This window comes from Streptomyces sp. A18 (genome assembly GCF_059026065.1).
In genome coordinates this window covers 1-453,862 of record NZ_JBWLKL010000003.1, presented here as the reverse complement: position 1 = coordinate 453,862, position 453,862 = coordinate 1, and the positions used below count along the sequence as shown (strand labels likewise).

General features: G+C 71.0%; 402 protein-coding genes, 5 tRNA genes, 1 other RNA gene, 4 pseudogenes and 4 riboswitches (1 of these 416 cut by a window edge). Of the genes and pseudogenes, 191 read left to right on the top strand and 221 right to left on the bottom strand.

The window, feature by feature from the left end:
- Positions 1–2,248, top strand: partial view of a pyruvate, phosphate dikinase gene (gene ppdK / locus AC5P1C_RS07700; protein ID WP_493864890.1) — the 3' portion only. The gene continues 512 nt to the left of window position 1, outside the view; 2,248 of the gene's 2,760 nt are visible here — the last part of the coding sequence; the start codon falls outside the window, past its left edge; its stop codon occupies positions 2,246–2,248.
- Between the two features lie 425 nt (positions 2,249–2,673).
- Positions 2,674–5,028 (top strand): glycoside hydrolase family 20 protein, encoded by a 2,355-nt coding sequence (locus AC5P1C_RS07695; RefSeq protein ID WP_493864889.1) that lies wholly within the window; start codon positions 2,674–2,676, stop codon positions 5,026–5,028.
- A 23-nt stretch (positions 5,029–5,051) separates the two neighbouring features.
- On the opposite strand, the gene AC5P1C_RS07690 is transcribed toward AC5P1C_RS07695, so the two are convergent.
- From AC5P1C_RS07690 to AC5P1C_RS07660, 7 genes and pseudogenes are all read right to left on the bottom strand, one after another.
- Positions 5,052–5,687 carry an SRPBCC family protein gene (locus AC5P1C_RS07690; RefSeq protein ID WP_493864888.1) on the bottom strand — a complete coding sequence of 212 codons (636 nt, stop codon included), beginning with the start codon at positions 5,685–5,687 and terminating at the stop codon, positions 5,052–5,054.
- Between the two features lie 10 nt (positions 5,688–5,697).
- A pseudogene (locus AC5P1C_RS07685) lies at positions 5,698–5,906 on the bottom strand (amino acid permease); the annotation flags it as partial.
- 155 nt (positions 5,907–6,061) lie between these two features.
- Complete coding sequence (locus AC5P1C_RS07680) at positions 6,062–6,838, bottom strand: SDR family NAD(P)-dependent oxidoreductase (protein ID WP_493864887.1); 777 nt, start codon at positions 6,836–6,838, stop codon at positions 6,062–6,064.
- Between the two features lie 123 nt (positions 6,839–6,961).
- A complete protein-coding gene (locus tag AC5P1C_RS07675) occupies positions 6,962–7,546 on the bottom strand; it encodes a TetR/AcrR family transcriptional regulator (protein WP_493864886.1) in 585 nt (194 codons plus the stop codon).
- A gap of 62 nt (positions 7,547–7,608) precedes the next feature.
- A complete protein-coding gene (nirD, locus tag AC5P1C_RS07670; RefSeq protein ID WP_493864885.1) occupies positions 7,609–7,932 on the bottom strand; it encodes a nitrite reductase small subunit NirD in 324 nt (107 codons plus the stop codon).
- Entirely contained in the window at positions 7,929–10,538 is a 2,610-nt protein-coding gene (nirB, locus tag AC5P1C_RS07665) for a nitrite reductase large subunit NirB (RefSeq protein ID WP_493864884.1), read from the bottom strand. The genes nirD and nirB overlap by 4 nt, the downstream gene beginning before the upstream one ends.
- 1 nt (position 10,539) lies before the next feature.
- Complete coding sequence (locus AC5P1C_RS07660; RefSeq protein WP_493864883.1) at positions 10,540–11,814, bottom strand: NAD(P)/FAD-dependent oxidoreductase; 1,275 nt, start codon at positions 11,812–11,814, stop codon at positions 10,540–10,542.
- A gap of 411 nt (positions 11,815–12,225) precedes the next feature.
- Between AC5P1C_RS07660 and AC5P1C_RS07655 the strand changes: the two genes are divergently transcribed.
- The 3 genes from AC5P1C_RS07655 (at position 12,226) to AC5P1C_RS07645 (ending at position 14,892) form a co-directional block, all read left to right on the top strand.
- A complete protein-coding gene (locus AC5P1C_RS07655; protein WP_493864882.1) occupies positions 12,226–13,680 on the top strand; it encodes a ferredoxin reductase family protein in 1,455 nt (484 codons plus the stop codon).
- Between the two features lie 92 nt (positions 13,681–13,772).
- Positions 13,773–13,964: a hypothetical protein gene (locus tag AC5P1C_RS07650; protein ID WP_493864881.1), complete on the top strand. Its 192-nt coding sequence runs from the start codon at positions 13,773–13,775 to the stop codon at positions 13,962–13,964.
- 145 nt (positions 13,965–14,109) lie between these two features.
- Positions 14,110–14,892: a sulfite exporter TauE/SafE family protein gene (locus AC5P1C_RS07645; protein ID WP_493864880.1), complete on the top strand. Its 783-nt coding sequence runs from the start codon at positions 14,110–14,112 to the stop codon at positions 14,890–14,892.
- A 57-nt stretch (positions 14,893–14,949) separates the two neighbouring features.
- On the opposite strand, the gene AC5P1C_RS07640 is transcribed toward AC5P1C_RS07645, so the two are convergent.
- The 3 genes from AC5P1C_RS07640 to AC5P1C_RS07630 all read right to left on the bottom strand — a co-directional run bounded on the left by AC5P1C_RS07640 (position 14,950) and on the right by AC5P1C_RS07630 (position 17,508).
- Positions 14,950–15,708, bottom strand: a complete 759-nt coding sequence (locus AC5P1C_RS07640; protein ID WP_493864879.1) for a class F sortase — start codon at positions 15,706–15,708, stop codon at positions 14,950–14,952.
- Between the two features lie 126 nt (positions 15,709–15,834).
- On the bottom strand, positions 15,835–16,401 hold the full coding sequence (locus tag AC5P1C_RS07635) for a GVDTG sorting domain-containing protein (RefSeq protein WP_493864878.1): 567 nt from the start codon (positions 16,399–16,401) through the stop codon (positions 15,835–15,837).
- 321 nt (positions 16,402–16,722) lie between these two features.
- On the bottom strand, positions 16,723–17,508 hold the full coding sequence (locus AC5P1C_RS07630) for an aminotransferase class IV family protein (RefSeq protein ID WP_493864877.1): 786 nt from the start codon (positions 17,506–17,508) through the stop codon (positions 16,723–16,725).
- Between the two features lie 253 nt (positions 17,509–17,761).
- Between AC5P1C_RS07630 and AC5P1C_RS07625 the strand changes: the two genes are divergently transcribed.
- Positions 17,762–18,424, top strand: coding sequence for an NADPH-dependent FMN reductase (locus AC5P1C_RS07625; RefSeq protein WP_493864876.1), 663 nt, complete (start codon positions 17,762–17,764; stop codon positions 18,422–18,424).
- 80 nt (positions 18,425–18,504) lie between these two features.
- On the opposite strand, the gene AC5P1C_RS07620 is transcribed toward AC5P1C_RS07625, so the two are convergent.
- Both AC5P1C_RS07620 and AC5P1C_RS07615 read right to left on the bottom strand, forming a co-directional pair.
- Positions 18,505–19,821 carry a sensor histidine kinase gene (locus AC5P1C_RS07620; RefSeq protein WP_493864875.1) on the bottom strand — a complete coding sequence of 439 codons (1,317 nt, stop codon included), beginning with the start codon at positions 19,819–19,821 and terminating at the stop codon, positions 18,505–18,507.
- Positions 19,818–20,573, bottom strand: a complete 756-nt coding sequence (locus AC5P1C_RS07615; RefSeq protein WP_493864874.1) for a hypothetical protein — start codon at positions 20,571–20,573, stop codon at positions 19,818–19,820. The genes AC5P1C_RS07620 and AC5P1C_RS07615 overlap by 4 nt, the downstream gene beginning before the upstream one ends.
- Before the next feature lie 217 nt (positions 20,574–20,790).
- On the opposite strand from AC5P1C_RS07615, the gene cutA reads away from it, so the two are divergent.
- The 4 genes and pseudogenes from cutA to AC5P1C_RS07595 all read left to right on the top strand — a co-directional run.
- Positions 20,791–21,186: a divalent-cation tolerance protein CutA gene (cutA, locus tag AC5P1C_RS07610; protein WP_493864873.1), complete on the top strand. Its 396-nt coding sequence runs from the start codon at positions 20,791–20,793 to the stop codon at positions 21,184–21,186.
- Positions 21,183–21,620 carry a gamma-glutamylcyclotransferase family protein gene (locus tag AC5P1C_RS07605; RefSeq protein ID WP_493864872.1) on the top strand — a complete coding sequence of 146 codons (438 nt, stop codon included), beginning with the start codon at positions 21,183–21,185 and terminating at the stop codon, positions 21,618–21,620. The genes cutA and AC5P1C_RS07605 overlap by 4 nt, the downstream gene beginning before the upstream one ends.
- A gap of 234 nt (positions 21,621–21,854) precedes the next feature.
- Complete coding sequence (locus AC5P1C_RS07600) at positions 21,855–22,151, top strand: DUF6355 family natural product biosynthesis protein (protein WP_493864871.1); 297 nt, start codon at positions 21,855–21,857, stop codon at positions 22,149–22,151.
- A gap of 25 nt (positions 22,152–22,176) precedes the next feature.
- Positions 22,177–22,227 (top strand): annotated as a pseudogene (locus AC5P1C_RS07595) (hypothetical protein); the annotation flags it as partial.
- A gap of 80 nt (positions 22,228–22,307) precedes the next feature.
- Here the strand turns inward: AC5P1C_RS07595 and AC5P1C_RS07590 are convergent.
- A complete protein-coding gene (locus AC5P1C_RS07590; protein WP_493864870.1) occupies positions 22,308–24,422 on the bottom strand; it encodes a molybdopterin oxidoreductase family protein in 2,115 nt (704 codons plus the stop codon).
- 246 nt (positions 24,423–24,668) lie between these two features.
- Positions 24,669–25,268 (bottom strand): SanA/YdcF family protein, encoded by a 600-nt coding sequence (locus tag AC5P1C_RS07585; protein ID WP_493864985.1) that lies wholly within the window; start codon positions 25,266–25,268, stop codon positions 24,669–24,671.
- A 323-nt stretch (positions 25,269–25,591) separates the two neighbouring features.
- On the opposite strand from AC5P1C_RS07585, the gene AC5P1C_RS07580 reads away from it, so the two are divergent.
- The 5 genes from AC5P1C_RS07580 (at position 25,592) to AC5P1C_RS07560 (ending at position 32,828) form a co-directional block, all read left to right on the top strand.
- Positions 25,592–26,530, top strand: a complete 939-nt coding sequence (locus tag AC5P1C_RS07580) for a sirohydrochlorin chelatase (RefSeq protein WP_493864869.1) — start codon at positions 25,592–25,594, stop codon at positions 26,528–26,530.
- A gap of 58 nt (positions 26,531–26,588) precedes the next feature.
- Positions 26,589–27,902, top strand: a complete 1,314-nt coding sequence (locus tag AC5P1C_RS07575) for a deoxyguanosinetriphosphate triphosphohydrolase (RefSeq protein WP_493864868.1) — start codon at positions 26,589–26,591, stop codon at positions 27,900–27,902.
- A gap of 129 nt (positions 27,903–28,031) precedes the next feature.
- Positions 28,032–29,294: an NAD(P)/FAD-dependent oxidoreductase gene (locus AC5P1C_RS07570; protein ID WP_493864867.1), complete on the top strand. Its 1,263-nt coding sequence runs from the start codon at positions 28,032–28,034 to the stop codon at positions 29,292–29,294.
- A 43-nt stretch (positions 29,295–29,337) separates the two neighbouring features.
- Positions 29,338–31,245 carry a DNA primase gene (dnaG, locus tag AC5P1C_RS07565; RefSeq protein WP_493864866.1) on the top strand — a complete coding sequence of 636 codons (1,908 nt, stop codon included), beginning with the start codon at positions 29,338–29,340 and terminating at the stop codon, positions 31,243–31,245.
- A gap of 254 nt (positions 31,246–31,499) precedes the next feature.
- Positions 31,500–32,828, top strand: a complete 1,329-nt coding sequence (locus tag AC5P1C_RS07560; protein WP_493864865.1) for an RNA polymerase sigma factor — start codon at positions 31,500–31,502, stop codon at positions 32,826–32,828.
- Positions 32,829–32,842: 14 nt separating this feature from the next.
- Here the strand turns inward: AC5P1C_RS07560 and AC5P1C_RS07555 are convergent, their stop codons facing one another.
- The 4 genes from AC5P1C_RS07555 to AC5P1C_RS07540 form a co-directional block, all read right to left on the bottom strand.
- Positions 32,843–34,762, bottom strand: a complete 1,920-nt coding sequence (locus AC5P1C_RS07555; RefSeq protein WP_493864864.1) for an ABC transporter ATP-binding protein — start codon at positions 34,760–34,762, stop codon at positions 32,843–32,845.
- Positions 34,762–36,495, bottom strand: a complete 1,734-nt coding sequence (locus tag AC5P1C_RS07550; protein WP_493864863.1) for an ABC transporter ATP-binding protein — start codon at positions 36,493–36,495, stop codon at positions 34,762–34,764. Before AC5P1C_RS07550 ends, AC5P1C_RS07555 begins: the two co-directional genes overlap by 1 nt.
- Positions 36,496–36,699: 204 nt before the next feature.
- Entirely contained in the window at positions 36,700–38,139 is a 1,440-nt protein-coding gene (locus AC5P1C_RS07545; protein WP_493864862.1) for a xylulokinase, read from the bottom strand.
- Positions 38,140–38,201: 62 nt separating this feature from the next.
- Positions 38,202–38,513 carry a YtxH domain-containing protein gene (locus AC5P1C_RS07540; RefSeq protein WP_493864861.1) on the bottom strand — a complete coding sequence of 104 codons (312 nt, stop codon included), beginning with the start codon at positions 38,511–38,513 and terminating at the stop codon, positions 38,202–38,204.
- A gap of 168 nt (positions 38,514–38,681) precedes the next feature.
- Between AC5P1C_RS07540 and AC5P1C_RS07535 the strand changes: the two genes are divergently transcribed.
- The 3 genes from AC5P1C_RS07535 to AC5P1C_RS07525 all read left to right on the top strand — a co-directional run bounded on the left by AC5P1C_RS07535 (position 38,682) and on the right by AC5P1C_RS07525 (position 39,085).
- A tRNA-Asn gene (locus AC5P1C_RS07535) sits at positions 38,682–38,754 on the top strand.
- A 5-nt stretch (positions 38,755–38,759) separates the two neighbouring features.
- A tRNA-Asn gene (locus AC5P1C_RS07530) sits at positions 38,760–38,832 on the top strand.
- Positions 38,833–39,008: 176 nt separating this feature from the next.
- Positions 39,009–39,085, top strand: a tRNA-Ile gene (locus AC5P1C_RS07525).
- A 114-nt stretch (positions 39,086–39,199) separates the two neighbouring features.
- Here AC5P1C_RS07525 and AC5P1C_RS07520 read toward each other — a convergent pair.
- Positions 39,200–39,601 carry a nitroreductase family deazaflavin-dependent oxidoreductase gene (locus AC5P1C_RS07520; RefSeq protein ID WP_493864860.1) on the bottom strand — a complete coding sequence of 134 codons (402 nt, stop codon included), beginning with the start codon at positions 39,599–39,601 and terminating at the stop codon, positions 39,200–39,202.
- A gap of 270 nt (positions 39,602–39,871) precedes the next feature.
- On the opposite strand from AC5P1C_RS07520, the gene AC5P1C_RS07515 reads away from it, so the two are divergent.
- On the top strand, positions 39,872–40,108 hold the full coding sequence (locus AC5P1C_RS07515; RefSeq protein ID WP_493864859.1) for a hypothetical protein: 237 nt from the start codon (positions 39,872–39,874) through the stop codon (positions 40,106–40,108).
- A 54-nt stretch (positions 40,109–40,162) separates the two neighbouring features.
- Here the strand turns inward: AC5P1C_RS07515 and AC5P1C_RS07510 are convergent, their stop codons facing one another.
- A complete protein-coding gene (locus AC5P1C_RS07510) occupies positions 40,163–41,803 on the bottom strand; it encodes a GAF domain-containing protein (protein ID WP_493864858.1) in 1,641 nt (546 codons plus the stop codon).
- A 252-nt stretch (positions 41,804–42,055) separates the two neighbouring features.
- Positions 42,056–43,093 (bottom strand): rod shape-determining protein, encoded by a 1,038-nt coding sequence (locus AC5P1C_RS07505; protein ID WP_344521236.1) that lies wholly within the window; start codon positions 43,091–43,093, stop codon positions 42,056–42,058.
- 235 nt (positions 43,094–43,328) lie between these two features.
- On the opposite strand from AC5P1C_RS07505, the gene AC5P1C_RS07500 reads away from it, so the two are divergent.
- Positions 43,329–44,606: an MFS transporter gene (locus AC5P1C_RS07500; protein ID WP_493864984.1), complete on the top strand. Its 1,278-nt coding sequence runs from the start codon at positions 43,329–43,331 to the stop codon at positions 44,604–44,606.
- A gap of 3 nt (positions 44,607–44,609) precedes the next feature.
- Here the strand turns inward: AC5P1C_RS07500 and AC5P1C_RS07495 are convergent, their stop codons facing one another.
- The 4 genes from AC5P1C_RS07495 to AC5P1C_RS07480 all read right to left on the bottom strand — a co-directional run bounded on the left by AC5P1C_RS07495 (position 44,610) and on the right by AC5P1C_RS07480 (position 52,238).
- Positions 44,610–48,755, bottom strand: coding sequence for an SAV_2336 N-terminal domain-related protein (locus AC5P1C_RS07495; RefSeq protein ID WP_493864857.1), 4,146 nt, complete (start codon positions 48,753–48,755; stop codon positions 44,610–44,612).
- Positions 48,745–49,791, bottom strand: coding sequence for an AAA family ATPase (locus AC5P1C_RS07490; protein ID WP_493864856.1), 1,047 nt, complete (start codon positions 49,789–49,791; stop codon positions 48,745–48,747). The genes AC5P1C_RS07495 and AC5P1C_RS07490 overlap by 11 nt, the downstream gene beginning before the upstream one ends.
- A 31-nt stretch (positions 49,792–49,822) precedes the next feature.
- Positions 49,823–51,613: a VMAP-C domain-containing protein gene (locus AC5P1C_RS07485; protein ID WP_493864855.1), complete on the bottom strand. Its 1,791-nt coding sequence runs from the start codon at positions 51,611–51,613 to the stop codon at positions 49,823–49,825.
- Between the two features lie 277 nt (positions 51,614–51,890).
- Positions 51,891–52,238 carry a CU044_2847 family protein gene (locus AC5P1C_RS07480; RefSeq protein WP_493864854.1) on the bottom strand — a complete coding sequence of 116 codons (348 nt, stop codon included), beginning with the start codon at positions 52,236–52,238 and terminating at the stop codon, positions 51,891–51,893.
- A 221-nt stretch (positions 52,239–52,459) separates the two neighbouring features.
- Here AC5P1C_RS07480 and AC5P1C_RS07475 point away from each other — a divergent pair, with 221 nt between their 5' ends.
- The 4 genes from AC5P1C_RS07475 (at position 52,460) to AC5P1C_RS07460 (ending at position 60,718) form a co-directional block, all read left to right on the top strand.
- Positions 52,460–56,119 carry a S8 family serine peptidase gene (locus tag AC5P1C_RS07475; protein WP_493864853.1) on the top strand — a complete coding sequence of 1,220 codons (3,660 nt, stop codon included), beginning with the start codon at positions 52,460–52,462 and terminating at the stop codon, positions 56,117–56,119.
- Positions 56,120–56,338: 219 nt separating this feature from the next.
- Positions 56,339–58,747: a glycosyltransferase gene (locus AC5P1C_RS07470; RefSeq protein ID WP_493864852.1), complete on the top strand. Its 2,409-nt coding sequence runs from the start codon at positions 56,339–56,341 to the stop codon at positions 58,745–58,747.
- Positions 58,744–59,967: an acyltransferase family protein gene (locus tag AC5P1C_RS07465; RefSeq protein ID WP_493864851.1), complete on the top strand. Its 1,224-nt coding sequence runs from the start codon at positions 58,744–58,746 to the stop codon at positions 59,965–59,967. The genes AC5P1C_RS07470 and AC5P1C_RS07465 overlap by 4 nt, the downstream gene beginning before the upstream one ends.
- Positions 59,968–60,352: 385 nt before the next feature.
- Entirely contained in the window at positions 60,353–60,718 is a 366-nt protein-coding gene (locus tag AC5P1C_RS07460) for a DUF488 domain-containing protein (protein WP_493864850.1), read from the top strand.
- Between the two features lie 100 nt (positions 60,719–60,818).
- On the opposite strand, the gene AC5P1C_RS07455 is transcribed toward AC5P1C_RS07460, so the two are convergent.
- Positions 60,819–62,510, bottom strand: coding sequence for a serine/threonine-protein kinase (locus AC5P1C_RS07455; protein ID WP_493864849.1), 1,692 nt, complete (start codon positions 62,508–62,510; stop codon positions 60,819–60,821).
- A gap of 219 nt (positions 62,511–62,729) precedes the next feature.
- On the opposite strand from AC5P1C_RS07455, the gene AC5P1C_RS07450 reads away from it, so the two are divergent.
- The 4 genes from AC5P1C_RS07450 (at position 62,730) to AC5P1C_RS07435 (ending at position 66,406) form a co-directional block, all read left to right on the top strand.
- The gene (locus AC5P1C_RS07450) at positions 62,730–63,026 is read left to right on the top strand and encodes a hypothetical protein (protein ID WP_493864848.1); all 297 of its coding nucleotides are present in this window, start codon (positions 62,730–62,732) and stop codon (positions 63,024–63,026) included.
- Positions 63,027–63,138: 112 nt separating this feature from the next.
- The gene (locus AC5P1C_RS07445) at positions 63,139–63,873 is read left to right on the top strand and encodes an HAD family hydrolase (RefSeq protein WP_493864847.1); all 735 of its coding nucleotides are present in this window, start codon (positions 63,139–63,141) and stop codon (positions 63,871–63,873) included.
- Positions 63,874–64,060: 187 nt separating this feature from the next.
- The gene (locus AC5P1C_RS07440; RefSeq protein WP_493864846.1) at positions 64,061–64,954 is read left to right on the top strand and encodes an ATP-grasp domain-containing protein; all 894 of its coding nucleotides are present in this window, start codon (positions 64,061–64,063) and stop codon (positions 64,952–64,954) included.
- A 234-nt stretch (positions 64,955–65,188) separates the two neighbouring features.
- Positions 65,189–66,406: a Cmx/CmrA family chloramphenicol efflux MFS transporter gene (locus tag AC5P1C_RS07435; RefSeq protein WP_493864845.1), complete on the top strand. Its 1,218-nt coding sequence runs from the start codon at positions 65,189–65,191 to the stop codon at positions 66,404–66,406.
- On the opposite strand, the gene AC5P1C_RS07430 is transcribed toward AC5P1C_RS07435, so the two are convergent.
- The 10 genes from AC5P1C_RS07430 to pgfA all read right to left on the bottom strand — a co-directional run bounded on the left by AC5P1C_RS07430 (position 66,328) and on the right by pgfA (position 78,965).
- The gene (locus tag AC5P1C_RS07430) at positions 66,328–66,951 is read right to left on the bottom strand and encodes a hypothetical protein (protein WP_493864844.1); all 624 of its coding nucleotides are present in this window, start codon (positions 66,949–66,951) and stop codon (positions 66,328–66,330) included. The two genes, AC5P1C_RS07435 and AC5P1C_RS07430, sit on opposite strands and share 79 nt — an antisense overlap.
- Entirely contained in the window at positions 66,932–67,729 is a 798-nt protein-coding gene (locus AC5P1C_RS07425) for an FkbM family methyltransferase (protein WP_493864983.1), read from the bottom strand. Before AC5P1C_RS07425 ends, AC5P1C_RS07430 begins: the two co-directional genes overlap by 20 nt.
- Before the next feature lie 74 nt (positions 67,730–67,803).
- Complete coding sequence (locus AC5P1C_RS07420; RefSeq protein WP_493864843.1) at positions 67,804–68,031, bottom strand: Trm112 family protein; 228 nt, start codon at positions 68,029–68,031, stop codon at positions 67,804–67,806.
- Entirely contained in the window at positions 68,031–68,936 is a 906-nt protein-coding gene (locus tag AC5P1C_RS07415; RefSeq protein WP_493864982.1) for a hypothetical protein, read from the bottom strand. Before AC5P1C_RS07415 ends, AC5P1C_RS07420 begins: the two co-directional genes overlap by 1 nt.
- A 16-nt stretch (positions 68,937–68,952) precedes the next feature.
- A complete protein-coding gene (locus tag AC5P1C_RS07410; protein WP_493864842.1) occupies positions 68,953–69,705 on the bottom strand; it encodes a class I SAM-dependent methyltransferase in 753 nt (250 codons plus the stop codon).
- Entirely contained in the window at positions 69,702–71,294 is a 1,593-nt protein-coding gene (locus AC5P1C_RS07405) for a condensation protein (protein WP_493864841.1), read from the bottom strand. Before AC5P1C_RS07405 ends, AC5P1C_RS07410 begins: the two co-directional genes overlap by 4 nt.
- Entirely contained in the window at positions 71,291–75,832 is a 4,542-nt protein-coding gene (locus AC5P1C_RS07400; protein ID WP_493864840.1) for a DUF3367 domain-containing protein, read from the bottom strand. Before AC5P1C_RS07400 ends, AC5P1C_RS07405 begins: the two co-directional genes overlap by 4 nt.
- Positions 75,829–76,548 (bottom strand): class I SAM-dependent methyltransferase, encoded by a 720-nt coding sequence (locus AC5P1C_RS07395; RefSeq protein ID WP_493864839.1) that lies wholly within the window; start codon positions 76,546–76,548, stop codon positions 75,829–75,831. Before AC5P1C_RS07395 ends, AC5P1C_RS07400 begins: the two co-directional genes overlap by 4 nt.
- Positions 76,545–77,711 (bottom strand): glycosyltransferase family 4 protein, encoded by a 1,167-nt coding sequence (locus AC5P1C_RS07390; RefSeq protein ID WP_493864838.1) that lies wholly within the window; start codon positions 77,709–77,711, stop codon positions 76,545–76,547. Before AC5P1C_RS07390 ends, AC5P1C_RS07395 begins: the two co-directional genes overlap by 4 nt.
- 219 nt (positions 77,712–77,930) lie before the next feature.
- Positions 77,931–78,965, bottom strand: coding sequence for a cell envelope lipid trafficking protein PgfA (gene pgfA, locus AC5P1C_RS07385; protein ID WP_493864837.1), 1,035 nt, complete (start codon positions 78,963–78,965; stop codon positions 77,931–77,933).
- A 190-nt stretch (positions 78,966–79,155) separates the two neighbouring features.
- Between pgfA and AC5P1C_RS07380 the strand changes: the two genes are divergently transcribed.
- The 4 genes from AC5P1C_RS07380 to AC5P1C_RS07365 all read left to right on the top strand — a co-directional run bounded on the left by AC5P1C_RS07380 (position 79,156) and on the right by AC5P1C_RS07365 (position 82,343).
- The gene (locus AC5P1C_RS07380) at positions 79,156–79,308 is read left to right on the top strand and encodes a hypothetical protein (RefSeq protein WP_493864836.1); all 153 of its coding nucleotides are present in this window, start codon (positions 79,156–79,158) and stop codon (positions 79,306–79,308) included.
- Positions 79,309–79,377: 69 nt separating this feature from the next.
- The gene (locus AC5P1C_RS07375) at positions 79,378–80,622 is read left to right on the top strand and encodes a PucR-like N-terminal domain-containing protein (protein WP_493864981.1); all 1,245 of its coding nucleotides are present in this window, start codon (positions 79,378–79,380) and stop codon (positions 80,620–80,622) included.
- Positions 80,623–80,673: 51 nt separating this feature from the next.
- Positions 80,674–81,522: an SMP-30/gluconolactonase/LRE family protein gene (locus tag AC5P1C_RS07370; RefSeq protein WP_493864835.1), complete on the top strand. Its 849-nt coding sequence runs from the start codon at positions 80,674–80,676 to the stop codon at positions 81,520–81,522.
- 137 nt (positions 81,523–81,659) lie between these two features.
- Entirely contained in the window at positions 81,660–82,343 is a 684-nt protein-coding gene (locus AC5P1C_RS07365; protein ID WP_493864834.1) for an SCO2400 family protein, read from the top strand.
- 50 nt (positions 82,344–82,393) lie between these two features.
- On the opposite strand, the gene AC5P1C_RS07360 is transcribed toward AC5P1C_RS07365, so the two are convergent.
- The gene (locus AC5P1C_RS07360; RefSeq protein ID WP_493864833.1) at positions 82,394–82,849 is read right to left on the bottom strand and encodes a MarR family winged helix-turn-helix transcriptional regulator; all 456 of its coding nucleotides are present in this window, start codon (positions 82,847–82,849) and stop codon (positions 82,394–82,396) included.
- 128 nt (positions 82,850–82,977) lie between these two features.
- On the opposite strand from AC5P1C_RS07360, the gene AC5P1C_RS07355 reads away from it, so the two are divergent.
- Together AC5P1C_RS07355 and AC5P1C_RS07350 are read left to right on the top strand one after the other, a co-directional pair.
- On the top strand, positions 82,978–84,024 hold the full coding sequence (locus AC5P1C_RS07355) for an NADP-dependent oxidoreductase (RefSeq protein WP_493864832.1): 1,047 nt from the start codon (positions 82,978–82,980) through the stop codon (positions 84,022–84,024).
- Between the two features lie 115 nt (positions 84,025–84,139).
- Entirely contained in the window at positions 84,140–84,568 is a 429-nt protein-coding gene (locus AC5P1C_RS07350) for an organic hydroperoxide resistance protein (protein ID WP_351160091.1), read from the top strand.
- 67 nt (positions 84,569–84,635) lie between these two features.
- On the opposite strand, the gene AC5P1C_RS07345 is transcribed toward AC5P1C_RS07350, so the two are convergent.
- Both AC5P1C_RS07345 and AC5P1C_RS07340 read right to left on the bottom strand, forming a co-directional pair.
- Positions 84,636–85,793 (bottom strand): serine hydrolase domain-containing protein, encoded by a 1,158-nt coding sequence (locus AC5P1C_RS07345; protein WP_493864831.1) that lies wholly within the window; start codon positions 85,791–85,793, stop codon positions 84,636–84,638.
- Between the two features lie 191 nt (positions 85,794–85,984).
- A complete protein-coding gene (locus AC5P1C_RS07340) occupies positions 85,985–88,588 on the bottom strand; it encodes a M14 family zinc carboxypeptidase (protein ID WP_493864830.1) in 2,604 nt (867 codons plus the stop codon).
- A gap of 125 nt (positions 88,589–88,713) precedes the next feature.
- On the opposite strand from AC5P1C_RS07340, the gene AC5P1C_RS07335 reads away from it, so the two are divergent.
- Complete coding sequence (locus tag AC5P1C_RS07335; protein ID WP_493864829.1) at positions 88,714–89,562, top strand: EI24 domain-containing protein; 849 nt, start codon at positions 88,714–88,716, stop codon at positions 89,560–89,562.
- On the opposite strand, the gene AC5P1C_RS07330 is transcribed toward AC5P1C_RS07335, so the two are convergent.
- The 3 genes from AC5P1C_RS07330 to AC5P1C_RS07320 form a co-directional block, all read right to left on the bottom strand.
- A complete protein-coding gene (locus AC5P1C_RS07330) occupies positions 89,543–90,805 on the bottom strand; it encodes a pyroglutamyl-peptidase I (RefSeq protein WP_493864980.1) in 1,263 nt (420 codons plus the stop codon). The genes AC5P1C_RS07335 and AC5P1C_RS07330 overlap by 20 nt on opposite strands.
- A gap of 104 nt (positions 90,806–90,909) precedes the next feature.
- Positions 90,910–91,821 carry an aminoglycoside phosphotransferase family protein gene (locus AC5P1C_RS07325; RefSeq protein WP_493864828.1) on the bottom strand — a complete coding sequence of 304 codons (912 nt, stop codon included), beginning with the start codon at positions 91,819–91,821 and terminating at the stop codon, positions 90,910–90,912.
- 109 nt (positions 91,822–91,930) lie between these two features.
- Complete coding sequence (locus AC5P1C_RS07320) at positions 91,931–92,134, bottom strand: hypothetical protein (protein WP_493864827.1); 204 nt, start codon at positions 92,132–92,134, stop codon at positions 91,931–91,933.
- Between the two features lie 216 nt (positions 92,135–92,350).
- Here AC5P1C_RS07320 and AC5P1C_RS07315 point away from each other — a divergent pair, with 216 nt between their 5' ends.
- Positions 92,351–93,160 (top strand): NAD(P)-dependent oxidoreductase, encoded by an 810-nt coding sequence (locus AC5P1C_RS07315; RefSeq protein WP_493864826.1) that lies wholly within the window; start codon positions 92,351–92,353, stop codon positions 93,158–93,160.
- On the opposite strand, the gene AC5P1C_RS07310 is transcribed toward AC5P1C_RS07315, so the two are convergent.
- Complete coding sequence (locus AC5P1C_RS07310; RefSeq protein WP_493864825.1) at positions 93,161–93,790, bottom strand: TetR/AcrR family transcriptional regulator; 630 nt, start codon at positions 93,788–93,790, stop codon at positions 93,161–93,163. It abuts the gene before it with no gap.
- 176 nt (positions 93,791–93,966) lie between these two features.
- On the opposite strand from AC5P1C_RS07310, the gene AC5P1C_RS07305 reads away from it, so the two are divergent.
- Positions 93,967–96,420 (top strand): beta-glucosidase H, encoded by a 2,454-nt coding sequence (locus AC5P1C_RS07305; RefSeq protein ID WP_493864824.1) that lies wholly within the window; start codon positions 93,967–93,969, stop codon positions 96,418–96,420.
- Positions 96,421–96,423: 3 nt separating this feature from the next.
- Here the strand turns inward: AC5P1C_RS07305 and AC5P1C_RS07300 are convergent, their stop codons facing one another.
- Both AC5P1C_RS07300 and AC5P1C_RS07295 read right to left on the bottom strand, forming a co-directional pair.
- Positions 96,424–97,410, bottom strand: coding sequence for an aldose epimerase family protein (locus tag AC5P1C_RS07300; protein WP_493864823.1), 987 nt, complete (start codon positions 97,408–97,410; stop codon positions 96,424–96,426).
- 39 nt (positions 97,411–97,449) lie between these two features.
- Positions 97,450–98,370 carry an SGNH/GDSL hydrolase family protein gene (locus tag AC5P1C_RS07295; RefSeq protein ID WP_493864822.1) on the bottom strand — a complete coding sequence of 307 codons (921 nt, stop codon included), beginning with the start codon at positions 98,368–98,370 and terminating at the stop codon, positions 97,450–97,452.
- Between the two features lie 369 nt (positions 98,371–98,739).
- Between AC5P1C_RS07295 and AC5P1C_RS07290 the strand changes: the two genes are divergently transcribed.
- Positions 98,740–99,234, top strand: a complete 495-nt coding sequence (locus tag AC5P1C_RS07290) for a DUF3145 domain-containing protein (protein WP_493864821.1) — start codon at positions 98,740–98,742, stop codon at positions 99,232–99,234.
- Between the two features lie 69 nt (positions 99,235–99,303).
- Here AC5P1C_RS07290 and fabF read toward each other — a convergent pair whose 3' ends face one another.
- The 5 genes from fabF to fasR all read right to left on the bottom strand — a co-directional run bounded on the left by fabF (position 99,304) and on the right by fasR (position 104,210).
- Positions 99,304–100,566, bottom strand: a complete 1,263-nt coding sequence (gene fabF, locus AC5P1C_RS07285; RefSeq protein WP_493864820.1) for a beta-ketoacyl-ACP synthase II — start codon at positions 100,564–100,566, stop codon at positions 99,304–99,306.
- 70 nt (positions 100,567–100,636) lie between these two features.
- Positions 100,637–100,885, bottom strand: a complete 249-nt coding sequence (locus tag AC5P1C_RS07280; protein WP_160504853.1) for an acyl carrier protein — start codon at positions 100,883–100,885, stop codon at positions 100,637–100,639.
- 99 nt (positions 100,886–100,984) lie between these two features.
- Entirely contained in the window at positions 100,985–102,016 is a 1,032-nt protein-coding gene (locus tag AC5P1C_RS07275) for a ketoacyl-ACP synthase III (protein ID WP_493864819.1), read from the bottom strand.
- 17 nt (positions 102,017–102,033) lie between these two features.
- Complete coding sequence (locus AC5P1C_RS07270) at positions 102,034–102,981, bottom strand: ACP S-malonyltransferase (protein WP_493864818.1); 948 nt, start codon at positions 102,979–102,981, stop codon at positions 102,034–102,036.
- Positions 102,982–103,070: 89 nt separating this feature from the next.
- On the bottom strand, positions 103,071–104,210 hold the full coding sequence (fasR, locus tag AC5P1C_RS07265) for a fatty acid biosynthesis transcriptional regulator FasR (RefSeq protein ID WP_493864979.1): 1,140 nt from the start codon (positions 104,208–104,210) through the stop codon (positions 103,071–103,073).
- Positions 104,211–104,395: 185 nt separating this feature from the next.
- Here fasR and AC5P1C_RS07260 point away from each other — a divergent pair, with 185 nt between their 5' ends.
- On the top strand, positions 104,396–105,061 hold the full coding sequence (locus AC5P1C_RS07260) for a pirin family protein (protein WP_493864817.1): 666 nt from the start codon (positions 104,396–104,398) through the stop codon (positions 105,059–105,061).
- A 365-nt stretch (positions 105,062–105,426) separates the two neighbouring features.
- Here the strand turns inward: AC5P1C_RS07260 and AC5P1C_RS07255 are convergent, their stop codons facing one another.
- Together AC5P1C_RS07255 and AC5P1C_RS07250 are read right to left on the bottom strand one after the other, a co-directional pair.
- A complete protein-coding gene (locus AC5P1C_RS07255) occupies positions 105,427–106,242 on the bottom strand; it encodes a serine hydrolase domain-containing protein (RefSeq protein WP_493864816.1) in 816 nt (271 codons plus the stop codon).
- Positions 106,243–106,261: 19 nt separating this feature from the next.
- Entirely contained in the window at positions 106,262–106,756 is a 495-nt protein-coding gene (locus AC5P1C_RS07250) for a GNAT family N-acetyltransferase (protein ID WP_493864815.1), read from the bottom strand.
- Between the two features lie 283 nt (positions 106,757–107,039).
- On the opposite strand from AC5P1C_RS07250, the gene AC5P1C_RS07245 reads away from it, so the two are divergent.
- Complete coding sequence (locus AC5P1C_RS07245) at positions 107,040–107,516, top strand: MerR family transcriptional regulator (RefSeq protein ID WP_493864978.1); 477 nt, start codon at positions 107,040–107,042, stop codon at positions 107,514–107,516.
- Positions 107,517–107,689: 173 nt separating this feature from the next.
- Entirely contained in the window at positions 107,690–108,631 is a 942-nt protein-coding gene (locus tag AC5P1C_RS07240; RefSeq protein ID WP_493864977.1) for an aldo/keto reductase, read from the top strand.
- A gap of 153 nt (positions 108,632–108,784) precedes the next feature.
- Here AC5P1C_RS07240 and AC5P1C_RS07235 read toward each other — a convergent pair whose 3' ends face one another.
- From AC5P1C_RS07235 to AC5P1C_RS07205, 7 genes are all read right to left on the bottom strand, one after another.
- Positions 108,785–110,014, bottom strand: coding sequence for an acyltransferase family protein (locus AC5P1C_RS07235; RefSeq protein ID WP_493864814.1), 1,230 nt, complete (start codon positions 110,012–110,014; stop codon positions 108,785–108,787).
- On the bottom strand, positions 110,011–111,255 hold the full coding sequence (locus tag AC5P1C_RS07230) for an alpha/beta hydrolase (protein WP_493864813.1): 1,245 nt from the start codon (positions 111,253–111,255) through the stop codon (positions 110,011–110,013). Before AC5P1C_RS07230 ends, AC5P1C_RS07235 begins: the two co-directional genes overlap by 4 nt.
- Positions 111,256–111,429: 174 nt before the next feature.
- Complete coding sequence (locus tag AC5P1C_RS07225; RefSeq protein WP_493864812.1) at positions 111,430–112,104, bottom strand: response regulator; 675 nt, start codon at positions 112,102–112,104, stop codon at positions 111,430–111,432.
- A complete protein-coding gene (locus tag AC5P1C_RS07220) occupies positions 112,101–113,465 on the bottom strand; it encodes a sensor histidine kinase (RefSeq protein WP_493864811.1) in 1,365 nt (454 codons plus the stop codon). Before AC5P1C_RS07220 ends, AC5P1C_RS07225 begins: the two co-directional genes overlap by 4 nt.
- 214 nt (positions 113,466–113,679) lie before the next feature.
- Positions 113,680–114,561 (bottom strand): DUF4429 domain-containing protein, encoded by an 882-nt coding sequence (locus tag AC5P1C_RS07215; RefSeq protein ID WP_493864976.1) that lies wholly within the window; start codon positions 114,559–114,561, stop codon positions 113,680–113,682.
- 66 nt (positions 114,562–114,627) lie between these two features.
- On the bottom strand, positions 114,628–115,839 hold the full coding sequence (locus AC5P1C_RS07210; RefSeq protein WP_493864810.1) for an alpha/beta hydrolase: 1,212 nt from the start codon (positions 115,837–115,839) through the stop codon (positions 114,628–114,630).
- A 244-nt stretch (positions 115,840–116,083) separates the two neighbouring features.
- Positions 116,084–116,701 (bottom strand): TetR/AcrR family transcriptional regulator, encoded by a 618-nt coding sequence (locus AC5P1C_RS07205; protein WP_493864975.1) that lies wholly within the window; start codon positions 116,699–116,701, stop codon positions 116,084–116,086.
- Between the two features lie 203 nt (positions 116,702–116,904).
- Here AC5P1C_RS07205 and AC5P1C_RS07200 point away from each other — a divergent pair, with 203 nt between their 5' ends.
- Together AC5P1C_RS07200 and AC5P1C_RS07195 are read left to right on the top strand one after the other, a co-directional pair.
- Positions 116,905–118,515: an MFS transporter gene (locus AC5P1C_RS07200; RefSeq protein WP_493864809.1), complete on the top strand. Its 1,611-nt coding sequence runs from the start codon at positions 116,905–116,907 to the stop codon at positions 118,513–118,515.
- 154 nt (positions 118,516–118,669) lie between these two features.
- Positions 118,670–119,122: a peptidase inhibitor family I36 protein gene (locus AC5P1C_RS07195; RefSeq protein ID WP_493864974.1), complete on the top strand. Its 453-nt coding sequence runs from the start codon at positions 118,670–118,672 to the stop codon at positions 119,120–119,122.
- Here AC5P1C_RS07195 and AC5P1C_RS07190 read toward each other — a convergent pair.
- Together AC5P1C_RS07190 and aceE (AC5P1C_RS07185) are read right to left on the bottom strand one after the other, a co-directional pair.
- Entirely contained in the window at positions 119,103–119,924 is an 822-nt protein-coding gene (locus tag AC5P1C_RS07190) for a potassium channel family protein (protein ID WP_493864808.1), read from the bottom strand. The two genes, AC5P1C_RS07195 and AC5P1C_RS07190, sit on opposite strands and share 20 nt — an antisense overlap.
- Before the next feature lie 115 nt (positions 119,925–120,039).
- Positions 120,040–122,772: a pyruvate dehydrogenase (acetyl-transferring), homodimeric type gene (gene aceE, locus AC5P1C_RS07185; RefSeq protein ID WP_493864807.1), complete on the bottom strand. Its 2,733-nt coding sequence runs from the start codon at positions 122,770–122,772 to the stop codon at positions 120,040–120,042.
- 413 nt (positions 122,773–123,185) lie between these two features.
- On the opposite strand from aceE (AC5P1C_RS07185), the gene AC5P1C_RS07180 reads away from it, so the two are divergent.
- From AC5P1C_RS07180 to AC5P1C_RS07155, 6 genes are all read left to right on the top strand, one after another.
- A complete protein-coding gene (locus AC5P1C_RS07180) occupies positions 123,186–123,623 on the top strand; it encodes a DUF3052 domain-containing protein (RefSeq protein ID WP_249590132.1) in 438 nt (145 codons plus the stop codon).
- Positions 123,624–123,841: 218 nt separating this feature from the next.
- Complete coding sequence (locus AC5P1C_RS07175; protein WP_493864806.1) at positions 123,842–124,309, top strand: peroxiredoxin; 468 nt, start codon at positions 123,842–123,844, stop codon at positions 124,307–124,309.
- A 141-nt stretch (positions 124,310–124,450) separates the two neighbouring features.
- Positions 124,451–125,026: a TerD family protein gene (locus AC5P1C_RS07170; protein WP_493864805.1), complete on the top strand. Its 576-nt coding sequence runs from the start codon at positions 124,451–124,453 to the stop codon at positions 125,024–125,026.
- 147 nt (positions 125,027–125,173) lie between these two features.
- Positions 125,174–125,749, top strand: a complete 576-nt coding sequence (locus AC5P1C_RS07165) for a TerD family protein (RefSeq protein ID WP_493864973.1) — start codon at positions 125,174–125,176, stop codon at positions 125,747–125,749.
- 64 nt (positions 125,750–125,813) lie between these two features.
- A complete protein-coding gene (locus AC5P1C_RS07160) occupies positions 125,814–126,959 on the top strand; it encodes a DUF475 domain-containing protein (protein WP_493864804.1) in 1,146 nt (381 codons plus the stop codon).
- Positions 126,960–127,106: 147 nt separating this feature from the next.
- Entirely contained in the window at positions 127,107–127,850 is a 744-nt protein-coding gene (locus AC5P1C_RS07155; RefSeq protein WP_493864803.1) for a TerD family protein, read from the top strand.
- A 33-nt stretch (positions 127,851–127,883) separates the two neighbouring features.
- On the opposite strand, the gene AC5P1C_RS07150 is transcribed toward AC5P1C_RS07155, so the two are convergent.
- Complete coding sequence (locus AC5P1C_RS07150; protein WP_493864802.1) at positions 127,884–128,744, bottom strand: TerD family protein; 861 nt, start codon at positions 128,742–128,744, stop codon at positions 127,884–127,886.
- 181 nt (positions 128,745–128,925) lie between these two features.
- Between AC5P1C_RS07150 and AC5P1C_RS07145 the strand changes: the two genes are divergently transcribed.
- From AC5P1C_RS07145 to AC5P1C_RS07130, 4 genes are all read left to right on the top strand, one after another.
- The gene (locus AC5P1C_RS07145; protein ID WP_493864801.1) at positions 128,926–130,101 is read left to right on the top strand and encodes an HpcH/HpaI aldolase/citrate lyase family protein; all 1,176 of its coding nucleotides are present in this window, start codon (positions 128,926–128,928) and stop codon (positions 130,099–130,101) included.
- Positions 130,102–130,208: 107 nt separating this feature from the next.
- Positions 130,209–132,767 (top strand): phosphoribosyltransferase, encoded by a 2,559-nt coding sequence (locus AC5P1C_RS07140; RefSeq protein WP_493864800.1) that lies wholly within the window; start codon positions 130,209–130,211, stop codon positions 132,765–132,767.
- Positions 132,764–133,588 (top strand): HAD family hydrolase, encoded by an 825-nt coding sequence (locus AC5P1C_RS07135; protein ID WP_493864799.1) that lies wholly within the window; start codon positions 132,764–132,766, stop codon positions 133,586–133,588. Before AC5P1C_RS07140 ends, AC5P1C_RS07135 begins: the two co-directional genes overlap by 4 nt.
- A gap of 34 nt (positions 133,589–133,622) precedes the next feature.
- Positions 133,623–133,841: an FmdB family zinc ribbon protein gene (locus tag AC5P1C_RS07130; protein ID WP_493864798.1), complete on the top strand. Its 219-nt coding sequence runs from the start codon at positions 133,623–133,625 to the stop codon at positions 133,839–133,841.
- A 142-nt stretch (positions 133,842–133,983) separates the two neighbouring features.
- Here AC5P1C_RS07130 and AC5P1C_RS07125 read toward each other — a convergent pair whose 3' ends face one another.
- From AC5P1C_RS07125 to AC5P1C_RS07105, 5 genes are all read right to left on the bottom strand, one after another.
- Positions 133,984–134,967: a sugar kinase gene (locus AC5P1C_RS07125; protein ID WP_493864797.1), complete on the bottom strand. Its 984-nt coding sequence runs from the start codon at positions 134,965–134,967 to the stop codon at positions 133,984–133,986.
- The gene (locus tag AC5P1C_RS07120; protein ID WP_493864796.1) at positions 134,964–135,698 is read right to left on the bottom strand and encodes a bifunctional 4-hydroxy-2-oxoglutarate aldolase/2-dehydro-3-deoxy-phosphogluconate aldolase; all 735 of its coding nucleotides are present in this window, start codon (positions 135,696–135,698) and stop codon (positions 134,964–134,966) included. The genes AC5P1C_RS07125 and AC5P1C_RS07120 overlap by 4 nt, the downstream gene beginning before the upstream one ends.
- Before the next feature lie 23 nt (positions 135,699–135,721).
- Entirely contained in the window at positions 135,722–136,327 is a 606-nt protein-coding gene (locus tag AC5P1C_RS07115) for a DUF4383 domain-containing protein (protein ID WP_493864795.1), read from the bottom strand.
- A 182-nt stretch (positions 136,328–136,509) separates the two neighbouring features.
- On the bottom strand, positions 136,510–137,994 hold the full coding sequence (locus AC5P1C_RS07110; RefSeq protein ID WP_493864794.1) for a hypothetical protein: 1,485 nt from the start codon (positions 137,992–137,994) through the stop codon (positions 136,510–136,512).
- A 77-nt stretch (positions 137,995–138,071) separates the two neighbouring features.
- Positions 138,072–138,947 (bottom strand): DUF4097 family beta strand repeat-containing protein, encoded by an 876-nt coding sequence (locus tag AC5P1C_RS07105; RefSeq protein WP_493864793.1) that lies wholly within the window; start codon positions 138,945–138,947, stop codon positions 138,072–138,074.
- Between the two features lie 236 nt (positions 138,948–139,183).
- Between AC5P1C_RS07105 and AC5P1C_RS07100 the strand changes: the two genes are divergently transcribed.
- Positions 139,184–139,258 (top strand) — tRNA-Val (locus AC5P1C_RS07100).
- 828 nt (positions 139,259–140,086) lie between these two features.
- Here AC5P1C_RS07100 and AC5P1C_RS07095 read toward each other — a convergent pair.
- From AC5P1C_RS07095 to AC5P1C_RS07085, 3 genes are read right to left on the bottom strand one after another with little or no spacing between them, the layout of a single operon-like run.
- Positions 140,087–140,242 carry a hypothetical protein gene (locus AC5P1C_RS07095; protein ID WP_493864792.1) on the bottom strand — a complete coding sequence of 52 codons (156 nt, stop codon included), beginning with the start codon at positions 140,240–140,242 and terminating at the stop codon, positions 140,087–140,089.
- On the bottom strand, positions 140,239–140,586 hold the full coding sequence (locus AC5P1C_RS07090; RefSeq protein ID WP_493864791.1) for a hypothetical protein: 348 nt from the start codon (positions 140,584–140,586) through the stop codon (positions 140,239–140,241). Before AC5P1C_RS07090 ends, AC5P1C_RS07095 begins: the two co-directional genes overlap by 4 nt.
- Complete coding sequence (locus AC5P1C_RS07085; protein ID WP_493864790.1) at positions 140,583–140,846, bottom strand: hypothetical protein; 264 nt, start codon at positions 140,844–140,846, stop codon at positions 140,583–140,585. Before AC5P1C_RS07085 ends, AC5P1C_RS07090 begins: the two co-directional genes overlap by 4 nt.
- A 171-nt stretch (positions 140,847–141,017) precedes the next feature.
- Here AC5P1C_RS07085 and AC5P1C_RS07080 point away from each other — a divergent pair, with 171 nt between their 5' ends.
- Both AC5P1C_RS07080 and AC5P1C_RS07075 read left to right on the top strand, forming a co-directional pair.
- Positions 141,018–141,767 carry a DUF6879 family protein gene (locus AC5P1C_RS07080; RefSeq protein ID WP_493864789.1) on the top strand — a complete coding sequence of 250 codons (750 nt, stop codon included), beginning with the start codon at positions 141,018–141,020 and terminating at the stop codon, positions 141,765–141,767.
- Positions 141,768–141,780: 13 nt separating this feature from the next.
- A complete protein-coding gene (locus tag AC5P1C_RS07075; protein ID WP_493864788.1) occupies positions 141,781–142,632 on the top strand; it encodes a helix-turn-helix domain-containing protein in 852 nt (283 codons plus the stop codon).
- A gap of 289 nt (positions 142,633–142,921) precedes the next feature.
- Here AC5P1C_RS07075 and AC5P1C_RS07070 read toward each other — a convergent pair whose 3' ends face one another.
- From AC5P1C_RS07070 to AC5P1C_RS07060, 3 genes are all read right to left on the bottom strand, one after another.
- A complete protein-coding gene (locus AC5P1C_RS07070; protein WP_493864972.1) occupies positions 142,922–143,299 on the bottom strand; it encodes a nuclear transport factor 2 family protein in 378 nt (125 codons plus the stop codon).
- A 137-nt stretch (positions 143,300–143,436) separates the two neighbouring features.
- Positions 143,437–143,691, bottom strand: coding sequence for a hypothetical protein (locus AC5P1C_RS07065; protein ID WP_493864787.1), 255 nt, complete (start codon positions 143,689–143,691; stop codon positions 143,437–143,439).
- 378 nt (positions 143,692–144,069) lie between these two features.
- Positions 144,070–144,151: transfer RNA gene (locus AC5P1C_RS07060), tRNA-Glu, on the bottom strand.
- 353 nt (positions 144,152–144,504) lie between these two features.
- Between AC5P1C_RS07060 and AC5P1C_RS07055 the strand changes: the two genes are divergently transcribed.
- Positions 144,505–144,780 (top strand): hypothetical protein, encoded by a 276-nt coding sequence (locus tag AC5P1C_RS07055; protein WP_493864786.1) that lies wholly within the window; start codon positions 144,505–144,507, stop codon positions 144,778–144,780.
- An 84-nt stretch (positions 144,781–144,864) separates the two neighbouring features.
- Here AC5P1C_RS07055 and AC5P1C_RS07050 read toward each other — a convergent pair whose 3' ends face one another.
- The 4 genes from AC5P1C_RS07050 to AC5P1C_RS07035 all read right to left on the bottom strand — a co-directional run bounded on the left by AC5P1C_RS07050 (position 144,865) and on the right by AC5P1C_RS07035 (position 146,624).
- Positions 144,865–145,326, bottom strand: a complete 462-nt coding sequence (locus AC5P1C_RS07050; protein ID WP_493864785.1) for a hypothetical protein — start codon at positions 145,324–145,326, stop codon at positions 144,865–144,867.
- Between the two features lie 72 nt (positions 145,327–145,398).
- The gene (locus tag AC5P1C_RS07045; RefSeq protein ID WP_493864784.1) at positions 145,399–145,785 is read right to left on the bottom strand and encodes a hypothetical protein; all 387 of its coding nucleotides are present in this window, start codon (positions 145,783–145,785) and stop codon (positions 145,399–145,401) included.
- 136 nt (positions 145,786–145,921) lie between these two features.
- Positions 145,922–146,236 (bottom strand): hypothetical protein, encoded by a 315-nt coding sequence (locus tag AC5P1C_RS07040; RefSeq protein ID WP_493864783.1) that lies wholly within the window; start codon positions 146,234–146,236, stop codon positions 145,922–145,924.
- A 40-nt stretch (positions 146,237–146,276) separates the two neighbouring features.
- Complete coding sequence (locus AC5P1C_RS07035; RefSeq protein WP_493864782.1) at positions 146,277–146,624, bottom strand: DUF8825 domain-containing protein; 348 nt, start codon at positions 146,622–146,624, stop codon at positions 146,277–146,279.
- Between the two features lie 197 nt (positions 146,625–146,821).
- Between AC5P1C_RS07035 and AC5P1C_RS07030 the strand changes: the two genes are divergently transcribed.
- Entirely contained in the window at positions 146,822–147,067 is a 246-nt protein-coding gene (locus tag AC5P1C_RS07030) for a DUF2277 domain-containing protein (RefSeq protein WP_493864781.1), read from the top strand.
- On the opposite strand, the gene AC5P1C_RS07025 is transcribed toward AC5P1C_RS07030, so the two are convergent.
- A complete protein-coding gene (locus AC5P1C_RS07025; protein WP_493864780.1) occupies positions 147,064–147,726 on the bottom strand; it encodes a DedA family protein in 663 nt (220 codons plus the stop codon). The two genes, AC5P1C_RS07030 and AC5P1C_RS07025, sit on opposite strands and share 4 nt — an antisense overlap.
- A gap of 237 nt (positions 147,727–147,963) precedes the next feature.
- Here AC5P1C_RS07025 and AC5P1C_RS07020 point away from each other — a divergent pair, with 237 nt between their 5' ends.
- On the top strand, positions 147,964–148,521 hold the full coding sequence (locus AC5P1C_RS07020) for a superoxide dismutase family protein (protein ID WP_493864779.1): 558 nt from the start codon (positions 147,964–147,966) through the stop codon (positions 148,519–148,521).
- Positions 148,522–148,629: 108 nt separating this feature from the next.
- Here the strand turns inward: AC5P1C_RS07020 and AC5P1C_RS07015 are convergent, their stop codons facing one another.
- The 4 genes from AC5P1C_RS07015 to AC5P1C_RS07000 form a co-directional block, all read right to left on the bottom strand.
- Positions 148,630–149,085 carry a DoxX family protein gene (locus AC5P1C_RS07015; RefSeq protein WP_493864778.1) on the bottom strand — a complete coding sequence of 152 codons (456 nt, stop codon included), beginning with the start codon at positions 149,083–149,085 and terminating at the stop codon, positions 148,630–148,632.
- 62 nt (positions 149,086–149,147) lie between these two features.
- Positions 149,148–151,184: an FAD/NAD(P)-binding protein gene (locus AC5P1C_RS07010; RefSeq protein WP_493864777.1), complete on the bottom strand. Its 2,037-nt coding sequence runs from the start codon at positions 151,182–151,184 to the stop codon at positions 149,148–149,150.
- 211 nt (positions 151,185–151,395) lie between these two features.
- Positions 151,396–153,063 (bottom strand): alkaline phosphatase D family protein, encoded by a 1,668-nt coding sequence (locus AC5P1C_RS07005; RefSeq protein ID WP_493864776.1) that lies wholly within the window; start codon positions 153,061–153,063, stop codon positions 151,396–151,398.
- 203 nt (positions 153,064–153,266) lie between these two features.
- A complete protein-coding gene (locus tag AC5P1C_RS07000) occupies positions 153,267–153,914 on the bottom strand; it encodes an HNH endonuclease family protein (protein ID WP_493864775.1) in 648 nt (215 codons plus the stop codon).
- A 563-nt stretch (positions 153,915–154,477) separates the two neighbouring features.
- Between AC5P1C_RS07000 and AC5P1C_RS06995 the strand changes: the two genes are divergently transcribed.
- Together AC5P1C_RS06995 and AC5P1C_RS06990 are read left to right on the top strand one after the other, a co-directional pair.
- Positions 154,478–155,059, top strand: coding sequence for a TMEM165/GDT1 family protein (locus tag AC5P1C_RS06995; protein ID WP_493864774.1), 582 nt, complete (start codon positions 154,478–154,480; stop codon positions 155,057–155,059).
- A gap of 341 nt (positions 155,060–155,400) precedes the next feature.
- Positions 155,401–156,072 carry an HAD-IA family hydrolase gene (locus AC5P1C_RS06990; RefSeq protein ID WP_493864773.1) on the top strand — a complete coding sequence of 224 codons (672 nt, stop codon included), beginning with the start codon at positions 155,401–155,403 and terminating at the stop codon, positions 156,070–156,072.
- Positions 156,073–156,348: 276 nt separating this feature from the next.
- On the opposite strand, the gene AC5P1C_RS06985 is transcribed toward AC5P1C_RS06990, so the two are convergent.
- Positions 156,349–157,263, bottom strand: a complete 915-nt coding sequence (locus AC5P1C_RS06985; RefSeq protein WP_493864772.1) for a peptidoglycan-binding domain-containing protein — start codon at positions 157,261–157,263, stop codon at positions 156,349–156,351.
- Positions 157,264–157,397: 134 nt separating this feature from the next.
- On the opposite strand from AC5P1C_RS06985, the gene AC5P1C_RS06980 reads away from it, so the two are divergent.
- Positions 157,398–159,470 carry a DHA2 family efflux MFS transporter permease subunit gene (locus tag AC5P1C_RS06980; protein WP_493864771.1) on the top strand — a complete coding sequence of 691 codons (2,073 nt, stop codon included), beginning with the start codon at positions 157,398–157,400 and terminating at the stop codon, positions 159,468–159,470.
- 22 nt (positions 159,471–159,492) lie between these two features.
- Here AC5P1C_RS06980 and AC5P1C_RS06975 read toward each other — a convergent pair whose 3' ends face one another.
- The 4 genes from AC5P1C_RS06975 to AC5P1C_RS06960 all read right to left on the bottom strand — a co-directional run bounded on the left by AC5P1C_RS06975 (position 159,493) and on the right by AC5P1C_RS06960 (position 161,515).
- Positions 159,493–160,041, bottom strand: a complete 549-nt coding sequence (locus AC5P1C_RS06975; RefSeq protein WP_493864770.1) for a GNAT family N-acetyltransferase — start codon at positions 160,039–160,041, stop codon at positions 159,493–159,495.
- A gap of 2 nt (positions 160,042–160,043) precedes the next feature.
- Entirely contained in the window at positions 160,044–160,691 is a 648-nt protein-coding gene (locus tag AC5P1C_RS06970; protein ID WP_493864769.1) for a LysE family translocator, read from the bottom strand.
- 67 nt (positions 160,692–160,758) lie between these two features.
- A complete protein-coding gene (locus AC5P1C_RS06965; protein WP_493864768.1) occupies positions 160,759–161,076 on the bottom strand; it encodes an antibiotic biosynthesis monooxygenase family protein in 318 nt (105 codons plus the stop codon).
- Positions 161,077–161,107: 31 nt separating this feature from the next.
- A complete protein-coding gene (locus tag AC5P1C_RS06960; protein WP_493864767.1) occupies positions 161,108–161,515 on the bottom strand; it encodes a DnaJ family domain-containing protein in 408 nt (135 codons plus the stop codon).
- A 128-nt stretch (positions 161,516–161,643) separates the two neighbouring features.
- Here AC5P1C_RS06960 and AC5P1C_RS06955 point away from each other — a divergent pair, with 128 nt between their 5' ends.
- The gene (locus AC5P1C_RS06955) at positions 161,644–162,036 is read left to right on the top strand and encodes a hypothetical protein (RefSeq protein ID WP_493864766.1); all 393 of its coding nucleotides are present in this window, start codon (positions 161,644–161,646) and stop codon (positions 162,034–162,036) included.
- Between the two features lie 19 nt (positions 162,037–162,055).
- On the opposite strand, the gene AC5P1C_RS06950 is transcribed toward AC5P1C_RS06955, so the two are convergent.
- On the bottom strand, positions 162,056–162,724 hold the full coding sequence (locus AC5P1C_RS06950) for an O-methyltransferase (RefSeq protein ID WP_493864765.1): 669 nt from the start codon (positions 162,722–162,724) through the stop codon (positions 162,056–162,058).
- 136 nt (positions 162,725–162,860) lie between these two features.
- Here AC5P1C_RS06950 and AC5P1C_RS06945 point away from each other — a divergent pair, with 136 nt between their 5' ends.
- Positions 162,861–164,027, top strand: a complete 1,167-nt coding sequence (locus AC5P1C_RS06945) for a serpin family protein (RefSeq protein WP_493864764.1) — start codon at positions 162,861–162,863, stop codon at positions 164,025–164,027.
- A gap of 177 nt (positions 164,028–164,204) precedes the next feature.
- Here the strand turns inward: AC5P1C_RS06945 and proP are convergent, their stop codons facing one another.
- Positions 164,205–165,596 carry a glycine betaine/L-proline transporter ProP gene (gene proP / locus AC5P1C_RS06940; RefSeq protein ID WP_493864763.1) on the bottom strand — a complete coding sequence of 464 codons (1,392 nt, stop codon included), beginning with the start codon at positions 165,594–165,596 and terminating at the stop codon, positions 164,205–164,207.
- A 519-nt stretch (positions 165,597–166,115) separates the two neighbouring features.
- Here proP and AC5P1C_RS06935 point away from each other — a divergent pair.
- The gene (locus AC5P1C_RS06935; protein ID WP_493864762.1) at positions 166,116–168,179 is read left to right on the top strand and encodes a bifunctional glycosyltransferase 87/phosphatase PAP2 family protein; all 2,064 of its coding nucleotides are present in this window, start codon (positions 166,116–166,118) and stop codon (positions 168,177–168,179) included.
- Here AC5P1C_RS06935 and AC5P1C_RS06930 read toward each other — a convergent pair.
- On the bottom strand, positions 168,133–169,755 hold the full coding sequence (locus AC5P1C_RS06930) for a hypothetical protein (protein WP_493864761.1): 1,623 nt from the start codon (positions 169,753–169,755) through the stop codon (positions 168,133–168,135). The two genes, AC5P1C_RS06935 and AC5P1C_RS06930, sit on opposite strands and share 47 nt — an antisense overlap.
- A gap of 213 nt (positions 169,756–169,968) precedes the next feature.
- Positions 169,969–171,213: a cytochrome P450 gene (locus AC5P1C_RS06925; protein WP_493864760.1), complete on the bottom strand. Its 1,245-nt coding sequence runs from the start codon at positions 171,211–171,213 to the stop codon at positions 169,969–169,971.
- A 281-nt stretch (positions 171,214–171,494) separates the two neighbouring features.
- Between AC5P1C_RS06925 and AC5P1C_RS06920 the strand changes: the two genes are divergently transcribed.
- Entirely contained in the window at positions 171,495–172,664 is a 1,170-nt protein-coding gene (locus AC5P1C_RS06920; RefSeq protein WP_493864759.1) for a steroid 3-ketoacyl-CoA thiolase, read from the top strand.
- 176 nt (positions 172,665–172,840) lie between these two features.
- Here the strand turns inward: AC5P1C_RS06920 and AC5P1C_RS06915 are convergent, their stop codons facing one another.
- The 7 genes from AC5P1C_RS06915 to AC5P1C_RS06885 form a co-directional block, all read right to left on the bottom strand.
- Positions 172,841–173,296 carry an aggregation-promoting factor C-terminal-like domain-containing protein gene (locus AC5P1C_RS06915; protein WP_493864758.1) on the bottom strand — a complete coding sequence of 152 codons (456 nt, stop codon included), beginning with the start codon at positions 173,294–173,296 and terminating at the stop codon, positions 172,841–172,843.
- Positions 173,297–173,643: 347 nt separating this feature from the next.
- The gene (locus tag AC5P1C_RS06910) at positions 173,644–174,516 is read right to left on the bottom strand and encodes an ECF transporter S component (RefSeq protein ID WP_493864757.1); all 873 of its coding nucleotides are present in this window, start codon (positions 174,514–174,516) and stop codon (positions 173,644–173,646) included.
- Positions 174,513–176,210, bottom strand: coding sequence for an ABC transporter ATP-binding protein (locus AC5P1C_RS06905; RefSeq protein WP_493864756.1), 1,698 nt, complete (start codon positions 176,208–176,210; stop codon positions 174,513–174,515). The genes AC5P1C_RS06910 and AC5P1C_RS06905 overlap by 4 nt, the downstream gene beginning before the upstream one ends.
- Positions 176,207–177,376, bottom strand: a complete 1,170-nt coding sequence (locus tag AC5P1C_RS06900; RefSeq protein WP_493864755.1) for an energy-coupling factor transporter transmembrane component T — start codon at positions 177,374–177,376, stop codon at positions 176,207–176,209. The genes AC5P1C_RS06905 and AC5P1C_RS06900 overlap by 4 nt, the downstream gene beginning before the upstream one ends.
- Positions 177,377–177,384: 8 nt before the next feature.
- Entirely contained in the window at positions 177,385–178,065 is a 681-nt protein-coding gene (locus tag AC5P1C_RS06895; RefSeq protein ID WP_493864754.1) for an SCO2322 family protein, read from the bottom strand.
- Positions 178,062–179,279, bottom strand: coding sequence for an SCO2321 family membrane protein (locus tag AC5P1C_RS06890; RefSeq protein ID WP_493864753.1), 1,218 nt, complete (start codon positions 179,277–179,279; stop codon positions 178,062–178,064). Before AC5P1C_RS06890 ends, AC5P1C_RS06895 begins: the two co-directional genes overlap by 4 nt.
- Positions 179,280–179,423: 144 nt before the next feature.
- A riboswitch (cobalamin riboswitch) is annotated at positions 179,424–179,496 on the bottom strand.
- An 81-nt stretch (positions 179,497–179,577) separates the two neighbouring features.
- A complete protein-coding gene (locus AC5P1C_RS06885; RefSeq protein WP_493864752.1) occupies positions 179,578–180,627 on the bottom strand; it encodes a Strvi_7410 family MBL fold metallo-hydrolase in 1,050 nt (349 codons plus the stop codon).
- A 178-nt stretch (positions 180,628–180,805) separates the two neighbouring features.
- Here AC5P1C_RS06885 and AC5P1C_RS06880 point away from each other — a divergent pair, with 178 nt between their 5' ends.
- The 6 genes from AC5P1C_RS06880 to AC5P1C_RS06855 all read left to right on the top strand — a co-directional run bounded on the left by AC5P1C_RS06880 (position 180,806) and on the right by AC5P1C_RS06855 (position 189,357).
- Positions 180,806–182,272: an aldehyde dehydrogenase gene (locus tag AC5P1C_RS06880; protein WP_493864751.1), complete on the top strand. Its 1,467-nt coding sequence runs from the start codon at positions 180,806–180,808 to the stop codon at positions 182,270–182,272.
- A complete protein-coding gene (locus tag AC5P1C_RS06875) occupies positions 182,272–182,505 on the top strand; it encodes a ferredoxin (RefSeq protein WP_344521034.1) in 234 nt (77 codons plus the stop codon). The genes AC5P1C_RS06880 and AC5P1C_RS06875 overlap by 1 nt, the downstream gene beginning before the upstream one ends.
- A 205-nt stretch (positions 182,506–182,710) precedes the next feature.
- Positions 182,711–185,395 carry a class III lanthionine synthetase LanKC gene (lanKC, locus tag AC5P1C_RS06870; protein WP_493864750.1) on the top strand — a complete coding sequence of 895 codons (2,685 nt, stop codon included), beginning with the start codon at positions 182,711–182,713 and terminating at the stop codon, positions 185,393–185,395.
- Between the two features lie 44 nt (positions 185,396–185,439).
- Positions 185,440–185,562: a SapB/AmfS family lanthipeptide gene (locus tag AC5P1C_RS06865; RefSeq protein ID WP_493864749.1), complete on the top strand. Its 123-nt coding sequence runs from the start codon at positions 185,440–185,442 to the stop codon at positions 185,560–185,562.
- Positions 185,563–185,701: 139 nt separating this feature from the next.
- Positions 185,702–187,429 carry an ABC transporter ATP-binding protein gene (locus AC5P1C_RS06860; protein ID WP_493864748.1) on the top strand — a complete coding sequence of 576 codons (1,728 nt, stop codon included), beginning with the start codon at positions 185,702–185,704 and terminating at the stop codon, positions 187,427–187,429.
- Positions 187,426–189,357, top strand: coding sequence for an ATP-binding cassette domain-containing protein (locus AC5P1C_RS06855; RefSeq protein ID WP_493864747.1), 1,932 nt, complete (start codon positions 187,426–187,428; stop codon positions 189,355–189,357). Before AC5P1C_RS06860 ends, AC5P1C_RS06855 begins: the two co-directional genes overlap by 4 nt.
- Here AC5P1C_RS06855 and AC5P1C_RS06850 read toward each other — a convergent pair.
- Positions 189,271–189,513, bottom strand: a pseudogene (locus AC5P1C_RS06850) (LuxR C-terminal-related transcriptional regulator); the annotation flags it as partial. The gene AC5P1C_RS06855 and the pseudogene AC5P1C_RS06850 overlap by 87 nt on opposite strands.
- Before the next feature lie 518 nt (positions 189,514–190,031).
- Positions 190,032–190,667 (bottom strand): TetR family transcriptional regulator, encoded by a 636-nt coding sequence (locus AC5P1C_RS06845; protein ID WP_493864746.1) that lies wholly within the window; start codon positions 190,665–190,667, stop codon positions 190,032–190,034.
- A gap of 232 nt (positions 190,668–190,899) precedes the next feature.
- On the opposite strand from AC5P1C_RS06845, the gene AC5P1C_RS06840 reads away from it, so the two are divergent.
- From AC5P1C_RS06840 to AC5P1C_RS06830, 3 genes are read left to right on the top strand one after another with little or no spacing between them, the layout of a single operon-like run.
- Entirely contained in the window at positions 190,900–192,261 is a 1,362-nt protein-coding gene (locus AC5P1C_RS06840; protein WP_493864745.1) for a glycosyltransferase family 4 protein, read from the top strand.
- Positions 192,261–193,004, top strand: a complete 744-nt coding sequence (locus tag AC5P1C_RS06835) for a class I SAM-dependent methyltransferase (RefSeq protein WP_365817441.1) — start codon at positions 192,261–192,263, stop codon at positions 193,002–193,004. Before AC5P1C_RS06840 ends, AC5P1C_RS06835 begins: the two co-directional genes overlap by 1 nt.
- Positions 193,001–194,092 carry a prenyltransferase/squalene oxidase repeat-containing protein gene (locus tag AC5P1C_RS06830; protein WP_493864744.1) on the top strand — a complete coding sequence of 364 codons (1,092 nt, stop codon included), beginning with the start codon at positions 193,001–193,003 and terminating at the stop codon, positions 194,090–194,092. The genes AC5P1C_RS06835 and AC5P1C_RS06830 overlap by 4 nt, the downstream gene beginning before the upstream one ends.
- On the opposite strand, the gene AC5P1C_RS06825 is transcribed toward AC5P1C_RS06830, so the two are convergent.
- Positions 194,086–194,376, bottom strand: coding sequence for a hypothetical protein (locus AC5P1C_RS06825; RefSeq protein WP_478755680.1), 291 nt, complete (start codon positions 194,374–194,376; stop codon positions 194,086–194,088). The two genes, AC5P1C_RS06830 and AC5P1C_RS06825, sit on opposite strands and share 7 nt — an antisense overlap.
- A 115-nt stretch (positions 194,377–194,491) precedes the next feature.
- On the opposite strand from AC5P1C_RS06825, the gene AC5P1C_RS06820 reads away from it, so the two are divergent.
- On the top strand, positions 194,492–195,043 hold the full coding sequence (locus AC5P1C_RS06820) for a hypothetical protein (RefSeq protein ID WP_493864743.1): 552 nt from the start codon (positions 194,492–194,494) through the stop codon (positions 195,041–195,043).
- Between the two features lie 40 nt (positions 195,044–195,083).
- On the opposite strand, the gene AC5P1C_RS06815 is transcribed toward AC5P1C_RS06820, so the two are convergent.
- From AC5P1C_RS06815 to AC5P1C_RS06800, 4 genes are all read right to left on the bottom strand, one after another.
- Positions 195,084–196,094 (bottom strand): LLM class F420-dependent oxidoreductase, encoded by a 1,011-nt coding sequence (locus tag AC5P1C_RS06815; protein WP_493864971.1) that lies wholly within the window; start codon positions 196,092–196,094, stop codon positions 195,084–195,086.
- Between the two features lie 110 nt (positions 196,095–196,204).
- The gene (locus AC5P1C_RS06810) at positions 196,205–197,086 is read right to left on the bottom strand and encodes a hypothetical protein (protein ID WP_493864742.1); all 882 of its coding nucleotides are present in this window, start codon (positions 197,084–197,086) and stop codon (positions 196,205–196,207) included.
- Positions 197,087–197,256: 170 nt separating this feature from the next.
- Positions 197,257–198,246, bottom strand: a complete 990-nt coding sequence (locus tag AC5P1C_RS06805) for an N-acetylmuramoyl-L-alanine amidase (RefSeq protein WP_493864741.1) — start codon at positions 198,244–198,246, stop codon at positions 197,257–197,259.
- Positions 198,247–198,268: 22 nt separating this feature from the next.
- Positions 198,269–198,919 (bottom strand): class I SAM-dependent methyltransferase, encoded by a 651-nt coding sequence (locus tag AC5P1C_RS06800; RefSeq protein ID WP_493864740.1) that lies wholly within the window; start codon positions 198,917–198,919, stop codon positions 198,269–198,271.
- A 134-nt stretch (positions 198,920–199,053) separates the two neighbouring features.
- On the opposite strand from AC5P1C_RS06800, the gene AC5P1C_RS06795 reads away from it, so the two are divergent.
- On the top strand, positions 199,054–199,698 hold the full coding sequence (locus tag AC5P1C_RS06795; protein WP_493864739.1) for a CatB-related O-acetyltransferase: 645 nt from the start codon (positions 199,054–199,056) through the stop codon (positions 199,696–199,698).
- A 125-nt stretch (positions 199,699–199,823) separates the two neighbouring features.
- On the opposite strand, the gene AC5P1C_RS06790 is transcribed toward AC5P1C_RS06795, so the two are convergent.
- Positions 199,824–201,557, bottom strand: coding sequence for an MFS transporter (locus tag AC5P1C_RS06790; RefSeq protein ID WP_493864738.1), 1,734 nt, complete (start codon positions 201,555–201,557; stop codon positions 199,824–199,826).
- 251 nt (positions 201,558–201,808) lie between these two features.
- Between AC5P1C_RS06790 and AC5P1C_RS06785 the strand changes: the two genes are divergently transcribed.
- The 3 genes from AC5P1C_RS06785 to AC5P1C_RS06775 all read left to right on the top strand — a co-directional run bounded on the left by AC5P1C_RS06785 (position 201,809) and on the right by AC5P1C_RS06775 (position 206,732).
- Positions 201,809–203,992: an acyl-CoA dehydrogenase family protein gene (locus AC5P1C_RS06785; protein ID WP_493864737.1), complete on the top strand. Its 2,184-nt coding sequence runs from the start codon at positions 201,809–201,811 to the stop codon at positions 203,990–203,992.
- Positions 203,993–204,012: 20 nt separating this feature from the next.
- Positions 204,013–205,203: a lipid-transfer protein gene (locus AC5P1C_RS06780; protein WP_493864736.1), complete on the top strand. Its 1,191-nt coding sequence runs from the start codon at positions 204,013–204,015 to the stop codon at positions 205,201–205,203.
- A gap of 95 nt (positions 205,204–205,298) precedes the next feature.
- Positions 205,299–206,732, top strand: a complete 1,434-nt coding sequence (locus tag AC5P1C_RS06775; RefSeq protein WP_493864735.1) for an MFS transporter — start codon at positions 205,299–205,301, stop codon at positions 206,730–206,732.
- Between the two features lie 52 nt (positions 206,733–206,784).
- Here the strand turns inward: AC5P1C_RS06775 and AC5P1C_RS06770 are convergent, their stop codons facing one another.
- The 4 genes from AC5P1C_RS06770 to AC5P1C_RS06755 form a co-directional block, all read right to left on the bottom strand.
- On the bottom strand, positions 206,785–207,390 hold the full coding sequence (locus tag AC5P1C_RS06770; RefSeq protein WP_493864734.1) for a response regulator: 606 nt from the start codon (positions 207,388–207,390) through the stop codon (positions 206,785–206,787).
- Positions 207,387–208,538, bottom strand: coding sequence for a sensor histidine kinase (locus AC5P1C_RS06765; protein WP_493864970.1), 1,152 nt, complete (start codon positions 208,536–208,538; stop codon positions 207,387–207,389). Before AC5P1C_RS06765 ends, AC5P1C_RS06770 begins: the two co-directional genes overlap by 4 nt.
- A gap of 155 nt (positions 208,539–208,693) precedes the next feature.
- The gene (locus AC5P1C_RS06760) at positions 208,694–209,416 is read right to left on the bottom strand and encodes an ABC transporter permease (RefSeq protein WP_493864733.1); all 723 of its coding nucleotides are present in this window, start codon (positions 209,414–209,416) and stop codon (positions 208,694–208,696) included.
- Positions 209,416–210,339 carry an ABC transporter ATP-binding protein gene (locus AC5P1C_RS06755; RefSeq protein ID WP_493864732.1) on the bottom strand — a complete coding sequence of 308 codons (924 nt, stop codon included), beginning with the start codon at positions 210,337–210,339 and terminating at the stop codon, positions 209,416–209,418. Before AC5P1C_RS06755 ends, AC5P1C_RS06760 begins: the two co-directional genes overlap by 1 nt.
- Before the next feature lie 279 nt (positions 210,340–210,618).
- Here AC5P1C_RS06755 and AC5P1C_RS06750 point away from each other — a divergent pair, with 279 nt between their 5' ends.
- Genes AC5P1C_RS06750 through AC5P1C_RS06740 form a run of 3 tightly spaced genes read left to right on the top strand, consistent with a single transcriptional unit; the run spans position 210,619 to position 213,578 of the window.
- Positions 210,619–211,482 carry a MaoC/PaaZ C-terminal domain-containing protein gene (locus AC5P1C_RS06750; protein ID WP_493864731.1) on the top strand — a complete coding sequence of 288 codons (864 nt, stop codon included), beginning with the start codon at positions 210,619–210,621 and terminating at the stop codon, positions 211,480–211,482.
- Positions 211,483–211,524: 42 nt separating this feature from the next.
- Positions 211,525–212,601: a Zn-dependent alcohol dehydrogenase gene (locus tag AC5P1C_RS06745; protein WP_493864730.1), complete on the top strand. Its 1,077-nt coding sequence runs from the start codon at positions 211,525–211,527 to the stop codon at positions 212,599–212,601.
- A 17-nt stretch (positions 212,602–212,618) separates the two neighbouring features.
- Positions 212,619–213,578, top strand: coding sequence for a 3-oxoacyl-ACP reductase (locus AC5P1C_RS06740; protein WP_493864729.1), 960 nt, complete (start codon positions 212,619–212,621; stop codon positions 213,576–213,578).
- 382 nt (positions 213,579–213,960) lie between these two features.
- Here AC5P1C_RS06740 and AC5P1C_RS06735 read toward each other — a convergent pair whose 3' ends face one another.
- A complete protein-coding gene (locus AC5P1C_RS06735) occupies positions 213,961–215,061 on the bottom strand; it encodes a hypothetical protein (RefSeq protein WP_493864728.1) in 1,101 nt (366 codons plus the stop codon).
- A 218-nt stretch (positions 215,062–215,279) separates the two neighbouring features.
- Here AC5P1C_RS06735 and AC5P1C_RS06730 point away from each other — a divergent pair, with 218 nt between their 5' ends.
- From AC5P1C_RS06730 to AC5P1C_RS06715, 4 genes are all read left to right on the top strand, one after another.
- Positions 215,280–216,335, top strand: coding sequence for an ABC transporter substrate-binding protein (locus AC5P1C_RS06730; RefSeq protein ID WP_493864727.1), 1,056 nt, complete (start codon positions 215,280–215,282; stop codon positions 216,333–216,335).
- Between the two features lie 205 nt (positions 216,336–216,540).
- Positions 216,541–217,392, top strand: a complete 852-nt coding sequence (locus AC5P1C_RS06725) for a Nif3-like dinuclear metal center hexameric protein (protein ID WP_493864726.1) — start codon at positions 216,541–216,543, stop codon at positions 217,390–217,392.
- Positions 217,389–218,132: a zinc ribbon domain-containing protein gene (locus AC5P1C_RS06720; protein ID WP_493864969.1), complete on the top strand. Its 744-nt coding sequence runs from the start codon at positions 217,389–217,391 to the stop codon at positions 218,130–218,132. The genes AC5P1C_RS06725 and AC5P1C_RS06720 overlap by 4 nt, the downstream gene beginning before the upstream one ends.
- 12 nt (positions 218,133–218,144) lie before the next feature.
- Entirely contained in the window at positions 218,145–219,389 is a 1,245-nt protein-coding gene (locus AC5P1C_RS06715) for a bifunctional RNase H/acid phosphatase (RefSeq protein WP_493864725.1), read from the top strand.
- 74 nt (positions 219,390–219,463) lie between these two features.
- On the opposite strand, the gene eda is transcribed toward AC5P1C_RS06715, so the two are convergent.
- Positions 219,464–220,108, bottom strand: a complete 645-nt coding sequence (gene eda / locus AC5P1C_RS06710; protein WP_493864724.1) for a bifunctional 4-hydroxy-2-oxoglutarate aldolase/2-dehydro-3-deoxy-phosphogluconate aldolase — start codon at positions 220,106–220,108, stop codon at positions 219,464–219,466.
- Positions 220,109–220,189: 81 nt separating this feature from the next.
- Positions 220,190–220,990 carry a peroxide stress protein YaaA gene (gene yaaA, locus AC5P1C_RS06705; RefSeq protein ID WP_493864723.1) on the bottom strand — a complete coding sequence of 267 codons (801 nt, stop codon included), beginning with the start codon at positions 220,988–220,990 and terminating at the stop codon, positions 220,190–220,192.
- A gap of 477 nt (positions 220,991–221,467) precedes the next feature.
- Between yaaA and AC5P1C_RS06700 the strand changes: the two genes are divergently transcribed.
- Positions 221,468–222,910 carry an RNB domain-containing ribonuclease gene (locus tag AC5P1C_RS06700; protein ID WP_493864722.1) on the top strand — a complete coding sequence of 481 codons (1,443 nt, stop codon included), beginning with the start codon at positions 221,468–221,470 and terminating at the stop codon, positions 222,908–222,910.
- Here AC5P1C_RS06700 and AC5P1C_RS06695 read toward each other — a convergent pair.
- On the bottom strand, positions 222,861–223,775 hold the full coding sequence (locus tag AC5P1C_RS06695; RefSeq protein ID WP_493864721.1) for a hypothetical protein: 915 nt from the start codon (positions 223,773–223,775) through the stop codon (positions 222,861–222,863). The genes AC5P1C_RS06700 and AC5P1C_RS06695 overlap by 50 nt on opposite strands.
- A 23-nt stretch (positions 223,776–223,798) precedes the next feature.
- The gene (locus tag AC5P1C_RS06690) at positions 223,799–224,626 is read right to left on the bottom strand and encodes a MerR family transcriptional regulator (RefSeq protein ID WP_493864968.1); all 828 of its coding nucleotides are present in this window, start codon (positions 224,624–224,626) and stop codon (positions 223,799–223,801) included.
- 269 nt (positions 224,627–224,895) lie between these two features.
- Here AC5P1C_RS06690 and rnpB point away from each other — a divergent pair.
- An RNA gene (gene rnpB / locus AC5P1C_RS06685) (RNase P RNA component class A) lies at positions 224,896–225,305 on the top strand.
- Between the two features lie 107 nt (positions 225,306–225,412).
- Here the strand turns inward: rnpB and AC5P1C_RS06680 are convergent.
- A complete protein-coding gene (locus tag AC5P1C_RS06680; protein ID WP_493864720.1) occupies positions 225,413–226,348 on the bottom strand; it encodes a glutaminase in 936 nt (311 codons plus the stop codon).
- Between the two features lie 278 nt (positions 226,349–226,626).
- On the opposite strand from AC5P1C_RS06680, the gene AC5P1C_RS06675 reads away from it, so the two are divergent.
- Entirely contained in the window at positions 226,627–227,133 is a 507-nt protein-coding gene (locus AC5P1C_RS06675) for a hypothetical protein (protein ID WP_493864719.1), read from the top strand.
- Positions 227,134–227,244: 111 nt separating this feature from the next.
- On the opposite strand, the gene AC5P1C_RS06670 is transcribed toward AC5P1C_RS06675, so the two are convergent.
- Complete coding sequence (locus AC5P1C_RS06670; protein ID WP_493864718.1) at positions 227,245–227,994, bottom strand: DUF883 C-terminal domain-containing protein; 750 nt, start codon at positions 227,992–227,994, stop codon at positions 227,245–227,247.
- A 221-nt stretch (positions 227,995–228,215) separates the two neighbouring features.
- On the opposite strand from AC5P1C_RS06670, the gene AC5P1C_RS06665 reads away from it, so the two are divergent.
- Positions 228,216–229,175 carry a phosphotransferase family protein gene (locus tag AC5P1C_RS06665; RefSeq protein WP_493864717.1) on the top strand — a complete coding sequence of 320 codons (960 nt, stop codon included), beginning with the start codon at positions 228,216–228,218 and terminating at the stop codon, positions 229,173–229,175.
- Between the two features lie 19 nt (positions 229,176–229,194).
- On the opposite strand, the gene AC5P1C_RS06660 is transcribed toward AC5P1C_RS06665, so the two are convergent.
- Positions 229,195–230,010, bottom strand: a complete 816-nt coding sequence (locus AC5P1C_RS06660) for an SAM-dependent methyltransferase (RefSeq protein WP_493864716.1) — start codon at positions 230,008–230,010, stop codon at positions 229,195–229,197.
- 421 nt (positions 230,011–230,431) lie between these two features.
- On the opposite strand from AC5P1C_RS06660, the gene AC5P1C_RS06655 reads away from it, so the two are divergent.
- Complete coding sequence (locus tag AC5P1C_RS06655; RefSeq protein ID WP_493864715.1) at positions 230,432–231,970, top strand: cytochrome P450; 1,539 nt, start codon at positions 230,432–230,434, stop codon at positions 231,968–231,970.
- 1 nt (position 231,971) lies between these two features.
- Here AC5P1C_RS06655 and AC5P1C_RS06650 read toward each other — a convergent pair whose 3' ends face one another.
- A complete protein-coding gene (locus AC5P1C_RS06650; RefSeq protein WP_493864714.1) occupies positions 231,972–232,514 on the bottom strand; it encodes a DoxX family protein in 543 nt (180 codons plus the stop codon).
- 199 nt (positions 232,515–232,713) lie between these two features.
- On the opposite strand from AC5P1C_RS06650, the gene AC5P1C_RS06645 reads away from it, so the two are divergent.
- Together AC5P1C_RS06645 and AC5P1C_RS06640 are read left to right on the top strand one after the other, a co-directional pair.
- The gene (locus AC5P1C_RS06645) at positions 232,714–233,037 is read left to right on the top strand and encodes a nuclear transport factor 2-like protein (protein WP_493864713.1); all 324 of its coding nucleotides are present in this window, start codon (positions 232,714–232,716) and stop codon (positions 233,035–233,037) included.
- A gap of 151 nt (positions 233,038–233,188) precedes the next feature.
- Positions 233,189–233,398 (top strand): annotated as a pseudogene (locus tag AC5P1C_RS06640) (aldo/keto reductase); the annotation flags it as partial.
- Between the two features lie 333 nt (positions 233,399–233,731).
- On the opposite strand, the gene AC5P1C_RS06635 reads toward AC5P1C_RS06640, so the two are convergent.
- Positions 233,732–234,205 carry a lamin tail domain-containing protein gene (locus tag AC5P1C_RS06635; protein ID WP_493864712.1) on the bottom strand — a complete coding sequence of 158 codons (474 nt, stop codon included), beginning with the start codon at positions 234,203–234,205 and terminating at the stop codon, positions 233,732–233,734.
- 172 nt (positions 234,206–234,377) lie between these two features.
- On the bottom strand, positions 234,378–235,241 hold the full coding sequence (locus AC5P1C_RS06630) for an SDR family oxidoreductase (RefSeq protein ID WP_493864711.1): 864 nt from the start codon (positions 235,239–235,241) through the stop codon (positions 234,378–234,380).
- 133 nt (positions 235,242–235,374) lie between these two features.
- Here AC5P1C_RS06630 and AC5P1C_RS06625 point away from each other — a divergent pair, with 133 nt between their 5' ends.
- Positions 235,375–237,009, top strand: coding sequence for an alkaline phosphatase D family protein (locus AC5P1C_RS06625; RefSeq protein WP_493864710.1), 1,635 nt, complete (start codon positions 235,375–235,377; stop codon positions 237,007–237,009).
- Positions 237,010–237,096: 87 nt separating this feature from the next.
- Here the strand turns inward: AC5P1C_RS06625 and AC5P1C_RS06620 are convergent, their stop codons facing one another.
- Positions 237,097–238,098, bottom strand: coding sequence for a Gfo/Idh/MocA family protein (locus tag AC5P1C_RS06620; protein ID WP_493864709.1), 1,002 nt, complete (start codon positions 238,096–238,098; stop codon positions 237,097–237,099).
- Between the two features lie 117 nt (positions 238,099–238,215).
- Between AC5P1C_RS06620 and AC5P1C_RS06615 the strand changes: the two genes are divergently transcribed.
- From AC5P1C_RS06615 to AC5P1C_RS06605, 3 genes are all read left to right on the top strand, one after another.
- On the top strand, positions 238,216–239,568 hold the full coding sequence (locus AC5P1C_RS06615) for a Bcr/CflA family multidrug efflux MFS transporter (RefSeq protein WP_493864708.1): 1,353 nt from the start codon (positions 238,216–238,218) through the stop codon (positions 239,566–239,568).
- On the top strand, positions 239,523–240,692 hold the full coding sequence (locus AC5P1C_RS06610; RefSeq protein WP_493864967.1) for a serine hydrolase domain-containing protein: 1,170 nt from the start codon (positions 239,523–239,525) through the stop codon (positions 240,690–240,692). Before AC5P1C_RS06615 ends, AC5P1C_RS06610 begins: the two co-directional genes overlap by 46 nt.
- 134 nt (positions 240,693–240,826) lie before the next feature.
- On the top strand, positions 240,827–241,846 hold the full coding sequence (locus tag AC5P1C_RS06605; protein ID WP_493864707.1) for a small ribosomal subunit Rsm22 family protein: 1,020 nt from the start codon (positions 240,827–240,829) through the stop codon (positions 241,844–241,846).
- Here the strand turns inward: AC5P1C_RS06605 and ddaH are convergent.
- Together ddaH and AC5P1C_RS06595 are read right to left on the bottom strand one after the other, a co-directional pair.
- Entirely contained in the window at positions 241,843–242,667 is an 825-nt protein-coding gene (ddaH, locus tag AC5P1C_RS06600) for a dimethylargininase (protein WP_493864706.1), read from the bottom strand. The two genes, AC5P1C_RS06605 and ddaH, sit on opposite strands and share 4 nt — an antisense overlap.
- A 175-nt stretch (positions 242,668–242,842) precedes the next feature.
- Entirely contained in the window at positions 242,843–243,025 is a 183-nt protein-coding gene (locus tag AC5P1C_RS06595; RefSeq protein ID WP_493864705.1) for a DUF6243 family protein, read from the bottom strand.
- A gap of 145 nt (positions 243,026–243,170) precedes the next feature.
- On the opposite strand from AC5P1C_RS06595, the gene AC5P1C_RS06590 reads away from it, so the two are divergent.
- Complete coding sequence (locus tag AC5P1C_RS06590) at positions 243,171–243,800, top strand: TetR/AcrR family transcriptional regulator (RefSeq protein ID WP_493864704.1); 630 nt, start codon at positions 243,171–243,173, stop codon at positions 243,798–243,800.
- A gap of 70 nt (positions 243,801–243,870) precedes the next feature.
- On the opposite strand, the gene AC5P1C_RS06585 is transcribed toward AC5P1C_RS06590, so the two are convergent.
- Positions 243,871–244,776 carry a glycerophosphodiester phosphodiesterase gene (locus AC5P1C_RS06585; RefSeq protein ID WP_493864703.1) on the bottom strand — a complete coding sequence of 302 codons (906 nt, stop codon included), beginning with the start codon at positions 244,774–244,776 and terminating at the stop codon, positions 243,871–243,873.
- A 170-nt stretch (positions 244,777–244,946) separates the two neighbouring features.
- Between AC5P1C_RS06585 and AC5P1C_RS06580 the strand changes: the two genes are divergently transcribed.
- Positions 244,947–245,690 carry a bifunctional DNA primase/polymerase gene (locus tag AC5P1C_RS06580; RefSeq protein WP_493864702.1) on the top strand — a complete coding sequence of 248 codons (744 nt, stop codon included), beginning with the start codon at positions 244,947–244,949 and terminating at the stop codon, positions 245,688–245,690.
- Positions 245,691–245,727: 37 nt separating this feature from the next.
- Here the strand turns inward: AC5P1C_RS06580 and AC5P1C_RS06575 are convergent, their stop codons facing one another.
- From AC5P1C_RS06575 to AC5P1C_RS06545, 7 genes are all read right to left on the bottom strand, one after another.
- Complete coding sequence (locus AC5P1C_RS06575; protein ID WP_493864966.1) at positions 245,728–246,666, bottom strand: SCO2278 family lipoprotein; 939 nt, start codon at positions 246,664–246,666, stop codon at positions 245,728–245,730.
- Positions 246,569–247,567, bottom strand: a complete 999-nt coding sequence (efeU, locus tag AC5P1C_RS06570) for an iron uptake transporter permease EfeU (RefSeq protein ID WP_493864701.1) — start codon at positions 247,565–247,567, stop codon at positions 246,569–246,571. Before efeU ends, AC5P1C_RS06575 begins: the two co-directional genes overlap by 98 nt.
- A 16-nt stretch (positions 247,568–247,583) precedes the next feature.
- Positions 247,584–248,855, bottom strand: a complete 1,272-nt coding sequence (gene efeB, locus AC5P1C_RS06565; RefSeq protein ID WP_493864700.1) for an iron uptake transporter deferrochelatase/peroxidase subunit — start codon at positions 248,853–248,855, stop codon at positions 247,584–247,586.
- A gap of 19 nt (positions 248,856–248,874) precedes the next feature.
- Entirely contained in the window at positions 248,875–250,038 is a 1,164-nt protein-coding gene (gene efeO, locus AC5P1C_RS06560; RefSeq protein ID WP_493864699.1) for an iron uptake system protein EfeO, read from the bottom strand.
- A 219-nt stretch (positions 250,039–250,257) separates the two neighbouring features.
- Positions 250,258–251,100, bottom strand: a complete 843-nt coding sequence (locus AC5P1C_RS06555; protein WP_493864965.1) for a heme ABC transporter ATP-binding protein — start codon at positions 251,098–251,100, stop codon at positions 250,258–250,260.
- On the bottom strand, positions 251,100–252,188 hold the full coding sequence (locus tag AC5P1C_RS06550) for a FecCD family ABC transporter permease (RefSeq protein WP_493864964.1): 1,089 nt from the start codon (positions 252,186–252,188) through the stop codon (positions 251,100–251,102). Before AC5P1C_RS06550 ends, AC5P1C_RS06555 begins: the two co-directional genes overlap by 1 nt.
- Before the next feature lie 5 nt (positions 252,189–252,193).
- Entirely contained in the window at positions 252,194–253,210 is a 1,017-nt protein-coding gene (locus AC5P1C_RS06545) for a heme/hemin ABC transporter substrate-binding protein (protein WP_493864698.1), read from the bottom strand.
- Positions 253,211–253,366: 156 nt separating this feature from the next.
- Between AC5P1C_RS06545 and AC5P1C_RS06540 the strand changes: the two genes are divergently transcribed.
- From AC5P1C_RS06540 to AC5P1C_RS06530, 3 genes are read left to right on the top strand one after another with little or no spacing between them, the layout of a single operon-like run.
- Complete coding sequence (locus AC5P1C_RS06540; RefSeq protein WP_493864697.1) at positions 253,367–254,818, top strand: HtaA domain-containing protein; 1,452 nt, start codon at positions 253,367–253,369, stop codon at positions 254,816–254,818.
- A 54-nt stretch (positions 254,819–254,872) separates the two neighbouring features.
- Complete coding sequence (locus AC5P1C_RS06535) at positions 254,873–256,378, top strand: HtaA domain-containing protein (protein WP_493864696.1); 1,506 nt, start codon at positions 254,873–254,875, stop codon at positions 256,376–256,378.
- Positions 256,379–256,396: 18 nt separating this feature from the next.
- Positions 256,397–257,116 (top strand): PhzF family phenazine biosynthesis protein, encoded by a 720-nt coding sequence (locus AC5P1C_RS06530; RefSeq protein ID WP_493864695.1) that lies wholly within the window; start codon positions 256,397–256,399, stop codon positions 257,114–257,116.
- 70 nt (positions 257,117–257,186) lie between these two features.
- Here the strand turns inward: AC5P1C_RS06530 and AC5P1C_RS06525 are convergent, their stop codons facing one another.
- Positions 257,187–257,843: a biliverdin-producing heme oxygenase gene (locus AC5P1C_RS06525; protein ID WP_493864694.1), complete on the bottom strand. Its 657-nt coding sequence runs from the start codon at positions 257,841–257,843 to the stop codon at positions 257,187–257,189.
- Positions 257,844–257,996: 153 nt separating this feature from the next.
- Complete coding sequence (gene map, locus AC5P1C_RS06520) at positions 257,997–258,854, bottom strand: type I methionyl aminopeptidase (protein ID WP_493864693.1); 858 nt, start codon at positions 258,852–258,854, stop codon at positions 257,997–257,999.
- A 66-nt stretch (positions 258,855–258,920) separates the two neighbouring features.
- Here map and AC5P1C_RS06515 point away from each other — a divergent pair, with 66 nt between their 5' ends.
- Complete coding sequence (locus AC5P1C_RS06515; RefSeq protein WP_493864692.1) at positions 258,921–259,160, top strand: hypothetical protein; 240 nt, start codon at positions 258,921–258,923, stop codon at positions 259,158–259,160.
- A gap of 22 nt (positions 259,161–259,182) precedes the next feature.
- Here AC5P1C_RS06515 and AC5P1C_RS06510 read toward each other — a convergent pair whose 3' ends face one another.
- Complete coding sequence (locus AC5P1C_RS06510) at positions 259,183–260,457, bottom strand: MFS transporter (RefSeq protein WP_493864691.1); 1,275 nt, start codon at positions 260,455–260,457, stop codon at positions 259,183–259,185.
- Positions 260,458–260,562: 105 nt separating this feature from the next.
- Positions 260,563–261,177, bottom strand: a complete 615-nt coding sequence (locus AC5P1C_RS06505; protein ID WP_493864690.1) for a hypothetical protein — start codon at positions 261,175–261,177, stop codon at positions 260,563–260,565.
- 79 nt (positions 261,178–261,256) lie between these two features.
- Here AC5P1C_RS06505 and AC5P1C_RS06500 point away from each other — a divergent pair, with 79 nt between their 5' ends.
- The 3 genes from AC5P1C_RS06500 to AC5P1C_RS06490 are packed head-to-tail and all read left to right on the top strand — an operon-like array spanning position 261,257 to position 263,354.
- Positions 261,257–262,333, top strand: coding sequence for a sialidase family protein (locus tag AC5P1C_RS06500; RefSeq protein WP_493864689.1), 1,077 nt, complete (start codon positions 261,257–261,259; stop codon positions 262,331–262,333).
- Between the two features lie 37 nt (positions 262,334–262,370).
- Positions 262,371–263,075, top strand: a complete 705-nt coding sequence (gene npdG, locus AC5P1C_RS06495) for an NADPH-dependent F420 reductase (RefSeq protein WP_493864688.1) — start codon at positions 262,371–262,373, stop codon at positions 263,073–263,075.
- A 12-nt stretch (positions 263,076–263,087) separates the two neighbouring features.
- A complete protein-coding gene (locus AC5P1C_RS06490; RefSeq protein WP_493864687.1) occupies positions 263,088–263,354 on the top strand; it encodes a hypothetical protein in 267 nt (88 codons plus the stop codon).
- Here the strand turns inward: AC5P1C_RS06490 and AC5P1C_RS06485 are convergent.
- Entirely contained in the window at positions 263,344–264,147 is an 804-nt protein-coding gene (locus AC5P1C_RS06485) for a site-2 protease family protein (protein ID WP_493864686.1), read from the bottom strand. The two genes, AC5P1C_RS06490 and AC5P1C_RS06485, sit on opposite strands and share 11 nt — an antisense overlap.
- A gap of 174 nt (positions 264,148–264,321) precedes the next feature.
- On the opposite strand from AC5P1C_RS06485, the gene AC5P1C_RS06480 reads away from it, so the two are divergent.
- On the top strand, positions 264,322–267,675 hold the full coding sequence (locus tag AC5P1C_RS06480; protein ID WP_493864685.1) for an AfsR/SARP family transcriptional regulator: 3,354 nt from the start codon (positions 264,322–264,324) through the stop codon (positions 267,673–267,675).
- A gap of 47 nt (positions 267,676–267,722) precedes the next feature.
- Here the strand turns inward: AC5P1C_RS06480 and AC5P1C_RS06475 are convergent, their stop codons facing one another.
- From AC5P1C_RS06475 to panB, 3 genes are all read right to left on the bottom strand, one after another.
- A complete protein-coding gene (locus tag AC5P1C_RS06475; RefSeq protein WP_493864684.1) occupies positions 267,723–268,550 on the bottom strand; it encodes an ABC transporter permease in 828 nt (275 codons plus the stop codon).
- Positions 268,547–269,566, bottom strand: coding sequence for an ATP-binding cassette domain-containing protein (locus AC5P1C_RS06470; RefSeq protein WP_493864683.1), 1,020 nt, complete (start codon positions 269,564–269,566; stop codon positions 268,547–268,549). Before AC5P1C_RS06470 ends, AC5P1C_RS06475 begins: the two co-directional genes overlap by 4 nt.
- Before the next feature lie 248 nt (positions 269,567–269,814).
- The gene (gene panB, locus AC5P1C_RS06465; RefSeq protein ID WP_493864682.1) at positions 269,815–270,705 is read right to left on the bottom strand and encodes a 3-methyl-2-oxobutanoate hydroxymethyltransferase; all 891 of its coding nucleotides are present in this window, start codon (positions 270,703–270,705) and stop codon (positions 269,815–269,817) included.
- Between the two features lie 156 nt (positions 270,706–270,861).
- Between panB and AC5P1C_RS06460 the strand changes: the two genes are divergently transcribed.
- The 4 genes from AC5P1C_RS06460 to AC5P1C_RS06445 all read left to right on the top strand — a co-directional run bounded on the left by AC5P1C_RS06460 (position 270,862) and on the right by AC5P1C_RS06445 (position 275,758).
- Positions 270,862–272,454 carry an MFS transporter gene (locus AC5P1C_RS06460; protein ID WP_493864681.1) on the top strand — a complete coding sequence of 531 codons (1,593 nt, stop codon included), beginning with the start codon at positions 270,862–270,864 and terminating at the stop codon, positions 272,452–272,454.
- Positions 272,455–272,539: 85 nt separating this feature from the next.
- Complete coding sequence (locus AC5P1C_RS06455; RefSeq protein ID WP_493864680.1) at positions 272,540–273,139, top strand: TetR/AcrR family transcriptional regulator; 600 nt, start codon at positions 272,540–272,542, stop codon at positions 273,137–273,139.
- 172 nt (positions 273,140–273,311) lie between these two features.
- Entirely contained in the window at positions 273,312–274,334 is a 1,023-nt protein-coding gene (locus tag AC5P1C_RS06450) for an endonuclease/exonuclease/phosphatase family protein (RefSeq protein WP_493864679.1), read from the top strand.
- 206 nt (positions 274,335–274,540) lie between these two features.
- Positions 274,541–275,758, top strand: coding sequence for an MFS transporter (locus AC5P1C_RS06445; RefSeq protein WP_493864963.1), 1,218 nt, complete (start codon positions 274,541–274,543; stop codon positions 275,756–275,758).
- Between the two features lie 68 nt (positions 275,759–275,826).
- Here the strand turns inward: AC5P1C_RS06445 and AC5P1C_RS06440 are convergent, their stop codons facing one another.
- The 3 genes from AC5P1C_RS06440 to AC5P1C_RS06430 all read right to left on the bottom strand — a co-directional run bounded on the left by AC5P1C_RS06440 (position 275,827) and on the right by AC5P1C_RS06430 (position 280,153).
- On the bottom strand, positions 275,827–277,581 hold the full coding sequence (locus AC5P1C_RS06440; RefSeq protein ID WP_493864678.1) for an NAD+ synthase: 1,755 nt from the start codon (positions 277,579–277,581) through the stop codon (positions 275,827–275,829).
- A 160-nt stretch (positions 277,582–277,741) separates the two neighbouring features.
- Complete coding sequence (locus AC5P1C_RS06435) at positions 277,742–279,490, bottom strand: multicopper oxidase family protein (RefSeq protein ID WP_493864677.1); 1,749 nt, start codon at positions 279,488–279,490, stop codon at positions 277,742–277,744.
- Positions 279,491–279,625: 135 nt separating this feature from the next.
- Entirely contained in the window at positions 279,626–280,153 is a 528-nt protein-coding gene (locus AC5P1C_RS06430) for a hypothetical protein (protein ID WP_493864676.1), read from the bottom strand.
- 113 nt (positions 280,154–280,266) lie between these two features.
- Here AC5P1C_RS06430 and AC5P1C_RS06425 point away from each other — a divergent pair, with 113 nt between their 5' ends.
- Together AC5P1C_RS06425 and AC5P1C_RS06420 are read left to right on the top strand one after the other, a co-directional pair.
- The gene (locus tag AC5P1C_RS06425) at positions 280,267–281,163 is read left to right on the top strand and encodes a DUF998 domain-containing protein (RefSeq protein WP_493864675.1); all 897 of its coding nucleotides are present in this window, start codon (positions 280,267–280,269) and stop codon (positions 281,161–281,163) included.
- Complete coding sequence (locus AC5P1C_RS06420; RefSeq protein WP_493864674.1) at positions 281,160–281,972, top strand: alpha/beta fold hydrolase; 813 nt, start codon at positions 281,160–281,162, stop codon at positions 281,970–281,972. The genes AC5P1C_RS06425 and AC5P1C_RS06420 overlap by 4 nt, the downstream gene beginning before the upstream one ends.
- Before the next feature lie 181 nt (positions 281,973–282,153).
- On the opposite strand, the gene AC5P1C_RS06415 is transcribed toward AC5P1C_RS06420, so the two are convergent.
- The 4 genes from AC5P1C_RS06415 to AC5P1C_RS06400 all read right to left on the bottom strand — a co-directional run bounded on the left by AC5P1C_RS06415 (position 282,154) and on the right by AC5P1C_RS06400 (position 286,886).
- The gene (locus AC5P1C_RS06415; protein ID WP_493864673.1) at positions 282,154–283,248 is read right to left on the bottom strand and encodes a LacI family DNA-binding transcriptional regulator; all 1,095 of its coding nucleotides are present in this window, start codon (positions 283,246–283,248) and stop codon (positions 282,154–282,156) included.
- 122 nt (positions 283,249–283,370) lie between these two features.
- Positions 283,371–285,008 (bottom strand): type 2 periplasmic-binding domain-containing protein, encoded by a 1,638-nt coding sequence (locus tag AC5P1C_RS06410; protein WP_493864672.1) that lies wholly within the window; start codon positions 285,006–285,008, stop codon positions 283,371–283,373.
- A gap of 64 nt (positions 285,009–285,072) precedes the next feature.
- Positions 285,073–285,936: a carbohydrate ABC transporter permease gene (locus AC5P1C_RS06405; protein ID WP_493864962.1), complete on the bottom strand. Its 864-nt coding sequence runs from the start codon at positions 285,934–285,936 to the stop codon at positions 285,073–285,075.
- Positions 285,937–286,031: 95 nt separating this feature from the next.
- Entirely contained in the window at positions 286,032–286,886 is an 855-nt protein-coding gene (locus AC5P1C_RS06400; protein WP_190081452.1) for an ABC transporter permease, read from the bottom strand.
- A 432-nt stretch (positions 286,887–287,318) separates the two neighbouring features.
- Between AC5P1C_RS06400 and AC5P1C_RS06395 the strand changes: the two genes are divergently transcribed.
- A complete protein-coding gene (locus tag AC5P1C_RS06395) occupies positions 287,319–288,290 on the top strand; it encodes a hydroxyacid dehydrogenase (protein WP_493864961.1) in 972 nt (323 codons plus the stop codon).
- Between the two features lie 176 nt (positions 288,291–288,466).
- Here the strand turns inward: AC5P1C_RS06395 and AC5P1C_RS06390 are convergent, their stop codons facing one another.
- Entirely contained in the window at positions 288,467–289,090 is a 624-nt protein-coding gene (locus tag AC5P1C_RS06390; RefSeq protein ID WP_493864671.1) for a DUF305 domain-containing protein, read from the bottom strand.
- Positions 289,087–289,752 carry a thioredoxin-like domain-containing protein gene (locus tag AC5P1C_RS06385; protein ID WP_493864670.1) on the bottom strand — a complete coding sequence of 222 codons (666 nt, stop codon included), beginning with the start codon at positions 289,750–289,752 and terminating at the stop codon, positions 289,087–289,089. Before AC5P1C_RS06385 ends, AC5P1C_RS06390 begins: the two co-directional genes overlap by 4 nt.
- A 309-nt stretch (positions 289,753–290,061) precedes the next feature.
- Between AC5P1C_RS06385 and AC5P1C_RS06380 the strand changes: the two genes are divergently transcribed.
- Positions 290,062–291,423 carry a glutamine synthetase family protein gene (locus AC5P1C_RS06380; RefSeq protein WP_160504710.1) on the top strand — a complete coding sequence of 454 codons (1,362 nt, stop codon included), beginning with the start codon at positions 290,062–290,064 and terminating at the stop codon, positions 291,421–291,423.
- A 155-nt stretch (positions 291,424–291,578) separates the two neighbouring features.
- Complete coding sequence (locus tag AC5P1C_RS06375; protein WP_493864669.1) at positions 291,579–292,133, top strand: hypothetical protein; 555 nt, start codon at positions 291,579–291,581, stop codon at positions 292,131–292,133.
- A 115-nt stretch (positions 292,134–292,248) separates the two neighbouring features.
- On the opposite strand, the gene AC5P1C_RS06370 is transcribed toward AC5P1C_RS06375, so the two are convergent.
- The gene (locus tag AC5P1C_RS06370) at positions 292,249–292,683 is read right to left on the bottom strand and encodes a VOC family protein (RefSeq protein ID WP_493864668.1); all 435 of its coding nucleotides are present in this window, start codon (positions 292,681–292,683) and stop codon (positions 292,249–292,251) included.
- A 250-nt stretch (positions 292,684–292,933) separates the two neighbouring features.
- The gene (locus tag AC5P1C_RS06365; protein WP_493864667.1) at positions 292,934–293,446 is read right to left on the bottom strand and encodes a pyridoxamine 5'-phosphate oxidase family protein; all 513 of its coding nucleotides are present in this window, start codon (positions 293,444–293,446) and stop codon (positions 292,934–292,936) included.
- 116 nt (positions 293,447–293,562) lie between these two features.
- Between AC5P1C_RS06365 and AC5P1C_RS06360 the strand changes: the two genes are divergently transcribed.
- Positions 293,563–296,565: a bifunctional [glutamine synthetase] adenylyltransferase/[glutamine synthetase]-adenylyl-L-tyrosine phosphorylase gene (locus AC5P1C_RS06360; RefSeq protein WP_493864666.1), complete on the top strand. Its 3,003-nt coding sequence runs from the start codon at positions 293,563–293,565 to the stop codon at positions 296,563–296,565.
- A 41-nt stretch (positions 296,566–296,606) separates the two neighbouring features.
- Here the strand turns inward: AC5P1C_RS06360 and AC5P1C_RS06355 are convergent, their stop codons facing one another.
- Positions 296,607–297,209 carry a TetR/AcrR family transcriptional regulator gene (locus AC5P1C_RS06355; protein ID WP_493864665.1) on the bottom strand — a complete coding sequence of 201 codons (603 nt, stop codon included), beginning with the start codon at positions 297,207–297,209 and terminating at the stop codon, positions 296,607–296,609.
- A gap of 235 nt (positions 297,210–297,444) precedes the next feature.
- On the opposite strand from AC5P1C_RS06355, the gene AC5P1C_RS06350 reads away from it, so the two are divergent.
- Together AC5P1C_RS06350 and AC5P1C_RS06345 are read left to right on the top strand one after the other, a co-directional pair.
- Positions 297,445–298,905 (top strand): APC family permease, encoded by a 1,461-nt coding sequence (locus AC5P1C_RS06350; RefSeq protein WP_493864664.1) that lies wholly within the window; start codon positions 297,445–297,447, stop codon positions 298,903–298,905.
- Positions 298,906–299,055: 150 nt separating this feature from the next.
- Entirely contained in the window at positions 299,056–300,633 is a 1,578-nt protein-coding gene (locus tag AC5P1C_RS06345) for an amidohydrolase (protein ID WP_493864663.1), read from the top strand.
- A gap of 120 nt (positions 300,634–300,753) precedes the next feature.
- Here AC5P1C_RS06345 and AC5P1C_RS06340 read toward each other — a convergent pair whose 3' ends face one another.
- From AC5P1C_RS06340 to AC5P1C_RS06330, 3 genes are all read right to left on the bottom strand, one after another.
- A complete protein-coding gene (locus tag AC5P1C_RS06340) occupies positions 300,754–301,644 on the bottom strand; it encodes a phosphatase PAP2 family protein (protein WP_493864662.1) in 891 nt (296 codons plus the stop codon).
- 75 nt (positions 301,645–301,719) lie between these two features.
- The gene (locus AC5P1C_RS06335) at positions 301,720–302,754 is read right to left on the bottom strand and encodes a LacI family DNA-binding transcriptional regulator (RefSeq protein ID WP_493864661.1); all 1,035 of its coding nucleotides are present in this window, start codon (positions 302,752–302,754) and stop codon (positions 301,720–301,722) included.
- A gap of 25 nt (positions 302,755–302,779) precedes the next feature.
- Positions 302,780–304,429 carry a glycoside hydrolase family 13 protein gene (locus AC5P1C_RS06330; protein WP_493864960.1) on the bottom strand — a complete coding sequence of 550 codons (1,650 nt, stop codon included), beginning with the start codon at positions 304,427–304,429 and terminating at the stop codon, positions 302,780–302,782.
- A 514-nt stretch (positions 304,430–304,943) separates the two neighbouring features.
- Here AC5P1C_RS06330 and AC5P1C_RS06325 point away from each other — a divergent pair.
- The 5 genes from AC5P1C_RS06325 (at position 304,944) to AC5P1C_RS06305 (ending at position 309,966) form a co-directional block, all read left to right on the top strand.
- The gene (locus AC5P1C_RS06325) at positions 304,944–306,590 is read left to right on the top strand and encodes a SpoIIE family protein phosphatase (protein ID WP_493864660.1); all 1,647 of its coding nucleotides are present in this window, start codon (positions 304,944–304,946) and stop codon (positions 306,588–306,590) included.
- An 80-nt stretch (positions 306,591–306,670) separates the two neighbouring features.
- Positions 306,671–307,597, top strand: a complete 927-nt coding sequence (locus AC5P1C_RS06320; RefSeq protein ID WP_493864659.1) for a metal-dependent hydrolase — start codon at positions 306,671–306,673, stop codon at positions 307,595–307,597.
- Between the two features lies 1 nt (position 307,598).
- A complete protein-coding gene (locus tag AC5P1C_RS06315) occupies positions 307,599–308,669 on the top strand; it encodes a PDR/VanB family oxidoreductase (protein WP_493864658.1) in 1,071 nt (356 codons plus the stop codon).
- 77 nt (positions 308,670–308,746) lie between these two features.
- Positions 308,747–309,451, top strand: a complete 705-nt coding sequence (locus tag AC5P1C_RS06310) for a TetR/AcrR family transcriptional regulator (protein WP_493864657.1) — start codon at positions 308,747–308,749, stop codon at positions 309,449–309,451.
- Positions 309,448–309,966, top strand: a complete 519-nt coding sequence (locus tag AC5P1C_RS06305; RefSeq protein WP_493864656.1) for a GNAT family N-acetyltransferase — start codon at positions 309,448–309,450, stop codon at positions 309,964–309,966. Before AC5P1C_RS06310 ends, AC5P1C_RS06305 begins: the two co-directional genes overlap by 4 nt.
- A gap of 4 nt (positions 309,967–309,970) precedes the next feature.
- Here the strand turns inward: AC5P1C_RS06305 and AC5P1C_RS06300 are convergent, their stop codons facing one another.
- From AC5P1C_RS06300 to AC5P1C_RS06290, 3 genes are all read right to left on the bottom strand, one after another.
- Positions 309,971–311,884: a hypothetical protein gene (locus AC5P1C_RS06300; protein ID WP_493864959.1), complete on the bottom strand. Its 1,914-nt coding sequence runs from the start codon at positions 311,882–311,884 to the stop codon at positions 309,971–309,973.
- Between the two features lie 24 nt (positions 311,885–311,908).
- A complete protein-coding gene (locus tag AC5P1C_RS06295) occupies positions 311,909–312,403 on the bottom strand; it encodes a tetratricopeptide repeat protein (RefSeq protein ID WP_493864655.1) in 495 nt (164 codons plus the stop codon).
- Positions 312,404–312,723: 320 nt separating this feature from the next.
- Entirely contained in the window at positions 312,724–315,849 is a 3,126-nt protein-coding gene (locus AC5P1C_RS06290; protein ID WP_493864654.1) for an alpha-N-acetylglucosaminidase, read from the bottom strand.
- 111 nt (positions 315,850–315,960) lie between these two features.
- Between AC5P1C_RS06290 and AC5P1C_RS06285 the strand changes: the two genes are divergently transcribed.
- The gene (locus AC5P1C_RS06285; protein WP_493864653.1) at positions 315,961–316,467 is read left to right on the top strand and encodes a hypothetical protein; all 507 of its coding nucleotides are present in this window, start codon (positions 315,961–315,963) and stop codon (positions 316,465–316,467) included.
- A 30-nt stretch (positions 316,468–316,497) separates the two neighbouring features.
- On the opposite strand, the gene AC5P1C_RS06280 is transcribed toward AC5P1C_RS06285, so the two are convergent.
- The 3 genes from AC5P1C_RS06280 to AC5P1C_RS06270 form a co-directional block, all read right to left on the bottom strand.
- Positions 316,498–318,012 (bottom strand): DUF1996 domain-containing protein, encoded by a 1,515-nt coding sequence (locus AC5P1C_RS06280; RefSeq protein ID WP_493864652.1) that lies wholly within the window; start codon positions 318,010–318,012, stop codon positions 316,498–316,500.
- A gap of 76 nt (positions 318,013–318,088) precedes the next feature.
- Positions 318,089–318,739 (bottom strand): LuxR C-terminal-related transcriptional regulator, encoded by a 651-nt coding sequence (locus tag AC5P1C_RS06275; protein WP_493864651.1) that lies wholly within the window; start codon positions 318,737–318,739, stop codon positions 318,089–318,091.
- Entirely contained in the window at positions 318,724–319,995 is a 1,272-nt protein-coding gene (locus tag AC5P1C_RS06270; protein WP_493864650.1) for a sensor histidine kinase, read from the bottom strand. The genes AC5P1C_RS06275 and AC5P1C_RS06270 overlap by 16 nt, the downstream gene beginning before the upstream one ends.
- Before the next feature lie 230 nt (positions 319,996–320,225).
- On the opposite strand from AC5P1C_RS06270, the gene AC5P1C_RS06265 reads away from it, so the two are divergent.
- Positions 320,226–322,370: an MMPL family transporter gene (locus AC5P1C_RS06265; protein ID WP_493864649.1), complete on the top strand. Its 2,145-nt coding sequence runs from the start codon at positions 320,226–320,228 to the stop codon at positions 322,368–322,370.
- Positions 322,371–322,494: 124 nt separating this feature from the next.
- On the opposite strand, the gene AC5P1C_RS06260 is transcribed toward AC5P1C_RS06265, so the two are convergent.
- From AC5P1C_RS06260 to AC5P1C_RS06245, 4 genes are all read right to left on the bottom strand, one after another.
- Positions 322,495–323,490 (bottom strand): NAD-dependent epimerase/dehydratase family protein, encoded by a 996-nt coding sequence (locus AC5P1C_RS06260; protein WP_493864648.1) that lies wholly within the window; start codon positions 323,488–323,490, stop codon positions 322,495–322,497.
- A 102-nt stretch (positions 323,491–323,592) separates the two neighbouring features.
- Complete coding sequence (locus AC5P1C_RS06255) at positions 323,593–324,165, bottom strand: winged helix-turn-helix domain-containing protein (protein WP_493864647.1); 573 nt, start codon at positions 324,163–324,165, stop codon at positions 323,593–323,595.
- A gap of 372 nt (positions 324,166–324,537) precedes the next feature.
- The gene (gene glnII, locus AC5P1C_RS06250) at positions 324,538–325,557 is read right to left on the bottom strand and encodes a glutamine synthetase (RefSeq protein ID WP_493864646.1); all 1,020 of its coding nucleotides are present in this window, start codon (positions 325,555–325,557) and stop codon (positions 324,538–324,540) included.
- Between the two features lie 170 nt (positions 325,558–325,727).
- Positions 325,728–326,198: a hypothetical protein gene (locus AC5P1C_RS06245; RefSeq protein WP_493864645.1), complete on the bottom strand. Its 471-nt coding sequence runs from the start codon at positions 326,196–326,198 to the stop codon at positions 325,728–325,730.
- Between the two features lie 134 nt (positions 326,199–326,332).
- On the opposite strand from AC5P1C_RS06245, the gene AC5P1C_RS06240 reads away from it, so the two are divergent.
- A complete protein-coding gene (locus tag AC5P1C_RS06240; protein WP_493864644.1) occupies positions 326,333–327,199 on the top strand; it encodes an alpha/beta fold hydrolase in 867 nt (288 codons plus the stop codon).
- Positions 327,200–327,214: 15 nt separating this feature from the next.
- Here the strand turns inward: AC5P1C_RS06240 and AC5P1C_RS06235 are convergent, their stop codons facing one another.
- Positions 327,215–327,583: an arsenate reductase family protein gene (locus AC5P1C_RS06235; protein WP_493864643.1), complete on the bottom strand. Its 369-nt coding sequence runs from the start codon at positions 327,581–327,583 to the stop codon at positions 327,215–327,217.
- Positions 327,584–327,726: 143 nt separating this feature from the next.
- Between AC5P1C_RS06235 and AC5P1C_RS06230 the strand changes: the two genes are divergently transcribed.
- The 3 genes from AC5P1C_RS06230 to AC5P1C_RS06220 all read left to right on the top strand — a co-directional run bounded on the left by AC5P1C_RS06230 (position 327,727) and on the right by AC5P1C_RS06220 (position 330,513).
- Positions 327,727–328,032, top strand: coding sequence for a hypothetical protein (locus tag AC5P1C_RS06230; protein ID WP_493864642.1), 306 nt, complete (start codon positions 327,727–327,729; stop codon positions 328,030–328,032).
- Positions 328,033–328,116: 84 nt separating this feature from the next.
- On the top strand, positions 328,117–329,040 hold the full coding sequence (locus AC5P1C_RS06225) for an alpha/beta hydrolase family protein (protein ID WP_493864641.1): 924 nt from the start codon (positions 328,117–328,119) through the stop codon (positions 329,038–329,040).
- A gap of 129 nt (positions 329,041–329,169) precedes the next feature.
- Positions 329,170–330,513: a DUF2252 domain-containing protein gene (locus tag AC5P1C_RS06220; RefSeq protein WP_493864640.1), complete on the top strand. Its 1,344-nt coding sequence runs from the start codon at positions 329,170–329,172 to the stop codon at positions 330,511–330,513.
- Here AC5P1C_RS06220 and AC5P1C_RS06215 read toward each other — a convergent pair.
- Entirely contained in the window at positions 330,510–331,640 is a 1,131-nt protein-coding gene (locus AC5P1C_RS06215; RefSeq protein WP_493864639.1) for an HAD family hydrolase, read from the bottom strand. The two genes, AC5P1C_RS06220 and AC5P1C_RS06215, sit on opposite strands and share 4 nt — an antisense overlap.
- A gap of 195 nt (positions 331,641–331,835) precedes the next feature.
- Here AC5P1C_RS06215 and AC5P1C_RS06210 point away from each other — a divergent pair, with 195 nt between their 5' ends.
- The 5 genes from AC5P1C_RS06210 (at position 331,836) to AC5P1C_RS06190 (ending at position 336,300) form a co-directional block, all read left to right on the top strand.
- The gene (locus tag AC5P1C_RS06210) at positions 331,836–332,702 is read left to right on the top strand and encodes an AraC family transcriptional regulator (protein WP_493864638.1); all 867 of its coding nucleotides are present in this window, start codon (positions 331,836–331,838) and stop codon (positions 332,700–332,702) included.
- 5 nt (positions 332,703–332,707) lie between these two features.
- Positions 332,708–333,163, top strand: a complete 456-nt coding sequence (locus tag AC5P1C_RS06205; RefSeq protein ID WP_493864637.1) for a VOC family protein — start codon at positions 332,708–332,710, stop codon at positions 333,161–333,163.
- Between the two features lie 7 nt (positions 333,164–333,170).
- Positions 333,171–333,356: riboswitch (cobalamin riboswitch) on the top strand.
- 66 nt (positions 333,357–333,422) lie between these two features.
- Entirely contained in the window at positions 333,423–334,475 is a 1,053-nt protein-coding gene (locus AC5P1C_RS06200; RefSeq protein WP_493864636.1) for an ABC transporter substrate-binding protein, read from the top strand.
- Positions 334,472–335,509 carry a FecCD family ABC transporter permease gene (locus tag AC5P1C_RS06195; RefSeq protein ID WP_493864635.1) on the top strand — a complete coding sequence of 346 codons (1,038 nt, stop codon included), beginning with the start codon at positions 334,472–334,474 and terminating at the stop codon, positions 335,507–335,509. Before AC5P1C_RS06200 ends, AC5P1C_RS06195 begins: the two co-directional genes overlap by 4 nt.
- A complete protein-coding gene (locus tag AC5P1C_RS06190; protein WP_493864634.1) occupies positions 335,506–336,300 on the top strand; it encodes an ABC transporter ATP-binding protein in 795 nt (264 codons plus the stop codon). Before AC5P1C_RS06195 ends, AC5P1C_RS06190 begins: the two co-directional genes overlap by 4 nt.
- 12 nt (positions 336,301–336,312) lie before the next feature.
- Here the strand turns inward: AC5P1C_RS06190 and AC5P1C_RS06185 are convergent, their stop codons facing one another.
- Both AC5P1C_RS06185 and glnA read right to left on the bottom strand, forming a co-directional pair.
- Positions 336,313–337,080, bottom strand: a complete 768-nt coding sequence (locus AC5P1C_RS06185; protein ID WP_493864633.1) for an alpha/beta hydrolase family protein — start codon at positions 337,078–337,080, stop codon at positions 336,313–336,315.
- A gap of 164 nt (positions 337,081–337,244) precedes the next feature.
- Entirely contained in the window at positions 337,245–338,654 is a 1,410-nt protein-coding gene (glnA, locus tag AC5P1C_RS06180; protein WP_363208338.1) for a type I glutamate--ammonia ligase, read from the bottom strand.
- A 218-nt stretch (positions 338,655–338,872) separates the two neighbouring features.
- Here glnA and AC5P1C_RS06175 point away from each other — a divergent pair, with 218 nt between their 5' ends.
- Entirely contained in the window at positions 338,873–339,340 is a 468-nt protein-coding gene (locus tag AC5P1C_RS06175) for an RDD family protein (RefSeq protein ID WP_493864632.1), read from the top strand.
- A 115-nt stretch (positions 339,341–339,455) separates the two neighbouring features.
- Here AC5P1C_RS06175 and AC5P1C_RS06170 read toward each other — a convergent pair whose 3' ends face one another.
- From AC5P1C_RS06170 to lipB, 4 genes are all read right to left on the bottom strand, one after another.
- A complete protein-coding gene (locus AC5P1C_RS06170; protein ID WP_493864631.1) occupies positions 339,456–340,157 on the bottom strand; it encodes a DUF4191 domain-containing protein in 702 nt (233 codons plus the stop codon).
- Between the two features lie 30 nt (positions 340,158–340,187).
- Positions 340,188–340,391 (bottom strand): SCO2195 family GlnR-regulated protein, encoded by a 204-nt coding sequence (locus AC5P1C_RS06165; protein WP_160504648.1) that lies wholly within the window; start codon positions 340,389–340,391, stop codon positions 340,188–340,190.
- A gap of 248 nt (positions 340,392–340,639) precedes the next feature.
- Positions 340,640–341,605, bottom strand: a complete 966-nt coding sequence (locus AC5P1C_RS06160; RefSeq protein WP_493864630.1) for a lipoyl synthase — start codon at positions 341,603–341,605, stop codon at positions 340,640–340,642.
- 117 nt (positions 341,606–341,722) lie between these two features.
- Positions 341,723–342,568 carry a lipoyl(octanoyl) transferase LipB gene (gene lipB / locus AC5P1C_RS06155; protein WP_493864629.1) on the bottom strand — a complete coding sequence of 282 codons (846 nt, stop codon included), beginning with the start codon at positions 342,566–342,568 and terminating at the stop codon, positions 341,723–341,725.
- 232 nt (positions 342,569–342,800) lie between these two features.
- Here lipB and AC5P1C_RS06150 point away from each other — a divergent pair, with 232 nt between their 5' ends.
- Positions 342,801–344,246, top strand: a complete 1,446-nt coding sequence (locus AC5P1C_RS06150) for an NsdA family TPR-like regulatory protein (protein WP_493864628.1) — start codon at positions 342,801–342,803, stop codon at positions 344,244–344,246.
- 91 nt (positions 344,247–344,337) lie between these two features.
- Here AC5P1C_RS06150 and AC5P1C_RS06145 read toward each other — a convergent pair whose 3' ends face one another.
- From AC5P1C_RS06145 to AC5P1C_RS06135, 3 genes are all read right to left on the bottom strand, one after another.
- A complete protein-coding gene (locus tag AC5P1C_RS06145; RefSeq protein ID WP_493864627.1) occupies positions 344,338–346,506 on the bottom strand; it encodes a family 20 glycosylhydrolase in 2,169 nt (722 codons plus the stop codon).
- Positions 346,507–346,724: 218 nt separating this feature from the next.
- A complete protein-coding gene (locus AC5P1C_RS06140) occupies positions 346,725–348,065 on the bottom strand; it encodes an NAD(P)/FAD-dependent oxidoreductase (protein ID WP_493864626.1) in 1,341 nt (446 codons plus the stop codon).
- A 239-nt stretch (positions 348,066–348,304) separates the two neighbouring features.
- Positions 348,305–349,240: a TIGR01777 family oxidoreductase gene (locus AC5P1C_RS06135; RefSeq protein WP_493864625.1), complete on the bottom strand. Its 936-nt coding sequence runs from the start codon at positions 349,238–349,240 to the stop codon at positions 348,305–348,307.
- 63 nt (positions 349,241–349,303) lie between these two features.
- Here AC5P1C_RS06135 and AC5P1C_RS06130 point away from each other — a divergent pair, with 63 nt between their 5' ends.
- Together AC5P1C_RS06130 and AC5P1C_RS06125 are read left to right on the top strand one after the other, a co-directional pair.
- Positions 349,304–349,792 carry a GNAT family N-acetyltransferase gene (locus tag AC5P1C_RS06130; protein WP_493864624.1) on the top strand — a complete coding sequence of 163 codons (489 nt, stop codon included), beginning with the start codon at positions 349,304–349,306 and terminating at the stop codon, positions 349,790–349,792.
- Between the two features lie 125 nt (positions 349,793–349,917).
- On the top strand, positions 349,918–351,072 hold the full coding sequence (locus AC5P1C_RS06125) for a PP2C family protein-serine/threonine phosphatase (protein ID WP_493864623.1): 1,155 nt from the start codon (positions 349,918–349,920) through the stop codon (positions 351,070–351,072).
- 92 nt (positions 351,073–351,164) lie between these two features.
- On the opposite strand, the gene AC5P1C_RS06120 is transcribed toward AC5P1C_RS06125, so the two are convergent.
- A complete protein-coding gene (locus AC5P1C_RS06120) occupies positions 351,165–351,857 on the bottom strand; it encodes a TetR family transcriptional regulator (protein ID WP_493864622.1) in 693 nt (230 codons plus the stop codon).
- 144 nt (positions 351,858–352,001) lie between these two features.
- Here AC5P1C_RS06120 and AC5P1C_RS06115 point away from each other — a divergent pair, with 144 nt between their 5' ends.
- Together AC5P1C_RS06115 and AC5P1C_RS06110 are read left to right on the top strand one after the other, a co-directional pair.
- Positions 352,002–352,787 carry an SDR family NAD(P)-dependent oxidoreductase gene (locus AC5P1C_RS06115; RefSeq protein ID WP_493864621.1) on the top strand — a complete coding sequence of 262 codons (786 nt, stop codon included), beginning with the start codon at positions 352,002–352,004 and terminating at the stop codon, positions 352,785–352,787.
- Between the two features lie 81 nt (positions 352,788–352,868).
- Positions 352,869–353,732, top strand: coding sequence for a peptidoglycan recognition protein family protein (locus tag AC5P1C_RS06110; protein WP_493864620.1), 864 nt, complete (start codon positions 352,869–352,871; stop codon positions 353,730–353,732).
- A gap of 162 nt (positions 353,733–353,894) precedes the next feature.
- Here AC5P1C_RS06110 and AC5P1C_RS06105 read toward each other — a convergent pair whose 3' ends face one another.
- Entirely contained in the window at positions 353,895–354,419 is a 525-nt protein-coding gene (locus AC5P1C_RS06105; RefSeq protein ID WP_493864958.1) for a DUF4240 domain-containing protein, read from the bottom strand.
- 133 nt (positions 354,420–354,552) lie between these two features.
- Between AC5P1C_RS06105 and AC5P1C_RS06100 the strand changes: the two genes are divergently transcribed.
- Both AC5P1C_RS06100 and AC5P1C_RS06095 read left to right on the top strand, forming a co-directional pair.
- Positions 354,553–355,497 (top strand): SDR family oxidoreductase, encoded by a 945-nt coding sequence (locus tag AC5P1C_RS06100; protein ID WP_493864619.1) that lies wholly within the window; start codon positions 354,553–354,555, stop codon positions 355,495–355,497.
- A 59-nt stretch (positions 355,498–355,556) separates the two neighbouring features.
- Complete coding sequence (locus AC5P1C_RS06095) at positions 355,557–356,528, top strand: helix-turn-helix transcriptional regulator (protein WP_493864618.1); 972 nt, start codon at positions 355,557–355,559, stop codon at positions 356,526–356,528.
- A gap of 116 nt (positions 356,529–356,644) precedes the next feature.
- Here AC5P1C_RS06095 and aceE (AC5P1C_RS06090) read toward each other — a convergent pair whose 3' ends face one another.
- The 6 genes from aceE (AC5P1C_RS06090) to AC5P1C_RS06065 all read right to left on the bottom strand — a co-directional run bounded on the left by aceE (AC5P1C_RS06090) (position 356,645) and on the right by AC5P1C_RS06065 (position 366,450).
- A complete protein-coding gene (aceE, locus tag AC5P1C_RS06090) occupies positions 356,645–359,341 on the bottom strand; it encodes a pyruvate dehydrogenase (acetyl-transferring), homodimeric type (RefSeq protein WP_493864617.1) in 2,697 nt (898 codons plus the stop codon).
- A gap of 289 nt (positions 359,342–359,630) precedes the next feature.
- Positions 359,631–360,254, bottom strand: a complete 624-nt coding sequence (locus AC5P1C_RS06085) for a GntR family transcriptional regulator (RefSeq protein ID WP_493864616.1) — start codon at positions 360,252–360,254, stop codon at positions 359,631–359,633.
- Between the two features lie 148 nt (positions 360,255–360,402).
- Positions 360,403–362,175, bottom strand: a complete 1,773-nt coding sequence (sucB, locus tag AC5P1C_RS06080; RefSeq protein ID WP_493864615.1) for a 2-oxoglutarate dehydrogenase, E2 component, dihydrolipoamide succinyltransferase — start codon at positions 362,173–362,175, stop codon at positions 360,403–360,405.
- Positions 362,176–362,238: 63 nt separating this feature from the next.
- A complete protein-coding gene (gene lpdA / locus AC5P1C_RS06075; protein WP_493864614.1) occupies positions 362,239–363,627 on the bottom strand; it encodes a dihydrolipoyl dehydrogenase in 1,389 nt (462 codons plus the stop codon).
- A 313-nt stretch (positions 363,628–363,940) separates the two neighbouring features.
- Positions 363,941–365,473, bottom strand: coding sequence for a leucyl aminopeptidase (locus AC5P1C_RS06070; RefSeq protein ID WP_493864613.1), 1,533 nt, complete (start codon positions 365,471–365,473; stop codon positions 363,941–363,943).
- 194 nt (positions 365,474–365,667) lie between these two features.
- Positions 365,668–366,450, bottom strand: coding sequence for an adenosylcobinamide-GDP ribazoletransferase (locus tag AC5P1C_RS06065; protein WP_493864612.1), 783 nt, complete (start codon positions 366,448–366,450; stop codon positions 365,668–365,670).
- 253 nt (positions 366,451–366,703) lie between these two features.
- Here AC5P1C_RS06065 and AC5P1C_RS06060 point away from each other — a divergent pair, with 253 nt between their 5' ends.
- Positions 366,704–367,462 carry a hypothetical protein gene (locus tag AC5P1C_RS06060; protein WP_493864611.1) on the top strand — a complete coding sequence of 253 codons (759 nt, stop codon included), beginning with the start codon at positions 366,704–366,706 and terminating at the stop codon, positions 367,460–367,462.
- On the opposite strand, the gene AC5P1C_RS06055 is transcribed toward AC5P1C_RS06060, so the two are convergent.
- From AC5P1C_RS06055 to cobT, 3 genes are read right to left on the bottom strand one after another with little or no spacing between them, the layout of a single operon-like run.
- Entirely contained in the window at positions 367,408–368,130 is a 723-nt protein-coding gene (locus AC5P1C_RS06055) for a hypothetical protein (RefSeq protein ID WP_493864610.1), read from the bottom strand. The genes AC5P1C_RS06060 and AC5P1C_RS06055 overlap by 55 nt on opposite strands.
- A complete protein-coding gene (locus AC5P1C_RS06050) occupies positions 368,127–369,914 on the bottom strand; it encodes a phosphatidylglycerol lysyltransferase domain-containing protein (RefSeq protein WP_493864609.1) in 1,788 nt (595 codons plus the stop codon). Before AC5P1C_RS06050 ends, AC5P1C_RS06055 begins: the two co-directional genes overlap by 4 nt.
- Before the next feature lie 57 nt (positions 369,915–369,971).
- Complete coding sequence (cobT, locus tag AC5P1C_RS06045) at positions 369,972–371,105, bottom strand: nicotinate-nucleotide--dimethylbenzimidazole phosphoribosyltransferase (protein ID WP_493864608.1); 1,134 nt, start codon at positions 371,103–371,105, stop codon at positions 369,972–369,974.
- Positions 371,106–371,329: 224 nt separating this feature from the next.
- Here cobT and AC5P1C_RS06040 point away from each other — a divergent pair, with 224 nt between their 5' ends.
- On the top strand, positions 371,330–372,067 hold the full coding sequence (locus AC5P1C_RS06040; RefSeq protein ID WP_493864607.1) for a class I SAM-dependent methyltransferase: 738 nt from the start codon (positions 371,330–371,332) through the stop codon (positions 372,065–372,067).
- A 25-nt stretch (positions 372,068–372,092) separates the two neighbouring features.
- Here the strand turns inward: AC5P1C_RS06040 and AC5P1C_RS06035 are convergent, their stop codons facing one another.
- The gene (locus AC5P1C_RS06035; protein WP_493864606.1) at positions 372,093–373,292 is read right to left on the bottom strand and encodes a bifunctional adenosylcobinamide kinase/adenosylcobinamide-phosphate guanylyltransferase; all 1,200 of its coding nucleotides are present in this window, start codon (positions 373,290–373,292) and stop codon (positions 372,093–372,095) included.
- Between the two features lie 242 nt (positions 373,293–373,534).
- Here AC5P1C_RS06035 and AC5P1C_RS06030 point away from each other — a divergent pair, with 242 nt between their 5' ends.
- Entirely contained in the window at positions 373,535–373,756 is a 222-nt protein-coding gene (locus AC5P1C_RS06030; protein ID WP_493864605.1) for a hypothetical protein, read from the top strand.
- Between the two features lie 61 nt (positions 373,757–373,817).
- On the opposite strand, the gene AC5P1C_RS06025 is transcribed toward AC5P1C_RS06030, so the two are convergent.
- The 3 genes from AC5P1C_RS06025 to AC5P1C_RS06015 form a co-directional block, all read right to left on the bottom strand.
- Entirely contained in the window at positions 373,818–374,870 is a 1,053-nt protein-coding gene (locus AC5P1C_RS06025; RefSeq protein ID WP_493864604.1) for a S1C family serine protease, read from the bottom strand.
- A 94-nt stretch (positions 374,871–374,964) separates the two neighbouring features.
- Positions 374,965–375,672: a class I SAM-dependent methyltransferase gene (locus AC5P1C_RS06020; RefSeq protein ID WP_493864603.1), complete on the bottom strand. Its 708-nt coding sequence runs from the start codon at positions 375,670–375,672 to the stop codon at positions 374,965–374,967.
- A gap of 74 nt (positions 375,673–375,746) precedes the next feature.
- Positions 375,747–376,373, bottom strand: coding sequence for a DUF3043 domain-containing protein (locus AC5P1C_RS06015; protein ID WP_493864602.1), 627 nt, complete (start codon positions 376,371–376,373; stop codon positions 375,747–375,749).
- A gap of 267 nt (positions 376,374–376,640) precedes the next feature.
- On the opposite strand from AC5P1C_RS06015, the gene AC5P1C_RS06010 reads away from it, so the two are divergent.
- From AC5P1C_RS06010 to AC5P1C_RS05990, 5 genes are all read left to right on the top strand, one after another.
- Positions 376,641–377,438, top strand: a complete 798-nt coding sequence (locus tag AC5P1C_RS06010; protein WP_493864601.1) for a PspA/IM30 family protein — start codon at positions 376,641–376,643, stop codon at positions 377,436–377,438.
- A 45-nt stretch (positions 377,439–377,483) separates the two neighbouring features.
- A complete protein-coding gene (gene pspAA, locus AC5P1C_RS06005; RefSeq protein WP_389909779.1) occupies positions 377,484–377,762 on the top strand; it encodes a PspA-associated protein PspAA in 279 nt (92 codons plus the stop codon).
- 162 nt (positions 377,763–377,924) lie between these two features.
- Complete coding sequence (locus AC5P1C_RS06000; protein ID WP_493864600.1) at positions 377,925–379,163, top strand: sensor histidine kinase; 1,239 nt, start codon at positions 377,925–377,927, stop codon at positions 379,161–379,163.
- Positions 379,160–379,840 (top strand): response regulator, encoded by a 681-nt coding sequence (locus AC5P1C_RS05995; RefSeq protein ID WP_493864599.1) that lies wholly within the window; start codon positions 379,160–379,162, stop codon positions 379,838–379,840. Before AC5P1C_RS06000 ends, AC5P1C_RS05995 begins: the two co-directional genes overlap by 4 nt.
- Positions 379,841–379,991: 151 nt before the next feature.
- Positions 379,992–383,138 carry an efflux RND transporter permease subunit gene (locus AC5P1C_RS05990; RefSeq protein WP_493864598.1) on the top strand — a complete coding sequence of 1,049 codons (3,147 nt, stop codon included), beginning with the start codon at positions 379,992–379,994 and terminating at the stop codon, positions 383,136–383,138.
- A gap of 88 nt (positions 383,139–383,226) precedes the next feature.
- Here AC5P1C_RS05990 and nadA read toward each other — a convergent pair whose 3' ends face one another.
- Positions 383,227–384,432, bottom strand: a complete 1,206-nt coding sequence (gene nadA / locus AC5P1C_RS05985) for a quinolinate synthase NadA (RefSeq protein ID WP_493864597.1) — start codon at positions 384,430–384,432, stop codon at positions 383,227–383,229.
- A 277-nt stretch (positions 384,433–384,709) separates the two neighbouring features.
- On the opposite strand from nadA, the gene AC5P1C_RS05980 reads away from it, so the two are divergent.
- Positions 384,710–385,066, top strand: coding sequence for a HesB/IscA family protein (locus AC5P1C_RS05980; protein ID WP_072483280.1), 357 nt, complete (start codon positions 384,710–384,712; stop codon positions 385,064–385,066).
- A gap of 97 nt (positions 385,067–385,163) precedes the next feature.
- Here AC5P1C_RS05980 and AC5P1C_RS05975 read toward each other — a convergent pair whose 3' ends face one another.
- Both AC5P1C_RS05975 and AC5P1C_RS05970 read right to left on the bottom strand, forming a co-directional pair.
- On the bottom strand, positions 385,164–386,687 hold the full coding sequence (locus AC5P1C_RS05975) for a hypothetical protein (protein WP_493864596.1): 1,524 nt from the start codon (positions 386,685–386,687) through the stop codon (positions 385,164–385,166).
- A 166-nt stretch (positions 386,688–386,853) separates the two neighbouring features.
- Positions 386,854–387,072, bottom strand: coding sequence for a hypothetical protein (locus AC5P1C_RS05970; RefSeq protein WP_493864595.1), 219 nt, complete (start codon positions 387,070–387,072; stop codon positions 386,854–386,856).
- 134 nt (positions 387,073–387,206) lie between these two features.
- Here AC5P1C_RS05970 and AC5P1C_RS05965 point away from each other — a divergent pair, with 134 nt between their 5' ends.
- Entirely contained in the window at positions 387,207–388,181 is a 975-nt protein-coding gene (locus AC5P1C_RS05965) for a carbohydrate kinase family protein (RefSeq protein ID WP_493864594.1), read from the top strand.
- 21 nt (positions 388,182–388,202) lie between these two features.
- Here AC5P1C_RS05965 and AC5P1C_RS05960 read toward each other — a convergent pair whose 3' ends face one another.
- Positions 388,203–389,582 carry a cysteine desulfurase/sulfurtransferase TusA family protein gene (locus AC5P1C_RS05960; protein ID WP_493864593.1) on the bottom strand — a complete coding sequence of 460 codons (1,380 nt, stop codon included), beginning with the start codon at positions 389,580–389,582 and terminating at the stop codon, positions 388,203–388,205.
- Between the two features lie 340 nt (positions 389,583–389,922).
- On the opposite strand from AC5P1C_RS05960, the gene ctaC reads away from it, so the two are divergent.
- From ctaC to AC5P1C_RS05940, 4 genes are all read left to right on the top strand, one after another.
- Positions 389,923–390,885 carry an aa3-type cytochrome oxidase subunit II gene (ctaC, locus tag AC5P1C_RS05955; RefSeq protein WP_493864592.1) on the top strand — a complete coding sequence of 321 codons (963 nt, stop codon included), beginning with the start codon at positions 389,923–389,925 and terminating at the stop codon, positions 390,883–390,885.
- Complete coding sequence (ctaD, locus tag AC5P1C_RS05950) at positions 390,882–392,618, top strand: aa3-type cytochrome oxidase subunit I (RefSeq protein ID WP_493864591.1); 1,737 nt, start codon at positions 390,882–390,884, stop codon at positions 392,616–392,618. Before ctaC ends, ctaD begins: the two co-directional genes overlap by 4 nt.
- Entirely contained in the window at positions 392,615–393,013 is a 399-nt protein-coding gene (locus tag AC5P1C_RS05945; protein WP_493864590.1) for a cytochrome c oxidase subunit 4, read from the top strand. The genes ctaD and AC5P1C_RS05945 overlap by 4 nt, the downstream gene beginning before the upstream one ends.
- A 135-nt stretch (positions 393,014–393,148) precedes the next feature.
- Positions 393,149–394,396: a L,D-transpeptidase gene (locus tag AC5P1C_RS05940; RefSeq protein ID WP_493864589.1), complete on the top strand. Its 1,248-nt coding sequence runs from the start codon at positions 393,149–393,151 to the stop codon at positions 394,394–394,396.
- A 99-nt stretch (positions 394,397–394,495) separates the two neighbouring features.
- Here AC5P1C_RS05940 and AC5P1C_RS05935 read toward each other — a convergent pair whose 3' ends face one another.
- Entirely contained in the window at positions 394,496–394,897 is a 402-nt protein-coding gene (locus AC5P1C_RS05935; RefSeq protein WP_493864588.1) for a hypothetical protein, read from the bottom strand.
- A 178-nt stretch (positions 394,898–395,075) separates the two neighbouring features.
- On the opposite strand from AC5P1C_RS05935, the gene ctaE reads away from it, so the two are divergent.
- From ctaE to AC5P1C_RS05905, 6 genes are all read left to right on the top strand, one after another.
- Positions 395,076–395,696 carry an aa3-type cytochrome oxidase subunit III gene (ctaE, locus tag AC5P1C_RS05930; protein WP_249590366.1) on the top strand — a complete coding sequence of 207 codons (621 nt, stop codon included), beginning with the start codon at positions 395,076–395,078 and terminating at the stop codon, positions 395,694–395,696.
- Positions 395,697–395,778: 82 nt separating this feature from the next.
- Entirely contained in the window at positions 395,779–396,588 is an 810-nt protein-coding gene (qcrC, locus tag AC5P1C_RS05925; protein WP_493864587.1) for a cytochrome bc1 complex diheme cytochrome c subunit, read from the top strand.
- On the top strand, positions 396,585–397,640 hold the full coding sequence (qcrA, locus tag AC5P1C_RS05920; protein WP_493864586.1) for a cytochrome bc1 complex Rieske iron-sulfur subunit: 1,056 nt from the start codon (positions 396,585–396,587) through the stop codon (positions 397,638–397,640). The genes qcrC and qcrA overlap by 4 nt, the downstream gene beginning before the upstream one ends.
- On the top strand, positions 397,637–399,268 hold the full coding sequence (gene qcrB, locus AC5P1C_RS05915) for a cytochrome bc1 complex cytochrome b subunit (protein WP_493864585.1): 1,632 nt from the start codon (positions 397,637–397,639) through the stop codon (positions 399,266–399,268). Before qcrA ends, qcrB begins: the two co-directional genes overlap by 4 nt.
- Before the next feature lie 139 nt (positions 399,269–399,407).
- Positions 399,408–400,472 carry an anthranilate phosphoribosyltransferase gene (gene trpD / locus AC5P1C_RS05910; protein ID WP_493864584.1) on the top strand — a complete coding sequence of 355 codons (1,065 nt, stop codon included), beginning with the start codon at positions 399,408–399,410 and terminating at the stop codon, positions 400,470–400,472.
- 74 nt (positions 400,473–400,546) lie between these two features.
- Positions 400,547–400,663, top strand: a riboswitch (SAM riboswitch).
- Positions 400,664–400,844: 181 nt separating this feature from the next.
- The gene (locus tag AC5P1C_RS05905; protein ID WP_493864583.1) at positions 400,845–402,257 is read left to right on the top strand and encodes an aminotransferase class V-fold PLP-dependent enzyme; all 1,413 of its coding nucleotides are present in this window, start codon (positions 400,845–400,847) and stop codon (positions 402,255–402,257) included.
- Here AC5P1C_RS05905 and AC5P1C_RS05900 read toward each other — a convergent pair.
- The 7 genes from AC5P1C_RS05900 to AC5P1C_RS05870 all read right to left on the bottom strand — a co-directional run bounded on the left by AC5P1C_RS05900 (position 402,209) and on the right by AC5P1C_RS05870 (position 408,512).
- Positions 402,209–403,435, bottom strand: coding sequence for a glycerate kinase family protein (locus AC5P1C_RS05900; RefSeq protein WP_493864582.1), 1,227 nt, complete (start codon positions 403,433–403,435; stop codon positions 402,209–402,211). The genes AC5P1C_RS05905 and AC5P1C_RS05900 overlap by 49 nt on opposite strands.
- A gap of 22 nt (positions 403,436–403,457) precedes the next feature.
- Positions 403,458–404,870, bottom strand: a complete 1,413-nt coding sequence (locus AC5P1C_RS05895; protein WP_493864581.1) for an SLC13 family permease — start codon at positions 404,868–404,870, stop codon at positions 403,458–403,460.
- An 86-nt stretch (positions 404,871–404,956) separates the two neighbouring features.
- The gene (locus AC5P1C_RS05890) at positions 404,957–405,619 is read right to left on the bottom strand and encodes a response regulator transcription factor (protein WP_493864580.1); all 663 of its coding nucleotides are present in this window, start codon (positions 405,617–405,619) and stop codon (positions 404,957–404,959) included.
- Entirely contained in the window at positions 405,616–406,995 is a 1,380-nt protein-coding gene (locus AC5P1C_RS05885) for a sensor histidine kinase (protein WP_493864957.1), read from the bottom strand. The genes AC5P1C_RS05890 and AC5P1C_RS05885 overlap by 4 nt, the downstream gene beginning before the upstream one ends.
- Positions 406,996–407,053: 58 nt before the next feature.
- Positions 407,054–407,389 carry a small secreted hydrophilic protein gene (locus tag AC5P1C_RS05880; protein ID WP_493864579.1) on the bottom strand — a complete coding sequence of 112 codons (336 nt, stop codon included), beginning with the start codon at positions 407,387–407,389 and terminating at the stop codon, positions 407,054–407,056.
- A gap of 113 nt (positions 407,390–407,502) precedes the next feature.
- Positions 407,503–407,784, bottom strand: coding sequence for an Lrp/AsnC family transcriptional regulator (locus AC5P1C_RS05875; protein ID WP_493864578.1), 282 nt, complete (start codon positions 407,782–407,784; stop codon positions 407,503–407,505).
- Entirely contained in the window at positions 407,781–408,512 is a 732-nt protein-coding gene (locus AC5P1C_RS05870) for a rhomboid family intramembrane serine protease (protein ID WP_493864577.1), read from the bottom strand. Before AC5P1C_RS05870 ends, AC5P1C_RS05875 begins: the two co-directional genes overlap by 4 nt.
- Before the next feature lie 139 nt (positions 408,513–408,651).
- On the opposite strand from AC5P1C_RS05870, the gene AC5P1C_RS05865 reads away from it, so the two are divergent.
- The 5 genes from AC5P1C_RS05865 to AC5P1C_RS05845 all read left to right on the top strand — a co-directional run bounded on the left by AC5P1C_RS05865 (position 408,652) and on the right by AC5P1C_RS05845 (position 414,097).
- Entirely contained in the window at positions 408,652–408,891 is a 240-nt protein-coding gene (locus tag AC5P1C_RS05865; RefSeq protein ID WP_493864576.1) for a hypothetical protein, read from the top strand.
- Between the two features lie 34 nt (positions 408,892–408,925).
- A complete protein-coding gene (locus AC5P1C_RS05860) occupies positions 408,926–410,275 on the top strand; it encodes an NYN domain-containing protein (protein ID WP_493864575.1) in 1,350 nt (449 codons plus the stop codon).
- A 293-nt stretch (positions 410,276–410,568) separates the two neighbouring features.
- Positions 410,569–411,600 carry a C40 family peptidase gene (locus AC5P1C_RS05855; protein WP_493864574.1) on the top strand — a complete coding sequence of 344 codons (1,032 nt, stop codon included), beginning with the start codon at positions 410,569–410,571 and terminating at the stop codon, positions 411,598–411,600.
- Positions 411,601–411,830: 230 nt separating this feature from the next.
- Entirely contained in the window at positions 411,831–412,862 is a 1,032-nt protein-coding gene (locus tag AC5P1C_RS05850; RefSeq protein ID WP_493864573.1) for a C40 family peptidase, read from the top strand.
- A gap of 38 nt (positions 412,863–412,900) precedes the next feature.
- Positions 412,901–414,097 carry a hypothetical protein gene (locus AC5P1C_RS05845; protein ID WP_493864572.1) on the top strand — a complete coding sequence of 399 codons (1,197 nt, stop codon included), beginning with the start codon at positions 412,901–412,903 and terminating at the stop codon, positions 414,095–414,097.
- Here the strand turns inward: AC5P1C_RS05845 and AC5P1C_RS05840 are convergent.
- Positions 414,054–415,322, bottom strand: coding sequence for a glycosyltransferase 87 family protein (locus AC5P1C_RS05840; RefSeq protein ID WP_493864571.1), 1,269 nt, complete (start codon positions 415,320–415,322; stop codon positions 414,054–414,056). The two genes, AC5P1C_RS05845 and AC5P1C_RS05840, sit on opposite strands and share 44 nt — an antisense overlap.
- Before the next feature lie 114 nt (positions 415,323–415,436).
- On the opposite strand from AC5P1C_RS05840, the gene AC5P1C_RS05835 reads away from it, so the two are divergent.
- Positions 415,437–416,579 carry a glycosyltransferase family 4 protein gene (locus tag AC5P1C_RS05835; RefSeq protein ID WP_493864570.1) on the top strand — a complete coding sequence of 381 codons (1,143 nt, stop codon included), beginning with the start codon at positions 415,437–415,439 and terminating at the stop codon, positions 416,577–416,579.
- Positions 416,580–416,775: 196 nt separating this feature from the next.
- Here AC5P1C_RS05835 and AC5P1C_RS05830 read toward each other — a convergent pair whose 3' ends face one another.
- Complete coding sequence (locus AC5P1C_RS05830; protein ID WP_493864569.1) at positions 416,776–418,572, bottom strand: AMP-dependent synthetase/ligase; 1,797 nt, start codon at positions 418,570–418,572, stop codon at positions 416,776–416,778.
- A gap of 317 nt (positions 418,573–418,889) precedes the next feature.
- On the opposite strand from AC5P1C_RS05830, the gene AC5P1C_RS05825 reads away from it, so the two are divergent.
- The 6 genes from AC5P1C_RS05825 (at position 418,890) to AC5P1C_RS05800 (ending at position 423,776) form a co-directional block, all read left to right on the top strand.
- The gene (locus AC5P1C_RS05825; RefSeq protein ID WP_493864568.1) at positions 418,890–419,660 is read left to right on the top strand and encodes a metallophosphoesterase family protein; all 771 of its coding nucleotides are present in this window, start codon (positions 418,890–418,892) and stop codon (positions 419,658–419,660) included.
- 89 nt (positions 419,661–419,749) lie between these two features.
- Positions 419,750–420,190: an SRPBCC family protein gene (locus AC5P1C_RS05820; RefSeq protein ID WP_493864567.1), complete on the top strand. Its 441-nt coding sequence runs from the start codon at positions 419,750–419,752 to the stop codon at positions 420,188–420,190.
- Between the two features lie 60 nt (positions 420,191–420,250).
- Positions 420,251–421,393, top strand: a complete 1,143-nt coding sequence (locus AC5P1C_RS05815) for an ArsA family ATPase (protein WP_493864566.1) — start codon at positions 420,251–420,253, stop codon at positions 421,391–421,393.
- Positions 421,394–421,465: 72 nt separating this feature from the next.
- Positions 421,466–421,936 carry a DUF5304 domain-containing protein gene (locus AC5P1C_RS05810; protein ID WP_493864565.1) on the top strand — a complete coding sequence of 157 codons (471 nt, stop codon included), beginning with the start codon at positions 421,466–421,468 and terminating at the stop codon, positions 421,934–421,936.
- A gap of 53 nt (positions 421,937–421,989) precedes the next feature.
- Positions 421,990–422,931 (top strand): ROK family glucokinase, encoded by a 942-nt coding sequence (locus AC5P1C_RS05805; protein ID WP_344520183.1) that lies wholly within the window; start codon positions 421,990–421,992, stop codon positions 422,929–422,931.
- 89 nt (positions 422,932–423,020) lie between these two features.
- Positions 423,021–423,776 carry an endonuclease/exonuclease/phosphatase family protein gene (locus AC5P1C_RS05800; RefSeq protein ID WP_493864564.1) on the top strand — a complete coding sequence of 252 codons (756 nt, stop codon included), beginning with the start codon at positions 423,021–423,023 and terminating at the stop codon, positions 423,774–423,776.
- A 5-nt stretch (positions 423,777–423,781) separates the two neighbouring features.
- Here the strand turns inward: AC5P1C_RS05800 and AC5P1C_RS05795 are convergent, their stop codons facing one another.
- Entirely contained in the window at positions 423,782–424,408 is a 627-nt protein-coding gene (locus tag AC5P1C_RS05795; protein ID WP_493864563.1) for a hypothetical protein, read from the bottom strand.
- Entirely contained in the window at positions 424,401–425,180 is a 780-nt protein-coding gene (locus AC5P1C_RS05790) for an alpha/beta hydrolase (protein ID WP_493864562.1), read from the bottom strand. Before AC5P1C_RS05790 ends, AC5P1C_RS05795 begins: the two co-directional genes overlap by 8 nt.
- Before the next feature lie 147 nt (positions 425,181–425,327).
- Between AC5P1C_RS05790 and AC5P1C_RS05785 the strand changes: the two genes are divergently transcribed.
- The 5 genes from AC5P1C_RS05785 to AC5P1C_RS05765 all read left to right on the top strand — a co-directional run bounded on the left by AC5P1C_RS05785 (position 425,328) and on the right by AC5P1C_RS05765 (position 430,348).
- Positions 425,328–426,074 (top strand): lysophospholipid acyltransferase family protein, encoded by a 747-nt coding sequence (locus AC5P1C_RS05785; RefSeq protein WP_493864956.1) that lies wholly within the window; start codon positions 425,328–425,330, stop codon positions 426,072–426,074.
- A gap of 65 nt (positions 426,075–426,139) precedes the next feature.
- Entirely contained in the window at positions 426,140–427,354 is a 1,215-nt protein-coding gene (gene macS / locus AC5P1C_RS05780) for a MacS family sensor histidine kinase (protein WP_493864561.1), read from the top strand.
- Positions 427,351–428,049, top strand: coding sequence for a response regulator (locus AC5P1C_RS05775; RefSeq protein WP_493864560.1), 699 nt, complete (start codon positions 427,351–427,353; stop codon positions 428,047–428,049). Before macS ends, AC5P1C_RS05775 begins: the two co-directional genes overlap by 4 nt.
- 136 nt (positions 428,050–428,185) lie before the next feature.
- The gene (locus tag AC5P1C_RS05770; protein WP_493864559.1) at positions 428,186–429,223 is read left to right on the top strand and encodes a 6-phosphofructokinase; all 1,038 of its coding nucleotides are present in this window, start codon (positions 428,186–428,188) and stop codon (positions 429,221–429,223) included.
- A gap of 120 nt (positions 429,224–429,343) precedes the next feature.
- Positions 429,344–430,348 (top strand): 2-hydroxyacid dehydrogenase, encoded by a 1,005-nt coding sequence (locus tag AC5P1C_RS05765; RefSeq protein WP_493864558.1) that lies wholly within the window; start codon positions 429,344–429,346, stop codon positions 430,346–430,348.
- On the opposite strand, the gene AC5P1C_RS05760 is transcribed toward AC5P1C_RS05765, so the two are convergent.
- The 3 genes from AC5P1C_RS05760 to AC5P1C_RS05750 all read right to left on the bottom strand — a co-directional run bounded on the left by AC5P1C_RS05760 (position 430,345) and on the right by AC5P1C_RS05750 (position 432,985).
- Complete coding sequence (locus AC5P1C_RS05760) at positions 430,345–432,207, bottom strand: anthranilate synthase family protein (protein ID WP_493864557.1); 1,863 nt, start codon at positions 432,205–432,207, stop codon at positions 430,345–430,347. The two genes, AC5P1C_RS05765 and AC5P1C_RS05760, sit on opposite strands and share 4 nt — an antisense overlap.
- Positions 432,208–432,324: 117 nt before the next feature.
- Positions 432,325–432,381 (bottom strand): trp operon leader peptide, encoded by a 57-nt coding sequence (locus AC5P1C_RS05755; RefSeq protein ID WP_361046300.1) that lies wholly within the window; start codon positions 432,379–432,381, stop codon positions 432,325–432,327.
- Positions 432,382–432,391: 10 nt separating this feature from the next.
- Entirely contained in the window at positions 432,392–432,985 is a 594-nt protein-coding gene (locus tag AC5P1C_RS05750; protein WP_493864556.1) for a TetR/AcrR family transcriptional regulator, read from the bottom strand.
- A 45-nt stretch (positions 432,986–433,030) separates the two neighbouring features.
- On the opposite strand from AC5P1C_RS05750, the gene AC5P1C_RS05745 reads away from it, so the two are divergent.
- The 3 genes from AC5P1C_RS05745 (at position 433,031) to AC5P1C_RS05735 (ending at position 435,746) form a co-directional block, all read left to right on the top strand.
- The gene (locus AC5P1C_RS05745; protein ID WP_493864555.1) at positions 433,031–433,960 is read left to right on the top strand and encodes a DUF2867 domain-containing protein; all 930 of its coding nucleotides are present in this window, start codon (positions 433,031–433,033) and stop codon (positions 433,958–433,960) included.
- A gap of 35 nt (positions 433,961–433,995) precedes the next feature.
- Complete coding sequence (locus AC5P1C_RS05740; protein ID WP_493864554.1) at positions 433,996–435,348, top strand: class II 3-deoxy-7-phosphoheptulonate synthase; 1,353 nt, start codon at positions 433,996–433,998, stop codon at positions 435,346–435,348.
- A gap of 152 nt (positions 435,349–435,500) precedes the next feature.
- Positions 435,501–435,746 carry a (2Fe-2S)-binding protein gene (locus AC5P1C_RS05735; protein WP_493864553.1) on the top strand — a complete coding sequence of 82 codons (246 nt, stop codon included), beginning with the start codon at positions 435,501–435,503 and terminating at the stop codon, positions 435,744–435,746.
- Positions 435,747–435,764: 18 nt separating this feature from the next.
- Here AC5P1C_RS05735 and bfr read toward each other — a convergent pair whose 3' ends face one another.
- Complete coding sequence (gene bfr / locus AC5P1C_RS05730) at positions 435,765–436,244, bottom strand: bacterioferritin (RefSeq protein WP_160504564.1); 480 nt, start codon at positions 436,242–436,244, stop codon at positions 435,765–435,767.
- 174 nt (positions 436,245–436,418) lie between these two features.
- Between bfr and AC5P1C_RS05725 the strand changes: the two genes are divergently transcribed.
- Positions 436,419–437,051: a sulfite oxidase-like oxidoreductase gene (locus AC5P1C_RS05725; RefSeq protein ID WP_493864552.1), complete on the top strand. Its 633-nt coding sequence runs from the start codon at positions 436,419–436,421 to the stop codon at positions 437,049–437,051.
- Between the two features lie 67 nt (positions 437,052–437,118).
- Here the strand turns inward: AC5P1C_RS05725 and AC5P1C_RS05720 are convergent, their stop codons facing one another.
- The 5 genes from AC5P1C_RS05720 to thiO all read right to left on the bottom strand — a co-directional run bounded on the left by AC5P1C_RS05720 (position 437,119) and on the right by thiO (position 442,344).
- A complete protein-coding gene (locus tag AC5P1C_RS05720) occupies positions 437,119–438,003 on the bottom strand; it encodes a deoxyribonuclease IV (protein ID WP_493864551.1) in 885 nt (294 codons plus the stop codon).
- A 75-nt stretch (positions 438,004–438,078) separates the two neighbouring features.
- Entirely contained in the window at positions 438,079–440,046 is a 1,968-nt protein-coding gene (gene pknB, locus AC5P1C_RS05715) for a Stk1 family PASTA domain-containing Ser/Thr kinase (RefSeq protein WP_493864550.1), read from the bottom strand.
- Between the two features lie 91 nt (positions 440,047–440,137).
- Positions 440,138–440,932: a thiazole synthase gene (locus AC5P1C_RS05710; RefSeq protein ID WP_493864549.1), complete on the bottom strand. Its 795-nt coding sequence runs from the start codon at positions 440,930–440,932 to the stop codon at positions 440,138–440,140.
- Between the two features lie 6 nt (positions 440,933–440,938).
- The gene (gene thiS / locus AC5P1C_RS05705; protein ID WP_361045521.1) at positions 440,939–441,157 is read right to left on the bottom strand and encodes a sulfur carrier protein ThiS; all 219 of its coding nucleotides are present in this window, start codon (positions 441,155–441,157) and stop codon (positions 440,939–440,941) included.
- Positions 441,154–442,344, bottom strand: a complete 1,191-nt coding sequence (gene thiO, locus AC5P1C_RS05700) for a glycine oxidase ThiO (protein ID WP_493864548.1) — start codon at positions 442,342–442,344, stop codon at positions 441,154–441,156. The genes thiS and thiO overlap by 4 nt, the downstream gene beginning before the upstream one ends.
- A riboswitch (TPP riboswitch) is annotated at positions 442,342–442,455 on the bottom strand. It overlaps the preceding gene by 3 nt.
- A gap of 184 nt (positions 442,456–442,639) precedes the next feature.
- Here thiO and AC5P1C_RS05695 point away from each other — a divergent pair.
- The 5 genes from AC5P1C_RS05695 (at position 442,640) to AC5P1C_RS05675 (ending at position 446,911) form a co-directional block, all read left to right on the top strand.
- The gene (locus AC5P1C_RS05695) at positions 442,640–443,806 is read left to right on the top strand and encodes an NAD(P)/FAD-dependent oxidoreductase (RefSeq protein WP_493864955.1); all 1,167 of its coding nucleotides are present in this window, start codon (positions 442,640–442,642) and stop codon (positions 443,804–443,806) included.
- Between the two features lie 53 nt (positions 443,807–443,859).
- Positions 443,860–444,225, top strand: coding sequence for an Rv2175c family DNA-binding protein (locus AC5P1C_RS05690; RefSeq protein WP_249590410.1), 366 nt, complete (start codon positions 443,860–443,862; stop codon positions 444,223–444,225).
- A gap of 116 nt (positions 444,226–444,341) precedes the next feature.
- Entirely contained in the window at positions 444,342–444,992 is a 651-nt protein-coding gene (gene thiE / locus AC5P1C_RS05685) for a thiamine phosphate synthase (protein WP_493864547.1), read from the top strand.
- Between the two features lie 89 nt (positions 444,993–445,081).
- Positions 445,082–446,002: a methylenetetrahydrofolate reductase [NAD(P)H] gene (metF, locus tag AC5P1C_RS05680; RefSeq protein ID WP_493864546.1), complete on the top strand. Its 921-nt coding sequence runs from the start codon at positions 445,082–445,084 to the stop codon at positions 446,000–446,002.
- A 45-nt stretch (positions 446,003–446,047) separates the two neighbouring features.
- The gene (locus AC5P1C_RS05675) at positions 446,048–446,911 is read left to right on the top strand and encodes a hypothetical protein (RefSeq protein WP_493864545.1); all 864 of its coding nucleotides are present in this window, start codon (positions 446,048–446,050) and stop codon (positions 446,909–446,911) included.
- Positions 446,912–446,931: 20 nt separating this feature from the next.
- On the opposite strand, the gene AC5P1C_RS05670 is transcribed toward AC5P1C_RS05675, so the two are convergent.
- The 5 genes from AC5P1C_RS05670 to AC5P1C_RS05650 form a co-directional block, all read right to left on the bottom strand.
- Positions 446,932–448,458 (bottom strand): phytoene desaturase family protein, encoded by a 1,527-nt coding sequence (locus AC5P1C_RS05670; protein WP_493864544.1) that lies wholly within the window; start codon positions 448,456–448,458, stop codon positions 446,932–446,934.
- A gap of 44 nt (positions 448,459–448,502) precedes the next feature.
- Positions 448,503–449,117: a DUF4126 domain-containing protein gene (locus tag AC5P1C_RS05665; protein WP_493864543.1), complete on the bottom strand. Its 615-nt coding sequence runs from the start codon at positions 449,115–449,117 to the stop codon at positions 448,503–448,505.
- A gap of 387 nt (positions 449,118–449,504) precedes the next feature.
- Positions 449,505–450,122: a TetR/AcrR family transcriptional regulator gene (locus AC5P1C_RS05660; RefSeq protein WP_351162424.1), complete on the bottom strand. Its 618-nt coding sequence runs from the start codon at positions 450,120–450,122 to the stop codon at positions 449,505–449,507.
- Between the two features lie 71 nt (positions 450,123–450,193).
- Positions 450,194–452,278: a YhgE/Pip family protein gene (locus AC5P1C_RS05655; protein ID WP_493864542.1), complete on the bottom strand. Its 2,085-nt coding sequence runs from the start codon at positions 452,276–452,278 to the stop codon at positions 450,194–450,196.
- Positions 452,250–453,083 carry an ATP-binding cassette domain-containing protein gene (locus tag AC5P1C_RS05650; protein ID WP_493864541.1) on the bottom strand — a complete coding sequence of 278 codons (834 nt, stop codon included), beginning with the start codon at positions 453,081–453,083 and terminating at the stop codon, positions 452,250–452,252. Before AC5P1C_RS05650 ends, AC5P1C_RS05655 begins: the two co-directional genes overlap by 29 nt.
- A 143-nt stretch (positions 453,084–453,226) precedes the next feature.
- On the opposite strand from AC5P1C_RS05650, the gene AC5P1C_RS05645 reads away from it, so the two are divergent.
- Positions 453,227–453,763, top strand: a complete 537-nt coding sequence (locus tag AC5P1C_RS05645; protein ID WP_493864540.1) for an SAV_6107 family HEPN domain-containing protein — start codon at positions 453,227–453,229, stop codon at positions 453,761–453,763.
- Positions 453,764–453,862 lie beyond the last annotated feature (99 nt).

Here is a 453,862-nt window from a genome sequence, read left to right as displayed (position 1 = left end):
GCTCTTCGAGGACGCCCTGGAGGCCGCCAAGGCCGCCAAGAAGGTCACGGTCGACACCGACCTGGAGGCCGGCGACCTGAAGAAGCTGGTCACGAAGTTCAAGAAGATCGTCAAGACCGAGGCCGGGCGCGACTTCCCGCAGGACCCGCGCGAGCAGATGGACCTCGCGATCCGCTCGGTCTTCGAGTCCTGGAACACCGACCGCGCCAAGCTCTACCGCCGCCAGGAGCGCATCCCCGGCGACCTGGGCACCGCGGTCAACATCTGCTCCATGGTCTTCGGCAACCTCGGCCCCGACTCCGGAACGGGCGTCGCCTTCACCCGCGACCCGGCAAGCGGCCACCAGGGCGTGTACGGCGACTACCTGCAGAACGCGCAGGGCGAGGACGTCGTGGCGGGCATCCGCAACACCGTCCCGCTCGCGGAGCTGGAGCAGATCGACAAGAAGTCGTACGACCAGCTCATGCAGATCATGGAGACCCTTGAGACGCACTACAAGGACCTCTGTGACATCGAGTTCACCATCGAGCGCGGCCAGCTGTGGATGCTGCAGACCCGCGTCGGCAAGCGCACCGCCGGTGCCGCCTTCCGCATCGCGACGCAGCTCGTCGACCAGGGCCTGATCGACGAGGCCGAGGCGCTGCAGCGCGTCAACGGCGCCCAGCTCGCCCAGCTGATGTTCCCGCGCTTCGACGAGACGGCGAAGGTCGAGCAGCTGGGCCGCGGCATCGCCGCGTCACCCGGTGCCGCGGTCGGCAAGGCGGTCTTCGACTCGTACACGGCCATCAAGTGGTCGCGTTCCGGCGAGAAGGTCATCCTCATCCGCCGCGAGACCAACCCCGACGACCTCGACGGCATGATCGCCTGCGAGGGCATCCTCACCTCCCGCGGCGGCAAGACCTCGCACGCCGCCGTCGTCGCCCGCGGCATGGGCAAGACCTGTGTCTGCGGTGCCGAGGACCTGGAGGTCGACACCAAGCGGCGCCGCATGACGGTGGGCGGCACCGTCGTCGAGGAGGGCGACGTCGTCTCCATCGACGGCTCGACGGGCAAGGTCTACCTGGGCGAGGTGCCCGTGGTCCCCTCGCCGGTCGTCGAGTACTTCGAGGGCCGGATGCACGCGGGTGCCGACGACGCCGACGAGCTGGTCGGCGCCGTGCACCGGATCATGGCGTACGCGGACCGGGTACGCCGCCTGCGGGTCCGCGCCAACGCGGACAACGCGGAAGACGCTCTCCGCGCCCGCCGCTTCGGCGCCCAGGGCATCGGCCTGTGCCGCACCGAGCACATGTTCCTCGGCGAGCGCCGCGAGATGGTCGAGCGGCTGATCCTCGCCGACGCGGACGGCGAGCGCGAGGAGGCACTCAAGCAGCTCCTGCCGCTCCAGAAGCGCGACTTCGTGGAGCTCTTCGAGGCGATGGACGGCCTCCCGGTGACGGTGCGTCTGCTCGACCCGCCGCTGCACGAGTTCCTGCCGGACATCACGGAACTCTCCGTCCGTGTCGCCCTCGCCGAGTCCCGCAAGGACTCGAACGAGAACGACCTGCGCCTGCTCCAGGCAGTGCACCGCCTGCACGAGCAGAACCCGATGCTGGGCCTGCGCGGCGTACGCCTCGGCCTGGTCATCCCCGGCCTGTTCACCATGCAGGTACGGGCCATCGCCGAGGCCGCGGCCGAGCGCAAGAACGCCAAGGGCGACCCGCGCGCGGAGATCATGATTCCGCTCGTCGGCACGGTCCAGGAGCTGGAGATCGTCCGCGAGGAGGCCGAGCAGGTCATCGCCGAGGTCGAGGCGACGACGGGCGTGGCCCTGAAGCTGGCGCTCGGCACGATGATCGAGCTGCCGCGCGCCGCGCTCACGGCGGACCAGATCGCGGAGGCCGCCGAGTTCTTCTCCTTCGGCACGAACGACCTCACGCAGACCGTCTGGGGCTTCTCGCGGGACGACGTGGAGGCAAGCTTCTTCACGGCGTACCTGGAGAAGGGCATCTTCGGGGTCTCGCCCTTCGAGACCATCGACAAGGACGGCGTGGGCAAGCTGGTGAAGGACGCGGTCAAGGCCGGCCGCGCCACCCGCCCCGACCTGAAGCTCGGCGTCTGCGGCGAGCACGGCGGCGACCCGGAGTCCGTGCACTTCTTCCACGAGGTGGGCCTGGACTACGTCTCCTGCTCCCCGTTCCGGATCCCGGTGGCCCGCCTGGAGGCAGGCCGCGCGGCGTCCGAGTCGGCGGGCAGCGACCACCGGTAGCCGTCACGGCCACCACCTGAACTCCGGGGCCGACGCCGTGTCCCCGACCCTCACCGATGCGGGTCGGCCCCGGTTCACCAGGAAGGGGCAGTTCCCTGTGCGGGGGAGCTGCCCCTTCGGTCGCCTCCGTCTCGGACAGGCCCCTCACCTCGGGCACTGTGACCTGTTCCGGATCCTTCGTCTTGTCGTTCGGAGCCGGAGCCGGAGCCGGAGCCGGAGCCGGAGCCGGAGCCGGAGCCGGAGCCGGAGCCGGAGTCGGATTCGGAGTCGGTCAACTCGGGCTCCGGAGGCAGGTCGATCTCGTGGGCCATACGCTCGACCGGAGGCAATTGGCGCAATTTCGCTCGCCTCCCGACCCGTGGGGCGTGAGTGTTTCTGTTGGTTCCCTTGTGTCCGTGGGGAGTTGAGTGGTGTAGTCCACTGCCATGACGAACCTCTCCCGTCGCACTCTCATCGCCGCGACAGCTGTCGCGGGAGCCGCCGTCGCCCTGCCGCTGGGGGCGCCCCTCGCCCACGCGGCGCCTCGGGTCAACCCTCGCCCCACCGTCATCCCCGCCCTCCGGGAGTGGGCGGGCGGAGACGGGGCGTACCGGCTCGGCGCGGACTCACGTGTCGTCGTACCGGCAGTCGCGTCGGACGAACTCCTCCCGCTGGCACGGCAGTTGACGCGTGACCTGGCCGACGTCACCGGCCTGGAGATCGCCCCGCCCCGCACCACCCGGCGCCCGCGGGCCGCCGCGGGCGAGATCCTGCTGCGGCTCGATCCGGAGGCCCGGCACCCCCAGGGCGGTGAGCTCTTCGCCCGCGAGGGGTACGAACTCGCCGTCACGGGCGAGGCCGTGACCGTCACCGCACCTGCCTACAGCGGCGTGTACTACGGCACCCGTTCCCTCCTCCAGATCCTCCTCCACGACGAGCTGCGCTCCCGCGTCCCGGTCGGCACCGCCAAGGACTGGCCCAACTACCGACTGCGCGGCTTCATGCTGGATGTCGGGCGGCGCTTCTTCACGCCGGGGTTCGTGCGCGACTACCTGCGCATCATGGGGTGGTTCAAGCTCAACGACCTCCAGCTCCACCTCAACGACAACGAGATCACGGCGCCCGGCGGCGACTGGAGCAAGGCCTACGACGCCTTCCGGCTGCGGAGCGAGAAGAGCGAGTGGGACGGGCTCGCGGCGCCCGACGGCTCGTACTCCCGTGCCGACTGGGACTCCTTCGAGGACACCGCTGCCCTGCACGCCGTCCAGCTCACCCCCGAGATCGACGCCCCCGCGCACTCACGCTCCTTCGTACGTTTCCGGCCCTCGCTGGGGCTCGACGGCGGCAACTCCGACCACCTCGACCTCGCCGAGCCGGAGACGACGGCCTTCATGAAGGACGTCTTCGAGGAGTTCGTGCCGTGGTTCCGCAGCCCCGAAGTCCACTACGGGGCGGACGAGTACACCGGGCCCGAGGCCCAGTACCGCGGCTATTTCAACGCCATGGCCGCCCACCTGCGCACCCTCGGCAAGCAGCCGCGCGCCTGGGGGAGCCTGACCGAGATGGCGGGATCCGCCGACGGGTACGACCGCGACGTCACCATCCACAGCTGGAACAACGGCTGGTACGGCCCGCGGGCCGCCAAGGCCGACGGCTACGAGATCGTGAACACGAACGACGGCCTCCTCTATATCGTCCCGTTCGCCGACTACTACCACGGCCATGGCCTCGACGGCCGCTACCTGTACGACAGTTGGGAGCCGCACGTCTTCCCGGGCGAGGAGAGCCTGGCGCCCGGCGACCCCGCGCTGCGCGGCGCGATGTCCGCCGTGTGGAACGACCTCGTGCACGCCACGTACACCCAGCAGGACGCGCACGGCCTCGTCGAGAAGACCTACGGGACGCTCGCCCAGAAGATGTGGAGCGGCGCCGAACAGGGTTTGTCGTACAGGGAGTTCACCGCGCTGCTGCGGCGTAGCGCCCTGGGGCCGGGCCTGACGACGGTCACACCCACCCTCGCCGAGCCCGACCAGCTCGCCTTCGGCGCTCCCGCCACCGCGTCGTCCGGCGCGCACCCCTCGTACGCATCCGACGGCAACCCCGTCACCGCCTGGACCAGCGGCGTCGAACGGGGCGGTCCCTGGCTGCGGATCGACCTCGGGGAGGCGCGTGACGTGGCGCGGGTGCGGCTCGACTGGGGGCGTGAGCACGGGCGTTCGTACGACATCGAGGTGTCGGAGGACGGCGAGACGGGCTGGCGCAAGGTCGCGTCCCGTCGCGGGATGGATCAACCCGGCTGGGACGGACTGGAGTTCACTGCGGTCAGCACCCGATACGTACGGGTACGCGGCCGGGAGAAGGGGCGCGCCCGGTGGACACTGTGGTCGGCGCAGGTCTTCGACGCCCCTGATCTGGCGCGGGGGCGGAAGGCGACGGCGTCCTCCGCGGAGACCGCGTCGCTCGGTCCCGAGAACGCCGTCGACGGTGATCCGGCCACGCGGTGGGCCTCGAAGTACACCGACGCCGAATGGCTCGCCGTCGACCTGGGGGAGGCGCGCACGGTGCGGCGGGTGGTCCTCGACTGGGAGGCGGCGGCAGGACAGGACTACGACATCCAGGTCACCGAGGACGCGGCAGGTGAGGCGGGCTGGCGGACGGTCGCGGAGCGGCGGGGGCGGACGACGGCAGGCGTCGACTCCGTCGACATCGAACCCGTCACCGCGCGGCACGTACGCATGCAGGGCGTGAAGCGGCAGACGACGTACGGGTATTCGCTGTACCGCTTGGAGGTGCGTGCCTGAGATGTCGAGGCGCCCGGCCGAGTTCAGTCCTCCAGGAGTGACTTGAGGTCGGCCAGGCGATCGCGCCAGAACACCTTGTACGCCGCCACTTCCGCCGCGTCCCGCAGCTTCTCGTGGCCGACGCCCACCACCGTCTTCTCCGGGCCCTTGACCGTCAGGGTCACGGAGATGCGGCTGGTGGTGCCTTCGGCGTCCTTGAAGTCGGCGGTCACCGACTTGGCGGGGCGGTGCGTGCGGAGCGTGAGGTCCGCGTCGGGGAGCCAGCGGCGGCGTACGGCCTCGTCCGCGAAGGCCTCGGTGACCTTGGCGGGCGATGCGGCGATCGTCTTGCTGCCGCTGGTGCGCCACTCGCCCGTACTGCTCTGGCCCACCTCGCGCAGGCCCCGCTCCTGTTCGTAGCCGACGGTCACGGACTGGGCGTACCAGCCGTCGACGCCGTGGTCCTCGCGGACGTGGCGGGCGATCTCGGTGTGGTTGCGGGACATGGCGCCCCAGGCATCAAGCACCGCGAACCACTGTGGCCAGCCCTTGCCCGTCGCCTCGCGCAGGACGTCGTCCGACAGCTTCTCGGTGATCTTCTTGCCCGTCCCGCCGTTCGCCCCTGTCCCGCCGTTCGCGTCTGTCCCGCCATTCGCGCCTGTCCCGTCGTTCGCCCTCATGGCGCCGACGCTAGGACCGGCCACGTCCCGACGCAAGGCGGAACCGCAGTCGGCAGATGACCGCGTCCGTGTCCCTGCGGACGGCGTGCGCGAGGACCGAGCCGCGCTGGTTCTGGAGCAGGCGCTGCGCGTCTGCGAGGGCAGCTCCACCAGGTCGACGCCCGGATTCCACAGCTCCCAGTCGCGGCGCAGCGCCTCCGAGGCGCGCCGGTCGTCGGGTCGGGGTGGAGGTGGGGGTGCGGGCCCTGCGGGGCCTGGCGGGAGCCTTGGTTGCCGTTATCACCGGCTTCGCCGTGTTCGTCCTCAAACGCCGGACGGGCTGAAACTTCAGCACCCCGCAGGAACCCCCACCTCACCCCAGGCGAGGCCACCCGTCAGGCTGCCGCGCCCCCGTCGATCACCAGGTCCGCGCCCACCACCGACGCCGATTCGTCCGACGCGAGGTAAAGCACGGCGGCCGCGACCTCCGAGGTCTTCGAGACCCGGCCGAGCGGTGTCGCCGTCTTCATGCGCTCGGTGCGCTCGGCCTCGGTCTCGCCGGGGCGCAGCGACATGCTGGTGTCGGACGAGCCGGGGCTCACCGCGTTGATCCGCACCCCCTCTCCTATCGCCTCGGTGGCGGCGCCCCTGGTCAGTGCGGAGACGGCCGCCTTGGTGGCGCCGTAACCGATCGTGCCCGGGAGGCTGGTGTGGGGGCCGAGGTTGGAGGAGATGTTCACGATGGCCCCGCCGCCGGGCTGCGTACGCATCTGCTTCACCTCGGCCTGGAGGGCGAGCAGTACGCCGGTGACGTTGATGTCGAGCATCGTCCGCCAGTCCTCCTCGGGCAGCTCCGCGACCGGCTGTCCCGCGCGCAAGATGCCCGCGTTGTTGATGGCCACGTCCAGGGAGCCGAACCGCTCGACCGTAGCGCCGATGAGCGCCGCGAGGTCGGCGGAGCGCGAGACGTCGGCGGTGACGGCGACCGCCGTGCCACCGGCGTCCTCGATCAGCCCCACGGTCTCCTTGAGCGATCCTTCGGTGCGCCCGGCGACGACGACGTTCGCGCCCTCGGCGGCGAGGGCGAGCGCGATGGCACGGCCGAGGCCGGAGCCGCCGCCGGTGACGAGGGCCGTGCGGGCGGCGAAGCGGGCGCGCGGTGCTGAAGTCATGACAGAGCTCTTTTCTTGAACGATCGGTTCAGTATCAGGGCATGAAAAAGAAGCCAAGAGAGAGGCCAGAGAGAGGTCAGGGGGAGGGCAGGGAGAGGAATCAGGGGAGAGGAAAAGGAAGGCTCAGTCCAGCAGGCTCAGCGCCTGCTCCGTCGCGTCCCGCATTCGCGCCGCGTCCTTCGACGCCTTGCCGATCACGCGCAGCCCCTGCATCAGGGTCAGCAGCATGCGCGCGAGCGCGAGCGGATCGCGGTCTTCCGGGAGTTCGCCCTGCGCCTGTGCGCGGACGAGCGCGGAGTGCAGCAGCGTCTCCATGTGCTCCCAGTTGCGCTCGACGCAACGGGCCGCCGTATCGTCGTGCGGGCCCAGTTCGGCCGCCGTGTTGGTGATGAAACAGCCGTTCAGGCGCGCTTCGTCGGAGGATGCCTCGCCCCCGAAGCGGCGCACCACGGCGCGTACGGCGGGCAGTGCGGGGCCGGGCTGCGAGAGTTCGGCGAGCAGGCGCGGGTTCTGGGTCTCGGTGTACCGCTCCAGCGCCTTCAGGTACAGCTCGTGCTTGTTGCCGAACGTCGCGTAGATGCTGGCGCGTCCGATGCCGAGCGCCTCGACGAGGTCCGCCATCGACGTCGCCTCGTAGCCGCGCCGCCAGAACAGCTCTAGGGCCGACTGGAGCGCGGCGTCCGGATCGAATTCCTTGGTCCTGGCCACGAGGTGAGACTAGGCAATACTGGAACGACCGGTCAAGTGTCCGCGACCTGCCGACACCGTCATCAGGCGAGCCGCACCGGGTGCGTCTCCACCGTCACCGAGTCGTCGTCCAGGCACCGCCCCGTCTCCAGGTCGAACCGCTGCTTCAGGAGCGGCGAGGCGACGAACGGCCGGCCGGCCGCCGCGCCGAGCAGGCCGCGTGAGAGCACCGCCGCGCCCGTGAACGGGTCGCGGTTGTCGATCGCGTACGCGCGGCCCGCCCGGTCGATGAAGAGCGCGGCCTGGCGGCCGTCGGGAAGGAGCGCGGCGATCCCGCGCCCCGGCTGGAGGTGTGCGCGGTCGCAGACCTCGAACCAGTCGTCCTTCAGGCGGAGTTGAATGCTCATCGGGAAGCACCTTCCAGGTCGCGGGGGCGGGAGCCGATGGTGAGGAGGGGCAGGTCGGGCTTGATCTGGTCCCGCTCCGGGACGAAGCTGACCGTCGGGTCGGGGACGTCCGGCGCGTTCACGAAGGACACGAACCGGGCAAGGCGCTCCGGGTCGTTGATGGTCTCGGACCACTCGTCGCGGTAGTGCGCGACATGGTCGGCCATCAGCGCCTCAAGTTCGGCGCAGAGCCCGAGCGAGTCGTGGACGACCACATCGCGTACGTGGTCCAGGCCGCCCTCGATCCGCTCGATCCACGTCGAGGTGCGCTCAAGGCGGTCGGCGGTGCGGATGTAGAACATCAGGAACCGGTCGATGAGACGCACCAGTTCGGCGTCCGACAGGTCTTGCGCGAGCAGGTCGGCGTGGCGCGGTGTCGCGCCGCCGTTGCCGCCCACGTACAGGTTCCAGCCGCTGGAGGTGGCGATGATGCCGAAGTCCTTGGACTGCGCCTCCGCGCACTCGCGGGCGCAGCCGGAGACGGCCGACTTCAGCTTGTGCGGGGAGCGCAGGCCGCGGTAGCGCAGCTCCAGGTCGATCGCCATGCGGACCGAGTCCTGCACGCCGTAACGGCACCAGGTCTGCCCGACGCACGACTTCACCGTCCGCAGTGACTTCCCGTACGCGTGACCTGACTCGAAGCCCGCGTCCACCAACCGCGTCCAGATCAGCGGCAGTTGTTCCACCCTCGCCCCGAACATGTCGATGCGCTGGCCGCCGGTGATCTTTGTGTAGAGCCCGAAGTCCCGTGCCACCTCGCCGATCACGATCAGCTTGTCCGGGGTGATCTCGCCGCCGGGGATGCGCGGCACCACCGAATAGGAGCCGTTCTTCTGGAGGTTGGCGAGGAAGTGGTCGTTCGTGTCCTGGAGGGAGGCCTGCTCGCCTTCGAGTACGTAGCCGTCGGCGCCGATCGTCGGGGCCAGCGAGGCGATGATCGAACCGACCGTCGGCTTGCAGGTCTCGCAGCCCTCGGTGCCGCGCGCCGCCTCGCGGCCGTGGCTGTCCAGGAGCTGCCGGTAGGAGGTGATGCCCAGGGTGTGGACGATCTCGTACAGCTCCTGGCGGGTCTGGCCGAAGCAGCCGCACAGCCCCTTGTCGACCTCGACGCCCGAGGCCTCCAGCTCGTCATTGACCAGCTGGCCGAGCACCTTCACACAACTGCCGCAGCCCGTACCGGCCTTGGTGCACTTCTTGACCTCGGGCACGGTGGTGCAGCTGTGCTCGGTGACCGCGCCGCGGATCGAGCCCTTGGTGACGTTGTGGCAGGAGCAGATGACCGCGGAGTCCGGCAGCGAGGACGGGCCGATCGACACCGGGCCGCCCGCGCCCGCGGGAAGCACCAACTGCTCGGGCGAGACCGGCGGCACGCTCCCGGTCAGCGGCCGCAGCACGCCGTACGCCTCCGCGTCGCCGACCAGGACGCCGCCGAGCAGCTCGCCGCCCGCACCGATGACCAGCTTCTTGTACGTCCCCGAGCGCGAGTCGGAGTAGACGACGTCCAGGCAGTCGGGGCTCGCGCCGTGCGCGTCGCCGAAGGAGGCGACGTCCACGCCGAGCAGCTTCAGCTTGGTCGACAGGTCGGCGCCGGTGAAGCTCGACTCCTCCGTGGCGATCGAGGCGGCGACGGTCTCGGCCATCTCATAGCCGGGCGCGACGAGCCCGTACACCCGGCCGTCCGAGGCCTGCGCGCACTCGCCGATCGCGTACACGGCGGGGTCGCTGGTGCGGCACTGTTCGTCGACGGTGATACCCCCGCGCTCACCCACCGACAGGCCGCAGTCGCGGGCGAGTTGATCGCGGGGCCGGACACCGGCGGAGAACACCACGAGATCCGTCGCGAGTTCACTGCCGTCCGACAGCTTCATCCCGCTGACGGCACCCTCGGTCGCGACGATCTCCTGGGTGCCGACGCCGGTGTGGACGGTCAGACCCATGCCGGTGATGGTGCGCAGGAGGGCCGCGCCACCACCCTCGTCGACCTGCACGGGCATCAGCCGCGGCGCGAACTCCACAACATGAGTGGCGAGCCCGAGCCCGCGCAGCGCACCGGCGGCCTCAAGGCCGAGCAGCCCGCCGCCGACGACGGCGCCGGTCGTGGCGTACGTCTTCGCGTACTCCTCGATGGCGAGCAGGTCCTCGATCGTGCGGTAGACGAAACAGCCGGTGGTGTCCTTGCCGGGCACGGGCGGCACGAAGGGGAAGGAGCCGGTGGCCAGGACGAGGGTCTCGTAGCCGAAGGTCCGCCCCGACCGCGAGGTGACGACCTTCGCCTCGCGATCCACGGCCTCCGCCGGATCGCCGACGTACAGCTCGATCCCGTGCTCCCGGATGAACTCCGGGTCGGTGAGGGAGAGTTCGTCGGGCGTGCGGCCCGCGAAGTACGAGGTGAGCTGTACGCGGTCGTAGGCGGGCCGGGGCTCCTCGCACAGGACGACCACGCGGTGCGTGTCGGTCAGGCCGCGTGCGGCGAGGGCCTCGAGGAAGCGCTGGCCGACCATGCCGTGCCCGACCAGGACAATGGTGTTCTCGCGCGCGCCAGGGCGGGGGGTGGTGTCCGTGGGCATCTCAGAGGCCTCCGTCGTGGGTGAGCAGGTGGAGCAGGGGGCTGCCGTCGTCGGGCAGCGGGTCGTCGGCCTCCCAGGCGCGGGCGAGCGCGCCGACGGAGGTGAGCTCGCCGAGCAGTACGCCGCCGACGAGCCGGTCACCGCGCACGACGACCTTGCGGTACGTGCCACGGGTGGCGTCCGCGAGCTGGACGACGTCGTCGTCGGGCCGGTGCTCGGGGTCGCCGAAGGCCGCCAGATCCAGGGGAGCGGAGCCGGGGCGTCCGTTGTGCAGGGTGAGGCGGGTGAGGGCGCGAGTGCCCGCGTAGGGGCGCGCGTTCTGCGGGGAGATCAGGGCATCGGCCAGCGCGTCGGCCTGTTCGAGGGCGGGGGCGGCGAGGCAGCGGGCCTCGCCGGAGTGCTCGGCGCAGTCGCCGATGGCGCGGATGTGCGGATCGGAGGTGAGCAGTTCATCGTCGACGACGATGCCGCGCCGTACGTCGAGCCCCGCCGCCTGCGCGAGCCCCGTGCGGGGACGGACGCCGCAGGCGAGGACGGTGAGGTCGGTGCCGAGTACGTACCCGTCGGCGAGCTCCACCGACCGGACGGCACCGTCGGCCTGCCGCACGCCGCGCACGCGGCACTCAGTGTGCACCTCGACGCCGAGTTCGGTGAGGTGCCGGTGGACCAGTTCACTGGCGGCCGGGTCGAGCTGCCGCTCCATCAGCCGGTCGCCCTGCTGGGTGAGGACGACCTGGGCGCCGCGGACGGCGAGCGCGCGGGCGGCCGATACGCCGAGGAGTCCGCCGCCGATGACGACGACGCGGGTGCCTGAACTCACCGCATCGGACAGGGCGAGGCAGTCGTCCATGGTCCGGAAGGCGTGCACGCCGCGGGGCAGGTCGGCGGCGCCGGGCTCGAAGAGACCACGGAGGGGCGGGAGGACGGGATTCGATCCAGTGGCGAGGACGAGGGTGCCGTACGGGACGACGGTGCCGTCCGAGCAGTGCACGAGCCGGTCGGCGCGGTCGATGCGGACGGCGCGGGTGCGGAGGTACTCACCCGGGACGGGGGGCAGCCCGATGACTTCCGGCCCGTAGCGGCCTGCGAGGACGTCGGCGAGGAGTACGCGGTTGTACGGGGCGTGCGGTTCCTCTCCGATGAGGAGAGCGCCGGCGTTGCTGCCGCTGCCGCCGCTTGCCCCGAGCCGCTGGGCGAGCCGGACGCCGGCGAGGCCGCTGCCGATCACCACCACGCGGGAGTACGAGCTCTGGGGGCTCGGGGTCGAAGAGGTCATGTACGGCAGAGTGCGGGGGCGGTGTTACCCGGCGGCATCCTGACTGTTTCCCGGGGGGAACGCTGCGCTCAGCGGGCGTGGGCGCCTGCTGTGAGGGGGCTGGCCAGGGGCCTTGCGCGGTCAGGGGGCTGCGGCTCCCCCTGACCGCTGCCCTCGCCCCCAGCCTCCCTGCCCCCCCAGCCTCCCTTGCCCGCCCAGCCTCCCTCGCCCCCAGCCTCCCTTGCCGAACAGGCCATTCCCGCCCGCCCGCCCGATTGCCCCGCGCTGACAAGGGATGGGTGGGGGAACGGACGAGCAGGGGTGGGGGCCCGGCTTAACCCCCGTTGAGGCAACCCTCAAGCCCGCCTTAAGGATCAGCCATATCCGCCTGACCAGCCACTTCTGCCCGCGCCCCGCGCCTAGTCTGCGGCCGTGACCACCGAGGTAGCCGACTCCCGACTCGCCGCGTATCCCGCCCTCTCCGCATACCTGCGGCAGACGGCGGAGCCGCAGCTTCCGCCGATACCGGAGGTGCCGCCGATGCCGGAGGTGCCCCCAGGGCACCCCGCCCCCGTACCCCCGGTCCGCCTCACCCCCACCGCCCTCCGCAACGGAATCCTCACCGCCGCCCTCGCCGTCACCGCGCTCTGGGCCGTGCAGGCCGAACCCTCGGCCCGGCTCGACGTGCTCTTCGCGACCGGGGCCCACCTCACCGGGCTGCTCGCCGGGTACGGAGTCCTCGTCATGCTGTTCCTGATGGCCCGCGTGCCCGCGGTCGAGCACGGCGTCGGCGCCGACCGGCTCGCGCGGCTGCACGCCCTCGGCGGTCGCTACGTCCTCACCCTCTGCCTCGGTCACGCCCTGCTCGCCCTCTGCGGATACGCAGCCCACGCCGACACCGACCTCCTCAGCGCCACCCTCGACCTGCTCGGATATCCAGGCCTCGCCCTCGCCGCGGTCGGCACCGCCCTGCTCATGGCCGTCGGCGTCACCTCGGCGCGCGCGATGCGGCGCCGCGTTCCGCACGAGACATGGCGGGCGGTGCATCTGCTGACCTACCTCGGCGCGGCGCTCGGCTTCGTGCACCAGCTCGCCGGGCCGGACGTGGCGGGCGGCATCCTCACCGTCTGGGCGTGGTCGATGCTGCATGCGACTGTGGCGGTCCTGCTCGTCTGGTACCGCGTCGTCGTGCCCGTACGGCAGGCACTGAAGCACAGCCTGCGCGTCATCGACGTACGCGACGAAGGGCCCGGCGTGGTGTCCGTCGTGATGCAGGGCATCGGGCTCGACGAACTGCGGGCCGAACCCGGCCAGTTCTTCCGCTGGCGCTTCCTGCGGCGCAGGCTCTGGCACACCGCGCTGCCGTTCTCGCTGTCCGCGCCCGTGCGCGACGACACCCTCAGGATCACCGTGAAGGCCCTCGGTGATCACACACGCCGCATGCGGCGGCTGAAGCCGGGAACACGGGTGCTCGCCACGGGGCCCTTCGGCGCGCTGACCGCTCATCGGCGTACGAGGAGGAAGGTGCTGCTGCTCGCGGGCGGGGTGGGGATCACCCCGCTGCGGGCGCTGTTCGAGACGGTGCCCGGCGGTCCTGGGGACGTCACCCTGCTCTACCGGGCAGGCAGCGCCGAGCAGCTCGTGCTGCGCGAGGAGCTGGAGGAGATCGCCAGGAGCAGGGGAGCGGGGCTGCACTATCTGCTGGGTCGCTCCGACGCCTCCTTCGACCCCCTCGCAACACAAGCCCTGCGCAACCTGATCCCGGACCTCGCCGAGCACGACGTCTATCTGTGCGGGCCGCCCGGGATGACGGCATCGGCCACCGCCGCGCTCGTACGCGCCGGGGTGCCCGAAGAGCACATCCACGCCGAGTGCTTCACCTTCTGACGGGCTCCGCCCGCCTTCCGCCCGCCTTTCGAACGCCTTCCGACCACCGTCTGACCGCCTGCTGATCACATCCGAGAGGGCTGCCAGCTGCAATGGGACGTCACCGCAAGCCCGTACGCCCTGCCCAGGGCCCCACCCCACAGGCCCGCCGCAAGCTGGTGACGGGCCTCGCCGGAGCGAGCGCGCTGGTCGCCACGGTCCTCGCGCTCACGGTCGACCCGGCGTCCCCGCCTGCCCCCGATCGAGCCCCGGCGGGAGTCCCGGCACCGCAGGCGGCTCCCTGAGGGGAAACCGAAACCTCTGACCGAAACCTCTGACCGAAACCTTTGACCCAGACCTCTGACCGAACCCCTGGCCGAACCTCTGAAGTCCCTCAACTCTCCCTGAATTCCGTGGACGCCATGATCACCCCTCCATAGGGTCACGATCATGCCCGACATATCACTGACCACCGTCGTCGTCCTCTGCATCGCCGCCCTCGCGGCCGGCTGGATCGACGCGGTGGTCGGCGGTGGCGGGCTGCTCCTCCTGCCCGCCCTGCTGCTCGGGCTTCCGGGATCGACCCCGGCCGCGCACGCCCTGGGGACGAACAAGGCCGTCGCCATCGTCGGCACCACCGGCGCCGCGGTGACGTACGTAAGGAAGACGCCCGTCGATGTGCGCACGGCCGTGCGGATCGGTCTCGCCGCGCTCGCGGGGTCGATGGGCGGCGCCTTCTTCGCCGCAGGCATGAGCACCGAGGTGCTCAAGCCCGTGATCATGGTGGTGCTGCTCGGCGTCGGGGCCTTCGTCATCTTCAGGCCCGCCTTCGGCACCGCACCCCCCGCCCGGCCCGTCTCGCCCCGGCGCATCCTCGCCGCCATCGGCCTCGCGGGCCTCGGCATCGGGTTCTACGACGGACTCATCGGACCCGGCACCGGCACCTTCCTGGTGCTGGCGCTGACCGCCGTACTCCACCTCGACCTGGTGTCCGCATCCGCCACCGCCAAGATCGTCAACTGCTGCACCAACGCGGGCGCCCTCGCGATGTTCGCCTGGCAGGGCGCGGTCCTGTGGCAACTGGCCGGTCTGATGGCCGTCTTCAACCTCGCGGGCGGCATGCTCGGCGCGCACACCGCGCTGAAGAAGGGCAGCGGTTTCGTCCGGATCGTGCTGCTCACCACGGTGTTCGGGCTCGTGGCCAAGATGGCGTACGAGCAGTGGCTGGCCTAGGGCGAACACCAGCCCCGCACCGGCCGGCTCCTCACCCGCGCCCCGCCGCGGCAGGCGTCACCGCACGCCCGTCAGGTGCGCGAACACCACCACATTGCCCTGATAGCCCGTCTTCCTCGAATAGCTCCCGCCGCACGTGATCACGCGCAGCTCCGGCCGGTCCGCAGCCCCGTACACCTTGTCGTCGGGGAACTTCTTCGCGTCGTAGACCTCGTTCGCGTCGACCGTGAACACCGCGACGCTGCCGTCCCTGCGCTCGATCTCGATGGTGCGGCCCCTGGTCAGGCCGCCCAGGTCGTAGAAGACGGACGGCCCATCGGCGTTGTCGACGTGGCCCGCCACGATCGCGGTGCCGGTCTCGCCGGGCGTCGTCCCCGACTCGTACCAGCCCGCGAGGTTCGTCTTCTTCGGAGGCGGTACGTCGAGGCTGCCCTGCGGCGTGAGGCCGAGCCCCATGAGGGGCGCGTCGACCCGGATCGAGGAGATCCGGATGCGGTCCGGCGGGGACGGGGGGAGCGCCGGGGCGGACGAGGCGCGGCCGGAAGGGGGATCCGCCGACGCGGCCTGCGCGGCGGACGGCTGGGGCGGCGGGCGGGACTCGGCGCCGTTGTGCAGCAGCCACGCCCCGGCACACAGGGCCAGGACGGTGACCGCGCCTATCGCGGAGTTGAGGACCTTCCTGCCGTTGGGCTTCCGGGCAGCGGCCTTCCCCCGTGGGCCGTCCGACCGCGAACCATCCGACCGCGAACCATCCGAGCCGCCTGACTCACTCGGCTCACTCGGATCACTCGACTCACTCGGGCTCTGTCTGCGCATCACTCGACTCGTCCCCCTCAGGGTTCGGGGAGGCCGGTCCCCGCATCCCTCTCCGGATCCACGAGGGACAGGCGGACCCGGAGAGGGAGGGGGCTGGCGGTACCGGTGGACAGCGGAGGGTGTCCGTCAGATCCTGTCGCCTCTCGCCCGGCGATGCAGGAGCCAGGTACCGCCCGCGGCGGCGACGGCAAGCGCCGCCACACCCGCCGCGGTCTGCACGGGGTCGGGGCCCAGAGTGCCGCCGACCCCCGTCTTCACGTGTCCCTTCGGGGTCACCTGCTGCTCACGGGCGGCGGCTGTCGAGGTGATCGTCACGATCAGATCGCCCGCCACCTCCTTGCCGTCCGCGCCGGAACCGGAGCACTTCGCGACGATCTCGTAGGTGCCGGGCTGGGCCTCGGGCGGCACCTTGAACTGGCCCACGGCGCTCTCCTCCTTCTCCTCGCGCTCCTCGTGCGTGCCCGGCGCCAGCGTGAACGTGCCCGCGCCGACCGCGCTCGCATCGCCCGACGCCGTCCCTCCGCTGCCGCACGCGCTGGTGTTCACGGTGACCGATGAGCCGGGCATGACCGTGGCGGGATGGATCTCCAGGCCGCCACCGGCGGCGAGCGCCGCCGCGGCGGCGGGGGGCGTCAGCAGGCCCGCCGATGCGACGGCGAGCGCGGCAGTGGTCAGCAGGCGGGCTTTGCGCATCGTGCTTGCTCCTCCGAGGGGCCTTCAGAGGGCACGGCCCGCGGCACCCCCAAGTGCCGCTGCGTCGGTCGAACCCCGCTGCTCCGAGGTAAGTGGCACTCGGCGGCGCACGCCTCCTGAGGATCCGTCAGAAACTCTGTGGTGGAGCGGCTCCTGACGCTTCGACGGGAACGTTCCAGCAGGTCACCCGGCGTGTCGCCGAGAAGTGTCCGAAGGGCGCGCACGGCGCCTGTGAATGGGTGACCCGCCACCCCGCAGGGCCCACACCCGAGCCCTCTCCCGGTCCTTTGGCCGTTCCGTCCCCGCGGACCTGAGCCCGCCTCAGAGAGCGTCCCAGGGAACATCGGCGTACAGCCCGGCCAGCGTCCCCATCAGCTTCTCGTCGACCGCGAACTCCGTGGAGTCGATCCGCCGCACCGGCGCGATCCCCCGCGCGTTCGTGACGAAGACGGCCGAGTACGAGGAGAGGTCCGCGAGCGTGACCGGCGCCCGGCGTGAGGGAAGCCCGGCAGCCGCGAGCCGCGGTTCGAGCAGCTGCAGGGTGACGCCGCTCAGGCAGGGGGCGTCGGGCCAGACGATCTCCGAGCCGTCGTAGAAGCCGATGTTCGTGACGGCGCCCTCGCTGATCGTCCCGTCGGGCCCGGTGAGCAGTGCGTCGTCGAAGCCCGCACGCCGGGCGAGCTCTCCGTGGCGTGCCTGCCCGAAGCCGCCCAGATGCTTGATGTGCGGGAAGGGCCGCAGGTAGGGGGCCGACCGCAGGGCCTGCGGGTGCTCGGGCATCCCGCCCGGCGCCCGGACGGTCACCATCACGGACGGATCACCCTCCGGTGCGTGGACGTGGACGCGTACGGACGCGTCGGCGATGTCGTCGCGGAGCACGTGCCGGACGAGCTCGCGGACGTACTCGCCGTCGAGCTCCCGGTCGAAGAGCTCGCGCGTGGCCGAGTCGAGCCGGGCCAGGTGCAGCCCGAGCCCGCGTGTCGCGCCGCCCCTGACCTGCATCGCGGTGAAGTGTCCGACACCGCCGAGAGCGGGCCACAGCAGTCGGTCGGCGGTGGCGGCCCGGCCGTCGATCTCAAGGCGTTGCAGAGGCGCGGGAGTTGTCATGGGCTTCACCGTACGACGTGGGGGAGGGGCCGGGCGGGGGGAGGGAGAGGGAGTGGTGGCAGCTACACGAGCGGTGGCAGCCGCAGGGGCGGTGGCCGCCACACGAGCGGTGGCAGCCCGCACGAGCGGTGGCAGCCGAACGAGCGGTGGCAGCCGCACGCCGAAAGGGAAAAGGGGCCGTGGCAGGGCGCACGCCCAATTCACCGGAGGAGCCGCTTGACCTCAACCATGGTTGAGCAACGACGCTCCTTCCATGACCCAGAACACGCTTGCCGCTGACTCCACGTCCATCGCCACGCCCGCGACGTCCGCCACACAGGCGACGCCGGAGACGCCGGGCACGGCCCTCCGCGTCGCTGTCATCATCGGGAGCAACCGCGAGGGCCGCTTCGGGCCGATCGTCGCCGACTGGCTCCTGGCCCGGATCCGCGAGCACGCGGACTTCGAGGTGGACGTCGTCGACCTGGCCGAATCCCAGTTGCCGACCGCACTCTCCTTCAACCCGTCCCCCGAGACGCTCGCCGAACTCGACAAGGTCACCCCGAAGCTGGCCGCGGCCGACGCCTTCGTCGTCCTCACCCCGGAGTACAACCACTCCTACCCAGCGGCCCTGAAGAACCTCATCGACTGGCACAAAGCCGAATGGCAGGCCAAGCCCCTCGCCTTCGTCTCCTACGGCGGTCTCTCCGGCGGTCTGCGCGCGGTCGAGCACCTGCGTCCGGTCTTCGCCGAGCTGCACACCATGACGGTTCGCGACACCGTCTCCTTCCACAACGCGGGCGCCCTCTTCGCCGACGACGGCACCCACAAGGACCCGACCGCCGCGAACGCCGCCGCCAAGTCGATGCTCGACCAGCTCCACTGGTGGGCGTGGGCGCTGCGTGCCGCCAAGGAGGTCCGCCCGTACGGCAGTTGAGACCGGAGGGAGGGGTAAAGGGAGGGACGGAGAGAGAGGCAGCGGGAGGGGCAGCGAGAGGGGCAGAGTGGGAGGGGCAGTTACGCCTCCGGCAGGTGCACCGACGCCACCGCCCCGCCGCTCTCCGCATTGCGCAGCTCCACCCGCGCGCCGATGGCCTGCGCCTGGCCGAACGCGATCGTCAGGCCGAGGCCCGTGCCCTGGCCGCGCTCGCGGGCGCCGGTCTGGAAGCGCCGAGGGCCGTCCTTCAGGAGGTGCTCGGGGAAGCCGGGCCCCTGGTCGCTGACCGTGACCACGGGCCCGGCCACCCGTACGTCGACCGGGTCGGCGCCGTGCCTGCGGGCGTTGGCGACGAGGTTGGCGATGATCCGCTCCAGGCGGCGCGCGTCGGTGCGTACGAACGTGTCGTCGGGCCCGCTCGCCGCCGCGAACCGCACGGGGCACCCCGACCGCTGCACGATCCCCTCGGCCAGCGGGCCCAGCGGATGCGTGTCCAGGTCCGGCCGCTCCATCTCCGCGTCGAGCCGCGCCACTTCGAGCAGGTCCTCGGTGAGGGTGCACAGGGCGAGCACCCGGTCGCGCACGAGTTCCGTGGGGCGGCTCTGCGGCAGCAGCTCGGCCGCGGTATGCAGACCGGTCAGCGGGGTGCGCAGCTCGTGGGCGACATCCGCCGTGAAGCGCTGCTCGGCCTCGAGGCGCTGCTGCAGGGACGCGGCCATCGTGTCGACCGCAGTGGCCAGTTCGGCCACCTCGTCCTTGCCCGGCCTGCTGCCCGGCGCCCGCGGATGGTCGATACGGGCGTCCAGATCGCCCTGGCTGATGCGGCGCGCGGTGGCCGCGGCGGACCGCAGCTCACGGCTGAGGCGGCTGGCAAGAGCGGCACCGCCGAGCGCCGCGAGGACGACGACGACGGCACCCGAGACCAGCAGCTGCCGGTCGAACTCGGCCATCTCCGTGGCCTGTTCGGCCAGCGGCTCGCGGACGGAGAGCACATGGTCGCCGACCGGCCGTGCCGCCCACACGACGGGATCGGCGGCGCCCATGTCGAGATACGTGGTCCGCCGCCCGTCCAGGGCCGCGGCCCGCAGCGACGCGGGCAGGTCGGGCGCGTCGATGGCGGCGTCCGTACGGGCGTCGCCCGCGGTGTCGACCTGCCCCGTCAGCTCGTACAGCTGGCGCACCCGCACCAACTGCGCCACGGCCCCGGACCTGGCGCTCGCCGAGACCTGGTCGAGGCGGGCCTGGTGGACGAGGATCCCGATGGCGACGGCGACGACCGCGCAGCCCAGGGCGAGCAGAGCGGCGATCTTCCAGCGCAGGCCGAGGGCGTTGAGCGCGGCGCGGGCGCGCCGGGCGATGCCGCGCCGTGCGATGTCGCGCCAGGCGATGCCCTTCACCGCTGCCCGCCCGTGCTGCCGGTGCTGCCCGTGCTGCCCGTACCGTCCGTGCCGCCCGAAGGCTCCGGAGTGGGCTTCGGTGATGACGGGGCGCCGTCGGAGCCCTGCGTCTTCTTGTAGCTCTTGTTGTCGCTCACCGTGGACATCCGTACGCCGTCCCAGTGGAACCGCACCGCCTGCTCGCCGCCGTCCGAGCACGGGCTGCGCACCAGCAGGTCCCGGCCGAGCGTCTCGACGCCCACGCGCTTGCCCGCGGTGAGCAGGATCGGATAGACGCGGCCCTCGTGCTCCCGGTAGACGACGAGGACGCTCCGTCCGCTCTCCGTGTCGCCGGCCACGAGTAGTTCGGGCCGCCCGTCGCCGGTCAGGTCCGTCAGGAGCGGCGGCCGGAGTCCTACCCGGCCGGGCCTCTCGATCTCGCCGCTGTCGGCGAGCGGCTTCATCCGCGGGTCGGCCCGCAGGACCTTGCGGAAGTCCTCCGCGCCGAGCCCGTCCTTGCCCAGCTTCGGCAGCCCTTCCAGGGGCTCGGGCGGCGGCTCGTGGGTGGCGGCGTCGGCGCCGGGCCCCTTGGACGACGTACCCGACCAGGCGGGCCAGAGCGGTTCGGGGCGCGGCTGCACGGACACGGACGGCGCGGGCTCACCGGCGGCGAGACCGTCCACGCTGCCGCATCCGGCCAGCACGACGGCCGCCGCGACGGCGAAGAGGGCGGCGCGGCGCAGGAGGCGGCGGTGGGGGCAGGTGAGGTTCATGGCTCTACCGACGGTAGGAAGCGTCCATCACGGGAAACGGGAGATTGTGTAACAGGCCGGGGTAAGCAGGGTGGAAACGCGGAGATCGGGACCTTAGGCCTGTCCGGTGGACCTTTGTTCCCTTCCCGGCTTCCTTCCCGCCCGCACTGCCGCACCCTCCAGGACCCTCCGGACCTTCCCGGACCCTCTCCTCGGCCCGTCCGGAGAGAATCGGTGCATGACGCCGACGTACGAAAACGGACCCGAAGCCGAAGCCGAAGCCGAAGGAGCCGAATCCGGGCCCGGACCCGGGCGGGCCGCGGTGCTCACCGTGCTGACCACGACCGACACCGCCCAGAAGGCGGAAGCCCTGGCGAGCGGCGCCGTGGCGGCGCGGCTCGCCGCGTGCGCGCAGATCGCCGGGCCCGTGATCTCCGTCTACCGGTGGGAGGGCGAGATCGAGGAAGCGCGGGAATGGCAGGTGCTGTTCAAGACGGCCGCCGCACGGTACGAGGCTCTCGAGGCCTGGCTGACCGAGGCGCACGACTACGACACCCCGGAGATCATCGCGACGCCGGTCGTGCGGGGGAGTGCGGCGTACCTGGAGTGGGTGGAGCGGGAGACGGCCGAGTGACGCCACGGTCGGACCGGCTGCCGTTCTTCGTGTACGGAACGCTGCGGCCCGGGGAGCCGAACCACGACGTCTACGTGCGCGGCAGCGCCGAGGCCGAAGTGCCGGCCAGGCTCGCGGGCGCGGTCCTCTACGAAGGGCCGGGCTATCCGTACCTGGTGGAGGATCCCGAAGGCGGCCCGGTGCGCGGCGAGTTGATCGCCGCACGGCCCTCCGCCTACGAGCGGCTCCTCGCGGATCTCGACGTACTGGAGGACTACGCACCGGGCGACCCCCGCAACCTGTACGAGCGTGTCGTGCGCGAGGTGACCCTCCTGGACGGGGCGACTGCGCGCGCGTGGGTGTACGTGGCGGCCCCGCGGGTGGCGGCGCGGCTGCGTGCTGCGGGAGCGGTGATCGGGGGAGGGGACTGGGCGTCGTTCCGGGCGGGGCGCTGAGGAGGTTCCGCCTGGGCTCGGACAGCCGGGCCGGGGCGCGGAGGACGGCCGGGCCGGGGCGCGGAAGTCGCAGCTCAAACGCCTGCACACTCGATCCGGTGGACTCCGTCACCCGTGCGAGCGACGCGCGCGAAGCGCATGATCACGAGAGGTGAGCGCTGTGGCACTCTCCGTGTGCACCAGTCGGTGCGCGAGTCGGTGCGTGAGCACCACGTCCTCAGCAGGAGTTGCCCCATGAGCCTTCGCCGTTCGCTGCCGGCCCTCGTCGGCGCCGTCGCCCTCACCCTCGGCCTCCCCGTGGCGGCCACCGCGTCCGCTCACGCCCCGACCGCCGTCATGAACCCGTGCGGGTTCTACGAGACCGGCAGCGACGCGTTCTACAACCACTGCACGAGCGACGGCTCGAACGTCGTCATCCACGTGCGAGTGGCCCTCGCCCCCGACTACGAGCGCTGTGTCGGTCCGGGCAAGAGCTGGCTGGGTTCGGCGAGCAAGATCCAGGGCGCGCACTACGTCGGGCGTACCTGCTGACTTCGTAGGGTCTGACTTCGTAGGGTCTGACTTCGTACGGGCCGACTTCGTACGGGCCGACTTCGTGCGGGTCTGACTTCGTGCGGGCCGATTTCCGTACGCACGCGCATGACGGCGGGCCGGGGCGCACCCCCGGCCCGCCGTCATGTCCGGCCGTTACGCCCGCTCCAGCCGCACCGCGCACACCTTGAACTCCGGCATCCGCGACACCGGATCAAGTGCCGGATTCGTCAGGGAGTTGGCCCGGCCCTCGCCCGGCCAGTGGAACGGCATGAAGACGGTGTCCGAGCGGATCGTGCTCGTGATCCGTGCCGGGGCGACGGCCCGCCCCCGCCGCGAGACGACGCTCACCGGCTCGCCCTCGCCGACCTCCAGGCGCGCGGCGAGCCGCGGATGCAGCTCCACGAAGGGGCCGGGGGCGGCGGAGTTGAGCTCGTCGACGCGGCGCGTCTGTGCCCCCGACTGGTACTGCGCGAGGACCCGTCCGGTGGTCAGGAGCACGGGATACTCCGCGTCCGGCTCCTCGTCGGCGCCCCGGTGCGTCACCGGCACGAACCGCGCACGCCCGTCCTCGGTGGCGAACCGGTCGAGGAAGAGGCGGGGAGTACCGGGATGCACGGCGCCACCCGTCTCGTCCTCCGTGTCGCCTCCGCCCTCGATCGCGGGGCAGGGCCAGAACACCCCCTCCCCGTTCCCCTCCTTCAACCGCGCGTACGAGATCCCCGAGTAGTCCGCCGCCCCGCCCGCGCTCGCCCGGCGCAGCTCGTCGAAGACCTCCTCCGGGTCCGTCGGGAAGCCCTTCTCGTGGCCGAGGCGGGCGGCGAGGCCGTGGAGCACGTCCAGGTCGCTCCGTACGCCGGCAGGCGCACTCACCGCCCTGCGGCGCAGCAGCACTCGCCCCTCCAGGTTCGTGACCGTCCCCGTCTCCTCGGCCCACTGGGTCACCGGCAGGACGACATCCGCCAGTTGGGCCGTCTCGGAGAGCACGACGTCCGCCACCGCGAGGAAGTCGAGCGACCGCAGCCGCTCCTCCACGTGCGCGGCGCGCGGCGCCGAGACGACCGGGTTGGAGCCCATCAGGAGCAGGGCCTTGATGTCCCCGCCGAGCGCGTCGAGCAGTTCGTACGCGGACCGGCCGGGGCCGGGGAGCGAGTCGGGGTCGACGCCCCACACGCCCGCCACATGCGCCCGCGCCGCCGGATCCGTCAGCTTGCGGTAGCCGGGCAACTGGTCGGCCTTCTGGCCGTGTTCGCGTCCGCCCTGCCCGTTGCCCTGCCCGGTCAGGCAGCCGTACCCGGCGAGCGGGCGGCCCGCGTTGCCCGTCGCGAGGCAGAGGTTGATCCATGCGCCCACCGTGTCCGTCCCCTTGGACTGCTGCTCGGGCCCGCGCGCGGTGAGCACCATCGAGGCCTCGGAGTCGCAGAACATCCGCATCGCGTCCCGGAGCTGGGGCACGGGGACGCCGCTGATCCGCTCCACGTACTCCGGCCAGTGCGCCATCGCCGCCGCCCGCGCCTCCTCCCAGCCGCTGGTGCGCTCCTCGATGAACGCGGCGTCCGTCCGGCCCTCGGCCACCACGAGGTGCAGCAGGCCGAGCGCGAGGGCGAGGTCGGTTCCGGGGCGCGGCGCCAGATGCAGGTCGGCCTGCTCGGCGGTGCGGGTCCTGCGCGGGTCGATGACGATCAGCTTGCCGCCGTTCGCCTTCAGCTCCGTCAGATACCGCAGCGCGGGCGGCATCGTCTCCGCGAGGTTCGAGCCGACGAGGATCACGCAGCCGGTGCGCGGGATGTCCTCAAGGGGGAACGGCAGGCCGCGGTCGAGCCCGAAGGCCCGCTGGCCCGCCGCTGCCGCCGACGACATGCAGAACCGGCCGTTGTAGTCGATCTGCGACGTGCCGAGCGCGACCCGCGCGAACTTCCCCAGGGCGTACGCCTTCTCGTTGGTCAGGCCTCCGCCACCGAACACCCCGCACGCGTCCGCGCCGTGTTCCGCGCGCGTGCGGGACAGCCCCTCGGCGACCCGGTCGACGGCCTCCTCCCAGGTGGCCGGTTCGAGCAGTCCCGTGGCGTGGGATCGGACGAGTGGCTCGGTCAGGCGCACCCGGGAGGAGAGCACAGCGGGCGCCGTGCGGCCCTTGCCGCACAGCGCGCCCCCGTTCACGGGGAACTCGGGACGCTCCACGACCTCCACCCCGCCGGGCCCTGCGGCCAGGCTCATCCCGCATTGCAGCGCGCAGTACGGACAGTGGGTCGGTGTCGCCTTGGTGTGCATACGACCCAGGGTCCGCCGGTCTTGTTACGCCCCCCGACGCGATCGCGTTACACCCGCGGTAAGCCGACCTCAGCGAGCCCCACACCCGGCTGTGAGCCCCTTGAGCAGCGCGGGGAACTGCGCGAGGAGGGCCCACGCCCCGCACCCGGCTGTGAGCCCTTCAGGGGCGCGAGGAACTGCGCGAGGACGGACCACGACCCGCACCCGGCGGAAGCGGCGAGCGGAAGAAGACAGACGCAACCCTGCTCAAGGCCCAGGGGCCAGGCCCGGCTCACGGGGCCCCAGGAACCGCGGATCCGGTTGAAACGCCGCGTCGAGCGCCGCCTTGCCCGCCGCGAGGACCTCCCTCGCCCCGCCGTAGTACCAGGTCGCGTCGTGCTTGGCGTCGACCCCGACGCCGTACGACGAGATGCCCGCCGCGCCGCAGAGCGCGACGGCCCTGCGTATGTGGAAGCCCTGGCTGATCAGCACCGCCCGGTCGACGCCGAACACCTTCTTGGCGCGCACGCACGAGTCCCAGGTGTCGAAGCCCGCGTAGTCGCTGACGATCCGCCGGTCCGGTACGCCGCGCTCGGTGAGGTACGCACGCATGGCGTCCGGCTCGTCGTACTCCTCGCGGCTGTTGTCGCCGGTGACGAGCACGACCTCTATGCGCCCCGCCTCGTACAACTCCGCCGCCGCGTCAAGCCGGTGCGCGAGATAAGGCGACGGCTCGCCCTCCCACAGCCCGGCGCCGAAGACGACCGCGATCCGCGTGCGCGGCACGTCAGCCGTCGTGTGCAGTCGGCCCTCGGTCGTCACGAACAGCCAGGTAGCGGGCAGCAGCGCCACCACGCAGAGAGCCATGACGACCTGCACGGCCCGTCGCTGCCCCCGCCGCGTACGCGGAAGGCGCAGGCGGCCGACGCGGGCCACACATCCGCGGGCCCAGGCCCGCACCCGGAACGGCTCCGACCCGCCGGACGGCCCCGACGCCCCGGACCGCCGCATCCACCCCGGCCGCTCCATCCCGATCCCCCGTGCCCGACGCCGGATCCCCCGATCCGATCACTGTGGACAACGGTAGGCGACCGCACTGACAACGCGGCGGCACCATCGGTGAGCCAGGCCGAAAGCACCCGTCACCGGCGCGCAACGCGACCGCAATACGCCGCGGCCATCCTCGGTCCATGACGCCGTCGAACCCTCTTCGCGACGAGTCCGGCAGCACCCCTCTCGAAAGTACGGCGCACATCATGGACCGAATCACCCGCCAGCTCGGCAGTCAGCTCGCCCTCGTGTCGCGCGACGGCAGGCGCCGCACGGCACCGGCGCCCGCACCAGCCCCCGGCCTCGTCGTCGTCGCCCACGGCAGCCGTGACCCCCGCGCCCTTGCCACCGTCACGGCGCTCCTCGAACGCGTCCGCGAGCTGCGGCCCGGACTCACCGTGGGCCTCGGCCACATCGAGCTGAACGAGCCGCTGCTCACCGACACCCTCGACGCCGCGACCGGCTCCGCCGTCCTCGTACCGCTGCTGCTCGGCCGCGGCTACCACGTCAAGCACGACATCCCCGAGGCCGCCGCCGCGGCGCCGCACCTCGACACGCGGGTCACCGCCCCGCTCGGCCCGCACCCGCTGCTCGTCGACGCCCTGTACGAGCGGCTCGTCGAAGCGGGCTGGCCTGCCCGGCTCGGCAAGGCGGGCCGGCGCACGGCCGGAGTGGTCCTCGCCGCGGCGGGCTCCCGCGATCCGGAATCGGCCACGGACACCCGCCGTACCGCGGACCTCCTCGCCCAGCGGCTCGGCGTACCGGTGGTCCCCGCGTACGCCTCGCCGACCGCGGCCTCCGCGCTCAGCGTGCCCGCGGCCGTGCGTGCCCTCGCCGCACGCGGCCGGCACCGCACCGCCGTGGCCTCGTACTTCACGGCGCCCGGCCGCTTCGCCACACAGTGCGCCGACGTCGCGCCCTGGATCGCGTCGGCCCCGCTCGGCGCCCACCCGGCCATGGCCCGCCTCCTCCTGCACCGCTACGACCAGGCCCGCGCCACGGCCACGGCGAGCGCCACTCCGGCCACCGCGACCCCGGCCGCCACGCAGGTTCCGCCCCGTCAGCTGACCTCCGCCTGACGGGCGATCGAGGGGCCCTGAAGCCCCCTTTGTCACTGCTTGCGTTTACTGTCGGTGCATGGAAGGCACTGCACCGCATGCGTACGACCACGAGGCGGCCTATGACGAGGCCGCCGTCGAGCGATGGGCCACCGAGCCGGACAAACGCCCGGGGCGCACCGCCTTCCAGCGGGACCGCGCGCGCGTCCTGCACTCCTCCGCGCTGCGCCGCCTCGCCGGAAAGACCCAGGTGGTCACCCCCGGCACGCGCAGCAACGAAGCGTGGGACGCCAGCGCCCGCACCCGCCTGACGCACTCCCTGGAGTGCGCCCAGGTCGGCCGCGAGCTCGGCGCGGCCCTCGGCTGCGACCCCGACCTGGTGGAGACCGCCTGCCTCTCGCACGACATGGGCCACCCGCCCTTCGGGCACAACGGCGAGCAGGCGCTGAACGAAGTCGCCCAGAGCTGCGGCGGCTTCGAGGGCAACGCCCAGTCCCTGCGGCTCCTCACCCGCATCGAGCCGAAGCGCTTCGTACGGAGTCAGGAGACCGATGAACTGGTCAGCGTGGGGCTCAATCTGACCCGCGCGGCCCTGGACGCCGCCACCAAGTACCCCTGGCCGCGCGGCGCCCACCCCACCGACCTCGATTCCCCCAAGTTCGGGGTCTACGAAGACGACCGGCCGGTCTTCGACTGGATCCGCAAGGAGGCCCCCAACCGCCGCATCTGCTTCGAGGCCCAGGTCATGGACTGGTCGGACGACGTCGCGTACTCGGTGCACGACATCGAGGACGGCCTGCACGCCGGACACCTCGACCCGAACCTGCTGCACGCGGAGCCCGAGCGCCAGGACATCTTCGCCGTGGCCATCGGTCGCTACGTACCTGCGGACACGGACCCCGAAGAGCTCTCCGAGGCCCTCGACCGCCTCCTGGAACAGGAGTGGTGGCCGCATGGGTACGACGGCTCGGCGATCGCACAGGGCCGCCTGAAGGACGCCACGAGCCAGCTCATCGGCCACTTCTGCCTGGCGGCGGAGAGCGCCACCCGCGCGCGGTACGGCAAGGGCCCCCTCACGCGGTACGCGGCCGAGCTCGTCGTCCCGCGCGAGGCACGCCACGAGTGCGCGGTCCTCAAGGCCGTCGCCGACCGCTACGTGATGCAGCGCCCCGCGCAGGAGCGGCTCCGCGCGGACCAGCGGATCGTCGTCGCCGAGCTGGCCGACGCGCTCACCGCCCGCGCCCCCGAAGGGCTCGACCCGCAGTTCCGCGCGCTCTACGACTCGGCGACGGACGACCGCGCGGCGCTGCGCGTGGTCGTCGACCAGATCGCGTCGCTCACGGACGCCGCCGCGCGCTCCCTGCACGCGCGGCTCACGGCACGACACCCCTGACATATGCGGAATGAGCCGATCGACCACGGGGCGTGACGAAAACTGGCCGGATCGGGTCGCAACCCCTTCCCCCATCACGCTCCGTGCGGGACGCTCCCCCCTGACGGCAAGGCTTTGAGGAGGCATCAAGTGGTCGACGCGGATCAGACGTTCGTCATTGTCGGAGGAGGTCTCGCGGGCGCGAAAGCGGCCGAGACACTCCGGTCCGAGGGCTTCACCGGCCGGGTGATCCTCATCGGCGACGAACGCGACCACCCGTACGAGCGCCCACCCCTGTCGAAGGGATATCTCCTGGGCAAGGAGGAGCGCGACAGCGTCTTCGTCCACGAACCCGCCTGGTACGCGCAGTCGGACGTGGAGCTGCACCTCGGCCAGACCGTCGTCTCCATCGACCGCGCGGCCAAGGCCGTCCACCTCGGTGACCGCGCCGTCATCCACTACGACAAACTCCTCCTGGCCACCGGCGCCGAGCCGCGCCGCCTGGACGTCCCCGGCACCGGCCTGGTGGGCGTGCACCACCTGCGCCGTCTCGCGCACGCCGACCGCCTGCGTCAGGTTCTCGCCAGTCTCGGCCGTGACAACGGCCACCTGGTGATCGCCGGAGCGGGCTGGATCGGCCTGGAGGTCGCCGCCGCCGCGCGGACGTACGGCGCGGAGGTCACCGTCGTCGAGCCGCAGGCCACGCCGCTGCACGCGGTCCTGGGCCCCGAGCTCGGCCAGATGTTCACCGACCTGCACGCCGAGCACGGCGTCCGCTTCCACTTCGGTGCCACGCTCACCGAGATCGCGGGGGAGGACGGCCTGGTCCTCGCCGCCCGCACGGACGACGGTGAGGAGCACCCGGCGCACGACGTCCTCGCCGCGATCGGCGCGGCCCCGCGCACCGCGCTCGCCGAGGCCGCCGGTCTCGAGATCGCCGACCGCGCGCACGGCGGCGGCGTCGTGGTCGACACCTCCCTGCGGACCTCGGACCCGGACATCTTCGCGGCGGGCGACGTGGCCGCCGTCCAGCACCCGCTCTTCGACACGAGGCTGCGCGTGGAGCACTGGGCGAACGCCCTGAACGGCGGCCCGGCCGCGGCCCGCGCGATGCTCGGCAAGGACGTGACGTACGACCGGGTGCCCTACTTCTTCTCCGATCAGTACGACGTGGGCCTGGAGTACTCGGGGTGGGCGCCGCCGGGTTCGTACGACCAGGTCGTGGTCCGAGGCGACGCGGGGAAGCGGGAGTTCGTCGCCTTCTGGCTGAGCGAGGGACGGATCCTCGCCGGGATGAACGTGAATGTGTGGGACGTCACGGACACCATCCAGAAGCTGATCCGCACGGGCGCGACGCCGCCCGCCGAGTCCCTCTCGGACCCGTCCGTCCCCCTGGAGTCGCTGCTTCAGTGACGGGCCTGGCAGGAGTGTCACAGCCGGGCCGTAGTATTCCAACGTGGCTGGCAGGATCAATGACGAGGACGTGAAGGCGGTTCGGGACGCGGTCCCGATCGACGCCGTGGTCTCCGACTACCTCCAGCTGCGCAGCGCGGGCGGCGGCAACCTCAAGGGCCTGTGCCCCTTCCACGACGAGAAGTCACCGTCCTTCCAGGTCAGCCCCAGCAAGGGTCTCTTCCACTGCTTCGGCTGCCAGGAAGGCGGCGACACGATCGCCTTCGTGATGAAGATCGACCACCTCACCTTCTCGGAGACGGTCGAGCGCCTCGCCGCCCAGGCGGGCATCACGCTGCGGTACGAAGAGGGCGGGTACAACCCCTCGAACCAGCGCGGGGAGCGCATCCGCCTCGTAGAGGCCCACAAGATCGCCGCCCAGTTCTACGTGGAGCAGCTGGAGAGCCCCGAGGCGGAGATCGGCCGGAAGTTCCTGGCCGAGCGCGGCTTCGACCAGGCCGCCGCAGCGCACTTCGGCGTCGGCTACAGCCCGGCGGGCTGGGACCACCTCACCCGGTATCTGCGCGGCAAGGGCTTCACCGACAAGGAGCTCACCCTCTCCGGCATCTCCCAGGAGGGCCGCCGCGGACCCATCGACCGCTTCCGCGGCCGTCTGATGTGGCCGATCCGCGACATCAGCGGCGAGGTGGTCGGCTTCGGCGCGCGCAAGCTGCGCGAGGACGACAACGGCCCGAAGTACCTGAACACGCCCGAGACGGCGATCTACAAGAAGTCCCAGGTCCTGTACGGCATCGACCTCGCCAAGAAGGAGATCGCCAAGACCAGCAGTGCGGTCGTGGTCGAGGGGTACACGGACGTGATGGCCTGCCACCTCGCCGGCATCACGACCGCCATCGCGACCTGTGGCACGGCCTTCGGCGGCGACCACATCAAGATCCTCCGCCGCCTCCTCATGGACAACGCCACGGCCGAGGTGATCTTCACCTTCGACGGTGACGCGGCAGGGCAGAAGGCCGCTCTCCGGGCCTTCGAGGACGACCAGAAGTTCGCCGCCGAGACGTCCATCGCCATCACTCCTGGCGGCATGGACCCCTGCGAACTGCGCCTCGCGCAGGGCGACGTGGCCGTGAAGTCGCTGGTCGAATCCCGCACCCCGCTCTTCGAGTTCGCGATCCGCCAGATGGTCGCGCGGCACAACCTGAACACCCCGGCCGGGCGCGCCGCCGCCCTGGACGAAGCCGCACCGATCGTCGCGGGCATCAAGAACATCGCGATCCAGCACGAATCAGCCGTCCAGCTCGCCGGGATGCTCGGCATCATGGACACCCAGTTCGTGGTCAAGCGCGTCGCCCAGCTGGCGCGCTGGGCCCGCGACCGCGGCGGCAGGGGCCCGGCCCCGCAACAGCAGCGCACGCACCAGGGCCGGCAGTACGAGGCCACGGCGCCCGCCGCGCCATCCGGCCCCGCGCTCACTCTGCGCAGCCCCGCCCACCGCACCGAGCGCGAGCTGCTCAAACTGGCCCTCCAGCGCCCGGAGTTGGTCTCCCCGGCCTTCGACGCGTACGGCGTGGACGAGTTCACGGCACCGCCGTACGCAGCGGTGCGCCAGTGCGTCGAGGAGGCGGGCGGCGCCGAGGCGGGCATCCCCGAGTCGCAGACCTACCTCGCCCGCGTCCTGGACGCCGCGCCGGACGACACGGTCCGCGCGATGGTCACGGAGCTGGCCGTCGAGGCGATCCTGCGCAAGCAGGTGGACGAGATCTACGCGGGCATCCAGCTCGTCCAGGTCCGGCTGCGCGCCGTCGACCGCCGCATCCGCGACGTCCAGGGCAGCCTGACCCGCCTGACCACGCAGGGCGACGCCGCGCAACTGGCGGCCGTCCAGAACGAGTTGTGGGTCCTCCAGCAGTACGCGCGGGCGCTGCGCGAGCGCGGCGCGGACGCGCTCTGAGCTCCCGCTCGGGGAGTCGGCCGGTACTCCGCCCGGCAGGGGCCGCGCCCGTCGTCGCCCGGCGGCATCCCGCGCTCGGGTGCGCCCCGCCTCCTCGCCACAGGACGGGATCGCGCCCCGTCCGGGGCGAGGTCTGAGGTTCGCGTACGCCCGGCTGGTTACCCGTCGGGTAACCACGCGGTCACGGACCGGACTCAAAAAGTCACCGCACGCCCCTCGTGGCGGCCGTGTGTCGTACCCCACACTGGGTTGCGGTGCCTGAGTCCTCGGAGCGCGGCCGGCCCGCAGACAGCGGATGCGGTTCCGGTGAACCCGCGATTCCACACATCGTGTTCGGGACGGACAGCGGCGAGGCCGCCGAAGCCGATCCCGCTGTACCGCTGCCGCACGCCTCAGCAGCGATCATCATGGAGGTCGCCCCCGTGCAGACCCAGACCCTCACCCAGACCGAGACCGCCGTCCCCGCGGAAGCGGAGGCGGGGCCGGCGGCGGAGACGGACGTCATAGCGGCCGTACCGCAGCAGAGCCGCGCCGCGCGGCACCCGGAGGCGGGTCCCGAAAGTCCCGGAGCGGAGACGGCACCCGAACCCCCGGAGGCCCCGGAGGCGCTCGAACCGGACAGCGGCGAGCTGCCCCTGCCGCCCGCGCCCCGCAGCCGCGCCGATGCCGGCGGCCCGTCGTCCGACCTGTTCCGCCAGTATCTGCGCGAGATAGGCCGGATCCCGCTGCTCACGGCGGCGGAGGAAGTGGAGCTCGCGCGTGGCGTCGAGGCCGGTCTCTTCGCCGAGGAGAAGCTGCGCCTCGCCACCGACCTGGACTCGCAACTCGCCCTCGACCTGGACAAGTTGGTCGTCGTGGGCCGAATGGCCAAGCGCCGCCTGATCGAGGCCAACCTCCGCCTGGTCGTCTCCGTGGCCAAGCGGTACGTAGGGCGCGGACTGACGATGCTCGACCTCGTCCAGGAGGGAAACCTGGGCCTGATCAGGGCAGTAGAGAAGTTCGACTACGCGCGCGGCTACAAGTTCTCCACGTACGCGACCTGGTGGATCCGCCAGGCGATGTCGCGGGCCCTCGCCGACCAGGCCCGCACCATCCGCGTCCCCGTGCACGTCGTCGAACTGATCAACCGCGTCGTGCGCGTCCAGCGCCGCATGCTCCAGGAGCGGGGGTACGAACCGACCCCCCAAGAGGTCGCGGCCCACCTGGACCTGCCGCACGAGCGGGTCAGCGAAGTCCTGCGCCTGGCCCAGGAGCCGGTGTCGCTGCACGCACCCGTGGGCGAGGAGGACGACGTCGCGCTCGGCGACCTCATCGAGGACGGCGACGCGACCAGCCCCGTCGAGTCCGCGGCCTTCCTCCTCCTGCGGGAGCACCTGGAGGCGGTGCTCTCCACGCTCGGCGAGCGCGAACGCAAGGTGGTCCAACTGCGCTACGGCCTCGCGGACGGCAGGCCCCGCACCCTGGAGGAGATCGGCCGGATCTTCGGCGTGACACGCGAACGCATACGCCAGATCGAATCCAAGACCCTCAACAAACTGCGGGACCACGCCTTCGCGGACCAGCTGAGGGGCTACCTCGACTGAACCGGGAACCGGGATCAGTCGACCTCAGCCACAGCCTCCGCGAACTGGGCCTTGTACAGCCGCTCGTACGCCCCGCCCGCGGCCAGTAGCGCGTCATGCGTGCCCTGTTCCACGATCGCCCCGTTCTCCATCACCAGGATGGTGTCCGCGTCGCGGATCGTGGAGAGCCGGTGCGCGATGACGAACGAGGTCCGCCCGTGGGCGAGCCGCGCCATCGCCTTCTGGATGAGCACCTCCGTACGGGTGTCGACCGAGCTCGTCGCCTCGTCGAGGACCAGGATCACCGGGTCGGAAAGGAACGCCCGCGCGATCGTGATCAGCTGCTTCTCGCCCGCGCTGACCCCTGTGCCCTCGTCGTCGATCACCGTGTCGTAGCCGTCGGGCAGCGTGCGGCAGAAGCGGTCGGCGTGGGCCGCCCGCGCCGCCTCCTCGATCTCCTCGCGTGTGACGTCCTTGGCCGCTCCGTACGCGATGTTCTCCGCGATGGTGCCGCCGAACAGCCAGGTGTCCTGGAGCACCATGCCGATGCCGGACCGCAGTTCGGCACGCGACATCTTCGCGATGTCGACGCCGTCGAGCGTGATGCGCCCGCCGGTGACCTCGTAGAACCGCATCAGGAGATTGACCAGCGTGGTCTTGCCCGCGCCGGTCGGACCGACGATGGCCACCGTGTGGCCGGGATCGACCTTCAGGGACAGGTCCTCGATGAGCGGCTTGTCCTTCTCGTAGCGGAAGGACACCTGGTCCATCTCGACCCGGCCGCGCAGCTGGTCGGGGCGCGCCCCGGGCACCGGGTCGGCCTCCTGCTCCTCCGCGTCGAGCAGTTCGAAGATCCGCTCGGCGGACGCGACACCGGACTGCACCAGGTTCGCCATCGAGGCGACCTGCGTCAGCGGCATCGAGAACTGCCGCGAGTACTGGATGAACGCCTGCACGTCACCGATCGAAAGCGCGCCGGACGCGACCCGCAGGCCACCCACCACGGCCACGAGCACGTAGTTCAGGTTCGACATGAAGAACATCAGCGGCTGCATGGCCCCGCTGTTGAACTGCGCCTTGAACCCGGCCTCGTACAGCGCGTCGTTCTGCTCGGCGAACGCCTTCGCCGACTCCTCCTGGCGCCCGAAGACCTTCACCAGGTTGTGCCCGGTGTACATCTCCTCGATGTGCGCGTTGAGCTTGCCGGTGGACTTCCACTGCTGCACGAACTGCGGCTGCGAGCGCTTGCCGACCTTCGTCGCCACGTAGAACGACAGCGGCACGGTCACCAGCGCCACCAGGGCGAGCAGCGGCGAGACGTAGAACATCATGATCAGTACGCCGACGATGGTGAGCAGTGAGTTCACCAGCTGGCCCATGGTCTGCTGCAGGGTCTGGCCGATGTTGTCGAGGTCGTTCGTCGCCCTGCTGAGCACCTCGCCGCGCTGCCGCTTGTCGAAGTACGACAGAGGCAGCCGCGACAGCTTCTCCTGGACGTCGCCGCGCATCTTGAAGACGGTCTTGTTGATGGCGCGGTTCGAGAGCCGCGTCGACACGGCCATCAGCAGGCCCGCGATCAGGAACACGCCGAGTGCGAGCAGCAGCACCTCGCCCACGGCTCCGAAGTCGATGCCCTCGCCCGGCGTGAAGTCGACCCCGGAGAGCATGTCGGCCATGCCGCCGTCGCCCTTGTCGCGCAGGCTCTCGATGGCCTGGTCCTTGGTCACGCCGTCCGGCATGTCACGGCCGACGATGCCCGCGAAGAGCAGGTCGGTCGCCTTGCCGAGGATCTTCGGGCCGAGCACCGTGAGCGCCACGCTGAGCACTCCGGCGCCGATCATCCCGTACATCGTCGCGCGCTCGGGCTTGAACTGCGCGAGGAGCCGCTTGCCGGACCCCTTGAAATCCATCGACCGGGAGTCCGGCCCCATCATCTGTCCGCCCGGACCGGCCATTACGCGGCCTCCGCTTCCGTCAGCTGGGAGAGCACGATCTCCCGGTAGGTCTCATTGCTCTCCATCAGCTCGTGATGGCGTCCCGTCCCCACGACCCGGCCCTCGTCCAGGACGATGATGCGGTCGGCGTCCCTGATCGTCGCCACGCGCTGGGCGACGATCACGACGGTCGCCTCGGCGGTCTCGCGGCCGAGCGCGGCGCGCAGGGCGGCGTCGGTCGCGTAGTCGAGGGCCGAGAAGGAGTCGTCGAAGAGATAGATCTCCGGGCGCTGCACCAGCGTCCTGGCGATCGCGAGGCGCTGGCGCTGACCGCCGGAGACGTTCGTGCCGCCCTGGGAGATGGGCGCGTCCAGGCCCTCCTCCAGGCTCTCGACGAAGCCCTTGGCCTGGGCGACCTCAAGGGCGTGCCAGAGGTCCTCGTCCGTCGCGTGCGGGTTCCCGTAGCGGAGATTGGTGGCGACGGTACCGGCGAAGAGGTACGGCTTCTGCGGCACCAGGCCCACCGTCCGCGCCAGCAGCGCGGGCTCGATGGTGTGCACGGGCACGCCGTCCACCAGGACCTCGCCCTCGGTGGTGTCGATGAGCCGCGGCACCAGGCTGAGCAGCGTCGACTTGCCGCTGCCGGTCGACCCGATCACGGCGGTCGTCTCACCGGGCCGCGCGACCAGGCCGATGGCCTTCAGGACGGGCTCCTCGGCGCCGGGGTAGCGGAAGCCCGCGTCGCGGATCTCCAGGTGGCCGTGGCGGCGCAACTCCCGTACGGGGGAGGCCGGGGGCACCACGCTGCTCTCGGTGTCCAGGACCTCCTCGATGCGCTCGGCACAGACCTCGGCGCGCGGCACCATCATGAACATGAAGGTGGCCATCATCACGGACATCACGATCTGCATCAGATACGCGAGGAACGCGGTGAGCGCCCCGATCTGCATGCCGCCGCTGTCGATGCGGTGCGCGCCGAACCACACCACGGCGATCGACGAGACGTTCACGACCGTCATGACGATCGGGAACATCAGGGCGAGCAGCTTGCCGGTGCCGAGCGACACGTCGGTCAGTTCGGCGTTGGCCTTGCGGAAGCGGTCCTTCTCGTACGCGTCGCGGACGAAGGCGCGGATGACGCGGTTGCCGGTGATCTGCTCGCGCAGCACGCGGTTCACGGTGTCCAGGCGCTCCTGCATGGTCCGGAAGAGCGGGCGAAGACGCTTCACGATGAGGCTCACGCAGATCGCCAGGACGGGCACGACCGCGATCAGGACACCCGACAGCGGTACGTCGAGACCGAGGGCCATGATGATGCCGCCGACGCACATGATCGGCGCCGACACCATCAGCGTGAACGACATCAGGACCAGCATCTGGACCTGCTGGACGTCGTTCGTGGTCCGGGTGATCAGGGACGGCGCGCCGAACTGCCCCAACTCCCGGGCGGAGAAGGACTGCACGCGGTCGAAGACGGCGGCTCGGACGTCACGGCCGAGCGCGGAGGCGGTCCGTGCGCCGTAATAGACGGCGCCCACGTTGCAGACCACCTGGGCCACGGTGACGGCGATCATGACGCCGCCGAAGGACAGGATGTAGCCCGTGTCCCCCTTCACCACACCCTTGTCGATGATGTCGGCGTTGAGCGTGGGCAAGTAGAGCGATGCGCACGTCTGCAGGAACTGCAGCAGCACCAGCAAGGCGATGGGCTTCTTGTACGGAACCAGATGGGCCCGTAGGAGTCGTATGAGCACGGGGTCTCTCGAGAGGCGGTTTCTGGCGGGGGCGCCTCCATCCTCCGATACCGCACCTGGGGCTGCGCAACCGATTAAGCCATGACCCGGTAAAAATGTTGCCTGGGTCAAGAAGTGGGCACGCCCCTGCGGGCGCGTCGGGGCTTGTCGCGCCCACGCGGCGGAGCCGCACATGTCACAGCCCCGCGCCCCTCACGGGGCGCTCTAGAACCCGCTCGCCTCGAACGCCCCAGGATGCGACTGCTCCCGCACGGTCCGGTACTGCTGGCGTACCGCCTGGCCCACGGCGTGTTCCTCGCCCGGCTCGAAGACCTGCGCGGACGCCCCCTGCCAGTACGGCAGTTGGCCGTTCAGGGCCCAGGCCGCCTGCCGCGCCGCACCGATCGCCGCGTAGTCCGCGGGCTGCGGCACCACGACCTGCGTACCGAACAGCATCGGCGCCGCGGCCTGCACCGCGGGCAGCTCCGCCGCCGCGCCGAGCAGGAAGACCCGGCGCACCTCCACGCCACGCCCCCGCAGCACGTCGAGCGCGTCACCGAGCCCGCACAGCATGCCCTCGAAGGCCGCCCGCGCAAGATGCTCCGGGCGCATCGACTCGCGCCGCAGGCCGGTCAGGGTGCCCGCCGCGTGCGGCAGGTTCGGCGTCTTCTCGCCCTCCAGATACGGCAGGAGTACGAGCCCGTGCGCACCCGGCGTCGACTTCATGGCCAGATCGGAGAGCCCTTCGAGGTCGGCGACCCCGAGCATCTCCGCGGCACCCCGCAGCACCCGCACCGCGTTCAGCGTGTGCACCACCGGCAGATGCATGCCGGTGGCGTCCGCGAGCGAGGTGATGATCCCGCTCGGGTCGACGAGCGCCTCGTGGTGCACGGCCATCACGGAACCCGAAGCCCCCAAGGAGACGACCGCGTCGCCCTGTTGGACCCCGAGCCCGAACGCCGCCGCCATCGTCTCGCCGGTCCCCGCCGAGATCAGCAGTCCCTCGGGAGTCGTCCCCGCCGCGTCCGCGGGACCGATCACCTCGGGCAGCATCACCTGGTGGCCGAGCGCGAGGTCGACGAGATCGGGGCGGTACGAACCCGTCGCCGCCGACCAGTAGCCGGTCCCGGAGGCGCCGCCGCGGTCGGTGGTGCGCCGCGCGGGCCTGCCGAGGAGCTGCCACACCAGCCAGTCGTGCGCCTGCATGAGGGAGGCGACGCGCTGCGCAGCCTCCGGCTCGGTCTTCGCGAGCCAGCGCAGCTTCGTCACGGGGTGCGCCGCCTGCGGCACGCAGCCGACGGCCTGGGCCCAGGCCTCGCGGCTGCCGAGCCCGTCGATCAGGTCGGCGGCGGCGACCTGCGTCCGCCGGTCGTTGCCGACGAGCGCGGGCCGCACGGTGTTGCCGTGCTGGTCCAGGGGGATGACCGCGTTCTGCTGCGCGGAGACGCCGATGGCCTGCACGCCTTCCAGCAGCCCGCCCCCGGCTGCCTCGCCGAGCGAGAGCAGCCAGGCCTGCGGATCCACGTCCGAGGGACGCCCCCCGCCATCAGGGCCCTCCGTCGGATGCGGGGCGTAGCCCTGCTTGAGTACGGCGCCCGTGTCCGCGTCACAGACCACGATGCGCGTGAAATCGGGCGAACTGTCCAACCCTGCGACTATCCCCATGTCAGGAATTCTGCCGCACCGCGCGACGTCCCCCGTACCTCAGCTCCCAGGAGAAGCTCCGGCTACGTGTTACTGGTGCCCCAGTCGTCCTCGGCGCCGCTCTGCCCGCGCTCGCGCAGCGAGCGCACCCGGTCGGCCACCGAGTCGGGAACCCGGTCCCCCACCTTCTCGGACACGGAGTGGAAGGCCTTGCCCGCCACGTCGCGGCCCTGCTGGGTCGCGGACTCCACGGTGTTGCGCACGGCCGGGTTCTGCGCGAACTCACGGGCGGACTTCTTCAGCTGTTCGTAGCGCTCGCGTCCGGCCCGGGTCCCGAGCACGTACCCGAGAGCCAGTCCCGCCACGAATGTGAGCCGGTAGCGCATGGCTGCCACCCTTCCCTTGCGTCGGCGTCGAGCGTCTGTCGCTCGTCGGCTGCTCTGCGTCGGCGGTGGGGATACCGATTGGCGGAGCACCCCCCTGCTTGCGCTAATGTATGTGTCGCAGCGACCGCCCGCCGCCTGGAGAGTTCCCAGCTAGGTGCGTTCGATGCAACGAGACGATCCCCTGTAGCTCAATTGGCAGAGCAGCCGGCTGTTAACCGGCAGGTTACTGGTTCGAGTCCAGTCGGGGGAGCTCGGTCTCCTGTAGCTCAATTGGCAGAGCAGCCGGCTGTTAACCGGCAGGTTACTGGTTCGAGTCCAGTCGGGAGAGCTGTGAGAAGGACCCTTGAGATTGCCCTCAAGGGTCCTTTTTCGTGCCTGGTGGAACCATGCGGGCAGCCCTGCGGTCCTCATGGTCGAGCGATGCCGACCATCCGAAGCAGGAGATCGTATGAGCGGCTATGCTGCGGCAGACGGCGCGCACAAATGTGCGCGACGCGCCGTTAAGGGGCGGTAGCTCAGCCGGTTAGAGCAGCGGACTCATAATCCGTCGGCCGTGGGTTCGAGTCCCACCCGCCCCACCACAGCGCTGGGGCGCAGGAACGATTCCACCTGCGTCAACAGTGCAAACCTCCCGGTCCTCCTCTTTGGGACGACCCGAGGCGACCCGCGGGTGGCCATGGTCCTCGGAGTGGCCCTCAGACGCGCTCAAGGACCACGACCGGGATCTCCCGGTCGGTCTTGGTCTGGTACTCGTTGTAGGCGGGCCACACCGCGGCCATCGTCCGCCACATGCCCGGCTTCTCCTCCGCGGTGGCGGTACGCGCACGGGCCGTGAAGCGGTCGCCCTTCACCTGCACCTGGACCTCGGGAGCCGCTTCCAGATTGCGGAACCAGAGGGGCGGCGCGTCGGCGCCGCCGTTCGACGCCACCACGAGCACGTCGTCACCGTGCCGCTGGTAGATCAGCGGAGTGCTGCGCGGCTCACCGCTCTTGCGGCCGGTCGTGGTGAGGATCAGGACCGTAGTGCCCTGCCAGTCGTGGCCTTCCGCGCCGTCGGTCTCCACGTAGCGCTTGACATGCTCTTTGCCGAACAACATCTGCCGTCTCCTTCGTGTCCTCGCGCGCTCGCGCGCTCGCGCTGGGCCGGCCCCATGCCAGGGCCACCCTGCTCCTTCCCACCGGCCGGGCGCTGAATCGACGCGCCCGATCGCCCGAAAGGCCCCCTGTGGCCGGTGCCGGGCCGCTCCCGGCCGCTCCCGGCTGCTTCAGGCCCCGGATCCGGGGCAGCAGGGGGTCATGAAGATATTGATCGTCCTGGTTGTCATCGGCCTCGCCGCGGCCTGGTACCTGCAGTCACGGAAGCGCCGTTGAACACGCACGACGGCTGCGCGGCCGCCACGGCGCCGGTGGTCGTGCATCCGCCGTCCGGCACGGGCGGCCGCCGGGTGACGGTCCGTGGAGAGATCCTCGGCCTCGCGCACTCGGATGCCGACGTCGTCGAGTTCCTGCGCGTGGCCGGACTGCCGGACGCGGAGGGGCTGCTCGACGACCCGGAGTGGGTGCAGTGGAAGGGCGGACGGGCGCACGACTACGAAGCGGCCTGAGGCCTGAGGCCTGAGTGTGCTCGACCTGGATGGGGCTGGACGGCGCGACGGCTCCTAGAGAGGCGCCTGCCAGGTCGTCGTCGTGCCCGCTCCGATGCCGTCCGTCGTGCCGTCGTCGTACACCGTCAGACGTACGCCCGTCCGGCCGTCCGGCAGCGTCGCCCGCGCGTCCACCGCCACCTCGATGCGGGTCACGTCGGGGCGGCGTGACGCGGCGGCCAGGGCACGGCGCAGGGCGGCGAGGAGGTGGCCCGCCGCCGGGTCCGTGATGCGGCTGTCGACGGCGCCGGTGAAGTGCACGGACGGCTGCACGCCGACCACCGCGGCGGCGCCCGCCGTCTCGCGGAGCACCTTGCCGCGGAACGTGGTGGGGGCGTCGGCGGGCGGCTGCTGGAGCGCGAAGATCGCCGTACGGACTTCCTGGATGGTGGACTCCAGCTCGTCCACGGCCTGGTCGAGGGTGGACTCCACCTGGGGCGAGCTGTCCCTGCGCCGGGTCGACTCCAGCATCATGCCGGTGGCGAACAGCCGTTGGACGACGAGGTCGTGCAGATCGCGGGCGATGCGGTCGCGGTCCTCGAACACCGCAAGGCGCTGCCGGCTCTGCTGGGCGTCCGCCAGGACCAGGGCCAGCGCCGCCTGCGAGGCGAACTGCGTGGCCAGGAGCCGCTCCACGGACGTGTACGGGCGCTCGCCCCTGCGGCGGGGCAGCGCGAGCGTCCCGATGAGCCGTCCGCCCGCCTGCAGCGGCAGCATCAGGCTGGGCCCGAAGTTGGTCCGCACGTGAGTGGTCATCCGGGGGTCGGTCGCGGAGTCCTCGATGAACACCGGCTCGCCCCCGAGCAGTTGTTCAAGGACCGCGCTGCCGGGCTCGATGGTGGTGCCGATGAGGTCGTCCTGGAGGGCGTGGGGGTGGGCGGGGGCCCGGCTCGGGGGGCTGCTCGGTGCCTGGTCCGGTGCTTCGTCCGGGGTGTCCGGGGGATCGCTGTCCTCCGCCGTCGCCGCCGCGACGATCCGCATGCCGCCCTGGTCCGTGGGCTGCAGGATCACACCCGCGGAGGCGTTCGCCAGGATCCGGGCCTGCTCGGCGACCGTCATCAGCGCGTCGGCCGCCGGTTCGCCGGTGAGCAGGGCCGTGGTGACCGCCGCCGCGCCGTCGATCCACCGCTCGCGCTGCCTCGCCGCCTCGTACAGGCGGGCGTTGCCGATCGCGATGCCGGCCTGGCTGGCGAGGACGCGGAGCAGTTGCAGGTCCTCGTCCGTGAAGCGGCCCTCGCGCTTCTCGGTCAGGTAGAGATTGCCGAACGCCTCGTCGTGCACGTGCACCGGAACGCCCAGGAAGCTGTGCATCTCCGGGTGCCCCGGCGGCACGCCGCACGAGCGCGGGTCCGCCGTCAGGTCGTCCAGGAGGAGCGGCTTCGGCTCGCGGATCAGGGTGCCGAGGAGGCCCGCGTGGCCGTCGGGGAGGGCGCCGATGCGGTCCCGCTCGGCCGCGGTCAGGCCCGCGGTGAACAGGTCGGTCAGCTTGCCGTGCCCGGGATCGATGACACCGAGCGCGCCGTACCGGGCGCCGGTCAGCTCGGCGGCGCTCTCCACGATGTGCTGGAGCGTGGCGTGCAGTTCGAGGTCCGTGCCGACGCCGAGCACCGCGTCCAGGAGGGGGACGAGGGGCAGGGGCAGGTCGTCGCCCTTCATCGGGGCCGCCCGCCCGCCCCACCGCGCGCCTCGTCGACCAGGCTCAGCAACGACACCACCGTCCCCAACGACACCACAGTCCCCACTGACACCACCCTGCACGCCCCTCCAGAAGCAGAAATCCTCACCGCGTTCGTGGAGAGCATCGCCCGTGGTGAGCCTCGCCCCGGCGAAGTCCGGCCGGCGGCAGCGCCGGGCAGGACCACGTGCCCGTGCCGGACCTGCCTGCAAGGACAGCGACGAGGCCTGCGATCAGCCGGACAGCGGGTCGAGGACCAGCGGCTGGATCTTGCCCTCCAGCATCGCCCCGAGCCCCAGCACGGCGCACACGTCGGGCCGTTCGGCGATCGCCACCGGCATCCCCGTCGCGTCCCGCAGCATCTGGTCGAGCCCCGGAAGCAGGGCGCTGCCGCCCACCATCATGATCCCGCGATCGGCCAGGTCGGCCACCAGGTCCGGCGGGCAGTCCCGCAGCACCTTGCCGATGCCGTCGAGTACGGCGGTGAGAGGGGTGTGGATCGCGTCGCGGACCGCGGCGGTGTCGACGTGCACCGAGCGGGCGAGCCCCGTGGCGACGTCGCGGCCGTGGATCTCGGTCGACTCCGGCCCGTGCGGAGTGAGGCCGTTGCCGCGCAGGGCCAGCTGAAGAGGACGTACCGACTGGCTGGGGAGCATCAGCTCGTGGTGGTGGCGCAGGTGCTGGACGATCGCGTGGTCGATGGCCTCGCCGCCCACCGGGATCCGTTCGGCGGTGACGATCGACCCGAGCGACAACACCGCGACCTGCGTGGTCGCGGCCCCGCACACCAGGATCATGGTCGCCTCCGGCCGCTCCACCGGAAGACCGCAGCCGACCGCCGCCGCGATGAGCGTGTCCACCAGCTCGACCCTGCGCGCCCCGAGCCCGACCATCGTCTCGACGGCGGCGCGCTGCGCCAGCGGGTCCGCGTCGTGCGGGGTGCAGGCGGCGGCACGCAGGCGCGGTTTGCGGCGCAGGGTGCGGCGGAGCTTCTCGCCCAGGAGGTGGCGCAGCATGCGCTGGGCCATCTCGATGTCGACGACGGTGCCGCCGGAGACCGGCCGTACGACCCGGATGTATCCCGGCGTACGTCCCGTCATCTGCTCGGCGAACTGACCGACCGCGATGAGCGCGCCCGTCCGTGTGTTCACGGCGGCGGCGCTCGGCTCGTCGACGACGAGACCCGCGCCCTTCACGAACACCCGGGTCCTCGCGGCCCCCAGGTCGACGGCGATGTGGCAGCGACGCAACTGCTCCAGACTGACGGTCATGGCAGATCCTCCCGAGAGCGCAGACCGTACGGACCGTCGGACGACGGGCCTGTCTCGCATCGTGCGGTGGCCGCGGGCGGCACGCGCGCTGGGATGAGCCGGGCGGGGTGCCGCCGCACGGGTGGTCTTGATCGCGTCGCCGGCGGCGCAGTTAGCATCGCGTGTGACGCCTACACCCCCGGAAGAAGACGAAGCCGACGGCCCCCGGATATCCGAAGCCGACAAGAACCCCCCGCTGCCCCCGCTACCAGTTGAGCCCCGGGGACCCGTCACGAAAAGGCGCATACTCGCCGATCTGACGCCTTTGCGGACGTCCGTCGACTACCGCCGCCTCTGGGTCGGCAACACGATCTCCTGGACCGGCCAGGCCATGACCGCCCTCGCGGTCTCCCTCCAGGTCTACGACATCACGCACTCCAGCTTCTCGGTCGGCCTGGTGGGCCTCTTCTCGCTGGTCCCGCTGGTCGTGTTCGGCCTGTACGGGGGCGCGATCGCGGACACGGTGGACCGGCGGAAGCTGGGCCTCTACTCGGCGCTCGGCTCGTGCGTGCTCTCGATCGCGCTGGCGGCGGGCGCGTTCGTCGGCTTCCACCACGTGTGGTTCCTGTACGCCGTCGTCGCACTGCAGGCGGTCTGCGGGGCGCTGAACTCACCGGCGCGCTCGTCGATGATCCCGCGGCTCCTGCCGTCGGAGCAGCTGCCCGCGGCCAACGCGCTGTCGACGATCACGACCACCGGGGGCACGATGCTCGGCCCCATGCTGGGCGGACTCGTCGTCGGCCTGTGGGGGTATCAGGCGGCGTACACGGTGGACGCGGTGGCCTTCAGCGCGGGGCTGTACGCGATGTGGCGGCTGCCGGCGATGCGGCCCGAGGGGGCCGCGGCGGGGGAGCGCAGGAAGCGGGCCTCGGTGCTCGACGGGCTGCGGTTCCTGGCCACGCGGCCGAACCTGCGGATGACCTTCTTCACGGACCTGTGCGCGATGGTGCTCGCGCATCCGCGTGCGTTGTTCCCCGCGGTGGCGGTGGTGTGGTTCGGGGGCGACGCGAGGACGGTGGGCCTGCTGGTCGCGGCGCCCGCGGTGGGAGCGCTGCTCGGCGGGGTGTTCTCCGGGTGGCTGGGGCGGATCCGGCGCCACGGCCTCGCGATTCTCCTCGCGGTGGCCGGGTGGGGGACGGCCATCGCCGTCTTCGGCCTGACGCGGAACCTGTGGCTGGGGCTGTTCTTCCTCGCGGTGGCGGGCTGTGCGGACACGATCTCGATGGTGTTCCGGAGCACGATGCTGCAGGCGGCCGTGCCGGACGAGATGCGGGGGCGGCTGCAGGGGGTCTTCATCGTGGTGGTGGCGGGCGGGCCACGCCTCGGGGACTTCGTCGCGGGGTCGGTGGGGGATCTGGGGTCGCCGGTGGTCGCGGTCACGGGCGGTGGGATCGCTTGTGTCGTGGCGGTGGGTCTCCTTGGGTTCAAGTGGCGGAGGTTCGCGCGGTACGACGCGGGGGCGCCGGAGGCGTGAGGGTCACCCGGGGTGCCCGGTGACGTCCAGTTCCGACAGGGAGTGGATGGCGGCTATGGCTCCGGCGGCCATGAGCTGCTCGCCGGTCCGGTCGTCGCGGGTGTGCCCGACGAACGGGATGCCCAGGCTCCGGGCCGCGATCGCCTCGTGAACGGAGGCGCCGACCATGAGACAGCGGTCCGGTGCGGCGTCCAGCTGTCCCAGCGCGCGACGAAGACAGTCCGGATCGGGCGTCAGGAGCCGCAGGAACTCGCTGCGGCCGTGGACGCCGCCCGAGGGACGGGGGAGTCCACGCGCTTCCAGGTACGCGGAGACGGCGCGCGGCGAGACATCGGTGGCGATGGCGACGCGGGGGCGGCCCGACCGGGCGCGCAGCAGGGTGGTGGCGTGGAGCGTGGGCTTTCCGGTGCGGGCCGCCTGTGTCTCGATCCGCTCAAGACGCAGGCTCATGTCCCGTGCGAGCTGCTGGTTCGTGGAGTCTCCGTACGCGCGGAGTATGTCCAGGGGGTGCAGTCGGCCCTCGCTCCGGGTGCTGAGGCCGTTCGGCAGCTCTGGCAGGGTGGCCTCGCCCGCCAGGGCCGCCTCGACATCGCGCTGTTCGACGGCGAGCGCGACGAGAGCGCGGGCGGCCTCGCGGGCCGCCTTGCCCGGATAGAGGTTGATCAGGGTCCCGTCGAAGCCGAGGATCAGGGCCTTGACGGGGGGCGACCAAGAGGTGGCACGGGGTGCGGCGGGCGGAGTGCCCACCACCTCGCAGTACCAGTCGTCCGACTGCGGAACCGGCTCGAACCGGGCGTCGCCCATACGCCCCGAGCGACGGAGCCTGTCGTGCAGATCGTTGGAGACGATCACCACGGCGCGGCTTCCGGGGCGGTTGAAGACGGGCCGCAGTTCGGCGGGGAAGGTCAGGGGGGCCACGGTGGGGTCCGGCTCGTGGGTGACGGTGACGCCGAGCCCGATGTCCGGCAACTGCTCGAAGAGGACGGGCAGTTGGTGCAGCGTCGCGGTCAGTACGTGCAGGACGTGGACGTCCGACGTGACAGCCACGTCCCAGCCGCCGGGGCGGGGCAGCAGCTCGAAGTGGTCGGGGCCGATGCCGCCGGTGATGAGGAGGTGCGAGATCTCCCGGCCCAGCCTGTGCAGGGTCTCCGAGCTGCGCCCCGAGGGACGGGGCAGGGATTCGAAGGTGAGGGTCGTTCCCGGGGCGGTCGGCTGGTCGTCCGGCAGCTCACGGCTGACGCCGAGGTCGTCGAGCTGCTCGCTGGGCAGCTCCTCGTGCGGGGCGAGGACCTCGTCCTCCGTGTACGGGAACTCCCGGAGCAGCTCGGCGAGTTCGTCGTCGCTCCGGGCCGCGAGACCCTGCTCCCGGTCCAGGTCGCCCCACGTACGCAGCAGGGACTGCCGCAGTTCGGCGATGGTGCCGCGGGTGGCGAGGGCCGCGGGGCCGGGGACGTCGGCCAGCGGGGTGCCGCGCCACAGGCCGAGGGCGGCTCGGACGAGCTCTCGGGCGCGGGTGAATTCCCCCGCGAAATAGGCGTCCTGGGCGTCCGCCGCCAGTCGCTGGCAGTGGAACAGGTCGACGCGGTCGGGCCCTGCCGGCAGCGGCAGGGTGTAGCCCTCGTCGTCGGCGACCAGGGTCTCGGGGGCCAGTGTGTTCGCCAGACGGTGCGCGCAGGCACGGAGGTCGCCTTCGGCGTGTTCGGGGGCGGAGGGGCCCCAGATCCCCTCGGTCAGTTCGCCGTACGGCACATTCCGGCCGCGCTGGAGCAAGAGCATGCACAGGAGTGCCTGCTCTTCGGGGGAGACGATGCCCAAGGGGTGCCCGTACTGGGTCACTTGGACGGGCCCCAGGAGGGAGTAGCCGCGGTCGCCGGGGCGGGGTGCGGTGAGTTGCTCCAGCCGGGAGAGGCCTGCCGACCAGCGGGCCGGGTCCCGCGAGTCGAGGTAGGCCACGGCCGACCTCAGGGTCTCCCCGGGCGTGCGGCCCGAGATCCTCGGGGGATGGAGCAAAGGACCCGCTGCCGTCGCCGCGTGAGCGCCTTCGCGCATCGCGCGCGCGAGATGGCCCAGCGAGCGGAGGTCGGCCGAGCGCGTGTCGGGGGTGAAAGGGGCGAGCCTGAAGCCGCACAGCACCGGGCCTCGCTGCGAGAGCCGTACGTAGGTGGGGGAGAGGGCGCCATGGGCGAGGCCGGCGGCGTGCAGGGCGGCGACCGTGCGGGCGATGGGCCGGATCAGCTCCAGCAGAAGTTGGTGAGGCAGGCCGTCGGGGTGGTCGGCCAGCAGCTCCGCGAGGCTGCGGCCGTCGATGAACTCGACGGCCAGGCAGGGTACGTCGGCGTAGACGTGGTCCTGGACGGTGGCCACATGCATGTGCCGGAACCGGGAAAGCTCCTGCGCGGCCTGCGTGAACCGAGCGCGGGTCCACCGGGGGGCCTGCGCGAAGCGCTGCACCACAACCGTCCGCCCCTCCTCCCGCACATCCTGCGCGAGCCACGCCCGCTCCCCGAGTGGCTCCACCAGCCGATACCGCCCCCCGACCAGCTCCGTGCCCCCGCCCAGTTGCCGCACACTCTCCGGAGTGATCGTCGCGAAGGGCTCCCCCGCAGGAGCCGCGCCCCCGCCGGGCGAGGACGCCACCGCCCGCAGCTCCCCGGGTGCTGTCCCCGCCCGCTCGTCGATCAGTCCGCCCACCCGGGCAAGCAGCTCCCGCGTACGCCCCCGCGCGGTGCGCGGCAGTGTGCGGAGCAGCAAATCCCTTACACCCGGCCGGAATTCGTACGCCCCGGCGCCCCCGCCCGAAGCGAGCATCCCGCTCAGGATCACCTCCGCCAGATGCTGCGGACGCGGACGCTCCTCCACCGCCGCCTGGATCAGCCGCATGACCGGCAACTGCGGCTCGCCCACCGCCAGATGGCCCGCCAGGCGGAAGGCCTCCGGGGAGGCCGTGGAGCGGAAGTGGAGTACGAGGTCCTCGGGGGTGAGGTCCGTGATGTCCGAGGCGTCGGCATCCGGGGGCGGTGCGGCCGGGTCCGCCCCCAGCCAGGCCACCGCGCCCGGCAGCCGCCCCCCGCCCGCGTCCGCCACCAGTGCCGCCCAGTGGCCGAGCCACGTCCCGGCGGGTTCGACGACCGGGATCGGTACCGCCCCGGCGGTGGGCGGCGCGTCGGCCGCGTACGGAGTGAAGGTGAGGGCGCTCGAAGGCGCCGCCGGGTGTGGGGAGAAAAGGGTCCCCGGAGTCGTGGGCAGCGCCGTGGTGCGCCAGAGACGTTCCGGGAGTGGCTGGATCACGGCCACCGGCATCCGCGTCGCCCAGCGGCGCAGCGTGCGGTACCAGCGGGTGCCCGCCGCGCCCTCGCGCCACTGCGGGCCCATGCAGTCGCTGATCACGAGGGTGACCGTGCGGCCCGTGGCGGGCGAGTGGCTCGCCTGGGGCGGGACCGTTCCGTCCGGCTCCGCACGGTGCAGCTCCACCGTGCGGAAGATGCCGGACTGGGCGAGCGCCGTGTGGAGTTCGTGGACCAGGGGGCGCCAGATCGGCATGGTCGGGCCCGCGTCGTACACCAGGCAGAGGCGCAGCCAGCGTTCGTCCGCGGGGCGCAGGACCGGCAGCCAGCTGCGCGGGTGGCCGCCCAGGCGGGCGATGCGGTGGGCCGTGGCCTCCTCGTCGATGACCTGGCCCACCGGGGAGGGGACGCGGCGCTTCAGGGGGCGCAGGGCGCGTTGCAGCGTGAGGGGGTGGGTCACCATCGGGGGTACGGGGACCCGGACGGGGGTGCTCGGTGGGCCCTCCGGTGCGTTGGACGCCGTGGTTGCGGCCCCGTCCGTGCCCGTCGGCGTCGGCGTCGGCAGCCGCAGGGGCACACGGTCGTCCGGGGGCGCGGGAGGTGTGGCGGTGGTGGGGGCCGGGCTCGGCGGTTGCGACGGGTTCGCTTGGGGTGGCGTGGGCGGCGTCATGGGTGGTGCGTCGGGTGAGGCGTCCGGTGGTGTCGGCGATTCGTCGGCCATCTGGCCTGCCAGCCACAGCAGTTCGGCCAGCTCGATCGACGTGGGCCGGGAGCCGTCCGCCGCGCCCGCCGCGTCCGCCGCCTCCGCGAGGACATCGGCGAGGCGCGCCACGGGGCCCCGGCGCCGGGGCGCGTCAGAGTGCATCGGGGCCCGGATCCGCCGCCTGCGTCAGATACGGCATCAGCTGCCGCGCGAGCTCGTCGCGCGAGGCCGTGTCGATGCCTGCCGCACCGGTCAGATAGATCGCGTTCAGGAGCTGGTCGGTGGCGAGTTCGCCGCCGGTGCCGCGTTCCAGGAAGCGGGCGATGAGGGTGCGGGCGTACGCGTCCGGCTCGCCGAGGTGGGCCCGGACGATCTCCTCCAGGTGCTCGTCGCGCGGCTGGCGGAGGCGCAACGTGACGCAGCGGCGCAGGAACGCGGGCGGGAACTCGCGCTCGCCGTTGCTGGTCAGGACGACGAAGGGGAACGCCCGGCAGCGCACGCGGCCACGCTCGACCGTCACCGGGTCGTCCGAGCCGTCGGTCAGGAGGTCCGCCTTCGGGGTGCGCTTGGCGATCCGTACGAGCTCGGGGATCTCGTACTGGCCCTCCTCCAGGATGTTCAGGAGGTCGTTGGGCAGGTCGAGGTCGCTCTTGTCGATCTCGTCGATGAGGAGGGCGCGGGGGCGGTCGTAGGGGAGGAGCGCGGTGCCCAGCGGGCCCAGGCGCAGGTGGTCCTCCACGCCTGCGCCCTCTTGGGGTCCCGCGCCGCCCCGTGGCGCTCGCGCCTTCGCGGATGCCTTTTCGAAGCGGCCCGCCGCGTACAGGCGTGACAGCGGGTCGTACTGGTAGAGGCCGTCGTGCAGGGCGCTGCGGCTCGTGATGTTCCAGCGCAGGACCGGGCCGAGGCCCAACTCCCGTGCCACCGCGTACGCGAGGCTCGACTTGCCGCTTCCCGGCGGCCCCGTCACCAGGAGCGGGCGCCGCAAGTACAGCGCGGCGTTGACCAGTTGGACACAGGTCTCCGTGGCCCGGTACGTGTGCGCACGGTGCACGCGGTCCGGGGAGGTCGCCGAGCCGTCGTCCGTGGGGGTCTCGATGACCGGGCCGCCGTCGAAGGCGCGCCAGGGCGGGGGTGGGGGCAGCCGGGTGATCCCGTCGTGGGGCTCGTTCGTGCCGGTGTAGACGGGCCACAGGGACATGATCGGGGTTCTCCGTATTCGTACGTCGGACTCAGGCGACGGGGGAGTGGCGGTGGGCCGCGGGGGCGTCGGGGAAGCAGCGTGGGTCGTCCCAGAGGAGCTGGACGTCCCTCGCCCAGTGCTTGTCCGGCTCGTCCGACGCCTCCGCGCTCTCGCGCAACGTCAGGATGGTGCGGGGCAGTTCGGCGGGTGGGCGTCCTTCGACGTGGGCGGCGATGCGGTCGAGGAAGTGGGAGCCCGTGCAGCCCGCGTCGCTGAGGTGGTCGGTGTCCTCGCAGCCCGTGCGCGGCCACAGGAGCACCGGCACGGGCGCGGTGAGCGAGACGTCGAAGTGGGTCACGTCGGCGTCGGGCCCGGAGCGTTCCGCGCGCTCGGCGTGTTCGGCGCGTTCGGTGCGTGGTGGCGTCGCGAAGCCCGCCAGGTCCGCGCCGTCGCGCCGCAGCCGGAACCTCAGCTTGTTCGGCTTCTCCTTGGTGCCGCACTCGACGCGGTGCAAAACGGTCGTGGGGCGCTCGTCCAGATGCTCCCACTGCCGGGCGAGACGGTGCCGCAGGCCGCCCTTGCGGCGGGAGCGGTCGGTGACGACCAGGGGGTACGAGCAGCCGAGCGGGGTCGGGTCGTCGGCGCCGCACTCCCACTGGGCCACCGGCCAGTTGAGCATGGTGCGGGGCAGTACGAAGGCGAGTAACTCGTCCGTACCTGGGGTGAGATGGGAGAAGGCGTCGTCCACGCGTTCCTGGACGTAGCGGCGGACCTGACCTGCGGCCACGGTGTGCGAGCCCACGGGGTGGCGCAGGCCCTCGCGGTACGCGGACACCTCGACCAGGAGCTGGTCGTCGCCTGCGCCGCTGTGGTCGATCTCGATGAGGATGGGGGACCAGGCGGGTCGTCGCTCGCCGCGTGTGGGCGTGGGCGTGGGCGTGGGCGAGGGGGTGGGGGATGGTGAGGGTGTGGGGGGTGCGGGTGTTTCGAGGAGGCCCTCCAGGCGGTCGGCCAGGCGTTTCAGTGCGTCCGGGTCGTCCACTTCCGAGAGGACGTACCAGGCCGCCGACCACAGCGAGTTGAAGCCCTCCGGCGGTACGGGCGGGCCGAATGGACCCACCGCGTCGCGATACAACCGCTCCGGGGCGTGGGCGACGCCGGAGCCCGTCGTCGCCGTCGCCGCCGTCGTCCGGTCCACCAGGGCGCGCAGCCGTTCCTTCGCGGCGCGGTGGTGGCCGGGGGTGGGGATCAGGTCGCCGAGCGGGGGCCAGTAGCGGGCCATGACGGAGGTGGGCAGCATCCGTCCGTTGCGTACGCCGCTGGATGCGCGGGCGGCGGCCGAGACCATGCCCACGACCCGGTTGCTGTCCGCGAGGGTCACCGCCGCGCCGCTGAACCCCGGTGCCAGGGGCTGCCCGTGCACGCTCCAGGCCTCCAGCTGGACCCACTCGTCCGCGATCCGCTGGGCGGCGGTGGCGCGGTATTCGGCGAGGGTGCCTTCGCGGTAGCCCTTGGGGAATCCGTACACGAGGAGCCGGGGGCGGGGTTCGGCGTACGCGTCCTCGGGCTCGGCGAACTCGGCGGGCGCGACCGGCACCGTGTGCTCCAGCTGCAGGACGGCGAGATCGCCCAGGTTGTCGCCGCGGGCGTCCCAGCCACCGTGGGCGCTGACGGTTGCGGCCACCTCGCCGAGGTCCTCGCGGTGCGGGAAGGAGACGGTGCTGGTCGCGCCCGCGCGGACTACGTGGGCGCAGGTCAGTACATGTCGGTCCGATACGAGGAACCCTGCGCCCACTTCGTTCCCGCACGTGATGCGGGTGTGCCAACTTGCGCTGCTCATGGGGTGGGCTGCGGTGTCGCTCCGGCTGTGGGGCGGGGCCGCGCCGGTATGCCCGTCCTCGCTGTCGTCCGGTGGCCGTGTTGCTGCTTCGGCTCCCCAACGCCGCGAGCCGTGCTCCGGGCGGACATACCGGCGCCTCCCCTCGCGTGCGCTGCCGACCGCGGCGATTCACTGGTTGCTGCGGGGTAGTCGGTTGGGTGGGCGGGAAAGGCTTGTTCGGTCAGGCGAGACCGCCGGGCTGCTGCGGTGCGGGGGCGGGGCGCTGTCGGGTGCGGGCTCATGCCGGCTCCTGTGCTGCCGGGGTGGCTCGGTCGCCCGGGGCCCACGCGAGGCGCACCACCAGGTGGCCCTCCGCCGTGCCCTTCACGATCACCGCCCCCGCCTCCGCCGACATCCGTACGCCGAACTCGATCTCCACCGAGTCCGGGCGCAGGCTGCCGTCGCGGAACACCCGTAGCGCGGACTCCGCGGCGGCCCGTGCTCCGGCGAGCGACTCCTCGAAGGTGTGGACCGCCCGGGAGGGGCCGTCGCCGCGGGAGATGAGGTGGGAGCCGTGGGCGTCCTCGACGTCTGCCATGACGACGTGGGTGCCGTCGTCGGTCGTGAACTCCACCAGGTCATCCATCAATGCCCCCGCCTTGCTCCTCGTCGCACCTGCCAACTGCATTGTTACGGACGGTCCTTGCAGCTGTCATCCAACTCCGGGGCAACGGGCACCCTGGCGGGAAGGTGCCCTGGCGGCTTCCCGCCAGCATCCGTCGGCACCACGGCAACACAAGCCCCCCGACACTCTTTCGCAGCACCCGGGAACCACCCCCGCCCGGGTCCGACGAAGAGAGGGCACCCATGACCCGATCACCCGCCCGGCGAAGAGCGAGGCTGCTGCCGGCCATCGGCCTCGCGTTCGCGCTGCTGCCGACAGGGCAGAGCGCGAACGCCGCCCCCGCGGACGCACCGCAGAAGCGGGCAACCCCCGTCGTTCACACGGTCACCCTGGTGACCGGCGACAAGGTCACCGTCACGGAACTCGGCGGCGGCAAGAAGACCGTCACCGTCGAGCGGCCCGCAGGGGCCACCGGAGCCGTGCGGAGTGAGATCGCCGGTGACCGCATCACCGTCGTACCCGACGAGGCGCGGCCCTATCTGAGCGCGGGCACTCTCGACGAGCGGCTCTTCGACGTGACGGAGTTGGTGCGCCAGGGGGTTGAGGGTGCGCTCCCGCTCATCGTCACGTACGAGAAAGGCTCGGCTCGTGGCGCTGTGACGCCCCGTGGTGCCGACAAGGTGCGTGCGCTGCCGAGCGTGGGCGGCGTCGCCGTTGAGGCCGACGAGCCCGCGGCACTTTGGCGGGATGTGGCGCGGGGCGGTCGGGGTCTTTCCGGCGGCGTCGACAAGATCTGGCTCGACGGGCGCGTCGAGGCCGACATGGCGCAGAGCAACGAGCAGATCGGCACCCCCAAGGCCTGGGAGGCCGGGCTCACCGGCAAGGGGGTGAAGGTCGCCGTCCTCGACACGGGCGTCGACATCGGCCATCCCGGTCTCAAGGGCCGCGTGGACGCCGCCAAGAGCTTCATCCCGGGCGAGGAGGTCGCCGACCGCAACGGCCACGGCACCCATGTGACCTCGACCGTCGGCGGCAGCGGCGCCGAGTCCGACGGCAACAAGGAGAAGGGCGTGGCGCCCGGCGCCGCCCTCTCCGTCGGCAAGGTGCTCAGCGACGAGGGCTCGGGCAGCGAGTCGCAGATCATCGCCGGGATGGAGTGGGCGGCCAAGGACGTCGGGGCCAAGGTCGTGTCGATGAGCCTGGGGTCGCGGGAGGTGAGCGACGGCACCGATCCGATGGCCGCCGCCGTCAACACCCTCTCCAAGGACACCGGCGCCCTCTTCGTCGTCGCGGCGGGCAACACCGGTGCCCCCTCCTCGATCGGCTCGCCGGGCGCCGCCGACTCCGCGCTGACCATCGGCGCTGTCGACTCCGCCGACAAGGCCGCCTACTTCAGCAGTCAGGGGCCGCGATACGGCGATCACGCCCTCAAGCCGGATCTGTCGGCTCCTGGAGTCGACATCCTTGCCGCTCGGTCCCAACTCGCGCCCGGCGAGGGCTACTACACCGAGATGAGCGGTACGTCGATGGCGACCCCGCACATCGCGGGGGTCGCCGCCCTGCTCGCCGAGAAGCACCCGGACTGGAGCGGTGCGCGTCTCAAGGACGCGCTGATGTCGACGTCCAAGCAACTCGACGCGTCTGTCTACGAGTTGGGTGCCGGTCGCGTCAGTGTTCCGGAGGCTGTCGGCGCGCAGGTCACCGCCGGCGGAAGCGCCGATCTCGGCTACTACTCCTGGCCGTACGGGGACAACAAGCCCGTCACGAAGACGGTGACGTACACCAACGCGTCCGACAAGCCGGTGGAGTTGAGCCTCAGGGCCGAAGGCGCGGCCGAAGGTGTCGCCACCCTCGCCGACAAGACGCTCACCGTCCCCGCACAGGGCACCGCGTCCACCACGGTGACCGGTGACGGCGCGAAGGCGCCCGTCGGCAACACCAGTGGCCGCATCGTCGCGAGCGCCGCCGGGGAGGAGGTCGCCCACACCGCGTTCGGCCTGGTCAAGGAGGAGGAGCGGTACACGCTCACCGTCCACGTCAAGGACCGTGACGGAGCGGCCACGGGAGCCGGTCTCGTGTACCAGCGGCTCGCCGAGCAGGTCGACCCGGTCCAGGCGGAGGTCGGTGACTCCGGCACCCTGGAGCTGCGCCTGAAGCCGGGAACGTACGCCCTCTCCTCGTTCCTCGACGTGCGGGGCAGCAAGGGCAAGGACTCGCTGGGTCTGGGATTCCTTGCCGCGCCCGAGATCGTGCTCGACCGGGACCGCGAAGTCACCCTGGATGGGCGGAAGTTGCGCGAGGTCGGCGTGGACGTCGGCAAGCGGACGGAGACCCGCCAGCTCCTGATGGAGTACGACCGCCGGGCGAACGGCGCCGCCCTGCAGGGCGCTGTCCAGGTGCCGGTCAAGTACGACAGCATCTTCGCGGCGCCCACCGCCGAGGTGGCCGACGGCAGCTTCGAGTACCGCACCGTGTGGCGCCTCGGCAAGCCGACCCTGGACGTGAAGGGCCTCGGCCATGTCGTCGCGCAGCCCGGCGGCACGGTGAGCGACGGCCGGAGCAAGCTGCGGATCGTGGATGTGGGCGGCGGAACCGCAGCCGAGTACGCGGGCAGAGATGTGAAGGGCAAGGCCGTCATCGTGCGGCGTGGCGATGGTGGCGTGACGCCCGGTCAGATCGCCCAGGCCGCCCAGGACGCCGGCGTGAAGGCGTTGTTCGTGACCGACGAGGTGCCGGGGCGGCTCAACGCCTGGTTCGGTACCGACGGCAATGAGGACCGGCCGCTGCAGATCGGCACGGTCGACGCGGCGGACGGTGCGCGGCTGGTGGCGGCGGCGAAGGCGGGGAAGTCGGTGGAGACCACCGCGACGTCGCGCACGCCGTATGTCTACGACGTCTCGGAGGGTCACAAGGGCGCGGTTCCCCGGGATCTGACGTACGAGCCGTCGAAACGTGAACTCGCCGTATTGGACACGAAGTTCCACGCGGTGAAGCCGGTGGCGGGCGGCGAGTTCCGCTACTCGCTGACGGACACCTTCTCCGTCGGGATCGGGTTCCAGGAGAAGATCGACTATCCGGTCGAGCGGACGGACTACGCGTCCACGGGCGCCGGTCAGCTGTGGCACGAGTCGGTGTCGGTGGGGCCCGGCGCTCTGGAGGAGCGGAGCGGCCTCGTCAGCTACCGGGGCGGCAAGCGGGGCGAGCTGAACTGGTTCAAGCCGGTGTGGCACCCGTGGCTGGGGACGGGCCTCGGCTGGGGGCAGCAGCGGTACGGGAACACGCTGGAATTCAACGTCCCCGGGTGGGGCGATTCCGGTCCCGATCACACGGGGTTCGGTGATGTGTGGAACGACGACTCGATGACGCAGTTCACCGAGGTGTACGCGGACGGGGGGCTGGTCGACCGGCGCAAGAGTTCGGGTGCGTACGTGTGGGACGCGAATCCGGCGTTGACGACGTACAAGGTCGTGACGGACACGACGCTTGATCCCGAGCGGTGGCGGCTCGCCACGAAGGGGCACTCGGAGTGGACCTTCAAGTCGAAGGAGACGGCCGGTGGCGCGAAGGCCTACCTGCCCCTGCTGAATCTCGGGTTCGATGTGGACACGGATCTCGCGGGCGATGTGCGGGGCGGGCGTTCCCTGGATGTGGGGATCTTCTCCGAGTACGTGGCGGGGGCGGTGGACACCGGAGTCATCGGCGGCGGCAAGCTGGAGGTCTCTTACGACGACGGGAAGAGCTGGAAGAGCGTTCAGCTGGACCGGGACGGCCGTAAGGCCGCGTGGGACGGGGAGTTGAAGGTTCCTGGCTCTGCCGAGTTCATCTCCCTGCGGGCCTCGGCGAGTGACGACCGGGGTGGGTCCGTCACGCAGGAGATCGTGCGGGCGGTGGGGGTGAAGTAGGGGAGCAGCTCGTATGTGGGCCGGGCTGGGTTCTTCCAGCCCGGCCTGTTCATTCTCTGCACCGGTACGTAATGAGAGCGTTACGCCACTGAAGGTGCGGTGTCACAGTGATCGTTGAGGCTGATGTGGCCGATTGCCCCGCTTTTCAGGGGTAGTTGGTGGCCTGACGAAAACCAAGCGGTCCTCCCCCCACAATCCGAACAGGATGGGACCACATAGATGTCCATCTCCCCGCCCACGGGGCGTACTTTCGTGCGCCCGAAAAGTCCTCCCCCCTGGCCCGCCCATGCTCCCGGCGGCCACCACGTCCTGGCCGTCGGTTCGCCGGGGCCCAGCCGGGAACTGCTCACCCGGACCCTGAGACTCACCGGGTACGCAGTCACCCACGCCGTACCCGGCGACGTACACCGCCAGGTCAGGCAGGCGCCACCGGACGCGATCGTGGCCCTCGACGACGGCCCCGACGGGCGGCAGCAGGGGCTCGACGTCATACGCGAGGTCCGCGCCGCCCCGGCAGGGCAGGCGCTTCCGCTGCTCATGGTCACGGCGGCCCGCACCCCCGGCCCCGCCACCGTCGCCGATCTGCTGCGACAGGGCGCCGACGACTGCCTGCCGGAGGCCTGTGACCCGCGCGAGCTTTCCGCGCGGATAGCGGCCAAGCTGCACCGCGTCCCGGTCCCGGTGGAGCACCTGGCGCGCGATCCGCGCACCGGCCTCTACTCGGGCCCGCACTTCATGGACGAACTCGACCGCGAGCTCGGCCGGCCGCCCGCCGCTCGGCGCGGCGGTGTACTCGCCGTGGTCGGCGTCGCCGAGATGGCGGCCCTGGAGACGCGGCTCGGGCCGCGTGTGCGACGCGAGGTCGCCGAGCGGCTCGCCGGGGTGGCGGAACGCCTGGGCGGGGTCTGTGATCGGCTCGGGTGGGACGAGGACGGGCAACTGCTCGTGCTCATGCCCGGGGTCGACGAGGAGACCGCCACCCGGAGCCTGCGGGAGTTCGCCGTGTCCGTGGCCGGGACGCGCTTCGTCGTCGCCGACGAGAACGTCCGGCTCACCCCGGCGGTCGGTTGGACGCCGCTCGCCGATTACGCCGACCACACCCGGGCGGCCGAGCACGCGCGGGACGCCGTCGCCGAGGCCGTGCGCCACCGGGATCTGCGCCCCGTCCGCTACGAGCCGTGGATGCGGACGAGCGCCCCGCACGGCCACCGCAGGGCCCGCGCCGGGCTGCGGGCGCTGCTCACCTGGGCCACTCGGCTGCTTTCGCCCGTGCTTCCGCTGGTCCTTGGTGTGGGTGTGCCGTTCCTGCTCTACCAGCAGGCGTACGAACTGGGCTGGGACGCGGCCGGGTTCGCGTACTGGGTGGTGGTGGCCGGGCTCGTGCTCTCCGCCCTGCTCATCATGCTGGAGTGCCTGTTCTCGCTGGACGCGAAGGCCCGGCCCGAGCGGCCCGGACAGCCCTATCCGTCCGCGAGCGCCGTCATCGCCGCGTACCTGCCGAACGAGGCCGCGACCATCGTCGACACCGTCGAGTCGTTCCTGCGGCTCGACTACCCCGCCGACCTGGAGATCGTCCTCGCCTACAACACCCCGCACCCGCTGCCCGTCGAGGCCACCCTGCGCGAGATGGCGGCCCGCGATCCGCGCCTCGTACTGCTTCCGGTGGCCGGGAGCACCTCCAAGGCGCAGAACATCAACGCCGCGGTCACACGGGTGCACGGCGAGTTCGTCGGCATCTTCGACGCCGACCACCACCCCGCCCCGAACGCCTTCCGGCACGCGTGGGACTGGCTGTCCAACGGCTACGACGTCGTCCAGGGCCACTGCGTCATCCGCAACGGCGACAGCTCATGGGTCGCGCGGACGGTCGGCGTCGAGTTCGAGACGATCTACGCGGTCAGCCATCCCGGGCGGACCAGGATGTACGGCTTCGGGGTCTTCGGCGGGTCGAACGGCTTCTGGCGCACGGACCTGCTCGCCAGGACCCGGATGCACGGCTCGATGCTGACCGAGGACATCGACTCCACGATGCGCGCCCTGAACGAAGGTGCGCGGTTCGCCATGGACCGCACGCTGATGTCGCGCGAGCTGGCGCCCACGCTCCTTCGCCCGCTGTGGAACCAGCGCTCGCGCTGGGCGCAGGGCTGGCTGCAGGTGTCGCTGCGGCATCTGTGGGGCGCGCTGCGTTCGCCGGTGTACTCGGGCAGGCAGAAGGCGGGGCTTTTCGTGCTGCTCGGCTGGCGTGAGGTCCAGCCGTGGCTGACGCTGCAGATCCTGCCGATCCTGGTGCACGCGGCCTGGCGCGCGGGCGGTGCCGACCGGCTGGACTGGGCGGTGCCTGTCTGCCTGATGGCGGCCGCGTTCACGATGTCGGCCGGGGTGGTGCAGGCGGCCTTCGCGTGGCGGCTCGCGGTACCCGAACTGCGGCGCCGCAAGGCGTGGTTCTGGCGCTATCTGTTCGTCTCGACGTTCTTCTACACCCACTTCAAGAACATGGTGGCGCGCCAGGCGCACCTGAAGGAGGCGCTCGGCGACCGCCAGTGGCGGGTCACGCCGCGTGCCGCCGCTTCCGCTGCCGCCTCCGCCGCCGAGAGCGCGGCGGTCGCGGAGCCGGCGGTGCGGACATGAGCGCGACGCTGACCGCCGCGCCGGCCCCAGCGGCTCCCGCCCCGCCCGCCTCCCGCGGGCGCGCGCCCGAACTCCAGGGATACCGCGGCCTCGCCGCCTTGAGCACCGTCCTCTTCCATGTGTGGCAGGAGTACTACACGTACGACGCTGCGGGATCCCACCCGCCGGTCGACAGCCGGTGGCTGGGAGCGCTGGTGTCGCTGGAGGTGATCGACCTCTTCTTCGTGATGTCCGCGTATCTGCTCACGCTGTCGTACGCCCGCGCGGCCATCGACGGCGGCTCCATCCGCACCGGGAGGACCTTCCTCTTCCGGCGGGCGATCCGCATCCTGCCGCTGTACTTCCTGGCGGTGCTCGTCGTCTGGGCCTCCCGCAATCCGACGCTGCCGGGCGACTGGCGCGATCTGGTCGGGCACCTCACGTTCATGCACGTCTTCGACCGGGAGCGGATCTTCTACACCCTGGGGCCCACCTGGTCCCTCTCCCTGGAGGTCGCCTTCTACCTGGCGCTCGTCGCGCTCGGGCCGCTCGCGGTGCGGGTGTGCCGGGGGCTCGCGACACGGCGGGCGAGGGTCGCCGTGTGCGCGGCGGGGTGTGCGGCGCTCTTCGTGCTGCCGCTTGTCTGGATCTCCGTCGCGCACTACGCCGTCGGGGTGCCGCACACCAACTGGCCCGTGTACTTCGGCCCGCAGGCCCGCTTCGGGGGCTTCGCGGCGGGCATGGCGCTCGCGGTGCTGCTCGTGGCGCTCGGCGAGCGGGGCAAGCTGGGCGCGCGGGCGACGGTCCCGCTCGCGGTGGCGGCGCTCGCGGGGCTCTACGCCCTGTCGTACCTCTCCGACGCGGAGAACTTCGCCCACACCTTCTACCACCCGATCGCGGCCCTGCTCTGGTGCACGTTGCTCTATGCCACGCTGCACGTCCGGGCGCGTGAACAGGTGCGCTGGCACGGGCTGTTGAGGGCGCGCTGGGTGACGGCGGTCGGGCTCATCAGCTACAGCGTCTACATCTGGCACGAGCCGGTCATGCTGCAGCTCATCAAGTCCGGTCTCGTGCCGAGCGGTCAGGCGGGCTTCCCGTTCGCGGCGCTGATCGTCCTCGCCGTCGCGCTGGCGGTCGGGACGGCGAGTTACTGGCTCGTGGAGTATCCGGCGGGGCTGCTCGGCAAGGCGAAGGACGCCAAGGGCGCGACGCGGGACTTCTATCCGGAACCGACGCGCTGACGCCTCCCGGCACGCACCGCACACGGCGACGCCGCCTCCCCTGGGACGGGGGAGGCGGCGTCGCTGCGGGAACTTCTGGGTGACGTCAGACCAGCCAGCCGAGGAAGTGGGCGATACCGGCGACGACGTCAGTGATGATGTTCATGGTGGTGCTTCTCCTTGTGGGACATTCTCAGGATCTTCCAACTCCCGGCCCTCGTATGGGACATGGACCGGGAACGCGGCAACTACGGTCTGCAGCCCGTTGCTTGCGTTCCGTAATCATCGTCAATCACATGCGTCACATGCAATCCCTGACGCGACGATCACCTGTTCCAGGGAACAACTGCTCCCCTGTTCGCATTTTCGAGATGCGGAGGGCCCGGTCGGGCGCGACGATGGGCGTATGAAGGCCACCGAACCGTTCCCCGTGCGCCGCGTGTACGACCCGCCCGACGAGGCCGACGGCGTACGCGTCCTGGTCGACCGGCTCTGGCCGCGCGGCGTCTCCAAGGAGCGGGCGGCCGTCGACGAATGGCTCAAGGACGTCACGCCGTCCAGCGAGCTGCGTACCTGGTTCCACCAGCACCGCGACCAGTACGAGGAGTTCGGCCACCGCTACCGCGCCGAGCTCGCGGGCCCCGAGCAGCAGGACGCCATCCATCACCTGCGCGACCTCGCGGCGCAGGGGACGGTCACCCTGGTCACCGCGGTGAAGGACGTCGAGCACGGTCATCTGCCCACGCTGCGGGCCGAGTTGACGGAGAAGTGAGCCTCGGGGGCGTACGTCGCCCCGTGTGGGTCGGCCCGTGTGTGTCGCCCCGTGTGGGTCAGCCCGTGTGTGTCGCCCCGTGTGGGTCAGCCCGTGTGTGTCAGCCCGTCCGCGTGAAGGACCGGTGTGCCTCGATGAAGTGCCGCTCGCCCTTCGCCGCCTGTCCGGCGGGCGCGGAGACCCACAGGTCGTACATCTTGCCGCCCTCGTCCCAGCTCAGGTCGTACGTGCGGCGCGGTCCGCCGTCGCCGGCGCCGCCGTCCCAGGTGAACTCCCAGACGGCTGCGGGGTGGCCGTTGTGCGTGGTCGCCCGGACCGAGCCGTTGCGGTAGCCGGGGTAGTCCGAAGGGCCGTTCTTGTGCGCCTGCCGCATCACCGCGAGCGGTCCGTCCGGGTCGAGCGGCTGGGGGTGGACGCCGATGCGGAAGGCGTTGTTCGCCGAGTTGTAGAAGATGCGGGGCGGCTCGGCGGAGCGGACGAAGCCGGTGGGCGTCACCATCTTGAAGCCGGTGGGGTCCGAGACCGTCCGGTAGCCGGCGGGGGCCGGGTCATCGGGCTCGTCCGGCTTGTCGGGGGAAGCCGTCCCGCCCGGCTTGTCCTTGCCGGTGCCTTCGGGGGAGGGCTTGGGGGCGGCGGGGCTCTTCCCGTTCCCGTCGGGCTTCTTCGGCTTGTCGGCGCTCTTGGACGGCGACTTGCTCGGCTTCTCGGTCTCCGGCTTCTCGCTCACCTCGCCCGCGGGTCCGCCGCTTCCCGTCGCCTCCGACCCCGCGCTGGAATCGTCCCGCGTCATGAGCCAGGTGCCGGTGCCGCCCGCCGCGAGGGCGGCGACCAGGGCGCCTGCCAGGAGCGCCGTACGGATCCGGGGGCGCGCTGCCGGCGCGGGGGCGGCGCCGAGCACGATCGCGTCGTCGGCCGGGGGCGGCTGCGCGGGCTTGGGGGCCACCGGCGTGCGGGGCACGGTGGGCATCCGCTCCTCCACCAGGAAGCCGCGCAGCGCCTGCTCGGCCTCGTCCGCGCCCAGCCGCCGCTCGGGATCCCGCTCAAGAAGACCGCGTACGACGGGAGTCAGCGGCCCCGCGGAGTCCGGGATCCTTATGTCGTCCATGACGACGGCGTGCAGGACCCCCGCCACCGAGTCGCGGTGGAACGGCGACTCGCCCTCGACGGCGGCGCAGAGCAGCACACCGAGCGACCACAGGTCCGACTCCGGGCCCGTGCGCTTGCCCGACATGCGCTCCGGCGCGGTGTACTCGGGGGAGCCGACGAACGCGCCCGTCTCCGTGAGCGTCGTCTGCCCGGCGACCTGGGCGATCCCGAAGTCGGAGAGCACCACACGCTCCGTCCCCGCCTCCAGGAGCACGTTCGCGGGTTTGAGGTCGCGGTGCAGGACCCCGGCGGTGTGCGCGGCGCGCAGCGCGGCCAGCAGGGCGAGGCCGATACGGGCCGCCTCGGCGGGTGGGACGGGGCCATCCAGGGCCATCCGGTCGGCGAGGGAGCGACCGTCGATCAGCTCCATCACCAGCCAGGGCTGCGCGTCGTGCTGGACGACGTCGTGCAGGACCAGGATGCCGGGGTGCCTCACCTGCGCGACCGAGCGCGCCTCGCGCAGCGTGCGTTCGCGCCGCCCCTCGGCGTCGGCGGCCGACTGGCCCGCGTCGACGTGCAGCTCCTTCACCGCGACGGCGCGGCCCAGGAGATCGTCCTGTGCCCGCCAGACCGTGCCCATGCCGCCGCGCCCGAGCGGCGTCGTGATGCGGTAGCGCCCCGCTATGAGATCCCCGTGACTCGCCATGGCCGCATCATACGAACTCATGTTGTAAAAGGCGCAGTTGGGCTCATTGGTGACCGTGGTGCGTGAGTGGCGTGACCGGGCCGTGAAGAGAAGTGAACGGCGCACGCGCTGAAGGCGCGTGCCTCCGCACGCCGGATACCTGGCGTGCCTGATCGCCTACTTTGGGTGACTTGAGCGGATCGCGTCGGGAGCGGTCCGCACGGTGGAGGGGACATCAACATGATGCGACGACGCATGGCCGCGACCCTGGGGGCGCTGGCGGCCGCCGCGACCCTGACGATCGCGGTGCCGGGATCGGCGTACGCGGCGCAAGGAGTTCTGATCGTCAACGGCAACGAACACGAGGACCCGAGCGGCTGCTATCCCGTCGACCGGTTCCCGTCCTCGGTGACCAACCACACCGACGCCATCGCCGAGGTCCACTCCGGGCCCGGCTGCACCGGCCCGGTCGAGTGGCTCGTGTACCCGGGCGAGACGTACTACACGGAGACGGCTCAGAGCGTCTTCATCCTCTGAGCCTCTGATCCCTGCCGGGACGCAAGTGACACCGGCGCCTCGTTCCGCGGGGCGCCGCGTGCGCGACCGAGCCTTCATCGAGCCTTTACGCGGCGGCCGATAGGGAGATCTCATGTCAACTCCCCCGCTCCCGCCCGTCTGCGGCCCCGAAGGCCCGATCCGCGCCGTCGCCCCCGCCCCGGTGGCGCCCCCCAGGGCGGTGCTCTTCGACTTCTCCGGGACGCTGTTCCAGATCGCGGGGTACGAGGACCGCATCCGCGCCGCGCTGCCGGACCCGGTGGACGAGCCGACGATGGACGCCATCCTCACCTCCCTGGAGGCGGGTCTCTCGGACCCCGCGGTCGTCGAGGCCCAGCACGCGCGCGACGTCTCGGCCAAGGCCCACCGCCACGCCTTCACCACCTGGTACGCCTCGGCCCCCGCGCTCGCCCCCTTCGCCGACGCTCTCTACGAGCAACTCCGTTCCCCGGAACACTGGTTGCCCTACGCGGACGCCGGGCCCACGCTGGCCGAGCTCGACGTGCGCGGCATCGCGCTCGGCGTGGTCAGCGACGTCGGCTGGGATCTGCGGCCGACGTTCGCCCGGCACGGGCTCGACCGCTGGTTCGGCAGCTGGGTCCACTCGTACGAACACGACACGGAGAAGCCCGACCCGCGCCTCTTCGGCCACGCCTGCGCGGAACTTGGCGTGGCCCCCGCGGACACCCTGATGGTCGGCGACCACCCCGCCAAGGATGGTGGGGCCGCGGGGGCGGGGCTGCGGTCCTATGTGCTGCCGGGCGGTGCCGCGCCGGGGGCGGTGCGGGGGCTGCGGGCCGTGCTGCGGCTCGTCGACGGGCCGCACTGATCGCGCCCCCGCTCCCGGCGCCGTCACAGGTCGCGGCGTCCCACCCCCGTCACCGTGCCTGGTCGGGTCGCCCCGCTGAACTCCGCGGGGCTTCGCCGGGCTTCACTGACCTGGGCAAGGGGCTTGTCGGGGACACGTCGACAGGTTGTTAGCCTGCGGGGCGGATCATCGAACCCTGGAGGCCTCCGTGTCACCCGACCGCCCCACGATCGCCCTGGTCACCAGCAGGCCTCAGCTGGAGACCGGCCTCGACCGTGACCTCCCCGAGCTGGCACGCTCGCTCGGCGCGGCGGGCGCGGACGTCGCCACCGTGTCCTGGGACGACCCGCGGGTCGACTGGGAAGGCTTCGACCTCGTCGTCATCCGGTCCGCCTGGGACTACAGCGAGCGCGTCACCGAGTTCACGGCCTGGGCGGGACGCGTCGCGCGGCTCACCATCCTCGCCAATCCGGCGTCCGTGGTGCGGTGGAACACCGACAAGCGGTACCTGGAGGATCTCGCGGCGGCGGGAGTGCCCGTCGTGCCGACGCGCTATCTGGCGCCGGGAGACCCCGTCGACCTCTCGGAGGTGGCGGACGACGGCCAGTTCGTCGTCAAGCCCACCTCCGGGGCGGGCGCCCGCTACGCCGCCCGGTACGAGAAGGGCGAGTACGAAGCCGCTGGACGGCACGTCGAGCGGATGCACGGCGAAGGCCTCACCGCGATGGTGCAGCCCTATATGCCGCGTATCGACGAGACCGGGGAGCGCGCGCTCGTCTTCGTCGGCGGGCGGTTCCTGCACGCCATACGAAAAGGCGCGGTGCTTGCGCCGGGGGCCGCGTACGACGACGAGAAGACGCCGCACCCCGACCTGCGGCCGTGGCGGCCGACCCCCGCCGAACTTGAGGTCGCGGAGCAGGCGTTGGCGGCGGTGCCGGGCGACCCCGAGCTGCTGTACGCGCGGGTCGACCTCGTCGATGGGGCGGACGGCGACGTGCCCTGCGTCATGGAGCTTGAACTCGTCGAGCCGAACCTTTTCCTCTTCCTGCACGGGGACTCGTTGCCCGCGGTGACCGAGGAGATCCTCGCCGCTGCCCGGTAATCGGGTGGACGTGGCGGCCGGGGCGTGCATAGCCTGCCGCCATGTCCAGTCCCGAGTCCGACAGACTCTAGCCACCGGCCCGGCATGTCCGGTGGCCCTCTCTCACGTCACCGGATCCACGCCGTAGCGCGGACTGACATCCCCCTTTCTTCTTGGCGCGGCGCCCGCGTGCCTGCGTGGCACCCGTGGCCGGCCGCCGCCTCGTCGACCCATGACGTGGGTGCGGAGTTCCTCATGCCCTTTGCTCTCTACATGCTCGGCCTCGCCGTCTTCGCGCAAGGCACATCCGAGTTCATGCTCGCCGGGCTCGGCCCCGACATCGCCGCCGACCTGGACGTGTCCCTCTCGACCGCGGGCACCCTCACCTCGGCCTTCGCCGTGGGGATGGTCATCGGCGCACCGGTGATGGCCGTCCTCGGCCGCCGCCGGCCGCGCAGGACCGCGCTGCTCGCCTTCCTGGTCACCTTCCTGCTCGTCCATGTCGTCGGCGCGCTGACCACCAGCTTCGCCGTGCTGCTCGCGACCCGCGTCGTCGGAGCGTTCGCCAACGCCGGGTTCCTCGCGGTGGCCCTGGTCGCCGCCGTCGGCATGGTCGAGCCGAACGCCAAGGGGCGGGCCACGGCGGTGCTGCTCGGGGGCGTCACCCTCGCCTGTGTCGCGGGCGTTCCCGGCGGTGCGCTGCTCGGACAGTTCTGGGGATGGCGGTCCGCCTTCTGGGCGGTGGCCCTGGTGTCGGTGCCCGCCGTCCTCGCGATCCTGCGGTCCGTGCCCGCCGGTGCGTCCGAGACCGTGCGGGCCGGCGTGCGCGGGGAGCTGCGGTCGCTGCGCGCGCCGCGGCTCGTGGTGACCCTGCTCTTGGGGGCGCTGGTGAACGGCGCGACCTTCTGTACGTTCACCTACCTCTCGCCGGTGATCACCAACGTCACCGGTTTCTCGGAGAGTTGGGTGCCCGTACTGCTCGCGCTCTTCGGCGCGGGGTCGTTCATCGGGGTCACGGTCGCGGGGCGCTTCGCGGACGCCCGGCCCGTCCCGTTCCTCCTCGCGGGCGCCGTGGCGCTGCTCGCCGGGTGGGTGCTCCTCGCGCTGACCGCAGGGAGTCCGGTGGCGGCGGTCGTGCTCGTCCTCGTCCAGGGCGCGCTGTCCTTCGGCGTCGGCTCCGCGCTGATCACTCAGGCGCTGTACGCCGCCGACGGCGCCCCCACGCTGGCGGGCGGCTTCGCCACGGCCGCGCTGAACGTGGGCGCCGCGATCGGCCCCGTGGGCGGCGGCATCGCGCTCTCGGCGGGGTTCGGCCACCGCTCACCGCTGTGGGTCAGCGCGCTGCTCGTGGCGCTGGCCCTGGTGGCGGGCGCGGTCGCGCTCCTGAGCAGGCGTCAGCCTCCGGGGGAGTCCGGGAGCGAGAGCCGCTGGAGCAGCCCCCAGGTGAACTCCGCGACGCAGCGCCGCGGCTGACCCGCCCCGTCCGGCGCGGTGAAGGCGAGCCGCCAGCGTGTGGGTGCCGTGCCCTCCATCGGGCGGGCCGGGGCGAACGCGCGGGCGACCTCGTCGACTGTGCACGACCAGGGGGTGAGGTCGTCCAGGGTGAGGAGCGCCGGGCCCGGGGTGCCGGGCGCGCGGATCAGCCACTCGTTCCACACCGCGCCGTTCGGTGCGCGCAGGACCTCGAAGCGCAGGGTCGGCCAGAGCGGCACCGGCCACAGCAGGGCCTCGCACTCCAGGTCGCCGATCGTGCGGGCCACGGTGGCCTCGGGGGCGCCGAGCACCGAGCGGTAGCGGGAGACGGCGCCGCGCGAGCGGGCGGAGCGGCTCATGGCCTGCCAGCGGCGGTTGGCCTCGCGCATGTCCGTGATGGAGACGCCGAGCTCGTGGCGGGCCGTCTCCACCAGGTCCGGGTTGTGGTCGGCCATGCGGCGCAACAGGACCAGCTGGAAGTCGAGCGGGGTGAACGGGCCGGATGACGTGGGGCCGGGGGCGGAGCTAGCGGGCATGCGCTCCATGGTCGCGCACCGCCGCGGCTCCCGGGCGGCGCCCGTCGGGAAGGAACAGGACCGAATTGACGTACCGGGGCCTGCGCGGTGTGAGGACGCGGCGCAGCAGGCCCTGCGACACGACGTACGACGTGTCGTCCTGGTGGGCCTCCAGGTCGAAGCCGGCCAGGGGCACCCAGGTGCGGTGGGGCAGGACCCAGCCCTGGTAGCCGTGGTGCCGGGTGAGCAGCTCGATGATCGGCTTGATCGGCTGGATGCGGGATTCCAACTCGATGAAGATGGCGGGCCGGTCGCGGGTGAGCAGGTCGTGGGCGCCGTGCAGGACCGGGAGTTCGTTGCCGTCCACGTCGATCTTGATGAAGTCGACGTCGCGCAGGGCGAGCCCGTCCAGGGTGAGGCAGGGCACGTCCACGGCCTTGGCGTGGATGTCCCTGCGGATGAGCGAGGAGACCCCGCGGTCCCCGCGGTCGCCCTGCGGCAGCCAGAGCCTGGCCGTTCCGGGGCGGTCGGTGGCGGCGGCCTGGATCACGCGGACGTTGCCGGGCGTGCAGGTTTCGAGCAGCCGGGCCAGATGCGGGACGGGCTCCACGGTCACCACGCGACGCGCATGCGAGGCCAGGCGCCGCGACCAGGGGCCGTACCAGCCGCCGACGTCCACCGCCGTGCCGCAACCGCGCGGGCAGAGGTCGGCGAGGCGGGCGAGCTCCGGTTCGAAGCGCGGGTAGACGGCGCGGGCCAGGGCGCCGATGAGCCGGGCGGGGAGGTGCGGGGCGAGGCGGGCGGCCACGGTCTTGTGGGACTTGGCGACGGAATGACCGGAGCAGTCGGACCTGTCGGACCCGCCGGACCTGTCGGGCCCCGTCACGGGGAGATCCGCTTCAGGAGCTGCTCGTGCTCGTCCTCCGATATCTGCTCGCCCGAGGAGGGCAGGAGCTGCGGTACGCCGTCGATGATCGGGTAGCGGCGGCGCAGGCGCGGGTTGTAGAGCACCTCCTCCGGTACGAGGGGTTCCGCGGGCTCCAGGAGGTGCAGCGGCCCTTTGTCCAGCGGACAGGCGAGGATCTTCAGGAGCGGGTCTTCGGGGTTCATCAGCTCGTCAACTCCTTGGTCGGGGGCGTTGGTTGAGGTGGGGGCGCGTCATGCTTGGGCATGGCGAGGAGCACGGACACCGCGAGCGCCGTGCCCGCGATCCGCAGGGCGAGCCGCAACGGCTCGTCGGGCAGCGCCTCGCCGAACGCCAGCGTTCCGAGTACCGCGGTGAACAGCGCGGTAACCGTCGTGCACACGGGGACGATGAGCGAGGCCCGGCAGCGCTGCAGGGCCGCCTGGGACATGACCAGGCCGAACGCGCCGGTGAACAGCAGGAGATACGGATACGGGGAGCGCAGCAGGTCGAGCAGGGCCGAGCCGAGGTCGTCCGTGGTCAGATAGCTGGACACGCCCTTGATGGCGAGCGAGCTGACTCCGTAGAGGAGTCCGACCGCGACCCCGTACTCGACGCCCGTCGTGGGCAGCCGGTGCCGGTGCTTCGCGCGGCGCTCGGCGGACCCGTACAGCAGGACCCCCGCCGCGAGCGAGGGCAGGCAGACCATGAGGACGAGCGGTACGGGCGCGCTGCGGCTCACGGTGTCCGACTCCTCGCTCAGCGAGAGGACGACCATGAGGAGCGCGGCGAGGATGGCCCCGACGGCGTACCGCTCGCGCCCCGACGTCTGCTCGCCGAGCAGCACGGAGGAGAGCAGCAGCAGGAGCACGAGCCCGGAGACGAAGATGCCCTGGGCGGCGGCGATCGGCAGCGTCCGGTAGACGGCGAGCTGCGCGCCGAACCCGGCGGCGAGCGCGAGCGATCCGCCGATCCACAGCGGGCTGGAGATGACCTGCTTGAGCAGCCGTGCCGGGCTGCGCACGCTGACCGACGGCATCGCGGTCAGGGCCCGTTTCTCCAGGACGAACCCGGTGCTGTAGAGGACGTTCGCCAGCAGGGCGGCGGCCACACCCCACCACATGGCCTTACGTCCTTCGGGCGTGCAGCAGCAGGATCGACGAGGCGCTCGGCACGGCGCAGGCGAGTCGGTCCAGGGCGCGCAGCGGACGCGGTACGCCGTGGAAGGGCGCACCGGCCACGCGTACGACGTCGAAGCCGGACGCGGCGACGAACTCCCGCAGGGCGCGGGCGGTGTAGAGCCGCAGGTGCCCCACGACTTCCTTGCCGGGACGCCCGTGGATGCCGCGCAGACTGACCTCGGAGAAGACGGGCTGCACCCCCGCGAGCAGGAGCCCGCGGTTGTACCAGGCGGCGAGGTTGGGCGTGGACAGCATGAGGTGCCCGCCCGGCCTGAGCACTCTTCTCAGCTCGTCGAGGGCGCTGTCGGGATCGACGAGATGCTCGATGACCTCGCTGAAGAGGACGGCGTCGGCGGAGCCGTCCCCGAACGGGAGCCCGCCGTCGGTGAGTTCACCGCGGACGACGTACGGCAGATGCGCGTGCGCCCGCTTGAGGGCGTCCTGGGACCAGTCGACGCCGACGACGCGGTGCCCCGCGAGGAACGGGGCGGCGGCAGCCGCCGCGGTGCCGTCGCCGCAGCCGATGTCGAGGACGACGGAGGTATGGGCGGTGGCGGGGCCGATGGCGTCGGCGAGCATCCGCGCCTGGCGCAGGCTGCGCGCGTCGCCGGACGCGACGGGCACGGAGGGGTCCTCGTAGAAGTCGCGCAGGTCGCGTGGTGCGGTGCTGGTGTTGGTACTGGTGTTGGTACTGGTCACGGCGTGTCCCCCTCCTCCGTGTGCTCGGTGGCGTGGAGGTAGTGCTCGAAGAGGTCGCGCAGATGGGCACCGTCGCCGCTGCTGAGCAGGGTCTTCGACCAGCGCAGGGCGATGTGCAGGCGGCCCGCGGTGGAAGCCGTGGTGACGGTGAGGCCGCGTGGCAGGCGTGCGGGCGCGGAGAACCAGACGGCGTGCGCGCGTCCGGCGTCACCGAAGTCGAGGGAGTACGGGACGCGCCCGATGTTGCTGAGCAGCGTGGTGGAGGTCCAGGGCGCGGCGGCTCTGCGCAGGCCGCGGGTGACGGCGGCTCTGATGGCGACGGGCAGGACGGGCGAGGTCAACAGGGCTGCCCCGTGGCCGAGTTGGGGCCGGGGGAGTGCCTTGAGGGCGCGGGTGCGGTCGGCGGTGCGGCGCAGCAGTGCGCCGATGTCCGCCGGGCCCCAGTCCTCGGAGACCAACTCGGCTGCGGTGAAGGGGACTTCGACGAGTCGGGTCCCGTTCCCGATGGGCATGTCCATGTCCCGGGTCCGGTCGTCGACGGGCATGGTGATCCGGAAGGGCCGGGGCCGCGCCCCGTGTTCCCGGTTCCAGTGGGCGATCATCAGCGCGGTCGCCACCATGAGCTGATCGTTCACGGTGAACGGCGCCCCCTTGGGCCGCCGCGGCACCGGCAACTCGGCGACGAGCATGCCGTTGCCGGGGGACGGCTCGGGTGTGCCGCGCGAGACGCGCGCGGGTGGAGCCCATCCGGAGGGCGCGTCACCGACGTCTTCCACCTTCTCGGGCATGGAGGACGTGGGCGTACGCAGAGGGGGTGCGGCGGGGGAGTTGTCCTGCCCGCCGTACAACTCGGCGGCGGTGGCCAGGACCCGGAGGCAGGCGGGGCCGTCGAGGGCGGTGTGATTGATGGTGAGGAAGAGAACACTCCCGTCGGCGGCGGGTCGCTTTTCGCCGGCGGGTGGCTTTTCGTCGGCGGGGCGTTCTGAGCCGGCTGGGGTGCCGCCGCCCGCGTCGGGGCTGCCGCGCTCCGAAGCGCCGGGGCTCGGCGAGCTGCTGGAGCCGGTGTCCCCGCCGGGCGTGTCCGCCCGGCTTTCGCCCGATGCGGCTGCGCCGCCCGGGGCGGGGGTGGGGCCTCCGCCGAACCCGCTGGAGGCGACCCCGCTGGAGGCGACCCCGTCGCCGGAGGCGGCGATCACCTCCAAGCGGATCGGGGGGGAAGCCGACAGGGGTGGGGCCTCGGAGAGGCTGCGCGCTCGGGCCTTCTTCAACGCGTCCCGTTCCGGTGGCGGGAACGTCACCACCTCCACGTCCGGTTCCGCCGTCAGCTCCCACTCGTAGCGGCGGCGGTACCAGGGCCCCCGCGCCTCCCGCATCAAGATGCGCGGGTGGCGGCGCAGGGCCTCGGTGAACGCGGCCTTCAGGCGGGCCGGGTCCGGGGTGCCGGGCAGGTGGACCTCGATGTGTACCGTCTCCGGCTCCTCCTCCTGGAGGCAGTGCCGGGCGACCTCGTCGACGACGGGGAACGGCACGCGCTCCGGAGGCCGTTCGGGTCCGTCCGCGTGACGTGCCGGGTGATCGAGTGCGGTCATCGGTCCGTGTCCTCCCCGGGGCCGGACGGAGCCGCGGCTCCCGCGAGCCCGTCCGTCGCCCTTGCCCTGCGCCGCCGGAAGCGCGTGGTCCGCGTGCCCGGCGGTGTCGGTTCCGGCTGGTCGGACGCCGGGCCCCTGGCGGAGATGGTCGAACTGGTGGCCTCCGCGCGCGGAGCGTCACCGGCGTCCTGTCCTGCCCCGCCACCCGGCTCGTTCTCGCCGCGCTTGCGGCGCGGGAGCGGCGTCGTCCCCAGGTCCCGGTCGGGCCCCAGCGGAGGCGTCACCGGGGGAGCAGCCGGGGGACCGGCCTGAGGGGCCGCCGGCGGAGGCTGGTGCGGAGTCGGCGGCCCCCACGGAGCTGCCTGGCCACCGCCACCGGTGTCCCCGGAGGTCGCGGGCGTCCCCGCAGCCGTACCCCGCACACTCACCAGCGCCGCGAACAGCGCGATCAGCGCGAGGAGTTGGGCCGCCGGGCTGAACGCGCCCTCGTCCGAAGCGGCAGGCTCACCGGCGCCCACCGCCGCCGCGATCCCCGCCCCCGCCATCGCCACGAGGGCGATCGGGACGAGCAGCGCGTGACGGCGCCACGCAAGGAGGGCGAGCGCCGGTACGAGCAGTGCGAACCAGCCCGCGATGACCGCGGCCACCAGCGTCAGCGCCACCGTGCCCAGGATCAGGCCGGGCGCGGGCGGCGCCACGTCCGGGCCGTCGGGGTTCGGCTCGCGGCGCCGGATCAGGACCAGGGCGATCAGCGCGAGGACGCCGACACCGCCGCCGATCAGGCCGATCTCGTAGATCCGCGACGGCTCGTAACTCAGCTTGACCGTGCCGCCCTCGCCCTTGGGGACCAGGAAGCCCTGCTGCCAGCCGTCGAGCCGTACGGACGACAGCTCCTTGCCGTTGAGCGTGGCCTTCCAGCCGTCGTTGATGTTCTCGTACGTCGAGAGGTACGAGGCCGAGCCCGCGCCCACCGACACCTCGCGCCGGTCGCCGAGCCAGTCCTTGATGTTCAGGGAGCGGGACTCCTCGTCGATCGCGCCGGGCGTGCCCTGCGTCAGCGAGACGTCCATGAGGGTCAGCGGGCCCGCGTCACCGGCCTCGACGGTGTGCTCGCCGGAGCCGAGGGTGAGTGCCGTGTTCTCCGTGCCGCGCGAGCAGAGCGTCACCTCGATGGGCCGCCGCTCGACCAGGTCCCGCACGGAACCCTTCGCGCTCGTCGCGTGCAGCTTGCCGTCGACGGCGAGCTCCGGGCCCTCGCCGCAGGCGAGTTCGAAGGTCGCCGAGGCCTTGGGCTGCTTCGTCCGGTACTTGTCCAGGGCCGGGACGTAGACCTCGGTGAGGCCCACCGGCAGTTGCAGATCGTCGTCCGCCACCGGGTTGTGGACCTTCAGGGGTGCCGTCTTCGTGACCGTGATGGTCAGTTCGTCCGTGGTGATGGGGGCGAACCGGGCGTTGCCGTTCTCGTCGACGCCGACGATCGCCGCGCCGTCCGGGGAGCTGATCTCGACCTTCTCGGGACGCGTCGAGAGGCCGCCCGCGGCCGGCAGGACGATCTCGTCGATCGCCTGCTTGCCCTTCCACTTCAGATGGACCACCGGGCTGTCACCGGCGATCCAGGCCGTGGTCAGGTCGCCGTCCGTGAGGTTGCGCGGCGAGAGCCCGCCGCCGAGCCTCGACGTGGAGTCGGCGCTCGCGACGATCTGGTCCTTCTGCTCCGGAGCCACCTTGTAGAGCAGCTTGTCCAGCTCGGACCCCGGCACGGCGACCGCGCTCGCCTTCACCTCGTACTCGCCATCAGCCGGAGTGCTGAAGCGGCGGTGAAGGCCCGACTCGGCGTTCACCGGCGACAGCGCGCTCGGGTCCGACGAGCGGTGCATCGAGTACGTCGTCGCGTCGGCGCCCGCGGGTGCCTCGCGTCCGGCGTCGGCCCCGGTGTCCTTCGGCAGCTGCAGCAGCTTCGTCACCTGCACGCCCGGAACGGTGATCTCCGAGAACCCGGCACCCGTCAGCCCCTCGGTGCCGATCTGCGCGTCCAGGATGGTGACCTTCAGCCAACTCGACTCGCCTGCAGGCGCCTTGATGCTCTGCCGCATGCCGTTGGGCTGCAGCGCACTCGTCCGGCTGCCCAGCTCCGTCTCCACGCGCACCCGGGTGGGCGCGGCCCGCACGCCCTCCTGCGGCAGCGGTATGACCCGGATCGAGGACGGGATCGACTCCTTGGACCTGAACTCGGCCTTGATCCAGGCGCCCTTGGGCTTTCCGGGGCTGCCCTCGGCCCACGCCGTGCCCGGGTTGCCGTCGAAGGCGTTCACGGGGTCGTACTGCGGCAGATGGAAGAGCCAGTTGCCGTAGCTGGACGCCGTCACGGACTTCGCGCCGCGCAGGTGAGCCGTCGTCTGGTGCTCGATGCCCTGGGTGGGCAGGATCTGGTGCGGCTTCTTGCCCGCGTCCTGGAGGGCGCCGGACGCGTTGCGCTCGCCCGGTGTGTACGTATATGAGGTGTTGGAGTTGACCAGGCCGAAGCGTGTGTCGGCGCGGCGCAGGCCGTCACCGACCGCCTGCAGACCGGGAGTTCCGACACCGGGGTGGTTGTCGCCCGTCAGGACGGAGGGCCGGTCGCGCATCGAGGGATCGGCGGACAGCTGGAGCAGCGACTCGGGGCCGCCGCTCACCACGGCCGTGTTCGAGACCGGCTTGATCCCGGCCTGACCGGGCCGCTCGGCGCCCGAACCCGGCGCGTAGATCTCCACCGCGCGCTCGCGCGGGTAGAGGCCCTCGACCTGGAGGGGGGTGTCGGCCGGGATCGTCCCGCCCGTCTCCTTCGGGCCGAAGCCGGTGACGCGCTCGAAGCCCGACTCCTCCAGGGTCCGCTTGACGGTCGCGGACGGCACGTTGCCGATCTGGTCGGGGTCGAGGTCATTGCGTACGACGACGTAGTACAGGCCCGCACGCGTCAAGTAGTCCTGCAGGCCGGGTACTTCGCCGCCCGTGGAGAGCGCCTGCTCCACCGCGTCCATCGCGCGCCGGTTGCCGGGCGTGCCGAACGGGACGTAGTCCCGCTGCGCCCAGCGCGACTCGGCGAGCACGTCGAGCGGCTGGTCGATGGGCGAGCCCCAGGTGTAGATGCCGTGCGCGGTGGCGGGCACCACGAGGGCGCGGGAGTCGGGGGAGTACTTCTTCAGCCAGTCGCCTGTCGCCTCCCAGTAGTTGGGAAGTTTCTGGAAGGAGCCGGGCTGGAGGATCGAGCCGTTCAGGTAGGGGAAGGCGAGCCCCGGAAGGACGAGCAGGGTCGCGATCAGCGGGGCGAACCTGCGCCCCCGCACCGGCCGCGCCCCGCGCGACTGCGCGGCCACGCCCACGAGGTGCATCAGGCCGAGGACCAGCGCGAGCGCGAGGCCCGTCTGGAACTTGTAGATGTTGCGGAAGGGGACGAGCCCGCCGTTCAGCCAGGACTGCACCGTCTCGTGGAAGGGCGCCCCGAACGAGCCGCCGTACCCGGCGAGCGTGATCAGCGCGACCGAGAGCACGGTCAGGACGAGCCAGCGCCGCTCGGGCAGATCGCGGCGCGCGAGCCCGGCGAGGCCGAGCGCGGCGGCGAGCGCCGAGCACACCACGACGATCACGGACGTCGCGACCGTCCAGCCGGCGGGCAGCCAGGCCTCGCCGAAGTTCAGATACGCCACCCAGTTGCCGGCGCCGCGCAGGGTCTCCGTGGCGGACATCGTGCCGGTCGTGGTGGCCGAGTTCTCCACGTAGGGGAGGAAGTTCTCGCCGTAGATGCCGAGCATCAACAGCGGCACCACCCACCAGGCGGTGGCGAGGATGACGCCGGGCACCCACCAGGTGATCAGCTTCCGCTTGCGCGGCCCGTTCGGCCGCGACAGCAGATACAGGCCCACCGGAAGCAGGGACGCCAGCGTCGCCGCCGCGTTCACGCCGCCCATGAAGGGGATGAAGAGCGCGGACCGCAGCGCCGCCGAGCGCGCGCTGATGCGGTCGTTGGTCAGCGGGAGCAGCACCCACGGAAGGAGCGCGCCGGGCAGCGCCGCGGCCGACGTCGACCCGACGACGACCGTGAACGTCGGCCACAGCGCGTACGCCGTCGCGCCGAGCAGCCGGCTCGCGCTGCTGCCGACCTGCAGCCGCTCCGCGAGCCGCAGCGCACCCCAGAAGGCGGTGGCCACGATCAGCGAGAGCCAGAGCCGCTCCGCGAGCCACACCGGGAGCTGGACGAGGTCCGCGAGACCGTAGAACGGCAGCATCGGCCAGGTGTAGCCGACGTACTGGTCCTGGATCCCGCCGAACCCGCCCCGGTCGTGCCAGAGCTGGCCCAGGTCGGAGAGGAACTGCCAGGGGTCGACGGCGACACCGAGCTTGGTGTCGAACGTCATCCGCCCCGGCTTCACGGCCAGGAAGAGGACGAAGACCACGGCCCAGAACCCGAGCAGCCAGCGCTTCGAGCGCGGCCCTCCGCCGGGTTCGGGGGCGTCAGCCGTGGGCCGGACTGCCGCCGGGGGTGGGGCCTGCACCGTGGTCATGGACACCGCCTGAGGATGAGAAGGAGATTCCAGGTGGCGAACTCGCGTACACCCGGCACTTTGGTGATGCCACGGGCCAGGAACGGCCAGTAGCGGGACCGTGCGGACACGACGGACACGTCTTCCCTCGCCCGCACTTGGCGCAGGGTCGGGCCGACGTGGTGGGCGAAGAGGTTCTCGCCGAGCGTGTGTTTGGCTGCCTTGCCGGTACGTCGTTCATAGCGGGCCCGCGCGCGGGCTCCGCCCAGGTAGTGCCAGGGCGCCCACTCGTGGCCGCCCCACGGCGAGTACCAGTTGGTGAAGGAGACATAGATCAGGCCGCCGGGCCTGGTCACCCGCACCATCTCGCTGAGGAACGTCTGCGGGTCGTCCACGTGCTCCAGGACGTTGGAGGAGAAGGTGACGTCGGCGACGCCGTCCCCCAGCGGGAGGAGGTACCCGTCGGCGACGACGGAGCCCTGAGGCGGTTTGGCGCCCAGTTCGGCCGGGTCCGGCTCGAAGAGGAAACTCTGGGCGCCGCGCCGCCGGAACTCCTCGGTGAAGTAACCCCCGCCGCCGCCGACATCGACGACGACGCGGTCCCTGACCGGTCCATAGGCCTCGACCTGGTCGGCGGCGTCACGGGCGAGCAGGGTGTAACACCGCTCGGGCTCCTGCTGCTCGCGCATGAAGGCCCGGAAGAGGGTGACGGAACGGCGCAGGGACGGGTCCTTCACACGGACCCCTGGGTGGTCTGGTGCGTGACGATCGCCTCGGAGGCCACCGCCTGGAACTCGCGCACGGAATTGGCCCACCGGTAACTGGTGGCCCGTTCACCGGCTGCCTTGCCGTACGACCTGCGCCGCTCGGCGCTCAGCGCCAGCGTGCACCAGGCGGCGGCGAAGGAACTCTCGCCCCGGGCGAGCAGCCCCGTCACGCCGTCCTCGATGGAGTCGCGTACGCCCGGGACGTCGAAGCCGATCGCCGGGGTCGAGCGGGTCGCCGCCTCGGTGATGACCAGGCCCCATCCCTCCACGGCGGAGGGATGGAGCAGCATCCACGCCTCGCAGAGCAGCCGGTGCTTCTCGGCCTCGGAGACGTGGCCCTTGAACTCCACTCCGGGACCCGCGAGTTGTTCGAGGCGGGCCCGCTCAGGGCCGTCGCCCACGATCACCAGACGTCCTCCGGTGACAGGTCTGACGCGCTCCCAGAGCCGCAGCAGCAGATCGATGCGCTTGTACTCGACGAGCCGTCCCATCGCCAGGAACATCGGCTCGTCCGAGCGGGGATGGAGCGGACCCGGCTCCTCGACGCCGTTGTGGACTATCCGTATTCGCTCACGCTCGACGCCTATCGCGCGCAGGGCGGTGGCCGTCGACGGCGAGACGGCCACCAGGAGATTGCCGCGCTGGGCGCCGGAGAGCGACCAGTGCTCGAGTCTTCGTCCGAGCCGGGCCGCGGGAGCCAGCGCTCCTTGGAAGCGCATCGCCCACAGATCGGTGTGGACGTGGTTGACCAGGCAGAGCGTGGGCCCGCGGTGCCACAGCGGCGCCAGGTACGGCATGCCGTTGCAGACCTCGACCAGGAGGTCACAGTCGCCGACCTGCCGGGTGAAGGCAGAGCGCGAGCGCAGGTAGTGCCCGAGGTCACCGCCCGCCGACACGACGCGGTAGTCGCGGAACGCGGCCGGTCCCCCGCACAGGAGGGTGACCTGGTGACCGAGCTTGCTCAAGCCGTCGGCCAGACGGTCGACGAGCAGTTCGGATCCGCCCGCGGCCGGGTTGCCGAGGTCGCGCCGGGCGAGGAAAACGATCCGGCGCGGCTGCGGGGGAAGTGCCGGAAGCCGTTGCGCCACCCGCGGGGAGGCGGAGCGCAGCGGGGAAGGCACGTGCTGGGGCATGCGTGCTCCAACTCGTCAGGGTGCGGAACGGTGAGGGTGCTGGGGGGTGCTCGAGGGGAGTGCACCGTTCGGGGGTCGCTTGCGGAGGTGCTGTGCTCGGACTGTGCGGGGGCGGTGCGGGGACTGTGCTTGGGGTGGGGTGGTTAGTTTTCGCCGCCGTGTTCGACGCGGCTACTCACCGAAGTGACAACCTTCGGGGTTTCAACAGCTGACGTCTCATCACATCGTGGTGGGTTGCAGGGCAGTCGGTGACGTATCGGTATTCGGACCGCTCGGCTCCGCCGCTGAACCGGGCCCACCAGGCCCCTGCGCACCGCTGTCGGAACGCCGTCCGCGTACCACGAGAACGCCTCCCGCCAGGGCGAGGAGCACGCCCAGCACACCCGTCACCACGGGCAGCGTCTCGCCCACGAGCTTCAGCCTGCTGCTGTCGTCGTCGGCGAGGCCGACCTGCGTCTTCTGGGTCTTCTCGGTGAACGCGATGCGCTTGCTGTCGAGCAGCACCGTGGCGTCCTTGTCCGAGCCGGGCGCGCGCAGCGTCTTGCGGGGGCCGATGGCCGCGTAGATGATCCGGCCCGTGCGCTTGTCGGCGACCAGCTCGACGCCGTGGTTGGCGTACCACTCCTCGGCGAGCACGTTGCTGCGCTTGGGCTGTCCCACCAGGCGGCCGGGCACCATGCGGGTCCCGGTCTTGGCGGGCTTCACCTTCGCGGTGAAGCGGTAGCCCTCGTACCCCTGGATCTTCTTCGTGCCGCGGAAGTCGAGCGGGACGGTCGCGCCCAGGGTGTTGTCCCACCAGACGTAATCGCGTTTCTCCACGTCAAAGGGGAACTTGAGGTAGGCCTCACCCTCGAAGTACGGCTTCTCGTCGCAGCAGTGCACCGGCTTGTTCGTCTCGCGGTCGGTGACCCAGCGCTCCGTCGTGAACTGGAGCGAATCGTGCGGATCCGCGGCCGGCAGGGACTTGTCCGGGTCGACGGACGTGACCACGTCCCACACCGCGTGCTCGTCGGTGCTGTCGTCCACGTCGCCGCGCACCTGGCGCGTGATCGTGAGGTTCTTGTCGTTGACGGTCTTGATCTTCTCGGTGTCGAAATAGCTGCCTTTGCCCTTGAAGACCGTAATCGTGTCGATATCGACGGGCGTGCGCTTCGCGCCCGGCGCGACATACCACGCGAGCATCGGCGCCAGGACGAGCAGAAAGACGCCGAGTCCGAGGAGGATCAGCGAGAGGGGCGAGGCTGTGCGGCGCATCCGGCACTCCTGAGGGCGGAAGAGAAGTGTTACCGAGCCGTAGGGGCCGGAACGCTAGGCCGACCCTTGACGAAGTGTCAATGCGTTGATGAAACTGTGCACCTGCCGGGTGGGGCCGGTGAGGGACTGTGCGCACGACATCCGCGCCACGTGGGTGGGGACGACCTCCAGCAGAGAGGCTGACCCTGACATGCACCGATTGCTCGCCGCCGGTCTGACCGTCGTAGCAGCCGCGGCACTCGCCGTGGGCGCCGCGTTCGGCATCGTCGCCGCCTTGAACGCGACACCGGACCAGCCCAACACGCCTCTTGTGCACTACGAGACTGCCCCTCGGGGACAGTGAGTGACCGTGCCCGTGACCGAGAGCCAGGGTTCGCTGTCCGTCCGCTCGGCCTGGCGCGACGTACCGCCCATGCAGGTGCGGCGGTTCGCCGCGCTCGCCCTGGACGAGGTGCCCGCCCTCGCCCAGGACATCCTGCGGGAGATCCGTGTCGAGTACCCCGGCCTGCCCGTCGTCCTGGACGAATCGGGCGAACCCATGGCGCTCATCGGCATACGGCGCGCTCTGGAGGGCTTCGTCCAGCAGATCGCGGCCGCCGAGGGCGGGCGGCCGTGCTACCCCCTCGAGGTCTTCCAGGAGTTCGGCAGGGGCGAGGGCCTGCACGGCCGCAGCCTCGACTCGCTCCAGGCGATCTACCGCCTCGGCGTACGGCTCGCGTGGCGCCGCCTGGCCGAGATCGGTCAGCAGATCGAGATCCCGCCACCGGCCATGTACGAACTCGCCGAGTCGGGCTTCGAGTATCTGGACGGCTTGGTCGACCAGTCCGTCCGCGGATACGCGGAGGCCGCGGCCCGGCAGGCCGGTGAGCGGCTTCGCCTGCAGCGGAAGCTGATGGAGCTGCTGCTCTCCGAGCGGCGCGGGGATCCCGGTTCGGCACCGCACACCGATTCCGCTTTCGCCCCCGGCCCGCGTTCCGCTTCCGGGCAGCCCGGCGGCCACAGCGCCCTCGACGAACGGGCCGCCCGCGTCGGCTGGCAGCTGCCCGAGCGTGTCGCCGTCGGGGTGCTGCTCCGCCCCGCGCGCGAGGCCGTGGCGCCCGCCGTCGGCCAGGGCGTCCTGCTCGACATGGAGACCGAACAGCCCCGCATGGTCGTCCCCGACCCGGACGCGGCAGGACGCCCCGAGCTCCTGCGGCGCGCCATGGCGGGCTGGTCCGGCGCGATCGGCCCGCCCGTACCGCTCGCCGACGCCGCGAAGTCGCTGCGCTGGGCTCAGGCGGCGGTCCGCCTGATGGAGCGCGGACTCCTTCCCTCCGGTGAGGTCCTGCACTGCACGGAGCACACCGAGGCCCTGGTCCTGCTCCAACCCGAGGAGCTCATCGAGGACTTGGCCCGCCGCTGCCTCGCCCCGCTCGCGCACTGCGGCCCCGCGCACGGCCGCCGCCTGGCCGAGACCCTGCTCGCCTGGCTGGAGACGCGGGGCGGCGCACCGGAGGTCGCGGCCCGCCTCGGGGTGCATCCGCAGACGGTGCGCTACCGCCTGCGGCAGATCAGGGAGCTGTGGGGCGACGAGGTCGACGACCCCGACCGCCGCTTCGAGCTGGAACTGGTGCTCAGGGCACGGCGGTTGAGGGGAGAGCTGGGGCGGGCCGGCTGAGCGCGGGCGTTCGGAGAGCCGCACGGACAGCCGTGCGGGTAGCCTGCCGCAATGGACATAGCGGTACGCGCGCAGGCAGCACTCGGTGAGGGGCCCACCTGGGATCCCGTGGCCCAGCGGCTGATCTGGGTCGACATCCTGAGCTCACGCGTCCACACGTACGACCCGTCGTCCGGCCGCCGCTCGGTCCTGGCCACCGAGCAGCACGTCGGCGCCGCGAAGCCGCGCGCGGGCGGCGGCCTGGTGGTCAACCTCCGGGACGGCGTGGGCCTCTACGACTCGGCGGCCGAGGGCGGCGCCTTCCGCTGGCTCCACCACGAGGTCGTACCGGGCCGCCGCGGCAACGACGCGGCAGTCGCCCCCGACGGCGCGCTCTGGGCGGGCACGATGCGCTACGACGAGGGCGCGGGCGGCGGCAACCTGATCCGCCTGACCGGCGACGGCACCGCGACCGAGGTCTTCGGCGACGTGACCGTCAGCAACGGCACCGGGTGGAGCCCGGACGGCCGGTCCCTGTACTACATCGACACCGTGACCCGGCGCATCGACGTACTGGAACTGCGCGACGACCAACTCCCGCTCTCCAGGCGCCCTTTGGTGACGATCGAGGCCGACGCCGGATTCCCCGACGGTCTCGCCGTCGACGCCGACGGGTGCGTCTGGGTCGCCCTGTGGGACGGCGCGGCCGTCCGTCGCTACACCCCGTCCGGTGCCCTGGACCGGGTGATCGAGCTCCCGGTGGTCCGCCCGACCGCGTGCGCGTTCGGCGGCGCCGGACTGCGCGACCTGTACATCACCTCCGCCCGCACGGGACTCGAGGCGCCGCACCCGCTGTCCGGCTCCGTACTCGTGGTGCCGGACGCCGGTCAGGGTGTCCAACAGGCGGCGTTCGCGGGCTAGGTGCGCCCGCGCCCGGCTCGGAACAGGCGGTTTGCCCCATAGAGACAACCGATGCCGCTGGAACATTCGATTCCGCACACAACCTTCACGGCAGCGGCTTCCTCTGTTCCCCGCGGCTCACTTAGCCTCCATGCCTCATGGACTACTGCCACCCGTGCCACAGGCACCTCAACGGCGCCCTGGCCTGCCCGGGGTGCGGAACTCCGGCCGAAGCCTGCCGTGAGTACGCGGAGGCGGTCGCCGCGCAGGACGAACCGGACGGTGCCGAGCGCCCGTACGACGACGAGGCGCCGCGCGGCAGAAGCCGACGCCGGGAGCGCGGTCGCCGGGCGCACCGGCGCAGACGCCGCAAGGTTCTGCTGATCACTGCCGGGATCGCGCTCGCGGCCGGTGGTCTGAGCCTGGCCGAGCTCGGCATGGAGGGGCCTTCGGACGAACCGACGGCGGCGTCCTCTCCGGACGGGGCGGCGGGCGAGACCGCCTCGCGGGGGCCGACGGGCCCGGCCGGCGGCGCGTCGACGGGCGCCGAGTCCACCGCGGTCACGTCGGCCGCGCCTTCGGCGTCGGAGTCGGCGTCCGCGAAGGAGAAGGCGGCCAGGGAGGCGAAGAAGGCCAAGGACCGCGAGAAGACGGAAGAGGCCGACAAGGCCTCCGGTTCCGCGGCCCCGGCCAAGACCTCCGCGCCCGACGACACCCCTGACGCCCCGGACACCCCCGAGACCACGCGCCCCACGCCCCCGCCGACCACGCAGCGGCCGGACCCGACGCCGGAGCCGGAGCCGTCGGAGACGTGCGACCGCTTCCTGTGGTGGTGCACCTAGCCGTCGCTGCCGTCGCTGCCGTCGCTCTGGGGTGAGGGCGAAGGGGCGGGTCAGCCCGCGTCCGGGGCCTCGCCGACCATCCGCCGCAGCAGCGCGCGCAGCGAGAGCCGCTCCTCGCGGGAGAGCTCGGCCAGCGGTTCGCGCGCGAAGTCGAGGGACTCGCGCAGGCTGCGGGCGACCGTCAGGCCCTCATCCGTCGGCGCCGCGAGCTTCACGCGGCGGTCGGCCGGGTCGGGCCGCCGCTCGACGAGCCCGCGCGCCTCGAGCCGGTCGATGATCCCCGTGATGTTCGACGGCTCGCACTTCAGCTTCTGGGCTATCCGGCGCATGGGCAGGGGCTCCAGGGAGAGCAGCCCCAGGACGCGTGCCTGCGCGCCGGTGAGGGCGTGCTTGCCGGCCGCGGCGTCGTACTCCTCGTAGTAACGCGCGACGACCGTGCCGATGAGCTCGACGACTTCGAGCGTCAGCGGGTCCGTGCGCGGGGTGCGGGAGCTGGTGATGGCCATGCACTCCAGGCTACCCCGATACTTGACATCATGAAATATGTAGGAGCATGGTTGTTTCACAACATGAAGCATTTTCGCCACAGCAGCCTGCTGGAAACGGCAGCCTGAAGCAGCAGGAGGACGCCCGCATGTCCGTCACCCCCGAGGCCTCCGGGTCCGCGCAGCTCCCCGCCGTCAGCCGCGAATGGCACCTCGTGCGCCGCCCGCACGGCTGGCCGGTCCCGGAGGACTTCGCGCTGCGTGAGGCCCCTGTCTCCGCCCCCGCCGACGGTCAGGTCCTGGTCCGCAATCTGCACTTCTCCGTGGACCCGTACATGCGTGGCCGGATGAACGACGTGAAGTCGTACACCCCGCCGTTCCAGCTGGACCAGCCCATGCAGGGTGGTGCGGTCGGCGAGGTCGTCGCTTCGAACGCCGAGGGTCTCGCGGTGGGCGACCACGTCCTGCACTTCGGCGGTTGGCGCGAGTACGCGACCGTACCGGCGAAGCACGCCGTCAAGGTGGACGGCCGGGCCGCGCCGCTCTCCGCGTACCTCGGTGTGCTCGGCATGCCGGGCCTGACCGCCTACGCGGGCCTCTTCGAGGTCGCCTCCTTCAAGGAGGGTGACGCGGTGTTCGTCTCCGGCGCCGCGGGCGCCGTCGGCTCCCAGGTCGGCCAGATGGCCAAGCTCAAGGGCGCCTCGCGCGTCATCGGCTCGGCGGGTTCCGACGAGAAGGTGAAGCTCCTCGTCGAGGAGTACGGCTTCGACGCCGCGTTCAACTACAAGGACCCGCGCCCGGTCGTGGAGCAGCTGAAGGAGGCGGCCCCCGACGGCATCGACGTCTACTTCGACAACGTCGGCGGAGAGCACCTCGAAGCGGCCATCAGCCGCATGAACGTGCACGGCCGCGCCACCATCTGCGGCATGATCGCGGGCTACAACGACACCGAGCCGACCCCCGGCCCGCGCAACATGGCCATGATCATCGGCAAGCGCCTGCGCCTGCAGGGCATTCTCGTCGGGGACCACGAGGCGCTGCAGCCGCAGTTCGTGTCCGAGGTCGGCGCGTGGATCCGCTCCGGTGAGCTCAAGTACAACGAGACCTTCGCCGAGGGCATCGAGAACGGCGTCGAGGCGTTCCTGGGCATGCTGCGCGGCGAGAACACGGGGAAGATGATCGTTTCCCTGGCCTGAGGCGCGGGCAGGCGAGCCTGAGCGCCGGACAATTTTCCGGCATCCGATAAAGTGTTTCCACATTGTCGCGACTGTGGGCGCGCATCGCGGAACATCTCAGGAGGAACCGGCACTTATGTCCATCCAGCAGATCGACGTCAAGTACACCGCCGTCGCCACCGCCGAGAACGGCCGTGACGGCCGCGTCGCCACCGACGACGGCAAGCTCGACGTCGTCGTCAACCCGCCGAAGGAGATGGGCGGCAGCGGCGCGGGCACCAACCCCGAGCAGCTCTTCGCGGCCGGCTACAGCGCCTGCTTCCAGGGCGCGCTCGGCGTGGTCGCCCGTAAGGAGAACGCCGACATCTCCGGCTCGACCGTGACCGCCAAGGTCGGCATAGGCCAGACCGAGGCCGGCGGCTTCGGCCTGGAGGTCGCCATCACCGCGTCCATCCCGAACGTGGACGCGGCCACCGCGCAGTCGCTCATCGAGAAGGCGCACCAGGTGTGCCCGTACTCGAGCGCCACGCGCGGCAACATCAAGGTGGAGCTCGCGGTCGCCTGACCGTCTCCCCCGGCACGTGACGGAGGGCCGCACCCCGGAGCAGGGGTGCGGCCCTCCGCCATGCCGGTCAGCGACCGACCGCCGCCGTGTGGATCGCCTGCACGAGGCGCTCGTCCTCCGGGGCCGGTCCGCCGGGGAAGGGGAAGCGGCGCCGCGTGTACCCGTAGGCGAGCCCGCTGCGGGGGTCGGCGAAAGCCTGCGAGCCGCCCACGCCCTTGTGCCCGATGGACCCCGCGCCGAGGAACGGGTACCAGGCCTCGGCGACGTTCTGGAACCCCACCCCGAACGATTTGTGCGCCCGTAGCACCAGATCGAACCCGTTGGAATGGATCTGCCCGAACTCGGCCACGGTGTCCGGCTTCAGGAGCGGCTCCCGCCCGTCGAGCCCGCCGACAGCCGCCGCGTACATCCCGGCAAGACCGCGTGCGGAGGCGACACCGCCGACGGACGCGGGCCCCTTGGCGCGCACCGGACGGGAGTTGGGGATCGACTCCAGGTCGGTGGGCTGTGCGCCGTTGCGGTTGAAGGCGATGGAGTTCAGGGTGCCGGGCTGCGGGGGCTGCGCGTCGAGGAGGGCACGCTCCTCGGGGGACGGCATCATCGGCAGTACGGAACGGAAGCGGGGCTCCAGCGCCTCCGGGAGCCCGAGGTAGAAGTCAAGACCGAACGGCGCGTGGACCCGCTCCTCGTACACCGCCTGGAGAGTCCGCCCGGTGGCCCGGAACACGACCTCGCCGGCCAGCGCGCCGATGGACAGGGCGTGATAGCCGAAGGCGGTACCGGGGCGCCAGTACGGTCGCTGGGGCGCGAGGCGGGCGGCGATGGCGCGGTCGTCGGCGATCTCCTCGGGCGTGAAGCCGCTGTCGGAGCCGACGATCCCCACCCGGTGCGAGAGAAGCTCCCGAAGGGTGACGTCCGCCTTCCCCTGGGCGGCGAACTCCGGCCAGTAATAGGCCACTTCGCGATCCAACTCCAGGGCGCCGTCCTGGACGAGCAGAGCCACGACGAGGTAGGCGGCACCCTTCGTGGACGAGTACACCCCGAAGAGCGTGTCCCCGTCCGTGTCGGGCCCCACCCACAGGTCGACGACCTGCTTCCCTCGTACGTAGGCGGCGACTTGCGAGGCATGATCGGGCTTCGCCTGGGCGAGCATGGCGGCGAACGCATCCCGCGCGGGTTCGTATCCGGCCGCGGTGGTGCCTTGGACTTTGATCTCACGGGTCATGCGTTCTTGTTTCCCCAACCCCGCCCCTTCCCAAAAACCCCCTGGGGTGTGGGGTCCTTGGCTGCCGTCACCAAACGGCGGAGGGGCTGAATCTTCAGCCCCTCCGGTGTTTGAGGAGCGGGGTCTGGGGCGGAGCCCCAATTCGGGAAGGGGCGGGATGGGGGGGGAGCCCCGCAGGGGCTGCCCGAGCCTCAGCCCACGCTCAGCAACGCCCGCCCCACCTGCGGAAACACCCCCTTCGGGTGGTCCCGGAACAGCGGCTCGGTGCCGAAGAGGACCACACGGGACCCGGCAGCGGACCCGCTGACGACGGAAGCCTGCCCCGCGGCATCCGCGGGCCCACCCGCCCCGCCCTCCGCAGGGCGCCAATGCCCGGAGACCAGCGGATTCCCGCCCCCGTAGGACTGCTCCACCCGCACCCCACTCCCCAGCCCCTTGAACCACATGGGCGCGTAGACGAACGAATGCGACGGCGCACCCCCGGTAACCGGGCCGCCGGAATTCACCACCCGCACCACGCCATTCGCATCCCCGTTCCCGGAGACCGCCTCCACGGAAAGCAGCTTGGCGGCGGAGTTCAACGCGGCCCCCTCCGCACCACGCCCGACAAGCCCGCCCCCACCATCGAGGAACCCTTCAAGCCCGGCCCGCGCTCCGGCGTTCAGCTCGCCATAGGCGAGCCCCGCCGAAACGAACAGCGCGTCCGCACCCGACTTCTTCCAGTCGAACCCGGCGTTGAGGACATCAGTCGAAACCGGCACCACGTCGAAATTCATCTCCCGCAGCGCGAACAGCTCACCAGGAGTGACGGCCGCCGCCACCCGCGTGGCACGCACGACAGCCCCGCCCTTCGCCTTGGTCGCGTCGAAGGCGACGTCATACTTCCGCGCCGCGGCGATCGCCGCCCCCCGCGCGGACGACGGCAGAATCACACTCCCGTCGTCAGCCCGACGTACAGAAGTCCCGCGCGCAAGCAGCCAGTTCAGCGCAGCCACCTCCCGCGCGTCGTCCAGCCGCAGCCGAAGGTCCCCGCGCGACGCCACATGGCCGACCCGCGAGGCGGAGTCCACGACGCGCGACCGCACACCGGACAGCGAGCCACCCTTCACCGAGTCCACCGTCGCGCCCCACAACCGCCCGAGGCTCCACCCCGAGATGTCGTACATGGTGGACACCTTGTCGCTGATGTCGCGCCCGTCGGCGAGCATCACATTGGCGAGCCCGCGCTTGGGCTGACGCATGTCGATGACGTACGAACCTTCGGCGTACGCGGCGCCACCCAGCCTGAAGTCCCTGGTGGCCCTGCGCACTTCCACGTCATTGTCGAGCAGATGCTCCACGAGCCGTGATGCGGCAGCCGCCGAACGCTGACCCCGCTCACCCTTCTCCTCGCCCCGCGGGATCACGTACGCACGAGGGAAGTCGGTCGTATAGACGTCCTCCGGGCCGATGCCCGGAACCCCGGGCACGGTCTCCGGCGAGACCGGTACCTGCGCCGCACCCGTCGCACCCCGCCGGAACGTCTCGATCTGGTCGGCGATGACCGAAGTCCGGTGCTCCTGCGTGTACTTGAGCGTCGCCGACATCGCGGCGCCCGCGATGTCCACGTTGATCGCGGACCGCCTCCGCAGCTCCGGCACCGGCAGCTCGTCGTACTCGTCGTTGTTGACCGTCATCGGGAACTCGATGGTGTGCGCCGCGACGGCGCCGTGGAACGGCATGTACTGCGGGGTGAAGATCGGCGGCCAGTCGTCCCAGCCCTCCTCCTGGTCACGGAAGGGGATGATCGCGGGCTCCACGCCGTCCTTCTCGGGGGTGTAGCCGAGGCCGTTGACCGCAGCCTCCATGCCCAGCGCGTTGGCGTAGGTGTTCTTCAGGAAGAGGTCGTACTCGTAGTTCTCGCCGTGCGGCGGAGTCGTCGGCTCGATCAGCGTGCCGTTGACGTATCCGTGCAGGTCGATCATGACCGCGGGCTGCTTGTCGATCGCGATCTGCCGCATCGCGCGGGCCTCGGGCTGCGAGGCGGTGATGAAGTCGCGGTTGAGGTCGAAACCGTTGGCGTTGGCGCGGGTGCCCGCGATGCGACCGTCGGGGTTGGCCGTGACGTTGAAGTAGAGGCGGTTGTGGGCGAGCAGGTCCTTGGTCTTGCCGTCCTTCGCCTTCGCGAGCTTCTCGATGAGCTTCAGGGCCGCGTCCGTGCCCTCCCACTCGTTGCCGTGGATGTTGTTGTTGATGAAGACCGGCGTCTTGTACGAGGACTTGACCGCCGGATCCTTGGCGGCGCTGCCCGGCGCGTTCTCGATGAGGTCGCGCATCCGCTCCTGGCGCGCGGTCTCCTTGGCCGACTCGGGAGAGGTGACCGTCACCAGATAGAGCTGGTGCCCGCCCGCCGAACGGCCCGCGATCTCCACGCTGACGCGGTCACCGATGCCCTGGATGTCATTCAGCTTCGGGGCTAGGGAGTGATAGGGCGCGAGGCCCAGTTTAATCGACTTGTCGTCAGGGTTCGCGGGAGGCGCCTTCAGCTTCTGCTCGCGGGGATAACCGCGGTCCTTGCCGCGACCGGAGTCGAGGCCGGGGCTTTCCGTGGCCCCCAGGGCCCGGTCCGCGGCGCCCCGAGGGGCCTTCGCGGCCCGTTCCGTACTGCTGAGGGGCGAGCCCTCGCGGAGGATGTCGCGCCCGCCCGGATCCGGGTCGGCGGTCGCGCTGCCGGGGGCGAGCGTGGTGAACAGGAGTGCGCCCGCCGAGGCGAGGGTGGTGAGCAGAACGGGTCTTGATGGCCGTGATATCCCCATACATGCCTCCGCGGAAGAAGTCGGTACGCGTGGTCTACCGTCTCAACCCCCGCGCAACAAGAGGGCCTTCGGTCCCACGCGTCCCGCGGATCGCAGCGCCCCGACCGGCGGATAGGCTGTGCCGCATGCGTGATCTGGGACGAGGCTTCGGCTACTTGATGAAGGGCCAGCGCTGGGTCGCCCAGCACGGCAAGCAGTACGGGGTCGGGCTGCTCCCCGGCTTGATCACGCTGCTTCTCTACGCGGCGGCGCTCGTCGCGCTCGCCCTCTGGGGCACGGAATTCATCGGCTGGGCGACGCCCTTCGCCGACGACTGGTCCTCGCCGTGGATCGGCCTGTTCCGCGGCTTCCTCACGGCCCTGCTCTTCGCGCTCGCGCTCCTCCTGTCGGTGATCACCTTCACGGCGGTGACGCTCCTGGTGGGCCAGCCGTTCTACGAGTCGCTGTCGGAGAAGGTCGACATCTCCGTCGCCGGGTACGCCCCCGAGTCGGGCCTGCCGCTCTGGCGCGAGCTGTGGATCTCCGCACGCGACAGCCTCCGCATCGTCCTGCGCGCCGTCGTCTGGGGCATCCTGCTCTTCGCCCTCGGCTTCATCCCGGTCATCGGCCAGACCGTGGTGCCGGTGGTCGGCTTCTGCGTGACGGGCTTCTTCCTGGTCGAGGAGCTGACGGCGGTGGCTCTGCAGCGCCGGGGCGTCGAGGCCCGCGAACGGCTCGTGATGCTGCGCGGACGCAGGCAGCTGGCGTGGGGCTTCGGCACCCCGCTCGCCGTGGCCTTCCTGGTCCCGTTCGTCGCGGTGTTCCTGATGCCGGGGGCGGTCGCGGGCGCGACGCTGATGGCGCGCGAGCTGATGGGGGAGGACACAGCGGACGACGACGCCCCGCAGGGACCGGCCGGTTCGGCAGATGCAGCCGACTCGGCCGACTCGGCCGGTCCCGGCGGACAGTCGCCCGCTACCGGCGGGCGTCCGTAGCGCTCCTGTCGCTGGTGGCGTTCGCGGCCGTCGTCAGGATCTTCCGCACCTGCGCGATGATGTCGAGGCGGTTGCGCACGAACTCGGGGTCGGTGATCTCGCCCGTCGCCGGGTCCGTGTTGCCCGCCCCGAACTGCAGGATCGGCGTGTGCACATGGCCGCCGGGCAGCCGGTCGTGCAGCCCGAGGCGATCGCGCAGCAGCGTCGCCCGGTAGGCGATCTCGTTCGACAGGTAGTTGCCGCCGCCGCCCTCGCGGGCCGTCGAACCGGCGGTGGGCCCGTCGGGGCGGACCACGGGAGCGGTCTGGCCCGCGGGGATCTCGGTCACCGACGTGTTGTCGTACACGGGGAAGCGGCCCGTCTCGGCGCTCACGATCTCCTTGTACGGGAGGGTCGTCGACGTCCACTGCGGCTGCGTGGCCGGGTCGGCGACCGGGACGGTCTCCGTGCGCGAGAGGTTCTCGTTGTCGGGGAAGCCGCCCCGCCAGGCCCCGTTGGTCCGCTCGATGTCGAAGCGTCCCGCGCGGCCCTGGCTGATGGTGGTGAAGAGGTCGACGCGCGGGAGATGCGCGCGCAGGGTGCGCTCGACCGTCCCCTTCGCGAAGTCGTCCCAGCGCACGGGGAAGACGGCGGTCTCCACGCGGGCGGGCCCGTCGGCGGTCTCGATGACGGTGCCGTCGAGCGCGAGGGCGGTGGCGCCGGACGGGTTGCTGATGCGGACGTCCCGGTCGAGCGTGAAGGGGTCGAAGCCGGTGACGAGGATCCGCTTGAGGCGGTGGCCCGCGCGGTCCTTGTCCGGGTAGTCGATGGAGTCGTGCCCGCGGGACGCGTCCTCCAACGCCCTGAGGAGGCGCCCGTGCCGGTCCTCGCTCACCCCGAAGCCGTTCGGCTCCCACTGGCGGAGCTCACGCGTCATGCCGAGCCGCGCCCAGTACAGCGGCCGGTCGTCGTCCCGGCTGAGCTTCCCGGCACCTCCCGCCGCGGGGCCGCGCCCCTGCGCCCGGTCGACGGCACGCTGCCACAGCGCGTTTCCCTGGCGTACGACGATGCGCTTGGCCTCGCCGTACGACGTGGCGCGGTGGAGGGCCCGCGCGAACTCCGGTGCCACGGCGTCGAATCCGCTGCGCCGCAGGATCTCCTGCGGCGCAGCACGGTCGAGACGCTGCTCCTCGGTGGTGGCGGCCGGCGCGGTGGCCGCCGACGCGGGCAGGGCGGTGAGGGAGAGCAGGAGGGTGACACCGATCGCGACGAGCCGAGGGGAACCATGGGGCGTGAGTGACACGGGAGTCCTTCCGTGGCCGGTGGGGTGATCGCAGTATTCCGGCAGGAAGGCGGCGCCGAAAGGGCCTAGCCGCCCAGGGCGTCCACGGTGGCGTGATCCGCGAGCACCTCGCCGATCACGTGGCTCGCGGTCCTGGTGATGGTGGCGTTCCTGGTCCGGTGGTACGGCAGCTCGATGAGCGCGATCGACAGGGCCCAGCCGCGCCCGCGTGCCCACGTCGCGTCGTCGACGTCCAGGGCGGCGCGGAAGCCCTCCCGCGCTTGTGCCGTCAGCAGGCTCCACGCGGTCATCAGGTCGACGGCGGGTTCGCCCTGCCCCAGGCAACCGAAGTCGATGACGGCGCTGAGCCGTCCGCCGGCGGTGAGCAGATTCCCCGGCTGCAGGTCGGCGTGGACCCAGACGGGCGGCCCGTCCCACCGGGGCACGCGCAGGGCGGCATCCCAGGCGGCGGTGGCGGCCTCGGTGTCGATGACGCCGTGGAGCTTCGAGATGGCCTCGCGGGTGTCGGCGTCACGGGATGCGAGCGGCCCGCTGCGGTACGCGCGCGGCGCGCCGGCGGGGTCGATGCGCTGCAGGGCCAGCACGAACTGCGCCAAGTCCGCGGCGAACAGGCCGGGTTCGTCCAGGCCGCCGGCCACCGGGTTCTCGCCCTCGAGCCAGCGGTAGACGTACCAGGGCCAGGGAAACCCCTCACCGGGCTCGCCCATACCGAGCGGCGCGGGAATGGCGAGGGGCAGCGAGGGCGCGAGCCGCGGCAGAAAGAGCGCCTCGCGCTGTACGTCCTCGACACCCCCCTCGATCCGGGGGAGCCGGACGGCCATGTCGTCGCCGAGCCGGTAGATGGCGTTGACGGTGCCGTTCGAGTCGACGGGCTCGACGGCGAGGTCCGCCCAGTGGGGGAACTGCGCGGCGAGCAGCCGGCGTACGAGGGGCGCGTCGATGTCGCCTTCGTCGGCGTGCATCTTGGCGGGGGACATGCGGGCCTTCCGGGGCGGCGGGGGAGTGAGGGGCCGACGCTGATCGAAGCGGGCCGCGGTGCGTCCGGTCAACCGGATTCCCCGCCGACGGCGGACGGCCCCCCTCGCGTTACGCCTTCCGAGCAGCGCGCCCATAGTGCTCGGCCACTGTGTGGAACGCCTCCTTCGGCTCCCAGTGCCAGCGGCCTGACGGCCCGTCCTGGATCGTCTTCACGATGCTGTAGCTCGCCATGTCGAGGTCGTGGCGCGGCTCGGCCTTGTGCGGGGCGTCCGGGCTGACGAAGTTGTATAGCGTCGCCGAGTAGAGGCCCAACGAGCCCCGGTCAGAAACTGCGCCCGGCTGATCCCGTCACTCGGCACGGTGCCTCCCTGTGTCCGTCCGTGCGGTGCGTACGGTGGGCCCAGTCTGGGCAGCGGCGCCGCCGTGACTCGACGGCCGTCGGTCTACGGCGCGGGCGACCTTCGTAGGGACGGTCCGTCCTGCGGGGCGACTTGAGTAGCGCGCGGCGTCGCCCTAGCGTTCGGACCCATGAAGAAGATCGCGTTTCTTGGCCTCGGGCACATGGGTGCGCCGATGGCTCGCCAACTCCTCGCCGCGGGCCACCCGTTGACGGTATGGAACCGGACGGCGGAGAAGGCGGAGCCGCTGGTGGGGGCCGGGGCAAGGCCGGCCACCGACCCCGCGGACGCCGTGCGTGACGCCGATGTCGTCATCACCATGCTGGCGGGCCCGGACGCGGTGCGTGCCGTCGCCGACGCCATCGTGCCGGAACTGCGGCCGGGCACCCACTGGGTGGAGATGTCCACCGTCGGGCCCGATGTCGTACGGGAGGTGGGGGCGAGGATGCCGGACGGCGTGACCCTTGTCGACGCGCCCGTCATGGGCAGCACGGACAAGGCCGCGTCCGGGCAGCTCGGCATTCTCGCGGGCGGTGACGCGGACGGGGTTGCCCAGGTCCTCGCCTGTTTCGGGCCGGTGACGCGTACGGGACCGCTCGGCTCGGGGGCCGCCCTGAAGCTGGTCGTCAACACCGCGGTCATCGGAGGCGTCGCCCTCGTGGCCGAGGCGATGAGGCTGGCGGACGCGCTGGGCCTCGACGAGGAGACGGCCAAGGGGGCGCTCGCCGGCGGGCCGCTCGGCGGCGCGGTGGGCCGCGCCTTCGCCACGGATGTGCACTTCGGCAGCGAACTCGCCGTGAAGGACGTGGCGCTGGCGACAGAGGTCACGCGACTCCCGGCGATGGAAGCGGTGTTGGCCCACTACCAGGCGGCTGCCGCGGACCCGGAGGTCGGCCACGAGGACATCGCGCGAGCAGTCGCGCACATCCGGTCCGCCTGATCAATCGCTGCCGCTGGCGCTGCTGTTGCCGCTGCTCCTGTCGTCGCCGCCTTCCAGCAGACGCAGGAAGCCCCTGAACGCCCCCGCCATGTCCACCGATTCGGGGTCCAGGAGCCACTGGTACTGCAGGCCGTCCATCACCGCGACGAGCAGCGGAGCCGCCGCCTCCGGGGTGAGGCCGCCGGGGAGCCGCTCCCCGTACTCCACGCGCAGGACCGCGGCGAACTTCTCCCGCACCGATCCGTACCGCGCCGTGAAGTACTCCCGTGCCGGATGCCCGTCCGTGACGCTCTCGCCGAGCAGTGCGGAGAAGGTCTGGATGATGCCGGGGCGCATCGCGTTGTACTCGACGAGTGAGCCGAGCAGGTCGAGGCGGGTCTCCTTCGTCGGTACCGCGTCCCACTGGTCGCGGGCCTCCAGGACGGCGACCAGGAGAGCCTCCTTCGTCGGGAAGTAGTGCAGCAGGCCCTGCTGGGTCAGGCCGACCCGCTCGGCTACGGCGCCCAGGCTCGCCCCGCGGTAGCCACGCTCGGCGATCACCTCCAGGGCGGCCCGGAGGATCTCCGCGCGCCGCTCCTCGCTTCTGGCCCTCGTCGTGGCCTTGGCCGTGGTCCTGGCCTTGGGCGCCATCGCGTCTGCCCCTTCACGTTCTCGGTCCTGCTCGCGGGACGACCGTACGTCATGCTCCCTTTGATATAACGTCCAGATTACGAAATCTACCGAGCTACAGGTAGGCGAGGCAGGATGGAGGGAACGTACGGAACGGACATCGACGACTCAGGCGACTTCAACGAGGAGGTACCGCCATGGCGGGAACCCAGGGCCCCGGGGCCACACAGGCCGACCAGGCCCGCGAGACGGCCGTGGAGACCGCGCTCGCCGCGCTGGATCTGGACGCCAAGGCCCGGTTGCTCGGTGGGCGCGACATGTGGTCGCTGCACCCGCTGCCCGAGATCGGCCTGGCGTCCCTCGTGATGTCGGACGGCCCGATCGGCGTGCGCGGCATCCGCTGGACCGCCGACGACCCCTCCATCGCCCTGCCGTCACCGACCGCGCTCGCCGCCACCTGGGACCAGGGCCTCGCCCGCCGCGCGGGCGCCCTCCTCGCCCAGGAGGCCCGGCGCAAGGGCGTCCACGTCCTCCTCGCGCCCACCGTCAACCTGCACCGCTCACCGCTGGGCGGCCGGCACTTCGAGGCGTACAGCGAAGACCCGTATCTGACCGGCGTCATCGGCACCGGCTATGTCCAGGGCGTGCAGTCGGGCGGCGTCGGCACGACCGTCAAGCACTTCGTCGCGAACGATGCCGAGACCGACCGCTTCACCGTCGACAACAAGGTGGGCGCGCGTGCCCTGCGCGAGCTGTACCTCGCGCCCTTCGAGGCGATCGTCACCAACGCCCACCCCTGGGGCATCATGACCGCGTACAACCAGGTCAACGGCTCGACGATGACCGAGCACCGCTACCTGGTCAACGAGGTCCTGCGCGGCGAATGGGGCTTCGACGGCTACAACGTCTCCGACTGGATGGCCGCCCGCTCGACCACCGGCGCCATCGAGGGCGGCCTCGACGTCGCCATGCCGGGACCGGCGACCGTGTACGGCGACGCGCTCGCCGAAGCGGTGCGCGGCGGCCGGGTCAAGGAGTCGGCGGTCGACGAAGCCGTCCGCAACGTCCTGCGTCTCGCCGCCCGCGTCGGCATCCTCGAAGGCGCCGAGCCCGTCGTCGCCGACGCTCCCGCCGAGATCGACGGCGAGGCGCTCGCCCGTGAGATCGCCCGCCGCGCCTTCGTCCTCGTACGCAACGAGAACGACGTGCTGCCCCTGCGGCCCACCGCATCCGTCGCCCTCATCGGCGCCGCCGCACGCGACGCCCGCGTCCTGGGAGGCGGCTCCGCCACCGTCTTCCCCGCCCGCGTGGTCTCCCCGCTCGACGGCCTGGCGGCGGCGCTCGGCGATGACTCCCTGACGTACGCCGTCGGCGCCGACCCGAGCGACGAACTCGCCCCCGCCGACAAGGGGTTCGAGCTGCGCGCCGTCTGCCGCGACGCGGACGGCACCGTCCTGGGCGAGGGTAATCTCCCCTCAGGGCAGGTCCAGTGGATCGGCGCCGACCTGCCCGACGGCGTCACCCACGAGACGATGGCCTCCATCGAGGTCGTCGGCACGTTCACGCCGCGCGTGAGCGGTGAGCACTCCTTCGGCACGCGCGGACTCGGCGCCTTCACGCTCACCGTCGGCGGCGATGTCGTCTTCGACGGGGCCGAGGTGATGGGCCCCGAGTCCGACCCCTTCGAGGCGTTCTTCGGCTCACCCGTCGAGCGCGCCACGGTGCGTCTGACGGCGGGCGAGACCGTCGAGGTCTCCCTCCTCCACCCGCTCGACAAGGAGCACGAGGCCCCGCTCCCCGGCGTCGTCTTCTCCTTCGTGCACCTGGAGCCGCGGCGTGACCCCGATGAACTGATCGCGGAGGCCGTCGAAGCGGCGCGGGGCGCCGACACGGCGGTCGTGGTCGTCGCCACCACCGAACGCGTCGAGTCCGAGGGCTTCGACCGGAAGGACCTGCGGCTCCCGGGCCGCCAGGACGAGCTGGTGCGCGCGGTGGCCGCGGCCAACCCCCGTACGGTCGTGGTCGTCAACTCCGGCTCCCCGGTGGAGCTTCCGTGGCGCGAGGACGTCGCGGCGGTGCTGCTCGGCTGGTTCCCGGGGCAGGAGGGCGGCGCGGCGCTCGCCGATGTGCTGCTCGGCGCGCAGGAGCCGGGTGGAAGGCTGCCCACGACGTGGGGCGCTTTGGCGGACGCCCCGGTCGCCCAGGTCACTCCGGTCGACGGCCAACTCGACTACGCCGAAGGCGTGTTCATCGGCTACCGCGCCTGGGAGAAGGCGGGAGCCACCCCCGCCTACGCCTTCGGCCACGGCCTCGGCTACACCGACTGGACGTACGAATCCCTCACCGTGGAGGACACGACGGCCACGGTCCGCGTCCGCAACTCCGGCCCGCGCACGGGCCGCGAGGTCGTCCAGATCTACCTCGCCCCGGCCACGGACGACGGCGGGCGCCCGGCCCGCTGGCTCGCCGGCTTCGCGGGCGTCGAGGCCGGGCCCGGCGAGAGCGTGGAGGCGCGGATCGAACTCCCGCGCCGCGCCTTCGAGATCTGGGACGAGTCCGCCAACTCCTGGGCGCATCAAGGCGGTTCGTACGAGGTGCAGGCAGGTCGCTCCATCGCGGACCGCAGGCTGAGCGAGACGATCACCGTCTGACCCTCAGTGGACGGAGAAGCCGTACACCGTCTCCGACGTGAAGACCCCACCCGGCCGCAGCACCGTCCCCGGAAACTCCGGCCGGTTGGGGGAGTCGGGGAAGTGCTGCGTCTCCAGGGCGATTCCGTCGCCGGGGCCGAACGGCAGCGGCTCCTCGAAGTGGTCCGCCGTGTAGAGCTGGAGGCCGGGCTCCGTCGTCGCGACGGTCAGCACGCGCCCGGACGCCGGGTCGCTCAGCTCCGCCACCTCGACCGGCCGCGCGGTGAACCCCTTGTCAAGGACGTAGTTGTGGTCGATCCCGGCGCCGACCTTCCGCGCGGCCCGGAAGTCGAACCGCGTCCCGTCGACCGCCTCGTACGCCCCCGTGGGAATCTGCACCTCGTCCGTCGGCGTGATGCGCGCCGCGTCGATCCGCAGCTCGTGTCCGCCGGCGCTGCCGCTCCCGGCCCCGGAGAGGTTCCAGTACGTGTGGTTGGTGAGGTTCACGACCGTCGGGGCATCGGTCGTCGCCTCGTACGCGATCCGCAGGGCGCCCGCCTCGTCCAGGGTGTACGTCGCCGACACCGCGAGCCGCCCGGGATAGCCCTCCTCGCCGTCCGGGCTCACCCGGGAGAGCCGCACCCCGTGCTCGACCTCCGCCGCGTCCCACACCCGCTTGTCGAAGCCGGCCGCTCCGCCGTGCAGTGCGTTGGGCTCGTTGTTCCGCGCCAGGGCGTGCTTCCGGCCGTCGAGCGTGAACTCACCGCGGGCGATCCGGTTCGCGTACCGGCCCACGAGCGCCCCGAAGTACGGCCCGGGGTGATCGAGATAGCCCTGGAGGTCGTCGAAGCCGAGAGCCACCGGCTCGCGCCGCCCCGACCGGTCCGGAACTTCCGCCGACTGGACGATCCCGCCGTACGTCAGGACGCGTACCCGCACCCCGCCCCTTTCCAGGGTCCAGCGATGGACGGGCGTGCCGTCGGGGAGCGTCCCGAAGAGTTCACTGCGCATGATCGCGACCCTACGCCGGGCCGCCGGCCCGCCGGGACCTCAGGCCCCGGGATCCTTGGGATCCTTGGCCTTCACCTGCCGGTAGGCCAGCTCCGCGAGCCGCTCCTGACCGTTCTTGCTGGGGTGGAACCAGTCCCAGTGGCTCAACTGGTCGCCGTCGAAGCGGTAGGCGAAGACCGCCCCGCCGTCGTACCGGCAGCGCAGGTCCTTCGCGCACACGTCCTTGAGCACGTCGTTGTACGCGACCACGCGGTTCTGCACATTGGCCCGCCGCTGTGTCGCCGACGCGTCGAGCGCGTCCGGGTCCGCCAGCATCGAGGCGCAGATGCCCAGCTTCCAGATCTGCTTGCCCAGCGGGTTGGTGCGCCCCTGGGACCAGAGCCGCTTCAGGTCCGGCACGGAGGCCACGTACACCTGGGTCTTGGGAAGCTCACGCCGCAGCGTGCGCATCGCGTCCTCGAAGTCGGCGCGGAACTCGGCGACCGGGGTCATGGAGTCCGCCGACGGACGGCAGGCGTCGTTCGCGCCCGCCATCACCGTGAGCAGCTCGGGGCGCTTGAGCGAGGCCTGCTCGATCTGCTCGGGCAGGTCCTCCATCCGGGCGCCGGTCTTCGCGTAGTTCCAGCTGTTGTCGGCGGCCCGCTCCTTGCCCAGGAGCCGTGTCGCGAGGCTGCGCACATCGGAGTCCGTGCCGGTCGCCCAGGACGCCTCGGGGCAGTCGGCGAGCACGGAGCAGGCGTCGAAGCCGCGCGTGATGGAGTCGCCGACGGCCGCCAGGGAGCGCGGGGTCGTGTCCCAGGTCGGGGTGGGCTTGGGGGAGGGCTTGTCGTGCGCCGATGGTCCATTGGGTGCGGGGGAGTTGCCGCCGGAGGCGTCGCATGCGGCGATCGCGGTGGCGCCGAGAAGAACCGCCGTCGCGGCGGCGACGGCGGCGCGCGAGCGGTGCCTTCGGTTCCGCATCCCCAGGTCCCCTCTGTTGTCGTGGGCCTTCATGGGCCTTCGTGGGCCTTTGTAGGCCGACCGCGCGGTTTCGCGCCCCTGCGAGTGCTGTGCCTTCTGAGTGCTGCGCCTTTTGGGGGCAGCCCCCAGACCCCCGGCCGGGTGAAGACTGGGTGATTCCTGGCCTTGGGACCGACGGTACGTCACACTCCTTGCGCCGACGCACGGTAGCCTCGCCACCCAGTGGCACCCTGCTCTTTCGGTTCCGCTAAATTACATCACGTCACATCTGTCCCGTTTTCGGGAGTTTCCCGAATGCGGGGCCGCAACGCTCGGCACGGGCGCGAGGCCGCTGGGGAAGGCGAACCTCGACCCACACTGGAGGTCCCGGTGACGACACGTGGAGTTCTGTACGTGCACTCCGCACCGCGCGCGCTGTGTCCGCACGTCGAATGGGCAGTCGCGGGCGTACTCGGCGCGCGCGTCAACCTCGACTGGATCAGGCAGCCCGCGGCGCCCGGCAGCTGGAGATCGGAGTTCTCCTGGCGTGGCTCGGTGGGCACCGCGTCCAAACTCGCCTCAGCCCTGCGCGGCTGGCAGCTGCTGCGCTTCGAGGTCACGTCGGAGCCGTGCCCCACGGCCGAGGGCGAGCGGTACAGCGCCACGCCCGAGCTCGGCATCTACCACGCGGTCACCGGCATCCACGGCGACATCCTGATCCCGGAGGACCGCCTGCGCGCCGCCCTGGCCCGCTCCCAGCGCGGCGAGAGCAACCTGGAGGCCGAGCTGGCCAAGCTGCTCGGCAAGCCCTGGGACGACGAGCTCGAACCGTTCCGGTACGCGGGTGAGGGCGCTCCGGTGCGGTGGCTGCACCAGGTCGTCTGACCTGCCCCAGGACACGGCGAAGGGCCCCCACCATGCGGTGGGGGCCCTTCGCTACGTACAGGTGAGTGTTCAGACGGTCCTGAACGCGAGCACCACGTTGTGGCCGCCGAAGCCGAACGAGTCGTTCAGCGCCGCGATCCTGCCCTCGGGCAGCGCGCGGGGCTCGTCGCGGATGACGTCCGCTTCGACCTCGGGGTCGAGGTTCTCGATGTTGATCGTCGGCGGAGCGACGCGGTTCTTCAGCGCGAGGACCGTGGCCACGGTCTCCACGCCGCCCGCGCCACCGAGCAGGTGACCGGTCATCGATTTCGTGCTGGCGATCGCCATGTGGTCGACGTCGTCGCCGAACGCCTTGCGCAGCGCCTTGATCTCGGCGACGTCACCCTGCGGCGTCGAGGTCGCGTGCGCGTTCACGTGCACGATCTCGGCGGGCTTGAGGTCCGTGCTGTCGATCAGGTTCTGCAGCGCCGCCGCGATGCCGTTGCCGGAGGGCTCGGGCTGCGTGATGTGGTGGGCGTCGGCCGAGATGCCCTGGCCGACGGCTTCCGCGTAGACCTTCGCGCCGCGGGCCTTGGCGTGCTCCTCGGACTCGAGGACGATCACGCCGGCGCCCTCGCCGAGCACGAAGCCGTTGCGGTCGACGTCGTAGGGGCGCGAGGCGCCCGCCGGGTCGTCGTTGTTCTTGGACATCGCCATCATGTTGCCGAACGCGACGATCGGCAGCGGGTGGATCGCCGCCTCCGTGCCACCCGCGACGACGACGTCGGCGCGGCCGGTGCGGATCATCTCGATGGCGTAGCCGATGGCCTCGGCGCCCGAGGCGCACGCCGACACGGGGGTGTGCACACCCGCGTGGGCGCCCAGCTCGATGCCGACGTTGGCCGCCGGAGAGTTGGGCATCAGCATCGGCACGGTGTGCGGGGAGACGCGGCGTACGCCCTTCTCCTTGAGCACGTCGTACTGGTCGAGCAGGGTGGTCACGCCGCCGATGCCGGAGGCGATGACCGCGCCGAGGCGGTGCGGGTCCACGGAGGTGTCCTCGCCCGCCTTCGCGGTGTAGCCCGCGTCGGCCCAGGCCTCCTTGGCGGCGATCAGCGCGAACTGCGCCGAACGGTCCAGCTTGCGGGCCTGCGGACGAGGAATGACCTCGCCCGGCTCGACCGCGATCTGGCCCGCGATGCGGACCGGAAGCTCGGCCGCCCAGTCCTGTTCGAGAAGACGGACGCCGGAACGGCCCGCGAGCAGACCTTCCCAGGTCGAGGCTGCGTCGCCACCCAGCGGTGTGGTTGCGCCGATACCGGTGACGACCACGGTGCGATTGGTCGAGTTCACAGGAAATTTCTCCACGGTGTTGAGGGGATCAGCGGCGCCACCGCCGGGTGGCGACAGCAGAGCAGCCTGGTCAGGCCTGGTGCTTGAGGATGTAGCTGGTCGCGTCGCCGACCGTCTTGAGGTTCTTGACGTCGTCGTCCGGGATCTTGACGTCGAAGCGCTCTTCGGCGGCGACGACGACCTCGACCATGGACAGCGAGTCGACGTCCAGGTCGTCGGTGAAGGACTTGTCCAGCTGGACGTCCTCGACCGGGATGCCGGCGATCTCGTTCACGATCTCGGCGAGACCGGCGACGATCTCTTCCTGAGTGGCGGCCATGTTGGCGCTCCTTCTATGTATCCAGAGGGTGTGGCGCCCGCCGCGGCAGCGGCAGGTTGGTTTTACAGCCGTACGGATCGGATGATCCGGACGTGATGCCTAGGGGAGGGTAACGACCGTGGCGGCGTACACGAGACCCGCCCCGAAGCCGATGACGAGTGCGGTGTCGCCGCTCTTCGCCTCGCCGGTGGCCAGGAGCCGCTCCATCGCGAGCGGGATCGAGGCTGCCGACGTGTTGCCGGTGGTGCGCACGTCACGGGCGACCGTGACGTGCTCCGGCAGTTTCAGAGTCTTCACCATCGAGTCGATGATCCGCTCGTTGGCCTGATGCGGAATGAAGACATCCAGGTCGTCCGGGCTCAGGCCGGCGGCGTCCAGCGCCTCCTTGGCGACCTTCGCCATCTCGAACACGGCCCAGCGGAAGACCGCCTGGCCCTCCTGCGTGATCGCAGGGAACTTGATGTTGCCCTCGCGGTCGAGCGGCAGCCTCGAGACATCGCCGACATGGAGGTCGTTCCACGCCACCGTCTGCTTGATCGTCTCGGACTTGTCGCCCTCCGAGCCCCAGATCGTCGGACCGATCTGCGGTTCCTCGGACGGGCCGACGATCACGGCGCCCGCGCCGTCACCGAACAGGAAGGCCGTCGCGCGGTCCTCCAGGTCGGTGAGGTCGCTCAGCCGCTCGACGCCGATGACCAGGACGTACTCCGCGCTGCCCTCGACGATCATGCCCTTGGCGAGCGTGAGGCCGTACCCGAAGCCCGCGCAGCCCGCGGAGATGTCGAACGCGGCGGGCTTGCCCGCGCCGATCTTGTCCGCGATCTCGGTCGCGATGGCCGGGGTCTGCTTGAAGTGCGAGACGGTCGAGACGACGACCGCGCCGATCTGCTCCGGGGTGATGCCCGCGTCGGCGATCGCCTTGCCGGAGGCCTCGACGGACATCGCGGCCACGGTCTCCTCGTCGGAGGCCCAGTGGCGGGTCGCGATGCCGGAGCGGGAGCGGATCCACTCGTCGGAGGAGTCGATCGTCTCGAGGATCACCTCGTTGGGCACGACACGGGTCGGGCGGTAGCCGCCGACACCCATGATGCGCGCGTACGGGGCGCCCTTACTGGGCTTGATCTTCGACATGCTCTCCTGGCTCCTTCTCAGGCACCCGCCGCGTCGGCGGCGGATGCGGTGTCGGCGATGAGCTCAGATGCGGCGTCGAGGTCGTCGGGTGTCTTCAGGGCCACCGTCCGCACGCCGGGCAGGGCGCGCTTGGCGAGACCGGTCAGCGTGCCACCGGGGCACAGCTCGATCATCGCCGTGGCGCCCAGGTCCTTGAACGTCTCCATGCACAGGTCCCAGCGCACCGGGTTGGCCACCTGGCCGACCAGGCGCGACACGACGTCCGAGCCGCTCGCCACGGCCTGGCCGTCGCGGTTCGAGACGTACGTCAGCTTCGGGTCGGCCGGGGCGAGGGCCTTGGCGGCCTCTTCGAGCCTGGCGACCGCGGGAGTCATGTGGTGCGTGTGGAACGCGCCCGCCACCTTCAACGGTACGACGCGGCGGACGCCTTCCGGCTTGTCCTCGGTGAGCGCGGCGATCTGCTCGGCGGTGCCCGCGGCGACGATCTGCCCCGCACCGTTCACGTTCGCCGGCGTAAGACCGAGCTTCTCCAGGTGCGGGATGGTGACCTCGGGGTCACCGCCGAGGAGCGCCGCCATGCCGGTCTCGGTGACCGCCGCGGCGTCGGCCATGGCCAGACCGCGGGCGCGGACGAGGCGGAGCGCGGCTTCATCGCTGAGCACACCCGCGTAGGCGGCGGCGGTGATCTCACCGACGCTGTGTCCCGCGACCGCGCCGGGCTTGTTCGCGGCCAGGGCGTCACTGAGTGCCTCGGCGGAGAGCAGACCGGCGGCCACAAGCAGGGGCTGGGCCACGGCGGTGTCGCGGATCGCGTCCGCGTCGGCCTGCGTGCCGTAGTGGGCAAGGTCGAGCCCGATGGCGTCCGACCACGCGCCGAGGCGGTCGGCCGCGCCGGGGAGATCGAGCCAGGGAGTCAGGAAGCCGGGCGTCTGGGCGCCTTGGCCGGGAGCGACGAGTACGAGCACTCTCACACTCTCTCTTGTGGACGGCACGAGCCGCCCGTGGGGACAGGGACGAAGAACGGCTGGGGGAATTGTAGAGGCCCGACAAAAACCTAAGGTTGGAGATCCCCGTCGGCCAGACGCCCCAGGATCAGCGCGATCCGCAGCGTGAATGCGGAGCGCACATCGGAGGGTGACCATCCGGTGACGTCAGTCACACGTCGCAGCCGGTAGCGCACGGTGTTGGGGTGCACGAAGAGCATCCGGGCGGCGCCTTCGAGGCTGCTGGCCTGTTCCAGATAGACGCTGAGCGTCTCCAGGAGCGCGGAGCCTGCTTCCTCCAGCGGTCTGTAGATCTCCTCCACCAATTGATCGCGCGCGGCGGGATCGCTCGCGATCGCGCGCTCCGGCAGGAGATCGTCCGCCAGGACGGGGCGCGGGGCGTCCTGCCAGGCGGCGCAGGCCTTCAGCCCGGCCGCCGCGGCCTGCGCTGACCGGGTGGCGGCCAGCAGGTCGGGGACGATGGGTCCGGCGACGACGGGACCGGCCGCGTACGGGCCGATCAGACCCTTGGCGACCTGCAGCGGATTGTCGCTGCCGCCCGCGATGACGACCAGGCGGTCGCCGAGCACACCGGTCAGGACCTGGAGCTTGGCGTGCCGGGCGGCGCGGCGGATGGCTTCGACGGTGAGCTCGCTGTCGCCGTCGGGCGCGGTGCCGAGGACGACGCAGACGTGCTCGGGGGAGTTCCAGCCGAGCGCGGCGGCCCTGCTGACCGCCCCCTCGTCCGCCTCCCCGGAGAGCACGGCGTTCACGACCAGCGACTCGAGGCGGGCGTCCCAGGCACCGCGTGCCTCGGCGGCCTGCGCGTACACCTGCGCGGTGGCGAAGGCGATCTCGCGGGCGTACACGAGGAGCGCCTCGCGGAGGATGGACTCGTCGCCCGGGGCCGCGATCTCGTCGACCGCGGACTCCATCACCTCGATCGTCGTACGCACCATCTCGACGGTCTGGCGCAGGGTGATCGCCCTGGTCAGCTCGCGCGGGGCGGTGCCGAAGACGTCGGTGGAGATGGCCTGGGGGGCGTCGGGATGCCGGAACCACTCGGTGAACGCGGCAATTCCGGCCTGCGCGACCAGACCGATCCACGACCGGTTCTCGGGTGGCATCGCCCGGTACCAGGACAGCGTCTCGTCCATGCGCGCGATGGCCTGCGCCGCGAGGCTGCCGGATGACTGTTCGAGGCGCTTCAGCGTGGCCGAGTGCGCGTGGGCCTTGCGGTGCGCGTCCTGGCGGGCGGCTTCCTCGTGGCGCGCGGCTTCCTCGTGGGCTGCCTGATGGGCGTCCTGGCGGGCTTCGTTCGCAGAGGGTTCGGGCACGGGGACAAGACTGCCTTATCGGGACGGGGGCGTGCGGTGCCGGGTCTACCGTGGGGTGTGTGATTGATGTACGGCGCTCCGGCGATCGGTACCGCGGCGGGGAGCCCGGTGCCGGTATCGAGACCTTCCACGCCTTCTCCTTCGGGCCGCACTACGACCCGGACAACCTCCGCTTCGGCGCGATCCTGGCCTGCAACGAAGAGCGTCTCGCACCCGGCGCGGGCTTCGACGAGCACCCGCACAGCCACACCGAGATCGTGACCTGGGTGGCGGAGGGCGAACTGACGCACCGCGACTCGACCGGGCACGAGTCGGTCGTGCGCCCCGGGGATGTCCAGCACCTGAGCGCTGCGGGGGGCGTCCGCCATGTGGAACGCAACGACGGCCAGGCCCCCTTGGTCTTCGTCCAGATGTGGCTGTCCCCCCTGGCACCGGGCGGGGACCCGTCCTACGACCTGGTCCACGGCATCGCGGACTCGACTCCCTACGCGGTCCCGGCGGCAGGCGCACTCCTGCACGCCCGCCGCCTCGCCGCAGGCGAGCGCACCGCGATCCCGGACGCCCCCTTCGCGTACGTCCATGTGGTACGCGGCGAAGTCCACCTGGGCGATGAGTATTTGGCCCCGGGGGACGCGGCACGGATCACGGGCGGGGAGAGCTTGGAGGCGGTGGCGTCGCAGGGGGGTGCGGCGGAACTGCTGGTGTGGGAGATGGCTGAGGGCTGACTGGTGTGGGAGATGACGGGGGCTGACTGGCGTGGGAGATGAGTGAGGGCTGGGGGGGGAGACTTCACCCTCCCCGCTGTGGGCGGTCGTGCTGCTGGGGGGGCCGGTGTCGCCCTCGCTGTGGGCAGTCGTGCCGCTGGGGCGGCACGGGTGGGCACAGCGGCGGCACCCCGCTACCGCCGGGCTGCGGAAACGCTCCTTGCGGTAACCGCGCGGCGGGGTGCGAGGAAAGGCCGGGGGCCCGCAAGGCTGGGGGCGCTCAGCATGGCCGGGCCTGGGGCTCCGCATAGTCGGGCCGGGGGCCCCGCAAGGCCGGGTGCGACGCATGGCCTGGGGGCGCCGCAAGGCCATCGAGAAACCCCGCCTCAGAGCTCGGAGAGCACCGCATCCGTGAACGGAGGCCACGCCTCAACGGCCCACGGCCCGAACGCCCGATCCGCCAGAGCGACACACGCCGCCTCCGCGTCGGGATCGACCCAGAGGAACGTCCCGGCCTGACCGAAGTGCCCGAACGTCCGAGGCGAGGACGAACTCCCCGTCCAGTGCGGCGACTTGGAGTCCCGAATCTCAAACCCGAGCCCCCAGTCGTTGGGACTCTGATGCCCGTACCCGGGAAGCACACCCTTCAGCCCCGGATGCACCACGGACATCGCCTCCGCCACCGTCCGCGGATCGAGCAACCGCGGAGCCTGCACCTCAGCGGCGAACTTCACCAAATCATCAACGGTCGACACCCCGTCCTTGGCGGGCGACGCACCTCCGTCGAGCGAGGTGGCCACCATCCCCAACGGCTCTAGGACGGCCTGCCGCAGATACTCCGCGAAGGGAATGTCCGTCGCCTTGGCGACATGATCCCCGAGCACCTCGAACCCCGAGTTCGAGTACAGCCGCCGCGTTCCCGCAGGCGCCGTCACCCGGTGCTCGTCGAACGCGAGACCACTGGTGTGCGCCAGCAGATGCCGCACGGTCGATCCCTCGGGCCCAGCGGGCTCATCGAGCTCGACGGCCCCCTCTTCGTACGCCACAAGCACCGCGTAGGCCGCCAGCGGTTTGGTGACCGAAGCGAGCGCGAAACGGTGCCCCGTGGGCCCGTGCGCCCCGACGACCGTGCCGTCCGCGCGGACGACGGCGGCGGCAGCGGTGGGGACCGGCCAGTTATCGATCAACGCCAGGCTCTGCATACGTACGAGCCTAAGCGCCCTACAGGCTCAACCGCATCGAGGGGTCGGGCTTGCGCACGAAGCCGAGCGAGGCGTACAACGGCTCCGCCTCCGCCGACGCGTTGAGATCGACACTCCCCGCACCACGCTCCCGGAACCAGTCGAGAAGCACCTCCATGCAGGCCCGCGCATAGCCTCTCCGCCGCTGATCCGGATCAGTGGCGACGCTGAACAAATTGCCGACGACGCCCCGCGGATTGCCTGCCCGCCCGATGCGGTACTCCAGCGTCCCCACCACCAGCGCCGCAAGCTTCCCGGTCCGACCGGGCCAGTCGATGACGAAGGCGGCGAAATCACCCTCCGGATCGGCCAGTTTGCTCCGTACGACAGAGAGGGACTCGGCATGCCAGCCGGTGTCGGACTCGACGGCGACCGCTGTCGCCGAGCCGGTGGCCAACACCGAGTCGATCATCACCTGCCGCAGCCGGATCAGTTCCTCGGCGTCCTCTGGCGTAGCGCGACGCACAACACTCATGATCGACACCGTAGTCATCACGCGAAGCGGCGTCCTCCGATTTCCCGCGACTTCCCGAGGGTTTGTTTCCGTCACATATTTCCTCCCGGTTCTGCTTGCTTAGAGCCCACTCCAACCTTCTAGCGTGGTGGTCATGACGGTGATGGAGACCGAGACCACCCGCACCAAGAGCCCCGCGCAGGGCCTGCCCGACGTGCTCGATGTGACTGACGTGCCCGACGTGCTCGATGTGACTGACGCGCCCGACGTGCCTGATGTGACTGACGCGCCCGACGTGCCTGATGTGACTGACGCGCCCGACGCCGAGAGCGCCACCGACGGCACTGGCACCAAGGCGGACGCCTGCGCCTCGGCACCCACCGCGCACCCCCGCCCGAGCGGACAGGACCACTACACGATCAGCGAGGTCGTCGCCTTCATCGGCCTGACCGCGCACACCCTTCGCTGGTACGAGCGCATCGGCCTGATGCCCCACATCGACCGCTCCCACACGGGCCAGCGCCGCTACCGCAACCGCGATCTGGACTGGCTCACCTTCGTCGGCAAGCTCCGCCTGACCGGTATGCCGGTGGCGGACATGGTCCGGTACGCCGAGCTGGTGCGAGAGGGCGACCACACCTTCACCGAGCGCCACGAACTCCTCGAGCAGACCCGCCGCGACGTGCGCACCCGCATAGCGGAGCTTCAGGACACGCTCGCCGTGCTCGACTACAAGATCAACTTTTACGCTGACGCCCGCCCGGCGTCGGAGAGGCTCTGAAACAGATGACCGCAGGGACACCAGAGACACCCAAGACGGCTGCGACGACCGGGCCGACCGGGACGACCGGTTCGGCTTCGACGCCCGGCACCGCCGGCGAGACTCCCGACCAGATCGCGAAGGTGCAGCTCGGTACAGGCGGCCCGGAAGTCGGCGTACAGGGACTCGGCTGCATGGGCATGAGCTTCGCCTACGGCCCCACCGACGCCGAGGAAGCACGGGCGACCCTGGAGCGAGCCCTCGAACTGGGCGTCACCTTCTACGACACCGCCGACGCCTACGCCGCCGGCGAGAACGAGAAGTTCCTCTCCCCCTTCCTCAAGGCACACCGCGACGAGGTCGTCCTCGCCACCAAGTTCGCCCTGGCCATCGACCCGGACGACCCGACCAAGCGGATCATCAACAACGACCCCGCCTACATCCGCTCCTGCATTGACGCCAGCCTCCAGCGCCTCGGCGTGGACGTCATCGACCTCTACTACATGCACCGCCGCAGCCCGGGGGTGCCGATCGAGGAGACGGTCGGCGTGATGGCCGAGCTCGTCGCCGCGGGCAAGGTCAAGCACCTCGGCCTCAGCGAGGTCACAGGCCCCGAACTCCGCGCCGCCCATGCCGTCCACCCCATCGCCGCCCTCCAGTCGGAGTGGTCGCTCTTCAGTCGTGACATCGAAAAGGGCGTGGTCCCCGTCGCCGCCGAACTCGGCGTCGCCCTCGTCCCCTACTCCCCGCTCGGCCGCGGCTTCCTCACCGGCTCGTTCGTCAGCGCCGACAAGGAGCTCGGCGAGGGCGACTTCCGCCGCCAGCAGCCCCGCTTCACCGGCGACAACGCCGCCGCCAACGCCGCCCTCCTCGAACCTCTCCGCACCGTCGCCGCCGCCCACGGCGCGAGCCTCGGTCAGGTCGCCCTCGCCTGGGTCCAACAGCGGGCCCACGCCCACAAACTGGCCGTCGTCCCCATCCCCGGCACCCGCAAGCGCACCCGGGTCGAGGAGAACACCGCGGCCACCCGCCTGGAACTCACCTCCTCCGAACTCGCCCTGCTGGACCCCATCGCCTCCCAGGTCGCAGGCGACCGCTACGCCGACATGACCTTCACCTCGGCGGGCCGCGAGTAGCGAGCAGCCGGCTCCGCAGGGTGGCGGCCGCGCCGAAACGGCCCCACCCTGCGGGGCTGGGGCCGCGCCTCCCGCCGGGCCTCTCGGCCGCGTTGCCCCTGGCCGCCGGTGACCGGGCGGCCGACCCTGGGAACCCGTACGCGCTCCCGCTGTTCACGCCAGCCCCAATGCGAAGACCGCGAACCCGGCGGCCAGGAGCCCGGTGAGTGCCCGCCGCGCATGTGTGGCCCGCTTCCACGGTGCCTCGAAGCCGCGGGTGTAGCGGCCTATCAGCAGCAGGAGCGCTCCGAAGACCGGAAGCCACGCGACCCGGGCGGCTATCCAGCCCCAGGAGTCCGGGCCCGCCGTCAGTCCTGGCACCGTGCCGCCGAGGAACGAGCCGGGCACGGCCGCCGCGAGCATCGCCGTCTGGTGCCAGCACAGGATCGTCATCGCCGACAGGTTGATCACGACGACCGGCGCCCACAGCGCGGGCCTGCGCAGCAGCTTGCCGATGCGCTCGCGCAACAGGATCGCCGCACCGCTCTGCGCAGCTGCCAGCGCCAGGACCAGCAGCGACGGCGGATGCGAATTCGTCCGGGCCTCACCCGGAACGCCGACCATCGACGCCGGATAGTGGAAGACGAGCAGCAGAGCGGCGAAGAGGACTGTCCCTCCGGCAAGCAGCAGCCACGCACCGCGTCGGCCCAGCCTCCTCTCGCCCCAGCTGACGCCCAGTTGATAGGCGAACATCCAGCCGGGCAGCAGATTCAACAGGCTCAGCCAGGACGGCATGGCGTCCCCGAACGGGCCATACCGCAGGAAGTCGACGACGGCGACCGAGCCGAGCAGCGGCGCCGCGGCCCAGCCACCCAGCCGCTCGGCTGCCTTTATGCACCATGGTGTGAGCGCGGTGATCACTGCGTAGATCCCGACGAACCACAGCGGCTGTATCACCAGCGTGGACCCGGTGCGCAGCGTCGTGCCCGGTACGCCCATCGCGTACAGCACCGGGATCAACGCGGCCCAGACAGCCGTGACTCCGAGGACCGGACGTCCCAGACGCGCCACCCGCCCGCGAAGCCACCGCCCCGTCGACTCGCCGCGCGCCGCCGACCGGCGATACGACAGGACGGAGGCATAGCCGCCGACCAGGAAGAAGATGCCGAGCATCTGCAGCACCCAGCTGAGCGGCGCGAAGAATCCGAAGGAAGCCAGGGGACTGGCATTGTGCAGAGCCCCGCCCGCATCGAGCGTGAATCCGCCGAGCAGCCAGTGCCCGGTCGGCACGGCGAGCAGGGCAAGCGCACGCAGCCCGTCGATGGCCCGGTCACGGTGCGCGGGCGTCTTGGCGTCGATCGCCGACGCCGTTCTGCGCAGGGTGGTCAGTGGGGCGAGACTCATGACCGCTCTCCCATGGGACGGGCGCCGACGGCAGGTGCGCCGGCATCGAAGCCGGTGGTGCCGACAGTCCTGACAGTGCCGTCGGCCGGTGTGCTGGAAGCCGTGGTCTCCGCGATGGCAGCGAAGGCCTGGAGGGAATCCGTCCCCGGGGCGAAGTAGCCGGTGTGGCCCTCGGCTCGCTCCGCGGGAACGCGTCGAGCGCCGAATCCCGGGTCCGCCGGGTCCTCGCCATGGCCGAGGCCGAACAACTCGACGTTCGGCACGTCACCGATCCAGTCGCTGTCGTCCTTCGCCGCCCAGACGCGGGCGGAGGTGTGCAGATCGGCCGCGCTGTCCGCACGCATGCCGGGGGAGCCGAGCACCACCAGGTCGGACGCTGTCATGTGCGGAGCCGCCAGGCCGCACACCACCGAGCCGTAGCTATGGCAGAACACGGCGGGGCGCGGGGTGCCGGATGCCGTCAGGCCCTGCACGAACCGCGCGAGCCTGGGCGCGCCGGCCTCCGCGAGCCGTCCCGTCGCGGCGTCGGGGCCGAGACCGACCGGGGTGGTGTACCCGACCCAGGCCACCACAGCTGTGTCGTTGCCCGCCGTGGTGTGCAGGGAGCGTGCCATGCCGGCCGGAGTGCCGTACTCGTCCTTCGAGCGGTCGAAGGTGGTCAGATCCATGTCGGAGCCCGGCACGACAACGGACACGTGCTTGGCACTCGCCAAGTCCCCATGGACCTCGGCCACTTGCCCTCTGCCGCGCGGGTCGAAGGCGAGTATCTGTCGGCCGGGGCTGAGGAGCTCTTCGTAACGTGCGACGAGAGACCGAGCCCGCTCGTGATCCTGGAGGGTGAGGCTCGGGTCGGCCTCGCGGGCCTGCTCGCGGGCGCGTTCGGCCTTCAGGAAAAGGGAGTTGGCCTCGAACCGCAGGGCGGCCGGAGCGCCGTCCAGATTGCCGACGACCGAGGGGTGCCGCGTGGCCAGCTCGTCCTGTTGATCCTCGCTCAACGAGTGGAGGAACGCCGCGACTCGGGCAGGGGAGGCGGTCGCCGGATCCGGCAGCCGAACCCCCAACGTATGGTCAGCGCGCCAGGCCTGTGTGCCCGGCGGCGGACCCGTGACCGGCTGCTGTTCATTGCCGACGGCCCATCCTGCCGTGCCGGCCACGATCGTTGTCGTGAGTGCCGCGGCGATCAGCGTCCGCTTGCCGCGAGTCTTCCAGCTCCTGCGGGCTTTCCAAGAACGAAGGCGCATGGCCCGTCTCCCTCCCCATCTCGTGGCACGCTCTGGCGTGACGAGAGGAAAAGTAGGGAGACGGTGCCTGGCGGCACCTCACACTGCGGAGCCAACTCGCAGCTGATACCGGGGTATGGCGGGGCAGGAGAGCTCAGACCACGGTATGGGTGTGCGGGCTCTGGGGTGCGGGCTCTACTGCTCTCCGGGCGTGATCAGGCCTGACTCATAGGCGAAGATCACGGCCTGCGCGCGGTCCCGCAGGTCCAGCTTCGAGAGGACCTTGCCGATGTGGGTCTTCACCGTCTGCTCGGCGAGGACCAGGTGTTCGGCGATCTCCTGGTTGGACAGGCCGCGCGCGATCAGCACCAGCACCTCGGTCTCCCGCTGCGTCAGACCGTTCAGCCGCAGCGACTGGTCATTGCGTGGCGGCCGCTGTTTGGCGAAGTCCGTGATCAGGCGCCGTGTCACCGACGGAGCGAGCAGCGCCTCGCCCGCCGCCACCACGCGTACCGCCGAGATCAGATCGGCGGGCGGGGCGTCTTTGAGGAGGAAGCCCGAGGCTCCGGCGCGCAGCGCCTCGTACACGTAGTCGTCGACGTCGAACGTGGTGAGCATCAGCACCTTCGGCACGTGCACCACGCCGGGCGGCGGGTCCAACAGGGCGCGCGCCGCGGCGAGTCCGTCCATCTCCGGCATCCGGACGTCCATCAGGACGACATCGGGATGGGTGCTGCGGCTGACGTCGACACCCACTTTGCCGTTCGGTGCCTCGCCCACGACGTCGATGTCGCTCTGGGCCGCAAGCAGTGCGGCGAAGCCGGCCCGCACCATGTTCTGGTCATCGACGATGATCACGCGGATGGTCATGCGGTGCCGGAGTCCTTTTTGACGAGGGGGAGTTGGGCCGCCACACGGAAGCCGCCGTCGGGCAGTGGCCCGGCGTCGACCGTGCCGCCGACCAACCGTACGCGTTCGCGCATGCCGACGAGTCCGTGACCTGTGCCGCTGTGCTCCAACGAGTCGGGTGTTTCGGTGGGCGGGCCGTTGACCACGAGGATCAGCAGATGCTCTGCGTCCAGGGTCACGGTGATGGTGGTGCGCGCTCCCGGCGCGTGCCGCATCACGTTCGACAGGGCTTCCTGGACGATGCGGTACGCGGACAGGTCGACTGCCGGTGTGACGTCGGCCAGCTGCGTGAGCATCGACAGTTCAGGACGTGACAGGTCGATGGGTATGCCGGCGCGCACCGTCGCCTCCACCAGATGCGGCAATCTGCTGAGTCCGGGCTGAGGGGCGAGCTCGCCGGGTCTGTCCTCGCTGCGGAGCACCGCGAGCAGTCGTCGCATCTCGGTGAGAGATTCACGCGCGCTGGCCGCGATGCTTCCGAACTCCTCACGCGCCGCGTCCGGAAGGCCGTCGAGACGGTAGGGCGCGGAGTCGGCCTGCACTGTGATCACCGACATGTGGTGGGCGACGACGTCGTGCAACTCCCGGGCGATGCGCGCCCGTTCTTCGAGGAGGGTGCGCTGGGCGCGCTCGGCCTCGCTGATGGTCTCCTGCTCGATGAGTCTGCGCTGTGCGTCGCCACGCTCACGGAGCAGCGCGCCGAGCAGCAGCGCGACACCGCTCAGCACGATCAGCAGCACGCTGGTGTCCTGGCTGCCGTCGTCGCGGAACGCGCCGAGGACGAGGCTCGCGACCACGGTGACCAGCCAGATGCCCAGCAGGGTGCGGCGGCTCTCGCGCAACGACAGGAGAAGACACACGACCACGTAACCCACGATGATCATGGCCGTCCAGGGGGCGGGCCGGTCGTTGCCCATGGACAGCGTCACGATCGCCCCGAGGACATCCGCGACGATCATGATGCACCAGGCGGCCAACGGGCGGCTGACCGCCAGCAGCAGCGGCGCGGCCTGGGCGACACCCAGGGCTCCCGCCAGACCGCCGCTCACCCCATAGTCGTTTGTCAGGACCTGGGTGGTGACCGGGATGAGTGCCGCGACGAAGCCCAGCGTGGTGACCAAGGGCAGCAGCCGCACCCAGCGCTTGGGCGCCTGGGCAAGGAGCGGCTCGGCCCGCCCCGCGGGAGCCGAGAGGAAGGCCCCTGCCCTGCCGAGCCCGTCCCGGACGCCCGCGGTCGCACGCTGAAGGGTGACCCCGCGCTTACCCGGCTCGGCGGCCGGCGGGCGGGGATCCTGGTCCGGTGGTGTCGATGCGCTGCTCATGGCCTGATCAGCGTAGGCATGAAGCACGCTGTGCGCCGTAGTACCGCGGAGCTGACCTGCACCTCATACCCGGGTACGAATCGGGTTCCCCGCCATACCCAGGTATGACCGAGACTCCGTCGATGGCCGAGGCTCCGCCGGCAGCCGAGGCCTCGTCGATGGCCGGGACCCCGCCAACGGCCAAGATCCCGTCGATAACCGAGCCCCCGCCCGGTCACAGCTCCGCCAGCAGCTCGGCCTTCTTCGTGGTGAATTCCTCGTCCGTGAGCAGACCGGCCTGGTGCAGCTCGCCGAGGTGCCGGATGCGATCCGCGATGTCCGCGGGGTCGCGGCGGGTGACCGTGGCGGTGCCGGGGACCGTGCCGGGCGTCAGGGCCGGGCCCGACGCCCGTACCGCGGCGAGCACCGACGCCGCGAACGGCAGCGACTCGTGCACCGGGCCATACCCGAGACCGAAGACGACGGCCGCGGGGTCCTGGTCCGCCTGCGCGGGCTGGGCGAGGGGGGTCTCACGACGCAGCAGCCGCAGATGGCCCTCGAAGACCTCGGGAGAGCGCCACTCGACGCCGCTCAGATCCGTGACCAGGAAACTCTGGTCGCCGGCCTTCCACTTCGCCGACGAAGCACCCGTCCAGAACCACCGGAAGGCCACCGACTTGCCGTCGAAGGACGCCTTCCCGTCGTACGCCTTGAACTGCAGCGGAGTCTCCGGCGGAGCTACGAGGTAACGGTCCGGAGGCCCGCAGTCGTCCTGCGCGAGCTGGGCACGCAGCTCGTCCGCGTAGTACTCGGCGAGCGTCTCCCGCTCGGCGGGCAGCACGAGCCGATACGGGTCGCAACCGTCCTTGAGTTGGCCTGCTGCCGCCTCCATCAGCGGATCCGCGCCCGGTCTCGGCACGGCGTGCAGGACGACCGTCCCGCGCTTGCCGGGAGTAAGAGTCACCGCCGCGATCGCCTCGTGGGGGATGCGGCGTTCACCGAGCGCCTGAAGGAGCTTCGGCGTGCGGATCCCCCGTTCGAAGCGGATGAGCACGGAGTCGGACTCGAACTCCCAGGCGGCATGAAATCCGGCCAGTACGTCACCCATGCGGCTCATCGTAGGCGGCACGCGCGCCCCCGTCCCTCCTGCGGCGTGCCGCTGTTTTGTCGATTTCTACGCGCGTCAGGCCACTGTCGTGCCGGAAAATTCCTTCCGGCACGTGTCGTCCCCGCTCGCACATTGCACCGAACGGTACGAACCGATGCCGATGTCGGCGAAGTTGCTGAGGCTCTCCGTGCCCGGCTCGAAATAGCCGGTGTGGCCGATCGCGCCCCGTGCGGAGAGCACCCGCGCGCCGAAGTCCCGCGAGACGGGATCGGCACCGTGGCCGAGCCCGCCGACCTCCATGTTTGGCACATCCTGGATCCAGTCGTTGCCGTCCCTGGTGGCCCAGACCCGGGCACCCGTGCCCAGCTGCGCCACCGAGTCGGCGCGCATGCCGGGGCTGCCCGCGACCGCGATGTCGGAGACGCGAGAGGGCAGCTCTCGCGCCGCGACCCCACACACCACGGAGCCGTAGCTGTGGCAGTACAGCGCGACAGGTGAGTGGCCAGGCAGCCCGCGCACCAATGAATTGAGCCGAATCGCACCGTCGTCCGCGCGCATGGACGTGGCCGCGTCCACACCGAGACCGACAGGCGCGGTGTAGTCGGCCCAGGCGATCACAGCGGTACGCGCGCGTGGGCTCGCCTTGTGCTCCGCGCGGTACAGGGCCTTGGCCATGCCGACAGGCGCCGAGTACTTGCGGTTCGTCCGCTCGAAGGTCAGCAGGTTCGTGTCCACACCGGGCACCACGACCGACACCCTGGACGCCTGGTCGAGGTCTCCGAAGACCTCGGCTATGCGACCCGCTCCCATGGGATCGAAGGACAGGACCTGCCGACCAGGGTGCATCATCACGCCGAAGCGCTTCATTCTGCGCTCCGCCTCCTGTTGCCCGAGTGGGGAGAGCCGGTTGTCGTGCATGCGCCGCCGCTCGGTCTTGCGCGCTTCGTCCAGGGCGATGTGGTTCGCCCGATATCGCAGCTCTACAGGGGCACCGTTCATGTTGCCGACCGCAAGGGGGTAGCGGGAGGCGAGACTGGTGCGCTGTTGCGCGCTGAGCGAGGCGAAGAAATGGGCGAGCTTGCCGGCCGGGGCACCGGTGTCGGGCAGGGCCCGACCGTTGATGTGCCCGCGCTCCCAGGCGGAGAGCGAGGCCGCGAGCGGCGATGCGGCGTCCTTGTGGTGGCGCACCGCGGTCCAGCCCGTGGTCGCCAGCATGACGAACACGACGGCGAGCGCAAGCAGTGCGCGCCAGGCGCTGAGTTGAGGGGAGGAGTCGAAGGAAGTCACTACGGAACACCCTAGGAGAATCGTGATGCCTACCGTGCACCGGGTGAGGCAGATCACGTTTCCTGTGGGGTAATTGAGGCAAAGCGGTCGCACTTCGAGCACTTCGGTCACCCTCCGTAGGCGGCGCATGCGCGTAGCGCACCCGGGCGCACGGCTACTGACGGTGCATCAACCCATCACTTAACGTATTGATTTGTTCGATACGTCGATCCACTCCACGACCTGACGCGGAGTGCGCGAACCGTCACCCTGTGCGCCAATTCTCTGCCAACGCGGGTCCCAGATGGTCGAGATATGACTCGGTGATCGCGCGGATCGACTCCACGCTGGAGTCCTCGCCCGCACCCCACAGTCGTCCCGTCACGCGCATCACTCCGCTGAAGGCGGCTACCACCACGCGCGGTCGCGGGTCCGTGTCCAGATCGAGGCCCTCACGCTCGGCGATCACCCGTGCGATCTCCTCCTCCATCTCGATGGAGCGGCGCAGGTGGGCGGCGAGCAAGGAAGGGGTGGACTCGATCATCTGGTAGGTCCGCATGTGGAGTTCGACCGGGACGACCTCTTCGATGGACCGGCCCATCGCGTCCCAGGCGCCGATGACCGCCCCGCGCAGGGCGACGAACGGAGCTTCGTCGGCGGGGCGTTCGCGCAGGGTCTCCACGAATCGCCGTTCCACCATCTCCTGTACGGCGAAGGCGGTCTCCTGCTTGTTGGCGAAGTACCGGAAGAACGTGCGCTGGGAGACGTCGACCGCTTCGGCGATCTCGTCGACCGTCGTCTCTTCGTACCCCTTGGTCGTGAAGAGCTCGAGCGCTGCACGCAGGAGCGCGTCACGGGTGCGCTGCTTCTTGCGCTCGCGCAGTCCGGGGCGAGAGGGCTCGCCGGAGACGTCTCCGGGGGTCTCGGCCTGCGGATCCGCGGGGTCCGCCGCTCGCTGCTCGGTCCTCACGCCATGGCCCTCATTCCGCCGATCCGACCAGCTCACCCTACCTGTGAGCTACGTGACAGTTACCGACTTGTGAAATGGTTTGTCAACTGTCAGCGGCTGACACTAGCCTCGATCGCATGACTAGTCAGATCACCGTCGACAAGGCGGACAAGGCGCCGGAGCCCTCGTCCGCTCCGGCCCCGGCGAAGGGGCTCCGCGGCCATCCTTGGCTGACGCTCTTCTCCGTCGCGATCGGCGTGATGATGGTCGCCTTGGACGGCACCATCGTGGCGATCGCCAACCCGGCCATCGCGAAGGACCTCGGCACCACGATGGCCGGTGTCCAGTGGATCACCAACGGATACCTCCTCGCGCTCGCCGTCGCGCTGATCACCGCCGGTAAGCTCGGTGACCGGTTCGGCCACCGGCAGACCTTCCTGATAGGCGTGGCGGGCTTCGCCGTAGCCTCCGGCGCCATCGGGTTCTCCAGCAGTGTCGGCCTGGTCGTCGCGTTCCGTGTGCTCCAGGGCCTCTTCGGCGCGCTCCTGATGCCGGCCGCGCTCGGCCTGCTGCGCGCCACCTTCCCCGCCGAGAAGCTGAACATGGCGATCGGCATCTGGGGCATGGTCATCGGCGCCTCCACCGCGGGCGGCCCCATCGTCGGCGGTCTGCTCGTCGAGCACGTCAGCTGGCAGTCGGTGTTCTTCATCAACGTGCCCGTCGGCATCCTCGCTCTTGTCCTCGGCCTGGTGATCCTGAAGGACCACCGCGCGGAGAACGCGCCGAAGTCCTTCGACATCCCCGGCATCGTCCTGCTGTCCGGCGGCATGTTCGCGCTGATCCTTGCCCTCATCAAGGGCTCGGAGTGGGGCTGGGGCGGGTCCAGGACGCTGCTCTTCCTCGTGGGCGCGGTGGTCCTGTTCGCGCTCTTCGCCTTCTGGGAGACGAAGGTCAAGGAACCGCTCATCCCGCTGGGCATGTTCAAATCCGTCCCGCTGTCCGCCGGCACCGTCCTGATGGTGCTGATGGCCTTCGCCTTCATGGGCGGGCTGTTCTTCGTCACGTTCTATCTGCAGAACGTGCATGGCATGAGCCCGGTCGACAGCGGACTGCACCTCCTGCCGCTGACGGCCATGATGATCGTGGCGTCGCCGATCGCCGGCGCGCTCATCACCAAATTCGGCCCGCGCGTCCCGCTCGTCGGCGGCATGGTGGCCACCGCCATCGCGATGTTCGGCATGTCCACGATGACGACGGACACCGCGACGCTGCCCATGTCGCTCTGGCTCGGCATGCTGGGCCTCGGCCTCGCGCCCGTGATGGTGGGAGCCACCGAGGTCATCGTCGGCAACGCCCCGTTGGAGCTGTCCGGTGTGGCGGGAGGTCTCCAGCAGGCCGGCATGCAGGTCGGCGGCGCCCTCGGCACGGCGGTGCTCGGCGCGGTGATGGCGGCACGGGTCGACAACGAGCTCCCCGCGAACTGGGCGGACGCCAAGCTTCCGCCCATGACGCCGGAACAGACCGACCAGGCGTCGGCCGTCATCGAGATGGGCGGGGCCCCTGTCCCGCCGAAGGCGCCGGAGCCGGTCGCCGAGGCGATCACCTCGGTCGCGCACGACACATTCGTGTCCGGCATGGGCCTGGCCTTCACTGTTGCCGGTGTCGTCGCGGTCATCGCGGCCCTGGTCGCCACGTTGACGAAGCGCGGCGCCAACGCTGACTCGGGTGCCGGAGTCGGACACATCTGACCGGACGGCGCTCACGCATCAGGGAAAGCCCCTCAGGGTTCAACTGGGGGGCTTTCGCCTATCTGGGTGACGCACATCCGTACCCCTTCCGACGGAGCTAGCGAGTGGGTCACAGTTCTGACAAGTGATCGACACGACACGGGAGTTGATGCAGATGCGTACGACCATGCCCACGGCCTTCGCCGCGGCCGCGCTCGCCACGGTGATCCTGACCCCTGTACAGGCCGGAGCCGCGGCACCGTCCACCCAGCCCGATTCCGCCGCACCCGCGAGGCACGCTGGAGCCGCCGAGCCACCCACGCTCGCCAGTGCCGAGCCACCCACGCTCGCTAGTTGTGGGCCGGGGGAGCTCTGTCTATGGGAGAAGGCGGAGTTCGAAGGCACCCGACAGGCCTTCGAGCTGTCCGAGATCGACATCGAGAGCTGTGTAGCGCTGCCGGAGGGGGGCAGCGCTCAAGCCCTCGCCAACCGCACGGGCCGGCCGGTCACCACGTATCAATCAGCGGAGTGCGCCGAGACCGGCGAGTTCGACACATATCCGGGGGGTGGCACCTGGCTCCCCGAATCTCCCTATCGCGTCAGGGCGTTCAAGGTCTGGGAGAACTGACCGGAGGCACGCGAGGAGTGTCAGCGGCAGACCCTGCAGCCGGAACGGAACCTGGTTCCGTCCCCGCCCCACCCGACAACGCCGTCACCTGTGCCCGCAGCGCCCGCACCTCCGTCGTCAGCGCCTCGATCGCTGCCGTCTGGCGCCGCTCCTCCGCGTCGTCCCGGTCGAAGCGCGAGATGAACCAGGCCGCGATGTTCGCGGTCACCACACCAAGAAGCGCGATGCCCGACAGCATCAGGCCGACCGCGAGGATGCGGCCGAGCCCAGTTGTCGGTGCGTGATCGCCGTAGCCGACGGTGGTCATCGTGGTGAAGGACCACCACACCGCGTCACCAAGCGTCTTGATATTTCCGTCCGGTGACTCCCGCTCCACCGAAAGGACAGCCAATGAACCGAACATGAGGAGGCCCACGACCGCACCGGCGACATAGGTCGTCAGCTGAATCTGGGACGCCATCCGGGCCCGGCGGCCGACCAGTAGCAGAGTCGAGACGAGCCGCAGCAACCGCAGCGGTTGCAGCATCGGAAGGAGGACTGCGCAGAGGTCGAGCCAGTGCGAGCGGACGAACTGCTTGCGGTGGTCGGTGAGGTAGAGGCGTACGAGGTAGTCAGCGGCGAAAAAACCCCAGACGATCCACTCCACCACCGTGCAGGTGGTCGCGACACTCTTGCTCGCGTCGGGCACCACGATGGGCACGGCGTAGGCGATGGCGAAGGCCACCGCGAGCGCGAGGAGCGGACGTTGGGTGCGTCGCTCCCAACGGAGCTGTGCCGGTTGGTGCTTTATGGGCGCTTCCATGCGCGCATCGTAGGAACACCGGAGGGCGGCGGGAACCACCGCCCCACCGCCCTCCGGACGACCTACGTGCTACAGGACGCGCACATGCCCGTTATGCCCGCCCGTCGCGCAGGTACTAGGCATCGCCCCCAGCAGCGCCCGGGTCAGCCGCCGTGACGTCGAGCAGCTGGTAGCGGTCGATGGCCTGCTTCAGTACGGAGCGGTCGAGCTTGCCCTCGCGGGCCAGCTCGGTCAGCACGCCGACCACGATCGACTGCGCGTCGATGTGGAAGAAGCGGCGGGCCGCACCACGGGTGTCCGCGAAGCCGAAGCCGTCGGCGCCCAAGGACTGGTAAGTGCCGGGGACCCAGCGGGAGATCTGGTCGGGGACGCTCCGCATCCAGTCGGAGACGGCCACGAACGGGCCCTCCGCGCCGGACAGCTTCTGCGTCACGTATGGGGTGCGCTGCTCCTCCTCGGGGTGCAGGAGGTTGTGGCGCTCCACGTCGACCGCCTCGCGGCGCAGTTCGTTCCAGGAGGTCGCCGACCAGACGTCCGCCTTGACGTTCCACTCCGAAGCGAGGATCTGCTGGGCCTCGACCGCCCACGGGACCGCGACACCGGAGGCGAGGATCTGCGCCGGGATGGCGCCCTGCTCGCCCGCCTTGAAGCGGTAGATGCCCTTGAGGATGCCGTCGACGTCCACGTCGGCGGGCTCGGCCGGGTGCTGGATCGGCTCGTTGTAGACAGTGAGGTAGTAGAAGACGTCCTCGCTGTCGGGGCCGTACATACGGCGCAGGCCGTCCTTGACGATGTGCGCGATCTCGTAGCCGAAGGCGGGGTCGTAGGCGACGCAGCCCGGGTTGGTCGAGGCGAGCAACTGCGAGTGGCCGTCCGCGTGCTGGAGGCCTTCGCCGGTCAGAGTGGTGCGGCCGGCGGTGGCGCCGAGGACAAAGCCGCGGGCCAGCTGGTCGGCCATCTGCCAGAACTGGTCGCCGGTGCGCTGGAAACCGAACATCGAGTAGAAGACGTACACGGGGATCAGCGGTTCGCCGTGGGTGGCGTAGGCCGAGCCCGCGGCGATCAGCGAGGCCGTGCAGCCGGCCTCGGAGATGCCGTCGTGCAGCATCTGGCCGGTCGGGGACTCCTTGTAGGCGAGGAGGAGCTCGCGGTCGACGGCCTCGTATTGCTGGCCGAGCGGGTTGTAGATCTTCGCGCTCGGGAAGAAGGCGTCCATGCCGAAGGTGCGGTACTCGTCGGGGGCGATCAGCACGAAGCGCTTGCCGATCTCCTTGTCCCGCATGAGGTCCTTCAGGATGCGGACGAACGCCATGGTGGTGGCGATCGACTGCTGGCCCGAGCCCTTCTTCGCGGTCGCGTACGTCTTGTCCTCGGGAAGCTGGAGGGGCTTCGAGCGGACCACGCGGGTCGGGACATAACCGCCGAGGCCCTGGCGGCGGTCGTGCATGTACTGGATCTCTTCCGAGTCGCGGCCCGGGTGGTAGTACGGCGGGGCGCCGCCCTCCAGCTCCTTGTCCGTGATCGGGATGTGCAGGCGGTCGCGGAAGCCCTTGAGGTCGTCGGCCGTCAGCTTCTTCATCTGGTGCGTGGCGTTGCGGCCCTCGAAGTTCGGGCCGAGCGTCCAGCCCTTGACCGTCTGCGCCAGGATCACGGTCGGCTGGCCCTTGTGGGCCTTGGCGGCCGCGTACGCCGCGTAGACCTTCTTGTGGTCGTGGCCGCCGCGGCCCAGGTGCAGGATCTGCTCGTCGGTCATGTTCTCGACCATGGAGCGCAGGCGGTGGTCGTCGCCGAAGAAGTGCTCGCGGATGTACGAGCCGGTCTCGGTCGCGTACGTCTGGAACTGGCCGTCGGGCGTGGTGTTGAGCCGGTTGACCAGGACGCCGTCGCGGTCCTGCGCGAGCAGCGGGTCCCAACTGCGGTCCCAGACCAGCTTAATGACGTTCCAGCCGGCGCCGCGGAACTGCGACTCGAGCTCCTGGATGATCTTGCCGTTGCCGCGCACCGGGCCGTCGAGGCGCTGGAGGTTGCAGTTGACGACGAAGGTCAGGTTGTCCAGGCCCTCGCGGGCGGCGATGGAGAGCTGGCCGAGCGACTCGGGCTCGTCCATCTCGCCGTCGCCGAGGTAGGCCCAGACGTGGGACTTGGAGGTGTCGGCGATGCCGCGCGCCTCCATGTAGCGGTTCATCCGCGCCTGGAAGATCGCGCCGAGCGGGCCGAGGCCCATGGAGACGGTCGGGAACTCCCAGAAGTCCGGCATCAGGCGCGGGTGCGGATAGGACGAGAGCCCGTTCGGGGCCTTCGACTTCTCCTGGCGGAACGCGTCGAGCTGCTGCTCGGAGAGCCGGTCGAGGAGGAACGCGCGGGCGTAGATGCCGGGGGACGCGTGCCCCTGGAAGAAGATCTGGTCGCCGCCGTCGCCCTCGTCCTTGCCGCGGAAGAAGTGGTTGAAGCCCACGTCGTAGAGCGAGGCCGACGAGGCGAAGGTGGCGATGTGACCGCCGACCCCGATGCCGGGGCGCTGGGCGCGGGAGACCATCACCGCGGCGTTCCAGCGGGTCGCGTTCAGGACCTTGCGCTCGATCTCCTCGTTGCCGGGGAAGAAGGGCTCGTCCTTGGTGGCGATCGTGTTGATGTAGTCCGTGCTGCGCATCTCGGGCACGGCGACGCGCTTCTCGCGCGCGCGTTCGATGAGCCGGAGCATCAGGTAGCGGGCCCGCTCGCGGCCGCGTTCGTCGACCGCGGCATCGAGGGAGTCGAGCCACTCCTGGGTCTCTTCGGGATCGAAGTCCGGGACCTGACTCGGCAGGCCGCCAATGATGATCGGGTTGCGATCGGATCCGGAAGCCACGCTGTTCCTTCGCTGTTGGGGCTTTCGCCTGGGTTCTGCCTGGCTGTGAGACGTTCCCCATCGTGTACCGCGTGGGCGGAATCGTCATCTCTACTGAGAGGTAACCGAGACCTTCGCCCGGCGGCCCTGGGGTAGGCTCGACCAAATCGCAACGATACGCCCATCCTGCCTAGCCGGTTCGTAAGGCCGTTCGGACCTCAGTTCCGATCGGCGTCGTACGAGCGAAGTGCGAGCGGAGCAGGATCTGGCAGGTGGGCCTTCTGTTGCGGCGACACGGCCGGGAACGTCACCGTTTCAGCGGTCTTGACGGCCGGGTACTTGCGCGATCCGGTCCGCCCGTGTGGACTACCGCCAATGTCCCGCGCACGCGCGTGGGTGAAGGCATTCCCGAAAACATGATCAGGAGGCAAGCCGTGAGCGCGACCGCGGACCACGCGGAGGAGCGGACCAACCCTGCCGCGAGGCTGGGTTTCCAGCCCGAGCAGGTGGTCCAGGAGATCGGCTACGACGACGATGTCGATCAGGAGCTCCGCGAGGCCATTGAAGGGGTGATCGGCAGCGAGCTCGTCGACGAGGACTACGACGACACTGCTGACGCTGTAGTGCTGTGGTTCCGCGAGGACGACGGCGACCTGACGGATGCGCTGGTGGACGCCACCCAGCTGATCGAAGAGGGCGGCGACCTCTGGCTGATGACGCCCAAGACGGGCCGTGACGGCTACGTCGAGGCGAGCGACATCAACGAAGCAGCCCAGACCGCAGGCCTCGCTCAGACCAAGAGCATCAGCGCGGGCAAGGACTGGACGGGCAGCCGTCTTGTCACGCCGAAGGCGGCAGCCAAGAAGCGGTGAAGCTGCCGCTCAGGCAGCAGGAAGTCGACTGAGCCAAGTGCCGTGAGCCCCCACCGACGTATGCCGGTGGGGGCTCATGCGTGCGTGTACGCCGCGGAACGTGTGTGGCCGCCGCGGAAGATGTCCGCCCGGTGCCCGCCCTGCGGGGTGATCGCACGAAAAGCCCGTTGCGTAGGGTGGTCGTCACCCGAACAGCCCCATCGAAGGGATGCGTACTCATGGCGCTCGCTGGAATCGCGACCGGCACCAAAGCCCCGGACTTCGAGCTGAAGGACAACCACGGGCGGACCGTGAAGCTGTCGGACTTCCGTGGCGAGAAGAACGTGGTGCTGCTCTTCTACCCGTTCGCGTTCACCGGCGTGTGCACGGGGGAGCTCTGCGCGCTGCGCGACGAACTGCCGAAGTTCGTCAACGACGAGACGCAGTTGCTCGCGGTGTCGAACGACTCCATCCACACCCTGCGCGTCTTCGCCGAACAGGAGGGCCTGGAGTACCCGCTGCTCTCCGACTTCTGGCCGCACGGCGAGGCGTCTCGTGCGTACGAGGTCTTCGATGAGGACAAGGGCTGTGCGGTGCGCGGCACCTTCATCATCGACAAGGATGGCGTGGTGCGCTGGACTGTCGTCAACGGCCTGCCGGACGCCCGCGACCTGAACGAATACGTCAAGGCGCTCGGCACCCTGTGATTCCTCAGGGGTGACACCCTGTGATTCTTCAGGTGCAGAGCCTGTGGCGGCCGGGAACCGGTCACTAGGATCCACTCGTTGATCTGATGGCAAAGCACGACTGGGGCTCCCCCGCCCCTGGACAACTTATTGGGAGGACTAGTGGGAGTCAGCCTCAGCAAGGGCGGCAACGTATCGCTGAGCAAGGAGGCGCCCGGCCTGACCGCAGTTCTGATCGGCCTGGGCTGGGACGTCCGCACCACCACCGGTACGGACTTCGACCTCGATGCCAGCGCGATCCTGACCAATGCCGAGGGCAAGGTCAGCAGCGACGGCAACTTCGTGTTCTTCAACAACCTGAAGAGCCCGGACGGATCCGTCGAGCACACCGGTGACAACACCACCGGTGAGGGCGAGGGCGACGACGAGGCGATCAAGGTCGACCTGGCGACGGTCCCGGCCGACGTGGACAAGATCGTCTTCCCGGTCTCGATCTACGACGCCGAGACCCGCCAGCAGTCGTTCGGCCAGGTCCGCAACGCGTTCATCCGCGTCGTGAACCAGGCGGGCGGCGCGGAGATCGCGCGGTACGACCTCTCCGAGGACGCCTCGACGGAGACGGCGATGGTCTTCGGCGAGCTGTACCGCAATGGAGCGGAGTGGAAGTTCCGCGCCGTCGGCCAGGGCTACGCCTCGGGTCTGCGCGGCATCGCGCAGGACTTCGGCGTCAACGTCTGAGCCGAGTAACGCCCTCCGCCTTGTCGTCCGGCGCCGCACACCACGAGTGCGGCGCCGGACGTGCTCAAAATTCTTGCTCCCGGGCGCTGCCCCCGAACGATGGGGGACCGGGAATTCTTGCTCACGAACCACGGGGAGGACCACATCATGGGCGTCACGCTCGCCAAGGGAGGCAACGTCTCCCTCTCCAAGGCCGCACCGAACCTCACACAGGTCCTGATCGGCCTCGGCTGGGACGCGCGCTCCACCACCGGAGCCCCCTTCGACCTCGACGCCAGCGCGCTGATGTGCAACTCGGGCCGGGTTCTCGGCGACGAGTGGTTCGTCTTCTACAACCACCTGCAGAGCCCGGACGGCTCTGTCGAACACACCGGCGACAACCTCACGGGTGAGGGTGACGGGGACGACGAGTCGCTCCTGATCGACCTCTCCAAGGTTCCCGCCAACTGCGACAAGATCGTCTTCCCTGTCTCGATCCACGAGGCGGACAACCGCGGCCAGACGTTCGGCCAGGTCAGCAACGCTTTCATTCGCGTCGTCAACCAGGCCGACCACCAGGAGCTCGCGCGCTACGACCTCTCCGAGGACGCGTCCACGGAGACCGCGATGATCTTCGGCGAGGTCTACCGTTACGGCGGCGAGTGGAAGTTCCGCGCCGTTGGGCAGGGGTACGCGTCAGGTCTGCGGGGCATCGCTCTAGACTTCGGGGTCAATGTTTCGTAAAGCAGGGGACCGACGCGGGGGAGACCGCTAAGCGGGAGCCCGTACACACATGATTGGGTAGCCAGTGGTTCTGAAAACCTTCGGCTGGTCGTTCGCGGTTACCGCGCTCGGCTTGGTCGCGGCGGTGTTCTACGGGGGGTGGACAGGTTTCGGGATCGTAGCGATCTTGTCCATCCTCGAGATCTCGCTGTCCTTCGACAACGCGGTGGTCAACGCCGGGATCCTGAAGAAGATGAGTGCCTTCTGGCAGAAAATCTTCCTCACCATCGGCATCCTCATCGCCGTGTTCGGCATGCGGCTGGTCTTTCCTGTCGTCATCGTGGCCATCAGCGCCAAGATCGGGCCCATCGAGGCCGTCGACCTGGCGATGACCGACAAGGACATGTACAAGCAGCTGGTGACCGACGCTCACCCGTCGATCGCCGCCTTCGGTGGCATGTTCCTGCTGATGATCTTCCTGGACTTCATCTTCGAGGACCGGGACATCAAGTGGCTGGGCTGGATCGAGCGCCCGCTCGCCAAGCTCGGCAAGGTCGACATGCTGTCGGCGTGCATCGCGCTGATCGTCCTGCTGGTCACCTCGATGACCTTCGCCGTCAACGCCCACCAGCACGGCGGCACACACGTCAACAAGGCCGAGACGGTACTGATCTCCGGCATCGCCGGTCTGATCACCTATCTGATCGTCGGCGGTCTCTCCGGCTTCTTCGAGAACAAGCTGGAGGAGGACGAGGAGCGCGAGCACGAGGCCGAGGAAGAGGCCAAGCGCACCGGTAAGAACACGGGCATGGCGATGGCCGGCAAGGCCGCGTTCTTCATGTTCCTCTACCTCGAGGTCCTGGACGCGTCGTTCTCGTTCGACGGCGTGATCGGTGCCTTCGCCGTCACGAACGACATCGTCCTGATGGCGCTCGGTCTCGGCATCGGCGCGATGTACGTCCGGTCGCTCACCGTCTACCTGGTCCGCCAGGGCACCCTCGACGACTACGTCTACCTGGAGCACGGCGCGCACTACGCGATCGGCGCCCTCGCCGTGATCCTGCTCGTCACGATCCAGTACGAGATCCACGAGGTCATCACCGGCCTCGTCGGCGTCGTCCTGATCGCCTGGTCCTTCCTCTCGTCCGTGCGCCGAAATCGGGCACTGGCCGCGGCAGAGGGAAATGGCTCGGGCACGGGCGAGAAGACTGAGGTCTCTTCCGGCGTGTGAATCAGGGTCTGACTCGTTCCCGGCGTGTGACCCGGGGCCGAGTGAGGAACGCTTCTGAACGGGGCGGCCATCGAGGACGAGTCCTCCTGGCCGCCCCGTGGCATTCGTAACGGGCCCATGGGGCTCCGGCATTTTTTGGGGGCGGCGATGTCCTTCTGGGACGGTTTGTGGCGTGGACGCTCGATGGACTACGAGTCGGGCAGCGCCGCGACGAACGCCATCGAACTCACCAAGCGGCACCCGACGGTCTCGCTCAACAAACAGGGCGCGGCCACCGGCAACCTCCGGGTCAACCTCTCCTGGCAGATGCGGACGTCCGACATCATCGGCAAGCCCAAGGGCGACAGCCTGCTGCGGCACCCCTTCCGGATGTTCCAGCCCGACGTGGTGCAGGCGCACACCCAGGGCGTGGTCAACGTCGACCTCGACATCGGCTGCCTGTACGAGATGATGGACGGTGCCAAGGGCGTCGTACAGCCGCTCGGCAGCTTCTTCGGGAGCCTGAACGCCGCGCCGTACGTGAAGCTCAGCGGTGACGACCGGTTCGGTTCGCCGTCCGGCGAGACGATCTATGTGAACCTCGACCACCGCGAGTCCATAAAGCGGCTGCTGTTCTTCGCCTACATCTACGACCAGACGCCGGCCTTCGACCGCACGCACGCGAAGGTGACGCTCTATCCCAGCAACGGCCCGCGGATCGAGATCGACCTGGACGAGCGCCAGCCGCAGGCCCGCTCGTGTGCCGTGGCCACGCTCGAGAACGTCAAGGGCGAGCTGGTCGTGCGCCGCGAGGTGAAGTTCGTGTACGGCTTCCAGGCCGAGCTCGACCGGCTCTACGGCTGGGGGCTGCAGTGGGGCCGCGGCTACAAGTCGAAGGTGGGTGGCGTCTGAACCGCCGACGCCCCGGCCCCGGCTCCCGTGCGCTCAGCGTGCCAGGAACTGCGGGCCCTGGGGCGGCAGCCGGAAGTTCGGGTCGGGCATCGCGGCCACGGGCTGCGGATAGCCGTAACTTGGCTGCGCGGCCGGCGCCGCATGGGCGGGCGCGTGCTGCGGATAGCCGTAGGACGGCTGCGGGGCAGGCTGGTGGCGCGGGGGCTCCGGAGGGTAGCCGTAAGCGGGCTGCGGGGCCGGTGCGGGGAAGGGCTGCGGGGCCGGAGCCTGCGTGGCGGGGGCGGGCATCGGCTGCTGCTGGGGGTAGGGCTGCGGCAGCGAGGCCTCGGTCGTCGGCTCGGGCACCGCCTCGGACTCGTCCACGGAGATGCCGAAGTCGCCGGCGAGCCCCTCCAGACCGTTGAGATACCCCTCGCCCAGGGCGCGGAACTTCCAGACGTCACCGCGTCGGTAGAGCTCGCCGCAGATCAGGGCGGTCTCGGCGCCGGTCTGCGGGGTGATGTCGAAGTACGCGAGCGGTTCGGCCTCGCCCGCGCCTGCGTCGTACAGCAGGATGCGCAGCGCGCGTACGTTCTCGAAGGCGACGTTCTCGGCGGATGCGACGAGCAGGACGCGGCTCACGGCCGGATCCAGGCCCGCCAGGTCCGTCTGGACCGTGTCGGTCAGGCCCTCGGAGACGCGCTTCTTGCCGAGCCGCCAGACCTTGCCGGACGGATGGCGCGGCTGGTTGTAGAAGACGAAGTCCTCGTCGGACCGCACGCGGCCGTCGGCGCCCAGGAGCAGGGCCGACGCGTCGACGTCCGGAACGCCCTGTCCCGGGGTCCAGCGCAGCACTGCGCGGACGGCCGTGGCTTCGAGCGGGACGTTCGACCCCTTCAACATCGCGTGCGTCATGCGGTCATCCTGCCTTCCCGGTCCTGGACGGGACAACGCGGGGGTGACGGTGTGTGGCCGGTGTGTCTGACATGGCCGGGTTACCTGAATTTCATGCCCATGGGGAACCCTTGACACCCGTCCCTACGTACTATTACCGGCCACATCACGTCGGACCGCGCCGACGAGTACAGGGGAAATCATGCGTCATTTCGGGCATATCGCCCCAGAGGTGCGACAGCGTCTCTTCCATCAGGAGCCGTGCGCCTTCACCGCGGACTCCTCGCCACGCCTGCTCGCCGCCGCCCTGGGGGCCACGCTCTACAGCCCTGCCACCCGCCCCCGCCTCGCCGACGACATCCTGAAACAGGCCGGGCGTGGCGTGATCTCGATGGTGCTCTGCCTCGAGGACTCGATCGACGACGCGGAGGTCGTCGGCGCCGAGGAGAACCTGGTCGGTCAGTTCGCCGACCTCGCCGAGCGCGATGACGCGGGAGGCGCGGAGCCGCCGCTCCTGTTCATCCGGGTCCGGGCCCCCGAGCAGATAGCCGACCTGGCCGAGCGCCTCGGCCCCAGCATCCGGCTGTTGTCCGGATTCGTACTGCCCAAGTTCACCGAGGAGCGCGGCGTCGCCTTCCTGGAGTCGCTCGCCGTGGCGGAGGCCACCAGCGGCCGACGGCTCTTCGCCATGCCCGTCCTCGAATCGCCCGAGCTGCTCCACCTGGAGAGCCGCGCCGAGACCCTCGCCGGGATAGCCCGCACCGTCGGCAAGTACCGCGAGCGGGTGCTCGCGCTGCGGCTCGGCGTCACCGACTTCTGCTCGGCGTACGGACTGCGCAGACCGCCGCACATGACCGCGTACGACGTCCACATCGTCGCCTCGGTCATCGCCGACGTCGTGAACCACCTCGGCAGGGTCGACGGCACGGGCTTCACCGTGACCGGCCCCGTCTGGGAGTACTTCCGCGTCCAGGAGCGGATGTTCAAGCCGCAGCTGCGCCGGAGCCCCTTCCTGGAGGGCCGGGCGGAGGAGCTGCGGCAGGCGCTCATCGAGCACGACATCGACGGCCTGCTCCGCGAGATCGAGCTGGACCGGGCCAACGGCCTGACCGGCAAGACCTGCATCCACCCTTCGCACGTCCTGCCCGTGCACGCGCTCTCGGTCGTCAGCCACGAGGAGTTCAGCGACGCCGAGGACATCCTGCGCCCGGAACGGGGCGGCGGCGGGGTGATGCGCTCGGCGTACACGAACAAGATGAACGAAGTGAAGCCGCACCGCGCCTGGGCCGAGCGGACCCTCCAGCGCGCCGAGGTCTTCGGCGTCGCGCGCGAGGACATCGGCTTCGTGGAGCTGCTCTCCGCCGGGCTCTCCGACTGAGCACGCATCGCTCGGCCGGGCTCTCCACCGAGCTTCTCCGAGCTTCTCCGGCTTCTCCGGGCTTTTCCGGCCGACTACTCAAGGAACGTAAGGACTGTGCGAGGACTGTGAACGACGACGTGGTGTGGTCAGGGACGTGGGTCGCCGAGCGGCTCGGCGTGGAGTTGGCCGGGGACGCGGGGCTGAGCGACCTGCTCGGCCTCGCCCTGCGCCGCAACCCGAAGCGGGCACACCTCCTGGTGTCGAACGTCCTGGGCAAGCATGTGCCGCAGCGGCCCTCCGTCGTGTACGCGGCCGGGCGTGACCTCGGCGTGCGGACGCGCGAGCTCCTGGGCGACGCGGAGGCCCGGCGCGCGGTCGTCCTCGGGTACGCGGAGACGGCGACCGGCCTCGGCCACTGCGTCGCGGACGGCATCGGCCTCGCGCCCTACCTCCACTCCACGCGCCGCCCGGTCGACGGGGTGCGCAGGGCGGGCGGCTTCGAGGAGTCCCACTCGCACGCGACCTCGCACCTGCTGCTCCCCGAGGACCCCCGGCTCCTCACCAGGGACGGCCCGCTGGTCCTCGTCGACGACGAGTTCTCCACCGGCAACACCGTCCTCAACACCATTCGCGCCCTGCACGAGCTGCACCCGCGCGAGCGCTACGTCATCGTGGCGCTCGTCGACATGCGCTCCCCGCAGGACCAGGGGCGGCTTGCCGATTTCGCCCGGGAGATCGGCGCGCGGGTCGACCTGATCACGATGGCCTCCGGCACGGTGAGCCTGCCCGACGGGGTCCTGGAGAAGGGGCAGGCGCTGGTCGAGGAGTACGAGGCTTCGTCCGAGGAGTACGAGGCTTCGGCGCTCCCCGCCCCGCGCCGCGAGGGCGGTACGGTCACCCGGGTCGACATCGGATGGCCCGCCGGAGTGCCGGACGGCGGGCGTCACGGCTTCGCGCCCGAGCACCGGGTGGCGCTTGAGGCGGCGCTGCCGAGGATGGCGGACCGGGTCGCGGAAGCGCTGGCTCCGGGCCTCGACGCCCGCGACGCCTCCGACGCCCGCGACGCCTCCGACGCACGCGACGCCTCCGGCGCCCGCGAGGCCCGCGTGCTCGTCCTCGGCTTCGAGGAGCTGATGTACGCGCCACTGGCCCTCGGCGTGGCGTTGGAGGAGCGGCTGCCGGCCGGCACCACGGACGTGCGGTACTCCACCACCACCCGTTCGCCCGTCCTCGCCGTCGACGACCCCGGGTACGCCATCCGCACCCGCCTCGTCTTCCCCGCGCACGACGCCCCCGCCGACGGACCCGGCGACCGGTACGCGTACAACGTCGCGGGCGGCGGCTTCGACGCGGTCGTCATCGTGGTCGACTCCGCGGGCGACCGCCCCGAACTCCACGCGCCCGAAGGCCTGTTGGCGCAGCTCGCCGCGCACACCCCGCAGGTGCTGCTCGCCGTCGTGCCCTCGTACGTCCCTGAGCAAGCCCCTGTGCGCCTCCCCGAGTACGTCCCCGAAAGGCCCTCCATGCTGCCCGATCCCCTCCGCGGCCCCGACTTCTCCTCGTACGCGGCCGAAGACGTCGGCTGGCTGCTCCAGGACCTCTCGGACGTCCGCCTCGAGGCGCCCACCGAGGAGCGCGAGGAGGCGATACAGAGCGGTGGCGCGCACTACGCCGAGTCGCTGCCGGTCGAGTACCAGCCGAGCCCGCAGTACCAAGACCTGTTCCGCGCGGCGCTCGGCACCTCCGCCGCCCGCATCGCGCAGGCCGTCGGCACCGTCACCGAGACCGTGCTCGCCGAGCGGTCCCCTCGCCCCGTCCTCGTCTCCCTTGCCCGCGCGGGCACGCCCGTCGGCGTACTGATGCGGCGCTGGGCGCAACACCGGCACGGACTGGACCTGCCGCACTACGCCGTGTCGATCGTGCGCGGCCGCGGCATCGATGCCAACGCACTGCGCTGGCTCGCCGCCCACCACGACACGGCCGACGTCGTCTTCGTCGACGGCTGGACCGGAAAGGGGGCGATCACGCGCGAACTCGCCGACGCGATAAGAGAGTTCGAGGACGCCGGGGGGCCCGTCGGCTTCGATCCGGAGATCGCCGTGCTCGCCGACCCCGGCTCCTGCGTCCGCACCTACGGCACCCGCGAGGACTTCCTCATCCCCTCGGCCTGCCTCAACTCCACGGTGAGCGGCCTGATATCCCGCACCGTGCTCCGCGCGGACCTGGTCGGCCCCGATGATTTCCACGGCGCGAAGTTCTACCGCGAGCTCGCCGACGGCGACCTCTCCATCGACTTCCTCGACGCCGTCGCGGACCGCTTCGGCGAGGTGGCCGACGCCGTCGACGCGCAGGTCAAGGAGCTGCTCTCGGCGGACAGGGCCCCCACCTGGGAGGGCTGGGCCGCGGTCGAGCGGATCAGTGAGGAGTACGGGATCCACGACGTGAACCTGGTCAAGCCGGGAGTCGGCGAGACGACACGCGTCCTGCTGCGCCGCGTCCCCTGGAAGATCCTGGCGCGCGCGGGAGCGGGGGCCGACCTCGACCACGTACGACTGCTGGCGGAGCAGCGCGGCGTACCGGTCGAGGAAGTGGCCGAACTCCCTTACACCTGCGTCGGACTGATCCATCCTCAGTTCACCCGCGGAGCCACCGGCACGGACGGCAAGGCGGTGGCCTCCAAGTGAGCACCTCCCGTTCGGTGTTGGTCGCCAGCGACCTCGACCGCACCCTCATCTACTCCGCCGCCGCACTCGACCTGACCATGCCCGACGCCGACGCGCCCCGCCTGCTCTGTGTCGAGGTGTACGAGAGTAAGCCGCTGTCGTACGTCACCGAGACCGCCGCCGGGCTCCTCGGCGAGGTGGGCCGTGGCTCGGTTTTCGTGCCGACGACCACGCGTACGCGCGAGCAGTACGGCCGGATCCATCTGCCCGGCTCCGCACCGGAGTTCGCGATCTGCGCCAACGGTGGGCACCTGCTGGTCGACGGGGTTTCCGACCCCGAGTGGCGTGCGGGCGTCGGACGCCGTCTCGCCGCCGAGTGCGCCTCGCTCGACGAGGTCCGTGCACACATGGTGCGCACCGCCGACCCGGCCTGGCTCCTCAAGGAGCGGGTGGCCGAGGATCTCTTCGCCTATCTGGTCGTCGAGCGGTCCCTGCTGCCGGAAGGGTGGGTCAAGGAGCTCGCCGTGTGGGCGGAGAGCCGCGGCTGGACCGTCTCGCTGCAGGGACGCAAGATCTACGCCGTACCGAAGCCGCTGACCAAGAGCGCGGCGGTGCGCGAGGTGGCCCGTCGTATCGACGCCGACGAGATCCTCGCCGCCGGTGACTCGCTCCTCGACGCCGATCTGCTGCTCGCCGCCGATCGCTCGTGGCGGCCGGGGCACGGCGAGCTGGCGGACACGGGCTGGACGGCGCCGGGGCTCACGGTGCTTCCGGAGCGGGGGGTCGCGGCGGGGGAGGAGATTCTGCGGGAGTTCCTCCGCCATGGTGCGGCCGGCGTCTGATCTCGGAGCGGTCCGCTGCCGTTAGCCTTGGCCCATGCCTCGATACGAGTACCGCTGCCGCTCCTGTGGCGACACCTTTGAGCTGAGCCGCCCGATGGCCGAGTCCGCCGACCCCGCTGCGTGTCCCGCGGGGCACGAGGACTCGGTGAAGCTGCTGTCGACGGTGGCTGTCGGCGGTTCGGCGTCCGCGTCCGCCCCTGCCCCCGCCAAGGGTGGCGGAGGCGGCTGCTGTGGCGGGGGCTGCTGCGGCTAGCTGGAGCGCCCCGTAAGGGGAGCGGGGAGCGGCGCGCCCAGCCCCCACTGGCCCGCGGGGTATCACCGCACCCCCACAGGCCCGCGGGGTATCACCGCACCCCCACAGGCCCGCGGGGTATCACCGCACCCCCAGCGGAGCGCTACCGCACCACGGTGCCGGCTCCCGCCCCCAGCAGCTCGAGTTCGGCCCGTGTGGGTGCCCCTTCCCAGTCGCCGTGTGACGCCACGGCGAAGGCGCCCGTGGTCACGGCCCGGTCGAGGCGCCCTGCCACGTCCGCCCCGTCGAGCAGTGCCGACAGATACCCGGCGACGAACGCGTCCCCGGCGCCCACGGCGTCCACCGCCCGCACCGGGCGTGCGGGAGCGTGCAGTTCGCCGTCGGTGGTGTACGCGGTGGCCCCGTCGGCGCCGAGCTTGACCACGACCTCGCGGACGCCCTGCGCGAGCAGCGCCTCGGCCGACGCGGAGGCCTCAGCGGCAGTCGCCATCTCCGGTACGCACAGCGGCAGTTCGTCGTCCGATGCGATGAGGACATCGACGTACGGAATCCAGGAACGCAAGACCGCGGCGGACTCCTTGTCGCTCCACAGCCGCGAGCGGAAATTGACGTCGAGGCAGACCGTCGTGCCGTGCTCCCGGGCCAGTTCGAGGGCGCGGCGGCAGGCGTCGCGTGCGGACGGGCCGAGGGCCGGGGTGATGCCGGTGAGGTGCAGGACGCGGGGTACGCAGGGAGCGGTGAAGGCCCGCTCGACCGAGGCGGCCGTAAGACGTGAACCGGCGGAACCCGCACGGTAGTAGTGCACGCGGGTCACTTCGGGCAGTCGCGGCTCGAAGAGGATGAGCCCCGTGGGCGCGTCCGGATCGCGGGTCGCGCCGCTGACGTCGACGCCCTCGGCGCGCAGCGTGCGAAGGACCAACTCGCCCGCCTCGTCGTCGCCGACGGCACCCGCCCATCGCGTCGCGTGGCCGAGACGCGCGAGGCCGATGGCCACGTTCGACTCGGCGCCCGCGATGGACACGTCCATCGAACCGCCCAGCTTGAGCGGCCCGCTGCCGCGCAGGGCGACCATGCTCTCGCCGAGGGTGAGGACGTCGGTGGCATTCCCTTGGAGCCCGGCGCTCATCGACCGGCTCCCGTTCCCGCGCCCGTTCCCGCTCCCGTTCCCGCGCCCGTTCCTGTGACCGTTCCCGCGTCCGTTCCCGCGCCCGTGGCCGTTCCCGTGCCAGCGACCGCCACGAACTCTGCCGCGCGCTTGCGCAGCGCGTCCAGGTCCCCGCCGTCCGCCGCGTCCCCGATGAGCGGGGAGCCGACGCCCACCGCGACCGCGCCGAGCGCCAGGTACTCCTCGGCTGCGGCCGCGTCCACGCCGCCCACCGGGACGAACGGCAGGTCGGGGAAGGGGGCCCGCAGCGCCTTGAGGTAGGCGGGGCCGCCCATCGCCGACGCGGGGAAGATCTTCAGCGCGGTGACTCCCGTGGCGCTCGCCGCGATCACGTCGGTCGGGGTCAACACCCCTGCTGCGACGGGGAGTTCACGCCGTACGGCCTCGTCCACTCCGGCCCCGAGGCCCGGCGTCACGATGAGATTGGCGCCCGCGTCCGCGGCCCGCCGCGCGTCGTCCGCGGTCAGGACCGTGCCCGCGCCGAGCCAGGCCTCGCCGCCCAGCTCTGCGCGCGCCCGGCGCAGGACGCCCAGCGCGTCGGTGCCGCTGAGGGAGACCTCGACGAGCGGCACACCCGACTCGACGAGCGCCATGACCGTCCGGAACGACGCCTCCGCGTCCGTGCCGCGCACGATGGCGACCAGGCGCTTGGTCCGCAGGACTGTACTGAAAGCAGTGGTGAGGTCCGACATGCCCCAAGGCTCGCACAGGGCGTTCAGGGGGCCTGCTCAGGGTGGTCTGCCTGCTCAGAGCGTTGCACCCCGTGCTCGTTCCGCGGTCTGCGCGATTGCCCGCGCCCGGCGTGCCGTACTTGCTCCGGGTGGCGTGCCTGCCAGTACGGGTTGTCGTGCGGCAGGGCAGAGCCGACCCGCCCGTACATCCCGAAGACCATCAGCAGGATGCCCACCACAAAGCTGAACAGGACGTTCTGGATGCGGAAGGCGAGGAAGTTGAGCCCGGTGTCCAGGAGGGCGAGGTTGACGAAGCCGCTGAGGACGAAGGCGCAGCCCAGGACCATGTTGAGCGTCGACGCGAAGTTGCCGCCGATCACCATGCCGACGAACAGGAGCAGTCCGACGCAGATCGACAGGACGCTGAGCGCGCCGTTGGTGTTCAGGCCGGCGACGGTGTCGCCCCCGGTGTCGAAGAAGCCGACCTTGTCGATCAGGCCGAGGATGCCGAACGCGAGCAGGACGAGCCCCATCAGACCCGCGCCGACGCGGTAGATCGTGCTGAGGCGGTGATCGACGGGCAGGTGTTCGTTCAGCGTGACGTGCCGCCTTGGCCGCTTCGCCCCTGGGTGAAGTACATGTGTGGCCATGTCCGCCTCCCTTGGTACGTCGGCGTACGTAACTCCAGGATCCGCCAGCAGGCCGCGGACCGCCAGCAGACGCGGTTAGGAGGCCGCCGGCAGACGCGGTAGAGGGCCGCCGGTAGACGCGTTGGGCCCGGCCGCCCCAAGGCCTCCAGGTCCTGGCCCGCGCTCGGGCCCCTTGCCCCTGCTCAGGCCCCTTGCCCCCGCTCCTCCCGGATCTGCGTGACCACGCGCGCCACCGCCTGCCGCACGGCTTCGGTCTCGGTCAGGAAGTGCCAGTAATCCGGGTGGCGCCCCTCCAGGGAGGCCACCGCGCGGTCAAGGCGGGCGACGGACTCGTCCAGCGGGCGGGCGTGCCGCTGCTCCGGGGTCTGGCGGCCCGCCATGGCGAGGCGCTGGGCGTCGCGGATCGCGAAGCGGGTGCGCTCGATCTCGTGCTGCGGGTCCTTCGCCACCGCGTTTAGCTGCTGCAGCCGGTCGCCGGCGGCCGAGACCGCCTCGTCCGTCGAGTTCAGCAGGGCGCGGACCGTCGAGAGCAGGGCGGTGGCGTCCGGCCAGCGCTGCTCCTCGCGCGCCTGCCGGGCCTCCTTCAGCTTGACCTCGGCCTGCCGTACGTTCTCCGCGGCCTGGTCCGGCACCCGCTGCAGGTCCTGCCAGCAGGCGGCCGTGAACCGCCGCCGCAGCTCGCTGAGGACGGGGTCGACCTGACCGCTGCGGGTGGTGAGCGCCTGCGCGCGCGTACGCAGCGACACCAGGCGGCGGTCTATCTCGGCGGCCCGCTCGGGCAGCCGCTCGGCCTCGGCGCGGACGGCTTCGGCGTCCCGCAGGACGCGGTCGGCGCGCTGCAGGGTCTCGGGCACGCCGTGCTGTCCGGCTCCCTGATTGAGCTTGGTCAGCTCGGGCCCGAGGGCGGCGAGGCGGGCGGCCAGATCATCGGCCTTGAGCCCGGCCCCTCGTACGGAATCCAGGGCGTTGCTGGCGGCGAGGAGCGTCTGCCGGGCGCGCTCGACGGCCGGGGCGAGCCGGGCGAGCTGCGTCTCGGCCTTGTCCAGCAGCGGCCCGAGCCCCTGCTGGAACCGGTCCAGGTCCTGCTTGGCCTTGTCCAGCTCGCCCTTGGCCTCGGTGAGCTCGGTGCGTGCGCGGGCGGCGACGGAGGCCTCGAGATCGTCACGGTCGAGGTCGTGCGCGTCGACGGCGCTGATGTACTGATGGCTGGCCTCGTCGATCCGCCGCCCGATCGCCTCGAAGTCCGAGACCGCCCGCTGCGCGGCGGGCGTGGAGTCCACGGCGACGATGGTCTCGATGGAGATCCGCAGGTCCCGCTGGGCGGTGTCCAGTTCGTAGAAGGCAGCGGCCGCCGCGTCCTTGGCGGCCTGGGCGTCGGCCCGCACGCTCTCCCCACGCCCGCCGAACCACCGCCGGGTGCCGCCGCCGGCGAAGGCGGCGGAGAGGGCGAGGGCGAGAAGGGGGAGAGGCAGGAGGACCAGCGCGACGGCGTCGCGGAGGGGGGCCGGCCGGTGCGGGGGGACGTCGTCCGCACGCTCGCCCCTGCGGCCGTCCGGGCGGTGACGCGGCCGCACGCTCCCGCAGCGACGTACATCCTCATCCGGATCCGGCACAACTGACTTGCTCGACGTATCCGGTGTGTACGGCTGCCAAGGTGTCGCCGTCACTATCCCTCTCCCGTGCTGTCATCCGCCTTGCCCGGTGTCACATTCTCCCACCGGTTAATGACGAACACACGGGCCGGTTAGTTCGCGCTGCGCACCGTGACTTTGCCGTCTTCGCTGCGGGCGGACACCAGGTGCGGACTACCACTGTCGCGGGGAACGGAAACATCCACGGCTCCGTCGGTCGTCTTGGTCGCCACGTCGTACGAGACGTCGCGGCCGCCCCTCTTCTTCGGTACTTCGATGGTGACGGCGCCGTCCGCGCTACGCGCTTCGACACGGTCGGGCACGGACGCGAGCCGGAGCCGCACGGCACCGTCCTTGGAGGTGGCACGGACGCGCTCCGACCGGACGCCGGTCGCGTCGACAGCTCCGTCGCTGCTGTCCAGTGTCAGCGGCCCGGCGGGGTCCTTGACGGTCACGGAACCGTCCTCGGTGCGAATGGAGAGGGGCTCCCGAAGCCCGGTGGCGCTGACGTGCCCGTCGTCGTTCTCCACCTTCAGGGCCACCCCACGAGGCACTTCGATGCGGTGCTTGGCCGAGCAGTCGGCGAAGACACCGGAGCACTTCATGCTCAGGGTCAGCCGGTCCCCGCCCATGGCCCACGTCACCTCGGGACTCCCGCCGAGCACGGTGGACCCGTCGAACCACCGGGTCACTTGGACCTTGCCGGTGTCGGAGCCCGCGGTGACGAATTCCAGTGCGGAGTCGTCGGAGTCGACGGTCAAGGTCTTCCCCTCCAACGCGAACGCCCGCCGCTCCGGCTCGGAGTCGTCACCGGCACGGGCCCCACAGCCACCGGCGAGCAGAACGACGGCGACGGCACCACTGGCGGCGGAGAGGACGCGCAGGCGGCGGCGGGGGGAGTGGCCGCGACGAACGGAAGGAGAGGGAACGGAGCGGGTGGAGCGGACGGAGCGGGTGGAGCGGGTGGAGCGGACGGAGCGGACGGTCATGAAGGATCTCCCCTGAGCGGCTTCGACCGGCGGCCCACGCCACGACTGCGACTTCCCCGGGCGCTGATTTCCTTGGGCCCTGACTTCCCTGGGCGCCCTACGACCGTACGAACGAACCCCGCCCCGCGGGATCCGGCCCACTCCCGGATCGGGGGTGGGGTTAACCCCCTCCCGCGGCCACCGCATACGCGTTTGCGGCTCGGGGCCACCGGCAAGGTAGGCTGTCGAAACACCCCGGGCGCGTAGCTCAGCGGTAGAGCGCTGCCCTTACAAGGCAGATGTCGGCGGTTCGAAACCGTCCGCGCCCACCATGGTGATCAGCGAAAAGGCCCTGTACTCCCAGCTCAACGGGGGTGCAGGGCCTTCTTGTTGGGGCGCACTGTGCAGCCTGGCATCTTGCTCGCGCAGTCTGGCTACACCCCCACTACTGCGCTCCGTCTCCTAAATATCCCCTAAACGATCAACGCCTTCTGTGCAGGTCTCGGGCCGGCTTGGCTCGGTGACTGCAACGCAGATCGCCCTCGCGTTCCGCTGGCGCGGAGTGCGAGGGCGATCCCAAGTGCCGGGCCGTCACAGAGGGGGGCACCACAATGAGACGACCCAGCACGCCTGCGGTGGGGCTATCTATGTGTAACAGAGGCTCCGTTTAGGACATCGCCCATCTGGGTGAACATGCGTTCGATTCCTCTACCGTACCTCTCGCCCTGCGGCATATGCCACAACCGTAGGGCTAGGTGTCCTCCACCAGGAGACGAGGCGGCCGGTCTCGGCGCGGGCGGGAGTGGGCCAACGCGCCAAGGTGCGAGGAGCAAGGTTCTGGCGTCATCTCACACCGGAACGCTCCACGCCGGGAGTGTGTGCAGGCGTCACATAGCTGCGTTCCCTTCACGCGGGGCACGTTCTCGCTACCTGCTACCTGCTACCCGCTGCTCAGCTATCCGCAAAGCGGGGGTTCGCACTCCTCGAATTCACGGACGGTGTGGCCGCATCGCCCGCAGAGGAGAGGGGACTGGAGTGGTGGGCTGTCCATGGGATCTCCGCTCGATGCACAGAGGGGTAGGCGGCCGCTCGGTCACGCTCGCCGTCGAGCGGCCGCCTCTTCCCGCTGCGGCCCGTCCGACGTGGCCGCGGCGGGGGTCTCAGCTGGCTTGCGTCTCGCCTGGGCGGCGCGGCCAGTCGATGCGCTGGTAGTAGTGCCGGTGGTCGCCGGTGTGCTGTGGCGGAAGGGTGCAGCGGACGTTCGTTCCCTCCTTACGGATGTGGCAGATGCCGGGGATCGTGGTGCGCTCGCTCATTGCGGCACCTGCCGACTGACCCTCATGGCCGCGCCGAACAGCCTCTGGCCCTGGAGGCACCAGGGGAGGGTGGTGGCGCACTGCGTGCAGTCCTTCTGGTGGCTCTCGAACGCTGCGTAGAGGTGCGTGTAGCCGCAGGAACGGCAGCAGCGCGGGAACCACCGGGTGACAGTGCCGTGCGCGTCTACGGACCGCTCGCCGAGGTCGACAGCCGTGGTGTTGGAGAGGGCGACAGCGCACCACAAGCAGGCCCTGCCGCGAACCTGCGGCTCGGACAAGGTGCCGAGGGCTGGCAGTGCGCCGCCTGGCCAGTGGCTGACCGTGTCTACTTTGAGTCGCTTCATCTGAGGGCCTCCGTGGGAAGTCGAGGGCCGCTATCGGCGAGGCCGCTTGCGGCTTCTCCTCGCTGAAGTGCCACAGCCAGTCGCATGGCGACGTCCGCACGGGCGCGCCCAAGTTCAACGAGGTGGAGGGCGGGTGCTCCCGCGTCGACCGCGAGGGACGGGAGCACTATGCCAACGTGGTCGAGGGCCGCCCGCAGAGACTCCACGGCGGTGAACGGGTCGACGCTGACGGCGTCGCTCAACTCGGGTGCTGAGGCCATGACCAGGACGGTATGAACATGAGACCGCCAGGGCACAGGCGATGTTCTCGAATGTTCTCGGCATCTGGCCGAATGTTCTCGTGTGTTCTCGTGATGGGAGCTGCACGCTCTAGAGCGGAGGACATCGCGTGGTGATGCTGGTGGCGACAACCCCGTACTGAGGGAGGCGGCATGGCGCGACGACTGCGCTTCAACGGCACGGACAGCAAGAACGGTGGGTGCCCAGCGATCCACCAGGACATCGACTCCGGCGAGGTCATCGTGCAGGGGACGCCGCTCACTGACAGCGCCGACCTCGCCCAGCTACAGCACTTCGGCCCGGACGATGCTGCGGTGGTGGTGCCGCGAGAACTGCTCGTCAACCACGGCCCGAAGGAGAGGAAGCGGGTGCCCAACCTGATCGACATGGCCGAGTTCGGCCGGCTCTTCGAGACGTTCGAGCACTCGGCGTGGCACCTGGAGACACGGCGCGGATACGCCTCCGACCGCGAGGATCCTGGGTTCGCCGAGTTCCAGCGCACGGGGCAGGCCCCCATGGATCTGGACAGCGAATGGTGCGCGAACATCCTTCGGCAGACGTCCAGCGGCAAGCACGTAGGACGCGTCCGCGTCGTCGACAACCCGCCCACCGAAGGCCAGTTGTTCCTGCTCGACTACTCCCGGTGCAACGCAGCAACGGGCGAGGACGTCCGCAACATCTGGCGTGAGGACGCACAGCACGCGCACCTGCCCGCAGAGGACTTCTGGATCTTCGACAGCCGCCTGGTCGCCGTGCTTCGCTTCGACGACGAGGACACCTTCCACGACGTCGAGGTGATCACGGAGCCTGCTGAAGTCCTGCGATACTGCCAGGTCCGGGACGCGGCCATGCATCACGCAGTCCCATTCGACGAGTTCACGGCGCAACTGCGCGCCGACTGATGGCGGGGAGCCGGTGAGCACAGACTTTCAGCAGGCTCGAGAAACTCTCGGAGCGCGACTCCGCGAGATACGGCTCTCGTCCCCTGATGGTCGGCTCACCGGCCCACAGCTCGCCCAACGCCTCGGCTGGCCGCACTCCAAGATCTACAAGTTGGAGAACGGCCAGCAGACCGCCACTGCCGACGACCTGCGCGCGTGGGCCGACGGCGCCAACCAGCCTGAGGCCTTCGCCGAACTCGATGCGCGCCTCAAGGGGTTCGAGTCCCACATCCGATCCTGGCGGCGCCAACTCGCCGCCGGTCACCGCCCGGTGCAAGACAGCTGGAACCTCGAGGTGGACCGCTCGAAGGTCATCCGCGCGTGGGAGGAGTCCGTGATCCCCGGCATGCTCCAAACCGCGGACTACGCCCGCGCTATGTTCGTGCGCTACGCCAGCCTCTACGGCACGACACGCGACACGGACGAAGCAGTCCGCTCCCGCATAAGGCGGCAGGAGTGGCTACACGAGGGCGGCCGCCAGTTCCATGCCCTCGTATGGGAGCCAGCCCTCCATTCACTGATCTGCTCGCCATCAGTCCTCACGAGCCAGCTCGACCGGCTCGCGGGAACGATCGGTATGGACACTGTGCGTCTCGGCGTGGTCCCTCTCTCCGCCTCGCTCAAGGTCCCTGCCGCCAACGGCTTCTGGGTGTTGGATGAACGGCTCGTCATCGCCGAGGACTGGCACGCGGAACTGTGGTTGGACGATGACGACAACGTGGCCACATACCTCCGCGTCTGGCACACGCTCAGGGAATCCGCTGTGTACGGCGCAGACGCCCAAGCCGTTATCACTCGTGCTCAGCGATCCGTCCGCTCTCGCTGACCACCGCGAAGCCAGCCGAATCGCCTCGGGCATGACGAAAGGCCCCCTCCCGCCCGAAGGCGGAAGGGGGCGGCGATTCAGCAGGCGAGAAGGGCGATCGCACCCGATACGGCACCTGCCACGCCTGCGAGAGTGGCAATCGTGGGCAGCGGCCAACGTCCGCGTTCAAGGGCGCGGATGCGGGTCTCGTGGTCCTGGAGCTGCTGGCCCTGACCGGAGAGTGGTCGCGACAGTTGGGTTCGTCTTCCGGCCATCACTGGCCCCAGCAAGGACAGCGACAGAAGGTGACTCAGGAGTCGGACGGCTCGATTTCCCCCGCGAAGACGATGACCTGGTCGATGAGGCTCCGTCGCAGATGGACGACGTCCGTTCCCGCCAGGCGGGGGCCTCCAGCAGGCGTGGTGAACACCCACTGGTATCGGGCCCATTCGTCAGGCATGTCCACCGCTGAGCAGCGCACCATCGTGCCGGTCCCCGCCGGGTGGCGCCGGATGTCCAGTACGAACCGCTCAACCGCCGCGATTCCTTCGCTGCGACCCAACGGTCCCCAGAAGACCACGTCTGAGGTCAGGGCCTGGGAGAGCAGGGCAGTCACATAGTTGTCGTCCGTAGTGTTGAACGCGGAGATGAACGTGTCGATCGCGGAGCGTGCGGTCTCTTCCTCCATACCCCAGTAATACCAGCCGTTCCGCCTGCGCTCGTCCGTGAGGTGCTGCCGATCACGGTGAACCATCCCGCGGTCACATCACTACCCGGACATGACGAAGCGCCCCCTCCGGCCCGAAGGCGAGAGGGGGCGAACGCTTACTTCCCGAGGGCTTCGTGGATGGCGATCCCGAGGGCGATGATGCTGACGAGTGCGGCCACCGACGGCAGCGGCCACCGTGACCGCTCCAGCGCGGACAACCGCTGCTCCAGGTCGCTGATGTCCTTCTCGGTCTGGTCGGTCCTTTGCAAGGCGACGTCCAGGCGGCCGTTGATCGTGGCGAACCCGGTGTCGACCGCGCCGCGTAGCCGCCCCAGCTCGACCGCTACCTGGGTCGACTCCGGTGGGGTCACTCGGTCTTCACCGACTCCGTGCGGTCGGGCCCGTTTGGCGTGGCCACGGCGGTGAGCACGGCGAGCACCGCGGCGCCGGCCGCGAGCGCCAGGCCTTCGGACCATCGGGCGTGGATGATGCCGAGCTGCCCGCGGAGACGAGCTGCGACAGGTCGACGACTGGCCGCTTCGGCTCGGGCCGGGGTTCGGCCGGCGCCGCTGTGCCGAGCCGGGCCGCGATCCGCGAGCGCATGCGAGGACGAGGCCGGGCGCGTGGGCTGACGCGACGAAGCCGTCCGCGTGGTTCCCCCGTGGCGGACGGCTCGCGTCTGGGTGTTCAGAGATCGGACTCGGCGGCGGCGACGTAAGCGTCCTGGGCCGCTGGACGACACCGACCAGTGTCGGCGACGGGATTCGAACCCGCGTTGCTCTCTTGAGAGGAGAAGTAGCCGCAGCCTGCGCACCTGAACAGGCATCACCGTAGTCATCGGTCTTGCGGGGAGCACGTGATTTACGCCGCGGTGACGAGTCCGCCTTCCGTCCAGACTTGCCCGCGACCTGGGTGAACGGGCCCCGGCGTCCAACGTCCGCCCCCGGAGGGGAGGTAGCAGTGGTCCTGCCTCCGCCCGAGGAACGGCCGGTCGGATGACGTCTGATGGATCTTCTCGGATTTGCTGGGGGCAGACCAGAACCTGGGGGATTGTGGGGGAGTTGGCACTTTCGGCGAGGGCCGTGTGGGCGTACGACCGTCGTGCTGCCGTTGGGGCCTGGCCGGAAGGGAATTGTCTCGTGAGGATCGCCAAGGCTGTTGCGGGGCTTGTGGGTTTTGCGGGTGTGGTTGGAGTCGGGGGTGGTCTGGCAGGTGCTGCTCCCGCGTTCGCCTCGCCGCAGCCGCCGGTCGGTGGTGAGACCCAGCTGCTCGACTCCGCCACCAAGACGGCACAGGACCTGAAGAACCCCCTCGGTGAGGTCGACGTCGAGGCGTCCCGCGGCGAGCTGAGCGCGGACAACCCCTCGGCTGCTACCGCCGAGGTCGACAACGCCGTGCAGGGACCCGCCTCCTCCATGATCGGAGGGCTTCCCCTAGGGGCAGGGGCGCCGATCGGCTGATCCGGCGGGCGGTGCGCCCCGGAGGCGTTTCAGTTGCAGGGGCGCACCGTGGTGGTTTTTGTGCGGCAGCGGGTCGCCAGCACTTCATCTTCCATGTGTGGGAGTCACCGCTGTCGTTGGCCGGTCGCGGTGGGCGGCTTCCGGTCTGAGGTTGTTCGCGATCGTCGAGACCCGGAACCAGCGCCGTTGATCGCCGTAGAGCGTGCGCTGGGCAGCGGCGAGACAGCCGTCGGTGTGGGCGCGCACGGTGTAGCCGGTGGGGAGTTGGAGGGAGAGCTCCGTGGGGCCCGTGCCGAACAGGGCCGCTGTCGTGCGTTCTTGGTGCTCCTGGTGCTCTTGGTGCTCCTGGCGTTCCCGGCGGTCCTTGGTTGACCCGCCTGGGCTGCCGTTCGCGTCCTCGTGCGGGCGTGGTGGTTTCAGGCCCTGCCTCTTCAAGCAGTCCTCGATCAGCTGCTGTTGGGCCGACCTGATGGTGTCGTCCGGTGCGAGCGCGGGGGGTGCGGGCGGCGGCTGGGCGCACGCGCTCAGGAAGGCGGCGGGGGCCAAAAGCAGCGCGGCCAGTAGTGGGCGTGAGCATGGGCGTGGGTATGGGCGCGGCCGGGAGGGCATCTGCGTACGTCAGCCTTGATCGCAGCCCATGGTCGTGTCGCCCACGCCGTCCAGCTTCTTGGCCCAGACCGTCCAGCTCTCGTTGTAGTCGTCCTTGCGGATCTCCCGGTAGAAGCAACCGGCTCCGGGGCCGTAACTGATGGCGTAGACACTGGTGTTGACGCGCGACTCGAAGGCATATGCGTGGCGCTGTGTGCCGTTCTCCGCCTCCGCGTAGCCGGGCGGGCCGTAGCACCAGGCCCGGCCCATCATTCCGGGCTCGGACCAGAAGCAGACCTGGCCCGGGGCCGCCACCGAGCGCTCCAACGCGGTGTGGGTCCCGGCGGTGGCCGTGGGGGCGACCGCAGTCAGGAGGGCCGCGAAGGCGGCGGTGACTGCGGCGGTTCTGAGGCGCATGCGCGTGGGCTCCCGGGGGTGGTCGATGCGTTGTGCATGACCTCAATCCCCAGCGTTTGCGCAGGTAAGCGCCGTGTCGCCCGGAACAGTGACCAGTCGTATCGGCGAGTGCGGCCGCACCACGGCGGCCGCCCGCTCAGCGGCCGGAATGCGGGTGCGTGCGCTTGTACCTGCGGTCCCAGCGCTCCTGGCGTTCTTTACGGATGCGGTAGTCGCGGTAGGTCTTGGGGAAGCCACCGCCACCTCCGCCGGCTCCACCGCCACCGCCGGAAGCTCCGGCACTCGCGGCTCCGCCCGCGCCGCTTCCGCTGCTGCTGCTCTTGTCCGAGCCTCCGCGGTCGTAACTCTGGACCATGAAGAAGACGAGCGCCGCAGCTGCCAGCCACAGAAGTGGCTGGCTGAAACCCAGGCCGACCAGGGCAAAGAGCAGGACGACCAGCAGAACATTCATGGCAGCACCTCCTCGGCTTAGCTGGAGTCAACGCCCGCTGTCACTCGGTGTCAATGGATTTCTCGTGTATGTGTTTGAGCCGCGCGCGGGCCGTCACCGCGTCCGGTCCCGTCACCTGATCCCAGAAGCGGTGACACGTGACGAACACCGCCAACTCCCGCTCACGCGCCCGGAGTTTCTCCACCTCCGCCTGTTCGTCCGGGGTCCATCCGGGGGAGGCGGGGCGCTCCACTTTGCGCCAGCCGTGGTCGTCGCTGAAGCCGTCCAGGGGCATGACCGACCAGGGGAGCCGCTTCAGCAGGGCCAGGAGTTCGGCCCGGACCTGGTGCAGTTCCTCCTGCCCCGTGAGGAGGTCGCTCGGGAAGTCGTATGCAGGGGTTTCAGGCACGCACTAATGCTACTCCTGTTCGAATTTCGAGTGCGAGAGGCGCCACGCCTGACTTCGATGCTCCAGTTCGGTGCTCCAGTTCGGTGCTCGAGTTCAGTGCGCTGCTTTGGTGCGCTGCTTCGGTGCTCCACCTTTGGCGGGCGCCTCACTCGGCGCCTCACTTCACACCGGCGCCTCGCACGCGGCAAGCTGTAAGCATGTGCCGCAGCATCAAGACCCTCCGTCCGCCCGCCATCCCCGAGGACGCCACCGAGGAGGAGATCCGGGCCGCCGCGCTCCAGTACGTGCGCAAGGTCTCGGGATTCCGTGCCCCGGCCGCGCACAACCAGGAGGTCTTCGACCGCGCCGTGGACGCGGTCACCGAAGCCACCGCCGAACTGCTCGCCGGGATCGAGGTGCGCGGGGCCAAGCCGCGGGCCGCCGAAAAGGCTTCGGCGGCTTAACCGGCCGCCGGACGCGGCCGGCGCACCAGGAACGCCGCCCCCGCGCCCGCCGCGAAGAGCGCGAGCAGTGAGACGCCCGTGGCCAGCCACGACGCGCCGAGCCACTGCCCGCCGAAGTAGCCGAGCGCGACGCTGTATCCGGCCCACGCCACTCCCGCGAGCGCCGACCAGGGCAGGAACTCACGCACCTTGCGGTGTGCCGCGCCTGCCGCGAGCGAGACGATCGAGCGGCCCGCAGGGGCGAAGCGAGCGATGACGACCAGGACTCCGCCGCCACGGGAGAGCGCCGTGCCGAGTCGTTCCTGCGCGGTGGTGAGGCGGCGCGAGCGGGCGATGGCGCGGTCCAGGCGCTCGCCGCCGCGCCACGCGAGGCGGTAGACGGCGAGATCGCCGAGCACCGAGGCGGTGGCAGCGCAGAGCAGAAGGATCAGGATGTCGGGCACCTCGTGCGCGACGGCCCCCGCACTCGCACCTGCCGCACCAGCCGCACCTGTCGCGCCAGCCGTACCTGCCGTTCCCGCCGCGGCCGCCGCAGTGGCCGCCGTGATGACGAGGACCCCGCTCGGCAGGACCGGCAGCACGATGTCGAAGAGCACGGAAAGTGCCACTACCGCGTAGATCCATGGGCTGCTGGTCAGTGAGCCCAGAGTCTCAAGCACCGAAGTTCCCCGTAACTCCCCGGTCGACGACTTGACTGCCGCGACGTCGCGGGGGAGCGGCAGGGGCGGCCTGGTGACAGCTGTACAGCGTACGCCGCGCCCTCCGCAGGAGATCCACGGGGGGCTCATATGTTCGCTACGCCACGTTCACCCGCCTGCCGCTCCAGATGCGGCGTACGACGCCGATGTCCCGTACCAACAGAGACATCGACAGAGAGACAGCAAAGGAGCGGGACGATGGTGGCAGGAATGCTCGCCGGGGTCATGGCGACGGCGGTGCTCGCAGCGGGCGGCGGTGCGGGCGCCGGTGACGGGGGGCCTTGTTACGAGATGCGGGTGGGGGCGCGGTTCGCGCCGCCCACGGCCTTCATCTCCTCGTCGGCGATCACGTACGACACGAAGCTCGTCCCCGCGGGTTCCCGGATCGAGGTCGAGCAGCGCGGCAAGCCGGGCGACATGGCGGTCACGCTCCGGGTGAAGGGAATGAAGCCGGGTTTCGCGTACGGAGCGCACGTGCACCAGAAGCCGTGCGGTCCCGACCCGGCCGCGGCCGGTGGGCACTACCAGCACCGCGAGGACCCGGTCCAGCCCTCGGAGGACCCGGCCTACGTCAACGCCGAGAACGAGGTCTGGCTGGACTTCACCGCGCGCAAGGACGGTTCGGGCACGGCGACCGCCCGCCATGACTGGGAGTTCCGTCCGGGTGGGGCCGGATCCGTCGTGCTCCACCGTGAACAGGGCGGTGCGGGCGACCGGTTGGCGTGCTTCACGGTGCCGTTCGCTCCCGTCGGCTGACCCTCCCGGTACGGGACGGCGCCCCGGTCCTCGTACGCGTACGAGGGCCGGGGCGCCGTCCCGTGAGTGAGTGAGCGCGCACGCATGGGTGCGCGCGTCATGTGCGCGTCAGGCGGCCACCGGCGTCCGCTCCGACGCCGCCTCGTCCTTGTCCTCGCGCCCGCCCCGCGACGCGAAGAGGCGGTCGAGGCCGAGCGCGCCCGAGCCGGTGAAGACGAGCAGGAGCATGGCCCAGCAGAAGATCGCGGAAGCCTCTCCGCCGTTCTGCAGCGGCCACAGGGCCTCGGGCTGGTGCACCTTGAAGTAGGCGTAGGCCATCGAGCCCGACGAGATGAACGCCGCGGCGCGGGTGCCGAGGCCGAGGGCGACCAGGCCGCCGCCGACCAGCTGGATGACGGCCGCGTACCAGCCCGGCCAGGTGCCGGCGTCGACCGTGCCGCCGCCCATCGCGCCGCCGAGTACTCCGAAGAGCGACGCGGCGCCGTGGCAGGCGAAGAGCAGGCCGATGACTATGCGGAAAAGCCCGAGGGCGTAGGGCTGGGCGCTGTTGAGACGTCCAGTCATGGTGGGGGACTCCTTCGGTTTTCGGGGACGGTAACCGAGCGGAGGCCCAAGGTTAGGGGAACCTAATCAATGCTTGCAAGTTCAACATCTGGCCACTCGGGCGATTCCACTTCCCCTGCGGACGGAACCACTCCCCTCGCGGACGGAACCACTCGCCCCGCGGAGGGGATCTCCGCGACGCCCGCCGCCGTCCGCAGCACGGCCCGCGCCACCGCGTCCGCGTCCGACAAGGTCACCGAGTCGACGCCCGGCCTGGCCCCGGCGGCCGTGACCCAGTGCACGCCTTCCGTGGGCACTCCGAATGCGAACCTCCTTGCGTGGCAACGTCCTTGACGGTCGATCAGGTGATAGGGGCGGGGTGTTACGTCGACGCCTCCGGTTTCGTAGCCGTCGACGACGTGGGCGCGGCACTGGCCCGTCCGCAGGAGCCGCCCGAGTAGTTCGTCCGCGGTGCGTCGCACGTCCGGCTCGGGGAGGCGGGCCTCGACGACTGTGGTGACGAACACATCCGACCCCGGCACGTCGGGGGAGTGCGCCAGGAACATCCCGTCAGCGGTGGGCCGCACGTCCGAGCGCGGGCCGAGCACCTCGACGACACCCGCCTCGACCAGTGCCGCCAACTCCTCGATGCGGCGCCGGGGCGGGCCGATCGACAGGAAGGCGTTGAGCGGCGTGTACCAGCGGTCCAAGTGCTCGCGGCGTGATGCCCCGGACAGGCCGCCGTGGTCGAGGACCAGGCGGAGTTCGTTGCGCAGGTCGCGCAGTACGTCCAGGGCGGACTTCAGCGGGCTCGCGACATTGCCGAGCGCGGCCTGCGCGGTGTCCTCGCGCAGATACGCGAGCAGCCAGGCGCGGAAGTCGTCAGGGGAGCGGAAGGTGAGTCCGGAGTACGGCCGTGCGAGCCGGTCCCAGGACCAGCGCGCCGCCTCGGGGATCCCGAACTCGTCCAGGATCAGGGCCTCTTGAGAGCCGCGGTGCGGCGCCGCGAGGAAGGCGTCCCTGAACTCCGCTGCCCGGTCGGCGGGTTGGACGATGGCCGCGTAGTAGACCGTCTCGACCTCCTTCGCGACCAGTGGCCATATCTCGTCGAGGAAGTCCGGCGCGTCACCGCTGTCCGCGCGCTTGCGGAAGCCGGCTATGACGTCGGAGGTCAGGACAAGCGGCTCGTGCCGTCCGTACGCGCCCTTCGCGTTGTCGCCGCGCGCCTGGTAGGGGATGCCGCGCCGCGACCCGGCGTACAGCTTCGGCTCGCGCCCTGAGGGCTGATAGCGCAGACCGCCCTCCGGAGCAGGGGTGAAGCGTCCGCCGCGGCCCTGCGTCAGCAGCGCCATGTGGTCGAAGAAGTTCAGGCCGAGCCCGCGCAGCAGGACGCGCTCGCCGGGGGCGACGGCCGACAGGTCGACGTCGGCGGGGTTGGCCGGCGGTATGTGGCGCAGGCCGTGCCGCGCGGCGTACGCGGAGAGGTGCTGCTGCCCCTCGTCGCCGATCGCGGGGAGGTGGCCCTGCGCCAGGACGACTGCGCTGAGCCCGGAGAGTTCACGGCCGCTGTCGAGTACGAGGGTCTGGGCGCCGCCCGCCCCGCCCGCCGGCCCTGCCCCGTCCTCCAGCCCCGCCCCGTCCTCCAGTCGCACCGCGTCCTCCAGCCGCACTGCCCGCGCCGCGTGCACCTCGACCCGGACCGACCCGGGTGCGCCGTGCAGGACCTCGGCGAAGACCCACTCCAGGTAGCGGCCGTAACAGGCGCGCGTCGGGTAGTCGTCCGGACCGAGCCCCGGCGCGTGCCCGGCGGCGGCCCACGCGTACAGGCTCGGGCCCGGACGGATCGGCCCGGCGCAGTCGACGCTCTCATCGGTGAAGAGGGTCACCTGCGATGCGACCGTGTTCATGAGCAGCTCGGCCGGCTGCGCGGTCCGCCAGACGCGCCCAGGGCCCGGGGGAGAGGGGTCGACGACGTGGACCGTCAGCCGTGCCCCCGGCGGCAGGAGTTCGGTCGCCGATGCGCAGAGGCGTTCCAGGACACTCGTGCCGCGGGGCCCCGCGCCGACGACGGCGACAGCAACGTCATGTTCCGGTGCGATCGCTGCGGATGGTGCGGACAAAGGTGTGACTCCCGGGCATCGGAGGGGCCGACGGAGGCGCGACAGGGGGCGTGGTGGAAGCGGACGGTCCGCCTCATCATGTCGCCTCATCATGCCGCCGGAAGCCCCAAAGTCGAACCCCGGAGCGGAGGATCACCAGGCAGGTGTGGCCTGTGTCAAGCGATTCCGGCCGGGGTGTCGGGTGCCTACGGGAGGTCAGGGGGTCAGGGGGTCACGAAAGCTGCGACTCCTGCGTCGTCTCAAGGCGTACGCCGACGCCCTTCACCACCCGCACCTGATCCAGCTTCACGTCCGCCGAACGGCCCCGCAGCGTCAGCGTCATGAGCTGGTTGCCGAACCAAGGGCCACCCGTTTTGCGCCAGTTGATGGCGGCTCGCGCCGTCCGTCCGTGCCGCACGAAACGGCGGCCCAGGCCTCGGCCCACCCTGCTCCAGCCGAAGTGGAAGCCCAGCTTTATCGACGCGGGGATGGAGTTGTGGACGGGAGAACACGTGAGCTGCAGGACGCGGGCATCGGGGCCGCCGCCGTCCGGCCAGGTCGGTTCCGCGATGTACGCGTGGTGCACGTCGCCGGAGAGCACGCACACCGTCGCCGGGGCGCCCTCCCCCGTGCCGGCCTCGGCGATCAGCGCGGTCAGCGCGTCGAAGGACGAGGGGAACGCCGCCCAGTGCTCCAAGTCCGAGCGCCTGCGCAGGTTCTCGCCGAAGCGGGCCCAGCGCGCGCCCCGCTCGCCGCGGCACAGCGCGGCGTTCCAGCCCTCGGCGTCATGGATGAGGTGCGGCAGGAGCCAGGGCAGTGACGTGCCGATGAGGAGGTGATCGCAGCCGCCCGCGCCGTCTGTGCCGTTCGTGCCGTCGAGAGCTTGCTCGCGCAGCCAGCGGGCCTCCTCCCGGTCGATCATCGCGCGGTTCTCCTCGTCGAGGACGCGTGCCGCGCGTGTATCGATCATGAGCAGGCGTACGCGGCCGAAGTCCCTGCGGTAGCTCCACCGTGTCGCTGTGGGGTCGGCGTCCGAGGCGGACGCGAAGGCCCGCAGCGCGTCCGTGCCGTCCGGCGTCGCGCGCAGTTCCGCGTACAGCTCGTCCCGCTCCAGCTCGGCGGGCGGCAGATTACCCATGTGCTGGTAGACCCAGTACGACATCAGGCCGCTCAGCACGCGCTCGCGCCACCACGGCGTCGCGCGCATCTCGGCGAGCCAGGCCTCGCTGGTGTTCCAGTCGTCTATGACGTCGTGATCGTCGAAGATCATGCAGCTGGGCACGGTGGAGAGCAGCCAACGGACCTCGGGGTCGAGCCACGACTCGTAGTAGAGGTGGGTGTACTCCTCGTAGTCCGCGACCTGGTCGCCCGGGGGGTCGTTCAGGTTCCGGCGGGCCGCGAGCCAGCGGCGCGTCGCCTCGGACGTGTTGTCCGCGTACACCTGGTCGCCCAGGAGGAGCAGGACGTCCGGGCGGTCGGCGGCCGTGCCCGTGACGATGCGGGCGGCGAGCGTGTCCAGCGCGTCGGGCCCGACGGGGTCGTGCTCCCCGCTCGGCGGGGCCGCCCAGCGGCAGGACCCGAAGGTGACGCGGAGCGCCTCGTCGTCGCCCTCGCCCGGCGTGCGGATGGTGCTCGGCGGGAAGGGCGAGTCCGGCAGCGGCCACACGGGGGCGTCGCTGTCGCCGAGCCGCACCTCGTACGCGGTCTCCGAGCCCGGACGCAGTCCCGTGACCGGAATGAGCGCGTAGTGATGGCCCGCTATCTGGAACGTGTTCGCCGTGCCCTTGGAGCCGTCGGCGCACCGCACCTCGGCGGTGCAGGGACGATCGGCCTCGACCCATACGGTCGCCGTCGAACCGTCGACATACCTCAGCAGCGGACCCAGACGCAGCCGTGCCACGATGATCACTCTCCTCCGTCGCCCCGTACGGTACGGAACGACGGAGGTCCATGGCGAGGTTCCGCGGATTCGCGCTGGTTACAGGCCTGTGACTGCAGACACTGAAAGGCCCTACAGGCACTACAGGCACTACAGGCACTACAGGCACTGGAGTGGCTGCCATGGCCGGTGAGGCTGCCGTGGCCGGTGAGGGTGGGGTGACCTCAGCAGCCGCTGAGGACCGAGGACAGCTTGGTCTTCTCCTCCGCGTTCACCGTGAGGCTGTAGTGGTGCTTCACGTCCACCCACATCCGGGCGTAGTAGCAGTGGTACGACGTGGTGGGCGGCATCCACTCGGCCGGGTCCTGGTCGCCCTTGCTCTGGTTGACGTTGTCGGTGACGGCGATCAGCTGGGGGCGGGTGAGGTCGTTGGCGAAACCTTCCCTCTCGGCGGTGGTCCAGCTGCTCGCGCCGGACTTCCAGGCCTCGGAGAGCGGGATGACGTGGTCGATGTCGACGTCGGAGGCGGCGGTCCAGGTGCCGCCGTCGTACGGGGACTTCCAGGTGCCCGATGTGGCCGCGCAGCTGGAGTCCTGCTCGACGTTCGTGCCGTCGCGCTTGAGGACGACCTCGCGGGTGTTGCAGGCGCCGGACTGGGTGCTCCAGTGCGGGAACTTCTCGCGGCTGTAGCCGTCGGACGAGCCTTCGGCCTTCTCCGTGAGCTGCCCCAGATAGGTGCGGGCGGTGGCGGCGGAGACCGGTTCCGGGGGTGCGGCCTGGGCGGGGGCGCCGGTGAGGAGGGTGGCGGCGGAGGCGAGTGCGGTCAGGGCGGTGAGAGTGACGAGGCGTCGACGCGCGTAGACAGCGGACATGCGAACTCCCTTGATGTGGGGGGAAGTTGACCGTTGGGGCGGCCATGTTGACGCGGTGGGGTTTCCTGCGGATGTGCGTCAGGTGACAGGGTCGCGTCAATCAGGTGGTCAGTTCAAGGGTTCTGGCGCTGTGTCATGTCCGGTCATCTGTGCGGGTGTTGACAGGGGGAGGAGGGGTGGGGGTTGGTGGAGCAGGGGTAGAGGGGGGCGAAGAGGGGGTGGGGAGGGGGTGGAGAGGGAGCGGAGAGGGCGCCAGTGTGTGGCCTGGGTCACTTGCTTGAGGGGCTGAAAGGCCCTGGCCCAGGGTGTTCGGACATCCCGTACGATGGATGGCGCAGAAGGGGAGTAGCTCTTCGCCGGACCGTCGACATACTGCTCAGCTCGCCTGAGCCGGCGCCCGGAGGCAGGCCCCGTCATCGACGTGGTCGGCCAGCGAGACCTTCGGCAAGCAGTGCCCGACGTACATGACCGTGTACGTCTGTGTGTGCTGCCGTGCCGAGGTGTCGTATGTACGTGACGTACAGATTGCTCTCGGTGGGGCAGCCCCGACCGATTGAGGAACCTTGATCAGCATCAGCGTGATGGCGCTCGTCTTCGGCGTCGTCTTCCTTGCCGAACTCCCGGACAAGACAGCGCTGGCCGGGCTCGTCCTCGGGACGCGCTACCGCGCCTCGTACGTCTTCGTCGGGGTCGCGGCCGCCTTCGTCGTCCATGTCGTGCTCGCCGTGGCGGCGGGCAGCGTACTGACGCTCCTGCCGCAGCAGTTGCTGCACGCGCTCACCGGCGTCCTCTTCCTCGGTGGGGCGGCGATGCTGCTCCTGAAGGGCGGCGACGAGGAGGAAGAGGTCCGCGAGCCCAAGGACCAGAGCTTCTGGAAGGTCTCCGGCGCGGGATTCATGCTGATCCTGGTCGCGGAGTTCGGTGACCTGACGCAGATCATGACCGCGAACCTGGCCGCGCGGTACGACGACCCGCTCTCCGTGGGGCTCGGCGCGGTGCTCGCGCTGTGGGCCGTCGCCGGGCTCGGGATCGTCGGTGGAAAGGCGCTGATGAAGCGGGTACCGCTGTCGCTCATCACCAAGATTGCGGCGCTGCTGATGCTGGGGCTCGGGGTGTGGAGTCTGTACGAGGCGATTTTCGCCTGAGGTCGCCTGAGGTCGCTGAGGTCGCTGAGGTCGCTGAGGTTGTAGAGGTCACTGAGGTGTCTGGGCTGGGCGGGGGTCCTGGGCGGGGGTCCTGGGTGGGGTCCTGGGTGGAGGGTCTGGGTGGGGTGCGGCTGGGGTGACTGGGTGCGGGCTGAGGGCTGCAGGGGGTGTGACCTGCGGTGCTGGCGTCTGGTGGCCCCTTTTTGTATCGTGGAGGAACAAAGTGGCTCCGCCCGTGTTCCCTGACCGGCGGGCGGAGCTGCCTTGATACTTCCTCCGCGATTTCTTCTCCGCGGGTCTTTCCCTCCGCGGAACCTCCCTCTGTGTTCTGGAGTACGTCGATGACGGCTGAGACTGCCTCTGTTCTGACCGCGCGGGCCCTCCTCCTGGACATGGACGGGACCCTCGTGAACTCCGATGCCGTGGTCGAGCGCTGCTGGCGGCGGTGGTCCGAGCGGCACGGGCTCGACTTCGACGAGGTCATCAAGGTCGTCCATGGGCGGCAGGGGTACGCGTCGATGGCGGTGCTGTTGCCGGAGCGGTCCATGGAGGAGAACTACGCGGAGAACCGCGAGATGCTGGCCGCGGAGACCGCGGACATGGAGGGTGTCGTTCCTGTGCCGGGGGCCGAGGCCTTCCTGGCGTCCTTGTCGCTGGAGGGGCTGCCGCATGCGCTCGTGACGTCGGCGGATGTGCCGCTGTCCACGGGGCGGATGGCTGCGGCCGGTCTTGCGCTTCCCGCTGTGCGGGTCACCGCGGAGAGTGTCGGCGCCAGCAAGCCTGACCCTGAGGGGTTCCTCAAGGGGGCTGCTGAGCTCGGGTTCGATGCTGCTGACTGCGTTGTCTTCGAGGACTCCGGGGCTGGGATCGCGGCCGGGGTCGCTGCGGGTATGCGGGTTGTGGGGGTCGGCCCTCGGGCGGGGGAGTTCTCGCCCACCGTGCAGGTCGATGACCTGACGCAGGTGCGGGTGGAGTCGGTTGCTGGTGGGGGGCTTCGGCTTACGTTCGGCTGAGGGGTTCGCTGTCGCGTGGCCTCGCGTGTGTGGCCGGCTGCGGACGCTGAGGCAGTGCGGTGCGGGTTCGTCTTGGGGGCGGGGGCCTGGAGCGGGGTGCGGGCACTACACGAACCCCACACCCCTGCTCGTCCGTTCCCCGCTTGTCCGTTCTCCCAACCGCCCCTGCTGTCCGCCCAGCCCCTGCTTCTCTGTTCTCCCACCCACCCCTTGTCACCGCGGGGCAAACGGGCGGGTTGGCGGAAAGGTCTGTTCGGGTAGGCGAAGCCGCGGGGCTTATGGGTCCCTTGTTTCCGCCTCCAGCGCCGCTCGCGTTGCCCTTCCGTAGACCCCCCGGCCGTCGGCCTGCGTTCCTCGGGCGTACTGGAAGCGGGTCACCGCTTCCTCCACCGCGGTGTCGTACGTGCCGTGGGGCTCGCCCATGTACAGGTACAGCTGTTGCAGGCGTTGCTGGAGCTCCTTCACCTCCGGGCCCGTGTCGCCTCGGCTCAGGACGCTGTCCGCCTTGGGAGTCGCCGGTTCCACCGAACCCGTTGCCCGTGCCGTCGAGCGGCTCGGGGGCCGGGGCGTCCTCGGTTTGGGCGAAGCCGAGGCCGTGGCGGACCGGGACGGGGGCGGGCTCGCCGCCTGCGACGTGGGCGGCTGCGGCTGGGGCGAGGACGGGGAGCCTGACGGGGACGCCGTCGTTGGTGTCGGCTCCGTGGCGGAGTCCTCCACCGCCCGCGTCGGCACATCCGGCAGCGCCTGCTCCCGCTGCGGCTTGTCCGGCGCAAGGAGCAGCGTCGCGAGCACCGCGACTGCCACCACCACCGCCACCGCCGTCACGACCGCGTACAGGCCGATCCGACCGCGCCCCGCGGCCGGTTCGTCGTCGTACGGCAGCGGGGAAGGCGTCCTGTCGGGCGTGAACAGGCCCACATCCCCCGCCCGCAGCGGCGCCACCGCCTCCGGCGGGAGAGGCGCCGCGGGAGCCGGTCCCGGCTCCTCGGTGGGCTCCGGCAGCGTCACGTACGGACGGATCCGCAGCGGATCGAAGTCCTCCGCCGCGGCGGCGTCCGCGGACCTCGCGTCCCGGGCCGCGTCGGCGGCCCGCTCCGTACAGCCGCAGGCGGGCGCGCTGCCCGGCTCCCGCGACGTACCGCAGTCAGGGCATCGCCGACCGTCGTCCGGACCTCTTTCCGTGCTGCTCACGCTCTGTACCCCACCCCTAGAGAACTCCAGCGATTATGCAGACCCTGGCTTCAACAGGCCATAACGGGTCACACGGACCAGGATGGAGGGGGAGAGTTCCCCGCAGGACACGCGGGAGCCCTCAGGAGGTGTCCATGACGCAGGACGTCAGCGCCCGCCCGGCAGGGGCGGAGCCGGATCCCGTCCCCGGGCCACCGGACGAGCACGCGCACGGCGGCGTGCTGGTCTCCATCGGTGCGCTGCTGCTCGGGATGCTGCTCGCCGCCCTCGACCAGACCATCGTCTCGACCGCGCTGCCCACCATCGTCAGCGAGCTCGGCGGCATGGAGCACCTCTCCTGGGTCGTCACCGCGTATCTGCTCGCCGCGACGGCGGCCACGCCGCTCTGGGGCAAGCTCGGAGACCAGTACGGCCGCAAGAAACTGTTCCAGCTGGCCATCGTGATCTTCCTGGTCAGCTCGGCCCTCTGCGGCATGGCGCAGAACATGCCGCAGCTCATCGGCTTCCGCGCGCTCCAGGGAATCGGCGGCGGCGGCCTGATGGTCCTGTCGATGGCGATCGTCGGCGACATCGTCTCGCCGCGCGAACGCGGCAAGTACCAGGGCCTGTTCGGTGCCGTCTTCGGTGCGACCAGCGTGCTCGGGCCGCTGCTGGGCGGTTTGTTCACCGAGCACCTGAGCTGGCGCTGGGTCTTCTACGTCAACCTGCCCATCGGCGTCGTCGCGCTCGTGGTCATCGCCGCCGCCCTGCACATCCCGGTGCGCTCGACGAAGCACACCATCGACTACCTCGGCACCTTCCTCATCGCGGCCGTCGCCACCTGCCTGGTCCTCGTCGCCTCGCTCGGCGGCACCACCTGGGACTGGGCCTCGCCGCAGATCATTGTTCTCGCGGTGCTCGGCGTCGCGCTCGCCGTGGCCTTCGTCGCCGTGGAGCGCAAGGCCGCCGAGCCGGTCATCCCGATGAAGCTGTTCCGGGTCAGGACGTTCACGCTCTCCGCGATCATCAGCTTCGTGGTCGGCTTCGCGATGTTCGGCGCGATGACCTACTTGCCGACGTTCCTCCAGGTCGTCCAGGGCGTCTCGCCGACGATGTCGGGCGTGCACATGCTGCCGATGGTGATCGGCATGCTCATCTCGTCGACCGCGTCCGGCCAGATCGTCAGCCGTACGGGCCGCTGGAAGGTGTTCCCCATCGCGGGCACCGGCGTCACGGCGCTGGGCCTGCTCCTGCTCCACCAGCTGAACGAGAACAGTGGCACGGGCGAGATGAGCGCCTTCTTCTTCGTCTTCGGTTTCGGTCTCGGCCTGGTCATGCAGGTCCTGGTGCTCATCGTGCAGAACGCGGTCCCGTACGGGGACCTGGGCGTCGCCACGTCCGGCGCGACGTTCTTCCGCTCCATCGGCGCCTCGTTCGGTGTCGCCATCTTCGGCACGATCTTCGCCAACCGGCTCGTCACCAAGCTCTCCGACGCCGTCGCGGGACAGCAACTGCCGCCCGGCGTCAGCGCGGACTCGCTGAAGGCCGACCCGCGGGGCATCTCCGAACTCCCTGCGGCGGTGCGCCCCGGCGTCGTACACGCGTACGCCTCGTCCATCACGGACGTCTTCCTGTACGCGGCGCCGGTGGCCCTCGTCGCCTTCGTCCTCGCCTGGTTCCTGCGCGAGGACAAGCTGCGCGGCTCGGTCACGGCGCCCGACCCGACGCAGACGCTCGCCAGCAACCCCGTCGAGCGTTCGTCGTACGACGAGGTGGCGCGGGCGCTCTCGGTGCTCGGCACGCGGGAGGGCCGCCGCGAGATCTACGTACGCATCACGGAACGCGCGGGCTACGACCTGCTGCCCGCGGCCAGCTGGCTCCTGCTGCGGATCAGCCGCCACGGCCACGTCGAACCGGCGACGCTCGCCGAGCGCAGCACCGTGCCGCTGACCGTCATCACGGCGGCGTCCCGCCAGCTCGAGGAGCGCCGTCTCGCCCGCCGCGAGGGCATGGGGCTGATCCTGACCGACACGGGGCGGGCAGCGGTCGCCGAGCTCTCCAAGGCGCGCGAGGAGTCCCTGTCCGAACTGCTCGGCGACTGGTGGGGCCCGGACCGGCCCACCGACCTGGTCAAGCTCGTCGAGGAGCTGGGCGCCGAGATGTGCGGCTCGGACTCCGAACGACCGCACGACGGCAGGCCACTGCAACGCGGGGCGTGGGCCGACTGAACGGCACTCCCTCCCGCTGCCCTCAACCGGCGACCGGGGCCAGCTTCTTGGCGTACCAGCACTCGGCGTACATCCCCTCCGTGAGCGGCTCGCTCTCCTCGTAGCCGTGCCGCGCGTAGAGCGCCCTGGCCTCGACCAGGTCGAGGCGCGTGTCGAGGATGAGCCGCCCGGCGCCGAGCGCACGGGCCGCGTCCTCGGCGGCGGCGAGGAGGAGCGCGGCGCCACCCTTGCCGCGCAGGTCCTCGCGGACGAAGACACGCTTGAGCTCGGCGGTTCTGATGCCCGACGCGTCGCCCTTGAGCCGCACCCCGGCCGTCCCCGCGGGCTCGCCCCCGTACCGGGCGACGAGGAGTACGCCGGTGGGCGCACGGAGGCTGTCGCCCGTCTCCGCCGCGAGCTCGCGCTCCAACTCTTCGGGTGCGGTCCTGCGCCCTTCATGGAGGAGGTAGTACCGGTCGCTTACCTCCGTGTAGTACGCGCGCCAGAGCGCCGCGGCGGCAGGGGAGTCGACCGCTTCGGGAGCGACGGTCCAGGAAACGGGCCTCATGGTGCTGGTCCCGACGCGACTCATGCTCATTCCTTGCGTCCAGTGGCGGCGACGCTGACGCCGAGCCCGATCATGGTGAGACCGCCGACCCCACCGATCATGGAGAGCCGCCGGGGCGAGTTCGCGAACCAGCCGCGCGCGGTGGACGCGACCAGGCCCCACACGCTGTCGCAGGTCACGGCGATGGCATTGAAGACGAGCCCGAGCAGCAGCATCTGCAGCACGACATGTCCTTGCCCGCGGTCGACGAACTGCGGCAGCACGGCGGCGAAGAAGACGATGGTCTTGGGGTTGGCCACGCCGACCGCGAACCCCTCCCACAACGTACGGAGTCCGCTGTGCGCGGGGCCTTCACCGGCGAACGCGGCGTGCAGCGAGCGGCGTTGGAGCACCGCCTTGACGCCCAGGTAGACGAGGTAGGCGCCGCCGAGCAGCTTCAGCGCCGTGAAGACGACGACCGAGCGCTCCACGACGGACCCGACCCCGAGCGCGACGGCCACGACGAGGACGTACGCGCCGAGCGTGTTCCCCACCACCGTGGTCAGCGCGGCCCGCCGCCCCTGGGCCAGCGCCCGGCCGACCACGAACAGGACGCTGGGCCCGGGGATGACGATCAGCAGGAACGACATGGCCGCGAAGGCGAGTATCCGATCCGAGGACATCATGCGGCCCATCGCATCACGATGCCGCCGCGCTCCGGTACCGCTTTTTCCCGGCCCTCGCCGGCCGGCCGGCCCGCGCCTAGCTCTTGGGCGCGGCCTGCTGCACGACCTCGAACGACCACACCGCGGCGCTGCTTGACGCGGGCTTGGGCCGCTCCCCACCGCCGCCCTGGTGCGAGGCCTTCATGGGGCCTTCCATCCACGCCTTGAAGGACTCCTCGTCACGCCACCGCGTGTAGACCAGGTAGTCGTCGGTGCCCTCGATGGGGCGCAGCAGCTCGAACCACTCGAAGCCGTCCGAGTTCTCGACGGCGCCGGCTCGGGACGCGAAGCGCTGCTCCAGGACCTCTCGCTGCTCGGCGGGCACGGTCAGGACGTTGATTTTCACGATGCTCATGGGCCCATCCTCGCGCATGCCCCCGACCCGCTCAGCCCGGGTGGCGGTCGCGCCAGGCCTGGGCCACCTCGTCGACGTCGAAGGGCTTCAGGCCCAGGGGCGGGCCCGGTGGGGGCATGCGCAGGGACTCGCGGATCTTGGCGTTGAGGTCCGTCACGAGTTTTCTGGCCGCCTGCTCGGACGGGGCGTCGGGGGCGGCGGCGAGCACGTCCTCGGCCTCCTTGCGCAGGGCGAGGGTCGGAGGGAGGTGGGAGAGGCCCTCGCGGGCCATCTTCTGCTTGATCCACCACTGCTCGTCGTACGCGGAGTCGGCGAGGCCGTCCGGGAGCGGCTTGCCGCGGCCCGGCAGCGTGGCGAAGTCGCCGCGCTCCTCCGCCTCACGGATCTGCTTGTCGATCCAGGACTCGAAGTTGACTCCAGGTGGCTTGCGTTCGGTCATGGGCCCATTGTCCCAAGGGCCCGTGCTTTCGCGCGAGGGGCGACTTAGGATGCGGCGGCATGGTGCGGAGCGGGTCGATGTGCGCTCCGGGGTGCGCGTCGGGTCGTCGAGAGTGGGGGAGCGTACCGGTGCTGGAGTTGACCATGGCCTGCTTGTCCGGGGCGGACGAGGGGGCGACGGCGGGCATGCTCATGGCCGACGCGCCGAGCGCACCCGGTTCCGTGTTGCGGGTCGGACGTGATCGCGGCACGTGCCGTCTCGTGCCGCCGGACGACTGGCTCTTCGTCTCGCGTACGCATCTCGAGTTCCGCTGCGGGCCCGACGGGAACTGGACCGTCACCTGGCTGCGCGGATCCCATCCCGAGCCCGCGTCGGAGGTGCGGCTGACGGTGGACGGGGTGGCGTCGCCTCTCGCTTACGGGGGGACGGTGCCGCTGGCCCGGGGCGGGTCCGGTGACCTCGTCGTCCAGGACCGGGCCGGGCCTCGCAGCGTGAACGTGGGGTTCTACGTGGAGGGTTGAGGGTCGATCGCGGCGTGGCTCAGTCCAGTACTCGGGCCAGGGCCAGGCCGTCGTAGCCCTTCGTGCCCACCGTCTGCAGCGCGGTGCCGCTCAACTTCGGGTGCCGGGCGATGAGTTCGAGCGCCTTGCGGGTGCCCTGCACACTGGGGTCCGTGCTGTCGGCGTCGGCCACCGCGCCGCTGCGTACGACGTTGTCGACGATGATCAGGCTGCCGGGGCGGGTGAGCTTGAGCGACCACTCCACGTAGTGCGGGTTGTTGGCCTTGTCCGCGTCGATGAAGACCAGGTCGAAGGGGGCCGCGTCCTCGGCCACGAGTGCGGCGAGCGAGTCGACGGCCGGGCCCACCCGGACCTCGGTGAGCTTGTCCAGGCCGGCGCGGGCGAGGTTGCCGCGGGCCACGTCGGCGTGGACCGGGGAGTACTCCAGGGTGATCAGCCGGCCGTCCGCGGGCAGGGCACGGGCCAGCCAGATCGTGCTGTAGCCGCCGAGGGTGCCGATCTCCAGGATGCGGTGCGCGCCCTGGATCTGGGCGAGGAGCTGGAGCAGCTTGCCCTGGTTCGGGGCGACGCTGATCTGCGGCAGACCGGCGGTGTCGCTGTCGTGCAGGGCCGCGGTCAGTGCCTCGTCGGCGGGGGTCAGGAGATCGGTGAAGTACGTGTCGACCGCGGTCCATTGCTGCTGGGTCATGGGGACCTTTCCGGATGTTCGTTAGGTTCGCTAACGATGCTAGTGGGGTGGGGGTCGATTGTCAGTGGGGACTCGCATACTGGGGTTGTCGGGCTGTGTTGGCGGGACGCGGGCTGTGTGGCTGCGGGGGGTTGGGATGACGTACGGGACTGGGACCGGGGCCGGGGCCGGGGCTGGGACCGGGCAAGTGTTGCCTGCGGTGGAAATCCGGGGGCTCGCCGAGCGGTGGCTGCCGTTGATGGCTTCGCCGGGGGTGGAGCCGGGGGGTGGGCAGGGGCAGAGGAGTGACGCGGGCGCGGGGGACTTCGCCTGCTCGCCTGCTGGGCTGTGGCTCGCGCTGGCCGCCGTCGCGGTGGGTGCGCGGGAGGAGACCGCCGGGGAGCTGCGGGAGTTGCTCGGTGTCGCCGGCGAGGAGGCCGCCGGTCTGGTCACGGCAGCCGCGCGTGCGGTGGGCGGTACGGACGCGGTCGCCGTCGCCACCCGGGTGTGGAGCCGGGTTCCGGTGTACCGCGCCTATCGGGAAGCGCTGCCGGACGTGGGGTTCGGGCCCATGGAGCCGGACGGGATCGACGCGTGGGTGCGGGAGGCGACGGGCGGGTTGGTCGAGCGGCTGCCGGTGGTCATTACCCCGGATGTGCTGCTGGTTCTCGTCAACGCGCTTGCGCTCAAGGCACGTTGGGAGATCCCCTTCGAGGGGGCGGGCACGCGCGACCAGGACTTCACGGACGCGCTCGGTGTGCGGCATCGCGTGCCCACCATGCATCGGCCTGTTCCGCTGAACTGCGCCTGGACGGTGGGCGGCGCGAGCGTCGTCGAGCTGAAGTGCCGGGCAGAGGGTGGGCGGGCCCCTGCTCGGGTGCGGTTCGTGCTCGGTGAGCCGGGCGCGGGGGCCGCGGAGGTGCTGCCGCTCGCCTGGGCGCCGGAGGGGCGGTGGACCGGGATCGACGCCGAGCAGATCAACATGGCGGTGCCGCGGATGTCCTTGCGGACGCGGACGGATGTGACGGAGCAGTTGGCCGCGTTGGGGGTGCGGTGGGCGGTGAGCGAAGGGGCGGACTTCTCCGGGATGTCGCCGGAGCGGCTCTGCATATCGCAGGTGGTGCAGGAGGCCGTGGTGAGGATCGCGGAGGAGGGGGTCGAGGCGGCGGCGGTCACGGCTGTGCCGATGGCTCCGGCCGGGGCCGCTCATGTTCCTCGACGGATCGAGTGGATCGCCTTTAACCGGCCGTTCGGGGTTGTTGTGCTTGACGGGGGTGGGGAGACGCCGTTGTTCACCGCTTGGCAGGCGGGTGTGCCGGGGTAGGGGCGGGGTTCATTTCCCCCACCCCGGCCCTTCCCGACCGTGACATCTGCGGCTCCGCCGCGGGCTGCCGGCGCGGAGGCTTGGGGGAGCCTTGGTCGCCGTCATCACCGGCTTCGCCGAGTTCGTCCTCGAACGCCGGACGGGCTGAGCGTCCTCGCGGGCCGGGAGTCCTACGGGCTACTTCTCCACCGCCGGTGGCGAACCCGGCAGCGGCCTGCCCGCGCTCTCCGTCATGAACCACACCGCCACGCCACCCACCACGGCCGCGGCCATCATGTAGTAGGCGGGCATCATCATGTTCCCCGTCGCCCCGATCAGCGCCGTCACCACCAGCGGTGTCGTGCCTCCGAAGATCGATACGGAGATGTTGAAGCCGATCGACAGGGAGCCGTAGCGGACCTTGGTCGGGAAGAGGGCGGGGAGTGTCGACGGCATCGAGGCCGTGAAGCAGACCAGGAGCAGGCCCAGTGCCGCCATGCCCAGGGCTATCGCCCAGAGCGAGCCCTCTCGGATCAGGAGCAGGGCGGGGACGGAGAGCAGGAGGAAGCCCACGCAGCCCGCCGCGATCACCGGGCGACGGCCCACCCGGTCCGTCAGCGCGCCCGCGAACGGCTGGACGCACATCATCAGCGCCATCACCGCGAGCACGACCAGGAGCCCGTGTGTCTCGTCGTACTTCAACTCGCTCGTCAGATAGCTCGGCATGTACGACAGCAGCATGTAGTCCGTGACGTTGAAGACCAGGACCAGGCCCATGCACAGGAGCAGGGCCTTCCACTGGCCCGTCACCATCTCGCGCAGGCGCACCTTCGGGCGGGACTGCTCGTCCTTGTGCGCCTTCGCGAGCTCCGCCGCGAACGCCGGCGTCTCCTCCAGCTTCATCCGCAGGTACAGGCCGATCAGGCCCATCGGGCCCGCGATCAGGAACGGGATGCGCCAGCCCCAGGAGAGCAGGTCCTCGGTGGACAGGAGCGCGGTCATCAGGGTGACAAGGCCCGCGCCGCCGATGTAGCCCGCGAGGGTGCCGAACTCCAGCCAGCTGCCGAGGAAGCCACGCTTCTTGTCGGGCGCGTACTCGGCGATGAAGGTGGACGCGCCCGCGTACTCGCCGCCCGTCGAGAAGCCCTGCACCAGGCGGGCCAGGAGGAGCAGGATCGGCGCTCCCACGCCGATCGTCGCGTAGGACGGGATCAGGCCGATCGCGAACGTGCCCGCCGCCATCATGATCATGGTGAGGGCGAGGATCTTCTGGCGGCCGACGCGGTCGCCGAGCGGGCCGAAGACCATGCCGCCGAGCGGGCGGATCAGGAACGCCGCCGCGAAGGCGCCGAAGGTGGAGAGCAGCTGGGCGGTGGGGTCGCCCGAGGGGAAGAAGACCTTGCCGAGCGTCACGGCGATGTAGCTGTAGACGCCGAAGTCGAACCACTCCATCGCGTTGCCGAGAGCGGCCGCCTTCACCGCCCGCTTGACCAGCACCGGGTCGACGACGGTGGCGTCCGCCGAGGTGGCCGCGGACGGAGGGGCCTGGGTCTGCGGGGCTACGGGTGCGACGGGTGCGGCTGCCGGCAAGGGTTCGCTCGCCTGCCTCTCGGTTGACGACAAGAGCAGAGCCGCCCAGCGAGGGGCGGCCCGCGAACGACCATAGGTGTAGGCGGCACCATTACGTCCGGTGTCCGGTCAACCGCATACTGTCCGGAATGTGCCGCTATCCAGGGCGAATGATTCCGTTTCTGGTGGTGGCCGGAAGGTGTCCTTGTGATCTATGTCGCGCCTCGTCCGGGGAACCGCGGCACGGGGTACCGGCAGTTCTCCCATGGACGGAAGGTGCACGACTCGTGGAGACCAGGCGGTGGGCGGGACGAAACCGGCTGTTGGGAAGTCTGCGTAAATGCCGGTAGAAAGCGGTGATGGCTGCCAGGTGAAATGGGGGTTGTGCGCGTCCTACTTCAGGGCGCGAGCCTCACGGAGCCGACTGCACGTCTCGGAGCAGCCGACTGCGAGAGCCGGGAGCCGGCAAAGGAATCTCGGGGCCGACAGGGCGTCTGGACCCGAGCAGGGACAACGAGCGGGCGGGAGGGCCGACGTCGCGTGGCGAATGTTGAGCACGGAGGACCGGGAAATGCCTTCGGGGCGGGGGTGCCCGGTGCACCGAAGACGCGGATCGGGGCGGTCCGCGTCGCCCTCTGGCTGATCGCCGCCGTACTTGCGGTACGGCAAGTGGCCATGGTCCTGAGTACGCCGAAAGGGGAGCGGCTCACCGATCTGGAGACGTGGATCGGCCCGGATGGCGTACTGCATGTGAACGGCTCCTTCTACGACGCCGACAAGTTCACCGGCACCCCCTTCGCCGGACTCGTGCTCAAACCGTTCTCCCGCGCAGCCGAGCAGGCGCTCGGCTGGGGCTGGACGTTCGGCACCCTGATCCTGGTCGTGGTCCTCGGCCTGGTCGCCGCCCGCGCCCTGCCGCATCCCGTCTCCCGGCGCACCTCGCTGCTCGCCGCGCCCGTCGCGATCTGCCTCCTGATGCTGTCGCTCCCGGTGCGCAACACCCTGTATCTCGGACAGACCAGCGTCATCCCCGTCCTGCTCGTCCTGCTCGGCTGCTTCGCGGTCCGCGGGGAACGCGCCAGCGGCATCCTGGTCGGCATAGGGGCCGCGCTCCAGCCCACTCTGCTCCTCTTCGCCGCCCTGTTCTGGTTCACCGGCCGGAGGCGCGCCACGGCATCCACCGGTGCCACCTTCCTCGCCGTCACCGCGCTCGCCTGGGCCGCGATGCCGCACGACTCGTGGACGTACTGGGTGCACCACCTGGCGGGCGCGGGCCTGGGCGCGAGCCCGGACGGGCTCGCCAACCAGTCGCTGCACGGCGCGCTGCTCCGGTTCGGCCTGGAAGGGCCGCTGGAGATCGGCTGCTACGTGGTCCTGAGCGCGGCCGTCGTCTGGCTCGGACTGCGCCGCGCCGTCCACTACGCCAAGGACGGGCAGTTGCTGCTCGCCGTCGCGATCACCGGCTGTGTCGCGGTCGCGGTCTCCCCGACGACCTGGCAGCACCAGCTCCTGTGGGTGCTGCTCGCGGTGGTCGGCCGGGTCGGCAAGAAGCAGTCCGACCGGTACATGTGGCCGGTGGCCGTCGTCCTGGTGTCGACGCTGCCCGCGAAGATGATGCTGCCGAACATGCCGGTCGTGGAGCCGATCCGCGACAACGTCGTGCTGATCGCCGCGCTCTCCGCCGCCACCGTCGTGCCGTTCCTGTCCCGCAGGTCTCCGCAGTACCAGGAGCCCATCCCCACCGACTACGCCGAGCCCGTGCCCGCGCGCTGGAGCCGGGTGCCGCTCGCCCCGTTCTGGCGCCGTGTCACGACCCGGCCGAACCTCCTCCTCGAACTGCTCCTGATCCGTGTCGGCTACTCCGCCTACCAGCAGGCGCGGCTCGCCGCGACGGGCGGAACCAACTCGGGCGGGCGTGCCACCGCCGAGGAGCACGGTGACCAGATCTACTCGATCGAGCAGTTCCTGCACATCGACATCGAGCACTGGGTCAACCACGCGGTCGTCAAGGTCAGTTGGCTGGAGGAGTTCTTCAACTTCTACTACACGTCGTTCCACTTCGTGGTCCCGCTCGGCGTCCTGGCCGTCCTCTACATCCGGCGCCCCGCCGACTACCGCTGGGCACGCACCGCGCTCGGCTTCGCGACGGTCCTCGCGCTCGTGGGCTTCTGGCTCTATCCGCTGGCCCCACCGCGCTTGATGCCGGGCCTCGGTTTCATCGACACGGTCCACGGCGTGCAGGACTTCAGCCAGCCGGACTACGGCACCCTGACCGCGCTCACCAACCAGTACGCGGCGATGCCCTCGCTGCACTTCGGCTGGTCGCTGTGGTGCGGTGTGGTGATCCTTGTCCTCGCGCCGAAGCCGTGGATGAAGGCGCTGGGGCTGCTGCACCCGCTGTTCACGGTCTCCGCGATCGTCGCCACCGGGAACCACTGGGTCCTGGACGCGGTGGGCGGCGCGACCGTCGTCGGCGCGGGCTTCGGCCTCGGCTACCTCCTGGCCGGGCCCCGCGTGGGCAGCACCCTGAAGGTGGGGACGGGCGCGGAGCCGCCGGTCATCGACATGACGAAGGACTCGGCGAAGGACCGTACCCGGAGCTGATCTTGTACGTCCCCGGCACGGACACCGTGAGCCGGGTGAACTCGCCGTGGCGCTTCAGGCACGCTCCCTCCGCCCGAAGCCACGGCGAGTACACCAGGCGCAGCGTCACCGGCTCGCGCGTGGGGACGCGGACCTCCATGGACGACCCCGTGGACCGGACGACGGACGCGGGCCTGGACACCATCGGAACGGCGTCCTTCACCCGGAATACCCGCCAGTGCGCGTCCCGCCACACCGGCTCGAGCCACGCGGGGCCACTGGCGACCAACTCCGCCTCGTCCTCGGCGAATCCGTCCGGCTTGCCCGACGGAAGGACCACATAGCCGACCGCCCACTTGTCCAGCCAAGCGCGGTAGGTGGCGGCCGAGAAGGACCCGTCGTAGAAGAGCCGGCCGCGCTCGATGTCGAGCTGCCTGTTCCAGCCGCGCGCCATGTTCACGTACGGGGCAAGGGCCGTCGCCTCGCGGTGATTGCGGGCCGGGACCACCTCCACGCGCCCCCGGTCGGCGCCAAGACGCTCCAGCTCCGCCACCACGCCCTGGGTGTCGGCGGCCCACTTCGGCACGGTCGTCGACACCGTCAGATCGTCCGCCGTCTTCTGCGTCACCCAGGCCGTGGACAGCACGAGTGCGGCGATGAGCACCGTCCTGCGCGCGCGGGACAGCGCGGGCACCAGGAGCGCGCCCAGGAGCGCGGCGGGCGCGAGCAGCTCGGCGAGGCGCTCCACGTTCGTGCCGATCGGGGAGGGGATGAGGTAGGTCAGGACCGTGCCCGCCGCGTACACGGCCGCCCCCCACCGCAGCACCCGCCACTCGCGCGGAGCCGCCACGATGAGCGCCAGGCCGAACAGCACGGGCGGGAAGATCCGGTCGAACGGCATCAACTGCTCGCCGTTGAACGGGAAGAGGACGGTCGTCACGCCCACGACCACCACCGGCGGCACGATCAGCGCCGCGGCCCGCACCCAGTCGCGTACGAGGAAATGGGCGGCGCCCGCCACCACCAGGAAGAGCCCCGCCACGGGACTGGACATGGCGGCGAGGGCCCCGCACGCCACGGCGGCCGCCACGCGCCGCTCCCGCACGAGCATCAGGCAGGCGGCGAATCCGAAGGCGATGCCGAGCGCGAATGTCGTGCGCCCCGATGCGACGTTGCACCACACCGCGAGCGAGGCGAGCACCGCGGGCCACAGCGGGCGGTGCATCCCGGTGCGTTCGACCAGCGCGGCGACCAGCCAGGCTCCGGCGACGCCCGACACCACCGTCACCGTCTTCACGCCCACGGCGGCCATCAAGTAGGGCGAGATCAGGGAGTAGTTGGCGGTGTGCATGCCGCCGTACCAGAACAGGCCGTACGCGGAGGCCCCGTGCTCGGAGGCGAAGCGCGCCCAGGCCTCCTGTGCCGCCAGGTCGCCGCCGCCGGTGGCGAGGAAGGCCGCCCACACCGCGTACAGCGGCAGTGTGGGGAGCGTGGCGACGAGGGGGATCCGGTGGCGTCGGCAGAAGGCGCGGAGGGAGGTCTTCCGCTCCGTGGGCGCGCTGCCCGATGGTGCGAGAGGGAGACCTGCGGAGACCACGGCACCGTTTCCGTTCGAGGACTTGGAGAGGCAACGTTTGCTTCTCAAGACGCGTCACGCAACGGAAACGTTGGCTCCGGACGCCGCTTGGCTGGATATGCCACCCGTATGCAGCCACGGCGGTGCCGCACGGCTTTCCCGGGTGGCGCCGGTGGTCCAGGGGAGGCAGGGGCAGGGCGTAGGGGGGGTCGCCCCTGCCTCCCTGGCGGCGGGTCAGCCGGTGCTGACCTGCAGCTCCTTGACGCCGTTCAGCCAGGCCGAGCGGAGCCTGCGCGGGTCGGAGACCAGGCGCAGGTCGGGCAGCGCGTCGGCGACGGCGTTGAAGATGAGGTTGATCTCCAGGACCGCGAGGGACTTGCCGAGGCAGAAGTGCGGGCCTCCGCCGCCGAATCCCAGGTGCGGGTTCGGATCGCGGGAGATGTCGAACTTCTCGGGCTCGTCGAACACTTCGGGGTCGTTGTTGGCCGACGAGTAGAAGATCCCGACGCGGTCGCCCTTCTTGATCGTCACGTCCCCGAGCGCGGTGTCCTGGGTGGCGGTGCGCTGGAAGGAGACGACGGGGGTCGCCCAGCGCACGATCTCCTCGGCGGTGGTCTCAGGGCGCTCGCGCTTGAAGAGCTCCCACTGCTCGGGGTGGGTGAGGAAGGCGTGCATGCCGTGGGTGATGGCGTTGCGGGTCGTCTCGTTGCCGGCCACCGCGAGCAGGATGACGAAGAAGCCGAACTCGTCGGAGGAGAGGTTGCCCTCGTCCTCGGCGGCCACCAGTTGGCTGACGATGTCCTTGGCCGGGCACTCCTTGCGGGCGGCGGCCAGGTTCATCGCGTACGAGACGATCTCCATGGCTGCCTCGGCGCCGACCTCCTCCGTGATCGCGTACTCGGGGTCGTCATAGGCCGCCATCTTGTTGGACCAGTCGAAGATCTTCGTCCGGTCGTCCTGGGGTACGCCGATGAGTTCGGCGATGGCCTGGAGGGGGAGTTCGACGGCGACGTTCGTGACGAAGTCGAAGGAGCCGTCGGCCTTGGCGTTGGCCAGGGCCGTCTCGACGATGGAGCCCGCGCGGTCGCGCAGGGCGTCCTCGAGCGAGCGTATGGCGCGGGGCGTGAAGCCGCGCTGCACGATCTGGCGGACGCGGGTGTGCTCGGGCGGGTCCATGTTCAACATGATCATCTTCTGGACCTCGATCTGGTCCCGGCTGATCGTCTCGTTGAAGCGGATGACCGCGGTGTTGAGGTTGGAGGAGAACAACTCCGGGTGCGTGGAGACGTACTTGACGTCCGTGTGCCGCGTGACGGCCCAGTAGCCGGAGTCGTCGAAGCCGGAGATGCGCGGTGGCTGGGCGATCCAGCGCACCGGTTCCGTCTGCCGCAGCTGGGCGAACTCCGGGAGGGGCACGCGCTCTTGGAGCAGGTCGGGGTCGGTGAAGTCGAACCCGTCGGGCAGCGCTGGACAGGGCATCGGCAACTCCAGGAGTTCAGTTCCGGCGGTGAGTCGTGGTGCTGGGATTGACTGTGGGTTCTGACGGACCATCAGGAGATGCCCCGCAAGGTAGTAACGGGTTCTATAAGTGGCAAGGCCCGCGACGGGTCCGCTTTCGTGCAGGTAGTGCGCAAGGTGCGTGCACGCCCCTTGCGGCGGTGGGGTCGGGCTCAGCAGACTGCATGCAGAACTAGAACGCGTACTAGTTCTCCGTGTGGGTGCCGGGACACTCCCGCGGGATGTGGATGGAGAGGACGCCCATGGCCGCGGAACCTGTCATCGTCGAAGCCGTACGCACCCCCATTGGCAAGCGCGGCGGCGCGCTCGCCAATCTCCACCCCGCCTATCTGCTCGGCGAGACCTATCGCGAGCTCCTCGGGCGCACGGGCATCCACGCCGACTGCGTCGAGCAGATCGTGGGCGGCACTGTCACGCACGCCGGTGAGCAGTCCATGAACCCCGCGCGCACGGCCTGGCTCACGATGGGCCTTCCGTACGAGACCGCGGCGACGACGGTGGACTGTCAGTGCGGCTCATCGCAGCAGGCGAGCCACATGGTCGCGAACATGGTCGCTGCGGGCGTCATCGACGTGGGGATCAGCTGCGGCGTCGAGGCGATGTCGCGGGTGCCGCTGGGGTCGGGCTCCAGGCACGGTCCGGGAAAGCCGTTCCCCGAGGAGTGGAACGTCGACCTGCCCAACCAGTTCGAGGCGGCCGAGCGGATCGCCCGCAACCGCGGTCTCACGCGCGAGAACGTCGACTCGCTCGGCCTCATCTCGCAGGAGCGTGCCGCCACGGCCTGGGCCGAGGAGCGCTTCAAACGCGAGACGTTCGCCGTCCAGGTCCCCACGACGGAGGAGGAGCAGACCGCGGGGCAGGGGATGTGGCGGCTCGTCGACCGGGACGAAGGGCTGCGGGACACGTCGATGGAGGGCCTGGAGCGGCTGAAGCCGGTGATGCCGACCGCCGTGCACACCGCGGGCAACTCCTCGCAGATATCGGACGGCGCCGCGGCGATCATGTGGGCGTCGAAGCGGATGGCGCGGGCGCTGAAGCTGAAGCCGCGGGCACGGATCGTGGCGCAGGCGCTCGTGGGGGCCGATCCGCACTTCCACCTGGACGGGCCGATCGACGCGACGCGGGCGGTCCTGGGCAAGGCGGGGATGTCCCTGAAGGACATCGACCTCGTGGAGATCAACGAGGCGTTCGCATCGGTGGTGCTGAGCTGGGCGCAGGTCTTCGAGCAGGATCTGGAGAAGGTGAACGTGAACGGGGGCGCGATTGCGTTGGGGCATCCCGTGGGGGCGACAGGGGCTCGGCTCATCACGACTGCCCTGCATGAACTGGAGCGTCGCGACAAGGAGTTCGCGCTGATCACGATGTGCGCGGGCGGCGCTGTCGCCACGGGGACGATTATTCAGAGGCTGTAGACGAAGACGCCGGGGCGGGCTGGGAACTCCCAGCCCGCCCCGGCGAAGTGTTCAGCCCGTCGTGGGGGTCCCCCCGCTCTTTAAGAGCTGGGGGGAGTTTGAGGACGAACTCGGCGAAGCCGGTGATGCGCGGTGCGCAGGGCTTCGGTTCAAGGTTCAGGCGGCAGAGCCAGGGCTCAGTACCACCCGTTGGCCTCCCAGTGGGCCCATGCGCCAGTGGGGCTGCCGTAGCGGTCGTTCATGTAGTCGAGGCCCCACTTGATCTGGGTCTCCGGGTTGGTCTTCCAGTCCGCGCCCGCCGAAGCCATCTTCGAGGCGGGCAGGGCCTGGACCAGGCCGTAGGCGCCGGAGGAGGAGTTCGTCGCCTTGTGGTTCCAGTGGCTCTCGTGCTCGACGATCTTGCTGAACGCCTTGTACTGCGCGGGGTCCGGGATCATCTTCTTCGCGATCGCCTGGGCCGAGGAAGGCGCCGCGGCGGGAGCGGCGGCCGGAGCGGCAGCCTTCGCCTCGGTCGGGGCGGCGGCCTGGGCCGGACCCGCCATGAGTATCAGGCCGGTCGTGGCGGCGGCCACGGCGGCACCGGAGAGGGCCTTCTTCGGGGTGGCGATGCGGCGGATGAGCGTGGCGGACAAAGCGTGGCCTTCCGTGGGGGACATGGTGTCGCGGGCACGCCGTGGGCCACGGGGGTGTGGCGGGGGGAATGCGTCGGCGCCCTGGGCCTTGAGGCCGTCGGCGCCGTGCGACTCGATCCAGAGAAGCAGGGCTGTAAGGCCTCCGCAATGCCCCCTTTTACTAGTGGATGTCGCATGAGTGCGGAAGGTCCTTTGTGTGACGTGGCTCTCAATGCCCAGGTCAGGCCGCGTATTGACGCGTCCTCGTCAGGAGAGATGATCTACGGCCCTGGTTCGTAGAGGACCAAAGTCCTGTGGGCCGCCTCACCGCGAAGGGACCCCTTCCGTAACGGAGAGCCGACGACCGCCTACGCCTTGGGCCCCTCGAATGTGACCTGGGCCTCGAAGGCGGCCCGGCGCGTGGCCCGGCGCAGCGCCTTCAGGACGGCGGGGCCGAGCGCGAGGCTCAGCAGGACCGTGACGACGGCGCGGGGCAGGTCCCAGCCGAGCGAGGTCGCCAGGCAGTACGCGATGAAGCGGCCGAGGTTCTCGCCGATGGGGTCGCCGGGCACGAAGGAGACGCCGGTCGCGAGGCCGCCCAGGTAGGGCCAGCCCTGCAGATTCATGACCGTGCCGTACAGGACGGACGAGACGGCCCCGTAGGCGGCGAGCAGCCACAGCTCGCCGCGCCCGCGAATGGGGCCTCCCCTGTTCGAGCGGAGCCGAGAGCTTGGGGAAGTGTCGGCCCCCGGCAGCAGCCCCGCGCCCATGCAGACCCACCCCATGGACAGCATCTGGAACGGCATCCACGGCCCGACACCGCCGGTGAGCAGCGCCGAGGCGAACATGGAGACGGCACCGAGCACGAACCCGAAGCCGGGCCCCAGCACCCGTCCGCTGAGCACCATGAGGAAGAACATCGGCTCGATCCCGGCCGTCCCCGCCCCCAGCGGCCGCAGCGCGGCCCCGGCGGCGGCGAGCACCCCGAGCATCGCGATCGCCTTGGCGTCGAGCCCGACGTCGGCGATGGTCGCCACGACGACGGCGAGCAGCAGCGGCAGCAGGGCCGCGAACAGCCAGGGCGCGTCCTGCGCGTGCGCGCTGAGCCCCGATTCCCCGCTCGCGATGAGCGGCCATCCGAAGGCCACGACCCCGACCGCGCTGACGAGCGCGAGGGCGCAGATGGAGCGCGGGCCCAGGCGGATGGGCCGGGCCTGGCGGATGGCGGGCGCGGGGGTCACGCGGCCCCACCCTCCCTGCCCAGCGCGTCCCGTACCTCCGTGACCGTCAGCCACTTCTGCGGGGCCAGGATCTTGGTGGTCTGCGGGGCGAAGGAGGGGGACGAGACCACGACCTGAGAGGTCGGGCCGTCCGCGACGATCTCGCCATCGGCGAGGATCGCCACCCGGTGGGCCAGTTCCGCCGCCAGCTCCACGTCGTGCGTGGCCAGGACGATCGCGTGGCCCTCGGCGGCGAGGCCGCGCAGGAGCGTGACGAGCCGGGCCTTGGCCGCGTAGTCGAGACCCCGGGTCGGCTCGTCCAGGAGGAGAAGAGGAGGGCGGGCCGTCAGGACGATAGCCAGGGCCAGGGTGAGGCGCTGGCCCTCCGAGAGGTCGCGGGGGTGGGTGTCGTCCGCGATGCCCGGGAGCAGGTCCGTGACCAGGGCCCGGCAGGTGCCCGGTGCCGCCGACGCGTCGTGGTCCGCCGCCGCGCACTCGGCGGCCACGGTGTCCGCGTACAGGAGGTCACGCGGTTCCTGGGGGACCAGGCCCACGTGGCGGATCAGCTCGCGCGGGCCCGTGCGGTGCGGGACGGCGCCGCCGACGCGGGCCGAGCCCGCCGAGGGTTCGAGCAGGCCCACCAGGGTCGACAGGAGCGTGGACTTCCCGGCGCCGTTGCGGCCCATCAGGGCCACGGTCTCTCCCGCGCGCACGGTGAGGTCCACGCGGCGCAGGGCTTCGACCCGGCCGCGTCGGACGGCCAGAGCAGAGACGGTGGCCGCCGAGGGCGCGGCGGCTGCTTCCGGGGCATCGGCCTTCGTACGTCGGAGCAGGCCGGACCTGCGCGTCGCGGGGCCCGCTTCGGGACGTACGGCGGCGGCCTCGTCACGATCCCCGCTGAGAGCCAGCCGCTCCCGCAGCGCGCCCGCCCTGCGCCGCGCGTCGCGGACCGTCAGCGGCAGCGGCGACCAGCCCGCGAGGCGGCCGAGGCCCACCACCGGCGGGTAGACCGGCGAGACCGCCATCAGCGCGGCGGGGTCCCCGAGCACGGGCGCCTCGCCCGGCGCCGCGAGCAGCAGCACCTGGTCCGCGTACTGCACGACCCGCTCCAGGCGGTGCTCGGCCATCAGGACCGTCGTGCCCAGGTCGTGGACGAGGCGCTGCAGCACGGCGAGCACCTCCTCGGCGGCGGCCGGGTCGAGGGCCGACGTCGGCTCGTCGAGGACGAGGACCTGGGGGTGCGGCGTGAGCACCGAGCCGATCGCGACGCGCTGCTGCTGGCCGCCGGAGAGCGTGGCGATGGGCCGGTCGCGCAGATCGGCGAGGCCGAGCAGGTCCAGGGTCTCCTCGACCCGGCGGCGCATCACGTCGGGGGCGAGCCCGAGCGACTCCATCCCGTACGCCAGCTCGTCCTCGACCGTGTCCGTCACGAAGTGCGACAGCGGATCCTGGCCCACCGTGCCGACGACGTCGGCGAGTTCGCGCGGCTTGTGCGTACGGGTGTCGCGCCCCGCCACCGTCACACGGCCCCGCAGCGTGCCCCCGGTGAAGTGCGGCACGAGCCCGCTCACCGTGCCGAGCAACGTCGACTTGCCGACCCCGGAAGGGCCGACGAGGAGCACCAACTCGCCCTCGGGCACGGCGAGATCGACCCCGCGCACGGTGGGCTCGGCGACCCCTTCGTACGTCACGGAGACATCCTCGAAGCGGATCATGAGGGCTCCTTGGAACGAGCGGTGGCGGTCGGGGCGGGGGCGGCCGCATCGGCGGGCACCGGCGCCACGAAGGCGGGCAGCAGGCCGATGAGCACGGCCACCGCGGGCCACAGCGGCAGTATCGGCGCCGTCAGGGGGACGACTCCGGGGTGCAGGGCGGCGTCGTACGAGGCGGCCCAGATCATCAGGCCCGCCACCGCGATCCCCGACCCGGCGACGAGCCAGGCGCGCACACCCCAGGGGTCGGGCCGGTAGCGGGTGCGCACGGAGCGCCGGCCGCCGAGGCGCAGGCCCGCGAGGGCGGCGACGAGACCGGCGGCCAGGACCGGCAGGCCGTAGCCCGCGCCTGACTCGGAGAGCAGGCCGTACGTTCCCGCGCAGACGCCCATCAGACCGCCGAGGGTCAGTACCGCCGTGGCCCTGCGCACACCTGCGGGGACCGGCGCGGTGCGGCCGAAGCCGCGCGCGTCCATGGCAGCGGCCAGGGCGACCGACCGCTCCAACGCGCCCTCAAGGACGGGGAGCCCGACCTGGAGCAGCCCCCGGATGCCCTTGTCGGCGCGCCCGCGCAGGCGCCGCGCGGCGCGCAGACGCTGCACATCCATGATCAGGTTCGGCGCGAACGTCATCGCCACGACGATGGCGACCCCCACCTCGTACAGCGCGCCCGGCAGCGACTTGAGCAGCCGGGCCGGGCTGGCCAGGGCATTGGCGGCGCCGACGCAGATGAGGAGACCGGCAAGGCGCACCCCGTCGTAGAGCGCGAAGAGCAGCCCCTCGGCCGTCACCCTGCCGCCGATCCGCACGCCCTTCGCCCAGTCCGGCAGCGGCACTTCGGGGAGCGTCACGACGACATGGCTGCCGGGGATGGGGGAGCCGAGGACCACGGCGAAGACGAGCCGGATCGCGATCACGAAGAGGGCCAGCTTCACGAACGCGCCGTACGACCGCGCCCACGGAGCGGACGTCCTGCGCGCCGCGACGACGTAGCCCGCGACCCCGATCAGCATCCCGAGGAGCAGGGGGTTGGTGGTGCGGGACGCCGCGACGCCGAGGCCGAGCGCCCACACCCACCAGGCGCCCGGGTGCAGTGCGTTGCTCCGGTGCGCCTCGGGGGCCAGACGCCGCCGCAGCGCACCGGGAGCGGTGCTCGGGTGATCGTTCATCGTGCGGGTCAGCCGCGCCGGCGGCGTGCCTGCCAGAGGGCGGCCCCGCCGAGCAGGGCGATGGCGGCGACGCCCGCGATCAGGCCGACGGAGGGGCCACCGGAATCGTCCTTCTCCTCGGCGGACACGGTCGCGGACGGCTTCTTCCGCGTGCCATCGGACGCTCCGTCGCCCGCGACCTGCTCGCCGCAGCCCGACTTCGGGTAGTTCGCGATGGCGCACAGCAGGGCGTTGGAGCCGTAGCGCAGAGGCTCGGCGACCGAGGCGAGCGCGTCCGCGCTCGTCGCGTCGTCGGTGACCTGCGCGCAGGCGGTACGCGGCTTCGGCGGAGTCTGCCCGCCGGGAGCGTCGCCCGGCGTACCGAAGTCGATGACCAGGGCGATCCGCTTGCGGTCGTCCTTGGCGGGGGTCTTGGCGCAGATCGTGTCGAAGTCCGCGGCGCCGCGCGGCTTCGCCGAGTCCTGCGAATCGTCGGACACGGAGAACCGGAAGCCCTGGACGGCGCCGTCGTCGGGGCGCGCGGTGCTCGGCCCCTGACTCGCGTACGTCCACCGGGCGCCGTCCCGGTCCCAGAACGACCAGTAGCGGTAGCCGGCGGCCTGGGCGGGGGCGGCGGCGACGACGCCGAGCAGGGCGGCGACGATCGCCCCGATCGCCAGGCGCCCGCACCGCGCGCGACCCCGCGTCACAGCTGCTGCTTCTTCTTGTTGCCGCTGTACAGGAAGCCGATGCCGATGCCGGCGACCATGCCGACGCCGATGATCCACCAGATGCTCACGCCGCCGTCGTCGCTGTCCTTCTTCTCGTCCGCGGCCTGCTCGGTCGACTCCGGGGCGGGACCCTGCGCGTTCAGCTCCTTGACCAGGTCGGCGCCGCCGAAGTTCCGCTCGTCGAGGCCCGACGCGTGGGCGGCGAAGATCAGCTGGGCGTAGGCGGCGGGGCCGGACTTCTTGGCCCAGGCCGCGGAGTTCTTCGCCAGCCACTGGGCCGACTTCTTGGCCTGCTCCTCCTGACCGGCCGCGGCGAGCGCGAGCACGGAGTCCGCGGTGTTGCCGTAGTCGGGCTGGTCGTCGGCGCCGGGCATCGACGACATCAGGTGGTCGTCGTTCTCGGCGAGGGTCTTCAGGAGGTAGCCGGTGCCGTTCGACGCCGCCTGCTCGGCGGTGTCGGCCTGCGCGCACTTCGGGGCGGCGGCGGTCTTCTTGGCCGGCTCCACGACGAGGCCCTTGCCCTGGCTTCCCAGCACACCGGCCGCCGTGGCGTCCGCGTTCGGCGAGAGCTTGCCGGACTTGGCGTCCGCGAGGCCGAAGGCGCCGCCGTCCTTGCCGCAGCTCATGGAGAGGGCGGGCAGTGCGTCGTACGGGGACTTGCCGTCCTGGTTCTTCACCGACTGCGGCTTCTGGCCCGCGCCGACGAGCGCGCCGATCACGATGCCGGTGGAGTTGGCGTCGGAGGCCATGCCGGGGCTGTAACCCCAGCCGCCGTCCTTGTTCTGCACCGACTTCAACCAGGCGACGCTCTTGTCGACCGTCTTCTTCTCACCGCCGAGCGCGGCGAGCGCCTGCACGGCGGACGCGGTCGCGTTGCTGTCGAACATCGTCTTGGAGTCGCACGGCTCGCTCGGGTCGGCGCGGTACGCGGCGAAGCCGCCGCTGTCGCACTGCTGGCCCGCGAGCCAGTCGACGGACTTCGTGGCGGGCTTCACACCGGACGAGTCCTGGGCGAGCAGGGCGTACGACTGCCGGAAGACCCCGTCGAACTTGGGGTCCGCATCGCCGTACAGACCGGAAGGAAGGGCGGCGGAAGGCGACGGTGACGGGCTCTCCGCGAATGCGGCCGGGGCTCCGGCCGAACCGAACACGGCGACGGCGGCCAGGACCGCTGCGCTGCGGCGAACGTTCATGATGCGGCGGGTGCCTCTCCCTGCGGGGAGCGGGGCAGCACGGGCGCGTAGCGGGCACGGGCTCCGGGCGGCTCCGGCTCCGTATACCTCGACGGTGCCGTTCACCGGAGGTTCCGATGAAGCGAGCCGGTCATGTTCCGTACCGGGCATTCCGGCTCACCGCTCGGAGGCGGTCTATACGGCTGCGGGTCAGCGCCGGATTCGCACCGGCTTCCCCCCGTACGGGCATGATGACGACGGGGACCACTCTACCGGCCCGTAGGGGGAGCGGCCGGGGGCGCCCGCCCCCGGCCGGAGCTCACACCGCGCGGTAGCGCACCGGATCGTTGCCCACTGCCTCCGCGCGCCCCAGCTTCACCAGGCGCCGCACATGGGCCTCGGCCTCGGAGACCGCGATGTTCCGTGAGCCGTAGCGGATATCGGCCCAGGGGCGGTTCCACTCCATCTGCACGGCGAGCTGCCAGGGCGTGAGGGGCTCGGCGAGGAGGGCGAGCAGGTCCGTCAGGCGCTCCTCGTGGTGGGCCAGGATCTCGCGCACACGGGCCGCGGCGTCCGTGAACGCGTACTGGTGGGCCGGAAGGACCTCGGCGACCCCCAGGCGGCCGACGCGCTCCAGGGAGTCGAGATAGTCGCCGAGGGGATCGGTGATCGTCTCGTCGTCCGGGTCCTCGTACAAGCCGATGTGCGGTGTGATCCCGGGGAGTAGATGGTCGCCGGAGAACAGGCGGCCGTGGCCCGGCAGTTGTGCCGGGTGCTCCTCCTCCAGGTGCAGGCAGACGTGGCCGGGGGTGTGGCCGGGGGTCCAGATGGCGCGGAGCCTGCGCCCCGGCAGTTCGAGCAGCTCGCCGGGTGTGATGTCGCGGTCGGGGAGCGCGGCGGCCAGGCCGGGAAGCCGGGGAGTGCGGCCCGCGTCGCGCGCGGCGAGCAGGGGTGCCAGGTGGTCGGCGGGGGCGCCCGCGGCCGTCAGCTTCTCCACCATGTAGTCGAACCAGCGCGCGGGCGGCCCGGTCCGCGTGCGGCGTACGACCGACGCGTCCGCCTCGTGCATCGCGATCCACGCGCCCGACGCCTCGCGGACCTTGGCCGACAGGCCGTGGTGGTCGGGGTGGTGGTGGGTGATGACGACGCCGTGCACCGCGTCCACGGACGTGCCGCAGGCGGCGAGGCCGGAGGCGAGGGCGTCCCAGGACGTGGGGTCGTCCCAGCCCGTGTCGACGAGGACCGGACCGGCGTCGGTGTCGAGGAGGTGGACGAGGGTGAAGCCCAGGGGGTTGTCCGGGATCGGGACCTTGATGCTCCACACGCCCCCGCCGTGCTCGGTCACCTGCGGATCGGTCACCTGCGTCATCGGGCGCCCTCATCTCTCGTGAACTAGAACTAGTTCCAATGATCGCCTAAGTCGACTGTTTCGTCAGGCTACTTGAGGCTTGCCCTCCGTGGACTACTGGAACTAGAACTGGTATCAGTTCTGAACCAGTGTCAGAAAGCGTGCCGCGCAGGCGGAATCCCGCAGGAGGCAGTCAGCCATGACCGAGCTCGTGGAACACGGACAGCTTTTCATCGGCGGGGAGCTGGTGGACCCCCACGGCAAGGACGTCATCGAGGTGATCTCGCCGCACACCGGCCAGGTCTTCGCGCGCGTGCCGCACGCCGCACCCGCCGATGTCGACCGGGCCGTCGCCACGGCGCGCAAGGCGTTCGACGAGGGGCCCTGGCCCCGGATGACGCTGGACGAGCGCATCGAGGTCATCACGAAGATCAAGGACGCGTTCGCGGTACGGCACGAGGAGATCGCCCGCGTCATCAGCTCCGAGAACGGCACCCCGTACACATCGAGCGTGATGGTGCAGGCCCTCGCCGCGATGATGGTCTGGGACTCGGCGCTCACGGTCGCGCGGAACTTCACGTACGAGGAAGAGCGCGACGGAGCGCTCGGCAAGATCCTCGTCCGGCGTGAGCCGGTCGGCGTCGTGGCGGCCGTCGTCCCGTGGAACGTCCCGCAGTTCACCGCCGCGGCCAAACTCGCGCCCGCACTGCTCGCCGGGTGCCCGGTGATCCTCAAGACCTCACCCGAGACGCCGCTCGACGCCTACATACTCGCCGAGATCGCCACCGAGGCTGGGCTGCCGAAGGGCGTGCTCTCGATCATCTCGGCGGACCGTGAGGTGAGCGAGTACCTCGTCGGGCACCCCGGTATCGACAAAGTGTCCTTCACCGGTTCCGTCGGCGCGGGTAAGCGCGTCATGGAGGTCGCGGCCCGCAATCTCACGCGCGTGACCCTGGAGTTGGGCGGCAAGTCGGCGGCGGTGATCCTGCCGGACGCGGACGCGGCGAGCGCGGTCGCGGGCATCGTCCCCTTCGCCTGGATGATCAACGGCCAGGCGTGCGTGGCCCAGACCCGCATCCTCGTGCCGCACGCGCGCTACGACGAATTCGCCGAGGCCTTCGCCGCCGCTGCCTCCGCGCTCAAGATCGGCGACCCGCTCGACCCGGAGACCGAACTGGGCCCGCTCGTCGCCCAGCGCCAGCAGCAGCGCTCGCTCGACTACATCCGCATCGGCCAGGAGGAAGGCGCCAAGATCCTGACGGGCGGCGGGCGTCCGGCCGGGCTCGACGAGGGCTGGTACGTCGAGCCGACGCTCCTGGGCGGCGTGGACAACTCGATGCGCGTCGCGCGCGAGGAGATCTTCGGCCCGGTCATCTGCCTCCTTCCGTACGGCGACGAGAGCGAGGCCGTGAAGATCGCCAACGACTCGGAGTACGGGCTCAGCGGCAGTGTATGGACGGCGGACACGGAGCATGGCATCGACATCGCACGGCAGGTGCGCACCGGGACGTACTCCGTGAACACCTTCAGCCTCGACATGCTCGGACCGTTCGGCGGCTACAAGAACTCAGGTCTGGGGCGGGAGTTCGGGCCCGAGGGGTACGGCGAGTACTTCGAGCACAAGATGATCCATCTCCCGGCCGGCTATGAGGGGACGGGTGCCTGATGGGTGACCGCTGGCACGTCGAGGTGGACCGCTCCGTCTGCATCGGCTCCGGGATGTGCGTGATCACGGCGCCGGGCGGCTTCGCGCTCGACTCCGCCCGCCAGTCGCACCCCGCGGACCCCGAGACCGACGCGAACGAGAAGGTGCTCGAAGCGGCCGAGGGATGCCCGGTCGAGGCGATCACGATCACGCTGTCCGGCAGCGGGGAGGTCGTTTTCCCGCCGGAGGACTGACGCCGTCCGCTCCGGGCGGCGGGCTTTTGCTTCCGTGACGCCGCCCGAGCCGGACTGTGTACCTCCTGCGCATCATGTGCAGTCGAACGGGTGCGAACAGGACTTTACCCATGCGTTCCGCATGCCCGATCGATGACATCCGTGACTGTCCGTCCCCTTTGCGGCCTGGAACTCTCTGAGCCAGACCACATGGGGAGGGGACGCCGTGGACAAGCGGTACGAGGTCTACTGCCTGGCTGACAGGTACTTCTACGAGACTCCGGATCGTTTGTCCGTGGGCGGTGCTGCCGCGCCCGAGTTCGCGACGGCGGGGCGGTCGGTTCCGCCCGGGTGGCGCTCGGTGCGCTCGGGCGACTGGCTCTCGATCGTCCCGCTCGACGCCGACGGGGAGCCGCGCCCCGCACCCCAGCAGGGCTGGAAGGTGCACGCCTCCGCCACCCTGGACAACGCCGACGGCATCGGCGCGATCATCTGGGACTACTGCGTCGAGCACGCCGTCCCGTTCAAGTTCGTGCCCGCCGCCCACCTGCTTCACCTGCGCAACAGCAAGTACGCCGGGCGCGACAACAGCGGCAAGTTCGCCACGATCTACCCGGCCGACGAGCAGCAACTCCACGCAGTCCTGCTTGAGTTGGGCAGGCTGCTCGAAGGGTTCGACGGGCCGTACATCCTGACCGACCTGCGCTGGGAGCAAGGGCCGCTCTACGTCAGGTACGGGGCCTTCACGCGGCGCATGTGCGACAACGGCAAGGGCACGCTCGTGCCCGCCATCGAGGACGCCGACGGCACGCTCGTGCCCGACTCCCGCGACCCGGCCTTCCGGGTGCCCGAGTGGGTGACGCTGCCCGCGTTCCTCGGACCCCAGCTGGCCGCCCGCAACACGACGACCGTCAGCGACCTGCCGTACCGCATCGAGAAGGCCCTGCACTTCTCCAACGGCGGCGGCGTCTACGCGGGAACCGACACCCGCGACGGCCGCAAGGTCGTCCTCAAGGAGGGCAGGCCGCACGCGGGCCTCGCCGCCGGCGGAGCCGACGCCGTCGCCCGGCTCGAACGCGAGAAGACCGCCCTCGAGAAGCTGTCCGGCCTCGGTGTCGCCCCCGAGGTCCGGGACTGGTTCCTGCTCGACGGCCACCGCTTCCTGGTCATGGACTTCATCGAGGGCAACACCCTCAACTCCTTCTTCGGGCACCGGCATCCGCTCCTGGGCAGCCGGCCCGACCCCGAGGCCATCGCCGACTACACGGACTGGGCGCTGCGCATGCACCGGCGCGTCGAGGAGGCCGTCACCGCCGTGCACGAACGGGGCGTCGTCTTCAACGACCTCCACCTCTTCAACATCATGGTCGCGCCCGACGAACAGTCCGTGGCGCTCCTCGACTTCGAAGCGGCCGGATCCGTGAGCGACGCGGGGCGCCAGGTCATGGCCCACCCCGGGTTCCTCGCGCCGCAGGACCGCACCGGCACGGGCATCGACCGCTACGCCCTGGCGTGTCTGCGGCTCGCCCTCTTCCTGCCGGTCACCTCGCTGCTCGCCGTCGACCGGGGCAAGGCCGCACATCTGGCCCAGATGATCGCCGCCGAATTCCCCGACGTACCGGCGGAGTTCCTCGCCGAAGCGGTGGCGGAGATCGAGCGCGCCGAAGCGGACGAGCAGGCGCCGGTCCCCGGCGCGGGAGCACCAAAGGCCCCGACGGGGGGCGTCCTGGACGGGGGCGGGACCGGCGCCACCAGGGCGGCGGCAGCGGGCTCCGTGTTCGTCGACCCCGCCGACTGGCCCTACAGCCGGGACTCGATGGTCAAGGCCATCCTCGCCTCGGCCACCCCGGAGCGCGACGACCGGCTCTTCCCCGGCGACATCGCGCAGTTCGCCGACGGCGGCGGGCTCGGCCTCGCGCATGGCGCGGCCGGAGTGCTGCTCGCCCTCGACCAGAGCGGCGCCGAGCGCTACGAGGAGGGCGAGCGCTGGCTCCTGAAGCACACCGGACCCGTCCGCCCCGGCACCCCCTTGGGGCTGCACGACGGCCTCGCGGGCATCGCCCACGTACTCGACCGGCTCGGGCACCGCGACCGCGCCCTCGACCTCGTCGACCTCGTCCTCAAGGAACGCTGGGAGCGCCTGCCGTCCGACCTGTACGGCGGCCTCGCGGGGCTCGGCCTCGTCCTGGACGGCCTCGCGGAGAGCGCCGGCGAGGAGTCGCTAGCCCAACATGCGCTGCGGGCCGCCGAGTTGCTCGGTGAGCGGCTCACGGCCGAGAACCCGCCGAACGGGCGGCCACGGGCCGGTCTGCTGCACGGAGCCACCGGCCCCGCGCTCCTCTTCCTGCGGCTCCACGAGCGGAGCGGCGACACCGCGCTCCTCGACCTGGCGGCACGCGCCCTGCGCACAGACCTCGCCCGGTGCGTGACGCAGCCGGACGGCAGCCTCCAAGTGGACGACGGCCGACGCGCCCTGCCCTACCTCGGCGACGGCAGCGTCGGCATCGGAATGGTCATCGACGACTACCTCGCACACCGGTACGACGCCGCGTTCGAGGCGGCGCGGCCGGGCATCCTGGCCGCCGCGCGCGCACGCTTCTGCGTGCAGCCGGGCCTGTATCAAGGGCGGGCCGGGCTGCTGCTCCACCTCAACCGCAGTACGGCGCCGGACATCACGCCCGAGGACGTCGCCGAGCAGATCGCGGCACTGGGCTGGTTCTCGATGTCGTACGAGGGCCAACTCGCCTTCCCCGGAAACCAGATGATGCGCCTCTCCATGGACCTGAACACCGGCACGGCGGGCGCTCTCGTCGCCCTCTGTGCCGCGCTCGGCGACGGCGACGCGCACGTCCCCTTCCTGCCGCCGCCCAGGCGGCCCCAGAGCCGGTCCCGCGCTTCAGCGGGGTCGTGACACCACCCGAAGGATCACAACGTCCCCAAGAAAGAAGGAAGACCATGGCGCTTCTCGACCTGCAGAGCATGGAGTCCGACGAGATGACCGGTGGCGGCGGTGGCGGCCAGAGCACGGCCAGCCTGCTTCTCTGCTGGAGCGCGGCCAGCCTCGCCATCTGTCTGTGACGCGCGTCCGCGCATAAGCGGCACCGCACCAGACGGCACGGGCGGGCCTCCCTCGGGGGCCCGCCCGGGTCCGCGGGCGTCGGCCACCGCGTCACCGGCGACCGGCCGCGGACACGAGGACTGCGAGGATCCGGACCGCATGGCGACCACGAACACCCGTCCTCCTCAACCCGACCACGACGCAGGCCTGTTGAAGGCCGCGGCCCGCCACAGCGCCGCCCGCTGCGCGGTCCTGGCGCTGCTCAGCGTCGCGGGCGCGGGCGCGGGCCTCGGCCTGCCGTACGTGCTCGGCCGCGCCCTGGACGCCGTCCTGACCGGCTACGCGGCCGGCCATGTCGGCGCCGACGCCACCCGCTGGATCCTGGCGTGCACGGCGCTCATCGGCGCGAGCGCCCTGCTCGACGCCCTCGACGGCGTCCTCACCGGAACCACCAACGCCCGCACCACGGCCTGGCTGCGACGCCAGGTCGTCCGCCATGTGCTCGCCGTCGGCCCGCGCACCACCGCGCGCTTCGCCCACGGCGACCTGGTGGCACGCCTCATCGACAACGCGGCACACGCGGGCATCGCGCCCGCCACGGTCGCCGCGCTCCTCGCCTCCCTGGCCGTGCCCGTCGGAGCCATGGTGGCACTCGCCCTGATCAACGCCTGGCTCGCCGTGGTGTTCATCGCCGGGGCGCCCGTACTCGCCCTGCTCCTGCGGGTGTTCACTCGCGCCACATCCGACTGCGTGGCGCGCTACCAGGAGGTCCAGGGCGACATCGCAGGACGCCTCGGCGAGGCGATCGGCGGGGCCAGGACCATCGCGGCGGCGCACTCCGAGGACAAAGAGGCGGGGCGCGTCCTCGGAGCGCTGCCCGAACTCTCCCGCCAGGGACACCGGATGTGGCGGGTCCAGGGGCGCTCCCAGGCACAGGCCGTCGCGGTCGCTCCCCTCCTGCAGCTCGCGGTCGTCGCGGTCGCGGGCCATCTGGTGCTCCAGGACCACATCACCGTAGGCGAGTTGCTGGCCGCGTCGCGGTACGCGGTGCTCGCCGCCGGGATCGGCATGCTCGTCGGACAGCTGGGAGCACTCGTGCGGGCGAAGGCCGCGGCGCAGCGTCTGGGGGAGGTGCTCGCGGAACCCGCGACCTCGTACGGAGACGCCGAACTCCCGCCCGGTGACGGCCTCCTGGAGCTGCGTGGGGTCAAGGTGATCCGCGCCGGGCGCACCGTGCTCGACGGCGTCGACCTGACGGTGCCCGCGGGCGGCACGCTGGCCGTGGTCGGGCGCTCCGGCGCGGGCAAGTCGCTCCTTGCGTCCGTCGCCGGCCGGCTCGCCGACCCCGACGAAGGGGACGTACGACTCGACGGCGTCCCCCTGCGTTCGCTGGGCCGCGAAGAGCTGCGCCGCGAGGTCGGTTACGCCTTCGAGCGGCCCGCGCTGCTCGGCGCGACCCTGGAGGACACGATCGGCTTCGGCTCCCCGCGTCCGGCGCCGAACCGCATCCGCGAGGCCTCCCGCGCCGCCCACGCCGACTCCTTCATCACCCGCCTCCCCGGCGGCTACACCACGCCTTGCGGACAGGCGCCTCTCTCCGGGGGCGAGGCCCAACGCCTGGGCCTGGCACGGGCGTTCGCGCGAGGAGGGCGCATCCTGATCCTGGACGACGCGATGTCGAGCCTGGACACGGTGACGGAACACCACATCGCCGAGGCCGTGCTCCATCACACCCCGCACCGCAGCCGCCTGATCATCGCCCACCGTGCGGCGACGGCGGCCCGCGCGGACGCGGTGGCGTGGCTGCACGACGGCCGGATCCGGGCGGTGGGTACGCATGCGGAGCTGTGGCGGCGACCGGAGTACCGGGAGGTGTTCGGCGAGTGAAGGGACTGACCTTCGACGGGCCACCGCAGGGCCCCTACCGCCGAGGCATCCGCTTCCTGCGCCGCAGGTGGCTGGTGGTGCTGCGGCTCGCGCTCTGGTCCGTACTGGAGACCGGGCAGACCTTCCTCACCGGGTACGCCCTCGCGAAGGCCCTGGACGACGGGTTCCTCGCGGGGCGCGAGGCGGTGGGCCTGGGGTGGCTCGGGGCGGCCGGGCTCGGCGTGGTGGTCGCCGCGTACGGCACGGGGCGGGTGTTCCGCGCGGTCGCCGACCTGGTGGAACCGTTGCGGGACACGCTGGTGCGGCAGGTCGTCGGCCGGGGACTGCGGGAGGCGGACGGGGGGTCCGTGTCCCGGCTCACCCAGCAGGTGGAGATCGCCAGGGACACGTTCGCGGGCCTGATCCTGGTGTCCCGCTCCTTCGTCTTCACCGCGGCGGGCGCGCTGATCGGCTTGTTCTCGCTCGCCCCGCTCCTGCTCCTGGTGGTCGCTCCGCCGCTCCTGGCCGGTGTCGGCCTGTTCGTGGCGAGCCTGCGCCCGCTGGCCCGGCGCCAGGAGGGCTTCCTCGTGGCGGATGAGGTCATCGCGGCTCAACTGGGTGCGGTGTCACCGGGGTTGCGGGACGTCGCCGCCGCGGGGGCGGAACGTGTCGTGGCCGAGGACCTGGACCGGGGTATCTCCACGGAGTACGCGGCGGCCCGCGCGCTCGCCCACTGGGGCGTCCTGCGCACGGCTGCCCTCGCGACGGGCGGCCAACTCCCGCTCGTCCTGCTCCTGGTGACGGCCCCCTGGCTCCTGAACCGCGGCGTGACGCCGGGCGCCCTGGTGGGCGCGATCGCCTACGTGACCCAGGCCCTGCTCCCGGCCCTGCACAACCTGATCCACGGCCTGGGAACAAGCGGCTCCCGCCTGGCCATCGTCCTGCGGCGCCTTACGTGGGATCCGCCGCCGACCGGAGCGGCGGCCGGAGCGCCGGCCGAGGCGGGCGCGGAAGCACCTGCCCCGGACGGGTCCCCCGACGGGGCCCCCGATGAGCACCCAGCCCCCGCCCTCCAGCTCTCCTCCGTCACCTTCGCCTACGGTCCCCTCGCCGAGCCCGTCGTACGCGATCTGTCGCTCGTCGTTCCCCGGGGCGGTCATCTGGCGGTCGTCGGGCCCAGTGGGATCGGGAAGTCCACGCTTGCCGGGCTCGTGGCCGGATTGTTGGAACCCGGCCGTGGTGTCGTCCGTGTGGGTGGGCGGGGCGTGCGGGGGCAAGAAGCCGTCGGGCGCCGGGTGTTGATACCGCAGGAGGCGTACGTCTTCAGCGGGACCATGCGGGAGAACCTGGAGTATCTGCGGGCGGACCCCGTCGGGGACGCGGAGTTGTGGGACGCCGCGCGGGGCGTCGGGCTCGGCGGGGTGGTCGAGCGGCTCGGCGGGCTCGATGCCGCGGTCGATCCCGCCGCGCTCTCGGCGGGCGAGCGGCAGCTCGTCGCGCTGACCCGCGCCTATGTCTCGTACGCGCCCCTGGCCCTGCTCGACGAGGCCACCTGCCACCTCGACCCGGTGGCGGAGGCCCGCGCCGAGCGGGCGTTCGCGGCGCGGCCGGGCGGCACCCTCGTGGTGATCGCCCACCGCATCAGCTCGGCCCGCCGTGCCGACCGGATCCTGGTGATGGACGGGACGCACACCCTGTGCGGCCGCCACGAGGAGCTGCTGGAGAGTTCGTCGCTCTACCGCGAGCTGTCCGGCAACTGGGGCCCCGCGTACGGGCCGTCACACCCAGCCCTCCCCGCGCGAGATGCGTATGGCGTCGATCCTGTTGCGGGCCCCGGTCTTGCGGGTGATGGCGGCCATGTAGTTGCGCACCGTCCCGTTGGTCAGATGCAGGCGGTGCGCGATCTCGGCGACGGGCGCGCCCCCGGCGGCCAGCGAGAGCACCAGTAACTCCCGGTGTGTCAGGGGCATTTGAGCTGCCTTCAGGAACCCGAAGCCAAGCGAAGCGTCCACGAACCGCTGCCCGTCCGCCACCTGCCTGATCCCGGCGAGCAGCCGGTCCGGCGGGCTCGCCTTGTCCACATAGCCGAGTGCGCCCGCCTCCATGCAGCGCCGCAGCAGCCCCGGCCGGTTCCCGGAGACCAGGACGAGCAGCGGGCAGCCGAGGCCGCCGGCCACGGGATGGGACTGCTCCCCGAACTCGACGGACGCGTACGCCGAGTCGCCGTCGGGGTCGGCCACCCAGAGGTCGGGACGCACCGCCCCCGTACGGTCGCGGGCGCTGTTCCAGGGTGCGTGGAACACCTCCAGGTCCGGCTCACGGGCGAGGCGTTCCGCCAGGGCCGATCGCAGCAAGCAGGCGTCGTGCACGAGAAGTACCCGGATCACGTTTCGCTCCTCCAGGGCCCCCGACATCGGTCCCGGTTGCTTCATTCAGCACGTAGACCATTCATAGCGGCGTCGACCGCTCGCGCGGACGCCGCGAATTGGCCAAGCGGGATCGGGAGAGGCTCAGGGGCGCAATTGCCAGGGGGTTGTGCGCCCTCTGTGCCCCTGTTTCCCGGGCAGGGCGCGCACGCCACACGATCCAGGCGTGCGTGAGTGCGGTGCGAGACGCGTGAGGGTCAGGGGGCCTCGGGAGTCGTCAGGTCGATCAGGCGGCACACCATCTCGATGTCGATCTTCACCTGCGCGATCGAAGCCCGCCCCGAGAGCCAGGTGATCAGCGCCGAGTGCCAGGTGTGCTCGATGACCCGGACCGCCGAGAGCTGCTCGGGGGTCGGCGCGTCCGCCAGGCCCATCGCGTCCAGGATGATCGCCGTGGTCAGCCGCGAGACCGTGTCCACCTCGGGGCTCACCGAGCGGTCGGCGAAGGTCAGCGCCCTGACCATCGCGTCCGCCAGATGCGGCTCGCGCTGCAGGGCGCGGAAGGCCCGCATCAGCGTCTCGGCGCACCGCTCGGCGGGAGTCTCGCCCGCGGGCGGGCGCTTGCGGATCGTCGTGTGCATGTGCTGCAGCTGGTCCTGCATGGTGGCGACCAGGAGATGCACCTTGGAGGGGAAGTAGCGGTACAGCGTGCCCAGGGCGACGCTGGAGGACTCGGCGACCTCGCGCATCTGCACCGCGTCGAACCCGCCCCTGCTCGCGAGTTGGGCGCTGGCGTGCAGGATGCGGCGGCGGCGCGCCTCCTGCCGTTCGGTCAGGGGCGGCGACGCCGGATCAGCTGCTGCGACTTCCGCTGCCTTGGCTTCCGATGTCATATGTCCCGTTGTTCCGTCGTCCCGGTCCGGTCACCTGGTGCGCCAGCATGGCAGGGCGCCTGCCGTGGCGCGAATCACCTGATCCGGGCCTTACAGCGCGGCTACCTGCCGGTAGATTCAAAGCTCGTTCCGCGATCAATCAGCGATCATTCAGCGATCAAGTCTGAAACTTGTTCTAGATTACCGTCCCGGCGTAACCTCGCGGACAACCGCAGGGAGAAGGGGGCCGAGAGTGACCGCTGAGGCCATGGAGGCGGGCCCCCGGACGGGGCCGGACGCCGATGGTGACCGTCCGTTGCGCATCGCTCTCCTCACATACAAAGGGAACCCGTTCTGCGGGGGCCAAGGCGTCTACGTACGTCACCTCTCGCGCGAGCTGGCCCGCCTCGGCCACAGCGTCGAAGTGATCGGCGCGCAGCCCTACCCCGTCCTGGACGAGGGCCTCGAAGGCCTCAGGCTCACCGAGCTGCCGAGCCTCGACCTCTACCGCTCACCGGACCCCTTCCGCACGCCGAGGCGCGACGAGTACCGCGACTGGGTCGACGCGCTCGAAGTGGCGACGATGTGGACCGGCGGCTTCCCCGAACCCGCGACGTTCAGCCTGCGCGCCCGCCGTCATCTACGGGCAAGGCGGGGCGAGTTCGATGTCGTGCACGACAACCAGACGCTCGGCTACGGCCTGTTGGGCGACCTCGGCGCCCCCCTCGTCTCCACGATCCATCACCCCATCACCGTGGACCGCAGGCTTGACCTGGAGGCGGCGCCGCACTGGCGGCGCCGGATGTCCGTGCGCCGCTGGTACGCGTTCACGCGCATGCAGAAGCGCGTGGCACGGCGCCTGCCCTCCGTGCTCACCGTCTCCGGCACGTCGCGCCAGGAGATCGTCGACCATCTCGGCGTATGCGACGACCGCATCAGCGTCGTGCACATCGGCGCCGACACCGACCTCTTCTCGCCGGACCCCTCGGTCCCCGAGGTGCCGGGCCGGATCGTCACGACGTCCAGCGCGGACGTCCCGCTCAAGGGCCTCGTCTACCTCGTCGAGGCGCTCGCCAAGGTCCGCGCCGAGAACCCCGCCGCTCACCTCGTCGTCGTCGGCAAGCGAGCCGAGGACGGCCCTGTGGCGCAGGCGATCGAGAAGTACGGCCTCGAGGACGCCATCGAGTTCGTCAAGGGCATCTCCGACGAGGATCTCGTGGACCTGGTCCGCTCGGCCGAGGTCGCCTGCGTCCCTTCTCTCTACGAGGGTTTCTCGCTCCCCGCGGCAGAGGCGATGGCGACGGGAACGCCGCTGCTCGCCACGACCGGCGGCGCGATCCCGGAGGTCGCGGGCCCGGACGGCGAGACCTGCCTGGCCGTGCGCCCCGCCGACCCCGGCGCGCTGGCCGCGGGCCTGACCCGGCTGCTCGGCGACCGCGAGCTGCGGGCCCGCCTCGGCGCGGCCGGGCGCGAGCGGGTTCTCGCCAGATTCACCTGGGCCCGCGCCGCCCAGGGCACCGCAGAGCTGTACCGCGCGGCGATCGCCGGAACCGCGGGTTCGCAATCCGGCCGCCCCGCGGCCACCACCCCGACGTACTCCGGGAGCCATCGCTGATGCTGACCGTCGACTTCACCCGCTTCCCGCTCGCCGCGGGCGACCGCGTCCTGGACCTGGGCTGCGGCGCGGGCCGGCACGCCTTCGAGTGCTACCGGCGGGGGGCTCAGGTGGTGGCCCTCGACCAGAACGCCGAGGAGATCCGCGAGGTCGCCAAGTGGTTCGCCGCGATGAAGGAGGCGGGCGAGGCCCCCGCGGGCGCGACCGCCACCGCGATGGAGGGCGACGCGCTCAACCTCCCCTTCCCCGACGCCTCGTTCGACGTCGTGATCATCTCCGAGGTGATGGAGCACATCCCCGACGACAAGGGCGTACTCGCGGAGATGGTCCGGGTCCTGAAGCCCGGCGGCCGCATCGCGGTGACGGTCCCGCGCTACGGCCCGGAGAAGATCTGCTGGGCCCTGTCGGACGCCTACCACGAGGTCGAAGGCGGCCACATCCGCATCTACAAGGCGGACGAACTCCTCGGCAGGATGCGGGAGGCGGGCCTGAAGCCGTACGGCACGCACCACGCGCACGCCCTGCACGCGCCGTACTGGTGGCTGAAGTGCGCCTTCGGCGTGGACAACGACAAGGCGCTGCCGGTCCGGGCGTACCACAAGCTCCTGGTCTGGGACATCATGAAGAAGCCACTGGCGACGAAGGTGGCGGAACAGCTGCTCAACCCGGTCGTGGGCAAGAGCTTCGTGGCGTACGCGACGAAGCCGCACCTGCCGAAGGCCGACGCGAAGACCGACGCGTGACGAGCCCGGAGCGGACTGAACACCTGGTCCTGCCCGGCGTCCTGACGGCGGATCAGGCCACGCGAACGGTCCGCGGGATTCTGGCGGTCCAACGCGAGGACGGCGCGATCCCGTGGTTCCGCGGCCACCACCTGGACCCCTGGGACCACACCGAGGCCGCCATGGCCCTGGACGCGGCGGGCGAGCACGCGGCGGCGGCGAGCGCCTACGACTGGCTCGCGCGCCACCAGAACCCGGACGGATCCTGGTACGCGGCGTACGCCGACGGGGATCCGCACGACGTGACGGACCGTGGCCGCGAGACGAACTTCTGCGCGTACATCGCCGTGGGCGTCTGGCACCACTACCTCTCGACCGGCGACGACACGTTCCTGGACCGCCTGTGGCCGACGGTGGTGGGCGCGGTGGAGTTCGTGCTCGCCCTGCAGCAGCCCGGCGGCCAGATCGGCTGGAAGCGGGAGCAGGACGGGACGCCGGTCAACGACGCGCTCCTGACGGGCAGTTCATCGATCCACCAGGCGCTGCGCTGCGCCCTGGCGATCGCCGAGCAGCGCGAGGAGCCGCAGCCGGACTGGGAGTTGGCGACGGGCGCGCTCGCCCACGCGATACGCAGTCACCCCGAGCGCTTCCTCGACAAGGACCGCTACTCGATGGACTGGTACTACCCGGTCCTCGGTGGCGCGGTCGCGGGCGCGGAGGCCAAGTCCCGCATGGAGGAGGGCTGGGACCGCTTCGTGGTGCCGGACCTGGGCGTGCGCTGCGTGATCCCCAACAACTGGGTGACGGGCGGTGAGAGCGCCGAACTGGCCCTGTCCCTCTGGGTGGTGGGCGAGTCCGACCGCGCCCTGGAGATCCTCCAGTCGATCCAGCACCTGCGCGACCCGGAGTCAGGCCTCTACTGGACGGGCTACGTCTTCGACGACAAGGCGATCTGGCCCGAGGAACTGACGACGTGGACGGCGGGCTCCCTGCTGCTCGCGGTGGCGGCACTCGGCGGCGACGAGGCCACCTGCGCGGTGTTCTCGGGAGAACGCCTGCCGGTGGGCCTCGCGCCGGAGTGCTGCGGGGCGGCGGCGGGGGGTCAGTAGCGCCGGAGGCGTCCGGCGATGGCGTGGCCCACGAAGACGTAGACCAGGGCCGCAAGGCCGTAGCCGCAGACTACGCGTGCCCATGCCTCGTCGAAGGTGAACAGGTCGTGGGACCAGCCGGCCAGCCAGCGGGCCACGTCGTGGATGAACTGGACGAGGTCGTTGGCGCGGTTCGCGTCCAACAGGTACATGAGGATCCACAGGCCGAGGATGATGGCCATCACGTCAGCGACGATGACGATGACCCTCGCTGCGGTGCTGCCACGTGCGCTTCTGGTCGCCATGGCTTCCGTGTACCTGGGTGGGCCTGGCTGAAACCCGTACGGGCTCGCCCAGGTGGCGGGGCGCGCCGCGCGGGGTGAGGCTGCCGGGAGAGCTGTCCACTCCGGGAGGTCCCTCGTGTTGCTCTCCGCCGCGGCCGTACGCCGGTCCGTCGTCGCTCCTGTGCTGTGCGGCGCCCTGCTCGCGGGGGTGACGGCGTGCGGTGGCGACGACTCCGCTGACGCGGCGTCCGCACCGTCGGCCACCAGCTCCACGGAGAAGCAGAAGTTCGCCAAGACGCGGTTCGTGGCGAACGCGGGGATCGCCGCGGGGGCGACGTACCAGTGGATCGTGAAGCCGTTCCGGGCCGGGAAGTTCAAGAAGGGGGCCGACGGGCGGAAGTTCGCGCTGATCAAGGCCGGCCTCGCGGGAACGCTGGCCTACAACCGCCTGAAGGCCGCGACGAAGAACGCCCAGGGTGACCCGACGCTGGCCAAGGCGGTGGCGCCCCTGACCGCGGGGATCGAGGCCCTCAAGGACCTGCCGTCCAAGCTCCGTAAGGGCGACTCCACGGACTCGGTCGTGAACTCCTTCGACGACGTCATCAACCAGGTGAAGGGGGCGGGCAAGAGCGCGGGCGCGGAGGTCAAGGACAAGGTGCCGTCGGCGGGGGAGCTCACGAAGGGCTGAGTCCGGCGCGGGGCGCCCTGGTTCCGGACGGGCCGGGGAGTCAGCCGTTCAACTCCGCCAGCACCCGCAACGTATGTGCGTCCGGCGCCAACACCAGCAGATCCGTCACCGGCCCCTTTCGCCACAACTCCAGCCGTTCCGCGATCCGTTCCCGAGGTCCCACCAGTGAGATCTCATCGGCGAAGGCATCAGGAACGGCCATCACCGCCTCCTCCCGGCGTCCCGCCAGAAACAGTTCCTGGATCCTCCGCGCCTCTCCCTCGAACCCCATCCGCGCCATCAGATCCGCATGAAAGTTTCGCGCGGAGTGCCCCATTCCGCCGATATAGAACCCCAGCATCGCCTTGACCGGAAGCAGACCCTCCGCAACGTCGTCGCAGACCTTCGCCCGCGCCATGGGCGCGACCACGAATCCGTCCCGCGCGCCCTCCAACGAAGCCTCGTACACGTCGGACCGCATCGGCGACCAGTACAGCGGCAGCCAGCCGTCCGCGATCCGTACCGTCTGCGCGATGTTCTTCGGCCCCTCCGCGCCGAGAAGGACCGGCAGCTCCGCCCGCAGCGGGTGCGTGATCGGCTTCAGGGGTTTGCCCAGGCCGCTCCCGTCGTCCCCCTGGTAGGGGTGCGAGTGGAAGCGGCCGTCGAGGGCGACCGGCCCCTCCCGCCGGAACACCTGGCGGATCACATCCACGTACTCCCGCGTGGCGGTCAGCGGCGACTTCGGGAACGGGCGCCCGTACCACCCCTCCACCACCTGCGGCCCGGAGAGCCCGAGCCCGAGCATCATCCGCCCGCCGGACAGGTGGTCCAGGGTCAGGGCGTGCATCGCGGTCGTCACGGGCGACCGCGCCGCCATCTGGGCAATGGCCGTGCCCAGCTTGATCCGTGAGGTGTGCGCCGCGATCCAGGTCAGCGGGGTGAAGGCGTCCGAGCCCCACGCCTCCGCCGTCCACACGGAGTCGTATCCGAGCCGCTCGGCCTCCTGGGCGAGCGCCACGTGCCCGGGGTCGGGGCCGCGCCCCCAGTAGCCGAGTGCGAGTCCCAGGCGCATACCCATACCCCCGATTCATTCTGACGGGTCGTCAGTTCAATGCGAGGTGGCGACTGTACGACAACGGCCCCCCGCCCGGAAGGGCGAGGGGCCGCGAGGTGCCGTGGAGATCAGCCGCGCTGGATCCCCGTGGTGTCCTGCAGCACGCCACGACGGCCGTCCTGCGTCTGGGCCACCAGGCCGGGACCGCGCTGCTCGACGGCCAAGTACCAGGTACCGGGCGCCAGTTCGGCGATCGGCGTCGGCGAACCGTCCTCCGCGTACAGCGGACGCGGCACCGGCACGGCGAACCAGAACGGCGAGAAGTCACCGGTGGCCTGCGCCTGCGCGGGAGGCGGCGTCTGCTGCCCCGGCTGCGGCTGACCCGGCTGGGCGCCGTAGGGCTGACCCTGCTGGGGCTGACCGGGCTGACCCGGCTGAGCACCGTACGGCTGACCCTGCTGCGGCTGCCCCTGCGCACCGGGGTACCCGTACCCACCCTGCGGCTGGCCGCCGTAGGGCTGGGGGGCGGCGGGGCGCGGGGCGCCCATGAGGGGGGCCTTCAGGGCCGGCACCAGCGCGGTCGCGACCGCGGCGGCGGCCAGGACCAGGGCGGCGATCAGGCCGAGGATGAGGCCGATGCCGGCCTCGGGCCCGCCGGAACCGCCACCCAGGCTGCTGTCGAAGAAGAAGCCGTAGGACTGGTCGGCGTCGAAGATCGCACCCAGCGAGCTCCACGCCGCAGCGATGGTGAAGGCGACGCCGAGCTGTCCGAGGTCGAGGCCCGCAACCTTGCGCGGCTGCGGGAGCGCACGGCCCACGACGATGAGTGCGGCGCCGATGATGCCGAGCAGGTACACGCTCAGCAGCAGGTTGCCGTTCTCCCATGCGTTGGGGAGCTTGTCGCTGCCGTCGCCGTCGGCGTCAAGGGTGTCGAGGAAAGAGGCGATGAAGAGCAACACCGCTGCCCCGATCACCACGCCGTCGCCTCGAGTGAGAGAGCGGATATTCACTTCAGGTCCTTCGTAAGTCGTCTCGTCGGTGGAGGCGTCGCTCGCCCCAGGTCGCGGCGCGGAGCGCGGGGATGGCCCCCCATCGTACGGAGGACATTATCGTTCACGTGGGTGGGGTGTCTGCTCGGCATAAAGACGTACCGACCCGTTATCCCCGACCAACCGACCCGTTATCCCCGCAGAAAGCTCACGATTCCGTCGGAGATCCCCTGCGCCGCCTTCTGCCGCCAGGCGCCGTTCGTGAGCAACGCCTCGTCCTTCGCGTCCCGCATGTTGCCGCACTCGATGAAGACCTTGGGGACGGTGGACAGGTTGAGGCCGCCCAGATCCTTGCGTACGTCGAGGCCCGTGCCGTCGCCGATGTAGTTGGACGGGGCGCTGCCCGTCGCGCTCAGGAACTTGCCTGCGATGCGCTCGCCCAAGTCGCGCGACGGGACGACGATCTCGGAGGTGTCCGCGTCGCCGGACTTCACCGATGCGGGAAGGATCACATGGAAGCCGCGGTTGCCCGCGCCCGAGCCGTCGGCGTGCACGGAGACGACGGCGTCCGCGTCGGCTTCGTTGCCGATGCGGGCGCGCTCGTCGACGCACGGGCCCCAGGGGCGGTCGCCGTCCTGCGTGAACTTGACCGTGGCGCCCTGCTTCTCGAGCAGTGTGCGCAGGCGGCGGGAGACGTCGAGGGTGAACTGGGCCTCGGTGTAACCGTTGTTCGTGGAGGTGCCCGTGGTGTCGCACTCCTTGCGGTGCGTGCCGACGTTCACCAGCTTGTTGATCTCGGCCGTGTGCTTGCCGTTGCCCGTGTTGTGGCCGGGGTCGACGACCACGACCTTGCCCTTGAGGGGCCCGGAGGCGGCGGGACGGCTCGACGTCTTCGGCGGCTTCGTCTTGCTCGGCTCGTCGCTCGCCTTGCCGTCGTCCTTGTCGTCGTCCTTCCCGGACTTCGACGGGGACGGCTCGGCGGAGGAGGAGCTCTGCGCGGACTGGCTCGTGGCGGGCAGTGTTCTCGGTGGCTCGCTGCCCCCGGGCCCGCTCGTCGCCTCGTAGATGAGCCACCCCGCCAGGCACGTCGGCACCAGCGCTGCGAGCGTCACGGTGAGAGGGCCGCCGCTGAAACGGCGGGGCGGGCGAGGGGGCTGGCTGTCCGGACCTACGTACGACACGACAGCGACTCTAACCGCGAGGTCAGATCCCCGCTCCCGTTCGCCGCAGGACGCGCAGCGAGTCGGTTGCCGAGACCTCGGTGAACGCGCCGGACTCCAGTGCCCTGAGATAGACGCGGTACGGGGCCTGGCCCGTCATGATGTCCGCCGGGTCCGGGAAGACGTCGTGGATCAGGAGCAGGCCGCCCTCCGCGATGTGCGGGGCCCAGCCCTCGTAGTCGCCCGTCGCGTGCTCGTCCGTGTGGCCGCCGTCGATGAAGACCAGGCCGAGCGGCCCGCCCCAGGCCTTCGCCACCTGCGGCGAGCGTCCGACGATCGCGATGACATGCTCCTCCAGGCCCGCGTGGTGGAGCGTGCGGCGGAAGGTGGGGAGGGTGTCCATCCGGCCGACCTCGGGGTCGACCGTCGCGGGGTCGTGGTACTCCCAGCCCGGCTGCTGCTCCTCGCTCCCGCGGTGGTGGTCGACCGTGATGGCCGTGACGCCGGCCTCGCGTGCGGCGTCCGCGAGCAGGATCGTGGAACGTCCGCAGTACGTTCCGACCTCCAGGAGCGGCAGCCCGAGCGCCGCCGCTTCCACCGCCGCCGCGTACAGGGCGAGGCCCTCGTCGGCGGGCATGAATCCCTTGGCCGCTTCGAAGGCGGCGAGGATCTCCGGCTTGGGCTGGGGGGCCATGGGTTCTCCTGGGAGTACGCGGAGTACAGCTGGGTGCGAAAAGCGGTGGGTCTCTGCCGTGGGCCGACCTATGCTGCCGCATGGCCCGGCTGATCATGGAGGCGGGGCCGTACACAGCAGTGGAGGGAACGTTCATGAAACTCGTACCGGCGGATCCGACCGTGCTGCATCCCTTCCCGGACCAGCCTCGCGTCGTGCTTCTCAAGCCGCTGGTGAAGTCTCCGTTGATCGAGGTCGGGGAGTTCTCGTACTACGACGACCCGGACGACTCGACGGCCTTCGAGACGCGCAATGTCCTCTACCACTACGGGCCGGAGAAGCTCCGTATCGGGAAGTTCTGTGCGTTCGGGACGGGGGTGCGGTTCATCATGAACGGCGCGAACCACCGGATGGACGGGCCGTCGACCTTTCCGTTCCCGATCATGGGGGGCTCGTGGGGCGAGCACTTCGATCTGATCAGTGGGTTGCCGGGGCGGGGGGACACCGTCGTCGGTCATGACGTGTGGATCGGGTACGGGGTGATGGTGATGCCTGGTGTGCGGATCGGGCACGGGGCCGTCATCGCTTCCGGTTCGGTCGTGGTGGATGACGTACCCGACTACGGGGTCGTCGGCGGCAATCCCGCCAAGCTGATTCGTACGCGGTACAGCGAGGACGAGGTTGCGCGGCTGCTGGCCGTTGCCTGGTGGGACTGGCCTGCGGAGCATCTCACCGAGCATGTGCGGACTGTTATGTCCGGGTCGATCGATGAGCTGGAGAAGGTCGCGCCGCGGGCCTAGCGGCAGACTTGGTCGCCGTCATCACCGGCTCCCTTCGCCGAGTTCGTCCTCAAACGCCGGACGGGCTGGATTTTTCCAGCCCGTCCGGCGTTTGAGGATCGAGGAATGCCCCGCAGGGCCCGCCCCTACGCCAGCACCTCACTCCCGCCCGGCAGCAGAAGGTCGACCTCCACAAGCTGCGCCGCCCCGCGGTACGCCGCCGCCGACGCCAGCGGCGCATGCCCCGCCGCCGTCGCCGCGAGGACGTACGAGCCGTCGCCGGGGACGGAGAGCGAGTAACGCCCGCCCTCGTCCGTCAGCGCCGCGCCCGCCTGCCGCCCCCGGCGGTCGATCAGCGTCACCTTCGCCCGTGCGACCGGCGCCCCGGAAGCGCTCAGTACCCGGCCGTGGAAGCCGGACAGTGCCTCCGTCGCGGCGCGCAGGTTTGCGTCCTCCTCGCTGCTTGCCCGGAGCTGGGTCTTGACCGAGCGGCGGGCGGACGGGAGGAACAGGGCGAAGACGAGGCCAAGGGCCACCGCGCCCGTGGCGATCAGGAACGACGTGCGGAAGCCCGTCATCGTGGGGATCGCGACGCCGCCCACGTGGTCCGCCGTGTTGGCGAGGACCATGCCGATCACGGCGGACGAGACCGACGTACCGATGGAGCGCATCAGCGTGTTGAGCCCGTTCGCCGCGCCCGTCTCCGAAGGCGGCACGGCGCCGATGATCAGCGCGGGGAGCGAGGAGTAGGCGAGGCCGATGCCCGCGCCCACCACCACCGCGATGATGATCGTCTGCCAGGCCGCGCTCATCAGGCCGAGGCCCGCGCCGTAGCCGATCGCGATGATCAGCATGCCGAGGATCAGGGTGACCTTGGGGCCGTACTTCGCCGACAGGCGGGCGTAGATCGGCGCCGTGAACATCATCGTCAGGCCCAGTGGCGCCACGCACAGGCCCGCGACGACCATGGACTGGCCGAGACCGTAGCCCGTCGCGGTCGGGAGCTGGAGCAGCTGCGGGAGCACCAGGGAGATCGCGTAGAACGCCACGCCGACCATGATCGAGGCCAGGTTGGTGAACAGGACCGCGGGCCGTGCCGTCGTGCGCAGGTCCACGAGGGGTGCCTTGAGACGCAGCTCCATCACGCCCCAGAGGACCAGGACGATCGCCGCCGCGGCGAACAGGCCCAGCGTCATGCCCGAGGTCCAGCCCCAGTCGCTGCCCTTGGTGATGGGGAGGAGGAAGAGGACGAGGCCCGCGGAGAGGCCCATCGCGCCGAGCATGTCGAAGGTGCCCTGCGCCTTGACGGTGCTCTCGGGCACGAAGAGGACGGTCAGGAGCATCGAGACCACGCCGAGGCCCGCCGCGCCGAAGAACAGGGCGTGCCAGTCGGCGTGCTGCGCGGTCAGCGCCGCGAGCGGCAGCGCGAGGCCGCCGCCCACGCCGATGGACGAGCTCATCAGGGCCATCGCGGAGCCGAGCTTCTCGCGCGGCAGCATGTCGCGCATCAGGCCGATGCCGAGCGGGATGGCGCCCATCGCGAAGCCCTGGAGGGCGCGGCCGACGATCATCACGACGAGGTCGTCGGAGAAACCGCAGATCAGGGAGCCCACGACCATCACGGCCAGGCTCATCAGGAGCATGCGGCGCTTGCCGTAGAGGTCGCCGAGGCGGCCCATGATCGGGGTCGAGACGGCGCCCGCGAGCAGGGTCGCCGTCATGACCCAGGTGGCGTTCGACGGCGTGGTGCTCAGCAGCGTCGGCAGGTCCTTGATGACCGGCACCAGGAGCGTCTGCATCACCGCGACGACGATGCCGGCGAAGGCGAGTACGGGGACGACTCCGCGGGTGCCGCGTTGGTGGGTCGTCGACTGCGTCATTACGTGGGGCCTCCGGGGGCGGTGCGAGGGATGGCAGGGGGTACGTGCAGTGCGAACCTGTTTCCCGGGGCGACTATTCCGACGGATGTCGTACGAGGGGAATCCTTGACCTGTTGTTAACCGGGTACTTACGGGAGGCCCGCGGCCACGGCCGAAGCGTGCGCGCATCTGACCTCCCGTCAGACTTCCATCGAACTGGAACGTGTTCTAGCCTGTCGCCGTCCCGGAAGCTGCTACCGGCGAGGACGCGCATGGGCATCGGAATCACGCAGGAACAGCGGGAGTTGGCGGCGGCCGTGCGCGGCTGGACCGCCCGCGCCGTACCGCCCGAGGAGATACGCAAACTGCTCGACGCCCCGCCCTGCACAGGAGGCAGACCCGCCTACTGGGACGGGCTCGCCGAGCAGGGGCTGCTCGCGGTGCACCTGCCCGACGAGTACGGCGGCGGGGGCGGCGACCTCGTGGACCTGGCCGTCGTCCTGGAGGAGACCGGACGGGCCGCGCTCCCGGGGCCCTACCTGGCCGGCTCCCTCGCCTCGGTCGTGCTGCACCGGGCGGGCGCCGGTGACCTCGCCGCCGAGCTGGCGTCCGGGGCGCGGATCGGCGCCGTCGCGCTCGGCGCGGGGACGCTCACGGCGGTGTCCGTGGCGGACGGCTACGTCCTCGACGGCACCGCGCCGCCGGTACTCTCCGGTGCGGACGCCGACCTGCTGATCCTGGCCGCGGAGTCCGCGCGCGGGACGGTGTGGCTCGCTGTCGACGCGGCCGAGCTGACCGTGCGTACACAGGAGAGCGCCGATCCGACCCGGCCCACCGCCGAGGTGACGGCGGGCGGGGTGGAGGTCCCGGCCGGGCGGGTGCTCGGCGTCGACGCGGCGCTCGTACGGGATCTCGCGTGCGCCCTGTACGCGGCTGATGCGTGCGGCGTCGCCGCCTGGGCCCTGGAGACGGCCACCGAGCACGCCAAGGTGCGGGAGCAGTTCGGGCGGCCGATCGGGCAGTTCCAGGCGGTCAAGCACATGTGCGCCGACATGCTGGTGCGGCTCGAACAGGCGCGGGCGCTCGCGTGGGACGCGGCGCGGGCGGCCGATGAGCCGCCGGAGGTGCGGGGACTCGTCGCCGCGCTCGCCGCCGGTGGCGCGCTGGACGCCGCGTACTCCTGCGCCAAGGACGCCATCCAGATACTCGGCGGCATCGGCTTCACCTGGGAGCACGACGCGCACCTGTATCTGCGCAGGTCGCTGGTCGCCCGACAGCTGCTCGGCGCCGGCGATCCGCACCGGCTGCGGGCGGTGCGACTCGCGGAGGGCGGGGCGCGGCGCGAGCTGCGGATGGAGCTGCCCCAGGAAGCGGCGGCGTACCGGGAGCGGGCACGCGAGGCCATCGCGGCGGCCCGCGGACTCGACCCGGCCGCCGCGCGCAAGGCACTGGCGCCGACGGGCTACGCGGCGCCGCATCTGCCCGAGCCGTACGGCCTGGGCGCGGGTCCCGTCCAACAGCTCGCCGTGCAGGAGGAGTTGGCGGCTGCCGGGGTGCGCGTCAGCGATCTCGGGATCGCCACCTGGGTGGTGCCCTCGCTCATCGCGTACGGGACGAGCGAGCAGCAGGAGCGGTTCCTGGCGCCGACGCTCCGGGGCGAGGTGCTGTGGTGCCAGCTGTTCAGCGAGCCCGGGGCAGGTTCGGACCTGGCGTCGCTGCGGACGCGGGCCGAACGGGTCGAGGGCGGCTGGCTGATCAACGGGCAGAAGGTGTGGACGAGCGCGGCGCAGTGGGCCGACCACGGGATCCTCCTTGCCCGTACGGACCCCGAGGCCCCCAAGCACAAGGGCCTGACGTACTTCCTCATCGACATGAAGCGGGCCGAGGGCGTCGACATCCGTCCGCTGAAGGAGATCACCGGGGACTCCCTCTTCAACGAGGTCTACTTCGACGACGTCCTGCTGCCCGCCGACGCGGTCGTCGGCGAGGTGAACGACGGCTGGCGCGTCGCGCGCCACACGCTGGGCAACGAACGCGTCCACATGGCCGACCAGTTGACCTTCGACACCGGCCTGGAGGCGCTCATCGGGCGCGCCGCCGAACTCGACGGCGCGTGCCGTGCGCGGATCGGCGCGCTCGCCGCGGAGGCGCACGCGCTCGCCTGCATCGGCCTGCGCACGACGATGCGGCAGGTGGCGGGCGCGGAGCCGGGGGCAGGGGCCTCCGTCCGCAAGCTCGTGCAGACCCCGCACCAGCAGAAGGTCGCCGAGCTCGCGCTCGAACTGCTCGGCCCGGCGGGCGCGGTGCGCGAGGGCGCCGGGGGGCGGGCGCTGCACGGCTTCCTGATGTCGCGCTGCCTGACCATCGCGGGCGGGACCACGCAGGTGCAGCTGAACGTCGTCGCGGAACGGCTCCTCGGCCTGCCGAGGGACCCCGAGCCGCGCCCCATCATCTGATCCATCGAAGGAGACGGGTTGTGAAGGCGTACATAGTCGGCGTCGGAATGACGAAGTTCGAGAAGCCCGAGACGCGGGACTGGCAGTACTGGGACATGGCGAAGGAAGCGGGCACCAAGGCGCTCGACGACGCCGGGATCGCGTACGAGCAGGTGGAGCAGGTCCCGGTCGGGTACTGCTTCCAGGCGTCGACGGCCGGCCAGCGGGCCGTGTACGAACTGGGCCTGACCGGCGTGCCCGTCTACAACGTGAACAACAACTGCGCGACGGCGTCGACCGCTCTGATGATGGCGCGGCAGTTCGTCGAGTCCGGCATCAACGACTGCGTGCTCGCACTGGGCTTCGAGAAGATGGCGCGGGGCGCGCTGGGCGGCGGCAGCGACGGCGGCGACTTCAAAACCTCCCCCGTGGCCCGGCACTACGGCGTGATGGCGGCACGCCACGGCTTCGAGATGACCCCGCCCACCGCCCAGATCTTCGGCGACGCGGCACGCGAGCACATGGAGCTGTACGGCACGACGGAGGCGCAGCTGGCCGCCGTGGGCGCCAAGAACCACCGGCACTCGGTGCACAATCCGTACGCCCAGTTCCAGGACGAGTACACCGTCGACGAGATCCTCGCCGCCAAGACCATCCACCGCCCGCTCACCAAGCTGCAGTGCTCGCCGACGTCGGACGGGTCGGCCGCCGCGGTGGTGGTGTCGGAGCGGTTCGTGGAGCGGCACGGCCTCCAGGAGCGCGCCGTGGAGATCGCGGCCCAGGCGATGACCACGGACACGGGGGAGTCCTTCGACTCGGGCTCGTGCATCGACGTCGTGGGGCAGCCGATGTCACGGGCCGCCGCGCGACAGGTGTACGAGAGGTCGGGGCTCGGCGTCGAGGACGTCGACGTCGTCGAGCTGCACGACTGCTTCTCCATCAACGAGCTCCTCACGTACGAGGCGCTCGGCATGTGTGCGGCGGGCGAGTCCGGGAAGCTCGTCGAGAGCGGGGCGACGACGTACGGCGGGCGGTGGGTGGTGAACCCGTCGGGCGGCCTGATCTCCAAGGGGCACCCGCTCGGCGCGACGGGCATCGCTCAAGTGGCGGAACTCACATGGCAGTTGAGGGGCCAGGCGGAGGCGCGGCAGGTGGCGGGGGCCCGGGTGGGACTCGCGCACAACATCGGTCTCGGCGGGGCAGCGGTGGTGACGCTGCTGCGGAAGGGGTAGCCGGCGGAGGGGCGAAGTCCTAGGACCCGCGGCCGAGGGCCTCTGCGCCGAAACCCCGATGCACGGGGCACGCGATCCCTGAGAGCATGCCCGTCATGGTCCAAACGCCCCCCGGCACTTACATAGCCGCGACGCAGCGGAAGTCCGCACCCGTGTGGGCGGTGCTGCTCGCCGCCTGCGCGGGGCAGTTCCTCGTCGTCCTGGACGTGTCGGTGGTGAACACCGCGCTGCCCTCCATGCGGTCCGACCTCGGCATGAGCGCCGTCGGACTGCAATGGGTCGTCAACGCGTACTCGATCGCCTTCGCGGGCTTCATGCTGCTCGGCGGGCGGGCCGGCGACCTCTTCGGCCGCAAGCGGATGTTCCTGGTCGGACTCGGCCTCTTCACGGTGGCCTCGCTCGCGGGCGGGCTCGCGCAGGCCGAGTGGCAGCTGCTCGTGGCGCGGGCCGTGCAGGGGCTCGGCGCGGCGGTGCTCGCGCCGTCCACCCTGACGATCCTCACCTCGGCGGTGCCCGAAGGGCCCGCCCGGATACGGGCGATCGGCACCTGGTCGGCGGTGGGCGCGGGTGGCGGCGCCGCGGGCGGCCTCGTCGGCGGCGTCCTCACCGACCTGCTGTCGTGGCGCTGGGTTCTCCTGATCAACGTGCCGATCGGCGCGCTCGTCGTCGTCGCGGGCGTGGCCTGGCTCAGCGAGAGCCGGGCAGGCGAGGCGCGCCGCCTGGACGTGCCGGGTGCGGTGCTCGTGACGGCGGGGCTCGCCACGCTCGCGTACGGGATCGTGCAGACGGAGGAGAAGGGCTGGACGGCGGCGGCGACCCTGGTGCCGCTGACCGCCGGGCTCCTGCTCCTTGCCCTGTTCCTCCTGGTCGAGGCGCGCACGAAGGTCCCGCTGATGCCGCTGAAGCTGTTCCGGGTGCGGTCGGTATCGGCGGCGAACGCGGCGATGTTCGTGTGCGGCGGCGGCATGTTCGCCATGTGGTTCTTCATGACGCTGTACGCACAGAACGTCCTCGGCTACTCGGCGCTGAAGGCGGGCCTCGCGCTGATCCCGTCCTCGCTGACGATCGTCTTCGGCTCGAAGCTGGCGCCGCGCCTCATGCCGGTGCTGGGGGCGAAGAACGTGTCGGTGCTCGGGATCCTGGTGGCGGCGGCCGGGTTCGGCTGGCAGTCGCTGATGACCGCCGACGGCGGCTATGTCACCTCGATCATGCTGCCGGGCATTGTGATGATGTTCGGCGCGGGGCTCGCCACGACGCCGCTCGCGTCGCTGGGCACGTCGGGGGCGGACCCCGGGGACGCGGGGCTCGTCTCGGGTCTCATCAACACGTCGCGGACGATGGGCGGGGCGCTGGGGCTCGCGGTGCTCTCCACGGTCTCCGCTTCGCGGATGGGGGGTTCGACCAGCCCGGAAGCGCTGACGGCCGGGTACGCGACGGCGTTCCGGACCAGTGGGTGCATCTTGCTGATGGGGGTCTTGGTGCTGCTGGTGTGGATGCCGAGGGAGGGCAAGAGCCCGTCCGGAATTTGAGGACGAACTCGGCGGAGCCGGTGATCGACGGCGCGCAAGGCTCCGGGCCGCCCTACAGCCAACCCCGCTGCCTCGCCTCCCGCACCGCCTCCATGCGGTTCCGCGTCCCCGTCTTGCCGATCGCTCCCGAGAGATAGTTCCGCACCGTCGACTCCGACAGGTGCAGCTTCTCCGCCATGTCCGCGACCGTCGCGCCGTCCACGGAGGCACGCAGGACGTCCGCCTCACGGGCGGTCAGCGGACTCGGCCCCGCGCTCAACGCGGCCGCCGCCAGCGCCGGGTCGATCACCGTCTCGCCCCGCAGCGCCTGCCTGATCGCCTCCGAGAGGTCCTCCACCGGGCCGTCCTTGACCAGGAAGCCCACCGCGCCCGCCTCCATCGCCCGGCGCAGATAGCCGGGCCTCCCGAAGGTCGTGAGGATGAGGACCCTGCACTCGGGGCACTCGTCGCGCAGGTCCGCCGCGGCGTCGAGCCCGCTGCGGCCCGGCAGTTCGATGTCGAGGAGCGCCACGTCGGGGCGGGCGTTCAGTGCCGCGGCCACGATCTCGTCGCCCGCGCCCACCTGCGCGACGACCTCGATGTCCTGCTCCATGCCGAGCAGCAGCGCGAGCGCGCTCCGCATCATGCCCTGATCCTCGGCGAGCAGGACTCTGATCATGGGGTGTGCTCCTCCACAACGGGGCCGGGTCGCAACTCGGTGACCGGCAGCTCCGCGGTGACCCGGAAGCCGCCGCGCGGCGCGGGGCCCGACTCCAGGGAGCCGCCCGCCGCCGCGAGGCGTTCGGCCAGGCCCTTCAGCCCGCTGCCGGGCGTGGTCGAGCCTACGCCGCGGCCGTCGTCCGTGATCAGGAGTCGGGTCCGTTCGGCGGTGCCCGCCACCTCGATCTCGCAGCGGGTCGCCTTGGAGTGGCGTACGACGTTCGTGGCGGACTCGCGGACCACCCAGCCGAGCAGTGCCGCCGTCTGCGGGGCGAGGGGCGGTCCGGACTGGCGTACGACCGCCTCGATGCCCGCCGCGGCCAGGAGATCGCGGGCCCGGTCGAGCTCCGTGGCCAGGCTGCCCTCGCGGTAGCCGGTGACCGCCTCGCGGATCTCGGTCAGGGCCTGGCGGCCGACGGACTCGATGTCGGAGACCTGGCCGAGCGCCGCGTCCAGGTCGCGGGGGGCAAGACGGCGCGTCGCCTCCGCCTTCACGACGATCACCGAGAGCGTGTGGCCGAGGAGATCGTGCAGGTCCCGGGAGAAGCGCAGCCGCTCCTTCTCGACGGCGGAGCGGGCCAACTCCTCGCGGGTGGTGCGCAGTTCCCGCACCGTCTCGGCGAGCGCCAGGATCGCGGCCGTCACCATGGCGGAGATGAACGTGCCGTACGCGATCCCCGCCGCGTCCCAGCCGTCCTGCAGGCCGCCGACCACCGCCGCCGCGATGCTCAGGCCGAACCCCGCGGGAATCAGCCACTTGCCCCGCAGCACCGACCCGGTGGCCAGGCCGAGCAGCGGGAAGAACATCAGCCAGCTGCCGCCGTAGCCGATGGTGAGGGCGAAGGTGACCGCCGTCAGGGCGAGCAGCAGGTACTTCGTGGCGGCCGACTCCCGTGCCCGCCTGTCGAAGGCGCGGAACACCACGGAGATGTAGAGGGAGTTGAAGACCAGCAGCCCCAGGCCGCCGATCCAGGGGTTCCCCGTCTTGCCCTGGATGATGTTGGAGAACGAGCCCATGCCCATCAGGAGCCAGGGAAGCATCGCGAAGCCGTTGGGCGGCCCCAGGTCCTCGGGCCTGGTCCGACCCGACTTCTCCTGCGCCCGCATCTCGGCGAGCTGCACCTTGCTGCTGTGCTTCCAGCGCGCGAGACGTGTGTGCCTCTGCCAGAAGCCCTTCACCGACACCTTCGCCGACACGTTCACCGACCTCGCTTCTCCTGTCGCGGCTTCTCCTGTCGCGCCGTGGCGCCTCGTCGGCGTCCTCATGCGGTCCGCGCAGCCCGGCGGTACGAGGACACAGCGTACGAAGCGAACGCCAGCAGCCAGGCCGTCAGCACCGCCACGGCGGTAACTCCGATGCCGCCGCCGTCCGTCACGGACGTGCCGAGCTCCGCGAAGCGGTGGGTGGGTGTCCAGTCGGACAGCGTGCGCAGCCAGGCCGGGAACAGGTCCACGGGGAACCAGAGGCCGCCGAGCACCGCGAGCCCCAGGTTGCAGGCCGTGTTCACCACACCTGTGGTCTGCGCCGACAGGCGGTAGCCGTTGCCGAGCCCCAGCATCGTGAAGGGCAGCGAGCCAAGCCAGAGCAGCACCGCGGCCGCCGCCCACTGCCACGCCGCCAGACGTACGCCGTTGACCAGGCCGCCCGCGGCGAACACCGCCACGATCGCCGGGAGCACCGTCACCGCACCGGTCAGGGCCCGGCCCGTCACGACTTCGCGCGGTGTCATGGGCGTGGCCCGCAGCTGCCGCAGCCAGCCGATCGTCTTGTCCTCGGCGACGCCGGTACCGGTGTTCAGGGCGGCGATCATGGCCCCGTACGCGGCCATGCCGATCATCGACGTCGTCTTCCACTCCTCGTACTCCGATCCGCCGCCGATGTTGGTGAACAGCAGATACATCAGGACCGGGAGACCGATGCCGCCGATCACGAAGCCGGTGTCGCGGAGCGTCCTGCGTACTTCGAGTCCGAGATAGGCGAACATCACACGGCCTCCGGGGTGCGGGCGAGCGGGGCGGCGGTCAGGGCCAGGAACGCCTCGTCGAGTGAGGCCGCCGCGACCTCGAGGCCGCGGATCGCGCCGAGCTCCGCGAGCGCGACCACGGTCGCGTCCGAGTCCTCCGTACGCAGCCGGGCCCGGTCTCCGCGTACCTCGACGGAGACCACGCCGGGCAGCAGCGTCAGGCCATCCGTGCCGCGCCCGGCCAGCTCGAAGGAGACGGTGCTGCCGCCCGCGGAGCGCTTGACCTGCTCGCCCGTGCCGTCGGCGACGATCCGGCCGTGGTCCATGACCACGATCCGGTCGGCGTGCCGGTCCGCCTCCTCCAGGTAGTGGGTGGAGAACAGGACGGTGTGGCCGCGCCGCGCGTAGGCGCGCATCGACTCCCAGAACGCCTGCCGCGCCTCCACGTCGAGTGCGGCGGTCGGCTCGTCGAGGACGATCAGCGAGGGGTCGCCGGCCAGCGCGACGGCGAACCGCACCCGCTGCGTCTGGCCCCCGGACAGCTTGTCGACGCGCCGCCCGGCGAGCCCCTCGATCCCGGCGAGCGCGAGCGCATCGCCGACGGGCAACGGCGCCGGATACCGCCCGGCCACGAAGGAGACCAGCTCGCGCACGGTGACGCGCGGGACCAGGCGGCCCTCCTGGAGCATGGCGCCCACGTGCCCGGCACGCACGGCGTCCTGGGGCGGGCCGCCGAAGAGTTCGACGCGGCCGGTGTCGGGGTGGTCCAGGCCCAGCAGGAGGGAGATCGTCGTGGACTTGCCGGCGCCGTTGCGGCCGAGCAGGGCGACGGTCTCGCCGCGGCCGATCTCCAGGCCCACGCCGTCGACCGCGCGCAGCGGCCCGAAGGCCTTGACCACGCCGGTGAAGGACACCGCACGCTCGGTGGGGACTGTCTTCGTCATGGCTATGACGCTACGAATCCGGGGCGGGACCGCGGCAGATGTGGTTGTACGGACTCGGCCGGTACAAATGTCACACGCCTGATCGGCGGCATAATCGACGGCGTATCTGACGTGACGTCAGGAGTCTTCACAACTACCGGACGCTCGGCTATACATGGGATCGCCGGACTGGAACGCGTTCTAGAACGGGCTCCATCCGGCCCTGTTGCGACCTCGGTGCGACCGACGGTGCGGACGGCCGCACCGAGGTCTTCAGTCCGGCCAAGGAGCTGCCACCACATGCCCATCGATGCCGCGAAAGCACTGGCCGCGGAGCCCAGGTCGGCCGAGATCACCTGGGATCACAAGGACATCCAGCTCTACCACCTCGGCCTCGGTGCGGGCGTCCCCGCCACCGACCCCGACGAACTGCGCTACACCCTGGAGTCCAAGCTGCACGTCCTGCCCAGCTTCGCGACCGTCGCCGGCGCCGGCATGGGAGTCGTCGGAGGGCTCTCGGCACCGGGGATCGAGGTGAACCTGGCCGCGGTCCTGCACGGCGGCCAGACCATCACGCTGCACCGCCCGATCCCGGTCAAGGGCAAGGCCGTCACCACCTCCAAGGTCGCCGCCGTGTACGACAAGACCAAGGCCGCGATCCTCGTCCTGCGCACCGAAGTGGCCGACGACGACGGCCCGTTGTGGACCAGCGACGCCCAGATCTTCGTACGCGGTGAAGGCGGATTCGGCGGCGAACGCGGCCCCTCCACCCGCCTCCCGGCCCCCGAGGGCGAGCCCGACAAGACCGTCGACCGGCCCGTCCGCGAGGACCAGGCGCTGCTCTACCGCCTCTCCGGGGACTGGAACCCGCTGCACGCCGACCCCGAGTTCGCCGAGCTCGCGGGCTTCGACCGGCCGATCCTGCACGGCCTGTGCACCTACGGGATGACGCTCAAGGCCGTCGTCGACACGCTGCTCGGCGGCGACGTGTCGCGGGTGCGGAGCTACAGCACGCGCTTCACCGGGATCGTCTTCCCCGGCGAGACGCTGCGGATCCGGATGTGGCGCCCTCAGGGGGCGGAGGGCCGCGTCCAGGTCTCGGTGACGGCGGTCGAGCGGGACGACGCGTCCGTTCTCGCCGACACGATCGTCGAGCACGCCTGATTGGCCGAGCACGCCTGAGTTTCGTACGAGAGGAGCCGCACCATGCGCGCAGCCGTACTGCACGAGATAGGCCAGGACAAACTCGAGGTCCTCGACGACGTCGAGACGGTGGGCTTCGGCCCCGGCAAGGTGAAGATCCGGGTGCGGGCGACGGGCCTGTGCCACTCCGACGTCTCCGCCATGAACGGCGTACTGCCGCAGCCCGCGCCCTTCATCCCCGGCCACGAGGGCGCGGGCGAGATCGTCGATGTCGGCGACGGCGTGAGCGGCGTCAGCCAGGGGGACAGGGTCCTGGTGTGCTGGCTGCCCGCCTGCGGCCAGTGTCCGGCGTGCAAGCGCGGCCAGAGCCAGCTGTGCCTCGCCGGGTTCATGAACGCGGGTACCCCCAACTTCAAGCGGCCCGGCGGCGACGTCTTCGGCTTCGCGGGCACGGGCACGTTCACCGAGGAGGTCGTGGTCGACGCGGGCTGCGCCGTGCCGATCCCGGACGACGTGCCCTTCGACATCGCCGCCCTGATCGGCTGCGGAGTGACGACGGGGCTCGGCGCGGCCATCAACACCGCGAAGGTGGAAGCCGGTTCGTCGGTCGCCGTCATCGGCTGCGGCGGCGTCGGCATCTCCGCGATCCAGGGCGCGCGGCTCAAGGGCGCGGCGCAGATCATCGCCGTCGACCCGGTGGCATCAAGGCGCGAGGCGGCGCTGCGGTTCGGCGCGACGGAGGCGGTCGCACCGGACGCACTGGAGGACGCCAAGCAGCGGGTGACCGGGGGAGATGGCTTCGACTACGTCTTCGAGGTCGTCGGGAAGTCCGCCACCGCACGCACCGCGTACGAGACGACGCGACGGGGCGGCACGCTCGTCGTCGTCGGTGCGGGCGCCATGGACGACAACCTCCAACTGAACATGTTCGAGCTGTTCTTCGACGAGAAGAGGATCCTGCCGTCCATGTACGGCGGCGGCGACGTCCTGCAGTCCTACGAGCGGGCCATCGCGCTGTGGCGCGCGGGCCGGATCGACCTGGAGAGCCTTATCACCCACCGGGTGCCGTTCTCCGAGATCAACGAAGCGCTTGACCAGATGCGTACGGGCGTCGCGCTGCGTACGTGCATCGAGATCTGAGAGGACGTCGATCCCAGATGTCACAGCCATTGCCATCGCCACGGCCACTCGAAGGTCTGGCCGCGATCGTGACAGGAGCGGGCCGGGGCCTGGGGCGCGCGGAGGCCCTGGAACTCGCCCGGCTCGGCGCGAGCGTCGTCGTCAACGACTTCGGCAAGACGGGCCGTGACGGCTCGGGCGAGGCGTCGGCGACGCCGGCCGAGGAGGTAGCGGAGGAGATCCGGGCGGCGGGCGGGCAGGCGGTCGCGCACCTGGGCGATGTCGCGGACCACGAACAGGCGGGCGGGCTCGTCCAGTTGGCGGTCGACACGTACGGCAAGCTCGACATCCTGGTCAACAACGCGGGGATCCTGCGGGACCGGATGATCTTCTCGATGAGCGAGGGCGAGTGGGACTCGGTCATCCACGTCCACCTCAAGGGCCACTTCAACACCACGCACTTCGCGTCCGTGCACTGGCGTGAGCGGTCCAAGGCTGCGGGCGAGCCGGTGTACGGCCGGATCGTCAACACGTCGTCGGAGGCGTTCCTCGCGGGCTCCGCGGGCCAGCCGAACTACGCGGCGGCGAAGGGGGGCATCGTCGGCCTGACGACGTCGAGCGCGCTGGCCCTCGGCAAGTACGGGGTGACGGCGAACGTCATCTGCCCCCGCGCGCGGACGCGGATGACGGAGGACGTCTTCGCGGGCTACCAGGAGCCGGGTGCGGGGGAGCTGGACGCACTTGCTCCCGAGCATGTGGCGCCGCTGGTGGGCTACTTGGCGTCGCCTGCCGCCGCCGGGGTCAACGGCCAGTTGCTGGTGGTCCACGGCGGCATGGTCGCGGTGGTCGAACGCCCCAAGGTGGCGGCGAAGTTCGACACGGCGAAGGACGTCTTCACGTACGAGGAGTTGGACGGGGTTCTGTCGCCGTACTACGCGGGGCGGCCGGATGGGGAGACGTTCGCGGCTTCCGAGGTGCTCGGGCTCAAACGGGGGTAGATCCCCGATCCCGCTGCGCGGGGGCGTCCTCACACGCCGGACGGGCTGAAGATTCAGCCCGTCCGGCGTGTGAGGCCGTCTTGTTCGGGGCCTGGAGCGGAGCCCCAGGTAGGCCCGGGGCGCAGGCACGGTTTTCGGGAAGGGGCGGGGTCGGGCAAAGAATCAGTTCTCGTCGCCCTGCCGACGGTGTCGGCCCCGCGGCGCCCCCGCCTCGTCGTGCTCAGCCACAGGCCCCCGATGCCTACCGGCGCCTGAACTGCCCGCCGCCTCCCGCGGCTCGGGATTCTGCTCGGATTCCGTACTGATCTCGGTTCTCATCAACACACTCACCCCGTAAACCGGTAACTCTGTAAAGAAGATCGTTCGATGTGGCCGGGAGAGTCTAACCAACGCCCCCACGCCCGGTAAGAGGCGCCTGCTGCAACGGAACAGGCCGCGCGGCGACCGCCGCCGGCGCCGCCTCCGGAGCCGGGAGTTCCGCCTCCGCGACCCCGCAGGGGACCGCCCCCGTCACGTACGGAAGCCGCAGCGCCCCCTCCCGCGTCCACCACCCTGAACCCGCCAACCACCCCTCAGGAGCGGCCAGTTGATGCAGGCGGCGGTCCGCGGGGCGCCACAGGCCCAGCCAGCTCCCCGCCGCCCCGTCGATCCGCAGCGCCACCGCACAGCTCTCCGGCATCAGCGTCTGACCGGGCTGGATCGCGAACGGCGTCACCGCGAGGTCGGGAAGCCGCAGGCACTCGGGGAAACGCACCGGGCGGGTGCCGCCGAGCACCCCCCAGCCGAGCCGGTCGTGACCCGGCGCGTCCGAGCGGATCAGGAGCAGCCCGCTGTCGGCGTCCGCGAGCAGCACCCGGTCGTCGCTCTCGTCGGCGATCTGGAGCAGGGGCGACACCTCGCCGCCCCGCTCCAGGTCCACCGCGACCGCCTTGACCCGGCCGTCCGACTCCCGGTCCAGGGCCAGGATCCGGCCGCCCCCGTCCAGCCAGACCCCGCCCGAGCAGCGCCCGGGGATCTCGGCGACATGCTCGGGCCCGAAGGCACCGCCCGCCACCAGCCACAGGGCGGTCGATCCCGCGCCCACCGCGATCGCGTACGCGTGGCTGCCGACCGGTGACGGCGGCAGCAGCGTCAGGCGGGACTCGCCGCACTCCACGGCGCCGAGCGGCACCTCGCCGGTCTCCGGACCCGTCGGGTACAGGAGCGCGAACGTGTGCCGTCCGTCGACGACGCGGTGGATCAGGACGCGTCCATCGGCCATCGGGAGCACCTCGGTGCCCGGCTCCTCCGGCTGGTTTCCGGGCAGTGGTACCGCGTACGGCTCGGGGGAGTCGAGGGTCCAGCGCTCGGGGAACCAGGAATCGCCGTCGTGGGCGAGGCGGGCGGCGTACGTGCCATGGGTGGTGATCACTGGTGGTGTCGCGGTCGCCGGGCGGGACGTCGGCGCGGTCAGGGGCTCGGGCTCAATCGTGGGCGCTGTCATCTGGGGGCACCTCCGGGCCACGAAGCTAGTTTTCGTACGTACTGCCGTGGCACCTGTGGCCGCCCGCTTCACACAGAAGGGTGGCGAAGTATCGATTCGCCTGAGGGGGTGGGGGTGGTTGTGCTGGGTGGGGAGAGCGCGCTTAAAGTAAGGCGAACCTAAGTGGCTGCGGGCCCGCGGAAGCGGCGGCGGCACATCCCCTGGAGCATGGAGCACCGATGTCCGCGTCAGTACGGTCCGTACGACCCCGCCGCAACCGCGCCACCGCCGCCCTCGCCCTCGCCATGGCCGGCGCGCTCTCCCTCGCGGCCTGCGGCTCCGGCGGCGACGGCTCCGGGAAGTCCGACGACGGCAGCGGCAGCAAGGCCGTCGCCCAGGGCGGCGACGACTTCTCCAAGGCCGCGGAGCAGACCGCGAAGATGGGCACCAAGGCCAAGGCCGGCGAGTTCCCGCGCACCATCACGCACGCCCGCGGCACGACCGAGCTGAAGGCGCAGCCCAAGCGGGTCGTGGTCCTGGACGTCGGCGAGCTCGACAACGTCGTCTCGCTCGGCGTCAAGCCCGTCGGCTACGCCCCCACCGAGGGCGACGACGGCATCCCCGGCTACCTGAAGAAGGACGCGGGCAGCCCCAAGGACGTAGGCACGATCAACGCCCTCAACCTGGAGGCGATCGCGGGCCTCAAGCCCGACCTGATCCTCGGCAGCGAACTGCGCGCCGCCAAGCTCTACCCGCAGCTCGAAAAGATCGCCCCGACCGTCTTCTCCATCCGCCCCGGCTTCACGTGGAAGGAGAACTACCTCCTGAACGCGGCCGCCCTCGACAAGACCGAGAAGGCGAAGACGGAGCTCGCCGAGTACGAGGAGAAGGCGCGGAACCTGGGCCGGGACCTCGGCGACGACAAGCCGACGATCACGATGCTCCGCTACATGCCGGACCGCGTCCGCCTCTACGCCAAGGCGTCCTTCATCGGCACGATCCTCGACGACACCGGCCTGCCCCGTCCCAAGAACCAGCAGATCAACGACCTCGCCACGGAGATCAGCACCGAGAAGATCGACGAGGCCGACGCGGACTGGATCTTCACGGGGGTCTACGGCGACCCGAAGAAGACGGGCCGCTCCGAGGCCGAGAAGAACCCCCTGTGGAAGAAGCTCGACGCGGTCAAGGCCGGTCAGGCCAAGAACGTCCCGGACGAGACCTGGTACCTGGGTCTTGGTGTGACCGCGGCGAATGAGGTCCTGGGGGACCTCAGGGGCTTCCTCGCCAAGTAGCGCCCCCGCGAGGGGCGCGGGGAACCGCGCGAGCAACCAGGGCAAGGCCGCAGACACGTCTGCTCAGTTGCTCGGCAGACGCCTCTGCGGCTTTTCGTCGGCTGAGCGCGCAGTTCCCCGCGCCCCTTACCGGGCGCTCAGTAGCAGGCCGTAGCGGTGCGTGACGTACGACATGCCGAGCGCAGCGGGAAGGTAGCCTTTCCCCGTGCCCCGTCTGTCTGAAGTCATCGCCGCCCTCGACGCCCTGTGGCCCGCCGAACTGGCCGAGAGCTGGGATGCGGTCGGCACCGTCTGCGGCGACCCCGACGCGGAGATCTCCCGGGTCCTGATCGCCGTCGACCCCGTCCAGGACATCGTCGACGAAGCGGTGAAGCTCGGCGCCCAGCTCCTGATCACGCACCACCCGCTCTACCTGCGCGGCACGACGACGGTCGCGGCGTCCACCTTCAAGGGCCGTGCCGTCCACGACCTCATCAAGAACGACGTCGCGCTGCACGTCGCGCACACGAACGCGGACCGCGCCGACCCGGGCGTCTCCGACGCCCTCGCCGGTGCGCTCGACCTCCGGATCGTCGGCCCCCTCGTACCGGATCCGGCGGACACCCACGGCCGCCGCGGCCTCGGCCGGATCTGCGAGCTCGAACACCCCCTGACGCTCCGCGAACTCGCCGCCCGCGCGGCCGATCGGCTGCCCGCCACCGCGCAGGGCATCCGCGTCGCGGGCGACCCCGAGCAGCTCATCCGCACCCTCGCGGTCAGCGGCGGCTCCGGCGACAGCCTCTTCGAGGACGTACGCGCGTCAGGCGTGGACGCCTTCCTCACCGCGGACCTGCGCCACCACCCGGTGTCCGAGGCCCGCGCACAGACTCCGCTCGCGCTGCTCGACGCCGCGCACTGGGCCACCGAGTGGCCGTGGTGCGAGCTGGCCGCCGCGCAGCTCGATCAGATCTCCGACCGTCACGGATGGGGACTTCGCGTCCACGTCTCCAAGACGGTCACCGACCCCTGGACCGCCCACGCGGCCTCGAATACCGACACAACAGGAGCCCCCAACTGAACGCCGCGCCCGCCGACCAGATCCGACTCCTCGACGTCCAGGCACTCGACGTACGCCTCCAGCAGTTGGCGCACCGGAAGAAGTCCCTGCCCGAGCACGCCGAGATCGAGTCGCTGAACAAGGACATCGCGCAGCTGCGCGACCTGCACGTCGCCTCGACGACCGAGGAGAGCGACTGCGCCCGCGAGCAGACCAAGGCGGAGCAGGACGTCGACCAGGTACGCCAGCGCGCCAACCGCGACCAGCAGCGCCTCGACTCCGGTGCCGTGACGTCCCCCAAGGACCTGGAGAACCTCCAGCGCGAGATCGCCTCGCTCGCCAAGCGCCAGGGCGACCTGGAGGACGTTGTCCTGGAGGTCATGGAGCGCCGCGAGTCCGCTCAGGAGCGGGTCTCCGAGCTGGCGGAACGTGTCTCCTCGGTCCAGGCGAAGATCGACGACGCGACGGCCCGCCGTGACGCGGCCTTCGAGGAGATCGACGGCGAGGCCGCCACGGTCACCAAGGAGCGCGAGGTCGTGGCGGGTTCGGTCCCGGCCGACCTGCTCAAGCTCTACGACAAGCTCCGCGACCAGCAGGGCGGCGTCGGCGCGGCCAAGCTCTACCAGCGACGCTGCGAGGGCTGCCGCCTGGAGCTGAACATCACCGAGGTGAACGAGGTGAAGGCGGCGTCCCCGGACACGGTCCTGCGGTGCGAGAACTGCCGCCGCATCCTGGTCCGTACGTCCGAGTCGGGTCTGTAAGGGACCGTGGCCGTGCGGGAGTTCATCGTTGAGGCCGACGGCGGGTCACGGGGCAACCCGGGGCCCGCGGGCTATGGCTCGGTCGTCATCGACGCGGCCACGGGGGAGACGTTGCGAGAGGCCGCGGAGTACATCGGCGTCGCGACGAACAATGTGGCCGAGTACAAGGGTCTGGTGGCCGGCCTGAAGGCGGCACACGACCTCGACCCGGCCGCATCGGTCCACGTCCGCATGGACTCCAAGCTGGTCGTCGAGCAGATGTCGGGCCGCTGGAAGATCAAGCACCCGGACATGAAGCCGCTCGCCGCCGAGGCCGCGCAGGTCTTCCCGCCGGCCCAGGTGACGTACGAGTGGATCCCGCGCGAGAAGAACAAGCACGCGGACCGGCTCGCCAACGAGGCGATGGACGCGGGCAAGCGGGGCGGACAGTGGTCGCCGTCGGACTCGACGGCGGAGCTTGACGCGGGCGCCTCGCGGGCGGGCGCGGACGTACGCTCCGGCCCGCCGGGCGACGCGGTCGCCGGTGCGGCGAAGGCTCGGGCGGCGCTGGCGGGCGCGGCGGGGGCCGACGCGCGCGCCGCGGGCAACGTGGCCGCGCAGACCCCGCAGGTCGGCTGGGCGGCGCCCGCCGACCTCGGCGACCCCGCGACCTTCGTGCTGCTGAGGCACGGCGAGACCGCGCTGACGCCCCAGAAGCGTTTCTCCGGCAGTGGAGGCTCCGACCCCTCTCTCTCCGACGTGGGCCGGGAGCAGGCCGAGCGGGCGGCGACCGCTTTCGCCGCCCGCGGCACGATCCAGGCGATCGTCTCCTCGCCCCTGAAGCGCTGCCAGGAGACCGCGCAGGCCGTCGCAGCCCGCCTCGGTCTCGACGTACGCATCGACGAGGGGCTGCGCGAGACGGACTTCGGTTCCTGGGAGGGCCTCACCTTCGGCGAGGTGCGCTCGCGGCACCCCGAGGAGTTGAACGCCTGGCTGGCCTCGCCGGAAGCCGCGCCGCCGGGCGGCGAGTCGTTCGCCGCGGTGGCGCTCAGGGTGGCGGCGACGCGTGACCGTCTGGCCGCCGAGTACGCGGGCCGCACGGTGCTCCTGGTCACGCACGTCACGCCGATCAAGACCCTGATCCGCCTGGCCTTGGGCGCCCCGCCGGAGTCCCTGTTCCGTATGGAGCTCTCGGCGGCGTCGGTGTCGGCGGTGGCGTATTACGGGGACGGCAACGCATCGGTACGCCTCCTGAACGACACGTCGCACCTGCGGTAGGGCCCGGCCCTGTGAGGGGCGCGGGGAACTGCGCGGGCAACCACGACGTACCCGCAGGTGAGCACCCGCAGGGATCAGCGCAGCGCAGCCGCCTCGCGAGCCAGGGTCTCGATCCTGCCCCAGTCCTTCGCCGAGACCGCGTCAGCGGGCAGCATCCAACTGCCGCCCACGCAGCCGACGTTCTTGAGGGCGAGGTACGACGGAGCGGAGGCGAGGCCGATGCCGCCCGTCGGGCAGAAGCGGGCCTGCGGCAGCGGGCCGCCGAGCGACTTGAGGTAGGCGGTACCGCCCGCGGCCTCCGCCGGGAAGAACTTCATCTCGTGCACGCCGCGCTCGATCAGGGCCACGACCTCGGACGTCGTCGAGACACCCGGCAGGAACGGCACCCCGGACGCCTTCATGGCCGCCAGCAGGGTGTCGGTCCACCCCGGGCTGACCAGGAAGCGGGCTCCGGCGTCGACGGAGTCCGCGACGTTCCGGGGCGAGATGACGGTTCCCGCGCCGACCACCGCGTCCGGCACCTGAGCGGCGATGGCCCGGATCGCGTCGAGCGCGGCGGGCGTCCGCAGCGTCACCTCGATCGCGGGCAGCCCGCCCGCGACCAGCGCGCGCGCCAGCGGCACGGCGTCGGCGAGGTCGTCCACGACGACTACGGGGACGACGGGCGCGAGGTCGAGCACGGAAGCGGAGGCAGAGGCCGCGGAGGAGGGGGAAGTCATGGGAGCATCCTGCCCCGACGTGCGCAGCATGCGCAAAGCCCATTGCGCATGCTGCAACGTTAGGTGTCGATGTGCACGGGATCAGTGGATCTCGCGCACCACGACGTCGAGGGCCCACGCCTTGCCCGCCTTGCCGGGCGCCTGCGCCTCCACCACGTGACCGAGGTCCCGCAGGGCCTCGACCAGCTCGGCGGGGCCCTTCGGCTGGGTGCCGCCCTCGAGCAGGGAGCGGACGATGCGTCCCTTCGTGGCCTTGTTGAAGTGCGAGACGACGGAGCGCTTCTCGACCCCGTCGACCATCTGGGCGTGCAGCACCCGTACCGTCGCGGTCCGGTCCGCGACGTCGCCCTTCGGCTTCCAGGCGGCTGTGTACGCGGACGAACGCAGGTCGAGGACGAGTCCATCCCCCGCGGCCTCGGGCATCGCGGAGGCCATCGGCATACGCCAGTGGGCGCCGAGTGCGCCGAGGCCGGGCAGCTTCACGCCCATCGAGCAGCGGTAGGAGGGGATGCGGTCGGTGATGCCGACGGCGCCCCACAGCCCGGAGAAGACGAGCAGCGAGCGGGCCGCGCGGCGCTTGGCGGCGGCGTCCAGGGTGGCGAGGTCCAGAGCGTCGTACAGGACGCCGGTGTAGATCTCCCCCGCGGGGCGCGCGCCCGCCGTACGCAGCCCGGTGTTCTTGGCGACCTCGCCCCGCAGTCCCTCGCTCAGACCGAGCACCTCACGGGCCTTCTCCTCGTCCGCCAAGCAGAGCTCGACCAACTCGTCCAGCACGGCCTGCCGCGCGTCCGCGAGCGCCGGCAGGGAGAGCGACTCCGGCTTCAGGGGGGCGCCGCGGCCGGAGGGCGCCTTGCCTTCGGAGGGCGGCAGGAGGACGAGCATGGGTCTCCTTCGGAGGGTTACGGGAGGGGATGCGGCCCCGCGCCAGGGTAATCGCCCCGGGCTCCCACCGGCGCCGCGGTCTCGCGCAGTACCCGCCGGATTGCACCGCAGCAGCCCCGCGGTCCCACCTGGCCGAACAGGCCTTTCCCGCCCTCCCCCAAGCTCTTCAGGAGCAGGGGGACCCCCATCCCGAGTGCCCCGCAGCGACCAGCGATTCGCCGCAGTCGGCAGTGCCCCCGAGGGGACGTGCCGGTATGTCTGCCCGGGGCACGGTTCGCGGCACTCCCTCGCCGAAGTACCCGGGCGGCCACCGGACGATAGCGAGGACGGACATACCGGCGCGGCCCGCACCCACAGACGGACCAGCCCCGCACCACCCGCACGCGTCCGCAGTCGGCCTCGCCCCCCACCAGAACGGCCCCTCACCCCACCCCGCCTCACCATGCCGCCCCGCTCCACCCCGCCTACGCTCGACCCATGCCCCGTCGCCACCTCCGTGTGACCGCCGCAGCCGAAGCTCCCCTACGGGGCGCGCTGCGGGAGCTGCGTACGAAGTTGGACGTCCCCGGGGAGTTTCCCGCGGACGTCGTCGCCGATGCCCGGCGCGCCCTCGCCGCTCCGCGGCTCCCCTCGTACGACGCGACCGACATCCCCCTCTTCACCATCGATCCGCCCACCTCCGTCGACCTCGACCAGGCGATGCACCTGTCCCGCCGGGACGGCGGCGGATTCCGGGTGCGGTACGCCATCGCCGACGTCGCCGCGTACGTCACGCCGGGCGCTCCGCTCGACGTCGAAGCCCACCGGCGCGTCACCACCCTCTACTTCCCCGACGGGAAAGTGCCCCTGCACCCCACCTCGCTGAGCGAGGGCGCGGCCAGTCTCCTGCCGGGGCAGGACTGCCCCGCCGCCCTGTGGACCATCGATCTCGACGCGGAAGGCCGCACCGTCTCCACCGACGTACGCCGTGCCCTCGTACGCAGTCGCGCGAAGCTCGACTACGACGGCGTGCAGCAGGCCATCGACGGCGGCACCGCCGAGGAGGCCCTCGCGCTGCTCGCTGACATCGGGCGGCTCCGCGAGCAGCTGGAGGTGGAGAGGGGAGGCATCTCCCTCAACGTGCCCGAGCAGGAGATCGTCGAGCGGGGCGGCGCGTACGAACTCGACTTCCGCGCACCGCTGCCCGCCGACGGATGGAACGCCCAGATCTCCCTCCTCACCGGCATGGCCGCCGCCGAGCTGATGATCCAGTCCGGCGCGGGGATCCTGCGTACCCTGCCCATCGCCCCGGACGGTGCCGTCGGCCGGCTGCGGCGCACCGCCAAGGCCCTGAAGGTCGACTGGCCGCACCACGTCCCGTACGCCGAGCTCGTCCGCTCCCTCGACCCGCGCCTGCCCCACCACGCCGCGTTCCTCCAGGAGTGCACCACGCTGCTGCGCGGCGCCGGCTACACCTCGTTCAGCGGCGGCGAGGTCCCCGACCTCACCGCGCACGCCGCAGTCGCCGCTCCCTACGCCCACTGCACGGCTCCGCTCCGCCGCCTCGTCGACCGTTACGCCGCCGAGCTGTGCCTGGCGGCGGTCGCCGGGGACGAGCCGCCGGAGTGGGTGCTCGCCGCGCTGCCCGAGCTGCCCAAGGAGATGGCGGACGGGACGCGCCGCGGCAACACCGTGGAGCGCGAGTGCGTGGACATCATCGAGGCCGCGCTGCTCGAGGACCGGGTCGGCGAGCTCTTCGACGCGGTGGTGGTGGACGTGCAGGAGCGTGAACCGGACGTCGGAACCGTCCAGTTGACCGACCCCGCGATCGTGGCCCGCATCGAGGGCGGCACCGGCGGGCTTCCACTGGGGGAGCGGCTGCGGGTGCGGCTCACGCAGGCGAACCCCGGGGCGGCGAAGGTGCGGTTCGCGCCTGCGTGAGGGGAGCCGGCGCCTGCGTGAGAGCAGCCCCCGCCTGCGTGAGGGCGGGCCGCGCCTGCGTGAGAGCAGCCATCGCCTGCGTGAGGGCGGCCCGCAGGCTCTCCGGCTCGTCGGAGTGCAGCCGTACCGTCGTCACCTGCCGGCGCCCGCCGAGGAAGCCGACCGCCGTGACGGGCTCCGTCAGCTCCAGCGTGAGGGAGGTCTGCGCGGCCACGGGGATGTCGAGCACCCCGTCGGCGGCTTCGTGGGTGAAGCGCCGCTCACCGCGTGCCGCGGAGATCAGCTCCAGCGGTATCAGCAGGTCATGGTGGGCGCCGTGGCGAACCCGGAGCGAGTCCGCGGACAGCACGTGCGGCCGGGTCACGGACGCGGCGTGCACGCCGAGCATCAGGATCACGGTGTACACGTCGACGACGAGCATCACCGCATGGACCGCGGGCCAGCTCCGCAGCAGTACGGCCATCCCGATGGTCTCCACGACGCACACGAAGACGAGGCCGTAGAGCATCGCGGCCTGGTCGCGGGCATGCCCGAACGCTGCCAGATCCCCCTCCCGCACGCCGTGCCGCCGCCGGGCCACCCACAGCGCGAGACTCCACATCACCCGCAGCTCGTGCCCGACGATTCTGCGCACCGGCTCCGGCACGACGTCCCGGAGCGCCGCGCGCCCGCCCCGCCGGTACACGACCGCGAGCGCCACGCCCTCGACGGCGAGCAGGGCGAGGGCGACGGCCTCCACGCCGACGAGTACGCCCGTGGGGAGCGAGGCCCCGGCCAACAGGCAGACGACAAGGGTGAGTTCGATGGGTACGACCACCCAGGCGAGCCCCCGCACAAGCCCCTTCACCGAGATCCCCTTTCCCACGATCTCCTTCCCTGTGAGTCCTTTCACCGCGAGCCCCGCTCCATGAGCAGCCGCATCCCACGGCGTACGGCCTCCGCCTGCGCGGGGGCGAAGTCGTCGAAGAAGGCCTGGAGGAAGCGGTCGTCGCCGCCACGGCCGATCCCGTCGGCCACCGCCCGCACTCCCTCCGTGCCCAGCTCCTCCAGGAGCGAGTCGGGCAGCGCGGCGGCGAGCGCGTGGGCGGCCTTGTCCACGGCGGCCTCCGCGCGCGGATCGGCGAGGTCGGTGTCCGCGAGCGCGTCGAGCAGCGCGTACACCTCGTGCGCGCGCTCCACCGCTCCCGGTGTCGTCAGCGCCGGGCTCATGGCGGCCAGGAGCCTGTCCCTGTCCTCCCGGGGCGCGGTCGTGTCGATCAGGGCGAGCAGCTCCCGGTCCTTCGCGGCCATCGCGGACTCGGGCCTTTCGCGGTCGGCGGTGGAACGGGCCATCTCGGCGAAGAACTCGCCCAGTTCGGGCGAGACGGGCCCCTCGGCGGACAGCAGCCCGCGCTCCGCGTCCCTCAGCAGGACCCTCAGCCGCTCCCGCCGCCCGCGGATCGAGGCCTCCTGCCGGGCGAGGTCCGCGTCCAGCTCGGCGAGCACCTCGGCGAGCTCACGCCCCGCGTCGTCCGCGAGCACGTCCCGCACTTCGGCGAGCCCGAGTCCCACCTCGGTCAGCCGCCGGATGCGCGCGAGTACGACGGCGTGCCGCAGCCCGTACTCCCGATAGCCGTTGGCCCGACGCTCGGGCTCGGGCAGCAGCCCGAGGTGGTGATAGTGCCTGATGGCCCGCGTGGTGACGCCGACGATGCCGGCGAGCTCCCCGATCCGCATCCCGCTCATCCCGCCACCCCGTTCGCCGCGCTCGGCTCGTGCAGTCCGTGCAGTCCGTTCAGCGCTTTCAGCGCTTTCATGAGGCCAGTAGAAACGTTGACGCTGCGGCAAGGTCAATCGAGGACGTGACGGGACCCGCCGGACGGACGAACCCTGACGGTCGTCGGCTCCTCCGTGACGCTGTTCAGGGACCCGGAAGGTCGCTGGACCTCCTCGCCACCCGGGCGGGAGCTCCGGCCCACGGCGGGTAGCATGGTCGGCACGGCAGACGAGCCGGGCGGACGGCCGCGTGAAGCTCCCCTCACCAGGGGCTCTTCCCGAGGAACGTCCGGGCTCCACAGGGCAAGGTGGTGGCTAACGGCCACCCGGGGTGACCCGCGGGACAGTGCCACAGAAAACAGACCGCCGGAGGCTTCGGCCCCCGGTAAGGGTGAAACGGTGGTGTAAGAGACCACCAGCGCCTGAGGTGACTCAGGCGGCTAGGTAAACCCCACCTGGAGCAAGGTCAAGAGGGGCCCTGGAGACAGGGCCCTGCGCGGATGACCGAGGGCTGCCCGCCCGAGTCCGCGGGTAGACCGCACGAGGCCCGCAGCAATGCGGGCCCTAGATGGATGGCCGTCTCCCCGGCCGCCGCGAGGCGACCGGGCGACAGAACCCGGCGTACAGCCCGACTCGTCTGCCGCTTCTCCCTCCCGGGCCCCTTTTCCCGCCAAGTCCCTCTCTTGGGCCCGCCACGCCTCAGGACTGCCACGCCTCAGGACTGCCGAGCCTCAGGACTGCCGCGCCTCAGAACACCGAGAGCCCCGTCAGCGTCGTGAACCGGTCGAGTGCCGTCACCCCCGACACCGAGTTGCCCCGCTCGTCCAGCCCCGGGCTCCAGACGCAGATCGTGCAGTGGCCGGGGACCACGGCGATGATGCCGCCGCCTACGCCGCTCTTGCCGGGCAGGCCCACGCGGTATGCGAAGTCGCCCGCCGCGTCGTACGTCCCGCAGGTCAGCATGATCGCGTTGACCTGCTTGGACTGGCTGTTGGTGAGCAGGCGGGTGCCGTCCGCGCGGAGGCCGTGGCGGGCCAGGAAGCCGGTGGCCAGGGCCAGGTCGGCGCAGGATGCCTCGACCGAGCACTGGCGGAAGTACTGGTTCAGGAGGACCGGTACCGGGTTGTCGATGTTTCCGTACGACGCCATGAAGTGGCCGAGCGCGGCGTTGCGGTCCCCGTGGGCCGACTCGGACGCGGCGACCGCCTCGTTGATGGCGAGGCCGTCGTTGCCGCTCTCCGCGCGCAGGAAGTCGATCAGGGCTTCCGCCGCGTCACCGGTCTGGGTCTGGAGGCGGTCGGTGACGACGAGCGCGCCCGCGTTGATGAAGGGATTGCGCGGGATGCCGTTCTCGTACTCCAACTGCACGAGCGAGTTGAAGGGGTTGCCGGAGGGCTCGCGGCCCACGTGTTCCCACAGGGCGTCGCCCTCGCGCGCCAGGTCGAGCGCGAGCGTGAAGACCTTGGTGATGGACTGCGCGGAGAACGGCTGCCGCCAGTCGCCCACCCCGTACACCGTGCCGTCCGGCTCCGCGACGGCCATGCCGAAGCGGCGCGGGTCGCACGCGGCGAGCGCCGGGATGTAGTCGGCGGGCCTGCCGCGGACCGGCGTCTTCTCGATCTCGGCCGCGATGCGGTCCAGGACCGGCTGGAAGGTGTGGGGCGACGTCGTCATGATCGCCATTCTGGCCTGTCGTGGGCCGTGCGAGGGGTCGTGCGAGGGGTCGGGGTGTGGTCGGGGTGTAGTCGGGGGCGCGGGGGATCGGCCGCCCCCGAAGGCCGCGGTCGGGGCGGCTGAAATTGGCCGTAGCATGTCAAGAATCATGGGAGCGGGCCTTGTCACCTCAAGGGCTCCATGCCTCAATGAGCAGCGATCCGGGTTACTGACTGGTCGTCAGGTCGTCAGGTCCCGGTTCCGCTCCTCCCCCCCCCCGCAATCCCCCCACTTGAAGGCAGGCCCCCATGAGGCACGGCAGTTACGCAATCCGCAGGCACAGCAGACTGGGCATCCGCAGGCTCGGTGCCGGATCGGCGTTGGGCGTCGGTCTGGTCGCCCTGGGTGCGATGGTGATGGCACCCGCCGCCACCGCGGTGACCCCGGAGACCGCGACCATCTCGTTCGACTGCGGGTCCTACGGCTCGGGCACGGCGACGCTCAAGGCGACCCAGGACGGGACCGCCGCCACCATCAGCGTCTCCACTTCGGCGATCACCGCCCCCATCGACATCGCCGCCAACTCGGTCGACTCGACGCTCACCCTCACCAAGAACGGTTCGGACACCGCGACCTTCACCGGCAGTTCCAACCCGGCCATTCCCGCCGGCGGCGAGGTGTCCACCGGTCCGCTCGACGGGACCGTCGCCACAGGCGACAGCCTGGAGGGCAAATCGCTGCAGGTCGTGGTCCTCGGGATCAGCGTGACCTGCAACGCCACGTCCGCGCAGGCTCCCGGGCCGTTCGTCTTCTGACGGCGACGCGGCTCCCGGGCCGTTCGTCTTCTGACGGCGACGCGCAGGGCTGCGTGCAGGGCCCCGAGAGTTCCCGAGGGGTTCCCAAGGGTTCCCGAGGGGCGGTGGCGCTCAGGTCCGAGCGTCACCGCCCCCTTCGCCGGCCTCCCCTGCCAGCGGACGCCAGTACTGGTCCTTGCCCTGGTCCCGTACGACGTACCCCAGACCCTGCATCGTCTCCGCGAGGTCCCGGACGTCCTCCTTGGCCTCGCTCTTCAGCGCGGCCTTCCGTGCCGCGAGGACCGCGTGCCCCTCGGCGGGCAGGCCGGGGGCCCCGGGGATCCAGCGGTGAAACAGGGACGCGTGCGGGTCGGTGTCCTGCCACGGGTAGCCGTGCGAGCGGAACGCCTTGGCCAGGGCCGGTGCCGCCGTCTTGTGGACGCCTCGCGTGAACTGGCGTGACGTCTCGTCGAGGACCACCAGTTCCTTGCCGTCCAGGAACACCGCCGAGACGCGGGCGCGTCCGATGGTCCGGGTCCGGTCGTGCTGCCCGGCCGCCAGCTCCTGGTCGGTCAGTGTCACCTTCAGGGTCTCGTCGATCTCCGTGACGGCGATGAGCAGCCCGGCCACCAGGCCGAGACCCATCGCGATCCCCGTCTGCCACGGCTTGTCCAGCGAGCCGACGAACGTGATGCCGTCCCGCCAGGGCAGCACCGGCGACCGGCTCAGCCACCGGGCCAGGGGCGGCAGGGCGAGGCCGAGCAGCAGGCCGACGAGCGGCATGCCGATGAGTACGGTCAGCAGGTCACCGCGCGGGTATCCGAGCACCGTCGTCCGGTCCTTGCCGAGCGGGACGGGGCCGAGGCTCTCTTCGCTGGTCATGTCCTCGACGCTAGGCGGACGGGGCGCCGCGGGGGAGCGGCCGAAAGTCGATGGGCGGCAGACTTCGGTCGGTATCGCGGAGCCGGAGCCGGAGCCGAGTCGGAGTAGGAGCCGGGGTCGGAGTAGGAGTCGGGCGCGACGGTCGCGGTGGCGGCCACGGTCATCGCTTGCGTCCATCTATTGCGTTGCCGTCGACCCACCCGCCCCCTACCGTGCCGATCATGCTGCCCGCTGTCGACACCGAAGAGCAATGGGACGTCGTCTCCGACGAGGCCGTCATGCGGCCGGGGGTCGAGGACCTCTGCGGCAGGCTCGGCCTCGCCGGTGCGCCGCTCGACCGGTTCGCGGAGGGGACACAGCCCGTCTACGCCATCGGCGACGACCTCGTACTGAAGCTCTTTCCGGGTGCCGCTGCCGACGACGGCCTCGTCGAGGAGCGGGTGTTGAGCCATCTTCAGGGGCGGCTGCCCGTCCCCACACCGCGGGTGCACGCGTCCGGGGCGTACGAGAACGGCTGGCGCTACGTGCTCATGTCCCGGCTGTCCGGCGAAGACCTCGCCGCCGCCTGGCCGGGCATCCCGCGCGCCGACCGGGAGCGCCTCGTCACCGAGGCCGGTGAGGCGCTCGCCGCGCTGCACGCCCTGGACCCCGGGCCGCTCACCGATGTGCTCGGGCCCGGCGACTGGGGTGACTTCCTCGGCAGGCAGCGCGCCGGAGCCGTCCGGCGGCAGCGGGAGCGCGGGCTGCCGGAGAGCTGGGCCGAGCAGATCCCCGGCTTCCTGGACGCGGTGCCGTTGCGTGCCGACGCGCCGGGCGTTGTCCTGCACACCGAGTTCATGCGACAGCACCTGATGGTGGGCCCCAGTGCCCCTGCGGGGCGGCTCCGGCTCACCGGGCTCTTCGACTTCGAGCCCGCCATGATCGGGGACAGGGCGTACGACTTCGTGGGCGTCGGCCTCTTCGTCACACGCGCCGAGCCGGGTCTCCTGGGCCGTTTCATGCGGGCCTACGGCCGCACCTTCGAGCCGCGTGAACTCCTCGCCCACACCCTGCTCCACGTCTACAGCAGCCTGCCCTGGTACCTGCGGGAACTGCCCGCCCCGCCCGAGCCGACGCTCGACGCGCTGGCCCAGGCGTGGTTCGACACCGGAATCGGACAGGACCTAGGGGAGGGGCAGTAGGCGGCCGCTGCCCTCAGGCTCAGGCCACCGGCATCAACGTCAGATAGGCCAGACCGAGCACCTGACGGTAGCCCCGCAGCCAGGTGGTGCGCTGGCGGTCCGTCTTCTCGCGGGTCTCGGCGGCGAGTGGATGGTCGGGGTGCGTGGCGAGCCACTCCTCGACGTCCGTGCGGTAGCCGGACTCGAACTCCTCCCACTCCTCCGCGCTCGCCGTCTCCACCCACAGCGGGCGGAAGCCCGCGGCGATCGCCGCGTCCACGAGGTCGCCGAGGAAGAGGTGTTCGTCGGCGTGGGCGCCCGGCCACATCCCGGCGAGTTCGGCGGGGGTGGGCGTGCGCTGCCAGAAGCCCTCGCCGAGCACGACGCGTCCACCGGGGCGGACCAGGCCGCGCAGTGCGCGCAGGGCCGCTTCGGTGTGGCCGGGCGGTTCGGTCGAGCTCAGGGCGTGGCTCGAACCCAGGCACAGGACGAGATCGGCCGGGCCGCGGGTGGTGTCCGTGGCCGACTCCTCGACGAAGGAGACACGCTCGGCAAGGCCCCTCTCCTTGGCGGCAGCGCGGCCCCTGGCCAGATCCTCCGCCGACAGATCGACCCCCACGCCGGTGGCGTCCGGGGCGGCCTCCAGGACGCGGAGCAGCAACTCGCCCCAGCCGCAGCCGAGATCGAGGACGGAGCGGGCGCCCGGCGCGACACGCTCGACGAGGCGTGCGGCCCGCGCCTCGGAGAGCGGGCCGTGGAAGGTGAGGCCGGTGAGGCGGGGCGGCAGGTTCTGGGCGTCGGGGGTGCCGGGGGCGTCGGGAGCGTCGGGGGTGCTGGGGGCGGTGGTCTCGGTCATGGGCGAGGACGCTATCCCGTCAACTCGACTCGGGCACAGCGACTTTCGCTGCGATGTGCGATGTGCGATGTGCGATGCGCCGTACCACTTCGTCCGGCGGCGTGCCGGTCGTGTCGATCACCTCGGCCGCGTGCCGCAGCCACGGCCGCAGCCACGGCCGGGGCCTCCTGGTAGGCGGCGACGTGATCGAGGCGCCGGGTGGGCGATCGCCGTCTCGACGGCGAGGCCGCGCGGACGTGGTCGTCCCGTACGCCGTGGAAGCGGAATGTCTGCCGTGCGGCTGCCGCAGCTGTGACGCAGTGATCGTGATCAAGCGGATTCGTTCACATGTCCGTGGGGCATGCATCGAGCGCTCCACCGGCACCATCCCCCACTGGCGCTCCACCGGCACCATCGGCCCCCCACAAGGAGAACAACGCGGATGTCACCCACCCCCCTCGCTCCTGGCGCGCTCCCCCTCATCGGGCACGGGCTTCAACTGAAGCGGCAGCCGCTGGAGTTCATGAACTCGCTGCGCGAGCACGGCCGGGTGGTGCGCATACAGCTCGCGCGCACCCCCGCGTATGTGGTCACCGACCCGGCCCTGACCAAGGAAGTACTGGTCACCGACGTCGAGAGCTACGCGAAGGGCGGGCGGATCATCGACGCCCTGAAGGTGTTCTTCGGCGACGGGCTCGCCACGGTCGCCGACGGCGACACGCACATGAAGAACCGCCGCCTCATGCAGCCGATGTTCAACAAGGCGCACATCGCGACCCGTGGCGACACCATGATCGGGCAGGTGCGGGAGATCGTCGGCGGATGGGAGGAGGGAGCGCCCCGGGACACGCTCGCCGACATGACGGAGCTGACCCTCGCCGCGTTCCTCACCGCCCTGTTCGGGGCGGACCTCCCCGCCCACCTGCAGCGCGACTTCATAGCCCTGATGCCGCCCATCATGCAGGGCACCATCCGGCAGACGATCCTGCCCGGCTGGGTCACCCGCCTCCCGCTGCCCGCCAACCGCGCGCACGCCGAGCGGGTCGCGCGGCTGCGTCACCTCATCGACCAGGCCATCGACCACCGTGCCGCAGCGCTCGGCGAAGGCGCACCGACGGCAGCGGCGTGCCCGCACGCGGCGCCGGAGGCGGACGCCGGGCTGTTCGACACCCTGCTCACGGCCCACGACCCGGACACCGGCCCGGTGCCTCGACGCCAGCTCCAGGACGAGGCCATCACCCTGCTCACGGGTGCGATCGAGACCACGAGCACCACCCTGGCCTGGGCGTTGGTCGAGATCGAGAAGAACCCCGGGGTCGCGTCCCGCATGCTCGAAGAACTCGACACGGTGTGCGGCGACCGTCCCGTGCGGTACGAGGATCTCGACCAACTCACCTACACCCGCGCCGTCCTGCAGGAGACCATGCGGATGTACGGCCCGGCCTGGCTGGTCACCCGGACCGCGACCCGCGATGTCACCCTCGGCGGGCACAGCATCCCCCGGGGCGCGGACGTCATCTACAGCCCCTACCTCCACCAGCACGACCCGTCGGTCTTCCCCGAGCCGCAGCTTTTCGACCCCGATCGCTGGTCCGGACGCCCCGACGCCGCCACCCGCGGCGCGTTCCTGGCCTTCGGTGCGGGCCGCCGCAACTGCGTCGGCGAGGCCTTCGCCTGGAGCGAGCTCCTCATCATCCTCGCCACGGTCAGGCAGCTCTGGCCGCGCCTCGCGCTGACCTCACCCGAGCCGAAGCCGCAGGCGCTGGTCACCGTGAAGCCGGACGGTCTTGCCATGACTCCGCACCGTGGAATGGTCCAGGACGATAGGGGCAAGGCAGGCAAGGCAGGCAAGGCAGACAAGGCGAAAGAGGCAGGCAAGGCGGAAGAGGCAGGCGAGGCGGGCAAGGCGGGCAAGGTGGGCGAGGCGGAGTCCGGCGAAGGTGAGCGTCACGCGGCGGACGTCAGCGGCCGGCTGTCGTGACCTACTCCCCGGGCGTTTCGTCGCTCTGCTGGTCGCGTACGTTCCGCGTCCGCGAGCCGACCGATACGAGCGCCCCGACCGCCGTGCCCGCCAGAGCGGCCGGCACCATCCAGTTCCGGTTGAACGAGTGGCCGAGGGCGCTGTCGACGGAGTAGGCGCCGGGGCCCGTGACGGCGAGGGCGGCGGAGACCAGGCCGAGGAACGCCGGGTACTCGTAGCCGCCGCCCTGGCTGAAGAAGCCGTTGGGGGCGTGGACGGCGGTCGCCCCGGCCATGGCACCCGCCGCCGCCGAACCGGCGGCGGGTGTCGCGAGGCCGAGCGCGAGCAGCGCGCCGCCGCCCGCCTCGGCGAGCCCGGCGATGACGGCGTTCGCCTTGCCGGGCGCGAAGCCGATGGACTCCATGAAGGCACCGGTGCCTTCGATGCCGTGCCCGCCGAACCAGCCGAAGAGCTTCTGGGTGCCGTGGGCGACGAGGACTCCGCCGGTCGTGACGCGGAGCAGGAGCAGGCCCAGGTCGCGGCGGTCGAAGCAGGAACGGGTCATGGCGCTGTCTCCTGGGTGAGCGGTGGCGAGCGGGTGTTGAGCGGGTGGTGAGCGGGCGGGAAAAGGGAGAGGGAACGGTTGTGCGTCCCCCCACCGTCCGTCAGAGCCTCGCCCCGTACCCGGTTCAGTCGGCCGTACGGGTGACATGCGGGTGCCCCGTCCGGTGGCGGGGCCAGGCGGCCGATGTGACCGTGGGTGCATGAGCATCCAGGTAAACCGGCTCGCCGACCCCACGGTCCGGGCCTTCGTCACCGCCGTGAATTCCCACGACCAGGCAGCGTTCCAGGCCGTCCTCACGCCCGACGCGACCATGTCCGACGACGGTTCCGACCGGGACATCGCCGAGTGGACGGACCGCGAGATCTTCTCCTCGCACGGCCACATGGACATCGAGAACGAGTCGGACGGCGGGCGCGTGCTGGTCGTCACGTACCGCAACGACACGTGGGGGGAGATGCGGACGAAGTGGCACTTCACCGTCGACGGCGGAAAGGTCTCCCGCTTCGAGACGGGCCAGGCCTGAGCGTCCCTCATTGAGTAACGGGCTCCGCATTGAGTAACGGGCTCCGCATTGAGCCTTGCCTTCGCGTGCGCTTCAGCTCCTGGCGTCCGTCGGCATGGAGACGACAGTCGGGGCCCGGCGGGGAAGCGTATGGCCGGGCGCCGTCGCCCACGGCGTGAACTTCTTCGACACCGCGGACAACTACAGGACCGGGCACGGCGAGCGTGCCCTGGGGCGCGCGCTCGGGGCGCGCCGGGACGACTCGGTCGCGCGCGCCGCCGTGCGCTAACCGCTTCGGGCCGCGCAACTCCGTGACGCCTGTGCGGAGTTCAGGCGCGATGGGCTGATCCGGGCGTACGGCTGGAGCGCGGGCGCCCCGGCGTGAGCGGCCCGGCATGGACGGCCCGGCATGAACGGCCCGGCACGGACGGCCCGGCACGGACGACCCGGCACGGACGACCCGGGGGAGAGGTGGCCTCCCCCTCCTCCGACTCGGCCTGGATCAGGGCCAGCTCACGGGGCCGAAGCGGCGACCGACGGCGATCGATTCAGGAACGCCCGAGTTTGCTGTCATGTGCAGGGCAACCGTTCCGCGGCCCCGGTCATTCCCGCGGCTCCCCGGCGCGGGCCCCCGCCGGCCGTCACGGAGCGGCTGCCCTGCCCCCCTTCCCCCTCACAGTGGCAAGTGGGTGTCAGTGGCAGTTCTGGTGGGGTGTCAGTGGCAGTTCTTGTAGCCGGGGTTGCTGTTCGTCCAGGAGCAGGAGTCCTTGAGCGAGCCGCTCGGCTTGATGAGGCGGGCCTTGTCGCTGGTGTTGTTCCAGACGTACGAGCCGCGCCCCCAGTAGCGGACGCCGGACGCGTTGGTGCCCTTGCCCGTGCGGACCTTGACCGTCTTGCCGGCGCCGATCTTGTAGCTGCCGAACGTGTACGTGTAGCCGGTGTTGTCCTTCAGTTTGTAACCCTTGAGCTGCACCGCCGAGCCGGAGTTGTTGTGGATGTTCACCCACTCCGCGTTCAGCGAGGAGTTGGAGCGGGAGTCCCGGCCCGGACTGTCGAACTGGATGTACCCGAGGTGCAGTCCGCTCTGGTGGCGGGCCGCCGTGGCCGCGGTCGCGGGGGACGCGGCAAGCAGCGAGGCCGAGAGGGCGGAGGCCGCGAGGACGGCCGGGACCGCGGAACGTATGCGCAAGGTGTGCTCCGTGTGTGCTCTGAATGTGGAGTTCTCGTGGAGGGCACGCTGAGCATACGGGGCGTGATGCGCGTAATTGGCGCGGTGCTTTCTATTCCGTTTGTGAAGATGTGGGCCGACCGTGAGTGCGGGGTCACGGTCGGCCACGAGAGGTGCCCGTGCTGAGCGGGGGCTAACCCCGCCCGACGAACGGCATGTTCGTCGCGAGCACCGTCGCGAACTGCACGTTCGCCTCCAGCGGCAGCTCCGCCATGTGCCGCACGGTCCGCGCCACGTCCGACACGTCCATCACCGGCTCGGGCGCCAACTCCCCGTTCGCCTGGAGGATCCCGGCCTGCATCCGCTCGGTCATGTCCGTCGCCGCGTTGCCGATGTCGATCTGGCCGCAGGCGATCCGGTAGGGGCGGCCGTCGAGGGAGAGCGACTTCGTCAGGCCGGTCAGCGCGTGCTTCGTCGCCGTGTACGCGATGGAGTGCGGACGCGGGACCTGCGCGGAGATGGAGCCGTTGTTGATGATCCGGCCGCCCTGCGGGTCCTGCTCCTTCATCTGCCGGAAGGCCGCCTGCGCGCACAGGAAGGCGCCGCCCAGGTTCGTGTCGACGACGTGCCGCCACACCTCGTACTCGATCTCGTCGACGGGGACACCGCCGGGGCCGAACGTGCCGGCGTTGTTGAAGAGGAGGTCGAGACGGCCGAACCGGTCGCGCACGGCGGAGAAGAGCGCGGCCACGTCCTCGGGCCGGGTGACGTCGGTGCGCACGCAGAGGGCGTCGATCGTGGCCGGGGCGTTCGCCTCGGTGGACTCCTCGGCGTGCGGGACGGGCCGCACGGCCGAGCCCTCCGACACTCCGGCGGCGATGGCAGCCGTCTCCTCGAGCGTCTCCGGACGGCGCCCGGCGAGCGCCACGGACCATCCGGCCCGCAGCAGTTCCACCGCCACGGACCTGCCGATCCCGGATCCCGCGCCGGTCACCACGGCGGTCCTTGTTCGTCCGGTTGGTTGCCCGGTCGGTTGCCCGGTTCGCTCTGCGTTCATGGCCCCGCAGCGTACGGGAGGCCCGTCCACGCGGACATCATCGTCCCGCCATGCGGGTGTTGTGTACGCGACAGTCGCGCGTCGTCCCCCACCACTTGCATGCCCGTGACACCAATCGTCAGGGGAGGGCCACATGACATCCGCAGGCCAGCAAGGCACCGCCGAACTCCGAGCCGCCGCGAGCCACTTGGGCCGCCGTCGTTTCCTCACCGTCACGGGCGCCGCGGCAGCGCTCGCCTTCGCCACCAACCTGCCGACGGCGGGCACGGCGAGCGCCGCCGAGCTCGACGCACGGAAGATCGCCGACGATCCGTTCACGCTCGGCGTGGCATCCGGCGACCCGCTGCCCGGCTCGGTCCTGCTCTGGACCCGCCTCGCCCCGGCCCCGTACGAACCGGGCAACGGTCTGCCGAACGAGCGCGTCACCGTCCAGTGGGAGCTCGCCCACGACGCCCGCTTCCGCCGGATCGTCAGACGCGGTTCCGTCACCGCGCACCCCGAGTTCAACCACTCCGTGCACGTCGAGGTGGGCGGCCTCGACGCCGCGCGGACCTACTACTTCCGCTTCCGGGCAGGGAAGTGGATCAGCGACACGGGCCGGACCCGCACCGCACCCGCGGCCGGCAGCAAGGTGAGCTCCCTGACGCTCGCCGCCGTGTCCTGCCAGGCGTACCACGACGGCTACTTCACCCCGTACAAACACCTGGCCGAAGACGACGTCGACGTGGTCTTCCACCTCGGCGACTACCTCTACGAGTACGCGGTCAACTCGGTCGGCGGCGCCCGCAACTACACCGACCGCACGCTGCCCGCCCTCTACAACCGCGAGACGCAGACCCTGGAGGACTACCGCCTGCGGTACGCCCTCTACAAGTCGGACCCCGACCTGCGCGCCGCCCACGCCGCGCACCCCTTCGTGGTCACCTGGGACGACCACGAGGCCGAGAACAACTACGCGGGCGACCTCGACGAGAACGGCAACCCGCCCGCCGAGTTCCTGGTGCGCCGCGCCGCCGCCTACCGCGCGTACTGGGAGAACCTTCCGCTGCGCAGCCCGCAGCAGCCGAGCGGCCCCGACCTCCAGCTCTACCGCCGCGTCAAGTGGGGGCGGCTCGCCCAGTTCGACATCCTGGACACCCGGCAGTACCGCTCCGACCAGGCGTACGGCGACAAGGCCCACGTCCCGGGGCCGGAGTCGGACGACCCGGCGCGCACCATCACCGGCGCCACGCAGGAGCGTTGGCTGATCAACGGCTGGCGCGGCTCGCGGGCGCTGTGGAACGTCGTGCCGCAGCAGGTCACCTTCTCCGAGCGGCGGCTCGACCTGAACGCCGAGGCGAAGCTCTCCATGGACGCCTGGGACGGCTACCGGGCGTCCCGGCAGCGGGTCCTGGCCGGGGCGAAGTCCTCCGGGATCGACAACCTGATGGTGCTCACCGGCGACGTGCACGTCGGGTACGCCTTCGACATCAAGGCCGACTTCGACGACCAGGCGTCCAGGACGGTCGGTACGGAGATCGTCGCCACGTCGATCGCGAGCGGCAAGGACGGCGCCGACAAGCCCGCGAACTGGGAGACCTACACCAAGGCCAACCCGCACCTGAAGTTCTACAACGGGCGGCGCGGATACGTGACCGTCGGTCTTGGGCAGGAATCCGCGCGCGCCGATTTCAAGACTGTCTCCGCGGTGACGACGCCCGGGGCGCCGATCACCACGGCTGCTTCCTTCGTGACGGAGGCAGGAAACCCTGGGCTGAAGCCCGCCTAACGCTCCACGGTCCGATATCCGTCCGCGGTCCGTCGTGGCTGGGCGCGAAGTTCCCCGCGCCCCTCGGGTCGCGCAACAGGGGTGCGCTCACTCGCCCGGGTAGCGCACCCCGATCCGCTCCCGCACCGCGTCCAGGGTCCGCATCACCGCGAGGGTGCCGTCCAGGGGGACGAGGGGGGACTCGGTGTCGCCCGCGCGCAGCCGGTGCATGACCTCGGCGGCCTCGTGCTTGAGGCTGTCGCGGGGGCCGTGCTCGGGGGCGGCGATGAACTCCTCGGGGTCGTGGCCGTCGCGGTGCAGGACGAAGCGCTCCGGGAAGAAGAAGCCGTTCGGGATGTCGATGCGGCCCCGCGAGCCGGTGACGGATGCGGTGACGGGGGTGCCCGCGTTGATGGAGCAGTGCAACAAAGCGTGAGCACCGTTCTCCCACGAGAGCAGCATTCCCGTCTGGAGATCAATGCCCTCGTCCGAGAGCGTTGCTCTCGCACTCACCTCCGAAGGCTCACCGAGCAGCAACTGCGCGAACGACACCGGGTACACCCCGAGATCGAGCAGCGAGCCACCACCCTGCGCCGGGTCACGGAGGCGGTGCGCCGGAGGGAAGGGACCGGCGAGCCCGAAGTCGGCCTGCACCGTCCGCATCTCGCCTATCGCCCCGTCGTCGACCAGCGCCTTCATCCGCCGGATCAGCGGATGGCAGTACATCCACATGGCCTCCATCAGGAAGAGGCCGCGCCGCCGGGCGAGCGTCACCAGTTCCCGCGCCTCGCGTGCGTTCAGCGCGAACGCCTTCTCGCAGAGCACCGCACGGCCCGCCTCCAGGCAGAGCCCCGCCGCCGCCCGGTGCGAGGCGTGCGGCGTCGCCACGTACACGACGTCGACGTCCTCGTCCTCGGCGAGCGCGCCCCACTCCCCGTACGCGCGCGGTATCCCGAACCGCTCGGCGAATGCCTTCGCCGAAGCGTCGGTCCGCGATGCCACCGCGACGACCTCCGCGTCCGGCATGTCGAGGAGGTTCGCCGTGAACGATGCGGCGATCCCGCCCGTCGCGAGGATGCCCCAGCGCACGGGTTCACGGTCGTCTTCCACCACTGGGGCCCCTGTTCGTACGGCCGGAGTACCGCGGAGTCCCGCGGAAATGGTCTCAACCAGCACAGCTGAGCTGAGAGCATAGGTAATCGCACGCCTAATCGGGAAGGAATCCGCATGCCGGAGCACGGCAGCCGCACCACGAGTGGGTCCGAAGCCCCCCTCATACGGCAGTCCCGGGCGCCGGAGCCGGGCCCCGCCACCGCCGCACCCGCCGCACCCGCCGCCCCGGCCCTCACCGCCCGGCGCCGCACCGGCCTCCTCGTCACCCTCGTACTCGGCGGCCTCACCGCGGTCCCGCCGCTGTCCATGGACATGTACCTCCCGGCGCTCCCGGAGGTCACCCGCTCGCTGGGCACGTCCGCGGCGACCGCGCAGCTGACCCTCACCGCCTGCCTCACCGGCATGGCCCTGGGGCAGCTCGTCGTCGGGCCGATGAGCGACAAGTGGGGACGGCGCAGACCGCTGATCGTCGGCCTCCTCGTCTACATCCTCGCCACCGCGATCTGCGCTCTCGCGCCCACCGTCGAACTCCTCATCGGCTTCCGGCTGTTGCAGGGCCTCGCGGGCGCAGCGGGCATCGTCATCGCCCGCGCCGTCGTACGCGATCTCTACGACGGCGTGGAGATGGCCCGCTTCTTCTCCACCCTCATGCTGATCTCCGGGGTCGCCCCGGTCGTCGCGCCCCTCATCGGCGGCCAGGTCCTGCGCTTCACCGACTGGCACGGCATCTTCGCCGTGCTCACGGTGATCGGCATCGCCCTCACCGTGGTCGTCTGGCGGTGCCTGCCCGAGACGCTCGCCCCCGAGAAGCGGCACAGCGGCGGCACCGTCGAGGCGCTGCGCACCATGAAGTCGCTCCTCGCCGACCGCGTCTTCACCGGGTACATGATCGCGGGCGGCTTCGCCTTCGCCTCGCTGTTCGCGTACATCTCCGCGTCGCCGTTCGTCATCCAGGAGATCTACGGGGCGTCCCCGCAGACCTTCAGCCTGCTCTTCGGCGTGAACTCCATCGGCCTCATCGTCGTCGGCCAGATCAACGGCAAGATCCTCGTCGGCCGGGTCAGCCTCGACAAGGCGCTCGCCTTCGGCCTGACGGTCATCGTGCTCGCCGCCACCGCGCTGCTCCTCATGACGTCGGGCGTCTTCGGGGACGTAGGCCTGTTCCCCGTCGCGGCCGGGCTCTTCGTCCTGATGTCGGCGATGGGCCTCGCGATGCCCAACACCAACGCCCTCGCCCTGATGCGCACCCCGCACGCCGCGGGCTCCGCGTCGGCGCTCCTCGGCACGTCCTCCTTCCTCGTCGGCGCGATCGCGTCCCCCCTGGTGGGCATCGCGGGCGAGGCCACGGCCGTGCCGATGGCCGTCGTCCAGCTCGCCTGCGGTCTGGCGGCCATCGGCTGCTTCGTGGGACTGTGCCGCCCCTGGCAGCACTCGGCCAGGCCGAACCGGGAGGGGACGGACCACTGACCGCGCCACGCCTGCTGCGCGCCGGGACGCCGGACCGCGCGGGGCTCGACACGGACGAGATGGCCCACCTCGTACGCGAGGTACGCGCACTGACGCGCGGCGAGCGGCCCTGGTGCTCCGGCGCCGTCGTGCTCGCCGGGCGCGGGCCGGTGATCGCCGTCGAGGAGGCGGTGGGCCGTGCGGTGCGCTATGCGGCGTACGACCCCGAGAAGGACGTGGGCGTCGAACTGCCGCCCGCGGAACAGGTGCTGACCCGCAAAGGGACCCCCTTCGACCTGGCGTCGCTGACCAAGCTGTTCACGACGGTCGCCGCCATGCAGCAGCTGGAGCGCGGCACGCTCGGCATCGACGCGCTGGTCTCGGCGTACGTCCCCGAGTTCCGGGCGGCGGCCGAGCACGGCATCACGGTGCGCCAGCTGCTCACACACACCTCGGGGCTTCGTCCCGAACTCCCGCTGTACGACTGTCCGGACGACGCATCGCGCCTCGCGGCCCTGCGCGCGGAGGCCCCGTCGGGCCCGCCGGGCGACCACCTCTACTCCGACCTGAACATGCTGCTCCTCCAGCACGTCCTGGAGCGCCTCACGGGCCGCCCGCTCGACGTGCTCATCCGTGAGGGCATCACCCGGCCGCTCGGCATGGTCGCCACCGGCTTCGGGCCGCGTCCCGACGCCGCCGCCACCGAGGACCAGCGCAGGCCCTGGGCGAAGGCGGACCGCGGGATGCTGCGGGGCGAGGTGCACGACGAGAACGCCTGGGCGCTGGGTGGCGTGGCGGGCCACGCCGGGCTGTTCTCCACCGCGCGCGACCTCGCGGTCTTCTGCCGGGCGCTGCTGTGCGGGGGCTCGCACGGTACGGCGCGGATCCTCGGCCCGGACTTCGTGGAGTTGATGCTGACGCCGCCGGGCCTCGGCTTCGGGCTCGACCAGGCGTGGTTCATGGGGGATCTCGCGGGGCGCGGTGCGGCGGGGCATACGGGGTTCACCGGGACGTCCCTGGTGATCGACCCTGCCACGGACACGTTCCTGATCCTCCTTGCGAACACGGTCCACCCGCGGCGGGGTCGTGCCGACAGCGGGCCGCGGGCTCGGGCGGCGTCCCGGCTGGCCCGCGCGGCCCGCTGAGCGCGGGGCTTGGGCGGGGCGGATTGTCCTTCACCTGCGGGCCCGGTGGGGCTGGGCGCGCCCCGCGGCGGAGTCGCATGTGTTAGACCCCGCGCCCTGACCGGGTCGTCTCTGCGCACCCCTAGAATCACGGGGTGAACGTCCCGATTCCCCCCGCTGAGGCCCTCCGCACCGCTCTCGCGGGGCTGCTCGACGGGCTTCCGGCCAAGCAGGCCGCGCAAGCCGTTGACCGGCTGATCGCCAATTACCGGGGGCGTACCCCGACCGATGCCCCGATTCTGCGTGACCGCGCGGACGTCGCCGCGTACGCCGCTTACCGCATGCCGGCGACCTTCGAGGCGGTGCGTTCCGCGCTCGGTGCTCTCGCGGACGCGGCGCCCGCGGACTGGGCGCCCGGCAGCCATGTGGACGTCGGCGGCGGGACCGGAGCGGCTACCTGGGCGGTGAGCGCGACCTGGGAGGGTGAGCGGCCCGTCACGGTCCTCGACTGGGCCGAGCCCGCCCTCGCCCTGGGACGTGAACTGGCCGCCGCGAACCCGTGGTTGAAGGCCGCGCAGTGGCAGCGCTCTCGTATCGGAGCGGCGCTCAGCATCGAGAGCACCGATCTCGTCACGGTGTCGTACGTCCTGAAGGAGCTGACCGAGTCCGACCGCCGTTCCCTCGTGGACGCGGCGGCGGCAGCGGCACAGCAGGCCGTCGTCATCGTCGAGCCCGGCACCCCCGACGGCTACGCACGCGTCATCGAGGCCCGCGACCGCCTGATCGCCGCCGGCTTCCGCGTCGCCGCACCCTGCCCGCACAGCTCCGCCTGCCCGATCGTGCCCGGCGACGACTGGTGCCACTTCTCCGCCCGCGTCAGCCGCTCCTCCCTGCACCGGCAGGTCAAGGGCGGCTCACTGCCGTACGAGGACGAGAAGTTCAGCTACGTCGCGGCCGTCCGCTTCGACCCCGATCCGGCGCCGAAGCGTGTCGTACGCAAGCCGCAGATCCGTAAGGGCCAGGTCCTGCTCGATCTGTGCGCGGCGGACGAGTCGCTGCACCGCGAGACGGTGACCAAGCGCCACGGCACGCTGTACCGCGCGGCGCGCGACGCGGAGTGGGGCGACACCTGGCCGCCCCACCAGGAGAGCCAGGGGAGTTCCGGGGCCCCCTAGCCGCGCAGCTCCTGTGTGCAGCACTTCACGCTGCCGCCACCCTTGAGCAGCTCGCCCAGGTCCATGCCGATGGGTTCGTATCCGCGCTCCCGCAGCGGTGCGAAGAGGCCGACCGCGGCCTGCGGGAGCAGAACGTGCAGGCCGTCCGAGACCGCGTTGAGGCCGAGGGCCACCGCGTCCGGCTCGTCGGCGATCAGCGCGTCAGGGAAGAGTCCCCGCAGGACCGCCCTGCTCCCCGGCGAGAAGGCGGGCGGGTAGTACATGACGTCGTCCGTGGCGTCGTCGAGGACTGCCAGGGCCGTGTCCAGGTGGTAGTAGCGGGGGTCGACGAGATCGAGCCCGAGCACCGGGCGGCCGAAGAACTCCTGCGCCTCCCCGTGCGACAGCGGGCTGGCCCGGAAACCGCGTCCGGCCAGGACGTACGAGGACGTGACGGCGAAGTCGCCCTCGCCTTCGTTGACGTGCGTGGGTTCGTGGAGGTCCGTGAAGCCGTGCTCCCGGAACCACTCCAGGTGGGCGGCCGCTTCGTCGCCGCGCTCGGGATGGGCGAACCGCGCGCCGAGCACGCGGCCCGCGATGACGGTCGCGCCGTTCGCGGCGAAGACCATGTCCGGCAGGCCGGGGCGCGGGGTGAGCTCCTCGACGGTGTGGCCGAGCGAGCGGTAGCGGTCGCGCAGGTCCTCCCACTGGGCGACGGCCAGCGGGACGTCGACCGGTTTCGAGGGGTCCATCCAGGGGTTGATGGAGTACGTGACCTTGAAGTGTGCCGGTGGGCACATCAGATAGCGCCGGGGTGTGGCGCGACGAGGAAATCGACTCAACGAGGGCTCCTCACGTACCGCAGTGGTCAGTCACTGCCCCTGGTGGGACAGTTGCTGCCCATGGTGCGGTCTGAGGAGCCCTCGCGCCGTGATCCGAACGGGTGGTTCAGCGAGTGGTTCAGCGAGCGGTCCACCCGGGTCGGTGGACCGTCGAGGCGCCGCCCGCGTCCCCGGTTCACGACTGGCCGTGCGTCGAGCGTCCCTCCTGCAGCTTGCGCAGCAGCTCGCGCTTCTGCGCCTGCGGGCTGAGCCCGCCGCCGGTCTGGCCGCCGCGGCCCGAGCCGCGCAGCGCCTTGCGGGAGAGGTTGGTGCGCGTACCGCCGACGCCCAGCATGTTTCCTGCTCCGCCTCGTGACATGTGCGTACCTCCGGGTCGAAAACTTTGCCGCGTTTCCGCGAGACGTCTCGTCTCGCTACGAGGACCACTTTGAGCGAGACGGTTCGTCTTGTCAAGGCCTCATGAGACGGTACGTCTCGGCTCGTCTGCTGCTACATTCGACGGCATGGCCACGAAATCCGCCCCTGACTCCAAGCGCCGCAGCGAACGCTCACGGCAAGCGATCTTTGACGCCGCCCTCGACCTGGTCTCCGAGGTCGGCTACTCCAAGCTCACGATCGAGGCGATCGCCGCCCGTGCGGGCGTGGGCAAGCAGACGATCTACCGCTGGTGGCCGTCGAAGGGCGCCGTCCTGCTCGACGCCTTCCTCGACCTCGGCAAGCAGGCGAGCGTCGAGGCGAGCACCAAGTCGGGCCACGAGCTGGAGCACGAGATCCCGGACACGGGGGACGTCGAGGCCGACCTCAAGTACGTCGTGCGGGCCACCATCGACGAGCTCAAGAACCCCAAGTACGACGCTCCTTACCGGGCGCTCGCCGCCGAGGGCATGCTCAACGACGACATCAGCGCCGAGTACGTGGAGAAGCTCCTCGAGCCGGGACTCCAGCTGTACGTGAAGCGCCTGCGCATCGCCCAGGAAGCCGGCCAGGTCGCCCCCGAAGTGGAACCCCGCATCGCCCTGGAGCTGTGGACGGGCCCGCTCGCCCAGCGCTGGCTGCAGCGGACCGGCCCGCTCACGCACGAGTACGGCGACAAGCTCGTCGAGTACGCCCTCTACGGAATCGCCCCGCGCTGATCAGACTCCGCTCACCACGTCCCGCGGATCACATCTCCCTGATCGCATCTCATTGATCACATCTCGCTGATCACGTGGAATTGATCGGCCACTGCTCCCGAAGGCCTGCGGCGCTCACGCCCTTCGCTCCCTTCGCCGGTGTCCGCGCGAGCAGACCCGGCGTGTCCGTGATCACGCCGTTGCAGCCGAACCGCAGCGCCCGGTCGCGCTGGCGCGGTGTGGTCACCGTGTGCGCCCACACCCGCGGGATCCCGGAGGCGACCGCGCGCAGGAGATCCACGTCCCGCGCCTTGTGGTCCACGTCCAGCACGTCCACGAAGCCGGCCCACCGCTCGGGCCGGTCCGAGCGCATCTGCGCCTTGGAGCGCCACAGCTGCGCGAGCAGGCCCATCTGATGCGCGCGCCGGGCCACGTCGGGCTCGTTCGAGTTCACGAACACCGAGCGGGTCAGGCCGCGTGCGCGGATCAGCGAGCCGAGCGCCCGCAGGCTGCGCGGGTCCTTCGCCTCCAGCATCAGGACGATCCGCCCGCCGAACCGGTCGAGGACCTCGGCGACCGTCGGCGGCCGCTCGGGGCGCCAGCTGCCGGGCAGGTCGGCGCCCGGCCGCAGCCTGACCCGTCGCCACTCGCGCAGGGTGAGCGAGCGCACCGGGCCGGTGGACGTCGTCGTGCGGTCCAGGGTCGCGTCGTGCATGGCCACCAGCGTGCCGTCGCGCAGCATCCGCGTATCGACGTCGATGATCTGGGCCGTGCCTCGTTTGTACGCCGCCACCAGGCCGGACATGCTGTTCTCCGGAACCTCCAGGGCGCCGCCGCGGTGTGCGGTGTAGGTGACGCGGGGGAGTGCCTTGACCGTCAGGGGGCCGCCGCCGCGCCATTCGAGCGGGGTGAGAGGGCGTCCGGCGGGTGGCACGAAGGCCAGCGTCGTGAGGCCCATGAGCCCCGAGAGTCCCGTGAGCACAGTCCTGGTGACCATGGCGAACACGGTAGGGGCGTATATCCCCAGTTAGTACGCAATGACGCGCGATGTCACCCTGCGCCTTGCATCACCCCAGCTACCCCGGATGTGGGCTCTGGCCCCCCGAGGAGCAGGATGGTGCGACCATGGGACATGCTTCTCGGCACAAATGCGAGGTGAGGGGATAGATGGGCGCGGAGTTCGACCGCCGGTCCGGCGGACAGAGCAGGATTTCCCAGTGGCTTCGCCGACGTCCCCGACCGGAGGACACGGCAGGTGACGAGGCGAGCCGCGAGGCCCTGCTGGTCGCCGCGGCGGCGGCGGGTCTGCCGCTCTCACCGGCCGCGCACCCATCCGCGTACCGATGTTCCTGTGACCGCATCGGCTGTCCCACCCCCGCAAGGCACCCCATCTCCTTCGCCTGGCAGACGCAGTCCACGACCGACCGCGGACAGATCGAGCGCTGGGCCAGACACCAGCCGCAGGCCAACTTCATCACCGCGACGGGCATGGTCCACGACGTCCTGGACGTGCCGCTCGCCGCCGGGCGCGAGGCACTCGCCAGGCTGCTCGCCGACGGCATCGATGTGGGCCCCGTCGCCGAGTCCGAGGGCATCATGGACGAGGGGCGGATGCTCTTCTTCACGCTCACCCGCGGCACCCCGGAGGACGAGGACGAGTGGTGGCCCTGCGAACTGGACTGCCACCCCGAGACGACGAACGAACACCCCGGCCTGCGCTGGCACTGCCGCGGTTCGTACGTCCTCGTGCCGCCCGCGCGGCTGCCCGGCGACCTCGGCGTCCACTGGATCCGCGGCCCGGAGCACGCGCTCCCGGACCCGCTGACGCTCCTGGAGACGCTCACCGACGAGTGCGCTCGCGTCGCCGGTGAGCCCCAACACGACGTCGCGGCCTGGCCGTTGAGGGGCTGACGCCCGCGCGAAGGTAGCTCCGTCGCGGGCGACGGGGCTACTCGCCCTTCGCGCCCGTCAGGCCCTGGATGCGGCTCAGGAACGTCACCTTGCCGGACCCCGCCGGGTCGACGACGACCTGATTGGAGACACGCTCCAGCGTCATCGACTGCTTGACCTCGCCCTTCAGGAGAGGCTTCACCTCGGGATCCACGGTGAGGTTCACACCCTTCGCCGCGGTCTGCTTCTCGTAGTGGTGCGTCGAGAAGAAGACCATCGCGTCGCCGTCCTGGGTGCGCAGGCCCACCGGCGCGAACGTTCCGTCGTTCCGCGGCTCGTCGATGTACTGGACGGCGATGCCGCGGCGCTTGGTGTTCTTGTCGCGGGCCGCCTTCCACAACGACGTGTGGTCGCCCGGCGCGAACGCGTCGCCGCCCGACTTCAGATACCTCGTGTACTGCTCGCCGAGGTTCTTGGGCGCCACCGCGAGGGCCTTGGAGTCGAGCTCGACCGGTTGTGCCCAGCCGTCCTCGTCCTTCTTCAGCTCGGGCATCTTGCCGGGCGCCACCAGGTTCAGATAGGACGCCTCCCACAGCTGGTCCTTGCTGCCCTTGGTGAAGACGAGGACCCAGCGCAGGTCGCCCCTGCGGTTGGACTTCGTGTCCGCGACGAACCACCGGGGCCAGCCGGCCTTCTTGGGGATCGAGAACTTCGCGTCCGTCAGCTCCAGCGGCACGTGATTCGGGTTGCCGCCCGGATTCTGGGCGCCCCGCACCTTCAGGCCCGCCTGGTTGATGGCGCTCAGCGGGCCCGTGACCCGGGCCGCGTCCAGCGCCGGGTCGTACTCCTTCTCGGCCTTGTTGTACGCGGTGAGGAAATCCTTCAGCGCACGGTCGGCCTCAGCCTTCGTCGCCGACGGGATGACCTCCCGCTCCCCGTGCACCGTCACGCAGCCGCTCGCCGTCATCGACAGTACGGTCACCGTCGACGCCACCATCGCGTACCGGACCGGCCGCTGCGCCCGTCCGCCCCGCATCGGAGTGCGCTGCCTTGGAAGCCTGCTCATGCGTTGCGTTCACCTTCCCCTTCCCGGGCCCGAACCCTACCGGGGCGAAGAAGAACGCGAGCGTCGGGATCAGGTACAGCAGCCACACCGTGACCTGGACAACCGTCGGGTCCGGCTGGAAGTTGAAGACGCCCTTCAGGAGCGTGCCGTACCAACTGTCCGGGGGGATCGTCGCGCTGATGTCGAACGCCTTGTTCTGCAGGCCGCCGAGGAACTCCGCCTCCTGCAGGTCATGCACGCCGTACGCGAGCACGCCCGCCGCCACGACCACCAGCATGGCGCCGGTCCAGGTGAAGAACTTCGCCAGGTTGATGCGGACCGTGCCCTTGTAGAACAGCCAGCCCAGCGCGATCGCGGTGAGCAGGCCGAGGAGCACGCCGATCAGCGGCCCCGGCGTCCCGTCGTTCGAGGCCCGCACCGACGCCCACACGAAGAGCGCCGTCTCCAGGCCCTCGCGGCCCACGGCGAGGAACGCCGTGGCGACGAGCGCGCCCGTGCCCATCTGTAGTGCCACGTCCAGTCTGCCGTGCAGCTCCGCCTTGAGATGACGGGCCGTACGCCGCATCCAGAACACCATCCACGTCACGAGCGCGACGGCGACGATCGACAGCGAACCGCCCAGCGCCTCCTGCGCCTTGAACGTCAGCTCTTGCGAACCGAAGGTGAGCGCGCAGCCGAAGCCGAGCGAGAGGCCGCACGCGACCCCGATGCCGATCCAGATGGGCCTGAGCGCGTCGCGCCGCTCCGTCTTCACCAGATAGGCGATGAGGATGCAGACGACCAGGCTGGCCTCGAGACCCTCGCGCAGGCCGATCAGATAGTTGCCGAACATGTCTGTCAGATCCCCCTCAGCCGAACAACGCCCGGCCCCACCAGTCGCCCTTGTCGCGGACGCCCGGCGGGATCGCGAAGATCGCGGAACCGACGTGCTGGATGTATTCGTTGAGAACGTCGGCGCGCGCCAGGCTGCGCTGCACCGGGATGAAGCCCGTGCGGACGTCCCGCTGGTACGCGAGGAAGAAGAGCCCCGCGTCGAGGCGGCCCAGGCCGTCGGTGCCGTCCGTGAAGGAGTAGCCGCGGCGCAGGATCGTCGCCCCGTCGTTGGTGTCGGGGTGCGCGAGCCGGACGTGCGCGGCGGGCTTCATCGCCTTCAGGAACGGCTCGTCGTGCTCCTTGGCCTTCCCGACCGGCGCGCCCTCGCCCTTGTCGCGCCCGAAGATGTCCTCCTGCTCACCGAGCGGGGTCCGGTCCCAGGTCTCGACGTTCATGCGGATGCGGCGCGCGACGAGATACGACCCGCCCGCCATCCACCCGGGCCCGTCCTTCTCACTCACCCACACATGCTTGGCGAGCGCGGAGTTGTCCTCGCCCGACACATTGCGGGTCCCGTCCTTGAACCCGAAGAGGTTACGAGGCGTCTGCGCCCCCGGTGTGGTCGACGAGGTCTTCCCGAAGCCGAGCTGCGACCAGCGCACCGCGACCTTCCCGAAGCCGATGCGGGCGAGATTGCGGATGGCGTGCACGGCGACCTGCGGGTCGTCCGCGCAGGCCTGTACGCACAGGTCGCCGCCGCCGCGGGACTTGTCGAGGTTGTCGCCGGGGAACTTGGGCAGATCGACGAGCGCTTCGGGCCGCCGATCGCCGAGCCCGAACTTCTCGAAGAGACTTGGCCCGAAGCCGATGGTGAGGGTGAGCCGGGACGGCTTGAGCCCGAGGGCCTCACCGGTGTCGTCCGGCGGCGCTTCGACGAGCCCGCCGAAAGCCCCTTCACCGACCTCGTGCCCGGCCGTCATCCGCGCGGCGGCCTCCGTCCAGTCCTTCAGGAGCTGCACGAACTGCTCGCGGTCGTCCGTCTTCACGTCGAACGCGGCGAAGTGCAGCCTGTCCTGGACGGCGGTCGCGATGCCCGCCTGGTGCTTGCCGTAGAAGGTGACGGAGCCGCCCGCCGAGGCCGATGCCGCGGGCACGGCCTCGTCCCCGGACCGTGCCACCGCCACCGCGCCCCCGGTGACGGCGGCGCCGAGCGCGAGCCCGGCGCCGCCCCAGCCGAGGAGCGAACGGCGGGAAGTGGAACCAGAGCTGATCTCTTCCGGCACGGTGTCGTTGATGTTCTCAGCCATGGTTACGGCCCCCTTGCCGTTACTTGCTGCTCACGACGGCGGCGGCCAGCTTCGACAGCGGCTCCGCGAGCGCGTTGACGCCGTCCGCCAGTTCCTTCGTGTCCGCCTTGTCGAGCTTGTCGTACGACGTGAACGTGTACGAGTCCTTGCCGCCGCCCTGGCGGTACTTGTCGAGCAGCTTGTCCAGGGCCGGGAACTGCTTGTCCAGCTCCTTGGTGAGCGCCGGGTCGTTCTCCGACGCGACGGCCTTGAGCAGCTCGTACGCCTTCTCCGCGCCCTCGACGTTTGCCTTGAAGTCGACGAGGTCGGTGTGCGAGTACCGCTCCTCCTCACCGGTGACCTTGCCGGTGGCGACCTCGTCGAGGAGCTCCTTGGCGCCGTTGGCCATGGAGGTCGGGGTGATCTCGGCCTTGCCGACGCGGTTCTGCCAGTCGACGAGGTCCTTGTCCAGCTGCGTGGCGAGCTCCTTGTCGCGCTCGCCGAGCTTCTTGTCCTGCCACAGGGAGCGCTCCAGGCGGTGCCAGCCCGTCCAGTCCTTCTCCAGGTCCTGGCCCTCTTCGAGGCCGTCCTCGCGCAGGTCGACCTTCGGGTCGATGTCACCGAAGGACTCGGCGACGGGCTCGGTGCGCTCCCAGCCGATGCGGGAATGGGAGTACGCCTTCTTCGCGGCGTCGATGTCGCCCTTGCGGACGGCGTCGGTGAAGAGCTTCACCTTGGGGATCGTGGCGTCGGCCTGCTCCTGCGCGTAGGCACGGTAGTCGGCGACGGCCTTGTCCAGGCGCGGGTCGCGCTTGACGGCCTTGCCGCCGCTGACGGTGACCTTCTGGCGGATGCCGTCGCCCTTCATGCCGGGCTTGCAGGCGATCTGGTACGAGCCGGACTTCACCTCGGCGGTGAGCTTCTGCTTCGTGCCGGGGCCGATGTTCTCGCGCTCGCTGACGATGCGGTCGTCGGGGAAGAGGAGATAGACCTCGGTGACCTTGGACCCCTTGTTCTCGATGGCCAGCTCGACGTGCCCGGAGCTGAGCTCGGTCTTGGAGACCTCGCACTTGTCGTCGGTGGCGGTCACCTCGACGGTGTTGCCCCCGCTCTTGGCGTCGCTCTTCTCGGTGCAGCCCGTGACGGCGGTGAGTGCCGCCACTGCGGCTATGGCGGTGGCGGCAGGGAGGCGGGCGGGGTGCATAGGGGCTCCAAGGCGGGTCACGGACTTACTCCGGCGTTCCGGTGAGGGGACCCTAACTTATCTGAGCCTTACCTGGCTGAGGGGCAAAGCGGAGGTCAAGACGGGGCTTTCTCCGGCGCGAGGGCCTTGGGGGCCGTCATCATCGGCTCCGCCGATTTCGTCCTCAAACTCCCCCAAGCTCCTAAAGAGCAGGGAACCCCCACGACGGTCTGAACGTCCTCAGCCCCGCACCGGGGCCACCAGCGGAGCCCCCGTCCGCGGGTGCGGGAAGACCTCGACCGGCTGCCGGTACACCTCGCTCAGGAGCTCCCCGGTGAACACCTCACCCGGCGCCCCCTCCACGGCGAGCGTCCCGCCCCGCAACACCGCCGCCCGATCCGCGTACGCCGCCGCGAGCCCCAGGTCATGCAGCACCACCACCACCGCGTCCCCCGCGGCGGCCCGCTCCCGGCAGAGCCGCAGGACCAGCTCCTGGTGGCGCAGGTCGAGCGCGGCGGTCGGCTCGTCCAGGAGCAGCAGCGGTGCCCGCTGGGCCAGCACGCGCGCGAGCGCGACCCGCGCCCGCTCACCCCCGCTCAGGGCGGAGAAGGGGCGGGAGGCGAACTCGCCGACCTCCGTCGAGGCCATCGCCTCGCGTACGACACGGTCGTCGTCCTCGTCCAGGGCCGTGCCCGCCCAAGGCGCCCGCCCCATGCGGACCACGTCCTCCACCGTGAACGGGAAGGACAGCGCAGCCGCCTGCGGCAACACCGCCCGCCGCAGGGCGAGTTCACGCGCGGGCCACTCCGCGGTGGGCCGTCCGCAGACCCGTACGACCCCTTCGTCCGCCGGGAGATCCGCGGCAAGCGCCGCCAACAGGGTCGACTTTCCCGCCCCGTTGGGACCGACCAGGGCAAGCACCTCGCCCGCCCGCGCGGTCAGGGACACCCCGGCGAGCACCTCGCGCCCCCCGAGCCGCACCCGCAGCCCCGACGCCTCGGCGAGCACGTCACCGGGGGCGAAGGGCGCGGGCGGCGCGAGCCTCCGGCCGGACGGGAACAGGCGCTCGGTGATCCGCCCCATCATGCCCAACCCCCTTGCTTGCGACGGGTCCTGCGCAACAGCCAGAAGAAGAACGGGCTCCCGAAGAGCGCCGTGAGCACCCCGAGTGGCAGTTCCGCGGGTGCCGCCACCGTCCGCGCCGCGAGATCCGCGCCGACGAGGACGACCGCCCCGCCCAGCGCACTGCCCGGCACCAGGAAGCGATGCCCGGGTCCCGCCGCCATCCGCAGCAGATGCGGGACGAGGAGACCGACGAAGGTGATGATCCCGGCGACGGCCACGGCGGCGGCGGTCAGCAGCGCCACCACCAGGACCAGGACGAGCCGCAGCCGCTCCACGTCGACACCGAGGTGCCGCGCGGGCCGCTCGCCGAGCGCGAGCAGGTCCAGCTTCCGTGCGTACAGCGGCGCCACGACCAGGCCGGCCACCGCGCACGGCAGCACGGCGAGCACCTTCGGCCATGTCGCCCCCGCCAGCGAGCCGAGCTGCCAGAACGTGATCTGGGTGATCTGCGCGTTGTCCGCGAAGAAGATGCAGAGCCCGATCAGGGCCCCCGCGAACGCGTTCACGGCGATCCCGGTGAGAATGAGCGTGACCACCTCCGTACGCCCGCCGTTGCGCGAAAGGGCGTACACGAGAAGGACGGTGGCGAGCCCGGCGACGAACGCACAGACCGTCACGGTCCAGTTCCCGAAGAAGCTCAGGCCAAGGGCGATCGAGGCCACCGCGCCGACGGCCGCGCCCGCCGAGATCCCGATGACGCCGGGCTCGGCGAGCGGATTGCCGAACACGCCCTGCATGAGCGCTCCCGCGCACCCCAGGGATCCGCCGACGAGCAGCGCGAGCGTCACGCGCGGCAGCCGCACGTTCCACAGGACGCTCTCGCCGACCCGGTCGAGCGCGCCGCCCCCGAGACCGATCCGGTGCAGTACGGAACTGAGGACGTCCCCTAGCGGGATGTCGTACGCGCCGATGCCGGCGGAGAGCAGACAGAGGAGCACGAGGGCGGCGACGAGGCCGACGGTGAGGGCGGCGGTCGCGCTCCGGCGGCGGACGCCGGGCTTGCCCGGCTCCCGCGACGTGGCTGTGCCGTCCACCGACTTGGTCAGGACGGTCACTTCTGAGCGCCTCCGTACAACTGCTCCACCAGCGACTCCAGGACCTGGTCCGTACGCGGTCCGTAGTTCAGGAGCACTCCGTCGTCGATCGACACGATGCGGCGGTCGAGCCCGGCCGGGGTCTCGGCGACCCCCGGGACCTTGAGCAGTCCGTCCACGCCGTCGACGGATTCAAGCCCCTTGGACATGACCAGGATCGCGTCCGGCGCCGCCTTGGCGAGCGCCTCGCTGGTGATCGCCGTGAAGTCCTTCTCGAGTCCCGACGCCTTGCCCGCGTCGACGGCGCCCGCCGCCTCCAGGAGTGAACTCGCGCCGGACTCGCGGCCGCCGAGCAGATAGACGGAGGCAGAGCCGCGCAGATAGAGGAAGGCGACGCGGGGCTTCTCGGCGCGGGCGGACGCCGGGATGGCCTTGCGCACCTTCACGATGCGCTCCTGCGTACGGGACTTGAGCTCGTCGCCCGACTTCTCGACGCCCAGCGTCTTCGCCACCGCGTCGATCCGGGGGCCCACGTCGTCCAGGCCCTTCGCCGGGTCGAACACGACCAGCGGGATGCCCGCGTCGCGTATCTGGCCGATGGCCTCGGCGGGCCCCGTGGAGGTGTCCGCGAGGACGACCGTCGGCTTCAGGGACAGGACGCTCTCCGCCGAGACGTCGTGCGCACGTGTCACCACCGGCAGCTTCTTGGCCTGCTCGAAGGTGGCGGTGATGTCGCGGGCCACGACGTTCTCACCGAGTCCGAGCGTGAAGACGATCTCGCTGAGGCTGCCGGTGAGCGGCACGATCCGGCGGGTGTCCTTGACGGTGACCTTCTTGCCGTCGGCGGACGTGACGGTGGCGGGAAGCACGGGGTCGGGACGGGACTTCAGCGGCTCCACCCGGTCGGGCGCGGAGGCCGCCGCCTTCGCCCTCGGCGCTGTCCCGCCACCGTCGTCCGACGATGATCCGCAGCCCGTGAGGGCCAGGGCGAGAACGGCGGTCCACGCGCCGGCGATACGAAGTGAGCGCGGCATACGCACCGAAGTCCACCGTCCTGTCGTGCTGTTGAGGGTCTGACGTTGCAGGCGCTGTGAGGTATCTGGTGCCCGGGTGGCCGGGATGGGGGTTCCGGCCGGAGTGATCGTAGTTTAGGTTAGCCTTACCTCATTAGCCACACCTGGAGGGGTCCCATGTCGCCGTCAAGACAGGTGCGAGCCATCACCCGCGCCGGAGCCGTGGCCGTGTTTTCCGCACTCGTCGGAGCACTGCTCCCGGCGGCCACCGCGCACGCGCAGGACCGCACGGTCCAGGGCGGACGGCTCGACTGGGGCATCAAATCCTCCTTCCAGAGTTACGTCACGGGCCCGATCGCCCAGGGGAGTTCGACGCTGCAGGGCGGCGCCGCCACGGTCGGCGGCAGCCAGTTCCGCTTCCACTCGGCGAAGGGGTCGTACGACCCGGACAGCGGGGCCTTCAGCGCCGGGTTCTCGGGCGGGGTGCACTTCCTCGGGCACAAAAAGGGCGGCTCGTACGAGCTGGACCTCACGATCAGCCGCCCCACCGTCAAGATCTCCGGCGGCTCCGGCACGCTCTACGCCGACATGGTCAGCAAGGAGAAGGGCACGGGCAAGGTCACATCGAACGTCCAGGTGCCCCTGGCGACCCTCGGCCTGTCCGGCATCGACATGAAGGGCGGCTCCGGGCCGATCGCCCTCAACAACCTCCCCGCGACGCTCACTTCGCAGGGCGCGAAGGCCTTCGCCGGTTACTACACGGCGGGCACCGAACTGGACCGGGTGAGCCTCTCGACGGACCTCGCGGCGAAGTCCGGCTCCGGCTCCGGCCATGCGTCGAAGAAGCCCTCGCCGAAGCCCTCGGAGTCCGAGAAGGAGAAGAAGACGAAGGCCGGCCGGATCGAGGACGCCGCCGTCGACTGGGGCGTGCGCCGCACCTTCCGGGAGTACGTCACCGGCTCCATCGCCAAGGGCGAATGGGAACTGTCCGCCGGGGCCCAGGACGGCGGCGCGCTCTTCCGCTTCCCGCAGGGCGAGGGAAGGTACGACGAGAAGAAGCAGACCCTCGACGCGGACTTCGCGGGCGCGGTCCGCTTCACCGGTGAGCACGGCCTCGACCTCGCCCTGAGCAAGGTCGGTGTCGAGGTGAAGGACGGCAAGGGCACGCTCTCGGCGGACGTCGACAGGAAGGGCAGCAAGGGCGACAAGGACGTCACGCTGAAGCAGGCGCCGCTGATCACCTTCCCCGCCGCTGAGTTGAAGCCCGAGGACGGGCTCGTCTCCCTCACCGAAGTGCCGTCGAAGCTCACCGCCGACGGCGCCAAGGCGTTCGGCGGCATGTACAAGGCGGGCTCCGAGATGGACCCGCTCTCGCTCGCCGTCGGCCTCGACGCCGACGCGAAGCTGCCCGCGCTGCCGGACCTCGGCTCCTCCGCGAGCCCGACACCGCAGGCGAAGAAGGCCGGGCCGAGGACCGAGAACACCGCTTCGGACGCCTCCGGCTCCTCGTCGCCGGCCGTGCCGATCGGCATCGGCGCGGGCGTGGCGGTGCTGCTCGCCGCGGCGGTCACGTTCGGAGTCGTACGCAGGAAGCGTGCGGCGGACGGCGCGTCCGGCTCGGATTCCTGACCCTCGCGGGTCGCCCCACCTCTGCTGACACGTCTCTCAAGGAGAAGCCTGATCATGGCCGCCAACCGTCGTCCCATCACCCTCGCGGCAGCCGTCGCGACCGCCGTCACGCTCGGCGCGACCGCCCTGACCCTTCCGGCGCTCGCCGCGGACGACGGCGCCTCAGCCGCCGCGCCGAAGGTGGAACTGAAGGACGGCACGCTGGACTGGGGCTTCAAGGAGTCCTTCCGCACGTACGTCACGGGGATGGCCGCGGGCAAGATCGAGGCCACGGACGGCGCCAAGCAGGCCGCCGACAACGGCGTGTTCACGTTCACCGACGGCAAGGGGACGTACGACACCGGGACGCACGCCACCGACACCGCCTTCAAGGGCAGTGTCCGCTTCTCGTCCACGGCCCACCGCTTCGACATCAAGGTCTCCGACGTCAAGGTCCGCACGGAGGGCACGAGCGGCGCGATCCAGGCCGACGTCAGCCTCAACGGCACCGCCCAGAACGACATCGACCTCGCCGAACTTGACCTGACCGGGATCAGGCCGGGCCAGGGCGAGGGCGGCGCGATGACCTTCAAGGACATCCCGGCGACGCTGACGGAGGACGGCGCCAAGGCGTTCAACGGCATGTACAAGGAGGGCGACAAGCTCGACCCGGCCACCCTCTCGGTGAAGACGGCCGGTGCCCCGACACAGAAGCCGACCGGGACGCCCGAGCCGACGGACAAGCCCACCGAGACGCCCGAGCCGACCGAGAAGCCGAGCGAGACCCCGAAGCCGACGGACAAGCCGACCGAGACCCCGAAGCCGACCGGCACGTCCGGCGCCGAGCGGCCCGCGGGCGAGGTCCACGACGGTTCGCTCGCCTGGGGCGTGAAGGAGAGCTTCCGCCGCTACATCGAGTCCGGCGGCGGCGCCACGCTCTCCGGCGGCGCCGAGAAGAACGACAACGGCTACGACTTCCCGTACGCCAAGGGCGAGGTGGACAGCGACGCGAAGAAGCTGACCGCGTCCTTCGGCGGCGCCGTCCGCTTCCAGTACAAGGCGCACGGCATCGACATGAAGTTCAGCGACATCAAGGTGGCCGCGAACGGTGCCAAGGGCACGCTGTCCGTGGACGTCACCACGCCCCAGGGCACCGACGACGACGTGAAGTTCGCGACGCTCGACCTCTCCAAGGCGTCGTACGCGGCGAAGGACGACGTCGTCGTGCTCGACAAGGTGCCCGCGGCGTTCACCGCGGCGGGCGCGAAGCAGTTCGAGAGCGAGGACGCGCCGTCCGGCTACAAGGAGGGCGACGCGATCGACCCCGTGACGGTGGCGCTCTCGGTCGCCGAGGGGGCGGAGCTGCCGGGCTCGACGGGTGGCTCGACGGGCGGTTCGGCCGACTCCGGTTCCACCGGCGGCGGTTCGTCGGACCTCGGCGGCACGGTCGGTGGCGGTACGGGTGGTTCGATGGCGGCCACGGGTGCGTCGGTGCCGACGGGGGCGCTGCTCGGGGTCGCGGGGGCGATCGCCGCCGCGGGCGCGGCTGCGGTGTTCGTGGCCCGGCGCCGTACTTCCTGAGGATGCTTGAATGCCGGAGTGACGACGGAACTGACGGAACTGGTTGACGGTCTGGACGTGCTCCGGGTGTTCTGCGGGCCCGACGGTCGGCACGGCAATGAGCTGGGTGTCGTGCGCGACGGGGCCCGCGTTCCTGGGCGGGACGAGCGGCAGGAGATCGCCGGGAAGCTCGGCTTCAGCGAGACGGTGTTCGTCGATGACCCCGAACGCGGGGTCATCGACATCTACACGCCTACGCTGCGGCTTCCCTTCGCCGGGCACCCCTGTGTCGGTACGTCCTGGCTCCTTGACGTCCCTGAACTGGTCACGCCCGCGGGAGTGGTGGAGGCCCGCCAGGACGGGGAGTTCAGCTGGATCGCGGCGCGTGCGGAGTGGGCGCCTGGGCGGACCCTGCGGTTCTTCGGGAGCCCGGCCGAGGTGGACGCCCTCGCGGTGCCTCCGCCGGGGGAGTGGATCTACGCGTGGGCGTGGGAGGACGAGGCTGCGGGGAGGGTGCGGGCGCGGGCCTTCCCCGGGCGGGACGACGGCATCCGGGAGGACGAGGCCACGGGGGCGGCGGCGATTCTCCTGACGGAGCGTCTCGGCCGTGCGCTCAACATCACGCAGGGGCGCGGCTCACAGATCCTTACGGCGCCGGCGCCGGGCGGGTTGATCGAGGTGGGGGGACGGGTGCGGTTCTCCCCGACCCCGCCCCTTCCCGAGAACCCGCTCTGGCGCGGGGGCCTTGGGCGCCGTTGATCACCGGCTCCGCCGGGTTCGTCCTCAAGCGCCGGACGGGCTGAAAGCCGCTGACGGGCTGAAGATTCAGCTACGCCGACAGCGGGAACTCGTCCCCCAGTTCGCGGAACACCCCGGTGTTCAAAGCGAAGGCGCGCTTGCACTCGTCCACGATCCGCTGTCGCTCCAGCTCATCCGGGACCACCTCGTCCAGGCCGTCAAGGAGCTCCCGATAGCCCCGCTTGAACGCGGCCGGGTTGGAGATTCCCTCGAAGACGTAGAACCGCACCCCGTCGCCCTTCCGGGCGAAGCCCCACCTCTGTTCCGCCTTGCCGCGGATGATCTGGCCGCCGGACAGGTCTCCCAGGTAGCGCGTGTAGTGGTGGGCCACGTAACCGCCCGGCCACTCCCGCGCGCACTCCGCGACCCGCGCCGCGTACGCGGCCGTCGCCGGCAGCGGGGTGGCGGAGGTCTTCCAGCCCGCGCCCCGCAGGTGCGAGAGGTCCCGCTCCAGTTCCGCGACGCGCAGCAGCTCGGGCTGTATGAACGGTCCCGCGACCGGATCGTCCTTCAGCGCCACCGCGCCCTCCTCCAGGGCGCGGTACACGAACCACAGCTGCTCCGTGTAGCGCGCGTACGCGTCGACGCCGAGCCTGCCACCGAGCAGGTCGCTCATGAACGTCGAGGTCTCCGCCTCCGTGTGCTGCTCGTGCGACGCGGTGCGGATGACCGTGGAGAACGGATCCATGAGGGACCTCCGAAGCCGAAGAAAGGCGGGAACCAGTACGACCGCTACCGATCATCCAAGTTAGGCTTGCCTAAGTCAACTGGTTCCCGACGTCCTGTCGGTAAAAACGCTACCCGCTTCAGCACTCGGGGAAGCGCACTCGGGGAAGCGCACTCAGGGAAGCGTGAGGATCTCCGCCCCGCTCGCCGTCACCACGAGCGTGTGCTCGAACTGCGCGGTCCGCTTGCGGTCCTTCGTCACGACGGTCCAGCCGTCTTCCCACATGTCGTACTCGTACGTGCCGAGGGTCAGCATCGGCTCGATCGTGAACGTCATGCCGGGCTGGATCACCGTCGTCGCGTGCGGGCTGTCGTAGTGGGGGACGATCAGGCCGGAGTGGAACGACGTGTTGATGCCGTGGCCGGTGAAGTCGCGGACGACGCCGTAGCCGAAGCGCTTGGCGTACGACTCGATGACGCGGCCGATGATGTTGATCTGGCGGCCGGGCTTGACCGCCTTGATGGCGCGATTGAGGCACTCTCGGGTCCGCTCGACGAGGAGCGTGGACTCCTCGTCGACGTCCCCGACCAGGTACGTCGCGTTGTTGTCGCCGTGCACGCCGCCGATGTACGCCGTCACGTCGAGGTTGATGATGTCGCCGTCGTTCAGGACGGTGGAGTCCGGGATGCCGTGGCAGATGACCTCGTTGACGGAGGTGCACAGCGACTTCTGGAAGCCGCGGTAGCCGAGCGTGGACGGGTAGGCGCCGTGGTCGCACATGTACTCGTGGGCGACGCGGTCCAGCTCATCGGTGGTCACCCCGGGGGCGATGTGCTTGGCGGCCTCGGCCATCGCGCGCGCGGCGATACGGCCCGCGGTGCGCATGAGCTCGATGGTCTCGGGGGTCTGCACCTCTGGCCCGGTGTACGGGGTCGGTGCGGGTTTCCCCACGTACTCCGGGCGCCTGATGTTTCCCGGAACGGGGCGGATGGGGGAGAGCTCCCCTGGGACGAGCAGTGACTGGCCAGACATGCCAGCGAGTCTAACCAGCGGTGGTGGGGCAGCATGGCGGGAGAGAGCGGGAGAGAGGAGCAGACCATGCCACTGTTCAAGAAGCGGACCGTCGGTAAGCCGGGCGAGTGGTACTACTGCCTGGAGCACAAGAAGGTCGAGGAGGGCCCCGACTGTCCGGGCAAGGACCGCTTCGGGCCGTACGCCTCCCGCGAGGAGGCCCAGCGGGCGATGGAGACGGCCGCCGAGCGCAACCTCGAGTGGGAGACCGACCCGAAGTGGCATGACAAGGACCCCCAGGGCGGGAGCGAGGCCGGCAACGCCTGACCCCGCACCGGGACGCGGCCCGTCACCCAGCGGTGGAGACCCCGGAGACCTTCCGGCGCCGGACCGCGTCCTCGTCCGTGTCGGCGTCGTACGAAAGCAGCTTCGGCAGCACCGCCGTCAGTGCGGCGACCGAGGCCACGCAGGCGAGTCCGCCCGACCAGATCGCGCTGCGGGTGCCCGTCCAGCCGGCGGCGGCCCCCGCGCGGACCTGGCCCAGCTGCGGGCCCACGCTGTAGGAGAGCACCTCTATGCCGGCCAGGCGGCCCCGGAGCTCGTCCGGGATCGTCTGGTTCCAGATCGTGGAGCGGCCGAGCCCGCTGAGCATGTCGCCCGCGCCCGCCAGCGCCAGGCACACCAGGACGAGCCATACGTTCGCGAACCAGCCGGCCGCCGAGATCGCGAGCCCCCATCCCACCGCCCCGCACACCACGAGCAGCCCGTGCCGCCGCACCCGTGACGTCCACCCGCTGGTCAGGCTGAGCAGCAGCGAGCCGACCGCCCCGGCCGCGTACATCAGGCCGAGCGACCACTCCGCGCCGAGATCCTCCGCGAGGAACGGGAAGATGGTGTTCGGGAAGGCGAAGAACATCGCCGTCATGTCGATCGCGTACGTGCCGAGCAGCACCGGCCGCGACCACGCGAACCGCGCGCCTTCCGCGAGACCCCGCAGGGACGGCTTCTCCGCGTCGTGCGCGGGAGAAGCCGGTCTGATGCGGGCGCACAGGGCCACGGAGACGGCGAAGGAGACCACCGTCACCGCGTACGCGGGGGCGTGCCCGGCGTAGGCGACGACCAGGCCCGCCAGCGAGGGGGCCGCGATCGCGCCGACGTTCCAGCGCAGGGAGTTGAGCGCGGCGGCCGCGGTGAGCTGGTCGTGCGGCACGATGCGGGCCATCAGGGAGTCCAGGGCCGGGCGTTGCAGCCCCGCGAGCGCGGAGACCCCCGCCGCCACCACGTACAGCGGCCACAGCAGCGGCTCCGGAAGCAGCGCGTTCACCAGCAGCACCGCGGCCAGCAGGCCCAGGCCCGCCTCGGTCAGGAGGATCACCTTGCGGCGGTCGACCGCGTCGGCCAGCGCACCTCCGTACAGCCCGAAGACGATCAGCGGCACCAGCTCGACCGCACCCATGGCCCCGACGGCGAGCGGCGAGTCCGTGAGGTCCTTGATCTGCAGGGGCAGCGCGACCAGGGCCATGAAGCTGCCGAAGGTGGTGACGAGGCCCTGGACCCAGAGCAGCCGGAAGTCGCGGGTGGAGCGCCAGGGGGAGAGGTCGGGCAGTATCGAGGAAAGGGCCACGAACAGCCATGGTCAGCGCCACCGACGCGCTGGGGCAACCGATTTCTTCGGTTGAACGGGTGGGTGGGAGACATCCGCCGCGAAGCGGCGGCTCAGTTCACACCCTCACCAACGCGCAGGCGGCGGCGCCGTCAGCTGGTCGGCCAGGCGGGAAAGCCGGTCGCGCAGGCGGCGTCGCCCCCGCGCCGCCGGGAGCGAGTTCTCGCCTGCCGCCGCGCTCACCAGGTGCTGGACCATGTCCAGGTCCAGGTCGGGCGACTCCGGCACGGGGAGCGCCTCGTGGGCCATGGCCCGCAGATCGCCGTGCCCCGAACCCAGGGACAGGACCGTCGCCCCCGCCGCGCGGGCGTCGTGCACCCGCTCAAGGAGGCCCGCGCCCGGTGACGCCGCCGGGGTATCCGGGGCCACCACGAGGAGCGTCTCGCCGCGCCGTGCCGCCTCGATGCGGCCGAGCCCCGTCGACAGGTGCGCGGGGTCGCCCTCGCGGACCCGGTGGCGTACGAGCGTCGGCGTCAGTTCCGGTGTCCCGGACCACGCCGCCTCGTCCACGAGGTGGGCGGCCAGGTGCCACGGCTCGTACTCCTCCGTGCCCACCAGGAGGAGTCCGCCGCCGTGCGGCACCACGGAGGACCGCAGGCTCCCCGCGAAGCGGCGCGTCGCGCCCACCCACTCGGTTCCGGCGAGCACTTCGCGAAGGAGCGCGACCCGTACGGCGTCCATGGGGCCGCATCCTGCCTCAAGGAGCGAGTCGTCAGGCCGAGTTCACCGGGAATTCGCCCGGGGTGGGGACTGACCGGGGATGGCTGATGAGACAACTGTTCCCTTCCGCGCCGGACGCGAGGGCTACGCGAGCTTCCGGATCCCCGCCGTCGTCCTCACCGAATCCGGCTCCCTGCTGGCCTTCTGCGAAGGGAGGGTCGGCTCGCAGGAGGACTTCGGCAACATCGACGTGGTCCTGAAGCGGTCCGGCGACGGCGGACGCACCTGGGGGCCGCTCCAGGTCGTCGCCCAGAACGGCGTCCACCTCGCGGGCAACCCCGCCCCCGTCGTCCTCGACACCGGCCGCATCCTCCTCGTCCAGGTCCGCAACGCCGCGTCCGCGACCGAGGACGCCATCCGCCGCGGCACGGTCTCCGCGGCGAACGGGCGGCGGATCTGGGTGCAGCACAGCGACGACGACGGGCTGACCTGGTCGGCGCCCCGGGAGATCACCGGGCAGGTGAAGAAGGCGAACTGGCGGTGGTACGCGACCACCCCCGGCCACGCGGTGCAGATGAGCACGGGCCGGGTCGTCGTGCCCGCCAACCACTCCCTGCCGCCCACCGGTACGGACAACGGTACCGAGGGCAAGTACAACGGCGGCCACTGCCTGCTCAGCGACGACCGCGGCCAGACCTGGCGGATCGGCTACATCGACGACAACACCAACGGCTATGTGAACGTGAACGAGACCACCGCCGCCGAACTCCCCGACGGGCGGCTCTACTTCAACACGCGCAACGACTCACCGGCCCCCGGGACCCGCGCCGACGCCTACTCCCTCGACGGCGGCCAGAGCCTCGTCAAGCCGTTCCGGCCGCAGGCGGGTCTTGTCGGCCCCGTCGTCGAATGCAGCGTCCTCCAGCTGCGTACGCCGGACGTGCTGCTGTTCTCCGGGCCCGCCGACCCCGGCTTCCGTGCCCTGATGACGGTGCGCCGCAGCCACGACGGAGGCACGACATGGAGGCACGCGTACACCGTGGACGGGCTGCCCGCCGCGTACTCCGATCTCGTACGGCTCGACGACCAGACCGTCGGACTCCTCTACGAGACGGGCGACTTCAGCGCGTACGAGACGATCACTTTTCGGCGGATACCGGTGGCCGCGCTGGCCTGACTCAGGGGCGGGACGGGCGGTGAGTAAGGTCGGCCGCATGACCTCTAACGACAGTGTGCAGAAGGCCCCGGCGAAGGACCCCTGGGAGCTGCCCGACGTCTCCGGGCTCGTCGTCGGCGTGCTCGGCGGCACCGGGGACCAGGGCCGCGGCCTCGCCTACCGCCTGGCCCGCGCCGGCCAGAAGGTGATCATCGGCTCCCGTGCGGCCGAGCGGGCGCAGACCGCCGCCGAGGAGCTGGGCCTCGGCGTCGAGGGCGCCGAGAACGCGGAGTGCGCGCGGCGCAGCGACATCGTGATCGTCGCCGTGCCGTGGGACGGCCACGGCAAGACCCTCGAAGCGCTGCGCGAGGAGCTGAGCGGCAAGCTCGTCGTCGACTGCGTGAACCCGCTCGGCTTCGACAAGAAGGGCGCCTACGCGCTGAAGCCCGAGGAGGGCAGCGCCGCCGAACAGGCCGCCGCCCTGCTTCCGGACTCCCGGGTCACGGCCGCCTTCCACCACCTGTCGGCGGTCCTGCTGCAGGACGCGGCCGTCGAGGAGATCGACACCGACGTGATGGTCCTCGGCGAGGCCCGTGCCGACACGGACCTCGTCCAGGCGCTCGCCGCGCGGATCCCCGGCATGCGGGGCGTCTTCGCGGGACGCCTGCGCAACGCGCACCAGGTCGAGTCCCTGGTGGCCAACCTGATCTCCGTGAACCGGCGGTACAAGGCGCACGCGGGGCTGCGCGTGACCGACGTCTAGGGCGTAGCGGGCATGGGGGACACTGGTCCGGTACGACGTCACGCCTCAGCGCGACTCGATCACCGACCCCGACAGGAGCCGACCCCCATGCCCCGCCTCGCTCTCTACGCCCTCACGGTCTGCGCCCTCGCCGTCGTCGCGGCCGTGGTCTCCTTCGTCCAGGGCTACTGGATCGGTGTCATCTGGGTGCTGCTCGCGGGGCTCTCGTCGAACATGGCGTGGTACTACCTGCGCCGCGCGAAGGCCCAGCGGGACGCGTCGCGCGGTGCTACGGGTTGAGCGTGCAGTACTGGCTCGTGTCGCCGTCCCAGAAGCGGTAGAAGTCCTGGCCGCAGTACGTCTCCAGGTCGTACACGCCAAGGCCGCGCAGGATCGCGTCGATCGCGTCGAAGAAGGCGCCGTTGACCTCGGGGATCCACAGGATGCCGAAGACGGCGATCAGGCCGAAGGGCGCGAACGGCTCCACCTGGCGGCGGATCTTGTGCGAGAGCCAGGGCTCGATCACTCCGTAGCCGTCCAGGCCCGGGATGGGCAGCGAGTTCAGGATCGCGGCCGTCACCTGCAGCAGCGCCAGGAAGGCGAGCGCGAAGCGGAAGGTGTCCGGGACGCCGGAGAGCGCGTCGAGCCAGAAGGGCGCGGTGCAGACGACCGCGAAGGCCACGTTCGTGAGCGGCCCGGCGGCCGAGATCAGGCTGTGCTTCCACTTGCCCTGGATGCGGCCCCGCTCGATGAAGACGGCGCCACCGGGCAGGCCGATCCCACCCATGATCACGAAGAGCACCGGAAGCACGATGCTGAGCAGGGCATGGGTGTACTTGAGCGGGTTGAGGGTCAGATAGCCCTTCGCGCCGATGGAGATGTCGCCGCTGTGCAGGGCGGTGCGTGCGTGCGCGTACTCGTGCAGACAGAGCGAGACGATCCAGGCCGCGGTCACGAAGAGGAAGACGGCGATCCCGGGGCTGTCCGCGAACCCGGTCCATACGGCCCAGCCGGAGACCGCGGTGACGGCGGCGATCCCCAGGAAGACGGGGCTGATCCGCCGGTCGCTGCGTCGGGTGGGAGCGGTGGTCATGGGGCGGGGCTCCTGGAGATGGCGGGCCGGTTGTCGTACGGGACCGTACCCCGGCATACGGCGAAAACGTCTCGCACTGGGTGGGGAGTTCCAGGGAGGGTGGGGGGCCGACGAAGCCGGTGACGCGTGCGCGCCGACGCCCGGCGCGGCACCTTCCCACCTCCACCAGAGACAATGGACCCCGTGCGCTATCGCATTCTCGGCACCACCCAGGCATTCCACGCCGACGGCACGGCCATCGCCGTCGGCGGCTCAAGGCTGCGCGCGCTCCTGACGGTCCTCGCCCTGCGGGCACCCCGTCCCGTCCCCGCGCCCGTCCTCGTCGACGAGGTGTGGGGCGGCGACCCGCCCGCGGACGCGACCGGCGCGCTGCAGGCGCTGGTGGGACGCCTGCGCCGGGCCATCGGCGCCGGCGCGATCACGTCGACCGACGGCGGATACCAGCTGATCGCCGCGCCGGACGACATCGACCTGTACCGCTTCGACCGCCTCGCGGGCGAGGGGACGGACGCCCTCGCCGACGGCGACGCGGCCAAGGCGGCGGCGATCCTGGACGACGCGCTGGCCCTCTGGCAGGGTTCGCCGCTCGCCGACCTCCCCGACCGCACGGCGGAGGCCGCCCGCTGGGAGTCCCGCCGCCTCGAAGCCCGCCGCGCCCGCCTGGCAGCGGCGCTCGCGCTCGGCCGGGCCGAGCAGGTGCTGCCCGAACTCGTCGCGCTGTGCGAAAGCCACCCCCTCGACGAGCCGCTCCAGGCCCTGCGGCTGCGGGCGCTGCGCGACGCGGGCCGCCCGGCGCAGGCACTGGCCGCGTACGACGGAGTACGCCGCCTCATCGCGGACCGCATCGGCGCCGACCCCGGCCCCGAACTCCGCGCCCTCCACGAGGAGTTGCTGCACCACGAGAGACCGCACGCCCCGTGGCCACCCGCCGAACCGGCCCGCTCGCCGGAGAGACCGCAGGGCAATCTGCGGGCCAGGCTCACCTCCTTCGTCGGCCGCGAGGGCGACATCGAGGCCATCCGGGGCGACCTGACGCGGGCCCGCCTGGTCACGCTGCTCGGGCCCGGCGGCGCCGGGAAGACGCGGCTCTCGCAGGAGGCCGCGGAGGCGTACGCGGACGGCGTGCCCGACGGCGTATGGCTGGCCGAGCTCGCACCGGTCGAGGGCCCGGACGCGGTGCCGGAGGCCGTCCTCACCGCGCTCGGCGCCCGCGAGACGGTGCTGCGCGGCGCGGGCGCCGAAGAGATGCGGGCGGTGTCGGAGCGGCACGGCGACGACCCCGTCCTGCGCCTCACCGAGCACTGCGCGCCGCGCCGCATGCTCCTGATCCTCGACAACTGCGAGCACGTCATCGACGCCGCAGCCCGCCTCGTGGACCGGCTGCTCGCGCACTGCCCCGGCCTCACGGTCCTCGCCACCAGCCGTGCACCCCTGGGCGTACCGGGGGAGTTGCTGCGCCCCGTGGAGCCGCTGCCGGAGCCGACCGCGCTGCGGCTGCTCGCGGACCGCGGCGCGGCGGCCAGGCCGGGCTTCCGCGTCGAGGACGACCGGTCGGCGGCGGCGGAGATCTGTCGGCGCCTCGACGGCCTGCCGCTCGCCATCGAGTTGGCCGCGGCCCGCCTGCGGATGCTCACCCCGCGGCAGATCGCCGACCGCCTCGACGACCGCTTCCGCCTCCTGACGAACGGCGCGCGCACGGTCCTGCCCCGCCAGCAGACCCTGCGCGCGGTGGTCGACTGGTCCTGGGAGCTCCTCGACGCCCCCGAGCGCACCGTCCTGCGCCGCCTCTCCGTCTTCGCGGGCGGCTGCGACCTGGCCGCCGCCGAGGAGGTGTGCGGGGCGCCCGCCGAGTCCGCCGTGGCCGGTGACCGGGCGGGGCCGCGCCCGCTCGACGTCGCCGACGTCCTTGGCTCCCTCGTCGACAAGTCCCTTGTCGTCGCCGCCCCTTCGCCGCAGGGTGGCATGCGCTACCGGCTCCTGGAGACCGTGGGCGAGTACGCAAGGGAGCGGCTCGACGAGGCGGGCGACCGCAGCGCCGCCGAACGGGCCCACCTGGTGTACTTCCGGGAGGTCGCCCGGGTCACCGAACCGCGGCTGCGGGGCGGCGGCCAGCGGGAAGCCGTCGGCCGCCTCGAGGTCGAGTACGAGAATCTGCGCACCGCCCTGCGGCACGCGGTCGCCGCCCGCGACGAGCAGGAGGCGCTCTGCCTCGTCCTGTCGCTCTCCTGGTTCTGGACCATCCGCGACCTGCGCGTCGAGACCCGCAACTGGTCCCGTGACGTCGTCGCCCTGGGGCCCGACCCCTTCGCGCGCCCCGTCACGCCGGTCGAACCGCTCTACGAACGCTGCACGGACAACCCGCCGCCCATGCGCCCCGAGGTGCTCGCGGAGGCGCGGCGCGGCGTCCACCTCATCCAGCTCTCCTGCATGGACATGAACATGGAGGCGTGGCAGACGCCCGAGGCCATGGAGAAGCTCGCGGGCATCCGGGAGGCCTACCGGCCGGGGCTGCCGCAGACCTGCTGGTCGCCGGGGAGCCTGTGGTTCTTCGCGGTGCTGCTCGACGGGGACATCGACCAGCTGCACGACATCGTCGACGCGACCATCGCCACCTGCCGGGAGCGGGGCTACGACTGGGAGCTCGCCGCGTCCTTGCAGCAGCGCGCCAACATCCTCGCCAACCGCGCCGACTGGGCGGGCGACGCCCGCCGTGACGCCGACGAGTCCCTGGAGATCTTCACCCGGCTCGGCGACGTGTGGGGCATGGCAGAGGCGCTCTCCTCGCGCGGCGAGGCCCATGAGCGGCGCGGCCGTTTCGCCCTCGCTGCCGAGGACTTCGGCGCCGCCATCGAGCACGCGGAGCGGCTCGGCGCCCCCGCGCAGGTGAGCGTGCTCACGGCCCGCCTCGGGGCGGTGCTCGCCGAAGGGGGCGAGGAGGCCAGGGGCGAGGAGCTGCTCTGGTCGGTCATGGAGCGCGACGGCCTGGGCGCCAACTCCAGCGAGTCCATGCCCGCCGCCCGTTTCTTCCTCGTCGACCTGCTCGGCCGCACCGGCCGCACGGCCGAGGCGCGCGAACAACTCCAGCTCCTCAGGGAGGAGTTCAAGGCCGTCGACTTCGTCATCTTCGAGGGCTTCATGCTGGGCGCCGAGGCCTGGCTCGACACGGTGGAGGGCCGTCATGCCGAGGCTCTCGCCACGTCGCGCTCCGCGCTCGACAAGTCCCTCGACCCACTGACCAAGATGATGGCGCCGCAGATGACCTCGGTCCATCTCGCCACCGCCGCTCGCGCCCTGGCCGCGCTCGACGGCGGCCTGTACGCCCACGACGCCGCGCGCCTGATCGCCGTCGCCGAACGCGAGCTGCCGCCCGGCCACTTCGCCGCCGCCGCGGAGCGCGAGATCAGGACGGCCGCCGTGGAGTCGGCGCGCGGGGCACTGGGTGACGCTGCGTACGAGGCCGCGTACGCGGAAGGCGGCAGCCTCTCCGTGGGGGAGGCCGCCGCCCTCTGCGACACGTACATCGGCTAGGTCCTGTCCGGCGGAGATCCGCCGGACAGGACCTAGCTGCTCCGCGCTCAGCTCTTCGTGCGGAACTTGTGGATCGCGACGGGCGCCATCACCACCGTGAGCACCACCGACCAGCCGACCGTCACCCAGATGTCGTGCGCGACCGGGCCGCCCACCATCAGGCCGCGCGCGGAGTCCGCGAGCGAGGACAGCGGGTTGTAGTCGGTGAAGGCCTGCAGCCAGCCCGGCATGGACTGCGTCGGCGCGAAGATCGACGAACCGAACTGCAGCGGCATCAGGACCAGGAAGCCCATCGCCTGCACGGACTGGGCGCTCTTCAGCGAGACGCCGAGGACCAGGAAGATCCACATGATGGCCGAGCCGAAGAGGGCGGACAGGCCCACCGCGGCGAACAGGCCGCCCCAGTTGGTGATGTCGAAGCCCACCAGGACACCGACGATCATCATGACCGCCGTCGCGACGAGCATGCGCATCAGCTCCACCACGATCTTGGCGAAGAGCACCGAACCCTGGCCGATCGGCAGGGTGCGGAAGCGGTCCATGATGCCGTTCTGGAAGTCCTGGTTGAAGCCGGTGCCGACGGCCATGGCGATGTTCATGCTCATCATCGCCATCATGCCGGGCACCACGTACTGCACGTACGCGTCCTGGCCGCCGCCGAGTGCCTGGCCGATGGAGCCGCCGAAGACGTACACGAACAGGAGCGTGAAGATGATCGGCATCAGGATCGCGTCGAGCATCGACTCCGGGTCCTGGCGGATCCACAGCAGATTGCGGCGGACCAGGGCGCTGGTGTGGCGCACGTGGTCACGCAGGCCTATGCGGGCGTCCGCCTCACCCTCATGGAGGGGCGGCGTGAGAGTGGTGGCGCTCATACGGCAACCTCCTCGAGTTCGGGGCGGGCGTCCTGCGGGGCGCTGGCCTTCTGGCCGGTGATGGAGAGGAACACCTCGTCCAGGCTGGGCAGTTCGGTGGCGATGGAGCCGATCGTGATGCCGCGCGCGGTGACCGCGCCGACCACGGCGGTGAGTTGCTCGTCGCTGAGGATCGGCACCAGGACCGTGCCGGACTCGGCGTCGACCGTCGAGGTGGCGAGACCGGTCAGGCCCATGTCGTCGAGCGCGCCGGCCAGCGGACGCAGCTCCAGCGGGTCGGCCGGGCGGATGCGCAGGGTGCGTCCGCCGACCTTCGCCTTCAGCTCGTCGATGCCGCCGTTGGCGATGACCTTGCCGCGGTCGATGACCGTCAGCTCGGAGGCGAGCTGCTCGGCCTCCTCCATGTACTGCGTGGTGAGCAGGACCGTGACGCCGTCCGTGACCATGCGCTTGACCTCGGCCCACACCTCGTTGCGGGTGCGGGGGTCGAGGCCGGTGGTCGGCTCGTCCAGGTAGAGGACGGAGGGGCTGCCGATCATCGACGCCGCGAGGTCGAGGCGTCGGCGCATGCCGCCGGAGTACGTCTTCGCGGGCCGGTTGGCCGCCTCGGTGAGCGAGAACCGCTCGAGGAGGGAGTCCGCCCTCGACCTGGCCTCCTTGCGGGAGAGGTCGAGCAGACGCCCGATCATGTAGAGGTTCTCGCGCCCGGAGAGCTTCTCGTCCACGGATGCGTACTGGCCGGTGAGGCCTATGACCCGGCGGAGCTGGCGGGGCTGCTTGACGACGTCGTAACCGGCCACGAAGGCGGAGCCCGAGTCCGGGACGACGAGGGTGGAGAGGCAGCGTACGAGGGTGGTCTTGCCGGCGCCGTTCGGGCCGAGCACGCCGAGGACGGTGCCCTCGCGTACGTCGACGTCCACGCCGTCCAGTGCTTTGGTCTCGCCGTAGTGCTTGACCAGTCCCCTCACGGTGACGGCGCTTCCGGCGCCGCCGGGGGTGATGTCGATTCGCTTCATGCCGCAAGAGTGTCAGGCACCACCGACAAACCACCGACAGCCCGCCTACACCTGGCCGGGTGGGCGGGAGACATCGCCGCGAAGCGGCGGACGAAAAGCCCGCGCCCGAACGAAAGGGAAGCGAACAATGAGCCCGCAAAACGCCCCCCGGCGAGGAAAAAGCGGACAGCCCGTCGACGGGGGAAGTTCGACGGGCTGCCGGTGGTGCCGCTATGGCTCATAGGGCGGTGAGGAACCGCCTGGCGGTACTAGTGGACCGCATGCTCCCCGGCGGGGAACGTACCGCCCACCACGTCCTCGGCGAACGCCTTGGCCGCGCCGCTCATCACGCCCCGCAGGTCCGCGTACTGCTTGACGAAGCGCGGCATCTTGCCGCCGGTGAGGCCCAGCATGTCCGTCCAGACCAGGACCTGCGCGTCGCATCCCGCGCCCGCGCCGATCCCGACCGTCGGGATGTGCAGGGAGCGGGTGACCTCGGCCGCGAGCTCCGCGGGGACCAGCTCCAGGACCACCGCGAACGCGCCCGCGTCCTGCGCCGCCTTCGCGTCGTTGAGGAGTCGGTGCGCCGCCTCGTCGCCGCGGCCCTGGACGCGGTAGCCCATGGTGTTCACGGACTGCGGCGTGAGGCCGAGGTGGGACATGACGGGGATGCCCGAGGAGACGATCAGCTCGGTCTGGGCGAGCGAGCGTTCGCCGCCCTCCAACTTCACCGCGCCGACCCCGGCCTCCTTCACCAGGCGCGTCGCCGAGCGAAGGGCCTGGACCGGCCCCTCCTGGTACGACCCGAAGGGCAGGTCGCCGACGATCAGGGCACGTGACGTGCCCCGTACGACGGCCGCGGACAGCATGGTCATCTCGTCGAGCGTGACGGGCACGGTCGTCTCGTACCCGAGGTGACAGTTGCCCGCCGAGTCGCCGACCAGCATCACCGGGATGCCGGACTCGTCGAAGACGGACGCGGTCATCGCGTCGTACGCGGTCAGCATGGGCCACTTCTCGCCCCGCTCCTTGGCGGCGGCGATGTCCCGGACGGTGATGCGGCGGGTGCTCTTGCCTCCGTACAGCGCCTTGCTGCTGTCGGTGGACCGGCTCGAGGCGGACCCCGCGGGCTGGTTCTGGGCAGCCGAAAGTTGCGTCATCGCAACGGCTCCTTCTCTTATCTCGAGGCGCCCTGACGGCGTCCCCGGATCACCTCCATGGTGGCACCGCGCGACGCCCGTCGGCTAGTGGACCCTTGGGTAAAGTCTTTACAATACGAGACGGTCTCGTATCGGAAAGGCTCTAAAGTGGTCGGCATGACTTCTCCCGCCGTCACCACCCCACGCATACCGGAAGCCGTCCACCGGCGCCGTTGGGCGATCCTCGGCGTCCTGATGCTGAGCCTGCTGATCGTGGTGCTCGACAACTCGATCCTGAACGTCGCCATCAAGACGATCTCGACCCCGGAGCCCACGGGCCTGGGCGCCACCCAGGGCGACCTGGAATGGGCCATCAACGCCTACACCCTGGTCTTCGCGGGGCTCCTCTTCACAGCGGGTCTGCTCGGCGACCGGCTCGGCCGCAAGAGGGTGCTGCTCGCGGGCCTCGCCGTCTTCGGCATCGGCTCCGCGCTCGCCGCCGAGTCCGGCTCACCCGTCCAACTCATCCTGTTCCGTGCGGTGATGGGCCTCGGTGCCGCCTTCGTGATGCCCGCCACCCTCGCCGTCCTGATGAACGTCTTCGAGCGCGACGAACAGCCCAAGGCCATCGGCATCTGGGCGGGCGGCGTCGGCCTCGCCATCGCGATCGGGCCCATCACCGGCGGCGTACTGCTCGACCACTTCTGGTGGGGCTCGGTCTTCCTGGTGAACGTGCCGATCGTGATCGTCGCGATCGGCCTGATGATCTGGCTCGTCCCCGAGTCGCGCGACCCCAAGCCCGGCCGGATCGACCTGGTGGGCGTGGCCCTGTCCGTCGTCGGTCTCGTCCTGCTCGTCTACGGCATCATCAAGGGCGGCCAGCTCGCCGACTTCACCGACCCCGCCGTCCTGGGGACCAGCCTCGCGGGCGTCGCCGTACTCGTCGGATTCGTCCTGTACGAGAAGCGCAGCGACCACCCGTCCATCGACATCTCGTACTTCAAGAACCGCGTCTTCTCGGCGGCGATCAGTTCCCTCGCGCTCGTCTTCTTCGCGCTGATGGGCGTGACCTTCTTCGCGGTCTTCTACACGCAGAGCGTGCGCGGCTACTCGCCCCTGCAGACCGGCCTGTTGATGCTGCCGCTCGCCGCGGCCCAGCTCATCTTCGCGCCGCGCGCCCGCCTCGTCGTCGACCGCTTCGGGGTGCGCGCCGTGTGCACGGGCGGGCTGCTGCTCCTGGCCGCGATGCTCGCCGCCTTCACGACGCTCGAAGCCGATACGCCGATCTGGATCCTGGAGGTCATCTTCTTCCTGATGGGCACCGGCATGGCGCACATCATGACGCCCGCGAGCGTCGTCATCATGCAGGCGCTGCCCCGCGAGAAGGCCGGCTCTGCCTCCGCCCTGAGCAACACCTTCCGGCAGGTCGGCGGCGCCCTGGGCATCGCGGTGCTCGGCTCCGTGCTCTCCGCGGCCTACCGCAGCGGCGTCGAGGACAAGCTCACCGTGCTGCCCGCCGGCGCGCGGCACGCGGCGGGCGAGTCCATCGAGGCCACCCTCGGCGTCGCCGCCGAGCTCGGCCCGCGCGGCGAACCACTGGTGACCGCGGCCCACGACTCCTTCCTGCACGCCATGCACATCACGGCGCTCTGCGGCGCGGGCGTCGCCCTGATCGGAGTCGCGGTCGTCGCCCTGTTCCTGCCGGGCCGCACGCCCCAGGAGCCGGACGCGCGGCAGGAGGAGGCCGACCCGGTGGGCGCGGGGCGCTGACCAGGGAGCGGGGTGCTGACCGGGGAGCCGGGCCGGGCAGGGACAATCTGCCTGGCAGCCGGGGGAACGAGAGTACGGAGCAGACGTGGGCCACATCGCCAGAGGCGTCCGGGGGCGCCCCCGCAGCGAGGCAGTGGAGCGGTCGATCGTCGAGGGTGTCCTGAAGATGATCGAGGACGGTGTGCCCCTGGCCGACCTCTCCATCGAGCGGATCGCTCGCACGGCGGGTGTGGGCAAGGCCACCATCTACCGCCGCTGGAACGGCAAGGAAGAGCTGTTCGTCGACGTCCTGCGCGGCATGGACGACCCCCCTCCCGAGCTGGCGGGCGATTCCATGCGCGGGGATCTCATCACCCTCCTCGACGACCTGCGCAAGCGCGGCCTGAACCTGAGGTCATCCGCGCTCCTGCACAACATCGTCGCGCAGATGAAGAGCCTGCCGAAGCTGTGGGAGGCCTACCACGCGACCGTCATCGATCCGCGGCGCCGCATCATGATGGACGTGCTGCGCCGCGGCGTCGAGAACGGCGAACTGCGCCCGGACGTCGACATCGTGCTCGCCAACGATCTCTTCGCGGGACCCATGCTCGTACGCACCGTTCTGCGCTCCGACGATCCGCTCGACGAGGACCTCGCGGAGCGGATCGTGGACACCGTCCTTGAGGGGTTGCGGTCCACGGGGTGAATGTGCGCGTTTCGTCACAGCGGCCCGTTGTGCGGGGAGATGCGGAACCCGCCGCGCCGTGCCGCTCGTCCTCGTCCCGTACGGCCGTCTCGGACGGCGGGGAGACACCCGATCATCGCCTAGGGTTTCAGGGGCGAGGACGGTTGCACGGCACCAGTGAGGCGACGAGCGTATGGCGCAGGCGTATGTGACGGAGACGGGTACCGGCGGCGCGGGGCCAGACCGCCAGGGGTCCCGGCTCCGGCGCCTGGCCGACGGATGGCGCGGCGACCGGGGCATCTGGCGGCGCGGGCTCGTCACGGCCGGGGTCGCGGTGGTGCTCGCCCTGGTGTTGGTCTTCCACGCGGAGATCCCGAACGGCGTCGGCAACCTCGGGAGCCTCATCGAGACATTCCTGCCCTGGCTCGGCCTCCTGATCCCGGTGCTGATCGTCATCGGCTTCGTCCGCAGGTCCGTCACCGCGCTGATCGCCGTGCTGCTGCCCGCGGTCATCTGGGTGAGCTCCTTCGGTGGTCTGATCACCGGCAAGTCCGCCACCGGCGGCGACCTGACGGTCGCCACCCACAACGTGAACGCGGAGAACGCCGACCCGGCGGGCACCGCCCGCGACGTCGCCGCGTCCGGCGCCGACGTCGTGGCCCTGGAGGAGCTCACGGCGGACGCCGTCCCGACGTACGAGAAGGCCCTGGCGAGCACGTACAAGTACCACTCGGTGCAGGGCACGGTCGGCCTGTGGAGCAAGTACCCGTTGACCGGCACCAAGACCGTCGACATCAAGCTGGGCTGGACCCGCGCGATGCGGACGACGGTCGACAGCCCCAAGGGCGAGGTCGCCGTGTACGTCGCCCACCTGCCCTCGGTGCGGGTCAAGCTGGACGCGGGCTTCACCGCCAACCAGCGTGACGCGAGCGCGGACGCGCTGGGCGAGGCGATCGCCGACGAGCCGATCTCCAAGGTCGTGCTCCTCGGTGACCTGAACGGCACGATGAACGACCGCGCCCTGAACGCGGTCACCTCGCAGATGCGCTCCACCCAGGGCGCGGCGGGCGACGGCTTCGGCTTCAGCTGGCCGGCTTCGTTCCCGATGGCGCGGATCGACCAGATCATGGTGAAGGGCGTCGAGCCGCTGTCGTCCTGGACGCTGCCGGAGACGGGCAGCGACCACCTGCCGATCGCGGCGCGGGTCGAGCTGTAGCCTCGGGCAGCGCCCCGAAGGGGCGCGAGGAACCGCGCGCCCAGCCACGACGCACCCGCAGTCGCGTACGGAACGCTGCGTGGCCCCGCGCTTAGCGCACCGCACATCCGCTCTTAACCTCACGGAATACTGGGCCTGAGAGGCTTTGTTCCGGAAGTAAACTTACGGAACACCACTCCCTCATGCGCTCCCCCGGAAGGTTCTTCATGCCCCTGGCCCTGCTCGCCCTAGCCGTGGGCGCCTTCGGCATCGGTACGACCGAGTTCGTGATGATGGGCCTGCTGCCCAACGTCGCGGACGACCTGGACATATCCATCCCCACCGCCGGGCACCTGGTCTCGGCGTACGCCCTGGGTGTCGTCATCGGCGCACCGCTGCTCGCCGCCGTCACCGCGCGGATGCCGCGCCGCCGGGTGCTCATCGGCCTGATGGTGCTCTTCGTCGCGGGCAACGCGCTGTCGGCGGCGGCCCCCGACTACCACTGGCTGATGGCCGCCCGCTTCCTCAGCGGCCTCCCGCACGGCGCGTTCTTCGGCGTCGGCGCGGTGGTCGCCACGGGGCTCGTCGCCCCCGAGCGCAAGGCGCGCTCCGTCTCGCTCATGTTCCTCGGCCTGACCGTCGCCAACATCGTCGGCGTGCCCGTGGCCACGGCCATGGGCCAACAGCTCGGCTGGCGCGCGACGTTCCTCGCGGTCAGCGCGATCGGCCTCGCGGCGATCGGCGCGCTTGCCCTCCTCGTCCCCGCCGACCACGGCCACGGCGAGAGCGGCGGCCTGCGCGGGGAGCTGCGCGCGCTCGGCAGCGTTCCGGTGTGGCTCGCGCTCGGCACGACCGTCGCGGGCTTCGGGGCACTGTTCTCCGCGTACAGCTACGTGACACCGATGCTGACCGATGCCGCGGGCTACGCCGAGTCCAGCGTTACGTTGCTGCTCGCGCTGTTCGGTGTCGGCGCGACGGCGGGCAACCTGCTCGGCGGCCGGCTCGCCGACCACTCCCTGCGGGGCACGCTCTTCGGCGGGCTCACGGCGCTCGTGGTGGTCCTCGCCCTGTTCCCGGTCCTCATGGGGGCGGCGTGGAGCGCGGCGCTCGCGGTGACGCTGCTCGGCATGGCGGCGTTCACGACGGGCTCGCCCCTGCAGCTGATGGTCATGGAGAAGGCGTCGGCGGCACCGTCCCTGGCCTCCTCCGCCAACCAGGCGGCGTTCAACCTCGCCAACGCGGGCGGCGCGTGGGTCGGCGGCCTCGCCCTTGCCGCGGGCCTCGGGGTGACGTCACCGGCCGTGGTGGGCGCGGGGCTCGCGGTCCTCGGCCTCGGGGTGGCTGGAGTGGCGTACCTGGTGGACCTGCGGTCGCCGGTGTCCGGCAGTGGCCGCTTGGTGGCGGCGCACGCGGTGTCTGACCGTGAGACGTCCCACGCCGGGTAATCGGGTGGGTGGGTGGGAACGATCCGCCGCGAAGCGGCGGTACAGGGCGGTCCCCACCCACCGCGGGGTCAGACGGATTCCCGCCATCGATTGGTAATCGGCAGCCGGCGGTCCTTGCCGAAGCCCTTCGCGGAGATCTTCGTGCCCGGCGGGTACTGCCGCCGCTTGTACTCGGCGGTGTCCACCATCCGCAGCGTCTTGACGACGAGTTCCCGGTCGTACCCGGCGGCGACGATCGCGTCCGCTCCCTGGTCCCGGTCGACGTACATCGCCAGGATCGCGTCGAGGACGGGGTAGTCCGGCAGCGAGTCCGTGTCCACTTGGCCGGGACGCAGCTCCGCGCTCGGCGGCTTGCTGATGGAGTTCTCCGGGATCGGCGGTGTCTGGCCGCGCTCGACGGCCGCGCGGTTGCGCCACTCGGCGAGCCGGAAGACCAGGGACTTGTAGACGTCCTTGATCGGACCGTACGCCCCGACCGAGTCGCCGTAGAGCGTCGAATACCCCACCGCGAGCTCGGACTTGTTGCCCGGGGCGAGGACGATGTGGCCCTCCTGGTTGGAAAGGGCCATCAGCATCGTGCCGCGCAGGCGCGACTGGAGGTTCTCCTCGGCGAGCCCGGTCAGACCGAGCGAGCCCATGTACGCGTCGAACATCGGGGCGATCGGCACGGTCCGCAGGTTCAGCCCCGTACGCCGGGCCAGCTCCTCCGCGTCACCGATGGAGTGCTCGGAGGAGTAGCGCGACGGCATGGCGACGCCGTACACGTTCCGCGCGCCGAGCGCGTCGCAGGCGATCGCGGCGACGAGCGCGGAGTCGATGCCTCCGGAGAGGCCGATCAACACGCTGCTGAATCCGTTCTTCGCGGCGTACGCACGCAGCCCGACGACCAGCGCCGAGTACACCTCTTCGTCGTCGTCGAGCCGGTCGGCGTACCCGCCGGTGAGCTCGGGCTCGTACGCGGCCAGGGGCTCCTCGGAGAGCGTGACGTGCTCGATCCGCAGCCCGTCGTCCACGACGCCCGACGGTGGCTCGGGCGCGGCGGCGGGCAGCTCCAGGTCGAGGACCACGCAGCCCTCCGCGAACTGCGGTGCCCGCGCGATGACTTCGCCGTTCCGGTCCACGACCACCGAGTCGCCGTCGAAGACGATCTCGTCCTGGCCGCCGATCATGGCGAGGTACGCGGTGGTGCAGCCCGCCTCCTGCGCGCGCTTGCGCACCAGCTCGAGGCGTACGTCGTCCTTGTTCTGCTCGTACGGCGACGCGTTGATGGAGAGCAGGAGCCCCGCCCCCGCGGTGCGCGTCGCGGGGACTCGGCCGCCGTCCTGCCAGAGGTCCTCGCAGATGGCGAGCGCGACGTCGACGCCGTGCACCCGCACGATCGGCAGGGTCTCGCCCGGCACGAAGTAGCGGAACTCGTCGAAGACGCCGTAGTTCGGCAGGTGGTGCTTGGAGTACGTCAGGACCGCCTCGCCCCGGTGCAGCACGGCGGCGGCGTCACGCGGGGCGCCCGCGGGCTGGCCGTACTTGGGCTTGGCCTCCTCCGTGCGGTCGAGATATCCGACGACGACCGGCAGCTCGCCGTACCCCTCGTCGTTCAGCCGCACGGCGAGCGTCCGCAACGCCTCCCGCGAGGCGTCGACGAAGGACGACCGTAGGGCGAGGTCCTCGACGGGATAGCCGGTCAGCGCCATCTCGGGGAACGCGACGAGGTGCGCTCCCTGCTCGGCGGAGTGCCGGGTCCAGCGGACGATCGCCTCGACGTTCCCGGCGAGATCGCCGACGGTCGAGTCGATCTGATTCAGGGCGAGGCGTAGTTGAGGCACGCCGCCCAGTGTAATCGTCAGAGCGACGCGATGTCCTGCCGGACGGGTGGACGCGATGCTCTGCGGGTCGTGTGACGCGATGCTCTGCGCGTCGTGTGACGCGATGCTCTGCGGGTCGGGTGTGGGGCACCCCCGGCGGGGGCGCCCCACGGGGGGCCGGTCAGCGGCGGTAGCCGAGGACCGTCATCATTCCTGCCTCCGAGTGGTACACGTTGTGGCAGTGGATCATCCACAGGCCCGGGTTGTCGGCGTCGAAGTCCACGGTCAGCGTGCCGTTCGGCAAGATGACCGCGGTGTCCTTACGGGGGCCGCCCGCCACGTTCGCCAGGGCGAACGTGTGGCCGTGCAGATGGACCGGGTGCCACATCGTCGTCGAGTTGGCGAAGACCAGGCGGACGCGCTCGCCCGCGCGGATCGGGTGCCGCCGACCGGGGGAGTAGGGCTTCTTGTCGAAGGCCCAGTCGTACTTCGCCATGCCGCCGGTCAGCCGGAGCCTGATCGTCCGGTCCGGCTCGCGGGACGGGAGGGCCACGGACCGCGCCGCCCGCAGCTTGTCCGCCGTCAGGAGGCGGCCCTTCAGCTCCTTGGGGCGGGTCGACGGGGTGGGTGCCGCGCCGCCGCCTGTGCGGAGGACCGCCAGGGCTGCGGCCTTCTTTCCCTCGGCCGCCGCGGTCAGCGGGAACACGCCGTCCTTGGCGGTGACCAGGACGTCATAGCGCTCGCCCATGCCGAGCAGCAGGGCGTCCGTCCTCGCGTGCTCCACCGGGAAGCCGTCCGTGTGCGTCACCGTCATCTCGTGGCCGCCGAGCGCCACCCGGAAGGCCGTGTCCCCGCCCGCGTTGATGATGCGCAGGCGGATGCGGTCGCCTGGGCGTGCCTTGAAGGAGGAAGGGGCGTCCGGCGTGCGGCCGTTGATCAAATAGTGCGGGTACGCCACGTCGCCCGCGTCGCCGCCGAGCAGGTCGCTCTTGGCGCCCATCATCATGCGGGACGGTCCGGATGAGCCGGGGGTGGACTTCGGCTCGGGGGACGCGTCGGTCCGCAGCGACATGCTCGACATGGCGTGGCCGCCGTGATCCATGCCGCCGCCCGTGTCACCTCCCTCGTTGCCCCCGGCGCCTTCGCCGCCGTCGCCGCCCATGTCGTGGTCGCTCATGCCCTTGCTGAGCTCCGCGAGCACGGCGTCCGGTGTCGATCCGTCCACCCCGTCGACCCAGTCGTCCAGGACGACGACCCACTCCTTGTCGTACTTCAAGGGCTCCTTGGGGTCCTCGACGATCAGTGGTGCGTACAGACCGCGGTCCTGCTGGGTGCCCGAGTGGGGGTGGAACCAGTACGTCCCCGGGTGCGGCACCGAGAAGCGGTAGGTGAAGTCGGCGCCGGGCTTGATGTCCTTCTGGGTGAGACCGGGGACGCCGTCCATGTCGTTGCGCAGGGCCAGGCCGTGCCAGTGCAGGGATGTGGCCTGGGGGAGGTGGTTGGCGAGCGTGAGGGCGAGGGTGTCGCCCGCGGTGACGCGCACTTCCTTGCCGGGGAGCTGGTCGCCGTACGCCCAGGTCCTGACCGTGCGCCCGCCGAGGTCGAGCTTGGCCGTCATGGCCATGAGCTTCACCTCGCGGACCGTGCCGTCGCCTGCTCGCTTCTTCTCCGCGTCGGCTACTTCCTTGCCGGAGGGGTCGACATAGCCCTCGGGCTCGGAGCCGCGGCCGTGCCCGGCGTGGGCGGAGTCCGGGCCGGAGCCGGAGCCGGAGCAGGCCGTCAGGATGCCCGAACCGGCAGCGGCGGTCGCGGCGCCGAGCAGGGCGCGGCGTGAAGGGGTGCGGGATGAAGGGGTGCGGAGTGAAGGGGCGTCGGGTGAAGGGGCGTCGGGTGAAGGGCTTGCGGGGGTGCGCAGGGGTTGAGTGCGCATGGCTGAGTACACCTCGTCCTAGTGGTGCGTGCAGATGGGCGCATCTGCTGCTTCTGGTACACCGCTCGACGCCCGGAGGTTCCCATCGAGGACTCCGCCGGGACGCGGGCAGCGCGAAGCAGCCGGTGCGTCGGCCTAAATGCGCAGCACCGAGAGGCGGGAGAGGAGTATGCGGGGCGGTGGCGGGTTGGGCCGCGGCCCGTCGCGCAGCCGGGCGAGCGGACGCACGGGGACGGCGAAGCCGCCGGGCCGCAGCAGGCCCGCCTTGAGCAGCAGTACGAGGGTGAGTGCGGCGAGGACCGCCAGGCAGACGGAGAGCGGGTCCATGCCGTCCATCCCGCCTGTGCCGGTGGGGGCTGAAGCCGCGGGCAGGGTCGGCCGCGCGTGCTCGTGCCCGGTGCTGCTTCCGCTCATGTCATGCGGCTGGGCGGCTTGTTCGGCCCCGCTGGAGCGGTCGGCCGCCTGACCCGTGGAGTGGCCCGTGGAGTGGCTCGTCGAGTGAGCCGCCGTGGAGCTCGACGAGTGGCCCGTCGAATGATCCGCCGGCTGGCCTGTCGAGTGGCCTGTCGGGTGGCCCAGCGTGTGCATCGTCACGATGCCGAAGAGCAGGGCGGCGAGCAGCAGGAGCTGCCTGCCGTTCACTGATCTCTTCGTGGCCACCATGGGCGGAACCTTACCCCCGGCGGGTATCCCGCGACATGCGGCCCCCCGACACTCCACTGATCATGAGCCCATGAGGACTATGGGTAAACCGGCGCGGCAGTACGCATCAGTCGGTGACGGCAGAGACGGCAGAGACGGCAGAGACGGCAGAGGCGGCAGAGGCGGCGGAGACGGCAGAGGCGGCAGAGGCGGCGGACGCGGCAGAGGCGGCGGACGCGGCGGACGGGGCGGACGCGGCGGGGACTCGCGTGTCGTCGCCGACTAGCGCCGTCAGCGCCGCCGTGCCGACCTCACGGGCGGAGCCCCGCCCCGCCCGCACTCGTGCCGCCGCTGTCGCCGTCTCGGCCCTCCTGATACTCGGTGCGCTCGCCTACAGCACGTGGATCCTCGAAGCCCTTCTCGGGACGGGGCTGTCACCGGTCAGCTCGTACGTCAGTGAACTCGCGGCCCAGGACCAGCCGTTCGGCGCGCTGTTCCGCAGCGCCGACCTGATCGCCGGGTTGCTGGTCCTGGCGGGCGCGGTGGGCGCGTTGCTGTGGCTGCTGCCGCGCCGGAGGTGGACGACCGTGGGGTGGGCGGGGCTCGTGCTGTTCGGGGCGGCCACCGCGGTCGACTCGCGGCTGCCGCTGAGCTGCGCGCCGACCGCCGACGCGGCATGCGTGGCCAGGGAGCGGGCGGGGCTCGTACCGGCGGCGCACGCGGCGCACGCCGTGAGCAGCAGCGTCGCGGTGACGGGGGCGGTGGTGGGGATGGTGGCACTGACGCTCGCCGCTCGGCGGTACGGGATCCTGCGCTCCCTCGCGGGCCCCCTCGGCCTCGGCCTCGTACTCCTCGAACTGGCCGCCACCGCCTGGACCTTGGCCGCCGTGGCCGCCTTCGACGCGGGGCACGGCACATGGGGGTTGGGGGTGGGCCAGCGGCTCCAGGTGCTGCTGATCGCGGTCTGGATGGGGCTTCTTGCGTGTGCGGTGGCGCGTGCGGTGGCGCGTGTGGGGGCGCGGCGCGGATGAGCTTCGTACGGATCGGGGGCGTGCCGCACCACGTGAAGGTGACGGGGAGCGGGCCGGTGTGCGTGCTGAGTTCGGGGCTCGGGCTCGCGTGGTTCGACTGGGACGCGGTGGTGGAGATCCTCGCCCCATCGCGGACCGTCGTCCGCTTCGACCGGCCGGGGGCGGGGCTGAGCGGGCACGCGCGCGTGCCGCCCACGCTGGTGGGCGAGGCGGAGCGGATCGCTCGGGTCCTGGACGCGCTGGGCCTGGCCGGACCGGCCACCGTGGTCGGGCACTCGCTGGCCGGCTTCCACTGCGAGGCGTTCGCCCGCCTCTTCCCGGCGCGCACGTCGGGCCTGGTCCTGCTCGACTCCAGCGTCGAGGAGCGACCGAGAGTACGGGTCCCGCGCGGGGCGCGGGTTGCGGCGGCTCGGGCAGGCGGGGCGGTACTGAGTGGGGTGGGGCTGCCGCGGGCGGTGGGGCCCGCGGTGCGGAGGGTGGCGGTGCGGGGTGACTCGGCTTCGGCGGAAGCGGTGAGGCTGGTCTACGGTTCGAGCCGGGTGCTGCGCGGCTCGCTCTTGGAGTACGCGACGTACGGCGACGTGGCGACCGAACTCGCCTCTGTCCGCCGGGAGTTCATCCTCCCGGGTCGGCTTCCGGTGACAGTGCTCGCCGCGTATGCGGGGGGCGCGGTGAACTGGCTCGCCCGCCAGCGGGCCCTCGCCTCCTCCCTCGACGCGGCCTTCCGCGTCGCGGAACCGTCAGGCCACCTCCTGATGCGGGACGCCCCGGGGGACGTGGCGGAGGCGGTGCGGGCCACGCCCGCGTGAGGTCCCTGAACCGCCGTTTCGCGGCGGATCTTTCCCGCCCATCCATCCGATTGCCCCGCAGTACCCCCGCCCCGAACTACCAGGTGCTGCCGGGTAATCGGGCGGGTGGGCGGGAGGCACCCCGCCGCGGAGCGGCGGTCCAGGGCATACCGCCGGGCCACCAGGAAATACCGCCGGGCCACTAGGAAGTGGCGTCCCCCCGGCTCCCCCGGCTCCCCCGGAGTGCCCGGCTCCCCCTGAGCCCCCGCACACTCTCCCGGATCACGATGTGCGTCCCCAGCAGATGCCTCTCCTGGCCCGCCCGCGGTGTCCCCGCCAGGGCCAGGCGGACCGCTGTGCGGCCCATCTCCTCCGCGGGGATGTGCACCGTCGTCAGGCCGGGTGTGATGTCCGCCGCCACGGGGTCGTCGTTGTAGCCGACGACCGAGATGTCCTCCGGGACCCGGAGCCCGTGCTCCCGCAGCGCGATCATCGTGGCCGCAGCCACCCTGTCGTCGCCCGCGAAGACCGCCGTGAAGTCGGGCTTTCCGTCCGCCTTCTTCAGGAGGTCCATGATCGCCTCGTACCCGTTGTGCTGCCCGAATCCGATGCCGTGCAGGATCGCCTCCTCGCGTGGCACCCCGTGGTCGGCCAGCGCCCGCAGGTATCCCGCGACGCGGTCCTCGCCGGTGGTGTGGCCGGGCTGGTAGCCGATCAGGGCTATCTTGCGGTGGCCCGCCCCCAGCAGGTGGCTCGTGATCGCGTACGCGCCCGCCTCGTTGTCGTACTCGACGACCAGCGCGGGGACGTCCGGCGCCGGCGCCGGACGTCCGCACAGGATCAGCCGCGAGCCCGCCGCCGCGAGCGCCTCCGCGTACCGCGCCATCCGCTCGCGGTACTCGTCGTCCTCGATGACACCGCCCACGAGGACCACCGCCTCGGCGGCCTGTTCGCGCATCATCTGCACCAGGGCAAGCTCGCGCGCCGGATCGCTGTTCGTCGACGCGACCAGGGTGAGCCTGCCCCGCTGGGCGGCCTCCATCTCCACGCCCTGCGCGACCTGCGCGTAGAAGGAGCTCACCAGCTCGAACATGAGCACCGCGATCGTCTTGCGGCCCGCGCCCGCCAACGCGCGCGCGTGCGCGTTGGCGACGTAGTCGAGGTCCTTGACGGCCCGCAGCACCTTCGCACGCGACGCCGTCGACGTCGGGTAGTTGCCCGCGAGGACCCGCGAGACGGTCGCGACAGAGACGCCGGCCCGCGCCGCCACATCGCGGATGGTGACCCGCTCACCCACTGTGTCTCCTCATGTAGCAGTATCCGGGCCCAGCAGCAGTATCCGCGTCAAGTAGCGGAACCCGGGGCGGCGTTGCCCCCACGGCAGCCCCGCCCCGGACCATCATCCCGTGCCCGCCCGGATCAGTGCGCGGCCTCGTACTCCTTTGCGAACTCCGCGTGTGCCTTGGAGCCGCCCTGCGACTGCCACTTCTTGTAGACGGCGTCCCAGTCGGACAGCTTCTTGCGGCCCGAGACGATCGCGGTGACACCGTCCTCGATGATCTGCTGCATGGACGCGCCCTGCCGGTTGTACGTGTCCGACATCAGGCCCCAGTGGTCGTCGCGGACCAGGTGGGGCACCACGGCCTTCTCCCACGTGTGCAGGCGCTTGGTGAGATCGGGATAGCCGGGGAAGTACAAGGGCTGCGGCGCGTCCATGAGGTAGGCGAAGGGGAGGTTCGTCCTGTTCTCCACCAGACCGAGCGAGGTGGGGATCGGGTCGCCGTTCTTGTCGTACTCGAAGTGCGTGCCCTCGACGCCCGAGTGCATCAGCTCGTACTCCTTGGAGCCGAACGGCGACGCCAGCCAGTCAAGGACCCGCAGCATCAGCTTGACGCGGTCCTTGGACGCCTTCTTGATGACGGTGTAGCCAAAACAGCCGCGGTTCTGCTGGTAGACGGGCGTCGCGCCCTCGACCACGTACGGCACGGCGGCGTCAAGCGTGAACTCGTCCTTGATGCCCTGCGCGTTGGAGATCACCGCGCCCCAGCCGTCCGTCATCGAGCGGACCGTACCGTTGTAGAACTGGGTCTTGAGGTCGACCTGGGAGATCGAGGTGGCGTCGGAGTTGTACGAACCGGCCTTGCGCATCTTGGACATGTACTCGAGGGCGGCCTTGAACTCGTCGGTCCCGAACATGTCGTTGACCTTGCCGTTCTTGATCTGCCACTGGTTCGGCGCGCCGTGCCACATCGCGTGGTAGAGGTAACCGAAGTAGCCGACCGACGAAGCGCCGAGCGCGTACTTCTTGTTCTGCGAGGCTTCCCCGGCCATCGCCTGGAAGTCGGCCGCCGACATGCCCGGCTTGTAGCCCGCCTTGTCGAAGGCCTCGCGGTTGATGAACATCGCGCCCTGCACCTTGGCGCGCTCGACCGGCAGGCCGTAGATGCGGCCGGACACGCGGCCCATGCCCTCCCACGCGTACGTGGGGATGTTGGCGAGGTTCGGGTAGTCGTTCACCGCGTCGCCCGACAGGTGCTCCGACAGGTCCGCGCACCGCGACTTCACGAACTGCGACTCGCGCGGCAGGACGTAGCCGCCACCGAAGTTGATCATGTCGGGCAGGTCGTCGCCGGACATCAGGGTGGACATCTTGGAGCGGAAGTCCGCGTCCGGCACCACCGAGAACTCGACCTCGACACCGAGGGCCTCGTTCATCGCCTGCCAGTACTTGTTCGATCCGACCGGCTTCGGCGGTGTGCCGTAGGTGATGGTCATGACCTTGATCTTCTGCTTGCCGGTGCCCGGCTTCTCGGCCGTCGCCGCGACCAGCTTCTGGGGATACTTGGTGAACCCGGGCTGTACGCCCTCGGTGCTGGGCGCGAGGTCGGGGGTCGGGCCCTTGGCGGGCGTGTACGAAGGCCAGGGCGTCGCCTTCTTGTTGGCGTTGCTGACCGAACCGCCGCCGCTCGAATCGGTGGAGCAGGCGGTGAGCAGGGAGGGGGCCGCGACCGCGGCCCCGCCGACGGCTATGGAGCGCAGCAGCGTACGGCGCGACATCGAGGAACCGGACACAGTGTCAACCTTTCGGACGTGCGGAGTGGTCGTGCGCAGAGGTGGTGGCTCAGCTCTTGATGGCGCCCGTGAGCACGCCCTTGGTGAAGTACTTCTGGAGGAAGGGGTAGACGATCAGGATCGGCACGGTGGCGACGACCAGGACGGCCATCTGCATCGTCTGGGGCGCCGAGACGTTCGCCGCGTCGCTCAGTCCGGTGTCCGCGATCTGCGAGCCGCCCATGACGTACGTACGCAGGACCTGCTGGAGCGGCCAGTGGTCGGAGTTCAGATAGATCGAGGCATGGAACCAGGCGTTCCAGTAACTCACCGCGTAGAACAGGCCGACCACCGCGAGGGCCGCCTTGGAGAGCGGGAGCACGACCCGCCACAGGATCTGCCAGTCGTTCGCGCCGTCGAGCCGCGCCGCCTCGTACAGCTCCTCGGGAACGCCCTGGAAGAAGCCGCGCAGGACGACCAGATTGAAGACGTTGATGAGGACGGGGACGATCAGGGCGCTGTAGCTCTCCAGCATTCCCATGCCCTTGACCAGCAGGAACGCGGGGATCATGCCGGGCGGGAAGAGGAAGGTGAACAGGACGATCAGGAGGATCGGCTTCCCGCCGTACACCTTGGGGCGGCTCAGCGCGTACGCCAGGAACGTCGTGCACGCGAGCGAGGCGAGGGTGCCGACGACCGTGATGCCGGCGCTGACCCCGAGCGCCTTGGTGACGATGCCGCCCTGGAAGACCTGCTCGTAGGCGCGCAGGGTCGGGTGCTGCGGCCACAGGACCCAGCCGCCGTTGGCGATGACCTCGCGGTTCGAGGCGAACGACGTCGAGATGATGACCAGGAACGGCACGAAGACCATGGCCAGGATGGTGACGATCGCCAGGGCCTTGGCGACCTGGGTGACGGGCTTCGGCTTCTCCATCCAGGAGGGGCGTACGGGGCGGCGTGCGGAGCCGCGCGCCGGGCGAGCGGGCCGAACGGGTCGCCCGGGACGTATCGCGGCGGTTTTCGTGCTGCTCACTTGTAGACCCCCTGCTCGCCGAGGCGATGGGCGACCTTGTTGGCCGCGAAGACGAGAATCGCGCCGACCACGCCCTTGAACAGGCCCGCCGCCGCGGCGTATCCGGTGTCGCCGCCGACGATGCCCTGCCAGAAGACGAAGGTGTCGAGCACCTCACCGGCCTCGGGGCCCACCGACTGCCGCTGCAGCAGCATCTGTTCGAAGCCGACGGAGAGGATGTCGCCGAGCCGCATGATCAGGAGCAGGATGACGACCGGCCGGATGGACGGCAGCGTCACGTGCCAGAAGCGGCGCCAGGGGCCCGCCCCGTCGATGGCCGCCGCTTCGTACTGCTGCTCGTCCACCTGCATCAGCGCGGCGAGGAAGATGATCGTGCCCCAGCCCGCGTCCTTCCAGACGACCTGCGCGACGACGAGCGCCGGGTACGCGTCGGGGTTGCCGATGATGTCGACGGAGTGCAGACCCGCTTGCCCCAGCACCGAGTTGAGAAGGCCGGTGTCGGCGAGCACCTGCTGGAACAGGGCGACGACGATGACCCACGACAGGAAGTGCGGCAGGTAGACCACCGACTGCACGAAGCGCCGCGTCAGGTCCGAGGTCAGGCTGTGCAGGAGCAGGGCGAGGCCGAGCGGGACCGGGAAGAAGAAGACCAGCTGGAGCACCGCGAGGAAGAGGGTGTTCCAGGTCGCGTGCCAGAAGTCCGGGTCGCCGAACATCCGGTCGAAGTTCTCGAAGCCGACCCAGGGGCTGGCCCAGAGGCCGTCGAAGGGGACGTACTCCTTGAAGGCGACGGCGTTCCCGATGAACGCGCCGTAGTGGAACACCAGGAAGTACGCGACCCCCGGCACCATGAGCAGCAGCAGGACCCGCGAGGAGCGAAACCGTTTCCATCGCTCATCACGCTTGGTTTTGTTGCCATTTGGCCGGATGCTGCGCTTGCCGGGCGGCTTCACCGCCTCGGTTTCCGTCCGGTCCTTCGTCACCGCTGACACGGCAGCCCCTCCGTCGTCGGAACAAGGTGACCGGAATCTAAAGCGGTTACTAACCCCGGTCAACCCCCTTGCCCCTGCGATCTCTTGACCACCGTCCTGACTTCGGCCTAGCCTCCAGGCGCTGTTGGGTAACCGGTTACTACGAGGGATGGTCATCGAGTGGCAGACCAGGCAGAGTTGAAGGGCCCGCCGATCAGTGCCCCGGTCGGTTCACAGGTCGGCCCGGAGGTCGGCCCACAGGTCGGCCCACAGGCCGGTCCGTCGGTCGGTCCGCCGATCGCCGTGCTCGCGATGAGCGCGCAGGTGGCCGACCGGGTTTTCGCCCCCTACATCCGCGAACGGCTCGCCCGGAGCGTGGAGTTGGCCCCTGCCCTGCTCGCCGGATCGCTCACCGGAGCAGAGGCACGGGCGGTGCTCGCCGAGGCGGAGATCCTGGTCACCGGCTGGGACTGCCCACCGGTCACGGCGGAGGTTCTCGCCCTCGCGCCTCGGCTGCGGGCCCTCGTGCATGCCGCGGGATCGGTGAAACCCGTGGTGACGGACGCGCTGTGGGGCCGGGGCGTGGTGGTCTCGTCGGCGGCCGACGCCAACGCAGGGCCCGTCGTGGCCTACACGCTCGCCGCGATCACCTTCGCGGCGAAGGGCGCGCTGTCGACCGCGGCGCGCTACACCGCCGGGTGGCCGCCCTTCACCGAGCGGACCGGCGCGGACGCCCGCACCATCGGCATCATCGGGGCGTCGCGGATCGGGCGGGGAGTGATCGCGGCGCTGCGGGCGTCGGACGCGGGCTGGCGCGTGCTCCTGACCGACCCCTACGTCACACGGGAGGAGGCGGCCGGTCTCGGCGTCGAGCTGGTCGACCTGCCGGAGCTGTGCCGCCGCAGTTCGATCGTCAGCGTCCACGCGCCCCAACTGCTCGAGACGCGGGGCATGGTGAGCGAGGAGATGCTGAAGCTGATCCCGGACGGCGGCACCGTCATCAACACGGCACGCGGCTCACTGGTCGACACGGAGGCGCTGGCCCGGGAGTGCGGGGCGGGGCGCCTGGACGCGTTCCTGGACGTGACGGATCCCGAGCCGCTGCCTGCGGGGCATGCGCTGCTGGTGCTGCCGAACGTGCTTGTCACCCCGCATGTTGCGGGGGCGCAGGGGAGCGAGGTGCGGAGGCTGGGGGAGTTCGCTGTGGGGGAGGTGGAGAGGTTTCTGGCGGGGGCGCCTCTGCGGGGGCGGCTTCGGCGGGAGGAGCTTTCTCGGCTGGCGTAGGGGTCCTGTCCGCCGGGGTCTTGCTCGCCGCCCATCGCCGGCTCCGCCGAGCTCGTCCTCAAACGCCGGACGGGCTGGTGTCCCATCGGACGGGCTGCCCCTCGGAGGGGCTGCCCCCCTCGGCCGGGGGCCCCATCGGCGGGGGCCAAGGCCTACCCCGGGCCCCGGTCGCGGAGCTACGGCTTTGCTCCCCGCGCCTTCAGCAGACCCGCCATCAGCTCCATCTCCGACTCCTGCGACGCCACCATCCCCCGCGCGAGCCGTACCTCCGCCCCCACCTCGCACCGATCCACGCACCCCTCGGCCATATGGACCCCGCCCTTGTGGTGCTTGGTCATCAGCTGGAGATACCGCACCTCGGCAGCCCGCCCACTCAGCTTCCCGAGCTCCTTGAGCTCGGCGTTCGTCGCCATCCCCGGCATCAGCGCACCGTCCTCGCCCGGCGGCATGTCGCCCATCCCCATCCACTCCATGGGGGCGCCCTCCGGCACCTTCGGCAGCTCCCACAGGTCGAGCCAGCCGAGCAGCATGCCCCGCTGGTTCGCCTGCGTCTGGGCGATGTCGTACGCGAGGCGCCTGATCTCCTCGTCCTTCGTGCGGTCGCGCACGATGTACGACATCTCCACCGCCTGCTGGTGGTGCGTCGCCATGTCCCGGGCGAAGCCCGCGTCGGCCGACTCCGTGGTCGGAGCGGGCGTGCCGGACGAGCCGTCCGTCGACGCGACCGCGGCCGTGATCCCGCCGGCCGCGACGACCGCCGCGGCGACGGCCCCGACCGCCCAGCACGTACGCCGCCTCACTGGCCCTTGCCTCCCGTGCAGGCGGCCCCCGGCTCAGGGGTCTGCTTGCCCTGTACGTACGTGGAGAAGAACGAGCCGACCTTGGGGTCGGCCGCGCCGGTCACCGTGCGCTGGTGGCCCCACGCCGTCAGCATGATCGGGTCCTTCTGGTCCGCGACCGGACTCATCAGGGAGTACGGGGTCTGCTTCACCTTCGCCTCGAGCTTCTTCAGGTCCGCGGCCTTCGCCTTGTCGTTGTACGTCACCCAGACGGCGCCGTGCTCCAGGGAGTGCACGGCGTTGCGCTCCGGGAGCTCGTCCTTGTAGACGTCGCCGTTGCAGTTCATCCACACCTGGTCGTGGTCGCCGCCCACCGGCGGCGTCATCGCGTAGCTGACGTCCTTGGTGACGTGCGTGCGGCCCAGCTTCTTCGCGTCCCAGACCTTCTCGCCGTCCGAGGTCGTCGTGAACTTCGGCGCGGACTTTCCGTCGGCGGCGACCTTGTCCGAGTCGTCCGCCTGCTGGAAGAGGACGACACCCCCCACGGCGAGCGCGGCGACCACCACCGCGCTCAGGGTGATCGTGATGATGCGGCCACGGCGGTCGCGTGCGCGCTCTGCCCGGCGCATCTCCTCTATCCGGGCCTTGCGGGATGCGTTGCTCGTGTTCTTGGCGGAACCCATGGTGTGTCCTTCGGCGAAACGGCGGAAAGGGCGGGACGCGCGTGGCGGAACAGGGTGGAGCAGTGCGCTGATCGTAATGGGCGAGCCCGGCGGGCTGTAGGGGCAGTCGGCGCCGCCCGCTGTTACGGGCGCACCGATCAGCAGGCACTATGGGCACAGGGCGGCGCATGGCCCGCAACGCGCTCGAAACGGTGTGGTGGGATGCTCATGTGCCCCGATGTGTCCCCGACGAGAAGCACAGCGCGAACACGGCGCGGTCTCTGCGCGGACGCAGACGGCCTGACCAGCAAGGATGGGTGGAAGCGGAAGATGGACAAGCAGCAGGAATTCGTGCTCCGGACACTGGAGGAGCGCGACATCCGGTTCGTACGCCTGTGGTTCACGGATGTCCTCGGCTTCCTGAAATCGGTCGCGGTGGCTCCTGCTGAGCTGGAGCAGGCCTTCGACGAGGGCATCGGCTTCGACGGCTCGGCGATCGAGGGATTCGCCCGGGTGTACGAGTCGGACATGATCGCCAAGCCGGACCCGTCGACGTTCCAGGTCCTGCCCTGGCGCGCGGAGGCCCCCGGCACCGCCCGGATGTTCTGCGACATCCTCATGCCGGACGGCTCCCCGTCCTTCGCGGACCCGCGGTACGTCCTCAAGCGGGCACTGGCGAAGACCTCCGACCTCGGGTTCACCTTCTACACCCACCCCGAGATCGAGTTCTTCCTCCTGAAGGACAAGCCGCTGGACGGCTCGCGCCCCACCCCCGCCGACAACTCCGGCTACTTCGACCACACTCCGCAGAACGTCGGGATGGACTTCCGCCGCCAGGCGATCACGATGCTCGAATCCATGGGCATCTCGGTCGAGTTCAGCCACCATGAGGGTGCGCCGGGCCAGCAGGAGATCGACCTGCGTTACGCGGACGCGCTCTCCACGGCCGACAACATCATGACGTTCCGCCTCGTCATGAAGCAGGTCGCGCTGGAGCAGGGGGTCAACGCGACCTTCATGCCCAAGCCCTTCTCCGAGCACCCGGGCTCGGGCATGCACACGCACCTCTCCCTCTTCGAGGGCGACCGCAACGCCTTCTACGAGTCCGGCTCCGAGTACCAGCTCTCCAAGGTGGGCCGTTCCTTCATCGCGGGCCTCCTGAAGCACGCCGCCGAGATCTCCGCGGTCACCAACCAGTGGGTGAACTCCTACAAGCGCATCTGGGGCGGCTCGGAGCGCACGGCGGGCGCGGGCGGCGAGGCACCCTCGTACATCTGCTGGGGCCACAACAACCGCAGCGCCCTCATCCGCGTCCCGATGTACAAGCCCGGCAAGACCGGCTCCGCCCGGGTGGAGGTCCGCTCGATCGACTCGGGCGCGAACCCGTACCTGACGTACGCGGTCCTGCTGGCCGCCGGCCTCAAGGGCATCGAGGAGGGCTACGAGCTGCCGCCGGGCGCGGACGACGACGTCTGGGCCCTGAGCGATGCCGAGCGCCGCGCGATGGGGATCGAGCCGCTGCCGCAGAACCTGGGCGAGGCGATTGCGCTGATGGAGCGCAGCGAACTCGTGGCCGAGACCCTGGGCGAGCACGTGTACGACTTCTTCCTGCGCAACAAGAAGCAGGAGTGGGAGGAGTACAGGTCAGAGGTCACGGCCTTCGAGCTGCGGAAGAACCTGCCGGTGCTGTAAGCGCGGGTCGGGGCACCTTCGCGCCGCATCAAGCCTTCGGGGCGGCCGGTCATGGACCGGCCGCCCCGAAGCGTGGGTGGGGCTGGGCCGTCCGTCGGGCCGTGGGCCGTGGCCGTGGGCGGAAGCCGAGGGAGCCTGCAAGTAGGGAGGAAGCAATGACATTGCGTTCCGATGTGGCCGGGTTGCTGGCAGAGGCCGGCATCATCGACGTGGACATCGACGAAGCCGTCGCGGACGGCCACGCCCGGACGTCCGCCTACCTCCGCGTCGTCTCGGTGATCGCTTCCTCGAAAAGCCGAGACCAGGACCGCGCGATCGTGGGCACGATCCTGCGCGACCCCGATGAAATGGGGTCCAAGACGGCGGTGGTCGCCCTCGTGGACGAGATCGCGTATGAAGTGACGGGTCCTGACGAGTTCCGGCAGTGGTCGGACGAACTACTGCCGGAGATCGAACGGCTCGAGACGGAGTCATTCCGCGAGTTCATCCGCCGCCGCATCCAGGACTGGCTGTTCCACCTGTCCGTCAAGGACGGCCACGTGCCGACACCGGCCGAATTGGCGGAAGTCACGGACTGGATGCAGCGCCACCTCGCCCAGTGGTCGAGGTCGCCGGCGGTACTCGCCGTGGTCGCCGGGTCGGCCCGCACCAAGAAGACACGGAACATCGCGAAGAACCGAGCGGGAAGCCGCGAGCTGAGAACGGAGTGAGCGCAGCGCCCCGCCAGGGGCGCGGGGAACTGCGAGAGCAGCCACAAGAAAGCCGCAGCCGCATCCACCGGGCAACCCGGCAGACGCGACCGCGGCAATTCTCGGGCCGCGCCCCTTACGGGGCGCTGACGATCGCCGCACGCAAGGGCGTCTCCGCCCGCACCCGGTACTCCTGGATCGCCCAGCCGTTGCCGTCCGGGTCCTTGAAGTACATGAACGTCCCGCCGTCCTGCGGCGCGTGCGCCACCGGCTCCGAGATCTCCAGGCCGCGTGCCGTCAGCTCGGCGTGTGCCGCCTTCGCGTCGGCGACGCACAGCTGGAGGCCCTGGTAGGAGCCGGGGGCCGGGGTCGGGCCGTCCATCGTCTCCCAGAGGGTGTCGGCAAGGGCGATGGAACAGCCGGAGCCCGGCGGGGTCAGCTGGACGATGCGCATGCCCGGCATGACCTCCGTGTCGATGTCCACGTGGAACCCGAGCTTGTCGCGGTAGAACTCCTTGGCCCGGTCGACGTCACTGACGGGGAGCGGGATCACCTCGAGTGTGTATTCCATGGGCCGAGTACATCAGGGCGAGGGGCCCCTGTCAGCGCTCCGCCACACCCCGTCTCAGCGCTCCGAAAGCGGACTCGGAGCCTCCTGCACCGACCAGCCGGGGTGTCCAGGTCCGCCTTGAAGCCGCACCGGTTCTCGTAGAAGTCCTTGGCGCGGTCCAGGTCGGTGACAGGAACCGTCACCACCTCGAGTGTCCAGTCCATCAGGTGTGTCTCCTCGTCCGTCGAGTGAGGGGGCGAGTGAGGACGCGTCACGTGAACCGCCACCGCGTCTGACTGAACGGCTCGCCCTTGCCGAAGCCGAAGGCGGTGCGGGGGGCCACCTCGAAGACGTGCGCGTGGCCGGGCCCGTGGTGGAAGCAGCCGTCCCGCACTTCGTAGTGCCAGAAGCTGCCGTACTTCTCCTCCCACGCCGCAGCGAGGCGTCGCAGCCGCTCGTCGTCGGTGATCCGGACCGCGGAGCCCTCGACGATCAGATCCTGGCCCTTGTCCCAGAGATTGTTGCCCGTGGTCAGCACGACCTCGGGGTTGGCCGCCACGTTCCGTGCCTTGCGCTCCTCGGGTCCCGTGCAGAAGTGCAGCGCGTCGTCCAGCCAGACCGCGGGCAGCGGTGTGACGTGCGGGCGGCCGTCGGGACGTACGGACGAGATCCAGAAGAGCTCGGCCGTCTTGAGCTGCCGCACGGCGTCGGACCAGGGGGTCGCCGCCGCCCCCGTACTGCTGTAGCGCGCGTCCAGTTCCGTACGGGGTTCCTTGCTCGACATGGTCCGCCTCCTGACACCGACACCAATGCTCCCGTCCAAGTACGGACTCCGCACGCGGGCAGAACTCATCGGTCAGGCCGTAGGCTCGGGCCAGGTGATCGAACGGAGGCGCGGGCATGACACTGCCGCAAGGGCGCAGGAGCAGTACGTTCACGCGGCTGCTGCGGCATGGCTTCACCGATCCGTCCGCCGCCGAGCGGCTGCTCGCGGCCCCCGAGCTGTCCGCGGTGCGCAGCGATCCGGTGCTCCTTGACGCCCTGGGCGCCGTCGCCGACCCGGACCTCGCGCTCCTGGGCCTCGTACGTCTGGTCGAGGGCCAGGCCGACGAAACCGGCCGCAGGGAGCTGCTCGACACCCTGGTCAGCGCCAAGCCGCTGCGCGACAGGCTGCTCGGCGTGCTCGGCGCATCCGAGGCCCTGGCCGACCACCTGGCCCGGCATCCCCGCGACTGGCGGGCCCTGGTCACGTACGAGCTGGCCGACCTGCACCCCGGGGTCGAGGAGTTCGAGCAGGGCCTCGCCGACGCCACCGACCCCGTCTCCCTGCGTGTCTCCTACCGTCGCTGCCTGCTCGCCATAGCGGCCCGTGACGTCTGCGGCACGACGGACATGGCCGAGTCGGCCGCCGAGCTCGCGGACCTGGCGACGGCGACCCTGCGCGCCGCGCTCACGATGGCCGAGGTCGCGGCGCCCGCGGACGCCGCGCTGTGCAGGCTCGCGGTCATCGCGATGGGCAAGTGCGGTGGACACGAGCTGAATTACGTCTCGGACGTCGACGTCATCTTCGTCGGTGAACCCGTGGAGGGCACGGACGCCGCCGACGAGGGCAAGGCGATCCAGGCCGCGACCCGGCTCGCCTCGCACATGATGCGGATCTGCTCGGAGACCACGGTCGAGGGCACCATCTGGCCGGTCGACGCCAACCTCCGCCCCGAGGGCCGTAACGGGCCCCTGGTGCGCACCCTCAGCAGCCACCTCGCCTACTACCAGCGCTGGGCCAAGACCTGGGAGTTCCAGGCGCTGCTCAAGGCCCGCCCGGTGGCCGGGGACCTGGCGCTCGGCGAGGAGTACGTCGCCACGCTCGCGCCCCTCGTCTGGCACGCGGCCGAGCGCGACAACTTCGTGCCCGACGTGCAGAAGATGCGCCGCCGGGTCGTGGAGAACATCCCGGCGGGCGAGGTCGACCGCGAGCTGAAGCTCGGTCCCGGAGGCCTGCGGGACGTCGAATTCGCCGTACAGCTCCTGCAGTTGGTGCACGGCCGCGGTGACACCTCGATCCGCAGCGGCTCGACCCTGGTGGCCCTGGAGGCCCTCGCGGCCGGCGGATACGTGGGGCGCGTGGACGCGGTCCAGCTCGACGACGCGTACCGCTTCCTGCGCTCCCTGGAGCACCGCATCCAGCTCTTCAAGATGCGGCGCACCCACCTGATTCCCGAGGACGACGCGGACCTGCGGCGCATCGGCCGCTCCCTGGGCATGCGCACGGAGCCGATCACCGAGCTGAACCGCGCGCTGAAGCGGCACACCTCGGTCGTGCGCCGCCTGCACGAGAAGCTCTTCTACCGCCCGCTCCTGGACGCGGTGGCCCAACTCGCCCCCGTAGAGACCCGGTTGAGCACGGAGGCGGCCCGCGAACGCCTGGTGGCCCTCGGCTACCACGACCCCGCCGCGGCCCTGCGCCACCTGGAGGCCCTCGCGTCGGGCGTCACCCGCAAGGCGGCGATCCAGCGCACCCTGCTTCCCGTGCTCCTGGGCTGGTTCGCGGACTCGGCGGACCCCGACGCGGGCCTCCTGAACTTCCGCAAGGTGTCGGACGCCCTGGGCAAGACCCCCTGGTACCTGCGGCTCCTGCGCGACGAGGGCGCCGCCGCCGAGAACCTCGCCCGCGTCCTGTCCGCCGGACGCCTGGCCCCCGACCTTCTTCTGCGCGCCCCGGAAGCGGTGGCCCTGCTCGGCGACCAGCGTGGCCTCGACCCGCGCGACCACGCCCACCTGGAGCAGGAGGTCCTGGCCGCGGTGGGCCGCGCGGACGGCGCCGAACAAGCGGTGACGGCGGCGCGAGGCGTCCGCCGCCGCGAGCTGTTCCGCACGACGGCGGCCGACATCATCGGCTCGTACGGCACGGAGGAGAGTCCCGCGGCGGCCGACCCCGGCGCGCTGCTCGACCGGGTGGGCGACGCGGTCTCCGACCTCACGGCGGCGACCATCGCGGGGACGCTCCGCGCGGTGGTCCGCGAGGGCTGGGGCGACACGCTGCCGGTGCGGTTCTCGGTGATCGGCATGGGCCGTTTCGGCGGCCATGAACTGGGCTACGGCTCGGACGCCGACGTCCTGTTCGTCCACGAGCCGCGCGAGGGCGTCGGCGACCAGGAGGCGGGCAAGGCGGCGTCGCAGGTGGTCTCGGAGATGCGCAGGCTCCTCCAACTCCCCAGCTCCGACCCGCCGTTGCTGATCGACGCGGATCTGCGCCCGGAGGGCAGGAGCGGCCCGCTGGTGCGCACGCTCGCCTCGTACGAGGCCTACTACCGCCGCTGGTCACTGGTCTGGGAGTCCCAGGCGCTGCTCCGTGCCGAACCAGTCGCGGGAGACGCCGAGTTGGGTCGCGCCTTCATCGACCTGGTGGACCCGCTGCGCTATCCCGCGGAGGGCCTCGGCGAGGACGCGGTCCGCGAGATCCGCCGCCTGAAGGCCCGCATGGAGGCGGAACGCATGCCGCGCGGCGCCGACCCCACGCTCCACACCAAGCTGGGCCGCGGCGGCCTCTCGGACGTCGAATGGACCGTCCAGCTCATGCAGTTGACCCACGGCTGGGTCGAACCGGGCCTGCGGACGACCCGTACCCGCGAAGCCCTCGCGGCGGCCTGCGCGGCCGAGCTGATCCCGACCGAGGACGCGGCGATCCTGGACGAGGCGTGGGTCCTGGCCGCCCGGGTGCGCAACGCGGTGATGCTGGTGCGGGGCCGTGCGGGCGACACGTTCCCCTCGGACGGACGCGAACTGGCCGCTGTGGGAAGGTACTTGGGCTACGACCCCGGGCACGTCGGCGACATGCTGGACGACTACCGGCGGATCACGCGCAGGGCGCGGGCCGTGATGGAGGAGAGGTTCTACGGGGCGTAGCACCGTGGCTCGGCGGGTGGCTGCCGAGGCCCCGCGGGTGGCTACAGCATGGTCCGCGCGTGTGCCAGGAACCCCGTGAGCGCCAGCTCGAAGGCGCGGTCGGCGTGCCCCTTGGGCGCGGCGTCCAGGGCACGCGCGAGTGCGGGCGTCGACGCCTCGTCCGGCAGCTCCCACATGGCCTCCGGCGCCGCCAGGTCAAGGGCCGAGCCGAGGACCAGGTTCTCCAGGGCGATGATCACCGGCATGACGTCGGCGAGGGCGAACCCGGCGTCGATGAGCAGCGTCACCGCGCGCTCGTACTGCTCCAGTACGCGGGGCGCGCGCACCGGTGAGGTCATGAGGAGCGGGATGACCTTGGGGTGGGCCGCGAAAGCCGCGCGGTAGGAGCGCCCCCAGGCGGACAGGGAAGCGTCCCAAGGGCGGCGCGGATCGAGGGTGCCGGTGTCGATCGCGTCGCACACCCGCTCCCGCAGCAGCTCGACGATGCCGTCGCGGCCGTCGACGTGGTGGTAGACCGAGCCGGTCTGTGCGCCGAGCCGTTTGGCGATCTGCGGGACGCTGAAGTCGCCCTGCTCGTCGATGAGGGCGAGCGCGGTCGTCGTGATGCGCTCCCTGTCGAGCAGGGGGGTGCGCGGCCGTCCCATGGGTCCTGTTCCCCGATTCTCTTCGGCTTCTCGCGAGGTTGTCGTCGACTCGCGTCGGGCTCTCGTCGACTCGCACCGGGTTCTCGTCTGCGGCGAAGTCTTCCCGTGAGCCTGAAGAGAGGCTACATTGCCGAAACCGAAAGCCTTTAGGTTTCGGGTCCGGGCGGCCTACTCCCCGCCGCCCGGACCCAGGCCGCCTCCTGCCCCCGCCCGCCGCAGAAGGGCTTCCCTGCGCATGTCCGTCACCTCCCCAGAGCCGCCGCCCGCCGTGGGCGAGACCGCCGGGCCCACGCTCCGCAGCGGCTCACTCGGCACCGCCGACATCGCCTTCTTCGTCATCTCGGCCGCCGCCCCGCTCACCGTCATGGCGGGCGTCGCCCCCATCGCCATCTCCCTGGGCGGCATCGGCGCGCCCGTCGGCTATCTGCTCGCCGGGATCACGCTCGCCGTCTTCGCCGTCGGATTCACGGCGATGAGCCGCCACGTGCGCAGCGGCGGCGCCTTCTACGCGTACATCACCCGCGGCCTCGGCCGCCCCGCCGGCATCGCCGCGGCGCTGCTCGCCATGCTGGGCTACAACGGCATGGAGATAGGTGTCTACGGCCTTCTGGGCACCGCCACGCAGGACACCTCCCAGGCCCTGTTCGGCGCCGACATCCCCTGGCTTCCCGTGTCCCTCGCCGGGCTGCTCCTGATCTGGTACGCCGGATACCGCTCGATCGACTTCGGCGCGAAGCTGCTCGGCGTGCTGCTCGTCGCCGAGACCGGGATCCTGGTGCTGCTCGCGGGCGGCGTCCTGATCAAGGGAGGCGGGGAAGAGGGGCTGAGCCTGGACGGCTTCGCCCCCGGGAACGTCTTCGTCCCCGGCACGGCCGCCGTACTCGCCTTCGCCTTCGCGGCGTTCACCGGATTCGAGTCGACCGTCATCTACCGCCGCGAGGCACGCGATCCGGACCGGACGGTGCCGCGCGCGACGTACATCGCGGTGGCTTTCCTCGGGCTCTTCTACGCCTTCGTCGTCTGGACGGTGATCCAGGCCTTCGGCGACGAGGCGGTGGTGAAGGCGGCGGGCTCGGACCCGGCGGGTCTCTTCTTCTCGGCCATCACGACCTATGTCGGGGGCTGGGCCGCGGACTTGATGCACGTACTGATCGTGACGAGCGTGCTGGCGTCGCTCCTCGCCTTCCACAACGCGATCAACCGGTACGGGCTCGGGCTCGCGGAGGAGGGTGTGCTGCCGAAGGCGCTGGGCCGGGTGCACGGGCGGCATCGGTCGCCGTACGTCGCCGGGGCGGCGCAGACGGTCCTTGGGGCGGTGGTGGTCATCGCCTTCGCGGCGGCGGACGCAGACCCTTACGCGCAGCTCCTGCTCTGGGTCAACACCCCTGGAATGATCGGCCTGTTGGCGCTCCAGCTGATCGCCGCGGTGGCCGTTCCCTTCTACTTCCGGCGGATATCGCACGGGGAGGGGGTGGTGCGGACGGTGGTGGCGCCGGTGGTGGCGACGGTGTTGCTGAGCGGGGCCCTGGTCCTGGTCGCCAGCCATATCGACGTCTTCACCGGGGCGAGTCCCTTCGTCAACACGATCCTGGTGGGGGTCGCTCCTGCTGTCTTCGTCCTCGGGCTGGCTCTTGCTGCGCGACTGCGTCGCCGTCGACCGGAGGTGTACGAGAGCTTCGCGGCGGAGCCGAACTGATCTTTCCCCAACCCCGCCCCTTCCCCGAAAACCGTGCCTGCGCCCAGGAGCGGCCCCCGCGCCGAGCGGGTTTTCGGGAAGGGGCGGGGTTGGGGGAAGAAGCCGCTCAACCGCAACCAACCACCCACCCGCACCCGAACGGAGTTCCCCGTGCCCCCCGCCGACCTCATCCTCACCGGCGCCGATATCCGCACCCTCGACCCCACCAGCCCCCACGCCACCGCCCTCGCAGTCCGCGACGGACACATCGCGGCGGTCGGCGCCGAAGCCGACGTACGCGACTGGCGCGGCCCGAAGACCGAAACCCTCCACCTCGGCGGAGCCACCCTCACCCCCGGCCTCGTCGACTCCCACAGCCATCCCATCTGGGGCCTGGAGATGGCCACCGGCATCGACCTCTCCACCGTGACCGACCCGGACGGCCTCCGCGCCGCCCTGCGCGCGGCACCCCGCGTCGACGGATGGGTCATCGCCTGGGGGCTCGACCACAACGCCTTCGGCGGGCGGCCCGTCCACCGCGACCTCATCGAGGACGTACTCGACGGCGCCCCCGCCTTCATCCGCCTCTACGACGGCCACTCCGCCCTCGTCAGCGGCGCAGCCCTCCGTGCGGCAGGCGTCGAAGGCCCCCGCGCCTTCGCCCAGCGCGCCACCGTCGTCTGCGACGACGAAGGGCACCCCACCGGCCACCTCATCGAGCACGCCGCCATGGACCTCATCACCCCCGTCCTGCCCCGGCCGTCCCACGCCGAGCGCCGCACCCGTCTCGTAGAGCTGCTCTCCGCGATGGCGGCCACCGGCCTGACCGGCGCCCACGTCATGGACCTCGGTGGCGACGACGTACCCGGACTGCTCGCATCCGTCGAGGCCGAAGGCGACCTTCCGCTGCGGCTGCGCCTCGCACCCTGGTGCATGCCGGGCGTCGACGAGAGCGGCCTCGACGAGCTCGTCGCGCTGCAGGCCAGGCGCGGGCGGCACTGGCTCGTCGGCGGGGCCAAGTTCTTCATGGACGGCACCGTCGAGGGCGGCACCGCCTGGTTGGAGCACGCCGACTGCCACGGGCAGGGCACCGAGGCCTTCTGGCCGGACCCGGAGGCGTACGCGAACGCCGTACGCCACCTGCACGCGGCCGGAGTGCGGACGGCGACCCACGCCATCGGGGACGCCGCCGTGCGGCACGTGCTCGACACCGTCGCGTCCCTGGGCCCCGGCGGGCGCCTCGCGCACCGGATCGAGCACATCGAGACCGTCCCGGACGACACGGTCCCGCGCTTCGCGGAGCTCGGCGTCATCGCCTCCATGCAGCCCCCGCACACCGCGTACACGCGCGCCGACCACACCGACGAATGGTCCAAGCGGCTGGGCGACGAGCGGGCCGCGCGGGCCTGGCGGACGCGGGATCTGCGGGACGCCGGGGCCGTCGTGGCCCTGGGCTCCGACTGGCCCATCGCGCACTATGACGCGCGCCAGGTCCTGGCCACCGCGCGAGCGCCCCGCGGAGCGGCCTCAGCGGCGGAGGGTCTCACCGGGCTGATGGCCCTGGAAGGCTGTACCTCGCACGCCGCGATCGCCGCCGGTGAGCGGGGGGTGGCGGGACGGATCGCGCCCGGCAGCCGGGCGGATCTGACGGCCTTCGGCCTTGATCCGGTCGAGGCGCCCGCCGACGAGGTGGCGCAGGCACCGGTCCGCCTGACCGTGAGCGGAGGGCATATCACGCACCGCGGCTGAACGCGCGGAGGGCCGCACCAGAACTTCTGGTGCGGCCCTCTACGGCCCTCTCATGCGAGCGCGCGCCCACCACCACCAGCCCCCGGCACCAGCCTCCAGTCGCGAGCCGAAGGCGGGGAGCTAGACCTTGGCCTTGGCCTTGGCCCGGAGCAGCGACGCCCCCGGGCTCTCGGCCCGCACAGCCACCTCGCGCGGCAGCGCGTAAGGCATCGCCCCGTACCAGGCCCACGCCACCGCGAACCCGAACGCCAGGCAGATCATGCCGCCCACCGCGTCGAGCCAGAAGTGGTTGGCGGTGGCAACGATCACGATCAGGGTCACCGTGGGGTAGAGCAGGCCGAGCACCTTCGCCCACGGCACCGAGGCCAGGGCGAAGATCGTCAGGCCGCACCACAGGGACCAGCCGATGTGCATCGACGGCATCGCCGCGTACTGGTTCGACATGTGCTTGAGGTCGCCGGATGCCATGGAGCCCCACGTCTGGTGGACGAGGACCGTGTCGATGAAGTCCTGGCCGTTCATCAGGCGCGGGGGTGCCAGGGGATACAGGTAGTAACCGACGAGTGCCACCGCTGTCGTCGCGAAGAGCACCATGCGCGTCGCCGCATAGCGGCCCGGATGCTTGCGGAACAGCCAGACCAGGACACCGAGCGTCACCACGAAGTGCAGCGTCGCGTAGTAGTAGTTCATGCCGACGATGAGCCATGTCACCGAGTTCACCGCGTGGTTGATGCTCTGCTCCACGGCGATCCCGAGGTGCTGCTGCGCCTGCCAGATCCAGTCGGCGTTGCGCAGGGCCTGCGACTTCTGTTCCGGCACCGCATTGCGGATCAGGGAGTACGTCCAGTAACTCACCGCGATCAGCAGGATCTCGAACCAGAGCCGAGGGCGCCGGGGGGTGCGGAAACGGCGCAGGAAAGTCCGCCCATTGCGGTCTTCCTGCTCGCCCGCGATGGGTGATGTGGTGGGCCGCTGCTGGCCTTCCAGTGTCGTCACAGTCATCTCACCCATAGGCACAGAGTCTGCCAGATACCGACCCTCCGACCGATCATCCCAAGGTCTGGTTCAGGTCGCATTCTCTACGCCCTACGGACGAGCACGTCCCCCAGGGGCGGAGGCGGTTGAACCTCGAACGACCAGCTCCGGCATGAAGACGAACTCGCTGTGCGGGGCGGGCGTGCCGCCGATCTCCTCGAGGAGTGTACGCACGGCCGCCTGCCCCATCGAGGGCACGGGCTTACGCACCGTGGTCAGCGGCGGATCGGTGAACGCGATGAGCGGGGAATCGTCGAATCCCACCACCGAGATGTCGTCCGGGACCTCGAATCCACGCTCCCGCGCCGTCCGTATCGCCCCCAGGGCCATCATGTCGCTCGCGCACACGACAGCCGTGCAACCGCGGTCCATCAGCGCGGACGCCGCGGCCTGACCTCCCTCCAGCGTGTACAGAGAATGCTGGACCAGGTCGGTCTCGATCTCCTCCGGGGTCAGGGCAAGGAGGTCCTGCACCGTGCGTACGAAGCCCTCGATCTTCCGCTGTACGGGAACGAACCGCTTGGGGCCCAGGGCCAGTCCGATGCGTGTATGACCCAGGGAGACGAGGTGGGTGACCGCGAGGCGCATCGCCGCCCGGTCGTCCGGTGAGATGAAGGGCGCCTGCACCTTGGGGGAGAAGCCGTCGACCAGGACGAACGGCACGCCCTGTGCGCGCAGCTGTTCGTAGCGCTGCATGTCGGCGGAGGTGTCCGCGTGCAGACCGGAGACGAAGATGATGCCGGAGACGCCGCGATCGACGAGCATCTCCGTCAGCTCGTCCTCCGTGGAGCCGCCCGGTGTCTGCGTGGCGAGGACCGGTGTATACCCCTGCCGGGTAAGCGCCTGGCCGATGACCTGGGCGAGCGCGGGGAATATCGGGTTCTCCAGCTCCGGAGTGATCAGCCCGATCAGGCCCGCGCTGCGCTGTCGCAGCCGCACCGGACGTTCGTAGCCCAGCACGTCGAGTGCGGCAAGCACGGACTGACGGGTGGCCCCGGCGACGCCGGGCTTGCCGTTGAGCACCCGGCTGACCGTCGCCTCGCTGACCCCCGCCTGCGCTGCGATGTCGGCCAGTCGCGCGGTCACAGGATTGGACTGTACCGGTCACATCTCAGGCTGCCCACCAGACCGTTGAATCCGCCGGCAGGATCGTCCCCTCGCCGCCGGGCGTGACGTCGGCGCTCGCCAGGAGCACGGTGCCGGGCGTCGGGATCGTGACGGGCGCGGAGTTGAGGTTCACCGTGCAGACGAACGTGCCCCGCGGCGTCGTGCGCCGGAAGGCCAGCGCGCCCTGAGGCGATTCGAGCCACTCCACGTCGCGGCCTGCGCCCAGGGCCGGGTGCTCGCGGCGCACGGCGAGCGCGCCGCGGTAGAGCTCCAGGGTGGAGGTGGGGTCGCCCTCCTGTGCCTCGACCGTGAGGTCCTTCCATTCGGCGGGCTGCGGCAGCCAGCTCGGGCCGCCGACGACCGGACCGAAGCCGAACGGCGCCCGCTGCCCGGACCACGGCAGCGGCACCCGGCACCCGTCCCGCGTCCCGTCCTGCCCCGTGCTGCGGAAGAACGCCGGGTCCTGGCGCACCTCGTCCGGCAGCTCGGTCACCTCGGGCAGGCCCAGCTCCTCGCCCTGGTAGATGTACGCAGAGCCGGGCAGCGCCAGCATCAGGAGCGTGGCCGCCCTCGCCCGGCGCAGGCCGCGCGCCGGGTCGCCGTCGGCGAAGCGGGTGGAGTGGCGCACGACGTCGTGGTTGGAGAGCACCCAGGTGGCGGGCGCCTCCACGGCGTTCATCGCGGCGAGGGAGCGGTCGATGACGGCGCGCAGCTCGGCCGCGTCCCAACCGGTCGTCAGATACTCGAAGTTGAAGGCCTGGTGCAGCTCGTCCCCGCGCAGGTAGCGCGCACTGCGCTCCACCGTCGGCGTCCACGCCTCCGCGACGGCGATGCGCTCTCCGGGGTATTCCTGAAGGATCCGCCGCCAACTGCGGTAGATCTCGTGTACGCCGTCCTGGTCGAAGTAGGGGACGGCCTGCTTGCCGAGCAGCCTCACCTGTTCCTCGTGGCCGATGTCGGGCAGGCCCGCCGCCTTGACCAGGCCGTGCGCCACGTCGATGCGGAATCCGTCGATGCCCAGGTCGAGCCAGAAGCGCAGGATGGAGCGGAACTCGTCGTGTACCGCCGGGTGTTCCCAGTTGAAGTCGGGCTGCTCGGGCGCGAAGAGGTGGAGGTACCACTCGCCGTCGGCGACCCGTGTCCAGGCAGGACCGCCGAAAACGGACTCCCAGTCGTTCGGCGGAAGTTGACCGTGTGCGCCCTTCCCCGGCCGGAAGTGGAAGCGTGCGCGCAGCGGCGATCCCCTGCCGTCGCGCAGCGCCCGCTTGAACCACTCGTGCTGGTCCGAGCAGTGGTTGGGCACCACGTCGACGATCACGCGAAGGCCGAGCGCGTGCGCCTCTCGTACGAGGGCGTTGGCGTCCGGAAGTGAGCCGAACATGGGGTCCACCGCGCGGTAGTCGGCCACGTCGTACCCGGCGTCGGCCTGCGGCGATGCGTAGAAGGGGGAGAGCCAGACGGCGTCCACGCCGAGCCGCTCCAGGTGCGGGAGGCGGGCCGTGACGCCCGGCAGGTCGCCCATGCCGTCGCCGTTTCCGTCGGCGAAACTGCGCGGATAGACCTGGTAGATGACGGCATCGCGCCACCACTCGCGGCGCGCGGAGTCGTCGTACGAGGCGTCGGCGGGAAGGGCGGCGGTGACGTGCTGGGTCATGAAGTCCCTCATGGGTACGGGAAAGGGCGGCACTCCGGTGAACGCGTCGCGGAAGGCGAAGGTCACGAGAGTGGCCCCCTTGCCTCTGGTGTCCTGCCGGAGCTTTCGGTGGCTCGCCCCGTCGACGGGGCTTCGGCCGCGTACGGCGATCTGCTGAGGGCGCGTGCGACCGGGCCCGCACCCGGCCTCCGTCCGGCGGGCGAGGGGTGGCGGCCGCCGTCGGCGGGTGAGGAGACGCCGCGTGCGTCGCGGGGCGGCCCGGCCCTACCGTCGTCGTCATCGGGAAATGGCAGGTCACGGGGGTGCCGAGCATCGGGTTCGCGTCGCGTGTCCGATGCGGGCCCAAGTCGGAGAGTCTACTGTCAAGCGCGCCGCGCACGGGGCGAGTTCGGTGACCTCTACCGGTCCGGGTCGCGCTGTCGCCTACTTCTCCCCGGAAATGCGGTAGGGCGCTAACTTGATGGGGCAGGCACGAGTCGGCCTGCTCCGTCTCCGCCCTGAGGGGCTGTCCCGCGTGAGCGTCAAGGGCAAGGCAGTGAGTAGGGTCAGCACGGTCCTGGTGGTCGACGACGTGCCCGCCAGCAGGTACGCGCTGAGCGCGGTCCTGCGCAGGGACGGACACCGCGTCCTGCTCGCCGCGAGCGCGGGCGAGGCCCTGATCGAACTCGACGTACGGCTGCGGGCGGGTGACCTGCCGGACGTGGCGCTCGTCGACGTCGGCCTGCCCGACATGAGCGGCTACGAGCTCTGCCGCCGCATGAAGCAGTCGCCCCCCATCGCAGCTCTGCCCGTCGTCCACTTCTCGGCGGCGGCGCGCCCGTCCGCCGACCGGTGCCGAGGGCTGGACGCGGGCGGCGAGTCCTATCTGACGGTGCCCGCCGAACCGGAGGAGATCCAGGCGGTCGTACGGGCCGCCGCGCGCGGGGGACGCTGCCGCAGCGACGCCCAACTCCGGGTGGAGCGGCTCGCGTTGCTTGCCGGGATGATCCTGGAGGTGCAGTCCGCGCGCTGTCTCGGCGAGCTGGTCGAGGCGGCCGCCGTGGGCGCGGCGCGGCTGACCGACGATCCCGCGACGGTGTTCGTGCTCGGTCAGGACGGAGAGCTCCACCACGGGTTCTCCCGGCGCAGAGCGGCGGCTTCGCTGCCGGATGCCGCGGCGCACGAGGCGGTGGCCCGGCTGATGCGGCGCGTCATGTCGGGGCGTACGGGCGTGCGCAACACGCTGGTGCCGGCGCCGATGTGGCCGCCGGGGTTCTTCCGCCCGCCGGTGGCCGCCGGGCAGCGGTGCGACGGGGCGCCGGAGAACGCCGGGCTCGTCCTGGCCCGCCTGCGCGAGGGGCGCACGCTGGTGTGCGTCGCGATGCCCGCGCACCAGGAGGGTCTGTCCGGCGAGACGGGGTACCTCGTCGAGCGGCTCGCCCACGCCACCGCGCTGGCCGCGGAGCCGCTCCTGATGTACGAGGAGGAGCGCCACATCGCGCTGACCCTCCAACGCAACTTCCTGCCGGCGCAGTTGCCGGACATGCCCGGCACGGAGGTCGTCGTCCGCTACGAACCGGCGTCGCGCCAGGCGGAGATCGGCGGGGACTTCTATGCGGCGCTCCCGACGCCTTCCGGTGTCCTGACCGGCATCGGAGACGTCGTCGGGCACTCCCTGGACGCGGCCACCGTGATGGTCGAGATACGGCACGCGCTGCGCGCGTACTGCGTCGAGGACCCCGACCCCGGCGCGCTCGCGCCGCGCATCGACCGGATGCTGCAGCACTACCACCCTGGCACGACGGCCACGATGTGCCTGAGCCTGGTCGATCCGGCCACCGGGCGCACGCGGATCGCCAACGCCGGGCACATCCCGCCGCTCGTGGTGCGGGACGAGGGTACGGCCGCGTACGTCGACGCGGGTGGTCCGCTCCTCGGCCTCGGCCTCGAACGGCCGCGGCCGAGCGAGGTGGTCCTCGCGCGCACCGACCGCCTGTTGATGGTCACGGACGGGCTCATCGAGACGCGGGGCACGGATCTCGCGGTGTCGATGGAGCAGTTGCGCGTCGCGGCGGCAGGCGCTCCGCGCGGTGTCGCCGACCTGTGCGACACGCTCCTCGCGTGCTTCGGGCGCGACCGTGAGGACGACATCGCGCTCCTCGCCCTGCGCAGGACGGGCTGACCCCGCACCGCACGGGCCGCTCGAAATTAACCGCCGCACGGACCTGTACCCACGCGCCTACCCGTCAGTACATTGACGCCATGTCTAATACGCAGAGCCGGGAGCCTAGGCCCGTCGCGTCCGAGCACATACCGCTCAAGGCACGCAAGGTCTCCTTCTCCTGGGAGGACACCCCGCTCCACTGGGTGCCGGGCGACCCCTTCGCCACGCACACGATCAATGTGCTGCACCTGCTTCTCCCGGCGGGCGAACGCTGGTTCGTGCACGTGTACAAGCAGGTCCTGCCGTACATCCGCGACGACCGGCTCCGCGAGGACGTCATCGGCTTCATCGGGCAGGAGGCCATGCACGCCCAGGCCCACGACGAGGTCCTACCGCACCTCAAGGAGCAGGGCCTGGACCCCACGCCCTACACCGCGCAGGTCGACTGGCTCTTCGAGAAGCTGCTCGGGGACAGGACGCTGCCGCCCGGCAAGGCCCGCACGTGGTGGCTGATGGAGCGCGTCGCGATGATCGCCGCGATCGAGCACTACACCGCCTTCCTCGGCAACTGGGTCCTGAACGCGGATGAATTGGACCGCAGGGGTGCCGACCCGACCATGCTGGACCTGCTGCGCTGGCACGGCGCGGAGGAGGTCGAGCACCGCTCCGTCGCCTTCGAGCTCTTCATGCACGTGGACGGCAGCTACCGCCGCCGCGCCCGCACCTGGGCCACCGCCTTCACCGCCCTGGTCTTCCTCTGGCAGCGCGGCGCGCGCTTCTTCATGGAGAACGACCCGACCCTCATCGGCGGCAAGGCGTCCTTCAAGGGCTTCTACCAGGGCGGGAAGAAGGGCACGCTGCCCACGACGCCGGACATGATCCGCTCCATCCCCCGCTATCTGAGCCGCGCCTACCACCCCTCCCACGAAGGCAGCACCGCACAGGCCGTCGCCTACCTCGCCTCGTCCCCGGCGGCAACCGCCGCCGAAGCCGCGACGGAACCGCTGCCGAAGGGAGCGCACTGACATGCCCCGCCTCCGCACCGTCCTGCTCGTCACGGGCACGGCCCTGCTCGCCAAACGGGCCATGCGCCGCCGCATCGACGCATCCCCGCTGTGGCCGCTGCCCGCCCTTCAGGAGCCGGTCTCGGGCCGCCCGCGCTCCCGCGCACTGCGCCTCCTCGTCACCCGGCACGAGACGATCGCCGACGGCGTCGTACAACTGCGCCTGGAAGGCGACCACTTGCCCGCCTGGAAGCCGGGCGCCCACCTTGACCTGGTCCTCCCCTCCGGCATCGTCCGCCAGTACTCGCTGTGCGGGGACCCTGAGGACACCTCCTCGTACACCGTCGCGACCCGCCTCATCGGCGAGGAGCAAGGTGGGCGCGGCGGCTCGCGTGAGGTGCACGAGCAGCTACAGGAGGGGACGGAGGTCGAGGTGCGCGGCCCGCGCAACCGCTTCCCGCTCGCCGACGCCGAGACGTACGTCTTCGTGGCGGGCGGCATCGGAATCACCCCGATCCTCCCCATGCTGAGGGAAGTTGAGGCCGCGGGCCGTGCGTGGCGGCTGCTGTACGGGGGGCGCTCCCGGGCGTCGATGCCGTTCCTGGAGGACGTGGAGAAACTGGCGGGCACGGGGGCGGGCCGGCTGACGGTCGTCGCGGAGGACGAGGGAGGGCGCCCGGACCTCGCCGCGTTCCTCGCGGACCTGGCGCCCGCCACCGCAGTCCACGTCTGCGGCCCTGAAGGCCTGATGGAGGCCGTGGCGGCGACGCTGCCCGAGGGCGCCGAGCTGCACCTGGAGCGCTTCACGCCGCACACCTCCGCGGAGGGCAACGGAACCTTCGAGGTGGAACTGCGCCGCAGCCGCAGGACCGTCTCCGTGGCAGCCGACACCACCGTGCTCTCCGCGGTGCGCGCGGAGCTGCCCAACACCGCGTACTCCTGCGAGCAGGGCTTCTGTGGAACCTGCCAACAGCGGGTCCTGGAAGGGGAGATCGACCACCGGGACGAACTCCTCACGGACGCCGAGCGGGCCGACTCGATGCTGATCTGCGTGTCGAGGGCGAGCGGTGGCCGAATCGTCCTGGACATGTGAGACATGGGGCGAGAGATGTGAACGGTTCGGGTGGACCGGCCCCTTGGACGGCTGGATCCGCTCGGTAAGGTGTTCGCATGACTACCGGGGTGCGCCGCAGAATGGGTGTCGAGGAGCGGCGGCAGCAGTTGATCGGGGTCGCGCTCGACCTGTTCAGCCACCGCTCGCCCGACGACGTGTCGATCGACGAGATAGCGGCGGCCGCGGGCATCTCGCGACCGCTGGTCTACCACTACTTCCCGGGCAAGCTCAGCCTCTACGAAGCGGCGTTGCAGCGGGCGGCCGACGACCTGGCCGACCGCTTCGTGGAACCGATGGAGGGCCCGCTTGGGGCGCGCCTGCTGCGCGTGATGGGCCGCTTCCTTGACTTCGTGGACGGCCACGGGCCCGGATTCTCCGCGCTGATGCGCGGCGGCCCGGCCGTCGGATCGTCCACGACCAACGCCCTGATCGACTCGGTGCGCCAGGCGGCGTACATCCAGATCCTCGCCCACCTGGGCATCACCGACCCGCCCGCCAGGCTCGAACTGGTGGTCCGCTCCTGGATCTCGCTCGCCGAGTCCACGGCGCTCATCTGGCTCGACGGACGCCGCATTCCACGCGCCGAGCTCGAACTGCAGCTGGTGCACGACTTCGCGGCCCTTGCCGCGGTGAGCGCCGCGTACGACGAGGAGATGGCGGTGCTCCTGCGCCGCATCCTCGCCGAGGAGCCGCCGGAAGGACCGTTCACCGAGCTGGTCACCCGCCTGTTCGGCCTGGTCCCGCAGGAGCGGAGCAGTTGACCCACAGGTTGGCGGGCGAGGAGGACATCCCCACTCTCGTCGCTCTCTACGACGGTGCCGCGCACTGGATGCGGGACCGGGGGATCGACCAGTGGAAGCCGGGCGAGAAGGGCGCCGCGCACTTCCGCGGGCGGATCGCGTCGGACGAGGTCTGGCTCGCGTACGACGGTGAGATGGTCGCCGGTGCGTACGAGGTGTGGTGGGCGGACGAGCCCGCCTGGGGCGAACAGCCGCCCGTCGCCGGCTATGTGCACCGCCTGATGACCCGGCGCGGCGCCCCGGCCGGAACGGGCCGCGCGATGCTGGAGCGCGCGGAACAGCGCATCGCTCAGGCGGGCCGGGACCGCTGCCGCCTGGACTGCGTGTCCTCCAACCCCCGGCTGCGGGAGTACTACGAGGCGGCGGGGTACGTGGTGGTGGGGGAGCTGCCGGGGAAGGTGGCGGCGGACGGGAGCACGTACGGCGTGACGCTCCTGGAGAAGGACCTGCGCGGCCCGGCCCCGTCCGACGCCTGACGGCTCAACGCAGCGTCGACACCTTCGAGCCGTCCGCGAGCCGCCCGGTGAGGCCGGCGCGGGCACCTCGCTCCAGGGGTGCGGCCAGCGTGTTGCCGGGAGTCTGGGACGCTCCGGCGGCCCCGACCGACACGATGTCCTTGCTGCCGCCGCCCAGCAGGTACCAGTTGCCGCCGCGGGACTTCCACCGCACTCCCGCGAGCACCGACGGCTGGCGCGCGCCGCACGCCGCGGAGTCCTCCGCCTTCGCCGCGACGGCCGCCGCGCCGTTCGCCCGGAACTGCGCGAGGGCCCTGCCTCCGTCGCCGCGCCAGGTGTCGGCGCGGGTGCAGAGCCAGGCCGCCGAGCCGTTCGCCTCGGGCAGGGCCTGACGCGCGTACTGCCAGGCGTTCACGGACCGCACGCCGTTCGAGCGCGCGTCGGTCAGCGAGCAGGCGGTCGACGACCAGTCCGCGGCCGATGCCTCGCGCGGAGCCTGCGGGCGGCCCGCGGTGAGATGGGCGGGGACGAGTTCGCCGAGGTCGGTGGAGAGCCGGTTCACACCGGTGTCGTCCCGCAGTTGCAGCGCGTTCCATGAAGTGCACGCGCGGGCCTGCGCCGGGCTGGCGAACGGCTCGGTCACGCCTTCGCCGTCGCGCTTGAGGGCGTCGGCGCCGCCGTCCGCCTTCACCAGGTCACGTACGGCGACACCGGACACCCAAGGCGCGGTCAGGTACCGGACGTTGCCGTCGACGCGATTCACCACCACGGCCGCCGACTCGGCGCTGGTCGCGCCGTCCACGCGCGCGAAGTCGAGTGCGGCGCCGCTGGTGCCGTCCTTGGGCTCGGCGTACCGCACGATGCGCAGTCCGTCGTACAGGAGCACGACCCTGGCCGCGTCCACCTCGCCGGCGAACAGCAGCTGCGCGGGCCCGGGAGGAGCACCCGCATCCGTGCCCGGCGTCGCGGAGACCTGCACCGACTCACCCGGCCTCGCCCAGACGGCCAAGGCCCGCCGCAGCAGGGCCTCGTCGCCGATGAGGGCGCCCCTGGCGGGCCACACGGAGAAGTCGGCCCGCGCGGACTTCTTCCACGCGCCGGCCGCGACCTTCGTGAGCTGCCCCGGGTCGAGCGCGGCCTGCCCCGCCGGATTCTTCGCGTACGCGGGAGCCGCGGCCCCGTCGGGCCCCCACCCGTCGCCCGGCAGGCCGAGCAGCGCCCCGCAGACCAGGGCGGCGGCGAGCGCGACGCCCGCGGCCTTCATGTGCTGCCTGCGGCGCATGAGATCGGTGGGCCGCGCCTGCAGGGAACAGGGGTCGAACTCGGGAGACCTCAACAGTTCGTACGCCGCGTCCACACCGTCGGCTTCGGCCAGTGCGGCATCCGGCTCGCCGACCCCCACGGCGACGAGTGTCTTGCGCACGTCGCTGTCGGGGAGCCGCTCGAGCCCCCGGAGCACGTACGCGGCTCTCGCGGGCCCGGAGAGCGCCGAGAGCCTTTGGTCGAGGGCGAGTTCATCGGCACCGCCCGACCGCGGGAAGAGCCGGAGCCCCCACACCTGGGGCAACAAGGGCGGCAGCTGTGCGCGCTTGGGCCAGGCCGTGCGCCGGAGCGGGAGCCCGGCGTCGAGCGCGGTGCCGACGACGCGCAGCCGCACGTACGCGTACCCGGGGTCGCCGTTGCGCCCGTCCCCGGAACGCTGTACCGGAATGACGTCCTCGTCGCCCGACCTACGGCTGCGGGGCAGCGCGCGCTGCGTCAGCGCGTGGGCGGTGAGGACCCGCCGGTTGCGTCCGAGGCTGGGCGGAAGAACCAGATAGGCGAGCCGCACCAGCCGGGGGTAGTGCTCGACGAGGGCGGCCTCGGCCTGCTCGACGTCGACGACGCCGGAGAGATCCTGGGACGGGGCGGGGGACTTCACATTCGACGACACGTTCAGCAAAACGAGCGAATCGTCGGTTGGTCACCTGTCGGTGAGCTCCCGGGCGTAGTTGCTCATGGAGCGCTGGTAGCGGGGGAGATGGGGTGCGAGCGCGCCGAGTACGAGGGCGAGGCCTTCGCGTTCCCGCCCGAGGCTGGCGAGACAGAGGGCGAGGGTCGCCCGAACGGCGTCATCCAACTCATCGCCAGGGGCGTCGAGTTCAGGCTCAAGGAGCGCGACGCCTTCCTCCGGCCGCCCGATGTTCCGCAGCGAACTGGAGAGTTGGATGAGGGTGCGCCGCCGCCGGTACCCGTCGAGCCCCTTCTCCAGCGCTTCCCTGTACAGGGGTACGGCTCGGTCCGAGTGCCCCGTGGAGTCGAAGGCGCAGGCTCGCTCGAAGGGGGCGAGGGGGCTTCCGTCCGGCAGCTCGTCGACGAGGGCGTCGATGACCTTCCGAAACTCCTCGCCCCGTCCATCGTCGTACTCCTCGACGCTGGCCCACGCCTCGCCCAGTCGCTTCTCCCACGCCGTATCCATGGCCACACTTTCGCATGGCGTCACCGCCCCCGGCAGCGGATTTACCCAACGGGGCCTCTCCACCCACTCGCCCCCCGCAGCCAACCCTCGCCGAACGGGACTCTCCCGCCCACCCGCCGTCACCCCGCAGCCTCCCCTGGACGAACAAGCCTTCCCGCCCTCCCCGAAGCTCTTAAGGAGCAGGGGGACCCCCATCCCGTTCACCCCGCAGCGACCAGCGAATCGCTGCAGTCGGCACGGCCCCGCCCCACAGACGGACCAGCCCCGCAGCCGGACGGCAACCGCACCCGGCAGGGGACCGTCCCCAGGCGGCCAGCCCCTCAGCTGACCCCCCACCCGCTGAACTCCACAGTCCCCCTCCCCCCGCCGCCCCCATGAGTCGCACTCATGAACAGCCCCACATCCTGAGCCCCAGCAACCCCCACCAGCTCCACACTCGCCACCACCCGCCAATTCGCCCCGCCATCCGCCGAGCAGGACCCCGTCAGCACATCCCCCGCCCGTGCGAGCCGCAGCAGCACCGGGGCCTTGAGTCCCGTGATGCGCTTGTACGTGTCCAGGGTTCCGTCGCCGTTCGTGTCGTACGACAGCACCACGCCGTTCGCCGGAGTGACCGCGAGGTTCACGAAACCCGGCGACCCCGCCACCCCCATCGCGTTGCGCGCGATCAGGCCCGCTCTCGCCCAAGGGCCCGTCACCGCCTGGGAATCGACCCGCACCGTCACCGTCACCCCGTCCCGCAGCGCTCCCTCCCGGTACAGGGTTCCGAACTCCGTCGTGCCCTTCCACAGGTCCGCGCCCGCCCCGTCGATCGCGTAACGGCCGTCCAGCTCGCCGAACACCGCCCCGTTGTTCGTGAACTTCCGCCAGCCCGCTCCCACCGGGCCCGCCTCGTACAGCACCCCCTCGTGGACGGACCGCACCCGCCGCTCACCCGCAGGGCCGTACCGCGCCTCGATCTCGTACGGAAGCGGCCGCAGCGGACGGTCCAGCGGCGTACCCGGCGCTTTCGCGCGCCACGCCACCTTGCCCGAGCCCGCCGGAGCGACGCGCGGCAGGGACACCGGGCCCGTCGGCTCCGCGTCGATGCCGCTCAGCTCGAAGTCGACGCGGCCCGTGGCCCGCAGCCCGTTGACGTTGCGGAAGACCGCCTCGACCCGCGCACTCCCGCCCGGCGGGAGCGACGGCGGCTCGGCGACGACCTCCAGCGAGCCCTGGTACGGCGCTCGGGCCAGCACGTCCCGTACCCGTGAAGCCGTCCGGTACGGGTCACCCGCTCCCCGCAGGGGATAGTCCTTGCGCTCCCGGGTCCACGGCTCCTCCACCGCGAACCAGTCCACCGCACGCGGCTCACGCCCCGCGGCCAACGCGTCGGCCAGCTCGTCCAGCCACTTCTGCCAGCGGGGGACGTAGAAGTCGGCCATCAGGCCCGCCCATTCGCGGTTCCCGTACTCGTGCAGCTTCCCGCCATCGGACGTCGGCCGGTCGCCCCACACCGTGATCAGCACCTTCGCGGTCCGCTCGAACTCCGCCCGTTCCGCCTCAGTCGTGCCCATCCGCCTCGCCGACTCCACCCAAGGACCCAGCAAGAACGCGGAGTTGGTGCCCGTCAGCTCGTCCGAGAGCCGCATCAGCCGCAGCCACAGCGTCGAAAGCGCCCGGAACGTGTCCGCGTCCTTGCGGCGGTACGCCGACCGGAGCTGCGGCAGCAACTGCCTGCTCCGGTGGGCCAGCGCCTGCCGGGCCACGTCCACCACGTCGTACCGGTAGGCCGCGCTGCCCCGCAGCGCCCCACGCACCCCGAGCAGCCCCGCGAGCGCCGCGTCGAAGCGGCCGGGGTCGTACGTCAGCGCGCGCGGCGCGTACTCGGCGGCGCGGTTCGCCGCCAGGTCGGGGCGGGCGGCGAACAGCGAGTCGTGCGGGTCGCTCCGCTCGACGGCGGTGTGCCGGTAGGCGGTGTCGTGCAGCGCCCGCCACGCGCCCCGGGCGTCGGCGTCCCGCCCGCCGTAGCGGAAACCCGCGTAGCCGTCGAACCAGGACGGCAGATCCAACTCGCCGTCCGACCAGGCAAGTTCCGAGAAGAGCTCGAACGCCGCCGGGTCCCGGTCCGTCGCCTCCGGCATGAACGCCGTCCCCGCCAGGGCGCTCCCGCCCTTGTCCCGCCACGCGAAGAACTTCTCGTTCCAGATGTGGGCCCGCGCCCCGATCGTCGTGCGCCCACCGAAGTTGGGGATGGTGCCGAACGCGTACGGCGTCCCGCCCCAGTCCTTCTCGCGGTCGGTGACGCTCGTGTACCGGTCGGATACCCCGTCCACGATCAGCATCCGCCGCCGGTCGATCGCGTCGAGCAGCTCCGGCAGCGGATTGGCCTCCCATCCGAGGATCACCCAGGTCGCACCGGGGCGCGCCGTGCGCAGGGCCGCCTCCACTCCGCGCGCCGCGTCCGGCACCGGGACGTCCCCCGCGGTGCCGCCCTCGTGCAGCAGGTCCATCTTGAAGTTCTCGGCGGCTCCGAAGAGCTGTTCCTGGTGCCGGTAGAACGAAGCGGCGACCTTTCCGAAGGACGAGGTCCTGGGGTCGAGCCAGTCGGGCCGCTTGAACCCGTGCCAGGTCCCCTGCGGCACCACCCGCGCGTCCCCGCCGTTGCGGGCCACGAATCCGTCAGGGACGTGCCCGTAGTAGCCGGGGAGGACCGGCTCCATCCCCAGCGAACGCAGCCTGTCCACGATCCTGCGCCCCAACTCCGCGCGGTCCGCGATGACTTCGGGCGACAGTGGCCCTCCGTACCCCGACAGGTTCTGCAGCAGCCACCACGCCTGGTGCGAGGGGGCCGGCAGCCACGCCCGCGCCTCCGCGTCGCTGTAGCCGAAGTCCTTCAGGACCCGGTGATAGACGGCCTCCGCCCCCGCGATCACCAGGACCTCGTTGCAGCCGTGCAGGGCGAGTACGTCGATCATGCGCTCCCAGTACGCCCAGTCGGCGTGCGGCGCGGTGTACCCGTCGTTCGTGTCGTTCAGGGCGAACCGGTGCGGGAGCGAGGTGGACCGCTCCAGTGGGCGCGACGGCGCCGGCAGCCTGCGCGGCAGGTCCAACTGATCGCCGTTCCAGGCGATATGGGCTCCGCAGACGTACTTGAGGTACCAGTGGACCCCGGTGAGGAGGACGGCAGGCGTCGTCCCCGACACATCGACGCGTCCCGACGTGCCGGAAACCCGGAAGCGGTCCGTGCCGCCCTTCGCGGGGACGAGTCTGAGACGGAACTGTTCCGCGTGATGCGGCAGGAGTCTGTTGAGTGCTGAGCGTGCGGAATCCGTATCGAAGGCGGAGGCGGGGCCCTGGACGGGTCCTTCGGCGGCGTGGGACGGAACGGCCACCCCGCCGACGGCGGTACCGAGGCCGATGGCCCCGGCTGCGCCGAGCACGGAACGTCGGGACGGATCGGACATGTGTACCCCCTGGGTCGAATGGTGCGGCGCACGGTATCCGTGCGGCGTCCTGCGCTCAACGGTGCATGCGGAGATGGCGAGTTCACCTCGCCTGAAGGGACTGGTGGGACGATGAAGGCAGCGCGAAAGACGCTTGCGGGCGCGAGCAAGGGCATGCGAGGGCGCATGCGGGCGGGCCTGGGGACGGGCATGGGTGTGGGACTGCTGCTGATGCTTGCGGCGTGCGGCTCGGACGGCGACGACGCGGTGCCGGACACGGCGAGCGGCAGCCTGGAGCAGCTGGCGGCCAAGGTGCGGTGCGATCCCGACATCCAGACGGACGCGGCCGAACTGCGGCAGGCCACCTGTGACAAAGGTGCCCGCCGCTACGTCCTAGTAACCTTTACAAATGCCCGTGGCCAGGCCGAATGGTTCGACGAGGCCACCGATTACGGCGGTACGTACCTCATCGGCAAGAAGTGGATCGCGGTCGGCGACGAGAAAGTGGTCATGCGGCTGCGCGGTCAGCTCGGTGGGACGGTGGAGAAGTCCTCGCACCACTCGGGGAGTAGCGGTGGTGGGGATCACGAGGACAAGAGCCCGGGGCATTCGGGCCACTCCGGTCACCACACGGGCTGACCGCGCAGCGGTACGGGGGTCAGCTTGCGGTCAGTTGCAGCGCTTGCCGCCGTTGATGCACTGGGCCACGCGGTCCATGAGCCCTTCGTCGAAGACGTTGATGAAGTCACCGTGGTCGGTGATCGGCTTGTGGAGCTGCTCGGGGAACGAGTCGACGGCGAACCCGGGGCCGGGCGGCACGTCGTAGACGATGCGCTGCACCAGCTGCGGAATGGCCTGGAACCCCTGCGGGCAGGCGCCGGACTCCGCGTCGGCGAACGCCACGTGCGTACGGTGGTTGGCGCTGTCGGTGTTCTGGCCGTCCCAGCAGCTCTGGAAGTTGAAGGTCCGCACGACCTGGCTGCCTTCGGGGCAGATCGGGTACTTGTCCTTCAGCTGGCGGTCCTCGAAGCCGGTGCAGCTCCAGGACGCGTTGGCGTTCGCGTCACCATTGGTGAGTGCCTTGGCGTCACCGGTGATGATGCGCAGGAAACGCGGCATCTCGACGACCTTGCTCGTCGGATTGCCCACGAATTTCAGCGTGACCGACGACGGTGTCTGGATCTCGCCGACATTCTGGTCCTTGCCGCCGCCGTCCGCGTCCGCGTCGGCCTCGTCCTGTCCGTTCTGCAGCCTCAGGACCGGCCAGTAATAGGTGGACCTGTCGCCTTGGTTCTGGCAGGTGGTGTCGCCGTTGGCGAGATCGTCGTCACTGGAGAAGGCGTCCGTGGCCTGATTTCCGATGTAATCGTGCATATGGTGAGCGCCATTGCTCACGCCGGGAGCGGCGATGACATTGTCCGGATTGAACTTGCCGTTCTCGTTCGTCCCGCATTTCGTGGTGAAGGTGCCGCGCGAGGCGCCGCGCTGTTTGTCGGGGCGGTTGACGTTGGGCTGTACGGAGTTGATGTCGACGAAGTCGGCGGCCTCGGGCCCGTTGCCGCCCTGCTGGTCCGGCGGCTGCTGTCCGTCGTCACCGGGGGGCTGCTCCTGCCCGTCACCGGGGGGCTGTTCGCCGCCGTCCTGCGGAGGCTGCTGCCCGCCGTCGCCATCGCCGTCACCGTTGCCGTCCTGCTGCTGCCCGGCCGATTCGTCGGCCCGCATGGTGCACGGCGCCATGCCGTCCATCCCTTGGGGCGGCCGGCCTCCCGCCTGGTCGATCGAGGATCCGATGCCCTCGATGGTCGGCCGCCGCTGGTCCTCGAGCGGCCCGAGCACGGCCTCGGCCTGCTCGGTGTCCTGTGCCTGGGCGAACTTCTCGTACGCGGCGGTGATCTGAGTGTCCAGCTCCGCGAGTTTCCGGTCGACGTCCTCGCGGGCGCCGTCCGGCACATCCGACAGCTGGGTGCCCACATCCGGGCAGCTGATGGTGGCCAATCCCAGATTGCCGCCCTGCTCGCCGGATTGGGTCCTTGCGGACGGCGGACCGGAGCTCTCGCCGGCGTTCGCGTAGACATTCACCGCGACCATTCCGCCGCCGCCCAGGATGAGAGCCGCCGAGGCGGCGATCGCGCGCCCGGCGAGTTTTGATCGTTTGCGTGATGTGCGTCGTGGTGTGCGTCCCATGGGACTACGTACGCAACAGGAGTCGGCCCCGTTCAATCCCGCACGGAATTCCCCGGCAATCCCTCCGGTGATCCGCTCAGCGCTCTTGATCCAGATAGGCGATTACGGCGAGGACACGCCGGTTGTCGTCGTCCGAGACCGAAAGGTCCAGTTTCCCGAAGATGTTGGACGTGTGCTTGGCGATCGCCCGCTCCGTCACGACCAGTTCTCCGGCGATCGCCGCGTTCGACCGGCCCTGCGCCATGAGTTCGAGCACCTCGCGCTCGCGCGGCGTCAGCTTGCCGAGCGGCTGGTCCGCCGAGCGCCGCGACAGGAGCTGCTGGATCACCTGCGGGTCCATCGCCGTACCGCCCGCGGCCACCCGGCGTACGGCGTCGATGAACTGGTCGGCGTCGAAGACCCGGTCCTTGAGGAGGTAGCCGACTCCGCCGTTCCCGTCGGCGAGCAGCTCGCGCGCGTACAACTGCTCCACGTGCTGGGAGAGCACGAGCACCGGAAGACCCGGCCGTGCCCGCCGCGCCGCGAGCGCGCACTGGAGCCCCTCGTCCGTGTGGGACGGCGGGAGCCGGACGTCGACGACCGCGACGTCCGGCTCCAACTCGGCCAGGGCCTTGGTGAGTTCGGGCCCGGTCTCGACAGCGGCGGCGATCTCGAAGTCGAATGCCTCCAGCATCCGGACCAGACCGTCGCGCAGCAGGAAGAGATCTTCGGCTAGGACAACTCGCAAGGGATCTCCATGGTCACCATGGTCGGGCCGCCCGCGGGACTGCTGACGGCCAGTACGCCGTCGAATGTACCGAGTCGCCGTTCGATCCCGCTCAGCCCCGACCCGGCGCCGATGGACGCGCCGCCCTTGCCGTTGTCGGTGACCGCGATGCGCAGCATGCCCTGCGCGTGGTGGATGTCCACCCAGACGCGGTCCGCGCCCGCGTGCTTGATGGTGTTCGTCAGGGCCTCGCTCACCGCGAAGTACGCGGCCGCCTCAACCGGCTCATCGGCGCGCCCGAACAGCTCCACGTCCACGTCCGTCCGCACCGGCAGTCGCAACGCGAGAGCCTTCACCGCGTCGCCGAGGCCACGCTCGGCGAGCACCGGTGGGTGGATGCCGCGGACCAGGTCGCGCAGCTCGGTCAGCGCCTCGCCGGAGTTCTGCCGGGCCTTGGCGATCAGTTCCTTGGCCTTCGCCGGGTTCTTCTCGATCATCGCCTCGATGGTGCCGAGGTCCATGCCCATCGCGACCAGGCGGGCCTGCGCCCCGTCGTGCAGATCGCGCTCGATGCGGCGCAGCTCGGCGGCCGACGAGTCCACGGCGTCGTGCCGGGTCTCGGTCAACCGGTCGACACGCCGGGACAGTTCACGCTCCCGCATGGTGGCGGTGGGCGCGAGCAGGGTCCTGGCCAGGAGGAAGTGGCCGCGCAGGATGGCGGGGCTCGCGAAGACGCCCGCGACGCCGAGTGCGGTGCCCAGCAGGGCGGCCAGGTTGGCGTCGGTCTGCGAGGTGACGTGGATGAAGCCGTACCAGTCGCCGCCGCCCGCGTTGTAGATCGGCCGCCAGACGCCCAGGGCCAGGACGTAGCCGTACAGCGGGTACAGGAGCAGCGCGGGCGCGAAGATCACCACGACGTAACCGGCGGTCATGTCGACGAGGAGCCACTGGAGATCCCGCCAGGTCGCCGGGTCCTTCAGCATCAGCGAGGTGCGCTCCACCTGCCCGGTGACGCCACTGCGCAGGTCCGCGGGGAAGGCGCGATAGGGACTGGGGATGCTCACGTCCGACCACGCGCCGGCCAGGGCGCGGCGCAGGTCCGCCCACTTGCGTACGGCGGTGAGGACCGCCGGGGTCGTGAAGACGCCGATGCCCAGCAGGATGAAGGCGATCGAGACGACCGCAAGCACGAAGAGAGTGATCGAACCGGCGAGCATCACGACCGACAGGTAGAGCCCCCGGGCTCCCGCGATCACGGATTCACGGACCCTCGTCATTTTCTGATCCCCATCTCTTCCAGCGGCATGAACACATTCTCGCCGCTGGGATCGGCGCCGGTCATTGGGTTCGGCACCCGGGCGGGGGTGTACCTGACGACACCCCCGCCCCTCGCCCTGTGCTTCGGGCAGTGGGGGCTTCGGCGGCTGGGTGGACGGGCGTCGGATTTCTAGCGTTGTCCTCGTCATCAACCGGCTTATCCAACGCTTACTTATGGGGGCGAAACGCCATGAGGCCAAACCTCGCGGCACGACTCGGTGTGTGGAGCGCACACCATCGCAAGACGGCCATCCTCGGCTGGCTGCTCTTCGTCGTGCTCGCCACGACCATCGGCGGGGCCTCGGGCACGGTCACCGCGACCGACGACGAGATGGGGGTCGGCGACTCGAGCAAGGCCGCGGCGATCCTGGAGAAGGCGGGCATCGAGAAGCCCGCGGGCGAGCTCGTCATGGTCGGCTCCAAGACGCCGGACGGCTGGCGGGACGCGGCGAGCGAACTCTCCAAGGCCCTGACGGCGACCGGCGAGACCCGGAAGATGCAGGCACCGCTGCCCTCCGAGGACGGCAAGGAAGCACTGCTCCGCTTCGAGATGAAGGGGGCGTCCGACGACGCGGCCGACCGCGTGCAACCGGTGCTCGACGCGGTGCAGAAGGCGAAGGACGCGGGCGCCTCACAGGGCGTCTCCGTCTACCAGTTCGGCGACGCGAGCTCCGAGAAGCACCTCGGCGACCTGCTCTCGGACGACCTCACCAGGGCCGAGTTCACCGCGGTGCCGCTGGCCCTGGGCATCCTCCTGGTGGCCTTCGGCGCCGTCGTCGCGGCGCTGCTCCCGGTCGGGCTCGCGCTGACCGCGTGCGTGGCGGCCTTCGGCCTGCTCTCGCTCGCCAGCCATCAGCTGCACGTCTTCGAGACGACGTACTCCGTGATGTTCCTGATGGGGCTCGCGGTCGGCGTCGACTACTGCCTCTTCTACCTGCGGCGCGAGCGGGACGAGCGAGCGGCGGGACATGACGCCGAGACCGCGCTGCGGATCGCGGCGGCCACCAGCGGGCGGGCCGTCCTGGTCTCCGGCCTGACGGTGATGGTCGCGATGGCGGGCATGTTCCTCTCCGGCCTGCTGCTCTTCAAGGGCTTCGCGATCGCCACGATCCTGGTGGTGTGCGTGGCGATGCTGGGCTCGGTGACGGTGCTTCCCGCGCTGCTCTCCGCGCTCGGCGACCGGATCAATGCGGGGCGCATCCCGTTCCTGAACCGCAGGAGCAAGAAGGGCGCGCACGTCAGTGGCGGCATCGCGGGCAAGCTGCTTCGGCCCGTTCTCGCCAAGCCGAAGTTCTTCGCCGTCGGCTCGGCGGTCCTGCTCCTCGCCCTCGCCGCTCCCGCGCTCGGCATGAAGACCGAAGCGCTGGGCCTGGAGAAGCAGTTCGGCTCGGACGCCCCGCTGTCGGTCTCCTTCCGGGAGATCACCGACGAGTTCCCGGGCGGCCCCGCGCCGGCCCAAGTGGTCGTCGAGGCGGACGACATCGCGTCGAAGGAGATGCGCGACGCGCTCGCGGCAGTGGTGCGGGACGCGGGCAAGGGCGCCGAACTCACCGTCCACAAGGACGCCGGCGTGGCCGAGATCCACGTACCGCTGCCCGGTGACGGCAGTGGCGCGGAGTCGAAGAAGGCGCTCGGCGAACTCCGGGACGACGTGGTCCCCGCGGCCTTCGAAGGGCTTGACGCCGACGCGTACGTCGGTGGAGACCTCGCCGAGTCCGAGGACTTCAGCGATCAGCTGAGCAAGGGCATCGTGCCGGTGTTCGCCTTCATCGCGGCGGTGACGTTCCTGCTGATGCTCTTCAGCTTCCGCTCGGTGGTGATCGCGGTGACGTCCATCGGCCTCAACCTCCTTTCGGTGGGCGCTGCTTACGGCGTGATGACCGCGGTCTTCCAGCACGGCTGGGGCGCGGAGCTGATCGGCTCCGAGAAGGTGGGGGCGATCGAGAACTGGATGCCGCTGTTCGTCCTGGTGGTGCTCTTCGGTCTGTCGATGGACTACCACGTGTTCGTGGTCTCGCGGATCAGTGAGGCGCGGAACCGGGGCCTGGACAACCGCGCGGCGATCCGCGAGGGCATCACGCGGACCGCGGGCGCGGTGACGGGGGCGGCCGTGATCATGGTGGCGGTCTTCGCGGTCTTCGGCACGCTGTCCATGCAGGACATGCAGCAGATGGGCGTGGGTCTGGGTGTGGCGGTCCTGCTGGACGCGACGGTCGTGCGGATGGTGCTGCTTCCGTCCCTGATGGCGCTTCTGGGGGAGCGGAACTGGCGTACGCGGAAGCCGATGGCACCTGAGCAGTCTGACCCTCGGCCGGTTCCATCGGCCACCGTGTAGGTGCTGTTGGGGGTGCGGGGAGTTACGGGCCTGTGGGAGCTGGTCGCGCCCACGCGGCGGAGCCGCAAGTGTCACAGCCCCGCGCCCCCTTACGGGCCGCGCCCCCAAGGGGGCGCGGCCCCTGTTACAGCCCCAGCGCCTTCGTCTCCTTCTCCGGAGCCAGGCCCACCACCGGCCGGTCCGGGCGCTGGGGGGCGATTCCGCCGATCGAGCGGAGCCAGGTCCACGTGTCCGCGACCGTCTCCGCCACCGGCCGGGCCCGCAGCCCCGCGGCCGCCGCCTTCTCCGTCGAGGTGCGGTGCATGGTGTCGTGCAGTTCGCCCGGCGGAAGCCACACCGGGAGCTCCATCCACGGCTCGATGCCGTGCTCGGCGATCACCGAGGGGTCGGTCCACCGCAGCTCCACGTCGTCCGCCCCCGCCACGGCCACGCACGCCTCCAGGAACTCCTCCATCGTGGTGTGCGCGATGGGGGAGACGATGTTGTACGGGCCGTGCAGACCCGCGGAGGCGGCGTCGACGACCCACTCCGCCAGGTCCCGCACGTCGATGTACTGCAGGTCCGAATCCCTTGGCCCGGGGGCCAGCACGGGGCCTCCCCGGGCGACACGGTTCAGCCACCACGGCAGCCGCCCGATGTTCTCGTACGGACCGAGGATCAGCCCCGCGCGGGCGAGTACCGTGCGCGCGGCGCCGAACTCCGCGAGCACCGCCAGCTCACCGCCCCGCTTGTCCTCGGCGTACGCCACCGCGTCCGCGTCGGGGTCGCCCTCGACCAAGGGGTGGTTCTCGTCCGAGCCCGCCGCCGCCGGATAGCGGTACACCGAGCCGCTCGACACATACACGTACCGCCCCGCCCGCCCCGCGAGCAGCCGCGCCGCCTCCCGTACGACACGCGGCGCCCCCGACCAGGTGTCGACGACGACGTCCCACGCGCCGTCCACGGCGGCGAGCGCGTCGAGGCCGCCCTCCTCCGTACGGTCACCGAGCAGCGAGATCACCCCGGCGGGTGCCTCATGGCGTCCGCGGTGGAAGACCGTCACCTCCCAGCCACGCGCAAGGGCCGACTCGACGACGGCCCGCCCCACGAACTCCGTACCACCCAGCATCAGAAGTCTCATGCCGAGGACTCTGCAGGCAAGGCCCCGCCGGGGGAACCGGGTTCTGCTACCGGCAGAGCCCGGCCCCGCCCGGGAACCCGGAGGTCAGCGGCGTTCCGGAGGTCAACGGGACGTCGGCGGCGCGTACTTGTAGCCCACGCGCCGAACCGTCTGGATCGTCTGCCGGTGCTCGGCCCCCAGCTTGCGCCTCAGCCGCGCGATGTGGACGTCGACGGTACGCCCGTCGCCCACGTGTCCGTACCCCCACACCGTGGTCACCAACTGGTCGCGCGTGTGCACCCGGTGGGGGTGGGCGACGAGGTGCGCGAGCAGCTCGAACTCCAGATAGGTGAGGTCGAGCCCGCGGCCGTCGACCTGCGCCGCGCGCTGCACGGTGTCGATCCACACGGGCCCCACGGACGACGTCCGCTCCCGCGACGGCTCGGGCTCGGCGCTGACGGGCTCCTGCCCGGCCGGTACGAGGACCAGGTAGCCGACCATCGGCGGCTGACCCGGCAGCGTGGGCAGCGTGTGCTGGGGCGCGGGCAGCCAGGTCGCGCCCGGCGGCAGGAAGTCGGTGATCTGTACCACCTCGTCCGGGGCGACGGCACGCAGCCGCCCCCGGCCGGGGCTGGTCAGTGGCGTGGCGGTGGCGGTGGAAGCGGTGGATGCCGGGAAGGAACGGGAGTTCGCCATGGAGGTCAGCTCTTTCGCGCGGAGGAGTCGTCAGTCGTCGAAGACGTACGTCGTGCGCGTCAGGCGAAGGCCGGGTGAACGGCTTTAGCGGGCCTGCGCGTTCATCGCGCGGCAACACACCCGGTCGAAGTCATGGTGCTGACGGGAAGGCCAGAACGGCTCGAGGTCGTGGTGACGACCCGTCGCGGTGTTCCCGTAGCTGCCCATGACCCCATTGAAGCAGATGGGAGGTGTAGCGGTCGTTCCCTCTCGCACGCTGATACGACTCCTTGGCGAACGCTTGGCGTGAATTGGCCCCTCCGGACCGCCATGCCGAAGGGGACGCCCACCGATATGGCGGGCGCCCCCTTCAGGAACGTACACAGGCGTGGATCAGACCTGGCCGGCCTTCTCCAGGGCGGTGCAGCAGGTGTCGACGAGCAGCCGCGTCACGACGTACGGGTCGACGTTCGCGTTCGGGCGGCGGTCCTCGATGTAGCCCTTCTGCTCCACCTCGACCTGCCACGGGATGCGGACCGACGCGCCGCGGTCGGAGACGCCGTACTTGTACTCGTCCCACGGGGCGGTCTCGTGCAGGCCGGTCAGGCGGTCGTCGATGCCGGCGCCGTAGTTCTTGACGTGGTCGAGCGGCTTCGAGCCCTCGCCGAGGGACTCACAGGCGGTGATGATCGGGGCGTAGCCCTCGCGCATCGCCTTCGTCGAGAAGTTCGTGTGCGCGCCCGCGCCGTTCCAGTCGCCCTTCACCGGCTTCGGGTCGAGCGTGGCCGACACCTTGAAGTCCTCGGCGGTGCGGTAGAGCAGCCACCGGGCGATCCACAGCTGGTCGGAGACCTCGAGCGGCGCGAGCGGGCCGACCTGGAACTCCCACTGGCCCGGCATGACCTCGGCGTTGATGCCGGAGATCCCCAGGCCTGCCTTGAGGCAGTTCTCCAGGTGCGCCTCGACGACGTCACGGCCGAAGATCTCGTCCGCGCCGACGCCGCAGTAGTAGCCGCCCTGCGCGGCGGGGAAGCCGCCGACGGGGAAGCCGAGCGGGCGGTCGCCCTCGAAGAACGTGTACTCCTGCTCGATGCCGAAGATCGGCTCCTGCGAGGCGAACCGCTCCTCGAGCTCGGCCAGCGCGGCTCGGGTGTTGGTCTCGTGCGGCGTCATGTCCGTGTTGAGGACCTCGCACAGTACGAGGAGGTCGTCGCCGCCGCGGATCGGGTCGGGGCAGGTGAAGACCGGCTTCAGCACGCGGTCGGACGCGTGACCCTTGGCCTGGTTCGTGCTGGATCCGTCGAAGCCCCAGTTCGGGAGCTCGGCGCCGTCCGCCATGATCTTCGTCTTCGAACGGAGCTTGGCGGTCGGCTCGGTGCCGTCGATCCAGATGTACTCAGCCTTGAAGGTCACGGGGCCCATCCTTAAAACGCTCGGTACGGCGCAGAACGTGCGGGTGCTGCGGTGCCGTGGTGATGCCGCGCAGCCTGCCAACGGGCGATTTCCCGTCCATTGCTCGAATGTGAACCCCGTGTTACCTGCGGTGGATGTGGCCCACCTCACGTCCCGCTTCATGTCCCGCGTCATTTGATGACTGCGTTGGCCGCCGCTATCAGCAGCCCGATCGTCGCGTCCGCCATGCCGAGCAGCACGGCCGAGCGCCGCCGGTAGCCCGCCCGGAGCGCGGCGAAGGTGCCCCAGGCGAGGAGCAGTGCCGCGTTCAGGAGGAGGGCGGAGTAGGTGACGGGCGCCTCGGACCAGCCGAAGGTCCCGGCGAGCACGAGCAGCACCACGGTGGGCCAGCAGGCGACGATCACCGGCCACTCGTCCATGAGCTCCCAGGCGAGCTGCCGCCAGCGGTGCAGTCCCGATCCCGGCCGGTGCGTGGACATGTGGTGCGCGTATCCGTGCGCGAGGGCCGCGGTGCCCGCGGTCACCATGATCCAGGCGGCGTCGTAGTAGGGCGTATAGGTCTGCTGCTCCGAGTGCAGCGCCGCGATCAGCGCGCTCGCGAGGATGGTGCCGTATACGCCTCCGAACATCAGGTTCCGCATGGCGCGCTCCTTTCCAGGGAGTGCCCAACGCTATGGAGGCATACGTAACGGTTTGACGAAGAAGGTTCATCGGTCGGCCGTCAGCTCCGTGCCGGAGTGCGAGAGACTGGCCCGACCGACGGAGGGGGAGCCCGATGGCGACCGGGGCGACCGGGGCGACGGGGGAGTTCTTCACCGCGTACGACAAGGTGCTCGCGCGGTGGCCCGAGGGGACGGAGCACCGCACGGTCCCCACCCCCTTCGGTGACACGTACGTCACGGTGTGCGGCCCGGCCGATGCCCCGCCCCTGGTGCTCCTTCCGGGCGGCGGCGCGACCGCGGGGAGCTGGTTCGCGAACGTCGCCGCATGGGCCGGTACGCGGCGCGTGTACGCCGTCGACCTGATCGGCGAGGCAGGGCGCAGCGTGCCCGACGCGAGCCGGCCGATCCGCTCCGTGGCCGACCTGACGGACTGGTTCGACGCGCTCCTCGACGGACTGGGGGCCGACGCGGATACGGCGGTCGATCTGGGCGGCCACTCGTACGGCGCCTGGATCGCGCTCCACTACGCCCTGCACGCACCCCACCGCGTGCGGCGCCTGGTCCTCGTCGACCCGACCCAGTGCTTCGCCGGATTCCGCCCCGGCTATCTGCTGCACGCGCTGCCGATGCTCCTTCGCCCCTCCGCCCGGCGCACGCGCGCGTTCCTGACCTGGGAGACCGGGGGCGTCGCGCTGGATCCCGACTGGCTCCGACTCCAGGAGTACGCCGCCGCGTTCCCCACGGCGAAGCCGGTCACCGGACCGCGCCCCGCGCCGGACGCGCTGCGGGCCCTGCGGCTCCCCGTGCTCGTCCTGCTCGCCGGGCGAGGGCGCGCGCACGACGCGGGCAAGGTGGCCGCCCGTGCCGCCGAGCTGCTGCCCGACGTGCGGACGGCCGTGCTGCCGGGCGTCAGCCACCATGCGCTGCCGCACACCGAGCCCGCCGAACTGAGCCGCAGGGTGGGCGAGTTCCTCGGCTGAGGGGCGCGTCGGCGGCTACCGGGACAGCGCGTCCCGTACGGCCTCCTCCGTGCGCCCCACCACCGCGGTGCCGTCGTCGGCGGTGATGATGGGCCGCTGGATGAGCTTGGGGTGCTCGGCGAGCGCGGTGATCCAGCGGTCACGGCCGGACGCGTCGCGCGGCCAGGCCGCGCGGTCCTTCAGGTTCAGCTCCTTGGCGGCGTCCTCCTGGGTGCGCGTGATGTCCCACGGCTCCAGTCCGAGCCGCTCCAGGACGGCGCGGATCTCGTCCTCCGAGGGGACGTCGTCGAGATAGCGGCGGACGGTGTAGTCGGCGCCCTCCGCGTCGAGCAGCGTGAGCGCGCTGCGGCACTTCGAACAGGCGGGATTGATCCAGATCTCCATGCCGCACACGCTACCCGCGACCCACCCGTCACACCTCCTCAAAGGCCGTCTGGCCAGCGGCGATTGTCAGTGCCCGGCAGTAAACTAGAAGCAGTGTTCGAGGGTTCCCGACGGGGGGTCCTGACCGCGACAGGAGGATGCCTGTGCCCGCTGCCGCACTCACATCGAAGTCGAAGCGCAACGCTTCCCGGCCCGTGTTCATCGATCCGACGTACGCACCACTGGAGAAGCGACCGCTCCCCGCCGGACGGCCGCGCGAGTGGTACATCACGCACAACCGGCGCCTGAAGGCCATGCGCCTGGCGATAGCCCTGCTCGACTCGGGCGTCTATCTGCCGAACCAAGCCAACAACAACCGGATCCGGAGCATGGCGGAGGACGTGGGAATCCACCCGCCGTCGGACATCACCTGCCACATGGTGCGCGCCCTGATGCGGTACAGCCGCTGAAGCGACGCCCGCCCAACTTCCGGGCGAGCGCGTACGGGTGGGGCCCCAGGGTCCCCACCCGTACGCGTGGTTCATGCTGACCGCATGACTCAGCCGGAATCCGCCCCCGCCCAGCAGGAGCCCGCAGCAGGCGAGCTGCCGCTGTTCGTGACCGCTCGACTCCCGGACGGGGCACGGTTTCCCGTCCGCGGCCTGCGCGGGAGCGAGGCCTCGCCCCGCCCGGCGCCCGCCGTCCTGATCCTGCCCGCCATGGGCACCCCGGCCCGCTACTACCGCGCGTTCGCGCGCCAGTTGCACGGGCACGGGCTCACCGCCCTGACCGTGGACCTGCGGGGGCAGGGGGAGAGCACCCCGCGGGTGACGGACGCGGACGCCTTGGACCACGGCTACGACACGATCGTGGAGCGGGACCTCGTGGCGGTCGTCGAGGCGATACGCGCCGAACTGGGCCCGGAGACCGCCCTGTACCTCCTCGGCCACAGCCTGGGCGGCCAACTGGGGCTCGTGCACGCCTCGTTGGGGATCGGGCCGGGCGTCGACGGAGTCGCCCTCGTCGCCTCGGGCTCCGTCTGGTTCCGTGCGTACGGCCCCGTGCGCGGGCCCCTGCTGCTCGTCGGCCAGCTGCTCGCCGCGGCGACGACGACGCTGCTCGGCCGGTGGCCCGGGATCAGGCTCGGCTTCGGCGGCAACCAGTCCAAGGGCGTCATGCGGGACTGGGCACGCCAGGGACGTACGGGCCGTTACTCCTCCCCGGGCTCCGTGCACGACTACGAGGCGGCGCTGCGCACCCTCGACCTGCCCGTCCTCGCGGTCTCCGTGGAGGGCGACACCTGGGCCCCCGCTCCCGCCCTCGACCACCTCGTGGGCAAGGCGCCCGCGGCCCGCCTCACGCGCCGGCAGTACTCCACCCGGGAGGCGGGCGGCCCCCTGGACCACTTCGCGTGGACCCGGGCGGGCGGCGCGCTGGCCGAGAAGGTGGCGGCGTGGGCGGTGGCGGGCGGAAGCTGAGGCCCGACGCATTCGGCGGCAGTTCACCCGTTCGGCGGGCCCGGCATGCGTGCGCGCCCCCAGCGGCATTGGCTGCTCCTGAGGCCCGAGAGCCTGTCGCGGGGAGCTGCCGGCGGATAGGGGAGAGGGATGGCCACTCCGGAGGATCGTGCCCGGCAGGGCAAGACCGCCCGCAAGCGTGCCTCCCGCTCCTCGCACGGCGCCTGGATACCCTCCGCCGACCGCGCCGACCCGGTGGCGGTCCTGGAGCGGCAGGGCGCAGACCGCGTCCAGGAACTGCTGCCCATCCGGTACGCCCGCATGGCGGCCTCGCCCTTCTCGTTCCTGCGGGGCGCCGCCGCCGTCATGGCGGGGGACCTCGCCGCCCAGTGGAACACCGGTCTCACGGTCCAACTCTGCGGCGACGCCCACCTGTTGAACTTCGGTCTCTTCGCCTCTCCGGAACGCGCCCTGCTCTTCGACCTCAACGACTTCGACGAGACCTGCCCAGGCCCCTTCGAGTGGGACGTCAAACGCCTGGCCGCGAGCATCGCCGTCGCGTCCCGCGACAACGGCCACCCGGAGAACGGGTCACGCGAGGCGTGCCTCGCGGCGGTGGCGGCGTACCGCGCGTCGATGAGACGTCTGGCGGACCTCGGCGAACTGGCGGTCTGGTACGAACGCACCGACGCACACGCCCTGTTGTCCCTCATCCGCTCCACCCGCCACCGCAAGCGCGCGGCGACCACCCTGGACCGGGCCCGCCGCCGCACGAGCCTCCAGGCGCTCGGCAAGCTGACGGAAGAAGTGGAGGGCGTCCGCCGCATCATCCACGACCCGCCGCTCATCGAACCGGCCAGTGCCGCCGACCTCGCGGCTGTACGCAAGATCTTCGGCGACTACCGCTCCACGCTCTCCGAGGAGCGCCGACTCCTCCTGGACCGCTACCACTTCGTGGACGCGGCACGGAAAGTGGTGGGCGTGGGCAGCGTCGGCACCCGCTGCTACATCGTGCTCCTCGCCGGACGCGACGCCGACGACCCGCTCTTCCTCCAGATCAAGGAGGCGGTCCGCTCGGTCCTGGAGGAGCACCTGCCGCCGGGACCGTACGTCCACCCCGGCCACCGCGTGGTCGCGGGCCAGCGCCTCCTCCAGGCGGCGAGCGACATCTTCCTCGGCTGGATGACGGGCCCCCAGGGCCGCGCCTTCTACTGGCGCCAGCTCCGCGACATGAAGGGCTCGGCGGACGTCGAGTCCATGTCCGCCACGGAGCTGCGCTCCTACGCCCGGCTCTGCGGCACGGCCCTGGCCCGCGCCCACGCCCGCTCCGGCGACCGCATAGCCATCGCCGCCTACCTCGGCGGCTCCGACACGTTCGACAGAGCGATCACGGACTTCGCACTGCGCTACGCCGCGCAGAACGCAGAGGACCACGCGGCACTGACCGAGGCGATCGCCTCAGGCCTGGTCAGCGCCGCCACCGGGGACGACTAGCGGATCTCGTCCGGGACCACCGTCAGCCACCGCTTGTCCGCGGTGACCTTCTGGCCGAGCTCCCGCTGCCGGTCCGCGTTCTTCCGCTTCATCCCGTCCAGTTCCTTCATGTAGTCGTCCTTGCGGTTGACCCAGACCCGCGCCCCGCCGTGCTTCACATCCGCCGAGTGGAACAGCATCGGGCCGTCGCTCTTCGGGGTGTCGCCCGCCACCAGGATCGGCTTCTTCCACTCGTCGATGTACGTGTTGATGGCCGCGGGCTTGCCCTGGTACCAGGTCAGCGGCGCCCACAGGTTGGGCGTCAGCTCACGCTTGGCGAGCTTCTTCTCGTCGAAGCGGCCCTCCGCGATCTCCTTGCGGGAGCTGGTGACGTCGCCGGTCTTGCGGTCCTTGAGCTGCAGGCCGACGCCGATGACGTTCTCGGGCTTCACGTCGTAGCCGTACTTGGGGTCCGAGAGCACCATGCGCACCAGGTCCTCGCTGGCCGCGCTGACGACGTAGACCTCGATGCCGTGCGCCCGCAGCGACTTGTAGAGCTCCTGCATGCCGGTGAAGAACTGGGGCCTGTTCACCTCGGTCTTCGTCAGCTTCCCGTCCTCGTAGTACTCTGCCGGGATCGGCTTGTCGTGGGCGAGGAGCTCGTCGACGTACCCCTTGAGCTGCTTCAGCGTGAAGCCGGAGAAGATCTGCGCGGCCCACGGGTAGCAGACCTGGTCGTCGACCTCGCACAGCCGGTTGTAGTAGCTGTAGAGGCTCTCCTTGTGCTTCGCCGTGTCCTTGAAGGGGATGATCTTCAGCGACGGGTCCATCGACTTGCGGGTCAGGACCCCCTTCATCTCCAGGAAGGGCAGGAGGGACTCCTCCAGGTCGTTGCGGTAGGTCGTGTTGTCCGCGTCGAAGACGGCGTACGCGCCCTTGTCGCCGTTCTCCGCGATGACCTTGCCCAGCTTCGTCGCGACCGGCTTGGGCCAGTGCTTCAGCTCGGCCGCGATCTTCGTGCCCTTCGCGGAGGCGTCCGCGGCCGTCGCGTCCGTGCCGGGCCAAAGCGCCGTCCCCGCGAGGACGGCCGCGGTGAGCGCGCCCGCCGTGCCGAGTACGGCCAGCTTGCCCTTTGCCTTTACTGCCATGGTTCTGTGCCCCCTGAGAGCGGTCTGCGCCCCGTCCGGAGCGGCGGGTCATCGTATGAGGTCGGACCGCGGATTCCCATGATCGACATCACCGGAAGCGGCGGGCATGGGACGCCCGCGCGCGGGTAGGCGCATCGGACGCCCAACAGGTGTACGGGCCCGCCTCCGGGCCCCGCCCATCGCATACTGGAAGGCATGGAGACCGTCTCCCGTGAGTTCGTGCGGGCCGCTCCGCGGCTCGACGGCATGGTGGTGTCCGCCGTCGGCTACCGCACGGCGGGCGAGCACCCCGGTCTGCACCGCGGCCTGCCGTCCCCGTACCTGACGCTGATCTTCTCGCTGGACGGCCCCGTCGTCAGCGGCGCAAGCCCCGAGCAGGCGGGCGGCCCCGACGCCGACCGCACGGACATCGTCCTGGGCGGCCTGCACCAGCACCCGGCGTACGTCGTCAGGCCCGAGCACGAGGCGGGCATCCAGCTCGCCGTGCACCCGCTCGCCGCCCGCGCCCTGTTCGGCGTACCGGCCTCGGAGCTTGCGGGCGACCTGGTGACGTCCGGCGCGGATGTGCTGGGGCGCCGCGCCGCCGACGTACGGGAGTTGCTGTGCGAGCAGGTCGGCTGGGAGGAGCGGTTTGCCTCCCTGTCCGGCTACTTGAGGCAGCGCGCGGCCGACGCGGACGGCGGGGACCCCGTACGCCCGGAGGTCGCCGAGGCCTGGGCCTGGCTGGCCAGACACCGGGGCGTCGGCACCCTGCGCGGCCTCTCCCGGCACGTCGCGCTCAGCGAACGCCGCCTCACCACGCTCTTCCGCGCCGAGACGGGCCTGAGCCCCAAGCAGGCCGGCCGCCTGATGCGCTTCGAGCGCGCACGCAACGCCGTCGTGCGCCCCGTCGCGGCGGGCGCGGCCCCGGACCTGGCCCGCATCGCCGCCGACTGCGGCTTCTACGACCACTCCCACCTGGTCCGGGACTTCCAGCAGTACACCGGCATCAGCCCCAGCGGCTGGCTGGCCGAAGAGTGCCGGAATATCCAAGCCGGGAGCTACGGCCGGGGCGAAGAGTAGGAGCCATGGACACCACCGAGAAGCAGAAGCAGAAGCAGCCCGAGACCGCCTCCGGCGAGCGCGCCCCCAGCGTCTGGCCGACCCTCCAGGCGAACGACGCCCCCGCCCTGATCGACTTCCTGGTGGGCACCGTCGGCTTCCTGCGCACCGTCGTCTACGAGGACGGTGGCAGCGTGGCCCACGCCGAACTCGACTGGCCCGAGGGCGGAGCGATCATGCTCGGTTCGTACGACGACGGGGCCGGGGACTGGTGCCTGAAACCGGGCACCTTCGGCACGTACGTCGTCACCGACCGGGTGGACGAGCTCTACGAGCGGCTCAGGGCCGCGGGGGCCGAGATCATCCGTGAGATCGAGGACAAGCCGTACGGCAGCCGGGAGTTCGCCATCGCCGACCCCGAGGGCAACAAGTGGTCCTTCGGCACCTACCGCGGCGCACCCAGGCCCGAGCAGCCGTCCTGACCTCGCGTGATAGCTTGCGAGCGCCAGTCAACCCACACCAGGGCCAGGGAATCCGGTGCGAATCCGGAACTGACGCGCAGCGGTGAGGGGGAACGGGCGGGGCCAAGGCCACTGGGCGTCCACGGACGCCCGGGAAGGCGCCCCGTCCGGCCGATCCCCGAGTCCGAAGACCTGCTGGCGCCTTCGCCCGCGCACCGAGCGGCGGAGGTGACGAAGCAGGCCAGGCTCCGCGTATGAGCCGTGAGACTCAAGGGATCGTGTGTCCTCCACCGCCCGTCGTGTACGTATACCCGTCCTCCTCGGCATCGCTCTCTCCGTCACACTGACCTCCTGCGGCGGCTCCGGCTCGTCGGCCACCACCACGGACAAGAAGGCCGACGGCTATCCGCTGACCCTGACCTCCTGCGGCAAGAAGGCGAAGATCAAGGCGCCGCCGCAGCGGGCGGTCTCCCTCGACCAGGGCTCCACGGAGATCCTGCTCTCCCTCGGCCTCGCGGACCGCATGGCCGGCACCGGCACCTGGACGGACCCGGTGCTCAAGGGTCTTGAGAAGGACAACGCCCAGGTCGAGCGGCTCGCCGACAGCTACCCCTCCTTCGAGAAGGTCCTGGCCCAGGAGCCGGACTTCGTCACCGCCTCCTTCCTGGCGACGGTCAGCAAGGGCGGCGTCGCAGACCGCGCCAAGTTCGCCGAACTCGGCGTACCCGCCTATGTCTCGCCCTCCGACTGCGCGGGCAAGGACAACAGCGGCGACGGTGACGGCCGCCGCGACAAGACGCTGACCATGGACACGGTGTACGGCGAGGTGCGGGACCTGGCCAAGGCCTTCGGGGTCGAGAAGCGCGGCGAACGCCTGATCGCGGATCTCAAGGGCCGGGTGGCGAAGGCCACGAAGACCATCAAGAACACTGACGCCTCCGACGCGACGCTCCTCTACTGGTTCGCCAACTCCGACGCGCCCTACATCGCGGGCTGCTGCGGAGCGCCGGGCATCATCACCCGCGAGCTCGGCGCGAAGAACGTCTTCGACGACACCCGCGAGGAGTGGCCCCAGATCAACTGGGAGACGGTGGCCGACCGCGACCCGGACGCCCTGGTCATCGGCGACCTCACCCGCAAGTCGCAGACGGCGGAGAGCGCGAAGAAGAAGATCGAGTTCCTGGAGTCCAACCCGGCCACCAAGAACCTGACCGCCGTGAAGAAGAAGCGGTACGTGCTCCTGAGCGGCCAGGCCATGAACCCGTCGATCCGCACGGTGGACGGCGTGGAGCAAGTCGCCGACGCGCTGCGCGAGTTCGGGCTCGCCAAGTGAAAGGAGCCCTCCGGGGCCCGGTCGGCGTACGGAACATCCTGCTCTGCACGGCGGGCCTCGCCGCCCTCGCGCTCTCCGTGGCGGTGGCCGTCACGATCGGCCCGGCGGACATCTCCGTACCGGACGTGTGGTCGGCGGTGGCTGCCCACCTCGGCTGGGGCGAGGCGACGCTGACGCCCATCCGGGACGGCATCGTCTGGAACCTGCGGATGCCGCGCACGCTCCTCGCGGCGGTCTGCGGCGCTGGCCTGGCGGTCTGCGGGACGGTCCTGCAGTCCCTCCTGCGCAACCCGCTGGCCGACCCCTTCGTGCTCGGGGTCTCCTCGGGGGCTTCCACGGGCGCGGTCGCGATCGTCGTCCTGGGGGTCGGCGGGGGAGTGGTGTCGGTCTCGGCGGGCGCCTTCGTCGGAGCCGTCGTCTCCTTCGCCCTCGTCCTGCTGCTCAGCCACACCCTGGGCGGGAGCACCGACAGAGTGGTGCTGTCCGGGGTGGCGGCGATGCAGCTCTTCTCCGCGCTCACGTCGTTCGTGATCCTCACGGCGGGCGACGCGGAGACGACGCGCGGTGTCCTGTTCTGGCTGCTCGGCTCGTTGAGCGGGGTGGGCTGGACGGACGTCTGGCTGTGCGGGGCGGTGCTCTTCGTGGCCCTCGCGATCTGCCTGGCGCACGCCCGCACCCTGGACGCGTTCGTCTTCGGCCAGGACGCGGCGGCGACCCTGGGCGTCCACGTCGCCCGCACCCGCCTGATCCTGCTCTCCGTCACGGCCCTCCTGACGGCGGCCCTGGTCAGCAGCGCGGGCGCCATCGGCTTCGTCGGCCTGGTCCTGCCGCACGCGGCCCGCGCCCTGGTCGGCTCCGGGCACGCGCGCCTGCTCCCGGTCACGGCGATCGCGGGCGCGGTGTTCCTGGTGTGGGTGGACACGCTGGCCCGTACGGTCCTCGATCCGCAGGAGGTCCCGGTGGGCGTGGTGACGTCACTGATCGGCGTCCCGGCGTTCGTACTGGTCCTCTACCGCACACGGAAGACGACATGAACCCGCACCCCGAACCGGGCCTTCGGGCCGACCGGGTGACGAAAGAGGCCGGCGGCCGCCTCATCGTCGACGGAGTGACCCTGGCCCCGCCCCCCGGAGCCACGGTCGGACTCCTGGGCCCCAACGGCTCGGGCAAGTCGACTCTTCTGCGCATCCTGGCGGGCGTCCTGGCCCCGGCATCGGGAGTGGTCACCCTGGACGGCGAACTGCTGCGGGACGTGGGCCGCCGCACGGTGGCCCGCAGGGTGGCGGTGGTGGACCAGGACGCCACCACGCAGGTCGAGCTGTCCGTGCAGGACGTCGTACGCCTGGGCCGCATCCCGCACCGCAGACCGTGGTCACCCGCCACGCCCCGGGACGACGAGGCCGTCCGAGACGCCCTGACCCGCACGGGCCTGACCGACCGGGCGACCCAGTCCTGGCACACCCTCTCGGGCGGCGAACGCCAACGGGTCCAGATAGCAAGGGCGTTGGCCCAGACCCCCCAGGAACTCCTCCTGGACGAACCGACCAACCACCTGGACGTCCACCACCAGCTCGACCTCCTGTCCCTGGTGGCGGACCTCCCCCTGACCAGCGTGATCGCCCTGCACGACCTGAACCTGGCCGCCATGTTCTGCGACCACGTCCTGGTCCTGCGCGAAGGAGTGGCCCACGCGTCGGGCACACCGTCCGAGGTGATCACGGAGGAGCTGATCGCGAAGGTCTACGGCGTGCGGGCGGTGGTGACGACGCTCATGGACGAGAACGACCGGGAGCCGCGCCCGTCGATCCGCTTCCTGCGGAACTGAACCCCCGGCCTCTCAGGGCCGTGGCTCGTCGAGGTACTGGTCGGCCCAGGCGCTGATGATGTGAGCGGCCCGCTGCGCCTGCCCTCGCGCGGTCAACAGATGGTCCGCGCCTTCGAGCGAGATGAAGCTGCGCGGGTGCCGTGCCTCCTGGAAGATCTCCGCGGCATTGGAGATGTCGACGGTGGCGTCGGTGGGCGAATGCGCCACGAGGAGCGGAAGGTCCACCTCGCCGATCCGGTCGCGCAGGTGAGCCCGGCGCACGTCCTCGACGAAGGCGCGCTTGAGAACCAATGTCCTGCCGCCGACGAACCACTCGTGTGCCCCGTCACTGAGGACGCGATCCAGGACCGAGTCGTACTGCCGCTCGACGTGACTGGGATCGACGGGCGCCGCGATCGTGGCCAGCGCGCGGAGCCCGACGATCTCGCCCGCGGCGGCGATCGCGGCGGCGCCTCCCCACGAGTGCCCCACCAGCAGATCCACCGGAGTCCCCCGCTCCGCCATGAAGGCCGCGGCCCGGACAGTGTCCTGCACCTTGACGGTGAAGGAACCGTCCCCCCAGTCGCCCTCGGAGTCCCCGATCCCGAGATTGTCGAAGCGCAGCATGCCGATGCCCTCGCGTGCCAACTGCTTGCTGACGCGCGAGGCAGCCGGCGAATCCTTTCCCAGGGTGAATCCATGCGCGAGAAGCCCCCAGCCGCGGACCTCGCCCTCCGGCAGGTCGATCACTCCGGCCAGTTGGGGGCCGACGACGCTCGGGAACTTCACTTTTTCGCTCATGTGGGGTGCTCACCTAGGCAGGGGGGGAGGGAGACGGGAGTGACACTAGCCGGTGTCAGCGCGAGAACGACCGACCAGACAGAACAGCGGGCCGCCTCCCCGTTCAGGGAGACGGCCCACTGTCCATGCTGACGTGGCGTAGGGCTCACCCGGCCCCGGCCGTTCTAGATGTCGAAGTACAGCTCGAACTCGTGCGGGTGCGGACGCAGCTGGATCGGGGCGATCTCGTTCGTGCGCTTGTAGTCGATCCACGTCTCGATCAGGTCGGGGGTGAAGACACCGCCGGCCAGGAGGTACTCGTGGTCCGCCTCGAGGGCGTCGAGGACGGCCGGGAGGGAGGTCGGGACCTGGGCGACGCCCGCGTGCTCCTCGGGGGCCAGCTCGTAGAGGTCCTTGTCGATCGGCTCCGGCGGCTCGATCTTGTTCTTCACGCCGTCCAGGCCGGCCATCAGGAGCGCCGAGAACGCCAGGTACGGGTTCGAGGACGGGTCCGGCGCGCGGAACTCGACGCGCTTGGCCTTCGGGTTCGAGCCCGTGATCGGGATACGCATGGCCGCCGAGCGGTTGCGCTGGGAGTAGACCATGTTGACCGGGGCCTCGAAGCCCGGAACCAGGCGGTGGTAGGAGTTCACCGTCGGGTTCGTGAAGGCGAGCAGCGACGGGGCGTGCTTGAGGATGCCGCCGATGTAGTAGCGGGCGGTGTCCGAGAGGCCCGCGTAGCCCTGCTCGTCGTAGAACAGCGGGTCGCCGTTGGCCCACAGCGACTGGTGGACGTGCATGCCCGAGCCGTTGTCACCGAAGATCGGCTTCGGCATGAAGGTCGCGGTCTTCTGGTTGCGCCAGGCGACGTTCTTCACGATGTACTTGAAGAGCATCAGGTCGTCGGCCGCGGCGAGCAGCGTGTTGAACTTGTAGTTGATCTCCGCCTGTCCTGCCGTGCCGACCTCGTGGTGCTGGCGCTCGACCTGGAGGCCGTTCTTGTCCAGCTCCAGGGAGATCTCCGCGCGGAGGTCCGCGAAGTGGTCGACCGGCGGGGCGGGGAAGTAGCCGCCCTTGTAACGGACCTTGTAGCCGCGGTTGTTCTCGACCGCACCGGTGTTCCAGGCGCCTGCCTCGGAGTCGATGTGGTAGAAGCTCTCGTTCGCCGACGTCTGGAAGCGGACGTTGTCGAAGACGTAGAACTCGGCCTCGGGGCCGAAGTACGCGGTGTCCGCGATGCCGGTCGAGGCGAGGTAGGCCTCGGCCTTCTTGGCGATGTTGCGCGGGTCACGGCTGTACTGCTCGCCCGTGATCGGGTCGTGGATGAAGAAGTTGATGTTGATGGTCTTGTCGCGGCGGAAGGGATCGACCCGGGCGGTCGACAGGTCCGCGCGCAGCGCCATGTCGGACTCGTGGATGGCCTGGAAGCCGCGGATCGACGATCCGTCGAACGCCAGCTCCTCGTTCGGGTCGAACGCCGCTGCCGGGATCGTGAAGTGCTGCATCACTCCGGGCAGGTCGCAGAACCGGACATCTACGAACTTCACGTCCTCGTCCGCGATGAACTTCTTTGCGTCGTCGGCGTTCTGGAACATCCAACTCCTCCTACTCCCGACCCCCAGGCGGGGACGGGGTTGCAGCTCGTTGTGCGGCCAGTGCGGTGGCACACGCTGGGACCCGACCATAGGGACGGGGGATTTCTCAAGCATGACCCATTTGTTTCGCCGAAGTTAACCGAGCCGGGTTCGCACCGGGTGTCATTCGCCCTACCCCGCCCGTCCTCGTACGAAATCGGGCGCAGTACCGTGGACGGGTGGACAACAGGCAAGCAATCGGATCGTGGCTCTCCGGCCCTCGTGCGGCGGCAGAGGACGCGGGCGTCGACTTCGGCTACCGGGGCGAACAGCTCGGGCTGCCCGAGGAAGGGCCGGGCTCGATCGCGCGGCCCGGACGGCGCATGGGCGCCGTCGTCGTGGACTGGGCCCTGTGCATGCTCATCGCATACGGCCTGTTCGCTCGCGGTGACCAGCAGGCGATGGGCAACTGGGCGCTCGGCATCTTCTTCGTCATGACCGTCCTGACGGTCGGCACGCTCGGCTGCACCCCCGGCAAGACCCTCTTCAGGCTGCGCGTCATCGCCGAGGGCGGCGGCCGGCTCGGCTTCGTCCGGGTCCTCATCCGCAGCGTGCTCCTCTGCGTCGCCGTACCCGCCCTGATCTGGGACCGCGACGGCCGCGGCCTGCACGACCGCCTCGCCCGCGCCGTCCAGGTGCGCATCTGAGCTCGCACCAAACACGAACGGACTCTGAGCTCGCACCAAACACGAACGAACGAAGGCCCCGGAACCGATCGGTTCCGGGGCCTTCGTCGACGTAGAGACGGGGAGAGGCGGCGAGCTAGCGCATATTCGGGCCACCGCGAGGCATCCGCATGCCCTTCGGCATGGGCCCCTTCGGCAGCGGCATATTGCTCATGAGATCCCCCATCGCGCGCAGCCGGTCGTTCGTCGCCGTGACCTGCGGGCCCTGGAGGACGCGGGGCAGCTTCAGAAGCGTCGTACGCAGCTTCTTCAGCGGGACCTGGCCCTCGCCGGTGCCGACGATGACGTCGTGGACCGGGACGTCCGAGACGACGCGGGCCATCCGCTTCTTCTCGGCGGCCAGCAGGCTCTTCACGCGGTTCGGGTTGCCCTCGGCGACGAGCACGATGCCCGCCTTGCCGACCGTGCGGTGCACGACGTCCTGGCTGCGGTTCATCGCCACCGCCGGAGTCGTCGTCCAGCCGCGGCCGATCTTGTCGAGCACCGCGGCCGCCGCACCGGGCTGGCCCTCCATCTGCCCGAAGGCCGCACGCTCAGCCCTGCGCCCGAAGACGATCGCCATCGCGAGGAAGGCGAGCACAAAGCCGAGAATGCCGAGATAGATCGGGTGACCGATCAAGAAGCCGATCGCGAGGAAGACACCAAAGGTGACGATTCCCACAGCCGCGATGATGAGACCGATCCGCGGATCGGCCCTGCGGGTCATCTTGTAGGTCTGAGCGATCTGCTTGAGTCGCCCGGGGTTCGCGGCGTCCGCCGCGGTTTCCTTCCTCGCCATGTCGTGAAGTCTACGTGTCCCTGGAGGTGACTACGACGTGCGGGTTGTCATCGCCTCTTCGAGCACGCGCAGCGCCTCGGCCCGGTCCTTGGCGCGACGCCGGTCGTCGAGCACGGACGTCCAGGCGTTGCGGCGAGCGGTGCGCTGGCCGCTGCTCATGAGAAGCGACTCGACGGCGCGCAGTGCGTCGGTGACGGACGGGATGGCGGTGGCGCGTACGGGCGCGGCCTGCATGGTGGGGCCCTCCTGAGCGGCTATGGGTAGGGCTGTACGTGGGGTGATTCCAGGGTCACTGATTGGTGTTACCAGGGCGTGACCGACCGGTCAAACACGGATGAAGCCTTGACGCCGAGCCGCAAAAGACTGACGCGGCCCGTACGGTCCCCTCACCTGCGGGGACCGTACGGGCCGCGTCATCTCGGCCAGTACTCGTCAGTAGTCTCTTGTGCGCCGATTCACACAGCTGCCTCGCGACCGGAGGATCAGACCGCCTGCGAGGCGACGTACGACCCGCGCTTCTCGATCGCCATCTGGTAGAGGCGCCCCGCGCGGTACGAGGAGCGGACCAGCGGGCCGGACATGACGCCGGAGAAGCCGATCTCCTCGGCCTCCTCCTTCAGCTCCACGAACTCCTGCGGCTTGGCCCAGCGCTCCACGGGGTGGTGGCGCGGCGTCGGGCGCAGGTACTGCGTGATCGTGATCAGCTCGCAGCCCGCGTCGTGCAGCGCGTGCAGCGCCTCGCTGATCTCCTCACGCTCCTCGCCCATGCCGAGGATGAGGTTCGACTTGGTGACCAGACCGGCCTCGCGGGCGCGGGTGATGACCTCGAGCGAGCGCTCGAAACGGAAGCCGGGGCGGATCCGCTTGAAGATGCGCGGCACCGTCTCCACGTTGTGCCCGAGGACCTCGGGGCGCGAGGAGAAGACCTCGGCCAGCTGGTCGGGGTCCGCGTTGAAGTCGGGGATGAGCAGCTCGACCTTGGTCTTGCCCTCGGCGCGCTCCGCCGTCATCGCGTGGATCTGGCGCACGGTCTCCGCGTACAGCCAGGCGCCGCCGTCCTCCAGGTCGTCGCGGGCGACGCCGGTGATCGTGGCGTAGTTCAGGTCCATCGTGACGACGGACTCGCCCACGCGGCGGGGCTCGTCGCGGTCGAGGGCCTGCGGCTTGCCCGTGTCGATCTGGCAGAAGTCACAGCGCCGGGTGCACTGGTCACCGCCGATGAGGAAGGTGGCCTCGCGGTCTTCCCAGCACTCGTAGATGTTGGGACAGCCCGCCTCCTGGCAGACCGTGTGCAGGCCCTCGCTCTTCACGAGGTTCTGCATCTTCGTGTACTCGGGGCCCATTTTCGCCCGGGTCTTGATCCACTCGGGCTTGCGCTCGATGGGGGTCTGGGCGTTCCGGACCTCCAGGCGCAGCATCTTGCGTCCGTCGGGTGCGACTGCGGACACATCGGCTCCCTGTAGCTTCGATTCTTCGGCGCACACCAGGGTACGCCCGTGATGTCGTTGGGCTTGCCTCCGGCCAACCTCTGGCCGACGGGGTGCATTCCCCGGAGCCCGCTTTGCCTAGGCGGTCGCCTTCTCGGCTTCCGGGCGCTCAACCGTCTTCCCGGCCGGTTTTTCCACTTCCCGCGGCCTGAGTTCCGCGTTCTCCAGGATGTCCCGGAGGTGCTTCTCGGCGACGGGCAGGACGTCGGCGATCGTGACCTCGCGGCCCAGTTCGTACGAGAGTGACGTCACGCCCGCGTCGCGGATGCCGCACGGGATGATCTTGTCGAACCAGGTGTTGTCCGGGTTCACGTTCAGCGCGAAGCCGTGCATCGTCACGCCCTTGGCGACGCGGATGCCGATGGCCGCGATCTTGCGGTCCTCGCGGCGCTGGCCCGCGTTGGACGGGGCGTACTCCGGGCCGTTGAACCGGGCGTCGAACTCGTCGTCCTGCGTCCGCGGATCGAGGTCCAGGGTCAGCCCGCCGAGGGCCGGACGCTCCTCTGTTGCTTGACGTGGGTCGCCGAGGACCCATACGCCGCTGCGGCCCTCGACGCGAGACGTCTCCAGGCCGAACTCCGCACACGTACGGATAAGTGCCTCTTCCAGACGGCGCACATGTGCTACGACGTCCACCGGGCGCGGCAGCTTCTGGATGGGATAGCCCACGAGCTGCCCAGGACCGTGCCAGGTGATCTTGCCGCCGCGGTCCACGTCGACGACGGGGGTGCCGTCCAGCGGGCGCTCGCTGTCCGCGGTGCGACGGCCCGCGGTGTAGACCGGCAGGTGCTCGAGCAGCAGACACGTGTCCGGCAGCTCGTCGGCGAAGCGGGCGGCGTGCACGCGGCGCTGCTCGTCCCAGGCCTCCTGGTACTCGACCGAATCCGGGCCGAAGCCAAGACGGACGAACTGAAACTCACTCACGGCAAGTGCCTCCCTAGAACCTGCACCAGAACCTGCACCGTGCATATATCGCGCCCCCAGCCACTGTACGGGCAGCGGATTCTCGTCAGTCGTCCGGTCAATCCTCACACGATCGGATGAATGCGGGTCGAAGGTCGCGATGAGGGCGGTGGGGGCCGCTACATTCACGCCGTTCACAGAGCCATAAGGGCTGCTCAACGCAACGCCCGAAAGGCAGGAGACCGCACAGCTGATGACGGAACGACCTCCGCAGCGCACGCCCAACCGCCAGCTAGCCGCGCTCATCTCAGAAGCCGGCTTCTCCAATGCGGGGCTCGCGCGCCGCGTCGATCAGCTGGGCCTCGAGCACGGTCTGGATCTGCGGTACGACAAGACATCGGTGACCCGCTGGCTGCGCGGGCAGCAGCCGCGCGGCACCACCCCCGCCCTCATCGCCGAGGTCTTCACCCGGCGGTTAGGCCGCCGCCTCTCCGCGCAGGACCTCGGGCTCGACGCATGCGCGCCGGTGTACGCCGGGCTCGAGTTCGCGGCGAGCCCCGAAGAGGCGATCGACATCGTCGGCGGGCTCTGGCGCAAGGACTCCGGGAGCCATGCCGAACTGCGGAAGATCGCGTTCACCCCGGCGGGCCTCGTCGTCCCGAGCAGAGACTGGCTGATCGGCCGCGCCGACGACCGGGTGAGCCGCGGCGACTACGCGTCGAGCGGCGCCCGCGTACCCACACAGGGCAGGCCCGCCATACCGCGTCAGCGCAAGGAGCCCGAGCGTGGCGTCGGGGCGAGGGTGACCAGCGGCGACATCTCCGCCCTGCGTTCCGTCGGCGAACTCTTCCGGGCGCTCGACCACGCGTACGGCGGCGGGCACGCCCGGCAGGCGCTCGTGCGCTATCTGGAGCACGAGGCGGAGCCGATGCTGCGGGGCTCGTACGGCGAGCAGGCCGGGCGGCGGCTCTTCGCTGCCGCCGCCGACCTCACCCGGCTCGCGGGCTGGACCTCGTACGACATCGCGGCGCACGGCCTCGCCCAGCGCTACTACGTCCAGGCGCTGCGGCTCTCGCAGGCGGCGGGCGACCGCGCGTACGGCTCGTACGTCCTGGTCACGATGAGCCGCCAGGCCGTCTACCTCGGGCACGGCAGAGAGGCCGTGCAGCTGGCGCGGGTGGCACAACAGGGCGTCGGGTCATCGGCGCCGCCCGTCGTACAGGCACTGCTGCACTCGGTCGAGGCGCGCGGGCACGGTGTGCTCGGCGAGGTGCGGGCGTGCACGGCGTCGATGGTGCGGGCCGAGCGTGCCCTGGAGACGGCGCGGCCGGGCGACGAAGTCCCCTACTGGGCGCGGTTCTTCGACGAGGCGCAGCTGGCGGACGAGTTCGGGCACTGTCACCGGGACCTCCAGCAGTACCGCGTGGCTGCCCAGCATGCGGAGCGCTCGCTCCAGCTGCGCGCCCCCGGATACGCCCGCAGCCGCCTGTTCTGCCGCGTGGTGCTCGCCTCGTCGCGCCTGGGCCTCGGCGAGTTGGAGCAGGCCTGCCAGCTGGGCGCCGAGGCGGCGCAGGCCGCGGGTGAGATGCGGTCGGTGCGTGCGGTCGAGTACGTACGCGACTTCGAGCGGCGGCTCGAGCCGTACCGCGACGCGGCGGCGGTGCGGGGTTACAGGGACCGAGTCGCCGCGCTGGGGTGATGCCAGAGGGCGCTGTGTAAGGGGCGGAGCTGCGCAGCCCCGCCCCTTACGCGGCTCAGTACACCGCTCAGTAGGTGGCCCGGTACGTGGCTCAGTCCAGGCGCGCGACCTCCTCGGGAGACAACGCCTCGTCCCACGTGGTGAGTTCGTCGAGGTCGCCCCGCAGGCTCGCCTTCTCCGTGCCGATGGAACGCAGGGGCAGGGGGATCGACGCCTCGATGGACCCGACCCGCTTCCCGTCGGCGTACAGAGTGGTGTGGCCCGGCGACGTCACCCACGTGAGCCGCGTCCAGCGGTCGAGCGGCAGCGTGTGGTCGAAGCTGTGGTCGGCCGTGCCGTACCGCGTGAAGCCGACCTTCCCGGTGCCGTGCTGCATCAGCTTCAGGGCGCCCGCCTTGGAACTGAGAAGCACCTGGTCCCCGGTCCTGGCCGTCGGGCGGACCTGCACCGACACGGTCCACGGCTCGGCGACGTCGAGGCCGCCGAAGCCGACGCCGTCCCGGTCGGAGTCGAAGCGCCAGGCCTGGCCGCTCACGCCCTCCACCGGTGTGGGGTTGTTGATGATGTACGAGGTGCCGGGCAGGCCGCCCGCGACATCCTCGGCGAAGATCGTGTTGCCGGGACTTCCCGCGTAGGTCCAGCCCTTGGGGTATTTGGCGTCGTCGAACGTCCAGTGGTGGCTCGGGCGTCCTTCCACCCGTGGCGGCACCGGCGCGGGCGTCGTGCCCGGCGGGTCGCCGATGCGGGCGGCACGGGCCCGGAAGTCGGCGAGCGTGTCCGGCGTCGCGGACTTGTTCCAGGCGCGGTCGGCGAGGATCGCGCGGGCGCCCGCCATGTGCTGCTCGAAGTAGCCGTCGTCGGCCCAGAAGTTGTAGTCGGCCCAGTTGGTGACGCCGGAGCCGAGCATGTCGGGGTCGGTGTTCGGCGCCCAGCTGTCGTACATCCAGGGCTCGTCCGGATACAGGTGGTGGTAGTTGTTCGGGGTGTCGTAGAACGGGCCGATGGCGATCTCGTCGTGCCCGGGGATCTCCGGCTCGGCGCCCGTGCCCTCCCAGGTGAGGAAGACGACGGGGGCGTGGACCTTCTGCTGGGGCGCGGTGAGGTGCTCGGAGCCGTTGTATACGGCCGTGCGCTTGCCGTGCGAAGTGACCACGTCGTCAAGGGTGTTGATGTAGCGGTTGAGGAGGTCGCCGAGCGTGGACACGTCGGGCGCGCTCGCCAGGTGGTTCTTCACGCGCGGGCACTGTGCGAGCTGTCCGGGGACCTCCTCCGCGCCGATCGAGAACAGCGGCGCGTCGAACCAGCCCGCGAACTCGTCGACGATCTCCTTCGACTTCGCGATCGCCTTGTCGCTGGTCATGTCGATGATCCAGTCGGGCGTGAGGTGCGAGTGCGTGTGCGCGCCCGTGCACGCGCCGGCGCCCGAGCCGAAGCCGATGCCGAAGGCCTCACTGATCACGGTGGCGTGGCCGGGGAGTTCGAGGCCGGGCATCAACTGGACGTGGTGGCGGGCCGCGAAGGCCTTCAGGTGCTCGATGTCGGCGCGGCTGTAGCTGTGGTCGGGGTCCGCGAGGCCCGGGAACTTGGGGCTGTAGAGGCGGAAGCCCTCGGACTCGGAGAGGTGCAGGAAGAGGGTGTTGAGCTTCTGGTCGCCCATCCTGCGGATCAGGTTCTCCAGGTAGGGGATCTTCCAGTACTTGCGGCCCGCGTCGAGGTGGACCATGCGGATCGCCTGTGCGGGGCGGTCGGTGGAGCGGGCGCGGGGGACCGCGCGGTGGTCGTCGGCCGTGGAGCGCAGGAGCTGGAGGAGGGTGCGGGTGCCGTAGTAGAGGCCGTGGGTGGATGCGGCTTCGATACGGATGGGGCCCGCGCTGTCGAAGCCGTAGCCCTCGGCTCCGAGGCTCCCCTTGGCGGTGAGGCCGAGCGTGATGTCGCCGGCTGCGGGGCGGCCCGTGTCGGGGGCGATCCGGGGCGTGATGCCGGTGATCTGCTTGATCTCCGCACGGAGCTGGGTGGCGAGCTTGCGTACGGACTGGTGTGCGGGGCCAGGGAATTCGCCGCGGCCCGAGGGGAGCGCGGTGGTGGAGCCGGCGCGTGGGTCGATCAGGATGCGGGTGCGCTCGGTGAGTGTCGTGCGGCCGTCGAGGGTGGTCCAGTCGGTGGGGCGGGGGACGACGGAGGGGACTTCCGTCTCTGTCGCGGCCGCGGCATCTGGGGCGGCTCTGGCTGGGGTGCTGGCGGTGGCTGTGACTGTCGGCAAAGACAGACCTCCTATGACTAGGCCGAGGATGAGCGATATCACCGGCGTGGTGCGACGCACGTGAGGCCTCCCGCAGCTTGGCGATCCGGTGGGACCGTAGCTGCGGGCTGCCTGTGTGGCAAGGGGAGTTGCAGGGGTGTGTGAGGTTTGGTGGGCCGCATGAAGAGGGCCGGTAATGGTGACGCAGAGGTCGGATGGGTCGGGGGCCCTGGGACGGCTCAGGCCGCCATCGGCAGTTGACCCGTCCCGTACACCGGGTCCACGCCGAAGTCCGCGAGCGCGGCCCGCGCGGCGCGGTGGCCCGAGTGCAGCGCTCCCTGCACCGTGCTGGTGTCCCGGTGGTCCCCGCACACGTAGAGCCCGGAGAGCAGCCGTACCGGGCGGCGCAGATCGTGCGGGGGCGGCATCGCGGGCACCGCGTCGCGGGTGTGGTGGACGGCGAGGGATTCCCAGCGGGCGGTCGACGTGCCGTAGAGCTCGGAGAGATGGGCGAGGACGGCGCGCTCGTCCGGCGGCGGGCCGAGGACCGTCGACGAGATGAGTGCCCGGCCCGCGGGCGCGCGCGACGGGTCGACGCGGCTGACCACGGCCGTGTGCGCGACCGGCCCCGAGCGGTCGGCGTCGAGCAGCAGGGCGGGCTCGGCGAGCGGCGGCTCGGGGGCCGCGTGGTGCAGCACCGTCACCTGGTGGAAGGCGGGCACGCGCAGGCCGGGCAGCAGTTCCGCGGCGGCGCGGGCGTCGGTGGCCAACAGGACGGCGCGGCAGCTCACTTCGCCGTGGTCCGCGGTCGTGACGGAGGTCGTGGAGACGGCCGTCACGCGTACGCCGGTGTGCACCGTCCCCGGCGGCAGGGCGCCCGCGAGGAGCTCGGGCAGCACCTCGGCACCGCCCTCCGGCAGGCACAGACGGCCGCTCGCGAAGGAGTGCAGGGCGAGGTCGGCGCACCGGCTCGACGTCGTCAGGTCCGGGTCGCACAGGAGCGCCGAGAGGAGCGGGCGCAGGAAGCCGTTGACGGTGCGCGCGGGCAGGCCGCGGTCGAAGAGCGCCTGTGCCGCGGGGAGTTCGGGGCGGGAGAGCAGGCGCTCCGGGGGTGTCGCCGCGATCCTGGCGAGTGCCGCGCCCAGGCGTGCCTGGTCCAGCGCGCCGCCGAGCGGGGTGGCGCGAGGTGCTGCTCGTACTGCGCGTGAGCCCCGGGGGGCGCTTGCGAGGGCGCGCGCTGCGGTGAGTGCGCCCATTGCGCGCCGGGGGCTCCTGGGCTCGACGGCGCGGTGGTGCCGGCCGTCGCTGTGCACCAGGACACTGGGTACGAAGGGCCGCAGGACGAGTGCGTCGAGACCCGGCGTGTGGCGCAGCTCGGGATAGGACGTGGTGAGCAGCTGCCCGATCCGGTCGAGCCGGAACCCGTCGACCTTCTCCGTGGACATGCGCCCGCCGACGTAAGGGGCGGCCTCCAGGACTACGGTCGTTACACCGGCACTGGTCAGCTGGTGGGCGGCCGACAGTCCCGCGACCCCCGCTCCCACGATGACGACATCCGCATGGTGCGCAGGCTCTAGCACGTGCCCCTCCCCGAGGTTGCGCGGCTGCTGGGGACGTCATGCCCTCAACAGGGCTCCGGAATCACCGAGTTCCGCACGAGGGTAGGAGCCGAAAGGTTCAGCGGCAGTCGCGCATCGACCGAGCACGGTCGCACGCCGGTCGCACGGCGAGCGCAGACGCGAAGAAGTCGATCGGAGGGTCCGTCACCGCTCGTCTTCTTCACGTCCGCGCTCGACGCCGCCCGTCACCGCTGGATCGTCTACCGGAGCGCCGCGCGGATCGTCTCCTCGATGCCCGGGAACGCGAACGAGAACCCCGACTCCAGGAGCCGCGTCGGCAGGACCCGCTGACTGCCGAGCACGTCACCGGCCATCTCGCCGAGCACGACGCGCAGCGCGGGCTTCGGTGCCGTGAAGAGCGTGGGCCGGTGCAGGACTCGCCCCATCGCGGCCGTCACCTCACGGTTGGTGAGCGGATCGGGCGCCGTCAGATTGACGGGCCCCGACAGCGTCTCCGTGTCGAGCAGATGCCGCAACGCGGCCACCTCGTCGTGCAGCGAGATGTAGCTCCAGTACTGCCGTCCGTCGCCGAGGCGCCCCCCGAGCCCCGCCTTGAACAGCGGGAACATCCGCCCCCAGGCCCCGCCCTCGCGCGCCACCACCAGGCCGTTGCGTGCGTGGACCGTTCGGATGCCCGCTTCGTGCGCCGCAGCCGCCGCGCCCTCCCACTCCACGCACAGGGAGGGCAGGAAGCCCTCTCCGGCGGGGGCGCTCTCGTCCACCGCGCGTTGACCGGTGTCTCCGTAGTAGCCGATCGCGCTCGCGCACAGGAACACGCGGGGCGGCTCGTCCAGCGCGGCAGCGGCCTCGGCGAGCGCCGATGTGCCGAGCACCCTGCTGTCGCGGATCTCCCGCTTGTAGGCGGCGGTCCAGCGGTGGTCGCCGATCCCGGCCCCCGCCAGATTGACGAGCGCGTCGCAGCCCGCGAGCCCCGCCGTGTCGACGTACCTCGTCTTGGGGTCCCACCGCACCTCGTACTTCGTACGAGGTGCCCGGCGCACGAGACGCACCACCTCGTGACCGTCGTCGGTGAGGGCGCGCGTCAGCGCCGTTCCGATGAGGCCGGACGCACCGGCCACGGCGATACGGGACCGCCGCGCTGAGAGGGCTGACTGCTCGGACTCGGTGGACTCCATGACGCCCATCCTGCCCCGGAAACCCGCCGAGAGGCGCGCGTCGTCCGTCGTACAGTGACGCCCATGCCGGACACGCACATACGTACAGCTCTGCCCGAAGACGAAGAGACCCTCGGACGCCTCGACCGCGTCACCTGGTCCACGCTGCACGCGGTACAACCGGCCCCGCAGCCCCCGTACCCGCCGTTCTTCAGCGAACGCTTCGGCCCCCGCGACCACTTGGTCGCCGAGCGGCACGGCGTGGTGGTCGGCTACCTGCGGCTCGGCTTCCCCACCTCCCTCATCGCCAACGCCCACGTCCGCCAGATCCTGGGTTTCGCCGTCGCGGACGAGGCGCGCGGCAGGGGAGTGGGGCGCCGCCTTGTCAGGGCCGCGGTGGACGAGGCGCGGCGCCAGGGCGCGCGGCGCGTCACGCTGCGGGTGCTCGGTCACAACACTCCGGCCCGGACGCTCTACGCCTCCGAGGGCTTCGTGGTCGAGGGGGTGCTGCCGGGTGAGTTCTTCCTCGACGGCGTGTACGTGGACGACGTACTGATGGGGCGCGTGCTCTGACCTCCCGGGCACCCGGGGGTCTGCCGTGACCGTCTCCCGGCCGTCGGCACCCGACGGACCGGCCCGGCGTGCGGCGGGCACGCGCGCGTAGGAGCGTGGGGAGGTCGACGGGAAGGAGCGAACCGATGTTCAGGGTCGCTGCTGCCAGTCGGCGGGACCGGGACGAGCCGGGGTGGCTGCGCGGCGCGCCGCCGCCCCCCTGGGTGCGCTGGCCGCCGCCCGTGCTCCTGGTGGTGATCTGCGTCATCCAGCTGTCCACCCCGGAGTCGGTCGACCTCAGCTTCCTGCTCGCCGCCGTGCCGCCGCTCGCCGCGCTGTCGTACGCCGCGTCAGCGACGGCCCTCTTCGGCGGCACCGTGGTGCTGCTGCTCTACCTGCCGGGCTTCGGGCTCGGCCGCCCCGGGGACAGCGATGTGCTGACGGTCGCCTTCGTGGCGGTGCTGAGCATCGTGTTCGCCTGGGTACGCAGCCGGCGCGACGCCCAGCTCGTCACCGTCCGTACCGTCGCGGAGGCCGCCCAGTTCGCCGTTCTGCCGCCGCTGCCGGAGCGTGTGGGCCCGGTGCGCTGCGCGGGCCTGTACCGCGCCGCACAGGGCGGGACGCTGGTCGGCGGCGACCTCTTCGACGTACGCAAGGGCCCCTGTGGCGTACGGGCGCTCGTCGGCGACGTGCAGGGGCACGGGCTCGCGGCCGTCGGCACGGTCGCCGCGCTGCTCGGCGCCTTCCGGGAGGCGGTGCTCGATCAGCCCGACCTGGAGGGGGTGGCCGCCCGTCTCGACCGGCGGCTGGTGGTCGACTCCGAACAGGCCGAGCACGCCGAACTCTTCGCGACCGCCGTCCTCCTGGAGTTCCGGGGCGAAGTCCCCGAGCTGCGGATCGTCTCCTGCGGCCATCCGCCACCGCTGCTGCTGCGCGGCGGCGCCGTGGAGGAGCTCGCCGTGCCGCCGGGCGCTCCGCTCGGCCTGGGGATCGCCGGTGTCGCCCCGCCCGAAGAGGTCGTCGTGGGCCTGAAGCCCGGCGACCGGCTGCTCGTGGTGACCGACGGGGTGACCGAGGCGCGGGACGCGTCCGGCACCTTCTACCCGCTGGCCGAGCGTCTTTCGGTGCTCTCCGCCGACGTGCTCGACGACCCGGCGGCGCTGACGTCCGCGGTCTGGAGGGACCTGGTGCGGTTCTCCGGAGGGGTGGGGGACGACGTGGCGTTGCTGGCGTTCTCGCTGGACCTGGCCGGTGCCCGCCCTTCTCGCCCTCCGGATCTGGAGCCCGGACCGGGGATGTGAGCTGCGGCTGGCGACGGAGACGAAGACGGAGACGGAGACGGATAGGGCTACGGATACGGATACGAACGTGTAAGACGTAGCTGTGCGGGGGCTCAGGCGTCGCCGCGCCCGGCGTCCAGGAGCCGCAGCCCGCCCGTCAGTTCCCGCAGACAGCGGACCGCGAGGACGGCGGGGGAGCCGGGGCCCTCGGCGGGCGCGTCCGTGGCGGCCCAGGTCTCCAGGGCCAGGCGGATGGCGTCCGTGGCGGCCGCTGCGGCCAGGCGTACGCCCAGTTCGTCGGCGTCGTCCCCGGCCAGGCGGGCGAGCACGGGCACGAGCTGTTCCTCGGACTCCTGGTTCACGCGGTACCAGACGGCGCGCAGCGCCGGGTCGTCCTGCGCGGCGCGCAGCAGGCCGCGGGTCCACTCCAGAGCCTCGGCCGCGCGGTCGTCGGCCGCGGTCAGCGCGTCCGCGATGGACTGCTCCAGGGCAGTCGGCACCCCGGTGGCCGGGTCCAGGCCCGCCAGGTGGGCACGCCACTCGGCGGCGCCCCCGGCGAGGAGCGGCGCGACCGCGTCCTGCTTGTTGCGGAAGTACCGGTAGAAGGTGCGCAGCGCCACTCCCGCCCGGCCCGCGATCTCCTCGGCGGTGGTGCCGTCCGGGCCGCGCTCGGCGAAGAGTTCGGCTGCGGCGCGGGCGATGTCGAGCTGCGTGGCCGCTTTGCGGCGCTCGGTCAGCGATGGCTGCGGTGGCGGCGGCTGAGATGACGGCGACGACGGCGATGGCTGCGGCGGGTGGGTGCTCACGTCCGCAGCCTACGCGCGATTCTCACCCTGATACATGAATTGCCGGTGTGGCAAAACGTGCCAGGCAGGCGTACATTGAAATCAGATCGGGAAGGCCGGGTCCATGGGCGGATCCGGGAGCCCGGAGTTGATCGGAGGCATTTCATGAACCGCTACGCAGGCCGTCGTGCACTCATCACCGGCGGTGGCTCGGGCATCGGACAGGCCACCGTCCTCCGGATCCTGGACGAGGGCGGCAGGGTCGTGGCCGCCGACGTCAGCGAGGCGGGCCTGAAGGACACCGCGGAGAAGGCGGGCGCGGCGGCCGAGCGCCTCACCACCCTCGTGGTCGACGTCTCGGACGAGACCTCGGTGCGCGAGGGCGTCGCTTCCGCCGTCACCGCGCTCGGCGGCCTGGACGTCCTGGTGAACGCGGCGGGCGTGCTCCGCTCCTCGCACACGCACGAGACCAGCCTGGATTCCTTCAACCGCGTGATCCAGGTCAACCTGGTCGGCACGTTCCTGATGATCCGCGAGGCGATCCCGGCGCTGCTGGACGGCGACGCCGCCGCCGTCATCAACTTCAGCTCCACTTCCGCGACGTTCGCCCACCCGTACATGGCGGCGTACGCGGCGAGCAAGGGCGGCATCCAGTCCATGACGCACGCGCTGGCCAGTGAGTACGGCAAGCAGGGCGTTCGCTTCAACTCCGTGCAGCCCGGCTCCATATCCAGCGGCATGACCGACGGCAGCGGTGCCAGCAAGCAGAGCATGGGCCCCGGCCTCCCCGAGGACGCCGACATGAGCCTGTTCATGAAGCTGGCCCCGGCCATCGGCCAGGGCTTCGCGGGACCGGAGTCGGTGGCCTCCGTGGTCGCACTGCTCGGCTCGGAGGACGGCAAGTTCATCACCGGCACCGAGGTTCGGGTCGACGGCGGCACCCACTTCTGACCGGCCAGGACACTGTCCGTGGTTCACCCGACCGGCGGAGCGCGGATCGCGGGTGGCGCGAGCGGGGCGGAGAGTCGGACCATGCGTGTCTCCCGTGGGCTGTCCGCGGCGCGCCTGCCGTCGGCGGTGCGTGTGGCGGTGTGTTGCGTGCCCGGTGCCGCGGCCGTACTGCTCCTGCTGCTGTGCGCGCTGTTCGTGGGGCCCGGGGCGTCGGCGGAGCCGGGGCGGACGGGCGGCGGCCCGGTGGCGTTCGCCGGGCTCGGCGAGCGGGCAGGCGTGACCGGGCAGTACTCGGAAATGCCGGCGGCCGCCGCGCCGGTGCGGCGGATGGTGGGGCATCCGGCGGCGCAGCCTCCCATCGTGCCGCGAGCCGGGTGGCTGGCCGATGCGGTGCCGGAGCCCAAGGCGCGGTACGCGGACCGGGTCCAGGTGGTGTTCGTGCACCACACGGACTCTCCGAACAGCTACGACTGCGCCGACGTCCCGCACATCATCCGCTATCTGTACGCAGGCCAGGCCGAGGGCAGGCAGTGGGACGACATCGGCTACAACTTCCTCGTCGACCGGTGCGGCACCGTCTACGAAGGGCGTGCGGGCGGCATAGAGCGGGCGGTGGTCGGTGCGCACACGCAGGGCTTCAACCGGGGGTCGGTGGGGATAGCGGCGATCGGGACGTTCACGGCGGGGGTTCCGGTCCCCCGGGCGATGACCGACGCGTTGGCGGCGCTGGCCGCGTGGAAGCTCGGGCTCGCGGACGTGGACCCGCGCTCCACGGTGCGTCTGGTCTCCTCGAACAGCCTCAGCAAGTACGCGGAGGGGACGAGCGGTCGGTTCAGCGCGGTGTCCGGGCACAAAGACGGCCACTACACGATCTGCCCTGGAGCGGCTCTGACGGCCAGGCTCCCCGAGATCAGGGAGAAGGCGGCGCGGCTGCAGAGCCGGTAGCTGCTGGGCTGTAGTTGCCGAGCCGGTGGCTGCTGGGCCCGAGCCGGTGGCTGCTGAGTCGGGGGCCGCCGAGCCGGCCGGTCCGGGGGGCTCAGTCGTCCGCCCGCAGCCGTCCGCCCTCAGTCGACCGCGCGCTCAGTCGTCCGCCGCAGCCGTCCGCCCTCAGTCGACCGCGCCGAAGCGTTCCCACAGCTTGGGGTAGCGCTCGGCCATCGCCGTCTCGTTCTCGAAGTCGAGCGGTGTCCCCTGCGGTTCCTGAGGGGCGGGGGCGATGCCGAGGTCGGGGGTGACGACGCCGGTGAGCTGCTCGTAGGCCTCGTCCGCCGCGTAGCCCAGCTCCTCACCGTCGCCGTCGATGTCCTCGTCGAAGTCGTCCAGGAGATCCGCGAGCGAGTCCGGGTCGTGCAGGGCTCCCTCGAAGACCTCACGCCCCTGGCCGATCAGCCAGCAGCGGAAGTAGTCGAAGGCGTCGTCGCTGGCGCCGCCGAGGAGGACCCACGAAGCTCCCCAGAGATCCCAGCGGTACGCACGGTTGTAGCGGGCCTCGAAATGACGGGCGAAGTCGAGCACCATGTCCGGCTCGAGCTCCAGCAGCTTCTCGGCGAGCAGGTCGGCATGGTCCTCGGGGTCGCCCTCGGCGGCCACGCGGGTGCGGTCCACGATCTCCCAGAACTCCGTCTCGTCCATCACGGGACAAGCATCGGTCCTGAGGGGTGGGTACGCACGTGGAGTGCGGCGGATGCGACTGTCTCGTTATGCGTGCACATGCCCATGGAAAACCCGACAGCAGGTGTCGGCATTGGGTGGCAGCCTCGAAGACATGGACAACACTCAGCCACTGACCGGAAAGATCGCCCTCGTCGCCGGTGCCACCCGCGGCGCGGGCCGGGCCATGGCCGTGGAGCTCGGCCGCGCCGGTGCCACCGTGTACGCGACGGGACGCACGACCCGCGCGCACACCAGCGAGGTCGGCCGCACCACGGAGACCATCGAGGAGACCGCGGAGCTGATCACCGCCGCGGGCCAGGAGGCGGGAGGGACGGGCACCGGTATCGCCGTACCCACCGATCATCTGGAGCCGGAGCAGGTCGAGGCGCTCGTCGGGCGGATCGACCGCGAGCAGGGTCGTCTGGACATCCTGGTCAACGACATCTGGGGTGGGGACGTCCACGTCGAGTGGGACAAGAAGATGTGGGAGCACGACCTCGACAAGGGGCTGCGCCTGATGCGCCTCGGCATCGAGACCCACATCGTCACCAGCCGGTACGCGCTGCCGCTGCTCGTCAAGAACCCCGGCGGCCTGGTCGTCGAGGTCACGGACGGGACCGAGGAGTACAACGGCCCCAACTACCGCAAGCCCTTCTACTACGACCTCGCCAAGTCGGCCCCGCTGCGGATGGCGTTCGGCCTCGCCGAGGAGCTCAAGGAGTACGGCTGCACGGCCCTCTGCCTGACCCCAGGCTGGCTCCGCTCCGAAGCCATGCTCGACACCTACTTCAAGGTGTCCGAGGAGAACTGGCTCGACGGCAGCGAGCAGAACCCGCACTTCGCGATCTCGGAGACCCCGACGTACGTCGGCCGGGCCTTGGTCGCGCTCGCCGCCGACCCCGACGTGGCCCGCCACAACGGCAAGTCCCTCTCCAGCGGCGGCCTCGCCCAGGAGTACGGCTTCACGGACGTCGACGGTTCGGCACCGGACGCCTGGCGCTACATGGTGGAGGTGGACCAGGAGAGCAAGACCGCGGACGTCACCGGCTACCGCTAGCCGTCGGGCTCGCACGGCATCCCCGCCCGCGGCACCCCGCTCGGCGGCATCATGGGGGCATGCGCGCTGCACGCCTCATCAAGATGGTGCTTCTGCTCCAGGCCCGTCCCTCCATGACGGCCGCCGAGCTCGCGGGCGAGCTCGAAGTCTCCGAGCGGACCATCACGCGGGACGCCCAGGCGCTCTCGGAGGCGGGCGTCCCGGTGTACGCGGACCGGGGGCGGACCGGCGGCTACCGCCTCATCGGCGGCTACCGCACCCGGCTCACCGGGCTCGGACGCAGCGAGGCCGAGGCCCTGTTCCTGTCCGGAGTACCGGGCGCGCTGCGCGAGATGGGCCTGGAGGACGCCTCCTCCGCGGCCCGCCTCAAGGTGTCGGCGGCGCTGATGCCCTCCCTGCGGGACGCGTCGCAGAACGCCTCGCAGCGGTTCCACCTGGACGCGCCGGGGTGGTTCAAGGAGACACCCGCGCCCGAACTGCTGCCCCCGCTGGCGGACGCGGTGTGGGACGACCGCCGCGTCACGGCCAGCTACCGGCGCCAGGACGCCGAGGTGGAAAGGGAGTTGGAGCCCTACGGCCTCGTGCTCAAGGCCGGGGTCTGGTACCTGTGCGCGCGGGTGCCGGACACAGGTTCGTTCCGGGTGTACCGCATCGACCGGTTCACCGCGATCGCCGCGGGCCAGGAGCGCTTCGTACGCGACGAGGAGTTCGATCTGCCGGGCTTCTGGGAGGAACGGGCCGAGCAGTTCGCGCGGGCGATCCTGCGCTCCGAGGTCGTGCTGCGCCTCTCCGAGGCGGGCGTACGACAGCTTCCGTACGCCACGGATTCCGCGTCCACGCAGGAAGCACTGGAGGCCGCGAGCACCCCGGACGAGGAGGGCTGGGTGACGCTGACCCTCCCCGTGGAGAACGAGGCGGTGGCATACACGCAGCTCCTGTCCCTGGGCCCGGAGGTGGAGGTCTTGGAGCCGACGGCGCTGAGGGAGCGTTTCGCGAGGGCGGCGCACCAGATGGCCAATCGCTACCGGTAATCGGGTGGGTGGGCGGGAAAGAATCCGCCGCGAAGCGGCGGCTCGGAAGCCCGCCCGCACACGGGAACGGGCCCCTGCCGCAAAGGCAGAGGCCCGCACCCGCACCAAGCCGAAGGCTACAGACCGTACTTCGCCCGAGCTTCCTTCACCGCGGAAGCCGGCACCTCGCCGCGACGGGCAAGCTGCGCGAGCGCGGCCACGACGATCGACTCCGCGTCGATGCCGAAGTGGCGCCGTGCCGCGTCACGCGTGTCGGAGATGCCGAAGCCGTCCGCGCCGAGCGACGAGTAGTCCTGCTCGACCCACTGCGCGATCTGGTCCGGCACCTGCCGCATGTAGTCGGAGACCGCGAGCACGGGACCCTGCGCACCTTCGAGCGCGCTCCGCACGTACGGAGTCCGCTCCTCGCCGCGCAGGATCGCCTCGTCCGCCTCCAGGGCGTCACGGCGCAGCTCGGTCCAGGAGGTCGCGGACCACACGTCGGCGGCCACCCCCCACTCCTCGGCGAGCATCTTCTGGGCCGCGAGGGTCCAGTGGATGGCCGTGCCCGAACCGATCAGCTGGATGCGCGCGGCATTGGCGGCCGCCGAAAGACCGGCCGTCTCGGCGGTGTTGAAGCGGTACAGACCGCGCACGATGCCCTCGTCCACACCCGCGGGCTTCGCGGGCTGCGGCATCGGCTCGTTGTAGACGGTGAGGTAGTAGAAGACGTTCTGGTCCTCACCGGGGGCGGCCTCGCCGTACATGCGGCGCAGACCGTCCTTGACGATCGCCGCGACCTCGTAGGCGAACGCCGGGTCGTACGACATGGCGGCGGGGTTCGTCGCGGCGATCACCGGCGAGTGACCGTCCGCGTGCTGCAGACCCTCACCCGTCAGCGTCGTACGTCCTGCGGTGGCGCCGATGAGGAAGCCTCGGCCGAGCTGGTCGCCGAGCTGCCACATCTGGTCGGCGGTCCGCTGCCAGCCGAACATCGAGTAGAAGATGTAGAAGGGGATCATGGCTTCGCCGTGCGTCGCGTACGACGACGACGCGGCGATGAAGTCCGCCATGGACCCGGCCTCGGTGATCCCCTCGTTGAGGATCTGGCCGTCCTTGGCTTCCTTGTAGTACATCAGCTGGTCGCGGTCGACCGGGTCGTACGTCTGCCCCTTCGGCGAGTAGATGCCGAGCGACGGGAAGAGCGACTCCATGCCGAAGGTGCGCGCCTCGTCGGGGACGATCGGCACCCAGCGCTTGCCGGTCTCCTTGTCGCGGATCAGGTCCTTGACGAGGCGTACGAAGGCCATGGTCGTCGCGATCGACTGCGCGCCCGAGCCCTTGTCGAACGAGGCGAACGCCTTGTCGGCGGGGGCGGGCAGCGGCGCGAGCGGCTGCGTGCGGCGGGCCGGGGCCGGGCCGCCGAGCGCGGCACGGCGCTCCTGGAGGTAGCGCACCTCGGGGGCGTCAGCGCCCGGGTGGCCGTAGGGCACCTGGCCGTCGACGAACGCGCTGTCCGGGATCGGCAGCTCCAGAAGGTCGCGCATGTCCTTGAACTCGTCCACCGTGAGCTTCTTCATCTGGTGGTTGGCGTTCTTGGACTCGAAGCCCTTGCCGAGCGTGAAGCCCTTGACCGTCTGCGCGAGGATCACGGTCGGCGTGCCCTTGTGGGTCAGCGCCGCGCGGTAGGCCGCGTAGACCTTGCGGGCCTCGTGGCCGCCGCGCGAGAGGTGGAAGCACTCGCTGATCTTGTCGTCGCTGAGCAGCTTGCCCAGCTCGACGAGCGCGGGCTCGGAGCCGAAGAAGTGCTCGCGGATGTAGGCGGCGTCGCGCGTCGCATACGTCTGGAACTGCGCGTCCGGTACCTCGCGCAGGCGGCGTACGAGCGCGCCGTTCGTGTCGAGCTGGAACAGCTCGTCCCAGGCGTTGCCCCACAGGACCTTGATGACGTTCCAGCCGGCGCCGCGGAACTGGGCCTCCAGCTCCTGGACCACGCGGAAGTTGGCGCGGACCGGGCCGTCGAGGCGCTGCAGGTTGCAGTTGATGACGTACGTGAGGTTGTCGAGACCCTCACGCGCGGCGAGCGCGAGGGCTGCCGTCGACTCGGGCTCGTCCATCTCGCCGTCACCGAGGAACGCCCACACGTGCGAGGCGGAGACGTCCTTGATGTTGCGGTTGGTGAGGTAGCGGTTGAAGCGCGCCTGGTAGATCGCCGACAGCGGGCCGAGGCCCATGGAGACGGTCGGGAACTCCCACAGCCAGGGCAGACGGCGCGGGTGCGGGTAGGACGGCAGGCCGTCGCCGCCGGACTCGCGCCGGAAGTTGTCGAGCTGCGCCTCGTTCAGGCGGCCGTCGAGGAAGGCGCGGGCGTAGATGCCGGGGGAGGCGTGGCCCTGGATGTAGAGCTGGTCGCCGGAGCCGTCCCCCTCCTTGCCCTGGAAGAAGTGGTTGAAGCCGGTCTCGTACAGCCAGGCGGCGGAGGCGAAGGTGGCGATGTGGCCGCCGACGCCGTACTTGCTGCCCCGGGTCACCATCGCGGCCGCGTTCCAGCGGTTCCACGCGGCGATCCGCTGCTCCATCGCCTCGTCGCCCTCGATCGCCGGCTCGGCGGAGGTGGGGATGGTGTTGACGTAGTCGGTCTCAAGGAGCTTGGGCAGCGCCAGGCCCGCGCCCTCGGCGCGCTCCAGCGTGCGCCGCATCAGGTATGCGGCTCGGTGCGGCCCGGCCGCCTGGGTAACGGCGTCCAGGGAGGCCTGCCATTCGGCGGTCTCCTCGGGGTCGCGGTCCGGGAGCTGGTCGAGCTCGCTCGGCTGGATTGCGGAGGGGTCGGTCATGTCGCCGCCTTCCTGAGTCGGAGGGGGTCCCCTGTTCGGTAAGGGGTGGGGGTGCCCTAGGTCTTTGGCAGGACAGGGCGTGAGGCTCCTGTGAGAGCCCGTCGGAGACTGTAACTCCGTGATCGATGATCGATCAAAGGGTTGAAGGCGAAAACTCCTTCATATTCAGAAAGTAGGCATCCGGTGCCAATAAATCGGGCACGCGGTGCCTTCGATTGAAAGGATCAGCGCAGGTGAGAGCACGTATGAGCGGGTCGGCCACGGATGAGCGCAAGCCCGTGGACGAGCGTCAGGCACGCGGCGCGCAGCCCAGTACGTGGGCCTTCACCAGCTCCGCGATGGCGGGGTCCCGCCGCTGGAAGGCCGAGACCAGGGCCTCGTGCTCCTCCGCGTACGACTGCTGCACCGTGCCAAGCCAACGGATCGAGAGCGCGGTGAAGACCTCGATGCCCAGGCCCTCCCAGGTGTGCAGCAGAACGGAGTTGTTCGCGGCCCGCACCAACTCCCGGTGGAAACCGACCGTGTGGCGCACCTGAGCCGTGCCGTCGGAGGCCCGGTCCGCCTCGTACAGGGCGGCGACATGGGGTTCGAGCGCCGAGCAGTCCTCCGCCAGGCTCTCCGCCGCGAGTTCGGCGGCGATGGCCTCCAGGCCCGCACGGACGGGGTAGCTCTCCTCCAGGTCCGCCGCGGTCAAGTTCCGTACGCGTACGCCCTTGTTGGGCGCCGATTCGATGAGCCGCAGCGTCTCCAGCTCGCGCAGGGCCTCGCGCACGGGCGTCTGCGAGACCTCCAGCTCCACGGCGATCCGCCGCTCCACGATCCGTTCGCCCGGCTGCCAGCGCCCGCTGACGATCCCCTCCACGATGTGCTCGCGGATCTGTTCGCGCAGCGAGTGAACGACGGGCGCGGTCATGTGGGCTCCTCCGGCGGGGGCAGCGCCCCAGGGCGTGGTGACCCCTAGACAATACGGCGACGCCCCCGTCCGGAAACCTCCGAACGGGGGCGTACGCGCTGATGAGACGAGTCTTACAGCCCTGGGGGCCGCAGGACCAGCCGCAGGACTACAGGCCGAGCTCGACCTCGAACTCGCCGGCCTCCAGGATCGCCTTGACCGTGGTCAGGTAACGGGCGGCGTCCGCGCCGTCCACCAGACGGTGGTCGTAGGAGAGCGACAGGTACGTCATGTCACGGACGGCGATGGTCTCGCCGAGGTCCGGGTGGTTGATGACGACCGGGCGCTTGACCGTGGCTCCGATGCCGAGGATCGCGGCCTGGTTCGGCGGCACGATGACCGTGTCGAACAGGGCACCGCGCGAACCGGTGTTGGAGACCGTGAAGGTGGCGCCGGACATGTCGTCCGGGGTGAGGCCACCGCCACGGGCCTTGCCGGCCAGCTCGGCGGTCTTCTTGGAGATACCGGCGATGTTCAGGTCGCCCGCACCCTTGATGACCGGCGTCATCAGACCCTTCTCGGCGTCCACGGCGATGCCGATGTTCTCCGAGTCGAAGTACGTGATGGTGCCTTCGTCGTCGTTGATCCGGGCGTTGACGACCGGGTGGGCCTTCAGTGCCTGGGCGGCGGCCTTGACGAAGAACGGCATCGGGGAGAGCTTGACGCCCTCACGGGCCGCGAACGAGTCCTTCGCCTTGGCGCGCAGCTTCATCAGCTTCGTGATGTCGACCTCGACGACCGAGGTCAGCTGGGCCTGCGAGTGCAGCGCCTTCATCATGTTGTCGCCGATGACCTTGCGCATGCGGGTCATCTTGACCGTCTGACCGCGCAGCGGGGAGACCTCGAGGGCCGGGGCCTTCGAGGCGGCCTGGGCGGCGGCCGGAGCCGGGGCCGACTTCTTGGCCTCGGCGGCCGCGATGACGTCCTGCTTGCGGATGCGGCCACCGACGCCGGTGCCCTTGACGTCCGACAGGCTCACGCCGTGCTCGTTCGCGAGCTTGCGGACCAGCGGCGTGACGTACGCGCCGTCGTCGGCCGGAGAGGCCGGGGCGGCAGGCGCGGACGGAGCCGGAGCTGCGGGCTGGGCCGGGGCGGGCGCGGCCGGAGCAGCCGGAGCCGCGGGCTGGGCCGGAGCCGGGGCGGCAGCGGCGGGCGCGGCCGGGGCGGCAGGCTCGGGAGCCGGAGCCGCGGGGGCGGCCGGAGCCGGCTTCTCGGCGGCCGGAGCGGCCGGGGCAGCCGGAGCGGCGGCGGCCGGAGCGGCACCGGGAGCGCCGATGACGGCGAGCTTGGCGCCGACCTCAGCGGTCTCGTCCTCGCCCACGACGATCTCGAGCAGCACGCCCGCGGCCGGGGAGGGGATCTCGGTGTCGACCTTGTCCGTGGAGACCTCGAGCAGGGGCTCGTCCTCCGCGACCTCCTCGCCGACCTCCTTCAGCCAACGGGTGACGGTGCCCTCGGTGACCGACTCGCCCAGTGCGGGCAGCGTGACGTCGGTACCGGATGCGCCTCCGGCCGGGGCGGCCGGAGCGGCAGGCGCCTCGGCGGCGGGGGCCGGAGCCGCGGGGGCCTCGGCGGCCGGGGCAGCAGGAGCCTCGGCCTGGGCGGGCTCGGCGGCCGGGGCGGCCGAGCCACCCGCGTCGCCCGAGCCGTCGTCGATGACGGCAAGCTCGGCGCCGACCTCGACGGTCTCGTCCTCGGCGACCTTGATGGACGCCAGGATGCCTGCGGCGGGGGAGGGGATCTCGGTGTCGACCTTGTCGGTCGAGACCTCGAGCAGCGGCTCGTCGGCCTCGACGCGCTCGCCCTCGGCCTTCAGCCAACGGGTGACAGTGCCCTCGGTGACGCTCTCGCCGAGCGCCGGAAGGGATACGGAAACCGCCATGGTTTCAGTTGCTCCTTACGAATTGCGGAAGTCTGTGGTCGTCGCGCCCGTGTGACTGAAGGATCAGTCGTGGGAGTGCAGCGGCTTGCCCGCGAGGGCCAGGTGGGCCTCGCCCATCGCCTCGTTCTGCGTCGGGTGGGCGTGGATGAGCTGGGCGACCTCGGCCGGCAGCGCTTCCCAGTTGTAGATCAGCTGGGCTTCGCCGACCTGCTCGCCCATGCGGTCGCCGACCATGTGGACGCCGACCACGGCACCGTCCTTGACCTGGACGAGCTTGATCTCGCCCGCGGTCTTGAGGATCTTGCTCTTGCCGTTGCCCGCCAGGCTGTACTTGAGGGCGACGACCTTGTCCGCGCCGTAGATCTCCTTGGCCTTGGCCTCGGTGATGCCCACGGAGGCGACCTCGGGGTGGCAGTACGTCACCTTCGGCACGCCGTCGTAGTCGACCGGGACGGTCTTGAGACCGGCCAGGCGCTCCGCGACCAGGATGCCCTCGGCGAAGCCGACGTGCGCGAGCTGGAGCGTCGGCACCAGGTCGCCCACGGCCGAGATGGTCGGGACGTTGGTCTGCATGTACTCGTCGACCAGGACATAGCCGCGGTCCATCGCGACGCCCTGCTCCTCGTAGCCGAGACCGGCGGAGACCGGGCCGCGGCCGATGGCGACCAGGAGCACCTCGGCGTCGAAGGTCTTGCCGTCGGCGAGGGTCACGCGGACGCCGTCCTGCGTGTACTCGGCCTTCTCGAAGAAGGTGCCGAGGTTGAACTTGATGCCGCGCTTGCGGAACGCGCGCTCAAGAAGCTTCGAGGAGTTCTCGTCCTCGACCGGCACGAGGTGCTTGAGGCCCTCGACGACCGTGACCTCGGAACCGAAGGACTTCCACGCCGAGGCGAACTCGACGCCGATGACGCCGCCGCCCAGGATGATCGCGGACTTCGGCACGCGGTCCATGACCAGGGCGTGGTCCGAGGAGATGATGCGGTTGCCGTCGATCTCAAGGCCCGGCAGCGACTTCGGCACGGAGCCGGTCGCGAGCAGCACGTGGCGGCCCTGGACACGCTGTCCGTTCACGTCCACGGAGGTGGGCGACGAAAGCTTGCCCTCGCCCTCGATGTACGTCACCTTGCGCGAGGCGATGAGTCCCTGCAGGCCCTTGTAGAGCCCGGAGATCACGTCGTCCTTGTACTTGTGGACGGCCGCCATGTCGATGCCCTCGAAGGTGGCCTTCACGCCGAACTGGTCGGCTTCGCGTGCCTGGTCGGCGATCTCGCCGGCGTGCAGCAGCGCCTTCGTCGGGATGCAGCCGTTGTGCAGGCAGGTGCCGCCGACCTTGCCCTTCTCGATCAGGGCGACGTCCAGGCCCAGCTGCGACGCGCGCAGTGCCGCGGCGTAACCGCCGCTACCGCCGCCGAGGATCACTAGGTCGAAAACGGTGCTGGCGTCGTTCGCCACGTCACGTCCTCCATGCATGTGCGCCGTACGCCGGACCCCTTTTTCTCGGGGGACGACCGGTCTGTCGGCTGGTATCGGCCGCTCTTGTTTCGGCCCTGTGGTGGGGGCCCTGTCCTGCCGAGAACCCATCTTCGCACTTGTCGGCGAGAGGTGGGACGGCGGGCCGGGCTGTGAGACGTCTGATTCGCCACGTCCGGGGGTTACCCAGGCGTATGAACGTACGGATTTCGTTGAGGGCGAAATCAGACATGTGCAGACCGGGGCCCGGACATCTGGACGTCCGGGCCCCGGCCTGCGTACGAAGATCGAGCGGTCAGCCGAGGTCGCCCGCGGCCGTGCGCTCGGCGAGGCGGATCAGGGTGCGGACCGCGGTGCCGGTGCCGCCCTTGGGCGTGTAGCCGAACGGACCGCCCTCGTTGAAGGCCGGGCCCGCGATGTCCAGGTGCGCCCAGGTGATGCCCTCGCCGACGAACTCCTGGAGGAAGAGACCGGCCACCAGACCGCCGCCCATGCGCTCGCCCATGTTGGCGATGTCGGCGGTGGGGGAGTCCATGCCCTTCTTCAGGTGCTCGGGCAGCGGCATCGGCCACGAGGGCTCGCCCGCCTCCTCCGAGGCGTCGTGGATCGCGGCGCGGAACGCGTCGTCGTTGGCCATGATGCCGAAGGTGCGGCTGCCGAGCGCCATCATCATCGCGCCGGTCAGCGTGGCCACGTCGACGATCGCGTCGGGCCCGTCCTCGGACGCCTTGGCGATCGCGTCGGCCAGGACCAGACGGCCCTCGGCGTCCGTGTTGAGCACCTCGACGGTCTTGCCGCTGTACATGCGCAGGACGTCGCCGGGGCGGGTGGCCGAGCCGGACGGCATGTTCTCGGCGAGCGCAAGCCAGCCGGTGACGTTCACTTCGAGACCCAGGCGCGCGGCGGAGACGACGGCCGCGAAGACGGCGGCGGCACCGGCCATGTCGCACTTCATCGTCTCGTTGTGACCGGCGGGCTTCAGCGAGATGCCGCCCGAGTCGTACGTGATGCCCTTGCCGACGAAGGCGAGGTGCTTCTTCGCCTTGGACGACGTGTACGAGAGCTTGACCAGGCGCGGCGGGGCGTCGGAGCCGACGCCGACGCCCAGGATGCCGCCGAAGCCGCCCTTGGCGAGCGCCTTCTCGTCCAGGATCTGGACCTTGATGCCGTGCTCCTTGGCGGCCGCGGCGGCGACCGCGGCGAAGGCCTCGGGGTTCAGGTCGTTCGGCGGCGTGTTGATGAGGTCGCGGGCGCGGTTGAGCTCCTCGGACACGGCGGTGGCACGCTCGACGGCCGCCTTGTACGCCTTGTCGCGGGGCTTGGCGCCGAGCAGGGCGATCTCGGCGAGCGGACCCTTGGCGTCCTTGCCGGTCTTGCCCTTGGCGGAACCGTTCTCCTTGTACGCGTCGAAGGAGTACGCGCCGAGCAGCGCGCCTTCGGCGATCGCGCCGGTGTCCTCGGCGTCCTCGGCGGGCAGCGCGAACGCGGCCTTCTTCGAGCCGGTCAGGGCGCGCGCGGCGGTACCGGCGGCGCGGCGCAGGGCATCCGTGCCGTACGTCTCGTCCTTCTCCGGCACCGTGCCGAGGCCGACCGCGAGGACGACCGGAGCCTTGAAGCCGGAGGGGGCGGGCAGCTTGGTCACCTCGCCCTCGCCGCCCGTGGCGCCGAGGGTCTCCAGGACGGACGCGAGCTTGCCGTCGTAGGCCTTGTCCACGGTCTCGGCGCCGGGCGCGACAACCGGCCCCTTGGCGCCCTTGGCGACGCCGACGACGATCGCGTCGGCACGCAGACCGGACGCGGCGGCGGTGCTGAGAGTCAGAGCAGTCACGGTGGTGAATTCTCGCTTCCGTTGAGTTCCTTGGCCGATGGGGGTGGGTCGACCCGCCCGGCGCCAGCCTAGAACGGGCCGGAAAGGCACCGAACATGAGCCTACGCGCGTTGCGCCCATTCGATCGTGTCGGAGGAGATTCATCCGTTCGTGGCGCCGCGTTTATGTTTCAACGCCGCGTGTGGCAGTGCGGTTCAGCCGAGGGCCAGGACGATCAAGGCGGCGGTGGCGGCGGTCTCGGCGAGCGCGCCGAACACGTCCCCGGTGATGCCTCCGAAGCGGCGTACGCAGTGCCGCAGGAGCAGTTCGGCCGCGCAGACCGCCAGGACGACGGCGGCGGCGTTACGCATGGGTTCGTACGTCCCGAACGGCGCGGCGGCGAGCGCGGCCACGGCGGCGACGAGCGCCGCCGCGAGCAGAGCGGCACCCTTGGGAACCGTCCCCGCCACCGCCGCCCCGAGCCCCTCGGGTCGGGCCGGGGGGATGCCCTTGCGGGCGGCCAGAGTGAGGGCGAGGCGGGCAGCGGTCGCGGAGACGACCGCGGCGAGGGCGCCCCGGGTCCAGGAGGCTTCGTAGAGCTGGAAGAGGACGGCCACTTGGGCGAGCAGGGTGAAGAGCAGCGTGATGACACCGAAGGGCCCGACGTCGGATTGCTTCATGATGCGCAGTGCCTGCTCGGCGGGTTTCGCGCTGCCGAGTCCGTCGGCGGTGTCGGCGAGGCCGTCGAGATGGAGGCCGCGGGTGAGCGTCGCCGGTACGGCGGCGGTGGCCACGGCTGCCAGGAGCGGCCCCGCCCCGAGGGCCATGAGCACTCCGCCGAGCGCGGCGGCGCAGAGCCCGACCACCAGCCCGGCCAGGGGGGCGCAGAGCATCCCGGCGCGGGCGGCGTCACGGTCCCATTTCGTGACGTGGACCGGGAGCGCGGTGAGGGTGCCGAAGGCGAAACGGAGGCCATCGGCGGGGGAGGTTCGGGGCACCGCGGAAGAGTAGCCGGTAGCTGCGGCCCGGCCCGAACAGACCTCTCCCACACCCCCGCCCGCCCGTCACCCCGCAGCGACCAGCGAATCGCTGCAGTCGGCACGGCCCCGCCCCCACAGACGGACCAGCCCGGCACCGCAGCACCCGCGGACGGCAACGCCCCGCTCCCACAGACGGCAACGCCCCGCACCCCAAGACGCACCAGAGCCGCACCCAGGTGCGGCCCCGCTGTCCCCGGCCGAGGATGGGCCCATGGCGGATTGGTGGGCGAGGAACATCGTGGAGCCGGGAAAGCTCCCGCTCCTCCTCGCCCTGCTCGCCTTCGTCGGCACCTTCATCGTCACGCGGACCATCACCCGCCTCATCCGCGCGGGAAAGGGCCCCTTCCGGAACATCAGCTCGGGCGACGTCCACATCCACCACGTGGTGCCCGGCATCTTCCTCATGCTCGTAGGGGGGTTCTGGGCGGTCGCGGCCGGCAGGCACAGCCTCGCCTCGATGTTCGCCGCGGTCTTCTTCGGCATCGGCGCCGGTCTCGTACTCGACGAGTTCGCGCTGATCCTCTACCTCGACGACGTCTACTGGGGCGAGCAGGGCCGCAAGAGCGTCGAGGTCGTGATGCTGACCGCCGCCCTGGTGGTGCTCATCCTCACCGGGTTCACCCCGTTCGGCGTGGACGACCTGACGCCCGAGGAGCGGAGCAACCGCGCGGGCTTCGCGCTGAACATCGCCATCAACTGCTGCTTCGCCCTGATCGCCCTGGCCAAGGGCAAGCTGCGGACGGCCCTGATCGGCCTGGTGGTCCCGCTGGTCGCGCTGGTGGGCGCGATCCGCCTCGCCCGCCCGGGGTCGGCCTGGGCCAGGCGCTTCTACCGCAACCGGCATCGCGCCCGCGCCAGAGCGGGCCTGCGTGCCTTCCACCACGACCGCCGCTGGGCGGGCCCGCGCCGCAAGGTTCAGGACTGGATCGGCGGCAAGCCCGACCCGGAACTGGAACGCTCCCGCCGCTGACGCCGCTGAAGCACCTCCGAGCAGGCGCACAGCACCAACACCGCCGCGATCGCCGCCAGATGCTCCTTGCCCGCGAGGTTGTTCTTGACGACCACCTCGACGACCATCACGGCGATCACGAGCCCCGCCGTGAACCGCGCCCGGAAGCGCCAGCCCACGTAGACCGCGAGCCCGACCACCGCGGCGGAAGGACCGGTGTCGACGACCCGCGCGTCGGAGGCGGGGAGCCCCAGCGGGCTGCCCGGCCCCAACTCGATGCCCACGCGCGCGTAGAGCGTGCCCGCGAGGGTGGCCGCGTAGCCGATGACGAGCGTGCGCCACCAGCCGAGACAGATCTCCGCGATGCCGAAGACCAGCAGGATCTGCGCGAGCGCGCCCCAGACGGGCAGGTCGAGCGCGGGTACGAAGAGCGAGAGCGGGGTGCGCAGCAGGGCGAGCCAGAGCGGGTCATCGGCCCGTACGGAGCCAATGTTCTGCACGAACTGATAGCCCCAGGGCTGGTTCTGCACGTACTGGAAGAGGGCGGTGAGGCAGACGGCGGCCAGCGTCATGGGCGCCGCCCGCCACCGCCGCTCGGCGATGCCGCCCCGCACCGTGGCGTACAGCGGCCCCCATTCGGTACGCGCCAGACGGGTCAGACGGCCCGTGGCCGCCGCAGGGGAACTCATCTTCGGGACTCCAAGTGCTTGCGGTGCAGCCGCCCCCAAGTTCTCGCCTTCGCTCGAACAGGGGGGACCCCCACCGGCAGGCCCGGCGCCTCAAGGAAGCCCTCCGCGCGGGCCGACGCGATGCCGATGCGCGGCAGGTCGCCGCTCTTCTCGAAGAGAAGGAAGCGGGGCTCCCAGATCGGGCGGTACTTCGCGTTGGCGCGGTACAGCGACTCGATCTGCCACCACCGGGAGAAGAAGGTGAGCAGCGAGCGCCACAGCCGCAGGACCGGGCCCGCGCCGAGCCGTGAGCCACGCTCGAAGACCGACCTGAACATCGCGAAGTTCAGCGAGACCTGAGTGATCTTGATCTCGGTGGCGCGCTGGAGCAGTTCGATGACCATGAACTCCATCAGGCCGTTCTCGGAGTCGCGGTCACGCCGCATCAGATCGAGGGAGAGGCCGTTCGGCCCCCACGGCACGAAGGAGAGCACCGCTCTCAACTCCCCGTCGCCATCCCTGCATTCGAGCATCACGCACCGCCCGTCCGCGGGATCGCCGAGCCGCCCGAGAGCCATGGAGAAGCCGCGCTCGGTGGCCCCGTCGCGCCAGTCGTCGGCCCGCTCCAGGAGGTGGGCCATCTCGTCGGCGGGGATGTCCTCGTGGCGGCGGATCCGCACCTCGTACCCGGCCCGCTTGACCCGGTTGTAGGCCTGACGGACCGTCCGCATGGCCCGCCCCTCCAGGGTGAACTCCCCTGTCTCGACGATGGCTTCGTCGCCCAGTTCAAGCGCGTCGAGTCCGTGCCGGGCGTAGATCGTGCCCGCCTCCTCGCTCGCGCCCATCACGGCGGGGATCCAGCCGTGCTCGCGGGCGTCGGCGAGCCAGGGTTCGATGGCGCCCGGCCAGGCCTCCGGATCCCCGATCGGATCACCGGAGGCCAGCGAGACGCCCCCGACCACCCGGTAGACGACCGCCGCCTTGGCGCTCGGTGACCACACGGCGCTCTTCTCGCGGCGCAGCGCGAAGTAGCCGAGCGAGTCGCGTTCGCCGTACCGGTCGAGCAGTTCGCGCAGCCTGCGCTCGTCGTCCTCGCTGAGCGGGTCGACCGCCTTGCGCGAGCGGAACGCGGCGTACAGGACGGCCAGGAGGAGCAGCGTGCTGAGCACGTTGATGCCGACGTTGACCCAGCCCGGCGTGGCGATGCCCTCGAACCGCGTGTCGTCGGCGGCCAGCGAGACCAGGCGCATCGTGCCGTAGCGCCAGCGGTCCAGGAAGGTCGAACGGTAGTCGTCGTGCGCGCGGTTGGTGACGGTGACCAGGAGCGCCGCGATCAGCGAGGTCACCAGGAGCCCGCCGACGGCGACGGCCGCGGCGAGCTTCGGATTGGAGCGGTCGCCCTTGGCATAGAACTCCCGCCGCCCGACGATCAGCGAGGCGACGAACGCGGCGGTCAGGGCGAGCGAGATCCAGTTCTGCGCGTACCGGCGGATCTCCGGGAAGACCATCGCGAACGCGAAGAGGAGCAGAAAGAGCCCACTGAGTACGAGGTTGAGAATCCAGGCGGCGCGCTTTCGGCGGCGCATCGTGATCGCGAGGAACAGCGTGAACGCACCGGACGCGAAGCCCGCGGTGAGCAGGTACGGCGTGAAGTAGTTCTCGGTGTTGTGCCGACGCAGATCCTGCCCGAGGGAGACCCAGACCGCGCTCAGGAAGTTGATGAAGGTGACGGCGCGGAGGTACCAGACACTGAAGGCCGCGGCGAGACGCTGACGGCGCCCGGCTGCAGATTGTTCATCTCCCATGAAAAGGGATCATATGGGGCATGCCGGGCCACCTGAGGCTGTGACCAGCCGCGCCGCCTACTCCGCTTCGGGATCCGGGGTCCCCGCCTCGGCCTTGGGATCGGCCTCGTCCTCGGCCTTGTCCTCCCCCTCCGGCTCCGGCTCCGGCTTCCGCTCGGGCAGCTCCGCCGAGAGCGCCGCCGCGGCCCGCACCAGCGGCAGTGCCAGGAGCGCACCCACGCCCTCGCCCACCTGCACGCCCTGTTCGAGCACGGGATCGAGAGCCATCCGGTCCAGGGCCTTCGCCTGCGCGGGCTCACCGCTGTTGTGCCCCGCGAGCCACCAGTCAGGCGCCCGGAAGGCGACCCGCTGGGCCACGAGGGCCGCCGCTGTCGCCACGACCCCGTCCAGGATGACCGGCGTACGCCGCACCGCGCACTGCAGCAGGAACCCGGTCATGGCGGCGATGTCCGCACCGCCCACCGTCGCGAGCAGCTCCAGCTGATCCCCGAGGACGGGCCGCGCCCGCCGCAGCGAATCCCGGACCGCCGCGCACTTGCGCATCCACGCGAGATCGTCGATCGGCGAGCCGCCACGCCCGGTCACCACGGACGCGTCGGTCCCGCACAGCGCGGCGACCAGCGTCGCCGCCGGCGTCGTCCCGCCGACGCTGACATCGCCGAGTACGACCAGGTCGGTGCCGGAGTCCGCCTCCTCGTCGGCGACGGCCATCCCGGCCCGTACCGCGGCCTCGGCCTCTTCGGCCGACAGCGCGTCCTCGACGTCCACGCGTCCCGATCCGCGCCGCACCCGGTGCCCCGCCACTTCGGCGGGCAGCTCGGCCGGGTCGCAGTCCAGAGCCATGTCGACGACACGCACGGGCACGTCGAGGCGGCGTGCGAGGACGGCGACCGGGCTCGCGCCACTGAGCACGGCGCGGACGAGTTCGGCCGCGCTGCCCGCGGGCCGCGCGGACACATCGAGTCCGGCGACCCCGTGGTCGCCCGCGAAGAGGATCACGCGCGGTCGCTCGATCGGCTTCACCGGCACCGATGACTGCGCCGCGGACAGCCACTCGGCCAGCTCGTCCAGGCGGCCGAGCGCACCGGGCGGCACGCTCTGCCGTGCCCTGCGCTCCTCGGCGTCGCGGCGCACCCCGCCGTCGGGCCGCTCGATCAGGTCGGTGAAGTCGTCGAGATTCAGCGAACTCATTCGCCGAACAGTACCGGCAGGGCCCCACCCCGGTTCGAACGGCCCGGCAGCAGGCGTTCCCGCGCGAGCGGGGTCACGGAACGGGCCGCCTCCACGGTGTCGTTGCGCCGGTGCCGATGATCACTTACGTACCGTTTGGAGCGGTTTGTCGCATCACTCGTCCCTGCATCACCAGCAATGCCAAGCACCACCCGCGCCGCCCGACCAAGGAGCCCGTCACGCCCATGGACGCCGCCCAGGCCGCCGCCGCCCAGGCCGAGAAGATCTTCGCCGTCCCGCGCGCCACCCGCCGCCACCGGGCGCGGGCCCGCGCGATGGGCCGGTTCATCGAGCCCGAGAGCTGGCTGGACATCGACACCGGGCACGGGCACTTCCCCGCCGCCGCCCAGCACGTGCACCCGTACACCGCCTTCGACGGCCTCGACCTCACCGAGCGCGTCGAGGAGGGCCGCAGGGCAGGACGAGTGGAGGAGGCGCACCGCGGACTCCTCGCCGACCTGGCGCCGAAGCTCGCCGGGCGCTACGACGCGCTGAGCATGTTCCACTACCTGGAGCGCAGCGCCGACCCGCGCATCGAACTCATCGCCGCCCGCACGGTGTTGCGGCCTGGCGGCCATCTGATGATCGAGGTCCCCGTCCCTGACAGCCGGTACGCCAGGCTCCTCGGCAAGGGGTGGCTCCGGGCCGAGCCCCACCACCGCATCCCGCTCAGCGCGCTCCGCGGCGAACTGGAGAGCCTCGGCTACACCGTCGTGGCCACCGACCTGCGCGAACCGCACATCCCCCTCGACCTGGCCGCGGGCCTGGCCGTCGCGCTCCGCCGCGTCCGCGCAGCCGCCCGCGTCGCCGCCCCGCTGCTGGCCGCGGCGGCACTGGCCGACCGGGTCCTAGCCCCCTTGATCAGCCGCACCCGGTTCTCCAACGCCTACCGGGTCATCGCCCGCCGGAACCCGACGACGTGATGACCCGACGACGTGACGGGTGGGGTCAGCCCCGCAGCGTGAGCGCCTGGCCCGCCACGACGAGCAGCACGTGCTCGCACTCCGCCCCGAACGCCGCGTTCAGACGGCCCAGTTCGTCGCGGTAGCGGCGGCCGGACGCGGTCGCCGGCACGATGCCGGAGCCGACCTCGTTCGAGACGGCGACGACCGTCCGCCGGGTCGCGCGCACCGCGTCCGTGAGCTCGGCGACCCGCTTGCGCAGCGCGCGCTCGCCCCCGCCCGCCCACTCGGCGTCGTCCCACGCGTTCACCTCGTCCATGGCGTACGTCAGCCACAGCGACAGGCAGTCGATGAGCAGCGGAGGCCCGCTTTCCGCGAGCAGCGGCACGAGGTCGCAGGTCTCGGTGGTGCTCCACGACCCGGGCCGCCGCTCACGGTGGGCGCTCACCCGGTCCGCCCACTCGGAGTCGCCGTTCCTTGTCCCGCCCGTGGCCACGTAAAGCACCTCGGGGAAGGACTCGAGGCGCCGCTCGGCCTCCACCGACTTCCCCGATCTGGCGCCGCCCAGGACGAGCGTGCGGCGCGGCACGTCCGGTACGTCCTCATAGGCGCCGACCACCAGCGTTGTCCCGTCCGGCACGGCCCGCGCACCGGCGGCGGCCAGCCTGCGGGCCAGCTCCGCGCCCGGCGGCACCTCGTGGCCCAGATGGACGGCGACGACATCCGTGGTCGGCCCGATCGCCCCCGCCGCCCGCAGCCGGGCGAGCCCGTCGGGGCGCCCGATGACATCGGCGAGGACCATCTCGTACGCGGGATGCCCGTTCGGCACCCCGGAGGGCGCACCCTCGGGCGGCAGATACAACAGCCGCTCCCCGTCGGGGCCCACCACCTCGTACCCCGTGCCCGGATGGTCCATCGCCACCGCCCGCACCCGGTGCCCGGTGAGCAGCGCGAGCTCCCGCCCGTCGGGCACCCGGCCCGGCTGCGGAAGGCCGGCCGGTACCTCCACCGACGGGCCGTCGTGCGGATGGGAGAGCAGGACCTGGCGTACGCCGCCGAGTGAGTGCCCGGAGCGGGCGGCCGCGAAGGCGGCGCCAGGGGTGAGGTCGAGCAGCAGGACGCCGTCCACGAGCAGGGCCGTCGCGGCGCGTGCGGCGCCGCCGAGCGCGGTCGCACAGGCCGCGCAGGGGCAGCCGGGGCGGGGCAGGCCTTCGGGGTCGCCGGTGCCGAGCAGAGTCAGTTCCACGGGAAGATCCTCCCGCGTCGCCGCGAGCGGCGCTCGCCCGGCTAGGCCCAGCGGATTCGACGGAGCACGCCCCGGCCTTCAGGCGGGGGCGTTAGGATCACCGACATGCGTCGCGAGAACCAAGCGCGCACGAGCAGCAAGAGCTGTTGGTCGCTGACCCGCAGCCGACGTGAGCCAGGAATCCCCCTGCTGCGGCCGGGGGAGGGTTCAAACAGCTGTCGGACCATCGTCGGGAGGCTCGCATGGCGGCATGGACGTGGCGGTTCGAGAAGGCGGACGGGACCGAGGTCCAGCCCGCTCTGACGCCGGAAGAGTTCACGACCCAGGGGGACGCGGAGTCCTGGGTCGGCGAGTACTGGAAAGAGCTCGCCGAGGGCGGCGCCGACCAGGTGTCGCTCTTCGAGGACGCGAACAAGATCTATGGGCCGATGAGCCTGCACGCGCAGGACGCGGCGCAGGACTGAGCGAAGCCTGGACGCGAGGAGGTGGCCGCAGCTGCGGCCACCCCCTCGCGGCGTCCGGTGCCTACATCTCGCCCAGCGTGACGTCGGCGGTCTTGTCGGCGCCGTCCCGTACGTACGTCACCTGCGCCTTGTCGCCCGGCTTCTCCCCGGCGAGCGCCTCGGAGAGCGAGGTGATCGTGGTGATCTCGGCATCGCCCAGCTTGGTGATGATGTCGCCGGCCTTGATGCCCGCCTTGGCCGCGGCTCCGTCGTTCCGCGCCTCGACGACGGCGACGCCCGCGGGCTTGTAGTCGTTGCCGAGGACCGTGCGTCCCGTGATGCCGAGGGCGGCCCGGCCCGAGTCGGTGACCTTGCCGTCCTCGACGATCTGGTCGGCGATGGTCTTCACCATCGAGGACGGGATCGCGAATCCGATGCCGGGCGCCGCGCTGTCGCCCATCTGCGGGTCGGTCGCGGCGAGCGTCGGAATGCCGATGACCTCGCTGTCGAGGGTGACCAGGGCGCCGCCGCTGTTGCCCGGGTTGATCGCGGCCGACGTCTGCACCATGTTCCCGATGGTGGCCCCCGTGGCGCCGTCCGAGCGGCCCTCGCTGACGGTCCGGCCGGTCGCCGAGATGATGCCCTGCGTGACGCTGGACGACAGACCGAGCGGCGAACCCATGGCGAGCACGATCTGCCCGACCTCGGCCTTCGTGGAGTCGGCGAACTTCGCGGCCTTGAGCCCGCTCGGCGGGTTGTCGATCTTGATGACGGCGAGGTCCTGCTCGGGGTAGGAGGCCACGAGCTTCGCGGTGAGCGCCTGCTCGCGGGTGGCCGTCGTGACCTTGAAGGTGCGTTCCTTGCCCACGACATGGGCGTTGGTGACGACGTGGCCCTTGTTGTCGTAGACGACGCCGGAGCCGAGGCTCTCGGAGGCGTCGATCTGGACCACCGAAGGCAGGACGTCCTTGATCACCTGCTGGTAGGCGCCCTCCAGGTCGCTCTCCGCCATGGGAGCGGCCTGAGTGGTGGACTCACCGGAGTCCCCGGAACCGGTTCCGGAGCAGCCGCTCACGAGAAGCCCGGAGGCGACGACAACGGCGGCGGTGACGGTACGGATACGCGAGACAGTCATGCCCCGAGTGTCCCGTTCGTCCCCGTACGTCGCCCTGGATGCGGGGCAATCGGGTGGGTGCGAGGGAAGCATCCGCCGCGAAGCGGCGGCTCAGTCAGTCCCGCACACCGCAGACGTGCAACAGAGCCGCGACCCGGCGATACGGGTCGGTCCGCCCCGCCCGCTCCTCGGCGGCGAGCAACGCCGCCAACTCCGCTTCCTCCGGCGGCCGAGCCTCGTCCGACGCGCCATCGGTGAAGACCCGCACGCCATACCAGGCGTGCAACGGCGCCGCGATCCCCGCCAGCGAGGCGGACACCGCACCGAGCCGGTCGGCCCGCGCCTCCAGGCCGAGCCGATTGCGGTACACGGTGGAGTCGAAGGCGGCCATCGCCCCCGCCCAGTCCCCGGCGAGCCCCGGCCGCATGGCAAGCGCGTCGGCGTTGCGCACGAGCAGGGAGAGCAGCCCTCCGTGGGCGAGCATCCGGGCCAGGCCCGCCAGCAGCGCGTCCGGCTCCTCGACGTACATCAGGACGCCGTGACACAGCACGACGTCGAAGCTGCCCGGCAGGAAATGCACCCCGGTCTCGCGCCCGTCGCCCTCGACGATGCGCACCCGCCCCCGGATGCCCTCGGGCTCGGCGGCGAGCGACGCACGTGCCGCGGCCACCATCGCCGGATCCTGCTCGACGCCGGTCACCTTGTGCCCGGCACGGGCGAGCCGCAGCGCCTGCGTGCCCTGGCCCATGCCCACGTCGAGCACCCGGAGCCGCTGCCCCACGGGGAAGCGTCCGGCTATCTGCTCGTCGAGCTGCCGGGTCACCAGCTCCTGGCGTACGGCATTGCGCAGGCCGCCCAGCTTCTCCAGCCACGCGGCGGCCCCGCCGGCGAAACCGCTCAGGGCCGCTCTCCGCGCTTGACCTGCGGCTTCGGAAGGCGCAGCCGGCGCATCTGGAGCGTACGCATCAGGGCGTACGCGACGGCGCCCTTCTTGCTCTCGCTCGGGAAACGCTCGTTCAGGCGCTTCTTCAGGCGGACCGCCGTCGTCACCGAGTCCACGATGATCAGGACGATCACGAAGAGCCAGAGCAGCAGCGCGATGTTCTGCAGCTGCGGGATCCGGACCATGCTCAGTACGAGGATGATCACGGCCAGCGGCAGGAAGAACTCGGCGATGCAGAACCGCGAGTCGACGAAGTCGCGCGCGAACTTGCGCACGGGGCCCTTGTCGCGCGCGGGCAGATAGCGCTCGTCACCGCTGGCGAGCGCCTGGCGCTGCTTGTCCATCTGGACGCGGCGTTCATTGCGCTGCCGCTTCGCCGCCTCCTTGCGCGTCACAGGCGTGTTGGCCACGCTGCGGCGCTGGGTCTGGGCCTCACTGCGCTTGGGCGTGGGGCGGCCCTTGGGGGCCTCGGGGTCACGGGGCTGCTGGGAGTCGGTCACCGGGGCCTTGCTCGCCGGGGCCTTCTCGTCCTTGGATCGGCTACGGAACACAAAACCCAAGGGTACGGGGTGCGGACGCATGGACCCCCGCCCGACGGGGAACGATCCGGCAACACCGGGCGTCTTGATTGTGTGGCTAAGGGGACGTTCCGTGTGGTTTACAAGCGGTTTTCGGGCGGTTCCCGGGGGTGCACCTACTCCCTACGCCTGAGCCCGGCCGGACACAGTCGTCCTTGGGGATGAGCGCATCCGCACGCGAACAGTGCGGTAATGGATGCAGGGCCCGTACTGTGGGTTCTGAGCAGTACCTGGAGCTGGAAGTCCGTCAGAAGGGGGCGCGCGAAGCCCATGAGCGGTGTCATGAAGCGTATGGGGATGATCTTCCGCGCGAAGGCGAACAAGGCCCTTGACCGGGCCGAGGACCCGCGCGAAACCCTCGATTACTCGTACCAGAAGCAGCTCGAGCTGCTTCAGAAGGTGCGCCGCGGTGTCGCCGACGTGGCGACCTCGCGCAAGCGCCTCGAGCTGCAGCTGAGCCAGCTCCAGAAGCAGTCCTCCACCCTTGAGGACCAGGGCCGCAAGGCCCTTGCCCTGGGCCGCGAGGACCTGGCCCGCGAGGCGCTGTCGCGCCGTGCGGCGCTGCAGCAGCAGGTGACCGACCTGGAGACGCAGCACCAGACGCTCCAGGGCGAGGAGGAGAAGCTCACCCTCGCGGCGCAGCGCCTCCAGGCCAAGGTCGACGCCTTCCGCACGAAGAAGGAGACGATCAAGGCCACGTACACCGCCGCCCAGGCGCAGACCCGGATCGGCGAGGCCTTCTCCGGCATCTCCGAGGAGATGGGCGACGTCGGCATGGCGATCCAGCGCGCCGAGGACAAGACCGCGCAGCTCCAGGCGCGGGCCGGCGCGATCGACGAGCTCCTGGCTTCCGGTGCTCTCGACGACTCCTCCGGGCTCGCCAAGGACGACATCCAGTCCGAGCTGGATCGGCTCTCCGGTGGTACTGATGTAGAGCTGGAACTGCAGCGGATGAAGGCGGAACTGGCGGGTGGCTCGTCGGCGTCGCCGAAGCAGGCCATCGAGCCGGGCCAGGGCCAGCCCCAGGCCAAGGAGCCGCAGGACACTCCGCGCTTCGACAAGCAGTAGTAGAAAGCCTTACGCAGCACACCGCTCACGTCCGAGGAGGGCGACATGATCGTACGGATCATGGGGGAGGGGCAGGTGAAGCTGGCCGACAGCCACTTCACCGAACTGAACAAGCTGGACGACGAGTTGCTCGCGGAGATGGAGAGCGGCGACGAGTCCGGCTTCCGCAGGACGCTGGGCGCGTTGCTGGACAAGGTCCGGGAGCTGGGTACCCCTCTCCCGGACGACGCCCTCGAACCCTCCGAGCTGATCCTCCCGGGCCCGGACGCGACCCTGGACGAGGTCCGGGAGATGCTGAGCGACGACGGCCTGATTCCCGGCTAGATGCGGGGTAAATCGGGTGGGTGGGCGGGAAAGACCCGGCGCGGAGCGCCGGGCCAGGACGCCCAGGGAGACGGAGCTCAGCCAGAACAATGGGCATCGCCCCGCAGGGGCGGCCCGTCAGACCGGTCCCAGCAGCCCGCAGGGCCCCGTACCGTCTAAGGCGTGACCACTCTCGTGCGAGGCCGCTGTTGGGCCAAGGCGCATCCCCTGGCTGTGGACGCCGCCCTCGCGGCAGCCGTCCTCGTGTGCATGGTCATCGGTTCCTTCGTCGAGCCGTACGGCCATGACGGCGGCCCCTCCTGGGGCACCCGCACCCCCGGCTCGCTCAGCCTCGTCCTGATGCTGCTCAGCGCCACCGCGCTGGTCTTCCGCCGCCGCGCCCCCTGGATCGTGCTCGCGGCGACCTGCGCCGCCTCCGTCGTCGACCTGGTCACCGGAGAGTTCCGCGGCGCCGTCGTCATGAGTGCGGTCGTCGCCCTCTACACCGTCGCCGCCACCACCGACCGCTCCACCACCTGGCGCGTCGGCGTGGTCACCATCACCGGGCTCACCGGAGTGGCCATGCTGGTGGGCCCGCTGCCCTGGTACGCCCAGGAGAACCTCGGCATCTTCGCCTGGACCGGCATGGCCGCGGCCGCGGGCGACGCCGTCCGCAGCCGCCGCGCCTTCGTGGACGCCATACGCGAGCGCGCCGAACGCGCGGAACGCACCCGCGAGGAGGAGGCTCGGCGCCGCGTCGCCGAGGAGCGGCTGCGTATCGCCCGCGATCTGCACGACGTGGTCGCCCACCACATCGCCCTGGTCAATGTGCAGGCGGGCGTGGCCGCGCACGTCATGGACAAGCGGCCCGACCAGGCCAAGGAAGCCCTCTCCCACGTACGCGACGCAAGCCGCTCCGCGCTCAACGAACTGCGCGCCACCGTCGGCCTGTTGCGGCAGACCGGCGACCCCGAGGCGCCCACCGAACCCGCGCCGGGCCTGGCCCGTCTCGACGACCTCGTCGACACCTTCCGGCACGCGGGGCTCCCGGTGGAGGTCGCCGTCGGCGACAACGCGACGGACCTGCCCGCAGGGGTCGACCTGGCCGCCTACCGCATCATCCAAGAGGCCCTCACGAACGTGCAGAAGCACGCGGGGGCGGGCGCCAAGGCCGAGGTCAGCGTCATCCGCGTAGGGCCGAACGCCGAGGTCACGATCCTGGACGACGGCGGGGGCGAGAAGAAGGAGCAGAGCCAGGAGACCGACGGCGGCGGGCACGGCCTCCTCGGCATGCGCGAGCGCGTCAGCGCACTGGGCGGCCGCTGCACCGCCGGACCCCGCTACGGCGGCGGATTCCGCGTCCATGCGATCCTGCCCGTCACGGCAAAGCCGGTCAGCCCGGCAGAGGGAGGGACCGCGTGACGATCCGGGTGCTGCTCGCCGACGATCAGGCACTGCTGCGCAGCGCGTTCAAGGTGCTGGTGGACTCCGAGCCGGACATGGAGGTCGTCGCCGAGGCGTCGGACGGCGCCGAGGCCGTCGAACTCGCCAAGGACCGGGCCGCGGACGTCGTCCTGATGGACATCCGCATGCCGGGCACGGACGGTCTCGCCGCCACCCGGATGATCAGCGCCGACCCCGCCCTGGCCCACGTACGCGTGGTCATGCTGACCACCTTCGAGGTCGACGAGTACGTGGTGCAGTCGCTGCGCGCCGGGGCCTCCGGCTTCCTCGGGAAGGGCGCGGAGCCGGACGAACTGCTCGGCGCGATCCGGATCGCGGCCGCCGGCGACGCCCTGCTCTCCCCGGTGGCGACGAAGGGTCTCATCGCCAAGTTCCTCGCGCAGGGCGACAGTTCGGACGGTGACGGCGGGGTGCGCGGCGAGCGGCTCGACGCGCTCACCGGGCGCGAGCGCGAGGTCCTCGTCCAGGTCGCGGGCGGGCACTCGAACGACGAGATCGCCGAGCGGCTCGAGGTCAGCCCGCTCACCGTGAAGACCCATGTGAACCGCGCGATGGCGAAGCTCGGCGCCCGTGACCGGGCACAACTCGTCGTCATCGCCTACGAATCGGGCCTGGTACGTCCAAGGGTGGAGTGAGCGCGGACGCGATGTACTGCGCCCGCAGTATGCGCCGCATAAGAACGGGTCCTCGGAGTGACGAATCCTGCCCTGGACATGGCAGATCGTGTAGGGGGCACCGGCACGCCGGTGCCCGTTCCTGCGCAGTACGCCACAGAGAGAGACCACCATGTCCTGGCTGTCCCGATTCAGCCTCGCCCAACGGGCCCTTGTCGGGCTGATATCGATCATCGCGCTCGTCTTCGGCGCGATCGCGATCCCTCAGCTCAAGCAGCAGCTGCTGCCCTCCATCGAACTCCCGATGGTGTCCGTCCTGGCCCCGTATCAGGGCGCGTCCCCCGATGTGGTCGAAAAGCAGGTCGTCGAACCCCTTGAATCGTCGATCGACGCGGTCGACGGCATCACCGGCATCACCTCCACGGCGAGCGAGGGCAACGCCGTGATCATGGCCCAGTTCGACTACGGCAGCGGCTCCAAGCAGCTCGTCGCCGATGTCCAGCAGGCCGTGAACCGTGCCGGAGCCGAACTCCCCGACGACGTCGACCCGCAGGTCATCGCGGGCTCCACGGACGACATCCCGACCGTGGTCCTCTCCGTCACCTCCGACAAGGACCAGCAGGCGCTCTCCGACCGCCTCGACCGCACCGTCGTCCCCGCCCTGGAGGACATCGACGGCGTCGGACAGGTCACCGTCGACGGCGTGCGCGACCTTCAGGTGGACGTCACCCCCGACGAGAAGAAGCTGGCCAAGGCGGGCCTGACCCCGGCCGCGCTCGGCCAGGCGCTCCAGGCCGGCGGCGCCACGCTCCCCGCGGGCTCCTTCGACGAGGACGGCAAGAACCGCACCGTCCAGGTCGGCGGCGGCTACACCTCCCTGAAGCAGATCCAGGACCTGATGGTCACCCCCGAGGCCAAGCCGGGGGAGCGCCCTGCCAAGCCGGTGCGCCTCGGTGACGTCGCCACGGTGAAGCAGCAGCCCTCGGACGCCACGTCCATCACGCGCACCAACGGCAGGCCGAGCCTGGCCGTCGCGATCACGATGGACCAGGACGGCAGCGCCGTCGCCATCTCCGACGCGGTCAAGGACAAGCTGCCCGACCTCCGCGAGGACCTGGGCGCGGGCTCCGACCTGACGGTCGCGAGCGACCAGGGCCCCGCGGTCTCCAAGTCCATCGACGGCCTCACCACCGAGGGCGCGCTCGGCCTGGTCTTCGCCGTCCTGATCATCCTGGTCTTCCTGGCGTCGATCCGCTCGACGCTGGTCACCGCGGTCTCCATCCCGCTCTCGGTCGTGCTCGCCCTGATCGTGCTGTGGACGAGGGACCTGTCCCTCAACATGCTCACGCTCGGCGCGCTGACCATCGCCATCGGCCGCGTCGTCGACGACTCGATCGTGGTCCTGGAGAACATCAAGCGCCACCTCGGGTACGGCGAGGAGCGCGAGGCCGCGATCATCACCGCGGTCAAGGAGGTCGCGGGCGCCGTGACGTCCTCGACCCTGACGACCGTCGCGGTCTTCCTGCCGATCGGCCTGGTCGGCGGCATGGTGGGCGAGCTCTTCGGCTCCTTCTCGCTGACGGTCACGGCGGCGCTCCTGGCGTCCCTGCTCGTCTCGCTGACGGTCGTGCCGGTCCTCTCGTACTGGTTCCTGCGTCCCCCCAAGGACGTACGCGGCGCCGACCCGGAGGAGGCCCGCCGCAAGGCCGAGGAGAAGGAGGCGAAGAGCAGGCTCCAGCGCTTCTACGTCCCCGTCCTGCGCTTCGCGACCCGGCGCCGCTTCACCAGCCTCGCCCTCGCGATCGTGATCCTCGTGGGCACGTTCGGCATGGCGCCGCTCCTGAAGACCAACTTCTTCGACCAGGGCGAGCAGGAAGTCCTGACCATCAAGCAGGAGTTGAAGCCGGGCACCAGCCTGGCGGCGTCCAACGCCTCGGCCAAGAAGGTCGAGAAGATGCTGGACGGCCTGGACGAGATCAAGGACTACCAGGTCACGGTCGGCTCGTCCGGCTTCATGGCGGCGTTCGGCGGCAGCACGGACACCAACCAGGCGTCCTACACCCTGACGCTCAAGGACAAGGCGGCGTACGACACGACGCAGGACAAGGTCGAGGAGGAGCTCGGCAAGCTCTCCGGCATCGGCCAGACGTCCATCGCGGCCGGAGACGGTTTCGGCAGCCAGGACCTGAGCGTGGTCGTCAAGGCCGCCGACGGCGACGTGCTGCGCAAGGCGTCCGAGGAGGTGCGCGACGAGGTCGCGAAGATCGACGACGTCACGGACGTGCAGAGCGACCTGTCGCAGAGCATCCCGCGCATCTCGGTCAAGGCCAACGCCAAGGCCGCGGCGGCCGGTTTCAACGACACCACCCTCGGCCAGGCCGTCGCCCAGGCGGTCCGCGGCACCGAGAGCGGCAAGGCGATCCTGGACGACACCGAGCGTGACGTCGTGGTGAAGTCGGCGCAGCCGGCGAAGACCCTCGCCGAGTTGCGCGAGCTGAACCTCGGCGCCGTGAAGCTCGGTGACATCGCTTCGGTGAAGCTGGTCGACGGGCCGGTCTCGATGACCCGTATCGACGGCGCGCGCGCCGCGACGATCACCGCGAAGCCGACCGGCGAGAACACGGGCGCGGTCAGCGCCGACCTCACCAAGAAGCTCGACGCGCTGAACCTGCCGGAGGGCGCCACGGCGTCCATCGGCGGCGTCTCCGAGGATCAGGACGAGGCGTTCGCCTCGCTCGGCCTCGCGATGCTCGCGGCGATCGCGATCGTCTTCATGCTGCTCGTGGCGACGTTCCGCTCGCTGGTCCAGCCGCTGATCCTGCTGGTGTCGATCCCGTTCGCGGCCACGGGCGCGATCGGTCTCCTCATCGCGACGGACACCCCGATGGGCGTCCCGGCGATGATCGGCATGCTGATGCTGATCGGCATCGTGGTGACGAACGCGATCGTCCTGATCGACCTGATCAACCAGTACCGCAAGCAGGGTCACGGCGTGGTCGAGGCAGTCATCGAGGGTGGCCGCCACCGTCTGCGCCCGATCCTGATGACGGCCCTGGCGACGATCTTCGCCCTGCTCCCGATGGCCCTCGGCATCACGGGCGAGGGCGGCTTCATCGCCCAGCCGCTCGCGGTGGTGGTCATCGGCGGCCTGATCACGTCGACGCTCCTCACCCTGCTCCTCGTCCCGACGCTGTACGCGATGGTGGAACTCCGCAAGGAGCGCAGGCGCGCGAAGCGCGAGAAGAAGCGGGCGAAGAAGGCGGGCGTCCCGCCGCAGGCCGACGCCGAGTCGGACGACCCGGCACCGGCCCAGGTCTGACCCTGCGGGCCGACGGGGGCTGATCGCCAGTTCCCCGCGCCGTACGGGGCGCCCCTCACCCAGAGGGGCGCCCCGTACCTCGTACGACCTACGGAAGCGCCAGCATGCGCTCGAGCGCCAGCTTCGCGAACTGCTCGGTCTCGCGGTCGACCTCGATCTGGTTGACCAGCTTGCCCTCGGCCAGGGACTCCAGCGCCCAGACCAGGTGCGGCAGGTCGATCCGGTTCATGGTCGAGCAGAAGCAGACCGTCTTGTCGAGGAAGACGATCTCCTTGTCCTCCGCGGCGAAACGGTTCGCCAGGCGGCGTACGAGATTCAGCTCGGTGCCGATCGCCCACTTGGAACCGGAGGGAGCCGCCTCCAGGGTCTTGATGATGTGCTCGGTCGAGCCCACGTAGTCCGCGGCGGCCACGACCTCGTGCTTGCACTCGGGGTGCACCAGGACGTTCACGCCGGGTATCCGCGCGCGCACGTCCTCCACGGACTCCAGCGAGAAGCGCCCGTGCACCGAGCAGTGCCCGCGCCACAGGATCATCTTCGCGTCCCGCAGTTGCTGAGGCGTCAGGCCGCCGTTCGGCTTGTGCGGGTTGTAGAGCACGCAGTCGTCGAGCGTGAGGCCCATGTCGCGGACCGCGGTGTTGCGCCCGAGGTGCTGGTCGGGCAGGAACAGCACCTTCTCGCCCTGCTCATAAGCCCACTCCAGGGCCCGCTTGGCGTTGGACGAGGTGCAGATCGTCCCGCCGTGCTTGCCGGTGAAGGCCTTGATGTCGGCCGAGGAGTTCATGTACGAGACGGGTACGACCTGCTCGGCTATCCCGGCCTCGGTCAGCACGTCCCAGCACTCCGCGACCTGCTCGGCGGTGGCCATGTCGGCCATCGAGCAGCCGGCGGCCAGATCGGGCAGGACGACCTTCTGGTCGTCGGTGGTCAGGATGTCCGCGGACTCGGCCATGAAGTGCACGCCGCAGAAGACGATGTACTCGGCCTCCGGCCTGGCGGCCGCGTCCTTGGCCAGCTTGAAGGAGTCGCCGGTGACATCCGCGAACTGGATGACCTCGTCGCGCTGGTAGTGGTGGCCGAGCACGAAGACCTTGTCGCCGAGCTTCTCCTTGGCGGCGCGGGCGCGCTCCACCAGGTCGGGGTCGGAGGGCGACGGCAGATCGCCGGGGCACTCCACGCCGCGCTCGCTCTTGGGGTCGGCCTCGCGGCCGAGCAGGAGCAGGGCGAGCGGCGTGGGCTGAACATCGAGGTCCACGAGGTCCGCGGGGGACTGGGCGGTGGTCACGACACGCACCCTTTCTGTTCTGCAGACGAGCCTTTTCGTCTAATTGACGTTATCTATCATAACCGCTTCACGTCAGTTTGACGATGGCCATAGTGTCGATGTGACGCGTTCGCCTTCGACGGGCCGATGCCCCGCAGGGCGGCATGTGCGAGCATGAAGGGGACAGACAGCCGAGAGACAGTCGACAGACAGCCGGGAGACACAGCACTCGGCCCGGAATGAATCCGCGGCCCCGACGGTTGCAACCGTCGGCAAGCAGTCTCCGTACAACCCGGGAGAGAAGCAGATGTCCGTATCGGACGAGACCACCACCGTGAGCGACGGCATCCTCCTGTCCGACGCCGCCGCGGCCAAGGTCAAGGGCCTTCTGGAGCAGGAGGGTCGCGACGATCTGGCGCTGCGCGTCGCCGTTCAGCCCGGCGGCTGCTCGGGCCTTCGCTACCAGCTGTTCTTCGACGAGCGCTCGCTCGACGGCGACGTCGTCAAGGACTTCGACGGCGTGAAGGTCGTCACCGACCGGATGAGCGCTCCTTACCTGGGCGGCGCCTCCATCGACTTCGTCGACACCATCGAGAAGCAGGGCTTCACGATCGACAACCCGAACGCCACGGGTTCCTGCGCCTGCGGCGACTCGTTCAACTAAACCGCCGCTCAGCTCAACCGCACGTACGAAGGCGGCCCCCGGAGAACTTCGGGGGCCGCCTTCGTACGTGCGGGGCTGGTGCGCTTCGCCCGGGACGCTACTTGCGCGGGACCGTCGCGCCGCCCTCCGCGTCCACGACCTTGCGGTCGCCGAGCGGCTCGTCCAGGGTCACGGTCTCCGTGAACTCCTTGGCCACCATGACGCAGACCTCGCCCTTCTTCCGGGTCTCGGTCACCTTCACGCGCACGCTGTCGCCGCTCTCGTCGGCCGACGCCGAGTAGTCACTGCAGACGCCGCCCCAGAAGTGCAGGGTCAGGGACGTGCCGTCCGCGCGGTACGACTCGACGTGCAGGGTCGGATCCTTCGCCCCCGTGCCGGGCTTCTCGGCGCCCGTGCCCGGCTTCTCGGTGGGCGTCGGGGTGGGGGACGGCGTGCTCGGCGAGGTGAGGAACTTCGGCTCCACCGCCGGGTGCGTCACCGTGAACGCGTCCTTCGCGCCCTGCGGCTTCACATCGAAGAGCCAGGCGGGCACGAGCGTCTGGCGCCCGTCCACGAAGTGCACCGCGAGCCCGAACGTGGCGTCCTTCACCGTGATCGGCTGCGGCTTCGGGGGCGCGGAGGAAGGCTCCTCGCACGGCGCCTCCTTCTGCCCCTCTCCGCCGGCTGTGTCCTTGGGGTCCTCGGGCACGGCCGTGGCGCAGCCGCCGATGCCGACGCGTCCGTCACCGTCACCGGTCCTGTTGAGCTGCTCCAGGGTCTTGGCGGCACTGATCACCGGGTACGTCGCACCCTTCTCCGGCGCCTTCAACTGGCCGCTTCCGCCGACCACTTGGCCGTCCGAGCCGACCTGGATGCCGGTCGACCAGCCGTACGTCGGGAGGCCGCCCACCCGGGGGTCGGCGTTCACCACTCGTACGCCGCCCATCAGTTGACGGGCGTCCAGCTTCGCGTCGTCCTGGCCCACGGCCTTCAGGACCGGTGCGGCCGCCTTCTTCGCCGCGCTCTCGCCGACCGCGTCACCCTCGCCGTTCGGGGCGGTGGACGTCTCCCGGTTCTCCGAGGTCTCCGAACAGGCCTTCCCCTTCTGGCAGTTGTCGCTGCCGCCGGTGGCGTGCCGCGAGAACGTCCAGGTGCCCGGGGCCTGCTTGCTCACCTGGAGTGAGGGCCCGGAACCGTCGTTCGTGGGGCCGATCTTCCAGGCGCCGTCCTGCGAGGTGGGCTTCCCCGTGACACCCAGGGCCTTGGCCAGCTCGGCGACCTGGTCCTGGGTGACGGTGCCCCGCGCGTGGTACACCGCCGCTTCGTCGGGGCCGCCGGGCAGCTTGCCCTCGGCGCGGTAGGCGGCGCCGTTCGGGTCGGGCTCTCCCGGGGCGATGCCTCCGGTGCCGCCTTCCTGCCGGTCGCCGTCCGTGTGTCCGTCGAGGGCGAGCGGAGGGGGTGTGCCGCCGCCGTCGGCGGCGGGAGAGCTGCCGTTGCCGTCGTTGCCGCCTGACGCGGTCGCGGCGAAGTAGGCGCCGCCGCCACCGACGAGCAGCACCGTGGCCGCCACCGACGCGACGGCGAGGCGGGAACGCCGCCGGTGCTGCTCGGCAGCGTCATGGTCGGTTCGCTCGGTGCTCACCGCATCGCTCCTTCGACTGCACTGCTGTCCCTGGAGGCCCGTGCGTGGGCCTCGTTCGTATTCCGCGTCCCCTTTACGGGGGACAGCGGTGGGACGCAGCGGGGGAGCGCGCGGTTCCCTCGGCGCGCGCCGATGCCCCTGGGCCGGTGCGCGACCGGCCCTCGCCTCAGTCGCCGTACTCGGACATGCCGTCGATCAGTCGCGCGGAGGCCGGCGGGACGTCGACCCCGTGGATCAGCGCGGGCGACACCGGAGCGGTCGCGGCGGCCACGGGGGTCACCCAGTGCGGGGCCATGCGGGCGCAGTCGCCGCGCAGGGTCTCCAGGGTCTCGGAGTGCAGCTCGACGGGACGCGCGGTGACGACATGCTTCGAGATAACGGCCATAACCGCACCGTACGCATCGCACACCTCGCGAAAAAAGACCTACTAACGGGTAGTTTGGCCTCTTCAGCGAGGTGGCCCGACCCGGTAGCGTGAACTGTCAATCCCTTGCCTCTCCTCCACAGGAGCATGCCGTCGTGCGTATCGCAGTCACCGGCTCCATCGCCACCGACCACCTGATGACCTTCCCCGGCCGCTTCGCCGACCAACTGGTCGCGGATCAGCTGCACACGGTTTCTCTCTCATTCCTCGTCGACGCGCTAGACGTACGCAGGGGAGGCGTCGCCGCCAACATCTGCTTCGGGATGGGCCAGCTCGGCACCGCCCCGATCCTGGTCGGCGCCGCGGGCTCCGACTTCGGCGAGTACCGCGCCTGGCTCGACCGGCACGGCGTGGACACGGCGTCGGTCCGTATCTCCGAGACGCTGCACACGGCCCGCTTCGTGTGCACCACGGACGCCGACCACAACCAGATCGGCTCGTTCTACACGGGCGCGATGAGCGAGGCCCGCCTCATCGAACTGAAGACCGTGTCCGACCGCGTGGGCGGGCTGGAGCTGGTCCTCATCGGCGCGGACGACCCCGAGGCGATGATGCGGCACACCGAGGAGTGCCGTACGCGCAAGATCCCCTTCGCCGCGGACTTCTCCCAGCAGATCGCGCGCATGGAGGGCGAGGAGATCCGAACCCTCCTCGACGGCGCCACGTACCTCTTCTCGAACGAGTACGAGAAGGGGCTCATCGAGTCCAAGACCGGCTGGAGCGACGCCGAGATCCTCTCCAAGGTCGGCCACCGCGTGACGACCCTCGGCTCGCGCGGCGTGCGCATCGAGTCCACGGGCCAGGACCCGATCGAGGTCGGCGTCCCCGAGGAAGAGGCGAAGGTCGAGCCGACCGGCGTCGGCGACGCCTTCCGCGCGGGCTTCCTCTCGGGTCTGGCCTGGGGCGTCTCGCACGAGCGCGCGGCGCAGGTCGGCTGCATGCTCGCCACCCTGGTCATCGAGACCGTCGGCACCCAGGAGTACGAGCTGCAGCGCAGCAACTTCATGGACCGCTTCACCAAGGCGTACGGCCATGAGGCGGCGTCCGACGTCCAGGCGCACCTGGCCTAGTCGGAAGCCGGCAGCCAGAAGCTAGGAGCTCCGGCGGACCACATAGGCAGAGCCGTGGTCCGCCGGCTGCTCACCCACGTACTCCTGGCCCCGCATCTCGCACCACGCCGGAATGTCGAGCCGCGCCGCCTCGTCGTCCGCGAGGACGGTGACGGTGCCGCCCACCGGTACGTCCCCGATGACCTTCGCGAGCTCGATGACGGGCAGCGGGCAGCGCTTGCCGAGCGCGTCCACGACGAGCGAGGCGGACTCCGCCCCCGATGCCGGTGCCGCCGGAGCGCCCAGCTGTTCGCGCACCCCGGCCACCACGCCCGGCAGAAGCTCCAGGAAGCGCGTCACCTCCGCTTCCTGGGTCCCTCGGGGGAGTGACACCCGGACGTTGCCCTCGCTCAGGACGCCCATCGCCTTCAGTACGTGGCTGGGGGTCAGCGTCGAGCTGGTGCAGGACGAGCCGGAGGAGACCGAGAAGCCCGCCCGGTCCAGCTCGTGCAGCACGGTCTCCCCGTCGACATAGAGACACGAGAAGGTCACCAGGTGGGGCAGGCGCCGCACCGGATCGCCCACCACCTCCACGTCCGGCACAAGACCCGGCACCTGCGCCCTGATCCGCTCGGTCAGCTCCCGCAGCCGTGCGTCCTCCTCGGCGGCCTCGGCCTGCACGGCACGCAGCGAGGCCGCGGCGGCGACCACCGCCGGGATGTTCTCGAAGCCCGGGGCGCGCCCCGACTCCCGCTCGTCGGCCGGGCCTTGCGCGGCGAACCGCACCCCCTTGCGCACGACGAGCAGCCCCACGCCCGCGGGCCCGCCCCACTTGTGGGCACTGGCGGCGAGCAGGGACCAATCCCCGCCGACCGGCCCCCACGGCAGCGACTGCGCCGCGTCCACCAGGAGCGGCACCCCGGCGGCGCGACACGCCGAAGCGACATCGGCCACCGGCTGCTCGGTGCCCACCTCGTGGTTGGCGGACTGGAGGCAGGCGAGCGCCGTGTCGGGGCGCAGACCGGCGGCGTACGCGGCCGGGGACACCGCCCCTGACCGGTCCACCGGGATCTCGGTCACCGCGCCCCCGTCGGCTTCGAGGGCCGCCGCCGCGTGCAGCACCGAAGAGTGTTCGACCGCCGACACCACCAGGTGCCGCCCGACGCGCCGACGCCCGGCGAGGCCTCCGGCAATCCCGGAGTGCACGGCCCGGGTGCCGGACGGGGTGAAGGAGAGCTCGTCCGGTCGGCAGCCCACCGCATCGGCGGCGGCCTCGCGGGCGGCATCGAGCAACAGCCTGGCCCGCCGCCCCTCGCGATAGAGCCGAGCAGGATCGGCCCACCCCTCGTCCAGCGAAGCGTGCAGAGCCTGCCGGGCCACGGGATGCAGGGGAGCGGAAGAAGCGGCATCGAAGTAGGACACAGGCCAACGCTAAGCGCCCCGAAGGGGCGCGGGGCTGTGACATGTGCGGCTCCGCCGCGTGGGCGCGATCAACCACGACGGACCCACCCCCGCGGACGGAGAGCTTCCGCCGAGCTGGTGGGCGCCCGACCCCCCGTCAGAAAGCCCCCGCCGGGAGGGGCGTCCCACCCTCCCGAGTGACCCGCGGCGCGTTAGGCACCCTCCCCGCGCGACCCCAAATAGCGTCCAGTAAGGTTTGGCCCGCATAAACATCCAAACCCCTGCCCGCCGCAGGGCGGCGACCGACGACCGAGAAGGCCGCACCCGACCGCGCGGGCCGAGACTCTCGGGAAGGCGCTACGTGAGTCCCAACGGCTCCGACCGCTCGTCGCGGCGCCCGATGCGGCGGAAGCTGCCGCAGGTGCTGACTGCGGGCCTGATCCTGGCAACCGCGACCGGTTGCACATACAAGGACTTTCCCCGCCTTGGTATGCCCACCCCCGTAACGGAAGAGGCTCCGCGGATCCTCTCCCTCTGGCAGGGCTCGTGGGCGGCAGCGCTCGCCACGGGCGTGCTGGTCTGGGGTCTGATCCTGTGGAGTGTCATCTTCCACCGGCGCAGCCGCACCAAGGTGGAGGTACCTCCGCAGACGCGTTACAACATGCCCATCGAGACGCTTTACACGGTGGTTCCGCTCATCATCGTCTCGGTGCTCTTCTACTTCACGGCACGTGATGAGACGAAGCTCCTCGCACTGGAGGACAAGCCCGCCCACACGGTCAACGTGGTCGGCTACCAGTGGAGCTGGGGCTTCAACTACATCGAGGACGTGCCGGGTTCCAACAAGGGCGACGCGAAGTCGGCCAAGGAGCTGGAGGCCATCCCGGACAAGTTCCGCGATGCGTTCCCGTCCAACGCCGGCGGCGTCTACGACGTCGGTACGCCCGGCCAGCGGAACCCGCAGAACGGCAACCCCGGCCCGACCCTCTGGCTCCCCAAGGGCGAGAAGGTCCGGTTCGTGCTGACTTCGCGTGACGTCATCCACTCCTTCTGGGTGGTGCCGTTCCTCATGAAGCAGGACGTCATCCCGGGCCACACCAACGCCTTCGAGGTGACTCCCAACAAGGAGGGCACCTTCATGGGCAAGTGCGCGGAGCTCTGCGGTGTCGACCACTCCCGGATGCTCTTCAACGTGAAGGTCGTTTCCCCCGAGCGCTACCAGAAGCACCTCGAGGACCTCGCGAAGAAGAACCAGACCGGATACATCCCGGCCGGCATCGAGCAGACGAGCCACGAGAAGAACCGGGAGACGAACAACCTGTGAGCATCCTCAACGAACCTCAGGGTGCCGCGGCAGCAGAAGACTCGTACGAGAACGAGCTGCCGGTACGGCGCAAGCAGCCGGGCAATGTCGTGATCAAGTGGTTGACGACCACCGACCACAAGACCATCGGCACGCTCTACCTGGTCACGTCGTTCGCGTTCTTCTGCATCGGCGGCGTGATGGCGCTCTTCATGCGCGCCGAACTCGCTCGTCCGGGCTCGCAGCTCATGTCGAACGAGCAGTTCAACCAGGCGTTCACGATGCACGGCACGATCATGCTGCTGATGTTCGCGACGCCGCTGTTCGCCGGATTCGCGAACTGGATCATGCCGCTGCAGATCGGCGCGCCCGACGTGGCGTTCCCGCGGCTGAACATGTTCGCGTACTGGCTGTACCTCTTCGGCTCGCTCATCGCGGTGGCCGGCTTCCTCACCCCGCAGGGTGCGGCCGACTTCGGCTGGTTCGCCTACTCCCCGCTGTCGGACGCCGTCCGCTCGCCGGGCATCGGCGCCGACATGTGGATCATGGGTCTGGCCTTCTCCGGCTTCGGCACGATCCTCGGCTCGGTCAACTTCATCACCACGATCATCTGCATGCGCGCACCCGGCATGACGATGTTCCGGATGCCGATCTTCGTGTGGAACGTCCTGCTGACCGCAGTGCTGGTCCTGCTGGCCTTCCCGGTCCTGGCCGCCGCGCTGTTCGCCCTGGAGGCGGACCGTAAGTTCGGTGCCCACATCTTCGACGCGTCCAACGGCGGCGCGCTGCTGTGGCAACACCTCTTCTGGTTCTTCGGCCATCCAGAGGTGTACATCATCGCGTTGCCATTCTTCGGAATCATTTCCGAGGTCATCCCGGTCTTCTCCCGGAAGCCGATGTTCGGCTACATGGGCCTGATCGGCGCGACGATCGCGATCGCGGGTCTCTCCGTGACCGTGTGGGCGCACCACATGTACGTCACTGGTGGCGTGCTCCTACCGTTCTTCTCCTTCATGACGTTCCTGATCGCCGTGCCAACAGGCGTGAAGTTCTTCAACTGGATCGGAACGATGTGGAAGGGCTCACTGAGTTTCGAGACACCGATGCTCTGGGCCGTCGGCTTCCTGATCACCTTCACCTTCGGTGGTCTGACCGGCGTCATCCTGGCCTCGCCGCCGATGGACTTCCACGTATCGGACTCGTACTTCGTGGTCGCGCACTTCCACTACGTCGTCTTCGGCACCGTGGTCTTCGCGATGTTCTCCGGATTCCACTTCTGGTGGCCGAAGTTCACCGGCAAGATGCTGGACGAGCGGCTCGGCAAGATCACCTTCTGGACGCTGTTCATCGGCTTCCACGGCACGTTCCTGGTGCAGCACTGGCTGGGCGCCGAGGGCATGCCGCGCCGGTACGCGGACTACCTCGCGGCCGACGGCTTCACCGCCCTGAACACGATCTCGACGATCGCCTCGTTCCTGCTCGGTCTGTCGATACTGCCGTTCTTCTACAACATCTGGAAGACCGCCAAGTACGGCAAGAAGATCGAGGTCGACGACCCGTGGGGCTACGGCCGCTCGCTCGAGTGGGCGACGTCCTGCCCGCCGCCGCGGCACAACTTCCTGACCCTGCCGCGGATCCGTTCCGAATCCCCGGCGTTCGACCTGCATCACCCTGAGATCGCGGCTCTCGACCAGCTCGAGAACGCCGGTCACGGTGACAAGGCGCTCGCGGGCGGCAAGGAGGCCGGCAAGTGAAGGTCCAAGGCAAGATGTTCATCTGGCTGAGCGTCTTCGTGCTCGCCATGGCGATCGTCTACGGCTGGTGGTCGAAGGAGCCGGCCGGTACGACCGCGCTGTTCCTGGCCTTCGGCCTGTGCATCATGATCGGCTACTACCTGGCCTTCACGGCCCGGCGTGTCGACGCCTCCGCACAGGACAACAAGGAGGCCGACGTAGCGGACGAGGCCGGCGAGGTGGGCTTCTTCAGCCCGCACAGCTGGCAGCCGCTCTCGCTGGCCATCGGTGGCGCGTTCGCCTTCATGGGCGTCGTCTTCGGCTGGTGGCTGCTGTACTTCTCGGCCCCGCTCCTGCTGATCGGCCTCTTCGGCTGGGTCTTCGAGTACTACCGGGGCGAGAACCAGACCCAGTGAGTCTGTGATCTCCCGCCTCACCGAGGGGCCCGGACACTCCGTCAGGAGCGTCCGGGCCCCTCGGCGTGTCGCCATCGACCCCCGTACGGGTCATTCCGGCGCGCCGTTGCCGAGGAATCTCCATACCGTGTGCTTATGAGCCACTCACCGCGAATCCGCACGGTACTGAGCTGCACCATGCTGGTGGCCGCCCTCGGGGTGGGAACCACGGCCTGCGGCAGCTCCGACGGCCATCCGCTCTCGGCGAAGCCGTACGACGCGGCGGGCCAGATCGCCTTCAACAGCCCAGCGGGCAGCCAGAAGGCGGATCCGGACAGGCCCCTGGAGGTCACCGCCCAGGGCGACGACGGGCGCATCACCGACGTGAAGGCCACCGACGCGCAGGGGCGGTACGTGGCCGGCGAACTCACCGCCGACGGCGCCCGTTGGCACAGCACGGCACCCCTGGCGGCGGGCGCGCAGTACACGGTGCGGGTCAGCACGGAGGACGAGGACGGCTCGCCGGGCCGCAAGGTCATGACGTTCGAGACGAACGCCCCGGACAAGAAGAAGCGCCTCGACGTCACCTTCGGCCCCGAGTCGGGCAAGTACGGGGTCGGCCAGCCCGTCACGGCCAAGCTGAGTGCCAAGGTGAAGGACAAGAAGGCCAGGTCCATCGTGGAGCGTGCGCTGAAGGTCGATACGCAGCCCGCCACGCAGGGCGCCTGGCACTGGGTGGACAGCAAGACGCTGCACTACCGCGCCAAGGAGTACTGGCCCTCGGGCGCGACCATCAACGTGCGGAGCAACCTCGAGGGCATCAAGGTGCGCGACAAGCTCTGGGGCGGCCAGGCCAAGCCGCTGCGGCTCACCATCGGCGACCGCATCGAGGCCGTGACGGACGCCGGTTCGCACTCAATGACGGTCTACCGCAACGGCGAGGAGATCAACTCCATGCCGGTGACGACGGGCAAGCCCGGCTACTCCACGCGCAACGGCGTCAAGGTCGTCCTCGGCAAGGAGTACTCCGTACGTATGACCAGTGCCAGCATCGGCGCATCGGACTTCTACGACAAGATGGTCTATTACGCGACGCGGGTCACCGACTCCGGTGAATACGTGCACGCCGCGCCCTGGTCGGTCGGCTCGCAGGGCAACGCGAACACCAGCCACGGCTGCACGGGCATGAGCACCAGCAACGCCGCCTGGTTCTACGAGACCGTCCGGCAGGGCGACATCGTGAGAGTCGTCAACAGCAACGGCGCTGACATGGATCCGTTCGGCAACGGCTTCGGCGACTGGAACGTCGACTGGAAGGACTGGCGGGACGGCAGCGCCCTGCTGGGCGACGCCAAGGAAGGCCCCGCGGCGGTCGACGCGGCCAGGCTGCGGCCGCAGGTCTGAGCGGCCCGCAGAAGCGCGCAGAACGCGACGAGAGGGGCCCACGCGATCGCGTGGGCCCCTCTCGTGCTCTCTCGTGCGCCAAGTGCGCCGAGTGCCGCGTCAGGCCTGGATGGCCAGTCTGGCGCGCAGCAGGGCGGCCAGGGAGTCCGCGAACTCGACCGGGTCGACCGGAAGGGTCACGGCGGCCTCCGCGCGGCTCCAGGTGGCCAGCCAGGCGTCCTGCGGGCGTCCCATCAGCAGGAGTACCGGCGGGCAGTGGAAGATCTCGTCCTTGATCTGACGGCAGACCCCCATGCCGCCGATGGGCGTGGCCTCGCCGTCCAGGACGCAGACGTCGATGCCGCCCCGGTCGATCTCCTTCAGCACGGCGGGCAGCGTCGCGCACTCGATGAACTCGACCGCGGGAACGTCCGCCGCCGGCCTGCGTCCGGTGGCCAACCGGACCTGCTCGCGGGTGCTCGCGTTGTCGCTGTAGACCAGCACCGTGGCGGTCGGCTGCATTGTTCCTCCGCTTCGTTGAGGGCATTCGGCCGGGGACCGATGCGCGGATGCTACCTCTCCGGACACCCCGTCAACAGCGGTTCGGACAGCCCTTCGATGGGCCATACGGGCAGGACACACACCGCAGACACTCCGAACGGCACCCCCCGGGGTGAGGGCGGGATAAGCGACCGACATAATGTCGGTCGTGGCGACAGCAACGACAGTAGATACCGGGCACGCGCACCCGCCGGTCAATCGGCCGAACCTCACCAGCGTCGGAACCATCATTTGGCTGAGTTCCGAGCTGATGTTCTTCGCGGCCCTCTTCGCGATGTACTTCACCCTGCGATCGGTGACAGGACCTGAGCACTGGAAGGAAATGGCGTCCGCGCTGAACTTCCCGTTCTCGGCGACGAACACCACGATCCTGGTGCTCTCCTCCCTCACCTGTCAGCTCGGCGTCTTCGCCGCCGAGCGCGGTGACGTGAAGAAGCTCCGGATGTGGTTCATCGTCACCTTCATCATGGGTGCGGTCTTTATCGGCGGTCAGGTGTACGAGTACACCGAGCTGGTCAAGCACGAGGGCCTCTCGCTCTCGTCCGACCCGTACGGCTCGGTCTTCTACCTGACCACCGGCTTCCACGGCATGCATGTGACAGGCGGCCTGATCGCCTTCCTGCTGGTCCTCGGCAGGACCTACGCGGCCAGGAAGTTCACCCATGAGCAGGCGACCGCAGCCATCGTCGTGTCCTACTACTGGCACTTCGTCGATGTTGTCTGGATCGGTCTCTTTGCCACGATCTACATGATCAAGTAAACGGGGCCGGGCCCGGACGGGTCCGACGTTCCGACTCATTCCAGAAGCATCGACGCAGAAGATCCTGACACCGGGGTAATCCGTGAAAAAGCTCTCCGCACGACGACGCCACCCGCTGGCGGCGATCGTCGTCCTACTCCTCGCGCTGGCGGCCACCGGGGGGCTGTACGCCGCGTTCGCACCCGCGGACAAGGCGCAGGCCGACGACACCGCCCAGTCCCTCGCCATCGACGAGGGCAAGAAGTTGTACTCCGTGGGCTGCTCCAGCTGCCACGGAACCGGCGGTCAGGGGTCCACCGACGGTCCTAGCCTGGTGGGCGTCGGCGCAGCCGCCGTCGACTTCCAGGTCAGCACCGGCCGTATGCCGCTCCAGCAGCCGGGCGCCCAGGCGCCGAAGAAGAAGGCCATTTACAACCAGGCCCAGATCGACCAGCTCGCGGCGTACATCGCCTCGCTGGGCGCGGGCCCGACCATCCCCACCGAGAAGCAGTACAGCCCGGACGGGGCGGACATCGCCAAGGGTGGCGAGCTGTTCCGCACCAACTGCGCGCAGTGCCACAACTTCACCGGTGAGGGCGGCGCGTTGACGAAGGGCAAGTTCGCTCCTTCGTTGGAGGATGTCTCCCCGAAGCACATCTACGAGGCCATGCAGACCGGCCCGCAGAACATGCCGTCCTTCCCCGACACGATCATGCCGGAGAAGAACAAGAAGGACATCATCGCGTACCTCGACGCGGTCAACGGCGAACAGACCGAGAGCCCTGGCGGTCTCAAGCTGGGTGGTCTGGGTCCGGTCAGTGAAGGGCTGTTCGCCTGGATCTTCGGTCTCGGCTCGCTGATCGCGGTCGCCGTGTGGGTCGCCGCTCGGACCGCAAAGGCCAAGAAGTCATGAGTAGCCAAGAGAATCCTGAAGAGAACCTGCCCAGCGTGCAGGAGACCGAGCACGGCTCGGTGGCGGTGAAGGAAGAGAATCCGTTCGCCGACCCGGGGCTGCCGCCCCACGAGCATCGCGTCCAGGACATCGACGAGCGGGCCGCCAGGCGGTCCGAGCGTGCGGTCGCCTTCCTGTTCACGCTCTCGATGCTCGCCACGGTCGGCTTCATCGCCTCGTTCGTGTCGTTCCCGGTCGACAAGAGCGTCTACATCTGGCCCATCGGCCACATCAGTGCGCTGAACTTCGCCCTGGGCATGACCCTCGGCATCGCGCTCTTCTGCATCGGCGCGGGCGCCGTCCACTGGGCCCGCACCCTGATGTCCGATGTGGAGGTCGCCGACGAGCGTCACCCCATCGAGGCCGAGCCCGAGGTCAAGGCCAAGGTCATGGCCGACTTCAAGGCCGGTGCCGCGGAGTCGCAGTTCGGCCGGCGCAAGCTGATCCGCAACACGATGTTCGGCGCGCTCGCCATGGTGCCGCTCTCCGGCGTCGTCCTGCTGCGTGACCTCGGTCCGCTGCCGGAGGACAAGCTGCGGCACACGCTGTGGGCCAAGGGCAAGCTGCTCGTGAACATGAACACGAACGAGCCGCTGCGCCCGTCGGACGTGGCGGTCGGTTCGCTGACCTTCGCCAAGCCCGAGGGCCTGGAGGAGCACGACCACGACTTCCAGAAGGAGATCGCCAAGGCGGCCCTGATGATCGTCCGGATCCAGCCGGACAACATCAAGGACAAGCAGGAGCTCGAGTGGTCGCACGACGGTGTCGTCGCGTACTCCAAGATCTGCACCCACGTCGGCTGCCCGATCTCCCTGTACGAGCAGCAGACGCACCACGTCCTCTGCCCGTGCCACCAGTCCACCTTCGACCTCTCCGACGGTGCCCGAGTGATCTTCGGCCCGGCCGGTCACGCGCTGCCGCAGCTGCGCATCGGCGTGAACGAAGAGGGCTACCTCGAGGCGCTCGGCGACTTCGCTGAGCCCGTCGGTCCTGCTTTCTGGGAGCGCGGATGAGCACTACGACGACTGATACGCGTAAGAAGGAGGCGCCCGCCGGTGAGCGGGTCGCCGACTGGGCCGACGGCCGCTTGGGGATCTACTCCCTGGCCAAGGCCAACATGCGCAAGATCTTCCCGGACCACTGGTCCTTCATGCTCGGTGAGATCTGCCTCTACAGCTTCATCATCATCATCCTCACGGGTGTGTACCTGACCCTGTTCTTCCACCCGTCGATGAACGAGGTGGAGTACCACGGCAGCTACATCCCGCTGCAGGGCCAGCTGATGTCCGAGGCCTTCAACTCGACCATGCACATCAGCTTCGATGTGCGTGGTGGTCTGCTGATCCGGCAGATCCACCACTGGGCGGCGCTGATCTTCCTCGCGGCGATGTTCGTGCACATGATGCGCGTCTTCTTCACGGGTGCCTTCCGCAAGCCGCGCGAGGTCAACTGGGTCTTCGGCTTCCTGCTGTTCGTCCTCGGCATGTTCACCGGCTTCACCGGTTACTCGCTCCCGGACGACCTGCTCTCCGGTACCGGTGTGCGCTTCATGCAGGGCGCGGTCCTGTCCGTGCCGATCGTGGGCACGTACCTGTCGATGTTCCTGTTCGGCGGGGAGTTCCCCGGCGGGGACTTCGTGGCCCGGTTCTACTCGGTGCACATCCTGCTGCTGCCGGGCATCATGCTCGGCCTGGTGGTCGCGCACCTGATCCTGGTCTTCTACCACAAGCACACGCAGTTCGCGGGCCCCGGCAAGACGAACAAGAACGTCGTCGGCATGCCCCTGCTGCCCGTCTACATGGCGAAGGCCGGAGGCTTCTTCTTCCTGGTCTTCGGTGTGATCGCGGCCGTCTCGGCGATCGCCACGATCAACCCGATCTGGGCGATCGGCCCGTACCGTCCGGACCAGGTCTCCACCGGAGCCCAGCCCGACTGGTACATGGGCTTCTCCGAGGGTCTGATCCGTGTCATGCCGGGCTGGGAGATCAACGCCTGGGGTCACACGCTCGTCCTGGGCGTGTTCATCCCGCTGATCATCTTCCCGTTGGTCCTGGTCGCGATCGCGGTCTATCCGTTCATCGAGTCCTGGGTCACCGGCGACAAGCGCGAGCACCACATCCTGGACCGCCCGCGCAACGCACCGACCCGTACGGCGTTCGGCGTCGCATGGATCACCTGGTACTTCGTGCTGCTCGTCGGTGGTGGCAACGACCTCTGGGCCACGCACTTCCATCTGTCGATCAACTCGATCACCTGGTTCGTGCGCATCGCCTTCTTCGTGGCTCCGGTCCTCGCCTTCATCGCCACCAAGCGGATCTGCCTGGGTCTGCAGCGGCGCGACAGGGAGAAGGTCCTGCACGGCCGCGAGTCGGGCATCATCAAGCGCCTGCCGCACGGTGAGTTCATCGAGGTCCACGAGCCGCTCAACCAGGAGCAGCTGCACACGCTCACCGCGCACGAGCAGTACGCGCCCGTCGAGATCGGTCCCTCGACCGACGAGAACGGCGTCGAGCGCAAGGTGAAGGGCTCGCAGAAGCTCCGGGCCAAGCTCTCCAAGGGCTACTACGGGGAGGAAGGCCAGATCCCCAAGCCCACCACCGAGGAGTACAAGGAGATCACGAGCGGCCACGGCCACCACTGATCCCCTGAAGCTCTGACCTCCATGGTCGCCACGGCGAGAGCCCCGTCCCATGCATCCAGTGCATGGACGGGGCTCTTTGCCGTCCCCCGGGCTGGATAAGGTGTTCCTGTCCCCATCCAGACGAACCCAGGAGCGGCAGATGAGCGCTGTGACCCCCGCAGGAGGCAACACCGCGGCGGCCCGTTCCTGGCCCGGTGTACTGAACGGGCTGCTGGAAGGGCGGGACCAGAGCGCCGAGGACACGGCCTGGGCCATGGACCGCGTCATGCGGGGCGAGGCGACCGACGCGCAGATCGCGGGCTTCGTGGTCGCGCTGCGGGCCAAGGGCGAGACCGTGGAGGAGATCACCGGCCTCGTACGGACGATGTATGAGCACGCCAATGTGATCGAGGTGCCGGGGCAGACCGTCGACATCGTCGGCACCGGCGGTGACGGCGCCAAGACCGTCAACATCTCCACGATGTCGGCGATCGTGGCCGCGGGCGCGGGCGCGAAGGTCGTCAAGCACGGCAACCGCGCCGCCTCCAGCGCATCGGGCGCGTCGGACGTCCTGGAGAAGCTCGGGGTGAACCTGGAGCTGCCGCTGAAGCGGGTCGTCGAGGTGGCCGAGGAAGCCGGGATCACCTTCTGCTTCGCGGTGAAGTTCCACCCGGCGCTGCGGCACGCCGGTGCGGCGCGCAGCCAGCTGGGCATCCGGACCGTCTTCAACGCTCTCGGTCCGCTCACCAACCCGGCCAAGGTGCGGGCCCAGGCGGTCGGTGTCGCCGACCCGCGGATGGCGCCGATCGTGGCCGGGGTCTTCGCCGAGCGCGGGAACTCCTCCCTGGTCTTCCGCGGCGACGACGGGCTCGACGAACTGACGACCACCGCGACCTCCCGGGTCTGGGTGGTACGGGACGGCGTCGTGCGCGAGGAGGCCTTCGACCCGCGGGACGTCGGCATCGACCTCGTCCCCGTGGAGGCGCTGCGGGGCGCCGACGCCTCGTACAACGCCGAGGTGGCGCTGCGCCTCCTGGACGGCGAGAAGGGCCCCGTGCGGGACGCCGTGCTGCTCAACACCGCGGCGGCCCTGGTCGCCCTCGCGCCGAGCGACGCGACCCTGGTGGAGCAGATCGGCGCCGGCATCGCGAAGGCGGCGGAGTCGATCGACTCCGGGTCCGCGAAGCGGGCCCTTGAGCGCTGGGTGGCGGCCAGCAACAGCTGAGTGTGGCGCACACCGCAGTCCGGATCCCGGACTGCGGTGTCCACCGAGAAGATCGTGTGGCAAGATGCTGCGCAGGTCATGAGTGACAGCGATTAAGCCCCGGCTCGCTGTCCGGCAACCCTCCGTCCGTGGCGGGGTGCCCCGGGTGAAGACCAGGCCGTACGCAGCAAGGCGTATGGCAAGCGCGGACCCCTGCGCACTCGATGAGTGTCGTACCCCTGGGGTCCTGGTCCTCAAGGGAGCAGTCTCGTGAGCAAGCGAATGCGATAGGGCTTCCCGGCCCCTTTTCCGCACCCCCTTTTTCTTTCCTCACTGCAGCGCCGTTCGAGCGCCATCGCAGTGAACTCGCCTGCCTTCCCACGGGAGTTCGCCATGTCTGTCACCACTGCTGCCGCCGACCAGACCGTCTGTGCCGCCCCGCTGCCCGTCCTCGGCCGTGACGTCACCGTGCCACTCGTCACCGGCGGCGAGGTGACCTACGCGGCGCTCGACTACGCGGCCAGCGCCCCGGCGCTGCAGCGGGTCTGGGACGACGTGGCCGCGTACGCGCCGTACTACGGCAGCGTGCACCGGGGTGCCGGGTACCTCTCGCAGCTCTCCACCGACCTCTTCGAGAACAGCCGGGTCACCGTCGCCGAGTTCCTGGGCTGCCGCGATGACGACCAGGTCGTCTTCACCCGTTCGACCACCGACTCGCTCAACCTGCTCGCCGCCGCGCTGCCCGCCGACTGTCAGGTGTTCGTCTTCGAGACCGAGCACCACGCATCGCTGCTGCCCTGGCGCGACGCCCGCGTGACGTACCTGAACGCCCCGCGCACCGCCGACCAGGCCGTCGCCACCCTGGAGCGCGCCCTCGCCGACCGCGACCCTTCCCCGAGCTCTCAACTTCGTTCGAGCGGGGGAGGCCCCAATGGCCCCGCCCTGGTCTGCGTGACCGGCGCGTCGAACGTCACCGGTGAGCTGTGGCCGGTCAAGGAGCTCGCCGCCGCCGCCCACGCGCACGGCGCCCGCATCGTCCTGGACGCCGCGCAGCTCGCGCCCCACCACCCGGTCTCCATCAGCGAGTTGGACGTCGACTGGGTCGCCTTCTCCGGCCACAAGCTGTACGCGCCCTTCGGCTCGGGCGTCCTCGCGGGCCGCTCCGACTGGCTGCAGGCGGCCGAGCCCTACCTCGCGGGCGGCGGCGCATCGCGGAAGGTCGCGCGGCGCAGCGACGGCGGCGTGGACGTCGAGTGGCACGACACCGCCGCGCGCCACGAGGCCGGTTCGCCGAACGTCATCGGCGTGTACTCGATCGCCTCCGCGTGCAAGGCGCTGACCGATGCGGGCTTCGACGAGCTCGTCGCCCGTGAGCGCCACCTCATCGCGAAGGTGCGCGAGGGCCTCGCCGACGTACCGGCCGTGAAGGTGCTCTCGCTCTTCGGGGACGACGCGCCGCGCGTCGGCGTCATCTCCTTCGTCGTCGACGGCTGGAACAGCTCACACTTCGCCGCCGCGCTCTCCGCCGAGTACGGCATCGGCGTACGCGACGGCCTCTTCTGCGCCCACCCGCTGGTGCGCACCCTGCTCGGCAGCGACCCGCAGACCCAGGGCGAGTGCGGTGCCCCCGAGGCCGCGCCCGGCGAGAAGTCGCTGAACGCGATCCGCGTCAGCTTCGGCGCCGGCACCCCGGACGAGCACGTGGAGCGTTTCGTGCGTGCCGTCAAGGAGCTGGTGGCGGACGGCGCGCGGTGGAACTACCGCACCGAGGACGGGCGTTGCGTGCCGGACACCACGGCCGCCTGAACCTGAGCCGGGTTCTGGGCTTTGGGGTGCCCCTTCAGGCGTGACCCCAGCACAATCATTCGCAGGGCGCGCTCGGTCGCGTCGGTGAGGAACTCGGCCCCGCGGCCGAGCGCCTCGGTCAGTGAGACCGGCGCGGGCAGGATCGCGCTGTAGGCGTCCACACCCTCCGCCCGTACGTGGTGCGCGCCCTGCCCGATCGTGCCCGCGAGGACCAGGACCGGGCGGCCGAACCGCTTGGCGCGCCGCGCCACTTCGGCGGGGACCTTGCCGCGCGGCGTCTGGTGGTCCAGGGCGCCCTCTGCGGTGACGACGAGGTCGGCGCGGGCCAGGCGCGCGTCCAGGTCCAGGTCGTCGAGCAGGACGTCGAAGCGGGGCAGGAGCTGGGCGCCGAGGGCGGCGAGACCGGCGCCGAGGCCGCCGGACGCGCCTGTTCCGGGGCCGAGCGCGAGGTCCTCCGTGACGTGCAGGTCGCGGGTCAGGACGTGCGCCCAGTGTTCAAGGGCCGCCGCGAGCTGTTCGACCTGCGTGGGGGTGGCGCCCTTCTGGGGGCCGAAGACGCGGGCGACGCCGCGCTCGCCGGTCAGGACGTTGAAGGGGTTGCACGCGACGCGGATCTCGGTGGACTTCAGGCGAGGGTCGAGGCCCGCGGGGTCGATGCGGTTCAGTCGGGTCAACTCCCGGCCGCCGCGCGGCAGTTCCCAGCCGTCCGCGTCCAGGAGCCGGGCGCCGAGCGCCTGCAGGGCCCCCGCGCCGCCGTCCGAGGTGCCGGAGTCGCCGCAGCCCACCAGGATGCGGCGGGCGCCCGCGTCGAGCGCGGCGCGGATCAGCTCGCCGACCCCGTACGTCGTCGTGGCGCCAGGGTCCCGCAGACCGCGCGGGACCAGCGAGAGCCCGGCGACCGCGGCCATCTCCACGACGGCGGTGCCGGACGGGAGCAGCGCGAAGTGCGTGCCGATCCGCTGGCCGACGGGACCGGTGGCGGGCAGCGCGACCAGGCGCCCGCCGCCCGTGGTGGCCAGGGCGCGGGCGGTGCCTTCGCCGCCGTCCACCAGGGGGATCAGATCGGTCTGTGCGTGCGGGACGACGCGGCGTACTCCTTCGGCGATGGCCTCGGCCGCCGACTGCGCGGACAGGGACTCCTTGAAGCCGCTGGGGGCGATGGCGAAACGGGTCAGCATGGGGTCTCCAGTGCGGGTGGGGTCAGCGGACGGGTACGCCGAGCAGCGGCCAGAGCGCCACGGCGAAGAGCAGGACGAGCGCGGCGGTCAGCGGCGCGAGGACCGCGGAGAGACGCAGCAGGTCGCGCGGGGTGTAGGTGGGCGTGCCCGGGATGTCGGCGAAGAGGGTGACGGGCTTCGCGGACGCGGGCAGGGTGTGGCAGAAGCCCGCCGCCGCCGTGGAGGCGAGGGCGGCGGCGACCGGGTTGACGCCCGCGCCGACGGCCGCCGCGACGACCAGCGGGACCAGGACCGAGGAGCGGGCCGAGCGGGACTGGAGTATCAGGTGCGCGGCCGTGCTGACGGTGACGACGACGGTCAGGAACAGCCAGGGCGGCACATCCAGCGGAACTCCGCCCACCAGCCACTTCGCCGCCCCCGACTCGGCGAGCGCGACCCCCATCGCCATCGTCGCCGCCATGAAGAGCAGCAGCGACCACGGCACGGTCTTCAGGGCGTCCTTCAGGCGTACGGTGCCCAGGGCGGGGGACGAGGCGACGACCGCGCCGATCAACGCGACGACTGCGGGCGGCACTTGGTGCAGCGGCTCGCTGCACCAGAGCGCGACGACTGTGGCGAGCAGCAGGGCGCAGCGGGTCTCCGCGGGCTCCCAGACTCCGGTGACCGGCTGCTCGCTGTGCTCCTGAAGCTGCTCGACGGTGATGTGGACGGGACCCTTGCGGTCCGCCCGCCGTGTCGTCGTCAACAGGACGGCCTCCGCCGCGAGGTGGGACGAGGCGACGGCGAGCGGCAGGCCCAGGAGCATCCACTGCGTGAAGCCGATCCGGTCCCCGGTGGCCTCCCGGAGCACGGACACCGTGATCAGATGCGCGCCGGCGCCGATCAGGGTCGCGACCGCGGAGAGCAGGATCACGGTCGGGAACAGGAGCGCGAGCATCACCACCAGGCGCCTGCGGTCGGCGAGGACCTTGGCGAGGGCGAGGAAGACGGGCAGGGCGAGCGCGGCGCGGCCCGACGTGGCGGGTACCGCGAAGGCCGTGACGACCAGGGCGGCCGTCGTCAGATGCGTCAACTGCCGTACGCTGCGCGCCCCGCTGACGAGGAAGGCCGCGGCCCGGCCCGCCAGACCGCTGCGGGCCACGGCCGCCGCGAGCACGAAGGCGCAGATCAGCAGCCAGACCGTCTCGTCACCGAGGGTGCCGAAGAGCGTGTCGCTGCTGATCACCCCGGTCGCGGTGAGCGCGAGCCCGGCACCGAGCGCGATGTACGTGTCGTCGATCGGCGTGCCGATCCACGCACAGGTCGCGAGGGCGAACACCGCGAGGGTGAGCCGGGCGTCGCCGCTCAGGCCGGGGAAGTTGCCGGGCACCACGAGCAGCGCGCACAGGCTCAGCGCGATGCACAGGGTGATGGCTTGGCGGGGGTTCAGGGTCACGCATTGAGCCTCGGGCCCGGCCGTGAGCCCTCAATGAGCCTTGGATGAAGGAAAGTTCACCCGCGCCTGGCCGCCCCTGCCGCAGATCACCCCGGCAGCCGGTACCCCATCCCGCGCACCGTCTCCACCCGCTCGGCGCCCAGCTTCTTGCGCAGCGCCCGTACGTACACGTCCACGATGTTGGACCCGGGGTCGAAGTCGTAGCCCCACACGTGCGACAGGATCTGCTCCCGCGAGAGGACCTGACCAGGATGGCGCAGGAAGAGTTCCAGCAACACGAACTCACGTGCCGTCAGATCCACCGTCCGCTCGCCCGAACGCGCCCTGCGTGTCCGCAGGTCCAGCGTCAGCTCCCCGCTGCGCAGCACCGTCACCTCCGGCGCCCGCGCCGCCGTGCGCAGCCGCAGGCGCACCCGCGCGAGCAGCTCCTCGAAGCGGAACGGCTTGGTCATCCAGTCGTCCGCGCCCCCCTCAAGGCCCGCCACCGTGTCCCGGACCGAGTCGCGTGCCGTCAGCACGATGACCGGTGTGGTCACGCGGGACTCGCGCAGCTGGCGCAGGACCGTGAAGCCGTCCTGGCCCGGCAGTCCGATGTCCAGGACGACCAGGTCGAAGCTGCCGGTCAGGGCGTAGTCGTAGGCGGCGTCGCCGTCGCCGACGACGCTGGTGGTGAAGCCGTTGGCGCGCAGGCCCTTCTCGACGAAGGAGGCGATGCGCTCCTCGTCCTCGACGATGAGAATCCGGTTCATGGCAGTACGGGTTCCTGTTCTCGCAGTACGAGTACGAAGGTGGCGCCGCCGGAGCCCGGGGTGGTCGGCCGCAGCTCGACCCGGCCACCGTGCCCCTCGGCGATGGCGCGCACGATGGCGAGGCCGAGTCCGGCTCCGGTGGCGCGGGCGCCGCGGCGTGCGGTGCCGCGCCGGAACCGCTCGAAGATCACCGCCGCGTCCTGCGCCTGGACGCCGGGCCCGCTGTCGGCGACGTACAACTCGATCCGGCCCGCCGTGCTGCGCGAGCCGATGCCGATGCGTTGGCCGGGGACGGTGTGCTGGACGGCGTTCTGGGCGAGCTGGACCATCGCCTGGGTGATGCGCTGCGGGTCGAGACCGGCTTCGCCGTCGGCCACTTCGGCCAGCTTCCAGTCGCGGTCGCCGAGCGCCCGTGCCTTGACGAAGACGTCCGCGGTCAGCTCGGCGAGCTGTACCGGCTCCGGGGTGACGAAGTCGGGGCGCTCGGCCTTGGCGAGCAGGAGGAGGTCCTCGACGATGCGGCTCATCCGGTCGAGCTCCTCCATCACGATCCGGACCGTCTCCTCGCGCTCCTGCGGATCGTCGCCCATCAGCTCCAGATGGCCCCGCACGATGGTGATGGGCGTGCGCAGCTCGTGCCCGGCGTCGTCGACGAACTCCCGCTGCGCGGCGAACGCGCGCTCCAGCCGGTCGAGCATCCCGTTGAACGTCTCGGCGAGCGCCGCGATGTCGTCCTTTCCCTGTACGGGGATGCGTTGGGTCAGGTCCTGCTCGGTGAGCTGCGCGGCGGTCGTACGCACCAGACGCACGGGCTTGAGGATGCGGCCCGCGACCGCCCAGCCGATGCCGGTCGTCATCAGGAGCGCGACCCCGGAGATGGCCAGGAGCATCGTGAACACGTCGCCCGCCTTGGCCTGTTCGCCCGCCGGGTGGAAGGCGACGACGAACGCCGCCGCCGGGTGGCCGCCGCTCGCCGCGATCTCGACCTTCGCCCAGCGGACCTCGCCCTGGGAGCGGTGCAGGGTGCCGGTGGCGTCGGGGGACTCGAAGACCGTGCGCAGCGCGGCGGGGTCCTCGGCGAGCGGATGGCCGATCCGTGGCTCGCGCGACTGCTCCTTCTTCGCGGGCGTCTTGCCGGGGCGGCCGACCAGGCCGAGGAGTTCCTCGTCGGGGTCGGCGTACTGGCGGGACAGGAAGAGCCGCAGGAGCGGATCGGGAGAGGTGAACTTCTGGCCGGTCTGCGGATCGACCCCCTCGCGGGCGAGGTTGGTGAACTCGCCGGTCTCCTGGGCGAGCAGCCGGTCGATGCGGTGGTCGACGTCGCGCAGCAGGACGGAGCGCGTGGTGGCCGCGACCGCGGTGAGCGCGACCGTCATCACCACGAGCAGCCAGAGCAGGATGCGGACACGGGCCGATATCCAGCGGTGCGGGCGCTCAGCCGTCGTCACCGGGGCCGTCGTCGTCGTTGTCGCCCTGGCCGCTGCCTTCGTTGCCGTCGTCGTCGTTGTCATCGCCCGAGGAATTCTCGCTCACCGGTGGTGGGGACACCGTCTCGTCGCTCGGCGTCGGCCGGGGAGTGGTGGGCTTCGAGGAAGGCGATGCCGACGACGACGGTGACGTCGACGAGGACGGCGAGCCGCTCTCCAGCTCCACCTTGGGCGGGGCCTTGGGAGGCTCGGGGCTGTCGGTCAGGGCGTAGCTGGTCGCGGCGATGCCGAGGGGGATCGCCACGACGGCGGCCAGGGCGGCCATGCGGTGGGAGAAGACCATGACAGTGAGGGTGCGGGGCGCGGTGCGTCAGAAGCATGAGCTGCAGATGAAGAAACGCTCATCCGGCATCCGTGCCGAGTCCGGCATCCGCGCGGACGCCCGGCAGCGGATGCCTAGGAGTCCAGGCCGATCGCGAACGCCGCTTCCAGGTCGTGCTGGGAGTACGTGCGGAACGCGACGTGCGTGTCCGTCCCCTCCACGCCCGGGATCTTGCTGATCTTGCCGGGGATGACGTCGGCCAGGTCGTCGTGGTGCGATACGCGGACCATGGCGATGAGGTCGTACGTCCCGGTCACGGAGAAGACCTCGCTGACACAGTCGAGGGCGGCGATCGACTCGGCGATCTCCGGGATCCGGTCCACGCTGGTCTTGATGAGCACGATCGCGGTGATCACGGCTGACTGTCTCCCTCGGTAGCCGGTGCTGGCTTCTTCACTCTAGCCGCCCCGCCATACCGCACCCATGCGTAGACGAAGCCCAGCGAGAACCCCACGAGATGGGCCAGATACGCCACACCGGGCCCCTGGCCGCCCTGCAGCGCGGCCAGCCACTGCAGCGTCACCCAGAACGGCAGCACCACCCAGGCCGGGAAGCGCAGCGGCAGGAAGAAGAGGAACGGGAAGAGACTGGTGACCCGCGCCTTCGGGAAGAGACGGAGAAAGGCGCCGAGCACCGCGGAGATCGCCCCCGACGCGCCCACCAGGGTCTGGTCGGAGCCCGCGTGCGCGACCGCGTAGGCGAACAGGGCGAGATAGCCGCAGCCGAGGTAGAAGAACGCGAACTGGAGGTGCCCCATCCGCTCCTCGACCATCGCCCCGAATACGTAGAGGAAGAGCATGTTGCCCAACAGGTGCAGCCAGCTGCCGTGCACGAAGAGCGCGGTGGCCGGGGCGAGCGCGGGCCGCAGCGCACCGCTGAACAGGTCCGACGGGACCACGCCCCAGCGCGCGAAGTAGGCCTGCTGGGCGGCGATCAGTTCGTCGCCCGTGCCGTACGCGGGGTTGAACCCGGACAGCGGTGAGATCAGGAAGACCAGAGAGCAGGCCGCGATCAGGCCGTACGTCACCGGGGCCGACTGTCCCCTCATCATCCTGCCCGCCGTCGTACCCCATGTCTTGATCATGATCAGAGCATGACGTAAGGGCAGCAAACCGTACAGACCGCCCCGCCGCGCAGGAGGCCGCCGCATGGAGCCCCTTACAGGCCTTAGGGTTACGGGCACCACACACCATGGAATTCCGAAGGAAAGCGAAACAGCCACGATGACGGTTCCTCTGCCGACCGACACCACCCGGTGGCGCTGCGCGCTGTGCGGCAATCTCACGCGTTTTGACGTGACCCGCACGTCGAAGGTCGTCGAGTACGTGCACCTCGACCTGGCCGGTGAGTCGAGCGTCGAGGAACGCGAGGTGGTCAGTGAGACCATCGAGTCGGTGCGCTGCCGCTGGTGCAATGCGGTGGACCAGGTGGAACTCGTGGACAGGCCGGGTGCCGGCTCCTGAGGGAGCGGGCCCCGCACAGCTAGTGGGGTGACGGATGGTGGAGAGCGCAAGCGGGGAGCCGGACGACGGCACCGCTGAGGTGCTCGACCGTCCGCTGCCCGACGGAGTGCGCCGACGGGTCGTCCAGATCGTCTCGGACGGCTTCGGCGGCCTCACGGTCAGCGAACTGCCCGCACAACTGCGGCAGTACGCCCGCTTCACGCCGACCCGGCGCACGAAGTTCGCGGGCAACGCGATGGCGGCGGCCCTGGAGGGCGACCCGCTCTTCAGGCAGCGCATCGGCGAACGTCTCAGAGAGGCACAGCCCGAGCTCACCGGCGCCCTGGACGCGGGCACCCCGCCCCCGGCCGCGGACCCCCTCGATGTGGCGGCCGCGGCCTACGTGCTGCGCCCCGCGGGCTGGGTGAAGCTGGTGACCGCGGCAGGCGAGGAGGCCCTGCGGGCCGACGCCGAGCGGCTCGACGACGAGACGAGGGCCGAGCTCGAACGGCTCCGCGAGGAGCTCTCCGCGGCCCGCGGCCACACGAAGGCCGAGACCGAACGGCTGCGCACGGAACTCGAGTCGGCGAAGAAGGAAGCCGAATCGATGCATCGCAAGCTGCGCGGCGCCCTCAGCGACGTCAAGCGCGGCGAGGCGGCCCTGCGCAAGGCCGCCGCCGAGTCCGACGCCGTACGGGCCGAGGGCCAGGCGCAGTTGTCCGCCGCCGAGAGCGAGTCCCGGCGGCTCAAGGCGCGGCTCAGCGAGACCGAGGCCGCCCTGGAGGCCAGCCGCAGGGCGGCGCGCGAGGGGCGCAGCGTCGAGGACATGCGGGTGCGCCTGCTGCTCGACACGGTTCTGGAGTCCGCCCAGGGGCTGCGCCGCGAGCTGGCCCTGCCGCCGGTCTCCGTGCGGCCCGCCGAGACCGTGGACGCCGTCGAGCCGGGGCGCATGACCCCGAAGGACATCGCGGCCCGCGCGCTCTCCGAGAACGACCCGGCGATCCTGGACCAGTTGCTCGCGCTGCCGCAGGCGCACATGGTCGTGGACGGCTACAACGTCACCAAGACCGGCTATCCGACGATGCCCCTGGAGAAGCAGCGGCTGCGCCTCCTCGGCTCGCTCTCGCAGCTCGCCGCGCAGACCGGCGCCGAGATGACCTGTGTCTTCGACGGGGCCGAACTCGCCGCGCCCGTGCTGCTCGCGCCGCCGCGCGGGGTGCGGGTGCTGTTCTCCAAGCCGGGCGTCACCGCGGACGAGCTGATCCGTCAGCTGGTGCGCGCCGAGCCTCCCGGGCGCCCCGTGGTCGTCGTCTCGACCGACCGCGAAGTGGCCGACGGGATCGCGAAGGCGGGGGCGCGTCCCGTCGCCTCGGCCGTCCTTCTGAAGCGGCTTTCGCGCGGCTGACGTACGCCGCTTCTGCGGGGCTAAGGGTGCGCAAGTAACTCCTGTTCCCTATGCCCGAATTGGGACGTCGGCTACGCGACGTAGCGTCAATTGATCATTACCGCCTGTGCGTTATCGGTAAAATATGCGTCCCGCACCCCTCTTTTTGCCGGTCAGGATTTGAACTGATCACAAGAAGGTCACTAGGGTCTCGCCTCGAACCTCCGCTCGGTTGATCACCCATCCGGGGTGACAGCGGTGGTACCCGCCCACCGGGTCTCGGTAGGCGGCTGGAGGAAGAAGGAGCCGCCTTCGTGGCGTCCCACCGTCGACCCAAGCAGCCGAGCCGCGCCCGCGTGACCGTGCTCACCGCGACCGCCGCCGCTGCCGTCGCCCTCACCTCCCAGGCGGCCAACGCGACGCCGAGCGAGAAGCCGAGCAAGGACGAGGTCAAGTCCAAGGTCGACAAGCTCTACGAGGACGCGGCCCTGGCCACCGACCGGTACAACGGTGCCAAGGAGAAGCAGGAGAAGCTCGAGAAGGAGATCGGCGAGCTTCAGGACAAGGTCGCCCGTGGCCAGGGGGACCTCAACGACCTGCGGGGCGGCCTCGGTTCGATGGCCAGCGCGCAGTACCGCTCCGGCGGCCTTGACCCCTCCGTCCAGCTCTTCCTCTCGGCCGACCCGGACGACTACCTGGACAAGGCGTCGACCATGGACCAGCTGAGCGGTCAGCAGGTCGAGGCGCTCAAGAAGGTCCAGGAGAAGCAGCGGACCCTCGCGCAGGAGCGCAAGGAGGCTTCCGACAAGCTCAAGGACCTCGCCGACACGCGCAAGGAACTGGGCAAGAAGAAGTCGGAGGTCCAGAGCAAGCTCGGCGCCGCCCAGAAGCTGCTCAACACCCTCACCGCCAAGGAGAAGCAGGAGCTCGCGGCCAAGGAGACCCGCGCGAGCCGTGACGCCGGCGACCGCGTGGACCTCGGCAAGGAGGTGCCGGCCTCGCAGCGCGGCCAGGCCGCCCTGAGCGCCGCCGCGACGCAGATCGGCAAGCCCTACGTCTCCGGTGGCAGCGGCCCCAACTCGTACGACTGCTCGGGCCTCACGCAGTGGGCGTACAACCAGGCCGGTGTGCAGATCACCCGGACCACGTACACCCAGCAGAACGACGGCACGAAGATCGGGCGGGGCGAGCTCAAGCCCGGCGACCTGGTGTTCTTCAACAGCCTCGCGCACGTCGGCTTCTACGCGGGCAACGGACAGGTCCTGCACGCCCCGAAGCCGGGCGCTGTGGTGCGCTACGAGTCGATGTCCACGATCGGCTCCTTCCAGTTCGGCGTCCGCATCTGAAACGACCGGAGTGCCGCCCAAACGGGCGAATTCCGGTAACTCCCGCTGACCCCACGCCCCGTCGGTGACCTGCGTCTCCGGCGGGGCGTCACGTTGCGTACACGGCAGGGTCTTTGGCCGTGACGTGGTCCCACGGCTACTGTCGCGCGCATTCCCCCGACGGATCGGGGGGCTTTCCCCCGGTTCGTACTTCGGCCGGGGGTCCGTCAGTGGAGGGAGAGCGGCTTCCCGTGGGGTCCCATCGTCGTCTCGCACTGTCCGGCCTCGACCGGAGCACGCGCGTCACCGTTCTGTCGGCCGCTGCTGCGGCCACCGCCGCAGCGGCCATCGTCGCCACACCGGCGGGCGCCGCACCGCAGGACACCCCGGCCGGCACCAAGGCCAAGGTGGACCGCCTCTTCGAGCAGGCCGAGAAGGCCACCGAGGCGTACAACAAGGCCGACGAGCGCGCGGACACCCTGCGCAAACAGGTCGAGCGGGCCAAGGACAGCGTCGCCCGCGGCCAGGAGCGCATCAACACGATGCGCGGCGCGCTCGGTTCGCTCGCCGGGGCGCAGTACCGCTCGGGCGGCATCGACCCCTCCCTCGCCCTGGTGCTCTCCTCCGACCCGGACGGCTATCTGGACCGGGCGTCGGCGCTCGACCGCATCAGCGCCCGCCAGGCCGGTGAACTGGCCGATCTGCAGAAGGCCCAGCGCAGCCTCGCCCAGGAGCGCACCGAGGCCGGCCGCAAGCTCTCCGAGCTGGAGAAGAGCCGCACCGCCGTGGCCCGCCACAAGCGCAGCGTCGAGCACAAGCTCGCCAAGGCGCGCAAGCTGCTCAACTCGCTGCCCTCGCAGGACCGCGAGGAGTACGACAGGGCGTCGCGCTCGGGACGCGACGGGATGCCCGACCTCGGGGGCGCGGCCCCGTCATCGTCGCGGGCCGCCGCGGCCATCGCCGCGGCACGCTCGGCCGTCGGCAAGCCCTACGTGTGGGGTGCCAACGGACCTTCCGGCTTCGACTGTTCGGGCCTCACGCAGTGGTCGTACGCGCAGGCGGGCGTCGGCCTGCCGCGTACCTCGCAGGCCCAGCGGTACGCGGGGCGGCAGGTGCCGCTCGCCCAGGCGCAGCCCGGTGACCTGGTGGCCTACCGCGACGACGCGAGCCACATCGGGATGTACATGGGCAACGGCCAGGTCGTGCACGCCCCCTACCCCGGCGCGCCCGTGCGCTACGACCCGGTCGGCATGATGCCGGTGTCGTCGGTGACGCGGATCTGACCGGCGGTCCGCGTCCTGCTGCCCGTACGATCTGAAACGTGGCTGGTCGCGGGCGTGGTGCGTGGGTGCTGGGGATCTGTGTCGCCCTGCTCGTCGGGTGCGGCGGCCCCTCGGCGCCCGATGCCGCGCCCGGAGAGGTGCGCAGACTGCTCGACCGGCGTGCCGAGGCCGTCCTCGACCGGGACGCGACGGCGTACCGCGCGACGGGCCGCGGCGCCGATGACGCCGAGGCCTACGACAACCTCCGCGAGGTACCGCTCGATTCCTGGCAGTACCGCCTGACCGCCTTCGAGCGCACCGGCAAGCGGGCCACGGCCACCGCGGACCTGCGCTACCGCGTCAAGGGCTACGACGGCGAGCCGCTCACCACCTCGCGCGCGCTCACGCTGCAGGAGCGCGAGGGACGGTGGTACGTCGCGGCTGAGCGCCCCGCGAAGAAGGCCACGGAGCAACTCTGGGACCAGGGGCCCGTCACGTCCGTACGGGGCGCACACAGCCTTGTGCTGGGTGTCGGGCGCGACGAGCGCGTCGAGGAGACGCTGAAGGGGTACGCGGACCTCGCCGACCGCGCGGTTCCCCTGGTGGGGGACGCCTGGCCGAGGAAGTGGCCGCGGAAGGTCGTCGTCCTGGTGCCCAAGTCCTTGGACGGCATGGCCGGGCTGCTCGGGGCGCCCGCATCCGGCTACCAGGGGATCGCGGCGGTGACCACGGGAGAGGCCGGCGGCTCCGGGGCGGCGCCCGCCGACCGGATCATCCTCAACCCCGAGGCGTACGGCGTGCTCGGCGACTTCGGCAAGCAGGTCGTCCTCACCCATGAGACGACCCATGTCGCGACCCGCGCGCACACCTCGCCCGCGACCCCGCTGTGGCTCTCCGAGGGCTTCGCCGACTGGGTGGGCTACCGCGGCACGGGCCGCACGGCCGCGCAGGCCGCCCCCGAACTGCGCCGCGCCGTCCAGCGCGAACAGCTGCCCGGAGCGCTCCCCGAGGACGACGCGTTCGGCTTCAGCGGGGACGCAGGGAAGCTGGCCCAGGCGTACGAGGGGGCGTGGCTGGCCTGCCGGATGATCGCGGACCAGTGGGGCGAGGCGAAGCTGACGGGCTTCTACGAAGCGGTCGGCGCGCACAAGAAGAGGCCCGGTGCGGTCCAGGACGCCCTGAAGGGCGTCCTGGACATCACTCCGGAGGAGTTCACGGCGCAGTGGCGTACGTATCTGCGGGACGAGCTCGGCTGACCTCGTCGGGCGCCGCCGCGCGCTCACGGGCCGGGGGGTCGGACACCGTCCCGCGCCACAGGTTGCGGCAGGCGATCAGCGCCGCCGCGACGAGCAGACCATTGCGTACGAAGAGCAGGGTGAGGCCCAGTGGGTCGCTCGCCACCACGTGCGAGAACCAGACGGGGAACTCCAGGCACGTGACGAACGTGGCCGCGAGCACCAGGCGCGCGGGCACCACCATGCGGCTCGCGCGGAACGCCAGGCACACGGCGGCGACCCCGACCAGCCACAGGAGGTACTGCGGGCTGATCACCCGGCTCGTCGCCGTGAACAGCAGTACGGCGACGAAGGCGGCGTCCGCGACCGTGCTCGCGGACCACACGCGGGCCCGGAGCCGCCACACGAGGAGCCAGCAGAAGGCGGCCACGGAGAGCCCCTGTGCCACCGTGCTGACCAGCGGGACATAGGGGCCGAGGAACTCCACCGAGCCGTAGTTGAGCTGGACGTCGCCCTGCCAGCCGAAGTGGCGTGCGACATGGAAGACGAGCGCGCCGAGCGACTCGACCTCGGTGCCGCGGTCGCGCTGGAAGGTCAGGAAGGCGAGCGCGCCGGGCATCGTCACCAGGAAGGCGAGGGTCAGGCCGACGGAGGTGGCGACCGCAGCGCCCCAGGAACTGCGGGTGGCACGCGCGCGTGGCATGCCGACGAGCAGCAGGGCGGGCCACACCTTGAGCAGCGCTCCGAACCCCGCGAGCGACCCCATCGTGCGGGGGTGCCGGGCCCCGGCGAGCAGCGTGGCGACCGCGACGGCCGTCACCATCACGTCGTAGCGGGCGTACACGGTCGGCCCGAGCAGTGCCACGCCCCCGATCCACACCCAGGCTCCCCGAAGGGACTTGCCGGGCCGCCTGCCCGCGTACAGGAGCAGTCCGCAGACGAGAGCGTCGGCGAGGCAGGCGAGCACGAAGAAGGCCGAGGCGTAGTCGACGAAGGGCAGCAGGGCGGGGGAGAGGATCGCGAGGGCGGCGGCGGGCGGGTACTGCCAGGTGACGTCGTCGAGGGGGAAGGTGCCGGTGCGCAGGACCTCGTACCAGCCCTGGTAGATGACGGAGACGTCGCTGGTCACGTCGGGACCTGGGAGGGTGAGCACCTTGAAGACGCAGAGCAGCAGCACTGTCCTGGTCAAGGCCCACACGGTCAGGATCCGCGCCACGCGCACCACGCCCCTTTTCGCCTGCTTCATTGTGGTTCGGTGGGCCATGATGCCGGGCGCGGCCGTGCGGGGGCCAAGAGGCGGGGCCGTCCGGGAGGCTAGGCCCTCCCACGCCGTCGTGGGCTTTCGGTACTGTCGGCGACGATGCACAAGACCCTGATCGTCACGAACGACTTCCCGCCCAGGCCCGGTGGCATCCAGGCGTTCCTGCACAACATGGCGCTGCGCCTGGACCCCGAGCAGCTCGTCGTCTACGCGTCCACATGGAAGCGGGGGCGCGAGGGCACCGAGGCGACGGCCGCCTTCGACGCGGAGCAACCCTTCAAGGTCGTACGCGACCCCACGACGATGCTCCTTCCGACCCCGCGCGTCACGCGGCGCGCGGTCTCGCTGCTGCGGGAACACGGCTGCGAGTCGGTGTGGTTCGGGGCGGCAGCGCCGCTCGGGCTCATGGCACCGGCGCTGCGGAAGGCGGGCGCGAGGCGCCTGGTCGCCACGACGCACGGGCACGAGGCGGGCTGGGCCCAGCTGCCCGCGTCACGCCAACTGCTGCGCCGGATCGGCGAGTCGACGGACACGATCACCTATCTGGGCGAGTACACGCGCTCGCGCATCGCCGCGGCGCTGACGCCTGCTGCGGCCGGGCGGATGGTCCAACTGCCACCCGGCGTCGACGAGAAGACGTTCCACCCCGGTTCGGGCGGAGACGCCGTGCGGGCCCGCCTCGGCCTGACGGACCGCCCTGTCGTGGTGTGCGTCTCGCGGCTCGTGCCGCGCAAGGGGCAGGACACGCTGATTCTCGCCATGCCGCGGATTCTGGCGGGGGCGCCTGAGGCGGTGCTCCTGGTCGTCGGAGGCGGCCCTTACGAGAAGGAGCTGCGGAAGCTGGCCGCCGAGACAGGGGTCTCGGAGTCGGTTCGCTTCACCGGGGCGGTGCCGTGGGAGGAACTTCCCGCTCATTACGGCGCGGGAGACGTGTTCGCGATGCCGTGCCGGACCCGGCGGGGCGGGTTGGACGTGGAAGGCCTCGGGATCGTGTACCTGGAGGCTTCGGCGACCGGGCTTCCGGTCGTCGCCGGTGACTCCGGCGGGGCGCCGGACGCGGTGCTTGACGGTGAAACGGGGTGGGTCGTCCGGGGCGGCTCCCCGGAGGCCGCCGCTGATCGGATCCTCACCCTGCTGGGTGATGCGGAGCTGCGGGCGCGGATGGGGGAGCGGGGGCGGGAGTGGGTGGAGGAGCGGTGGCGCTGGGACCTCCTGGCGGAGAGGCTGCGGGAGTTGCTGTAGCGCCCAATGGGTTGCCACGGGGGGATGTTGCGCGCCTGACCGCCGTCATGGGCTGGTCGCGCAGTTCCCCGCGCCCCTGAAGCCGGGGCTGCGCCCCGCTTTTCAGGGGCGCGGGGAACTGCGCGAGCAACCCAGACGCGACCCGTAGTCGCGGGACGAGGGCGCCCCCCCACGGCGAGTGGGCGCCCCGCAAACGCTACCCGCGGTAAATCGCTTCGATTTCGTCGGCGTAGTCCTTCGCCACGACGTTCCGCTTCAGCTTCAACGACGGAGTCAAATGCCCCGACTCCTCCGTGAACTGCGAGGCCAGGACACGGAACTTCCGCACGGACTCCGCCTTGGACACCGCCGCGTTGCCATCGTCCACCGCGCTCTGGATCGCGGCAAGGAAGTCCGGGTCCTCCCGGAGCGACGCAGCCGTGGAGTCCGCGGGCTTTCCATGGTCCAGGGCCCAGCGGCCTATGAACTCGTCGTCCACCGTGACCAGCGCCCCCACGAAGGGCCTGCCATCGCCCACGACCATGCACTCCGCGACAAGCGCATGCGCGCGGATCCGGTCCTCGATCACCGCGGGAGCGACATTCTTGCCGCCCGCCGTCACGATGATCTCCTTCTTGCGGCCGGTGATCCGGAGGTAGCCGTCCTCGTCGAGGGTGCCGATGTCGCCCGTGTGGAACCAGCCGTCGGCCAGCGCCTCTTCGGTCGCGCCCTCGTTGTTCCAGTACCCCGTGAACAGGTGCTCGCCGTGCAGCAGCACCTCGCCGTCGTCGGCGATCCGGACGACCGAGCCGGGCAGCGGCTGGCCGACCGTGCCGATCTTCTGGCGGTCCCAGGGGTTGAAGGCGGTGGCCGCGCAGGACTCCGTGAGGCCGTAGCCCTCAAGGACGGTGAAGCCGATGCCGCGGAAGAAGTGGCCGAGGCGCTCGCCGAGCGGCGCGCCGCCCGAGATCGCGAACTCGCCGCGCCCGCCGAGTACGGCCCGCAGCTTGCTGTAGACCAGCTTGTCGAACGTCTTGTACTTGATCTTCAGGCCGAGCGAGGGACCGCTCGCGGTGTCGAGCGCGCGGCTGTACGCGATCGCCGTGTCCGCGGCCTTGTCGAAGATCTTGCCCTTGCCGTCGGCCTGCGCCTTGGCGCGCGCCGAGTTGTAGACCTTCTCGAAGACGCGCGGTACACCCAGGATCATGGTCGGCCGGAACGACGCCAGCTCGTCCGTGAGGTTCTTGACGTCGGGCGCGTGGCCCAGCTTGATCGGCGCCATCAGCGCGGCGACCTCGACCAGGCGCCCGAAGACGTGCGCGACGGGCAGGAAGAGGAGGACGGAGCACTCGCCGGTGCGGAACAGCGGCTTCAGGCGCTCCACCACGTTGCCGCACTCGGCGAAGAAGCTGCGGTGCGTGAGGACACAGCCCTTGGGGCGGCCCGTGGTGCCCGAGGTGTAGACGATGGTGGCCGGGTCGTCGGCGCCGGCGACCGCGCTGCGCTCGTCGACGGTCTCCTCGGAGACGTCGGCGCCGTCGCGGTTCAGCTCCTCGACGCCGCCGCGGTCGATCTGCCACACGTTGACCAGGTCGGGAAGCCGGTCGCGCACCGAGTCGACGGCGGCGCTGTGCGCGTCGAGTTCGACGATGATGCCGACGGCGCCGGAGTCGCCCAGGATCCACTGGATCTGCTCGGCCGAACTGGTCTCGTACACCGGCACGGTGACCGCGCCCGCGCTCCAGATCGCGAAGTCGAGGAGCGTCCACTCGTAACGGGTGCGGGACATCAGGGCGACGCGGTCGCCAGGGCGCACGCCGGAGGCGATGAGCCCCTTCGCCGCGGCGCGCACCTCGGCGAGGAAGGTCTTGGCGTTGACGTCCTGCCAGGTGCCGTTCACCTTGCGGCCGATGACGGCGACATCCGGGTGCTGCGCGGCATTTCTGCGGACGATGTCGGTCAGATTGCCGTCCGCAGGGACCTCGTACAGGGCCGGAAGGCTGAACTCGCGCAAGACTGCTGCTCCTACATAGGGCGCCGGCGCCACGACGTTGTGCGATGCGACGGTGCGGTCCAAGATCGGGCAGGTGCTCCGGGGAAATGGGGGGAAGACAGCTGGAGCACTACTGGACTGCCCGGACGTTACCCATGGGTATGGCTTGTTCGGTAGGGGGTCCGGGCCAGATGTTCGGTGCGTCACACGTCGTTGTGGTCTGAACCGCACAGTACGCCACGCCATTCCCGACTCGGAAGTAACCGCAGGTCCGCCCCCTTCTCACCCCTTCTCCGGGCCTCTACCCACGTTTGCCCGCTCGTTCTAGGGTGATCGGCATGCCAGCTTTCCGGGTCAACGTGGTCAGTGACGTGCACGGCAACACGAAGGACCTCGCCCGCGCGGGCGAGGGAGCCGACGCGCTCGTCTGTCTCGGTGACCTGGTCCTCTTCCTCGACTACGCCGACCACTCGCGCGGCATCTTCCCCGACTTCTTCGGCAAGGAGAACGCCGACCGCCTCGTCGACCTGCGCACCGCCCGCCGCTTCGACGAGGCCAGGGAGTTGGGCGCGCGGCTGTGGGCGGGCATAGACCGCGGTCCCGCCATCGAGAGCGCGGTGCGCAAGCAGTACGCCGAGATGTTCGCCGCCTTCCCCACGCCGACGTACGCCACGTACGGCAATGTCGATATGCCGACCCTCTGGTCCGAGTACGCGGGCCCCGGCACCACCGTCCTCGACGGCGGGCGGGCCGAGATCGGCGGCCGGGTCTTCGGGTTCGTCGGCGGCGGCCTGCGCACTCCCATGCGGACGCCCTACGAGATCAGCGACGAGGAGTACGCGGCCAAGATCGAGGCCGTCGGCGAGGTCGACGTGCTCTGCACGCACATCCCGCCGGACGTCCCCGAGCTCGTGTACGACACCGTCGCGCGCCGCTTCGAACGGGGCAGCCGAGCGCTGCTCGCGGCCCTTCACAAGACCCGCCCGAGGTACTCACTTTTCGGCCACGTCCATCAACCGCTGACCCGGCGGATGCGGATCGGGGCGACGGAGTGTGTGAACGTGGGGCACTTCGCGAGCTCGGGCAGGCCGTGGGCCCTGGAGTGGTGACAGTGGGCCACTCCTTGCGCGGTAGCCTTCACGCGTCACACACGTAGCCACCACCCCTGTACCGGACCGCATCTGGAGGAGCCACAGCGATGGCGGAACACACCAGCTCGAGCATCACGATCGAGGCGGCACCGGCCGAGGTGATGGGGGTGATCGCCGACTTCGCCCGCTACCCGGACTGGACGGGCGAGGTGAAGGAGGCGGAGGTCCTCGACACCGACGACCAGGGCCGCGCCAAGCAGGTCCGCCTCGTCATGGACGCGGGCGCGATCAAGGACGACCAGACCCTCGGGTACACGTGGACCGGCGAGAACGAGGTCAGCTGGACCCTCGTCAAGTCGCAGATGCTGCGGTCGCTGGACGGCTCGTACGTCCTGAAGCGGTCCGGTACGGGCACCGAGGTCACGTACAAGCTGACCGTCGACGTGAAGATCCCGATGCTGGGGATGATCAAGCGCAAGGCGGAGAAGGTCATCACCGACCGGGCGCTGGCGGGTCTCAAGAAGCGAGTGGAGTCCGGCGCGAAGTAGCGCTGACGAGGAAGATCCGCCGCGAAGCGGCGGGACTCACCTCACGTACCGTTCACCCTTATGCGCACCCTCCTCGTCACCGGCCCCGGCGGCTCAGGCCGAACCACTGTCGCCGCGGCCACCGCGCTGTCCGCGGCGCGCGAGGGCCGCAGGACTCTCCTGATCTCCGCCGACCGAGGCATCGGTGCAGTATTCGGCGGTGAAGAGCACGGCCTCACCGTCCAGCGGCTCACCCCTGGCGAGGAGTTCCGGGACGACCTCCTGGCCCTGCAGGATCGTGCCGCCTCCGCGCTTGACCTGCTCGGCGCCGGACGCCTCGAAGGCGAGGAGCTCACGCCCCTGCCCGGCAGCGACGAACTGGCCCTGCTGCGCGCCCTGCGCGACGCCGGGCAGAGCACCTACGACACCGTGGTCGTCGACCTGCCCCCGGCGCCCCGTGCCCTCGCGGTCCTCGCGCTCCCCGAGCAGCTGCGCCGCTACCTCCGCAGGATCCTTCCTCCCGAGCGGCAGGCGGCCCGCGCCCTGCGGCCCATGCTCGGCCGCCTCGCGGGCGTGCCGATGCCCGCGGCCTGGCTGTACGAGACCGCGGACCGCTGGGACGTCGAACTCGCCGCCGCGCAGGCCGTGATCGAGGACCCGGGCACGAGTGTCCGCCTGGTCGCGGAGCCGGGCCCGGCGGGCGCCGACGCCGTGCGCGCCGCGGCCACCGGCATCGCCCTGCAGGGCCTGCGCGCCGACGCCCTGCACGCCAACCGCGTCCTGCCCGACGACACCCCGGACATCTGGCTCGCCGAGCTCGTCGCCCAGCAGCGCAAGACGCTGGCCGAGTGGCACGAGACGTACGGCGAGAGCCTCGGCGCCCTGCGGCACCTGGGGCGCGATCCGCGCGGCGCCGACGACCTGGCGGCCCTCGGTGTGCCCGCTCCCGGCGCGGCCCCGGAGCCCGTGCGGTGGCCCGTCGTCGACGCCCTCGCCGACGACGGCGTCCTGGTCTGGCACATCCCGCTCCCCGGCGTCGTACGCGAGGAGCTCGGGCTCATCCGGCGCGGCGACGAACTGGTCGTCACCGCGGGAGCGCTCCGGCGCATCGTCACCCTGCCCTCCGCCCTGCGCCGCTGCACCGTCGCGGGCGCCGGGCTGCGCGACGGCGAGCTGCGGGTGCGGTTCGCGCCCGACCCCGATCTGTGGCCGCAGACCCGGTGAACGTGCTACCGCCGTTCGGGTAACGTCGAGAGTACGAATCCATAGACCGCCCGCCGCAGGAGTCTGTCCGTCATGAGCGATGCCACCGAGCACGAAGTGCCCGAACCCGAAGCGGCCGACACCGACGCCGACGCGTGGCAGAAGGCGTGCGCCGAGGATCTCGCGGCGGAGAAGGCCCGGCGCCGTGCCCAGTACGGGCCGCCGCCCGGATCGGCGGGCGAGGAGCTGCGCAAGCTCGTCGACGCCGTCTCGGAGAAGCTGACCGGGCTCCAGGGCCCGCTGTTCGGCGCGGTCGCCCAGGGCGCCGTCGAGCAGACCGTCCGGCAGGTCGTCCAGCAGGCGAAGGCCGCCGTCGAGCCGGTCATCGAGCGCAACCCCGACGTCTTCGATCATCTCGCCGCCGCGGGCGGTGAACTGCTCGCCGCCTACCGCTCCGCGGTCGAGGGCCAGGAGGGCCGCTGGACCCGCGGGAGCGACGCGGCGAAGGGCCCCGACCCGCGCGACGAGGGCCCCGGCCCCACGGAACACATCGACCTGGACTGAACACCCCTCGGGTACGGTTGCCCGTAGCGGGGCTCGACCGAACTGAGGGACACATGGGACTCACCATCGGCGTCGATATCGGCGGCACAAAGATCGCGGCCGGAGTGGTCGACGAAGAGGGCACCATTCTCGACACGCACAAGGTGCCCACGCCGCCGACCGCCGAAGGCATCGTGGACGCGATCTGTGCCGCCGTCTCCGGGGCCGGCAAGGGGAACGACGTGGAGGCCGTCGGCATCGGCGCCGCCGGTTACGTCGACGACAAGCGCGCCACCGTTCTCTTCGCACCGAACATCGACTGGCGCCACGAGCCGCTCAAGGACAAGGTCGAGCAGCGGGTCGGCATGCCGGTCGTGGTCGAGAACGACGCGAACGCGGCTGCCTGGGGCGAGTACCGCTTCGGCGCCGGACAGGGCCACGAGGACGTCATCGTCATCACGCTGGGCACGGGCCTCGGCGGCGGCGTCATCATCGGCAACAAGCTGCGGCGCGGACGCTTCGGCGTGGCCGCCGAGTTCGGACACATCCGGGTGGTGCCGGACGGGCTGCTGTGCGGCTGCGGCAGCCAGGGCTGCTGGGAGCAGTACGCGTCGGGGCGCGCCCTCGTCCGGTACGGACAGCAGCGGGCCAACGCGACGCCGGAGGCCGCGGAGATTCTCCTCGGGCTCGGTGACGGCACGGTCGAGGGCATCCAGGGCAAGCACATCAGCGAGGCGGCGCGGCAGGGCGATCCGGTCGCCGTCGACTCCTACCGCGAGCTGGCCCGCTGGGCCGGAGCGGGCCTGGCCGACCTGGCCTCGCTCTTCGACCCCTCCGCGTTCATCGTGGGCGGCGGGCTCTCGGACGAGGGTGAGCTGGTGCTCGACCCGATCCGCAAGTCGTTCCGGCGCTGGCTCATCGGTGGGCAGTGGCGTCCGCACGCGCAGGTGCTCGCTGCCCAGCTGGGCAACAAGGCGGGGCTCGTGGGCGCCGCCGACCTGGCTCGCCAGGGGTAGTTCCCGCTGATCGCGCCTGAGGCCCGCCGTCCCCTTCGGGGCGGCGGGCCTCGTCGTCGCGGCACCGCGCACCGCGTATCTTGATCCCCATGGTGACGCTGCCCAACTCCCGCACCGAAGACGACGGTTCAGTCGTGATCCGGGTGCTCAGTTACAACATCCGGTCCATGCGGGACGACACCGACGCGCTGGCCAGGGTCATCGCCGCCTGCGCGCCCGACCTCGTACTCGTCCAGGAGGCGCCCCGCTTCTTCCGGTGGCGCAAGAAGCTGGCGCGGCTCGCCCGCGCCGCCGATCTGGTGATGCTCTCCGGCGGCGGCACCGCGTCGGGTCCCGCGCTGCTCTGCTCGCTGCGGGCCACCGTCGAGCGGACCGAGGACGTGCTGCTTCCGCTGACGCCGGGACTGCACCGGCGCGGCTTCGCGACCGCCGTCGTGCGGTTCGGCGGCGTCCGGCTCGGCGTCCTGAGCTGCCATCTGAGCCTGCAGACCGACGAGCGGTACGCGCAGGGCGGGATGCTGCTCGACCGGCTCGCCGGGATGGGCGTGGAGCACGCCGTCGCGGGCGGTGACCTCAATGACCGGCCGAAGGGCCGTACGTTCCGCAGGCTCGCCGCGGAGCTGCGGGACTGCTGGGCGACCGCACCCTGGGGCGGCGAGAACACCTCGACGCCGGGGGACCCACATCAGCGCATCGACGCGATCTTCGCGACGGACGGGGTCGAAGTCCTCGGCTGCGGTGTGCCGTTGGAGCTCGACGGAGTGAGCGAGGCGGATCTGCGGGCGGCCACCGACCATCTGCCGGTGCTCGCCGCCCTCAGGATTCCCGCCGCCCGCGCCGCGTAGCCCGCTCAGACCACCGCGCCGCGGCCCGGGTCGTCGTCCTCTTCGTCGTCGCCCTTCATCCGCGCCACCAGGGTGCCGAAGCCGCCGAGGAAGCCGCCGATGCTGAGCGTCGCGAGCCACCACGTCATCGGCCAGCCGATCAGCACCGCGAGCAGCATCAGGAGCGGGCCGCCGATCACGGCGAGCCAGGCGAACTTCGCCGTGACGTCCGCGGCGGGCAGCGGCGGCGGCTCCGGCGGGACGAAGTGGCCCTCGTCGTCCGGGCCGAGGTCGTCGTCCGATGCCTCGGGCGCGTCGTAGTCACGCGGTCCCGCCACGCCGGGGGCGAAGGAGACGGAGCCGCCGAGCGGCTTCTTGGCCCCGGGGTCCTCGGCACCCTTGGCGTTCTTGCTGTCGCTCTTGTCGCCCTCCGGAGTGTCGTTCGTCTCCGGTTCGAGCAGTGCCAGGTCCTCGACGGACTTGAACGGCTTGGCGCCCGGCGGGTCCGCCGGCTCCTGGCCGTACCCCGCGACGATCGCCTGCCAGGCCGCGTCCTCGTCGGGAGGCAGTCCCAGGCCTTCTGCGGGGTCCTGCCGCTTCTCGGGCTCGCGGCTCTCGTCGCCGTCGGGTTCGATTCGGTCCTGCTCAGCCACCGGTGGCCGTCCCTTCCTTACCGACACTGGGGGCGAGCCGGCCGATGAACGCGTAACTCTCCTCGAAGATCCGGTCCGCATCGTGGTCCAACGTCGCGACGTGGTAGCTCTGTTCCAGGAGGGTCTCGGTGACGTCCGTGGACGACACCCGCCCGAGGATCCTGGCCGAGTCGGCCGGCGGCACCACGTGGTCCTGCGGGCTGTGCAGCAGCAGCAACGGCTGCGTCACCTGCGGCAGTTCACGGTCGAGCCGCTGGAAGAACTGGCGCAACGAGTGCGCCGCGTGCAACGGGACCCGGTCGTACGCGAGCTCCTTCGAGCCCTCCAGAGCGATGTCGCTGGAGATGCCCGGCGTCGTGGGCACCAGATGCCGGGCCAGCGGCAGCGCGTGCGCGGCCAGGCCGTGCACCTTGTTCGCCGGGTTCACCAGGACCAGGCCCCGCACCTCGTCGCCGTGCTTCGCGGCGAGCCGCAGCGACAGCGCGCCGCCCATGGAGAGGCCGAAGACGAAGACGTCCGTGCAGCGCTCCAGGAGTGCGCGCAGCTCGCGCTCCACCTCCGCGTACCAGTCCTGCCAGCCGGTGATCTGCAGGTCCTCCCAGCGCGTGCCGTGCCCCGGCAGCAGCGGGAGGGAGACGGTCAGGCCGCGGTCCGCGAGGTACTCGGCCCAGGGGCGCAGGGACTGCGGGGATCCGGTGAAGCCGTGACAGAGGAGGACGCCGACCTCGCCGCCCTCGTGGCGGTACGGCTCGGCTCCGGGGAGGACCGGCACTTCGGTCTCCTTCGTGAGATGTGGAGGAGTACTTCACCGTACGCGACCGGACTGACACCGACCAGGGTCGTCGGGCCCTTTGGGCTTACTGCGGGTTAAGGTCTGATCCACACTTAACAGGAGGCACTCGGTTTGATCTACGGCGCAATGAAGGTCGCCATCGGAGGGCCGCTGAAGCTCGGCTTCAGGCCCTGGGTGGAGGGCCTTGAGAACGTACCCGCCGAGGGACCGGCCATCCTGGCGAGCAATCATCTCTCCTTCTCGGACTCCTTTTTCCTGCCCGCGGTCATCGACCGCAAGGTCACGTTCATCGCGAAGGCGGAGTACTTCACGTCCCCGGGCGTGAAGGGCAAGCTCACCGCGGCCTTCTTCAAGGGCGTGGGCCAGCTGCCCGTGGACCGCTCCGGCGGGCGCGGCGCGGGCGAGGCGGCCATCAAGAGCGGCATTGAGGTCCTGGAGCGCGGTGAGCTCTTCGGCATCTACCCGGAAGGCACGCGTTCCCCCGACGGCAGGCTCTACCGTGGCAAGCCCGGCGGCCTCGCACGCGTCGCCCTCGCCACGGGGGCGCCCGTGCTCCCCGTGGCGATGATCGACACCGAGAAGATCCAGCCGCCCGGCAAGGTCCTGCCGAAGCTGATGCGGCCGGGCATCAAGATCGGCGAGCCGCTCGACTTCAGCCGGTACCACGGCATGGAGCACGACCGGTTCGTCCTGCGTGCGGTGACCGACGAGGTCATGTACGAGATCATGAAGCTGTCCGGCCAGGAGTACGTCGACGTGTACGCGACCGCCGCGAAGCGCCAGCTCACGGAGGCGGCGAAGGCCGAGAAGGACGCGGAGAAGAAGGCGGAGAAAGCGGCCGTGGAGGCCGAGAAGGAACGGTCCGGCGCGTAATCGCGTCGCTGCAGAGGGGAGCCGGGCGCAAGGGGGCGCCGACGGGCGACCAAGGGGTGGGGGAGATGACCAAGCGCGTACGCGTCATGAGGATGTCGGTCGAGCAGCCGCTGTGGCGTGCGCTGACCGGCTACCGCGTACTGACGATGCTGTACGCGATCGGCCTCTTCGTGGCCGCACACGAGAAGTTCGACCGCCCCTGGGTGGCCATCGCGTTCTACGTGGTGCTCGCCGGGTGGACCCTCGGCACACTCCCGAAGGTCGCGAACGCAGCGAGCTGCACCAAGCGGTTCCTGGTCATCGACCTGACCATCGCGCTGGTCGGCATCCTGCTCACGCCGGTCGCCGACTCGCACCAGCGGATCGTCCACGACGGCCCGACGCTGCCGTCGATATGGACGGCGGGCGCGGTCCTCGCGTTCGCGATCAAGGGCGGCTGGCGGTGGGCGGCCTTCGCGTCGGCCCTCGTCGGCGTCGCCAACATCGCGCAGCGCGGCAGGCCGACCCAGGACACGCTCCACAACGTCCTCCTGGTCTGCATCGCGTCCATCGCCATCGGTTACGTCGTCGAGGTGGCCCGCGCCTCCGAGCGCACTCTCGCCCGCGCCCTGGAGATCGAGGCCGCGACCCGTGAGCGGGAGCGCCTGGCCCGTGACATCCACGACAGCGTGCTCCAGGTCCTCGCGATGGTGCAGCGGCGCGGCAGCGCGCTCGGCGGCGAGGCGGCGGAGCTCGGCAGGATGGCGGGGGAGCAGGAGGTCGCGCTGCGCACGCTGGTGGCGGGCGGCCTGGTCCGCACGTCGCACGAGTCGGAGGATGCCTCGCTGGGGGCCGTCGTCCGCGCGGTGGAGGAGCCGGACGGCGACGACGGAGACATCTGTGACCTGAGGTCCCTGCTCTTCCCGCACGCGGGAGCCCGGGTGACCCTCTCGGAGCCGGGCGCTCCGGTCGGCCTTGAGCCGAAGGCCGCGCGGGAGCTGGCCGCCGCGGTCGCCGCCGCCCTGGACAATGTCCACCGGCACGCGGGCCCGGACGCCGCAGCCTGGATCCTGGTCGAGGACGAGCCGGACGCCGTGATCGTGACGGTACGGGACGACGGCCCCGGCATCCCCGATGGCCGTCTCGCGGAGGCCGAGGGGGAGGGGCGGCTCGGAGTCGCCCTGTCGATCCGGGGCCGGCTGCGGGACATCGGCGGCACGGCCGAGCTGATCTCGGTGCCGGGCCAGGGCACGGAAGTAGAACTGAGAGTCCCACGGGGGAAGGCAGGAAAGGAACGATGAGCGAGCAGCACCAGCAGGACGGCGACGGTGGCAAGGGCCCGGTCAAGGTCATGGTCGTCGACGACCACCCGATGTGGCGCGACGCGGTCGCCCGCGACCTCGCGGAGGCCGGGTTCGACGTGGTCGCCACGGCGGGCGACGGCGAGCAGGCCGTGCGGCGCGCCCAGGCTGCCGCACCCGATGTCCTCGTACTCGATCTGAACCTGCCCCTGAAGCCGGGCGTCCAGGTCTGCAAGGAACTCGTCGGCGCCAACCCGGCCCTGCGCGTCCTGGTCCTCTCGGCCAGCGGCGAGCACGCCGACGTCCTGGAGGCGGTCAAGTCCGGCGCCACCGGCTATCTCCTGAAGTCGGCCTCCACCGCCGAGCTGACCGACGCGGTCCGCCGCACGGCCGTCGGCGACACGGTCTTCACGCCGGGCCTCGCGGGCCTCGTCCTGGGCGAGTACCGCCGCCTGGCGTCCGACCCGACGCCCGGCACCCCGGACGAGCCGAAGGCACCGCAGCTCACCGACCGCGAGACCGAGGTGCTCCGCCTCGTCGCCAAGGGACTGAGCTACAAGCAGATCGCCGAGCGCCTGGTCATCTCGCACCGCACCGTGCAGAACCACGTGCAGAACACCCTGGGCAAGCTCCAGCTGCACAACCGCGTGGAGCTCGTGCGGTACGCGATCGAGCGGGGTCTCGACGACGCGTGAACCCTCATAAGGGTGAACTCTCGTGATCAACTCCCCTTTACCGGCCAGGAATTGACCATCCGGACCATCCCTCAGTGACCTGGATCACCATTAGCGTGAGTCGCATCAGGGTCACTGAGGCGAAGGGACTTCTTCCATGACGGCCAATAAAATCGGAGTACTGACCGGAGGCGGCGACTGCCCCGGGCTCAACGCCGTCATCCGGGGCATCGTCCGCAAGGGCGTGCAGGAGTACGGCTATGACTTCGTCGGCTTCCGGGACGGCTGGCGCGGTCCCCTTGAGGGCGACACCGTCCCGCTCGACATCCCGGCCGTGCGCGGCATCCTGCCCCGCGGCGGCACCATCCTCGGCTCCTCGCGCACCAACCCGCTCAAGACGGAGAACGGCATCCGCCGGATCAAGGAGAACCTCGCCAAGTACGAGGTCGAGTCCCTCATCGCCATCGGCGGCGAGGACACCCTCGGCGTCGCCGCGCGGCTCACCGACGAGTACGGCATCAACGTCGTCGGCGTACCGAAGACCATCGACAACGACCTGTCCGCCACGGACTACACCTTCGGCTTCGACACCGCGGTCGGCATCGCCACCGAGGCGATCGACCGGCTGCACACCACCGCCGAGTCGCACATGCGGGTCCTCGTGGTGGAGGTCATGGGGCGGCACGCGGGGTGGATCGCGCTGCACTCCGGGCTCGCCGGGGGCGCGAACGTCATCCTGATCCCCGAGCAGCGCTTCGACGTGGAGCAGGTGTGTGCCTGGGTGACCTCGCGGTTCAAGGCGTCGTACGCGCCGATCGTCGTCGTCGCCGAAGGGGCCATGCCCAAGGACGGCGAGATGGTCCTGAAGGACGGGACGCAGGACTCCTTCGGGCATGTGCGGCTCTCGGGCGTGGGGGAGTGGCTGGCCAAGGAGATCGAGGGGCGCACGGGCAAGGAGGCGCGCACGACCGTCCTCGGGCACGTCCAGCGCGGCGGGACGCCCAGCGCCTTCGACCGGTGGCTGGCCACACGCTTCGGGCTGCACGCGATCGAGGCCGTGCGGGACGGCGACTTCGGCAAGATGGTCGCCCTGCAGGGGACGGACATCGTGCGGGTACCCATCGCTGACGCTACGTCGAAGCTGAAGACCGTTGACCCGGAGCTCTACTCCGAGGTGGGGGTCTTCTTCGGCTGATCTTCGGCTGATCCCGGTGGGCGGGTGCCCTGTGCCGCCGCTTCGCGGCGGGTTTCTCGCCCACCCGCCCACCCGTTTCTCCGCGGTGCCGATCAACCCCCTAATACCTACACTCGCCGCATGGAGATTCTCGCGTTCGGGGTGCAGGCGGACGAGAAGCCGCTCATCGAGAAGGCCTTCGAGGGGCACCACGACGTCCGCTGCCTGGACGTCTTCCTCAGCGAGGACACCGCCCCCATCGCCGCCGGCTACGAGGCCATCTCCACCAGCGTCAACGCCGATCTCGGCAACCGTGTCCTGCAGACCCTCGCCGCGGGCGGGACGCAGATGATCGCCCAGCGTTCGACCGGGTTCAACAACATCGATCTCCAGGTCGCCGAACGCCTCGGCTTCACCATCGCCCGCGTCTCGTACTACTCGCCGTACTCCGTCGCCGAGTTCGCCTGGACCCTGGCGATGGCCGTCAACCGCCGCATCGTCCGTGCCAGCAACCGCACCCGCGACTTCGACTTCAGGCTCGACGGACTGATGGGCCGGGACCTGCGGGGCCGCACGGTCGGAGTGCTCGGCACCGGGAAGATCGGCGAGGCGTTCACCCGGATCGCGCACGGCTTCGGGATGAAGCTGCTCGGCTGGGACGTCGCGGAGAACCCCGCCTGCGTCGAGCTCGGCATGAAGTACGTCGCGAAGGAGCAGCTCTTCGCCGAGGCCGACCTCATCAGCCTGCACGTCCCGCTGCTCCCCGCGACGCAGCACATCATCGGGGCCGACGCGCTGCGGATGATGAAGGACGACGCGATCCTGGTGAACTCCAGCCGCGGCGGCTTGATCGACACCGACGCCCTGGTCACGGAGTTGCGGATGGGGCGCTTCGCGGGCGTCGGGCTCGATGTGTACGAGGCGGAGGCGGGGCTCTTCTTCCTCGACAAGTCGCTCGAGGCCGTCGAGGACGACACCCTGGCCCGCCTGGTGACGTTCCCGAACGTGGTGGTCACCTCGCACCAGGCGTACTACACCGTGGACGCGGTGAGCCAGATCATCGACACCACGGTGCAAAACGTCCTGGACTACAAGGAGGGCCGCCGCAGCGAGAACGTGCTGGTCCCGGCGGCCCCCAAGCTCTAGACGAGCACCCCGGACAGCAGTTCCCGCACGATCGCCGTCCCGCGCAGCGAGAGCACCGACTCCGGGTGGAACTGCACTCCCGCCAAACCGGGTCCCCGCAGCGCGTGCACCTCTCCCGTGGCCGGATCCCTGCTGACCTCGATGCCGTGCGCCGCGAGTTCCAGCGACGTCTCCTCGTCGCAGTGGGCCACGAAGCTGTTGTAGAAGCCGACCGTCTCCGGCCGCCCGAACAGGTCGATCCGCGTCTGGGCGCCCTGGTACGGGACCTCCTTGCGGACGATCTCCAGGCCCAGTTCGGCGGCCAGGAGCTCATGACCGAGGCAGACGCCCAGGACTCCGTGCCGGTGGTCGCGGATCACCTCGGCGGTCAGCGAGCGCAGGAAGCCCATCTTCGGGTCGGCGGGGTCCGAGGGATTGCCGGGGCCGGGGCCAAGGATCAGTGGGCCCTCGTGCGCCCGGACCGCTTCCCGCAGGCCCGGCTCGTCGTAGCGGCGCACGGAGACCGTGAGGCCGGACGAGCGAAGCAGATGCGCCAGCATCGCCGTGAACGTGTCCTCGCCGTCGATCACCAGGGCGTGTCCGGTCAGCTCCGCCGTCTGCTCCTGCATCCGCAGCCAGAACGGCGCGAGCCCGGCCCGCCGGCTGTCGAGCGCCGCCCGCACCCGTGGGTCGTCGGCGAGCGCGGGGCGTACGCGCTCGTCGCGGGGCCGTCCGGGACGCACCCCGAGGGCGGCGAGGACGCCAGCCGCCTTCGCGTGCGTCTCGGCCACCTCGCCCGCCGGGTCCGAGCCGCGCACCAGCGTCGCGCCGACCGGGACCCGCAGCTTTCCGTCCGCGGAGATGTCGGCGGTGCGGATCAGGATGGGCGAGTCGAGGGTCTGCGCGCCGCCCGCGTCGCGGCCGATGAGGGCGAGGGCGCCCGCGTAGTAGCCGCGCCCGCCCGCTTCGTGGCGCTCGATGACGCGGCAGGCATTCTGCACGGGCGAGCCGGTGACGGTCGCCGCGAACATCGTCTCCTTCAGGACCTCGCGTGCGTCGAGCGACGACTTGCCCCGCAACTCGTACTCGGTGTGCGCGAGATGGGCCATCTCCTTGAGACGTGGCCCGATGACGACACCGCCCATGTCGCCGACGGTGCACATCATCTTGAGCTCCTCGTCGACGACCATCGACAGCTCCTCGGTCTCCTTGCCGTCGGCGAGGAAGCCGAGCAGATCGTCCGCCGTTGGCCCTTCGGCCGGATACCGGTAGGTCCCGCTGATCGGGTTCATGACGACCGTCCCGCCGGACATCCGCACATGCACCTCGGGACTCGCCCCGACCAGCGTCCGCTCACCGGTGTGCACGACGTACGTCCAGTAGGCGCCCCGCTCGCCCACCAGCAGCCTGCGGAAGAGCGCCAGGGCGTCCGCCCTTCCGAAGCCGGGGATCTCGCCCTCGTACGTACGCCGGATGACGAAGTTGGCGCCCTCGCCCCGCCCGATCTCCTCGCGAAGCACCCGCCCGACGATCTCCCCGTACGCGGCGTCGTCGACGTCGAAGGCCCCTCCCTCGACGCGCACGTCATGGGTGGGCAGCGTCGACAGGGCCTCGGAGAGCGGGAGTTCGTACGTCTCGTCGGGGGTCAGGACCGTGAGGGGCGTGCCGTCGTCGCGTACGTCGAAGCCGCGCTCCCTGATCTGCCGGAAGGGGATCAGGGCGAGGCCCTCGTCGGGGATGTCGGCGAGCCGGTCGTACGAGGCGACCGCGCCGATCAGGACCTCGACCGTGTCGTGGTCGTGGCCGGGCGTGCGGCGGCGGAGCACGGCGAACGGGCGGTCGTCCGTCAGCAGTCCCGCGAGCTGGTTCGGGATGTCCATCGGGTCTTGTTCCTTCTCACTGGGAGAGGAACGGCCGCCGCGATCCGGAGATCCTGGTCCGGAAAACACTGAAGGCCGCCCCTCGGGCGGCCTTCGCGAGTCTCGAAACGCGCAGAATCAGTGGGCCGCCGGATGAGCGGGCCACCACCAGTTTCGGTTCGTCTGCGCGTGCATGTCCCGCACCCTAGCGCATCATCAGGACGTCGAGAGCCTCGTCGAGATACGCGCCGAACTCGTCGGGCGCGGGCAGCACCGACGGCACCGCGTGCCCGAGCTGCGTGTGCCCCAGATAGACCGTGTACGCGAGCAGCCCGCGGCGCCGCGCCTCCGCCTCGGGGAAGCCGAGCCCGGCGAAGAGCTCGGCGACGTAGCTCACCCGGCGCTCGGTCACGCGGCGCATGACCTCGGCGACCTGGGGGTGCGAGGCGGTCGCGAGCAGGGCGACCTCCAGGGGGTCGGACGCGGCCGACGCGATGGCCTCGCCGAAGAGCAGGCGGATGCGCCGCCGGGGGTCGGGCTCGGCCTCGACCTCGGTGATCATCCCCTCGGTGTGGATCTCCGACCAGCGGTTCAGGGCGGCCTCGATGAGCGCGTCACGGTTGGCGAAGTGCCAGTAGAAGCTCCCCTTGGTGGTGCCGAGGCGGACGGCCAGGGGTTCCACGGCGACGGCCGCGAGTCCGCCCTCGCCGATCGCGGTGAGGGCGGCGTCCGCCCAGTCCTGAGCGGTGAGACGGGGCTTCGCCGCGGGCTTCTTCTGCTGCCGTTGCACCATGGCCATACGGTACCGTATGGTCGACCATACGCCAGCGTATGGAGGTGCGCGATGAGCACGGTACTCAACGAACACGAGCGCGTGATCAAGGCTCCGGCAGCGGTGGTCGGCGCCCTGCTCGACCGGCTCTCCGCCGAGGACGATCCGCTCTTCCCGACGCCGGCCTGGGCGGCGATGATCTTCGACCGTCCGCTCGGCGTGGGCGCGACCGGCGGCCACGGCCCGGTCCGCTACAGCGTCACGGAGTACGAGCCGGGGCGCCGCGTGCGTTTCGCCTTCACGGCGCCGGACAACGGCTTCCACGAAATGAGCGTCGAGCCGATCGGGAAGGGGCGCTGCCGCGTCCGTCACGTCCTGCAGACCGAACCGCTCGGCGTGAACCGCCTGCTGTGGCCCGCCGTCGTGCGGCCCCTGCACGACACGATCATCGAAGAGGTCTTCGACAACGTCGAGCGCGCGGCGACCGGCGGCTGCGCCCGCCCCGTCCGGTGGTCACCCCTGGTGCGCCTCTACAACCGGCTCATGTGGAGCCGTCCCGAGACGGTCGGGACGCCGGAAGCCGCCCACCTGATCCGCACCGCCGTCGACCGCCCCGGCTACGAGGACGCGTACCGCATGGAGCTGCTCCCGGGGCAGCCGCGCGACCCGGAGGCCTGGACCGGCATCCTGCGCGACGCCTTCCCCGTACTCGCCCGCGAGGGCGGCGAACTGCTCCTGGACGTGGACACGGCGGGCCTGACGGCGCGCGCCTCGATCCTGGTCGACGACCGGCACGTCACGCTGAGCACCGCCGCGCGGGCCGACACCCTGCGGGGCCGGGTCTACTGGGGCGTGGTCAAGCGCGTCCACCCCTTCATGGCCCGCACGATGCTGCGCCGCACGCACCGCCGGATCGCCCTGGCCACACCGAGCGCGGGCGAGCGGGAGCTCGGGCGCCGACGCTCGGCCGTGTCGGGTCCGTCTCACTTGGTGAGCGGGTGAATGGACGGCAGACATCACCCCGTAATGTTGTGGGGGTGACCGTGAACGCTAAGACCACCCCTACCGGTGGCAACACCTGGCGAGACCTTCCCGCGGCGCAGCAGCCCGAGTACCCCGATGCCGAGGCTCTGCGCGATGTGATCGCGGACCTCGAGTCGTATCCGCCGCTCGTCTTCGCGGGCGAGTGCGACCAGCTGCGCGCCCGACTGGCCTCCGTCGCCAAGGGAGAGGCGTTCCTGCTTCAGGGCGGCGACTGCGCCGAGGCCTTCGACGCCGTGTCGGCCGACCACATCCGAAACAAGCTGAAGACGCTGCTCCAGATGGGCGCCGTCCTGACGTACGCGGCCTCCGTGCCCGTCGTGAAGGTCGGCCGCATCGCGGGGCAGTACTCGAAGCCGCGCTCCAAGGGCACCGAGACCCGCGACGGCGTGACCCTGCCGACCTACCGCGGCGACTCGGTCAACGGCTTCGACTTCGACGAGAAGTCCCGCGTCCCGGACCCCGAGCGCCTGAAGCGGATGTACAACGCCTCCGCGTCGACGCTCAACCTGGTGCGCGCCTTCACCACCGGCGGCTACGCCGACCTGCGCCAGGTGCACGCCTGGAACCAGGACTTCGTGAAGTCGTCCCCCTCGGGCCAGCGCTACGAACAGCTGGCGCGCGAGATCGACAACGCGCTCAACTTCATGCGCGCCTGCGGGACGGACCCGGAGGAGTTCAAGACCGTCGAGTTCTACGCCTCGCACGAGGCGCTGCTCCTCGACTACGAGTCGGCCCTCACCCGCGTGGACTCGCGCACCGGGCGGCTCTACGACACCTCGGGCCACATGGTCTGGATCGGTGAGCGCACCCGTCAACTGGACGGCGCGCACATCGAGTTCGCCTCCAAGGTGCGCAACCCGATCGGCATCAAGCTCGGCCCGACGACGACCACGGAGGAGGCGCTGCAGTACATCGAGCGCCTCGACCCGGACCGCGAGCCCGGCCGCCTGACCTTCATCGTCCGCATGGGCGCCGACAAGGTCAGGGACAAGCTCCCCGAGCTCGTCGAGAAGGTCACCGCGTCCGGCGCGACCGTCGCCTGGGTCACCGACCCGATGCACGGCAACACCTTCGAGGCGGCCTCCGGTCACAAGACCCGCCGCTTCGACGACGTGCTCGACGAGGTCAAGGGCTTCTTCGAGGTCCACAAGGGCCTGGGCACGCACCCGGGCGGCATCCACGTCGAGCTCACCGGTGACGACGTCACCGAGTGCGTGGGCGGCGGCGACGAGATCTTCGTCGACGACCTGCACCAGCGCTACGAGACGGCCTGCGACCCGCGCCTGAACCGCAGCCAGTCCCTGGACCTGGCGTTCCTGGTGGCGGAGATGTACCGCGACCAGTAGGTATTCCCGCGAGACGCGGCAGTGGGGCACGGATCCATGTGATCCGTGCCCCACTGGCGTATCGGGGCTTTTGTGGACCCGGGGGCGTGGGTAAGGTTAGGTTAGCCTCACCGTTCATCGGGACGGCGCCGCCGATTAATCCTGTCCGGGAGGTGAACCGCGTGTACGTCTGCAACTGCTTCGGGGTCACCGAGGCGCAGGTGAAGCAGCACGCGGCCGACGGTGCCTGCACACCCCGCCAGATAGCGTCCGCCAGCAAGGCGGGCACGGACTGCGGTTCGTGTGTGCGGAGCATTCAGGCGCTGCTCGGCCGGGGCACGTGCCCCCGCAGGGAGCTGGCCGACCAGGGTGAGCCCGTCCTCACCAGCCTGGACGTCGGCCTGGACGAGGCCGCCTAGCCACCGCCCGGACCGCTGTCAGCTCTCCGGCTGCTCGATCAGCTGAGAGATGTAGAGCGGCTCGCCCAGCTTCTCGACCAGTTCGAGCTGGGTGTCGAGATAGTCGATGTGGTGCTCCTCGTCCTCGAGGATCGACTCGAAGATATTCGCGGAAGTGATGTCCCCCTTGCCGCGCATCACCTCGATCCCGCGCTTGAGGCGGTCGATCGCCTCCGCCTCGATCTGCCGGTCGGCCTGGAACATCTCCGTGACGGTCTGACCCACGCGCACGTGGAAGAGCCGCTGGTAATTGGGCAGGCCGTCGAGGAAGAGAATCCGGTCGGTCAGGATCTCCGCGTGCTTCATCTCGTCGATCGACTCTGACCGGGTGTACTTGGCGAGCTTGGGCCAGCCGAAGTTCTCCTGCATCTTGGCGTGGAGAAAGTACTGGTTGATCGCCGTGAGCTCGGCGGTCAGCTGTTCGTTGAGAAATTCGATGACCTCGGGGTCGCCCTGCATCGCAGAGGCTCCTTCCACGTGGTAACTGGGCAGGTTCCGCGCATCCTTGCACCGGTCAGACAGACCGTCCAGTAAGTGCATGCTTAGTAGGAGTTGCCCCAATCGGCGCCTGACCTGCGTCTGTCGGCGCCCTCCTGGTCACGTTCACCGCCCGGGGTCTGTCAGGATGGAGACATGGGTCAGCCGGCGGATCGCGCATCTCGGGAAGCAGTGGAGCCGGAGCTTCCACCGGGTCAGCGGCTCCAGCGGGGCTGGCCGGTCACCCACTACGGCCCGGTGCCGAAGTTCCGCCCGGAGCGCTGGGAGTTCAGGGTCTTCGGGGCCACCGCCGACGGGGACAAGCACTGCTGGACGCACGAGGAGTTCTCGGCCCTTCCGTACGCGACGGTCGTCGGCGACCTGCACTGCGTCACGAAGTTCAGCATGCTCGGCGCCGAATGGGGCGGTGTGCCCGCGCGTGCGCTGCTCGACATCGCGCCGCCCGCACCCGACGCCACGCACGTGATGGTCTGGGCGGAGTACGGCTTCAGCTCGAATCTGCGGATGGCCGACTTCATGGATGAGCGCACGATTTTCGCCACCCACAAAGGGGGCGAACTGCTGACCGCGGAGCACGGGTTTCCGCTGCGGCTCGTGGTGCCGCATCTGTACGCCTGGAAGGGCCCCAAGTGGGTCCGCGGCATCGAGTACATGACCGCCGACCGCCGCGGCTTCTGGGAGGAGCGCGGCTATCACAACGTCGGTGACCCCTGGACCGAGCAGCGCTACTCGTACCAGGAAGAGCCCGGGGACGGCCCCGAGCTCTAGTCCCGCGTCCGCGCCATACCCCTGTGGGGTAGTGCTCGAGGGTCTTCGGGGCCGGCCTCTGGGGTCTCTAGCTGCTCCTCAGCTCCTTCAGGCGCGCAACGTCCGCCGCGTGTCCCTCCCTCCCGCCGGGCGTCTCGATGATCAGCGGTACGTTCTCGGTCGCGGGGTGGAGCATCAGCTCGCGGAAGGGCTCCTCGCCGATGTGGCCGGTGCCGATGTTCTCGTGACGGTCCTTGTGGGCGCCTGCCACGTCCTTCGAGTCGTTGGCGTGCACCAGCTTCAGGCGGCCCTCGCCCACCGTGTCGACCAGCAGGTCGAGGGTCTCCTTCATGCCGCCGGGCCCGGCCAGGTCGTGGCCCGCCGCGAAGATGTGGCAGGTGTCCAGGCAGACGCCCAGCTTCGGGTGGGCGTCCAGGGCGTCGAAGTACGGGCCGAAGTCCCAGGTGCGTGAGCAGAGCGAGAAGCCCTGGCCCGCGGTCGACTCCAGGAGGAGGAAGGGGTCGTCCTCGTGCGTCAGCTCGTCGAGGAGCGGCAGCATCCGGTCGCGCACCTGCTTCAGCGCGACGGAGCGGTCCCGGCCGCCGGTCGCCGAGCCGGTGTGCACGACGACGCCGAGCGCCCCGATCTCGCGGCCCCGGCGCAGCGAGTGGCGCAGGGACTCCACGGACTTCTCGGCGGTCGCCTCGGTGTGCGAGCCGAAGTTGATGAGGTAGGGCGCGTGGACGTACGCCGGAATCCTCGCGGCGGCACAGGCCGCGCGGAACTCCTCGTCCTGCTTCGGATTGCCGGGCGGCGTCGCCCAGCCGCGCGGATTGGCCACGAAGACCTGGACGGCCTCGGCACCCAGCTCACGGGCGTAGGAGAGCCCCACGGATGCGAGGCCGCCGGCCACGGGGACGTGGCCGCCGACGGGGTTGCGGTACGGGGCGATGGGGGACTTGTTGCTGCTCACGCGCTCAAGGGTGGCATGCGCGCGTGAGTGCCCCGTCAACGGACCAATGGCTCAGCGGCTCAGTGGTTCAGCGGCTCAACGGATCTCGATGGTGATCGTGGACCCCTTGGGGGCCTCGTCGCCGCCCTCCACCGACTGGCCCTTGACCTTGTCCCCGAAGATGCCGAGCAGACCGCGGTCCTCGTCGACCTCGAAGCCCGCGTCCTCGAGCTCCTGCGTGGCGTCGTCCACGCTCATGCCCTCGACGTCGGGGACCTCGATCATCTCCGGTCCCTTGGACAGCGTCAGGGTGACCGTGTCGCCCTCGGCGAGCGACTCGCCCTCCGCGGGGTCCTGCTCGAGGACGGTGCCCTTGTCCTCGTCGGAGTAGTCCCGCGCCGTCTCGGTCTTGACCTTGAGGCCCGCGTCCTCCAGCTCGGCGGTCGCGTCGGCCTCGGAGTCGCCCGTCACGTCCGGGAGCTCGACCTCCACGCCCTTGCTGACGACGATCGCGATGGCGGAGCCCGCCTTGCGCTTGGTGCCCGACCTCGGGTCCGTGCGGATCACCGAGCCCTTGCGGACGTCGTCGCTGAAGGACTTGGTCGTCATCCCGGGAGCGAGCCCGGCGTCCTTGAGCTTGCCCTTGGCCTCGGCCAGGGGGGTGCCCTTGAGGCCAGGGACCTTCACGATCTCGGGGCCCAGCGAGACGGTCAGCGTCACGCTGCCGTTGTCACGGATGCGCTCGCCCGCCCCGGGGTGGGTGGCCATGACCGTGCCGCGCTTGTCGGTGTCGCTGTAGGCGCGCTTGATGTCCTTCACGTCGAGTCCGGCTTCGCCGAGGCGCTCCTTGGCCGCCGACTCGGTCTTCGCCAGGAGCGGCGGGACCTTCGTGAACTGGCCGGAGTTGATGTACCAGACGCCCGCGCCGAGACCCAGCGCGAGGAGCACGGCGACGACCACGGCCAGTACACCGCGGCGCGGATTGCCGACGCGCCGCCCACGGTCGGGGGCGGTCGGCGGAGCGGGCGGCGGCGTCGCGAGGACGCTCGTGCGGTTGAGCGGGTCCTGCTGGTCCTGGCTGCTCTGCCGGTCCTGATCGCCGTCCGTGGGCAGCGGCAGCTGCACGGACCGCACCGCGCGCGGGATCACGCTCGTGCGGTCGTCGGAGTTGTCGTGCTCCGCCGCGTGGGCCTGTGGCGGCACCGCGTCCAGTTGCTCCACGGAGAGCGCGGCCCGCGCCTCCCTGGCCTGCCCGAGGAGCGCCACCGCGTCGTGCGGGCGTACGTCGGGCGTGCGGGCCGTGGCGGACGCGACCAGGTCGTCGAGCTCGACGGCCAGGCCCGGGACCGCCGCCGACGGGGGCGGCACGTCCTCGTGGAGGTGCTGGTAGAGCACCTGGGCGGGCGACTCGCCGGAGTGCGGCTTGGCGCCGGTCAGCATTTCGTAGAGCACGACCCCGCACGCGTACACGTCCACCCGGGTGTCGGCCGTGCCGTGCTCTATCTGCTCGGGAGCGAGATAGGAGACGGTCCCGAGGACCGTGCCGGTCGTGTTCGTGACGGTGTCCACCGCGCGCACGAGCCCGAAGTCGGCGACCTTGACCCTGCCGTCGTCCCCTATGAGGACGTTCTCCGGCTTCATGTCGCGGTGCACGAACCCGGCGCGGTGCGCGGCGCCGAGCGCGGCGAGGACGGGCTCCAGGATGTCGAGGGCCGCGCGCGGCTGCAGGGCGCCGCGCTCGCGGAGCACGTCACGCAGGGTGCAGCCGGCGATGTACTCCATCGCCAGATAGACGTACGCACCGTCGGTGCCCTGGTCGTACACCCCCACCACGTTCGGGTGCGAGAGCCGGGCCACCGACTTCGCCTCGCGGATGAAGCGGTCGACGAAGGAGACGTCGGCGGCCAGCGTCGGGTGCATGACCTTGAGCGCGAGCACGCGGTCGAGGCGGGTGTCCACGGCCCGGTAGACCGTGGCCATCCCGCCGACCGCGATCCGCCCGTCCACGCGATAGCGGCCGTCGAGCACCTGCCCGACGAGCGGGTCCTGAAGGGTCGTGTCCACGCAGGGAGTCTACGAGCCACCGCTGACACGGTTGCCCGCCCGGGTTGGCTCGGGCCACGACTGCAGCCGAGCTGTAACAGGCGCGGGACGCTCAGAACGCGGGCCGCTCCGGGTCCAGCCGCGCCATGCCCTCCGCGGGCGACGACGCCTCGGCGAAGTGCCGCCGCGGAATCCGCCCGGCCCGGTACGCGAGCCGCCCCGCCTCGACCCCGCGCCGCATGCCCTCGGCCATGAGCACCGGCTCCTGCGCCCGCGTCACGGCCGAGGCGAGCATCACACCAGCGCACCCCAGCTCCATGGCGAGCGCCGCGTCGGACGCCGTCCCCGCGCCCGCGTCCAGGATCACCGGCACGCCCGCGCGTTCGACGATCAGCTGGAAGTTGTGCGGGTTGCGGATGCCGAGCCCGGAGCCGATGGGGGAGCCGAGCGGCATGATCGCCGCGCAGCCCAGGTCCTCCAGCTTCCGGGCCAGGACCGGGTCGTCGTTCGTGTACGGGAGGACCGTGAAGCCGTCGTCGACCAGGGTCTCGGCGGCATCGATGAGCTCGATCGGGTCGGGCAGCAGCGTGCGCTCGTCCGCGATGACCTCCAGCTTGACCAGGTCGGTGCCGAGGGCCTCCCGCGCGAGCCGGGCGGTCAGGACGGCCTCGCCCGCGGTGAAGCAGCCCGCCGTGTTCGGCAGGACGCGGATGCCGAGCCGGTCGAGGACGGAGAGCACCGAGCCCTGCACGCCGGGATCGAGGCGGCGCATGGCGACCGTCGTCAGCTCCGTCCCGGATGCGACGAGGGAGCGTTCGAGGACGTCCAGGCTCGGTGCACCGCCCGTACCCATGATCAGGCGCGAGGAGAGGGTGAGCCCGCCGATGACGAAGGGGTCGTCTGCCATGTCGGTTCAGCCTCCTTGGACGGCGGTGAGGACCTCGACGCGGTCCCCCTCGGTGAGCGGGGTGGTGGACCACTGGGTGCGCGGTACGACGGTTTCGTTGAGCGCGGCGGCGACCCCGGACGGGGCCGCGGTGAGTGTGGCGACGAGGGCTTCGAGCGTGGTGCCCGCGGCCACATCGCGTGCTTCTCCGTTCACGGAGACGGCTGTAACGGCGGAGAGAGTCATGCGGGCTGCTCCAGGAAACGCTGCGTCAGGGGATCGCGGACGAAGCGCAGAGGGGTGAACCCCCGCGCCTCGTCGGGCAGTTCACCGGTGGTCAGGGCGTGCGCCATGACGTCACCGGTGACGGGCGTCAGCAGGACGCCGTTGCGGTAGTGGCCGGTGGCCAGCTGGAGTCCGGGGAGCGCGGTCGGGCCCAGCATCGGCGCGTTGTCGGGCGAGCCGGGGCGCAGTCCCGCGCGGGTCTCGGTCAGCGGCAGTTCCGTGATGCCGGGTACGAGGTCGTGGGCGTCCCGGAGCAGCTCGTACACGCCGCCCGCGGTGACCGTCGTGTCCCAGCCGAGCTCCTCGCTGGTCGCGCCGACCACGAGCTCGCCGTTCGCGCGCGGCACCAGATAGACGTGGCTGCCGCGCACGACCGCGCGCACGGTGCGGCTCAGGAACGGCGCGTACCGGTGGGGCACCGTGAGCCGAAGGACCTGCCCCTTCACGGGGCGCACGGGCGGCAGCACGCCCTCCGGGACCCCGGTGAGGCGCCCGCTGAGGCTGCCCGCCGCGAGCACGGTCTGACCGGCCTCCAGGGCGGTGCCGTCGGTCAGGACGACTCCGGTGGCCCGGTCACCCGCGACGGTGAGGCGCTCGGCCCACGTGTGGTGGAAGACGACGCCGGCCCGCTCGCAGGCCACCAGGAGCGCCGCGGAGAGCCTGCGCGGGTCGATCTGGTGATCGCCGTCGACCCGAAGGCCGCCCCGGACGCCCGGCGCGAGCATCGGCTCCAGGCGGCGGCACTCGCGCCCGCTCAGCCACTCCGATGTGAGCCCCGACTGCTGCTGAAGGGTGTGCAGTTCGCGCAGGTGGGCGCGGTCGTCGGAGTCGAGTGCGACGGCGAGCGTGCCGCACGCGCGGTAGCCGAGATCGCGGCCGCTCGCCTCCGCCAGCTCGGCCGCGAACGCCGGATAGCGCTGTGCGGAGGCCAGGTTCAGCGCGAGCAGCGTCTGCTCGCCGTAGTGCAGCTCGGTGACGGCGGCCAGCATGCCCGCGGCGACCTGCGCCGCGCCGCCGCCCGGTTCGGGGTCCACGACCGCGGTGGACAGGCCGTGCTGCGCTGCCCGCCAGGCCGTGACCAGGCCGATGATGCCGCCCCCGACGACCACGACGTCGGTCGTCGCGTCGGGTGATGTCCGTGGATGCATGGGCGTCCAGCCCCTCCCTTCGCCGGCATGACCCGGATCAGGTTCGTACGGTCGGAGGCCGTCCCAGCCTCCCTCTCAGCCCGGTGCGTCCGGGCTCCCGCGAGTGCTCTGCACGGCAACCTTAGCCCTTGGCGCCGCAGGGCAGGTAGGGCAGCTGTGCGGTCATGGGCAGTGACGGTGTGTCAGAGATCTCCTCGACGCGCCCTGAGGCACGCGTCGCCCGCCGCCCTACAGTGATCGGGTGAGTGAGCAGCGGAGGCAGGAAGAGCGCCGGGTCGTCATCGTCGGCGCGGGGATGGCCGGGGTGCAGACCGCCGTGGCCCTGCGCGAGCAGGGGTTCGCCGGTGCGGTCACCCTGATCGGCGCGGAACCCCACCAGCCGTACGACAGGCCGCCGCTCTCCAAGGCCGTGCTGCTCGGCAAGGCGGAAGGCTCCGCCTTCGACATCGACTTCGAGGCGCTCGGCATCGAACTGAGCCTGGGCCACGAGGTCACGGGCATCCGCACCGCGGACCACGAGCTGGACACCGAGCGGGGCCCGGTCCCGTACGACGCCCTGGTCATCGCCACCGGCGCCGAACCGATCCTGCTGCCCGGCGCGTCCGGGGTCCCCGGCGTCCACCTGCTGCGCACCCTCGACGACGCCGAGCGGCTGCGGCCCGTGCTCGCCGAGCAGCACCGCATCGTGGTCGTCGGAGCGGGCTGGATCGGCGCCGAGTTCGCGACCGCCGCGCGCGAGGCGGGCTGCTCCGTCACCGTCGTCGAGGCCGCCGAGCGACCGCTCGCGGGGGCGCTGCCCGGGGAAGTCGCGGCGCCCATGGCGTCCTGGTACGCGGACGCGGGGGCCGAACTGCGCACCCACGCGCGCGTGGAGCGCGTCGAGCCCGGCAGCGTCCTCCTGGACGACGGCACCCGGCTGCCCGCGGACGCGGTCGTCGTCGGTATCGGCGCCCGCCCCGCCACGGCCTGGCTCGCGGACTCCGGCATCACGCTCGGCGCCCACCGGGAGATCGTCGCCGACGACCACCTGCGGACGTCGCAGCCCGATGTGTACGCGGTCGGCGACTGCTCCTCCTTCCCTTCGGGAAGGTATGGCGAGCGCCTTCTCGTGCACCACTGGGACAACGCCCTCCAGGGGCCGCGCACGGTGGCGGCGAACATCATCGGCGAGACCCCTTCGGCGTACGACCCCGTCCCGTACTTCTGGTCCGAGCAGTTCGGCCGCTTCGTCCAGTACGCGGGCCACCACGCGTCCGCCGACGAGCTGGTGCGGCGCGGCGACCCCTCGGGCACCGCCTGGACCGTGTGCTGGCTCCGGCAGGGTGCCCTGGTGGCCGTCCTCGCGGTGGGCCGCCCCAGGGACCTGGCGCAGGGCCGCAAGCTGATCGAGGCGGGCGCTCATCTCTCCCCTGAGCTGGCGTCCGACCCCGCGGTACCGCTGAAGAAGGCAGTGGTCGCGTAACGCGGGGGACCCGCTGCCCGGCCGCTGTCGGTGCCCGGAGATACCCTTGCCCCGTGACCGAGATTGACGCAAAGACTGATGCTCTCGTCCCCGAGTGGCTCCACCTCCCCGACATCGCAGAAATGCTCGACGTCGAGGTGACGCGTGTGCGCCAGCTGGTCAAGGAGGGCCAGCTGATCGCCGTACGCCGTGGTGAGAACCGCGCGCTCGCGGTGCCGGCCGCCTTCATCGACGGCGACAAGATCGTCAAGGGCCTCACCGGCACCTTGACGCTCCTGAGGGACGACGGCTTCTCCGACGAAGAGATGCTGGAGTGGCTCTTCACTCCCGACCCGACCCTGCCCGGCACCCCCGCGCAGGCCCTGAGCGAGAATCGCGGCACGGAGGTGAAGCGCCGCGCCCAGGCGCTCGCCGTCTGACCGAAGCGCGTCCGACGGAAACACGTCTGACCGACACGGAAAACCGTTGCGTACGGGCCGCGTCTCCCCCGGGGACACGCGGCCCGTAGGCCACCGACGACCGGGGGGACCTCTTCATGGCCACCAAGCCTGCCCGCGAGCAGCTCGCCGACGCCCGCCTCTACCTGTGTGTGGATGCCCGCAAGCGCCAGGGAGACCTCCCGGAGTTCCTCGACGCCGTCCTCGGCGGCGGCGTCGACATCGTGCAGCTGCGCGACAAGGGCATGGAGGCGGCCGAGGAGCTCGACCACCTCCAGGTCTTCGCCGACGCCGCCCGCCGGCACGGCAAGCTCCTCGCGGTGAACGACCGCGCGGACGTCGCGCACGCCATCGGCGCCGACGTGCTGCACCTCGGCCAGGGCGACCTGCCCGTGCCCGCGGCCCGCCGCATCCTCGCCGATGACGTCCTGATCGGCCGTTCCACGCACGCGGACACCGAGGCGGCGGCCGCGGCGACGCAGGACGGCGTGGACTACTTCTGCACGGGCCCCTGCTGGCCGACCCCCACGAAGCCGGGCCGGCACGCCCCCGGGCTCGACCTCGTCCGGTACACGGCCTCGCTCGGCACGGACCGCCCCTGGTTCGCGATCGGCGGCATCGACGCGGGCAATCTCGACGAGGTGCTCGAAGCGGGCGCCCGCCGCGTCGTCGTCGTACGGGCGATCACGGAGGCGGACGATCCGGCGGCGGCAGCGGCCGACTTCGCGAAGCGGCTGCGTTCGGCCTGATCGACGATCTTCGGCCAACCTTCGGCGAGGCTGTCCGCAGGTTGGACGGGAATTGGCCGTTGGCGGTGCCCCGTCAGTAACCTGCCCGTATGGCCCTAGGCACTGCTTCCACCAGAACTGATCGCGCACGCACCGTGCGCGACATGCTCGCGACCGGCAAGACGACGTACTCGTTCGAGTTCTCCGCGCCGAAGACCCCGAAGGGCGAGCGGAACCTGTGGAACGCCCTGCGCCGGGTCGAGGCGGTGGCCCCCAGCTTCGTCTCCGTGACGTACGGGGCGGGCGGTTCGACGCGTGCGGGCACGGTCAAGGAGACGCAGCAGATCGTCGCCGACTCGACGCTCACCCCGGTCGCGCACCTGACCGCGGTCGACCACTCCGTGGCCGAATTGCGCAACATCATCGGGCAGTACGCGGACGCCGGCATCAGGAACATGCTTGCGGTCCGCGGCGACCCGCCCGGCGACCCGCTCGCCGACTGGGTCAAGCACCCCGAGGGCCTCACGTACGCCGCCGAACTGGTCCGGCTGATCAAGGAGTCGGGCGACTTCTGCGTGGGCGTCGCGGCCTTCCCCGCGATGCATCCGCGCTCGGCCGACTGGGACACCGACGTCCGGCACTTCGTCGACAAGTGCCGCGCGGGCGCGGACTACGCGATCACACAGATGTTCTTCTACCCGGAGGAGTATCTGCGCCTGCGTGACCGGGTCGAGGCAGCGGGTTGCTCGACGCCGATCATCCCGGAGATCATGCCGGTCACGAACGTGCGCATGCTGGAGCGGCTGCCCCAGCTCAGCAACGCGTCCTTCCCGCCCGAACTCAAAGAGCGCATCCTCACAGCCAAAGACGATCCGGCGGCTGTACGCTCCATTGGCATCGAGTTCGCGACGGAGTTCTGCGCGCGGTTGCTGGCCGAGGGTGTCCCGGGACTGCACTTCATCACGCTCAACAACTCGACGGCGACGCTGGAAATCTACGAGAATCTGGGCCTGCATCACCCGCAGGCCTGACCGGCCGCACCCCCTTGGGCGGCGGCCGGGGGGAGAGGGGCGTACATGGGCTGGACGGTCCTCTACATCGCGTTCGGATGCGTAGCGCTGTGGCTGCTCGGCGAGGTGCTGCTGCAGTACAAGGCGCGCCTGCGCTGGCGGCTGCTCGCCTTCGGCGGCTTCCTCGGCGTGGTCATCGGCGTGCTGCTGCCGTCGGTGGTGGTCATCGGGATCGGCGCGATCGCCTTCGCCACAGGGCAGACGTACGTGACGCTGTCGTTCCGCCGCGGCTTCTCGACCGGCTGGGCGCTCGGCGGCCAGCCCGGCCTGAGCAAGCGCCGCAAGACGTCGCCGCGGGGCGCCGAGGCCTCCCAGGAACCGACGCTCCAGGTCTCCGACCTGGAGTACGAGCAGGCGGGCCCGCCGCCCGAGACCGCCCCCGGCACCGGGGTCTACGCGCCGGAGCCGCTGCCCGACGACACCGGGCAGTACGGCATCTACAGCGACACGGCGTACGACCAGCAGCAGTCCGCCACGGCGGACAGCGGCTACGGCTACGACACGTACGCCACCGCGGGCTATGACCCCCAGCAGCCATACGCGTACGGCGAGACGGGGCAGCAGCAGTACGCCGCGTACTCCGACCCGTACATCGGCACGCAGACGTACGGCGGCCAGCCGAGCTACGACACGTACGGAGACCAGCAGCAGTACGCGCCCTATCCCGCCGCCGATCCGTACGGCACCGGGGCCGGGGCCTACAGCGAGACGCCGCCCGGCGGGGTCTGGGTGCCCCAGCAGCGCAGTGCCGAGGACCCCTACGGCCAGTACGGCGGCGAACTCCCGCCGGAGCAGCCGTATCCCTACCAGGGCGAGCAGGCCCAGCCGAACGGCTATGACGCGGGTTACAACGAGCAGTACCGCTACTGATCCCTAGCGGCCGCTGTCGCTCACTGCGAGCCCCGGAAGTCCGGTCCCTCCACGATCAGTCCGGCGACCAGCGTGCCCGACATGCCCGCGTGCGGAAGTCCGCCGCCCGGATGGGACCAGCCGCCGACCGCGAAGAGCCCCGGCAGACGCGTGCTGTTGGCCGGGTGCAGCAGCCGGCCGTCGCCCGCCGCGAGAGACGGGGGCGGGACCGCGCCGCCGTCGGCACCCGTGGCCTCCGCGATGTCGGCCGGGGTGCGGGCCTCGTGCCACAGGAGGCGGCCTTGGAGGCCGGGCACCGCGGACTCGGCGCGGTCGAGGAGGCGCTCCACGTCCGCCCCGGTGATCTCCGTGTGCGCGGGCACCGTGGCCGTCAGGGTGACCGCCTCGTGCTCGGCGTCGGGCGTGAGCGCCGGGTCGTCCGGGCGCAGCAGCGTGAGGGTGGGGGCGGCGGGCAGTCCCGGGCGGTTCCCGAAGAGCCGGTCGAGCTCGCCTTGGCGGTCGGGTGTGTGCAGCACCGTCCGGTGAGGTGTGCCCTCGGGCCTCGTGCCGCGCAGCGCGAGGAAGACCATGAGGCGGCTGGGCAGTCCGGATCTGGCCCGCACTTCACTCTCCGCCCGTATGTTCACACCGGTTGCGCCGGGCAGGGGGGATCCACCGGAGACCAACTCGTCGAGTGCGCCGGGCGCGACACCGGCGACGACGAAGTCCGCCTCCAGCGCCGTCCCGTCCGCGAGTTCGACGCCCGCCGCGCGGCCGTCCTTCTCGACGATCCGGATGACAGGGGAGTCGAACACGAACTCGACCCGCCGGGCGAGGCACCGCTCGTACACGGCGGTCGCGAGCGCGCGCATCCCGCCGCGCACCGACCACGCGCCGAAGGTGTGCTCCAGATAGGGCAGGACGGCCGCGCTGGCCGGGGTCGCCCGGGGGTCGAGGCCGCACGCGAGGGCGTACTGCTCGAGGAGCGCGATGAGCCGTGCGTCGCCGCCCAGTTCGAGCTCGCCGACTTCGGTGAGGGTCCTCGCGCGCCGCTCGCGCCGCAGGAGGCGCTTGTGTGCCACCGCGGGGTAGGGCTCGCGCTCGGCCAGGACCTGCCAGTTCGGCCAGAGGGGCTCTTCCAGGAGGGGGCGCCGGGTGCGGTCCCATGCCTCACGGGCGCGGTTCATGTACGCCGACCAGGCGGCGCCGGCGCCGCTGCCGAGCGCCGCGTCCAGGGCCTCGCCGACGCCCGCGCGTGAGGCGTTCGGCAGGTCGGCCGCCGTGCCGTCCGCGAAGACGTGCCGCACGGCGGGCTCCACCTGGGAGAGGTCGACGCACTTCTCCAGCGGCTCCTTGCCCGTCTTGACGAACAAGTCGCGATAGACGGCGGGGAGCTGCAGGAGGCCGGGGCCCGTGTCGAAGGCGAAGCCGTCCCGCTCGAAGCTGCCGAGCGCGCCGCCGTACGTACCCGACCGCTCGTGCACCACCACCCGGTGGCCCGCGACGGCCAGCCGGGCGGCGGCCGCCATCGCGCCCATCCCTGCGCCGATCACCACAATCCGTGCCATGCCAGGGACTTTATCGGCCGCCACTGACAGTCACGCCGGGAGCCTCAGTCCGGCGGCCGTCCCTGATGGGCGGCGAGCCGTTTCTCCTCGCGCCGCTGCGCCCTGCGCCGCAGGAACCGCCGGATCCGCGAGATCAGGAAGTACAGCAGGATCAGACCGAGGACCAGCAGCACGGCCGCGATGATCGCCGCCGCCTCCGGATAGAACATCGCGAAGCTGACGATCCCGCCGACCCCGAGATCCTCCGCCGTGCTCACGATGACGTTGCTGAACGGCTCCGGCGAGGTGTTGATCGCCATCCGCGTCCCGGCCTTCACGCAGTGGCTGGCCAGCGCGGTCGAACCGCCCACCGCCCCCGCCGCCAGGTCGGGCAGCGAACCGCTCTGGCCCGCGAGCAGCGCACCCACCACGGCGCCGGACACCGGCCGGATCACGGTGTGCGCCGTGTCCCACACCGAGTCGACGTAAGGGATCTTGTCGGCGACGGCCTCGCAGGCGAAGAGGACCCCGGAGACGATCAGCACATCAGGACGTTGCAGCGACTCCGGAACCTCGTCGGAGATCCCGGTCGCGCCGAAGACACCGAGCAGCAGGACCACGGCGTACGCGTTGATCCCGCTTGCCCAGCCGCTGGTGAAGACCAGGGGGAGTACGGACACGGACGCGATCGTAACCAGTCGGGAACGTCCCGGCCTGGGGATGAGCACCCAGGCCTGAGTATCCGTACCTAGTGATGGAGATGAGTACCAGCGCGGATGGGTCCCGACCTGCGTGGACGGAAGAGTGAGGGACACGGAGAAGGGCGCAGCGCCCGTACCGCCGACACGGGGCGGCGGAACGGCGCGGCGCCCTTGGCCGCTCCTCCCACCCCGCCGAAGGTGGGAGTGAGACACGGGGGTGACGGGCGGCGACTCGGGGATGACCACCCGGGGGCCGAACGGGGGAATGCGGGGGGACCGCGGGGGAACGCAAGAAGCGCCGGTCCGGTGCGGCCTGGAGATCAGGCCGCACCGGACCGGCGCCCTTGTGTGCGGCTCCGGGGAGGCTCAGCGGCCTCCGCTCACACGGCCCTGCAGCAGCCGCGAGAGCGCCGAGTGCACGTCGTCGAGCGAGCGCTCCGGCTGGAAGGCCTGCCAGTCGAGGGCGGCCACCAGGACCATCCCGACGAGCGCGGCGGCCGTCAGGGGGATGTCGATCTCCTCGCTGAGCTCGCCGTTCTCGACGCCGGCGCGCAGCACGTCCTCGACGACGGCGACCGCCTGCTGCCTGACCACCATCAGGGTGGACTGCCAGGCACGGTTGGTGCGCCACAGCTCGGCGACGTACAGCTGCGTGAAGGCCGGGTAGCGGTCGATGAAGACCAGGCCCGCGCGGATCATCGCGTCCAGTGCGTCGACCTGCCTGCCGCCGCTCCCCGCCGCCTTCTCGGCCGCCTCTTTCAGAGAAGCGGTCAGCAGACCGACGCCGTGCCGCAGCAGCTCTTCGAAGAGGACCGACTTGCTCGCGAAGTTGTAGTAGACCGTGCCCTTCGCCACCCCGGCCCGCTCGGCGATCTCGTCGACCGTCGTGGCCGAGAAGCCCTGCTCCGCGATGAGCGTGACGGCCGCCTCGTAGAGCTTCTGCCGGGTGGCCTCACGCCGGGTGCTGGTTGCGCTGCTGTCCATGGGCCTGATTCTCACAGGTCTCGGCGCCCGCACAGGCTCTGTTCCGGGTCTCACAGGCTCTGTCCCTGGTCTCACAGGCTCAGCTCCGGGTGCAGGCGGTCCAGGGTCCACACCTGCTTGCGGTGCGCGGCGAGCGCGGTGAGCGCGAGGGCGCCCGCCGTGAACGCCGTCAGGACCACGCACGCCTGCCAGACGGGGCCGAGACCGCCGCCCGTGATGAGCCTCCGGAGGGCGTCGACGACGTAGCTCATCGGCAAGAAGGGGTGGATCGCGCCGAAGAAGGACGGACTCGTCTGGACGGGGTACGTGCCGCCCGCCGACGTCAGCTGGAGCATCAGGACCGCGAGGACGAGGATCCGCCCGGCCGCTCCGAAGCGTGCGTTCAGCCACTGCACGATCGCCGCGAAGCAGCAGGTCACCAGGCAGAGGAAGCCCACCGTCCCGGCCGCCCGCGCCATCTGCAGGCCAAGTCCCCAGTGCAGCACCGACATCAGGGCCGCCGTCTGCAGGACGCCGAGGGCGGCGACCGGCAGCCAGCCCGCGAACGCGATCCGCCAGGCGGAGGCGCCCGCGGCGAGCGCCCGCCGGTTGAGCGGCTGGATCAGCATGTAGGCCACCATCGCGCCGACCCACAGGGACAGCGGGATGAAGTACGGGGCGAAGCCCGTGCCGTAGTTGGGCGCCTTGTGCATCGACTGGGAGGCGAGCTGCACCGGGTCGGCCATGACATCGGTGCGCTGGTCGCGGTCCTTCTTGTCGTAGTCGGGGATCTTCTTGACGCCGTCGTGCAGCCCGCCGGACAGCTTCTCGGAGCCGTCGGCCAGCTTGTAGAGGCCGCCCTTGAGGTCGGTCGCGCCCTTCTTGATCTTGCCGACGCCCGTGTCCAGGTCCGTGGCGCCGGTCTGGGCGGTGCCCAGGCCCGTGTGCAGCTTCTTGGCGCCCTTGGCGACCTTCCCCGCGCCCGAGTTGAGGTCGTTGATCTGGGTGACGGCCTTGTCCAGGTCCTCGTTCAGGTGCGGTGCGCGGTCGGCGAGCGCCTGGGACTTCTTCTGCAGCGCGGCCAGGTGCTTGTCGAGCTTCTTGACGTCGCTGTTCTGGTCCTTGACCACGGTGTTCATGTCGTCCGCGATGGTCGACACGTTCTCCGCCGCCGTCTTGGCCTTCTTGATCTCCGGGCAGGCGGGGTCGGGCACCGGGAGGTTCTCGCAGCGCTTCGTGTAGAGGCCGCCGATGGTCTCGGAGCCCTTCTTGGCGCCGTCGGCCGCCACGGGCGCGAGCTTGACCCAGGTGTCCAGGTTGCCCCGCAGGGCCTTGGAGGAGTCGGCGACGAGCTGGGCCGTGTCCCCGATGGTCTTGCCGTTGTCCTTCAGGAAGGGCCGCACCTGGTCCGCGGTGCCGTTGACCTTGTCGGCCAGCTTCTGAGTGCCGACCGAGACCTTCTTCGAACCGCTCTGAAGGTCACCGGCGCCCTTGTCGAGCTTCTTGATGCCCTCGGCCAGGTCGCTGCTGCCCTTCTTGGCGTCGTTGAGGCTGGTCACGAGCTTCTTCGAGCCCTTCTTGGCCTCGCCGATGCCGCTGTCGAGCTTGTCCGCGCCCTCGGCCGCCTTCTTGGTCTCTCCATGGATGTCGGAGAACGAGATGAAGATCTTGTCGAGGAAGGAGCGCGAGGCCTTGGTGGAGGCCGCCGTGCGCACCTCGGAGAAGACCGTCCGGGAGATCTGCCCGACGATGTAGTTGTTGGCGTCGTTCGTACGGACCTGCAGAGCGCCCGTCTCCGGGGAGTCCCCCGAACTGGACGCCACGCGCTTGCTGAAGTCCGAAGGCATCGTCAGGGACAGGTAGTACGTCCCGTCCTCGACACCCTTGCGCGCCTCGGCGGAACTCACCTCGCGCCAGTCGAAGGTCTTGCTGTCCTCAAGCCCGTCGACGATGCCGTCGCCCACCGCGAGCTTCTTGCCCGCGGCCGTGGCGCCCTCGTCGTCGTTGACGAGCGCCACCGGTATGCGGTCGAGACGGCCGTACGGGTCCCAGAAGGAGCACAGGTACAGCGCGCCGTACAGCAGGGGCAGCAGCAGGAGCGCGACCAGCGCCATGCGCGGCAGCTTCCCCCTGCCGAAGCGCCTGAGCTCAAGCGAGGCCAGCTTCGGCGAGCGCATCGGCCGTCTCCTTGTCGTCGTCCGTGTCGGGGCCCGTGTCGTCGTGCGTGTCGTCGTCCGTGTCCGAGGCGCCGTCGGCGGGCCGCGCGGTCGATACGGCCACCGCGTCATCGGGAGCCTTGCTGCACACCGCCACGACGGTGGTGCCGTTCTGCGTGATGGACCTCAACAGGTCCCAGGCCGCGCCCCGTTCGGCGTCCGACAACTTGAGGTCGAGGTCGTCGACGCCCAGCAACCGGGGCCGACCGATGAGGGCCAGGGCCACGGAGAGCCGCAGCGCTTCGATGCGCTCCAGGTCGCGCACGGAGGTCCGCCGCCCCTTGGGCAGCGACTCCATGTCGAGCCCGGCGGCGGCAAGGGCGGTGTCGATCCGCAGGCGCGCCTCGGCGGTCCGCTCGGCGCGCGGCCTGAGCAGACCCCGCAGGGAGCCGCCGAACCGCCGCTGCAGCAGCGCCCGTTCGTGCAGATGCTCGGCCACGGTGAGCGCCGGATCGAGATCCGTCACGCCGGGCACGGGCCCGAGCGCACTGATCCGGCGCACCGCCGCGAGCTGATTGGGCAGCCGGAAGCCCCCCACGGACGCCTCGCCCTCCGTGGGGCGCATCCGCCCGGTGAGCGCCAGCAGCAGACAGGTCCGGCCCGACCCCGAAGCCCCCTCGATCGCGATCAGCGACCCCGGCCGGGCCTCGACCCCGATCCCGCGGAACGCCCAGCCCCGCGGGCCCTTGAGCCCGAACTCCCGCGCTGTGACGGCCACTCCCCGCGTGCCGTCGTTCGGCCCGTCCACAGTTCCCCCTCGCGCCATCTTTTGAACTGACTGGTCAGTGCAAAAACTAGCCCGAACCTACGATCGAGGCAAAACCCCAGGTCAGGGCCGATTGTCAGTGGCGTACTCCACGATGGGCACATACGGCCACCGCGCCGTTACGCGACGACAGGAGGTTCGTCATGGCCAGCACTTCCGCAGCAGCCGCACGTCGGCACCGCCCCGTCGGCCCTGCCCCTGTAGCGACCGGCCCCGCGAGCGACGTCCACCCCGTCCTGCGCCGGGCCACGGCCCCGCCCGCCGCACTCGAACTGCTCGCCCAGGCCCGCGCAGGCATCGACGAAGCCGCGCACCTGGAGACTCCGAACGAGCGCTATGCCACGGCCCACCTCGCGGCCCTGCGCACCGCCGCCGCCGTCCTGGCCGCCCGCGGCCGCCCCGAGGCGACCCCGCGACGCAGGCAGCGGATCCGGAGCGCCTGGGAAGTGCTCCCCGAGATAGCACCCGAACTGACCGAGTGGAGCGCCCTGTTCGCATCCGGCGCGGCGCGCAGGGCCCGCGCGGAGGCCGGCATACAGGGCGCGGCCACCGTCCGGGACGCGGACGACCTGCTGCGTGACGTGGCGATGTTCTTGCGCATCGTCGAGCGGATGCTGGTCCTGCAGCCCGTGCTGCCCCAGCCCAGGCAGGACCAGCCGGACGCGAGCCGGGACGGGTGACGGGGCAGTCGGCCCAAGGCAATAGACATCCCACGGCTTTAAGGCGTCAAGCGACGGCCGGAAGGATCTCTGGCTCCGACTGGTTGGGAAAGGCCTTCA

Excerpts from the sequence above, each read along its gene's own strand:
- sucB (WP_493864615.1), bottom strand. The coding sequence starts at position 362,175 with ATGGCGGTTTCCGTATCCCTTCCGGCGCTCGGCGAGAGCGTCACCGAG.
- AC5P1C_RS07615 (WP_493864874.1), bottom strand. The coding sequence starts at position 20,573 with ATGAACCTCACCTGCCCCCACCGCCGCCTCCTGCGCCGCGCCGCCCTC.
- AC5P1C_RS06460 (WP_493864681.1), top strand. The coding sequence starts at position 270,862 with ATGACTTCTCCCGCCGTCACCACCCCACGCATACCGGAAGCCGTCCAC.
- AC5P1C_RS06770 (WP_493864734.1), bottom strand. The coding sequence starts at position 207,390 with ATGATCAGAGTCCTGCTCGCCGAGGATCAGGGCATGATGCGGAGCGCG.
- AC5P1C_RS07495 (WP_493864857.1), bottom strand. The coding sequence starts at position 48,755 with ATGCACTCTGACGCGCCCCGGCGCCGGGGCCCCGTGGCGCGCCTCGCC.
- AC5P1C_RS06205 (WP_493864637.1), top strand. The coding sequence starts at position 332,708 with ATGGACACCACCGAGAAGCAGAAGCAGAAGCAGCCCGAGACCGCCTCC.
- AC5P1C_RS06215 (WP_493864639.1), bottom strand. The coding sequence starts at position 331,640 with ATGGCAGTAAAGGCAAAGGGCAAGCTGGCCGTACTCGGCACGGCGGGC.
- AC5P1C_RS06320 (WP_493864659.1), top strand. The coding sequence starts at position 306,671 with ATGTCTAATACGCAGAGCCGGGAGCCTAGGCCCGTCGCGTCCGAGCAC.
- AC5P1C_RS07380 (WP_493864836.1), top strand. The coding sequence starts at position 79,156 with ATGCACCGATTGCTCGCCGCCGGTCTGACCGTCGTAGCAGCCGCGGCA.
- AC5P1C_RS06285 (WP_493864653.1), top strand. The coding sequence starts at position 315,961 with ATGAAGGCAGCGCGAAAGACGCTTGCGGGCGCGAGCAAGGGCATGCGA.
- AC5P1C_RS07435 (WP_493864845.1), top strand. The coding sequence starts at position 65,189 with ATGCCCTTTGCTCTCTACATGCTCGGCCTCGCCGTCTTCGCGCAAGGC.
- macS (WP_493864561.1), top strand. The coding sequence starts at position 426,140 with ATGACCAAGCGCGTACGCGTCATGAGGATGTCGGTCGAGCAGCCGCTG.
- AC5P1C_RS05745 (WP_493864555.1), top strand. The coding sequence starts at position 433,031 with ATGAGCACGGTACTCAACGAACACGAGCGCGTGATCAAGGCTCCGGCA.
- AC5P1C_RS07695 (WP_493864889.1), top strand. The coding sequence starts at position 2,674 with ATGACGAACCTCTCCCGTCGCACTCTCATCGCCGCGACAGCTGTCGCG.
- AC5P1C_RS06900 (WP_493864755.1), bottom strand. The coding sequence starts at position 177,376 with ATGAACGATCACCCGAGCACCGCTCCCGGTGCGCTGCGGCGGCGTCTG.
- AC5P1C_RS06340 (WP_493864662.1), bottom strand. The coding sequence starts at position 301,644 with ATGGGTGAGATGACTGTGACGACACTGGAAGGCCAGCAGCGGCCCACC.
- AC5P1C_RS06310 (WP_493864657.1), top strand. The coding sequence starts at position 308,747 with ATGACTACCGGGGTGCGCCGCAGAATGGGTGTCGAGGAGCGGCGGCAG.
- AC5P1C_RS06260 (WP_493864648.1), bottom strand. The coding sequence starts at position 323,490 with ATGAGACTTCTGATGCTGGGTGGTACGGAGTTCGTGGGGCGGGCCGTC.
- AC5P1C_RS07325 (WP_493864828.1), bottom strand. The coding sequence starts at position 91,821 with ATGTCCCCCGCCAAGATGCACGCCGACGAAGGCGACATCGACGCGCCC.
- AC5P1C_RS06165 (WP_160504648.1), bottom strand. The coding sequence starts at position 340,391 with ATGCAGGCCGCGCCCGTACGCGCCACCGCCATCCCGTCCGTCACCGAC.
- AC5P1C_RS07175 (WP_493864806.1), top strand. The coding sequence starts at position 123,842 with ATGGCGCTCGCTGGAATCGCGACCGGCACCAAAGCCCCGGACTTCGAG.
- AC5P1C_RS06385 (WP_493864670.1), bottom strand. The coding sequence starts at position 289,752 with ATGGGTTCCGCCAAGAACACGAGCAACGCATCCCGCAAGGCCCGGATA.
- AC5P1C_RS07625 (WP_493864876.1), top strand. The coding sequence starts at position 17,762 with ATGACCCAGAACACGCTTGCCGCTGACTCCACGTCCATCGCCACGCCC.
- AC5P1C_RS06800 (WP_493864740.1), bottom strand. The coding sequence starts at position 198,919 with ATGGCCCCCCAGCCCAAGCCGGAGATCCTCGCCGCCTTCGAAGCGGCC.
- AC5P1C_RS07490 (WP_493864856.1), bottom strand. The coding sequence starts at position 49,791 with ATGTCCCTGTGGCCCGTCTACACCGGCACGAACGAGCCCCACGACGGG.
- AC5P1C_RS07390 (WP_493864838.1), bottom strand. The coding sequence starts at position 77,711 with ATGCCCCAGCACGTGCCTTCCCCGCTGCGCTCCGCCTCCCCGCGGGTG.
- AC5P1C_RS06975 (WP_493864770.1), bottom strand. The coding sequence starts at position 160,041 with ATGAGTCGCGTCGGGACCAGCACCATGAGGCCCGTTTCCTGGACCGTC.
- AC5P1C_RS05750 (WP_493864556.1), bottom strand. The coding sequence starts at position 432,985 with ATGGCCATGGTGCAACGGCAGCAGAAGAAGCCCGCGGCGAAGCCCCGT.
- AC5P1C_RS07520 (WP_493864860.1), bottom strand. The coding sequence starts at position 39,601 with ATGTTGTTCGGCAAAGAGCATGTCAAGCGCTACGTGGAGACCGACGGC.
- AC5P1C_RS06015 (WP_493864602.1), bottom strand. The coding sequence starts at position 376,373 with ATGCGTCCGCACCCCGTACCCTTGGGTTTTGTGTTCCGTAGCCGATCC.
- AC5P1C_RS06190 (WP_493864634.1), top strand. The coding sequence starts at position 335,506 with ATGAACCCGCACCCCGAACCGGGCCTTCGGGCCGACCGGGTGACGAAA.
- AC5P1C_RS07015 (WP_493864778.1), bottom strand. The coding sequence starts at position 149,085 with ATGACTGGACGTCTCAACAGCGCCCAGCCCTACGCCCTCGGGCTTTTC.
- AC5P1C_RS07125 (WP_493864797.1), bottom strand. The coding sequence starts at position 134,967 with ATGAGCGCCGGGCTCCAAGGGAATGCCACCGACGTCCTCACCCTCGGC.
- AC5P1C_RS06150 (WP_493864628.1), top strand. The coding sequence starts at position 342,801 with ATGACGGAACGACCTCCGCAGCGCACGCCCAACCGCCAGCTAGCCGCG.
- AC5P1C_RS06330 (WP_493864960.1), bottom strand. The coding sequence starts at position 304,429 with ATGACCCAGCACGTCACCGCCGCCCTTCCCGCCGACGCCTCGTACGAC.
- AC5P1C_RS06945 (WP_493864764.1), top strand. The coding sequence starts at position 162,861 with ATGACGTACGGGACTGGGACCGGGGCCGGGGCCGGGGCTGGGACCGGG.
- AC5P1C_RS06865 (WP_493864749.1), top strand. The coding sequence starts at position 185,440 with ATGGCGCTTCTCGACCTGCAGAGCATGGAGTCCGACGAGATGACCGGT.
- AC5P1C_RS06970 (WP_493864769.1), bottom strand. The coding sequence starts at position 160,691 with ATGGGCCGCATGATGTCCTCGGATCGGATACTCGCCTTCGCGGCCATG.
- AC5P1C_RS07085 (WP_493864790.1), bottom strand. The coding sequence starts at position 140,846 with ATGGCCTCAGCACCCGAGTTGAGCGACGCCGTCAGCGTCGACCCGTTC.
- AC5P1C_RS06255 (WP_493864647.1), bottom strand. The coding sequence starts at position 324,165 with ATGGCGAACTCCCGTTCCTTCCCGGCATCCACCGCTTCCACCGCCACC.
- AC5P1C_RS07450 (WP_493864848.1), top strand. The coding sequence starts at position 62,730 with ATGATGCGACGACGCATGGCCGCGACCCTGGGGGCGCTGGCGGCCGCC.
- AC5P1C_RS07580 (WP_493864869.1), top strand. The coding sequence starts at position 25,592 with ATGACGCCGTCGAACCCTCTTCGCGACGAGTCCGGCAGCACCCCTCTC.
- AC5P1C_RS07370 (WP_493864835.1), top strand. The coding sequence starts at position 80,674 with ATGGACATAGCGGTACGCGCGCAGGCAGCACTCGGTGAGGGGCCCACC.
- AC5P1C_RS06030 (WP_493864605.1), top strand. The coding sequence starts at position 373,535 with ATGGCGGCATGGACGTGGCGGTTCGAGAAGGCGGACGGGACCGAGGTC.
- AC5P1C_RS06625 (WP_493864710.1), top strand. The coding sequence starts at position 235,375 with ATGACATCCGCAGGCCAGCAAGGCACCGCCGAACTCCGAGCCGCCGCG.
- AC5P1C_RS06100 (WP_493864619.1), top strand. The coding sequence starts at position 354,553 with ATGGACAACACTCAGCCACTGACCGGAAAGATCGCCCTCGTCGCCGGT.
- AC5P1C_RS06815 (WP_493864971.1), bottom strand. The coding sequence starts at position 196,094 with ATGCGCCTGGGACTCGCACTCGGCTACTGGGGGCGCGGCCCCGACCCC.
- AC5P1C_RS06435 (WP_493864677.1), bottom strand. The coding sequence starts at position 279,490 with ATGCGCACTCAACCCCTGCGCACCCCCGCAAGCCCTTCACCCGACGCC.
- AC5P1C_RS06085 (WP_493864616.1), bottom strand. The coding sequence starts at position 360,254 with ATGACCGCGCCCGTCGTTCACTCGCTGCGCGAACAGATCCGCGAGCAC.
- AC5P1C_RS06135 (WP_493864625.1), bottom strand. The coding sequence starts at position 349,240 with ATGGAGTCCACCGAGTCCGAGCAGTCAGCCCTCTCAGCGCGGCGGTCC.
- AC5P1C_RS07230 (WP_493864813.1), bottom strand. The coding sequence starts at position 111,255 with ATGCGCCTTCGTTCTTGGAAAGCCCGCAGGAGCTGGAAGACTCGCGGC.
- AC5P1C_RS05695 (WP_493864955.1), top strand. The coding sequence starts at position 442,640 with ATGGCCGGGGTGCAGACCGCCGTGGCCCTGCGCGAGCAGGGGTTCGCC.
- AC5P1C_RS06350 (WP_493864664.1), top strand. The coding sequence starts at position 297,445 with ATGTCCGTCACCTCCCCAGAGCCGCCGCCCGCCGTGGGCGAGACCGCC.
- AC5P1C_RS05890 (WP_493864580.1), bottom strand. The coding sequence starts at position 405,619 with ATGAACCGGATTCTCATCGTCGAGGACGAGGAGCGCATCGCCTCCTTC.
- nirB (WP_493864884.1), bottom strand. The coding sequence starts at position 10,538 with ATGCCCACGGACACCACCCCCCGCCCTGGCGCGCGCGAGAACACCATT.
- AC5P1C_RS07600 (WP_493864871.1), top strand. The coding sequence starts at position 21,855 with ATGAGCCTTCGCCGTTCGCTGCCGGCCCTCGTCGGCGCCGTCGCCCTC.
- AC5P1C_RS06580 (WP_493864702.1), top strand. The coding sequence starts at position 244,947 with ATGGGCGCGGAGTTCGACCGCCGGTCCGGCGGACAGAGCAGGATTTCC.
- AC5P1C_RS06395 (WP_493864961.1), top strand. The coding sequence starts at position 287,319 with ATGAGCGCGCAGGTGGCCGACCGGGTTTTCGCCCCCTACATCCGCGAA.
- AC5P1C_RS06555 (WP_493864965.1), bottom strand. The coding sequence starts at position 251,100 with ATGGGGCGGATCACCGAGCGCCTGTTCCCGTCCGGCCGGAGGCTCGCG.
- AC5P1C_RS06590 (WP_493864704.1), top strand. The coding sequence starts at position 243,171 with ATGGCCACGAAATCCGCCCCTGACTCCAAGCGCCGCAGCGAACGCTCA.
- AC5P1C_RS06265 (WP_493864649.1), top strand. The coding sequence starts at position 320,226 with ATGAGGCCAAACCTCGCGGCACGACTCGGTGTGTGGAGCGCACACCAT.
- AC5P1C_RS07660 (WP_493864883.1), bottom strand. The coding sequence starts at position 11,814 with ATGACCTCTTCGACCCCGAGCCCCCAGAGCTCGTACTCCCGCGTGGTG.
- map (WP_493864693.1), bottom strand. The coding sequence starts at position 258,854 with ATGTCTGGCCAGTCACTGCTCGTCCCAGGGGAGCTCTCCCCCATCCGC.
- AC5P1C_RS06595 (WP_493864705.1), bottom strand. The coding sequence starts at position 243,025 with ATGTCACGAGGCGGAGCAGGAAACATGCTGGGCGTCGGCGGTACGCGC.
- AC5P1C_RS07150 (WP_493864802.1), bottom strand. The coding sequence starts at position 128,744 with ATGACGCACGCGATGTTGAAGGGGTCGAACGTCCCGCTCGAAGCCACG.
- AC5P1C_RS07165 (WP_493864973.1), top strand. The coding sequence starts at position 125,174 with ATGGGCGTCACGCTCGCCAAGGGAGGCAACGTCTCCCTCTCCAAGGCC.
- AC5P1C_RS06505 (WP_493864690.1), bottom strand. The coding sequence starts at position 261,177 with ATGGACGCCGTACGGGTCGCGCTCCTTCGCGAAGTGCTCGCCGGAACC.
- AC5P1C_RS06750 (WP_493864731.1), top strand. The coding sequence starts at position 210,619 with ATGCCCATCGATGCCGCGAAAGCACTGGCCGCGGAGCCCAGGTCGGCC.
- AC5P1C_RS05710 (WP_493864549.1), bottom strand. The coding sequence starts at position 440,932 with ATGGCAGACGACCCCTTCGTCATCGGCGGGCTCACCCTCTCCTCGCGC.
- AC5P1C_RS07300 (WP_493864823.1), bottom strand. The coding sequence starts at position 97,410 with ATGCGCAGTGAACTCTTCGGGACGCTCCCCGACGGCACGCCCGTCCAT.
- npdG (WP_493864688.1), top strand. The coding sequence starts at position 262,371 with ATGACCTCTAACGACAGTGTGCAGAAGGCCCCGGCGAAGGACCCCTGG.
- AC5P1C_RS07115 (WP_493864795.1), bottom strand. The coding sequence starts at position 136,327 with ATGGCCACACATGTACTTCACCCAGGGGCGAAGCGGCCAAGGCGGCAC.
- AC5P1C_RS06290 (WP_493864654.1), bottom strand. The coding sequence starts at position 315,849 with ATGTCCGATCCGTCCCGACGTTCCGTGCTCGGCGCAGCCGGGGCCATC.
- AC5P1C_RS06010 (WP_493864601.1), top strand. The coding sequence starts at position 376,641 with ATGAGCGGTGTCATGAAGCGTATGGGGATGATCTTCCGCGCGAAGGCG.
- AC5P1C_RS07340 (WP_493864830.1), bottom strand. The coding sequence starts at position 88,588 with ATGGGGATATCACGGCCATCAAGACCCGTTCTGCTCACCACCCTCGCC.
- AC5P1C_RS06825 (WP_478755680.1), bottom strand. The coding sequence starts at position 194,376 with ATGGCGACCAGAAGCGCACGTGGCAGCACCGCAGCGAGGGTCATCGTC.
- AC5P1C_RS05805 (WP_344520183.1), top strand. The coding sequence starts at position 421,990 with ATGGGACTCACCATCGGCGTCGATATCGGCGGCACAAAGATCGCGGCC.
- AC5P1C_RS07475 (WP_493864853.1), top strand. The coding sequence starts at position 52,460 with ATGACCCGATCACCCGCCCGGCGAAGAGCGAGGCTGCTGCCGGCCATC.
- AC5P1C_RS06060 (WP_493864611.1), top strand. The coding sequence starts at position 366,704 with ATGGCGGATTGGTGGGCGAGGAACATCGTGGAGCCGGGAAAGCTCCCG.
- AC5P1C_RS05825 (WP_493864568.1), top strand. The coding sequence starts at position 418,890 with ATGCCAGCTTTCCGGGTCAACGTGGTCAGTGACGTGCACGGCAACACG.
- AC5P1C_RS06885 (WP_493864752.1), bottom strand. The coding sequence starts at position 180,627 with ATGACGCAGGTGACCGATCCGCAGGTGACCGAGCACGGCGGGGGCGTG.
- AC5P1C_RS05860 (WP_493864575.1), top strand. The coding sequence starts at position 408,926 with ATGGTGGAGAGCGCAAGCGGGGAGCCGGACGACGGCACCGCTGAGGTG.
- AC5P1C_RS06755 (WP_493864732.1), bottom strand. The coding sequence starts at position 210,339 with ATGACGAAGACAGTCCCCACCGAGCGTGCGGTGTCCTTCACCGGCGTG.
- AC5P1C_RS06745 (WP_493864730.1), top strand. The coding sequence starts at position 211,525 with ATGCGCGCAGCCGTACTGCACGAGATAGGCCAGGACAAACTCGAGGTC.
- AC5P1C_RS05815 (WP_493864566.1), top strand. The coding sequence starts at position 420,251 with ATGCGCACCCTCCTCGTCACCGGCCCCGGCGGCTCAGGCCGAACCACT.
- AC5P1C_RS07080 (WP_493864789.1), top strand. The coding sequence starts at position 141,018 with ATGGCGCGACGACTGCGCTTCAACGGCACGGACAGCAAGAACGGTGGG.
- AC5P1C_RS07240 (WP_493864977.1), top strand. The coding sequence starts at position 107,690 with ATGGGCATGAGCTTCGCCTACGGCCCCACCGACGCCGAGGAAGCACGG.
- AC5P1C_RS06355 (WP_493864665.1), bottom strand. The coding sequence starts at position 297,209 with ATGGGACGGCCGCGCACCCCCCTGCTCGACAGGGAGCGCATCACGACG.
- AC5P1C_RS07045 (WP_493864784.1), bottom strand. The coding sequence starts at position 145,785 with ATGCGCCTCAGAACCGCCGCAGTCACCGCCGCCTTCGCGGCCCTCCTG.
- AC5P1C_RS06220 (WP_493864640.1), top strand. The coding sequence starts at position 329,170 with ATGGCCACTCCGGAGGATCGTGCCCGGCAGGGCAAGACCGCCCGCAAG.
- AC5P1C_RS07020 (WP_493864779.1), top strand. The coding sequence starts at position 147,964 with ATGGTGGCAGGAATGCTCGCCGGGGTCATGGCGACGGCGGTGCTCGCA.
- AC5P1C_RS07310 (WP_493864825.1), bottom strand. The coding sequence starts at position 93,790 with ATGGCGCCCAAGGCCAGGACCACGGCCAAGGCCACGACGAGGGCCAGA.
- AC5P1C_RS07120 (WP_493864796.1), bottom strand. The coding sequence starts at position 135,698 with ATGTCGGACCTCACCACTGCTTTCAGTACAGTCCTGCGGACCAAGCGC.
- AC5P1C_RS06675 (WP_493864719.1), top strand. The coding sequence starts at position 226,627 with ATGAGGCACGGCAGTTACGCAATCCGCAGGCACAGCAGACTGGGCATC.
- AC5P1C_RS06500 (WP_493864689.1), top strand. The coding sequence starts at position 261,257 with ATGGCTGATGAGACAACTGTTCCCTTCCGCGCCGGACGCGAGGGCTAC.
- AC5P1C_RS06875 (WP_344521034.1), top strand. The coding sequence starts at position 182,272 with ATGGGTGACCGCTGGCACGTCGAGGTGGACCGCTCCGTCTGCATCGGC.
- AC5P1C_RS06665 (WP_493864717.1), top strand. The coding sequence starts at position 228,216 with ATGCTGCCCGCTGTCGACACCGAAGAGCAATGGGACGTCGTCTCCGAC.
- AC5P1C_RS06545 (WP_493864698.1), bottom strand. The coding sequence starts at position 253,210 with ATGCCGCGCTCACTTCGTATCGCCGGCGCGTGGACCGCCGTTCTCGCC.
- yaaA (WP_493864723.1), bottom strand. The coding sequence starts at position 220,990 with ATGCTCGTCCTCCTGCCGCCCTCCGAAGGCAAGGCGCCCTCCGGCCGC.
- aceE (WP_493864617.1), bottom strand. The coding sequence starts at position 359,341 with ATGACCGACCCCTCCGCAATCCAGCCGAGCGAGCTCGACCAGCTCCCG.
- AC5P1C_RS05940 (WP_493864589.1), top strand. The coding sequence starts at position 393,149 with ATGAGCCACTCACCGCGAATCCGCACGGTACTGAGCTGCACCATGCTG.
- AC5P1C_RS05775 (WP_493864560.1), top strand. The coding sequence starts at position 427,351 with ATGAGCGAGCAGCACCAGCAGGACGGCGACGGTGGCAAGGGCCCGGTC.
- efeB (WP_493864700.1), bottom strand. The coding sequence starts at position 248,855 with ATGGCTGAGAACATCAACGACACCGTGCCGGAAGAGATCAGCTCTGGT.
- AC5P1C_RS05760 (WP_493864557.1), bottom strand. The coding sequence starts at position 432,207 with ATGGACATCCCGAACCAGCTCGCGGGACTGCTGACGGACGACCGCCCG.
- AC5P1C_RS06950 (WP_493864765.1), bottom strand. The coding sequence starts at position 162,724 with ATGACCCAGCAGCAATGGACCGCGGTCGACACGTACTTCACCGATCTC.
- AC5P1C_RS06400 (WP_190081452.1), bottom strand. The coding sequence starts at position 286,886 with ATGGTGCCGGGGGTCGCGTACTTCCTGGTGTTCCACTACGGCGCGTTC.
- AC5P1C_RS05840 (WP_493864571.1), bottom strand. The coding sequence starts at position 415,322 with ATGAAGCAGGCGAAAAGGGGCGTGGTGCGCGTGGCGCGGATCCTGACC.
- AC5P1C_RS06315 (WP_493864658.1), top strand. The coding sequence starts at position 307,599 with ATGCCCCGCCTCCGCACCGTCCTGCTCGTCACGGGCACGGCCCTGCTC.
- AC5P1C_RS07350 (WP_351160091.1), top strand. The coding sequence starts at position 84,140 with ATGTCCATCCAGCAGATCGACGTCAAGTACACCGCCGTCGCCACCGCC.
- AC5P1C_RS06730 (WP_493864727.1), top strand. The coding sequence starts at position 215,280 with ATGTCCGCGTCAGTACGGTCCGTACGACCCCGCCGCAACCGCGCCACC.
- AC5P1C_RS06125 (WP_493864623.1), top strand. The coding sequence starts at position 349,918 with ATGTTCAGGGTCGCTGCTGCCAGTCGGCGGGACCGGGACGAGCCGGGG.
- AC5P1C_RS07155 (WP_493864803.1), top strand. The coding sequence starts at position 127,107 with ATGTCCTTCTGGGACGGTTTGTGGCGTGGACGCTCGATGGACTACGAG.
- AC5P1C_RS07195 (WP_493864974.1), top strand. The coding sequence starts at position 118,670 with ATGCGTACGACCATGCCCACGGCCTTCGCCGCGGCCGCGCTCGCCACG.
- cutA (WP_493864873.1), top strand. The coding sequence starts at position 20,791 with ATGACGCCGACGTACGAAAACGGACCCGAAGCCGAAGCCGAAGCCGAA.
- AC5P1C_RS07365 (WP_493864834.1), top strand. The coding sequence starts at position 81,660 with ATGGACTACTGCCACCCGTGCCACAGGCACCTCAACGGCGCCCTGGCC.
- AC5P1C_RS05900 (WP_493864582.1), bottom strand. The coding sequence starts at position 403,435 with ATGCTGACCCGTTTCGCCATCGCCCCCAGCGGCTTCAAGGAGTCCCTG.
- AC5P1C_RS07030 (WP_493864781.1), top strand. The coding sequence starts at position 146,822 with ATGTGCCGCAGCATCAAGACCCTCCGTCCGCCCGCCATCCCCGAGGAC.
- AC5P1C_RS07130 (WP_493864798.1), top strand. The coding sequence starts at position 133,623 with ATGCCTCGATACGAGTACCGCTGCCGCTCCTGTGGCGACACCTTTGAG.
- AC5P1C_RS07420 (WP_493864843.1), bottom strand. The coding sequence starts at position 68,031 with ATGAACCCCGAAGACCCGCTCCTGAAGATCCTCGCCTGTCCGCTGGAC.
- AC5P1C_RS06130 (WP_493864624.1), top strand. The coding sequence starts at position 349,304 with ATGCCGGACACGCACATACGTACAGCTCTGCCCGAAGACGAAGAGACC.
- AC5P1C_RS05765 (WP_493864558.1), top strand. The coding sequence starts at position 429,344 with ATGGAGATTCTCGCGTTCGGGGTGCAGGCGGACGAGAAGCCGCTCATC.
- AC5P1C_RS06380 (WP_160504710.1), top strand. The coding sequence starts at position 290,062 with ATGGACAAGCAGCAGGAATTCGTGCTCCGGACACTGGAGGAGCGCGAC.
- AC5P1C_RS06430 (WP_493864676.1), bottom strand. The coding sequence starts at position 280,153 with ATGGTGGCCACGAAGAGATCAGTGAACGGCAGGCAGCTCCTGCTGCTC.
- AC5P1C_RS06115 (WP_493864621.1), top strand. The coding sequence starts at position 352,002 with ATGAACCGCTACGCAGGCCGTCGTGCACTCATCACCGGCGGTGGCTCG.
- AC5P1C_RS06615 (WP_493864708.1), top strand. The coding sequence starts at position 238,216 with ATGCCGGAGCACGGCAGCCGCACCACGAGTGGGTCCGAAGCCCCCCTC.
- AC5P1C_RS06835 (WP_365817441.1), top strand. The coding sequence starts at position 192,261 with ATGCTGACCGTCGACTTCACCCGCTTCCCGCTCGCCGCGGGCGACCGC.
- AC5P1C_RS07485 (WP_493864855.1), bottom strand. The coding sequence starts at position 51,613 with ATGAGCAGCGCAAGTTGGCACACCCGCATCACGTGCGGGAACGAAGTG.
- AC5P1C_RS07345 (WP_493864831.1), bottom strand. The coding sequence starts at position 85,793 with ATGACCCGTGAGATCAAAGTCCAAGGCACCACCGCGGCCGGATACGAA.
- AC5P1C_RS06680 (WP_493864720.1), bottom strand. The coding sequence starts at position 226,348 with ATGGCGATCATGACGACGTCGCCCCACACCTTCCAGCCGGTCCTGGAC.
- AC5P1C_RS07650 (WP_493864881.1), top strand. The coding sequence starts at position 13,773 with ATGGGACGTCACCGCAAGCCCGTACGCCCTGCCCAGGGCCCCACCCCA.
- AC5P1C_RS06515 (WP_493864692.1), top strand. The coding sequence starts at position 258,921 with ATGCCACTGTTCAAGAAGCGGACCGTCGGTAAGCCGGGCGAGTGGTAC.
- ctaE (WP_249590366.1), top strand. The coding sequence starts at position 395,076 with ATGTCGGTCGTGGCGACAGCAACGACAGTAGATACCGGGCACGCGCAC.
- AC5P1C_RS05885 (WP_493864957.1), bottom strand. The coding sequence starts at position 406,995 with ATGACGGTCGCGCTCACCGCGGTCGCGGCCACCACGCGCTCCGTCCTG.
- AC5P1C_RS06845 (WP_493864746.1), bottom strand. The coding sequence starts at position 190,667 with ATGACATCGGAAGCCAAGGCAGCGGAAGTCGCAGCAGCTGATCCGGCG.
- AC5P1C_RS06630 (WP_493864711.1), bottom strand. The coding sequence starts at position 235,241 with ATGAACGCAGAGCGAACCGGGCAACCGACCGGGCAACCAACCGGACGA.
- AC5P1C_RS06650 (WP_493864714.1), bottom strand. The coding sequence starts at position 232,514 with ATGACCCGTTCCTGCTTCGACCGCCGCGACCTGGGCCTGCTCCTGCTC.
- AC5P1C_RS06700 (WP_493864722.1), top strand. The coding sequence starts at position 221,468 with ATGCCCCGTCGCCACCTCCGTGTGACCGCCGCAGCCGAAGCTCCCCTA.
- AC5P1C_RS06040 (WP_493864607.1), top strand. The coding sequence starts at position 371,330 with ATGGACGCCGCCCAGGCCGCCGCCGCCCAGGCCGAGAAGATCTTCGCC.
- AC5P1C_RS07375 (WP_493864981.1), top strand. The coding sequence starts at position 79,378 with ATGCAGGTGCGGCGGTTCGCCGCGCTCGCCCTGGACGAGGTGCCCGCC.
- AC5P1C_RS05970 (WP_493864595.1), bottom strand. The coding sequence starts at position 387,072 with ATGGCCGTTATCTCGAAGCATGTCGTCACCGCGCGTCCCGTCGAGCTG.
- AC5P1C_RS06690 (WP_493864968.1), bottom strand. The coding sequence starts at position 224,626 with ATGCGGATCGGGGAGCTCGCCGGCATCGTCGGCGTCACCACGCGGGCC.
- AC5P1C_RS06485 (WP_493864686.1), bottom strand. The coding sequence starts at position 264,147 with ATGACCACCGCTCCCACCCGACGCAGCGACCGGCGGATCAGCCCCGTC.
- AC5P1C_RS06775 (WP_493864735.1), top strand. The coding sequence starts at position 205,299 with ATGGTCCAAACGCCCCCCGGCACTTACATAGCCGCGACGCAGCGGAAG.
- AC5P1C_RS07460 (WP_493864850.1), top strand. The coding sequence starts at position 60,353 with ATGAAGGCCACCGAACCGTTCCCCGTGCGCCGCGTGTACGACCCGCCC.
- AC5P1C_RS07585 (WP_493864985.1), bottom strand. The coding sequence starts at position 25,268 with ATGGCTCTCTGCGTGGTGGCGCTGCTGCCCGCTACCTGGCTGTTCGTG.
- AC5P1C_RS07335 (WP_493864829.1), top strand. The coding sequence starts at position 88,714 with ATGCGTGATCTGGGACGAGGCTTCGGCTACTTGATGAAGGGCCAGCGC.
- AC5P1C_RS07200 (WP_493864809.1), top strand. The coding sequence starts at position 116,905 with ATGACTAGTCAGATCACCGTCGACAAGGCGGACAAGGCGCCGGAGCCC.
- AC5P1C_RS06585 (WP_493864703.1), bottom strand. The coding sequence starts at position 244,776 with ATGGTCACCAGGACTGTGCTCACGGGACTCTCGGGGCTCATGGGCCTC.
- AC5P1C_RS07235 (WP_493864814.1), bottom strand. The coding sequence starts at position 110,014 with ATGAGTCTCGCCCCACTGACCACCCTGCGCAGAACGGCGTCGGCGATC.
- AC5P1C_RS06480 (WP_493864685.1), top strand. The coding sequence starts at position 264,322 with ATGGACCCCGTGCGCTATCGCATTCTCGGCACCACCCAGGCATTCCAC.
- AC5P1C_RS07000 (WP_493864775.1), bottom strand. The coding sequence starts at position 153,914 with ATGTCCGCTGTCTACGCGCGTCGACGCCTCGTCACTCTCACCGCCCTG.
- AC5P1C_RS06475 (WP_493864684.1), bottom strand. The coding sequence starts at position 268,550 with ATGAGCGCCACCACTCTCACGCCGCCCCTCCATGAGGGTGAGGCGGAC.
- AC5P1C_RS06185 (WP_493864633.1), bottom strand. The coding sequence starts at position 337,080 with ATGAGCGAAAAAGTGAAGTTCCCGAGCGTCGTCGGCCCCCAACTGGCC.
- efeU (WP_493864701.1), bottom strand. The coding sequence starts at position 247,567 with ATGTTCGGCAACTATCTGATCGGCCTGCGCGAGGGTCTCGAGGCCAGC.
- panB (WP_493864682.1), bottom strand. The coding sequence starts at position 270,705 with ATGACGCAACTTTCGGCTGCCCAGAACCAGCCCGCGGGGTCCGCCTCG.
- thiO (WP_493864548.1), bottom strand. The coding sequence starts at position 442,344 with ATGCATCCACGGACATCACCCGACGCGACGACCGACGTCGTGGTCGTC.
- AC5P1C_RS07640 (WP_493864879.1), bottom strand. The coding sequence starts at position 15,708 with ATGCGCAGACAGAGCCCGAGTGAGTCGAGTGATCCGAGTGAGCCGAGT.
- AC5P1C_RS07630 (WP_493864877.1), bottom strand. The coding sequence starts at position 17,508 with ATGACAACTCCCGCGCCTCTGCAACGCCTTGAGATCGACGGCCGGGCC.
- AC5P1C_RS06785 (WP_493864737.1), top strand. The coding sequence starts at position 201,809 with ATGGGCATCGGAATCACGCAGGAACAGCGGGAGTTGGCGGCGGCCGTG.
- AC5P1C_RS06645 (WP_493864713.1), top strand. The coding sequence starts at position 232,714 with ATGAGCATCCAGGTAAACCGGCTCGCCGACCCCACGGTCCGGGCCTTC.
- AC5P1C_RS06375 (WP_493864669.1), top strand. The coding sequence starts at position 291,579 with ATGACATTGCGTTCCGATGTGGCCGGGTTGCTGGCAGAGGCCGGCATC.
- AC5P1C_RS06270 (WP_493864650.1), bottom strand. The coding sequence starts at position 319,995 with ATGACGAGGGTCCGTGAATCCGTGATCGCGGGAGCCCGGGGGCTCTAC.
- pspAA (WP_389909779.1), top strand. The coding sequence starts at position 377,484 with ATGATCGTACGGATCATGGGGGAGGGGCAGGTGAAGCTGGCCGACAGC.
- AC5P1C_RS06055 (WP_493864610.1), bottom strand. The coding sequence starts at position 368,130 with ATGAGTTCCCCTGCGGCGGCCACGGGCCGTCTGACCCGTCTGGCGCGT.
- AC5P1C_RS06240 (WP_493864644.1), top strand. The coding sequence starts at position 326,333 with ATGGCGACCGGGGCGACCGGGGCGACGGGGGAGTTCTTCACCGCGTAC.
- AC5P1C_RS06960 (WP_493864767.1), bottom strand. The coding sequence starts at position 161,515 with ATGACCGAACGCAAGCCACCTGGAGTCAACTTCGAGTCCTGGATCGAC.
- AC5P1C_RS07360 (WP_493864833.1), bottom strand. The coding sequence starts at position 82,849 with ATGGCCATCACCAGCTCCCGCACCCCGCGCACGGACCCGCTGACGCTC.
- AC5P1C_RS07315 (WP_493864826.1), top strand. The coding sequence starts at position 92,351 with ATGAAGAAGATCGCGTTTCTTGGCCTCGGGCACATGGGTGCGCCGATG.
- thiS (WP_361045521.1), bottom strand. The coding sequence starts at position 441,157 with ATGACTCTCTCCGCCGTTACAGCCGTCTCCGTGAACGGAGAAGCACGC.
- AC5P1C_RS06410 (WP_493864672.1), bottom strand. The coding sequence starts at position 285,008 with ATGTCGCGCCGTACGCTGCTGCGCTCCATAGCCGTCGGCGGGGCCGCG.
- AC5P1C_RS06295 (WP_493864655.1), bottom strand. The coding sequence starts at position 312,403 with ATGGATACGGCGTGGGAGAAGCGACTGGGCGAGGCGTGGGCCAGCGTC.
- AC5P1C_RS06980 (WP_493864771.1), top strand. The coding sequence starts at position 157,398 with ATGACGCAGGACGTCAGCGCCCGCCCGGCAGGGGCGGAGCCGGATCCC.
- AC5P1C_RS06655 (WP_493864715.1), top strand. The coding sequence starts at position 230,432 with ATGTCACCCACCCCCCTCGCTCCTGGCGCGCTCCCCCTCATCGGGCAC.
- AC5P1C_RS07105 (WP_493864793.1), bottom strand. The coding sequence starts at position 138,947 with ATGACCGTCCGCTCCGTCCGCTCCACCCGCTCCACCCGCTCCGTCCGC.
- AC5P1C_RS07400 (WP_493864840.1), bottom strand. The coding sequence starts at position 75,832 with ATGACCACGGTGCAGGCCCCACCCCCGGCGGCAGTCCGGCCCACGGCT.
- AC5P1C_RS06360 (WP_493864666.1), top strand. The coding sequence starts at position 293,563 with ATGACACTGCCGCAAGGGCGCAGGAGCAGTACGTTCACGCGGCTGCTG.
- AC5P1C_RS06470 (WP_493864683.1), bottom strand. The coding sequence starts at position 269,566 with ATGAAGCGAATCGACATCACCCCCGGCGGCGCCGGAAGCGCCGTCACC.
- AC5P1C_RS07545 (WP_493864862.1), bottom strand. The coding sequence starts at position 38,139 with ATGGGGATAGTCGCAGGGTTGGACAGTTCGCCCGATTTCACGCGCATC.
- AC5P1C_RS06880 (WP_493864751.1), top strand. The coding sequence starts at position 180,806 with ATGACCGAGCTCGTGGAACACGGACAGCTTTTCATCGGCGGGGAGCTG.
- AC5P1C_RS07215 (WP_493864976.1), bottom strand. The coding sequence starts at position 114,561 with ATGAGCCGCATGGGTGACGTACTGGCCGGATTTCATGCCGCCTGGGAG.
- AC5P1C_RS06490 (WP_493864687.1), top strand. The coding sequence starts at position 263,088 with ATGGGGGACACTGGTCCGGTACGACGTCACGCCTCAGCGCGACTCGAT.
- AC5P1C_RS07225 (WP_493864812.1), bottom strand. The coding sequence starts at position 112,104 with ATGACCATCCGCGTGATCATCGTCGATGACCAGAACATGGTGCGGGCC.
- AC5P1C_RS07145 (WP_493864801.1), top strand. The coding sequence starts at position 128,926 with ATGCGTCATTTCGGGCATATCGCCCCAGAGGTGCGACAGCGTCTCTTC.
- AC5P1C_RS06670 (WP_493864718.1), bottom strand. The coding sequence starts at position 227,994 with ATGACCAGCGAAGAGAGCCTCGGCCCCGTCCCGCTCGGCAAGGACCGG.
- AC5P1C_RS07070 (WP_493864972.1), bottom strand. The coding sequence starts at position 143,299 with ATGGAGGAAGAGACCGCACGCTCCGCGATCGACACGTTCATCTCCGCG.
- AC5P1C_RS05865 (WP_493864576.1), top strand. The coding sequence starts at position 408,652 with ATGACGGTTCCTCTGCCGACCGACACCACCCGGTGGCGCTGCGCGCTG.
- AC5P1C_RS06790 (WP_493864738.1), bottom strand. The coding sequence starts at position 201,557 with ATGACGCAGTCGACGACCCACCAACGCGGCACCCGCGGAGTCGTCCCC.
- AC5P1C_RS07590 (WP_493864870.1), bottom strand. The coding sequence starts at position 24,422 with ATGCACACCAAGGCGACACCGACCCACTGTCCGTACTGCGCGCTGCAA.
- AC5P1C_RS05725 (WP_493864552.1), top strand. The coding sequence starts at position 436,419 with ATGGGTCAGCCGGCGGATCGCGCATCTCGGGAAGCAGTGGAGCCGGAG.
- AC5P1C_RS07040 (WP_493864783.1), bottom strand. The coding sequence starts at position 146,236 with ATGAATGTTCTGCTGGTCGTCCTGCTCTTTGCCCTGGTCGGCCTGGGT.
- AC5P1C_RS06920 (WP_493864759.1), top strand. The coding sequence starts at position 171,495 with ATGGCCGCGGAACCTGTCATCGTCGAAGCCGTACGCACCCCCATTGGC.
- AC5P1C_RS06105 (WP_493864958.1), bottom strand. The coding sequence starts at position 354,419 with ATGGACGAGACGGAGTTCTGGGAGATCGTGGACCGCACCCGCGTGGCC.
- AC5P1C_RS07095 (WP_493864792.1), bottom strand. The coding sequence starts at position 140,242 with ATGAGCGAGCGCACCACGATCCCCGGCATCTGCCACATCCGTAAGGAG.
- AC5P1C_RS06735 (WP_493864728.1), bottom strand. The coding sequence starts at position 215,061 with ATGACAGCGCCCACGATTGAGCCCGAGCCCCTGACCGCGCCGACGTCC.
- AC5P1C_RS07220 (WP_493864811.1), bottom strand. The coding sequence starts at position 113,465 with ATGAGCAGCGCATCGACACCACCGGACCAGGATCCCCGCCCGCCGGCC.
- AC5P1C_RS06170 (WP_493864631.1), bottom strand. The coding sequence starts at position 340,157 with ATGGCGAGGAAGGAAACCGCGGCGGACGCCGCGAACCCCGGGCGACTC.
- AC5P1C_RS06525 (WP_493864694.1), bottom strand. The coding sequence starts at position 257,843 with ATGGATCCGTTCTCCACGGTCATCCGCACCGCGTCGCACGAGCAGCAC.
- AC5P1C_RS07680 (WP_493864887.1), bottom strand. The coding sequence starts at position 6,838 with ATGACTTCAGCACCGCGCGCCCGCTTCGCCGCCCGCACGGCCCTCGTC.
- AC5P1C_RS06575 (WP_493864966.1), bottom strand. The coding sequence starts at position 246,666 with ATGGTGGCGTCGACGGTGACCGTACTGTCGATGACGGCGAGCGGCTGC.
- AC5P1C_RS07275 (WP_493864819.1), bottom strand. The coding sequence starts at position 102,016 with ATGTCGAAGATCAAGCCCAGTAAGGGCGCCCCGTACGCGCGCATCATG.
- AC5P1C_RS07445 (WP_493864847.1), top strand. The coding sequence starts at position 63,139 with ATGTCAACTCCCCCGCTCCCGCCCGTCTGCGGCCCCGAAGGCCCGATC.
- AC5P1C_RS05870 (WP_493864577.1), bottom strand. The coding sequence starts at position 408,512 with ATGATCAAGACATGGGGTACGACGGCGGGCAGGATGATGAGGGGACAG.
- qcrB (WP_493864585.1), top strand. The coding sequence starts at position 397,637 with ATGAGCACTACGACGACTGATACGCGTAAGAAGGAGGCGCCCGCCGGT.
- AC5P1C_RS07635 (WP_493864878.1), bottom strand. The coding sequence starts at position 16,401 with ATGCGCAAAGCCCGCCTGCTGACCACTGCCGCGCTCGCCGTCGCATCG.
- AC5P1C_RS07690 (WP_493864888.1), bottom strand. The coding sequence starts at position 5,687 with ATGAGGGCGAACGACGGGACAGGCGCGAATGGCGGGACAGACGCGAAC.
- AC5P1C_RS07405 (WP_493864841.1), bottom strand. The coding sequence starts at position 71,294 with ATGACCGCACTCGATCACCCGGCACGTCACGCGGACGGACCCGAACGG.
- AC5P1C_RS05980 (WP_072483280.1), top strand. The coding sequence starts at position 384,710 with ATGTCCGTATCGGACGAGACCACCACCGTGAGCGACGGCATCCTCCTG.
- AC5P1C_RS06025 (WP_493864604.1), bottom strand. The coding sequence starts at position 374,870 with ATGACTGTCTCGCGTATCCGTACCGTCACCGCCGCCGTTGTCGTCGCC.
- AC5P1C_RS05935 (WP_493864588.1), bottom strand. The coding sequence starts at position 394,897 with ATGCAGCCGACCGCCACGGTGCTGGTCTACAGCGACAACGCGAGCACC.
- AC5P1C_RS05905 (WP_493864583.1), top strand. The coding sequence starts at position 400,845 with ATGTCTGTCACCACTGCTGCCGCCGACCAGACCGTCTGTGCCGCCCCG.
- AC5P1C_RS07575 (WP_493864868.1), top strand. The coding sequence starts at position 26,589 with ATGGAAGGCACTGCACCGCATGCGTACGACCACGAGGCGGCCTATGAC.
- AC5P1C_RS07355 (WP_493864832.1), top strand. The coding sequence starts at position 82,978 with ATGTCCGTCACCCCCGAGGCCTCCGGGTCCGCGCAGCTCCCCGCCGTC.
- AC5P1C_RS06225 (WP_493864641.1), top strand. The coding sequence starts at position 328,117 with ATGACTCAGCCGGAATCCGCCCCCGCCCAGCAGGAGCCCGCAGCAGGC.
- AC5P1C_RS06535 (WP_493864696.1), top strand. The coding sequence starts at position 254,873 with ATGGCCGCCAACCGTCGTCCCATCACCCTCGCGGCAGCCGTCGCGACC.
- AC5P1C_RS06795 (WP_493864739.1), top strand. The coding sequence starts at position 199,054 with ATGAAACTCGTACCGGCGGATCCGACCGTGCTGCATCCCTTCCCGGAC.
- AC5P1C_RS07250 (WP_493864815.1), bottom strand. The coding sequence starts at position 106,756 with ATGAGTGTTGTGCGTCGCGCTACGCCAGAGGACGCCGAGGAACTGATC.
- glnA (WP_363208338.1), bottom strand. The coding sequence starts at position 338,654 with ATGTTCCAGAACGCCGACGACGCAAAGAAGTTCATCGCGGACGAGGAC.
- AC5P1C_RS06925 (WP_493864760.1), bottom strand. The coding sequence starts at position 171,213 with ATGCCCTGTCCAGCGCTGCCCGACGGGTTCGACTTCACCGACCCCGAC.
- AC5P1C_RS06540 (WP_493864697.1), top strand. The coding sequence starts at position 253,367 with ATGTCGCCGTCAAGACAGGTGCGAGCCATCACCCGCGCCGGAGCCGTG.
- AC5P1C_RS07255 (WP_493864816.1), bottom strand. The coding sequence starts at position 106,242 with ATGCAGAGCCTGGCGTTGATCGATAACTGGCCGGTCCCCACCGCTGCC.
- AC5P1C_RS06890 (WP_493864753.1), bottom strand. The coding sequence starts at position 179,279 with ATGAACGTTCGCCGCAGCGCAGCGGTCCTGGCCGCCGTCGCCGTGTTC.
- AC5P1C_RS06405 (WP_493864962.1), bottom strand. The coding sequence starts at position 285,936 with ATGGAGAAGCCGAAGCCCGTCACCCAGGTCGCCAAGGCCCTGGCGATC.
- trpD (WP_493864584.1), top strand. The coding sequence starts at position 399,408 with ATGAGCGCTGTGACCCCCGCAGGAGGCAACACCGCGGCGGCCCGTTCC.
- AC5P1C_RS06990 (WP_493864773.1), top strand. The coding sequence starts at position 155,401 with ATGACGGCTGAGACTGCCTCTGTTCTGACCGCGCGGGCCCTCCTCCTG.
- AC5P1C_RS07505 (WP_344521236.1), bottom strand. The coding sequence starts at position 43,093 with ATGACCGTCAGTCTGGAGCAGTTGCGTCGCTGCCACATCGCCGTCGAC.
- AC5P1C_RS05800 (WP_493864564.1), top strand. The coding sequence starts at position 423,021 with ATGGTGACGCTGCCCAACTCCCGCACCGAAGACGACGGTTCAGTCGTG.
- AC5P1C_RS06370 (WP_493864668.1), bottom strand. The coding sequence starts at position 292,683 with ATGGAATACACACTCGAGGTGATCCCGCTCCCCGTCAGTGACGTCGAC.
- AC5P1C_RS05645 (WP_493864540.1), top strand. The coding sequence starts at position 453,227 with ATGGCCAGCACTTCCGCAGCAGCCGCACGTCGGCACCGCCCCGTCGGC.
- AC5P1C_RS07555 (WP_493864864.1), bottom strand. The coding sequence starts at position 34,762 with ATGGCCGGTCCGGGCGGACAGATGATGGGGCCGGACTCCCGGTCGATG.
- AC5P1C_RS07090 (WP_493864791.1), bottom strand. The coding sequence starts at position 140,586 with ATGAAGCGACTCAAAGTAGACACGGTCAGCCACTGGCCAGGCGGCGCA.
- AC5P1C_RS07480 (WP_493864854.1), bottom strand. The coding sequence starts at position 52,238 with ATGGATGACCTGGTGGAGTTCACGACCGACGACGGCACCCACGTCGTC.
- AC5P1C_RS05785 (WP_493864956.1), top strand. The coding sequence starts at position 425,328 with ATGAAGGTCGCCATCGGAGGGCCGCTGAAGCTCGGCTTCAGGCCCTGG.
- bfr (WP_160504564.1), bottom strand. The coding sequence starts at position 436,244 with ATGCAGGGCGACCCCGAGGTCATCGAATTTCTCAACGAACAGCTGACC.
- AC5P1C_RS07280 (WP_160504853.1), bottom strand. The coding sequence starts at position 100,885 with ATGGCCGCCACTCAGGAAGAGATCGTCGCCGGTCTCGCCGAGATCGTG.
- AC5P1C_RS05770 (WP_493864559.1), top strand. The coding sequence starts at position 428,186 with ATGACGGCCAATAAAATCGGAGTACTGACCGGAGGCGGCGACTGCCCC.
- AC5P1C_RS05990 (WP_493864598.1), top strand. The coding sequence starts at position 379,992 with ATGTCCTGGCTGTCCCGATTCAGCCTCGCCCAACGGGCCCTTGTCGGG.
- AC5P1C_RS05675 (WP_493864545.1), top strand. The coding sequence starts at position 446,048 with ATGGGCTGGACGGTCCTCTACATCGCGTTCGGATGCGTAGCGCTGTGG.
- AC5P1C_RS06740 (WP_493864729.1), top strand. The coding sequence starts at position 212,619 with ATGTCACAGCCATTGCCATCGCCACGGCCACTCGAAGGTCTGGCCGCG.
- AC5P1C_RS05655 (WP_493864542.1), bottom strand. The coding sequence starts at position 452,278 with ATGCGCTCGCCGAAGCTGGCCTCGCTTGAGCTCAGGCGCTTCGGCAGG.
- AC5P1C_RS07470 (WP_493864852.1), top strand. The coding sequence starts at position 56,339 with ATGTCCATCTCCCCGCCCACGGGGCGTACTTTCGTGCGCCCGAAAAGT.
- AC5P1C_RS06235 (WP_493864643.1), bottom strand. The coding sequence starts at position 327,583 with ATGGAGATCTGGATCAATCCCGCCTGTTCGAAGTGCCGCAGCGCGCTC.
- AC5P1C_RS05670 (WP_493864544.1), bottom strand. The coding sequence starts at position 448,458 with ATGGCACGGATTGTGGTGATCGGCGCAGGGATGGGCGCGATGGCGGCC.
- thiE (WP_493864547.1), top strand. The coding sequence starts at position 444,342 with ATGGCCACCAAGCCTGCCCGCGAGCAGCTCGCCGACGCCCGCCTCTAC.
- AC5P1C_RS06450 (WP_493864679.1), top strand. The coding sequence starts at position 273,312 with ATGGCGCAGGCGTATGTGACGGAGACGGGTACCGGCGGCGCGGGGCCA.
- qcrA (WP_493864586.1), top strand. The coding sequence starts at position 396,585 with ATGAGTAGCCAAGAGAATCCTGAAGAGAACCTGCCCAGCGTGCAGGAG.
- AC5P1C_RS07190 (WP_493864808.1), bottom strand. The coding sequence starts at position 119,924 with ATGGAAGCGCCCATAAAGCACCAACCGGCACAGCTCCGTTGGGAGCGA.
- AC5P1C_RS07465 (WP_493864851.1), top strand. The coding sequence starts at position 58,744 with ATGAGCGCGACGCTGACCGCCGCGCCGGCCCCAGCGGCTCCCGCCCCG.
- AC5P1C_RS07295 (WP_493864822.1), bottom strand. The coding sequence starts at position 98,370 with ATGCGGAACCGAAGGCACCGCTCGCGCGCCGCCGTCGCCGCCGCGACG.
- AC5P1C_RS06965 (WP_493864768.1), bottom strand. The coding sequence starts at position 161,076 with ATGAGCATCGTGAAAATCAACGTCCTGACCGTGCCCGCCGAGCAGCGA.
- AC5P1C_RS07305 (WP_493864824.1), top strand. The coding sequence starts at position 93,967 with ATGGCGGGAACCCAGGGCCCCGGGGCCACACAGGCCGACCAGGCCCGC.
- AC5P1C_RS06860 (WP_493864748.1), top strand. The coding sequence starts at position 185,702 with ATGGCGACCACGAACACCCGTCCTCCTCAACCCGACCACGACGCAGGC.
- AC5P1C_RS05660 (WP_351162424.1), bottom strand. The coding sequence starts at position 450,122 with ATGGACAGCAGCGCAACCAGCACCCGGCGTGAGGCCACCCGGCAGAAG.
- AC5P1C_RS06110 (WP_493864620.1), top strand. The coding sequence starts at position 352,869 with ATGCGTGTCTCCCGTGGGCTGTCCGCGGCGCGCCTGCCGTCGGCGGTG.
- AC5P1C_RS06095 (WP_493864618.1), top strand. The coding sequence starts at position 355,557 with ATGCGCGCTGCACGCCTCATCAAGATGGTGCTTCTGCTCCAGGCCCGT.
- cobT (WP_493864608.1), bottom strand. The coding sequence starts at position 371,105 with ATGAGTTCGCTGAATCTCGACGACTTCACCGACCTGATCGAGCGGCCC.
- eda (WP_493864724.1), bottom strand. The coding sequence starts at position 220,108 with ATGACTTCCCCCTCCTCCGCGGCCTCTGCCTCCGCTTCCGTGCTCGAC.
- AC5P1C_RS06210 (WP_493864638.1), top strand. The coding sequence starts at position 331,836 with ATGGAGACCGTCTCCCGTGAGTTCGTGCGGGCCGCTCCGCGGCTCGAC.
- AC5P1C_RS07510 (WP_493864858.1), bottom strand. The coding sequence starts at position 41,803 with ATGAAGGGCGACGACCTGCCCCTGCCCCTCGTCCCCCTCCTGGACGCG.
- AC5P1C_RS06365 (WP_493864667.1), bottom strand. The coding sequence starts at position 293,446 with ATGTCGAGCAAGGAACCCCGTACGGAACTGGACGCGCGCTACAGCAGT.
- AC5P1C_RS06905 (WP_493864756.1), bottom strand. The coding sequence starts at position 176,210 with ATGATCCGCTTCGAGGATGTCTCCGTGACGTACGAAGGGGTCGCCGAG.
- metF (WP_493864546.1), top strand. The coding sequence starts at position 445,082 with ATGGCCCTAGGCACTGCTTCCACCAGAACTGATCGCGCACGCACCGTG.
- AC5P1C_RS06765 (WP_493864970.1), bottom strand. The coding sequence starts at position 208,538 with ATGCGGGCGCAGGAGAAGTCGGGTCGGACCAGGCCCGAGGACCTGGGG.
- AC5P1C_RS06245 (WP_493864645.1), bottom strand. The coding sequence starts at position 326,198 with ATGCGGAACCTGATGTTCGGAGGCGTATACGGCACCATCCTCGCGAGC.
- AC5P1C_RS06050 (WP_493864609.1), bottom strand. The coding sequence starts at position 369,914 with ATGGGAGATGAACAATCTGCAGCCGGGCGCCGTCAGCGTCTCGCCGCG.
- AC5P1C_RS05650 (WP_493864541.1), bottom strand. The coding sequence starts at position 453,083 with ATGGCGCGAGGGGGAACTGTGGACGGGCCGAACGACGGCACGCGGGGA.
- AC5P1C_RS05880 (WP_493864579.1), bottom strand. The coding sequence starts at position 407,389 with ATGGTCTTCTCCCACCGCATGGCCGCCCTGGCCGCCGTCGTGGCGATC.
- AC5P1C_RS06660 (WP_493864716.1), bottom strand. The coding sequence starts at position 230,010 with ATGACCGAGACCACCGCCCCCAGCACCCCCGACGCTCCCGACGCCCCC.
- AC5P1C_RS07645 (WP_493864880.1), top strand. The coding sequence starts at position 14,110 with ATGCCCGACATATCACTGACCACCGTCGTCGTCCTCTGCATCGCCGCC.
- AC5P1C_RS05820 (WP_493864567.1), top strand. The coding sequence starts at position 419,750 with ATGGCGGAACACACCAGCTCGAGCATCACGATCGAGGCGGCACCGGCC.
- AC5P1C_RS06280 (WP_493864652.1), bottom strand. The coding sequence starts at position 318,012 with ATGGGACGCACACCACGACGCACATCACGCAAACGATCAAAACTCGCC.
- nirD (WP_493864885.1), bottom strand. The coding sequence starts at position 7,932 with ATGAGCATTCAACTCCGCCTGAAGGACGACTGGTTCGAGGTCTGCGAC.
- AC5P1C_RS05810 (WP_493864565.1), top strand. The coding sequence starts at position 421,466 with ATGAGCGATGCCACCGAGCACGAAGTGCCCGAACCCGAAGCGGCCGAC.
- pgfA (WP_493864837.1), bottom strand. The coding sequence starts at position 78,965 with ATGCGCCGCACAGCCTCGCCCCTCTCGCTGATCCTCCTCGGACTCGGC.
- AC5P1C_RS06760 (WP_493864733.1), bottom strand. The coding sequence starts at position 209,416 with ATGTTCGCCTATCTCGGACTCGAAGTACGCAGGACGCTCCGCGACACC.
- AC5P1C_RS05835 (WP_493864570.1), top strand. The coding sequence starts at position 415,437 with ATGCACAAGACCCTGATCGTCACGAACGACTTCCCGCCCAGGCCCGGT.
- AC5P1C_RS07430 (WP_493864844.1), bottom strand. The coding sequence starts at position 66,951 with ATGGAGCGCATGCCCGCTAGCTCCGCCCCCGGCCCCACGTCATCCGGC.
- AC5P1C_RS07455 (WP_493864849.1), bottom strand. The coding sequence starts at position 62,510 with ATGGCGAGTCACGGGGATCTCATAGCGGGGCGCTACCGCATCACGACG.
- efeO (WP_493864699.1), bottom strand. The coding sequence starts at position 250,038 with ATGCACCCCGCCCGCCTCCCTGCCGCCACCGCCATAGCCGCAGTGGCG.
- AC5P1C_RS06420 (WP_493864674.1), top strand. The coding sequence starts at position 281,160 with ATGAGCTTCGTACGGATCGGGGGCGTGCCGCACCACGTGAAGGTGACG.
- AC5P1C_RS06445 (WP_493864963.1), top strand. The coding sequence starts at position 274,541 with ATGCCCCTGGCCCTGCTCGCCCTAGCCGTGGGCGCCTTCGGCATCGGT.